This is a genomic window from Vallitalea guaymasensis, assembly GCF_018141425.1.
GTDB lineage: Bacteria > Bacillota > Clostridia > Lachnospirales > Vallitaleaceae > Vallitalea > Vallitalea guaymasensis.
In genome coordinates this window covers 2,595,216-3,056,588 of sequence record NZ_CP058561.1, presented here as the reverse complement: position 1 = coordinate 3,056,588, position 461,373 = coordinate 2,595,216, and the positions used below count along the sequence as shown (strand labels likewise).

Annotated in this window: 373 protein-coding genes, 14 tRNA genes, 5 rRNA genes, 3 pseudogenes and 1 other annotated feature (2 of these 396 running past the window's edge); of the genes and pseudogenes, 72 read left to right on the top strand and 323 right to left on the bottom strand. The window is 31.3% G+C overall.

Annotation, left to right across the window (positions count from 1 at the left end; all coding sequences use genetic code 11):
• The 7 genes in view from HYG85_RS13380 to HYG85_RS13350 are tightly spaced (at most 48 nt apart) and all read right to left on the bottom strand, a layout consistent with a single transcriptional unit that may run on beyond the window.
• A protein-coding gene (locus HYG85_RS13380) for a radical SAM protein (protein WP_212690085.1) crosses the window boundary here: on the bottom strand, positions 1 to 165 show its 5' portion. The gene continues 987 nt to the left of window position 1, outside the view; only the first 165 of its 1,152 coding nucleotides appear in the window; its start codon is at positions 163 to 165; the stop codon falls past the left edge of the window.
• A 27-nt stretch (positions 166 to 192) separates the two neighbouring features.
• Complete coding sequence (locus HYG85_RS13375) at positions 193 to 450, bottom strand: hypothetical protein (RefSeq protein WP_212690084.1); 258 nt, start codon at positions 448 to 450, stop codon at positions 193 to 195.
• Positions 451 to 489: 39 nt separating this feature from the next.
• Entirely contained in the window at positions 490 to 2,076 is a 1,587-nt protein-coding gene (locus HYG85_RS13370) for an AMP-binding protein (protein ID WP_212690083.1), read from the bottom strand.
• Between the two features lie 14 nt (positions 2,077 to 2,090).
• A complete protein-coding gene (locus HYG85_RS13365) occupies positions 2,091 to 3,446 on the bottom strand; it encodes an aspartate aminotransferase family protein (protein WP_212690082.1) in 1,356 nt (451 codons plus the stop codon).
• 42 nt (positions 3,447 to 3,488) lie between these two features.
• The gene (locus HYG85_RS13360; RefSeq protein WP_212690081.1) at positions 3,489 to 4,952 is read right to left on the bottom strand and encodes a B12-binding domain-containing radical SAM protein; all 1,464 of its coding nucleotides are present in this window, start codon (positions 4,950 to 4,952) and stop codon (positions 3,489 to 3,491) included.
• Entirely contained in the window at positions 4,945 to 5,547 is a 603-nt protein-coding gene (locus HYG85_RS13355) for a GNAT family N-acyltransferase (protein WP_212690080.1), read from the bottom strand. The genes HYG85_RS13360 and HYG85_RS13355 overlap by 8 nt, the downstream gene beginning before the upstream one ends.
• A 48-nt stretch (positions 5,548 to 5,595) precedes the next feature.
• The gene (locus tag HYG85_RS13350; protein ID WP_212690079.1) at positions 5,596 to 8,691 is read right to left on the bottom strand and encodes a cyclic peptide export ABC transporter; all 3,096 of its coding nucleotides are present in this window, start codon (positions 8,689 to 8,691) and stop codon (positions 5,596 to 5,598) included.
• 527 nt (positions 8,692 to 9,218) lie between these two features.
• Here HYG85_RS13350 and HYG85_RS13345 point away from each other — a divergent pair.
• A complete protein-coding gene (locus HYG85_RS13345; RefSeq protein ID WP_113673405.1) occupies positions 9,219 to 9,596 on the top strand; it encodes a metal-dependent transcriptional regulator in 378 nt (125 codons plus the stop codon).
• 35 nt (positions 9,597 to 9,631) lie between these two features.
• Here the strand turns inward: HYG85_RS13345 and HYG85_RS13340 are convergent, their stop codons facing one another.
• Genes HYG85_RS13340 through HYG85_RS13320 form a run of 5 tightly spaced genes read right to left on the bottom strand, consistent with a single transcriptional unit; the run spans position 9,632 to position 13,936 of the window.
• A complete protein-coding gene (locus HYG85_RS13340) occupies positions 9,632 to 10,855 on the bottom strand; it encodes a TrmO family methyltransferase domain-containing protein (RefSeq protein WP_276515037.1) in 1,224 nt (407 codons plus the stop codon).
• 50 nt (positions 10,856 to 10,905) lie between these two features.
• Positions 10,906 to 11,652, bottom strand: a complete 747-nt coding sequence (locus HYG85_RS13335; RefSeq protein WP_212690077.1) for an ABC transporter permease — start codon at positions 11,650 to 11,652, stop codon at positions 10,906 to 10,908.
• The gene (locus HYG85_RS13330) at positions 11,646 to 12,608 is read right to left on the bottom strand and encodes an ABC transporter ATP-binding protein (RefSeq protein WP_212690076.1); all 963 of its coding nucleotides are present in this window, start codon (positions 12,606 to 12,608) and stop codon (positions 11,646 to 11,648) included. Before HYG85_RS13330 ends, HYG85_RS13335 begins: the two co-directional genes overlap by 7 nt.
• Entirely contained in the window at positions 12,595 to 13,068 is a 474-nt protein-coding gene (locus HYG85_RS13325; RefSeq protein ID WP_212690075.1) for a GyrI-like domain-containing protein, read from the bottom strand. The genes HYG85_RS13330 and HYG85_RS13325 overlap by 14 nt, the downstream gene beginning before the upstream one ends.
• Positions 13,058 to 13,936 (bottom strand): AraC family transcriptional regulator, encoded by an 879-nt coding sequence (locus tag HYG85_RS13320; RefSeq protein ID WP_212690074.1) that lies wholly within the window; start codon positions 13,934 to 13,936, stop codon positions 13,058 to 13,060. Before HYG85_RS13320 ends, HYG85_RS13325 begins: the two co-directional genes overlap by 11 nt.
• A gap of 189 nt (positions 13,937 to 14,125) precedes the next feature.
• On the opposite strand from HYG85_RS13320, the gene HYG85_RS13315 reads away from it, so the two are divergent.
• The 3 genes from HYG85_RS13315 to HYG85_RS13305 all read left to right on the top strand — a co-directional run bounded on the left by HYG85_RS13315 (position 14,126) and on the right by HYG85_RS13305 (position 19,157).
• Positions 14,126 to 15,613 carry a phytoene desaturase family protein gene (locus HYG85_RS13315; RefSeq protein ID WP_212690073.1) on the top strand — a complete coding sequence of 496 codons (1,488 nt, stop codon included), beginning with the start codon at positions 14,126 to 14,128 and terminating at the stop codon, positions 15,611 to 15,613.
• A 264-nt stretch (positions 15,614 to 15,877) separates the two neighbouring features.
• Positions 15,878 to 17,140, top strand: coding sequence for a radical SAM/SPASM domain-containing protein (locus tag HYG85_RS13310; RefSeq protein WP_212690072.1), 1,263 nt, complete (start codon positions 15,878 to 15,880; stop codon positions 17,138 to 17,140).
• Between the two features lie 388 nt (positions 17,141 to 17,528).
• Positions 17,529 to 19,157, top strand: a complete 1,629-nt coding sequence (locus tag HYG85_RS13305; RefSeq protein WP_212690071.1) for an ABC transporter transmembrane domain-containing protein — start codon at positions 17,529 to 17,531, stop codon at positions 19,155 to 19,157.
• Between the two features lie 171 nt (positions 19,158 to 19,328).
• On the opposite strand, the gene HYG85_RS13300 is transcribed toward HYG85_RS13305, so the two are convergent.
• The 12 genes from HYG85_RS13300 to HYG85_RS13245 all read right to left on the bottom strand — a co-directional run bounded on the left by HYG85_RS13300 (position 19,329) and on the right by HYG85_RS13245 (position 32,778).
• Positions 19,329 to 20,261: a flavodoxin domain-containing protein gene (locus HYG85_RS13300; RefSeq protein WP_212690070.1), complete on the bottom strand. Its 933-nt coding sequence runs from the start codon at positions 20,259 to 20,261 to the stop codon at positions 19,329 to 19,331.
• A 121-nt stretch (positions 20,262 to 20,382) separates the two neighbouring features.
• Complete coding sequence (locus HYG85_RS13295; RefSeq protein ID WP_212690069.1) at positions 20,383 to 21,240, bottom strand: DMT family transporter; 858 nt, start codon at positions 21,238 to 21,240, stop codon at positions 20,383 to 20,385.
• A 188-nt stretch (positions 21,241 to 21,428) separates the two neighbouring features.
• A complete protein-coding gene (locus tag HYG85_RS13290; protein WP_212690068.1) occupies positions 21,429 to 22,163 on the bottom strand; it encodes a GGDEF domain-containing protein in 735 nt (244 codons plus the stop codon).
• 218 nt (positions 22,164 to 22,381) lie between these two features.
• A complete protein-coding gene (locus tag HYG85_RS13285) occupies positions 22,382 to 23,230 on the bottom strand; it encodes a GNAT family N-acetyltransferase (protein ID WP_212690067.1) in 849 nt (282 codons plus the stop codon).
• A gap of 140 nt (positions 23,231 to 23,370) precedes the next feature.
• Positions 23,371 to 25,008, bottom strand: a complete 1,638-nt coding sequence (locus tag HYG85_RS13280; protein WP_212690066.1) for an ABC transporter substrate-binding protein — start codon at positions 25,006 to 25,008, stop codon at positions 23,371 to 23,373.
• A gap of 3 nt (positions 25,009 to 25,011) precedes the next feature.
• Entirely contained in the window at positions 25,012 to 25,716 is a 705-nt protein-coding gene (locus HYG85_RS13275) for an ATP-binding cassette domain-containing protein (protein WP_212690065.1), read from the bottom strand.
• Complete coding sequence (locus HYG85_RS13270) at positions 25,698 to 26,480, bottom strand: ATP-binding cassette domain-containing protein (RefSeq protein ID WP_212690064.1); 783 nt, start codon at positions 26,478 to 26,480, stop codon at positions 25,698 to 25,700. The genes HYG85_RS13275 and HYG85_RS13270 overlap by 19 nt, the downstream gene beginning before the upstream one ends.
• A gap of 10 nt (positions 26,481 to 26,490) precedes the next feature.
• Entirely contained in the window at positions 26,491 to 27,267 is a 777-nt protein-coding gene (locus tag HYG85_RS13265; protein WP_212690063.1) for an ABC transporter permease, read from the bottom strand.
• Positions 27,260 to 28,183, bottom strand: a complete 924-nt coding sequence (locus HYG85_RS13260) for an ABC transporter permease (protein ID WP_212690062.1) — start codon at positions 28,181 to 28,183, stop codon at positions 27,260 to 27,262. The genes HYG85_RS13265 and HYG85_RS13260 overlap by 8 nt, the downstream gene beginning before the upstream one ends.
• Positions 28,183 to 29,922, bottom strand: a complete 1,740-nt coding sequence (locus tag HYG85_RS13255) for an ABC transporter ATP-binding protein (protein WP_212690061.1) — start codon at positions 29,920 to 29,922, stop codon at positions 28,183 to 28,185. The genes HYG85_RS13260 and HYG85_RS13255 overlap by 1 nt, the downstream gene beginning before the upstream one ends.
• Entirely contained in the window at positions 29,922 to 31,685 is a 1,764-nt protein-coding gene (locus tag HYG85_RS13250) for an ABC transporter ATP-binding protein (RefSeq protein ID WP_212690060.1), read from the bottom strand. Before HYG85_RS13250 ends, HYG85_RS13255 begins: the two co-directional genes overlap by 1 nt.
• A gap of 106 nt (positions 31,686 to 31,791) precedes the next feature.
• Complete coding sequence (locus HYG85_RS13245) at positions 31,792 to 32,778, bottom strand: AraC family transcriptional regulator (protein WP_212690059.1); 987 nt, start codon at positions 32,776 to 32,778, stop codon at positions 31,792 to 31,794.
• Positions 32,779 to 33,168: 390 nt separating this feature from the next.
• Here HYG85_RS13245 and HYG85_RS13240 point away from each other — a divergent pair, with 390 nt between their 5' ends.
• Positions 33,169 to 35,619: an efflux RND transporter permease subunit gene (locus tag HYG85_RS13240; RefSeq protein ID WP_212690058.1), complete on the top strand. Its 2,451-nt coding sequence runs from the start codon at positions 33,169 to 33,171 to the stop codon at positions 35,617 to 35,619.
• Positions 35,616 to 39,077, top strand: a complete 3,462-nt coding sequence (locus HYG85_RS13235; RefSeq protein WP_212690057.1) for a coiled-coil domain-containing protein — start codon at positions 35,616 to 35,618, stop codon at positions 39,075 to 39,077. The genes HYG85_RS13240 and HYG85_RS13235 overlap by 4 nt, the downstream gene beginning before the upstream one ends.
• 81 nt (positions 39,078 to 39,158) lie before the next feature.
• Here the strand turns inward: HYG85_RS13235 and HYG85_RS13230 are convergent, their stop codons facing one another.
• Positions 39,159 to 40,940 (bottom strand): S-layer homology domain-containing protein, encoded by a 1,782-nt coding sequence (locus HYG85_RS13230; RefSeq protein WP_212690056.1) that lies wholly within the window; start codon positions 40,938 to 40,940, stop codon positions 39,159 to 39,161.
• Positions 40,941 to 41,158: 218 nt separating this feature from the next.
• Entirely contained in the window at positions 41,159 to 41,878 is a 720-nt protein-coding gene (locus HYG85_RS13225) for a DUF554 domain-containing protein (RefSeq protein WP_212690055.1), read from the bottom strand.
• 346 nt (positions 41,879 to 42,224) lie between these two features.
• Between HYG85_RS13225 and HYG85_RS13220 the strand changes: the two genes are divergently transcribed.
• Complete coding sequence (locus tag HYG85_RS13220; protein ID WP_212690054.1) at positions 42,225 to 44,222, top strand: methyl-accepting chemotaxis protein; 1,998 nt, start codon at positions 42,225 to 42,227, stop codon at positions 44,220 to 44,222.
• A gap of 70 nt (positions 44,223 to 44,292) precedes the next feature.
• On the opposite strand, the gene HYG85_RS13215 is transcribed toward HYG85_RS13220, so the two are convergent.
• The 13 genes from HYG85_RS13215 to HYG85_RS13155 form a co-directional block, all read right to left on the bottom strand.
• The gene (locus HYG85_RS13215; RefSeq protein ID WP_212690053.1) at positions 44,293 to 45,114 is read right to left on the bottom strand and encodes a MerR family transcriptional regulator; all 822 of its coding nucleotides are present in this window, start codon (positions 45,112 to 45,114) and stop codon (positions 44,293 to 44,295) included.
• Positions 45,115 to 45,354: 240 nt separating this feature from the next.
• Positions 45,355 to 46,752 (bottom strand): sulfatase-like hydrolase/transferase, encoded by a 1,398-nt coding sequence (locus HYG85_RS13210; RefSeq protein WP_212690052.1) that lies wholly within the window; start codon positions 46,750 to 46,752, stop codon positions 45,355 to 45,357.
• 457 nt (positions 46,753 to 47,209) lie between these two features.
• Positions 47,210 to 47,800 (bottom strand): class I SAM-dependent methyltransferase, encoded by a 591-nt coding sequence (locus tag HYG85_RS13205; RefSeq protein WP_212690051.1) that lies wholly within the window; start codon positions 47,798 to 47,800, stop codon positions 47,210 to 47,212.
• Positions 47,801 to 47,851: 51 nt separating this feature from the next.
• Positions 47,852 to 48,193: a hydrogenase maturation nickel metallochaperone HypA/HybF gene (locus HYG85_RS13200; RefSeq protein WP_212690050.1), complete on the bottom strand. Its 342-nt coding sequence runs from the start codon at positions 48,191 to 48,193 to the stop codon at positions 47,852 to 47,854.
• Between the two features lie 82 nt (positions 48,194 to 48,275).
• On the bottom strand, positions 48,276 to 50,954 hold the full coding sequence (locus HYG85_RS13195; RefSeq protein ID WP_212690049.1) for an FAD-dependent oxidoreductase: 2,679 nt from the start codon (positions 50,952 to 50,954) through the stop codon (positions 48,276 to 48,278).
• Positions 50,955 to 50,989: 35 nt separating this feature from the next.
• On the bottom strand, positions 50,990 to 51,658 hold the full coding sequence (gene hypB, locus HYG85_RS13190) for a hydrogenase nickel incorporation protein HypB (RefSeq protein ID WP_212690048.1): 669 nt from the start codon (positions 51,656 to 51,658) through the stop codon (positions 50,990 to 50,992).
• A gap of 394 nt (positions 51,659 to 52,052) precedes the next feature.
• Positions 52,053 to 53,315 (bottom strand): FAD-dependent oxidoreductase, encoded by a 1,263-nt coding sequence (locus tag HYG85_RS13185; protein ID WP_212690047.1) that lies wholly within the window; start codon positions 53,313 to 53,315, stop codon positions 52,053 to 52,055.
• Positions 53,293 to 54,360, bottom strand: a complete 1,068-nt coding sequence (locus HYG85_RS13180) for a helix-turn-helix domain-containing protein (RefSeq protein ID WP_212690046.1) — start codon at positions 54,358 to 54,360, stop codon at positions 53,293 to 53,295. Before HYG85_RS13180 ends, HYG85_RS13185 begins: the two co-directional genes overlap by 23 nt.
• Positions 54,361 to 54,512: 152 nt before the next feature.
• Positions 54,513 to 56,261 (bottom strand): sensor histidine kinase, encoded by a 1,749-nt coding sequence (locus tag HYG85_RS13175; protein ID WP_212690045.1) that lies wholly within the window; start codon positions 56,259 to 56,261, stop codon positions 54,513 to 54,515.
• Positions 56,262 to 56,277: 16 nt separating this feature from the next.
• Positions 56,278 to 57,894: a response regulator transcription factor gene (locus HYG85_RS13170; RefSeq protein WP_212690044.1), complete on the bottom strand. Its 1,617-nt coding sequence runs from the start codon at positions 57,892 to 57,894 to the stop codon at positions 56,278 to 56,280.
• Between the two features lie 142 nt (positions 57,895 to 58,036).
• Positions 58,037 to 59,872: a type 2 periplasmic-binding domain-containing protein gene (locus HYG85_RS13165; RefSeq protein WP_212690043.1), complete on the bottom strand. Its 1,836-nt coding sequence runs from the start codon at positions 59,870 to 59,872 to the stop codon at positions 58,037 to 58,039.
• 73 nt (positions 59,873 to 59,945) lie between these two features.
• A complete protein-coding gene (locus HYG85_RS13160; protein WP_113673373.1) occupies positions 59,946 to 60,842 on the bottom strand; it encodes a carbohydrate ABC transporter permease in 897 nt (298 codons plus the stop codon).
• A gap of 13 nt (positions 60,843 to 60,855) precedes the next feature.
• Entirely contained in the window at positions 60,856 to 61,806 is a 951-nt protein-coding gene (locus HYG85_RS13155; protein WP_212690042.1) for an ABC transporter permease, read from the bottom strand.
• Positions 61,807 to 62,251: 445 nt separating this feature from the next.
• Between HYG85_RS13155 and HYG85_RS13150 the strand changes: the two genes are divergently transcribed.
• The gene (locus HYG85_RS13150; protein WP_212690041.1) at positions 62,252 to 62,971 is read left to right on the top strand and encodes a hypothetical protein; all 720 of its coding nucleotides are present in this window, start codon (positions 62,252 to 62,254) and stop codon (positions 62,969 to 62,971) included.
• 62 nt (positions 62,972 to 63,033) lie between these two features.
• Here the strand turns inward: HYG85_RS13150 and HYG85_RS13145 are convergent, their stop codons facing one another.
• Positions 63,034 to 63,492: a hypothetical protein gene (locus HYG85_RS13145; RefSeq protein ID WP_212690040.1), complete on the bottom strand. Its 459-nt coding sequence runs from the start codon at positions 63,490 to 63,492 to the stop codon at positions 63,034 to 63,036.
• 1,471 nt (positions 63,493 to 64,963) lie between these two features.
• Here HYG85_RS13145 and HYG85_RS13140 point away from each other — a divergent pair.
• A complete protein-coding gene (locus tag HYG85_RS13140) occupies positions 64,964 to 66,991 on the top strand; it encodes a DUF262 domain-containing protein (protein ID WP_212690039.1) in 2,028 nt (675 codons plus the stop codon).
• Between the two features lie 854 nt (positions 66,992 to 67,845).
• Here the strand turns inward: HYG85_RS13140 and HYG85_RS13135 are convergent.
• The 12 genes from HYG85_RS13135 to HYG85_RS13080 all read right to left on the bottom strand — a co-directional run bounded on the left by HYG85_RS13135 (position 67,846) and on the right by HYG85_RS13080 (position 88,608).
• On the bottom strand, positions 67,846 to 68,217 hold the full coding sequence (locus HYG85_RS13135) for a hypothetical protein (protein WP_212690038.1): 372 nt from the start codon (positions 68,215 to 68,217) through the stop codon (positions 67,846 to 67,848).
• A gap of 13 nt (positions 68,218 to 68,230) precedes the next feature.
• The gene (locus HYG85_RS13130) at positions 68,231 to 73,708 is read right to left on the bottom strand and encodes an RHS repeat-associated core domain-containing protein (protein WP_212690037.1); all 5,478 of its coding nucleotides are present in this window, start codon (positions 73,706 to 73,708) and stop codon (positions 68,231 to 68,233) included.
• The gene (locus HYG85_RS13125) at positions 73,708 to 74,676 is read right to left on the bottom strand and encodes a hypothetical protein (RefSeq protein WP_212690036.1); all 969 of its coding nucleotides are present in this window, start codon (positions 74,674 to 74,676) and stop codon (positions 73,708 to 73,710) included. Before HYG85_RS13125 ends, HYG85_RS13130 begins: the two co-directional genes overlap by 1 nt.
• Positions 74,677 to 74,689: 13 nt before the next feature.
• Entirely contained in the window at positions 74,690 to 77,632 is a 2,943-nt protein-coding gene (locus HYG85_RS13120; RefSeq protein WP_212690035.1) for a fibronectin type III domain-containing protein, read from the bottom strand.
• Positions 77,633 to 77,695: 63 nt separating this feature from the next.
• Positions 77,696 to 81,286 carry a fibronectin type III domain-containing protein gene (locus HYG85_RS13115; protein WP_212690034.1) on the bottom strand — a complete coding sequence of 1,197 codons (3,591 nt, stop codon included), beginning with the start codon at positions 81,284 to 81,286 and terminating at the stop codon, positions 77,696 to 77,698.
• Between the two features lie 1,081 nt (positions 81,287 to 82,367).
• Entirely contained in the window at positions 82,368 to 82,763 is a 396-nt protein-coding gene (locus HYG85_RS13110) for a hypothetical protein (protein ID WP_212690033.1), read from the bottom strand.
• A gap of 17 nt (positions 82,764 to 82,780) precedes the next feature.
• On the bottom strand, positions 82,781 to 83,260 hold the full coding sequence (locus HYG85_RS13105; RefSeq protein WP_212690032.1) for a hypothetical protein: 480 nt from the start codon (positions 83,258 to 83,260) through the stop codon (positions 82,781 to 82,783).
• A 75-nt stretch (positions 83,261 to 83,335) separates the two neighbouring features.
• Positions 83,336 to 83,887: a DUF5104 domain-containing protein gene (locus HYG85_RS13100; protein ID WP_212690031.1), complete on the bottom strand. Its 552-nt coding sequence runs from the start codon at positions 83,885 to 83,887 to the stop codon at positions 83,336 to 83,338.
• A 183-nt stretch (positions 83,888 to 84,070) separates the two neighbouring features.
• Positions 84,071 to 84,913, bottom strand: coding sequence for an alpha/beta fold hydrolase (locus HYG85_RS13095; RefSeq protein WP_212690030.1), 843 nt, complete (start codon positions 84,911 to 84,913; stop codon positions 84,071 to 84,073).
• 17 nt (positions 84,914 to 84,930) lie between these two features.
• A complete protein-coding gene (locus HYG85_RS13090; protein ID WP_212690029.1) occupies positions 84,931 to 85,410 on the bottom strand; it encodes a helix-turn-helix domain-containing protein in 480 nt (159 codons plus the stop codon).
• Between the two features lie 285 nt (positions 85,411 to 85,695).
• Positions 85,696 to 87,693 (bottom strand): oxidoreductase, encoded by a 1,998-nt coding sequence (locus HYG85_RS13085; protein WP_212690028.1) that lies wholly within the window; start codon positions 87,691 to 87,693, stop codon positions 85,696 to 85,698.
• A 117-nt stretch (positions 87,694 to 87,810) separates the two neighbouring features.
• Entirely contained in the window at positions 87,811 to 88,608 is a 798-nt protein-coding gene (locus HYG85_RS13080; RefSeq protein WP_212690027.1) for a MerR family transcriptional regulator, read from the bottom strand.
• A 331-nt stretch (positions 88,609 to 88,939) separates the two neighbouring features.
• Between HYG85_RS13080 and HYG85_RS13075 the strand changes: the two genes are divergently transcribed.
• A complete protein-coding gene (locus HYG85_RS13075; RefSeq protein ID WP_113673362.1) occupies positions 88,940 to 89,563 on the top strand; it encodes a YgjV family protein in 624 nt (207 codons plus the stop codon).
• A gap of 284 nt (positions 89,564 to 89,847) precedes the next feature.
• On the opposite strand, the gene HYG85_RS13070 is transcribed toward HYG85_RS13075, so the two are convergent.
• The 23 genes from HYG85_RS13070 to HYG85_RS12960 form a co-directional block, all read right to left on the bottom strand.
• A complete protein-coding gene (locus tag HYG85_RS13070) occupies positions 89,848 to 90,834 on the bottom strand; it encodes a glycoside hydrolase family 130 protein (RefSeq protein WP_212690026.1) in 987 nt (328 codons plus the stop codon).
• A gap of 22 nt (positions 90,835 to 90,856) precedes the next feature.
• The gene (locus HYG85_RS13065; protein ID WP_212690025.1) at positions 90,857 to 91,861 is read right to left on the bottom strand and encodes a LacI family DNA-binding transcriptional regulator; all 1,005 of its coding nucleotides are present in this window, start codon (positions 91,859 to 91,861) and stop codon (positions 90,857 to 90,859) included.
• 97 nt (positions 91,862 to 91,958) lie between these two features.
• Positions 91,959 to 95,444 (bottom strand): transglutaminase domain-containing protein, encoded by a 3,486-nt coding sequence (locus HYG85_RS13060; protein ID WP_212690024.1) that lies wholly within the window; start codon positions 95,442 to 95,444, stop codon positions 91,959 to 91,961.
• An 8-nt stretch (positions 95,445 to 95,452) separates the two neighbouring features.
• Positions 95,453 to 96,739, bottom strand: coding sequence for an alpha-L-fucosidase (locus HYG85_RS13055; protein WP_212690023.1), 1,287 nt, complete (start codon positions 96,737 to 96,739; stop codon positions 95,453 to 95,455).
• Complete coding sequence (locus tag HYG85_RS13050) at positions 96,739 to 97,788, bottom strand: glycoside hydrolase family 18 protein (RefSeq protein WP_244971192.1); 1,050 nt, start codon at positions 97,786 to 97,788, stop codon at positions 96,739 to 96,741. Before HYG85_RS13050 ends, HYG85_RS13055 begins: the two co-directional genes overlap by 1 nt.
• Positions 97,789 to 97,805: 17 nt before the next feature.
• Positions 97,806 to 99,188 (bottom strand): alpha-L-fucosidase, encoded by a 1,383-nt coding sequence (locus HYG85_RS13045; protein ID WP_212690022.1) that lies wholly within the window; start codon positions 99,186 to 99,188, stop codon positions 97,806 to 97,808.
• A 71-nt stretch (positions 99,189 to 99,259) separates the two neighbouring features.
• On the bottom strand, positions 99,260 to 100,885 hold the full coding sequence (locus tag HYG85_RS13040; protein ID WP_212690021.1) for a type 2 periplasmic-binding domain-containing protein: 1,626 nt from the start codon (positions 100,883 to 100,885) through the stop codon (positions 99,260 to 99,262).
• A 68-nt stretch (positions 100,886 to 100,953) separates the two neighbouring features.
• A complete protein-coding gene (locus HYG85_RS13035; RefSeq protein WP_113673354.1) occupies positions 100,954 to 101,856 on the bottom strand; it encodes a carbohydrate ABC transporter permease in 903 nt (300 codons plus the stop codon).
• A gap of 13 nt (positions 101,857 to 101,869) precedes the next feature.
• Positions 101,870 to 102,817 carry an ABC transporter permease gene (locus tag HYG85_RS13030; RefSeq protein ID WP_244971191.1) on the bottom strand — a complete coding sequence of 316 codons (948 nt, stop codon included), beginning with the start codon at positions 102,815 to 102,817 and terminating at the stop codon, positions 101,870 to 101,872.
• Between the two features lie 434 nt (positions 102,818 to 103,251).
• A complete protein-coding gene (locus HYG85_RS13025) occupies positions 103,252 to 105,015 on the bottom strand; it encodes an ABC transporter ATP-binding protein (RefSeq protein ID WP_212690020.1) in 1,764 nt (587 codons plus the stop codon).
• Positions 105,012 to 106,811, bottom strand: coding sequence for an ABC transporter ATP-binding protein (locus HYG85_RS13020; RefSeq protein ID WP_212690019.1), 1,800 nt, complete (start codon positions 106,809 to 106,811; stop codon positions 105,012 to 105,014). The genes HYG85_RS13025 and HYG85_RS13020 overlap by 4 nt, the downstream gene beginning before the upstream one ends.
• A 4-nt stretch (positions 106,812 to 106,815) precedes the next feature.
• A complete protein-coding gene (locus tag HYG85_RS13015) occupies positions 106,816 to 107,655 on the bottom strand; it encodes a nucleotidyltransferase family protein (protein ID WP_212690018.1) in 840 nt (279 codons plus the stop codon).
• A 469-nt stretch (positions 107,656 to 108,124) separates the two neighbouring features.
• Positions 108,125 to 108,952: an alpha/beta fold hydrolase gene (locus HYG85_RS13010; protein WP_212690017.1), complete on the bottom strand. Its 828-nt coding sequence runs from the start codon at positions 108,950 to 108,952 to the stop codon at positions 108,125 to 108,127.
• 110 nt (positions 108,953 to 109,062) lie between these two features.
• Entirely contained in the window at positions 109,063 to 109,509 is a 447-nt protein-coding gene (locus tag HYG85_RS13005; protein ID WP_212690016.1) for a Fur family transcriptional regulator, read from the bottom strand.
• A 171-nt stretch (positions 109,510 to 109,680) separates the two neighbouring features.
• On the bottom strand, positions 109,681 to 110,130 hold the full coding sequence (locus tag HYG85_RS13000; protein WP_212690015.1) for a MarR family winged helix-turn-helix transcriptional regulator: 450 nt from the start codon (positions 110,128 to 110,130) through the stop codon (positions 109,681 to 109,683).
• A gap of 75 nt (positions 110,131 to 110,205) precedes the next feature.
• Positions 110,206 to 111,069: an AraC family transcriptional regulator gene (locus HYG85_RS12995; protein ID WP_212690014.1), complete on the bottom strand. Its 864-nt coding sequence runs from the start codon at positions 111,067 to 111,069 to the stop codon at positions 110,206 to 110,208.
• A gap of 17 nt (positions 111,070 to 111,086) precedes the next feature.
• A complete protein-coding gene (locus HYG85_RS12990; protein ID WP_212690013.1) occupies positions 111,087 to 112,196 on the bottom strand; it encodes a C45 family autoproteolytic acyltransferase/hydolase in 1,110 nt (369 codons plus the stop codon).
• 208 nt (positions 112,197 to 112,404) lie between these two features.
• Positions 112,405 to 112,719, bottom strand: a complete 315-nt coding sequence (locus HYG85_RS12985; RefSeq protein WP_212690012.1) for a cupin domain-containing protein — start codon at positions 112,717 to 112,719, stop codon at positions 112,405 to 112,407.
• Positions 112,720 to 112,842: 123 nt separating this feature from the next.
• Complete coding sequence (locus HYG85_RS12980) at positions 112,843 to 115,407, bottom strand: PEP/pyruvate-binding domain-containing protein (RefSeq protein WP_212690011.1); 2,565 nt, start codon at positions 115,405 to 115,407, stop codon at positions 112,843 to 112,845.
• A 33-nt stretch (positions 115,408 to 115,440) separates the two neighbouring features.
• Entirely contained in the window at positions 115,441 to 116,055 is a 615-nt protein-coding gene (locus HYG85_RS12975; RefSeq protein WP_212690010.1) for a TetR/AcrR family transcriptional regulator, read from the bottom strand.
• 179 nt (positions 116,056 to 116,234) lie between these two features.
• A complete protein-coding gene (gene rsmH, locus HYG85_RS12970; RefSeq protein WP_212690009.1) occupies positions 116,235 to 117,284 on the bottom strand; it encodes a 16S rRNA (cytosine(1402)-N(4))-methyltransferase RsmH in 1,050 nt (349 codons plus the stop codon).
• Between the two features lie 60 nt (positions 117,285 to 117,344).
• Positions 117,345 to 118,100 carry a class I SAM-dependent methyltransferase gene (locus HYG85_RS12965; protein WP_212690008.1) on the bottom strand — a complete coding sequence of 252 codons (756 nt, stop codon included), beginning with the start codon at positions 118,098 to 118,100 and terminating at the stop codon, positions 117,345 to 117,347.
• 282 nt (positions 118,101 to 118,382) lie between these two features.
• Entirely contained in the window at positions 118,383 to 118,937 is a 555-nt protein-coding gene (locus tag HYG85_RS12960) for a TetR/AcrR family transcriptional regulator (protein WP_212690007.1), read from the bottom strand.
• A 172-nt stretch (positions 118,938 to 119,109) separates the two neighbouring features.
• Between HYG85_RS12960 and HYG85_RS12955 the strand changes: the two genes are divergently transcribed.
• Positions 119,110 to 120,000, top strand: coding sequence for an alpha/beta fold hydrolase (locus tag HYG85_RS12955; RefSeq protein ID WP_212690006.1), 891 nt, complete (start codon positions 119,110 to 119,112; stop codon positions 119,998 to 120,000).
• Positions 120,001 to 120,071: 71 nt separating this feature from the next.
• On the opposite strand, the gene HYG85_RS12950 is transcribed toward HYG85_RS12955, so the two are convergent.
• Positions 120,072 to 120,788 carry an MBL fold metallo-hydrolase gene (locus HYG85_RS12950; protein WP_212690005.1) on the bottom strand — a complete coding sequence of 239 codons (717 nt, stop codon included), beginning with the start codon at positions 120,786 to 120,788 and terminating at the stop codon, positions 120,072 to 120,074.
• Between the two features lie 284 nt (positions 120,789 to 121,072).
• Here HYG85_RS12950 and HYG85_RS12945 point away from each other — a divergent pair, with 284 nt between their 5' ends.
• A complete protein-coding gene (locus tag HYG85_RS12945; protein ID WP_212690004.1) occupies positions 121,073 to 121,636 on the top strand; it encodes a TetR/AcrR family transcriptional regulator in 564 nt (187 codons plus the stop codon).
• Between the two features lie 38 nt (positions 121,637 to 121,674).
• Here HYG85_RS12945 and HYG85_RS12940 read toward each other — a convergent pair whose 3' ends face one another.
• From HYG85_RS12940 to HYG85_RS12915, 6 genes and pseudogenes are all read right to left on the bottom strand, one after another.
• Positions 121,675 to 123,576 (bottom strand): heavy metal translocating P-type ATPase, encoded by a 1,902-nt coding sequence (locus tag HYG85_RS12940; RefSeq protein WP_212690003.1) that lies wholly within the window; start codon positions 123,574 to 123,576, stop codon positions 121,675 to 121,677.
• Between the two features lie 311 nt (positions 123,577 to 123,887).
• Positions 123,888 to 124,328, bottom strand: coding sequence for a hypothetical protein (locus HYG85_RS12935; protein ID WP_212690002.1), 441 nt, complete (start codon positions 124,326 to 124,328; stop codon positions 123,888 to 123,890).
• 24 nt (positions 124,329 to 124,352) lie between these two features.
• A complete protein-coding gene (locus HYG85_RS12930) occupies positions 124,353 to 124,865 on the bottom strand; it encodes a hypothetical protein (RefSeq protein ID WP_212690001.1) in 513 nt (170 codons plus the stop codon).
• A gap of 606 nt (positions 124,866 to 125,471) precedes the next feature.
• Positions 125,472 to 126,761 (bottom strand): annotated as a pseudogene (locus HYG85_RS24855) (IS30 family transposase).
• Between the two features lie 630 nt (positions 126,762 to 127,391).
• Positions 127,392 to 127,682 carry a hypothetical protein gene (locus tag HYG85_RS12920; RefSeq protein WP_212690000.1) on the bottom strand — a complete coding sequence of 97 codons (291 nt, stop codon included), beginning with the start codon at positions 127,680 to 127,682 and terminating at the stop codon, positions 127,392 to 127,394.
• Positions 127,683 to 127,800: 118 nt separating this feature from the next.
• Entirely contained in the window at positions 127,801 to 127,977 is a 177-nt protein-coding gene (locus tag HYG85_RS12915) for a ribbon-helix-helix domain-containing protein (protein ID WP_193774527.1), read from the bottom strand.
• A gap of 272 nt (positions 127,978 to 128,249) precedes the next feature.
• Between HYG85_RS12915 and HYG85_RS12910 the strand changes: the two genes are divergently transcribed.
• Positions 128,250 to 128,597, top strand: a complete 348-nt coding sequence (locus HYG85_RS12910; RefSeq protein WP_212689999.1) for a TIGR04076 family protein — start codon at positions 128,250 to 128,252, stop codon at positions 128,595 to 128,597.
• 183 nt (positions 128,598 to 128,780) lie between these two features.
• Here HYG85_RS12910 and HYG85_RS12905 read toward each other — a convergent pair whose 3' ends face one another.
• Positions 128,781 to 130,118, bottom strand: coding sequence for a sodium-dependent transporter (locus tag HYG85_RS12905; RefSeq protein ID WP_212689998.1), 1,338 nt, complete (start codon positions 130,116 to 130,118; stop codon positions 128,781 to 128,783).
• Between the two features lie 152 nt (positions 130,119 to 130,270).
• Positions 130,271 to 130,508: a binding site (T-box leader), on the bottom strand.
• A gap of 185 nt (positions 130,509 to 130,693) precedes the next feature.
• Here HYG85_RS12905 and HYG85_RS12900 point away from each other — a divergent pair.
• The 7 genes from HYG85_RS12900 to HYG85_RS12870 all read left to right on the top strand — a co-directional run bounded on the left by HYG85_RS12900 (position 130,694) and on the right by HYG85_RS12870 (position 135,859).
• Positions 130,694 to 131,143 carry a MarR family winged helix-turn-helix transcriptional regulator gene (locus HYG85_RS12900; RefSeq protein ID WP_212689997.1) on the top strand — a complete coding sequence of 150 codons (450 nt, stop codon included), beginning with the start codon at positions 130,694 to 130,696 and terminating at the stop codon, positions 131,141 to 131,143.
• 111 nt (positions 131,144 to 131,254) lie between these two features.
• Entirely contained in the window at positions 131,255 to 131,908 is a 654-nt protein-coding gene (locus tag HYG85_RS12895) for a GNAT family N-acetyltransferase (RefSeq protein WP_212689996.1), read from the top strand.
• A gap of 127 nt (positions 131,909 to 132,035) precedes the next feature.
• Positions 132,036 to 132,458, top strand: coding sequence for a MarR family winged helix-turn-helix transcriptional regulator (locus tag HYG85_RS12890; RefSeq protein ID WP_113673319.1), 423 nt, complete (start codon positions 132,036 to 132,038; stop codon positions 132,456 to 132,458).
• 72 nt (positions 132,459 to 132,530) lie between these two features.
• Positions 132,531 to 133,895, top strand: a complete 1,365-nt coding sequence (locus HYG85_RS12885; RefSeq protein WP_212689995.1) for an oxidoreductase — start codon at positions 132,531 to 132,533, stop codon at positions 133,893 to 133,895.
• 260 nt (positions 133,896 to 134,155) lie between these two features.
• Positions 134,156 to 134,692 (top strand): TetR/AcrR family transcriptional regulator, encoded by a 537-nt coding sequence (locus HYG85_RS12880; protein ID WP_212689994.1) that lies wholly within the window; start codon positions 134,156 to 134,158, stop codon positions 134,690 to 134,692.
• Positions 134,689 to 135,369, top strand: a complete 681-nt coding sequence (locus HYG85_RS12875) for a hypothetical protein (RefSeq protein WP_212689993.1) — start codon at positions 134,689 to 134,691, stop codon at positions 135,367 to 135,369. Before HYG85_RS12880 ends, HYG85_RS12875 begins: the two co-directional genes overlap by 4 nt.
• A complete protein-coding gene (locus tag HYG85_RS12870; protein ID WP_212689992.1) occupies positions 135,362 to 135,859 on the top strand; it encodes a flavodoxin domain-containing protein in 498 nt (165 codons plus the stop codon). Before HYG85_RS12875 ends, HYG85_RS12870 begins: the two co-directional genes overlap by 8 nt.
• Before the next feature lie 167 nt (positions 135,860 to 136,026).
• Here the strand turns inward: HYG85_RS12870 and HYG85_RS12865 are convergent, their stop codons facing one another.
• The 8 genes from HYG85_RS12865 to HYG85_RS12835 form a co-directional block, all read right to left on the bottom strand.
• Complete coding sequence (locus tag HYG85_RS12865; RefSeq protein WP_212689991.1) at positions 136,027 to 136,671, bottom strand: hypothetical protein; 645 nt, start codon at positions 136,669 to 136,671, stop codon at positions 136,027 to 136,029.
• Positions 136,672 to 136,874: 203 nt separating this feature from the next.
• Positions 136,875 to 138,254 carry a 23S rRNA (uracil(1939)-C(5))-methyltransferase RlmD gene (gene rlmD / locus HYG85_RS12860; protein ID WP_212689990.1) on the bottom strand — a complete coding sequence of 460 codons (1,380 nt, stop codon included), beginning with the start codon at positions 138,252 to 138,254 and terminating at the stop codon, positions 136,875 to 136,877.
• Between the two features lie 120 nt (positions 138,255 to 138,374).
• Entirely contained in the window at positions 138,375 to 139,316 is a 942-nt protein-coding gene (locus tag HYG85_RS12855; RefSeq protein WP_212689989.1) for a 3'-5' exoribonuclease YhaM family protein, read from the bottom strand.
• Between the two features lie 235 nt (positions 139,317 to 139,551).
• Positions 139,552 to 140,991: a S1C family serine protease gene (locus tag HYG85_RS12850; protein WP_212689988.1), complete on the bottom strand. Its 1,440-nt coding sequence runs from the start codon at positions 140,989 to 140,991 to the stop codon at positions 139,552 to 139,554.
• Between the two features lie 256 nt (positions 140,992 to 141,247).
• Positions 141,248 to 141,670, bottom strand: coding sequence for a bactofilin family protein (locus HYG85_RS12845; protein ID WP_212689987.1), 423 nt, complete (start codon positions 141,668 to 141,670; stop codon positions 141,248 to 141,250).
• Positions 141,671 to 141,734: 64 nt separating this feature from the next.
• Complete coding sequence (locus tag HYG85_RS12840; RefSeq protein ID WP_212689986.1) at positions 141,735 to 142,850, bottom strand: M23 family metallopeptidase; 1,116 nt, start codon at positions 142,848 to 142,850, stop codon at positions 141,735 to 141,737.
• Positions 142,851 to 143,004: 154 nt separating this feature from the next.
• Positions 143,005 to 143,259, bottom strand: coding sequence for a DUF6171 family protein (locus HYG85_RS24795; RefSeq protein ID WP_408647967.1), 255 nt, complete (start codon positions 143,257 to 143,259; stop codon positions 143,005 to 143,007).
• 2 nt (positions 143,260 to 143,261) lie between these two features.
• Positions 143,262 to 144,734: an alpha-N-arabinofuranosidase gene (locus HYG85_RS12835; protein ID WP_212689985.1), complete on the bottom strand. Its 1,473-nt coding sequence runs from the start codon at positions 144,732 to 144,734 to the stop codon at positions 143,262 to 143,264.
• Positions 144,735 to 144,832: 98 nt separating this feature from the next.
• Here HYG85_RS12835 and HYG85_RS12830 point away from each other — a divergent pair, with 98 nt between their 5' ends.
• From HYG85_RS12830 to HYG85_RS12815, 4 genes are all read left to right on the top strand, one after another.
• Positions 144,833 to 145,690 (top strand): AraC family transcriptional regulator, encoded by an 858-nt coding sequence (locus HYG85_RS12830; protein ID WP_212689984.1) that lies wholly within the window; start codon positions 144,833 to 144,835, stop codon positions 145,688 to 145,690.
• A gap of 86 nt (positions 145,691 to 145,776) precedes the next feature.
• Entirely contained in the window at positions 145,777 to 148,161 is a 2,385-nt protein-coding gene (locus HYG85_RS12825; RefSeq protein ID WP_212689983.1) for an endonuclease MutS2, read from the top strand.
• A gap of 13 nt (positions 148,162 to 148,174) precedes the next feature.
• The gene (locus HYG85_RS12820; RefSeq protein ID WP_212689982.1) at positions 148,175 to 148,858 is read left to right on the top strand and encodes a response regulator transcription factor; all 684 of its coding nucleotides are present in this window, start codon (positions 148,175 to 148,177) and stop codon (positions 148,856 to 148,858) included.
• A complete protein-coding gene (locus HYG85_RS12815; protein WP_212689981.1) occupies positions 148,858 to 150,282 on the top strand; it encodes a HAMP domain-containing sensor histidine kinase in 1,425 nt (474 codons plus the stop codon). The genes HYG85_RS12820 and HYG85_RS12815 overlap by 1 nt, the downstream gene beginning before the upstream one ends.
• A gap of 59 nt (positions 150,283 to 150,341) precedes the next feature.
• On the opposite strand, the gene HYG85_RS12810 is transcribed toward HYG85_RS12815, so the two are convergent.
• From HYG85_RS12810 to HYG85_RS12780, 7 genes are all read right to left on the bottom strand, one after another.
• A complete protein-coding gene (locus HYG85_RS12810) occupies positions 150,342 to 151,742 on the bottom strand; it encodes a DUF4340 domain-containing protein (RefSeq protein ID WP_212689980.1) in 1,401 nt (466 codons plus the stop codon).
• Positions 151,739 to 153,169 (bottom strand): GldG family protein, encoded by a 1,431-nt coding sequence (locus HYG85_RS12805; protein WP_212689979.1) that lies wholly within the window; start codon positions 153,167 to 153,169, stop codon positions 151,739 to 151,741. Before HYG85_RS12805 ends, HYG85_RS12810 begins: the two co-directional genes overlap by 4 nt.
• A gap of 1 nt (position 153,170) precedes the next feature.
• A complete protein-coding gene (locus tag HYG85_RS12800) occupies positions 153,171 to 154,040 on the bottom strand; it encodes an ABC transporter permease (protein WP_212689978.1) in 870 nt (289 codons plus the stop codon).
• Between the two features lie 11 nt (positions 154,041 to 154,051).
• On the bottom strand, positions 154,052 to 154,993 hold the full coding sequence (locus HYG85_RS12795; protein WP_212689977.1) for an ABC transporter ATP-binding protein: 942 nt from the start codon (positions 154,991 to 154,993) through the stop codon (positions 154,052 to 154,054).
• Positions 154,994 to 155,498: 505 nt separating this feature from the next.
• Complete coding sequence (locus tag HYG85_RS12790) at positions 155,499 to 157,094, bottom strand: ABC transporter substrate-binding protein (protein ID WP_212689976.1); 1,596 nt, start codon at positions 157,092 to 157,094, stop codon at positions 155,499 to 155,501.
• 60 nt (positions 157,095 to 157,154) lie between these two features.
• Positions 157,155 to 158,054 (bottom strand): carbohydrate ABC transporter permease, encoded by a 900-nt coding sequence (locus HYG85_RS12785; protein WP_212689975.1) that lies wholly within the window; start codon positions 158,052 to 158,054, stop codon positions 157,155 to 157,157.
• A gap of 31 nt (positions 158,055 to 158,085) precedes the next feature.
• Positions 158,086 to 159,075 carry an ABC transporter permease gene (locus HYG85_RS12780; RefSeq protein ID WP_212689974.1) on the bottom strand — a complete coding sequence of 330 codons (990 nt, stop codon included), beginning with the start codon at positions 159,073 to 159,075 and terminating at the stop codon, positions 158,086 to 158,088.
• A 262-nt stretch (positions 159,076 to 159,337) separates the two neighbouring features.
• Between HYG85_RS12780 and HYG85_RS12775 the strand changes: the two genes are divergently transcribed.
• The 5 genes from HYG85_RS12775 to HYG85_RS12755 all read left to right on the top strand — a co-directional run bounded on the left by HYG85_RS12775 (position 159,338) and on the right by HYG85_RS12755 (position 165,061).
• The gene (locus HYG85_RS12775) at positions 159,338 to 159,814 is read left to right on the top strand and encodes a cell wall hydrolase (RefSeq protein ID WP_330408018.1); all 477 of its coding nucleotides are present in this window, start codon (positions 159,338 to 159,340) and stop codon (positions 159,812 to 159,814) included.
• Between the two features lie 90 nt (positions 159,815 to 159,904).
• Positions 159,905 to 160,303 carry a hypothetical protein gene (locus HYG85_RS12770; protein WP_212689973.1) on the top strand — a complete coding sequence of 133 codons (399 nt, stop codon included), beginning with the start codon at positions 159,905 to 159,907 and terminating at the stop codon, positions 160,301 to 160,303.
• Positions 160,304 to 160,564: 261 nt separating this feature from the next.
• Positions 160,565 to 162,949: a helix-turn-helix domain-containing protein gene (locus tag HYG85_RS12765; RefSeq protein WP_212689972.1), complete on the top strand. Its 2,385-nt coding sequence runs from the start codon at positions 160,565 to 160,567 to the stop codon at positions 162,947 to 162,949.
• A 135-nt stretch (positions 162,950 to 163,084) separates the two neighbouring features.
• A complete protein-coding gene (locus HYG85_RS12760; protein ID WP_212689971.1) occupies positions 163,085 to 164,356 on the top strand; it encodes a Gfo/Idh/MocA family protein in 1,272 nt (423 codons plus the stop codon).
• A 174-nt stretch (positions 164,357 to 164,530) separates the two neighbouring features.
• On the top strand, positions 164,531 to 165,061 hold the full coding sequence (locus HYG85_RS12755; protein ID WP_212689970.1) for a dihydrofolate reductase family protein: 531 nt from the start codon (positions 164,531 to 164,533) through the stop codon (positions 165,059 to 165,061).
• An 85-nt stretch (positions 165,062 to 165,146) separates the two neighbouring features.
• On the opposite strand, the gene HYG85_RS12750 is transcribed toward HYG85_RS12755, so the two are convergent.
• Positions 165,147 to 165,929 carry a helix-turn-helix domain-containing protein gene (locus tag HYG85_RS12750; protein WP_212689969.1) on the bottom strand — a complete coding sequence of 261 codons (783 nt, stop codon included), beginning with the start codon at positions 165,927 to 165,929 and terminating at the stop codon, positions 165,147 to 165,149.
• A gap of 128 nt (positions 165,930 to 166,057) precedes the next feature.
• On the opposite strand from HYG85_RS12750, the gene HYG85_RS12745 reads away from it, so the two are divergent.
• The gene (locus tag HYG85_RS12745; RefSeq protein WP_212689968.1) at positions 166,058 to 167,791 is read left to right on the top strand and encodes a glycoside hydrolase family 2 protein; all 1,734 of its coding nucleotides are present in this window, start codon (positions 166,058 to 166,060) and stop codon (positions 167,789 to 167,791) included.
• Here HYG85_RS12745 and HYG85_RS12740 read toward each other — a convergent pair.
• Positions 167,778 to 168,674 (bottom strand): AraC family transcriptional regulator, encoded by an 897-nt coding sequence (locus tag HYG85_RS12740; RefSeq protein WP_212689967.1) that lies wholly within the window; start codon positions 168,672 to 168,674, stop codon positions 167,778 to 167,780. The genes HYG85_RS12745 and HYG85_RS12740 overlap by 14 nt on opposite strands.
• Positions 168,675 to 168,859: 185 nt before the next feature.
• Between HYG85_RS12740 and HYG85_RS12735 the strand changes: the two genes are divergently transcribed.
• Positions 168,860 to 169,759 carry a sugar phosphate isomerase/epimerase family protein gene (locus HYG85_RS12735; RefSeq protein ID WP_212689966.1) on the top strand — a complete coding sequence of 300 codons (900 nt, stop codon included), beginning with the start codon at positions 168,860 to 168,862 and terminating at the stop codon, positions 169,757 to 169,759.
• 15 nt (positions 169,760 to 169,774) lie between these two features.
• Positions 169,775 to 170,809 carry a Gfo/Idh/MocA family protein gene (locus tag HYG85_RS12730; protein ID WP_212689965.1) on the top strand — a complete coding sequence of 345 codons (1,035 nt, stop codon included), beginning with the start codon at positions 169,775 to 169,777 and terminating at the stop codon, positions 170,807 to 170,809.
• A gap of 106 nt (positions 170,810 to 170,915) precedes the next feature.
• On the opposite strand, the gene HYG85_RS12725 is transcribed toward HYG85_RS12730, so the two are convergent.
• Genes HYG85_RS12725 through HYG85_RS12715 form a run of 3 tightly spaced genes read right to left on the bottom strand, consistent with a single transcriptional unit; the run spans position 170,916 to position 174,315 of the window.
• Complete coding sequence (locus HYG85_RS12725) at positions 170,916 to 172,433, bottom strand: ABC transporter substrate-binding protein (protein WP_212689964.1); 1,518 nt, start codon at positions 172,431 to 172,433, stop codon at positions 170,916 to 170,918.
• A gap of 24 nt (positions 172,434 to 172,457) precedes the next feature.
• Complete coding sequence (locus HYG85_RS12720; RefSeq protein ID WP_212689963.1) at positions 172,458 to 173,348, bottom strand: carbohydrate ABC transporter permease; 891 nt, start codon at positions 173,346 to 173,348, stop codon at positions 172,458 to 172,460.
• Positions 173,349 to 173,376: 28 nt separating this feature from the next.
• On the bottom strand, positions 173,377 to 174,315 hold the full coding sequence (locus HYG85_RS12715; RefSeq protein WP_212689962.1) for an ABC transporter permease: 939 nt from the start codon (positions 174,313 to 174,315) through the stop codon (positions 173,377 to 173,379).
• 270 nt (positions 174,316 to 174,585) lie between these two features.
• Here HYG85_RS12715 and HYG85_RS12710 point away from each other — a divergent pair, with 270 nt between their 5' ends.
• Complete coding sequence (locus tag HYG85_RS12710; RefSeq protein WP_212689961.1) at positions 174,586 to 176,832, top strand: AraC family transcriptional regulator; 2,247 nt, start codon at positions 174,586 to 174,588, stop codon at positions 176,830 to 176,832.
• Positions 176,833 to 176,919: 87 nt separating this feature from the next.
• Here the strand turns inward: HYG85_RS12710 and HYG85_RS12705 are convergent, their stop codons facing one another.
• From HYG85_RS12705 to HYG85_RS12675, 7 genes are all read right to left on the bottom strand, one after another.
• Complete coding sequence (locus HYG85_RS12705; protein WP_212689960.1) at positions 176,920 to 177,906, bottom strand: HAD family hydrolase; 987 nt, start codon at positions 177,904 to 177,906, stop codon at positions 176,920 to 176,922.
• Positions 177,899 to 180,730, bottom strand: coding sequence for an alpha-mannosidase (locus HYG85_RS12700; RefSeq protein ID WP_244971190.1), 2,832 nt, complete (start codon positions 180,728 to 180,730; stop codon positions 177,899 to 177,901). Before HYG85_RS12700 ends, HYG85_RS12705 begins: the two co-directional genes overlap by 8 nt.
• A gap of 25 nt (positions 180,731 to 180,755) precedes the next feature.
• Complete coding sequence (locus HYG85_RS12695) at positions 180,756 to 181,805, bottom strand: uroporphyrinogen decarboxylase family protein (protein WP_212689958.1); 1,050 nt, start codon at positions 181,803 to 181,805, stop codon at positions 180,756 to 180,758.
• Positions 181,806 to 181,846: 41 nt separating this feature from the next.
• Positions 181,847 to 183,115 (bottom strand): Gfo/Idh/MocA family protein, encoded by a 1,269-nt coding sequence (locus HYG85_RS12690; RefSeq protein ID WP_212689957.1) that lies wholly within the window; start codon positions 183,113 to 183,115, stop codon positions 181,847 to 181,849.
• A gap of 280 nt (positions 183,116 to 183,395) precedes the next feature.
• Positions 183,396 to 187,622 (bottom strand): discoidin domain-containing protein, encoded by a 4,227-nt coding sequence (locus HYG85_RS12685; protein WP_212689956.1) that lies wholly within the window; start codon positions 187,620 to 187,622, stop codon positions 183,396 to 183,398.
• 317 nt (positions 187,623 to 187,939) lie between these two features.
• A complete protein-coding gene (locus tag HYG85_RS12680; RefSeq protein WP_212689955.1) occupies positions 187,940 to 191,857 on the bottom strand; it encodes a DUF7402 domain-containing protein in 3,918 nt (1,305 codons plus the stop codon).
• 29 nt (positions 191,858 to 191,886) lie between these two features.
• The gene (locus HYG85_RS12675; protein ID WP_212689954.1) at positions 191,887 to 196,143 is read right to left on the bottom strand and encodes a discoidin domain-containing protein; all 4,257 of its coding nucleotides are present in this window, start codon (positions 196,141 to 196,143) and stop codon (positions 191,887 to 191,889) included.
• 499 nt (positions 196,144 to 196,642) lie between these two features.
• Here HYG85_RS12675 and gdhA point away from each other — a divergent pair, with 499 nt between their 5' ends.
• On the top strand, positions 196,643 to 197,977 hold the full coding sequence (gene gdhA, locus HYG85_RS12670; RefSeq protein WP_212689953.1) for an NADP-specific glutamate dehydrogenase: 1,335 nt from the start codon (positions 196,643 to 196,645) through the stop codon (positions 197,975 to 197,977).
• Positions 197,978 to 198,050: 73 nt separating this feature from the next.
• On the opposite strand, the gene HYG85_RS12665 is transcribed toward gdhA, so the two are convergent.
• The 7 genes from HYG85_RS12665 to HYG85_RS12635 form a co-directional block, all read right to left on the bottom strand.
• Complete coding sequence (locus HYG85_RS12665) at positions 198,051 to 199,280, bottom strand: ROK family protein (RefSeq protein ID WP_212689952.1); 1,230 nt, start codon at positions 199,278 to 199,280, stop codon at positions 198,051 to 198,053.
• The gene (locus tag HYG85_RS12660) at positions 199,270 to 200,790 is read right to left on the bottom strand and encodes an FGGY-family carbohydrate kinase (protein WP_212689951.1); all 1,521 of its coding nucleotides are present in this window, start codon (positions 200,788 to 200,790) and stop codon (positions 199,270 to 199,272) included. Before HYG85_RS12660 ends, HYG85_RS12665 begins: the two co-directional genes overlap by 11 nt.
• 12 nt (positions 200,791 to 200,802) lie before the next feature.
• Positions 200,803 to 201,624, bottom strand: a complete 822-nt coding sequence (locus HYG85_RS12655; protein WP_212689950.1) for a carbohydrate ABC transporter permease — start codon at positions 201,622 to 201,624, stop codon at positions 200,803 to 200,805.
• 3 nt (positions 201,625 to 201,627) lie between these two features.
• Positions 201,628 to 202,530: a carbohydrate ABC transporter permease gene (locus tag HYG85_RS12650; protein ID WP_212689949.1), complete on the bottom strand. Its 903-nt coding sequence runs from the start codon at positions 202,528 to 202,530 to the stop codon at positions 201,628 to 201,630.
• 116 nt (positions 202,531 to 202,646) lie between these two features.
• Positions 202,647 to 204,011: an ABC transporter substrate-binding protein gene (locus HYG85_RS12645; protein ID WP_212689948.1), complete on the bottom strand. Its 1,365-nt coding sequence runs from the start codon at positions 204,009 to 204,011 to the stop codon at positions 202,647 to 202,649.
• Between the two features lie 44 nt (positions 204,012 to 204,055).
• Positions 204,056 to 204,673: a class II aldolase/adducin family protein gene (locus HYG85_RS12640; RefSeq protein WP_212689947.1), complete on the bottom strand. Its 618-nt coding sequence runs from the start codon at positions 204,671 to 204,673 to the stop codon at positions 204,056 to 204,058.
• An 18-nt stretch (positions 204,674 to 204,691) separates the two neighbouring features.
• Complete coding sequence (locus HYG85_RS12635) at positions 204,692 to 206,164, bottom strand: rhamnulokinase (RefSeq protein WP_212689946.1); 1,473 nt, start codon at positions 206,162 to 206,164, stop codon at positions 204,692 to 204,694.
• Positions 206,165 to 206,456: 292 nt separating this feature from the next.
• On the opposite strand from HYG85_RS12635, the gene HYG85_RS12630 reads away from it, so the two are divergent.
• Positions 206,457 to 207,302, top strand: coding sequence for a class II fructose-bisphosphate aldolase (locus tag HYG85_RS12630; RefSeq protein ID WP_212689945.1), 846 nt, complete (start codon positions 206,457 to 206,459; stop codon positions 207,300 to 207,302).
• Positions 207,303 to 207,378: 76 nt separating this feature from the next.
• On the opposite strand, the gene HYG85_RS12625 is transcribed toward HYG85_RS12630, so the two are convergent.
• Positions 207,379 to 207,867 carry a tRNA (cytidine(34)-2'-O)-methyltransferase gene (locus HYG85_RS12625; RefSeq protein ID WP_113673269.1) on the bottom strand — a complete coding sequence of 163 codons (489 nt, stop codon included), beginning with the start codon at positions 207,865 to 207,867 and terminating at the stop codon, positions 207,379 to 207,381.
• Between the two features lie 18 nt (positions 207,868 to 207,885).
• Positions 207,886 to 208,362 carry a chemotaxis protein CheX gene (locus tag HYG85_RS12620; RefSeq protein WP_193774524.1) on the bottom strand — a complete coding sequence of 159 codons (477 nt, stop codon included), beginning with the start codon at positions 208,360 to 208,362 and terminating at the stop codon, positions 207,886 to 207,888.
• 306 nt (positions 208,363 to 208,668) lie between these two features.
• On the opposite strand from HYG85_RS12620, the gene HYG85_RS12615 reads away from it, so the two are divergent.
• The 3 genes from HYG85_RS12615 (at position 208,669) to HYG85_RS12605 (ending at position 211,541) form a co-directional block, all read left to right on the top strand.
• The gene (locus HYG85_RS12615; RefSeq protein WP_212689944.1) at positions 208,669 to 209,679 is read left to right on the top strand and encodes a uroporphyrinogen decarboxylase family protein; all 1,011 of its coding nucleotides are present in this window, start codon (positions 208,669 to 208,671) and stop codon (positions 209,677 to 209,679) included.
• A gap of 405 nt (positions 209,680 to 210,084) precedes the next feature.
• Complete coding sequence (locus HYG85_RS12610) at positions 210,085 to 211,023, top strand: AraC family transcriptional regulator (RefSeq protein WP_212689943.1); 939 nt, start codon at positions 210,085 to 210,087, stop codon at positions 211,021 to 211,023.
• A gap of 101 nt (positions 211,024 to 211,124) precedes the next feature.
• A complete protein-coding gene (locus HYG85_RS12605; RefSeq protein WP_212689942.1) occupies positions 211,125 to 211,541 on the top strand; it encodes a transcriptional regulator PerR in 417 nt (138 codons plus the stop codon).
• A gap of 114 nt (positions 211,542 to 211,655) precedes the next feature.
• Here the strand turns inward: HYG85_RS12605 and HYG85_RS12600 are convergent, their stop codons facing one another.
• From HYG85_RS12600 to HYG85_RS12535, 14 genes are all read right to left on the bottom strand, one after another.
• Positions 211,656 to 212,561 carry a hypothetical protein gene (locus HYG85_RS12600; protein WP_212689941.1) on the bottom strand — a complete coding sequence of 302 codons (906 nt, stop codon included), beginning with the start codon at positions 212,559 to 212,561 and terminating at the stop codon, positions 211,656 to 211,658.
• A gap of 259 nt (positions 212,562 to 212,820) precedes the next feature.
• Entirely contained in the window at positions 212,821 to 213,990 is a 1,170-nt protein-coding gene (locus HYG85_RS12595) for an aminotransferase class I/II-fold pyridoxal phosphate-dependent enzyme (RefSeq protein WP_212689940.1), read from the bottom strand.
• Complete coding sequence (locus HYG85_RS12590) at positions 213,987 to 214,469, bottom strand: Lrp/AsnC family transcriptional regulator (RefSeq protein ID WP_113673263.1); 483 nt, start codon at positions 214,467 to 214,469, stop codon at positions 213,987 to 213,989. Before HYG85_RS12590 ends, HYG85_RS12595 begins: the two co-directional genes overlap by 4 nt.
• Before the next feature lie 33 nt (positions 214,470 to 214,502).
• Positions 214,503 to 215,492 carry an AIR synthase family protein gene (locus tag HYG85_RS12585; protein WP_113673262.1) on the bottom strand — a complete coding sequence of 330 codons (990 nt, stop codon included), beginning with the start codon at positions 215,490 to 215,492 and terminating at the stop codon, positions 214,503 to 214,505.
• On the bottom strand, positions 215,458 to 217,242 hold the full coding sequence (locus HYG85_RS12580; protein ID WP_212689939.1) for a VanW family protein: 1,785 nt from the start codon (positions 217,240 to 217,242) through the stop codon (positions 215,458 to 215,460). Before HYG85_RS12580 ends, HYG85_RS12585 begins: the two co-directional genes overlap by 35 nt.
• Positions 217,243 to 217,456: 214 nt before the next feature.
• Complete coding sequence (locus HYG85_RS12575; protein ID WP_113673260.1) at positions 217,457 to 217,960, bottom strand: flavodoxin domain-containing protein; 504 nt, start codon at positions 217,958 to 217,960, stop codon at positions 217,457 to 217,459.
• Between the two features lie 458 nt (positions 217,961 to 218,418).
• Positions 218,419 to 218,985, bottom strand: coding sequence for an S-layer homology domain-containing protein (locus HYG85_RS12570; RefSeq protein WP_193774523.1), 567 nt, complete (start codon positions 218,983 to 218,985; stop codon positions 218,419 to 218,421).
• A 145-nt stretch (positions 218,986 to 219,130) separates the two neighbouring features.
• Positions 219,131 to 220,120 (bottom strand): 3-deoxy-7-phosphoheptulonate synthase, encoded by a 990-nt coding sequence (aroF, locus tag HYG85_RS12565; RefSeq protein WP_212689938.1) that lies wholly within the window; start codon positions 220,118 to 220,120, stop codon positions 219,131 to 219,133.
• 1,066 nt (positions 220,121 to 221,186) lie between these two features.
• Entirely contained in the window at positions 221,187 to 222,893 is a 1,707-nt protein-coding gene (locus HYG85_RS12560) for an extracellular solute-binding protein (RefSeq protein WP_212689937.1), read from the bottom strand.
• A 74-nt stretch (positions 222,894 to 222,967) separates the two neighbouring features.
• Positions 222,968 to 223,858 (bottom strand): carbohydrate ABC transporter permease, encoded by an 891-nt coding sequence (locus tag HYG85_RS12555; RefSeq protein ID WP_212689936.1) that lies wholly within the window; start codon positions 223,856 to 223,858, stop codon positions 222,968 to 222,970.
• 32 nt (positions 223,859 to 223,890) lie between these two features.
• Complete coding sequence (locus HYG85_RS12550; protein WP_212689935.1) at positions 223,891 to 224,844, bottom strand: ABC transporter permease; 954 nt, start codon at positions 224,842 to 224,844, stop codon at positions 223,891 to 223,893.
• A gap of 84 nt (positions 224,845 to 224,928) precedes the next feature.
• The gene (locus HYG85_RS12545; RefSeq protein WP_212689934.1) at positions 224,929 to 227,892 is read right to left on the bottom strand and encodes an endo-beta-N-acetylglucosaminidase; all 2,964 of its coding nucleotides are present in this window, start codon (positions 227,890 to 227,892) and stop codon (positions 224,929 to 224,931) included.
• Between the two features lie 139 nt (positions 227,893 to 228,031).
• A complete protein-coding gene (locus tag HYG85_RS12540) occupies positions 228,032 to 229,621 on the bottom strand; it encodes a response regulator transcription factor (RefSeq protein ID WP_212689933.1) in 1,590 nt (529 codons plus the stop codon).
• Between the two features lie 13 nt (positions 229,622 to 229,634).
• Positions 229,635 to 231,431 carry a sensor histidine kinase gene (locus tag HYG85_RS12535; RefSeq protein ID WP_212689932.1) on the bottom strand — a complete coding sequence of 599 codons (1,797 nt, stop codon included), beginning with the start codon at positions 231,429 to 231,431 and terminating at the stop codon, positions 229,635 to 229,637.
• Positions 231,432 to 231,690: 259 nt separating this feature from the next.
• Here HYG85_RS12535 and pheA point away from each other — a divergent pair, with 259 nt between their 5' ends.
• Both pheA and HYG85_RS12525 read left to right on the top strand, forming a co-directional pair.
• On the top strand, positions 231,691 to 232,512 hold the full coding sequence (pheA, locus tag HYG85_RS12530) for a prephenate dehydratase (protein ID WP_212689931.1): 822 nt from the start codon (positions 231,691 to 231,693) through the stop codon (positions 232,510 to 232,512).
• Between the two features lie 331 nt (positions 232,513 to 232,843).
• Positions 232,844 to 233,452 (top strand): hypothetical protein, encoded by a 609-nt coding sequence (locus tag HYG85_RS12525; RefSeq protein WP_212689930.1) that lies wholly within the window; start codon positions 232,844 to 232,846, stop codon positions 233,450 to 233,452.
• A 29-nt stretch (positions 233,453 to 233,481) separates the two neighbouring features.
• Here the strand turns inward: HYG85_RS12525 and HYG85_RS12520 are convergent, their stop codons facing one another.
• The 34 genes from HYG85_RS12520 to HYG85_RS12355 all read right to left on the bottom strand — a co-directional run bounded on the left by HYG85_RS12520 (position 233,482) and on the right by HYG85_RS12355 (position 261,304).
• On the bottom strand, positions 233,482 to 234,189 hold the full coding sequence (locus tag HYG85_RS12520; protein WP_212689929.1) for a 3'-5' exonuclease: 708 nt from the start codon (positions 234,187 to 234,189) through the stop codon (positions 233,482 to 233,484).
• Positions 234,190 to 234,216: 27 nt separating this feature from the next.
• Positions 234,217 to 234,597: an Hpt domain-containing protein gene (locus HYG85_RS12515; RefSeq protein ID WP_212689928.1), complete on the bottom strand. Its 381-nt coding sequence runs from the start codon at positions 234,595 to 234,597 to the stop codon at positions 234,217 to 234,219.
• A gap of 28 nt (positions 234,598 to 234,625) precedes the next feature.
• Positions 234,626 to 235,243 (bottom strand): uridine kinase, encoded by a 618-nt coding sequence (gene udk, locus HYG85_RS12510; protein WP_113673247.1) that lies wholly within the window; start codon positions 235,241 to 235,243, stop codon positions 234,626 to 234,628.
• 182 nt (positions 235,244 to 235,425) lie between these two features.
• Entirely contained in the window at positions 235,426 to 236,082 is a 657-nt protein-coding gene (gene nth / locus HYG85_RS12505) for an endonuclease III (protein ID WP_212689927.1), read from the bottom strand.
• Between the two features lie 66 nt (positions 236,083 to 236,148).
• A complete protein-coding gene (locus tag HYG85_RS12500) occupies positions 236,149 to 237,894 on the bottom strand; it encodes a B12-binding domain-containing radical SAM protein (RefSeq protein WP_212689926.1) in 1,746 nt (581 codons plus the stop codon).
• 74 nt (positions 237,895 to 237,968) lie between these two features.
• Entirely contained in the window at positions 237,969 to 240,572 is a 2,604-nt protein-coding gene (locus HYG85_RS12495) for a DUF5050 domain-containing protein (protein ID WP_212689925.1), read from the bottom strand.
• A gap of 189 nt (positions 240,573 to 240,761) precedes the next feature.
• Positions 240,762 to 241,274 (bottom strand): L,D-transpeptidase, encoded by a 513-nt coding sequence (locus HYG85_RS12490; protein ID WP_212689924.1) that lies wholly within the window; start codon positions 241,272 to 241,274, stop codon positions 240,762 to 240,764.
• 102 nt (positions 241,275 to 241,376) lie between these two features.
• Complete coding sequence (locus tag HYG85_RS12485) at positions 241,377 to 241,973, bottom strand: superoxide dismutase (protein ID WP_113673242.1); 597 nt, start codon at positions 241,971 to 241,973, stop codon at positions 241,377 to 241,379.
• Positions 241,974 to 242,079: 106 nt separating this feature from the next.
• Positions 242,080 to 242,151: transfer RNA gene (locus HYG85_RS12480), tRNA-Gln, on the bottom strand.
• Positions 242,152 to 242,179: 28 nt separating this feature from the next.
• Positions 242,180 to 242,251, bottom strand: a tRNA-Gly gene (locus HYG85_RS12475).
• A 5-nt stretch (positions 242,252 to 242,256) separates the two neighbouring features.
• A tRNA-Gly gene (locus HYG85_RS12470) sits at positions 242,257 to 242,327 on the bottom strand.
• Positions 242,328 to 242,359: 32 nt separating this feature from the next.
• A tRNA-Phe gene (locus tag HYG85_RS12465) sits at positions 242,360 to 242,432 on the bottom strand.
• 61 nt (positions 242,433 to 242,493) lie between these two features.
• Positions 242,494 to 242,579 (bottom strand) — tRNA-Leu (locus HYG85_RS12460).
• 78 nt (positions 242,580 to 242,657) lie between these two features.
• Positions 242,658 to 242,739: transfer RNA gene (locus HYG85_RS12455), tRNA-Tyr, on the bottom strand.
• A 149-nt stretch (positions 242,740 to 242,888) separates the two neighbouring features.
• Positions 242,889 to 244,416: ribosomal RNA gene (locus tag HYG85_RS12450) — 16S ribosomal RNA — on the bottom strand.
• A gap of 489 nt (positions 244,417 to 244,905) precedes the next feature.
• The gene (locus HYG85_RS12445) at positions 244,906 to 247,395 is read right to left on the bottom strand and encodes an alpha-amylase family glycosyl hydrolase (protein WP_212693668.1); all 2,490 of its coding nucleotides are present in this window, start codon (positions 247,393 to 247,395) and stop codon (positions 244,906 to 244,908) included.
• Positions 247,396 to 247,447: 52 nt separating this feature from the next.
• Positions 247,448 to 247,831 carry a carbohydrate-binding protein gene (locus tag HYG85_RS12440; protein ID WP_113673240.1) on the bottom strand — a complete coding sequence of 128 codons (384 nt, stop codon included), beginning with the start codon at positions 247,829 to 247,831 and terminating at the stop codon, positions 247,448 to 247,450.
• Positions 247,832 to 248,226: 395 nt separating this feature from the next.
• Positions 248,227 to 248,427 carry a hypothetical protein gene (locus HYG85_RS12435; RefSeq protein WP_113673239.1) on the bottom strand — a complete coding sequence of 67 codons (201 nt, stop codon included), beginning with the start codon at positions 248,425 to 248,427 and terminating at the stop codon, positions 248,227 to 248,229.
• A gap of 24 nt (positions 248,428 to 248,451) precedes the next feature.
• Positions 248,452 to 248,715, bottom strand: coding sequence for a hypothetical protein (locus HYG85_RS12430; protein WP_113673238.1), 264 nt, complete (start codon positions 248,713 to 248,715; stop codon positions 248,452 to 248,454).
• Between the two features lie 253 nt (positions 248,716 to 248,968).
• Entirely contained in the window at positions 248,969 to 249,184 is a 216-nt protein-coding gene (locus HYG85_RS12425; RefSeq protein ID WP_212693667.1) for a hypothetical protein, read from the bottom strand.
• A 14-nt stretch (positions 249,185 to 249,198) separates the two neighbouring features.
• A complete protein-coding gene (locus HYG85_RS12420; RefSeq protein ID WP_212693666.1) occupies positions 249,199 to 251,817 on the bottom strand; it encodes a DUF5050 domain-containing protein in 2,619 nt (872 codons plus the stop codon).
• Entirely contained in the window at positions 251,817 to 252,359 is a 543-nt protein-coding gene (locus HYG85_RS12415; RefSeq protein ID WP_212693665.1) for a putative phage tail protein, read from the bottom strand. Before HYG85_RS12415 ends, HYG85_RS12420 begins: the two co-directional genes overlap by 1 nt.
• Positions 252,352 to 253,416, bottom strand: a complete 1,065-nt coding sequence (locus tag HYG85_RS12410; RefSeq protein ID WP_212693664.1) for a baseplate J/gp47 family protein — start codon at positions 253,414 to 253,416, stop codon at positions 252,352 to 252,354. The genes HYG85_RS12415 and HYG85_RS12410 overlap by 8 nt, the downstream gene beginning before the upstream one ends.
• The gene (locus HYG85_RS12405; RefSeq protein ID WP_113673232.1) at positions 253,409 to 253,807 is read right to left on the bottom strand and encodes a DUF2634 domain-containing protein; all 399 of its coding nucleotides are present in this window, start codon (positions 253,805 to 253,807) and stop codon (positions 253,409 to 253,411) included. The genes HYG85_RS12410 and HYG85_RS12405 overlap by 8 nt, the downstream gene beginning before the upstream one ends.
• Positions 253,804 to 254,079, bottom strand: a complete 276-nt coding sequence (locus HYG85_RS12400) for a DUF2577 domain-containing protein (RefSeq protein ID WP_212693752.1) — start codon at positions 254,077 to 254,079, stop codon at positions 253,804 to 253,806. Before HYG85_RS12400 ends, HYG85_RS12405 begins: the two co-directional genes overlap by 4 nt.
• Positions 254,080 to 255,036 carry an XkdQ/YqbQ family protein gene (locus HYG85_RS12395; protein ID WP_113673230.1) on the bottom strand — a complete coding sequence of 319 codons (957 nt, stop codon included), beginning with the start codon at positions 255,034 to 255,036 and terminating at the stop codon, positions 254,080 to 254,082. It abuts the gene before it with no gap.
• Positions 255,033 to 255,707 carry a LysM peptidoglycan-binding domain-containing protein gene (locus HYG85_RS12390; RefSeq protein WP_212693663.1) on the bottom strand — a complete coding sequence of 225 codons (675 nt, stop codon included), beginning with the start codon at positions 255,705 to 255,707 and terminating at the stop codon, positions 255,033 to 255,035. Before HYG85_RS12390 ends, HYG85_RS12395 begins: the two co-directional genes overlap by 4 nt.
• The gene (locus HYG85_RS12385) at positions 255,708 to 257,279 is read right to left on the bottom strand and encodes a hypothetical protein (protein WP_212693662.1); all 1,572 of its coding nucleotides are present in this window, start codon (positions 257,277 to 257,279) and stop codon (positions 255,708 to 255,710) included.
• 183 nt (positions 257,280 to 257,462) lie between these two features.
• Complete coding sequence (locus tag HYG85_RS12380; RefSeq protein WP_113673227.1) at positions 257,463 to 257,870, bottom strand: phage tail assembly chaperone; 408 nt, start codon at positions 257,868 to 257,870, stop codon at positions 257,463 to 257,465.
• Between the two features lie 107 nt (positions 257,871 to 257,977).
• Positions 257,978 to 258,436, bottom strand: a complete 459-nt coding sequence (locus HYG85_RS12375) for a phage tail tube protein (protein WP_212693661.1) — start codon at positions 258,434 to 258,436, stop codon at positions 257,978 to 257,980.
• 1 nt (position 258,437) lies between these two features.
• Positions 258,438 to 259,748 carry a phage tail sheath family protein gene (locus HYG85_RS12370; RefSeq protein ID WP_212693660.1) on the bottom strand — a complete coding sequence of 437 codons (1,311 nt, stop codon included), beginning with the start codon at positions 259,746 to 259,748 and terminating at the stop codon, positions 258,438 to 258,440.
• Positions 259,749 to 259,822: 74 nt separating this feature from the next.
• Positions 259,823 to 260,242 (bottom strand): phage tail terminator family protein, encoded by a 420-nt coding sequence (locus HYG85_RS12365; RefSeq protein WP_212693659.1) that lies wholly within the window; start codon positions 260,240 to 260,242, stop codon positions 259,823 to 259,825.
• A 158-nt stretch (positions 260,243 to 260,400) separates the two neighbouring features.
• Positions 260,401 to 260,685: a helix-turn-helix domain-containing protein gene (locus HYG85_RS12360; RefSeq protein WP_212693658.1), complete on the bottom strand. Its 285-nt coding sequence runs from the start codon at positions 260,683 to 260,685 to the stop codon at positions 260,401 to 260,403.
• Positions 260,686 to 261,058: 373 nt separating this feature from the next.
• Positions 261,059 to 261,304 (bottom strand): hypothetical protein, encoded by a 246-nt coding sequence (locus tag HYG85_RS12355; RefSeq protein WP_212693657.1) that lies wholly within the window; start codon positions 261,302 to 261,304, stop codon positions 261,059 to 261,061.
• A 220-nt stretch (positions 261,305 to 261,524) separates the two neighbouring features.
• Between HYG85_RS12355 and HYG85_RS12350 the strand changes: the two genes are divergently transcribed.
• Both HYG85_RS12350 and HYG85_RS12345 read left to right on the top strand, forming a co-directional pair.
• Positions 261,525 to 262,181: a stalk domain-containing protein gene (locus HYG85_RS12350; RefSeq protein ID WP_212693656.1), complete on the top strand. Its 657-nt coding sequence runs from the start codon at positions 261,525 to 261,527 to the stop codon at positions 262,179 to 262,181.
• A 191-nt stretch (positions 262,182 to 262,372) separates the two neighbouring features.
• A complete protein-coding gene (locus tag HYG85_RS12345) occupies positions 262,373 to 262,930 on the top strand; it encodes a stalk domain-containing protein (protein ID WP_212693655.1) in 558 nt (185 codons plus the stop codon).
• On the opposite strand, the gene HYG85_RS12340 is transcribed toward HYG85_RS12345, so the two are convergent.
• Positions 262,923 to 263,258 carry a hypothetical protein gene (locus HYG85_RS12340; RefSeq protein ID WP_212693654.1) on the bottom strand — a complete coding sequence of 112 codons (336 nt, stop codon included), beginning with the start codon at positions 263,256 to 263,258 and terminating at the stop codon, positions 262,923 to 262,925. The genes HYG85_RS12345 and HYG85_RS12340 overlap by 8 nt on opposite strands.
• A gap of 267 nt (positions 263,259 to 263,525) precedes the next feature.
• Here HYG85_RS12340 and HYG85_RS12335 point away from each other — a divergent pair, with 267 nt between their 5' ends.
• Together HYG85_RS12335 and HYG85_RS12330 are read left to right on the top strand one after the other, a co-directional pair.
• Complete coding sequence (locus tag HYG85_RS12335) at positions 263,526 to 264,158, top strand: stalk domain-containing protein (protein ID WP_212693653.1); 633 nt, start codon at positions 263,526 to 263,528, stop codon at positions 264,156 to 264,158.
• Positions 264,159 to 264,279: 121 nt separating this feature from the next.
• Positions 264,280 to 264,852, top strand: coding sequence for a stalk domain-containing protein (locus tag HYG85_RS12330; protein ID WP_212693652.1), 573 nt, complete (start codon positions 264,280 to 264,282; stop codon positions 264,850 to 264,852).
• Between the two features lie 104 nt (positions 264,853 to 264,956).
• Here HYG85_RS12330 and HYG85_RS12325 read toward each other — a convergent pair whose 3' ends face one another.
• The 10 genes from HYG85_RS12325 to HYG85_RS12280 form a co-directional block, all read right to left on the bottom strand.
• Positions 264,957 to 265,145, bottom strand: a complete 189-nt coding sequence (locus HYG85_RS12325) for a hypothetical protein (RefSeq protein ID WP_212693651.1) — start codon at positions 265,143 to 265,145, stop codon at positions 264,957 to 264,959.
• Positions 265,142 to 265,564 (bottom strand): hypothetical protein, encoded by a 423-nt coding sequence (locus HYG85_RS12320; RefSeq protein ID WP_212693650.1) that lies wholly within the window; start codon positions 265,562 to 265,564, stop codon positions 265,142 to 265,144. Before HYG85_RS12320 ends, HYG85_RS12325 begins: the two co-directional genes overlap by 4 nt.
• 311 nt (positions 265,565 to 265,875) lie before the next feature.
• Complete coding sequence (locus HYG85_RS12315) at positions 265,876 to 266,787, bottom strand: LacI family DNA-binding transcriptional regulator (protein WP_212693649.1); 912 nt, start codon at positions 266,785 to 266,787, stop codon at positions 265,876 to 265,878.
• Positions 266,788 to 266,908: 121 nt separating this feature from the next.
• Entirely contained in the window at positions 266,909 to 268,771 is a 1,863-nt protein-coding gene (locus tag HYG85_RS12310; protein WP_212693648.1) for a glycoside hydrolase family 13 protein, read from the bottom strand.
• Positions 268,772 to 268,822: 51 nt separating this feature from the next.
• The gene (locus HYG85_RS12305; protein ID WP_212693647.1) at positions 268,823 to 270,415 is read right to left on the bottom strand and encodes an alpha-amylase family glycosyl hydrolase; all 1,593 of its coding nucleotides are present in this window, start codon (positions 270,413 to 270,415) and stop codon (positions 268,823 to 268,825) included.
• Positions 270,416 to 270,433: 18 nt separating this feature from the next.
• Positions 270,434 to 271,519, bottom strand: coding sequence for an ABC transporter ATP-binding protein (locus tag HYG85_RS12300; RefSeq protein WP_276515031.1), 1,086 nt, complete (start codon positions 271,517 to 271,519; stop codon positions 270,434 to 270,436).
• Positions 271,520 to 271,561: 42 nt separating this feature from the next.
• Positions 271,562 to 272,455, bottom strand: a complete 894-nt coding sequence (locus tag HYG85_RS12295; RefSeq protein WP_202975192.1) for a sugar ABC transporter permease — start codon at positions 272,453 to 272,455, stop codon at positions 271,562 to 271,564.
• Positions 272,455 to 274,539, bottom strand: a complete 2,085-nt coding sequence (locus HYG85_RS12290) for a carbohydrate ABC transporter permease (protein WP_212693646.1) — start codon at positions 274,537 to 274,539, stop codon at positions 272,455 to 272,457. Before HYG85_RS12290 ends, HYG85_RS12295 begins: the two co-directional genes overlap by 1 nt.
• A 17-nt stretch (positions 274,540 to 274,556) precedes the next feature.
• Positions 274,557 to 275,015: a hypothetical protein gene (locus HYG85_RS12285; protein ID WP_212693645.1), complete on the bottom strand. Its 459-nt coding sequence runs from the start codon at positions 275,013 to 275,015 to the stop codon at positions 274,557 to 274,559.
• Positions 275,016 to 275,097: 82 nt separating this feature from the next.
• The gene (locus HYG85_RS12280) at positions 275,098 to 276,456 is read right to left on the bottom strand and encodes a sugar ABC transporter substrate-binding protein (protein WP_212693644.1); all 1,359 of its coding nucleotides are present in this window, start codon (positions 276,454 to 276,456) and stop codon (positions 275,098 to 275,100) included.
• 442 nt (positions 276,457 to 276,898) lie between these two features.
• Between HYG85_RS12280 and HYG85_RS12275 the strand changes: the two genes are divergently transcribed.
• Both HYG85_RS12275 and HYG85_RS12270 read left to right on the top strand, forming a co-directional pair.
• On the top strand, positions 276,899 to 277,228 hold the full coding sequence (locus tag HYG85_RS12275) for a helix-turn-helix domain-containing protein (RefSeq protein ID WP_113673211.1): 330 nt from the start codon (positions 276,899 to 276,901) through the stop codon (positions 277,226 to 277,228).
• 25 nt (positions 277,229 to 277,253) lie between these two features.
• A complete protein-coding gene (locus HYG85_RS12270; RefSeq protein ID WP_212693643.1) occupies positions 277,254 to 277,778 on the top strand; it encodes an ImmA/IrrE family metallo-endopeptidase in 525 nt (174 codons plus the stop codon).
• 224 nt (positions 277,779 to 278,002) lie between these two features.
• On the opposite strand, the gene HYG85_RS12265 is transcribed toward HYG85_RS12270, so the two are convergent.
• Complete coding sequence (locus HYG85_RS12265) at positions 278,003 to 280,687, bottom strand: glycoside hydrolase family 38 N-terminal domain-containing protein (protein ID WP_212693642.1); 2,685 nt, start codon at positions 280,685 to 280,687, stop codon at positions 278,003 to 278,005.
• An 18-nt stretch (positions 280,688 to 280,705) separates the two neighbouring features.
• Positions 280,706 to 281,581, bottom strand: coding sequence for a sugar phosphate isomerase/epimerase family protein (locus HYG85_RS12260; RefSeq protein ID WP_212693641.1), 876 nt, complete (start codon positions 281,579 to 281,581; stop codon positions 280,706 to 280,708).
• Between the two features lie 387 nt (positions 281,582 to 281,968).
• On the opposite strand from HYG85_RS12260, the gene HYG85_RS12255 reads away from it, so the two are divergent.
• Positions 281,969 to 282,457 (top strand): RNA polymerase sigma factor, encoded by a 489-nt coding sequence (locus tag HYG85_RS12255; RefSeq protein ID WP_212693640.1) that lies wholly within the window; start codon positions 281,969 to 281,971, stop codon positions 282,455 to 282,457.
• Complete coding sequence (locus HYG85_RS12250) at positions 282,450 to 283,499, top strand: hypothetical protein (RefSeq protein WP_212693639.1); 1,050 nt, start codon at positions 282,450 to 282,452, stop codon at positions 283,497 to 283,499. Before HYG85_RS12255 ends, HYG85_RS12250 begins: the two co-directional genes overlap by 8 nt.
• A 61-nt stretch (positions 283,500 to 283,560) precedes the next feature.
• Here HYG85_RS12250 and helD read toward each other — a convergent pair whose 3' ends face one another.
• From helD to HYG85_RS12215, 7 genes are all read right to left on the bottom strand, one after another.
• Positions 283,561 to 285,771 carry an RNA polymerase recycling motor HelD gene (gene helD / locus HYG85_RS12245; protein WP_212693638.1) on the bottom strand — a complete coding sequence of 737 codons (2,211 nt, stop codon included), beginning with the start codon at positions 285,769 to 285,771 and terminating at the stop codon, positions 283,561 to 283,563.
• Positions 285,772 to 286,225: 454 nt separating this feature from the next.
• Positions 286,226 to 287,239: a phosphotransferase enzyme family protein gene (locus tag HYG85_RS12240; RefSeq protein WP_212693637.1), complete on the bottom strand. Its 1,014-nt coding sequence runs from the start codon at positions 287,237 to 287,239 to the stop codon at positions 286,226 to 286,228.
• Positions 287,240 to 288,996: 1,757 nt separating this feature from the next.
• Positions 288,997 to 289,557, bottom strand: coding sequence for a hypothetical protein (locus HYG85_RS12235; RefSeq protein WP_212693636.1), 561 nt, complete (start codon positions 289,555 to 289,557; stop codon positions 288,997 to 288,999).
• 288 nt (positions 289,558 to 289,845) lie between these two features.
• Positions 289,846 to 290,739, bottom strand: a complete 894-nt coding sequence (locus tag HYG85_RS12230; protein ID WP_212693635.1) for a hypothetical protein — start codon at positions 290,737 to 290,739, stop codon at positions 289,846 to 289,848.
• 857 nt (positions 290,740 to 291,596) lie between these two features.
• Positions 291,597 to 291,740, bottom strand: coding sequence for a hypothetical protein (locus HYG85_RS12225; protein ID WP_212693634.1), 144 nt, complete (start codon positions 291,738 to 291,740; stop codon positions 291,597 to 291,599).
• Between the two features lie 103 nt (positions 291,741 to 291,843).
• On the bottom strand, positions 291,844 to 292,107 hold the full coding sequence (locus tag HYG85_RS12220) for a hypothetical protein (RefSeq protein ID WP_212693633.1): 264 nt from the start codon (positions 292,105 to 292,107) through the stop codon (positions 291,844 to 291,846).
• Positions 292,108 to 292,278: 171 nt separating this feature from the next.
• On the bottom strand, positions 292,279 to 292,797 hold the full coding sequence (locus HYG85_RS12215) for a DUF4145 domain-containing protein (RefSeq protein WP_212693632.1): 519 nt from the start codon (positions 292,795 to 292,797) through the stop codon (positions 292,279 to 292,281).
• A 149-nt stretch (positions 292,798 to 292,946) separates the two neighbouring features.
• On the opposite strand from HYG85_RS12215, the pseudogene HYG85_RS12210 reads away from it, so the two are divergent.
• Positions 292,947 to 293,579, top strand: a pseudogene (locus HYG85_RS12210) (transposase); the annotation flags it as partial.
• 553 nt (positions 293,580 to 294,132) lie between these two features.
• On the opposite strand, the gene HYG85_RS12205 reads toward HYG85_RS12210, so the two are convergent.
• The 4 genes from HYG85_RS12205 to HYG85_RS12190 form a co-directional block, all read right to left on the bottom strand.
• Positions 294,133 to 295,542: an ISNCY family transposase gene (locus HYG85_RS12205; protein WP_212690122.1), complete on the bottom strand. Its 1,410-nt coding sequence runs from the start codon at positions 295,540 to 295,542 to the stop codon at positions 294,133 to 294,135.
• Positions 295,543 to 295,669: 127 nt separating this feature from the next.
• Positions 295,670 to 296,458, bottom strand: coding sequence for a hypothetical protein (locus tag HYG85_RS12200; RefSeq protein ID WP_212693630.1), 789 nt, complete (start codon positions 296,456 to 296,458; stop codon positions 295,670 to 295,672).
• Between the two features lie 10 nt (positions 296,459 to 296,468).
• Positions 296,469 to 296,948: a hypothetical protein gene (locus HYG85_RS12195; RefSeq protein ID WP_212693629.1), complete on the bottom strand. Its 480-nt coding sequence runs from the start codon at positions 296,946 to 296,948 to the stop codon at positions 296,469 to 296,471.
• A 157-nt stretch (positions 296,949 to 297,105) separates the two neighbouring features.
• A complete protein-coding gene (locus HYG85_RS12190; protein WP_212693628.1) occupies positions 297,106 to 297,660 on the bottom strand; it encodes a hypothetical protein in 555 nt (184 codons plus the stop codon).
• Between the two features lie 435 nt (positions 297,661 to 298,095).
• On the opposite strand from HYG85_RS12190, the gene HYG85_RS24395 reads away from it, so the two are divergent.
• Entirely contained in the window at positions 298,096 to 298,185 is a 90-nt protein-coding gene (locus HYG85_RS24395) for a putative holin-like toxin (protein ID WP_244971318.1), read from the top strand.
• Positions 298,186 to 298,544: 359 nt separating this feature from the next.
• Here HYG85_RS24395 and HYG85_RS12185 read toward each other — a convergent pair whose 3' ends face one another.
• Both HYG85_RS12185 and HYG85_RS12180 read right to left on the bottom strand, forming a co-directional pair.
• Complete coding sequence (locus HYG85_RS12185; RefSeq protein ID WP_212693627.1) at positions 298,545 to 298,784, bottom strand: hypothetical protein; 240 nt, start codon at positions 298,782 to 298,784, stop codon at positions 298,545 to 298,547.
• Between the two features lie 442 nt (positions 298,785 to 299,226).
• Positions 299,227 to 299,838, bottom strand: a complete 612-nt coding sequence (locus tag HYG85_RS12180) for a hypothetical protein (RefSeq protein ID WP_212693626.1) — start codon at positions 299,836 to 299,838, stop codon at positions 299,227 to 299,229.
• A 362-nt stretch (positions 299,839 to 300,200) separates the two neighbouring features.
• Between HYG85_RS12180 and HYG85_RS24790 the strand changes: the two genes are divergently transcribed.
• Both HYG85_RS24790 and HYG85_RS12170 read left to right on the top strand, forming a co-directional pair.
• Positions 300,201 to 300,536 (top strand): N-terminal phage integrase SAM-like domain-containing protein, encoded by a 336-nt coding sequence (locus HYG85_RS24790; protein ID WP_212693625.1) that lies wholly within the window; start codon positions 300,201 to 300,203, stop codon positions 300,534 to 300,536.
• A complete protein-coding gene (locus HYG85_RS12170; RefSeq protein WP_212693624.1) occupies positions 300,533 to 301,207 on the top strand; it encodes a site-specific integrase in 675 nt (224 codons plus the stop codon). The genes HYG85_RS24790 and HYG85_RS12170 overlap by 4 nt, the downstream gene beginning before the upstream one ends.
• Before the next feature lie 64 nt (positions 301,208 to 301,271).
• Here the strand turns inward: HYG85_RS12170 and HYG85_RS12165 are convergent.
• The 10 genes from HYG85_RS12165 to HYG85_RS12120 all read right to left on the bottom strand — a co-directional run bounded on the left by HYG85_RS12165 (position 301,272) and on the right by HYG85_RS12120 (position 313,517).
• Positions 301,272 to 301,359: transfer RNA gene (locus HYG85_RS12165), tRNA-Ser, on the bottom strand.
• Positions 301,360 to 301,439: 80 nt separating this feature from the next.
• Complete coding sequence (locus HYG85_RS12160) at positions 301,440 to 301,637, bottom strand: cold-shock protein (RefSeq protein ID WP_113673201.1); 198 nt, start codon at positions 301,635 to 301,637, stop codon at positions 301,440 to 301,442.
• A gap of 228 nt (positions 301,638 to 301,865) precedes the next feature.
• Positions 301,866 to 304,262: an FtsX-like permease family protein gene (locus HYG85_RS12155; protein WP_212693623.1), complete on the bottom strand. Its 2,397-nt coding sequence runs from the start codon at positions 304,260 to 304,262 to the stop codon at positions 301,866 to 301,868.
• Between the two features lies 1 nt (position 304,263).
• Entirely contained in the window at positions 304,264 to 304,935 is a 672-nt protein-coding gene (locus tag HYG85_RS12150; RefSeq protein ID WP_212693622.1) for an ABC transporter ATP-binding protein, read from the bottom strand.
• 112 nt (positions 304,936 to 305,047) lie between these two features.
• Positions 305,048 to 306,304 carry a sensor histidine kinase gene (locus HYG85_RS12145; protein ID WP_212693621.1) on the bottom strand — a complete coding sequence of 419 codons (1,257 nt, stop codon included), beginning with the start codon at positions 306,302 to 306,304 and terminating at the stop codon, positions 305,048 to 305,050.
• 31 nt (positions 306,305 to 306,335) lie between these two features.
• Positions 306,336 to 307,022, bottom strand: coding sequence for a response regulator transcription factor (locus HYG85_RS12140; RefSeq protein ID WP_113673197.1), 687 nt, complete (start codon positions 307,020 to 307,022; stop codon positions 306,336 to 306,338).
• A 194-nt stretch (positions 307,023 to 307,216) separates the two neighbouring features.
• Positions 307,217 to 309,319 carry a glycoside hydrolase family 13 protein gene (locus tag HYG85_RS12135; protein WP_212693620.1) on the bottom strand — a complete coding sequence of 701 codons (2,103 nt, stop codon included), beginning with the start codon at positions 309,317 to 309,319 and terminating at the stop codon, positions 307,217 to 307,219.
• Positions 309,320 to 309,357: 38 nt separating this feature from the next.
• On the bottom strand, positions 309,358 to 309,582 hold the full coding sequence (locus tag HYG85_RS12130) for a hypothetical protein (RefSeq protein WP_212693619.1): 225 nt from the start codon (positions 309,580 to 309,582) through the stop codon (positions 309,358 to 309,360).
• Between the two features lie 478 nt (positions 309,583 to 310,060).
• Positions 310,061 to 311,053, bottom strand: a complete 993-nt coding sequence (locus HYG85_RS12125; RefSeq protein ID WP_212693618.1) for an asparaginase — start codon at positions 311,051 to 311,053, stop codon at positions 310,061 to 310,063.
• Positions 311,054 to 311,162: 109 nt separating this feature from the next.
• Positions 311,163 to 313,517: an ATP-dependent DNA helicase gene (locus HYG85_RS12120; RefSeq protein ID WP_212693617.1), complete on the bottom strand. Its 2,355-nt coding sequence runs from the start codon at positions 313,515 to 313,517 to the stop codon at positions 311,163 to 311,165.
• A gap of 212 nt (positions 313,518 to 313,729) precedes the next feature.
• On the opposite strand from HYG85_RS12120, the gene HYG85_RS24685 reads away from it, so the two are divergent.
• The gene (locus HYG85_RS24685; protein WP_334300189.1) at positions 313,730 to 314,251 is read left to right on the top strand and encodes a YaiI/YqxD family protein; all 522 of its coding nucleotides are present in this window, start codon (positions 313,730 to 313,732) and stop codon (positions 314,249 to 314,251) included.
• 203 nt (positions 314,252 to 314,454) lie between these two features.
• On the opposite strand, the gene ftsH is transcribed toward HYG85_RS24685, so the two are convergent.
• The 21 genes from ftsH to purR form a co-directional block, all read right to left on the bottom strand.
• Positions 314,455 to 316,356, bottom strand: a complete 1,902-nt coding sequence (gene ftsH / locus HYG85_RS12110; RefSeq protein ID WP_212693616.1) for an ATP-dependent zinc metalloprotease FtsH — start codon at positions 316,354 to 316,356, stop codon at positions 314,455 to 314,457.
• A gap of 53 nt (positions 316,357 to 316,409) precedes the next feature.
• Positions 316,410 to 316,937: a hypoxanthine phosphoribosyltransferase gene (hpt, locus tag HYG85_RS12105; RefSeq protein WP_113673190.1), complete on the bottom strand. Its 528-nt coding sequence runs from the start codon at positions 316,935 to 316,937 to the stop codon at positions 316,410 to 316,412.
• An 11-nt stretch (positions 316,938 to 316,948) separates the two neighbouring features.
• Positions 316,949 to 318,316: a tRNA lysidine(34) synthetase TilS gene (tilS, locus tag HYG85_RS12100; protein WP_212693615.1), complete on the bottom strand. Its 1,368-nt coding sequence runs from the start codon at positions 318,314 to 318,316 to the stop codon at positions 316,949 to 316,951.
• A 464-nt stretch (positions 318,317 to 318,780) separates the two neighbouring features.
• Positions 318,781 to 321,156, bottom strand: a complete 2,376-nt coding sequence (gene spoIIE / locus HYG85_RS12095) for a stage II sporulation protein E (RefSeq protein WP_212693614.1) — start codon at positions 321,154 to 321,156, stop codon at positions 318,781 to 318,783.
• A gap of 755 nt (positions 321,157 to 321,911) precedes the next feature.
• Positions 321,912 to 322,214 carry an FtsB family cell division protein gene (locus HYG85_RS12090; protein WP_113673187.1) on the bottom strand — a complete coding sequence of 101 codons (303 nt, stop codon included), beginning with the start codon at positions 322,212 to 322,214 and terminating at the stop codon, positions 321,912 to 321,914.
• 64 nt (positions 322,215 to 322,278) lie between these two features.
• Positions 322,279 to 322,767, bottom strand: coding sequence for a spore cortex biosynthesis protein YabQ (gene yabQ, locus HYG85_RS12085; RefSeq protein WP_113673186.1), 489 nt, complete (start codon positions 322,765 to 322,767; stop codon positions 322,279 to 322,281).
• 7 nt (positions 322,768 to 322,774) lie between these two features.
• Positions 322,775 to 323,056 (bottom strand): sporulation protein YabP, encoded by a 282-nt coding sequence (gene yabP / locus HYG85_RS12080; RefSeq protein ID WP_113673185.1) that lies wholly within the window; start codon positions 323,054 to 323,056, stop codon positions 322,775 to 322,777.
• A 154-nt stretch (positions 323,057 to 323,210) separates the two neighbouring features.
• Complete coding sequence (locus tag HYG85_RS12075; RefSeq protein ID WP_212693613.1) at positions 323,211 to 323,450, bottom strand: RNA-binding S4 domain-containing protein; 240 nt, start codon at positions 323,448 to 323,450, stop codon at positions 323,211 to 323,213.
• Positions 323,451 to 323,542: 92 nt separating this feature from the next.
• The gene (locus HYG85_RS12070) at positions 323,543 to 323,821 is read right to left on the bottom strand and encodes an HU family DNA-binding protein (RefSeq protein WP_113673183.1); all 279 of its coding nucleotides are present in this window, start codon (positions 323,819 to 323,821) and stop codon (positions 323,543 to 323,545) included.
• Positions 323,822 to 323,927: 106 nt separating this feature from the next.
• Positions 323,928 to 324,734 (bottom strand): nucleoside triphosphate pyrophosphohydrolase, encoded by an 807-nt coding sequence (gene mazG, locus HYG85_RS12065; RefSeq protein ID WP_113673182.1) that lies wholly within the window; start codon positions 324,732 to 324,734, stop codon positions 323,928 to 323,930.
• 227 nt (positions 324,735 to 324,961) lie between these two features.
• Positions 324,962 to 325,513, bottom strand: coding sequence for a stage V sporulation protein T (gene spoVT / locus HYG85_RS12060; protein ID WP_113673181.1), 552 nt, complete (start codon positions 325,511 to 325,513; stop codon positions 324,962 to 324,964).
• A 213-nt stretch (positions 325,514 to 325,726) separates the two neighbouring features.
• Positions 325,727 to 326,881 (bottom strand): peptidylprolyl isomerase, encoded by a 1,155-nt coding sequence (locus tag HYG85_RS12055; protein ID WP_212693612.1) that lies wholly within the window; start codon positions 326,879 to 326,881, stop codon positions 325,727 to 325,729.
• Positions 326,882 to 326,986: 105 nt separating this feature from the next.
• Positions 326,987 to 330,502 carry a transcription-repair coupling factor gene (mfd, locus tag HYG85_RS12050; protein ID WP_212693611.1) on the bottom strand — a complete coding sequence of 1,172 codons (3,516 nt, stop codon included), beginning with the start codon at positions 330,500 to 330,502 and terminating at the stop codon, positions 326,987 to 326,989.
• A 128-nt stretch (positions 330,503 to 330,630) separates the two neighbouring features.
• Positions 330,631 to 331,431, bottom strand: coding sequence for a class D sortase (locus HYG85_RS12045; RefSeq protein WP_212693610.1), 801 nt, complete (start codon positions 331,429 to 331,431; stop codon positions 330,631 to 330,633).
• Positions 331,431 to 332,015 carry an aminoacyl-tRNA hydrolase gene (gene pth / locus HYG85_RS12040; RefSeq protein ID WP_113673177.1) on the bottom strand — a complete coding sequence of 195 codons (585 nt, stop codon included), beginning with the start codon at positions 332,013 to 332,015 and terminating at the stop codon, positions 331,431 to 331,433. The genes HYG85_RS12045 and pth overlap by 1 nt, the downstream gene beginning before the upstream one ends.
• 97 nt (positions 332,016 to 332,112) lie before the next feature.
• The gene (locus HYG85_RS12035; RefSeq protein WP_113673176.1) at positions 332,113 to 333,078 is read right to left on the bottom strand and encodes a ribose-phosphate diphosphokinase; all 966 of its coding nucleotides are present in this window, start codon (positions 333,076 to 333,078) and stop codon (positions 332,113 to 332,115) included.
• A 79-nt stretch (positions 333,079 to 333,157) separates the two neighbouring features.
• The gene (gene glmU / locus HYG85_RS12030) at positions 333,158 to 334,519 is read right to left on the bottom strand and encodes a bifunctional UDP-N-acetylglucosamine diphosphorylase/glucosamine-1-phosphate N-acetyltransferase GlmU (protein WP_212693609.1); all 1,362 of its coding nucleotides are present in this window, start codon (positions 334,517 to 334,519) and stop codon (positions 333,158 to 333,160) included.
• 203 nt (positions 334,520 to 334,722) lie between these two features.
• Positions 334,723 to 335,025: a septation regulator SpoVG gene (gene spoVG, locus HYG85_RS12025; protein ID WP_113673174.1), complete on the bottom strand. Its 303-nt coding sequence runs from the start codon at positions 335,023 to 335,025 to the stop codon at positions 334,723 to 334,725.
• A 162-nt stretch (positions 335,026 to 335,187) separates the two neighbouring features.
• Complete coding sequence (glgD, locus tag HYG85_RS12020; RefSeq protein WP_212693608.1) at positions 335,188 to 336,309, bottom strand: glucose-1-phosphate adenylyltransferase subunit GlgD; 1,122 nt, start codon at positions 336,307 to 336,309, stop codon at positions 335,188 to 335,190.
• The gene (locus HYG85_RS12015; RefSeq protein ID WP_212693607.1) at positions 336,309 to 337,583 is read right to left on the bottom strand and encodes a glucose-1-phosphate adenylyltransferase; all 1,275 of its coding nucleotides are present in this window, start codon (positions 337,581 to 337,583) and stop codon (positions 336,309 to 336,311) included. Before HYG85_RS12015 ends, glgD begins: the two co-directional genes overlap by 1 nt.
• Before the next feature lie 332 nt (positions 337,584 to 337,915).
• A complete protein-coding gene (gene purR, locus HYG85_RS12010; RefSeq protein ID WP_242986428.1) occupies positions 337,916 to 338,743 on the bottom strand; it encodes a pur operon repressor in 828 nt (275 codons plus the stop codon).
• Between the two features lie 504 nt (positions 338,744 to 339,247).
• Here purR and murC point away from each other — a divergent pair.
• The 4 genes from murC (at position 339,248) to HYG85_RS11990 (ending at position 343,347) form a co-directional block, all read left to right on the top strand.
• Positions 339,248 to 340,627: a UDP-N-acetylmuramate--L-alanine ligase gene (gene murC / locus HYG85_RS12005; protein WP_212693606.1), complete on the top strand. Its 1,380-nt coding sequence runs from the start codon at positions 339,248 to 339,250 to the stop codon at positions 340,625 to 340,627.
• A gap of 429 nt (positions 340,628 to 341,056) precedes the next feature.
• The gene (locus tag HYG85_RS12000; protein WP_212693605.1) at positions 341,057 to 342,133 is read left to right on the top strand and encodes a DnaD domain protein; all 1,077 of its coding nucleotides are present in this window, start codon (positions 341,057 to 341,059) and stop codon (positions 342,131 to 342,133) included.
• Between the two features lie 47 nt (positions 342,134 to 342,180).
• Complete coding sequence (locus tag HYG85_RS11995) at positions 342,181 to 343,170, top strand: ATP-binding protein (protein ID WP_212693604.1); 990 nt, start codon at positions 342,181 to 342,183, stop codon at positions 343,168 to 343,170.
• 103 nt (positions 343,171 to 343,273) lie between these two features.
• Positions 343,274 to 343,347 (top strand) — tRNA-Arg (locus HYG85_RS11990).
• A gap of 26 nt (positions 343,348 to 343,373) precedes the next feature.
• Here HYG85_RS11990 and HYG85_RS11985 read toward each other — a convergent pair.
• Positions 343,374 to 343,583: a hypothetical protein gene (locus HYG85_RS11985; protein ID WP_212693603.1), complete on the bottom strand. Its 210-nt coding sequence runs from the start codon at positions 343,581 to 343,583 to the stop codon at positions 343,374 to 343,376.
• Positions 343,584 to 343,850: 267 nt separating this feature from the next.
• On the opposite strand from HYG85_RS11985, the gene HYG85_RS11980 reads away from it, so the two are divergent.
• Positions 343,851 to 344,183, top strand: coding sequence for a helix-turn-helix domain-containing protein (locus HYG85_RS11980; RefSeq protein ID WP_212693602.1), 333 nt, complete (start codon positions 343,851 to 343,853; stop codon positions 344,181 to 344,183).
• A gap of 191 nt (positions 344,184 to 344,374) precedes the next feature.
• Here the strand turns inward: HYG85_RS11980 and HYG85_RS11975 are convergent, their stop codons facing one another.
• Together HYG85_RS11975 and HYG85_RS11970 are read right to left on the bottom strand one after the other, a co-directional pair.
• On the bottom strand, positions 344,375 to 344,776 hold the full coding sequence (locus HYG85_RS11975; protein ID WP_212693601.1) for a PBECR3 domain-containing polyvalent protein: 402 nt from the start codon (positions 344,774 to 344,776) through the stop codon (positions 344,375 to 344,377).
• A gap of 294 nt (positions 344,777 to 345,070) precedes the next feature.
• Positions 345,071 to 347,323 carry a helix-turn-helix domain-containing protein gene (locus HYG85_RS11970; protein WP_212693600.1) on the bottom strand — a complete coding sequence of 751 codons (2,253 nt, stop codon included), beginning with the start codon at positions 347,321 to 347,323 and terminating at the stop codon, positions 345,071 to 345,073.
• A gap of 277 nt (positions 347,324 to 347,600) precedes the next feature.
• On the opposite strand from HYG85_RS11970, the gene HYG85_RS11965 reads away from it, so the two are divergent.
• The 4 genes from HYG85_RS11965 to HYG85_RS11950 all read left to right on the top strand — a co-directional run bounded on the left by HYG85_RS11965 (position 347,601) and on the right by HYG85_RS11950 (position 353,737).
• A complete protein-coding gene (locus tag HYG85_RS11965) occupies positions 347,601 to 348,563 on the top strand; it encodes an ABC transporter permease (protein WP_212693599.1) in 963 nt (320 codons plus the stop codon).
• 19 nt (positions 348,564 to 348,582) lie between these two features.
• Entirely contained in the window at positions 348,583 to 349,473 is an 891-nt protein-coding gene (locus HYG85_RS11960; RefSeq protein WP_212693598.1) for a carbohydrate ABC transporter permease, read from the top strand.
• Between the two features lie 46 nt (positions 349,474 to 349,519).
• The gene (locus HYG85_RS11955; protein WP_212693597.1) at positions 349,520 to 351,139 is read left to right on the top strand and encodes an extracellular solute-binding protein; all 1,620 of its coding nucleotides are present in this window, start codon (positions 349,520 to 349,522) and stop codon (positions 351,137 to 351,139) included.
• Positions 351,140 to 351,217: 78 nt separating this feature from the next.
• Positions 351,218 to 353,737, top strand: coding sequence for a family 20 glycosylhydrolase (locus tag HYG85_RS11950; RefSeq protein WP_212693596.1), 2,520 nt, complete (start codon positions 351,218 to 351,220; stop codon positions 353,735 to 353,737).
• 97 nt (positions 353,738 to 353,834) lie between these two features.
• Here HYG85_RS11950 and HYG85_RS11945 read toward each other — a convergent pair whose 3' ends face one another.
• From HYG85_RS11945 to HYG85_RS11920, 6 genes are all read right to left on the bottom strand, one after another.
• The gene (locus HYG85_RS11945; protein WP_212693595.1) at positions 353,835 to 356,561 is read right to left on the bottom strand and encodes an ATP-binding protein; all 2,727 of its coding nucleotides are present in this window, start codon (positions 356,559 to 356,561) and stop codon (positions 353,835 to 353,837) included.
• A 1-nt stretch (position 356,562) separates the two neighbouring features.
• Positions 356,563 to 357,654, bottom strand: a complete 1,092-nt coding sequence (locus HYG85_RS11940; protein WP_212693594.1) for a metallophosphoesterase family protein — start codon at positions 357,652 to 357,654, stop codon at positions 356,563 to 356,565.
• Between the two features lie 132 nt (positions 357,655 to 357,786).
• On the bottom strand, positions 357,787 to 358,860 hold the full coding sequence (locus HYG85_RS11935) for a 6-phosphofructokinase (protein WP_193774515.1): 1,074 nt from the start codon (positions 358,858 to 358,860) through the stop codon (positions 357,787 to 357,789).
• 155 nt (positions 358,861 to 359,015) lie between these two features.
• Positions 359,016 to 359,543, bottom strand: coding sequence for a hypothetical protein (locus HYG85_RS11930; RefSeq protein WP_212693593.1), 528 nt, complete (start codon positions 359,541 to 359,543; stop codon positions 359,016 to 359,018).
• The gene (locus HYG85_RS24680; protein ID WP_113673162.1) at positions 359,534 to 360,139 is read right to left on the bottom strand and encodes a J domain-containing protein; all 606 of its coding nucleotides are present in this window, start codon (positions 360,137 to 360,139) and stop codon (positions 359,534 to 359,536) included. The genes HYG85_RS11930 and HYG85_RS24680 overlap by 10 nt, the downstream gene beginning before the upstream one ends.
• A gap of 23 nt (positions 360,140 to 360,162) precedes the next feature.
• The gene (locus tag HYG85_RS11920; protein WP_212693592.1) at positions 360,163 to 361,014 is read right to left on the bottom strand and encodes a DUF5685 family protein; all 852 of its coding nucleotides are present in this window, start codon (positions 361,012 to 361,014) and stop codon (positions 360,163 to 360,165) included.
• A 494-nt stretch (positions 361,015 to 361,508) separates the two neighbouring features.
• Between HYG85_RS11920 and HYG85_RS11915 the strand changes: the two genes are divergently transcribed.
• A complete protein-coding gene (locus HYG85_RS11915) occupies positions 361,509 to 362,267 on the top strand; it encodes a GntR family transcriptional regulator (protein WP_113673160.1) in 759 nt (252 codons plus the stop codon).
• Positions 362,268 to 362,352: 85 nt separating this feature from the next.
• On the opposite strand, the gene HYG85_RS11910 is transcribed toward HYG85_RS11915, so the two are convergent.
• From HYG85_RS11910 to asnS, 4 genes are all read right to left on the bottom strand, one after another.
• Positions 362,353 to 363,378, bottom strand: coding sequence for a M42 family metallopeptidase (locus HYG85_RS11910; RefSeq protein WP_113673159.1), 1,026 nt, complete (start codon positions 363,376 to 363,378; stop codon positions 362,353 to 362,355).
• Between the two features lie 34 nt (positions 363,379 to 363,412).
• Positions 363,413 to 364,264, bottom strand: coding sequence for a mechanosensitive ion channel family protein (locus HYG85_RS11905; protein WP_244971317.1), 852 nt, complete (start codon positions 364,262 to 364,264; stop codon positions 363,413 to 363,415).
• A 48-nt stretch (positions 364,265 to 364,312) separates the two neighbouring features.
• Positions 364,313 to 366,154 carry a hypothetical protein gene (locus tag HYG85_RS11900; RefSeq protein WP_212693591.1) on the bottom strand — a complete coding sequence of 614 codons (1,842 nt, stop codon included), beginning with the start codon at positions 366,152 to 366,154 and terminating at the stop codon, positions 364,313 to 364,315.
• A gap of 307 nt (positions 366,155 to 366,461) precedes the next feature.
• Complete coding sequence (gene asnS, locus HYG85_RS11895) at positions 366,462 to 367,853, bottom strand: asparagine--tRNA ligase (protein WP_212693590.1); 1,392 nt, start codon at positions 367,851 to 367,853, stop codon at positions 366,462 to 366,464.
• Positions 367,854 to 368,185: 332 nt separating this feature from the next.
• On the opposite strand from asnS, the gene HYG85_RS11890 reads away from it, so the two are divergent.
• Positions 368,186 to 369,301, top strand: a complete 1,116-nt coding sequence (locus HYG85_RS11890) for an aminopeptidase (RefSeq protein ID WP_276515030.1) — start codon at positions 368,186 to 368,188, stop codon at positions 369,299 to 369,301.
• A 40-nt stretch (positions 369,302 to 369,341) separates the two neighbouring features.
• Here HYG85_RS11890 and HYG85_RS11885 read toward each other — a convergent pair whose 3' ends face one another.
• From HYG85_RS11885 to HYG85_RS24785, 4 genes are all read right to left on the bottom strand, one after another.
• Positions 369,342 to 369,833 (bottom strand): QueT transporter family protein, encoded by a 492-nt coding sequence (locus HYG85_RS11885; protein WP_212693589.1) that lies wholly within the window; start codon positions 369,831 to 369,833, stop codon positions 369,342 to 369,344.
• Between the two features lie 195 nt (positions 369,834 to 370,028).
• Entirely contained in the window at positions 370,029 to 370,265 is a 237-nt protein-coding gene (locus tag HYG85_RS11880) for a hypothetical protein (RefSeq protein ID WP_212693588.1), read from the bottom strand.
• Between the two features lie 402 nt (positions 370,266 to 370,667).
• Positions 370,668 to 371,060, bottom strand: coding sequence for a hypothetical protein (locus HYG85_RS11875; RefSeq protein WP_212693587.1), 393 nt, complete (start codon positions 371,058 to 371,060; stop codon positions 370,668 to 370,670).
• A gap of 615 nt (positions 371,061 to 371,675) precedes the next feature.
• Entirely contained in the window at positions 371,676 to 371,756 is an 81-nt protein-coding gene (locus HYG85_RS24785; RefSeq protein WP_408647989.1) for a hypothetical protein, read from the bottom strand.
• Positions 371,757 to 372,144: 388 nt separating this feature from the next.
• Between HYG85_RS24785 and HYG85_RS11870 the strand changes: the two genes are divergently transcribed.
• The gene (locus tag HYG85_RS11870) at positions 372,145 to 373,146 is read left to right on the top strand and encodes a hypothetical protein (protein WP_212693586.1); all 1,002 of its coding nucleotides are present in this window, start codon (positions 372,145 to 372,147) and stop codon (positions 373,144 to 373,146) included.
• A gap of 481 nt (positions 373,147 to 373,627) precedes the next feature.
• On the opposite strand, the gene HYG85_RS11865 is transcribed toward HYG85_RS11870, so the two are convergent.
• Complete coding sequence (locus tag HYG85_RS11865; protein ID WP_212693585.1) at positions 373,628 to 374,026, bottom strand: hypothetical protein; 399 nt, start codon at positions 374,024 to 374,026, stop codon at positions 373,628 to 373,630.
• A 341-nt stretch (positions 374,027 to 374,367) separates the two neighbouring features.
• Between HYG85_RS11865 and HYG85_RS11860 the strand changes: the two genes are divergently transcribed.
• A complete protein-coding gene (locus tag HYG85_RS11860; protein ID WP_212693584.1) occupies positions 374,368 to 375,591 on the top strand; it encodes a stalk domain-containing protein in 1,224 nt (407 codons plus the stop codon).
• A gap of 231 nt (positions 375,592 to 375,822) precedes the next feature.
• On the opposite strand, the gene HYG85_RS11855 is transcribed toward HYG85_RS11860, so the two are convergent.
• The 8 genes from HYG85_RS11855 to HYG85_RS11820 form a co-directional block, all read right to left on the bottom strand.
• Positions 375,823 to 375,990, bottom strand: a complete 168-nt coding sequence (locus HYG85_RS11855; protein WP_212693583.1) for a hypothetical protein — start codon at positions 375,988 to 375,990, stop codon at positions 375,823 to 375,825.
• A gap of 218 nt (positions 375,991 to 376,208) precedes the next feature.
• A complete protein-coding gene (locus tag HYG85_RS11850) occupies positions 376,209 to 376,898 on the bottom strand; it encodes a hypothetical protein (RefSeq protein WP_212693582.1) in 690 nt (229 codons plus the stop codon).
• Positions 376,899 to 377,052: 154 nt separating this feature from the next.
• Positions 377,053 to 377,955, bottom strand: a complete 903-nt coding sequence (locus HYG85_RS11845) for a hypothetical protein (protein WP_113673151.1) — start codon at positions 377,953 to 377,955, stop codon at positions 377,053 to 377,055.
• A 532-nt stretch (positions 377,956 to 378,487) separates the two neighbouring features.
• Positions 378,488 to 378,706, bottom strand: coding sequence for a hypothetical protein (locus HYG85_RS11840; protein WP_244971316.1), 219 nt, complete (start codon positions 378,704 to 378,706; stop codon positions 378,488 to 378,490).
• A gap of 532 nt (positions 378,707 to 379,238) precedes the next feature.
• Positions 379,239 to 379,430 (bottom strand): helix-turn-helix domain-containing protein, encoded by a 192-nt coding sequence (locus tag HYG85_RS11835; RefSeq protein WP_113673150.1) that lies wholly within the window; start codon positions 379,428 to 379,430, stop codon positions 379,239 to 379,241.
• 261 nt (positions 379,431 to 379,691) lie between these two features.
• Positions 379,692 to 380,306 (bottom strand): nucleotidyltransferase domain-containing protein, encoded by a 615-nt coding sequence (locus HYG85_RS11830; RefSeq protein ID WP_212693581.1) that lies wholly within the window; start codon positions 380,304 to 380,306, stop codon positions 379,692 to 379,694.
• A gap of 11 nt (positions 380,307 to 380,317) precedes the next feature.
• Positions 380,318 to 381,001: a DUF1287 domain-containing protein gene (locus tag HYG85_RS11825; protein ID WP_244971315.1), complete on the bottom strand. Its 684-nt coding sequence runs from the start codon at positions 380,999 to 381,001 to the stop codon at positions 380,318 to 380,320.
• A 14-nt stretch (positions 381,002 to 381,015) separates the two neighbouring features.
• The gene (locus HYG85_RS11820) at positions 381,016 to 383,790 is read right to left on the bottom strand and encodes a C39 family peptidase (RefSeq protein WP_212693580.1); all 2,775 of its coding nucleotides are present in this window, start codon (positions 383,788 to 383,790) and stop codon (positions 381,016 to 381,018) included.
• A gap of 268 nt (positions 383,791 to 384,058) precedes the next feature.
• On the opposite strand from HYG85_RS11820, the gene HYG85_RS11815 reads away from it, so the two are divergent.
• A complete protein-coding gene (locus tag HYG85_RS11815) occupies positions 384,059 to 385,690 on the top strand; it encodes a glycoside hydrolase family 13 protein (protein WP_212693579.1) in 1,632 nt (543 codons plus the stop codon).
• 132 nt (positions 385,691 to 385,822) lie between these two features.
• On the opposite strand, the gene HYG85_RS11810 is transcribed toward HYG85_RS11815, so the two are convergent.
• The 28 genes and pseudogenes from HYG85_RS11810 to wecB form a co-directional block, all read right to left on the bottom strand.
• Positions 385,823 to 386,638 carry a ZIP family metal transporter gene (locus HYG85_RS11810; protein ID WP_113673146.1) on the bottom strand — a complete coding sequence of 272 codons (816 nt, stop codon included), beginning with the start codon at positions 386,636 to 386,638 and terminating at the stop codon, positions 385,823 to 385,825.
• A gap of 183 nt (positions 386,639 to 386,821) precedes the next feature.
• Positions 386,822 to 387,004, bottom strand: a complete 183-nt coding sequence (locus HYG85_RS11805; protein WP_212693578.1) for a hypothetical protein — start codon at positions 387,002 to 387,004, stop codon at positions 386,822 to 386,824.
• 226 nt (positions 387,005 to 387,230) lie between these two features.
• Positions 387,231 to 387,995, bottom strand: coding sequence for an N-acetylmuramoyl-L-alanine amidase (locus HYG85_RS11800; RefSeq protein ID WP_212693577.1), 765 nt, complete (start codon positions 387,993 to 387,995; stop codon positions 387,231 to 387,233).
• Positions 387,996 to 388,151: 156 nt separating this feature from the next.
• Complete coding sequence (locus HYG85_RS11795; RefSeq protein ID WP_212693576.1) at positions 388,152 to 389,930, bottom strand: ABC transporter ATP-binding protein; 1,779 nt, start codon at positions 389,928 to 389,930, stop codon at positions 388,152 to 388,154.
• A gap of 46 nt (positions 389,931 to 389,976) precedes the next feature.
• Positions 389,977 to 391,695: an ABC transporter ATP-binding protein gene (locus tag HYG85_RS11790; protein ID WP_113673141.1), complete on the bottom strand. Its 1,719-nt coding sequence runs from the start codon at positions 391,693 to 391,695 to the stop codon at positions 389,977 to 389,979.
• 466 nt (positions 391,696 to 392,161) lie between these two features.
• On the bottom strand, positions 392,162 to 393,448 hold the full coding sequence (locus HYG85_RS11785; RefSeq protein ID WP_212693575.1) for a peptidylprolyl isomerase: 1,287 nt from the start codon (positions 393,446 to 393,448) through the stop codon (positions 392,162 to 392,164).
• A 133-nt stretch (positions 393,449 to 393,581) separates the two neighbouring features.
• Positions 393,582 to 394,028: a universal stress protein gene (locus tag HYG85_RS11780; protein ID WP_113673139.1), complete on the bottom strand. Its 447-nt coding sequence runs from the start codon at positions 394,026 to 394,028 to the stop codon at positions 393,582 to 393,584.
• Between the two features lie 254 nt (positions 394,029 to 394,282).
• The gene (locus tag HYG85_RS11775) at positions 394,283 to 394,579 is read right to left on the bottom strand and encodes a hypothetical protein (protein WP_113673138.1); all 297 of its coding nucleotides are present in this window, start codon (positions 394,577 to 394,579) and stop codon (positions 394,283 to 394,285) included.
• 193 nt (positions 394,580 to 394,772) lie between these two features.
• Complete coding sequence (locus HYG85_RS11770; RefSeq protein WP_212693574.1) at positions 394,773 to 395,477, bottom strand: hypothetical protein; 705 nt, start codon at positions 395,475 to 395,477, stop codon at positions 394,773 to 394,775.
• Positions 395,478 to 395,545: 68 nt separating this feature from the next.
• Entirely contained in the window at positions 395,546 to 396,802 is a 1,257-nt protein-coding gene (murA, locus tag HYG85_RS11765; RefSeq protein WP_212693573.1) for a UDP-N-acetylglucosamine 1-carboxyvinyltransferase, read from the bottom strand.
• Positions 396,803 to 396,869: 67 nt separating this feature from the next.
• The gene (locus tag HYG85_RS11760) at positions 396,870 to 397,622 is read right to left on the bottom strand and encodes a YwmB family TATA-box binding protein (RefSeq protein WP_113673136.1); all 753 of its coding nucleotides are present in this window, start codon (positions 397,620 to 397,622) and stop codon (positions 396,870 to 396,872) included.
• Positions 397,623 to 397,721: 99 nt separating this feature from the next.
• On the bottom strand, positions 397,722 to 398,579 hold the full coding sequence (locus HYG85_RS11755; RefSeq protein ID WP_212693572.1) for an S-layer homology domain-containing protein: 858 nt from the start codon (positions 398,577 to 398,579) through the stop codon (positions 397,722 to 397,724).
• Positions 398,580 to 398,610: 31 nt separating this feature from the next.
• Positions 398,611 to 403,011 (bottom strand): fibronectin type III domain-containing protein, encoded by a 4,401-nt coding sequence (locus tag HYG85_RS11750; RefSeq protein ID WP_212693571.1) that lies wholly within the window; start codon positions 403,009 to 403,011, stop codon positions 398,611 to 398,613.
• Between the two features lie 11 nt (positions 403,012 to 403,022).
• Positions 403,023 to 408,011, bottom strand: a complete 4,989-nt coding sequence (locus HYG85_RS11745; RefSeq protein ID WP_212693570.1) for a hypothetical protein — start codon at positions 408,009 to 408,011, stop codon at positions 403,023 to 403,025.
• A 372-nt stretch (positions 408,012 to 408,383) separates the two neighbouring features.
• The gene (locus tag HYG85_RS11740) at positions 408,384 to 409,322 is read right to left on the bottom strand and encodes a copper amine oxidase N-terminal domain-containing protein (RefSeq protein ID WP_212693569.1); all 939 of its coding nucleotides are present in this window, start codon (positions 409,320 to 409,322) and stop codon (positions 408,384 to 408,386) included.
• Between the two features lie 230 nt (positions 409,323 to 409,552).
• Positions 409,553 to 409,972 (bottom strand): ATP synthase F1 subunit epsilon, encoded by a 420-nt coding sequence (gene atpC, locus HYG85_RS11735; protein WP_113673131.1) that lies wholly within the window; start codon positions 409,970 to 409,972, stop codon positions 409,553 to 409,555.
• Positions 409,973 to 409,983: 11 nt separating this feature from the next.
• Positions 409,984 to 411,366 (bottom strand): F0F1 ATP synthase subunit beta, encoded by a 1,383-nt coding sequence (gene atpD / locus HYG85_RS11730; protein ID WP_113673130.1) that lies wholly within the window; start codon positions 411,364 to 411,366, stop codon positions 409,984 to 409,986.
• 16 nt (positions 411,367 to 411,382) lie between these two features.
• Positions 411,383 to 412,237 carry an ATP synthase F1 subunit gamma gene (gene atpG / locus HYG85_RS11725; protein ID WP_212693568.1) on the bottom strand — a complete coding sequence of 285 codons (855 nt, stop codon included), beginning with the start codon at positions 412,235 to 412,237 and terminating at the stop codon, positions 411,383 to 411,385.
• A gap of 4 nt (positions 412,238 to 412,241) precedes the next feature.
• Complete coding sequence (atpA, locus tag HYG85_RS11720; RefSeq protein WP_113673128.1) at positions 412,242 to 413,765, bottom strand: F0F1 ATP synthase subunit alpha; 1,524 nt, start codon at positions 413,763 to 413,765, stop codon at positions 412,242 to 412,244.
• A 42-nt stretch (positions 413,766 to 413,807) separates the two neighbouring features.
• Entirely contained in the window at positions 413,808 to 414,353 is a 546-nt protein-coding gene (gene atpH, locus HYG85_RS11715; protein WP_113673127.1) for an ATP synthase F1 subunit delta, read from the bottom strand.
• Positions 414,341 to 414,868: a F0F1 ATP synthase subunit B gene (gene atpF, locus HYG85_RS11710; RefSeq protein ID WP_212693567.1), complete on the bottom strand. Its 528-nt coding sequence runs from the start codon at positions 414,866 to 414,868 to the stop codon at positions 414,341 to 414,343. Before atpF ends, atpH begins: the two co-directional genes overlap by 13 nt.
• Positions 414,869 to 414,926: 58 nt before the next feature.
• The gene (atpE, locus tag HYG85_RS11705; RefSeq protein WP_113673125.1) at positions 414,927 to 415,208 is read right to left on the bottom strand and encodes an ATP synthase F0 subunit C; all 282 of its coding nucleotides are present in this window, start codon (positions 415,206 to 415,208) and stop codon (positions 414,927 to 414,929) included.
• A 58-nt stretch (positions 415,209 to 415,266) separates the two neighbouring features.
• On the bottom strand, positions 415,267 to 415,542 hold the full coding sequence (gene atpE / locus HYG85_RS24675; RefSeq protein WP_244971337.1) for an ATP synthase F0 subunit C: 276 nt from the start codon (positions 415,540 to 415,542) through the stop codon (positions 415,267 to 415,269).
• A pseudogene (locus HYG85_RS24670) lies at positions 415,519 to 415,773 on the bottom strand (ATP synthase Fo subunit C); the annotation flags it as partial. The pseudogene HYG85_RS24670 and the gene atpE (HYG85_RS24675), both read right to left, overlap by 24 nt.
• Before the next feature lie 90 nt (positions 415,774 to 415,863).
• Positions 415,864 to 416,580 (bottom strand): F0F1 ATP synthase subunit A, encoded by a 717-nt coding sequence (atpB, locus tag HYG85_RS11695; protein ID WP_113673123.1) that lies wholly within the window; start codon positions 416,578 to 416,580, stop codon positions 415,864 to 415,866.
• Positions 416,581 to 416,610: 30 nt separating this feature from the next.
• On the bottom strand, positions 416,611 to 417,042 hold the full coding sequence (locus HYG85_RS11690) for an ATP synthase subunit I (protein ID WP_113673122.1): 432 nt from the start codon (positions 417,040 to 417,042) through the stop codon (positions 416,611 to 416,613).
• A 1-nt stretch (position 417,043) separates the two neighbouring features.
• Positions 417,044 to 417,274 carry an AtpZ/AtpI family protein gene (locus HYG85_RS11685; RefSeq protein ID WP_113673121.1) on the bottom strand — a complete coding sequence of 77 codons (231 nt, stop codon included), beginning with the start codon at positions 417,272 to 417,274 and terminating at the stop codon, positions 417,044 to 417,046.
• Between the two features lie 145 nt (positions 417,275 to 417,419).
• Positions 417,420 to 418,538, bottom strand: coding sequence for a non-hydrolyzing UDP-N-acetylglucosamine 2-epimerase (gene wecB / locus HYG85_RS11680; protein ID WP_113673120.1), 1,119 nt, complete (start codon positions 418,536 to 418,538; stop codon positions 417,420 to 417,422).
• Positions 418,539 to 418,870: 332 nt separating this feature from the next.
• Between wecB and HYG85_RS11675 the strand changes: the two genes are divergently transcribed.
• Positions 418,871 to 419,338: an ACT domain-containing protein gene (locus HYG85_RS11675; RefSeq protein ID WP_113673119.1), complete on the top strand. Its 468-nt coding sequence runs from the start codon at positions 418,871 to 418,873 to the stop codon at positions 419,336 to 419,338.
• 58 nt (positions 419,339 to 419,396) lie between these two features.
• Here HYG85_RS11675 and HYG85_RS11670 read toward each other — a convergent pair whose 3' ends face one another.
• From HYG85_RS11670 to HYG85_RS11550, 25 genes are all read right to left on the bottom strand, one after another.
• Positions 419,397 to 420,884: a hypothetical protein gene (locus HYG85_RS11670; RefSeq protein WP_212693565.1), complete on the bottom strand. Its 1,488-nt coding sequence runs from the start codon at positions 420,882 to 420,884 to the stop codon at positions 419,397 to 419,399.
• Between the two features lie 59 nt (positions 420,885 to 420,943).
• A complete protein-coding gene (locus HYG85_RS11665; RefSeq protein ID WP_212693564.1) occupies positions 420,944 to 422,002 on the bottom strand; it encodes a glycosyltransferase family 4 protein in 1,059 nt (352 codons plus the stop codon).
• 26 nt (positions 422,003 to 422,028) lie between these two features.
• Positions 422,029 to 422,469, bottom strand: coding sequence for a deoxycytidylate deaminase (locus tag HYG85_RS11660; RefSeq protein WP_113673117.1), 441 nt, complete (start codon positions 422,467 to 422,469; stop codon positions 422,029 to 422,031).
• Positions 422,470 to 422,488: 19 nt separating this feature from the next.
• Entirely contained in the window at positions 422,489 to 422,920 is a 432-nt protein-coding gene (gene rpiB / locus HYG85_RS11655; protein WP_212693563.1) for a ribose 5-phosphate isomerase B, read from the bottom strand.
• Positions 422,917 to 423,378: a low molecular weight protein arginine phosphatase gene (locus HYG85_RS11650; RefSeq protein ID WP_212693562.1), complete on the bottom strand. Its 462-nt coding sequence runs from the start codon at positions 423,376 to 423,378 to the stop codon at positions 422,917 to 422,919. Before HYG85_RS11650 ends, rpiB begins: the two co-directional genes overlap by 4 nt.
• Positions 423,379 to 423,394: 16 nt before the next feature.
• Entirely contained in the window at positions 423,395 to 424,447 is a 1,053-nt protein-coding gene (locus HYG85_RS11645; protein WP_212693561.1) for an L-threonylcarbamoyladenylate synthase, read from the bottom strand.
• A gap of 100 nt (positions 424,448 to 424,547) precedes the next feature.
• A complete protein-coding gene (locus tag HYG85_RS11640) occupies positions 424,548 to 425,375 on the bottom strand; it encodes a CPBP family intramembrane glutamic endopeptidase (RefSeq protein ID WP_212693560.1) in 828 nt (275 codons plus the stop codon).
• 94 nt (positions 425,376 to 425,469) lie between these two features.
• Positions 425,470 to 426,174, bottom strand: a complete 705-nt coding sequence (cwlD, locus tag HYG85_RS11635; protein ID WP_113673112.1) for an N-acetylmuramoyl-L-alanine amidase CwlD — start codon at positions 426,172 to 426,174, stop codon at positions 425,470 to 425,472.
• Between the two features lie 74 nt (positions 426,175 to 426,248).
• Entirely contained in the window at positions 426,249 to 427,955 is a 1,707-nt protein-coding gene (locus HYG85_RS11630; protein ID WP_212693559.1) for a glycosyl hydrolase family 18 protein, read from the bottom strand.
• A gap of 362 nt (positions 427,956 to 428,317) precedes the next feature.
• The gene (locus HYG85_RS11625) at positions 428,318 to 428,839 is read right to left on the bottom strand and encodes a DUF5317 domain-containing protein (protein WP_113673110.1); all 522 of its coding nucleotides are present in this window, start codon (positions 428,837 to 428,839) and stop codon (positions 428,318 to 428,320) included.
• A gap of 9 nt (positions 428,840 to 428,848) precedes the next feature.
• The gene (locus HYG85_RS11620; protein ID WP_212693558.1) at positions 428,849 to 430,102 is read right to left on the bottom strand and encodes an HD-GYP domain-containing protein; all 1,254 of its coding nucleotides are present in this window, start codon (positions 430,100 to 430,102) and stop codon (positions 428,849 to 428,851) included.
• A gap of 249 nt (positions 430,103 to 430,351) precedes the next feature.
• Positions 430,352 to 430,978 (bottom strand): hypothetical protein, encoded by a 627-nt coding sequence (locus HYG85_RS11615; RefSeq protein ID WP_212693557.1) that lies wholly within the window; start codon positions 430,976 to 430,978, stop codon positions 430,352 to 430,354.
• Between the two features lie 190 nt (positions 430,979 to 431,168).
• Positions 431,169 to 432,020 (bottom strand): hypothetical protein, encoded by an 852-nt coding sequence (locus tag HYG85_RS11610; protein ID WP_212693556.1) that lies wholly within the window; start codon positions 432,018 to 432,020, stop codon positions 431,169 to 431,171.
• A 1-nt stretch (position 432,021) separates the two neighbouring features.
• Positions 432,022 to 432,816 carry a PP2C family protein-serine/threonine phosphatase gene (locus HYG85_RS11605; RefSeq protein ID WP_212693555.1) on the bottom strand — a complete coding sequence of 265 codons (795 nt, stop codon included), beginning with the start codon at positions 432,814 to 432,816 and terminating at the stop codon, positions 432,022 to 432,024.
• A 51-nt stretch (positions 432,817 to 432,867) separates the two neighbouring features.
• A complete protein-coding gene (locus HYG85_RS11600) occupies positions 432,868 to 434,478 on the bottom strand; it encodes a DUF6382 domain-containing protein (protein ID WP_212693554.1) in 1,611 nt (536 codons plus the stop codon).
• A 35-nt stretch (positions 434,479 to 434,513) separates the two neighbouring features.
• Positions 434,514 to 434,699: a Flp1 family type IVb pilin gene (locus tag HYG85_RS11595; protein WP_212693553.1), complete on the bottom strand. Its 186-nt coding sequence runs from the start codon at positions 434,697 to 434,699 to the stop codon at positions 434,514 to 434,516.
• A gap of 46 nt (positions 434,700 to 434,745) precedes the next feature.
• Entirely contained in the window at positions 434,746 to 436,242 is a 1,497-nt protein-coding gene (locus HYG85_RS11590) for a type II secretion system F family protein (protein WP_212693552.1), read from the bottom strand.
• Positions 436,243 to 436,245: 3 nt separating this feature from the next.
• Entirely contained in the window at positions 436,246 to 437,013 is a 768-nt protein-coding gene (locus tag HYG85_RS11585) for a type II secretion system F family protein (RefSeq protein WP_212693551.1), read from the bottom strand.
• Positions 437,010 to 438,245: a CpaF family protein gene (locus HYG85_RS11580; protein ID WP_212693550.1), complete on the bottom strand. Its 1,236-nt coding sequence runs from the start codon at positions 438,243 to 438,245 to the stop codon at positions 437,010 to 437,012. Before HYG85_RS11580 ends, HYG85_RS11585 begins: the two co-directional genes overlap by 4 nt.
• Positions 438,246 to 439,352 carry an AAA family ATPase gene (locus HYG85_RS11575; RefSeq protein ID WP_212693549.1) on the bottom strand — a complete coding sequence of 369 codons (1,107 nt, stop codon included), beginning with the start codon at positions 439,350 to 439,352 and terminating at the stop codon, positions 438,246 to 438,248. It abuts the gene before it with no gap.
• A 39-nt stretch (positions 439,353 to 439,391) separates the two neighbouring features.
• A complete protein-coding gene (locus tag HYG85_RS11570; RefSeq protein WP_212693548.1) occupies positions 439,392 to 439,925 on the bottom strand; it encodes an A24 family peptidase in 534 nt (177 codons plus the stop codon).
• 420 nt (positions 439,926 to 440,345) lie between these two features.
• Positions 440,346 to 440,546 (bottom strand): pro-sigmaK processing inhibitor BofA family protein, encoded by a 201-nt coding sequence (locus HYG85_RS24780; RefSeq protein ID WP_193774510.1) that lies wholly within the window; start codon positions 440,544 to 440,546, stop codon positions 440,346 to 440,348.
• Positions 440,547 to 440,767: 221 nt separating this feature from the next.
• Positions 440,768 to 441,019, bottom strand: a complete 252-nt coding sequence (locus tag HYG85_RS11560; RefSeq protein ID WP_212693547.1) for a YaaL family protein — start codon at positions 441,017 to 441,019, stop codon at positions 440,768 to 440,770.
• Between the two features lie 162 nt (positions 441,020 to 441,181).
• Positions 441,182 to 441,865, bottom strand: a complete 684-nt coding sequence (locus HYG85_RS11555) for a response regulator transcription factor (RefSeq protein WP_113673095.1) — start codon at positions 441,863 to 441,865, stop codon at positions 441,182 to 441,184.
• A 93-nt stretch (positions 441,866 to 441,958) separates the two neighbouring features.
• Entirely contained in the window at positions 441,959 to 443,464 is a 1,506-nt protein-coding gene (locus HYG85_RS11550; protein ID WP_212693546.1) for a sensor histidine kinase, read from the bottom strand.
• Between the two features lie 234 nt (positions 443,465 to 443,698).
• On the opposite strand from HYG85_RS11550, the gene HYG85_RS11545 reads away from it, so the two are divergent.
• From HYG85_RS11545 to HYG85_RS11535, 3 genes are all read left to right on the top strand, one after another.
• A complete protein-coding gene (locus tag HYG85_RS11545; protein WP_212693545.1) occupies positions 443,699 to 445,153 on the top strand; it encodes an ABC transporter substrate-binding protein in 1,455 nt (484 codons plus the stop codon).
• 67 nt (positions 445,154 to 445,220) lie between these two features.
• Complete coding sequence (locus tag HYG85_RS11540; RefSeq protein WP_212693544.1) at positions 445,221 to 446,165, top strand: carbohydrate ABC transporter permease; 945 nt, start codon at positions 445,221 to 445,223, stop codon at positions 446,163 to 446,165.
• 19 nt (positions 446,166 to 446,184) lie between these two features.
• Complete coding sequence (locus HYG85_RS11535; protein WP_330408017.1) at positions 446,185 to 447,024, top strand: carbohydrate ABC transporter permease; 840 nt, start codon at positions 446,185 to 446,187, stop codon at positions 447,022 to 447,024.
• Between the two features lie 90 nt (positions 447,025 to 447,114).
• Here the strand turns inward: HYG85_RS11535 and dnaB are convergent, their stop codons facing one another.
• From dnaB to HYG85_RS11490, 9 genes are all read right to left on the bottom strand, one after another.
• Positions 447,115 to 448,452: a replicative DNA helicase gene (gene dnaB / locus HYG85_RS11530; RefSeq protein WP_113673091.1), complete on the bottom strand. Its 1,338-nt coding sequence runs from the start codon at positions 448,450 to 448,452 to the stop codon at positions 447,115 to 447,117.
• 259 nt (positions 448,453 to 448,711) lie between these two features.
• Positions 448,712 to 449,158 (bottom strand): 50S ribosomal protein L9, encoded by a 447-nt coding sequence (gene rplI, locus HYG85_RS11525; protein WP_113673090.1) that lies wholly within the window; start codon positions 449,156 to 449,158, stop codon positions 448,712 to 448,714.
• On the bottom strand, positions 449,155 to 451,200 hold the full coding sequence (locus tag HYG85_RS11520; RefSeq protein ID WP_113673089.1) for a DHH family phosphoesterase: 2,046 nt from the start codon (positions 451,198 to 451,200) through the stop codon (positions 449,155 to 449,157). The genes rplI and HYG85_RS11520 overlap by 4 nt, the downstream gene beginning before the upstream one ends.
• Positions 451,201 to 451,270: 70 nt before the next feature.
• Positions 451,271 to 452,233: a DUF2232 domain-containing protein gene (locus tag HYG85_RS11515; protein ID WP_212693543.1), complete on the bottom strand. Its 963-nt coding sequence runs from the start codon at positions 452,231 to 452,233 to the stop codon at positions 451,271 to 451,273.
• A 45-nt stretch (positions 452,234 to 452,278) separates the two neighbouring features.
• On the bottom strand, positions 452,279 to 452,608 hold the full coding sequence (locus HYG85_RS11510; RefSeq protein ID WP_113673087.1) for a MazG-like family protein: 330 nt from the start codon (positions 452,606 to 452,608) through the stop codon (positions 452,279 to 452,281).
• Positions 452,609 to 452,797: 189 nt separating this feature from the next.
• Positions 452,798 to 453,034, bottom strand: a complete 237-nt coding sequence (rpsR, locus tag HYG85_RS11505) for a 30S ribosomal protein S18 (protein ID WP_212693542.1) — start codon at positions 453,032 to 453,034, stop codon at positions 452,798 to 452,800.
• A 33-nt stretch (positions 453,035 to 453,067) separates the two neighbouring features.
• Complete coding sequence (locus tag HYG85_RS11500) at positions 453,068 to 453,508, bottom strand: single-stranded DNA-binding protein (protein WP_212693541.1); 441 nt, start codon at positions 453,506 to 453,508, stop codon at positions 453,068 to 453,070.
• Between the two features lie 19 nt (positions 453,509 to 453,527).
• Positions 453,528 to 453,815: a 30S ribosomal protein S6 gene (gene rpsF, locus HYG85_RS11495; protein WP_212693540.1), complete on the bottom strand. Its 288-nt coding sequence runs from the start codon at positions 453,813 to 453,815 to the stop codon at positions 453,528 to 453,530.
• Positions 453,816 to 454,007: 192 nt separating this feature from the next.
• On the bottom strand, positions 454,008 to 454,184 hold the full coding sequence (locus HYG85_RS11490; protein ID WP_212693746.1) for a DUF951 domain-containing protein: 177 nt from the start codon (positions 454,182 to 454,184) through the stop codon (positions 454,008 to 454,010).
• 280 nt (positions 454,185 to 454,464) lie between these two features.
• Between HYG85_RS11490 and HYG85_RS11485 the strand changes: the two genes are divergently transcribed.
• Positions 454,465 to 455,343, top strand: a complete 879-nt coding sequence (locus HYG85_RS11485; RefSeq protein WP_212693539.1) for a DMT family transporter — start codon at positions 454,465 to 454,467, stop codon at positions 455,341 to 455,343.
• 247 nt (positions 455,344 to 455,590) lie between these two features.
• Here the strand turns inward: HYG85_RS11485 and HYG85_RS11480 are convergent.
• The 11 genes from HYG85_RS11480 to HYG85_RS11430 form a co-directional block, all read right to left on the bottom strand.
• Positions 455,591 to 455,664 (bottom strand) — tRNA-Met (locus HYG85_RS11480).
• A 25-nt stretch (positions 455,665 to 455,689) separates the two neighbouring features.
• Positions 455,690 to 455,760: transfer RNA gene (locus HYG85_RS11475), tRNA-Cys, on the bottom strand.
• Positions 455,761 to 455,803: 43 nt separating this feature from the next.
• Positions 455,804 to 455,921 (bottom strand): 5S ribosomal RNA (rrf, locus tag HYG85_RS11470).
• A 2-nt stretch (positions 455,922 to 455,923) separates the two neighbouring features.
• Positions 455,924 to 455,995: transfer RNA gene (locus tag HYG85_RS11465), tRNA-Glu, on the bottom strand.
• Positions 455,996 to 456,005: 10 nt separating this feature from the next.
• Positions 456,006 to 456,077 (bottom strand) — tRNA-Asn (locus tag HYG85_RS11460).
• Between the two features lie 133 nt (positions 456,078 to 456,210).
• Positions 456,211 to 459,109, bottom strand: a 23S ribosomal RNA gene (locus HYG85_RS11455).
• 34 nt (positions 459,110 to 459,143) lie between these two features.
• Entirely contained in the window at positions 459,144 to 459,293 is a 150-nt protein-coding gene (locus HYG85_RS11450) for a hypothetical protein (protein ID WP_193774508.1), read from the bottom strand.
• A 164-nt stretch (positions 459,294 to 459,457) separates the two neighbouring features.
• A tRNA-Ala gene (locus HYG85_RS11445) sits at positions 459,458 to 459,530 on the bottom strand.
• 34 nt (positions 459,531 to 459,564) lie between these two features.
• A tRNA-Ile gene (locus tag HYG85_RS11440) sits at positions 459,565 to 459,641 on the bottom strand.
• Positions 459,642 to 459,670: 29 nt separating this feature from the next.
• Positions 459,671 to 459,788: ribosomal RNA gene (gene rrf / locus HYG85_RS11435) — 5S ribosomal RNA — on the bottom strand.
• Positions 459,789 to 459,911: 123 nt separating this feature from the next.
• Positions 459,912 to 461,373 (bottom strand): 16S ribosomal RNA (locus HYG85_RS11430); it runs 66 nt beyond the window's last position.
• The 16S, 23S and 5S rRNA genes sit together here with 6 tRNA genes alongside, the layout of an rRNA operon.

Genomic DNA, 461,373 nt, shown 5'->3' with positions numbered 1-461,373 from the left:
ATGATTGAAACAATGTTTACACCTTAAATTACATCTGTTGGTAACTAAAAAAGATAATGTTAATGGTGTAGCATCTTGAAACAAATGATTTCTCTGATACATATTTAGTATGTGATGTAAGCTGTTGAAATCACTTTCATACTGTTCTTTATCGAAATTTTTCAATTCTCTATCCCTCCAAATTTATTTCATCTATTTACCTTTATTTACAATTTCATCGGCAATATCTATTACATCTTGAATTGTTTCTATTCTTGATAAATCAACATTGTTATCAGTTGAATTAACATCTATTCCACTCTCTATAAGCATAGCTGAAATTGCTATCATTTTTATGGAATCTAGTCCAAGGTCCTCTCTAAGTTTGGCTTCTGGTTTTACAAGCTTTCTTTTCTTCTTAAGCACAATATTTGATATAATATCTAAAACTATTTTTGAAGTATCTTTCATTTTATCCTCCATTTCTATACATCACATAATTATCAGATTTTATGTGTATAGTTTTTCTATGTTTGATTTATATGCTTCGTATACAGCATTTCTATTTATCTTCAATGTGGAATTCATCAATCCATTTTCCACTGTGAATGGACTATCAGCGATAATGAATTCTTTTATCTTGAAATTATCTGAATATCTTTTGTTGATTTCATTTATTGCATCTTCTATTTTGTTGACTGGTGTATTGGCATCTTCTAAAACAATAATACAGCTGATAAAAGGTTTCTGATTACCTATTGCAACTGCCTGCTTGATTAGGTTTGTCTGTTTCAAATCATCTTCAATGATTCGTGGATGTATCTTATCCCCATTACTCAGAATAAGAACTTCCTTCAATCTCCCTTCAACATATAAGTAACCATCTTCATCAACATGACCTAAATCACCTGTAGCTACATAACCGTCTTCTCTAAAAGTTTTTTTGCTGTTGTTTTCATCATTTATATAACCAGTACCCCATGAAAAATCACTTTTAATCAGTATTTCATTATTATCACTTATCTTTATTGTTTTAGTCTTGAAAGGTTTTCCTACACTTCCAATCCTGTATGCTTTTGGATTATTCATTGATACCAAACCGACTTCATTTATTCCATATACCTCATAAACTCTTAAATTTGCTTTTTCATAGAACTTCAATAAATTTTCATCTGTATGGGCTGAGCCGGTAACTAAAATTCTCATATTCTGTCCAAAGAGATCTTTTAAGCTTTTGAATACCTTCTCATGAAGTCCTCTAAGCATAGAAGATGGCAATATCTTGTCTAACACATGATATAACCTATAATTAAAACGTTTCTTGAAAGTCTGTTGTGTCATGCTCATGAATGTTCTATAAAATGTTTCAAACAGGTATGGTACCCCCTGCATAATTGTAGGCTTAGAAAGTGCAAGTACACGTAATAGTTCATTTGTGTTGGTCAGCACCAAATTGAAATGTACTAAAACTGAAGCATATACAAATAGTCTTGCATTGGATATAGATAGTGTAAGAAAATCTATGATTTTATCATCTTCTGTAAGATCATATGAATCTACTAGATGCTCCATCCATTCCTGTACACATTTGCTCCTTACTTCTATTCCTTTTGGTACACCTGTCGTTCCCGAAGTAAATATGATCGTAAAATTATCTTCATCTTCAATTTCATTCATTTCCAAATCACTATAATCTTCTTTTTCAGCATCTAATAATAGATTTTCAAGATTAATGATTTCTTCACTATCATTCACATATTTTTCATCAGCAAAGAATAGCTTTAAATTATATTCCTTGGATAGTGTTTGAATTTTTCCCTTGAAATCTTTTTCTGGAAAAGGTACCGATACAGATCCATTTGTAATGACAGCCAAATCCAAAATCATATACTCATAAGAATTCATGCCTATTATTCCAACTCTATCGCCTTTTTGCACTCCTTTATACTTCAAGTATGAGGATACTTTCATAACATCAACATACATATCGGAGAACACTTTCTTGAAATATGTACTTCCATTGTAATATTCAACATAGTTTCTATCATTTTCTTTCATTGCTTGTAAGACATAATCTAACTTGAACAAATCATTCATAATCATTCCTCTTTTCATTTAACATTACACATGTCAAATTCACTATTTTCTAACAGAAGATTTCCCAGTGCTGATAAAAATTTCTCTATCTGGTCATAGGTAATAGTCAATGGTGGTTCTAAACGAATCAAACTCATGTTATTTGTTGAATATGCAGTAACTATGCCATATTCATTTATAAGTCCTGAAGCTATATATGCTCCATAACTGTTGAATGGAAGTTCTTTGATGCCATTAGCTTCTTTCAAGGTGTCATCAATATTATTTTCAAACTCCACACCAACCATGAGACCCCTACCTCTTACTTCTTTTATACCGTAATATCTCTCTTTCAGATTATTAAGTCCTTCCATTAGAAACTTGCCTTTTTCTTTACATTCTTTTACTAAATCTTCCTTCACAATAGTCTCTATTGTTGCTATTCCAGCGGCACATGCATATGTATTACCACCGAATGTAGTTGAATGGAGCATACATGTACTAAGTTCACCATATGCTTTTTGATATACCCATTCTTTTGATATACAAGCACCCATTGGCATTATTCCACCGCCAAGAGATTTTGCCAGACATAAGATATCAGGTACTATATTTTCTTGTTCATATGCAAAAAAAGTTCCTGTTCTTCCAAATCCTGTCTGTACCTCATCCAAGATAAGAAGTACCTCATGCTTAGTACATAGTTCTCTGACTTCTTTGAAATAATTCTGTGGTGGTGTAATTATTCCACCTTCCCCTTGTATGGGTTCAACAATAAATGCTGCAGCACCTTCGGCTAATTCTTTTTCCAATTCCTCTATGTTTCCATAAGGAACTTCAATCATATCAGGAATCAATGGTTCAAATTTCTGTCTGTAATGTGCTTGACCTGTAACAGTCAACGCACCAAAACTCTTACCGTGATAGGAATTCCTGCAATATATTATTCTGCTTTTGCCAGTAGCAGCTCGTGCCATTTTAAGTGAACTTTCCACAGATTCAGAACCACTGTTACAGAAAAAAACATGCTGCAATTGGTTATCAGTAAGTTTCACAAGATTTTCTGCCAGCCCGGCTTCATAAGGATTCAAACCGATAAATGCTAGATTCAGCTTATTTCTGACTTTATCCAACGCATCAACTACATGAGGATTATTGCTTCCTAGATTCATGGCTCCATAAGCTCCTAAGAAATCTATGTATTCATTACCCTCTGAATCTTTTATGACACAATTGTCAGCATCCTTATAAACTTTATCGCAGTCTAGTATTTTCAGAAGTTCAGTTAGTTTCGTATTCAGTCTATTGTGATTAATAGTTTTGACCTCATCATCACTCATGCAATCTATATCATCAATATCATATAATTTGTATCCTTTGTTTTCGTACATGATTCTATCTCCTATTAATACATAATTGTTATTATATTTTTATCAATCCAGATTACCAGCTACTACAGCAAGTGCCATCTGCCAGTATGCATAGATTTCATATCTGCTTAATTCATTAGTCTCCATTACAGGAAGTCCTGCACCTAGATAATCACAACCTAACCAATAATCATCGTAATCATTGGTTAACAGAGTTATATCATTCTCTTCTGGATGCTTGTAAAGTTCAGTCCCAGGAAAAGGAGTACACATTGTACAGTGGGTAAAATCAATTACATCTTCATCCAGGAATCGCCTTAATAGTTTAATGGTGGCATGTGCACTATCATGAGTTTCATTAGGCAATCCAAAAACCCAATATGTATACAAACGAATACCTGCATTCTTAACCATTTTACAAGCATTCAAAGCTTTATCCACTGTTGTGTTTTTGTTGGTGTGATCCAAAATATCTTGGTCAGCACTTTCAATGCCTAGACAGATTAGAATACAACCTGCTTTTTTCATGAGTTTCGTTATATTCTCATCAACTAAATCCACTCTACTCTGGCATATCCATACAATATCAAGTTTTCTCTTAATGATCTCATTACAGAAATCAAGTGCATAATCATACGAGCTAAGGAAATTCAAATCACCTATCATGAATAATTTCCATCCATGTGTCTTGTTATAGTATTCCAATTCATCTACTACACACTTGACCTTACGGAATCTTAATTTATTAAATATTTTGCTTGGAACGCAAAAAGAACAATTGTTACTACATCCTCTAGAGGTTATGACCCTTATCATTACATCATCTGTAATGTGTTTGGGAATAAGCTCATACATAGGATAAGGAATGGTATCCAAATCTTGTATGAATTCTCTTTTTGGAGTCAGACAGATACTTCCATCTCCTTTACGAAATGCTACACTTTTTATTGAAGACAACTTATCAAGATCCATCCCATACCCAAAAAACATATCAGCTATTTCTACCATAGTTTCTTCTCCTTCACCAATAGAAACTATGTCTATGCTTTTTGTGCTTTTGAGTATATTCTCATATTCAAAACTTCCATGAACACCGCCTAATACAACAACACACTCACTATTTATACTTTTTATAGTTTCAGCAATCTTGACTGCCCATTTATAATTTACTGTCATACAAGAGATAGCCACGAATTGTAAAAAATTCTTAGGTATCTGTCCTATCTCTTTCTCTATATCCTCTTCATTGATGGGTCTTTTTTGGGTCTCTCTAACATCATTATCAACCACTGAGAAATCAACATATTTAAGATTATAACCACATTTATTCAAGCATGCCGCTACATAAAGCAAACCGATATTGGGTTCTATGGCATGATATCCATTAACTCCATTATCAAGTTTATTTTCTATTATTATGTCATTCATCTTTTTATCAAGCTTATTCCAATATGCACCTTGAATTACATCAACACCTAAATCTGATTTGAAAATAGGCGGCTGTATTAGTAGAACGTTTTTAACCATTTGAAATCTCCTCTTTCCTGTTCATTTCCAAGAAATAATTTATCTTAAGTTCACTCAATGTTGAAAATAATACAACTGAATCAACATCTAAATTGTAAGTTTCATCTATATACTTTACCCCTAATTCCTTAAAACCCATCTCTTTACATATGTGATAACTAGCTGAATCCTGGAAAGTATCTGCAAATATGTATTTACTTCCAATATCAACCAGGTTCTTATATATTTCATTCATAAGTATTATTATTGCTCTAGAATAACGGTAATTCTTTTTCACCATCATTCTGCTTACTTCAACTTTATCACTGTCATTCAAAAACTGTTGATCACCAATTTTATTTAATATCAGTAATCCCTGACCCTTATCAATAATTATTCTTGCATATGCTACTATCTCCTTATTATTCCTTAAAATGATATGTCTGGAATATTCATCATAAATATCATACTCCTGCTTTGAATAATAAGAATTAGAGTCGTCATATCCCGCTTTAAGATAACTTAATTCTTCAATATATACCTCAAACCTGAATTTGTATATTTCATCAAGTTTATCTTTTCTGTCAATTGAGTTTATTACTTCAACATTTATCACTCTTATATTCTTCCTCTCATTAAATAATGGCGACCGTTTATAATATTATCAATAATATTCCAACAGATTATAATTCTGGTCTTTGACTTTTCCAAATTCCATACATATTACTTGATCTGCCAAATTAAAATATCTGTCATCATGGGTTATAGCAATTATACATTTACCTTTTTCTTTTAGTTTAGGCAATAATTCAGTATAAAAGAATTCTCTGAAAACAGGATCTTGGTCAGCTGCCCATTCGTCAAATAAGAAAATAGGTTTATCTTCTAAATAACTTATTAATAGTGCTAGTCTCTTTCTCTGACCTGTTGAAAGTTTAACAGTAGAAAATTCATTTTCCTTTATTGAGACTTTTTCAAACAATCCTAATTCTTTTAAATACTCTTCTATGGCTCCCTCCTTACCTTCAATATTTACTCCATATAATTTATCAAAAAGATAGAAGTCGCTAAATACTGTTGTATAATACTTACCTAATTCATCTAACATCACTTTCTTATTATTTATGTAAATCTTACCTTCAACTGGTTTGTATAGACCTGTTAGAAGTTTTACCAAAGTAGTTTTACCACTACCATTTCCACCTACTATGAATGATATCTGACCTTTACCAAACTCTGCATTGATTGGTCCTATTTCAAAACCGTTTTCATCTTCAACCTTATATTTGTATCTTCCATCTACAATCTTGATACTATGAAAATCATGTATTCTATCATTCTTAGAAGAGGCATCCGTATCTTCGCAGCTTATATCCAATTTCTTAATCAATTCTCCAATTCTGTTCCAGCTGATTTTTGTACGTATCACATTTGGTACAGCATTAAGAACAGCATTTATAGGTCCTGTAACATATAGTAAGACAAATACATATTCTCTTAAATGCATATTTTGATTCTTGAATACTATTGGAAATATGAATACTATAGCTCCTATAACAATTGTGAATAAAGATTCTCCAACAATGAAGACCCCTGCGAATTTATAGCTTCCTTTTTTAATTTTGTCTTTATAATCTTCACAAGTCTCTTTCATATCCTGTTTATAAGATATTTTCTTATCATGGTTGAGACTTAATTCCTTGAATCCACCAATCATATCACCAATACGTTTGAAAAATACATTTTGAGAAGTTCTTGCCTTTTCTAAATGCCCATTTGCATTTTTCATAATAAGCATGTACAGACTAACAGCAATAAGCACCACTCCTAGAACTATACCCAGTCCATATATACTGACTATCCCGAGATAAACAAAACAGCATATTATGGTAATAAGGCTTGTCAAACCTGTAATCAACACATTGGAGAAGTTACTTATTACTTCAGTATCATTATTCAAAACAGTTTCTATCTGACCAGAATCCAAACTTGAAAATTGTTCATAATTGGATTCAAGGACTTTTGATGTTATGTCCATCCTCTTTTTATAAATGATTTCATTTGATATTTTTATCAAGTCGAATCTTACGATTCTCTGACCGAATATGTATATCAACAATCCTATGATAAAATATATGAATAATACTTTATCAAAACGTTCGCCTCGTGATATAGCCATATTTATCATAAAAATGATCATTGAATTTCCAAACCCACTAATTGCACTTACGATTACTAATGGTACAAGATTATAGGTTTCATCACTTACTTTATAACTAGAGAGCACATAATATATAAAGAAACATACCAAACCTACTGAAACTACATTAGCCGCAATATATAATGAATCAGGCATCCATACCCTTGCAAATTCCCATCCAGCATTAGCAAAGAATAATCTAGGTATAAATCTCATCCCTACTATAAATGCTGTTAAAATTACCCCTAATACTACTGCATTCTTATAATTTGTTTTAATATAATTATCTGTCTTATGTTTTTTCAAATAGCTTATTCTTATGATTTGTTTAATTATCAATACTATAACTGCTATAATGAATATAAGGAAAAATCCTATTATAAATCTAGATATATTATTTAAGATTCCAACAGTATCCTCAGCTTTAACAATCCTATGATTACCCTCTAAAATATTATATATTTTCTCAGTCAAGCTTGTGGTATACACGGAATTTACATTTGCTAATACACACACACCTATTTTTTTCTCAGAATTGAATAAAATGAATGATGAGAAGTTAGGATTATCACCTCCATGAAAAACTAATTTTCCATCTACAGTTTCATTGCAATACCAGCCAGAAGCATAATATGCGTTATTTAAACCAGTGCTATTAGCGTGATTGGCTTCATGAGTCATTTGCAATAACTCTGAATCTTCTGTGCTAATCATTCCCATTTGGATTTTTATCCATCTGCACATATCTTCTATATCAGAAACAATATATCCAGCAGGTGTATTACCCTTGTAAACTGGTGCATCATATTTCTTAATCCCAAATAGACTTTCTTTATATCCTGAAGATATATTACTGACTTGCTCAGCAGTGGTATTTGTCAGACCAAACTTATCAAAAACATTATCCTGCATATATTTTTCATATGATTCTCCAGTCACCTTTTCAATAATCAGACCTAGAATATCATAGTTGATGGTAGCATATTCAAATCTAGAACCAGGATAATTTTTAAGTGACATATTTGAAAAGCCATATACTGTATCATGCAAACTATTTTCATCATTACTTTCAGGGATATCCACTATACTATTAGTGGGTATTCCACTTGTATGATGAAGTAATTGTTCTATAGTAACATCAACTTGCCCATTATATTTTTTCCCTCTATAACTCTTATAATAATTAAGATAGAAATTATCTAGATAATCACTGACCTTGCCATCTAATTCAATTTTATTTTCTTTGATTAATTGTGATACAGCAAATGCTGTAAAGGCTTTACTATTAGATCCTATTTGAAATAAAGTACTATTATCTACTTTTGTTTTATCATCCAGCTCTGAATAACCAAAAGAATTAATATATGTATCATTACCATCAATGTAACATAAAGATAAACCTGGAATATTCCCTTTATCCATAGTTTTTTGTATTGTACTATTTATAATAGCATCTTTATCATTAGAAACATCATCATAAGAAAAGTGTAATATAGAATAAACGACTACACCTACTACTATAACCGCAAATAGACACAATATCGTAATTTTTCTTTTCATTAATTATATCCTCTATCCCTTCTTCGTAATTTTATTATTGAACCCTTAATAAATTAATCTAAAACTTCAACTATTATTTTCACCCAAGCCAAAACAAGCGTAAATAAATACTATATTACTTAATTAACTAAATTAGATACTATTTAATGACTATATTTAATAATATCTATATTTACTATTATCTAATAATATAGCTTTTTATGTCTTATGTAGTATAAACCAAATTAATTATACACTATTCTATACTATTTTTCAATATTTTTGTGTTTATTGTTACTTTTTAATAAATTAATGAAATTTAATATAATACATCATATTTCTTTATAGTCTAAAATAATACTTTTTTCTGTAAATTTCGATGTATATTTACTAATATTGTATTATCTACATGGTAAATATTGTATTAATATAGTTATTTCTGCTATAACATTTATTGATAAATGTCATAAAAATAGTTATTAAATAAAATATTTTAATAATAGTATTTATTTGATATAATGATATAAGAACGTAAAGGAGTAGATTTGATGGAAAAACTAACTTTCACTATGGAAAATTATCTAGAAGCAATATACGAATTATCAAGAGAAGGTAATGGAAGTGCAAGAGTATCTGATATCGCTAAACGTCTTGGTGTCACAAAAGCCAGTACCAATAGCGCCATGACCACATTAACTAAAAAAGGTTTAATAATTAATGAAAAATATAAAGAAATCGTATTAACAGAAAAAGGAAAAGTTATAGCTGAACAGACCTCTCATAAACATCATGTCATCAGTCGTTTCTTAATAGAAATATTAAATATAGACCCAGTAATAGCTGACAAGGATGCATGTGCTATTGAACACGTTATCAGTGATGAATCCGTATCAGCTATGTTAAATCATTACTTAAAAAATGACTGAAAACAAATTCTGTTTATCAGTCATTTTCTAAATTATTATTTATGCCCTAACCATCCTTCCCTAATTATATAACCTCCCAAATCTCCACCTTCTGGTCCCATCTCAATAACATAATCCCCTCTTTTGATTAACATAGGGTTATGCTCAATAACTATAACAGTCGCCCCGCTGACTTCCCTACTATCAGTACCGTAAAAAAGCTGTTTCTTGAAATCCTCTGATAGATTCTTGAAAGGTACTTCCAAATCTTCCTTCATGTCATCAGCCAGTGCGAGGACTTCTCCTTTCATCCAGTTAGCATTAGGCTTATCCCTAAACTTTCTTAGGTTTCCCCACCAGAGAGAAGCTCCATTTAAAATTGATTTCTCAGGATTATCAATAATAAGATTAACATCTATTTTCATTTCTTCCCCTAATCCTTTACAAACAGGGCACATATAATCTGGATTATTATAACTGAATACGGAAGGTGTCAGTGGGAAAAAAATACTTCCACATTTACTGCAAACATTATTTTTAGGAACAGTTTCATTACAATAAGGGCATACTCTTTCACCTATGGTAGCATATAGTAGTCTTAGATAATCTCCAATTCTAGACACTGAACCAACTGTTGATCTGGGATTCATTCCTAGGTTTCTCTGTTCTATAGCTATAGCAGGTTGTAATCCAGTTATTCTTTTAACTTTTGAATCATTGTAATCATTATCTATGTGTGTGTTGGAAGCAATCAAATCCATAAACTGCTTTCTGCTCTCATTATAGATGGTATCAAAGGCAAGACTAGACTTACCACTTCCGCTAACTCCTGTTATTACTGTAATTTTATCCTTTGGTATTTTTACAGAAATATCTTTTAGATTATGGATAGAAGCATTTTCAACAATAATTTCATTAGAATTTATATTCTCTAATTCCAAATTATTTTCTGGCTCAAGCTCTTGTATAAAAATCTGTTGATTCTTGTTTATATTTCTGTTAGAATTTCTGTTAGTACTTTGAATCTTTCTACTAGAATCCAGAAACGTTTTATAACCAGTCCAATGTGACACCCAATCCGGAACTTTTACATCATCAAAAACAGCAACAGCATTATAAGGCATGATCTGTAATATATTCGTATCTTCAAAGCCATCAAATCCACAGACTTCAATGAAATGATTAACTTTATCCACAGATTTCACCTTTATAACTGTGGATGCCAGTGGATTAGGTCTTACAGGTGACCTAGTTGCAAAAACTCCACATCTAGGCGCAATCTATAATATAAAAGCACAAGAATTATTATATTCAAATGCTTTTTATTATATCATAATGTAATCTTCTTGAGCCTTCTAAAGGCAAGAGCAAAACTTAAAAAACACAAAACAACAAAGAGTAATATGACAGGTAAGATGTCACCTAACATTATTGATTCTCCAAATATTAGACTTCGTATAGAGTTAATAACATGGGTAAAAGGATTGAGATTGATTGCTGCTTTGAGTCCACCAGACAAATTGTCTACAGGAAATAATGCAGAACTCAAAAAGAAAACAGGAAGTACTATAGCATTCATTATGGTTTCATAGATAACTTCATTAGGAAGCATAAGACTTATGGAATAACATAATCCGGACATAAAGAACGCTGTCAAGAATATCAATAGAATTATCAATAAAACCCCCAAAACCCCAGATGCTACTCTAACCGAGAAAAAAAGTCCTGTAATACATAAAATAGCAATTTCTAAAAAGGATAGTAATACTGATTCCAGCATTTGACCTAGTACTATGGATATTCGACTTACAGGAGCTATAAGTATCCTATAGAAACTTCCATTAGACTTATTGATGAAATTGATTATTCCACCACTGCAAGATGATGCGAAGGCAACTAACACAATAAGTCCAGGTAAAATAAAAGCAGTGTAATTAGTGTTATCTATACTTTTCATTGTCTGTCCTGCTACAGCACTATATAGAACAAGCCAGATAAAAGGTTGTAATACTGGTATCAATATTGAAATAGGATTCTGAAAACGCCATTTCATATTACGCCATAGAAAATTCAGCATATAAGTACCTCCCCTCTATTATTGTTTGAATCTGTTAATGCTAAGAATACATCTTCTAATGTTGGTTCTACAATCTCAATTGCACTGAAATTCACATTATTATCTATCAGCCATTTGTTGATGGCTTTAAACCCTATTCTACTATCTTCTACCCCTACAAAAATAGAATTATCTCTTGTCTTACTGAACTTGATTAAACCAGTACTATCAAGCATATTTTTATATTTTACAACTTCCTTCTTGTTAGTGAGTACTATATGAATCATATTCTGTCTGATAATCCCTCTTAGGTTCGAAGATGTTCCATGTGCTAATTCTCTACCTTGTTTCATAATACAAATATTATTACTCAACTGGTCTGCTTCTTCCAGATAATGTGTTGTAAGAAAAATGGTAGTTTTATATTCATCACGGATCTTTAATAACATTTCCCACATTGATTTTCGTGACATTGCATCCATACCTACAGTTGGTTCATCCAAAAATAGTATTCTAGGAAGTGATACCATATTCATTGCTATATCCAATCTACGTTTTACCCCTCCTGAATATGATGATGTAGGATATTTTAGATAACTTACAAGACCGAAACTATTAATCAATGAATTAATCCTTTCTCTTGCTACTTGTTTATCCACTTTATACATCCTGCTTTGAAACATCATATTTTCCATAAGGGATAGATGTTCATCAATGGAAATATGCTGTGCCACACAAGCTATCTGAGTACGAATCCAGGAAGGGTCTATACATAAATCTTTACCTAAGATGGTAACTTTACCAGATGTGGGTTTATAAAAAGTTGTTAGTATATTGATTAGAGAGGATTTTCCTGCTCCATTAGGTCCTAGAAGAGAAAATATCTCTCCTCTATTCACTTTTAGATTCAAACCATCAAGGGCTTTAACCCCATTTTTATATTGTTTAACCAATTTGTCAGTCTCAATCGCCAGCATTATTTTCCCCCTCTTCAATAGGGAATATTATCTCTGTAATATACTTATCTGGATTACCTTTGAGTATTAGTCCAGGTCCTTTTATATATACTTCTCTCCAAGGTGGTTGTACCTTCAGATTATTTTCTTCTATATAATTTCTCATTGCTTCATAAGCCTTTGGTAATCCATCATATCCTCCAATATGTGTAAGACATGCTGCTCTTACCCTTGGTAACTCTTTTATTGTTATCCCTTGACTATTGGGGGTTTCACCAGTAGGAACACATAATTCCAATTCACCTATACCATTCTTTTTATCTATATCATAATAAGCAAAAAATGGTGCCCCGTTTGATTTTCCTCTGATAGATTTAAATACATTGGGAAACTGTCTGGAAGCTTGAGTAATATTTCCTTTATAACCCATTGCAGCTACTCTTATTGGTTCTATATCTTTGATATTTATATCATATTTCATTTCCTTCCTCCTTGATCTTCTTAACTCCTATCCATACTTCTGAATGCATACCTTTTGATTTATCACCCCTTACAGGATAGACTTCTATATCTGGCAATTTTGCATATTCATAACTAGAGAATGGTAACCACTCCGTTAAAAAACGTCTAAATATGGTTTGAATTGATTCTGGTAAAGGACCATCACATTCAAAAATCACCCATGTAGCTTCTGGTATTTTCAAGACAGACATGTTCTCTGGAACCTCTTTATCTGTTGATGCACCAATATAGTAATATATCTCTTCTGGATTTTTATATTCAGTGATGCCTAATACACCCTTTGGTTCTTTATCAGCCAGTTTACATATTTCTGTAAATATATTGCTATCTAATGTTTCTCCCCAAAACTTTGGCACTATCTTAAAATTCTGTTCTACTTCTTCTTTCAACGGAACTCTGATCCCAACAATCCTTATAGGACTTTTTTTCTCAATTCTATACCTCATACTTTCACCCCCAGTAACCTTAATACTAAAACTAATAGGTGGATAAGAGTTTAAAATGGTACCCTCTTTTCTAGCAGCAGTAGGTGAAACACCATGAACCCTCTGAAAAGCACGATTAAAAGAAGTTGGAGAATCATAACCATATTTCAAGGCAATATCCGTAACTTTTTCATCACTTGTCTGTAGTTCAAAAGCGGCTTTTGTCATTCTTCTACGGCGTATATAGCTTGATAGTAGAACATCTGCTACATAGGAAAACATTCGTTGAAAGTAGTATTTTGAACAACAAGCAATCTTAGCAGCTTCATCATATGAGATATCTCCTGTCAAATTTTCTTCTATATAATCAATTGCTTTACTTAGTTTCGTTAACCACTCCATTTTTTCACCTCCTGAGTAAAAGTTTAGCACAATTAAAATTTTATATCTTCTCTTTTAGTGTCCTGTTTTGTAAACTTTTATTTAATGGATTTTTTATTATTAATAAGCATTATTTTTTATCTCACAATAAGTATAATTTATATCAAAAAATCAAAAAATAAGTTATTACCTTTTGAAGGAGCAATTAAATTGAATAAATCCGTAATAATAGTTGGTGCTGGTGTTGGTGGCTTGGCTACAGCTGTAAAATTATTAAGTAAAGGATATAATGTGACCATATATGAAAAGAATACTAGAATAGGTGGCAGAGTTAATCTTATTGAAACAGATAATTTTAGATTCGATCTCACCGCCTCTATATTGATGACACCTGAAATATATAAGGATGTTTTTAGATATGTTGGTAAGGACTATAAAGATTATATTAATTTTATAGATTTAGACCCTATCTATAGAGCATTCTATTTTGATGGGAGTCATTTTGACCTTTTCAGGGATATTGGCAAACTCACTGAAAGCTTGGAAACTTTATCAAAAAAGGACTCAATAGGCTACTATAAATTTTTATCTAAAGTATATGAAAAATATTTAATCGCCAATAAATATTTTCTTAATAATTCTTTTAGTCAACCTCTTGATTTCTTTAACTTTGTTTCATTACAAAAAATGTTGAAAATCAATACATTCAGTAATGCTTACACTCATATATCCTCGTATATAGATAGTGACAATCTACGGAATCTAATTGCTTTTCAATCTCTATATGTTGGTATATCTCCTTTTGACGGTCCTAACATCTACAATTTAGTTCCCACCATAAGTCAGCTATATGGTCTTACACATCTTGAGGGTGGTATGTATTCATATATAGAAGCATTAGAAAAAATGATTTATGAATTTGGTGGAAAAATAATAACTGATACTCCTGTCGAAGAAATAGTTATAGAGAATGGTTCTGCAACAGGGATTAAAAGTAAATCTGGAATTGATAAAGCTGATATAGTAGTGTGTAATGCAGATTTTCCATATGCCATTAAAGAATTAATTAAAGATAATGAAGCTAAAGGTAAATATACTGATAAGAAAATATCTAAAATGAAATATTCCTGCTCTACATTTATCATGCATCTAGGTCTTAAGAAAAAATATCCTGAGCTATCAGTTCATAATATTTATATTGGTGATGATTTTGAAAAAAATATCCAATCAGCGTTCTTTAAAAACGTTCCTGAGAATCCTTCATTATATATATATTGTCCAAGCAAAATAGATGATACTATGGCAAAAGAAGATATGGAATGTATAAATATAACAGTTCGTGTACCTAATCTATTATCCAATGATATTACTTGGAATGAAGAAACCATCAACATAATGAAAGATAGAGTTTTTGCTCAACTTTCTAATATAGAAAGCTTATCAGATATACAAGAAAATATCATTTATGAAAGTGTAACAACTCCTTATGATATGTTAACAAGATTTAATTCTTATGGGGGAACTTCTTTTGGACTTAGCCCTACTCTTTTACAGACCAACTATTTTAGACCCCATATAAAATCACCTACTGTAGATGATTTATACTTTGTAGGAAACTCAGTTCACCCTGGTACAGGAATTTCTATTGTGTTATTGTCTAGTAAGCTTGTGGTGGAAGAGATATTGAAAAAATTGTAGATTGTTGTTATTTGTTATTTTAGCTAATTATATATTTTTCTTTAAAACTATCAATGTATATTATCTTTTAATTTACTAAATTTAGTTTTTTGCAGCTTTAGCTTTATAGAATTAAAATTTTCCTAATAATTATAAAACCAGTCTAAATCATTCTATTAATATCAAATTATTTTTACAATATCAAATAAAAACATTGATATTTTATATTTAATGCTGTAAAATATTATTAATTTATACACAATATTAAATTAAGGGGTAAATTTAATGTCAATAAAAATTAAAGAAAACAACAAATTTTATGTTTATAATGATAATGTAATGATTTTTTTACCAGAAATAGAATATAAAGAACTAGACATTGAAAAATATAAAAATTCATTCAATGATAAATTTTATGATTTTCCATCTTCTATTGCAATTAATATGATAAATGATTGCAATCTTAATTGTAATTATTGCTATGCAAATCAAGGAAACTATAATAAAAAAGGCATAAAAATTAGTGTACCTAGTGCTAAGAAAGCCATTAATTACATTGTTAAATGTATAATTGATAATGGTGAGAAAAAAGCTAAAATCACTTTTTTTGGTGGTGAACCATTGTTAGCATATAATGAAATTAAAAAACTTGTTTTATATTGTAAAAATGAATTTCCACAAATAGATTTCAGATTCGGAACTATAACAAATGGTACTTTATTAAATTCGGCAATGGTTAATTTTTTCGAAAAAAACAAATTTGGATTATCTATAAGTATTGACGGTGATAGATCAACACACGATAAATATAGAAAATTTATAAATGGAATGGGATCATATGATAAAATTATTAGTAACATAAAATTATTGAATGATTATTCAAGATGTTCAATAAGAATAACTATAACAAATGATAATTATAAAATTGATGAATATATAAAAAGTTTATTAAAGGAAACAGATATCAGAAAATTCACATTTGGTATAGATACTAACATATCAACTGATGATTATGAAAAGTTTTTTATTCATTATAATAACCTTTATAGTAATTATTTAAAAGATATTAAAGAAGGATTTTATTATGATATAACAAATATTACAATGCCAATAATACATTTAATATATAGAGCAAAATCATTCTCTTATTGTAAAGCAGGAACAGCTTATTTTGCTTTGGCATCTGATGGCAAAATATATTCATGCCATAGATTTGCTAGCAATATTGTCAAAGAAATAACTAATATAGATAATATAAATATTATAAATGAGTATTCAAAAAATTTTAAAAAAGAACAAATTAATCATAAAAATAATGTAAATAATGAATGTTATTCTTGTGCCTTTAAAAATATATGTAGCGGAATATGTCCATATGATACTTACGTTGAAACTGGAAAATTTCTTGGATATTCAAAAAGAATATGTAAATTAAGAAAAAAAACGCTTATAAACATGTTTTCATTAATTGCTAAATTAGACCAAGAAAAAACAAATGTAAAAAAAGATTTCATGACATACATAATTAAATCAAAATCAAATGGATAATAATCATATATTATATGATTTATTATAATTTTATATTAGTTATATTTGTAAGATTGAAAATAATTATTACGGTTAATATACATATAGTATCATCTAAAAAATATTTGACCAATTAGGTACAAATCTACTATTATATTAAGTAGAAGTGATACATTATTTAGATTTTACACTATACTAATATTCTACAAATTTTTGTACAGAAAGGAGAAAAATAAATGGAAATGATTAGCAAAGAAGTATTAACTTTTTTTGAAATTGAATCAGATGAACTCCCAAAACTTGTTGATTTAGGCGTCGTGTGCGAAGGGGGTTCTGAAGGCGATTTAGGTTAATAAGCTTAATAAGACAAGATTTAAATCTTGTCTTATTAATATTTGAGGTGAAAATTATGAACTTTTCCTTTTCAGAACTAAAAAACTTTTTTAGATTAGTAATACGTTATAAAAAAGAAGTAATAATCGGAATAATACTAATATTTATTCCTCCATTGATAATGGTTCAAATTCCATTAAAAGTCAAAGAAATCTTTGATGAAATAATTCCTGAAAAAGACATTGAAAGATTGGTTATATCAATTTTGATGATTGCTATAATGTTCTTAACTAGTAAAATTATAGAATTTATTCATGGGGTTTTATTTTATGAAATAAATTGTAAAATAGTAAAAAATATTAGAGCAGAATTATTTAACAAAGTTATTAATTCAAACTTTAAAGAATTAAATAACTTTAAAATTGGTGATTTAATTACTAGAATTGAAGATGATATTAAGAATACTCGTGTGTTTTTTGTTGATAATGTTGCCCGCATGCTTAGTAATTTTATATCATTATTGATTAGTATATATATGATGATTAGATTGTCATATATACTTAGTTCTATATCATTATGTTCATTAGTTTTATATATTATTATTTCAATTAAATTTAGGCGAAAAATAGAAGTTTATTCAGAAAAATATATCGAAAAAATTACAAAGTCCAAATCAATTTTAATTGAATTTCTAAATAATATTGATGTTATAAAAATAAACAATCACAACAAGTTTATATCTGAAATATACGATAAAACACTAGTTGATAAAAGAGATGCAAATATCCAATTAGGTAAAACAAGAAAATTTGGTACAACGTTAATTGAATCATTATTAAATATTACTCCATATTTTATCATATTTTTAGGTGGAATATTTGTCATTAATGATTATTTTACAATTGGTTCAATTATTGCTTTCATTGAATATATTAAAAAAGCAATGAAAAACTTAGAAAATATAAATGAATATAATTTTGATATTGGAAATGCAAAAATCTCATTAAGACGTATTAATGAAATTTATAATCTACAAGAAAATAACCTTATTGATAATAGCAAGAACAAAACTATTTTTGTAGAAAATTTAACTGTTTCAAGAAGTAATCGTAAACTAATAAATAAATTTAATTTAGAAGTTTTACCATATGATAAGATAGCCATCTGGGGTATATCTGGTTCAGGTAAAACTACTTTTTTAAAAATTTTATTAGGTATTGATTATAATTATTCAGGAAATATATATACTTCTGAATACACAAATAAAAATTATTTTTACATAGGCTCCTATATTAAGTCAGACCCTTATGTTATTCAAGGTAATTTAAAAGATAATATATTAATGGGAAAAAAATATAATAAAGAAAAATACTATAAAGTTTTAAAGGATACAGCATTAATCAATTTAAATGATACAATAAATATAAAGAATTGCTCTCATGGTGAAAAACAAAAAATTTGTTTAGCAAGAGCACTATATTCAGAAAGCAACATAATTTTAATAGATGAAGGTTTATCTAATATTGATGTTATTGATTTAAATAAGATAATGGATAACTTGATAAATATTCGAGATTTAACAATTGTTATGATCACACACAATTTAGATATAGTAAAGAAATTCAAAAAAATCATCCATTTTGATCAAAAAGAGATATCTTTAAAGTCTTTATATGAATTTCAAAAAGATGTTGATATCAAATAATTGGGATTATAATATAACATCAAATTAAATACCCTATAAATGAATAAAGTGTGTAAATTAAATCTAATCCAGGTCATTTTACACACTTTATTTGTTATTTTATTTATTATTTAATACTTTTAAGTTTTAATATTTTGAATTTTATTAGTTATTGTTTTGTTTTTTCTACTCTTAGTTTAAATTACAATACTGCTTTACCCCATAGCCCCTTTTCTTCAATTCAGAGCTCAATATTTCCACATGTTCAATTTTTATACTGATAAGATGTAATGGAGAAGGCAGCTTTTCTTGTCTTATTCCTCTTTCCCTGAGATAAGCAAGATATTCTTTACATTCATCTTCAATGATTTCTGCTTTTCCTGTCATTTGTAAACCAGCTAAAGTGTTCATTCCTTGAAATGAATCATAGACTGCAATAGAAACATAATTATTCAATAATATATTAGCAAATTTGAACCCGCCTTCACTTAAAATATACATATGACCTTTATTGTATGTATACTCTACTGGTGTAGCTCTTACTTCGTTATCATATCCTGTAGCAAGCGTACATGTATTATGATTTCCTAGAAATTTCTCAATATAGATTTTCAATTCTTCTATTGGCATCTTAATGAAGTAATCTCTTAGTTTTCTAATATATAATCCATACTCTGTTATTTGTTTTACATCAAATGAGTCAACATCCTCAAATGGCATTCCATATGCATTACTAAAATTTTTCATCATAGTATAATCTTCATTATCCAACTGTTCAAGTAGAAGTCTACCACCTATAGCCTTGGTAGAAACAACACTTTCTTTTAGTATATCTTGTAAAGGTGTTAAATATATCTCTGCCCCCTCTTTCCTTAAACTAACGCAGAACAATATTACTTTTTTGTTCTTGAGCCATTCCCTATTCATATATACAAAATCATATATCTTAGGACTAACTTTCTCCGCATAGATAGGTGTCCCTATAATAATATAATCACTATTTTTATATTCATCTTTCCACTCATCTGTTGTACAATATGTTGCAGGACCTAATACCATAGCCAAGTCCTTAGCAATTTCTTTAGTAGACCCGTACTTACTTTCATAAACGATAATTGTATCCATAATAACTCCTCCCTAAAAATCATAATACCATTTTTATTTTATTTAACTACGTTAATGTTAATTCACAAGTAATTAACTAGTTCATTATATGAAGTATTAGAAACTTTAATGTCCTATGATTTTATTCCTCAATGCGTTTATTCTGGTATATAAATGCAACTACAGCTGTAACAATAATTAAGATACTTCCCAATAAACTAAGCCAATCTGGCAATTCTCCCCATACAAGAAAGCCCATTATTGCAGCAAAAATGATAGTGGTATAGTTATATATAGATACTTCAGAAGCTGGTGCATATTTATATGCAAAAGTCAATCCATATTGACCCATAGCTGCAAAAACACCTGTTCCTATTAAGTACACCCACTGCATACCCATAGGCATCTGAAAGTTCATTATGGTCAATGGAATCATCACGATAACAGAAACGAAAGAAAAATAAAACACAATAGTAGATGGATTTTCTTTATTTTTTAATGATCTCACTATTGTATATGCCGCTCCTGCACATATCGCCGAGAGCAATCCTGCTCCTGCTGGCAACACTTCAAAGCTGAACTCAGGCTTAATGATTAACATTGCTCCAATGAATACTATAATTAATGAAGAAATCTGAATCTTATTCAATTTTTCTTTTAGGAATATGCAAGCAAAAATAGTTACAAAAAAAGGTGATAACTTGTTAAGCATCGCCGCATCTGCCATAATCAAATTGTTGATGGCGTAGAAATAAAAAACTACTCCTCCTAATCCTAGAAGAGATCTTCCTAACAGATATTTTTGGTTCTCCTTTTTCCCAAACATAGGTGTTTTTGTACGATAAATAACGCTTAGTGCAACAAATAAACTTACCAAGTTTCTAAATAAAACTTTTTCAAATGTTGGTATATCTCCAGCCAATTTCACCATCGTCTGCATAAGAGCAAACGCAATCGCAGAAATCAGCATAAATAGTACTGCTTTAGGTTTATTATCCATAATTGTCCTCCTACATTTCTGAGATACATTATACTCTATCTATTACCTATTAACAAGGTTCAAAGTTATCATATAAAAATAGAAAAAGTACCATTCTATAAAGTTAATATCAGAATGGTACTTTGAACAAATTATTAATATACTAATTATATCCTATTATATTAATATATGTATATTTCTTCATGATTTTACACATATTCAATACTAGTATTATTTCTTCCATTTCTTTTGGCAATATATAAATTATCATCAGCAATTTTTATTAGACTATCAGTATCCAGATTACAATGACTTGTATGTACGATTCCCACGCTAACAGTGAAATTAATTTCTTTTTCGTTATATATTATACTGCTATTTAATTCTCGTCTAATTCTCTCACCAATAACTCCCGCTTCATCTTTTGTTACTTCATGCAAAACAACTATGAATTCTTCTCCCCCAAACCTACCAATCAGTTCTTGCTTTGGTAATAACTGTTTAATTATTGTACCTACTCTCTCAAGGACTTTATCTCCACCAGCATGACCATAAGAATCGTTAATACGTTTAAAATGGTCTAAGTCGAATATAATTACTGCTAAGCTATCTTGCTTTTCAATGGATACCTTAACTAATTGCTCATATAATTCCATGAATGAGGTTCTATTCAACAACTTAGTCAATCCGTCTATTTTAGATAATTTAATTATTTCATCTTTCATCTTTATTATCTTTTTGTACACTAGAGTTGTGGGAATGGAAGTTGATAGTGAAGCAACAGTTGCAGCTGAACAAGCTATTATTAAAGCAATCATATAATTTTCATCTAACGTAATTCTCATTATAAATAAAGTCAATAACCCAGATATGAGTACACTAATAAACCATATAAAAAATATTACCATCTGTACTGAATGCTTCCTTACGAGTTTTTCGAACATAATGGTCACCTCATCTGTTGGTATATTATATGCTGTCTAACATATCTTACTTATATTATATATTATTTTAGCATAATTTAATAGTTAAACAATAACGATGTAGTTAATATGGACAAAAACTCAATTTATAATAATTCCAGAAAAAATTCATACTATAAAATACAAGCCCTAGAACTCATTGTGGAGTTCTAAGGCTGACAAAATAGCTATATTTATTATTAAGCTAACCACTTATACATCTCTAATTGACTTATTGATTCCATCTTCATATTCAAATGATTACAAAAAGTATGTACCTGTGAATTGTTAGTATATGAGACATTAAGCTCTTCTGGTTCTAATTCTGTAATAACTTTGTTCAATAATGACTTTCCATATCCTTTCATACGATACATTGGATGTACCCATAAGTAAATTAAACGTTTATTGGTTGCTACAATTCCTGCAACAATGTTTCCCTTTTCCTTAATACCATAATAGTTACACTCTATATTTTTGAAATAAGGAAAATCACTTTGCCATGGTAAATGTGAATATTCAATTTCTCTTAAAGATCTAATACACTCGAAAGTCATATCTTCCACTTTATTGTCATAAGGGCTTATACCTATGTTGCTCTTATCTTTAATTTCCCATTTTCTATAAGTTAAATTATATACCTTTTCATAGCCCATCTTTTTATAAAAGTTTATAGCTCTGTCATTACCTTTTATTACTTCAAGAAATAACTGCCTACATTCAATTTCTTTAGCTTTCTTCTCATGATGTTCCATTAAAGTCTTAGCCAGTCCATTACCTCTTTCAGAAGGAATAAGTGACATACCACCACATCTTAACGTCTTGACATTTTCCCCTTCTTTAATTCCTCCCAGAATTATACCTACTGGTATATCTTCTTTGAATGCTATAAATGAAAGTTCTCTATCATTTCCTTCTGGTCCGAAGAATCTATTAATAAAATATTTTTCGTCCATCTCAACATGTATCATATAGTCTGCAAATCCATCTGTAAAAGCTTTGAATACAATTGAATCTGATACCCTAGAACATTTTTTAATTTTATACATACATTATCATCCCTTCAAAAGTATTTGGTTCAATTAATTATACACTCTCTTAAGTATCCTAATTTGTTATTAGATTATAATATATTCTTATTATATATCAATAATGTATAGTATAAAATATTAAATTTATTATATTATGATTATTGTTTAATCAAAGTTGGGTCTAGATTAATAGGACACCCTCCGAATTTAAAATCCTTAATCTTATCTTTTCTGTATAATACCATTTCCTTTTGATATGATATAGGTAAATATATAGCATTATTATTCAAATAGTTGAGTATATCTACATACAATTTATCAATTTCTTCACCATCTGCTGTTATTAATGATGTTTCAACTAATTTTTTAAATTTATCATAATCCCTCAATGAGCTTATAGATAAACAGTCTCCAGGTGTCTGAGGTGTTATCATTGGACTGATGAAATTCTGTGGATCATTAGGGGTAGCATAAGTACTTACAATTGACATATCAAATTCTCCCATCCCACCTTTTTGGAACCATGTCATTAATTCTAGTCCTTCTGTTTCTACTTCGATACCAATTCTATTTAATTGTGCTTTGATAATTTCAGCTATTTCACTATTAAGACTACGCTCCATTTGGTATATAAATTTGATAGAGAGTCTTTTACCATCTTTTTCTCTAATACCATCATTTGAGATTTTCCATCCTGCTTCTTCTAATAATTTTTTTGCTTTCTCTACATCATACTTTCTATTAACATCATATTTAATATCACAATGAGGTAAGTCATCATCTAGAATACTAGGGGCAATCTCTTCATATCCATACATAAGATTATTGACAATATCTTCTTTATCAACAGCATATACTATTGCTTCTCTAACTTTTAAATCAGATAAAATATCTGAACCTGCATTAAGAAGAATATTTCTAGTTTTAGTTGTCTGCTTGGCAATCTTTCCATCTATATTATCAACCTGTACCTCTTGTGTATAATCGTCATAACTAATCCAATCAGCCCCAAATATCATGTCAATCTCTCCAGATTCTAATGCCATTATTCTAGAATTAGAGTCCGGTATATATTTAATGACTACTTTATCATATTTAGGAGATCCCCCCCAATAATCATCATTTACCATTAATGTGGTACCAATATTATTATCGTAAACACTATATTTATAAGGTCCAGTTCCAACTGATCCATTAATGACTTCAAAATTATTCATGTCAAGAGTTTTCGGAGATACTATTCCCACTGGATTAGCTGATGACAAATCTTGCAAAACTGCATAATAAGGGGCATCATATTTTAACTTTACTTCATAGTCGTCAACAACTTCTATTTCTTTTATTAGATGTAATCCTTTTAGATATGTAAACAACATATTTTGTTTCTGCCATTCAAAGTTTAATTTAACAGCCTCAGCATTAAACTTCTCTCCATCATGGAATACTACATCATCTCTTAGATAAAAAATTATTTCATTATTTTCTTCATTCCATTTCCATGATTTTGCAAGATAAGGAATAATTTTTCCATTATCATATTTTACCAAAGTTTCGAAAACTAGATTAACAGGAGTAAAGTTCAATCCATATGCTGTAACTGGAGTATAATTTTCTAGATTACCACCAAAACCCATATTCAATACTTTCTCCTTGTCATCTTCTGCTTTACTGACTTCTGCATTTTTATCTTGACCTAATTCACTAATAACTTTTTCCTTCTTATCATCTTTCCCACATCCTGTTAACATGCTCCCCATAATCAGCATTACCACTAGCATTATTATATTTTTTCTCATTCTTCATCTTTTCCTTTCACCTTGTTTTGTAATAATTCCTTCTTCTATATATAAAATCCTATCTGATATCTTATAAGCTAAGGATTTATCATGAGTTATCAACAGAAAGGCGCAATTATACTGTTTCTTATATGTACTCAATAATGATATAACCTTTTCCTTGGACTCAACATCCAATCCACTGGTTATCTCATCTAGTATTAAAATATCTGGTCTTACTAATAAAGCTCTTATTAGAGATACTCTTCTCTGCTCACCACCACTTAGCCCTTTAACTGGTGTTTTTAATATATCTAATGGCAGATCTAATTGTTCCATTAACTCTGATATTTGTTTTTTCCTATCATATCTATTTATCTTTCTTATGTTCTTTAATCCCTCTTCCATATTCTTTAATACAGTTAGCTTAGGATTCAGTGAACCAGTAGAATCTTGAAATACACCTTGAATACTATTCCTGATTTTTCTATACCTATTATAGCTAAAGGTTTCTATTGAGGTATCATTAATGACAATACTACCTTTGTCTAATTTTTCAATTCCTAATATAATTCTTGCAAGGGTACTTTTACCACAACCACTTTCTCCTAGAAGACTAACTGTCTCTTGATTTTTTACAGTAAAATCAATTCCTCTTAAGACTTCCTTTTCTTTACCATCTAATTGCAAATATCTCTTTATTACATTTTTCACTTGTAGACAGTCCATTTGAAATCTCCCTCATTACAATAATTATCATCAATTGAATTAATATCACTATATACTGGTTTTAAGTTATTTCTTTTCTCTTCTTTAATTATTTTTCCGTTTTTCATTATCAATGTTTTGTCATTATTACAACTTAGAAATTTAGTATTATGTGTTGTTATCAATAGCCCTGACTGTGTTTTTAAAGATAATAACAATTTGATGATTTCATTTTTATTATCTTCATCTAATGCAGAGACAGGTTCATCTGCTAATATATAATCAGGCTTTATTCCAATTAAAATGGCAATTATTACTCTTTGTAACATTCCACCTGACAGCTCATGAGGCAATGAATCTAATATTATGTTTACTTCTTTTAAATTAACACTTGATAACATGTCTTTTGCTAAAATTAAAGATTGTTTTTTATTGATATCCAGACTTACCTTATAACTTTCTAATATCTGACTTCTGATACTTTTTCTTGGATCAAAGACATTCATTGGGTTTTGAGGAATTAATCCTATGTTTTTTCCATATAAACGCCTTTTTCTTCTATTGTTCAATTTATTAACATCTATATCATCAACTTGAAATTTGGTTGAATAAACCTTCAAATTATCATCTAAGCTTCCCATTATTGCTTTTAAGATAGTTGATTTTCCACATCCGCTCTTGCCTGTCAGAAATATCAATTCTTTCCTATGCAAATCAAAGCTGACATCCTTGATTAATGCTTCGTCCTTATTGGTAATTACTGATAGCTCTCTAATACTTAACATCCTAATTCCCCTAATCTGTCTCTTTTCCAATATAGTTAAATAAAAATGTTGATAAAAATATTGTTATAGCAGGATATAATATTATGTCTGGTCTGATTCTTACTTTACTGCGTCCCTCAGCAATCATTTGTCCCCAATTTACCGTATCAGACCCTAATCCTATCCCTATAAAAGAAAAACTAGCGATTAAGATAATCATATCTGCACATATTAGGCTCATGAATACTAATATCTCTCTTATACAATTAGGCAGGATATGTACAAATATCAATCTGTTCCTTGAAGCACCACTAGTTATAGCACAAAATACATAAGCTTTATTTTTCTCAATATCAACCTTTGCTTTTACTAATTTAGCTACTCTTGCCCAATTAGATAGAGTTAGCGATAATATCATAGTAAATGCTCCTCCACCCCATATACCAACAAAAACTAAGATGTATATTATAGGTGGCAGTGCTGTAAACATGTTTATTATACTTTCAAAAACTATTTCCAACTTTCCGCTATATAGTCCATTTATAAGTCCAAACACAGTTCCTAAAATAAGAACCATTGTACTAGACAGAATTACAATACCAATCGTTAATTTCCCTCCAGCCAAAACCCTTGATAAAACGCATCTACCTAGTGTATCTGTACCAAAAGGATATTCCTTGGAAGATGGTTGCAAACGTATAGATAAATTTTGTTTTACAGGATTATGAGGAGTAAAATTATTACTCATTGCAAGTAATACAAACACAATAATAACTAATATAATCTTTGTTTTTGCCTTATTATTCATAATGTCTTCCTCTACGTCCAATAATTATTTTACAAATATCTGAAATAAAATTAGCTAACAATATTATAATTGCTAGAAATAGTACACTGGCATGAATCATAGGTATGTCCCTATGGATAACTGCTTCTATTATTAGATTACCAACACCTCTATATGAAAAAACAGCTTCAATGATTCCAGAACAAGCGAAGAGTATTCCAACATTCTGTGCAAAACTTGGTAGTAATTCAATTATGGAATGTCCCATTGCATGGCAAAATAAGATTCTCTTATCTGATATACCTCTACATCTTGCATAAACAGCCCATTCTGATTTCATCTGATTATCCAGATTCGTACTTAACATATTACTATACAGAGCAGTATAGGGTACAGCCAAACATAACGCAGGCCATAGCCTACCTGAATTCAATACATTTATTATATCTAATTTCATAGCAAATATATCAATGGCTATTGTTCCAATTAAAAATAAAGGTATTGATAAACATGCAATATTAATAATCTCTATTAGTCTTTTTATTATTTTATTATTGATTAGCTGCATTAGAGTTCCAATTAAAAATATACTTATAATCTGAATCAATATACTTTCTGACACCATTGTTAGAGTTTTTGGTATAGCATTTGAAAATTCATGAGCAACCAGATTACCTGTTACTAATGAACTACCAAAATTTAATGTTAGTGCATTTTTTATCCATAATAGATACTGTATTATCAATGGTTTATCCAATCCAAGTGATTTACTGATTACCCTGACAGCTTCAGCCGTTGGATTGGAACCATGTAATCTAATATAACTTTCTACAGGGTCTATAGGTGATATCTGAACTAGCAAAAAGGACATGAAAGTAACTAATATCAATGTTAGTATAGAAATAAACAGTTTTTTTAATATTGCTGTCCTACTCATTAATTAATAGCCTTCCATTCTTTTGTAGTCTGCTGTATATCCCACATTTTCTTATATATCCCATTACGTTCTATGAGATAATCGTGTTTGCCATGTTCTTCAATCCTTCCATTCTCCATAACAATAATCTGGTCTGCATATTTTATATATCCCAGTGTATGTGCTATAAGAATTACTGTCTTATCTCTAGTCAATGCATCTATCGCTTTTTTAATCTGCCATGAGTTTTCTGGATCTATACTGGCCATCGCTTCATCCAGTAAAACTATTGGGACATCTTTTAAGATAGCTCTGGCTATAGTTATTCTTTGCTTCTCCCCTCCTGAAAGGGTATTACCCCCTTCTCCTACTACAGTGTCATAACCCTTTTCCAATTCAATTATAAAATCATGACAACATGCAGCTTTAGCAGCTTCTATAACTTCGTCACGGGTGGCATCTTCACTTCCCATTTTTATATTATTGAATATAGTATCTTCCAATAAATATGAATCTTGGAATACAACGCTAATATTCTTAAGAAGATTACCATACTCTATATCTTTCACATTATGCTTATCAATCATTATTTCTCCACTATCAATATCAAAAAATCTGGAAATCAAATATAACATAGTAGTTTTACCACTACCCGAATGTCCTACTATAGCATTCAATGTTTTAGGTTCCATTCTAAAATTGATTCCCTCTATAGCATTTTTTTCACTTTTAGGATAACAGAAATTAATCCTATTTCCTTCTATATTAGATTTTCTAATGTTTTTACTGCCATGATTGTCTAGAGGCTTTTCCTTTTTAAGTTCGTCTAGATGATCAAGAGCGACCCCCATAATATTCAGAGTACCGTAATCATGAAAAATTGATTCAATTGGCTGATAGTATAAGGTACTGATTACAGCAAAGAATATAAAAACTTCTAAACTGACAATGTTATTTACATATAATGCCAACCCTCCAATAAAAATCATACCCATTCCTATTCTAATTAATATTTGATACAATGCCATTGGTTTGATAGCTTGAATTTCATAACGGCTTGATGCATCTTTATACTTATTCAATTTATCAAATATATTACTGAATATTCTATCTGTCATATGATATGAACGTATAGTTTCTAAACCATTTAGATATTCAATTAATGCTGATATACATTTTTGTTGTGATTCATGACGTATCTGTCCATTAATCAATAGCTTTTTCTTAGAATTCCTGTATACTAAAAATCCTGGTACAAAACCAGAAACAGCTAATAAAGTTAATCTCCAATCAACTATTAACATAATTATTGTAGTCATAATAATAATGCTCATACCTGCTACATATCTTGATATTGCATACATACAGTGCATTTCAATAAATGTCATATCTGTTGTAAAAGTTGATGTTAACTTCCCTATACCTCTACTTTGAAAAACACCTAGTGGCAGATTATTCAATTTCTTGGTTTCATCAATTCTGATATCCCTCATTATTTCGTATCCTGCTGAAGCTTGCAGTCTATTTACTTGATAAAAAAATATATATCTTAGAGATATAACTATTAACAAACTTAGAAAATACTGTAATAATATTGTTTTATCGAATGTGCCAGAAACCAAATGAGTTATAGCCAAATAAATGATTATATAGACTATTCCTTCACAAGTTGCTTGTATTAATTGAAAGAAATTGGCTATATAGAGCTTTTTCCTTTTTTCACCACTTAGAGCTAATATTCTTTTTATTAACTTAAACATTATTCAGCCTCCTTATTTCTTAGAGTCCACGAACTACCATATTTAAAAGAATCCCACATTTTTTTATATATCTTACCTACTTCTATTAAATCATTATGGTTTCCTTCTTCCTTGATTATTCCTTTGTCTAGAACTAATATTTTATCTGCATCGATGACTGTAGAAAGTCTATGTGCAATCATTATCACCGTTTTATTTTTCATTAATCTAGTCAATACTTTTTGCAATTGTTCTTCATTATCCGGGTCCATATAAGCAGTAGCTTCATCCAATAACAGAATAGGAGCATTCTTTAACAGTGCTCTTGCAATTGCTATTCTTTGTTTTTGTCCTCCTGATAAATTGATTCCATCTTCACCTAAAAGAGTTTCATATCCTTTTGGTAGTTTTATTATAAAATCATGGCACATAGCATTTTTTGCAGCCCATATGATTTCTTCTTCTGTAGCATCAGGTTTTCCCATCTTTATGTTATCTCTAACAGACATATGGAATGTGCTTACATTTTGAGTTACATAAGCTATAGATTTCGCTAGATTCTCTGTAGATATTTCTTTTATATCAACACCATCTATAGAGATTTTCCCTTCATTAACATCCCAGAATCTTGATATTAATTTTGTTATTGTACTCTTTCCTCCACCTGAAGGTCCCACTAAACCTACAACTTGATTTTTCTTTATTGTAAAAGAAAGATTCTCAATAACCTTATTCTCATCATATCCAAAAGAAACATTATCAAAAATAATATCCCCATCATATACACACGTTTTTTGGCAATCATGATTCTTGAGTTCCTGCATGTTTAATAACATCTGTAAACGCTCTGCTATATGAGCATTTATACTTAACACATCAGTAAATTGTGGTATTTTGGCTAGTGGCGAATAAAAACATAGCGAAACAAACAGATATAATAAGAACTTACTAATATCAATACTTCCATTAATATATAGATACCCCGCAACTGGAAATACAAATACTATACCAGAAGATAAAATGATATCGCTAGTAGTCATTAAGTATCTGCTATCTTTAAACCACTTCACCATAAATTCTTTATAACTGTCAACTGATTGTTGAAATCTCCAAAAAACTTTTTCATTGCCTCCAAATATTTTAATCTCTTTCATAGCATTTATATATTCAACCATTGATGCATTGAGATTCTGTTGAGTAATAAACATTTGCTCAAAGTTTTTGGATTGCAACACATTGGTTCTATGTAAACATATCAAAAATATTATTACTGGTATAAGCATGACTAGAGCAATTCTCACGTCCAAGATCAATAAAATGATTTCCATGACTAATGGAATTAAAAAACTGGATAATATCTCTGGAATATGATGTCCATAGAATTGTTCTAATGATTCTATATCATCAAAAATGATATTTTTCAGTTTTCCTGAAGAATTACTATCCATATATCCTTGATTCAATCTAGAAAATTTGTAAATCAGTTCTTTCCTTAAGTTATATAGTGTATCGTAAGCGACTATATGAGATATTCTGATAGCTTTACCATGAAATATTATCTTTAGTATAATAGAAATAAAAATGACACCAGCCCATATGAACATCCCTTTTGTATCACTTTTACGAAGGATGATATTTATGATATTATACAAACCGAACATAGGCATAATACTACATGCAACTGACAATAAATCAGCTAATATAGACTTAATCATATTGTTTTTACTTTTTTTATCTAACAGCTCTAATAATACTTTCGTACCTTTTATTATATATTTTGACATAAAAAACTCCTTTAGCATTTAATTTGTTAGCCACTCCTAACATTATACTAAAGGAAGTTTTTTTTGTATCTCCGAATCCGTTTCAATTTTATCCCAAAAAGATACGTCATAACAAATATTTTTGTTTGGAAAATTCAAGAGGTGTTACTCCATAATATTTTTTAAATGATGCTCCAAACTGGCTTTGACTTGAATATCCTACATCTTGAGCTATATCCAACATACTTTTATCAGTTGTTTGAATTAATATAGCTGCCCTGTGTAATTTTAATTTTTTGAAATAACTATATATTGTGTCACCATATAGATATTTAAATCCTTTTTTTAACCTATTGACATTTATGTTAGTTGTCTTAGCAAGTGAATCAATCATAGGCGGATTGGATGGATTTTTCATCATTATATCAGGTATTCTCTGAATTCGCTCTTTTTCATAAGCATTCAACTTAATTTTATTCTGCTCATCACAACTAGCATATGCTACTTGGGTTATTATCTCTAATATCTTACTTTCTATGTACAGTTTCTTAAGGCTACTATTCTCAATATCTATATTATATATACTTAAAAACAGAATTTTAATATGAGGTAACCTCTCTGCTAAGATAGTATGTTTTTTTTTGACTTCATCAGAAGTCAGTACTTCTCCCCATAATTCCTTACTTATTACCTTATGGTATTCACTATATGTCTCTCTATCAAAAGAAAAAGCCATATTGACAAACTTCTTATTCTTAAACAACTTCATGTTACCACTGATTTCATTGTCATCACTGGAATTCAACAATATGACACTATCTTTCTCAATATTAATTGTCTTATGATTCTTACTTGATATTTGCGCTATACCACCTAGACAGCAAGATATTTCAAAATGTTGATTAGGTAATCTATATATAATATCTACATCTTCTTTCAATTTTATATCTAGTATCATAATGCTAAGATAATTTGATATATTTATAATATTGATTTTTCCTGCTCCGTAATGTGGAAGTATACTTAGAATAAGTTCATCTCCATTTTTTTTAACAGCCGAAATGCTCTTATAAAAATTAATATATTCCTGTCTTGATTCTATATGTACTGTCATAATTACCCCTGCCAATCATCTCAGAATCTTATAATATACTAATTATATCAATATATTAGTATATTATCAACAATAATTATGATTATCATTATCAACTTATTCCAGCATTTATCATTAGCATTTTAACATTCGTATGAACGTATATAATTATAATATTGGCAGGTTCTAGATGTTTGATAGTCTTTCCACATATGAGCATATACATTATTCCTATTTATAAGCTCATCGTGAGTACCCTTTTCTTTGATTCTTATGTCGGTTATACTATGCTATATACATAAAAAACTAAACAATATAATATATATATCTTGTAAAAATGACTATTGTATATTGTTGGTAATTGTTTTATACTTTCTTTTATACATTCAATTACATGAAGGAGGGTAGCTTATGGCGGAAAAAGAAAACAAGGTATCATTTATGGAAAAATTATCAACTCAAATTATTGATAAAAGAAACGCCTTTTTTCTAGTATATACAATACTAGTTATATTTTGCGTCTTTTCTAAGTCATGGGTATCTGTTAATAATGATATCACTACATATTTACCTGAGACAACTCAGACAAGGCAAGGGCTTACCATTATGGAAGAAGAGTTCCTAACATATGGAACAGCAAAAGTTATGGTATCAAATATTACATATGACAGAGCTCTATCAATAAAAGAGGATCTAGAAAAAATAGAAGGCGTTTCTCGTATTGAGTTTGATGAAAGTATAGATCATTACAAATTGGCATCAGCACTTTTTTCAATATCCTTCAAAGGTGAAGATAAAGATGAAATAACACAAAATGCCATGAAAGAAGTTCTTGCTTATTTAGATAACTACGATTACTACGTATCCAGTACCATCACCGAAGATTCAGTTGCTTCACTAGAATCTGAAATAAAATTGGTTTTAGTTGTAGCTATATTCATTATCTTAGGTGTTTTACTGTTTACTTCAAAAACTTATATGGAAATACCCGTTTTAGTACTTACATTTGGTGTTGCTGCCATACTTAATATGGGTACCCATTTCTTGTATGGGGAGATTTCATTTATATCCAACTCCATTGCGGTAGTACTGCAATTAGCATTGGCTATTGATTATGCCATAATATTATGCCATAGGTTCACAGAAGAAAGAGAACATCTACCAGCAAGAGAAGCGGCAATTAAAGCTCTTAGTAAAGCAATCCCTGAAATTTCATCAAGTAGTTTGACAACAATATCTGGTTTGATGGCTTTGATGTTCATGCAGTTCAAACTAGGTTTTGATATGGGTCTTGTTTTAATAAAGGCTTTATTATTCAGCTTATTGATTGTTTTTACATTGATGCCAGGATTATTGATGGTATTTAGTAACTCAATGGATAAAACTGTACATAAGAACTTTGTACCATCAATAACTAATTGGGGAAAATTCGTAGTAAAGTCAAGATATATCATTCCTCCATTATTTGTTGTTGTTGTTGTAGGTGCACTTTATTTATCAAATCAAACTCATTATGTATATGGTTATAGTACTTTAACTACAGTAAAACAAAATGAGACTCAAATTGCTAAGAAAAAGATAGAAGAAACCTTTGGAAGCAATAATCTGTTAGCGATTATGGTACCATCAGGAAATTATGAATTAGAAGGCAAGCTGTTAAAGGATTATGAAAAACTGAAAGTAACAGATTCTGCTATTGGACTTGCAAACACCAAAGTAGATGACAGATATTTTGTCACTGACAAACTGAATCCAAGACAATTTGCCGAATTAATAGACATAGATATAGAAATATCAAAATTACTATATCAAGCTTATGCAATTGAACAAGGTACATACAGTAAATTGGTCAACGGTCTGGATGAATACGGCGTACCATTGATTGATATATTTATATTCCTATACAATCAAAAAGAAGCTGGATATTATAATCTAGATGAAGAACTAGAAAATAAGATGAATGATTTGTATGAGAAATTATGTGAAGGTAAAGCTCAATTGGAAAGTGATAAATATTCAAGGATATTACTGAATTTGAATATGCCTGAAGAAGGTGAAGAAGCTTTTGGCTGGTTAGATAAATTTCATTCTATAGCTAATAAATATTATGATGAAGTACATTTCGCAGGTGCTACTACCAGTGATAATGATCTGGGAGCATTTTTTGCAAAAGATAATTTAATCATCAGTATTCTATCAGGGCTATTTGTAATGATTATCTTACTATTTACCTTTAAATCAGCAGGTGTTCCAGTGTTATTAGTTTTAACAATTCAAGGTAGTATATGGATCAACTTCTCTTTTCCAGTAATCCAAGATACCAATATATTCTTCATGAGTTATCTTGTTGTTACATCAATACAGATGGGGGCTACCATAGATTATGCCATAGTAATAACAAGCCGCTATATGGAATTAAAGAAATTCATGCCAATAAATAAGGCAATGATACAATCGCTGAATCAGGCTTTTCCAACCATCATTACATCAGGTACCATATTAGCATCAGCAGGTATATTGATTGGTAAAATAACATCTGACTATGCAATATCCTCTATCGGAACCTGCTTGGGAAGAGGTACCATAATATCTCTCATCCTAGTTATGGGTGTACTACCTCAAACACTGTTGTTTGGTGATAAAATAATAGAAAAAACTGCTTTTGTATTAAAAAGAAGAGGAATAATAACGTTACATAGAGGAAATCTGAAAATGAATGGTCGATTACAAGGATATATCTCAGGATATGTAGATGCAGAAATAAAAGGTACCATTAAAGGCGAAGTAAAAGGTATCGTTGAAATGGGAAGCGTAACAACTGATAATAAAGAACTGGAAATGAGAGAGGAGGTTGTAGATTGAAAAGATTAAAAATATATCTATCTGTTGTATTATCAATATTTATGTTATTCACACTTACTTATGATTCTACAGCAGAAACAACTTCTAATGTCATATATATCTATACAGCTGAGGATCTGCAAAAACTATCAGAGAACTGTCGTTTGGATACCTTCTCAGAGAACATTATTGTTACATTGACAGGGGATATCAACCTATCCTCTATAACTTTTGAACCAATACCAAGCTTCTCTGGTATCTTTGACGGAAACAACCATACAATAAATGGTTTAAATACTCATGAATCCGGCTCCGACCAAGGATTGTTCAGATATCTACAGGAGAATGGTATAATCAAAAATCTTACTGTAAAAGGCAATGTAAGACCTAGCGGTACCAAGAAAGAAATAGGTGGGATTGTTGGTACAAATAGAGGACAAATCATTAATTGTTCTTTTCATGGAACTGTCAAAGGTTCAACAAGCATTGGAGGCATAGCCGGATACAATGATAAATCAGGTAAAATTGCAAATTGTACATCTAATGGCCTAATAATAGGAGAACATTACATAGGTGGAATCGTAGGTCAAAATGTAGGTTACATATTAGAATGTGTCAATAACAGTAATGTAAATACAACAAATGACGGTATAGTTCAAAACAAAGATATGGCATCTTATAATATAAAAGACATAAATATTGAACAATTGAATTCAACTGAAAATATTGATGCTCTAACTGATACTGGTGGTATTGTAGGATATAATCAAGGTATCGTAGAATCCAGTGAAAATCGCGGTGCTATAGGTTACCATCATGTAGGTTATAATATAGGAGGCATAATTGGAAGGCAAACTGGTTATGTATCTAATTGTAGAAACTATGGAATAGTAAAAGGACGTAAAGATATAGGTGGTGTCATCGGTCAAGCAGAACCCTCTATCCGCTTATTATTCTCAGAAGATACTCTAGAACAGATTGATAATGAGTTAGGTACTCTTAATAAACAGGTCAATCAATTAATTAATGACAGCGATAAATCTTCAAAAACTATTTCCAGCAGACTGGATAACCTTAATAACCTTACTTCCTCTGCTTCTAATAAAATGCATGACCTAGCTAATTATACAACTAATTATATTGATGATTCAACCGCCGTAGCTAATACTGGTATAGATAGAATAAGACATACTATGGATCAATTAGAACCTGTACTTGGTTCATTTGTAAATGCATCTGAGGAATTGACTAAAGGTTTTGATGAGTTCAGAAAAGGCTTTGACCAACTAGCTAAATCATCAAAAGATATCAATAATAGTTTAAAAGATGTATCTGATGCTTTTGATGACCTACATTTGGCACATAACAATGCTACTGCAGCTTTGAATAATATTTCTGCGGCAACTAAAATCATTCAAAAAGCTGCTGAGAATTCAGATGAGATGGAAAAAGCTATCAAAGAACTGAAAAGTGGTTTGGAAGACCTTGATGATGCAGCACAGGCAGGTATTGAAGCCTTAGAAAAAATAGCAGATGCATTAAAAAAAGTGGATAATCCACTAAGTACGGACTGGGATAAAATAAGTGAAGATATACAAGAGAATCTTAAGACCATGAAAGATAGCCTTACCAGTGCTAATACCAAGATAACACATGCTCTTGATGTATTCTATAAAGAATTTACTGATGACCAAGCTCTTATTAGACAAGCATTTGCACATATAGATTTTGCTATTGAAGATATGAAACGTCTATCTACTAACATGAATGATGCATTGATAGACATGGATTATGTCTTAGAAGACTTGGATCTTGCAACAGAAGCTAGCACTGAGGCTATGAAAAACATTTCAAAGGGTATGGAATATTTCACTAATTGCTCTGAAGAATGTACCAATGCTATGACAGACATAAAATCAATAATTGAAGAGATTAATGATTATGAGAAATTACAGATACCTAAGTTAAAAGATTATGTAACTGAAACAAGTGATTCCTTATTTGGTGAAATAGATAGTATATCTGAAGAATTATCTTTACTCAATGAGGAAGTAAAAGGTTCATCTGATTCTTTACATAATAATTTAAGAGCTGTCAACAAACAGTTTGAGATTATTGTTGATATCATAAGGGATGGATTGAGCTCCTTATCTTTTGATAACAAAGATCTGTTTGAAGATATTTCAGACCAGTCACCTGAAGAAGAATCGGCCAAGGAAAAAGGTGTAGTAAGAGATTGTTATAATGAAGGTGATGTCCTTGGTGATGTAAATATAGGCGGTATCGCAGGTTCAATGGCAATTGAATATGACTTTGACCCAGAAGATGATATAATCAATAAAGGTAATACATCTTTCAATTTCAAATACCAGACAAAAGCTTTGCTCATGTCATCTATGAACAAAGGTAATATTGAAGCAAAGAAGAATTACGCTGGCGGTATAATAGGTAGAATGGATTTAGGCTTACTTATTAAAAGTGAAAATTATGGTTTTATAGAAAGTCTAGATGGTAATTACACAGGAGGTATAGTCGGCTCATCTAATAGCGTAATCAGAAAATGTTATTCTCTAAGTGAGCTTAGCGGCAAAGATTATGTGGGTGGAATAGCTGGATATGCCACTGACATTTATAATTGTCTTTCGTTAGTGAAGGTTAATAAGTCTAATGAATTTACTGGTGCTATTGCAGGAGACATAAGTGGTAAAATGTTAAACAATTATTTTGTTGAAGGTAATGTTGAAGGTGTAGACAGTATAAGTTATGGAGGAAAAGCCATTCCTCAATCTTATGATGAATTTGTTCTAAATGAAGAACTGCCAGAATCATTTAAATCATTCAAATTAACCTTTGTAGTTGATGATGAAATAGTCAAAGAAATACCGTTTGAATATGGAGACTCCCTTGATAGTAATAAACTGCCTGTAATCCCTGAAAAAGAAGGATATTATAGCAGCTGGCCGTCATTTGATTATAACAACTTGACCTTTTCAAAAAAGCTGGAAGCAATATATACACCAATGATACAAGTATTATCATCAGATAGTGATAATCCTCATCCAAAGTTGTTGGTAGAAGGATCATTTGACCCTGATGAAACCCTAAAAATAGAACAAGTGAAATCACCTACTAAAATGATTGATAATCATAAAACAATTGAAGAATGGTGTGTACAATTAAGTAAAGCATCTAATGAACCATACACTTATAGAATCAAGAAACCAGAAACCAAGAAGAAAATTATCTTATATAAAAAAGATGGTAACAAATGGAAAAAAACCAAATCAAAAACAGATGGTAGTTATATAACATTTGAATCTAGCTCAAACAGCTTTAATTTAGCATTTGTAGAAAAAAATATTGATAAAAAATTATATATTGGTATAGGTTTAATATTACTTATAATAATATTTATAATTAGAAGAAAAATACGAAAAAAAGCAAAGAAAAAAGGTCCAAAAATAAGACCTGTAAAATAATATATTAAACATCTGTTGTATATTAATATAGGGGGATACATCCCCCTATATTATTGCTAATCTGTATTTCCTAGTTTACTTCTATCTCCTAGTTATTTCAAAGTATGGAAATTCTACATCACTCTTGTATGATCTAATACCAAAAGCCCCTGAAAAGCCTGGTATGTATTTTGCACCATAAGAAGTATGAGAACCAGATGTACTACCTAAATACTTATTATCAATGACAACTGCGTCTTCCATTTCACCTTCTAATGTGACAGTCAAATTATAACTTGAACTTCCAAACATATAACTAGTTTTAAGAGTAACATGTACACGACAATCATAAGGATCTATATAGTCTGGTATATTGGCTGTAAGTAATCTATTCCAATCATAATTGCATCTTCCTATATAAACCTCTTTTCTTTTTGGAGCTATGCCTATATAGTAACCGTGATATTGATCATTACCAGTTCCTGGTTTATATACCCCAAGTACTATCCCTGCATTTGCAGCCTCATCATGTGTATTTGTTGTCTTAACCTGGAATCTACAATCAATACTACGCATAGAAACATCAAGCTTATAATTATCTCCTTTTGAATCACAAGCTAATAACATTGGACCATTACCAGTTTCTATATCTTGCATAGTTGAACAAGGATTTAATCCTAACATCTGTTGTTGAATTGTTTTAGACTCTTTACCTCCATATAGATTGAAATAGCTAGTAGAAGTTGCATCTCCTTTATTGCTACCATAAAGAAGTCTGTTCTCAAATTCCATAAATGCTGTTGGTGGATTCAATTTATTGTCAATCATTGTATTTGCATTTTCAGAAGTAACCATTCCTTCAAGAGTACATACTAATTCTAGTTTATCTGTATATACATTCACAGTATCTTCATATGGATATACTAGAATATTATTTTTATAAGTTCCTCTATCTATAAGTGCAATAGTTGATACTTCATAACCAAAATAATCATCTAAGCAAGTGGATTCATTAGTTGCAACATCATAACTGTATGAATTAGCACCTGTTTCCTCATTTACATCCTTGTCAACTACCTTATAATAAATCTTAGAATTTTCAGCATCATTTCCATAGATACCTAAAACTGAATTATCCCCTGGTTTTATGGTTTCTGTCTTTCCATTAGCATTATATGTAACAGTAAAATTTTCTCCATATGCATCCAATTTATATGTATAGCCCTTAGATAAATCAATATTCCTAGTACCCTCAGCCAAATCTTTTTCCTCTACATAGATTCTTTTGACAACGATGACCGCTTGTTCAATAGGTGCATTATCTGCTGGGTTAAAGTTACCATTACTGCCTTTCATTATATTATTTTCATTAATATAATCCACAGCTTCTACAGCCCAGCCAGCTATTGATTTCTTATCATTGATTGTTAAAACTCCATCTGTGTTTTCCATTTCTTCTCCAAAGAAGTCATATACTTTACTTAGAGTCCTATAATACATAACAGCCATCTGTTGTCTTGTAACTAGATCATCAGGTTTAGCTTGTTTGTTTGAACCTAACATTATCCCTAGTGTATTAGCTTTTAGCACATCTGCATCATCTGTATCTGTAAAAGTGTCTAGTGATGCTGGTTCAACTATTTTACTAGTTATTGTTTCATACATTTTGACAACAAGTGAAGCAAATTCTGCACGTGTAATTTTATTTTTCAAATTACTTGACATGAGTTTATATGGCATAAGATCATAGGCATAAGCCTCTTCAATCTCAGGTTGTGCCCATGAACTTGCTGATGATACATCCCATCCCCCTGCAAAGCTTGTTATACTTAATGCCATTACCACTATCATAAGTAGAATTATCTTGAAACTTTTCTTGAACATTTTATTCCTCCTTGTAGTTTTAATACTATACAACTAACTAAATGTTTTAGAATGCAAGTTTATTTTTATTAAGTACCATTCAACTCATTACATTTGTAGTCATTTTTCATTCTATCATAATTATTATAACTTGTAAATATCAAAACTATTACATTAGAGTATATTTGTTTCATAGATTTTCAATAACACATTGATTCTATCTATTAGGCATAAAATAATTAATGTACAAAAAAGCCCAATACCTCATTAAAAAATTTATTGATGAATGGTATGTTGTAGATTACTGGTATAAAAAGAGCCGGTATGAGATTAATAGTTTTTATCTTCTTTATTTCAAGTATATTGATACCTGTACTGAAAATAAGTATCCCTCCAATAATAGATATTTGATTAAGTATTTCTGGAGTGGCATATGGTCCTATGAACTGAGCCAACAAAAATATAGTTCCCTGCCATGCAAATAATATTACTCCTGATAGCATGATCCCAATTCCAAAGGTTGTTGCCAGTATCATGGATGTGATACCATCCAACATTGCATTTGTGAAAAGCAGAGTATTGTCACCTTTTAATGCACTTTCTATAGGTCCCAATATAGATAATGTACCAACACAAAAAAGGAGTACAGCAGTTGTCAGTCCTTCAATGAGTTTATTATCTTTATTGCTATTAAATCTTTTCCCTAGTCGGTTTACTTTTTCCTCTATATCAATAGTTTCACCTATAAGCCCACCTATGACCATACTGGCAATAAATAATAATGGTTCATTACTTTTACTGAGATTAGTAACTATCCATGTGATTCCCAATGAGATGGCTACTAGTCCTATGGCTTGAAGTAATATTGCTTTCTTTTTTTCTTTGATACCTTTCTTGAAGATAGCACCAACAGAACTTCCTATAATTATTGCACTTGCATTGACTATTGTACCTAACATAATAACCTCCTGATAAGTGAATTAATTTGATACTTATATTAAAAACCATCCAGTAAGGGTAGAGTCAACATAAACTTACTAAGACAAAGAATAATAGGAAGAAAATCATGTGCCATTATAGAGTATTTCAGTTGTATATATTATATTAATTTTCCATACTGGTATCTATTATAATATTTACACAAAATATAGTATGTTTATTTTTATTTATTATATTATTATAAATATAAACTATTTTGAGAATAGATATCATTATTTGATTTTCAGCTAATAAAATTGTAATATATTGACGAATTATGTAAATTTTGTTATACTCAAAATACATAATATAGTTGGAGGTGTAGCAATGAAAAGTATAAAATCAAAGCTTATTCTAGTATTCAGCATCATTTTTATTATTGCAGTAGGATCTCTCGGAATTATTTCCTATATCTTATCATCAAATTCATTGATTAATAGTAAAAAGGAAGATTTAGAAGTAATTGCAGTTCAATCAGCTAAAACTATTGAAAGTAGAATTAATGGACAAATTGTCAATCTCGAAACTGTTGCAAATAATGATATCATCTACAATCCAAATCATTCAATGGAAGATAAATTAAATGTCCTGAAAGGTGAAGTTTCAAGAAGTGGTCATCTTAGGATGTACATTGTAGATAAAACGGGAAACGGGTCTTGTACTAATGGAGATACTGTTGACTTGTCAGATAGAGATTATATCAAAAAATCTTTAAAAGGTGAATCTAACATATCAGATATTTTGGTTAGTAAAGTAGGTTCTAATTCTTTAGTTATAGCTTATGCCACTCCAATAAAATATAACAATCAAATTACAGGTAGTTTGGTAGCTATTCGTGATGGGAGTAGTTTAAGCAAATTGGTAAGTGATATTACATTAGGAGAATCGGGATATACTTTTGTAGTTAATTCTGAAGGTATTATTGTAGGACATAAGAATATTGATTTGGTTACTGATAGAACCGATTTATATCAACAATCCCTTGACAACAAAGACCATCATCAGCTATCTGAAATCACAAAGAAAATGATGGACAAAGAAATTGGCAGTGGTGAATATTACTATTTTGGAGACCAAAAAATAACAGGATATGCTCCTATCAATAACACGGAATGGAGTATTTCAGTAACCGCATTAGAATCTGAAATGTTGTCTGGCTTATCTTCTTTAAAAGTAACCTTAACAATTATTTCCGTAATTATTCTTGTTATAGTATCTTTATTAATATTAAGAATAGGACATATGATAGCTACGCCAATAATAAAAGCCTCTGAACATGCTGAGTTGATAGCCGAAGGGAATTTGACACAAGATATTCCTAAACGCTTTCTAAACAGGAAAGATGAAATAGGACTACTTAGTAAATCTTTTGAGAAGATTAATGAGAACCTTAAGCTTCTTGTATATAATATAATAGACGCTTCTCAACAGGTAACATCATCCTCAGAAGAATTAACTGCTACTTCCCAACAAACCGCTATAGCTTCTCAAGAAATGGCTGTAACCATTGAAGAGATTGCCAATGGTGCCTCTTCTCAGGCACAAGAAACCGAAGATGGCACCACCAAATTATCAGAATTGAATGACCTTATAGAACAGAATATCGAAACAATTGATAAGTCATACAATATATCCAATCAAGTTATTGACTTAACCAAAGAAGGTCTGGAGACTATACATACTTTAACAGAAAAAGCTGATGATAGTGGTAAAGGGGCTAAAGAAGTTTACGATGGAATAATAAAAACTAGTGAAAGTGTAGATAACATCAGTAAAGCAAGTCAAGTTATTTCATTGATAGCTGAACAGACTAATCTGCTTGCTTTAAATGCTGCAATTGAAGCCGCAAGAGCTGGAGAAGCTGGTAAAGGTTTTGCAGTTGTAGCTGATGAGATTAGAACTCTGGCAGAACAATCAGCTAATTCAACTAAAGTTATTGATGATGCCGTAAATGAATTACAAAGGAACTCGGAAGTCTCAGTAAAAGTAATAAATCAAGTGGTTGATATTATAAAAGATCAAGTAGAATACATAAAATTTGCTGAAAACAAGTATAATGAAATTTCTGATTCCGTAAAATTAAACGGAGAAACAACGAATGAACTAAAAGATATGAGTAAGGACATAGATGCAAAAAAAGATGAACTACTTGGTATTGTTCAAAATCTAGCTGCTATAGCTGAGGAAAATGCAGCAGGTACTCAACAAGCATCAGCCTCTACAGAGGAACAAACATCTGCTATTGAAGAAATAGCTAATGCCAGTGAATCATTAGCTAATATGGCAACTGACCTACAGAACGTTATAGGTAAGTTTAAGATATAGATTGTTTCCTATTCACATATAAAGGTGGTTATTTATTTTACTTAACCACCTTTATTTTAATGAATATTATTTATAAATGTACTACAGGAACTTGAATCTCTGTAAGATAATCATCTGCGTTATTTGATTTGTATTCATTGATTATTACTCGTTCGATGCTATCTCCACTTATTTTATAACCATTGTTTTTAAGGTATTCATGTATCATTTTATAGTATTTTGGTGATTCTTTGTGGTCACAACCTCTGTAATATATGCTAGCATATTTACCTGGTTTTAGGGTTGTTATCATGTCGCTGTCCATATCTTCTTCAAGAAGAATGAAAACGGAATTATAGTTTCTATAATTATTATTAATAACATTATTCATACTAAAAGTTACCCCTACTCGTCCAATTACAATAGGTAATTTTTTCTTACTTAGGTTTTCTAATTTTCGTAAGGAAAGTTCTAGTTCATAATTAGAATTGATTTCTTCTTTTAGACTAATTATTTTTCGTTCTGGAATATCTTTTATATGGACAATACCTATATTATCTAACTTTTTTACCTGATTGATTTCCTTTATTTGATTGTCTAATCTTTTAGTAATCTTTTCTAGGATTTTTATTTTTTGGTTAACTATATCTTTTTCTTTGTGTAGCATTTCTAGGTAATAGTTAATATCTCTAATTTCCAAGTAATCCTTGATGTCTTTTAGAGGTACTCCTAAGAATTTCAAGTATTTTATTGTATTTAACTGTTCAAATTGTTCATGGGAATAGTACCTGTATCCACTAGCTTCATTAATCTCAATGGGTCTGAATAGACCTATCTCATCGTAATAGCGTAAGGTTTTTATTGATATATTATGTAATTTTGACATTTCTCCAATTGAAAATTTTGTATCCATAATATCACCGTTTTAATTATATTATTGTATAAGTATGTCAGAAAAAGTATTTTGCTCTGACGTGGCTTTTGCAAGATAGTATATGTATATGTTTCGCCAGCTACTTGCTCGTCCTGAACAAAAAGCTGGGTTCGGCGTCCTGCCTCACTACTTCACATATACATATACTATCTTGCTACGAATACCCTTCAATGTAATTACAAAACACTTTTTCTTCTTTATAGCATATTTAAGGCTACTTCATATTTTATCAAATATACTTTGTGAAGATTCATTTTTTAATACTTTGGGTAGCACATCTGTATTTGTTCCTAGTTTTTTATGGTGGTTGATTATTTTATTTGTTAATTCAGAGATAATTGATTCATATTCTTGTTTGCCATATAAATTATTTGTTTGCTGTTTATCATTTATTCGGTCGAATAGGATATGTTCTTTATATTGGTGATTAGGTTCTTTATTGAATCCTCTGCCTACGTATGCTAATTCATATTCTTCTGTTATTATTCCAGCTCTTGGAACTTCATTAGGATGAATATAAACTTCGTTGTTCCATACGATTTTGTTGCCTTTTATTAGTTCACTGGCATTTCTTCCTTGTTCTCTACCACTTGGTGGTATGTTCATCAAGCCTAGAATAGTTTGTTGAAAATCAACTACAGTAATATATTCATTGACTGTTGTTTCTTTTCTTATTTTTTCAGGCCATCTGATGAGAAAAGGAATTCTGTATACTGATTCATATAGATTATTTTTATATAACAATCCATGTTCTCCCATATAGTCTCCATGATCTGTTGTAAATATTACAATGGTATCATCTAAGATGTTTTTCTCTTTTAGATATTCAAGTATTCTTCCTACATTATCATCAATACACTTAACTTCTCCTAGATATTGTGATTTATAGTGTCTGAATTTTTCTTCTCTGTCCTTCATGTTGATTGAAAATAATTGTTCTCTACCCCATTCATCGTCTTCTGCCCAATCTGGTAGTTTTTCTTCGTTAAAGGTATCAGGGATAGTTACATCCTTAGGGTCAAACATCTTATCATATGGTTCCCTAACATTATAGGGAGTATGTGGATCTGGTATACTGACCATTAGAAAAAACTTGTCCTCTTTGTTTCTTTCAATAAAGTCCAGTGATTTATCTGTTATCCAATCAGTCATGTATCCACCACTTCCAATATCAAAATTTAATATTGGCTTACCATTAGTTTGTTCAACAACATTTTTATAATGACCGCAGTTAAACATATGTTCACAGTCATCAAATCCCATGGAAGTATCTGCTGTCATCCAACCTGGATAGTGTGCTCCATTCAAATGCCATTTACCTATATATCCCGTTTTGTAATTTTCATTTCGTAATAGATGTGCTAAAGTGATTTCATTTTCATTCAAGGGCACATCATTAGTATAAGCCCCATTTTGGTGAGGATATCTTCCAGTAATGAAACAACCTCTAGAAGGTGTACATACTGCACTAGGTGTAAAGAAATTGGTTAATATGGCTCCTTCTTCTCCTATGGAATCAATATTAGGTGTGTGTATTTCATTTCCTCCATAGCAGCTTAATGTCCACCGACTCTGTTGATCTGTTAATATAATAAGCACATTGGGTTGCCTCTTCATATTATCCCTCCAAAAAGTATATATTCATAAAATTTATCTCTACAGAAAATATTACTCCTTATATATACAATTAAAAAGATAATAATGTAATTATTTATATTAATATATGATTGTATTGATTATTATTTCACATCTACATCCATTGTCATCATTAAAAACCCTGAAAAAGCTGGATTATTAAATTTATAAAGAGGCATATACACTAACGTACAAACCTCTTTTGATTTTATGAATCAATCGAGCCGCTGTAAGAATGATTGCTTCTTTTTTATTCATATAATCACCATAACTTTCATTATAGTCTCCTGATGAATAGTATACCACCGGTCGTCTATATTGTATTATACTTATTTAATCTTGACAATATTCTTTTTAGCAAACTAATAGCCGCAAACAATTACAATAAGTATTTTTGCGGCTACTAAATTTTTTCTCTATTATACTTTTACATCCTTAATTATCTACTTCCTATTACTACAAACATATCCTCATTATCAACTTGCTCTACAACTTCCAACCCAGATTCTGAAAAATATTGTTCTAATTTTTCCATCTCAGGCAGATTATCTTCTTTAACAGTATCATCAACTCTTTTATGAAGCTTGTTAATGGCTTCTCTGCTTTGAGAATGACAGATAGTAAGTTTCCCACCACTCTTTAATTTCCTTGAAAGTTTTTCTACTGCTTCTTCTTTGCAGTGAAAATGTGGAAACATTGAGTAACAGATAATGTAATCATAATATTCTTCATCATTTTCTTTTTTTAGTATATCATTACATTCAAAAACTACATTTTCGTAACTATTTTTCTTTCTAGCTACTTCTATCATCTTTTCCGCCATATCAACAGCTTTGATCTTACCTGAACCAGTAACTCTTTTGTACAAACTTGGAATCAAAATTCCTGTTCCAGTACCCACGTCCAGAATCCTGCTTCCCGCTTGTATATCAACTAAGTCCAGTATGTATTCAACTTTCTTCATATCATGGTTGCACATTTCATCCCACGAGTCTGCTACGCTATTAAAAAAGTCTTTTTTTAATTTCATATAAACTCTCCTACAACATTTTTTGTTAAATCAGTATTCTCACATGAGATTCTAACAAGCGACGATTTCTTTTATCATGAACTCTTTTCCGCTTAACAACTCCCAGTCTTTTATCCCACAATGAGGACATTTCCCTTTGTTTTCTAAAAGATTGAAAACCTTATTGCAGTTTTTGCAAAGAGCGTTACCTGGTATAATCTCAATTTCCAATTTGGTATCCTGTAATAACGTACCGTCAACAGCGGCAGGATAACATTCCTTGATATATCTTGGAATCATTGAAGACAATTCTCCAATCTGTAAAACTAATTTATCTATTTTTGTCAATTGATTTTCTTCTGCAATATTTTTCACTGTCTTTACAACTTCAAATACAACTCCTAGCTCATGCACTTCGTTCACCTGACCTTATGTTATACTTATGAATCGTCAATATATATACCTTATACAAAAGGTTAAACTCACCATATTTCCACTACGCTTTAAAGACTTTTGTTACCTTTTTAACAGCAATTTTACCTTTACGTTTAATCATATTCTTCACGACTATTGGTTTAAGTTTTTCTAAATCTACACTTTCTTTATCATATTTCCTTACAAGTGAAATAGCATCGAACTTACACTTAGTTGTACATCCACCGCAGCCTAGACACATGAATTCATCTACAGTAGTAGCGCCACAGCCAAGACAACGTTCTGTTTCTTTTTTGATCTGCTCTTCTGTAAATGTAGTACGTAAATCTTTGAAAGTTTTCTTTGATTCCTTACCATCTACATGAAGTGGTCTTTGTCTAGGCATACGATCATATCCATCAAGTGCTAGATTTTCTTTATCAAGTGCATGAAAATCTCTTCTATCACGACCAAGAACTAAGCTCTGTCCTGGCTGAACATAACGGTGAATTGATATAGCTCCTTGTTTACCTAGAGCAATAGCATCAATCGCGAACCTAGGTCCTGTCATTGCATCACCACCAGCAAATATATCAGGTTCTCCTGTCTGCAAAGTAAATGAATCTGCTTTTATTGTCTTATTTCTATTCAATTCTATTTTGCTGCTTTCTAATATATTTCCCCAATCCATACTTTGACCTACTGAAATCAAAATATGATTTGTCTTAACAGTTTTAGTTTCATTCTCATCATAAGTAGGATTAAACCTTCCATTATCATCAAAGACTGAAAGACATTTCTTGAATTCAATACCAACAACACGTCCATTTTCCTGTAGAATTCGTTTTGGTCCCCAAGAATTATTTATGACTATATCTTCTGAAACAGCTTCTTCAATTTCTTCTGGTAGAGCTGGCATTTCTTTTTGATTTTCGAGGCAGAACATTTCAACTTTTGGTGACCCAACTCTCGTAGCTGTTCTTGCAACATCAATAGCAACGTTACCACCACCGATGACAACTACATTACCATCTAGTTTCATATCATTACCTAAATTTACATCTCTCAAGAAATCAACACCTGTTATTACTCCTTCTGAATCTTCTCCTTCTAATCCAAGTTTTCTACCTGCTTGAGCACCAATAGCTAGATAGAATGCTTCATAACCCTGAGTCCTTAGTTCTTTCAGACTGATATCTTTGCCTACTTCAACACCTGTCTTGAATTGAACTCCTAATTGTCTTAAAATATCTATTTCTGCGTTAATTACATCTTTCTCAAGTCTAAAAGCTGGGATTCCAAGTGTCAACATACCACCTAGAACTTTTTGCTTCTCGAATACTGTTACTTTATAACCATCTAGAGCTAGATAATAAGCACATGAAAGACCTGAAGGCCCAGCACCTATAATAGCTATTTTATTTCCATATTCATGGCGTAACTTTGGTACATATCTATTTTCTTCTGTCAAATCTTGTTCTGCAATGAATTTTTTAATTTCATCTATAGCAACTGGGTCATCAATATCTCCCCTTGTACATGCTGATTCACATTTTCTTGGACAGACACGACCACATACTGCTGGAAATGGATTCTCATGCTTAATAAGTTCCAGAGCTTCTTTGTACCTACCCTGAGATGCTAACTTGATATAACCTTGAACGGAAATATGGGCTGGACATTCTGTTTTACAAGGGCTAGTACCTGTATCAACAACATTTTTCCTGTTTATACGATAATCTGTATTCCATTTATCTGGTCCCCACTCAGTATTATGTGGAAAATCTTTTCTCTTCTCTTCTTCAATTGGAGTCTTTGCACATATTTTCTGTCCTAATTTTAATGCATTCACTGGACACACTTCTACACATTCACCACAGCCAACACACTTTTCTGGGTCAACATGTGAGACATAATTGGAACGTACCATATCAGGGTTTACAAACATCTCTGCTATTCTCATTGAAAAACATGAACAACCACAACAGTTACAGATAGCATGAGTTTTTCCTGAACCATCTAGATTTGGTATACTATGTACTAATCCATTTTCCTCTGCCTTTTTAATGATCTCAAATGCTTCTTCTCTTGTAATCTCACGTCCTCTGCCAGTACGTATATAGTATTCAGCAGCGTGCCCCATTTGAATACACATATCCTCTTTTAGATGACCGCAACCTTCTCCCATAACCTCTCTTGTTGTTCGGCAAGCACAATCTGAAACTGAAAAAATAGTGTTGTCATTAAGATATTTGGATACTTCTTCATAAGATGCTTTTCTAGTCTCCCCATCTATTGCACTTTCAATAGGAATTACACGCATTGGACCTGTTCCTGGTGAAAAAACACCTACTCCCATTGGACCTTTTCTTTTTCCGTATTCATCGAAGGCTATAGCTATCTGTGGATATTTTTTTACATTCTCTCTATTATTGACCATCATTTCCATATGACCTGGGACCCAGATTTCATGCCAATATTTATCAACACCGTCAATCTTATTGACAAAAGCTACACCTGCAACTGCTAATTCCCATAACAGTTTTGCTGTTTTTTCTACAGATTTACCGCACTTGGGAGCAATTTCTTCTGCACTCTGTGGTTTTCTTAGTTCAAGACAAAGTGCTACTTCTGCCATTTCTTCTGTTACAACAGGTTCCAAAATCTTATATTCTGGATATTCAGGTTTTATTTCCATCTTAGAACCTCGTTTTGTCCTGCTTATCTTATTCGCAAGATCCAATACCTTTTCGTTAACCATGCCTATTCCCTCCAAATTTTATTTTTATATGATACCTATTGATTCCATTCTTTCACTTCAGTACGTATCCAATCAGCCCATTCATCTATTCCTTCCCCTGTCCTAGCGGATATAGGAATTATCTTGATATTTGGATTCAATTTTTTAGCACGTTCTTTTACAGCTTCCAGGTCAAAATCAAAATACTCAATGACATCCATTTTGTTAATCAATAGAACATCCACTATCTTAAACATCAAAGGGTACTTAAGAGGTTTATCATCTCCCTCTGGTACGCTTAAGATCATGGCATTTTTTGATGAGCCTGTATCAAATTCAGCTGGACAGACTAGATTTCCCACATTTTCTAGAATAGCAAAATCAATTCCTTCTGTTCCAAGACCAATCAAGCCTTGTTTTGTCATATCGGCATCAAGATGACACATGCCTCCTGTGTGAAGTTGAATTACTTTTGCTCCTGTCTGAGAAATTGTGTTAGCATCAACATCTGAATCAATATCAGCTTCCATTACCCCGATATTCATCTCATCTTTCAAAGCGTTAATTGTTTTTGTAAGAGTCGTCGTCTTACCTGAACCTGGTGATGACATTAGATTCAATAGAAAAGTTTTCTCTTTTTTCAATTGTTCTCTAAGCAAATCTGCTTGGCGATTATTATCCTCAAACACGCTCTGCTTTATTTCTAGAACCTTGTATGTATCCATTTTTATCTATCTCCTTTTCTTATAAAGTTTTAAATTGAAAGTATTATGTCTCATAAATTGGTTAGTTTGGAATGTTTTTGACGCATATCTAAGCGCTTCGACCTTATATGCTGAAAAAATAGAAAGTAATTAATTAACTTTTATAAATTTAATTCTAAAAGATTGTTATTATTTTATCACTCTCAGTATATTTGAAAATGATGTTGTTGTCAAAAAAGCAAAAACCTTGTAAAATCAAGGTTTAGTGGCTTTCTATTTCAAGTTTGGTTTACACACAAATTATATCTCTAATCCTATATATAATGCTGATTAGAGAGAATAATGTATTGATAAGTGTAAACTATACTTGAAAGTAAAAAAGTTGCAAAAATGATTAAAATCATCTAAGCAACTCCTAAAAATACCTATTCAGTATATAATTTGAGAATTCTATACAGTTATTCATAGATACTGTACTCATAATCTCTCCAGCTATATATATGTTGTTTTTCCCTTGCATTTCTTCTATTTTATCATAAAATCCCTTTTTTAGAGTACTGGTATCTACGTATGGACACTGATGCCAACTCTTGAATTGATAAAGCCTCGGATTGACAAAACCTAATTTCAATAAATCACTTTTAATAATCTTTAATGATTCTTCTTTGGACCTTTCAGGTGAATTATAAGCATAAACCATTACCAATTCTTCACCATTAGTTGAATCCCATCTAGAGTTCCATATAATAACATGTCCTTTATTCTCTATAGATAGATTTTCTAGTACAAAACCGCATTTCTTTGGAATCTTCTCAGTTATAAATGCATAAACATTGAAATCTTGATATTTTATAAAACCAAGATATTGATTCATCTGGTAATCTGTATCACAAAGAGTAGTAAATTGATTAAGTGGAGCTGTGATAACAACTTTATCATATTCTAATTGTTCAAAATCCGTATGAACACATAATTTTCCATTATCCATCTTAGTGATTTCTTTAACATTCTGGGTCAATCTGATATCTTTTACTTTATCCTTCATAGAATCTATGAATGTTGAAACTCCTTTCTCCCATGTACAGAATTCAGGAAGTTCCATAAAAGACATTAATGTCTCATAATCCAATATCCTAAGGACATAAAGTGCAGGTATGACATTAATATCTCCCAACCCATAGCTTGTAAAATAATTGACATATACTGTCTTCAGAACCCTAAAATCATTTAAATCACACCACTTTGTAAAAGGGAGCATAAGGGAATCTTCTATACTATGGATATTCACTCTTTTTAGAGATTTGTATTCATTGAGGATATGAGGAAATCTATCTAGTTCTTCAACAAAATCATCTAAATCTTCTTTTGGTATCTGCATGATTCTATTACCATTTGCATCATAGTTGACCCGTGATAATTTTGGTCCATCATTTTTGATATTATGAGTCTTCATAAATGCTTTTAGACTATTTTGAGAAGGCAGGCCAAAAAGAGCACCTAACTCATAAGACTTTCCTTTATACCATATAGTATGTAATTTACCTCCTACCCTACTATCTTTTTCAAAAACAGTAACCTTTCCATATCCCTTTTCTTGTAGCCCTTCAGCTATCACCAGCCCTGAAATGCCCCCACCGATAACAGCGACCTTACAATCATTTTTCTTTATTGTAATCACCCCCCTTTAGAGAATTGATCAACGTCAGAATCCAAAGTGGTAATGTTTCTAGATCAACATTATTGTGAGCTACTCTTTCTAGGATGACCTTGGCTGGTACTTTTCCTGCATTACAGCCATTAGATATCTTTCTAGAGAAATTATAATGTCTAAGGAATCTGTGTAATGCTCTTTCCACCTTATTGAAAGAGTCAATATTTTCTTTCGTAATTTTGCTATAGAACTCTTTTACCAATAATTTATTGAATTCATCCATATCATTAAAGATAGAATTGTTTTCATGAGAAATGAAATTGTGATTAATATTAAAATCTTTCATGATATCCTTATACTTATTGTTTTTAATAAAATAAGGTATGAATTCTCTTGTTTTCTCTGTTAATAAATTATCAATGTCTAAGTTTAAAGTACTCATCAAGTAACCAAGTTTCAACTCAAAATAATCCCACATATCTATGTCTTGCTTTTTATTATAGATCTTGACAGAACCCCATTTTGAATAAGTGTCATAGAGGGTATATTGATATATTTTACCAATACCTTCAAATGTACCTATAAAATCGATTCTTTGAATGACTAGATAACCTACATAGGATTTTTTTGGGTTTTCAAAACATCTTATTAAGTTTCTATTATTTCTATTTCCTCTAGAAGCTTGTTTTTTGTTCTTAGAATATTGTTGTCTTTGAACTTTTTTTGATAGATTGTTTCTTTTCAAGACATTATAAATCCCCGATACCCCAATATCAAAACCCTCAGCTTTTAACTCATAGTAGATTCTATTGGGTCCATCTTCAGGAAATCTTTGTACATAAGATAGGATTTCATTTTCTATTGTTTTATTGACTTTATTAGGCATTACAGGCTTTTTGTGTTCTTTGATCTCTAGTCCCACCATACCATGTTTTAGATAAGCCCTTTTCCAATTGTAATATGTGGTTCTTGAAATTCCAAACAGGTTACATGTCTGTGAAACATTGTTTTCTTTCAAAGCATGTTTTAAAATCATATATTTGTTGTATGAATTAAAAACTTCTGCTTTCATATCAGTCCCTCACTTTTCATAATTATGAATAAGAGTTTGGTTCATATATATATTCTAGTCCAAATGCCTGATAAAATCAATTTATTATATTAATCTTTTTTATATACTTATCTTCATAAATGCTTTTCATCTTATCTCATAGAGATAAATGTCTATTTTATATCTTTACCTTTCATTTTTTCTCTTAACTCTTCTTTATTGATGTTCTTTATCCTGACTTTAACTTCTGTCCCTTTACCTATTTCACTTTTTATATCCAACCTACTTCCTTCTCCGTAATATAAGTCTATTCTTTTTATCAAATTCTTGATTCCATATCCTCCATAATTAGATACATAATTAAATGACAAAATCTCGTCGATCTTATTCTCGTCCATTCCTTCTCCATTATCGATGACATCAAATATTATGAAACCATCTTTTTCATATCCATTAATAGTTATTATCTTCTCTTTCGAGCTATGCATATCAAATGCGTGTAAAATTGCATTCTCAACAATCGGCTGTAATAAGTGTTTTATAACAAATAGTTCCAAGATATCATTATCTATATTAGTATCAAGGGTAAACTTGGATGACCTTGAGAATTCATTTATCCTTACATATTGATCAATCATCTTGATTTCGTCACGAACATACATTATATTATTGCCTTTGTTCAAGGCAAGTCTATAATAACTTGTCATTGTATCAATCATCTTAACTGATTTATGATCCTCTTTTTCCAGTGCAGACCATTTAATAACTGATAATGAATTGTATAGTAGATGAGGATTGATTCTAGCTTGTAATAATTCCATTTCTGTTTTACTTAATTGATTGTTATAATCCATAGTCTTCTTATATAGACTGTTTATTTCTTCTATAGCTTCTATGAATCGTATTTTGATAAAGGATATCTCATCTTCCTTATTATCTTGCATCTCTTCTACTAAAAGTTCCTCTTTGTTATCTTGTATCACTCTGATAAATTGATCCAACCCACTTGTTATTTTTCTTGAAGTAAAATTAGAGACATATATTATCAAAAGAAAAAATAACAATAGGATACTTAATATAATCAAGAAAACATTTATATCATTTTTTTTCACAAAAGTAGTAGGTACAAAAACAGTTATCATATGCCCATTCTGTAGTTTTTTATCGAATGTATAGTATTTTTTTTCATTCCTATTCTTAATATTATCTATATCGATGGGGTTTGAAACTGGAGATTCTTTGTAGTAAATAAGCTCCCCTTTATCATCAAAATAAGTGATTACGCCATTATTAGGCATTCCGATTTCATCCAGTAGATATTGTATTTTTTCTAACGGTATATGACATCTTAAGATATCTTCTGTTTTGTTATTCATGTTGAGTCTTCTATAATAATTGATGGAGACTTCTTCTACTCCGTTTTTCTCTTCTTCTATGGTCCATATTACATTGTTTAACTTCATATATTTTAATTTACCAAGTTCTACATTGTCCTTGATGGTTTGGATATCATTTATATATGGATTAAAAAGGGCAGTTTCATTGTCTGTATATATAGAAAAGGGATTACTTAAATAAGATTCAGGATTTATACCTTCAAACAACATTTTAAGATGATTATTAAATAGAATCGCTTCTTCTATGCGGTCTTGAAAATTATTATCTATATTGTTATTAAGATAAGTATTGGATAGAATATATGTACCTTTTTCTATATATGTCTTAAACTCCATATCGATAAGAGATGTGCACTTTTGTAGATTCTCATTTATAATATTGAACTGTTCTTCCATATGATTTTTCTTGATAATCCAGTTGATGTATATGGTTATGATTATAATTGGAATCATGGTGAATATAATCAAGTTAATTCTTATTTTACTTTTTAACGTCAATTGGTTTAAAAAATTTTTTATCTTCATTATATTATCTACTCCTTTATTTGCTGTATCTTTTTCTATATTCTTTAGGAGTTATTCCAGTATGTCTTTTGAATACTGATGTAAAATAAGCGTTGCTTTTATATCCTAATTCATTAGAAATATCACAAATTCTGCAATATGGGTCTTGTAACATTTTCTTAGCCATTTCTATCTTAGTTTGGATTAGGTATTCAAATATAGTGATTCCTTTTTGCTGTTTGAATATCTGATTAGCATAACTGCTGCTGATATATAGAGAATCCGATATATCTCTTATATTATCAATCTCTCTATATTTTGTCTCTATTATCTCAATAATATCTTCTACAATCTTACTATACCTGTTAGTTTCTCTATCTTTTATAAGTTCAATGATACCTAATATGATATTATTGATCCATTGCTTTATATCCACAATAGTTTCAAATCTTGATAGTTTTTTCCACACAATGAACTCATCATCCACAAAATCACTAAAACTTAGATTTCTTTCTAATAATAAAACCTGTATTATATTGATGATAGAATAAGATAAAGATTTTAGATGATTAGTAGATAGATCTTCTACTTGACCATAGTATTTTTGGAGAAATACATTTACCTTGTCTCTATCCATCTCCTCAAATATATGGGATAATTCGTTTTTTATCTCAATTAGATCGTATTCACATTCATTAGTTCTTTTCATGACTTCATTAGCCATGATGATGGCATTTCCTCTACTGTAGAATTTTGATTCAACAGCATACTGAGCATTTTTTAATAAATCATTAATGTGGCTTAATTCATTGGATATTCCTGATAACCCCATTGTTATATTCATATCAGCTACTTTATTGATATACTCCCTGCAATTGATAGCATAGATTACACTTTCATCAAGTAAAACTTTTTCTTCTTTTATTTCATCAAAGTATAGAACAACAATAACACTTCTATAATCATTTTTAATAACGAACCCTTGTTTTTCTTGTAACACTGTTTCTTCTACACAGAACTTGACTCTTTCTATGAGTTTATATCTTTCTTCCACGGATATATTAGAATAATTCAATTCATAGTTATCAATCTCTATATAAAATACATTGTAACATTTAAAAGACCTGTAAATATTTAGATAATTCATTCTGTTAATGATATCTTCATTATTTCTTATCTTTCCATATATTAAATCATAATAGAAATTCTCAATCATCAAGGGTAAACTCTCAGTTATTTTTTTCTCTAACTCTTGTTTTTCCAGTTTTTTGGCAAGCTCTTTTTGATAAATATCAATCATGTATATAAGGGCATCTTGTAATTCATCTATATCTATTGGCTTTAGTACATATCTATTGATATTCAATTCCATTGCACTCTTGGTGAATTCGAATTCATCAAAACAACTAATGAAAATGAACTTGGTTTCTGGTAATTCCTCTTTTATTCTCCTTGTCATCTCAATACCATTTAATCTAGGCATTGAGATATCAGTTATGACAATGTTAGGCTTTAATTCTATAGATTTCTTATAACCTTCCAACCCATCTAGAGCAGTCCCACAAACTCTAAGTCCTAGAGCTTCCCATTCAATATTATTCATCATACCTTTTATATCTAATAGATTATCATCTACTATTAACACATTAAACATCAAACAATCCCCCTTTATTCTATTTTATCATAAAGTGACATAATTCCCTATAATTTTCAATTCAAAAAATGATGACCCTATCCCTAGAAATCATCATTTTTTATACCCTACTCTCTCTTTAACCCATTTTTTAAAAATTGACCTACTTATTTAATTCTTTTAGCTTATCTGCTTCTTTCTTAGCTATTTCAGTCATTTGATCTAGCATTTTATCTATATCAGCTACAGATTTTAATGTATCAGTAGCCTTTTGCCATTTTTCTTCAAACTCTTCATCTGATTTGGCAACAAAAACTAATTTGAAAGGATCTTCCCACTGTTGTCTTGCATTCCAGAATTCTTGAAGTTCTGGTATATCAGCAAATTCTGGTGACCATGGATGAGCTGGTGGGAAATATTGTAAATCTTTTACATGAGGACTTGACATTTTGAACTTGAATCCTGACATATTGGTTGGTAAATATTTTATATTATCATTGTACACTACTGGATAATATTCACTTTGTAACATGAATCTTGTATATACTGTACATTGATCGTTAGCTAATCCTTCAAATTCACTTAAATTACTTTTACTTGTATCCATATCAACAAAATACTTATTGAATTTTTCATCATTGAATTTTCTCTTGCCATTTTCTTCTGTGTATAATCCATCTTCTTTTGATCCCCAATAATATACATCTTCAAACTCATCTGTAAATTGAACATCTATCCAATTCAATACTTGTGGTAGATCATCCTTTTTGATAGTCTTCAATAAACCTACCATATCATACCATGTTGGTCTTTCGTTATAGTCTGGATACTCTTTTTTGTTAGAGATTTGAGTATATAAAGGACGATATTGGAAATCCTTTCCTGCATCCTTCAACTCCTTGTTGATAATGTCAGGTTGTCCTACATAACTTAAAATTGCACATGCATATAATCCATTCTTTACTTTTTCAACAAATTGTGCTTGAGTATGTACTAATGATTCTGGCTCAAAAACTTTGTCTCTAATCAAACGGTTTTGAACAAGGGCTGATTCTTTGAATACTGGTTCTAATAGGTTAAGTCTTACTCTCTCATTAATTGGATCCCATGAACCTGTATAGAAATGACCCCTATAACCCATTAAGTCAGCACCAAAAAATGATAACGCCATCCAGTTATCTCCACCATTGTAACCAAAGGCATAAACTGGTTTATCTCCTTCTTTTAGATTAAGCTCTTTTACTTTATAGAAGAAATCTATATAATCTTGAGTAGTCTTAATTGGCACATCCATTATTTCTTCACCAATTGGTTCATTTTTCTCGTTTAATAATTCTACTAATTCATCATAAGTCTTAGCCTCTGGATATATCTTTTTAAGAATATCATCCCTAACCCATACAGATGTATGCCCAGCAAACATAACATCACTATTAGGTAAACTAGCTGCATCATATAATTTTTCTGATATATCATCACTAATACCTTTTTGAACACCTAGATTAAATGGTATACCCATTATCTTACCATCTATAGTTGCTTGTTCCCACATATAATCAGGTATCTTTTCCCAAACGTGAGGCGCATATTCTTGAAGCATTTCTGGTGTCAACGTCCAAAGTTTTTCTGCTTCATCCAATTTTGTAAGGTGTGTTAAAGCACTTGTTCTTAATAGATGGGGTAAATTATCAGCTGCCAGAAGCTGTGTCAATTTACTATCCAATGAACCTCCGCCATTACCGAAGATATTATCTAAATCAACATTTGTTTCTTTTGTTAACCAACTCTTGACTATATTTTTTTTAGGTACTTCTGATGCTATATAATCTGTATCTTGTGCTGACCACATTGTTAAATGTAGCCTTTTGGCTGCAACTTTTTCATCTTTTCCGCCATTAGAACTATCAACAGATTCTTTCTTGCCGCATCCACCTAATAAACTAACAATAAGTGTTAATACAATTAATGTCCCCAATACTCTAGTCTTTTTCAAAACCATATGTATTTCCTCCTTTTATTTATATTTATTATAATGAATCGGTTGTATTATTTACAACCTCATATTATACTTTTTATTCTTTGATTGCACCTATAGTAACACCTTTTACAAAATACTTTTGTAAGAATGGATATAACATGATGATTGGTAGAGTTGTCAGTACTATGGTTGCTGCCCGTACAGTTTCTGGTGTTGGTTTTGCAACAGCTTTACCTGTAAGTGCGGCAGTCTCTGAGATGCTCTGTGTCATTTCACTTTCCTTTACTACTTTCAATAGGATATATTGTAGTGTGTTAAGATGATTCTTAGTTATATACAATAGATTGCTCATCCAATCATTCCAATGACCTACTGCTACCCACAAACAGATTGTAGCCATAACTGGTTTACATAAAGGCAAGATAACCTTGAACAGGATTTGTATTTCATTAGCACCATCCAGATAAGCAGATTCTTCCAAGCTTTTTGGAATACCCTGCATGAAAGTACGTATAATTATCATGTTATAAAAAACAAATGAACCAGGAATTATATAGACTAAGAAATTATTAATCAAATGAAGCTTCCTAAAAAGTATGAAATTAGGAATTATACCTGCATTTATGAACATAGGTAATAATAGAAACCATATAAAGACGCTTTTACCTGGTAACTTTCTACATGTCATAGCATAAGCCGCACTTGTTGTTACAACTAATCCAATAGCTGTACCAGCTATTACTCTTGTCACAGAAACTATGATAGCATCCTTAATACTTGGATTAGTGATTAATGTCTTAAAATTATCCATTGTGAATTCTCTTGGAAATATAGTAACCCCTCCAAAACTGGCATTACTACCAGTATTCAACGACAAAGCTAGTTGATTGAGAAAAGGATAAACTGTAACAACACATAGTAAAATCATGAATACAATATTAAAAACATCAAATACTGAACTTCCATTAACCTTCTTTTTAACTTTTATCATATTACCCTCTCCTTTACCATATTGAAATACCAGAAAGTTTTTTTGCTATTTTATTAACTACAAATACGATCAGGAAGGATACTATACCTTGTGTAAGCCCAAAAGCTGTAGCTAAAGAGTAATTACCAATATTAAGACCCTGCCTGTATACAAGGGTATTAATTACCTCTGTCTGTTCTTGTATGAATAGATTCTGTAGCCCGTACACTTGTTCAAAGTTTGAAACTATAAGACTTCCTGTATTCAGGATCAAGATAATAATTGCTGTTGGTAATAGACTAGGTAGAGTTATGTACCATATCTGCTTGAATCTGCCACATCCATCTACTATTGCTGCTTCATATAATGAAGGGCTGATTGCAGCTATTGAAGCTAAGAATATTACTGAATTCCAACCTACATTTTTCCAAACGTGAGAGAAAAATATTATCTTAAGGAAATTGCCTGCATCCATGAATATATTGATTCTTTCAATACCTTCACCAAATAACCAGACTCTCATATCATTGAAGGAACCATTTATTGCAAAGAAACCATAGAATAAAGCTACTACTGATGCCCATGAAAGGAAATAAGGCATATAACTGATAGTCTGTACAACTTTTTTGAATCGTAGATTCCTTAGTTCGTTGAATAATAAAGCTAATATTATTGGTAGAGGAAATCCTAGAAACAATATTGTACCACTATATATGAAAGTGTTTTTTATAGCCAATAAAAAGTTTGGCATTGTAAATATCTTTATGAAGTTATCAAGTCCTACCCATTCACTACCGCTGAATCCTTTAATGATATCAAAATCTTGAAAAGCCATTATGACTCCGCCTAATGGCAAATAGTTAAATATAAAGGTATATAGAATTGCTGGTAATAAAAGAATATAGAAGTATTTGTATTTCTTAATATTTAATAGAAAGCTACTTGTTTCACCATTGGTGATATTTTTGCTCTTTGTTATATTCATATTTATTCACCTTCTTCTTTCATTGTATTATTCTGTACTATATATATAGCTAGTATTAAAGCCATTTAGCGGCTTTTTTTAATCTATTATGAGTATACTTTTTTTCTAATTAATATACAATAACACAAAATGATTAAAAATATAAATATCTTACTTAGTGTGTAAAGCATGAATTTATATCTCTAGCTTCAGTAATGAGGCAGCTGGAAATTCAATATATCCTGAAGATGATTACTTACATAATTATTTCAATAACTATAATAAGCTTATCTTGTTAATAGTTAAAATTATTGTTATAATATAATTATTGTAATAATAGTTACTATTAAAATACTTATAATTTTATTGTAGTATATAAACTTTTATAGTGTTTAATATTTAATCAATTATTTTTTTATCTGAATCGTTGTAAAAATGCTATTAGAATTAAGAAGGGATTCTGCTTATGAAGAAGTTCGAAAACAAGTCATATCAAACATTAAATAAAAAACTAAACATATATTTAGAAAATAGCAATGATAGTGTATATATTGATGAAGAAATAAAAAATAGGATATGGAACAATACCATTAAAGAAATACATCAAAACCAGTTAAAAAGAAACTATATAGTTGGAAGAAGATATAAATCTGTTGTAACAGCATGTTTACTATTGATTATGCTAATTTCATTAGATTTATCCAGTAATGCTAGTTTATTTAAAAGATTATTTCATAATATAAATGATAATACAATTCAATTCTATACTAGAGAATATAAGATTTCTGAAGAAAATAGAGATTATGAGTTAGATAATGAGATAGTAGAAATTAATGACAATGGTGGTAGAAATTTTATATCGCCTATAATACCACATAATTTCAGTGTTCAAAATATAAATAAGAATGATTCTGGTACTAATATAATTATTTATATGTGCAGTAATGATAATAGAATTATACAAGTAAACCAAAAATATATTACTGATAGAGATTCCACTGGTTTAGTTAAATATAATCAAGATTTATTTGACATTGAAACTTTTAATAATAATGATATAGAGTATAATATCATTCAAAATGACGCTTTGACCATTAGTTTATTTGTTATAGGTGATATTGAATTTGAAGTACTAGGAAATAGTAAACAAGAAGTATTAGACATAACTATGTCATTACATTACTAATATAATAAGCTTAGTATACAGTTGATATATATGTAATACTAAGCTTATTGAATATATTATATTTATTTTATAGTAATGGAAGCTGTTGTATTTACATCTAAATAATTAGTTCCATCGACAGTTGCATAATGGTATGTTTTAAGTCTATATTCTGAACCCACATTTATTTCATGATAACAAGGTATTTTACTAATCATACATGTATTATATTCTGTATATGTAAAGGTCTTTACAGTATCCCATGAGCCATCTTTTTTCTCTTGAACATTAATTTCTAATTTCAAGCTATCACACGTCATAGTAGAAGAAGTTGAACTACTAATACTTATACAAGACTCTGAGTCAGTTATAAAATCTGAAATATAAGCTAATGGATCATCTTTTGGTTTGGCCATAGATCTAAGAAATGTATGCCCTACCCTAATATCTTTCACTTTGATTTGATTTTCTTGAGCATTAACTCCCATAGATAATACTGATGTTAATAAAACTGTTAATAATAATAATTTAATTTTTCTCATTTTCTACATCCTTTTCTTTAGTTATTATTTTTGAATTAAAAAACCCTCTCAATTATATAAGGGTAAAAAAACTGAAAAGGTTACAAAAAACTGAAAAAAATATAATAAATACAATTTTATTGTCTGCATATTATGTTTAATTAATATAAATCTATGAATAAAAATTAATTTATCAACTATGAACTGCATATAACCACTTTAAGAATTTCCCTCTGTTAACGTTAATATTTACTCTTATTTATTGCCATTATAACCAGTTTTATATTTTTGTTAGTTATCTGTATTAAAAAAACATCCAGATTACATTGTTTATGAATATGCTGATAATGATAAAATTAGTAGTTAGGCAAAAGAAAGTGTCAATTATATATCTTCAAAAGAAATTATAGCTATAGGTAAAGATAACGTATTTTCATCAATAAATTTACTAATGAGGAAGCGCACATGGCTATTTAAAATTTTTATAGTAATTTGTAATAAAACTCTATGGATTTTTTATAATGTAAAACACAACATATAAACCTTTAAAATTCATTACTATAGAAACGGTATATATTTCCCCTTGAAGAGTTTATATATGCCGCTTTCTATTTAACAATTAACTATATGTACTATTTTTTAGTAATTAGATTCTTTATGAATTTTTATTGACAGTTCTTTATCTATCTCCAAATATCCGTAGTAATTAATTAGTTAACTATTCTCATGCTTTGGCACCATACATATACCTTTCCCCTTTATTATTAGACAAAAGCTATCCAACGTCTTTCACCGAAAAACATCATTAAATAACAATAGTAATGATCTCTTTACCATCTGCTCTAAGCTTTTAAAATTTTATAACCACAATCTATATACATCTTCTTATTTTTTATTAATTATGTTTAAATTATAAGATATATATTATAAGTACTATTAATATCTCAAAATAGTATAAGCATTTCATATAACAATGAACATAAATTAACAAACAGATAGTCTATCGGAATATTTTATAGAACTATCTATAACTATTTTTTCTTTAAATCATAATTTAGCATACTAGAACTCAACAAACACCCACTGAAGTGGGTTTAGATTTGAGTCTAAAGCCTCCTAAAGTCCATCTATAGTAAATTATCATATCTCTGATTTTCTGCTATATCCTTATTGAATATATATTATTATTACTTCATCCGTTACATTTCCACTATTTGCTATAAAATAACCCGTAGTCCATAAGTATTGTCCCAAATTTAGCTCCTTATATTCCATTAGTAATTTTCCATACTTATCACCTGTTACTTCAAGTATTACCAATATTAATAGGCTAAAAACGTATAATTCAAAATATATTACATCTTTGTCTTGATAAATCAAAGAATATTGTCTATAATTATAGTAAAATATTGTATTTTTAGGATTAATGATGAAATTTAATTATAGATTTAAGCCAATGTGTAATTCTATAGCAAAATTAAGGAGGAAAGTAATGAAAGCGGATAGTATTAAATTACTTGAATTTATAGGACAAAATAAAAGAACCTTTAGTATTCCTGTCTACCAAAGAAATTATGATTGGAAAAAAAATCAATGTATTAGACTATTCCATGATGTAGAAGATTTAGTGAATAAAGATACTCATTTCTTAGGAACTATTGTGTATACCAATGGAGAATCTACAGCAATATTTAGAGAATTTATAGTAATTGATGGTCAACAACGTCTTACTTCTACTATGTTATTGTTAAAAGCACTAAATAGCGTATCTAAAGATATTAGTTTCAGGCAAGAAATATATGAAGATTACTTAACAAATAAAAGAGCACCAGAAAAATTTAGAATGAAATTAAAACCAGTTGAATCTGATAGATTAATATATAAAAACATTATTGAAGATGGCTTATTTGAATCATCTTCTAATGTAAACAATAATTATCAGTTATTCCTTAGCTTAGTACAAAATTCAAGCTATACCCCTAATGAATTATTCTTAGCATTAAATAAACTCGAAGTTGTTTATATTCAACTTGAAAGCGGAAAAGAAAACCCTCAATTGATATTTGAAAGCTTAAATTCAACTGGACTAAATCTAACTCAAGCAGACCTTATAAGAAATTATCTCCTAATGGACCATACATATTCTTTGCAAGTAGAATATTATAATAAATATTGGATTAAAATAGAGGAAAAATTACCAAATGCAATTTTATCTGATTTTATCAGAGATTATTTAACCTTAAAGACAGCAACTATTCCCAAAAAAGAAAAAGTATATGATAGCTTTAAAACCTATTTTAGTAAGATAAGCAATTATAATTCAAAAAGTATATTAGAGGATTTGTTAGTTTATTCTAAATATTATAGTTGGTTATACTATCACAATTCAAAAAATGAAGAATTAAATGGCAAGCTACGTGAAATAAAAAGACTTAAGTCTACAGTAACATATCCATTTCTATTATACTTGTTAGAAGATTGTTATGAATATAATAAACTTAGCGAAACAGAGCTGATAAAAATACTATCTATGATTATTAGTTATATATATAGAAGAATCGTTTGTGAAGTACCCACGAACGCATTAAACAAAGTATTTTCACGTATGCATAAAGATTTAGCCAGAGTTTGGAATGATGAATTGTCTTATTATAATAATATAGCAATATTATTACTAAAAAAACAATCAAGTTCATTATTTCCTAAAGATGAGCATTTTAAGCAAGCATTATTAACAAGAGATATTTATAATTTTAAGCAGAAAAAATACACTCTAGAAAAATTAGAAACTTATAACAATAAGGAAACAGTATCTTTTGATAATCTTACTATTGAACATATAATGCCACAAACACTCAGTGCCGTTTGGAAAATTGATTTAGGAAATAACTTTGAACAAATTCACTCGAAGTATTTACATCTAATAGGCAATTTGACATTAAGCGGATATTCTGGTGATCTTTCCAATAAAGATTTTAAAGAAAAACAACAGAAATTAATGGAGTCAAATATCAGTATAAATAGGATGCTTAATCAATATGACATTTGGTCTTCTAACGAGATAGAAGACAGGGGTAATCGATTGTTTGATATTGCTAAAAAGGTATGGGATATTCCAGATATAAATAAAAATTTAATTTCACTTGATCCAAATACTTTAGCTAACGAATTTGATATTGGTGATGATGTAAATGTTAAAGGTAGAAAACCATATGAATTAACCGTTATCGGTGAGAGAAATACAATAAGTTCTTGGCGAGAATTTTTTATTACTATATGTAATAAGTGTTTTGAATATGATTCCGAACTATTTATAAAGTTGCTTAATCATAATGATTTTACTGGTCGTTCAAGAAATATTATTTCCGATAAAAGTGATACTATGAATAGATCATATAAGATTGCTGATAATATTTATATAGAACTTAAACTATCAGCTAATGATGTTTTAAATTATTCTAAATTACTTGTAGAAAAATTTGAAGACCTCGAAACAGAGGTTTCTTACAAAATAAGATAATATGTATTAATTAATAACGTTAAGCGGGTCTTGAAGAAGGTATTAGTAACATTTTGACTCTAGTTTATTAACAAATTGTGATGACAAGAAAAAATGGTTATAGCTAGTTCTAAAATATATTTGGTTGAATTTGCATATAAATGTTGGTTATTATTAGATAAGATTGTTATTATATATAGGGTATTACAACATATCAATCGTCATAGAATACTGACCATTAATTATTATCTAACATGTTATTCGTATACACTATGAGCAGAATAATAATATTGTTTATAACCTAAGCGCTATTTTCTAAGACCAAGAAACGACTATAACACTAACCGTTAGAGAGATATGGCGTTAGATATATACTATCTAATTAAAGGTAGTGAAATATTAAATAATGACTCCGTACCCATAAATTCGTGCAAAGGTAAAAGACATAAATTAGAGTGACTTTATAGATTTTATAACATAGAAAAGGTAATTTTACTTAATCATAAGAGTAAAATAACCTTTTCTTTTAAATCTAAATTATACGTATGTTCTGAACCACAATAATAATAACTTATGTTTCACGGTTGATGTTCATTACGGTTTAGATACTATTAAATAAATTATTAAGCATTAACACATTCAAGATGTATCGCCCTCTGGTTTATTGAATAACAAGAACTAGTTAAGTAAATATATATAACAATGAGATCTAGAGATTAGGTTTATCTATTGGCACAATAAGTATAAAGACTTAGGCTTAATGAGTCGCTAGGATTACCAGTAAAACTATCCTCTGGAATAAAGCAACATATTAGAGAGATCTAATTACTGTTTATAAGCATAGGTCTCTCGTAAATATGTTTGTTAGTTGAATATTATACGAATTCTACATGTATTCTATCTACAGTTATTTCAATATATTTTCCAATAAGATATTGGTATTCATCCAGTAACTCATCTTCAATGATTATACCTACATCCAATTTACCCTTCTCTATTAGTTTACCTTGAAGCTTATACTTAAAGGTGTCATCAATACGTATAAGTTGTTTTGTATGTTCTGTAATTTCATTAAGTTCCAAATCATCTAGACATGTAATGGACAGTTCAACATCATACTCTTCACCTTCGTATATAAGATAGGGTATTATAGTTGCAAAACCTACAACATCATATCCATTAATTTTCAAAATGACTTCTTCCTCAATAATTGAACTTAGTTTTGATAAGGTTGCTTTTTGAATCATAAATGACTCCTTTCTAGTTAATAGGATTTATAATATTTGTGTTTTCGCCATTTAACATTTTCCAAAATGACTTACCACTTTCAACATGATATGTAGTTATATATCCTTTATTATTTGTTCCAACAAATTCAAATTTAGATAATCCTTTTTTACTACTATTACCCATATATCTTAGATAACCTGTTCTTATTTCGTGATTATATGTATAAGAAACCTTTGTACCGTTTAAAATAACATCTCTTGCTCCATCTAAATATTCCTCGGTTGTTTCATAAGCACCTTTGAATTCATTTTTATGCTTATTAAAATGACCTTTTAACAATCCATCACTTGCGAAGGTATAATTATTCATTTGTTTCGTAAGTGCTTGACTATAAGCTAATTGCTCTCTTAGTACACCATATTGACGCATCATATAAGTATTATAATACCCAAAAGTATTTACCCCAGCTGAAAGTAAAGCAATTTCATCAGCTATCGTAAACACGCTACCTATAGCTACAGCACTCAATGCAGTTGCCTTACCAATATTTACTACTTTATCACCCAGAGTCTTTTCGTATTCTGCTCTAGCCCATACTGGTGCAAATGTGTTGACAAATGTTTCTTGGTCAACATAGAAATCGTCATTCATATTTGCCATACTAACATAATCTCTATATTCCTTAGAAACATCTACACCCCAGTAAATATGACCTGCGAAAGGCTGACTCGTAAAGTTTACATAGTCCTGCCAGTAGGAGTTACCACCACTATCCATACATTGCTGTAAATGTCCACTTGGATCTATATATATAACTGGATTATTACTACAATATGTATACAGGTTTAGGCTCAACGGGTCACTAGCTTGTCCAATATAACTATCCTCCGTTATAAATCTACCAATATATGGGTTATAATACCTAGCTCTTAAATAATAAGTTCCTGTTTCTACATCATAGTACTCACCACAATATCTAAAAGGATTACTATCATTTATATCAATACTTACCTCAATACCAAAAGCATCATAATCATATGTTTTTACAATACTACCAGTATTATTAGTTCGGTGTACAACATCACCATGATCATTGAACAAATAGAATTGTTCATCAGTGTCTGTTTTACATGATATAAGGTTTATACCTCTTGAATAAATGGTAGTCTTATCATCATTGATTTCTGCAATAACATTTCCGCCATCAAGTATAAATTGCGTTACTTGATCATTTACCTTTTTGCTTGTTCGTATACCTAGAGTATTATACGTATACTCTGAACTGATACCATTTGTAGCTGTTTTTGTAAGCTGATTCAATAGATTGTAGTGATTAATCGTAACATCTGCTTTAGCACTTTTACCTGCTTGTAAGATATATGTTTTTTCCTCTTCACTACCCGTACTAGGACTTACTGTCTCTTTTGCTGATACCAATGTATTACCATTAGGATCATATGAGTATTGAGTCATTTCTACCTTGTCACCGATTGTTTTCGTCTCATAGCTCAACCTATTGTTTAAATCATAATTGTAATCAATATTATAGTTATTATTACCTGATACGACTAATGTTGCTCTGTTTCCAGCATCATCATATGTATAAGTTAATTGTTGTTGTAAGATATCGTTTGTACTATTGGTTTCAGTAATGAGACGACCTAAATCATCATATACATAACTTGTATCTTTACCATTAATTGATTCTGTTTCAACTATCTTATTACCATCTAAAGAATAATCATTTATATAATGAGATAGTTCGGTATCATATTGTTTGTTAATTAATTCTGTAACAACATTTGCAAGATTATAATTATATATTACACTATTTCCATTGGTATATACAAGAGATTTTCTGTTACTATTTTCATCATATGTATAAGTTGCCTTTAACTCTCCATTTTCGGTAACTGTTTGTAATCTATCCATATGATCATAGGTATATGAAGTATTAATAATACTATTGTCTTCATTTAACACTTGTAAGGATAAGCAATTATTATTAGCATCATAAGTATATTTTTTTACAACTGAACCATCTTCTTCTTGAATCTTTCTTCCAAGATCATCGTAGGTGTAACTAGTTGTTATATCGCCATCACTCTCTGTTGCAATATTACCATTATAATTATATGTATATGTAAACTCCTGATTATTGCCATCTGATGGATTATTTATATTACATGTCAATACTCTGTTTAACCCATCATAAGTCATTGTAGTGATATAACCATTTCTGTCTGTCTTTTTAAGGAGATTACCATTTTTATCATAACTATCATAGGTTTCATTCTGACCTAATGGGTCTGTTTTAGATACAAGTCGTCCTAGATGATCAAAACTATTTTTAGTAACTGAATATATTGAATCACTACCTGAAACAACATTGTCTAAGCCAGCAATAGTTAAGGGATCGCTTAGTCCTGTATACGTACGAAGAATATTTCCAACATTATCATAATAATATTGCGTATAATTAATAGCTTCACCATCATTATATAATGCTACTGTGGTTAGCATGTTTTTGCTATTATATCTATATTCTTTTTTTGTATATGATTCTGATTCACCAGATATATTATTGGATGATTTTTCAAGAACAACATTCCCATTTCTGTCATAATAATTTTTTAACGTATTATAGTAAATGGTTCCATTTTTTTCTTCAAAAGGTGTGTTACTTATAATTAATCTCCCAAGATTATCATACTGATTTGATGTATAATATGGTATATCTGCTTTATTACTTTTGATATCTGCTGTCTTAATAATACGACCTAATGCATCATACTCAATAGTATTATAATCACCATTGATATTGATACTTTTAACTACTCTTCCAGCATAATCGTATTCAATCTTTGAAGTATAAGGATTGGTCCACGCCTCACTATTAGCTCTAGCATTTTTCTCCTCAATCAAATTACCTAAATAATCGTACTTGAATGTAGTAACATATGGTATAGAATCATGCAAACCTTCTGTTTTAACAGTATTCCCAGATTTATCAGTATAACTTGTTGTTACAATCCAAGGGGCACCAAACACACTTTTCTTAGTCTTATAATACTCACCATTATTATATGCTTCATCATATTCATATTGCTCATTGTAAATTAGTGTTCCAGATGCATCAAATCGTTTTTTTAATGTTATACGTCCATCAGACAAATATGTATTTTTAGTCTTATTACCATTGGCATCATATTCTTCAATAATACGGTTATTATTATCATACTTTATTTGTTGGAGAATATCATTAGTTGTCATGTCTTTTTTATACACTAACTTACCTATTTGATCATAGATATTTTTTATTGTGTATCCATTTTCATTAGTTTCAGATACACTATTCTCAGAGAGATTACTTATATATATCTTGGTCTTATAAGTTCCATCTGGATTATTCATACGTGTTAATCTATTGAGTTTATCATATTGAAACTCTGTTGTATGACCTTCACCATCTTGCATAGTTAATACGTTTCCATAATAATCATATGTAAATATTTCTTCAATTGTACCTGCTGATTGCCCTGTTTTAGGTACAACAAGCATATTATCTGCATCTACAATTCCTGTTACCCATTTCTTAGTCAAGTATGCCCCACTTAAGTTGGCATTACCATATCTTGATACCGCATTATCATTATAACTATAATTGGTGGTTATATATGAATTCCAATTACCGTTTCCAATATACTCACGTTTCTGAGATACATTTCCATAGCTATCTTTAATATATCGAGTTTGCTCCTTAAGAATGGTATTTTCCATAACTTTTTTCCATTCAACTGATTTACCATTAGATGATAGTACATACTGTTCTTTAATAGTATTTGATGCATCACGTTTATAATTCTTCTCAGTCACGAGATTGTATCTATCATCATAAATATAGGTCATTTTATACTCATCACTATCTCTAAATAGTAATTGATCGTTAGCATCACGTGGACTTTGTGATCCCCAGTAATTTAGAAGATTTCCTTTTATATCATATTCAAAATCCTCTACTGTTTTCATAAACTGATCTGTACTTTTATTATAATTTTTAGTGACCGTTTTGAGTGGGAGATGATTATCATCATAAGTATGTATTTTTTCAACTTTATGATGATTACCTGATGACTCCTGCTCTGTTAGTAATGCATGTTTATCATAAGTATATTTATTAACATTTGAAGTAGTATTTACTGTAAAAATTTCTTGACTTTTTACTTGATAAGTCTCCGGAATATCTTCATCTCGATAATACATGGGATATCCATCCAATTCATGAGTGGAGTCTACGTTATAGATAAATAGCCTCGTATTAAATTTATCTGTATCCATACCCATATTGGTGGCATTATAATCTTGTCTACTAGATAATTTGAAGAATTCCATACAACCATCTTCACCCATATTACGAGTAATAGGATTTGTATATAAATATAAAGTATTTGCACCTGTTGGATAATTAATCCGTTGTAAAAGGGTATACATATTACTATCGTCCTTATTACTAATGTCTTTATCTAATAAATCTGATTTTACAGTCTTATAGATATACTCATATGAAGTGGTTCTTCCTTCAAAATCTGTGACATTATCAAGAACTTTTTCTGTTTCTTCCATAAATCCATCAACTTTTTGATCTGTTTCATCAATAATTTTAGCAAAATTATAGTAAAGACTTTTAGTTACAGTTCCATCAGTTAATGATACTATAACTCGATTATTGTTATCATCATATTGAAAATTAAGGACCCTTCCACAAGTATCAATTATTGAACTAACAACTATATGCTCTGCATTGTATTGATCATATCGTATAGTATAGTTATATTTGATTGTATTTCCATATCTATCAACCTTCCCTATTAACCTACCCTCATGATCAAAATATAATTTAGTTCCATTTTTTTCTGTCAGAATATAAAAAGATCTATAGTCACCATTTACAAATTCATCAAGGTCATAATCAACTGATAAATTAATGTTATCTTTTTTTGTTTCAAAAATAAATTTATTATTATCTGAATCATACTCTTTCACAAAAAATGTTCCTTGTGAACCATAATGTAATACCGGCCATGCATAATCCACTTCAATAATTGGAATTTCAAATGCCCATCCAGCTCCTATATCAAAGTATTTATCACGAAATGTATGGATATTAGTAGTACTTCCTATGCTCCCATCACTTCTTAGATAAGTTCTTATATCCCATATAAACGCTTGTGAATGATTATAGGTTCTTGTTAATTCAAGATCCATCCCATTTTTACCTTTAAGATAAATATCTGTATATCTTAAACTTAATGAGCCTGTTGCTGGATTAATAGACTCGTTTTGAGAGTTACTTATTGAAAAAGGGGTCTCTACTCCCTTCTCATACACAGCTTTTGGATATACTTCTTTATTATAATTATCTACTGTTCCAGTAGCGTGTATGGGTACATAGGATAATATGGTGAATAATAAAGTCAAAAATACTAATTTGCCAAAAGAACTCTTCATTACTTATCCCCTCCTAATGTATGTTCTACTTCTTCCCAAGTATTTAATTTATTTTTTTTCTCGACTATTTCTGTTAATGTAGTATCATTTTTGGCTGCAAGGTGCTTAGCTCTCGCAATTTCAATTATTGTATTTATACCATTTGACTTGCAATAATTGATTTCTTCATCAGTTATTTTTAAAGCTCTAATTAGAATAGCATCAGATTTAATGTAAGTATCTTTATTGTTGATAGATTCAGCTTTTACATTAAGTTTTTCTTTATCCATATGGCTTTTTATTGATGTCTGCTTAGATTCTTTGGTTGTGGATTTTAAACTTTCTTCATCATTATTATCAATTTCATAAGCTTTATTAAATATTGCATACTCTGACAATCCTTCTTTTTTCATTTGCTGTATATCCTCTTTAGACATTCCTAGTTTTACAGCCACATCAAAAATGTTAATTTCAAGTTTCTTAATCACTTGTGACCATAAATAATCTCTATGATCTATAACTCTATTTACTATTTCCCCATCTTCATTTTTCTCTAATTGTATAGAATAGTTTTTACTTACCCCTTTTGCTTCTAATATTTCTACAACAGAATACTCTGAAATAGCTGCTAATATTTCTGCCTTTACAATATCATCAATTTTATAGCCATTTTTGTATAGTTGTGTTACAGCCTCTTCATTCAATTCTAAGTTTTTTTTACGAGTAATAATAAGTTTCTTGTAAACTTTTTTCCACTCTTTTTCTATATTTTTCAACTCTGATATTTCATCAATATCCATTTTAAATTCATCTGCCAATTGCTTTTCTATGACATTATCATCTTGACTATAAAACATAACTTTCTGATTATTCACTTCTTCTTCATTAACTGTTTTAGCCATTATGGACATACTTAGTAGTATCATTATTCCTATTAAACAAAGTATAGTTCTTATAATTCTTTTATTAGTTTTTTCAGCTTTGTACATAACACACACTCCTCTATTGTATTGTTATCGATATAGTCGTTGAACCATTTATTTTACTTTTAAAACGTATGCCATTTAGAAGCCCTGTCCAACGTTTTCCTGCCTGAATAGGATTCCCTATAACATAACTTATCGTACCTGGTATTTCACCTATCATCTTTTCTTTTTCCCAAGTCATAATATAGAGGTCATCTACTTCTAATTCATCAGGATTGTAGGTGAGGGTATACACTTTTCCACTAAGACTAGTATTATCAATTGCCTTAAGTAAAATATCATAGGTTTCATCTATTTCACAATCTAAAATATACTCTGTAATAGATGTAGTAACTGTTATTTCTGAACTCCAAGGACTATAACCAGCTGTATTCCTTGCTCTTACACTATACTTATAAGTAGATTCTGGTTCCAACTTTTTATGTGTATAAGTTGTATTCATACCAGTTTCAACAATGACTTCATCTAACTCCGAATCAATCATTTTAACTTCATAGCCCGTAACATTCTCAACACTGTCCCAATTTATTTCAATTTGATTACTAACTTCATTTGTTGAGATATTTTCTGGAGTATCAGGCACAGTACCGGATGTTGTTCCAGTTACTCCATCACTTGTCTCAGACCATTCTTCTTTATATGCTCTAATAGTAAATGTATATTGCGTATCTGGTGTCAAACCGATGACTGTAACTTGTTTATCAGGAAATGGTATGCAGGCTACTGATGTATCAATTAATTCCCCATTTATATTAACAAACTTAACACCATCTGTTATCTCATATAATGTATCTGCAGGATTGTTATCAATTATTGTTAAATGTAAAGTTGTATCAGTAGCATTTGAAATTGATAAAGATGGTATTTCAGGTAATGTATATGTATCTTCAATATAATTTGATATATGTTCTAATGCATCTCTAACTTCAACTTTAACATTATATGCTGTTCCTGGTGTTAGACCCGTTTTACTATACGTATTACTTGTAGTCCATGTTCCTTGTATGCCATTAACTGTATATCTATAGGGATAAGCATGTAATCCTGCCATTAAATCAGTTGCTATAACATTAATATTTAACTGATTAGTAAGTGGTGTAATTATATGGGACGTTATTATAGGTGCAGATTTATCTACTTTAATGGTTAATGTTTCCTCGACTGTAGAATAGCCATCGTTAACTGTTATTTTTAATTGATGGGTACCTTCTGATAAGCTAGCCATATTAATATGTGGTAATGTAGTACTAGGACTTGAACTTGTGTTGTAAATATTAGTTGTACTTCTAGGTGTAGATTCACTATCTATATAAACTTTACATGTTAACACATTATTATCTGCATCATATACAGAAACTGTTGGACTAATAGATGTATCGTTTTCACTAAATAGTGAAAGATTAGTTGGAGATGTTATATTTAAAGTTGGTGTATGGTTTACTGAATATGTAACGCTTAAAGTTGGTAGATTGCTTTCATCATAATAAAATGAATGCCCATGTGGAGGAGATGCCTTAATTTCTATTCCATAAAAAGTATAATTATTATTAAATATATCATTCATCATGTTTGTCAAATTCCATATTTTGGGACCATCTCCACTAGTATATAATGAAGATTGATAGCTAGATGTTTTACTTGGTTGATTTTGCCATGTAGCATTGGAAAAACTAGAAGTTAATCTACTAACAACAAAAGAGCCTGACCCTGAGCCCATTTCAGCTTGGGGCACAATTGTTAGTTTTGCATCTGACACAATACTATTCATCGGAATGCTGCTTAAATTAAAGTTTAAATATACAATGTATTCATCTGATCCAACACCATTAGGGAATCCTGGAAATGCATAACCATATACTGAATCATCTTGTGCAAATCCACTAGAACAAATAGATCGTCCGTGACTTCTATTAACAGATGTAGATGGATCAATAATAATTGGATAAGTAGCATTTTTCAGGAATTCCATATCGTTAACTGTTAATATTACTTTAGTTATTTCAATATTATCTTTTACTTCACTTTTTAAAGTATATTCTAAATCATATGATGTCTTTTCTTCATCAGATGAATCAAAAGCTACGGGTGGGATAATTTCCCATAGTTTTTCTCCTGTTTCTACATCAATGAAATCAATACCCCCATCATCTGTTTTAATTGCATTAGCTCCTTGAAGATCTAGTGTAAAAGAAAATTCAAATGATTTTACAGGTGCTTTCACAATAATATTTTCTTTTAACTTAGCAGAATCAATTATGTATTCTAGGTCAACATTTTCATATATATCTATATACTTTATTTTATTGTTATTTATCACTTCACTCTTTGGTTGCGCATTATCTAAAGAATAAATAATTGACCTTACCTTTCCTTCAGAATTAGTAATCTCAAATTTAGCTAATCGAGAGTTATTTAAATCATAAACACTATTAAAGTATGACTTAAAAGTATTCTTTTCAGAAGAATATTCAAATTCATTATTTATATCATTTAATAAACTATCCCCTTTATTAAAAAACTTATTAAAAAGATTACTATTGCCATTATTTAATGGCATATTCATTTTTTTGTCTACTATCCTACTTTTTATGCTTACATCGATATCCTCATAATTATCACCATTTTTATAATGTATTGGACCACTTCCAATAGTTGCAGTTATAGTACCATCCTCGTTCATATAGTGTTTTGAATAGAAATCTCTTTTGTTAACTAATTCTACACTATTTGACTGAATGTTTTTGTCATACACTTTTGGGTTCTTCAATCTTTCGTCATCTATTCTTTTGTTCTTTTTATCATTGACAATAGATATTGATCCATCATCATTAACAACATACTCGTTTTCTACTGCTTTCACATTTTTCATTGTATGTTGAGCTAATGAAAAAGATGTTAAACATACAAACAAGAGTACTCCTATGGAAAAATACACATTTATTTTATATATAGTTTTCATAAACATTCTCCTCGTTAATATTAATAGTGTGAAGTTTCATAAGCTTATACTATGTTAACCTTACTACTCCGATTGTACTGTATAGTTAATAGTTGTCTTTCCATCTGATGATATTTCATTAAATAGAATACTATTTACTATTCCTGACCACTTTTCATTACTTAGCAATGTTTTATCAATAGTGAAAGTAATTAATCCTGGTTGGCACTGAGTAACAGTTATTTCTGTTTGGTTAATATCACCTACTGTTGTTTCCTTTAACTCTGTCATTGTACATAAATCATTTAACGTTAACTTGTTGGAGTCGTATTCAATACGAAAAACTGTTTCACTAAAATTGTCAATATTTGAAGCTGTTAGTATAAGATTAAATACTGAAACACTAGGTATTAATACTTGATTTGCAATCGCCATTGTATTATTGTGTATTGGTGCATAATAATTATTGCTTCCTGCTTGTACTATGCATCCTATTTTTATTTCTGCGGCTTCTGCTAACCCTATGTCAGCTAACGGTACTGCTATTTCTACTACCGTTGTTGTAGTTATTTTTTCTATACCTTTTACCTGTGTCCAATTCCAATCAGATCCTGTTCCTGCATATTGATATAATATATCTCCTTCTATCAAATACTCTGCTCCACAATCCGACCATTCTCCTGATTGAAGTCCTGTTGCACCATCATTATCACTGTCTATATAGAATGACACAACATCGGAAGTATCCATGTTACTTCCTTCTACCATTACATATAATTTATTGCTGTCTTGTGCTGCCTTCATTGAACTGAGATTCCCATCCCCTGTTGCTATTTCTCCTATATTGTTCCAATCACCTATGTTTCCATCAATTATGATTTTCCCTTCTATTGGGTCTGGTAAAGATGCTTGTCCTGTTATTATTGTATTTGCAATCGCCATTGCATTGTTTTCTAATGGTGCATAATAATTATTGCTTCCTGCCTGTACTATACATCCTATTTTTATTTCTGCGGCTTCTGCTAACCCTATATCAGCTAACGGTACTGCTATTTCTACTACCGTTGTTGTAGTTGTTTTTTCTATACCTTTTACCTGTGTCCAATTCCAATCAGATCCTGTTCCTGCATATTGATATAATATATCTCCTTCTATCAAATACTCTGCTCCACAATCCGACCATTCTCCTGATTGAAGTCCTGTTGCACCATCATTATCACTATCTATATAGAATGACACAACATCAGAAGTATCCATGTTACTTCCTTCTACCATTACATATAATTTATTGCTGTCTTGTGCTGCCTTCATTGAACTGAGATTCCCATCCCCTGTTGCTATTTCTCCTATATTGTTCCAATCACCTATGTTTCCATCAATTATGATTTTCCCTTCTATTGGGTCTGGTAAAGGTGCTTGTCCTGTTATTATTGTATTTGCAATTGCCATTGCATTGTTTTCTAATGGTGCATAATAATTATTGCTTCCTGCCTGTACTATACATCCTATTTTTATTTCTGCGGCTTCTGCTAACCCTATATCAGCTAACGGTACTGCTATTTCTACTACCGTTGTTGTAGTTGTTTTTTCTATACCTTTTACCTGTGTCCAATTCCAATCAGATCCTGTTCCTGCATATTGATATAATATATCTCCTTCTATCAAATACTCTGCTCCACAATCCGACCATTCTCCTGATTGAAGTCCTGTTGCACCATCATTATCACTATCTATATAGAATGACACAACATCAGAAGTATCCATGTTACTTCCTTCTACCATTACATATAATTTATTGCTGTCTTGTGCTGCCTTCATTGAACTGAGATTCCCATCCCCTGTTGCTATTTCTCCTATATTGTTCCAATCACCTATGTTTCCATCAATTATGATTTTCCCTTCTATTGGGTCTGGTAAAGGTGCTTGTCCTGTTATTATTGTATTTGCAATTGCCATTGCATTGTTTTCTAATGGTGCATAATAATTATTGCTTCCTGCCTGTACTATACATCCTATTTTTATTTCTGCGGCTTCTGCTAACCCGATGTCAGCTAACGGTACTGCTATTTCTACTACCGTTGTTGTAGTTGTTTTTTCTATACCTTTTACCTGTGTCCAATTCCAATCAGATCCTGTTCCTGCATATTGATATAATATATCTCCTTCTATCAAATACTCTGCTCCACAATCCGACCATTCTCCTGATTGAAGTCCTGTTGCACCATCATTATCACTGTCTATATAGAATGACACAACATCGGAAGTATCCATGTTACTTCCTTCCACCATTACATATAATTTATTACTGTCTTGTGCTGCCTTCATTGTACTTAAGTTCCCATCACCTGTTGCTATTTCTCCTATATTGTTCCAATCACCTATGTTTCCATCAATTGTGATTTTTCCTTCTATTGGGTCTGGTAAAGGTGCTTGTCCTGTTATTATTGTATTTGCAATCGCCATTGTATTGTTTTCTATTGGTGCATAATAATTATTACTTCCAGCCTGTACTATACATCCTATTTTTATTTCTGCGGCTTCTGCTAACCCTATGTCAGCTAACGGTACTGCTATTTCTACTACCATTGTTGTAGTTGCTTTTTCTATACCTTTTACCTGTGTCCAATTCCAATCAGATCCTGTTCCTGCATATTGATATAATATATCTCCTTCTATCAAATACTCTGCTCCACAATCCGACCATTCTCCTGATTGAAATCCTGTTGCACCATCATTATCACTGTCTATATAGAATGACACAACATCGGAAGTATCCATGTCACTTCCTTCTACCATTACATATAATTTATTGCTGTCTTGTGCTGCCTTCATTGTACTGAGATTCCCATCCCCTGTTGCTATTTCTCCTATATTGTTCCAATCACCTATGTTTCCATCAATTATGATTTTCCCTTCTATTGGGTCTGGTAAAGATGATTGAACTGTTACATCTGGAATATTTTTCATCTCAATATTATCTATTTCATTAGCAATCAATGTTTCTGTGTCATCTTTAACTATATCTGGAGTTTGATTAATAACCGTAGTTGTTACAGTTACTACTTCACTCCATTCACTTGAAACATTTTTATTTACAGCTCTTATTTTTACTGAATACTGTTTATCAGGTATCAAATCACCTTGTATATACTGTGTTTCTATTATATTAGATATTAATACATCATCTATTTGTACATCGTAACTCTCAGCATTGGTAACTGGATCCCAATGTAATGAAATAGTGGATTCATCTGTTGTAACATCTACATTAGTTGGTATTTTAATCGTTTGTACTTGTAATTCAATTACACTTACAGTAATTTCAACAGACAATCCATCATAGGTTACAACTATTGTAGCTTCTCCAGTACCATTTGCTATTACTGTACCATCATCTTCAACAGAAACAATTTCATTGTTTGTAGTTGTAAATAATGATTCTAGTGTTACTTCTCTTTTACTTGTATCTGAGAAAACTGCTGTAACAATAGTATCGTGTTCTTCTCCAATCTCTAGTATATATTCTGTTGAATCAATAAGTAATTCTACTAGTGATTGACTTGTTTCTTCAGCTAATATATCTCCATTTGCTAAATATACATCTGATGAGAAAAGGTAACAAAAAATTAGTAAATACATAAGAGTACTTTTTATAATTTTCACAATTTTTTTCATGTTTCTCCTCCACTTCATTTGGCTGGTGTCAAACTTGACACTCCTATGTTATATATATAAATAGGTTTTTATAATGACTCACCTCCTTATTTACAAAACCTATCCTCTAACTTATTACCTTTGTTACTTCTTCACTCTAATGCCATAAAGTACAAATTATAGTTTTTACTATAATCTAACTGCTAAATATATCTATTTTAGAATGTTGATAATTATCTATCAACTTTTATTTTTAATGTTTTATAACTACTGTTTATTTTATTATTTTTAATTTTGTTATGATATTATAACTTTATAGGGTGTGACATTACTGACATAAGAAAGGTATAACTGGTGTTTATAGTCAATTGTCTTTTATGAATTATTTGTCTATTACATTATTATTAATAATTTTTCATTTTTTTATTTACTTAACCATTAAAACTATCAATAAATGTACAAGATAATATTTATACTCAACATATACATATGATTATACTCAAAGCATTAATATATATTTATAGTAAATAGTTTGTTATTTGAAATTAATTATTTTATTAATAATATATTTACATTAATATTATATTATATTTTTTATGCTAAAATTATATATTTTTCGACATATTTCTATTTTCGTTAATATTATACAATTTATACAATTAAATCTCGTTATTTATTGTTAAATATATTAAGATTTTTGATATTAATGTATTTATATTTATAAACTTTTAATTTCATATTAATTAAATGCTTTGATAAATAAATAATAAACAAAAATTATAAACTTGTAATTGAGTTCCCTGATATTATCTAATCAAAAAAAATCTTTATTAACACTTAATTTTAATTCCAAGTGTTATAAAGATTTTTTATTTCGCTTTTTTGTAGATTTCATATGATGACTCTGCAACTTTTCTCTAAATCTACAACGAAATATGTAGATAAGGTATTATTAAATGTACGACTACTATATTGCGCTCTATATAGTATCACTTTTGAGAAACTTTTTTAAATGGCTAGCCTAAATAAAAGCTAGCCATCTATAATCTGTGTGGAGATTGATTATTTATTAGGTGAATTCTCCATTTATTTCCTAGTAATATTATTTATTATTTACAATCCTCGTAACTTCTTCACACAAAACACTAATACAAACATCACCACTATCCATAAATATTACCTCTAAGTTCTTATCTCCAATCATACTTTGAAATCCATAGTTGAAATAGTTAAGAAATTGTTCTGCTTGACTATGTGTTTTTATATTTAAAAATCTAATATCACAAATAAACAATGGAAGCATATCATCTCCAACAAGTTCTATTTTTAAATCCAAAACATTTGTACATGTAATTTTTTCTGTAACTCGACCTTCTCTATTTATAAATTCAAATTCCATAGATAAATTCTCTAAAAAATTGATTCCATTTAGATTTAAATTACTAGAGATTATATCCATATATCCCATCAGTTCAATCACATCAAAATCATTGCTCACAATTAGCTCCTCCAGTATTATCTCTCCACCTCAAAATATATAAGATTATTTTTAAAGTCCATGTAAAACTTACCATCATAGTTGGCAGATTTTATATAAGAATTAAACCCTTCACTGTAAAACCATTTGGGAGTTTCCTTTAAATCTAAGAGCTTAGTATCTAGTCCGGGTTTCCAAGTACCATCCAAACTATTCCATTCATACATTTCTTTAATAGTTTTTGAATCATTATTATCTAAAATAAGAAATCCTTTCATCCAATAAGAAGATGGTGAAGGCGTAGAATTTCTACTGTTTCCTCCTATAATATCTGCTTTCCAATAACATTTTTCTATGTTACCTAAATTAGGAAATCTATTTGTAATTGCTTTTATATCATTTTTAAATTCATTAGAATTAGTTTTTATATTGAGTTTGCTGTCGAGTATCACTGTAATTATCACTGCAAAAACAATAATTAATGCTACAATAACATAGAGTTTTACCTCTTTTTTCATTAATTACCTTCCTCCTAACTTAGCGAAATACTCTGATGCCAACTGGTTATACATTGGTAGTTATTCTAATATTTATTATTTCAACGGTAGATAGATTCCAACGCGTGATATCTTTTCATCACCATCATATAGTATTTTTTGGTTTTCATCATATATTTTTTCCCTATCTTCTGCTTTTACTATCAAGAGTAGATAAAGACCAACATTATCAGAATTATCTGTGTCAACAGAGTTATCGTGTAGTAAAAAGAAGTATTTTTGCTTATCAGTATTTACAAAATAATATGAGTTAATCTGTTTAGTTTTATGTCCATGATTATTTGATGTAGACGCAGATGGACCACTTGATTTTTCCCATGAATCAACTTCGCCCTGAAAAAATTCAAACATTTGATTCATATTAATGTCAAAATCATTAGATTCATCTAATGCTTGTTTAGAAAACAGAGCCTTCAAAGTATCTTTATCCTGATTTTCTAAAGCCTCAATTACTTCTTCCAATCTAGCATTTGCTATTGCCTCATCGTCAACTTCATTAAGCATCTTTAGTCTTATATCTACTAACGAACATGAACTTAAAACTAACATATTAAATATAAGTATAAAACTAATTTTTAGCTTACGCATAATATGTATGACTCCCTTCCTAAAATGTATATATTTATAAAATTTTTTTATTTCTTATATCACAGGTAAAACAAGTATTTGTACACAAGCTATTTTACCATACATTTGATAGGAAGGGATAATTAAATAATTCTTATAGATACTGTAATGATACTATAAAATATTTAATCTCTTCTTCAATAACTATCCACCCAAAAAAATTACTACATCATCAACCACATCAATCAATACATGCCCAGTATTCTTTAAAACCCTGATCTTAGCTTTTGGGATAACCCTACTAATTCTATCTGCAATTTTCTTAGTAGGCAATAATGCATCATTTTCTCCTCCCATGTATAGAGTAGGCATTGTTAACTTACATAATTCCTGATCTGTCAATACTGGTAAAAATCCCATACGTGGTCTATAGTGCTTCATGATTAGCTTACCAAACTCTAAAGCTTCTTCAGGTATGACTTCATTACCATACACAATTTGATTTAATCTATCAATACCTTTTTCACCTAGAAGCATCAATGGCATAACCCTGAACATAAAAGACATCTTACCGTTAGTAATGCCTGATGTGGCTAATAAAACAAGCTTTTCAACTTTTTCTGGCTTATAAGTTGCATATTTTAATGCCATCCAGCCTCCAAGTGAATTTCCAATAATTATTGCTTTCTCAATATTTAAAGCATCTATGACCTCGTCTAACCACTTTCCATAATGGTCACCGTTCATATCTGGTCTATTCTCATCACTTTTTCCAGGTTCTCCAATTATATCTATCGCATATACTCTGTAAGTTTCACTGAGTTTTTCAACATCTCCCATCCACATGACAGAATTTGTTGAAGAACCATGGAGTAGAATAATAGGCTTATTTTCTACATCCCCACTTGCAATAATAAATGTATTACCAAAACTTGTATTGACATTGATGATTTCTTTGTCTACTGGCCACTTTTGTATTAGATTATCATAATGATTAATTATCAAAGCCTTTCCTTTATCAGATTTATAGATTGAGTTTGTTTTCATTTCATCTCCCTCATTTCTTAATCATTATTATCTGTTAATACAGATATACAGTTTAGTAACGTTTCAGTAAAATAGATTGTTCCCCATAACATAACTCTTAATTTATGGGTTTTTTCAATATATTGAATGTTGATTGTTGAATTTCCATACTCAGGGTCTTTTGAATTCATAACCGCTACTAGAGTATTTGAAATTCTATCTAATTCATCTCTATTCTTAACTACAATATCAATTACTGTAGAGACAGAAATCTTCTCATTAGTATTATTGGATTTATTATCTGAAACAGAATAATCATGTGTTACTTCATGGAAGTTTTCAGGAACGAGATTCTCTTGACCTTCCATAAATAAGGATAAATCATGTCCTGTAACCCTCCATTGTTTACCAACTTTTGTACCTCTTAATTTCCCTTCTCTTACGTATTTTCGAACTGTCTTAGGGTGAATCTTCAACATTTCAGCAACTTGGTCTACTGTATAAAATTTATCTTCCATTTATATCATCGCCTTTCTTTTTCTTTATGATATCATACTCAAAATATTTTTTCAACCCTTTTTATAACTTTATGTACCTTTATGTAATTATATGTACCTTTCCGAACAATCAATCGATAAATAAAAATTAATAGCTTATTATCAAATAGTACTAATATACAAAAAACCTCCATAGTGATATACATTGAAACATATCACTATGGAGGTTTATCTTTTATTATCTCACTTTATAAATGTATACTATATATTAATGCTTAATCTTCTACACAGTCTCTATAAAACATCCTAGATATTTTTAGCTACTTCATATGCATTCCATATAGCATACATAATATTTTGTACTTTATTAGCATCTCCAATTAATCTTACATTAGGAATATCAAATCTAATGTCATTGAATAAATCTTTTTGTGAAGAGTATCCAATAGCAACAATGACGCTATCAACATCAATGATTGATTTTTGTCCATCTTCATTTAGCACAAAACCTTGTTCTGTTTTTTCGCTTATGCAAGAACTTGTCTTAACATCAATTTTATTGTATTTAATTAGCTCATGAAGCATATCGTGATTAGCATGACATAGAGGTCCACCTATCTTAAGAATATCATCTTGCATTTCTATAATAGTGACTTGTTTATTTTGTTGTTTCAACCAAAGAGCTGTCTCACAACCAACAAGACCTCCACCAATAACTGCAACTTTTTCTCCAACAGCTTCTTTTCCCATTAGCACGTCTTCAGCAACGTAAACATTGTCAGCACCTTTGATAGCTAATTGTCTTGGGTTAGACCCAGTAGCTATAAGTACTTCATCAGGTGCAAAATATTTTATGATTTCTTTTGAAGCATCAATATTTAATCTAATATCTACTCCCAAATCTTCTAATACAACTTCATACCATTTAATAAGTGCATGATCGTCTTCTTTAAAATCTGGAACGCCTCCTGGAACGATGTTTCCACCAAGATAACCGTTTTTCTCAAGTAATGTTACTTGGTGTCCTCTAATGGCTGCTACTCTTGCAGCTTCCATTCCTGCGACACCACCACCTACGATAAGAACTTTTTTGATTTGTTCTGCTTTTTCTAATCCATAATCTTTTTCACGTCCACATGCAGGATTTACTGCACAAGAAACTGTTGCAAAGGTCTGTAATCTTCCCATACATCCTTCTTGACAAGATAAGCATGGTCTGATAGTTTCACATTTATCTTCAAATATCTTATTAGGTATATCAGCATCTGCAAGAAGTGGTCTTGCTAATGCAATCATATCTGTTTGTCCTGATATAATGGCTTCGCTGGCTAATTCAGGATCATCCATTCTACCTGCTGTTATAATAGGTACATCTACAGCATTTTTAAGGATTTCATTATATGGAAGATATAATCCTTTCTTTTGATACATTGGTGGATGACTCCAGTACCATGAATCATAAGATCCTACATCTCCATTTAATGCATCATATCCTGCTTCAACAAGTATTTTAGCTGCTTCAATTCCTTCTTCAATATCTCTTCCTTTTTCCTCGAATTCTTCATCTGGTAATCCGCCTTTACACCAATCCTTGATGAAGCTCTTTATACTATATCTAAGAGATACTGGGAAATCTTCTCCACAACGTTTCTTGATTTCTTGCACTATTTCACAAGCAAATCTTAAACGATTTTCCAATGATCCACCGTATTCATCAGTACGATGATTAAAGAAAGATATAGCAAACTGGTCTAATAGATATCCTTCATGCACTGCATGTATCTCAACACCATCGAATCCTGCTTTTTTTGCAATGGCTGCTGATTCACCAAATGCTTTTACATAATCTTTTACTTCCTGGTTTGTCAATTCACGACATGTAACTCCTGGTAAAAATCTATGTGGTATTGGTGATGGTGCTACCGCTACTTTTCCCACTATAGATGGTATACTAACTCTTCCAAAACCTGCTGATAATTGTAAAAAGATTTTTGAACCATAAGCATGAACTCTTTCTGTCATTTCATTACCTGTTGTAATAAAATTCAAGGGATTGATTGTAGGACATGGCATAGATGGTAATGCACATTTCTCAATGTCATTTTCTACCATTGTTACACCAGTCATAATTAATCCAGTTCCACCTTTTGCACGTTCCACATAGAACTCTATTCCTCTTTCGTTAAAACTACCGTCTGCGTTACACATTCCACCTGGTCCCATTGGAGCAAGGACATATCTGTTCTTAATTTCCAATTCACCAATCTTAATTGGGTCATAAAGTACCTTATACTTTTCCTTCATATCTTTCGCCCTCCTGAAATCATCTTAAATGTATTTTGTTATCAACTATCTTACATCTAATATTGATGTTAATTTCAGTATAGAACATAAAGGAACTTTACTTGCAAGAGGATATTGTTATATTTTTATCGAAATCCATAATTCTATATATGGGTGGAGTTTTGCTTCTTTTTCTACTTCTACCAGTAGTATCTTACCCCAAGCTGTTTCCCCTATTTCAAGACCTTTACTGTAAGCATAATCAAAAGCTTTTTTGAATACTTTCTGAGGATTTAGAGTAAAATCTTCATCTGCCACTACTATTGTGTGTAGACAAGATGTACTTTCTAATTTTTTGGTATATACTCCTGCTGGTAGCTCTAGTTCTTCTAGTTTCTCAGTCCTTACCAAATATCCAAAATTACTCATTCCCATTCTTTCATCAATTACCCCTAACTGTACAATAGGCATGGCTTTTACCCACTTGTGAATTATTTTCTGTGAACTACGTTTCTTTGACAGCCATCCACACTCATCATCACACATAATGGTGACTTCTGGAGATTGAGACAACTCATATTTATTCAAGAGTTCTTGGATTCTTCTTATGCTGACAAGATGATCTTCAATGGCATCTGCTAAGTTCATATAGTACTTAGCTTTTTTGATTGCTTCTAGTTGATATCTTGTTTCTCTTTCTTCTATTAATTTATAATTATTTTCATTTCCGCCAAATTGGGTAATGATGGTTTTCATAGGAATTTCCATAGAGCGGTACTTAGCATAAGAAAGCAGTCTGAATACATCTACTACATTGTAGTAGCGATGACCATTTTTCCCTTTATCTACTTTTATCAAATTTTCCTTTTCATAGTAATGGATGGCGCTAGTGGTACATCCAAGAATTTCTGCTAAATCTGTGATACTATACCTCATAATCTGCCCCTTCCTACCTAAAGCAACTTTAGGTATTTATATGTAAGTTAGTATTTGCATTGTGACTTTCCTTTATAAAGTATTATAACGTGTATTTATAAAATAAAAAAGTTCTAAAACAACCTAAAATGTCCTTTTTATTAGTATAGAATATCTGTTATAATGAAACAACTTATTTAACATTTATTCTGCATCATATAAATTATATTAACAGTCTTTGTATATGAACTACTCACATGATTATATTATTTTATTAAAATGGTAATAATAACCCAAGAAGAAAAGAGAATAACGGCGTATTACACCACTTACACTAGAGAGGAGTTACACCATGGATAATTGGCTTGAATGGCTAGGTTATTTAGCTTCACTTATTGTTTTAATATCTTTACTTATGAGTTCTATAATAAAATTGAGATGGATTAGTCTAATTGGTTCTTTATTGTTTTCATTGTATGGTTTTTTGATAGGTGCTTTACCTGTAGGATTGATGAATCTATGTATATGCTTCATTAATATCTATTTCTTATTCAAGATATATAATTATAAGGAATATTTTAAGATACTGCCAATCAAAAAACGTTCACTTTACTATGACTATTTTCTTGATTTTTATAAAGAAGAGATTGATAGATTCTCAGAATCAGAATTCAGTATAGAAGAATCAGATGTAGCTTTCTATATTTTAAGAAACATGGTTCCAGCTGGAATATTCATGTCAACGAAATTAAATGATGATACCCTTAAGATAAGTCTTGATTTTGTGGTTCCTGAATACAGGGATTTCAAGATAGCTAAATATGTTTTTGATAAGAATAAAGAATATTTTACGGATAAAGGTTTCTATAACCTTGTTAGTTTTTCTACAAATGAGCAGCATATCAAATATCTATTGAAGATGGGGTTTGAATTAGATTCTATAGAGGGTGAAAAATGTTATATGAAATCTTTATAATAAAATAAACCTAACAGTCGGGGCTATTGGAAAATACATTTTTAGAGATGGCTACAAGTTTTGGAAAATAGACTAGGTTTAGCTATTCATACCCTTAAACGTCCTGTTTAAAGGGTATGTGCTACGTCGTCCATGACTTCGCTTACCGCTAAACCTAGTCTATCTTCCTTGATATTGACGTTAAAATGTATTATCCAACAGCCTCTCGGTGTAAATCATTTTTTATTTATCAAGAATACAAAAAAGGGCTGATTCAGCCCTATTTCATTTATATATAATATAATCTATAATGGATTTTCCTTCATGTATTTCATTAGTTCATCGACAGTTGTAAAGGCTAGACTAGTAACTGTGTCTGCACAGCCATAGTATATAGCTATTCTTCCTGTTTCTGAATCAGTTAGTGTGGCACATGGGAAAACTACATTTGGTACGTCTCCTACACATTCATATAATTCATAAGGTGCTAATATGTAATCTGATGAGCGCATTTTTACTTTCCAGGGTTGGTCTAAATCAAGAAGTGCGCATCCCATTCTATATACATAACCATTACATGTAGTTATAACACCATGGTATATGAGTAACCATCCTTCATCAGTTTCTATTGGTACTGGTCCTGGACCGATTTTTGTACTTTGCCAAGCTGATTTACCTTTAACTGTACTCATTACATGACGATGATGACCCCAATATTCCATATCTTTACTTTGACTGTAGAAGATATCACCAAAAGGTGTATGTCCTGTGTCACTTGGTCTACTGAGCATTGCATAATAATCGCCTATTTTACGTGGAAATAAAACTCCATTTCGATTATAAGGTAAGAATGCGTTTTCCGTTTGATGGAAAGTCTTGAAATCAAAAGTATAACCCATTCCTATTGTGGGACCATGATAACCATTGCACCATGTTATATAGTAACGGTCTTCTATAAAACACACTCTTGGGTCATAACGATACTCTTTACGGAGTATTTCTTCATTCTCTCCTTGAAACTCGATAGGATCGTGGTTTATATTCCAATGAATTCCATCTTTGCTGAATCCAGAATAGATATTCATACTCACTGATTTGGAATCACATCTGAATACACCTGCGAATCCATCTTCAAAAGGTATAACCGCACTGTTAAAAATACTATTTGAACTAGGTATTGCATTTCTATTGATAATAGGATTTTTTGAATATCTCCATATTGGCATAGAATCTTCTTCAGTTCTTTCCTGCCATGGTATATTTTTTAATTTATTTCCAATAATTTTTGCCAATTTCTACTCCTCCAAATCCTACTTAATTCTTTGCCACTGAATCTCGATAAATGATTTTACCATTCACCATGGATACTCCTTTTGTATAATAAGGGGATCTTTCTACTTTTCTTTTAATTAGTTTCACTGTAGTCTTTGCTATGCCTTCAATGTCTACAGCAACAGTTGTTAATTTTGGTTCACAGATATCAGCATATATATCGTTATCAAAGCTTACGATTGAAATGTCTTCGGGAACTCTATAACCTTGTTTTTTCAAGCATTTAATAAAACGATGTGCTGTTTCGTCACAATTACATACAAAAGCTGTTGGCATCTCTTCTGGAAGTTGGAATTCTATTGCTTCGTTATGTGCATCTCTATCATCAATAATCCACTCTTGTCTAATGGGAATCTTTCTTTCCATTAAAGCTCTCTTATATCCTAGATATCTATCTGATATACTTTGAGTAACAGAGATTGAACCTACAAAACCAATGTAATGATGTGCATAATTAAGTAGATGCTTGGTAATCTCATATGTACTGTAGATATTCTCAGAAAGAACACAATCCGTATTGGAAAGTTCATCATAATAATCAACAAATACCTTAGGTAACCTTATCTTTCTGACTTTTGACAAAAATTCTTCCTCCAGGTTTCCAAGAATGATTATACCTTCAATGTTTTGATTACTAATGATTTGTTCCAGTTCCTTTCCATGATTGAGAGGATTTACCGTTGTGAGAACTCCAATATAACCAATTTCACTTAAATGCTTTGATATCATTTGATAGATTTTTACATAGAAGTATGCTTTTGTGCCTTCACCAAAATATTTGTGGTCTAAAAATATAGCAATATTCTTTACTTTATCTTTTGAATTTTTTGATAAACGATAGCCAAATTCTTCAGCTTTTTGTAATATCTGTTCTTTTAATTCAGGTCCAACACCATCTTTATCATTTAATGCTTTAGAAATTGTTACTTTACTAACTCCTAACGCATCTGCTATATCTTGCATAGTAACTTTTTTGATTTTCTTCATTGTTAGACTCCCCTTTTTAACATTTTCCTTATCCTTTGATATTATAACATTTAAGGAAACTCATGGCAATAAGTTAAGTATAAATTAGCTAACAAATCTAATCGTTAATGCTTTCTATAAGTAACTGCCCGATACCTACTTGATAACCACACCATCCAAAGATTCCTTGTCTATCTTCTGCAATCATGGCTAAAGGTAATCGACAGTCTTTCATATTGAATCCTTCATATATATCATCTAAACTAAAACTTGATTCAATTAGAACTTTTAGTGATGATACTTCTTTACAAGCCTTCATCAAGGTTGGATCGTTGAATTCTTCTACATGTTGAATCAATAGGATAACCTCTTTGGATAATTGTCCATATGCTTCTTTTAATTCAATTATCTCGTTAAGCAGATGCTCTGTAGGCTCCGCTCCCGGTTTAATCCAGCAAACAATCCTTTTTGTGTCTATAAATTCATATAAATTACATTGTTCATTGTTCTTAGAGATCAGAGAATAATCTTTTACTGCTACTTGTTTCTTTTCATTATTACCTTTATCTAGAATCAATGGTACCGTTGTGGACTGATCTTTTATAATCTGGCAATTAACAACACGAACCCTGTTAGATTCATCATGTTGTCTATTAGCTGTAATGACTCGATAATATCCTTCTTCTAGGGTATATTCTACTTTATTATCTTCCCAAGGTATTTCATCTAATTCTAAGGTTTTATAATATCCATTTTCAAAACGTGATACTGTATAGTTTTTATAGTATTCCACATGACTATTATCACGTGTTAATATTAGCTTACTAACCTCTTTGGAATCTACATTTTCATCTTCGTAGATGAATTGCCATTGCCTATTTTTATAATAAGCTAATTTTCCATCAGTCTTTTCAATCTTTGCCGGAATACCTAATGAACGTAATACAGCAACGAAGAAAATGTTATGAGATATTTTATTACCGCCTCTTACCTTTAGCATTCCTGTAGGAGAGGTGTTCAGATTGGAGTATTCCTTATCCTTTATTAGGTATAGATTAGATTCCATCCATCTTTTTAATTCCAATGGTTCTTCTCTAAAACATTTCTTCTGTTCCTCTGTAAAGAATGCAAGAATCTCTTTCCTATACAATCTTATTTTTTCTATCCATATCCTTGGATTCATAATATATTCAACAAAAATATCTTCTTCCCAATCATCTCTATATTTTATTGAATATGCAAAATGCTCTTCCAAATCCAATGCTAATATATCCGATAAGTCTTTTTGTGGTAAAGCTTTTAACAGTTTTACTTTCAGATATAGCTCATCTTGGGAACTATCATCTAAGAAAGTTAGAATCTCTTTATGATTTCCCCTAGCTTTTACTAAGCACTCAGAAATTTCTTCATTAAGTAGTAAAAATCTCTTTGCTTCTTCTTTACTAGTGGTTTCATTGAAGAATGTTTCTTCAAATGCTTTTCTCTGCTCTACAGCCTTATCATTTCTTCTTTTCTGCTCTTGCATTTCTTCTTCTGCATAGGGTTGTTCTTCTTCTATACCACCTTTTGGTGGAATCATAATCCAGTTTTCTATATCTGAGGCCATAGGTATTTCATCTTTTAGGGTCAGAACCTTATGTTCTTCATGGGAAACATCCATTTTACTATAGGTAAAAGAGTTTCCTTTATATACATAGATCATTAGATCCCCTAGACCTGTTACAAAAGATACATTACCCTTAGCATCAGTTTTTAATTGAGCAATAGGATAAAACTCACAATAATTGACTACCTCAAATCGAACTATTGCATCTTGTACGGGACAATTGTTTTCATCCTTGATTGAAACAGTTATTTTCTTAGTCTCAGCATAATGAGATAAAACATTAATTTCAGTCATGCGGTCCGTTTGTTTTGTAATTACTTCGTCTGAGCAACGGTTTGAAAGTACACGGCTGTGAATAAGCATTGCTTTTGATGCAGGTAATCTGAACCAGCCATGATTCAACTGTACCTCTGGTTCACAAGCTCCCAAGAAACGCCATCCTTTCTCTGTATATACTTCCACCCAAGCATGATTATCATCACAATGGCTCCACCTTGGGGTATAACATTGTCTTGCAGGTATCCCAACACTTCTAAGAGCTGCTACCACAAAAGTTGATTCTTCTCCGCATCGACCAAAAGCATTCTTAATCACTGTAAAAGGAGAACCAGTTCGTGAATTAGTTGACTGATAAGTGGCTTTTTCAAAACACCAATAATTGACTTCAATAGCTGCCTCTTCCATGGTCAATCCCTTAATCCTCGGTGCTAATTCTTCATAAAATACTGAGCTGTAGAATTCCAAATCCTCATTGTTTACTCTAAAATGGAGTACATAATTCAAGAAATCATTATGATCAATTATATCTCCCCAAGGCATATTTTCTTTTACCCATAGGCTATGACGGACAAATTGCAAGAATAGCTTTGGGTCATAATCAGCAATATCGGATAAAGGCATGAACTCATAGAGAAACTTCATACACTCTTGTTCTGACTCACTCATCTCCTGCATCAATGAATAAGGAACTTTTCTTAGTTTCTTTTCATATTCTTCTTGTTCCAATACACTTGTTTTTCCCTCTTGATAAATTACTACTTGCTTACTTCCATCTTTTGTTAAGCAAGAGATTTCAAAGCTTCTACTAGAAATTTCAATCCTTGGACATATAGAAGTTTCCATTTCCATATCTAAAGCAGTGATATCTGTAGTAAAGCTGCCATATCTATCATAATATCTGTGCTCATAATAATAATATTTTCTTAATTCCCATTTTAAGTATTCCACCTCAGGAAGATCATAGTTTTCACCTTTGTCAGTAAAAAAGACGAATCCCCATAACTCTGGATAATGGATATTTACTAAGCCAGTTGGTGACCATACCCAATTTTCTTCGGGACGGTCTTTCTTAACGTATTTTCCATCAACAGCATCTACATGCCATTGAACTCTGGAGAAATTAACTCTGTAATAATCACCTACTTGTGGCTTTTGTGATTTTGGTGCCATTTCTTTCAAAGAATCAAAAGGAATTACAACTTCCACCATCCAATATTTATTATCTGGATTGATTTCATTTATTTTGCCTTTAATCTTGACAGCTGACTGAAGCCCTTTGATATCCCACCCATTAAGAGGTCTTCCTCCCGTATCACGATAAGGTTTTGTTAAAAACAAATCCCACACTGTATTAAAAGCATTCATCTCAAATTCAAAATAACCATGGGTGTCTGAATCTGGATCTATGAAGATTTCAAAATCGTTATCGTGAAATATAACACAGTCTCTTTCAGTTAAAGTTGCCCATATTTCTTCTCCATGGAGAATTCCACCAAAATAAAAATTCTCATCATCCCATAACATCTTGACTTGTGTATCCATGTAAGGTTTGGGTTTACTGTCTCCTTCAATATCTACAAATAGACTAGTGAATGGAGCATCCTCCCAAAATTCTTTATGTAGATTTCCATCAAGAACAAAAGGTTTTGTTGCTCGCTTACAATAATATACCGGTGGATTGAAATCAATCTTAGGTATTGGTACTCTTAATGAATTCATTTTTCCTCCTAGTTATGTGTTACAACAGCACCACTGCCGCCATACATCTCTATTTTACCTTCAACTTCTATCTTCAATACAGTTACATTTTCATGACAATCTTCTGGTGTTAAATCAAACCATATGGTTCCAGGTATATTAAACCAAGGTACACCACCATGAATTTCATAGTTCAACTCTTTTCCTGAATGTAATACAGTAGCCTTCTTAACCTTATTGCATAATCCTTTCAAGCATACATTCTCTTTTGGATTATCATATACAAACAGATAAAGGGTTTCTTCATCATGAGACATTGTAGAGCCTCCTAGATAATAACGAGTCATTATACCTTCTTTTGTACCGTATATTGCCTCCTCATTATCTCTAATCCAATCACCAATGCCTATTAGAAGTTCTTCTTCTTCTGGTACAATGCTTCCATCTTCTTTTGGACCAATATCCAATAGCATATTTCCACCCATTGTTATACAATCGCAAAACATACGAATCAACTGATTCAAGGATTTGTAATGATTATCATCAGGAACATAACCCCAAGAACTGTTTATTGTTGTACAGAATTCCCAAGGACCTTCAGGCCTTGTAATCGGAAGTCCTTGTTCAGGTGTCTTATAGTCACCATATCCTTGTAATCTTGAATTTATTATCAACTTATCATTGAATGATTTTAAGTAATCCTTGAAATCAGGTAAGCGCCACATTTTTGCACTACGTTCCCAATCTCCATCAAACCATAACAAATCTACTTTTCCATAGTTGCTTAGAACTTCTTTTAACTGATTGTTATTAAATTCCAAAAATCTTTCCCACGCTTCAAAATCCTGTTTTCCATCTGCTGGATAGGAATATCCATTAACCTCCGAGAGATCTTCTGGAACTTTTCCATCTTCAAAAACACTGGCATAATCGGGATGAGACCAATCAATTAGAGAATAGTACATACCACATCTTATACCTCTCTTCTTAATGGCTTCTGCATATTCTTTAATAATATCCCTTTTGGCTGGAGTACTTTTCACCACATTCAAATCACTGTACTGAGAATCAAAAAGTGCTACTCCATCATGATGTTTTGTTGTTAACACCGCATATTTTGCTCCTGATTTTGCAATAATATCAGCCCAGTGGTCAGCGTCAAATTTTGATGCAGTGAAACCATCCAGTTGTTTCATATATTTATCATATGGAACACGGTTATGATAAAATGACCATGATTCTGCAACGCCATCTACCGCATATATTCCATAATGAATAAAAATTCCTAATCTGGCTTCTTCAAACCATTTTTCCATTAGCTTTCTCCTCCATTATTAATACTTATCTTTTTTCTTTCTTGGTCAATAAAGCTTAATAGTGTACCACTACGATCTGTTCCGTATTCCCAATACATCAATCCATATAATCCTTGTTTCTGAATATAATCAATTTTATGGAATAGAGAATCTTGATCTTCATAACTGATAAAACAATCTCCATTAAATAAATAAGGTGCTTTTGCCTCTTTATCCCAATATCTAACAAATCCATTCTTATCAATGTAACCTTCCAATAGATCATGAAAACTTGGTCCATAGCCTCCTGTGGTTTTCGCCATCTGCATGAAGCCATGTTGAACATCAGGAACCCCTTCCCACATTCTTGAATAAAAAGCAGCACCGACTACCAATTTATTGGCTGGCACACCTGCTTTTATATATTTCCTTACAGCTTTATCAGCACTTGCTCTTGATAGATCTTCTTGGTAACTATACAAATTAGCATGATGTCCTGTAACAACTGTAAATCCTCCACGAAGGTCATAAGTCATCAATTGAACATAATCAAGATAAGGGTGAATCTTATCCATTTCAGTACATTTAATAAAATACTCATCCCCTGCTGCTGCAATAGTCAACAAGGCATCTTCCATACCTCTTTCATCTAAGTACAAACGAAATTCTTTTATCAAATGTGTAAAATTCTCTTTATCTTCTTTGGCTGCATCTATTCCAGCAACACTGATACATGGATATTCCCAATCTATATCAATTCCATCAAGTCCTGCTTCTTCTATCAGATCAATGGCTGATTTAATTAATATCTTTCTGCTTTCCACTGTTTTTGATGCTATAGAGAATCCTCCTGCACCCCATCCTCCAATGGATAGTACAAAACAAATGTCAGGATTGATAGCTCTTGCTTTTTCAAGGTATGGAATATACGAAAGAATATCACAAACAACTTTTCCTTCAGAGATTTTTGCAAATGCTAAATTAATTACTTCAGATTTTTTTATATCTTCTTCTTTGAATCTTTTTAGGTCTTTTATTGATACGTAACCAATTAAATTTATGTGGGTCATAAGGGGCTCCTTTTTCTCTATATTAAACTAAAAACTCTTGCGTATGGTGCTTCATCTGAGTGATGTTCTGGTACGTGTACCATATATCCATTATCTTTTTTGTCAAATTCAAGCACTTCATTTGTTTTGAGGCATTTGATTTCTTTAACTTTTCCTTCATAAGGTATGAAAACTTCTGTTGTAACAACATCTGTCTCATTGTTGAATCCTTGAATAGCATATACTGTATCATCTTTTTTAGTGAAAGCTATACCATCTTTTTTATAAGGCTCGCACACTCTAGTACCATAAATTGCGTCTCCATAAATCTTTAGCCACTGTCCTAGTCCTTTTAATGAACTAATGGCTTCTTGTGGCAAACGTCCATCTGGTTGTGGTGGAACATTGATTGCTAAGTTTCCACCTTTTACAACTATATCAATAAGTAGATTTACAACTTCTCTTGGATCCTTATAATTATCTTCATAAGAATATGCAAAGGAATTGCCTAAAGTTATACAGCTTTCCCATGGAATACTTAGTGGCTTATCTGGTACACATTGTTCTGGAGTTACATAATTTTCATAAGCTCCGCCAACAGTTCTATCAGCACATAACATTCCTGGCTGGAACTTTCTTATTTTGTCAATTACTTCACCTAATCGTATATCCTGATTATTTTCCTTACAAACCCATCCAGCATCAAACCACATGATATCTATTTTTCCATACTTGGTTCCTAATTCCATAATTTGATTTTGGGTAAACTGTACAAATCGTTCCCACTCTTCTGGATAATCAGATGGATTATAGGATGGTCCTCTATTCTGATAACTTCCTTTTTCAAATTTTGTACTCCAATAACTATCTATATGCCAATCCGCTTTTGAGAAATATGTAGCTATACCAATTCCTTTTCTACGGAAAGCTTCGAAAAGATGAGCACATACATCTGCATATCTATGGGTATGGAAAGGACAGTCTTCATTGGTTATTTTATAATCAGAGTAACTAGTATCCCACATGCAGAATCCATCGTGGTGTTTTGTTGTGAAGATAAAGTATCTCATACCTGCTTCTTTGGCAATTTCAGCCCATTTTTCTGGTTGGAAACGTATAGGGTTGAAGGTTTTATTCATTTCAAAATACTGTTTCTTGAACTCTTCTCCTGTTACTTCCCAATCAACACAATTTCTTGACCATTCTGCATCAGCATCACTTAATGCCCAAGATTCTACTATCCCAATCTGAGAATAGACTCCCCAATGCATCATCAGCGCTAATTTCTGATCTTGAAACCATTCAAGTTTGGCAAGTACTTTTGGGTCTGTTGGTACTACATAATGTTCTTCGGTACTATAATTATGGACACCTTCTTCAACCATGTCCTCTATTTCTTCTAATTGATCTAATTCTGACATATTATCCTCCATTGCTATATATTCTAATAAAGATGGTTATGACTTACATCATAGCCATCTTACATAAGTATTTATTTATTTTTGTTGAGTGCATTCAAACGCATTTCAATATATTCATTAAGGTTAAGTTTCTCTAATTGCTTTATGTAGTTATCCCAATCTTCATCAACATTCGCCTGTCCAGCAATCCATTGAGCAGTTTTTTCTTTGATATAATCAGAAATAACTGTCTGAAGATCAGATAATCTTGAACTTTCTTCTGCAGTTGCCCAATAAGGTGGTATAGTATGGGAAACTAGATTTGGTTCATACATTTTATCAACATTCTCTTTTTCCTTGAAGATAGGATTTTTCTCAACAAACTCAAAATCAGTAGGTATGTATCTTGGTAAAGATTGTGGATATAAGTTTACCCAGCTATATGTATCTTTTTCTTCTTCTGTCAACTTGCTGTTGTCTGTGTAATAATTATCTCCATCCTTGAATACTACTTTGTTCAAAGGACCTCCGTTAGTCTGAATAGAATTTTCTAATTCAAACATATTATCCCACCATCTTACAATAACCTCTGGATCTTTTGCATTATCAGTAATAACTACTTGGTTCTTAAGTACTGTTGTTCCATAACTGTCACGGAACCAAAGAGGTTTGTCAGTAAACTCACTGCTCAATACAGGAAGTGGTACCCAATCTGGCATTTCTCCTGCTTCAAAAGGCATGATATCACCGCTTCCATACATCATGGCAACACCATAGATGTCAGTACTTCCTTTTGCTTTCCATTGAGCCTGGTCAATAGTAAACATTTCTGGGTCTAGTAAGCCTTCACCATATAAATCTCTCATGTATTTAATCATATTTTTGTATGCATCACTGTTGGCACCAAATGTCAACTCTCCATCTACCATAGTGAATCCATAGTCATTTACAGGCATTCCAAACCATCCTGCGTAATAACCTAGTTTCTTGTTTACTGGATCAAATGAGAATGGTATTTCATCGTTAGGGTCACCATTTCCATTAGCATCATTTTCTTTGAATGCTCTTAATACATCTCTTAATTCTTCTGTTGTAGTTGGTACTTCAAGTCCTAGATTTTCTAACCAACGTGTATTGATATAAGGGTTGAAATCTACCTTTGGTGCTGCTAATACGTATGGTACAGAATAAATATGACCATCTGGTGCTGTCATTATTTCACGAACTCCTTCAAGTTCAAGGACTTTTTGGATATTTGGTGCAAATTTTTCAAAGTATCCTTCAAGTGGTATAAATGTTCCCATTTCCACACCAAATCTCAAGATATCAGTTGCAGACATTATCCATCCACCAATACAATCTGCATAATCTCCTGAATTAAGTGATAAGCTGTATTTTTCTTTTGCTACTTCGTAAGGGAAAAGCTGAACATCTACATTAACTCCTGTTTGTTCTTCTAGTACAGGCATTAGATAGAATTCATCTGTTGTTTTATTTCCATCTGTAAAGATTGAAAAGGAATACTCTTCTTCTGGGTCTACAATAGGTAACCCTTCTTTGTACATCAATCCATTGATCTTTCCATCATCGTCTACAGTTGTATTAATCTCCTCTGTTTTCCCCGTTGATTTACTCCCTTTGTTACCACAACCTGATAATATGATTGTAAGACTCATTACAAAAACTAACATAAGTGTAATTACTTTTTTGTTTCTCATATAAAACTTCCTCCTTTAATTAGCATATATAACCAAGTCTTGCTAAAGACTTAAGTTCATATTCTTAGCTATCCTTTTATAGAACCAATCATGACACCTTTAACAAAATGTTTTTGTACTAATGGATACATAATCAATACTGGTAAACTTGAAACTATTATCAATGAGTATTTCATCAATTCCATTAATTGTCGCCTTTGTTCTAGCGCCTCTTGCTGAGCTGCTGTTGTAACTGTTTGGGACAAATGGCTTTGGTTTTGAACTAAAATTGATCTTAGTACAAGCTGTAATGGAAACTTTGATTCTGTTTTCATATATAATAATGAGGAAAAATATGAATTCCAATGTCCTACCCCATAATAAAGCACCATAATGGCGATAATCGCTTTTGATAAGGGTAATGCAATCTTGAAAAAGAATTTTGTCTCTGCGCATCCATCAATGGCTGCAGCATCATACAACTCCTCTGAAATATTCATCTTAAAGAATGTTCTTGCCACAATCATGTTATAAACACCCAATGCTCCTGGCAAAATCAAAGCAAACATAGAATCTAATAAGTGTAGATTTTTTACTACTAAATATGTAGGAATCATTCCCCCGTTAACAAACATGGTGATTACATAGAATAAAGTAACTATTTTCTTTCCCCCGAATCTATTTCTTGACAAAGCATATGCTGTTGGCAATGTCAAAGTCAGATTCAACATAACACCACAAAATGTATAGAATAAAGAATTTACAAATCCTGTAACAACTTGGGCATTCTTGAAAACTTCCATATATCCATCAAATGTCAGGCCCACAGGGAATAGAAATACTTTACCACTAGAAACCGCTTCTGGATTACTTATGGATGAAATAATTATAAAGTACAACGGATATGCTACTATAGCAAAGATTATAGTAAGTATCACAAAGATGATTCCGTCATATATTTTGTCTTGTTTTGAACGTTTTTTTCTCCTCAATTTTAATCTCTCCTTACCACAAACTAATACCAGATAGTTTTTTAGATATTTTATTTACTACAATCAATAGAACTGCATTTATTGCTGAGTTAAACAACCCAATTGCAGAAGAATAGGAGATATTATTATCAATAAGACCTACTTTATACACGTATGTAGAGATTACTTGAGATACACTTAAGTTCAAATCATTCTGCAATAAGAAAACTTTTTCAAAACCTACGGATAAGATACTTCCACAACTAAGAATCAATAAAATTGTTGCTGTGGGTATGATACTTGGAAAATCAATATACCTGACAATCTGAAACTTAGTCGCTCCATCAACGATTGCCGCTTCATGCAACTCTGGACTGACTGACGACAACGCTGCGAAATATATTACTGAACTCCAGCCCATTCCTTGCCAAACACCCGACCATACGTAAATATGCCTCCAATAACTTTTTTCAGCCATGAAATTTATACTGTTTCCCCCAAAAAATTCAATGACATTATTAATGATACCCACACTAGGCGATAAGAAAAGTAACAACATACCACACATAACTACTGTTGAAATAAAATTTGGTGCATATGTAACTGTTTGAATTACCTTACGATACTTTTTGTGTCGAAAAGAATTCAGTATCAACGCTAAGATAATTGGTATAGGAAATCCTGCTATCAACGAATACAGGCTAAGAACAAATGTATTCTTTATTGTTGTAAAAAAATAAGGTGAATCAAAAAATCTTGTAAAGTGCTGTAACCCTACCCAAGGACTCCCAAAAAAACCTAACTTAGGATTGAAATTTCTAAATGCTATCTGAACTCCGTATAAAGGGATATAACTAAAAATAAAGGTAATAATGATTCCCGGAAGTACAAATAACCATAACGGATAATCTTTTTTAAACTGCTTCACGAATTTCTTTTTTTTATTTTTTCCCTGCGATTGCTTCATAACCCTTGTGCTCATAAATTATCACCTAATCCTTTTCATAATACTTATCATGTTAACAAATATAAGTATTGTTACTTAACAACTGCTAACTTATGTTTATTAATTTACCATTATTAGGTGGTTTTGTCAATAACATTTTTATGTTTTATGTTTTTATTTAGGTTAATTTGACTATAATATAGTATTTTTAATTATGTTTTAGTATACTTTAGATAAAAAGTTTTATTATTAGTTGCTAATTGTTTCCAGCATTAAATTAGTTAACTATAGTTAATTTTAATTAATTTATCAAGTATATACCTTATTTCTGCTTTTAGATATGTAAAAATTCTATTAAGTTATTAATTTTTTATTTATTATGGATATGAAACAGAAAAAATCCCTTAGGATTAATGAATTGAATATAGTAATTCATTTAATCCTAAGGGATTTAACATTTTGCTGACATGTTATTCAGTGTACCATTCAGCTTGGACCTGATACATATGACTATACTTTCCATGGGCATTCATGAGTTGTTCAAAAGATCCATCTTCTACAATACGTCCTTGATTCATAACAATAATACGGTCACAAGCTCTTGTGGAACCTAATCGATGACTAACTAAAATACCAATACGATTTTTCTCGTTCATAATATTTTTGTATTCTTCATAGAGTGCTGCTTCCATCTTGGGATCCAGATTGGAATTAGGTTCATCCAACACTATCATACTACCTTTACTATAGAATCCTCTCGCTACAGCTAACCGTTGCCACTGTCCACCTGACAAATGGGTAGCATTATCTAATAGTGTACCTATTGGTGTATCATATTGTTTTTTTAAGTCTTTAACAAAAGTATGCGCCCCTGATTTTCTTGCAGCTGCTATAATAGCTTTTTTTCTTTCCTTATCTTTCAGAGAACCAAATCTTATATTTTCTCTAGGCGTTAATTGATAGTTAACATAATCTTGAAAAACAGCCCCTACATCTTCATATAAAAGATTCAAGTTCTCTATCTTATGTCCATTAACTAAAATCTCTCCTTCTGTGGGTTGATAAATCCCTAACAGTATTTTACTAATAGTAGATTTGCCGCTACCATTTTCTCCTACAATACCCATAGTTTCGTCGGTATGTAAAATCAGATTAATATCACTCAGACTATTTTCTTGTTGATGAGGATAACGAAATCCTACATGTCGAAGTTCAATACTCTTTACTTTGCTATACTTATACCTTGGTACTTCTGATTTTCTTTTATAAATCATCTCCCAAAAATCTTCACCATAGAAAGTGGCTTGATAGATGTTTTTACTATTAAATGCAAAACCAATGATATCGTCTTGGGCTGTTGTAATTCCTCTAATTACAATCGCTAATACACCCAAGGAAAATCGGCTTGTTTGAGATAAAAGAATAATAGCCCATCCTATAGATAAAACATTCCCTGCAGTTAACCATATAGCCTCTAACAATCCCCCTCTACATGAATGCCTTACAAAATATCGTGTTCTCTCTTGCACATTGTCTTTAGTTAATTTTAAATACCGACTCAGGAAATGAGAACGGAGTTGAAAAACCATTAATTCCAACAAACTATCTTTTTTTGTCAATGTACCTAAATAATAATCCGCCAGTTGATTATTAGGGTATTGCTTTTTATACATTTCATGCATTTTTTTGTCTTGTTTCAATCTAATAAATATAATAGGTATAGCTGTTAAAGTTGCTATAACAGGAAAGACCCAACTGTATCGGGCTAATAGTATTGATATGGACACAACACTAATAATACTGGATATGTATACTTGAATAGATATGAGACTTGTCTCAAAATGATTGTTGATAAAATCAAATGCTCGACCTATTTTCATCTGAGTTTCATTGATTTCTTGCTGAATGACAGGTATTTTATTAACAGATTCAATTAAATCTTTTTGCATACGTATCTTCATCTTGGAAACAAGGTTATTACGTACATAAGGTATTAATATAAAACATATTTTCCATAGTAGCAAACATACTAACAGCATAATCATATAGAGTATCAATTCTTTTCTTTGACCAGACAAAGAACCTAAACCATTAACTATTTGTCCAACAATCCATATCTGCAATACTGAAAGAATTCCAAGAAGGATACTGGCTAGAATCATACTACCCATAGCAAAACCATTATTATTAAAGCAATATTTTATCAATCGACCTAGAATCCATCTTTTTTTCATGAACTTTCACCTTCTTTACTGCTATAACTTGTATACCACTTTGCTTGTGATTCATATAACTGAGCATATACGCCTTTGTTTTGTATTAGATCTTTGTGACGTCCCACTTCAACCAGTTTACCTTTTTCAAAAACTATAATCTTATCAGCCTTAGTAGCCATTCCTACACGATGGGATACTATAATCTTTATACTTCTGGAATCCATGTTCATAAATTTATTCATAATCTCTGCTTCCATTAGAGGGTCCAACGATGCGGTAGGCTCATCCATGATAAATACATCTGCTGGTTTCGTTTGTCCTCGAGCTATAGCTATTTTTTGCCATTGCCCTCCAGATACTTCAATACCTTTTGGACGCAAATGAGTTAGCAAAGTATTATACCCTTTAGGTAGGGAAGACACCCAGTCATGTATACCAGCTTCCTTAGCACAAGATATCATATCTTCTGTAGGCTTAGCTTCTTCTCCTAAAGTCATTTTAATATTTTGAGCAATGGTAAAAGGATATTTATTATAGTGTTGAAAAATAGTTGATATACGTTTAAAATAAGTATTACGATTTAGAGTATCAACTGATTGATGATTACATAGTACTTTTCCTCCTTGGCAAGGATACAGCCCTAATAACATCTTGATGAAAGTTGTTTTTCCAGCCCCATTTTCACCTACAATAACAATAGTCTCACCTGCATTCAATGTTACATTAACATCGTCTAAAGCCCTAATAGAACTTCCTTTATAGGTAAAGCTTACATGATCAAATGTAAAGCTTGTAATAGGTTCTTTCAAATCACAAGGATGTTGTATATCTTCATGTTCTTCCAAGAAATCATACACCACATCATCATCTAACACCTGTCCCCTAATAGCTATACAGTCTCCAATAAAAGCGTTTACCCCATTCTGAATAGCCGTTAAAGCCACTGATAAACTTAAGAAACCAGCACCATCTATAGAAGGAGTTAGCAGTAGTAAAACAAGAGCTATCATATAACCTGCTATATTACTTATATCTCCCAAAAAATTGAGTCTAAGGCTTTTATAACGAAAGAGAGCATATTTTTTATGTATATCATAAGATATATTTTCCCATCGGGTAGTAAATAACCCTTTTAAACCAAATAGGTGTCTTTCTTTTACACTCTGAGATTTAGTTAACAATTCTTTATAGTATTCTTGTAATCGTTGATCTGAAGTAACTTGAAGGTCAAGTTCATGCTGTTTTTTACGTATTTTATAAGATAAAAGAAATTGAGGCAAACAGCCTACCATGATTATAAAAGCTAGATAAAAACTTCCTTGAAATCCTATCATCAGAGATGTCATTATAATAACAGATTTCAATATCTGCAAAGCAGTCTTGTAGAGATTGGGTAGTTGATTAGCAAATTTATAGACAGCTTTCAACTTAGTCTGAAATGCAGAGCTTTCTACATACTCATAAGAAAGTTTACTTGTTTTTTCCACAATAAGACAGTCTACCTTCGTTTTTATTTGATAAGATAATACTGATGCCAAAGGCATCTGTCCCAATAGCAGAAGCCTATCCATCAAAATGGCTATAGCTAGCATTATAATCCCATATATAATACTAGTATCCATAACAGCAGCGTTATTACAAATAATTTTATCACCTTCCGTAATAATGGTAGACAGAGCTGTTACATGTACATATGGTATCATTCCTGAAAGTATATAAAACAATAAAGATATCGCAAATAAGACTTTGGTATTTTTGATAATGAAGAGAATATTGTGATACAGTTTGGTTATAAATTTTTTGGTAGTATTCATAGAATCACCTACACTTTGGCGCTAGATGAAATTTATTTTCATCATATAATTTTTGACAAATTGGGTTAGCTGAATTTATTGACCCAAAACTAGATAAAGCTATTGTTCTACAACTTCCTTTGCAAATATTCTTAACCAAACAATTACCACATACACCTTCTAATTTATCAGGTATCAATGTTCTAATTTCTTTTAATGTATCACTATTTTTCCATACATCAACAATATCATCATGAAATAGATTCCCAAATATCAAATCACTTGTTCTATTTGCTTCCGCACATAATCCTAAGTCTCCACTAGGAAGTAGTTTAGTTTGATTAAGTACAAATATATCTTCAGAATCTTTATATACATACGCTATCAATACCAGGAACGTATAATCTACATTTAATGTAGGTATCAATACATTATTAATTTCATTAACTTTTATATTTTTAAAGCAATCCTCAATAAAACTTTTATCAAATATACCATTTAGAAGTTGTTTCAATTCAACTTCAATAGTTTTATCTTGATTAAGAAATGTAATTTCATGTTGAACAATATCACTAAAACCTACAGAAACACTCTTTGAGTTTCCGTTTCTATCTGTTGTGAATATATAATCATTATTTAGTAATAAATCTATAGCATCACTCATACTTTCTCTTCTAACTACTATATCAATATCTCTACTTTCTCTCATCGATATACCATTATATATAATTTTATCTAAAGCGATACCTTTAATAATAAAAAATTGAATATTATTAGCTTGAAATAATTTAACTACAAATTCAACATGTTGTAATATATGTAATTTTAATTTATACTCTTTATCTTGCTTTATCTTTAATAGCAACTTGTATTTATTCTCACCTATATAAGGGAGAATAAAATCCCCTAAATATAATGTTATTCTTTGCTCAATAATATTCTTGACTAACTCATAGGAATCCAAATCTGTTTTTTTATCTACTATCTCATGATTATTACTATTGATTAAACTATATATAAATTTTTGTTCTTTTGTTATATTTTTTATTATTTTAACCTCCCTTATATAACAACAATTTAATTATACTACTATTTATAATATATAATTTTATTGAAATATAAAATGGATTCAAACGACTTTTCTTGCATTATAACGTTTTTTCATAAAAAAAGCGAAATTTCTTCAAACATAAGAAATTTCGCTTTTTTTGCATTAAGACTTGTCAAAGCTAGTTAACTATATTATTTAACTTTTTTGGAAGAATAGAACCATTATTATAATAGGTAACATTGTCACCATACTGGCTGCAGATATAGTTCCAAATGGGATGAACTCATCTATTTGATACATTGTATCCTATTACATTTAATATCTGTAAAAAAGCTTTTGAAATGGAACTAATATGTACCTTATCTCCATTTATATGTATCTCTTCAAAGCTACAATTTTGCAAGTAATTAGTCATTTCCTTGGCTGCTTCATATGGTACCATCTCGTCATTAACAGCATGATGTAAAAATATTGGCTGCTTAATCTCTGATAAACACATTCCCCAATTCTCTATTTGTAGTTTGCATTCTTGAGATATACCAAAACAATCTTGTTTCAGATTTTCATCTATTGTCTTTTCAATATAATCATCTTCATCCTTTTTTAGGTATTTTTTAAAATCATTTAATTGTTCTTTATAATATTCCTGTATTTCATTCATTGGTTTGGTCATAAAGCTTTTATAAGCCTCTTGGTTCGAAGTATCATAGTGTTTCAGTACAGAATCTTTATAAGCTGAAGGAACTCCTCCCAATATATATACTTTTTCGACTATCTCTTCAAGAGCACTAGCAGTTGCATATGCATATGGAGCCCCAGCAGAACAACCCACTAAATCAACTTTAGATAGTTTTAATTGCTTAGCTATTTGTTTTGCTATCGGAATCCATTGAGATACATTTTTCATCTTAATTTTAGAAGAATTCCCATAGCCTGACCTTTCAATAGCAATTAAAGTAATATTTTTGGCTTCTATTTCCTTTTTCCAATCTTTACTTATATACGAACCTCCTACAAGCCCATGAAAAAAAAGTACTACTTTTTTGCCCTTACCATAGGTCATATAACTAATCTTATTCCCATCATCCAACATAATATATTGTTTATTCACCCTATAACCTTCTTTCTATAGCATATATTTTAAATTTAATAATGATAATCATTTTCAATCATTATTATACTATAGAAACAGTAGGTATTGTCAAGTAATTAATCCACTCGTCATTTAGAATTATTCATACACTCCTTGCAATATCCATAAATTTCTAAACGTTGATACTCAACTTTAAATCCCTTTTCTACGAATATTTGATTATTAAAATTATCTCCCACTAATCCAAAAACCTCTTCTATCCTTCCACATTTTTTGCAAATCAAGTGATGATGAGCATTTTTATTTCCCTCAAAAATCTCATATTCAGCAATACCATTACCAAAGTTATGTTTAATTACAGCACCTATTTTATGTAAGATATCCATAGTCCTATAGATTGTTGAAATTGATAAAATAACATTGTTTTCTTTTGCCAATCTCTGAATCTCTTCAACCGATACATGTTTGTTCCCATTATCATTTAATATTTTTAGAATTTCTTTTCTCTGGTATGTCAACCTCTTATGATTTCTATTCATCAAATTAATCATTGTGTCATCTAATTTTGAATCCATTAAACCCCATCCTCCTTTCTTCATCAACCCCCGTTAATGGTAATCTTCTCCTTTTACACATTTTCTAGCTTTGAATATGATATTTATTACTATTTATAATCGTTATATCTTATATAATAAATGATTGTTTAGTATGTATACGTTAAGGAAAAAAAATTTATAAGTACAATTCTATATATGTCTTTCGGCCATTTCACTTGTTTTTTCTATGAATTCTAACACCATTTCTAATGAGCTGTCATCTAATCCTTTTAAATATGAAAAAATGTCTTTATCATATTTATTATGATATTCTTCATGGTTTGAGTATGCTTTCTTACCTTCATCAGTCAACCTAACTAATAGTTTAGCATTATTAGTTTCATCAGTATATTTTTCTACTAACCCCTTTCTTTCTAATTTTTTCAGAGCCTGGGAAATGGCTCCTTTTGTAACTCCAAATTTCCTCCCTATTTCAGAAACATGTAGATCAGCATAATCTCCAATCAATTTTATAATATGTATCTCACTTCTATATATGAGTACATCTGTTCCATAGTTGAGAGGTGTTTTTCCTGCATTAGCTATTTTTTCAGTCATCATCATAAATTTCTCGATTGCTATATTTATTTTTTTATCCATATCAAAAGTGTATACCAACTAAACGGTTTTGTCAATCTATAATAATTATGTTTTTTGTATTATTGACTATTCCCTTTATTTAACAGGAATATAAATATCCATCTCTGATTTTTCATTATCCCGTCCCAAAAATCGTTGATCATATAATTCAAAGCTCCCTCTTTCATCAAGAACTTCTTTTGTAAGCAAAATCCAAGTTCCCCAAATATATTCATAGGTTTTAAGAATTTCACTAAGCAACCCTCTATGGGTAAATACCGCATATTTTCCTGAAGGAATTGTTTTAGCTACAATACCATCTGGGAGATTATCATAGCTGTTAACTTCTATACCTATAACTTCTGAAAAATCCATATGGTAGTTTATTGTATGGGATTCCTGCAGCTGCTCACATATTCCAAATGTTCGTTTTGAAATATGTTTATTAGGTATTGTATCAGCGACTTTATCAAACTCCTGCCACAAAGAATAAATATTATTTATTGAGGATACTCCTTGGATACCTGCTACATGTATATCCTCAATATATTTGATTTCTGGCTGAACAGTAATATTTGTTGTTATGTGTTTCAACAAATCAATGCTAATTTCTTTCTTGTTACCGATGAAAACCTCTAATCGGTTATTGCGATATTCTTTAGGACTTACTGAATAAACGGATTTGAACGCTCTACTAAACGCCTCTGATGAGTCAAACCCATTCTCTAATGCGATATCAATAATTTTCTTATCGCTGTATAACAATTGATTTGCCCCATTAGAAAGTCGTCGTTTTTTTATATAGTTTCCTATGTTCTCTCCTAGCACAACTTGAAAAATACGAGTAAGGTGATAATAGGAATATCCCACTTCCTTAGCAACATCATTAACATTGATATTCTCAGATAGATGATTTTCAATATATATAATTGCCCGTTCTAATATGTCTAGATATTCCATACTGTCCTCCTTCTTACTTATACCAATCTGCTAAAATCAAAAGTTGGGTGTTCTACCTCAATATTGACCATGAGATTCTCCTCTTGCAGCTCCTCATCTAAAAAGTATGTCTTCCAGCCGTTTGCTACAATACCGCCCCAGCAAATATCAACTTTTCCCAGTGTAACATCAAAAACCATACTTTTGACTGTTCCGAAAAATTCATCATACCAATGGCAACACAGCCCTGTAGGATATTTTGAAAGGAGAAGTTCTTTTAAATCATTATCATTTAATTGGTTAGATTCATCCATATATTCTTTAATATATTCATAGCGACAGACTGAATGTTCCATAGCCAATGGCTCAATTTCCATTATATCTGGAAGATGTGCATGATTTGTCGAATGTATATATTGTTTTTTAGTGGTTCTATCAATTTTCTGTACTGCTTTTTTGCCATCAAGAGTTTCAAACAAGGCAGCTCTACCATTTTTATCGGCAAGAATCAGATTAATATTATATGCAATGGGCATATCCATGAGAGATTGTAATGCTTCGTCCACATCTTTGCAATTTTCTAACAGAGAACGTATTACCGCCCAAAACTGCAAACCTGTAATAGCTGTCTTACGCATCATTTCCATATTACCAACAGGCATACCACATGAAGTTTGCCCAACCATCAATCCGCATTCATTTATTCCCTCGCTTCTCCCAAACTGCATGACACTTCCACCCATATGGACATATTTTCCTGTAACCTTGGTTTTACAGAAACAGAAATCTTCCATCTTATGAGAAAACTCATAATTACGAGCTACCATCACATGACCATTTGCCGTAAGGTTTGGAAGTACCGCAAGTAATGAACAGCCTGGAGTTAAATAGGTCATGGCATAATAGACCATCTGTAACCTTGTTGCTCCAATAGCTTCTGCGAATCCTTGTAGTTCTTCATTCAAACCTGGACAATACTTGTCAAACATCTGGGTCATTTCTTTTGCTTGTTCATCTGTAAAAGTACCCTTAGGACACTTTTGCATTTCCACAAATTGTGGGTAGTTCATAGCCATCTTTCCCAGATGATAACCAATCTCGTAGTTAGTTCCACTCAATTCAAAAATGTTGACTTTTGCTTTCTCCATATAGTTTACCTCTTTCTTAGATTTAATATAGATTCATTTTATCTAATTACCAAAGAAACTACATGATATTTTCTGCTATATTTATTTTAGATTAATACGCCCCTTATGATATAAATGATAATTATCTTATTAATCATTAATTGTCATTCTAAAAATAAAAGGTAAAATCTCATTGAATATTAGAGATCTTACCTTTTAAATATTATTATTATTTGGATGGGGCAGGCGCTTTTACAACGATCAATTCCAATACATCTTCATGTAAATTAGTAACTTTCATCTTAGTCTTGAAAGGTATTTGTAATATATCACCCTTTTTATACTCATGAGTTTCTTGTTCATCCAACTTGATTGATAAAACACCTCTTAAAACTGTCATATATACATTGGAATTAGAAAAATGTTCTGGTAAACCATCATTCTTATTAAACACCATATGGATATAATTAATATTATCGTCCATAATAACTCTTTCTACCGCTTTATCATCTGTTATGCTATATTTATATATTTTTTCTATCATTTCAGACCCTCTCCTTCATTGATATACTAAATATTATAGATGATATCTTCTATTATTTCCGTAACATTAGTTACGTTATATAAAATACATATTTTAGGGTAAGAACGATATAATTAACTCTTATTATTCCTCAATAATCTTAACAATTCCGCTTGAACCATCAACCTCCAAAATATCACCATCTTTGATTACTGTAGTTGCACCTTCAATACCTGTTACACATGGTATTCCATATTCTCTAGCAATAATGGCACCATGTTGAAGTGGTCCCCCTACTTCCATAACAACAGCAGCAGCATTAATGAATACAGGTGTCCAAGTTGGTTCTGTCGCCTTAGCTACCAGAATCTCACCCTTGAGTAGAGGTTTTTCAAAAGGTGTTAGCAGGACCTTAGCCTTACCTCTAATTACACCAGGTGAAACTGGGTCGCCAACAAAGTCTCCTGACTCTCTTTCTCTTATATATCTAAAAATTTTACCTCTTGAATCAACGATTGTAGGCCATTCTCTAACATTTTTTGTTAATTCCCTTTTTTTCTTATTAGCGATAACCACTCTCTTTAAATCGTAATTCCTATCTCTTTGGGCTTTCCCTATATCAGTTGATTTTACCATAAATATATCATTTACAGTATCCAATCTACCTTCCTTAACAAATCCTTTTGCAAGTTTTAGAACTAACTGTCTTACTTTATCATTTGCATAGACGTACATATATTTAGGATGTTCACGAATACCCAAGAGTTTATAAACATTTAAATAGTTGTTGAATTTCTTTTCTTTACCTATTTTTTTAGCCAATTCATTCAACTTAGCTACAGCTTTTTCTTTTTTGACCTTTGAATATTTCATAGCGTTATCATCAATATTGATTGACTTCAATTGTTTATAGAATTCTTCAAGATTTTCATAAGGTCGAATAGCTGCCGTATCTATTTCTCCAACACACCTACATCCATATCTATTCATGAATTCATCATATGCTGTTAAAAATGCCTCTGAAAAATCTCTTTTCTGAATTCTCTTTTTAAATTCTATACCTGAATTTATCTCTTGGAATTCATCATATGAAGCTAAGTCAACTAAACTATAACCCATTTGGCTTGTTGGATTTCCTGGAAGATCTATACTTAGTGCAATGATTTCATTATCAACACCCATACCTTCAAACATTTTCTTGATACCGTTCTCTGCACCAAGCACTCCAGCCAATCCCATAGCTTTAACCATTATTCTATTAAAAATAAACATTATTTCTGATACTATTTCATCAAAATATTTATCTGATGAGGTAATACTGTCAATATCTTCAAAAGCAATTTCAGCCATTTGGAAATATGAATCCATAACACTATTAGGATCTTTTTTTGCTTTGAGTATAGCGGGTATAGCTTGAAAACTTAACTTAATCATCATTGAAATCAAACTATTGACACCTTTTGGTTTCTTATCTAGATGGTATCCTTTGTTAAAATCAAATGACTTTAGAACTTCTCTAGTAGGCACATCATAGTTACCTATAGATTTACTTACCATCTTTAAGCCAAATGCTTTCTCAGAATTAGTTAAATCCATATATTGTCGTCCTGCAACTGCATACAATATGCCTTCTTTACCTTCTGGCATAATTCCTTGTTTAGCATTTTCAATCATCCTAGCAAACATTTCATTTCCAAGTTCTGATAATGAATATTCAAATCCCTGAGTCATTTTTATTAGATCTATATATAAATGTTTTATCTCACCTGGTTTGGTTCTATATTCCTCATAGAGTGGAAAATAAGTAGTAATGGGTCTTGATTGCAATAGATATAATTTCCCTTTTTCATATGCCCATTCTGTATCCATTGGAATACCATAATAAGTTTCACACTTCTTAATCAGCTTAGTGAGTTCTATTATTTGACTATCACTCAAAGCACTATCTTTAGGATTTTTATTTGTTTTTTCAATAGTTCCTCCGTTTTTTTGCAACCAGAGAGCTATCTTTTTGTCGTTAATCTTTTTTTCAATAATATCATTGGTTACGCTGTCTACAACATAAGTATCTGGAGTTACTGTACCAGATACAATGGTCTCACCAAGTCCAAAAGCTGCATTGATCATTACTTCATCATAACAATTATTATTTGGATTAATGGAAAAACCTACACCACTTACCTCTGATGCAATCTGTTTCTGTACAACAATAGCTATACAAGTACCTTTTAGATTTATATCATTCCGCTTTTTGTACTCCATAACTCTAAAATCAAAACAAGAGGAGAAAGCCTTAGCTATATGAGATTCTAATGCTTTTTTAGTGATACCCAAATATGTTTCATACATTCCAGCAAAACTTGTGCCTTCTAAATCCTCTTCAGGTGATGAAGAACGTACAGCAAATATATTTCCTACTCCTAGTTTAGTTATTTGTTTTTCTAGTTCTGATGCCATTGAAAGAGTTAGTTTCAGCCCTATCGCTTTTGTCTTGACAGCATTACAATTCTCTACACTTACATCAACTATAAGCTTTCTCCACTCATCTGAAGCTTTTATTTCTCTAAGCCATGGAGACAAGAAGTCAACAGATAGTATAAGACCTTCAGGTACAGGTAATCCTGCTCCGTATGTCTCTATTAATGCTTTTCCTTTCCCCCCCACCTGAGATAATGATGGTACCTTCTTTTCACTAAATAAATAAATCATCTAATAACCTCCCTATCTTCTATTTATTAGTTTTTAATTTATATAAAAATTAACTCTAATAAAATCAAGATAAATATCTACCTCTTCCATTAATGCTCCCCTATCAATAGCTTTTCCTTCTATGATATACCTATCCATATGCTCTCTAGCAATCTGTTTTACAGCATATCCTGTTAAGTTAATTAATTTTTGCACATCTACACCTTGTTTGATATTACTGAAATCAAGATTATAATTATAAAATTTTTCTTTTAACTTTGTACTTTCACTTTGTAGTGTATATTCAAGAACTTTCTTTCTATCTATCTTGTCATAGAATTCAAATAGATACGGGTATTTATCAGTCCATTCCAACTTAAGCCTAATTGTATCTCTAATCCTATTCAAGAAATCTGTTTCATTCCAGTGAATTTTATTCTCTAATTCTTCAACTCCTATTTTTATTGAATAGTAAATTAGGAAATCATATAAGTCTTCTTTATCTATAAAATAATGATATAGTAGACCTCTTGAAACTTTAGCATCTTTAACAATCTGATTTGTTGATGCCTTCTCGTAAGACTGTTTACTGAACTCTTCAAATCCACAGTTTACTATTCTTTGTACCCTTTCATTATTCAAGTCAATGTGTTTGAATTTGTCTATCATTGTGTTCACTCCTATACATCATATCTCTATAACCTATATTTTTACCGACAACTTCTGTCTATATAAATTATACTATTACCGACACATACTGTCAATGCTCTAAAGATTGACTTATATTTTTATGAGATAAGAAAACTTGAATTCCGTTAATGAATTCAAGTTTTATCTATTTATTACTATTATGCTTTTATGGCCCAACGCATTTTAGTAGAACGAGCACGACTATTAATGCGACATTCCTCTGCTGATGGTCTAATAATGTCGGGAGCAATCTCTTGGTACACACCTTCACGTAATAAACGCTTAAAGGATTTTTTTACAAGACGGTCTTCTCCTGAATGAAACGATAGTATTGCTACACGTCCACCTGGAGCAAGACTATCAGGAAGTTTTTCCAAAAATTCATATAATACTTCGTATTCATTATTAACATCAATTCGTAAAGCTTGAAAAGATCTTTGACAGGATTTTTTTATCTCATCTTTTCTTGTGTCTTTTGGAATGAATTGTAGAGCATCATTTATTATACATTGTAATTTAGTTGTCGTTGATATATCTGTTCCTCTCTTTATCTCCGATATAATTGCACGAGAAATTTCTTCTGCATAAGGTTCATCTGCATTCTCAAGCAACATGCCTTGTAACTCATCTTTTGAAACTTCTTTTAATCGCTGGGCAGCGGATATCCCCTTGTTGGGATTCAATCTTAGATCTAGGGGACCTTCATTCTTATAGGAAAATCCTCTATCAGGGTTATCTATTTGCATTGAAGATACACCTAAATCTGCTAATACAAAATTTAATGGTCCTGATTCGGCTGTAATTTGATCTATATTGGAAAAATTCATTTGCTTTATAGTTAAAATTTTATCATCATAACCTAACTTTTCTAAACGTTCCCTAGTACGTGCTAATTCGATAGGGTCAACATCCAATGCATACAAATGACCTTTTGATTCTAGACATTTAAGCATTTGTAACGTATGACCACCATAACCTAATGTTGCATCTAATCCAATTTGTCCAGGAGCTATTTGTAAGAATTCCAATATTTCTTTCACACAAATCGAGATATGCATACCCGCAGGTGTACTCCCCTTACTAATGACTTTTACTACTGTATCTCCATATTTTTCTGGTTGGTGTTCCTTATATTTTTCTTTATAAGATCTAGGATGAGTCCCTTTATATCTAACACGTCGCTTATGTTTTTGTTCTTGCTTATCCATTGATTAACCTCTCTTTTTTTATAGTTATGGTTAGTATTTGTAATACTGCTTCTACAAAACCTATATTTTCTGTGCAACAATTAAAAATCTATGTTCAGTACCTTGTATGACCTTCTTGACATCAATTATTTTTTGCAATCTACGAAGATTATCAAAACAAGTATCCACTGAGAATCCAGGAAATTCCCATTGAATTATCTTAGCAAAATAAACCAAAGCACCTACATCGTAAAAATATATAGGAGTAAATGCCTCATCTGATTTCAATATTTTAAAGCCATGTTTTACTAAATTATCAACATTATTTTCTAATGTATGATTAGGGAATTGAGGTTTAAAGTTATCTATGAGACTGCATGATAAATCATAATTATTTTTACCGCCAACCTGTTGGGTTATAAAGTATCCACCTTTTTTCAAGATACGATTCACTTCACAATAATCAAATGATTCATGGCGGTTGATTACTATATCAAAACTCTTATCTTTCAATGGTAATTTGTAGTCTTCATATACTTGTTTCACAGTAATTCCCAAGGGTTCAAGCTTTTCCTTGCAAAGTTTTACATTTGGAGGATATGCTTCTGTAACATAAGTCAAAGCATATGGATGTTTCAGTGTAAGAACAAACTCTCCGCCTCCCGTTCCCATATCTAATAACTTATCCTTGTTTTTAAGAAATGATAAAACTATCATAGAATAATCCCAAGGTAAATCTTCACTGTTCCATCTATCTTTTATATATGAAAAATCCCATCCTTTGAATGCATGAGCTTCTTCAGATTCCCATTTTCTTCTTAATTCTTCTAAATTCATTGTAACTGCTCCTTTTTATTTATTATAGATACTATAAACAGTGCAGTTAACTGATAACAAATTATTTATTCTCGGCACAATCTGCTATCAGATTATAATAACTGCACCGAGCAATTAATTCGTTTAAATCTCAAAACGAGTTCACCTCTTTCAAGAATTATATTAATATTATTAATTATCAATATGTAAAAATTATATCATTCACCAACATACCAGTCAATTTCATTTCCTATAACACTAAGCTATTGAAATTTATTACCTTACAACCAAGTTCATATTTAACTATAACTTTCTATATATTATATTCTCAATTATTGTTGCCATTTCTTCTGGTGTTTCACGATTTTCCTTCTCCATCCATAGAGTCGTAATGCTCCAGTAACCGCCCATATTGAAATAATGAGCATAATAATAACTGTCCTGTCGCTTCATTGTATCCTCTATTTCCTCTGGCATAACATGATCTACTAATACAGCAACATATGCCAAGAATTCAGGCAATCTATCACCAACAAAATATAGCATATCCGATTTACGTAGCAACTTAAGAAAATCCAAATGCTGATTCCAAAACTCAAAATAAGATACGCTAACAGAATATAGCGTTATCTCTTCTTTACTACGAATTTTTTTCGCAAAGTCTTGTAAAATAACATTACAATACAGAACCAATATATCATCTTTGGTTTTGAAATACCTATAAAATGTTCTGCGACCTATGTGTGCTTTAGAAGCAATATCAACAATAGTAATTTCTCTATAATTTTTCTTATCCATTAACGTAAGTAATGCACTTATAATCCACTCTTGTGTCTGAGTAACCGTAATCTCTTTCATATCTACTCCTCATGGCACATATTTTGAATAATGTGCCTATATTAGCTAATTTATTGTAAAAAACTTATTTTAGTATTATACTACATTAAAAGTATATGGCACAAGTGTGTCACACATATTGGTTATAGATGATTCAAGCTAATATATAATCATTATAAGGAGGTTGTTAGTTATGATAGATACAAATATAAAGGCAGAATATGAGAAATACGATGCTCTAATGCCAATACAACATGCACATATTGATAATAAAGATTTTCCCTACCGTTATTATAAAAATATTAGTCCAGCAAAGAATGTGACATTAGTTTTTCTTGCTGGTGGGACTGGTTTAGCTGATTCATTTTTTTTACTGTTCAGTTCATTTGCAGATAAATATAATCTATTAACATTCAATTACCCAAAAGGGTTTAATACAAATGCCAAATTAGCTGATGCCTTTGCAGCATTCCTGAAGCAATTGGATATACATAATGTTTATCTAGTTGGACAATCCTATGGAGGACTATTTGCTCAAGTCATGGCAAAACGTCATCCTGAATCATTGAAGGGCTTGATATTATCAGGTACATGTTCTATGTATAATGACCTGACATATAATGGAATTGCTAATATTACCAAATTTATTAATCCCAAAAAACTAAAGAAGAACCTTAGAAAGGATAGACTTGTTCCTAATATATTACTACCACCATTTTTGAAACTAGTATTTAAAAAAGTATCTTCTGGGTATAAAACCACACAAGACTTTTCCTCTGTTATTGATTTGTTAAAAGAATCTATCACTAAAGAATATTGGTATCACATGGATTTACTACTGGGAGACTTGATGAATGAATATGGAACACATAAACCAGTTGATTTTAAAACCTTCCAAAATGAGGTAATGCTTATTTTTTCTGAACAGGATACTTTCTTTTGTGATGAACTTAGAGATGCTTTAATACGATTAATGCCAAAATCTACAGTTGTTCATAATATAGATGGGGGACATCTTGCTTTAATTGTAAATCCTGAAAACTACATTAATATGATTAATACGTTTATCTATGAACGAAATTGAATACTTCTAGTGCAAAAGGTAGTATAAATCTTAAAATGATACTACCTTTACTTTTGATATGCAGTGTATTACTATTTAATCCTACTTCTTTTTTTCCTAAGCATATGAATAAGTCTACTTACATCATATTCCTTTCCATGTGCAGGAACAATTGTTTTAGCTCCCAAAGAAATTAGTCTCTCTATACTACTGTACATTTTCTCTAAACTAGTATAGTAAATAGGACGGTAATTTGCTCCTAAGAACTTAAGAAAATTCATACATGCATCTCCTACAAAAGCTACTCCATCATCACAAAGAATACTCATACTATCACAAGTATGACCTGGAGTAAAAATGATGTCAGCAGGTATACCTAAACTTCTTAATACATTTTTGTCGTCTCCATCTATGATAATATCTTCTTCATTTATAATTACAGGTGGATATTTAAAATCATTATGAAACTTAGAAAATAAACCAAAAATGAATCCAACTCTTTTTGTTATTGGAAATTCTATTTCCTGTCCATCACTATCACCCTTAGATAATAAACCAACAGAAGTTTTTTGTACTATTAGAAGGATATTAAACTCTTCTTTTAGTTTCGCTGCAAATCCAGCATGATCATCATGATAATGAGTAATAAATAAGTATTTAATCTTTGATATATCAATGTTATTCTTCTTTAATCCCTTAACAAATGAATCATAGTTACTGCTATATCCTGTGTCAATCAGCATATAGCCATTCTTTAAATGTAAAAGATATGTATTTGTTATTCCTAAATCTATTTTAATATAATTCATTTAATCATCTCCTAATCATAAAACACGAGTTATAACTCATATTTTATCATAAAATCCTTACATGTTATAACCAAAATAATTTGATACGGTATATGATTACAGACTATTTAATATAAGTCTTTCCATCTTTACGAATTACTTAAAACATAGTATAATTAGCTTGCTATTTAACACCTTGTAAATTCACTATATGCGACTAAATTAATCATATTAAGATTAGCTTTACATCTATATTTTTAACAAATAGGTAATATATAAATTAATATTTTATTGAAGGTGATACAATGAATGGTAAATTAGATAGACGGTCCATGAGAACCCAAAAATTAATATTTGATGCATTTGACGAATTACTTGCAGAAAATCAATACAGTAAAATTACTGTTGAGGATATTACTTCAAGAGCCAACATTGGAAGATCAACATTTTATTCTCACTTTCAAACAAAAGATGAATTATTATATAAATCATGCCAAAAACTTTTTCAACATGTATTCGCCGAAAAAGTTTTTGTGGAAGCAACCCATGATTTTTCACAAGCCAGAGATTTTAATGATTATATCACTCATATTTTATATCATCTAAAAGATAATAAGAAAATTATTAAATCCATGTTAACCTTTGAAGATAGCGGAGTATTTATGAATTACTTCAAAGAATACATTTATGATTCTTTTTCTACTGTTATTAAACCAATTGATACATCTAACATTGATAAAGGCTATATAAATAATCATATTGTATCAAGCTTTGTTGAAACAATAAGATGGTGGTTTAGCCATAATTTGAAAGATTCACCAGAAAAAGTTGCTGATTATTATTTATACATAATCAAAAGTATAATTTAATTTTTAATGGTCATATATATTTTTAAATATGTATCCTTTTACATAGCTTTAGCTAACCTGGTATTTTTGTTACCCTGTTTATTCTCATAATTTCTATCATACAACAACGCTGCATTCAGCACAACAAGAACAGAACCTGCGTTATGGACAAGTGCACCTGTTATAGGGTTCAAAAGTCCCAGTACACTCATTATTATAGCGAGCACATTAATAATCATTGACAATGTTATGTTAAATTTAATTGTTTTTACAGTTTCATTTGCAAGTCTTTTTACATATGGTATTTTACCAATATCATCTCCTAATAGCGCAATATCAGCCGCTTCAATTGCAACATCAGAACCCATTGTACCCATTGCTATACTTACATCTGCAGTTTTTAATGCTGGAGCATCATTTACCCCATCTCCAACCATTGCCACTATTTTCTTGTTATTTATCAATCTTTTAACATGAGAAACTTTATCCTCCGGTAATAGATCACTGTGAATATTTGATATACCTATTTTTTCAGCAAAAAAATTAGCTGTTTTTTGATTATCTCCTGTGAGTAATACTACTTCTGTATTCATATATTTCAATTCATCAACAATAACTTTTACATCATTACGCATTATATCAGATAGTCCAATTACACCAACACATTTATCATCAATTGCCATAAGAATTAGAGCCATTCCCTTATTTTGAAGGTCATTGATCTTATATTCTATTTGCTTATCAATTGTAATATTGTTTTCCTTCAAGTAATTTACTTTTCCACAATATACGGTCTTAGAATCAATTATACCCTTTACTCCTTTTCCTGGGGTCATTGAAAAATTTTCACAATCTATAAAATCTATATTTTCCTCTTTAGCTTTTTCCACCACTGCTTTAGCTAATGGATGCTCAGATAGCCTCTCAATGCTTGATGTCATTGTCAAAAATTTCTCTCTGTCGATTATATCCTTATCAAAATATATATCACTAACTGTTAATTTACCATAAGTTAATGTTCCAGTTTTATCAAAAGTTATTGTATCAACCTTACCCATATTTTCTAATGCTGCTCCAGATTTTATAATAATACCTTTTTTGGTAGCCTGACCAATGGCAGCCATTATTGATGTAGGGGTTGCTAATGCCAGAGCACAAGGACAGAAAACAACAAGAACAGTTACGCCTCTTACTACATTACCAGTAATCAACCAAACAAATATAGCAATTAAAAGAGCTATAGGAACTAACCATACAGCTAATTTATCTGCAATTCTCTGCATGGGAGCTTTATTATTTTCAGCTTCTTCAACCATCTTTATCATCTTTTTAAGTGATGAATCTTCTCCCACAGCAATTGCTTTTATATCAATAGTTCCATAACAATTAAGAGTTCCGCAATATACGTCATCACCCATAGATTTATCAACTGGCAAGGATTCTCCTGTCATTATAGATTGATCAACAGATGAACTACCATTTACTATGACCCCATCTACAGGTATCTTTTCTCCTGGTAATACTCTTAGTTTATCATTTAGTTTAATATCTTTTGCATCTATTAACTCTTCTTTATCATTTCCCCTAAGTATTCTTCCTTTTACTGGTGTAAGGTTAATAAGATTCTTTAACCCTTTGTGTGCTTTCTCTACAGTTTTATCTTCCAATATGGCACCTATCGCCATAATAAAAGCAACTTCACCAGCCGCAAAAAATTCGCCGATTAAAACAGATGCAACCATAGCCATTGATATTAATAATGCCGAAGATACCCACCTTTCAAATATTAATCTCTGTAATGCTAATATTAACATGGGTATACCAGAAATCAAAACTGCACCCCAAGCGAAATCAATAGGAGACTGTATTCCTGAAATCATACATATTAGACTTAATACTAGAAATACGCCTGATACAATTGTCATCTTAACGCCAAATAAAAAATCCATTAATCTCTTCATTGTTATTCCTCCTTACAAAAACAGTACAATATACCTGTTAAAGAACATATTGTACTGTAATTATAGTTCTGAATAGAAACGAAAACAATAATCAATATCATATAAATGTTCAATACTGTACAAATATGGATAAATGTTCAAAAACGCAAAAAATATCTCAGAACCTTATTCATGTTAACCATAGAAGATTAAAAAAAGCATCAAACCAAAATGGTCGGATGCTAATATATATAACACTTTATTTCTATATTTGTTTATAGGTTTTATACCAATTTGTAATTATAACCCCTAAGGATACTGTGACAAAGATATTATAGTTCTTTATATTCTGGGTACTCATTTTTCAAAAATAAAAAATGCTTATATCTTATATTATTACTTGTTGCATCTTCTTCAGATACACCTTTATATATCTCTAGAAAAGAATATAATCTGTTTGAAGAACAATAAATATATTCTGTTGATTTTTCAAATATAACAAAAATAAATTCCTTTTCAAAATCATTATCCTCTAAGAATTGTTCAAAAAACTCATCCTTATTTCCTGTAGAAAACAATTTATACATTTTAATATTTAATGACTGTACATTTATATCATTGCTTTTTATATAATTGTCTATATTATCTTTGGTTACTTCAATCATTTTGTTCAATAAATAGGAATTTTCTTCACAATCTTCATTAACGACTTCACATAAAAAATTACTTTCAATATATTTAATTACATCTTCTATAGTTCTTCTCATAAACATTTATATTCATCCCTTCATCTTATATTATTTTGGTAAAGTAAATGCTCCTGACCAATTACCAAAATTAACCCACATAGCTTTTGTAAGGTTGTAGATTTGTAGATTTTCTTGAACAACTTTTACTTTGTCTACATCACTTGGTACAGTAAATCTTCCAATATACAATGTTTGATGTTTAGTCGCTGGATATGCCTTGTTGATATATTTATCACTCATGTATGTATCTGGGAAGAAGTAACTAGTATCTACTACACTGTAAGTGCATTTAATATAATTGGTCAAGAAATTATCGGATTTTATTGTTGCGTACAATTCATATGTGTTTGTTCCAGGAACTTTATTGAACCAATAATCTAAATCAATATATCCATCATAATCAAATAATGGACCTAATTCAGCATTATCTTCATTTTCAATATATATTCTTTGAGTAGCTTTTTCAGCTAACAAATTATTATCATTTTCTTGTGCTAAAACTGTCATACCCATGTTTAATATTAAAGCTAAAACTGTAAATATACTTAAAACTTTTTTCATTTTTTATACCCTCCATTAACATTATAATACTATACCCAGTTACTATAAATATCTATTAACAGCGTTGGTCTAATATTAAGTTTATAAGCAGTAGTTAATATGTCAGTTATAACTTGTTTAGTTATTTAATATTGTTTATCTTTTTATTATCGCCCCCTTTTTGAATCCTAAAATATTATAAATCATTTCTAACAAAAAATTTGTAGAATCCCAATATCAAAATTGTATTTTTCATCCCTATAATTAGTAGTATTATTATGTTATTTATTATAATATTACATTTTTTATTTATATTTTAAATATTATGGTAAATTAAAAAACGAACTTCCCGTTTGTAAAACTAATTTCCCGTTTTGTATTTGAAAGTAACCTTTTGTAAGTAAAATGCACCTTTTGCAACTGAATATCTCGTTTTGTAAACATATTTCCATATTAGCATTATGATTTCAACAGTATTTTTGCTATAATTCATGTGTAGACATGAATAGAATGGCATCATTAATGGAGGTCGAGATTCTTTCGATTTTTTTGTAATCGGAAAGTCCACCCCTATTTTATGATATTAAGTTAACTCATAATGCTGGTGACGTTTGTTTGGTTTACGGTTTATTTTTTGAGAAGTTTATAGGTTAAGGTTATGTTTTCAGCGGCAACTGAAACATAACCTAGCTTACCTAATATCTCTTCTCCGTAATAAAAGCTGAACGCTTCGTATGGACTTTTATCGTTCAGCTTTTTGCGTGTGTAAGAGTTCACATGATTCATCACTAATAAGATATCTTCCTGAGTCAAATCATCAAATGATGTACCTTTTGGAAGTATTCTACGAATCAGTGTATGATTCACTTCAATAGCCCCTTTTTGATAGGGTGCACTTGGATCACAATAAAACAAACGACTTCTAAGGATGTCTATGGAACCATATTCAATAGCTTTTGGATTAGAGAATTCACTACCATTGTCAGTCAAAAGTACAGGGAATAGCTTCTCATAGTCTTTTCTTCCAAATGTCCTATAGAGATAATCAAAGATATCAATAACCGACCTGGAAGTGTTTGCATCACGAAGAAATGCCATCATAAAGCTGGTATCTACAAAGTGTAATGTTAATAAAACCTTACCACCTTTTGTACCAACAACTCAATCCATTTGAACAACAGATGTTTCAGGATTTTTATTCATATATTCGGTAAAATCCTTGTATGTACGGTCAATACGACACTTTCTATCAATCTTAAATTCAGACTTTTTGTAACGTGGTCTGAACTTAACTTTTCTTGGCAAATCAATGTTTCTGACATCAAAAAGACATGCATCAACATAGTTGTATAAGGTTTTTTCACTGCACATCAGCTCATCTACATGGTTAACATAGATTTGATGTATGGACTGACCTTTACGGATAAGTGGTGAAATGATAGCATTGATTCTTGCTATTTCAACCTCATTGGTAATAATTCCACTTCTTGATTCAGAAATATTCTCAGAGTATTTATTGTGGGCATCAATAGCACTGTAATAAGGTTTTGCCAATGTACACTTTGGTAACGTATTGCAACCATTACAAACATAAGGTGGTTTAAACTTGCTGACACAAACATCTTCTTCAAAGTAGTGACAACCATCATTGCAAAGCTTACAGTTTTTACAATAGGGTTTTGATGGATACTTACATTCATCACATACTTTGGTTCTGGTACACTTAAGTCTTAGTTTACAAGAATTATAAGGATATGCGCCATACCCTGTTTTTTTGATAATGAGATTTCGTTTAATCTCTTTTGCTATTGTGGTTCTGTCCTTAGATATAATTTTAGCTATGGCTCCGAAAGAAAGACCTGCCTTTAATCCAGCTTCGATTTCTAATCGATCATCATAGGTTAGGTATTTAGACATAAATCTACCTCCTTTTATACAGCCACCAGCTAATCAACCGTAACAAAAAACGATGAAAATATCAAACAAAAGAAAAAGGAAAACCATCTTTTTTGGCTCTCCTGAATGAAACTAATCAACTATTCAAATTTTATGTAGGTCGAAAATCCATACTTATACATATCCTCTTATCAAAGAGACTTATTTAAAAAACTTAACAATTAGGTATGGAATTTCATTTTGCAATTAAGGTTTTAAATATTATTTATTTTTGTTTAATACAATGCCTTTTAATTGCTTTTTCTATTTATATACATAAAAAAAGGATTGAATGAAATGCATCAGATCCTGTGTTTATTTACAATATGTTTCTTTTATTGAAATCATAATCTCCCTTTTGTCACAAGTTCTTTCCGGGTTTTAACCAGTAACAAGGTTTTTCCTATTTTTAACCCGTACCAAGATATTTCCGGGTATATACTCAAATTAATTAGGATTAGCTAAGATTTATAAGATTAAAATTATGAATTCACATTTCTTATGCTCTTACATATTTTTTTGTATCTATATTCTTAGCTAATCATAATAAAGAATCTAAACTAGATATCAGTCTCGTCTTCTAATATTCTAAACTTAATCATCTTGATTTATTTATATAACTCCAAGTTCTCTTAACAATTTAACCCAATCTCTATATCCTACTATGTATAACTCATTACTACTACATGATGCTTTTAATGTTTGTTTATCTATATATTCTATAATAAATTTTCTATCTTCCTTATTAAGCTTATTTAATATATCATCAAAACTATCCTGATGCTTCTTTAAATAATATTGTGCTTCATTATAATCTCTATCCGTCTCTATAAAATGTCTATACGCTGTATTTTGCATTTCTGATGTAAAATTATTAAAATGCCATCTAAAACCTTCCATCATATATACCTCTCATTCTTGAAATATTACCATAAACAAGGTATAATAAATTTACCTTCGTCTATGATGAAGGGCATAAGGGAAGTAGTGACTTTGTTTAGCGACTGGGCACTACTTCTTTTCATCCTTTAAGGTCATCTTTTAACTTCTTAATCCCACGCCTTATTGCTTCCATCATGCTTACATCTTTTTCGCTACAATAGGTGTCCAAAATTTCTTTGCTTTCAACATCTAATTTTGCAGTTACCTTATAACGTTTAGGATTGTCAGTTGGGCGACCTCGTTTCTTTTTCTCCAATTCTTCACCTCCAATAAATTAGGACTGCCCTATTTATATAATAATTAAGACTGCCCTAATTGTCAAGCATTATTTTGTGCTCTTTATTCTATATTTTAAGATTTTTTCATAGCAGTTATCTTTTGAATAAAATACAATTTAATTTCAATAATCACTGGAATTATAATCCATAAATTATGTATAATAAGAATATAAAGTATCCAAGAATTAAATTATTATACGAGTAAGTTGCTTATTAAACTACTTAATAAATTAGAATTTGGAGGTAAATCATGAAAAAATGGTATGATGAGGAGTACGAATTTGAAATTGAGGTAACTGGCTTTCTTCGCAGTGACCATACAGAGAGGTACTGCCGAAACGGTGAGGAAGTGGGGGATAAATATACCTGCACCTATGGCTGTCCAGTGAATTCGGATGGACAAGGTATCTGTTCCAAAGTTATGATGATTATGTTCCCAATCATGGAGTCGGTCAGAAGTGGTGGTGATTTACAGAATATTGGCGGCAGTTCTAAATATAGCAAGGACATTGTATGCCCAGATGGTTGCGTCATGTTCAGGCTTACGGCAAGGAAACTTGACAATGAGAATTTTTTCAAGGGGAAGTTTTTTGATTAGTTTTTAATTTATTGTACTTAATTAGAAGATAAGATCAAGTATATAAATTGCAATTTATCAATTAGATTTATCAGCAATCTTAAATTATTAAGAAATAAAGTGGACAAATTAGTTTGTCCACTTTTATACGTTCTATTTTCAACACTCCTTTAAAACAGAGCGTTAAATTTAAATGAATTCAAATTAGAAAGCTACTTTCATAAACATAGCTACACAACAAAGGATAATGACAAATGGAACATATACATAGCGACCGATATAATACCATGCATTTCCCTGTTTTTTAGTTCTACCCTTATTGATTTCAAGAAATAAATCTTCTTTTTTCATTACCCAAAACCAACAAACAGCACCTAATGTTGCACCTATAGGGATAATATAAATTGATACAAAATCCATCCATGGACCCCACTGGAAGATAGCTTCCATATTTATTCCAAAGCCTAAACAGATTAAACATAAAATGCATAGAACTCCTTTACGATTGAGTTTAGGAAACTTATGTAGTAAAGATTCACCAACTGCTTCAAACATATTTTGCAAAGAACTGATACCTGCGAAAATCATAGCAACATATAAAATAATTGCAAAAATACGACCCATAGGAATATCCTGTAAAATGGTAGGCAATGTAACAAAAAGTAATCCTGGACCTGCTCCAACATCAAGGTCATAAGAGAAACATGCGGGGATAATTACCAAGGCTGCAATAAGTGCTGCAATAGTATCAAAAAGAGCAGTTTTACGAGCCACAGAAATCACATCTTCATTTTCTCCTAAATAAGCACCATAAACAATCATCCCACTTCCTGTAATGGACAGTGAAAATAATGCTTGCCCCATAGCCCAAATCCATACCATTGGGTCTTTCAGTACCTCCCAACGTGGAATAAGCATAAACAAGTAACCTTCCATTACATTTGGAAGCATTGCAACACGTACTGCCAAAACAATAAATATTATAAAAAATAAAGGCATCATAATTTTGTTTGTTTTTTCAATACTCTTTACTCCTAAGAATAGTGTAAACAAAGTTACTATTACTATAATAACATGGTATGGTATTACAGAATGAGGCGTAAGTGAAAAAGATTCAAACCACTTACCAGTATCTACAGTCATTAAATTACCTGTTAAGGAATTAATCAAAGCCTTAAATATATAGGCTACAATAACGGCATAACCTATAGCAATGCACATTGATCCTGCTAATGGTAACCAGCCGAGAATTCCGCCAATTTTCCCAGCTCTTTTACTGCGTGTGTTCAAAGCGTTTTCATAAGAACCCAAAGTTCCTGTTTTGGAACGGCGTCCAATAGCAAACTCTGCAGGTAAGCCTACATAACTAAAAATAAAAATAAAAAGTAGATAGATTAGTAAAAATGCACCACCACCATTACTCCCCAGTTTATTTGGAAATCCCCATACATTAGCCATTCCTACAGCAGAACCCACAGATGCTAAAATAAATCCCCAGCGACTGCGAAATCTTTTTGATTTTTGTTTTTTTTCAATATCCATTAAAGAATCCTCCTAAATTAAATCATCAATTTTGTTTTACTCATATAATTCTAAAAAACAATGTTCCTCTTAAAACAAACTTAGTTCTTTAGTAATAAAAAAGTAAAACTTTCCATAGAAAATAAAAGTCCCCTGTCCCTAATAAAAAAGGGACAGAGGACGAAAGTTTCGTGGTACCACCTCTGGTTCAAGTATCTTCAAAAAAAAATACTCCTCATTGTGTGCTAACACACACTTACGCTATATCGGGCGTACCCGTCTTACCCTACTAAAATATTTCAGGCAGCTGCTCCGGAATGTATTCAATACAGTTAGTTTACATCCTTTCACCAACCGGATGCTCTCTGTAAAACTTTATCTGTTTTTACTTATTTCCTTCTTTGCATTACATATTTACCTTACAATATCATAATATTCAATATAAATCAAGTGTGACCTTAATTCATATTATAATTCCTATAGTCTATATTTTTTAATGCTGTTAGCAATCAATTAATATTTCGTTAAATAGAGGTTGACAATTATTTTTAGTTAGGCTATTATAATTATATTAACCTAACTAAAGGAGAATGAAAATGGACTTAAGATGCAATATTATCAAATTCTATCAAGATTATATTTTAAATGAACTAAAACTAATGAACAACCCAAAATTTGATAATAAAATTACTTATAACAGCTTACTATATCTTGATCTTATAGATTCTACTGAAAACTGTACCGTTAGCTATATTGCAAACGCACTACATATTGCAAAATCATCTGTGACTCTTAAAGTCAAAGAATTAGAACGGCTTGGGCTGGTAGAAAAGAAACAAAGTAAGCAAGATAAAAGAACCTACTATCTTTCAACTACTCATAAGGCAAAGGATTTATTCAAAGTATACGACCTGTCACTTGATCATGCTGTTAGTGAAATTGAAGAATACTATTCAAAAGAAGATATACAAAAATTTAATGAGATGATTCTTATACTAACACGTCATTTTAAATTGACAGTAGATGAAGAACTTAAAGTCAAATAATTACAATAAAATATTATAAAAAAGTATAAAACATAATAACTGCATTTTCGAACTTCATGAGTGTTATTTAACATTATAAGAATAATTTAAAAATAAAGGAGGAGAAAATATATGAAATTCAAGTTTGTTAAATATAAAAGTTCATATACACTGGATGCAGCAAAAATGATGAGAAAAACATGGCATTATGATAAATGCTTTGAAGGAATTAAAGATAACATTTATTTCTACAAAATATTTTTCAAATATTCTATGATTGCCAGTGACTATCATGATTTAATTGTAGATGAAAACGACAAATTAGTAGGAATTTTAATGGCTAGATCAATTAATAAAAAAAAGTTATCCTTAAACTATATCGGATTAGGTATAAACTTTATATTTAGATGGTTAACCGGTGAATTCGGCAAAAGAATACAGGCTATTAAAAATATATCTATAATGGTAAAAGATAATGAAAAAATAATGAAAGACGTAAAGAAATACGATAATGAAATAACTTTATTTTTTGTCGATGAAAATACCCGAGGAAACGGGTTAGGCAAAAAACTGATGAATAGGTATATTAACTACTGTAAGAACCAAGGTATTAGAAATATAATCTTAATGACAGATGCTGGATGTAATTATGGATTTTATGAACATTATGGATTCAAGCGAATCAACGCAATCCACAGCGATCTTTTCGCAAAACCTGAAATTGAGTATAATGGATTTGCATATGCTTATGAAGCGGAATTATCTATAGAAGGGAAGATTGATTAATCTCTTCCTACATAACCGTAAGTAAGAAAAACATTAATAATTATCCTTGACAATAAAAAAATCAAATGATACAATGCAACTAGTATAAGGAAGTTCGTTATATTTATGGTAATGAAAGGAAATTAATATGAATAACAATCGATTAGACAACATTTTTCTACAATTTAAAAGACTAGTTGGTATTATTGAAAAAGATATTATCAAAAAAATCTCTGATATGGATATTGGTGATCTTACAATTGCCGAAATCGGTATTATGGATGCTATTGGATTAAATTCTGAAAAAACAATAAAAGAAATTGCTCAGCAGTTAGAAGTTGCAGTAAGTACTCCAACAAAGACTATGGACCGCCTTGTAAAAAAAGGTTATATTGTTAGAAAAACCAGTGACGAAGATAGAAGAATGGTCGTTTCAACATTAACTGAAAAGGGACATGATGCATTAATCAAAGTTACTACCATGCGTCAAGAAAAAATAATGGAATTTACAAAAAAACTTACCCATGAAGAAATTGATCAACTATTGCTAATCCTAGATAAACTTATGTAATATTTTTTTTAGGATAATATAACGAAATTCCTAATATACGATTATACTAAAATATGAAAGGAAGAATTAATTATGTCAAATCAAGAAAAACCTCTATTACAACCAATCAAAATAGGAAGTCATACTATTAAGAATAGAGTGGTTATGGCACCAATGAATATGAATTATACTGCTCCAATGCACTTTCCTAGTAAACAACAAAAAGCTTATTATGCTGCAAGAGCTATGGGTGGTACTGGAATGATTATTGTTGAAGCTATGAGAGGTACTGACCACGAGACTGCAGATACATATCGTAAATATAATAATTTAGCAATTTATGATGAGACTTTTGTACCTAAAATGGCTGATTTTGTAGAGCATGTCAAGTCATTTGGAGCAAAGATCATTGCACAAGTATCTATTGGTCCCGGTGCTCAAGGAACAAGCGATCTTGGAGCCACTCAACCAGTAGCCGCTTCACCTATTGGATATCATGTACGACACCATAAACTAATAACTGGTTTAGGCTCTCCAACAAATATGAAGCCTACCCTCTCCCTAGCAAGAACACTTGGTTATAATGAAAAAATTAGTACCGATCCAATAAAAGCCTTTGAACAGATCAGTAATGTGCCTGGTATGCATATTATTGGAGAAATACCAAGAGAAATAACAAAAGAAGAAATCAGCAAACTGATAGCTGATTATGGTTATGCTGCAAAATGTATTAAATTAGCAGGATTTGATGGAATTGAGATTCATGCACCTCATGGATACTTATTACATTCATTTATATCACCAAGATTAAATCAAAGAACTGACCAATATGGTGGTTCATTGGATAACAAACTAAGAATTATCAAAGAAAGTATTGATTCAATGAGAAAGTATGTAGGACCTGACTTTGTTATCGGTGTTAGAATTAGTGCATCAGTAGAAATTGAAGGAGATATTACTCCTGAATATGCTAATGAAGTAGCTAAAAAATTAGAAAGCTATGGCGCTAATTTTATTCATTTATCAGATGGGTCTTATGAATGTATGAGTGACTTTATTCCCAAAAAAGAAGGTCAAGTATTACCTAAAGCTAAAATAGTTAAACAAGGATTAACCATTCCACTTATTTGTCCATCAGTTCATGATCCTGAATTAGCAGATGAAGCAGTTCGAAATGGTGACGTAGATATGATTTCACAAGGCAGACAACAAATAGCTGATCCAGAGTGGGTGAATAAGTATGCTGAAGGAAAAACCGAAGATATTGTTCGTTGTACACGGTGTAATGAAGGATGTATTAAACGTTTCTTAGTTGGATTACCTGTACGATGTACCATGAATCCAATGGTAGGACATGAAGAAGATTTTGATAAGTATGCAAAACGCTCATTAGAATCACTTCAAAATCGTCATTGGGAAACAATAGGTGAAATTGGTAAAGAACCGTCTTCATTTTGATAAAATCATTGATAAATCTTTATTAGAATAGAACTATGATTAGCTAAAATGGTGCTGTCTCACTAAGACAGCCCCATTTTTAAAATTGTTATATTTTTATGAATGTCTCAATCATTTTTGCAAAATTCATTGACAATCATTGTGATGTGATGTATTATAAAATTAAACATGATTAAAACTTGTTTAAATACGTTTAATAGAGGTATTATAATATGAACTTAGATGAAGCAAAATCTAAAGATAAGGTATTCCAAGCTGCAATGGAATTAGTGCTTGAGGGAAAAAACGATAAACAGATAACAACGAGAGAGATTGCATCAAAAGCTGGTGTGAATCTTGCGCTTATCAATTATTATTATCAGTCAAAAGAGAATCTGCTTAGTCAGGTTGTAGGAACGCTGATGGGTGATATTATTGAAAAATTTAATCCAAATAGCCACACAGGTACCGATGCACAGACAAGACTACGAAGTATACTGTTTTCTACAGCGGATGCGGCATTCAGATATCCCAGTATATGTAAAATAGCCATTTCACAAGAACTTAAAACCGGATGCGAGAGCTCTTGCAAATTAGTCATACCTTTACTAAAAGAGATAATGACTGAGTTAGATGAATCAGATTTGAATATTATCGCTTTGCAATTAATGATTCCATTTCACCATATTGTACTTGAACCAGAGCTTTATAGTAGGTATTTGGATACAGATTTTTATGATGAAAAATTGCGGAAGCAAAAGATTAATCAAATGATTAATAATGTATTATCTAGACAAACTAAGGTGGTAGAGAAATGATAAACATAAAAAATTCGAAACAGGGTAACATCAATCACGCAATCAAGACAATTGTTGCCACACTCGGTGTCGTTTTCGGTATAGGTGGCATAGGTCATGGTTTTTTTGAAACACTCCAAGGTAATAATGCGACGAATGGTTATGTAATCCATGCTATAGGTGAAGCAAACAGAATGTGGCTGCATGGAAATGAACCAGCATTTACTATAATCCCGAATTTTCTTATAACCGGTATTGCAGCAATGTTGGTTGGGACTGCCATCATCATCTGGTCGTCTTGCTTTATGCATAAAAAGCATGCATCTGTGATATTTCTGTCATTGTTTATCTTGTTGTTTTTAGTCGGTGGTGGAATAGGTCAGGTAATATTCTTTATAATAGGATGGGCAATGTCCACTTGCATCAACAGACCACTTAACTGGTGGCAAAAGATTCTACCTGCAAGTATGCGCAAGTTTTTATCAAAGCTGTGGCGACCTTTTCTAATTGTCAGCACTTTGTTGATACTTTTCGCATTGCAAATCGCCATATTTGGATTTGTGCCTGGCGTATCTAATCCGGACAAAATCAGCACAATAATGGTTTCTTCGTTGGGTGCAGGATTACTGTTCTTGATTCTATCGTTCATATCAGGATGCGCTTATGACATTAATAAGGGAGGAATAACCAATGAATAAAAAAATATTAGTGGCTTATGGCTCAAAAAAAGGCTCTACTGCAGAGATTGCCGAAAAAATCGGTGAAACACTTAGGCAAAAAGGCTTTCAGGTAGATGTTCTAGATGCTGGTAAAGTAAAAGATCTAACCCCTTATAGTAAAATCATTCTCGGCAGTTCAGTTTATATCGGTTTTTGGCATAAAAAAGCTGTGTTATTCTTAAAAAAGAACATCGAGGCATTGGAAAAAATGCCTGTTTGGCTTTATATCTGTGGTCCAACCGGTCATGAAAATCCGATTGAACAAATAAAAGGCAGGTTTTATCCCAAATCTTTACAGCCAGTTATTGAACGTATACATCCTAGAGAGATCACCTGCTTTGGTGGCAAACTGGTGTTGAAAACATTGAATCCTTTTGAAAAATGGATTGTAAAAAATGTAAAAGCTCCAGAAGGCGACTTCCGTGATTGGCAGGCAATTACATCCTGGGCAAATACAATCAAAGAATAGCACTGATCTGATGAAGTATTGAAATTGTATTCATTTATAGTTTCACTCTTATGTCTGATTATATCATTAACAGAGTTTATATAACTACTTGACTTAAAAACAATAACTTTTACACTAACATATTGTAAACTTCATTTAATTACTTTGCAATTATTTGATTGTTATTCTTATATCCCCAGATCAAATCTCATACTATCTATTAGATTTCTACGTGATACATGTATAATATTATTTACTGGATCTCCGTCTTCCCCTGCAAATCGACCTGATATGAAAACATTATTAATAACAATCTCAAATTGTACAAGACGATTTCTTACTTCTTGACCTGCATAAAGTTCAAATGTTACTTTATCACTTTCACAAAAAGATTTATACTTATCCTTAGCAACAAAGTATTTGTCTCTATTTTCTATTATCTGTTTCTTTGCGTATTCTCTATTTGATATTTGAGTTTCAATATGATATTTTAATTCATGTCCTATACTCTCATTATTTAGTTGATTTTTATAATCATCTACTTGACAACTAATATTACTTAAAACAGCATCGAAGTATTCCATTGAATAATTCGGAGGATTCTCAACATAATTCAATATATCATTTGGAGATGAACTTGGATAAAGGTTTATAATATTAATAAGTTTCATATAAACATCACTCAGGTTTTCTCTTTTGGATTTAATCATATTTTGCTGTATTTCTATTTTACTTTTAAACCTTTCAATATAAGCATTAACAATTAGTGTTACTGTACTCACTGCTACTGTGGCTCCTGCACTAATAAGAACCGTTACCATTGCCTCTGACATTATAATACCTCCTTGCATTCTTATCTCTTTGTCTTGAAGTATATTTCTATGTTGCAGTTACCTCCACCATCTGAATCATCACACCATTTCTTCTATTAAAATAGGGTAAATTTATTACAGAATTAAACAAAATAATTTTAACCTTTAATTTTACTAATTTACTTAAAGAAGATAATAGGATCTTATTAAGCCATAATATTGGACTATTTCTTTATTAACAGCGAGACCGTCTCCACATGCACAGTCTGAGGAAACATATCCACCGGCTGAATTTCCTCAACCCTATAACCGCCTTCCCCAAGCACCTTAACATCTCTAGCCATAGTACCAGGGTCACATGACACATACACAACCTTCTCTGGCTGCATTTTCATAATAGTCTCCAACAGCTCCCTATCGCACCCTTTTCTAGGTGGATCAACAACTATAACATCTGCCCTGACACCTTCATTATACTTTCCTGTAATTACCTCTTCAGCCTTACCAACATAAAATTCCGTATTACCAATATCATTAAGCTCAGCATTCTTCTTAGCATCCACTATAGCTTCTGGAACTATCTCTACTCCCATAACCTTCTTACTCTTACCTGCTAAAAATAACGATATGGTACCAATCCCACAATAAGCATCCCATACTATTTCATCCCCTGACAAATCTGCAAACTCTAAAACCTTACTATACAACTTCTCAGTCTGTACAGGATTCACTTGATAAAAAGATAATGGCGAAATATTATAGGCAACTTCTCCAATATAATCAGTTATATAAGGTTTACCCCATAACATCTTTATCTTATTACCCATGATAACATTAGTCTTTTCTTTATTAACACTAATAAATATACCAGCTACATCCTCTATTTTCCTAAGATTACTAATCAGTTCATCACTATTAGGCAACTTATTACCATTAATTACAACACCGACCATAATCTCTTTCGTATGAAAACTAACTCTAGTAACAATATGTCTAACAACACCCTTATGACTTACCTCATTATATGGCTTTACATTATTCTTCAACATATATTCTTTAACAACACCAATAATATCCTTATTTACTGGCTGTTGAATATAACATTTATCTGTAGTTATTATATTATGGCTTCTCATTGCATAGAATCCAATATTTACAGAATCATCTCCCATGCTTCCTACAGGGAATTGGACTTTATTTCTATAGAAATAAGGATTTTCCATACCTATAACTTTGTTGACTTCTATATCAGTTATACCGCCGATTCTCTCAATAATATCTTGTACCTTTTTCTGTTTATAATTTAATTGACCTTCATAGGATAAATGCTGTAACTGACACCCACCGCATCGTTTTGCTATATCGCACACAGGGTCAATTCTATGAATAGAAGGTTCTAAGATATCAATTAATTTTCCAAACCCAAAATTCTTTTTAGTCTTAATTACTTTTACCTTGATTTTCTCTTGTGGTAAAGCACCATCAACAAATAGGGTATAGCCATCTATCTTACCTATACCTTCACCATTTATACCTAGGTCATCTATAACCATTTCATAATACTCATTCTTAACTACCGGTAACTCAACATTTTTTGCCTTCATGATTATTCATCCTCTATACATTAATATAAAAAGGGCATTCCCATAATACAAATACGCTTATCTCTAAAGTAAAAGAAATGTATTATGAGAAAGCCCCCACATAGAATTTATTTTTATTAATTAATATCTTGTTCTTCTAACATTAGAATCGAAGATTCTCTGCCATCCTAACCAATTGTCTTCCACATCACTTGTTTCTAATAGATCAGAAAATGTTCTTAATTTTGCATCACAGTTATCTGCAAAATGTAGAGCAAGTGCCTCTATTGTTTGTGGTTTCTTAGGTGAACCATATTCCAATTCTCCGTGATGAGCTAAGATACAATGTTTTACCATGTAAGCAAGATCCTCTGGGAAACCTGGAATTTCTTTAATTCTATCAGAAACCCATTCAGTTGATATCATTATGTGACCTAACAATTGACCAGGGTCAGTATATTCGATAATAGGGAATTTTGACAACTCTTTAATCTTTCCTATATCGTGGAACAATGCAGAAGTATATAATATATCCTTATTGATCACTTTATAATTACCAGCAAAGAATTTACACATATTGAGTACACAAAGAGTATGCTCTAGTAAACCTCCTAGATAACTATGATGCATTGTTTTTGCAGCTGTATGCTCTTTGAATGTTTTAATGAACTCTCTATCTTCAACAAAGAATTTCTTAACTAAAGCACTAAGGTATTTGTTATCTATATCGTTAACAAATGTAAGTAATTCTGAATACATCTCGTTAATATCCCTGCTAGAAACTGGAATGTACTCTCTTGGGTCATACTCTCCTTCACTGCTTTTTCTCAATCTTCTTATATTAAGCTGTATGGAGTTTTGGAATGTTATAACCAAAGCATCGATTTTAATGTATTCATGCTCACTAAAATCATTGATGCCATCATTCAAATCCCATATCTTAGCATCTACTACACCTGTCTTATCTTGTAATTTTAGGGAATAGTAGGTTTTACCAGCTCTTGTTTTCAATACTTGCTTATTAACACACAAGTAATGGTCTTGTATTTGTTCTCCTTCTTTCATGTCTACTATGTAACGCATATATTACTCCTTTCAAAACCACGATCAATTTATATCATAATCTATATACTTTCACTATCTGGTATATCAAATAATGAATTTTTATAAATTCCAATCTTAAATAATATTTGATTTCAAATATTCATCTTACATTATACCCTATTTTGTATAAAAAAAAAAGAAACTCCTATTTCTTTTATAAAAATTTAAGAAAGGCTTTGATTATCGTGTTATTATAATCAAAGCCTGTTATTAATTACATGATACTTTGTCTATCAGTTAGTTTCACATTCAGTTCTACTTTTTCAAAACCATTATTGGTTTTTCTTGCCACTTTTACAGATACAGTATCTCCAACTTCATATTTTTCAATTTCCTTTTGTAAATCTTCGAAATTAAAGATTTTGGCTCCACCAAATTCAAATATAATATCTTGTGATCTAAGTCCAGCTTTTTCAGCTCCACTGCCTTCTGTTACTTCTTTAACTAGTATTCCTATAGGCAATCCATAGAAATCACCCATTTCTTCTGTAACGTCGATACCTCTAATACCTAATGCTGGTCTATCCTTTTTATTAACAATGTCTTCAATAATAGGTTTTGCTTCATTGACTGGTATAGCAAATCCCATACCTTCTATATCTGTAGAAGCTAATTTATAACTATTGATACCAATGACTTCACTCTGTGCATTAACTAATGCTCCACCACTATTACCTGGGTTGATTGCTGCATCAGTCTGGATAAGTGGTAAACTCTTATCAGTAGATTCTAATGTTCTGTTAATAGCACTAATATATCCTACTGTAACAGTGTTACTATATTGTTTTCCAAGAGGGTTACCTATAGCAACTGCAAGTTCTCCAACTTTTATCTTATCAGAATCGCCTAACTTAGCAATTTTAATACTATCCAATAATTCTTTTTTCATATCCTTTTTGGCTACAGATAGAACTGCTAGATCATACTCTCTTTCATAACCAACAACTTTTGCATTGATATTTTCGGAATTGAAGAAAGTTACCACAACATTTCTTGCACCATCTATAACGTGTTGATTAGTTACAATATATATAACATCTTCGTTTTCTCCAAAAATTATACCTGAACCAGTTCCTTCTTGTTCATACTGATTGTTAAACCAATCTTTTGCAGTGACAACACTTGTTATTGTAACTATTGAAGGTTTCATGTTTTCAGCTATTGCAACAACTGGTGATTCATAGTTATCATTTATTATTGAAGTATAATCACTACTTACTTCTTTTAAATTATCCTCAGTTAATGCTGTTGTATTGTTTTTATCTTCAAAAGCGAATTTATTCGAATCATCATTTTGAGATATTGTTGAACCTACAAATTTTTCAAAAAATGGTTTAGTGACTTCCATACCTAATTGGAATGCTCCACCCATAAGAACTGCTACTAAAACACATGCTATAACTTTTTTCCATGTAAAAATTTTCTTACGAGCTTTTTTTTCTTCATTTTTTATTCTTTCTTGAAAACATTGATCTGAATAAGCTTGATTATGTTTCTCCATCGACAAACTGTTATCATTACTTTCATCAGCATGACTTTTGATAATCGTCGTTTCTACAACATCACCATAATCATTACCGTCTACATTGTTAGTGTTATTTTCGTTACCATTGATTTCATTTCCGTTCTCATCATATCTTTTGAATTCGTCCATATATATTCCTCCAAATATTTTATTTTTAGATTAACCTCTCTTGGTATCAAATATCTGTAAGTACAATTATTTCAATTGGTTAATCATATATTCTATATATAGATTATACTCATTTTCTTTGAATAAAATATGAACTCTCTGTTAATAATTTTGAATAATTTAGCATTATGTTAAATATCAATAAAAAAGACCATCTAAGCAATATACTCAGATAATCTGGATAAATAAATTATTATTATTGAATTTTGGTTTTATATTATTTGTTATCTTTATTTTTATTTTCAATTGACTTAACTTTATTATTCTCAATTTGTTTAACATTATTTTGTACATTGGACATGCTGCAATTCCCATCTATTAGAGCACCTTCATCAATAATGATACTAACTGTATTAATATCTCCTGTTATTTTCGCTGTTTTAGTCAGATGAAGTTGTCCTGCAATCTTTATGTTACCCTCAATCTTACCTGCTACCAACAAAAAATCAGCTTCTATATTACCTTTAATGTATCCAGTTTCTCCAATAGCTACACTAGCTTCAACTTCCATATCTCCATAATACTTACCATTTATCTGTACTGAATTCTTGGATTTCAGAATAGAAGTTTCTAAAGTTGTATCTTTTCCTATTATAGTGGATGGTTTGTCATAAGTTGCTTTTTTCTTTTGCTTAATCATTTCACTTCTCCTTTGTACAAATTCGAACAAATTTTTGTAATAAAATTTCGTTAATCAATATAATTTATTTTCCTTTATATATATAATCCATTGGATTTTGTGTTTCACCATTTACAAGGACTCCATAATGAACGTGAGGTCCGCTGCTTCTTCCAGTACTTCCTGATTTTGCTACTTTATCTCCACGATTGACCTTGTCACCTTTTATAACCAGTAATTTAGAATTATGTGCATATTTGGTAGTAATACCATATCCGTGGTCAATAATTACCAATCTTCCATATATAGCGTCATATCCTGCAAAAACAACAGTTCCTTTACCAGTAGCATATACGCTTGTTCCATAACTAGCTTTTAAGTCTACACCTCTGTGAAATTCAAAAGCTTTACGTCCAAAAGGATTTTTTCTCCAGCCATATGGACTTGTAACCCATGTATTCTTAACAGGTAACATTGAAGGATAAGCATCCCAATATGGTATTATCTCATCAACTTTATCATTAAGTTTATTATATGTATTAGTTTCACTGTCAATCAACTTCATTGTCTCTTGAAGTTTATTTATTAAATCTTCTGCTTTAGCTTGAAAATCTTCCTCTACCGATATTTCTTGCTTTGCCGTATCAGATTCATCTTCTTGGCTATTCATGGGTAATAAATCTAAAGATGCAGTTATATTAGTACTTCTTGATGCTGAAAATTCAGCTACCAAAGGTTCAGCAGAAGCTTTTCTCTCTATGGAACCTACAGGTTTGCTGTCAGTAGTTTTCTCAGTACCATTTAGCTTGGAATCAATATCCTGCTTTTGGTCCTCTAATTCTTTGAGCTTGTTTTGAATCTGCGTATATAGTTCTTGCAGATCATCCAACTTTGAAAACTTCTCAGCCTCTTCTGCTTCATATTCCTTGATTTTTGCATCTTTATCACTATTCTCGTATGTATTGGTTTGAAGATTGAGATTAGCAGTTGCCATTTTATTTTGCACATCAGCTACATCTGTCATTGTGACCAGCACCCATATTATTACAGCAATAACACAAGCTAGTAGAGGGAACCTAATCCATTTTGGTATTTTAATGGTCTTAGGACTTTTGGTAGGATCAGGTATTATAACAAAAGTTATATATTTGCGACTTTTGATTTTATGCTCTTTAACGTTATGCCTAGTCCCCCAATTCATTTTTTATCCCCACCTTTAACAGTATTTTGTTATTTTATGTATATAATTGGTTTATTTTCAATTTTAGCCAAATACATTATAACATATTTTTTAATATATTTGTAATATAAATTTAAAATTTTTGTATTATATTAAAATAAAAAACACTGTTCAATTACCACTTAGGTAATTTAGGGTGAGGACAATGTAATTTTCTTTTTATAGCTCGAACTAAAACAAAGCATCCACAATGCTTGCAGATGCCATTGATTAAGTCCGAGCAATTTTCACAATGTTGCAACCGCTCTTGATAAATTGTTTCATGGACTTTGATACTGTTATCTAGGGTATCTATATAACTTTGAATCTTTGGTAAAAGTTCAGCTTCATCCTCCTGAAATACCATACATCTTTTACATATATATTTCATGATTACTCTAGGGTAATCCTTACAATACTACATGGGGGTAAGGTCATTGTAAAACCATTCTCATTAAGTATTACATCATTAAAATCTTTCATTGCTACTACCTGAGGAGCATCAAAAGTATTGTGTGCATTCATTGCTTCTGTAATAATTTTTCCTTCAAGATTATTAGGAGTATAATCAATAAGTTCAGTATTGACCAATTTGGGGTTATGCAAATCTGTATTACATATGGTAATATACAATTTATTATTTTCATCTAATGATACTGATTCAACCAAATCTCTGACTTTATACTCTTCTGAAGTAATTTCAGATGTATTTATATAGCTCTCTACCAATGTATTATCTTGGTGGACTTTATACATATCAAAAACATGATAAGTAGGTGTTAGAATCATCTTTCTGCCTTCTGTCAAAATTATGGCTTGTAACACATTAACTAGTTGAGCAATATTCGCCATATGTACCCGATCTGAATGTTGGTTGAACAGGTTAAGATTAATACCAGCTATCATTGCGTCCCTCATTGTATTCTGCTGATACAGGAAACCAGGATTAGTCCCAGGTTCAACATCATACCAACTACCCCATTCATCAACCAATAGTGCCACATTTTTATCTGGATCATATTTATCCATAATAGCACTATGTTTTATTAACAACTCTTCCATATATAGAGTCTTATCCATGGTTCTATAATAATCTATTTCGCTAAAATCAGTAGCAGAACCTTTGTTTTCCCAAGGTCCTATTATTGTATAATAATGTAGAGCTAGCCCTTGCATATATTTACAAGCTCTTTCCATGAGGACTTCTGTCCAATTATAATCATCAGCTGAAGGTCCACAAGCAACCTTGAAAATCTTATTAGATGAATAATCTTTGACATAACTTGCATAACGTCTATATTCATCAGCATAATACTCAGCTCTCATGTTTCCTCCACATCCCCAGTTTTCATTACCCACTCCAAAATATTTAACTTTCCAAGGATTCTCTTTTCCATTAGATTTCCTAAGATCAGCCATTGGTGAAATACTGTCAGAAGTCATATACTCAACCCATTCAGACATCTCTTGGACTGTTCCACTCCCTAGATTACCACATATATAAGGCTCAGCACCAATCAGCTCACAAAATTCCAGAAACTCGTGAGTTCCGAAACTGTTATCTTCTACAACACCACCCCAATTGGTATTAATCATTTTTTTCCTTCTATCCACAGGACCAATTCCATCTTTCCAATGGTATTCATCTGCAAAACACCCTCCTGGCCATCTAAGTACAGGAATATTAATATTTTTTAATGCTTCAACAACATCATTCCTGCAACCATGTGTATTGGGTATATCCGATTCTTCACCAACCCATATGCCTCCATAAATACAACGACCCAAATGCTCAGAAAAATGCCCATAAATATGTTTACTTATTTGTGATTTCTTTTTACTTGCGTTAATAACGTATTTAACCATATTTAGCTCCTTCTCTAATATATTTTATATAATATTGCTTTGATAATAATAAATATAGTATAATTATATTGTAATAACCCATCTTGGTAAATGAACTAATGTTTCGTTTTCATTTGTCATTTTGTTTTATAGAGGTGATTAATATAGAATTAAAATTGAATGCAGTAGGATATGATTATAAACATGATAACAACTTCAGGATAGAAAGACCTTATGGATCAGGCGATTATTTATTTCTCTTTTTCAAAACAGCAATCACTATAGATATTGAGGGAGAAAATATTGATGAAAAACCCAATTCCTGTATTATTTTCACACCAGACCATTTCCAGAAATACTATAATGCTAAAAATGGATTTATCAATGATTGGTTTCATTTTACAGCTAATAATAATGTAGAATCTTTTTTAGAGAAATTAGATTTACCCACTAACACTATATTTTCTATATCCGATTTTAGCTTCATCAGATTCATAATCAAAAAGCTTGAGAGAGAATTCATAAGAAAAGATATCTTCTGGGAAGAAAATGTAAGTGCTCTATTAAATAACTTTTTCATAGAGTTGGCTAGAGAAAACAAATACCAGAATAACTATATAGAAGACCCTCATAATACTGCTTTATACGAAAAATTCAAGATTGCCAGAGAAGAAATCTTAACCAATCTTCAAGCTCCATGGACAATTGAAGAAATGGCTTCTCTTGTGGCTCTTAGCCGTTCCAGGTTTTCAATATTATATAAAGACTTCTTCAATCAAAGTCCAAAAGAAGAGCTAATAAGAGCACGTATAAACAGGGCAAAATATTTATTAGTAAGCTCCAACAGCCAAGTAAAAGATGTGGCACAGAAGGTAGGATATGACAATATGTATCACTTCAGCAAGCAGTTCAAACGTATAACCGGACATGCCCCAGGACGATACGGGGCACTGTATAAGGGAAATAATCAGTTTTAACTTTTAAAATAGACCATATTGATGTAAAATATAAATGAATCCTATCATATGTAAGATACCTAAATAATAATAATAAGGTGGTTAAAATGAATACTAAAGTTTTAAAAACATTAGAATATAATAAAATAATAGAACAGTTAATAAGTAAAACTTCATCCAGAATGGGAAAAGAACTATCATCTTCTTTAGTTCCATACTGTGACATTGATACTATAAGAAGCAAACAAAAAGAGACTTCTGAAGCAGCAACTATGATACTTAGAAGAGGTTCATTAGCATTGGGTGGACTTAAGGATATTCGTTCATCCATTAAAAGATTAGCTATAGGCGGTGATCTGTCACAAGTAGAACTATTGAATATTGGGGAAGTACTAAGAGTATCCAGACATGTAAAATCATATGCAAAATCAGCAAAAGATTCTAATACCGCTAATAATCTAGATACCATATATGGTTTATTTGATGCTATAGAAGTACTTAATCCATTATACAAGGAAATAACTAGATGTATTATTTCTGAAGAAGAAATATCCGATGACGCAAGCCATGAATTATATAATATAAGACGACAAATGAAGGTATCCAATGGTAAGATCAAAGAACACCTTAACAAAATCATTACATCCAGCACTTATAAAAACATGCTCCAAGATCCAATAATCACTTTACGTAATGATAGATATTGTGTTCCTGTAAAACAAGAATATCGTGGTAGTTTCAAAGGTATGATACATGACCAATCAGCTTCAGGTTCTACATTATTCATAGAACCTATGTCTGTTGTGGAACTGAATAATAAAATAAAAGAACTCTTCACAAAAGAGAAACAAGAGATAGAGAAAATATTGGCTATCCTTAGTTCCATGTGTTTTGAACACAAAGAAGAATTAGCTGGTAACATGAAAATATTGACAGAAATAGATTTCATCTTTGCAAAAGGTGAATTATCAATATCCTTAGGTGGTACAGAACCTATTTTCAACAATGACAAATATATAAATATCAAAAAAGGACGTCACCCATTACTTGATAAAAAGACTGTTGTTCCTATAGACATACATTTAGGCAGAGAGTTCACAACCCTCATGATTACAGGACCTAATACAGGTGGTAAAACTGTAACATTAAAAACAGTAGGGTTATTAACATTAATGGGACAGGCAGGTCTGCATATTCCTGCTTTTGATAAATCTGAGCTTGCTATTTTTGATGATCTATTCGCTGATATTGGAGACGAACAAAGCATTGAGCAATCCCTTAGTACCTTCTCATCCCATATGACCAACATAATTGACATCCTGCAGAATGCCACTGATAATTCATTAGTTCTATTTGATGAATTAGGAGCTGGTACAGACCCTACAGAAGGAGCCGCTTTAGCTATGGCTATCCTAGAAAATCTTCATAAGAAGCAAGTTCTTACCATAGCAACTACCCATTATAGCGAGTTAAAAGTATATGCTCTTTCTACAAAAGGTGTGGAAAATGCTTGTTGTGAATTTGATGTCAAGACATTAAGACCTACTTACAAATTACTTATAGGAATTCCTGGTAAAAGTAATGCTTTTGCCATATCCAAAAGATTAGGTTTAACCGATAATATAATAGAGGATGCAAAAGAATTATTAGAACATAAAGAAATAAGATTCGAAGACCTTATTACAGAACTTGAAATAAGCAAAAAAACTACAATAATGGAAAAAGAAAAAGCACTGAAATACAGCAAAGAAGCAGAAGAACTGAAAAACAAGGTTACGATGCAACGTGAGAAGATTCAGAAACAAAAAGATAAAATTCTTACTGAAGCAAGAGAAGAAGCATACAAAATACTAAACACTGCAAAAGATGATGCAGATAACATAATAAAAAGCATGAATAAGCTTCGTACCAACTCTGATAACTCAAAAGAAATGGAAATGCAGAGAAGTAAACTTCGTTCATCCATTTCTTCATTGGAAAAGAATTTATCAACAGGTATAAAGACCAAAAAAGCTAATACCAAATCCCCAAAAGACCTAAAAGCTGGAGATACGGTTTTTGTATCCACATTTAACCAAAAAGGAACTGTTTTAGAGCCTCCTAATGCCAAGGGAGATGTTCAGGTTCAATTAGGTATCATGAAGACAAAAGTCAACATTAAAAATCTAAGCTATGTTAAAAGTGCAGAAGTGAATTATAACAACAAAGCACCAAAAAATAAAAATAACATTTCATCCAAATCCATGTCAATATCTCCTGAATATGATGTGCGTGGAAGAAGTGTTGAAGAAGCATTAGGAGAATTGGATAAATTTCTTGATGATGCATATTTGTCTCACCTTCCACAAATAACTATTATACATGGAAAAGGAACCGGTACTCTTAGAGCAGCTATCCATACATTCCTTAGAAAAGTTAAGTATGTGAAATCATTTAGAATCGGTAAATACGGTGAAGGTGAATCTGGTGTAACAATAGTTGAATTCAAATAAGGAGGTAGATAGTATGGAATCAAAACAAAAAGTACTCATAGTTGATGATGATCCTAACATAACGGAGTTAATATCTCTGTACCTTAACAAAGAAGGTTATTTAACTAAATTCGTTCATAACGGCAATAATGCAGTAAAGGCTTTTCAGACATTTGCTCCTAATTTAGTAATATTGGATTTAATGCTTCCAGGAATGGATGGTTATGATATATGTAAAGAAATAAGGAAAATAAGCAATATCCCTATAATCATGTTAACTGCCAAAGGAGAAACTTTTGATAAGATCTTAGGTCTAGAATTAGGTGCAGACGATTATATGGTAAAACCTTTTGATACAAAAGAACTAACAGCTAGAGTAAAAGCAGTCCTTCGTAGATATCAACCCTGGGATGATAAGAATAAACAAGTGGTGGTGCCTAATCTGACAATCAATCTATCTAATTATACAGTTATTTATTTTGATAAGAAAATTGAGATGCCGCCAAAAGAACTTGAACTTCTATATTTCCTAGCTTCCAATTCTAATCAAGTATTCACTAGAGAACAACTATTAGATAGAATTTGGGGTTATGAATACATTGGAGACACAAGAACTGTTGATGTACATGTAAAAAGGATAAGGGAAAAAATAAAAGAAACAGATTATTGGGGTATCAAAACTGTTTGGGGTATAGGATATAAATTTGAGGTGAAATAATGTTCAAATCATTTGTTAATAAATTCTTCTTCATATATGCAATATTGACACTAATCATATTTATGATATTAACAACTTTAATAACTAACATTATTGAATCTTTTTTTATCAACGACCAAAAGAAGAATATGATAAATGTTGGAGAAGCTATAAGCGAAGAATATTTGGCTGCATACTATGACCAGACCAAGATGGCAGCACTAAATTTTGAATATCAGATTGTAATCATGAGCAATAATATCGGTTCAAGAATCTGGATATTATCCAATGATGGTACAGTTCAGATAGATTCAGAAAAAGGTGTTAATTCATTTGAAAAGCTGGTTATAGATAATCCTAGTATTGATAAGGCAAAAAAAGGTGAAATTGTTACGTTAAAAGGAGATTTCTATGGTTTATCCTCTACTCCTCTTATAACTGTAATTGTTCCCATAAAGATGAATAATGATGTTAAAGGAATAATAGTAATGCATTCACCCTACCCTGCTGTCAAGAAAACAGCTAATTATTTCTTTAACCTTACTATTATATGTTTACTATTTTCATTAGTATTTTCCATCATGTTGATGTATCTGTTCTCAAGAAGGATTACTAAAACATTCCAACAGATGAACAAAACCGCAAGGTCCATAGCTAATGGAAATTTTGAGAGTAGAATCGTAATAAATACCAATGACGATATAGGCGAACTTGCTACTAACCTGAATTTTATGGCTGCTGAATTAGGGAAATTGGAAGAAATGCGTAGAAGCTTCATAGCTAACATCTCCCATGATTTCCGTTCACCATTAACATCTATAAAAGGTTTTGTACAAGCTATATTAGATGGTACCATACCTCATGAAAATCAAGACAGATATCTTAATATAGTCTTAGATGAGACTAATAGACTTAGTAACTTGACTAATGAGATTCTATTACTCACAAATCTAGAAAATAATGGAGTACAGCTTAATTACACTGAGTTTGATATACATCTTGTAATTAGAGAAGTATTAATCAAATTTGAAGGTAAGATAAGAGAGAAAAAAATGCACATTACTCTGTTGATTGATGAAAAACAGATCATAGTATCTGCTGATAAAGATAAAATCGAAAGAGTCATATACAACCTTATTGATAATGCAGTAAAATTCTGTAATAAAGGTGATAGAATAACCATTGAAACAACAAAGTTCAAAGATAAAGTAAATATATCTATAAAAGATAACGGTCCAGGTATCAAAGAAGATGAAATCAAATATATATTCAATAGGTTCCATAAAGCTGACCGGTCACGTGGTGAAGATAAAAAAGGTACTGGTCTTGGATTATCCATTGTAAAAGAGATAATTACAGCTCATGGAGAAACAATAAATGTTAATAGTAAAATAAATGTAGGAACTGAATTCGTCTTTACATTGACTATAACGAAAACTAAATAATAATTAAAAAACACCCATTTATAAATTAACTTAGAAGTTTATAAATGGGTGGCTTATTATTAATTAGTAATTTCTTTCAACTTATCATATAACAATTCAAATTGCTTAGTTGAGCAAAGAAAATATATATCATCTTCTATCTCATGTAAATAAGACAGCTCATCATATTTAGTATAAACAATAGTTTCTCTGGTATCATCCTTGAAAGTATAGAAAATCTTTACTTCATCTTTTATGATATCTTTATCCTGCTGATTTATTTCTGCATCCCCTGATATACCAATAACCAATTGATATAACTCTCTAAAAACTTCATCCTCCAATTTCTTATCCTCATAGTAAAATGTTTGTTTTAATTGCTCTTCACCCTTTTCATCTTTTTTATAAGCATTATCAATGTTAAAAGTATAAATGGAATCATTAATACCTATCTCCATTTTTTTGATATTTTTAATATTGACCATACGTATATTTTTATCAACTAAATCAAAAGGAGTAATGTTTGATATGTATTCTGCAAAATCTTTTCTCATACCGTAAACACTATCAGAATCTGCATATTTAAAATATATATAATCATCAAATGTATCCCCAAAAAGAATATCTACTGCTTTTGATATATCCAATTCCTGATTTTCTGATTGGAGCTTAAGTCTAAGAACTGGGTCATCTAATCCATATACTGACAGATCTGACGGCTTATCATCAATATATTTCTCTACTGAGAATATTGGTATACTTTTAATAATTTCATCAAATACCTTATAGTTTATTTCCTTAGGTACATTATAAGGTTTAGTCAAGCTGAATAATCCAATACCCTTCTTATCATCTGAATCATTCTTATAAGAAATTTCTATAGGTTCATTACCTTTTGATTCAATATATAAATATCTAATTAACTGTTTATCTATATTAGGTAATGTAGGATCTCTAAAATCTTCAATATCCAACATAAAATAATCTCCATAATTAGCGTCAAGAAGATATACATTATCATCTTCATTCAATCTAATAAAATAGCTTGTTCCATCCATGGTTTTGTTACCTAGATGTATAATAACAGGCTTTTGTTTTTCTATTATACCTGTAATACTAACATTAGACTTATGTAAACCATATTTAGCCAAATCCTCAGCATCCTTTTCAACTAATCTATTAACTGTTAAATTAGCAAATATGTTGAAACTATTTTTTAACCTGTTGATATTAAGCTTAACATTGGGTAACCCCTCAATAGTAGGTGTTTCACCATTAACTAAAATAATATTTTTATCTTCTTTTTTTAGTATCAATCTATCTATTCCACTGATTTCGTAATTATGCAATACAATGTTTTCATTTTCAGAGAAACTATCTACTTCAACCTGCTTGGTTTGTTTATTAGAAATAGAATAATACAGACCTATAACAATAACTAGACCAATAACCATAAGGAGTATTCTTTTGCCTCTACTCATAGATGTCTCCTCCTTAACCACACTATTGTACCGAATCCAATAATTAACAAGGGAAGTATAACAACAAATATTGTTCCTAATATAACCACTTGTCTACCTGATAATAATATTTTATAAGAATCTACTGCTTTAGGTCTTATATAAGTAATATCTCCTTTTCCTGACATCCAGCTGAATGTGTTCATAACAAAATCTATGTTACCCAAAGAATTCAATGGTACCATATTGGGTTCTAGAATAAAAGAAGAACCAATAACCAATAATTTAGTCTCTACAGCTTTAAGTCCTTCATAATAAACTTCATAACTGCTCATGGCTAGATTAAGGGGACCAGCTATATCAACTGATTCTTTTTCATAGGTTTTTGCATCAAGATTAGTTTTCAAGTACCCTTTATCTGAAGTAACAAACAATGGTGTTACTTGTGTATCCTTAGACTTGAACTCTGATTCTTTGAAACTCATGGATAAAGGAAAAAGAACTGGTATTTTATCATCGATCAATGAGTTTGTTATATCATGCTTAGCAACATAAGGCATAAGAAAATTAGGGTGTCCCGGGTATATCATTGATTGATCTCCTTCAAAAGCCACTCCTTTTTGAACTTCTATTCCATATCTAGCTAGTATTTTCTCAAAATTAGGTAGCTCAGGGATTGAAAAGTTCAACATGAAAACTGCTTTACCACCCTTACCAAAGTACTCCTTCAATCTCTTTACTTCATCTTCTATCATATCAAACTGAGGTGACATAAAAAGCAGTATATCAGTATCAGGGTTAAGATTGGATTCTAATATGCTTATATCTTTAACTTGATAATTCTCTTTAACTAATCTCTCTTTTAACACTTGAGGAATTTTCATTTCATCATGTCCATTTACCACACATACTACAGGCTCAACTTCACTTGTTACATATACAATACCATTGGTTACTTTTTCTTCAATATCATAGGACTGGATTACAGGCTGTCGAGAGTTATCATATGTAACATTATATAGCTCATAGACATCTATCACTTTAAACTTGCCTTCACATTCTATGATGATACTACCCATGTTTATGGTTTCATCTTTTTTCTTATATTTCTCAGCAAACATCGGGTATAACACAGGGTCTTTATATGTGACTGACACATTATCAGATCCAGTATCATATTTTTCAAGAATCTCCTTGAACATTATATTTTCTTTACCTGTTTCTTCTAATACATAGATATTTACCTTATTGGATATACCAGTAATTATATTATTAGTCTTATCAGATAGAGAGTAAAAATCGCTTTTAGTCAAGTCAAATTTCAAATCCAGTTTCCCAATAAATAAATTAGATATGATTATAATTGCGATTAATAATGTTGTAATAGCTATAGAATAACCACCATATTTTACATGTTTTGTGTTGAAATTAAGTTTTTGTGATTTCAATTTAACTCCACCTTCTTTTCTCTATAACTTGTACTGATAAAAAAACAAACATGATACTGATACTTATATAGTAAATAATAGACCCCAAATCCAAAATACCCATAGTAAAGGTTTTAAATCGAGCTAATAAGGAAAAATATCCAAAGAAATTAATCATGAAATCATCATAAAAAATAGGATTAACTATGTATATCATGACAATGATTGCAATTCCTATAGCAGTGATTGTAATAGTTATAACAATATTCTTCACAATAAAATATACTAGTAAGGTTATAATTATCACTAGGAGACTTGCAAATAATATAGAGCTTAATCTATCTTTCGGCAAAGTTAAAATGATTGTATCAGAGAATAGGATAGCCAAAAATACTATATAAGTAACAACAGCTGCAATCATTTGACTGCTGGATAGGGCTGAAATAAATAGACCCATTGCAATAAGAGAACATCCTAACAACATAAAACCTATATAAGAACCTATGATTTTTGGTATAGGAATCTCTCCGAATATAGATAGAATCAACGGTTGAATCATAGTTAATATTATGGTTAACAAAAACAAACCTGATGCAGCTAAATACTTGCCCAATATGAAATCAGTAATATTTATTGGTGAAGTTATAATCAGCTGGTCTGTTTTTTTATTTTTTTCCTCTGCTAATAATTTCATTGTAATAAGTGGTGTTCCAAAAAACAGAACAAACATTATAGTTAGTTGACTGCCAACTACTTGGCTGTAATCACTATTTTGATAGAATAGATTTACTGTAAATAAAATACCAAATACAACGAAGACGAAACCCATAAACACATATCCTATAGGGGATTTAAAATAATGTTTGAATTCTTTTCCTAATATAGCTATCATGTAATATCCTCCTATCCTTCTGTAACTTTCAAGAAAATATCTTCCATAGTCAAATCAATCGGTTTTAAAATAAGTAATGGATAATTGCTGTTTTTACACATATTAAAAATATTCAATCGAATATCATTATTCTCTTTTACATAGATCAAATAGTCAGATGTATTTTTTTCAAATTGACCTAAACACAATACTTCCTTCACACCAGGTATCTTCATAATATCACTTATGATATTTTCTTTATTAGTTGCAGGTACATTGAGTCTTATTGATATTCTATTACTTTCACTTAAAGTTCTAGTTAGATTTTCTACTGTATCACTGGTAAGTATCCTGCCTTTATTAATGATAAGTACTCTATCGCATACCACATTGACTTCTGATAATATATGAGTACTTAATATTACTGTTCTTTGTTTACTTAGGTCTTTTATCAATGTTCTAATTTCTATAATCTGTTTCGGGTCAAGTCCTACGGTAGGCTCATCCAAGATTAGAACATCTGGGTCTCCAATCAATGCTTGACTTAATCCAACTCTTTGCTTATAACCTTTAGATAAGTTATTAATCAATCTTTCTGTTACATGTTTTATTTTTGTTAGTTCTGTAACTCTATTTATTTCTTGTTTTATTTTATCTTTATTTATTTTTTTCAACTTACAAACGAAAGTCAGATATTCCTTTACGGTCATATCCATATATAGAGGTGGTATTTCGGGTAGATATCCAATCTTTTTCTTGAATTCTATAGGATTTTCAAGAATGTCTATATCATCTAATTTTACGGTTCCTTCTGTACTAGATAGAAATCCTGTAATAATATTCATTGTTGTTGATTTTCCTGCGCCATTAGGACCTAGGAAACCTACGATTTCACCTTTGTTGATTTTGAAGCTTATATTATCTAGTGCTTTATGACTTCCATAGGTTTTTGTTAGATTTAAAACTTCTATCATATTACATACCTCCATAATTTGTACGAGACATAGTTAGATATTATAACACATTCCTATAGCTTTAGAAATGTAACATAATTTTATATTTCAGGTAAGTCAGAAAAAGTGTTTTGTTCTGACTTGGCTTTTGCAAAATAGTATATGTATATGTTACGCCAGCTACTTGCTCGTCCTGAGCTCAACGAATAATAATGGACATCGAGTCCATTATTATTCCTGACAGTCCAGTAGGGCTGTCAGATTAAAAGCTGGGTTCGGCGTCCTGCCTCACTACTTCACATATACATATACTATTTTGCATGGAATAACCGTCAATATTATCTCAAAACACTTTTTCTTCCAAATTACATACCTATTGGCTATTTCATATCTTAAATAGAACATCTAAACAATTAATCTAAAAAATATAAATAACAATACGATTAAAGCAAGGCAATAAGTTCCAATTAGATAAAAGGTTGATGAATTATGTTAACCATCAACCTTTTATATAGTTTAATTTGGACTATCTACCGTTTGCTTTTAACCATTCGTCTATTTGTTTTTGTTTTTCGGCGATGATTTTTTCGGCTCCGGCTTTATCGAGTTCTTTTAAGAATTTTGGTAATACTTCGTCAGGGTCTACAGTTCCTGAACCTAAGGCTGAAAGATATTTGTCTAATACTGTATTACAGTTAGCTATTTCAGTCTTGACTGGTTCTGAGTTAAATACAAAACCTATAACTGGTGAAGCTTGTGCAGTTTTGTCGTATTCATATACAATACCTAATGATTTTTCTCTCATTTCAACGTCTGCATTTTGATCCCACCAATATCTACCGTAGGATTGACCCATTTGCCATTCGTTGTAATTGAATTTATAAGGAGCATCGTCTAATACTTTTATTTGCTTGTCACTTATGCGTTCATAGTCTACATGCTCTTCTCCCCAAGTAAGAGTATTGAATAAGAAATCATCTGTATTTACAAGTTCAATATACTTCATGGCTCTTTCAGGATTTTTGGAATTAGCTCCAATAGTAATTACTGTTGCAGATGGTGCAGATGCACTGATGAAAGGTTCAGTAAATCTTCTTGTATAAGATTTCTTGTCTGGTGACATAGACATCATTGTGAAAGTTGATAATTCAGGCATATCAACCATATCAGGTATAGCATTAGCATATATTGCTGCTACCCTATTGGCTTTTCTATCAGCACTTATATCTTTTTGAGTTGCTGCATCTTTTTTGATATAACCTTTTTGGTACCAATCTCTGAATACTTTTAGATATTCTTTGTATTCATCTGTCTTGTATTGATTGATAACATTTACTTTATCTTCGCCAACTTTTACCCAACCAACTAGTTTAGTATCTCCAACTGCATCCATTCCATATATAGTTGGAAGTCCAGCAAAGTTATCAACGTCCCTAGCGTATTCCATTCCTACCATATCTGGATATTTTTCTTTAACTTTTGCAAGGTAAGGAGTGATATCTTCCCATTTCTTAATAGCTTTCCAGTCGAAACCAAATTCATCAACTAGGTCTTGTCTAAGTTGGATACCTCTGGCATTAGCCATACCCCAAACTTGATAGTTGACTACACCATAGATGTTACCATTTACTTTTACACCATCCCAGATTTGGTCTGGAACTCTTGACTTGGATACTGGTGCATATTTATCCAGTAAATCATCAAGTGGTAGAAAAGCTCCACTAGCAGCATTTTGGAAATAATTCATTTCACCCCAGCTACCACAGAAAGCCATATCAAATGGTTCTCCAGATGATATCATTAGATTAAGCTTTTGAGCATATTGGCTCCAGTCTAATAGCTTGTACTCAACTTCAGCATTAATCTTTTCTTTGATAGTTTTATTAGCTAGGTCATTAATACGTTTCAAGTCTTCTACTGGAGAATTTGCAAAGTAATAAGTTAATTTTACAAAATCAAGTTCTCCTTCTGACTCTGTTGAATCTCCTTTAGCATTGTCATTATCAGTTCCTGGTTCTTCAACGTTTGTTGCAGGTTGTTTTTCCTTCTCTGAACATCCTGTCAGCAATAAAGAAAAAGTCAACATCATTGCTAAAGTACACATAAAAAATTTTTTTAACATGGTCTTACCCCCTAAATTGTAATATTTATTTTATCTGGAAATTTCCAGAATAAAATCATTCTAGGATTTTACTGAACCTAATGTCAAACCTTTTATAAAATATTTTTGTAAGAATGGATATAAAATTATAATTGGTCCTATTGCCATAATACAAGTTGCCATCATTGCAGTATCGTTTGGTAGATTAGTGAATATCTCTTCTTGCCCACGGAATTTTTCTATATTACCTATTAGATAACTAATATTAGTCATGATAGATCGTAATAGGAATTGCAGATTATATAAGTTAGGGTTTTCTATGTATAATAATGGTGTAAACCAGTCATTCCATAAGAAAACAGCTATGAATAATCCAATAGTCGCAAGTGATGGTAATGATATTGGTAATACTATCTTCAAGAAAGTCCTGAATTCACCTGAACCATCTATTCTTGCTGATTCAATGATGGAATTAGGTATAGCCCTAAAGAAGTTTCTCATTATCAGTACATGGATTGCATTGGTCAAATAAGGTAATATAAATACTCCTATATGGTTTTGTAAATGTAGATATCTAGATATCAGTATATAAGTTGGAACTAAACCTCCTGAGAATAGTAATGTAAAAAATACTAAAAAGGATATTACTTTTCTATATTTCAATTCCTGTCTGGATAATGTATAAGAGAACATTGCTGTTATGAAAACATGACAGACAGTACCTATGGCTGTTACAAATATAGTTACCATATAAGCTTTTATCAATGTCTTAGAGCCTGTTAATATATATTTATAGGCATTAAAAGTAAATTCTTGTGGAAAAAAGCTGTATCCATTTGTTATGATTGCATGTTCACTTGAGAAGGATACTGATAAAACCAGAATCAGCGGCATTATGCAAAATAATCCTACTAAAATAAATATGATATTAATAATAATCTGTGGAAGAGTTATTTTCTTCTTTTTCTTTTTTCTACTCATTTTTCATCCTCCTATCTATAAGTATTTTCAATTAGAATAGAGCACTATCCTTGTCGTATTTTCTAACCAGGTAATTACTGAATGTAACTAGAATCAAGCCGACCAATGATTGATAAAGTCCTACTGCGGCTGCCATTCCAGGCTCATTCATTCCACGTAGAGCTCTTAGAACATAAGTATCAATAACATCAGTTGTCTCTAATAAGAACCCAGTCTCGTTAGGCAAAGTAAAGAACATACTCCAATCTCCAAGTCCTCCATAGAATATTTTTCCTGCTTGTAAGAGGAATAATGTAATAACGATAGGCATGAGTAAAGGAATAGTAATATAACGTACTTGTTTTATTTTACTGGCTCCATCTATTTTCGCTGCCTCATAATATTCAGTTGAAATACCTGTAATACCTGCTACGAAGATTACAGAGTAATAACCCACCACTTTCCACAAATAAGCTATTGGGAATATCCATCTCCAATAAGATGCTTCCCAGTACCAGTTAACAGGCTCTATTCCAAATGTCTGTAATATTTTATTTAAGATACCTGAATCCATGTTTAAAAATGCAGTCAGTACATATTGCATAACTATCCATGACATGAAATATGGAATAAGCATGATACTTTTATAAGTTTTAGTTAAAATCTTGCTGCCTGTTTCAAAAAATAATATTGCGAATAAAACAGATAATCCCAAACCGGTTACTATAAAAATCACATTATAGAATATAGTATTGAAAGTTACAGTTGCCATAGCATCGGATTTGAAGAAAAACTCGAAGTTCTTGAGCCCAATCCATTTACTCCCAAACAATCCTTTTACTGGATCAAAATCCTGAAAAGCTATCACTACACCTATCATAGGTAGATAATGAAAAATAAAAAAGAATAGTAACCCAGGAAGCATCATTAGATATAGTGTCCTCTTTTTTGATATTTCTTTTGTAAAAGGTAATCCTTTATCTTTTGTTATCAATTGGTTTTTTTTATTATTAGACTTCCCCTTAAATAAATTGCATCTCATAAAAAACTCCTTTCTATCTTGGTGAATGTAAAGATATATGTAGATATGATGTAAACCAATAGCACTAAATGATTTGTTTGACAAAAATGTTATCATGTAATTCCCCAGCCCACAACAACGAAAAATCAACTTATCTCTAATTTTTAAAAATACAATCTCTAATTCTTTTATAATCAATAAATATAAGCCTCTGCAATAGATGTATTGTGGTTTTTTATGGATTATAAAAATTCTGTATCAACTTTTATGAAGTATTAATATAATGATAGTAAGTATAACAAAAAGGTATGGAAAGATGGCTTATTCAGCTAGAGAATTACTTGCAAGAATAATCAAATGTGAAGCTGGTGGAGAAGGCGAAATAGGAATGAAAGCAGTTGCCACAGTAGTAATGAATAGAGTTCATGCGGCTGAAGGAGAGTATCAAAGGGTTAATCAAGGAGATTTGCGTAAAGTTATATTTCAACCAGGTCAATTTGATTGTGTAAGATCAGTATTGGGCGGTGTAGCTAATCCTCAAACTATCTGGGCTAGTCCTCCTGAGCAGATTCATTATGATATAGCAGATTGGGCTTTAGCAGGTAATAAACTGTATAATATAGGTAGTACCTTATGGTATATGAATCCTTTTGACCCACAATGTCCTCCTTACTTCCCTTATAATGAAACTGGAATATATAATTCAAGAATAAGAAAACATTGCTTCTTTGATCCCACAGATTTATATAAGGATACTTAAAACATTAAGATTATAGATTTAGAAACATAAGATAATAAATAACAGATATCAATATCCCATAAAATAATTAACTAATAAAAGGAGTTATTTATGAATAGAAATAATGAGCAGTATATGCCAACAACCTATGGTTCACCCCTAAGACAAAAAAGAGGATATCCATATCCTAAACAAATGACATCAAGACAAACAACTCTAAGGACTAATAACTTCACAACAGAAACTAACAATGATGACAATAATGTTGACACTACTCCAAGACCATTACCTCCAGTTATCACTAATCCTGCATATCTTCAAGGATATCTTAGAACTAAAATAGGTAAATTCATGAAAGTAAATTTCCTACTGGGTACAGGTACATTCATTGATAAAGATGGTATTCTAAAAGAAGTCGGTGTAGATCATATAGTTTTAAGAGATATTAAAACTGGAGAAGACGTAATAGGAGATCTATACTCAATTAAATTTGTTGAAATACCAGACTAATATATAGATATTTTATATTCCCCCCAAAAACATAATACAATGTTTATTTTAAACTCCAATCTGCTAATACAGATAGGAGCTTTCTTTATGGTTATTTTTAAGTAAACTTAACCCTTTTCCCTAAAATGGGCTCTCTAATTATTGTACATTTCTTCTAAAATGAAACATATGTATTAACGCAAACAAGTTTCTATGCTATAATTCTATAGATTCTTACATAATAAAAAATATAAAGACTACATAAAAAATAAGGTGATTATTATGAACATCCCTATGTTTATTAAAAACAAAAGCATTTACAAAAAACTTCTATTTTCATTCACAATTACAATAACGATATTGATTATAATAATGTCTTCATTCTTATATAATTTCTATGCAAAATCTTCATATAAAAAAATGGATGATTTTAACTCAAAGATATTATCACAAATAAGTTATAGTGCCACTTACATGGATAATCTAGCCAAAAACTACTGTGGAGCTATTTTCTTGGATAATGGAGTCATTCCTCTTCTATATAGAGATACCATCGATTACTATTCAATGGGTAATAGTTTACGTACCTTAGAAAAGCAGACAGTCGCTAATACATATATTAACTCGATATATATTTACAATAATTCCCTTAACTTGTATATGTCAACGCAGACAAACGGATTCTACAGTACAGAAGACTTTTATGACCAAGAAGCAAATACTCTACTCAATAGCATTAAAGAGAAGAATATAAAACTTATACCTATACCAAGAAAAATACCTGTATCAGAATTGACTTCTGGAATTTATGACTACCATTATGTTTATTCATACTTGATCTATAATACACCAACTAAAAGTTCTACCTTAGATGGTGCAATCATGTTAAACATCAACGCTGATTATCTAACTGAGACAATAGTTTCTTTGGAATCACAAACACATGATTATGACAGTGACATATTTGTAATCAATGAGGATGGTATAATCGTCAACCACAGTTCACCAGAAATGTTCTTGGAAGATGCTTCTGATAAAAAATATATCAAGAAGATTTTGGATTCCAAAAAAGATACAGGGGTATTTACTGAAACAATCGACAATAAAAAATACGTAGTAACCTATGTATCCTCTGATATGCTCAAATGGAAATTTGTAAGTTTGACACCATATAGATTTGTTGTATCTACCATAGAAGAAGTTAAATGGACAACCCTGATTTTCTGTCTTATTGTATTATTATTAGGGCTTATTTTTTCTATCATTATGTCTAGGTCAATATATTCTCCTATTAATATACTGATTAACAATATTGAAAAGAAAACCAAACTAAATAAAAATAATGATATAGCAAATGAAGTAAAATTCCTCAATACGGTTTTTAACCAGATTATGAGTAAAACAAAAGAATTGGAGAGAAAAAATAAACATAACATAAAATCCCAGAAAAACAAATTATTGAAAGACTTGACTACATCAGAATTCAATTACTCAGATAAATTACTGAATAGATTAAAAGAACTTAATATAAACCTTGATTTCAATAAACCATTATTCCCAGTTCTATTAAAGATAGATAATTATACCGATTTTATGGAACAGTATAATGCCCAAGATAGGACTTTATATAAATTTGCTATAATAAATATAATAGACGAAACCATACCTAAAGATTATAATTTTGAAGTTATAGATATGGAAAACAATTATATATGCATATTATTGAATATCTCAACTTCTCCTATTATGGAGGATGAATTATATGCCAAAATAGAAAAAGTAGCATTGAATATGCAAAATAATATTAAGACCTATTTGAATATATCCTTAACAGCAACTTTAGGATACCTAATTGATAAACCAAACCTGATACCTACTGTATTAAATGATACTAAACTGTTATCCATGTATAGAATACTGTATGGGCATGGTAGTATTATAACTCCAGTAATATTGAATGACATAAATACTGATGATTTTGCCTTTCCAAGTAATCAGGAGAAAATGCTTTTGGATTCATTGAAGCTATGCAACCTTGAAAAAGCAAAAAAAGCTTATTTAAAAATCATGTCAGTTATATCTAATTATTCTTATAACAATATAATGACATGTATAATGTATATGGTATTTACTATTTATACCAATGTAAACAACGATAAAAAATCAAATGCAATAAAACTTACAACAGCCTTTGAAGAATTTCTTAATAAAATAGGTACCTTTGAATCCTTGGACGAAATCAACGAAGTATTTTTCAAGTTGTTTGAAGAGATTATAAATACACTTAATAAATCTCAGTCCTCCAATAATAGAACTGAATCTATTGTCAAAAATGTTATTACAATTATTGAGGATAGTTTTTCAGATAAAACACTTTGTTTAAATATTATCGCAGATTCTTTATCAATGTCCTCAGTTTATCTAGGAAAATTATTCAAGGAAGCTGTAGGTAAATCTATAGCTGAATATATCTTAGATACAAGAATGAATAACGTTAAAAATTTGCTGGATACAACTAATCTATCCACGAAGGTTATTCTAGAGAAATCAGGTTTTGAACAATCTAACTACTTTTATACACTTTTCAAGAAATACTATGGTGTCACTTTAAGTAATTACCGTTTGATGGTATGTGAAAACCAACTTAATACCGCAGATAAGAACTAATATAATAGTACTAGCCATTATCCATATATAAATTAACAACATATCTCTAAATTATAAGTAACCTTATTGTATGTGAATAAATGCTATGTTAGCATTAGCGTATAATTTTTTAATGTATAGAAGGAGGTTATACATATGGATAAACCAATTAATGTATGTCTTTTAGGTGCTGGAAGCAGAGGTTATTTTGCATTTGGTAATTATGCTCATTCCCACCCAGAAAACCTGAAAGTAATAGCTGTTGCAGAACCTGATAAAAGTAAGATGGAAAGATTTTTAAAAGTACATGATGTAGATAATGAAATGACTTTCACCAGTTGGGATGAGTTATTGGACCAACCAAGGATATGTGATTATTTAATTAATGCAACAATGGATGATATGCACTATGAGTCCACCCTAAAAGCCTTAGATAAAGGTTATAACATAATGCTGGAAAAACCAATGGCAGTACATCCAAAAGATTGTGTAGAAATAGTTGATAAGGCTGTAGAATTAAATAAGACAATAGATATTTGCCATGTATTAAGATATTCTCCATTCTTCTCCAAGATAAAAGAAATCATAGAATCAGGAGAAATAGGTCAATTAATCACAATAGAGTTAAAAGAAAACGTTGGGTATTTTCATTATGCTCATTCCTATATTCGTGGTAATTGGAGAAATACAGCTACGTCAAGTCCAATGATATTATCAAAATCATGCCATGATCTAGATTTACTGGTTTGGTTAGCTGGGGAAAAATCCAAGAAAGTATCTTCTTTTGGTAGTCTTCTATATTTTAATGAAGAACATATGCCAAAAAATGCTTCTAAAAGATGTTTAGACGGTTGTCCTCATGTGGATACATGTCCATATTCAGTTCAAAGAATATACTTTGGTGACAGCTGGACTAAGATGTACGTTACTGCTGAAGATTCACAAGAAGCTTTGGTAGAAGCCTTAAAAGAAGGTCCATATGGCAGATGTGTATATCAATGTGATAATGATGTAGTAGATCATCAAGTAGTTAATATTGAATTTGAAAGTGGTGTAACAGCAACATTTACTATGTGTGGTCCAACAGCAGAATGTGATAGATACATTAATGTTTATGGTACCAATGGTGAGATTAACGGTAACCTGAATAGCGGTAATGTAATTTATAAAAATTATCTAAATGGACCATGTGAACATCCAGATGAAAAAATAATTGATGTTAGTGTAAGTGGCGATCCTCATGGTGGTGGAGATTTCCGTATGATGGATGATTTTGTTGGTAGAGCAAGAGGAACACTTGAGAAAATGATTACCTCTGCAGAAATGTCCCTAGAAAGTCATATAATCGGTTTCGCTGCGGAGAAATCAAGATTAGAGGACAAAGTAGTTATCATGAAAGATTACTACGATGAATTAAGAAGAGACTAAATCTGACATTAATATTAGACTTCAATGAATAGAGAGCCGATATTTGTATAAACATATATATTATCTTGAAATTAATGTTATAATTAGAATATAAATTAACCATAATTTATTACACAATTGCAAATTATTGTTCCCTAATTATATTTAAAATTTTATTAATATGGAGGTTTATGGATGTTAGCCAAAAGAAAATTATTTTTATATATCGCAACAAGTTTAGATGGTTATATAGCAACAGAAGATGACTCCTTGGAATGGTTATTTAAAACGGAAGGCGAAGGAGATAATGGATATTCTGAATTCTATAACACAGTTGATACTATTCTAATTGGAAGAAGAACCTATGATTGGATTATTGAAAAAGAAAAAGGTAATTTTCCTTACAAGAATAAAGAGTGTTACATATTTTCTAGATCAAAAAGCGGTAAGAATGAAAATGTAGAATTTATAAATCAAGATGTAGTGGAATTTACAAATAAAATCAAAAGACTGGATGGAGGAAACATATGGCTTGTTGGTGGTGGCAACCTATTACACTCTTTTATTAAAGAGAGGTTAGTTGACGAGTTTATTATTACTATAGCACCTACACTATTAGGTCATGGAATACCGTTATTCAAGAAAAATAATTTTGAATTGGAACTGAAATTAAAGAATATAAGAAAATTAAATCAATTTGTTGAACTCCATTATGAGGTAAAATAATTTTTATTTAGTTCAAAATATTTTTTAGAGGTTAATTTAAGGGAAGCCAAGATGGCGTCCCTTAAAAATTATATATTTTCAACACTTAAATACCCCGAAACATCCCTGGTGTTGTTCCAGTGTATTTCTTGAATTGTCTTATAAAATGAAATACATTTTTGTAGCCAGACATTTCAGCAACTTCATAAATGGTTAGAGAACTATTTTCTAAAAGATATTTCCCTCTATTGATACGAGCAGTTATCAAATCTTCATTAGGTGAGACTCCAAAAAAGGTTTTATACAATACCGAAAACCTTGACCTGCTAAGACTTAATATCTTAGCCATTTTTTCAACATTCCACTCTTCACTGCAATTACTATAAAGATGTAACCTAAAAAGATTGAATTCTTCTCTTATTTCAATCATGCCGCTGGATAAATCTCTTGTTTTGCTGCGTTCTTCACGAGATAGTTTAACAAAAAGATTAGTTAGCAGAGCTGAAACATTTTCCTCCCATCGAAAAGGCTTATTAATAAAATCAAGCTCTATTTCATTTATGATTGGAGTAATATAATTAGTTCTGGACGGATAAAATACTCTATTATATTCAAAACCGAATTCATCAAATCTTGAACTATATTCTGGCTCAAAATGAATCCAATTATGGACTAAATCACATTCAATAGATTCAAAATAATGTTTTGTACCTGGAGTGAATAAAATGCAGGCACCAGGCTTGATTTTTATAATTTCCTTTTGTTGATATATATTAACAGGTGTCTTGAAATGTAAAAATAAATAATCGTCAGTTCCTTGTGGACGGTCTACTATAAAACCTTTTTTCTCTTTACCATCATATTTTAATCTTTCAATCCTATATTTCATATTATCACCCTTTTCATTCTACACAAAAACAAAACAATAAGTCAATACAAAACACCAAATTATCATTGAATACTTTATTAATCCATATATAATATAAAACAAAATAACAATTAAGGTGGTAGATAAATATGAATCCTTTACGTCAAGAATATCCTCGTCCACAAATGGTAAGGAAACATTGGCAGAATCTTAATGGTACTTGGGATTTTGAATATGATTTCTCTAAATCAGGTAAAGAAAGAAATCTTCAAAAAGAACCTAATTTCCCTCACAAAATTCAAGTACCCTTTTGCCCTGAGAGTGAATTATCAGGAATCAACAACAAAGATTTCCTGAATGCTGTATGGTATCGTAAAACATTTACTATTCCATCTGATCGGAAGAATGGTTGTCTTATTATTAATTTTGAAGCAGTGGATTATTATTGTGAAGTATGGGTCAATGGTGAATACATTGGATCTCATAAAGGTGGTTATACCCCCTTCTCCTTTGATATTACATCTTTTGTATCAGAGGGAGAGAATACATTGACTGTTTATGCTGAAGATGATACTCGTACAGGCACGCAACCAAGTGGGAAACAATGTTCAGAATATAACTCTACAGGTTGTTTCTACACTCGTGTCACAGGAATATGGCAAACAGTATGGTTAGAATATGTTCCAAAAAATTATATTAAGGCATTTAAAATAGTACCAGATGTTGATAATTGCAAAGTCCATCTTGACCTTTCATTGTCTGGAAAATGCTCACGTAAAAAACTTAATGTAACAGCAAAATATGATAATAGAATTGTTGGAGATACTTCAATAAAAGTTACAGGCTCAAGTGCTAAGTTATCCATAGATCTATCAGAGTTACACTTATGGCAGCCTTTAGATGCAAAGCTATACGATCTTGAATTGCAGCTAGAAGGGGATAATCAACTAGATACAGTTAATAGCTATTTCGGTATGAGAAAAGTAGAAATTGGAGATAAGGCCATTTTAATCAATGGGAAAAAAATATTCCAGCGTCTAGTACTTGATCAAGGTTTTTATCCTGATGGAATCTACACAGCACCTTCAGATGAAGCACTAAAAAAAGATATTGAGCTATCAGTAGCTTTAGGATTTAATGGAGCTAGACTTCACGAAAAAGTTTTTGAAAGACGTTTCTTGTACTGGGCAGATAAAATGGGTTATCTGGTTTGGGGAGAATACGGCAACTGGGGTATTGACCATACAAAAGCATCTTCACTGCATACTTATCTCCCTGAATGGATTGAAGCGGTAGAAAGAGATTATAACAGTCCTGCATTAATAGGATGGTGTCCATTCAATGAAACTTGGGATTTACATGGTCACCAGCAATATGATGACATATTAAGAAATATCTATCATGTCACTAAGAAAATGGATTCAACACGACCTGTTATTGATACTAGTGGTAATTTCCATGTTGTTACAGATATATATGATTTACATAATTATAAACAGGATGTGGAGTTATTCGCAAAAGATTTTGAACCTATGGCAAATGGCGGAGAAGTATTTGAGAGCTTTCCTGATCGACAAAAATATGATGGTCAGCCTTATTTTATAAGTGAGTATGGCGGTATCTGGTGGAATTCTAATGATGAAAGCGGATGGGGTTATGGTGACCGTCCTGAAAGTATCGAAGAATTTGTAAACAGGTATGTTGGCTTGACAGAAGTGCTTATCAAGAATCCTTCTATATGTGCCCTATGTTATACACAGCTATATGATGTAGAACAAGAACAAAATGGACTATACTTCTATGATAGAACAAATAAATTTGATGATGAAGTAATGGCTAAGTTAAGAGTAGTCATGGAACAAAAAGCAGCTATTGAGGATTAGTAGAACCTTTTCTAGTTCCAGTAGGAGTTTTTCCAGTATACTTCACGTACATCCTATTAAAATAACTTTGATTAGAGAATCCACTTATCTCTAATACCTCACTGACAGGGATATCTGTTTCCTTTAACATTATTTCTGCTTGATGTATCCTATGCATATTAAGCAGTTGAGTGAATGGTTTCCCTGTCAGTTTCTTTATGAGCCTGCAAAAATAATGTTTATTTATATTAAGAACCTTGGATATTTCATCTAAAGATATATCCCTTTGATAATTACTTTGTACATATTCCCACATATCATCCATTATTTTCTTATGTAGTACAGAAAAACCATCTCCATCACTAGAATCCAGGGATTCACAATATCTTACCATTGAAGCGAAGATTCTTTCTATCTCCGTCTTAATAAAAACCTCATATGCTCTTTCCTTAGCATTATATTCATTGATAATCAGATTCAAAGACTGGGTCAATCTTTTATACAAATCACTATTTGAAGATATCATGGCTGGAAATCTTTTTTCTCCTACTAAAAAGGGTTTAATATAATTCATATAATAATCATTCATATTAATAGTATCAAGCATCTGTTTATCAAATAATATTGCATGGAATTTACTCTCCAACCCATCTGCTGATTGGACAGAATGGACCTGAAACATATTAGAGAAAAAAATATTTTCACCTTCAGAATAATATGTTTCATTACCTATTCTTATATTGATCTTACCTTCCTTTATATATATAATCTCAAAATTGTCATGATAATGAGGACGAAGGCTATTGATACTATCAACACCACAATTATATAAGGATAGAGGGAAATTAGATTCTCTAACATATTCTGTTTGTAAATAACCTTTTTCTTCTATAATCTTACTCATTATTCATCCTCCAAATAAATGCCCAATTACTCAACAACATTATATATTAAGATGTCAATATTGTATTACTATTAGTCAATAATATGGCTAGTTGGCTTCTTTTCAATGTAATATAATATTATCATAGTATTAATACTAACTCAAATGAATATTACTTAACATCTCAAATATAGGAGTGATAAAAAATGGAACAAATTAAAATAGGTACATTAATAAGCGCTGATGAAGCCATGTCAATAATACCGGATATAACAGACTATGGTTTTGAAACATTTTCTATAACATTTTGGAAAACTATTGGTAAAACTGATATAAAAGAATTAGCTAAGAGATTAACAGATTATCTAGCTCCAAAGGGAATTACAATCTCAAGCTTATCCATATTCACCAATCCCCTTTCTGACAGTACAGAATTCTCAGATGCAGTAAAATCTTGGGAGACACTTATTGATAATGCTTCCCTTTTTGGTACAAATCTAGTAACTGGATTTACTGGAAGAATAATTGATAAAAGTATTGATGATTCAATCAATAAATTTCAACAAGTGTTTGGGGAACTCTCTAAAAGAGCGGCATCAAAAGGAGTAAAAATCGCTTTCGAAAATTGTACCATGGGTGGAAACTGGGAAAAGGGTAACTGGAATATAGCCCATAATCCAGCTGCATGGGAATTAATGTTCAACGCTTTACCAGAAGATAATCTTGGCTTACAGTGGGAACCATGTCATCAAATGGTACAACTCATAGACCCTATCCCTCAGTTAAAGAAATGGGCAGGTAAAATATTCAATGTCCATGGAAAAGATGCAACCATAGATTGGGACATCATTAAAAAATATGGTATTGGTGGATACAAACAATTTGCGTGGCATAGAACTCCAGGCTTTGGTGACAGCAACTGGACAGATATAATTTCTATCTTAAGAATGAATAACTATACTGGAAGTATTGATATTGAAGGATATCATGACCCAGTGTATAATGGTAAACTTGAATTAACTGGTCAGGTTCATGCACTGAACTACTTGAAACAATGCCGTGGTGGTAATTTTATAGAAAACCCAGTTGGTTGGAAAGATAGATAACAGGAGGTTAATAAAATGAATAATAAGCTAAGAGTCCTTCAAGTTGGTTGTGGTGGAATAAGTAACAATTGGCTTACCACATTAAAAGGAAGAGAAGATATTGAAATAGTGGGTTTAGTTGATCTAGATGAGAATAACGCAATAAACAAAAGAAATGATTTTAACCTAACCTGTGATACTTATACTGATTTTGAAAAAGCTATAGCTGATACAACACCTGATGTTGTAATTGATAATACCATACCAGAGATTCATCATAGAATAGTTACTACCTCACTAAAAGCAGATTGTCATGTTTTTGGTGAAAAACCCTTGGCAGATACTATGGAAAATGCCATAGATATGGTTAAAACAGCTGACAAATTAAACAAATCCTATTCTGTTATGCAAAACAGAAGATTTCTAAAAGATATCCGCAGTTTTCAATCTATTATAGAAAAACAAATGATAGGCGAATTAGGGTTTATAGGAGCTTCCTTTTATATAGAAGCACATTTCGGAGGTTTTAGGGACATCATGGACAGCCCTCTCATATTAGACATGGCAATTCATACTTTTGATCAGGCTAGATTCATCTCAGGCTGTGACCCAATTTCTGTATACTGCCATGAATTCAATCCTTCCGGCTCTTGGTATAAAGGTAATGCCAGTGCAGTTTGTATATTTGAAATGACTGATAATGTTGTTTTCTCTTATAATGGTTCATGGTGTGCCAAGGGTAATCTTACAAGCTGGGAATGTGATTGGCGTGCTATGGGAAGTGATGGCGCCGCTAGGTGGGATGGTAAAAGTGCTCCATGGTATGAAAAACCATCTGATACTCAAAATATGTTTCCAGCTGAATACGAAAGAAATATTATTGACAATGATGATAATTACGAAGAAGGCCATGCTGGATGTATAAATGATATGATTGATTCACTAAAAAAAGGCATCCCATCCCAAACAGATTGCAAAGATAATATCAAAAGTCTTGCAATGGTTATGGCTGCCATAAAAAGTTCTAAGGAACAAAGAAAAGTATATATTAATGAAATAATAGATATCTAGAATAAGATAATCAGCTAAGCAGAATTCTATTTTTACTACATATCTGGAGATATTAAAGAGGCTGTCAAATTATATGACAGCCCTTCTAATGTATTTCTATAAACTCTTATTTACCCATCCATTCATCTATTTGTCTTTGTATCTCATCAGTAATAGTCTGAGCTCCTGCTTTATCAAGCTTTTCTACAAACTTTTCATATAATGAATCTACATCTCCTACTCCAAAATCAAAAGATTTTATGAATTCATTAACCACGGATTCACATTGTGCCATTTCAGCACTTACTGATTCTGGATTGAATGAAAAACCTAGTAGTGGAGACGCTTGTGCTTCAAGATTAATCTTCTTTGTTTGTTCCCATACATCTAATGGCATACCTTTCATGATATGTGCATTAAAAGTACTTGCGTGGAGCCACAAGGTTCCTGGATTATAACCAGCATCTGGAATAACCTCTACAGTACCATCTTCCAACTTATTATAATGTGTTCCCTCAATACCATATGCAATAATATTATAGAGTTCAACATCAGTATTCATCAATTCCATCAACATCATAGCTCTTTCGGGATTCTTGGAGTTTGAATTGATAGCATGCATAGTAGCAATAATACCACCTGTTGTCACATATGCATCAGATAATGGTTTTACCCAGAATTCATATCCTCTTCTTGCAGTCTCTTCCTCATCTACTCCAGGTTTCCAAGTTCCGCCAACACTGAATATAACTTTTCCTTGATTAACAAAAGTTCCTGTGTCTTTTGCACTGAATAATGCATCTCCACCTAAATAACCTTTTTCAACCCATATTTTATTTCTCTCAACGTGCTTTTTAAATTCCTCTGACTTGAATTGATTGAATACCTTAGCATTTTTATCATTAAGGTATATTGCACCTGGTATAGAAGCTCCTGCAATCCATTCCTGTCCAACGGCTTCTTGTAATGACATTCTCCATTCAGATAAAATAGGTATCATATCAGGTGGGAATATTCCCTTTGCCTTCTCAAGATAAGGTTCTAAATCATCTATACTATCAAACACTGTATCTTTTGCTATACCTAATTTCTCAACATTTTCTTTTTTCATATTAAGAGCAGCTGTTCTTGCAGAGATTTGGTAATTGACAAGACCATATATCTGCCCATCTACTTTAGTAGCTTCCCAGAATTTTTCAGGTACAGATTTATAGAGAGTTGGTGCATACTTAGGCAACAAGTCATTCAATGGTAAATACGCCCCCATTGCAACATTTGAATGATAATTGTTAAACCAGTTGGATGTAAAAGCTATATCATAATCTTCATCTGCTCCCATAACAACTCTCATCTTATCTTCATATTCCCCCCATGGAAGCGCCTTGAATTCAACAGTGGCGTTGATTTTTTCCTTAATTATCTTATTAGCCTCTGCAAATACAAGTTCTTGATCCTTGAAAGGATAACTTCCTGGATAATACCAGGTCAGATTAACATGCTCTAATTCTTTATTTCCTTCATCTGTCGATGCCCCTTTTGATGTATCAGCACCAGAATCACTATTATTATCTTTGCTGCACCCTGCAAAACCAAATACCAAAATGACAATAAGTAATATACTTAATATACCTTTTATTCTTTTCATTTTCTTTCCTCCTCTTATTTTAATCTATCCTTTTATTGAACCTATAGTCAACCCTCTAACAAAATATTTTTGAAAGAAAGGAAAAACAAACAACATAGGACCTGCCGCCAGAATACACATAGCCATTCTAGCAGTCTCATTAGGGAAATTACTTAAATCCAATGTACCAGGAGCCATATACATATTCTTTGACAGGAACTCAATATTTGACATCATTCTCGAAAGCAGATATTGAAGCGGAATTAGTTTCTCTTGGTCTATATATAACATTGCCAGCCACCAGTCATTCCAATACATCAATAGAATAAATAATCCAACTGTAGCTAATCCTGGTTTGGATAAAGGCAGAATAATTTTTATAAATGTTTTGAATTCATTGGAACCATCTATTTTAGCTGATTCTATAATAGCTATAGGTATTGTCTTGAAAAATGTCCTTAGTATTATTATGTACCAAGCATTTGCAAGATAAGGTAATATCAATACCCATATTGTATTGGGAAGATTAAGCTTGCTGATGACTAAATACCAAGGTACAAGTCCACCATTGAACAACATAGTGAATATAACAAAAAAAGATAATTGTTTCCTATAAGGATAATCCTTTCTTGATAAGGCATATGCTATCATGGAATTAATCAGCAATCCAAAAATTATTCCTAAACCAGCAACTAAAATAGTTATAAGATAGGAATTCAATATTTGCATAGGATTACTGAATACTACTTTAAACGCATCAAAAGATATTTTAGAAGGTATTAACCTGAAACCATTATTTATTATATCAGATTCAGATGAAAGAGATATAGATATTACCAATAGTACAGGTAATATGCATAATACAGTGAACAAGATAAATATGGTATGAATTATACTTGTCAATAACGGACCAGGTTGATTAAGCCTTTTGTTCATAAACTCTCCTCTCTTTCCATATTCTCTACTAGAAAATTGCATTATCCTTATTATATTTTTTTACTATAAAATTAGAGGTTAATACCATACACAAGCCTACTACAGCTTGGAAAAATCCTGCGGCAGTAGCCATTCCTACCTGTCCAGTAACCCTTAATGCACGATAAACATATGTATCTATAACTTGTGTAGTAGGATATAAAGCACCTACATCATTAGGTAAATAATAAAACATTCCAAAATCGGCATAGAAGATCCTTCCTATCTGTAATAATGTCATAACAGTTATAATAGGAACCAACATAGGTAGTATAATAGATTTGATGACCTGAAATTTGTTTGCACCATCAACAATGGCAGCTTCAATTAGAGCATTATCTATTCCCATGATACCAGCATAATAGATTACAGATAAATACCCAACATTTTTCCATAAATACACTATTAATAGGATAACTGGCCAATACTGGGGATTGGAGTACCAACTGACAGGTTCCATACCAAATATTTCTAGTACTTGATTCAATATACCAAGGCGGTCATTAAGTACCGCATAGAGCATATAACCTACAACTACCCATGATAGAAAATATGGAAAGAACATTGCTGTCTGGTATGTCTTTACAAATACTCTCTTGCTTATTTCATTAAGTAAGATTGCGAATGCAACTGAAACAACCAACCCAGCAACAATAAATAATGCATTCAATCCAATTGTATTACGAGTAATTGTCCAAGCATCCTGAGATTGAAAAAAGAATTTAAAATTATCTAATCCTACCCAAGGACTTTTAAAAAACCCTAAGTTGAATTTCAATTTTTTAAATGCAAGTATTATACCAAACATTGGTACATAATTAAATATGATAAAAAGTATAATAGCTGGCAAACTCATTAATGTAAGCTGATAACTTTTTTTGAATACTTTTATTCTATTTCTTTTTTTTAATGTTAATCCTGTTTTCATTTTTCTTACCTCCTTTCATATGTCGTTTTAGTTTTTAGCTATTGAAATGTATTTATTGCTTACTAGTTTTCATTATAGGAACTAATCATCCAAGTTTAAATATCCACATAAATACATCCATATGGATTCTATACAAAATCATATACGATTTTTAAACATATATATTTTTTATATACAAGGGCTTTTGTTTTCTACAATTTCATTGACTATAATTTATACATACTCTATAATTTAATATACCCATCATTGCTGAACGAAAGGAATTGGTCTATGAATTTTTTAACTTTCAGTAAAAAGAAGACATACAAAAATATTCTATTAACCCTGACCATATCTGTTGTAACAACTATTTTGTTTTTAGCATCAATCTTATATTTCAATTTTGAAAGAATTTCTTTATCAATAATCAATAATTTTATAAAAGACAGCTTGTCCCAAGTTAGTTATAGCGCCACTTTCATGAAGGAATCTGCCAAAACTCTGGCAGTACAAGTTAGTTTGGATACGGATATATCCCAACTATTATTTTATAATTCCTTAGATTCAAACGAAATCACTACAGGACTGAAACGAATCAATACCTACAGTAAAACTGCTCCTTTCATACATTCCATTTATCTATATGACACAAAGAAAAAACGCTTTTATTCTAATATTGAAGGTAACACATTCATCAGTGAACTAGATTTTTTTGATAAAGATATAATAAGAATCTTGAATAGTGATATGGATTATGATTTAGATACACCTATTTTCCGAAAAATACCGAACCCTAATATTACATTTACAGACAATCAAATAGAAAATGTATTTACTTTTTTATTCTGTGATTACAGTAACAACAAAAAAAATTACCGAAAAGCTATTATATTGAATATCTCAGAAGATTGGATACGTCGTACAATCAATTCATTGGACATGAATCCACAAAGCAATACTTATATTATTGACCATACTGGTACGATGATAATAAGTAATAAGAATAAAGAAATCCTATCCAATGTATCCAATGAAAAATATGTAAAGAAGATTATCCATTCAGAAAAGGATTCAGGTTATTTTATTGAAGTTGTAGATGGAAAATCTTGTTTAGTTACATACATGTCTTCTGACTCTTTTGATTGGAAATTTGTTCAAATTACTCCTTACAATGATATTATGAGTAGATTAACAGGAATGAAATTAAAAGTTATGATAATTAGCTTTATCATTCTACTTATAGGCATTCTTTCTTCTCTTATAATTTCAGGTAAAATATATCAACCTATTGATAAAATGACTGAAAAACTAAAAAAATTGGAAGCAGAAAAAAGAAAATCGTCTTACCAGTTAAAACAACAATTTCTCATTAACTTATTACTTGGAAAAGTTTTAACTGATCCAATAACATTACAAATGAAATTCAATCAATTAAAAATTAAACTTACTGCAGAAAATCAAATCCTTATATTACTGTTTAGAATAGATGAATTCCGAGAATTCTGTAACAAATACAATGCATCAGATAGGGATTTGTTAAAGTATGCTATGATGAACATAACCTCTGAAATCTGTTCTCCTCATTATATGAATGAATGTGTAAATATAAGAAAAGATCAGATTGCAGTTATCTTCAATATTACAGAAGGTAATTCAGGTATTAATGAAAAACTCACCAAACTATGTAAAGAAATCCAATCCTCTATCCATAAATACCTTAAAGTTTCTGTAACTGGTACTATCAGCTCCTCTACAGAAAGTTATGATGAGATATCTGAACTATACCAAGATACTCTGGAATATTCCAAGTACCGTTTGTTTTCTGGTTATAACAGTATCATAATAACTGATGAAATCAAAAATAAATGTTTAGGCAAATATGTTTATCCAATCAGTAAAGAAAAAATATTATTGGATGCACTAATGGCTAATAAGCTAGAAAAAGTTAATGAGATCTATATGGATATTATTAATAGCACTTATGATTATCCTTATACGGTTTTTGAATCAACCATTACACATTTGGCATATGAAATCAACCAAGCAATAGAATGCATTAATCAAAATTCAGGCTATGATATTCCTTATAACCTAAATACTTTTATTGTAAAGATTAACAAAATGGAAATCATAGAAGATGTTAATAAATATGTATTGGATACATTTAATGAAATTCATGAAGTATTAAAAAACAATCTAAGCAATCGTTATGATGACTTATTAAAGAAAATATCTGATTATATCACGGATAATTATATGGATAAAAACCTCTGTCTTAATTATATCGCTACAGAAGTAAATATGTCTCCAATATATTTGGGTAGATTATATAAGAAATTAACATCAAAATCAGTAGCTGAACACATACTTGAGGTAAGATTAGAAAATGCAAAGGAATTACTAAAAAGTTCAAACATGTCTATAAATAATATTATTGATAAAATTGGATTCGTGAATGCAGGTAGTTTTTATGCAGCCTTTAAAAAAGCTTTTGGAATAACTCCAGGACAATACAGACAAAATCAAAGAATCACTTAATTATTATATGAAAATGTCATATATCAAGTAAGGACTGTGTTATAATGCATTGATACCCAATGCATATAATCAACAGTCCTTTTTATCTTATTTCTCTCCAAGAATCAATGGCAGAGAATCCATCAAATTACCATATTTGGAGTGTAGGAATGGAGTAACTCCACTTGCTTCAATATTTCCGCCAGCTATACCAATGGCAGAAAAACCTGCCAGCCTTATTGATAAAACACCCGCTGCTGAATCTTCTATTCCTATTACTTTATGTCTTTTGGAAGGATTGATTCCCAATCCAACTCTTGCAGTCTCTGCATACAGCCAAGGATGTGGTTTAGGAGATAATTCCCCCAAAGTTCCTGTTTGACCTTTTCTCAAAGCTTGTCCTGCAGTAATTATTGCATCATAGAAATCCTTAGGATCCCCTAAACCTAGTTTTTTAAATGCAGACACAATTTCTGGCCAAGCTTTTTCGTATAAACCTGATGTTACAAGACCTATTTTTATGTTATTATCTTTTAACGCCATGAGGAAATCCTTTAATCCATCCGTAGGCTTAAAAGCATTGGTATGTCCTCGTCCCTGCATTATTTCCTTAAGTTCATGATTAGTTATTTCAAAATAATATTTCCTTGCTTCTTCTACACTTTTATCTGGACAATATTTGTCAATACAATACTGTAAATGCTCAGATACTGAATGTCCAGAAACATGTGGTTCATCTTCATGTTCTAGTTTAAACTTTGGATTACCTATTAGTCTTCCTGTTGTTTGTTCAATGATCCACATCCAAAAAGGTTCACTATAAACACTGGTTCCATCAAGATCCATAAGAACAGCTTCAGCTGGACCTTCAAAGGAAGTATCTGCTAAAGGATAGATTGCTGGATAACCCATGGCAGATTTGACATATACCAATGTTTTATCCTTGAATGCGATAAGTTCAACTTTTCTATCCAGCGGTGTTAGAATCTGCTCTACTCCATCTACTCCAATCTTGAACATTCTGTTTTCACTAGCTTCCAACTCATGAAAATGTCCTTCAAAATTCATGTTCTCTAGCCCTATAATCTTATTCATTATTTCCTCCTAACACTAATTCTATGGTCTGTATCTTGTTACCAGCCACACTTACATGAACATTATTTTCCTCAGTGATTTCTATTCTATTTTCACGTTCTTCATTGAGGTTGGTTATGTACCCTTCTTTGACAACTGAATCCATGTTAATTGAAATTTTACCTTCTACAATATTATTGGTTGGGTTATATATTCTAATAATAAAGCTATTCCTATCCTCAGCCTTTTTAAATGCTGACATAACCAACTGAGATGGTTCTATCATATAGAAACTCTTTTCCAATGGCAGATAACCACCTGAATGCTTGCAAGTCTGAACTAATCTTACTGGTACATTGAATCTATCAGCAATATCAAAAACGTCACTGTTCTCAAAACTGTCTTCATGAACATATATACCATATTCGTACTCTAATACTCCCTGACTCTGTCCACCCATTTGGTGAGAGAATACACCTGCTGAACGGAATTCTGTACATATAATGTTTCTTACACTTCTGAATAAAGTAATAGCTATGGTTTTTTCTTGATTATCCATAACTTGATATTCACTTAGACAATTGTTAATAACAGCTAATCCATCATTATCATTACTTAGTCCTATAAAATTCTGCATAGGTAATGTCTGCATTTCTGGATAGTATTCACCGTTTTTATCTTTCAATGGTGTTATAGGTCTTTTATCAACTGTAAAATGTCCTGCTGCATATGAATAATCTGTATCTATCCCTGTATCAAACATGACTCTTAATCTATGATCAAATGCTGTATTATTGATCTTAACCTTGATATCCACCTTCTTGGAATCTTTTTTCAGCGTATAATAGCTTGTAATACAAATATCTTTTTCCTCTTCACTTCTCTTGCTATCTCCCATGACACCATTATCTGGTCTATAGGAATATGCAGGAAGCTTCATAATAACCTCTGAAACTATTGTTGAAGACAATGGACCATTATCTTCTACCCATATCCTTGCTTCACTACCTAAGCTTGTAAAAGTCTTATTATTATATGGTGGGTAATAAATCCAGTAATCTCCACAATCTCCTGTATCTTCAAAGTAATTAAGGTTAGTATAGGATTTACCTGTTTCCTTGTTGATGATACTAATAGTACCATTAGGTTCTACTTTCACTCTTAAGTATTTATTTTCCATAGTATTAGTGGAACATGCAATTTCATTCCCTTTACTCTTTCTCATTTCAGGCCAGAACAGGGCTTTTCTATTAAAATGTGTTTTAGGTACTACCTTATAGACTTTATATCCCCCTGCTGGTATTACTCCTGTATCCATATAAATGCAATATCTGTCTATATAGAACGGCCAAGGTCTTGAATGCATATCATCTACTGGTACAACTTCTTCTTTTCTGGAAATCACTTGTTTTTCCAATATATTTCCAAGATTATCTTGTATATCAAAATCCCATATTTGTTCTTCTCTAGGTATATCTATATAGACTTTGACTGTTTCTCTTCTATTTCTCCCTAAAGGGTTAACTGCCATAAGAAGTATATCCTTGGAATCAAAATCCTTGGTATCTATCTGTTTAACTAACTGTTTACATGCTTTGTTATTTATGACTTCACTTATTTCTAATGCTTGATTTAGCATATATTTTACATCATCCACAGTTTTATCTTGGGTAACACCATTAATAGAATCATGTGCATGAGAAAGCAGCATATATCTCTCAGCTATATCTATGAAGTTAGTATCATAATCCATACCAATCATAGTTCCAATAACTGATAGAGGCTCAGCTGATCGTAGAAGTGAATTCTGAACTCGCTTATTAAGTATCTTCAGTTCAGGTCTTGTTGCCAATGCATTTGCTGAACAGCTGCATGCAGGACCATCTCTCAATTCTCCCTTTACTGTTTTCAACTTATCAAAGTCCAGTACTTCAATTAGCTTATCTGTATATTCTTCTAATGTAGAATGAATGAACTCTTTATCCTCATAAATTTCATTAGCTTTGTTGATTACATCCGTTATCATAGGTTGTGGTGTAGTAGAATCACTACCATCCATAAGAACCCTATGATCTTTTACATTTGTATCATTTGTAGCTTCCCATGCCAGGTCAATGGCATCTTTTATACGTTCTTCATGCATTTTTTCAGTATACTGCAATTTGACATAATCAGTATGGTGGCTTTCTTCATCTGCTTGATGGTATATGGTACCCATATTACCCCAATCATATTTATATTCGTCCGATAGATATGGTTTACCATACATAATATCAATATAAGCATTCATGAAGAAGTTTGCACGTGCATGCTGACCAAGTCTTGTAGCCAGTACTTTGCTTCCGTCTGGTCCTTCCCATATGAATTCACTTTCAGGAGCTCGTTCTTTAGAGACATTTTTACCAACAATAACAGTGTCAAGACCAAAACCCTTATATATTTGAGGGAATTGTGCAGTTTGTCCCCACCCAAAAGATTCATATGCAACCTTTAGATGTCCACCTAGACTGTCAGAATAACGTATTCCCCTTAATAGATTTCTTATAAGACATTCCCCATCTATAGGATAAAGGTCTGGAAGACTATACCATGGACCAATTAACATCCTGCCTTTTTTTACATAATCTATTATTTTATCCTTTTGTTCAGGTCTTACCTCAAGATAATCTTCCACCATTACACTTTGACCATCCAGCATGAAAGCTTTATAGTCCTTATTGCTTTCAAGAATGCCAAGTAATTCATCCATTAAATCAACCAATTTCATCCTATTTTCCCATAAAGGATATCTCCATTCTCTATCCCAATGTGTATGAGTTACAATATAACCTTTATCTTTGTTCATAGAATCCATCTCCTTCTTAATTTATTTAACGGGTATATATTCCATAATTGTGCGCTGTATTATACATAGCCAATGCATTCTCCGGTGGGATAACATCAACTAAGATATTACAGGTGCTTAGAATAAAACCTCCGCCTGGTGCAGCAATATCAATAGTACGTTTTATTGTTTCTTCTACTTCTTGTACAGAACCAAAGGTCATGACGTAATCAAGGTCAATGTTGCCCATAAGACATAAATCCTTACCAAAATCTTTTTTCACCTGTTCAATTTCCATACCAGCAGAAGGCTGTAAAGATTGTAAACCATCAAATCCACAATCTGTAATTTTCCCAAGAACATTGTTAATATTGCCATCCGTATGTAGAAAAACAGGGACATCCTTATGTTTTTTTATTTCTTCAACTGCAATTTTGTAATAGGGAAAAGCAACCTCATCCATAATGTGTAAAGGCAGAAATGTTGATGTGTTATAAGCCATATCATCTGCAATCAGAATGGCATTAGCTCCGTTATCAATAAACAATTTTGCTTTGGCAATTTCATATTCCATTATTTTTTCTGCCAGTATCCTGATTTCTTTTGTATTTGTCATTGTATATATCATATAATCTTCCATACCAAGCATTTCATTTATCATGCTTATAGGCCCCCCTATTTGAGCAAATACAAATAGGTCTGTCTCTTCTGCAAACCTTTTTATCAGTTTACCAGAACATTTTGTTATATCAGGTATAGGATAATTTTCTGCATCCTCAATATTCATAAGCCCTGGTTTAATGATGTGTTTACTTTTATCATTGAATATATATTCTTCTCTATAATTACTTCTGTAGATTTTATTACCCTCTTCATCTTCTCCCAACTCTTCTGTTGGCCAATCTCCCAAATTAATCATATCAATTCCTAGTAATTCTCTTACTTCTATGTCTCTTTGGAAGTGGAAATAATCAAGAGGATAATCTTTCTTCAATAAACTGTTAGCAAGGCTTGGGTCTATATATAATTCGCCTTTTGGCACTCTATCTGCTTCTTTATGTGCTATGGCTCTATAGACTCTTTCTCTTTTTGTCATTAAACTTTACCTCCTTCTAAGAAATCTTTATTATTATTAAATTATTTCTTAAGCTCAGTTACAAACTCATCCAAGTTGATAACTTTCTTTTTGATTCTAGCTTCCTCTGCTGCAAAAGCCATTAGATGACTTTGTACGGATATACTTGCTGATGTTAATGAATCACCTTCACCATTACACTTCACTAATTTGATGAAATCTCTCATAATACCTAAATCTCCACCACCATGACCACCTGATGCTTTTACCTGGATTGTATCTGTCGTACCTGTATTGAAATTGGTTATTTCTATGATATTCTCATCAGACAATCCTCTTATCTGACCTTTGGTACCCATAATTTTTAGACCTCTTCCACCTTCATAAGTAAATGCACACATTGTAAAAGCTACAGTTACCTTGTTTTCAAATTCCATATTTACTACTTGATGGTCTACAACATTGTTATCACAATGATATACGCAACGACCGTATGGTCCTTCTCTCAATGCCTTCAATAATCCTTCGTGGCTTGTATCATTGCTTACTACTGACCTTAATACATCTGCCTGCCAATTATCTTTCCAGTCAATATATATTTTAGGCGCATAGAATGCACATTCATTTCTAGCTGGACATCCATCTAGACATCTTAGTGGAGCTCCTTCTGGAGCATTTTCTTTTGTAAAATGAGTCAATGAACCGAAAGAAGATATATTTGTACATTTACTCCCTACAAGCCATGAGAATATATCCATGTCATGACAGGATTTTTGAAGTATCATAGGACTTGTTTCTTCTGAATTCCTCCAATTTCCTCTTACGAAACTATGTGCCTGATGCCAATAAGCTACATTTTCTATATGCTGAATTGAAATAATGTCACCTATTCTGCCTTCATCCAGTATTTCTTTGATAGTTGAGAAAAATGGAGTATACCTTAATACATGACAGATAGAAAATACTCTATTATTCTTTTCAGCATAATCTCCCATTTCTACGCATTCCAGTGGATTGTTGGACATTGGTTTTTCCAATAAAACGTGATATCCTTTTTCCAATGCTTTCATAGTTGGCTCATAATGCATATCATCCATTGTACATATCAATATTGCATCACTCATCTTAGGCTTCTCAAGAAGTTCCTCCCAAGTAGTAAAACAATTCTCTTCTTTGATTTTATGTAATTCCTTGAACTTATTTCTTCTTTCCTCGTCTGTTTCTGCAACAGCTACAAATTCAACTTCATCTGGATACTCTAATGCATATGGAGCATAAGCACCCATGCCTCTTTGTCCTGCTCCTAAAAGTGTTAATGTGACCTTTTCCATTTCTGTTCTCCTTCCATCATTTATTTATTATTTCATTATTTATCCATGCTACAAATATTTCATTTTAACCATATCAGAGTGTTGAAATTATGGTCAACATAGAAAAATATACATTACTACGATTTTTATAGGTATCCCTTATTCTTTTCTCTATAATGTAACGAATTATACAAAAACTTGTTAAAATCATGTATATCTGCGATATGCAAAAAGGTTATACCCACTAAAATAAAATGAGTATAACCTATATAATTACAATTAATATTTAGTTATGAATCAACTACTCACCATATACTTCAAACTCCCCTATACTGCTACCCAATGTACTTGAATCTGTTATGGTTATCTTTACATATCTACCAGTAGCACTATTGGTATCTTCAACAGTTGATTGTGTGGTATAGGCAGATGTATTATCTTCATACATATTCCAATTTGTATCATCTGTGGAGTATTCAATCTTATACTTGTACTTGTGGTTGTCATTAGCAACAAAGAAGGATGTCTTCACACTACTTAAAGAATAATTTTCTCCTAAATCAACCTTGAGCCAACATTCACTATAATCCCCGCCTTGCTGTGCCCATCGTGTTGTTAAACTACCATCAACAGCCATATCAGCTGTATAAGAAGATGAATATGTAGAAGATGCAGTAGCTGTTTTGCCTAGCGCTAAATTAGTTTGTGTAGATGGTGTATCACTTAATGAACCATAAACCTCTGCTTCTACATAATGGTTATAACCATTTACATTACTGCCGTTACTCCAGAACCTTATATATCTTGCATTTACAGGGGTAAAGGACACTGTTTTACCACTAGCACTTTCAGCATATGCTGAATCACTTCCTGTACCTTGTCCTGCTGAATTATTTGTATCATTATTAAATACTGTTGTCACACCTGTACTGAATGCAGCATCATTGGATAACTGCATAATAACATCATTATAAGTTCTTCCATCTGCATAGTAATGCCATAATTTTAGTTTGTGTACATCAGCACTCTGACCCAAATCAATTTGTACCCATTGTGCACCTGTATCTTGAAGGTTTGTAAAAGCTGCAGTATCCACTACCCCATCAACAATACCTGCTCCACCTTCTGGATTTGTAATGGTAGAACTTGAGGTAACTGTTCTATTAAATCCAATATTCACTGGATCTGCATTGATTTTAACTTCCAGTAGATCAACCGCAACCCCGTCAGCACTTCCTTGTGGGAATAGTAAACGTACATATTGAGTCTTTGTTGGAGGAATGCTGAATCTATTGGAAAAACCAAAGTATGCAGTACTGCCACTGCTAGGCGGTGTAACTGTTGAAACTGTTGACCATGTCATTCCATCAGCACTGGTTTGAATCTCCATGGACTGAGGTGTATTAATATACAATTGTTCCAACGTATTGAAGTTAATTTCAATAGTACTTATATCTTTTGGTTCCTGTAAATCAAAGGCTATCCATGATGAACCAGTACCTGATGCAGACCATTTGGAGCTATCTGTTCCGTCAGAAGCAATTAATATACCATCATTTACTTTATCTGGTGTATAATTACCTGAACTATTACTTGCAGTAATGGTTGTTTGTTCATTAAGCAGGTTCACTGATGGAACAAGGTCAATAAATACTCTATTAGTTGTTACTTGTTGTCCATCAAGATTTATTTCAGCCCAGACAGCAACTCTGGTCTCTTCATCAACAACATTTGGTGTCATCTTTCCATTGGAGAAAGTAAATACTGGTGATTCTGTTATGGAAACTGGCTGCATATGTGTACCACCATCCAAATCAACTATTCCTGATTTCATAGTTATTGTTGCTGAATCCAGGTTAATAGGTCCACCTTTTTGAGAACGCCCTTCAATAGTAAATGGAATATCTTCTAGACTTGAGAATTTTCCATAAGTTTCTCTATCACCAGCCCACAGAACTGCACCAATAAGTGTATCATCTACACGAATCACATTGCTAGAATTGACAATAACATCTATGGTATTCTGAACTGTAATATTCTCATAAGTTCCTTGTACAGTTATTGTAGCTTGACCTTGTCCTGCTGCTGTTACAACACCATTGGAATCAACAGTTGCTACGCTTGTATTACTACTTGAATAAGTCACATCACCAGTACCAAAAGGAACCTTTAATGCTGTATATGTCATATACCCCTCAACATTTATTTTTAGCATACTTGAAGTTAATTGTTTTCCTGTTGGTATGATATTGGTTAATTTGTATTTTCTGTTAGGGTTATCAGTAACAATTTTTAATATAGTACTTATTGGGTCTGCAGTAATCCCTGATAAATCAATAGTTAAACTATTACCATTCTGTGTAAATGATAGAGGTGTATCTTCATTTAACCAAGATACTTTTGTTACTGTATCATTTACAGGACTGATTGTAACCGATGACTGACCTTGATAACCCTTTTTACCATAAGGTCCTTCTATAAAATGCAAATATATATTGTTATCTCTTGATACTGCAAAACCCCAATCAGGACCTTGACCTGTTTCAAATTTATCAATATTGCCTTTTCCATCATCCGTATATCCCCATCCGTCTAGGAAATAAGGCATTGTACCTGTTGTGGATTCATGTCTTTCAGGTTTCCCCTCTGGTGCAAACCAACCGATAAGACCTTCTCTTACATCAATAAATTCTTGAGCTGATTTTGGATATCTTGTAGCAACATCTTCAGGCGAATCCCACTGTGGACCTCTGCTCATAATAGGCATCTGATCATTATTATCAACCTTGCCACTTGCTGCGTTCATAATCATCTCTTTTGCTACTTGTCTGAAATCATCCCTTTTACTATAATATGGATTTGGATTATTCTTAGTAATGATTGATTTCCAAGGTTCCACTATTGTTCTTTTTTTATGTAATGTACCTCTTGAACCACTATATATATGGGATGCCTCAGTAGTTCTAAGATCAGCATCACCGTATTCTCCACTCCAAACATTAGAGTTAATAATTATCTCATCACTGTAATTACGAACAACACTATATAGAATATCAAAATTATTGGCTGTTCTGCTCTGTGGTCCATCATAATATAGATATTTTGGTTCGTATCTAAGAACTAAATCTTGTATATCATGGAAAAATACATCATTATAAGTAGTACCATAATATAAACCGAATTTCATACCATGTCGTTCTATGGCTTCTTTTGCTTCCATTAACCCATCTAATACCTTACCCTGAGCATCTCTTGGTAAGTATTGAATGGCACCATTTATACCTGCTGGATTATCAAATTTGGATGGCCAGTAAGGATGTTGCTGAAGGGTTTCAATAGATACTAGAGAATGACCTTGTCTCTTAGCTCTTTCAGCCCATAAATCAAAAGAGAAATTTGGATCTACATACCAATCATATATAGGAATACAATGAGACAATGCAGATACTCTACCCTCTTCAAACCATCTATTAGGACGATCTTTTACAATAATACTTAATTCTTTTTGTGCAGTATTAAGTAGAGAATCTTTTACTTGTATTGTAAAATTATTAGTACCCATTGTATTACAGAATCCATCGATGGTTCCATCTGTATTTAACGTTAATCCATCTGGAAGTGCGCCAGAAACAATACTCCAACTATATCCTGGTTGTCCTCCACTTGCTTGAAACTGATAATGGCTTCCTTGAACACGGTACTGTTCTGTTGAATATAATGTTGCATTCCATACATATGGCCATTCAACATATCCTTTTGGTAGAATGTTATTTGGCAATCCTCTACCCATTACATCGGAAGATACAACATCCTCTGCTGACAATGTCTGTGTATCAATTGTCAAGGAAGTGTTTTCACCTGTAACTGAATATTGAATATTGGGTACTTCATTGCCGTTTGCATCAGTTAATCTACCATAAAAACCTAGATATTCCCCATGTTTATCAGGTAAATTCATGATTCCATCAATTAATTTACCCTCTGCTACATCATCTGTATAAGAATGGTAGATCTCAATTAAAATACTATTCCATCCTTGGTTCAGATTAACTGTTTGCTTTTGTTGATCTTTTTGTGGCTCAACCACTGTAGAAGGTGATGTTAGAGCCACCCCATTTACAATAAGTCTATTTGAACCGCTGGCAGCAAATCTGAACTCAACGCTCTGTGCCGAAGGACTGTAAACATATGTATTGGCATAAACGTATTTATTTTTTGTATCAATACCTTTTTTAACTGTAAAATACCCATATAGATCTTGATAATCGTCATAGGATCTATTCCAGATACGATCGTCAAAATACTCCCATTTCTTCCCACTAATATCTTGTCCAACTTTTGGAGTCATTTGGAAATCTGTTAAAGCAGTATCAAATGGTCCTGATACAAGCCAAGTGTTTATATATGGTGCATTACCTGATAACGCCATCTGTGCACTAACATTAGATGTAGTTGTTCCATTAAAGCTCCATATAGTCATTAATGTAAATATACCTACTAAAATTTTTGACAGATTCTTCTTGAACATAATATTTTCTCCTTTACGTTTTTTAGTCACTTATATGCTACTAATTTTAACTAGTCTCAACCATCCTCCCCTACCAATATTTTACAATAAATTATACAAAATATTATCAACTTATCAAACAATAAAATATAAAGATTTCTAAAATTATTATAGATATTATTGTATACTATCATTGAATTTTACGTATTTCTCATAAAAGTTTATATTCTAAAAAAATATGGCAATACTTGTTTGGTGGTCAAGGTATTGCCATAACTCATTTATTTAATGATAATATTAATTTGTAAAGTTCTTTTATGTAACTTATAGATAGTCAATTAATTACCATATATCTCTAATTCGGCTAGACCATTATTGTATCCTGTACCACCTGTCACCTGAAATCTAACCCATGTTACTGTCTTGTCTGGAAATGTCACTTCCAATGGAGTACCATCGTTATTCATATCCGTTACTTGAACACTACTGCCGTCACTGAATGTTAATGTACCTCCAGGCGTATGATCATCGGTATTAACACGATCACTTAATAGGATTTTATTGATTGTCTGGCTGGTATTCCAATCTAATTGAATCCACGGATTAAGTTCCCCTTTAGAGGCCCATTCACTGGCAGTTTCATCAATAGCATTAGCTGAAACATATCTATTATCAAACTCAGATGATGCTGTTGTAGTGGCATGAGGTGCTATATTACTTGGTGGCAAATTTGTATTCTCTATAACAATTTCTGATAGACCATTGTTATACCCTACACCACCTGATCCTTGGAATTTTACCCATGATACTGTCTTTTGTGGGAATAATACTTCTTTTGCTGAACCATCTGCTGGAATTCCTGTTACTGAAATACTGCTGCCATCGCTAAAAGTCAATGTACCACCTAAAATATTATCATCAGTATTGGATCTGTCATATAATGTGATTTTATTTATTGTTTTAGATTCATTCAAGTAATCTATTTGTATCCATGGATTCAACTCACCTAATGATGCCCATTCACCAGTACCATTTTGACCAATTATTCCATCGACTGCATTTTCTCCAAGATAATTATTATTAAAAGTAGATGATACAGTAACCATTTGGTCAGCTAATGTATCTTTTGACCAGACTTTTACTTCAGCTATTTCAATTGCATCTCCTTGAGCACCATCCTCGAATAATAATCTCAAATATCTTCCATTTGCTGCCAATATGTAATTATTAGCCTCTGTACAGCTGTAATCTCCATTATTAGGTAAATTAATAACTTTTGATAGTTTGGTTGTCCAATTGATACCATCATTACTTACTTGGAATGTAATGGATTTTGGTACATTTATATATCCATCATCCCTATTGTTAAAGTTTATATCTACAGAATAAATACTATGTACATCCTGTAAATCAACCTGCCACCATCCATTATTTGCAATACTTCCAGCACGCCATTTTGAACTGTCTGAACCATCTGCTGGTAAGGCAATACCATCATTTGCCTTATCTGGTGTAAATGTTTCGCTATAATCCCTTGCTGTAGCAGGTTTATTTTCACTTACTACTTTCTCATCACTAACATCAATAAATACTTTATTAGTAGTAACTGTGATTCCGTTATATGTAACAGTAGCCCATACGGCAACCTGCTCAGAGTCAGTTATTGTAGTTTTGACTGATATGACACCATTTGAATCAATCTCTACTAGTTCCGTATCATCTGTATGGTAAGTTATTGATGCACCTGATATATCTAATGTACCACCTTTAGCACCTCTACCTTCAATAGTTATATTCTCTGTTATATCTTGATGATACATTTTACCATAATATATCTCTTTGCCCGCAACTCTGGCTACAGCACCAATTAATGTATCTGCTACCCTTATATTATTACCTGTTTCTACTTTTACATCAATTGAGTCTGCTTTTACTTCATTATCATGTTCAACTGTTGAGGTTATAGTAGCTGTACCCTCTCCTACGGCTGTCACCAATCCATTAGAATCCACAGTTGCAACACTGGTATTACTGCTTGTATAACTAATTTGTGTTATATCAGCTTTTAAGCTTACGTAGTGATTCAAATATCCTTCAACATTGATTTGTATAGTGGAATCACCTGTTTTACTTCCAGTTGCTTTAATACTTGTCAACTTGAAACCAGTAAATTGTTTGTCAGTCTCAATCTTAATAACAGTATCAATAGAATCAACTTCAATTCCTGAAGTATCGACAGTCAAGCTATTCCCATTTTGGGTATATGGAAGAACCGTTCCATCTCTTAACAAGGTTACATTGGTTACTGTATCATTTACAGGAGAAACTACAATATTTCCTCCACTAGGCATTCCGCTCTTACCTACAGAATTTTTCATGATATGCATATATATAAGATTATCTCTTTGTGTAGAATATCCCCAAGTATCCTCCAATGGACCAGGATCAGTACCTATAAGTGATTCAAGTATTGGATTGATCCAATGAGCATAGGCTTCTCTCATATCTATGAATTGTTGACTCTCTATAGGCCATAATTTTAATTCAAACCAGTTAGTATCTGTTCCAGGTCCTCTTGAAGTTCCTGGCATTTGATCAAAATCTGCTATTTGTCCAGTACACATCTCAATAATATTTGCTTTAGCGAAATTTCTCCAATCATCTCTAACCTGTCCATGATGCCACTGGGACCATCTGTCATTGACTTTTGCAAATGGATGCCTCCATGCCTGAATAGCCGTTATCTTGTTATCTGGCGTAGCCCAAGGCAAAGCAGTTCCAAGAACATTATCCCAATATCTTGCATTCTCAGTAAATTTTAGGTCAGCATCTCCCTGCTCAGGAGGAGCATTGCTAATAATAACTGCATCCTCTCTATAAGCTCTTACTATACTATACATAGCATCAATATTTCCTTTGGTATAAGGATTACCATCAAAAAACCATTGGTCCGGGTTATATCTTAGTTGCAGGTCTTCTACATCAATGAAGAATCCATTAGATGAATAATGTTTATTAGCTGCACCTTCTGAAGGATAGTATATTCCCCATCTTAATCCATGTCTCTTTATTTCCTCCATATATGGTGTTATGCTGTCTTTAGTTCCTGCAGGAGCATATACAGAAGGCCACCAGATAGGTGTTTGCTGTCCAGCTTCAAAATATACAGCTTGTATACCTTGTCTGACTGCTCTTTCAGCCCACAAATCCGCAGAATAATTAGGATCCAAGTTAACATTTAGAGTTGGACCACAAGAGATAAGAGCTATTTGTCTTGCTTGTTCCAACCATTTGTTTGGTCTTTCTTTTACCTCAATGGTTAAAGCTTTTGTTGCAGTACTGTTAACACTGTCTGTTACTTTTACGACAAAATCATATTTACCTTCTGTTGCTGTACAGTATCCATCTATTGTACCATCACTTGCTAACGTTAAACCATCTGGAAGTGAACCGCTCTCAATTGACCAAGTATATCCTGGAGTTCCTCCCTGAGCGTAGAATCTAAACTTGGATGCTTGAGGTCTCCAATTAGCTGTATCCCTAGTACATGTTGTCCAGACATAAGGCCATTCACTAAAAGCACTAGGCATATTGTTATCAGTGAATGATAACTCTTTTGTATTGACAGCTAATTCTCCATTTCCCCCATTTGTTGAATATTCAAGTCCACTGATTTCATTACCATTACTATCGCATACTCTTCCATAAAAACCCCAGAACTTGACTCTATTCAATACTTGTTTTACTAATATTTTATTCCAACCCTCATTCAAGTATATACTGAAATCGCTGGAATCCTTATCAACCTCTACAGCAGTGGAAATACTTCCAGCTGATGTTCCATTTATCCATACCTGAGAAGTTCCACTACATCCAGTTCTGAATCTAGCACTTCTTGAAGTAGGGCTGTATACATAAACATGTGCATATGCTACACTTCCATCTATAACAGGAAGTCCTTTTTTTACTTTGAAGTATGAATATAAATCCTGATAATCATCTAGATTACGATTAAAAAGTCTATCATCAAAATACTCCCAAGTTTTTCCCCCTATGTTGTCACTTTCTTTTGGATTCATTGATAAATCTAGATTTATGGAATTATCAAAGGGTCCTGCAACCAGCCATGTGTTTATAAATGGAGCTGTACCAGGTGTATAAGTTGCAAATACAACACTTGATGGATTAAAATTCATAAACATGAACATAACAATTATCGTGGCAAATAATATGCCTCTACCTTTTATCTTTAACATACTCTCTCTCCTTTATTATGATTGATTTTTTAATAAGTTTCTTCTCCATATACTTCAACCTCAACATAATGACTCCATTCATTTATATTACTTCCATTTGACCATAGTCTTATATATCTTACACTAACAGGGTTAAAGCTAACCTCTTTACCAGCACTGGTTTCAGAGTACTCTGTATCTGCACCTACACCAAATCCTGATGAATTATCTGTGTCATTATTGAAAACAGTTACTACACCATTACTGAATGTAGGGTCATTTGATAGTTGGAAAACAACATCTTTATAAGTTCTTTCATCATTATAGTAATGCCATACCTTCAATGTATTGATATCACAAACATTTCCCAAGTCAATCTGCATCCATTGACTCCCCGAAGCACTTAGATTCAAGAAATAGTCTGAATTAATTACACCATCTGTTGGAGTACCTTCTCCTCCTGTTACACTAGAGCTATATGTAGGAATTATGTTCAACGCTAGATTAGCAGGACCAACAATCTCTAATTGTAATATATTACTACTTACTGTTATTCCATCAACAGTTACTACTGCTTGAATCTTTACATCAGCTTTACCTAATGGAAGATTACTGACTGTTACTGTATTATCACTTAATGTAATATATTCCGAACCTTCAATAATATTATATTGGACAGAAGCATTACTCAAATCTGTAACCTGTCCATTTGATAAATAGCCATTTATCGCAATATCTGCTGATTCGCCTTTACCTAAGGAACTTTTATCAGCTGTAAGTGCTATGGTTTCTAATGGATAATCAAAATTAATATGACCTGAACTATCTACATCAACTGTAATAGAACCGGCTTTTAGGATATTATCTAATTTTACAACAGCATATATAGTAGCTGACCCTTGGCTTTCGGCATTCAAAGTGTTATTGGAATTTACAGAGACTACATTTGTATCACAACTTACAACCTTAATTTCTCCATTGGATATATCTACAACTTCATCCGTTGCTGTTAATCCTTCTACAGTAAGGTTTGCAACACCTGTTTGAGTCTCCTGTCCAGTTACATTTACTTTAGCCAACTCACCTGCTATATCACTGCCATTTACCAATACCTCAAGAAGGTTAATACCATTAGTGGAACCATCTTCAAATAATAATCTTACATATCTACCATTAGCATTATTCATATCATATTTGTATAAATCAAAATAATTATAACCATTACCGCTTCCTTCTGAAGGTATATTACTTGATTTATTGACTACTGTATTCCAGTTGCTTCCATCATTACTTACTTGGATACTTATGTTTCGTGGCACATTCTTCCAATAAGCATTTAATGCGTCATATCTGACCTCTACATTATCAATTGGTTGTACATAACCTAAGTCAACCTGCCAATATGTTCCATTATCCCCTGTTGCGGCTATCCATCTACTGTCTTTTGAACCATTTGGCTCATGGATTATTCCATCATTAGCATAACCCGCAGTACCACTATTTTCACTAGCAGCTACAGGTTTATTCTGTGCCATATTCCTAAGTGGTGTTATATCAACAAAAACTTTATTTGTGGTTACAGTTCTTGACTGACCTCCTTGATCAAGTTCTATATCAGCCCATACTGCCACACGAATAGGCTTATCAGTCTCTGACAACATTTGTTTAATAATGACTTTATCATCAATTAAATCAATAATATTAGGCATATCAGTTTTATAGGTTATATCAGCTTTGGTCAAATCTATGCTATTTCCTTCTATACCAATACCTTCTACTGAAATATCACCATAACCTAAATGAAACATTTTTAAATATGCTTCACAGTCATTTACTTTTAGTACTGCACTTATAAGTTTTTCATTGATACTTATATCCAATTGTGGTCCAACATGAACCTGTATCAATTTACTTTTGGTTATCCCATTATATACTGCTGATACATTGATATCTGCTGTTCCCTGAGATGCTGCAACTATATTGCCATTACTGTCTACTGTTGCTATATTATCGTCACTACTCTCATAAGCGATATTATCAAATTGATTGTTACTTATTGATAGTCCAGCAAAATTGTTCAAGTAACCTTCTACATCAACATGTATAGTACCATTTGATATTTGTTTATTAGAAACTCTAATATCCGTTAATTCATATCCTTCATATTCTTTATCTGTTTCTATTTTAATAATTGTATCAATAGGGTGTTTTGCAACTGATGATAAATCAATAGTTAGTTCATTACCATTTTGTGTATAATTCAATGAAGAATCATCATTGAGTAATGTAACACTCGTAACATTATTCATCACAGGAGTTATGGTCACACTGCCAGTACTAGGTACACCTGTCTTATTAGTATTGGAAACATCTCCTGTACTATCAGGTATAAAATCTGGGTGTTCAATCATATGTAAGTAAATGTTATTATCCCTATATGTTGAATAACCCCATTTCCCATTGTATGGTGCAGGATAAGTTCCTATTAAAGATTCTAATTTACTTGGTTTGCCAACAGGATTCAGCCAATTACTATACATTTCCCTCAACTTAATTAATTTCTGTACTGTAGGTGCAAATATGTCCAAGTCAAATCCTTGTTGTACAGTACCATCCTGTAATACCCTACTGTTTTGTATTAATTGATCGAAGTTAGCTATATATCCTGATGCCATTTCAACTATATTGATTTTAGCAAATTCTTGCCAGTCATCTAGGATATTCCCATGATGGTAACCAGTCCATGCACTTCCCATTTCACTAGTGTAAGGAGCTCTCCATATTTCAAGAGGATTAGCTTTTGTATCATTAGCTCTCCAATAATCTGGAGCTGGATTACCCCAATATCCATGCGCTTCCCATATTTTTGTATCACAATCTCCTAATTCTGGATCAGGGTTAGCTTCTATAATGATCTCTGGATCATATACTCTTACAATACTGAACATTGCATCCGTATTCCCCTGATTATTAGGATAACCATCAAAGAAAAATTGTTTAGGTGCATATCTTTTAATCAAATCTTCAACATCTCTAACGAATCCGCTAGATGATGGCATGACACCATTCCATGTAGGAATACCACCATAATATAATCCAAACTTTATTCCCTGTCTTTTAACAGCTTCTACTTGATCTGTTAACCAATCCTCTGTACCTGCTGCTGCACTTGGTGCAGTCCAGAAAAATCCATTAGGCCAAGCTTGATATGACTCTAGATAAACGTAATTGATTCCTTGAGTCCTCATCCTTCTTGCCCATAAGTCTAACGAGTAATTATTATCTATTGCATGGCTATAGGACATGGCATTATGAATTAGAGCACTTTGTCTTGCTTCTTCATGCCATTTATTAGGTCTTTCCTTTATCTCTATAGATAATGATTTTGTAGCTGTATCTCCATTACTGTCTGTTACCTTTATGGTAAAATCAAATAAACCTATCTTTGAAGGAGTACCACTTATTTTTCCATCTGATGATAGGGTTAAACCGTTTGGCAGTAAGCCGTTTTCTAGGCTCCAAGTATAACCAGCTACTCCTCCTTCTGCCATAAATTCAAATTTGGAGGCTTGTGGACGCCACCACTTTTCTGTCAATATACTATCCATCCCTATATAAGGCCAATCCTTGTATCCTATAGGCATGTTATTTTGTGTAAATGATAGATTTTTGGTAGTTACAGCTAACGGTCTATTGTAACCATTAACTGAATAGATTAATCCTGATAGTTCGTTACCTGCTATATCTGTGATTCTAGCGTAAAACCCTAAATAATGGACCCTTGTATGTTTAATCTCTATTAAAACACTATTCCATCCTTTATTTAATGTACATATATAAGTATCTCTATCTTTTGATACTTCTTCAGGGCTAGTTCTTGTACCTATGTTTTTTCCATTAACATAAGCAGTATGATTTCCAGTAGTTCCTATTTTCAAATAAGCTATTCTACTACTAGGACTATACACATAACTGTGTAAATATACTTTTTTATCTTGAACATCAATATCCTTTTTTACAGTATAATAACCATACAAATCCTGATAATCATCTAGATTACGATTAAATAATCGGTCATCAAAATATTCCCATTGGTGACCATCCATATAATCCCCTTCTACTGGTTTTACATTAGAACTAATAGAATAACTGCTGTCATAAGGTCCTGCTAATAACCATGTATTGTTAAATCTAGCAGTACCACCTACATTGATAGTATTGGCATTTATTCTAATTGATGTCAGACTAAATATTCCCACAAATACCATTATTAATGTTAAAACTCTCAAACTCATTCTCCTAAACATAATTTAACCTCCCATTAATTTTTAATACTAATAATAAATATAGTTAAACACCTCCTTATAATTTATTTGCTAACATAGTTTAATAATAATTAGAATATTTAATATGGGTCAACACCAAAAAATATATATTACTTTAATATTTAAAGTTATCAATTATTATTTAAATTTTATAGAAAGTATTAGATTACAATCCTTTCTAGATGAACATATGTCTTTAGTAGATAATATACAAAAACGTTAAATTTTCTAGTAACTTTTGTATAATATTTATACATCTGAACCTAATACCAATTAATGATGCAATATTATTACTAACTTGCATCATATCATCTAATTAAGTAATTAAAAATAATATAAAAATTTTAATAAAGTTCCATATTGCCCTATTAAACTAGTGAATTTTGTGATATAATTTTTTTTAAGGTAATAAAAACTATGCAATTTTTATATATTCCACAATCATATTCCATTGCATATTTATACATTAAGGAGTGATATTATGAAATTAAAGAACACTGAACACATTTTTGAAACAGTAAAAAGAAGAAATCAGAACGAACCAGAATTTTTGCAAGCAGTAGAAGAAGTTCTTTCTTCTATCGATCCAGTGTTGGATAAATACCCAGAGTACGAAAGCGTAGTCAACAGTATTATCGAACCTGAAAGATTCATCATTTTTAGAGTTCCATGGATTGATGATAAAGGTAATACTCAAGTCAATCGTGGATTCAGAGTACAATTTAATAGTGCAATCGGACCTTACAAAGGTGGTCTTAGATTCCATCCAAGTGTTAATGGTAGTATTATTAAATTCCTCGGTTTCGAACAAATATTCAAGAATTCATTGACTGGACTACCAATCGGTGGTGGTAAAGGTGGAAGTGACTTCGATCCAAAAGGAAAATCAGATAATGAAATCCTAAGATTTTGTCAAAGTTTTATGACTGAGCTTTCAAAATACATAGGAGCATATACTGACGTACCAGCTGGTGATATCGGAGTTGGAGCACGTGAGATTGGTTATCTATATGGACAATACAAAAGAATCAAAGGTCTTAATGAAGGTGTATTAACTGGAAAAGGCTTACCATATGGTGGTAGTTTAACAAGAAAAGAAGCTACAGGTTATGGATTGATCTACTTAATGGAAGAAATCCTAAAACACAATAACGATTCTATGAAAGACAAAACAGTTGTTATTTCTGGATCAGGTAACGTAGCTATCTATGCTACTGAAAAAGCTATGGAATTAGGAGCAAAAGTTGTAGCTCTTAGTGATTCTAATGGATACATCCATGATCCTAACGGAATTGATTTGGATGCTGTTAAACAACTCAAAGAAGTTGAAAGAAAACGTATCAAAGAATATGTTAAAGATCATCCAGAAGCAAAATACTTTGACGGTTGCAAAGGTATCTGGACTATCAAATGTGATGTTGCATTACCATGTGCAACTCAAAATGAGATAGATGAAGAATCTGCTAAATTCTTAGTAGCTAATGGTTGTAAAGCAGTTGGAGAAGGTGCTAATATGCCATCAACTCCAGAAGCGATTGAAGTATATATCGAAAACAACATCATGTTTGCTCCTGCAAAAGCAGCTAATGCTGGTGGTGTAGCCGTTTCTGCACTTGAAATGTCACAGAACAGTATGCGTTTATCATGGACATTTGAAGAAGTAGATGAAAAATTAAAAGACATCATGAAAAATATTTTCGTTCGTATTAGTACTGCTGCAAAAGAGTATGGTGACGAAGGAAATTACGTAGTCGGTTCTAACATAGCAGGTTTCTTGAAAGTAGCTCAAGCAATGTATGCTCAAGGAACTGTTTAGAAACCTTTTAAACTTTTATATAAAAAATCTCCAACCTGTTAAATCAGGAAGGAGATTTTTTTATTAGATAAAATCAAACAGTTTTATTAATAAATTCAAATTCCTCTTGCAGAACCAATGCCGCAGCTCCAATTGCACCTATATCATCATTAAAATCAGATGATTTAATAATTAATTTTTTGTTATTCTCCAAAATAGAATTATCAACTATTCCTTCCCTAACAGCATCAATAAAAACATTACCTAGTTTTGCAAGTTTACCACTTAATACAATAGTTTTTGGTGCTAAAATATCAATAACCCCACCAAGAACATATCCAAGATAATAGGCAGAAGTATTCAATATTTCCATTGCAACAGGATTTCTCTCATGCACTAATTCTAGAAAGGTATAAATAGTGATTTCATTAATATCGTAATTCATTTCTTCCTTGGTCTTTTCAAACTGTCCGCTAAGAGCAGCTTCTACCACCTTGTTTCTAATTGCCCAATCTGTTATTTCTGCGTTAAGGCATCCTCTTTTACCACATGTACATAACCTATTGCTATTGGGCATTTTCAAGTGTCCTAACTGTCCTGCATATCCTTTTTTATTCAAAAACAATTGATTATTTATTATGGGGACTATTCTCGAACCATTACGTATAGATACAAAAATAAAATCATCCGGTTCTCCTTGATATTTTAACCACTTATACGCAAATGCCATAACAGAAACATTATTCTCTATATAACACGGTAGTTTAAATTCTTCTTGAATAATATCTTTCAAAACTACATTTTTCCATTTTGGCAAAGGCGCATAATCAATTGCTATTCCCTTAATACTGTCATAATAACCTGGAACTCCTATACCTATTCCAAAAATTCTAGGATTATCTGTTCCAATTTTATCAATAATCTCATATATAGTAGCTATTATCTTAGAAATAATTTGCTCTGATGTATAAGTATAATTAATATCAGTTTTAATTGACACTATTGTTTCTGCAAGAAAATTAAGACAGACACAATTTATACTTGTTGCATTAAAATCCACACCAATAAAATAACCTACTTCAGGATTTAACTTTAGCCATAGCGGACGTCTGCCTACTCTATTTTCATTACAATGTTCTTCAACAATAAAATTATCCTCAATAAGTTCATCAACGGTCTGTATAACTGTAGTCATACTATAAGAAGTCATCTTTTTTATTTTAAATCTAGAAACTTCTTGATTATACCTCAAAATACTCAATATTTTATTTTTCTTATAATACTTTCTTGAGACAAGAATAGATTCCTTTTGATTATCTTTCATTTTCATTTCTCTTTTCTATAATCATATTATTTATGTTTTTTGATAAATAGTATAATTCCTTGTAAGCAGGTAACATACTTTTATAAAATTTAGAATTATCGTAGTTAGGAATAATTTTTATTATGTCTTTATCACTCATTCCCCAATTACTACTATAGTTGGTTAAAAGTCCAGTATTTACAGCAGCTATTAACGCTGCTCCTCTGCATGCAGCTTCTTTTATATGATTAATTATTATCGGCACACCTAGAACATCAGCCTTTAGCTGTAATGATTTAATTGAACTTGTTCCACCCCCTATTGCAATTAAAGAGCTAATGTTTATATTATTCTCTTTTAATATAACATAATTTAAAAGAATTTCATATGTAATTCCTTCTAAAATCCCTCTAATTATTTGTGCTTTTGAGGTATTAAGTGTCAATCCATGTATGACTCCTACACTTTTTTCGTCGTTCCATGGCGAACCCGTTACAGTAAAATGAGGCAAAACTAGCAATTCAGTTGGTATTTCGCTCATCCTTTTAATACAATCATTAATAGTATCATTTATACTTTCATCAAATATTTCTTCTTCAGTGTACATTTCTTTACAAAGCCATTCAACTAAGATACCCCCAGTATAATTACCAGCCAAAGTGACAAATTGATTTTTTAATACGTGAGGATAACAGGATAATCCATATTTTTTTAGCTCTTCATTAAATTTGCTCATCTTACATACTATAGTTTCTGTTGTACCTAATGAATATGTTGCTTCTCCTTGTTCATAAGCACCAGAACCCAACATACCAACAGGCTGGTCATGACCACCCAATACAGCGATTACACCTTCTGGCAAACCAAATCTTTTTGCATACTTTTCTTTTACTTCTCCTAATATATAACCAGATCGATGTACTTGAGGAAGCATACTATCATCAATCCCAATTGCATCCAGAATATCTTCATCCCATTCACCTGTATGTATGTTAAGCATCATAGTCCTAGCACCCAAAGACCAGTCAATCACGGGTATGAATCCTAGTTGAGAAATGATGAAATCGCTAATACAAACAAAATAGCTCGGCTTTATAGAAAGCTTATCTTTATTTTCCATCAACCACATAATCTTAGAAGCTGTTCCCATACAGCCTAATATTTGACCAGTTTTTTTATAAAAGTAATCTTCTCCTAATCGTTTTCTTAATTTATTAGTTTGTTCAATACTTCGTTTATCATATGATAAGATTATGTTGTAAACAGGATTAAACTCTCTATCCAATGCTACAAAACCTTCTCCTTGACTAGAAAAACTGAGAGAAACTATAGGCTCATCACAGGCAGCAACAACTGATTTCATACATTCGCTTACACAAGTAACAAATTCAACAGGATTAATTTCAGCCCTCTTTGGACTAGGTGCAATTATTGTATATTCACGTCTTTTGCTACTTAGAATTTTCCCATCATTGCTATAAGCCACTATTTTACATGCTGTTGTTCCTAGATCAATTCCAATTACAGCCATAAAAAATCACCTCTATCCTTTGACAGAACCACTCATAAGCCCCTGTACGAAGTATTTTTGAACAAGTATATAAAAAGCAATCATCGGAATAGAAATTATAACCAAGATAGCGAACAATGCTCCTGGTTGACTAAAATACTGCCCTTGATACAACATCGGCACTAGGGTTAGTGTTTTCATATTTTTTTCTGACATAACAACTAGAGCTAATAGAAATTCATTCCAAGTTGTTAGGAACTGCCAGATAACGACAACAATTATTCCCGGTCGTAATGTAGGCAAAACAATTTTAAAAAAAAGTATGAAATTGCTACAACCATCAACTTTAGCGGCTTCTTCAATTTCTGTTGGAAAGTTGTCCATAAAACCTTTCAGTATTACTAATGCAAAGGGTATACCTAGTGCTGTATAAGGTAAGATTAACCCCTGATATTTGTTCAACATATTGAAGGAACTATTAATTTGTGTCAACGGTATTAACAAAGAGCAAATAGGTACCATTAGAGTAATGAGCAACAAATTATATATTCCATTCTTAAATTTGACTTCTTTTCTTGTTAACCCGAATGCTGCCATGGATGCAAAAAGAGTTACTAAAACAACTGTTGTTACAGTAATAATCATACTTGAAATAAAATTCTTATATAATTCATTTTCAGCAAATATAGTTTTGTAATTATCCAATACTATTGGCCATTTGAATATAACAGGGTCAAAAGCAGTTTCGGGAGTTCTAAAGGACATACTAATTAGATAAATAAGAGGTATCATCGAAATAGCCCCTACAATCAATAATCCAATCCTCCAATATATACTATATCTATTAGATTTCATACACTACTTCCCCCCTTTTTTGCTTATAAAATTGCCCGATCCAAGAGTAACCACCTGCATTACAGTTAACACTAATGCCAGCAATAATATAATCACTGAAATTGCAGAAGCATATCCCATCCTCTGAACTTGAAAACCCATTTTAAATATATATGTTCCCGGAACCTCTGTAGCAGAGTTAGGACCGCCACTAGTCATTGAATAAACAAGCGCAAAAGTTTGCAGCGAACCAATAATACCTAGTAAAACCAAAGATTTATGCACATGAGCTGTAAGAGGAATAAAAATATGATAAATCTTTTTAAATCCCTTAGCACCATCAATAAGTGCAGCTTCTTTAATCCCTTGAGATATTTCAGACAAACCTGCTATATATAAAATCATAGACCATCCAGTCCATTCCCATATATTTACCACCATAATTGCAAAAATGGCTTTATTAACATCACCAAGCAAATTAATAGGCGAACCAAACCCAATACTATATAAGAAATTAGTCAATAACCCTTGATAGGGCGAATACATATTAGACCAGACTATAGAAATAACTACTACCGATGTTACAACAGGTATAAAAAATAAAGTTCTAAAAAATGATTTATATTTTTTAACTTTTTCTTCTATAATATAAGCTAAAATAAACCCTAATACCATTTGTATAGTTATAGTTATTAATATCCATAGCAATGTATTTCTTAATGTTATTATAAATACTTTATCTTGAAACAACTCCACAAAATTTTTCAATCCTACAAATGTCATATTAGAAAGAGAAGACCAATTAAATAAGCTACCATAACTAATAAAACCTATGGGATATACAATAAATACCAAAAAGAAAATAATTGCAGGCGCAATAAACAAATATCCAGTCATATCTTTTCTTCTTTTTTTCTCCTTAATCATAATATTCCATCTCCATAATTTTTTTCATCCATCTACAAGAAATGAACTGCGAATTACCCCATATAATACCGAAAATTAGCTATTTGCTAATTTTCGCTATTATACACTATTTCATTTTATTTGTTAGAAACTTTATCTTGTTCTTCTTGAATAGCTTCGAGAGCTTCCATTGGTGATAGCTGACCTGCCGCTACACCAGATAATGCATTCTGTAAAGCATTTTCAATTGATGGCTCACCAATTCTTTGATTATAAGCACTATCTAATAATTCAGCATATGTCATAGATTGATTCTTAACCTTTTCAGGAATGTCGCCTTCAGGTATAATTCCCTTATATGCAGGTAAATTGTTCAGATCATTTATAGCAGCTTGAATTCCAACCCCTGCTGAAAATGCTTCTATAACTCTCCATGCTGCTTCTGGATTCTTACAATCCTTTGTTATACCATATCCAAAATCAATACCACCTACTGGAGGAGAAACTTGTCCACCATCTTCATATGAAGGTAAATAGAAATTATCGAAATCCCAATTTTCAACAGCACCTACACGTTTTGGAGCAGTGTATTCTTGTAACCACCAAGAACCAAGTGCCATCATACCTACTTTACCAGCAGTAAATAGATTAACACCATCAGGATAAGCATGATTTGATAAAGAACCTACTTGCATGATACCAGAATCAAACATATCTTTAAAGGCTTCCATAGCTTTTAACATCTTAGGATCAGTCCATTTAACTGTACCATCTTGAACTTTATCTATAGGTACCATTTGATGAGCTAACATTTGAAATACATTAACATGCTGCCATCCATCTGCTCCCCCAAAGTATAATGGAGCATAACCATTGTCTGTTAATTTTTTTGATACTGATTTTAATTCATCCCATGTCTTTGGTACTGATAAATCCAACTCATCAAATATACGTGTATTATACCAAATATTTATTATCTGAGATTCACATGGCATAATATACTTATTATTATCACCTTCAGCATTACCTAACTGAATTTGATTACTATTGATCTTGTAGAAATTGTTTTCCCAATTTTCTCCCCATGAGTTTTCTGCATAACTCCCAAGATCAATTAAGTACTCTTTGTATTGTTGTGTAAATGAGCCAGGCTGTAAACCAATTATATCTGGTAGAGAATTAGAGCCAGCACCAGCTGCAAGAGCTGATAGATATTCAGGAGAAAAATTATAATTGGTATACGTTACTTTAATATCAGGATTATTTTCGTTAAAAGCTTTAATCATTTTATCCATAGTACGTGAAATAGGTGACCATGTCCAAATTTTAACTTCTGTAGGAGTATCTTTTGATACCTTGTCATCGGAAGTGTTATCTTTAGTAGTGTCATTGTTATCGGTAATTTTTTCTTTGTCAGTATTAGTATCACCTGACGAACACCCTCCAAGAACAGTAGCTGCCAAACATAAAACTAATAATAATGATATAACAATTTTCTTCATAAAATTCCCTCCAAAATTTTATTTAACAAAAGCATATGCTTTTATTATTTATTCAAAAACATCTGAACCTCATCGTCAGGAAGATCAACGATTTCTCCAATATTTTCAGCAAGATATAGTACTTTTGCTATAGCCTCTGCAGCTTCTGATTTATTCATTGCATCATATACTGTTTTTCCAACAGCTATCATTCCATGATTAGCCATAATTACAATATCTTTTTTAGCTATCAAAGGCTTAACACCCTTAAAAATATCTTCCCCACCTGGAGTACCATACTCCGCTACTTCAATTTTTTTAAAGTTTCCTATCATTTCTGGATAGGCTCTGGATTCTATAGGCTTATTACATAATGAATATGCTGTTAGGTAAGGCGCATGGCAATGAATAACACTTTCAATATCTGGTCTCTCCTTATAAGCACATAAATGTAATGGAAATTCTGATGATGCAGGATAAATTCCTGCTACTTGTTTCATTGTTTTTTCTTCATAAACCGCTATCATCTCTTCTTTTAAAAAAGCTTTATTTTTACCCGTTGGAGTTACATATATAAATCCATCACGTTTTATTGATATATTACCCTCGTACGCATTTACCATACCTTTTTTATCTAATCTTTCGCACACTTCTAGAATTTCTTTAATCGCTGTTACATCCATATTATTCTCCCTTTCTTATTAAACTATTTTTTTATTAATTGCTATATCCAATATCTCACCCCAATTTTTACTTGAATTAGGAATGAAATACTTCATATCAAACGACTTAGACGATGCAAAACGTATATCATCTAGGTCTTTTAGATATCCATTGGCATAGAATTGCGTTAACATGTTTCCTATTAATGTAGCATTTGGCATCCCTGCTTTTACCGGCTTATCTAATACATCAGCTATTAGTTGATTAAGTAATTCGTTTCGGCTTCCTCCATTAATAACATATGTATCATTAAATTTTATACCAATACTTTTCTCCATGTTATCTTTACAATATTTTATTTTTAGAGCTATGCTCTCAAATATACATCTTATATATTCGCCATCACTATTCAATGAATTTTGTCTGGTTTTGATAAGATAATCATCTATCTTTTCTTGCATATTATTACCTACACTATTAAGATCTTCGTCTTCTAACGAAATAAAAGAATTATTATTCTTAACATTAATTGCTAATTTAATCAAATCTTCATAACTGTAATCCTTACCCTTTTGTTTCCATTCATTCTTTAATTCATTCACTATCCAAAATGCTGCAAAATCTTTATATAAAATAATTTTACGTTTTAATCCTCCAGTGTTCTTAAATCCATAATTATAAAATTCATCATTAATACAAGGTTTATTCCGCTCTGTCCCCATACTTACATTAGTACCAATACTAATGTATAGATCATCTTTTTTGAAGTTAGGGATACCAACTACAGCAGCAGCACTATCATGACCCACTGTAGATATTACTTTGGCTTTATTTATACCCGTTTTTTTTGCAGTGCTGTCAATTACTACACCCTTTGCAGAACCAGCATCTACAATTTCTGTTAAGATTTTTGTAGGTATATTCAATTTATCAAAAAGCGTTCTACAAAAACCCTCTTGAGATGCTTCCAGCAAAGCTGATGTACCTGCAATAGTTCTTTCAGTAGAGATTTCTCCTGTAAGAAAATATCCTAACAAATCTGGTAACAGCAACATTTTATCAGCAAGTTCCAAACTTCTTTCTTTATCCTTAACTGTTGCAAATAGTTGGGGTAATGTATAACTTCTTTCACATTGACAACCAGTTAAGTCAAATACTTCTTTTTTGGGAATTATATTATACATTTCTTTTAAAACACCTATAGTCCTATCATCTCTATAATGATAAACTGGTTCTAACAACCTTCCCTTGATATCTAAAAATCCATAAGATGCACCCCAAGTATCAATACCAATACTCTCAGCTTGACCAAATTTCTTACCAAATTTAGTTAATCCCGAGATAATCTCTTTGTATAATCCGAATATATCCCAATATAGATTATCAAGAAAATTAACTGGTATATTATTAAAACGATACTCATCTAAAACATTCACCTGACTTCCATCAAAGTAAGCACATATCATTTTCCCTCCACTTGCTCCTAAATCAATAGCTATTGAGTAGTTCATATCACAACTCCTTCCTTATATAATTTGTGGAAAAATTAATACTATCATCTTAACAATTAATATTATCTAAAAAATAATTATTATATAGATAAAATTTCTAATCAAAATCATTTTTATACCATTTAATAACTTTTTCGATTTTATTGTTAGTCACATTATACAATATTATAGATATAATGTCAATTTTATATTGCATTTTTACTTTATTTTTTTCATTGTAATAATTATTAACATGTGATATTATTAAAATTGTAACCAACAAAATAATATTATTATCGAAAGGAGAATTATTATGCGTATTGTTCCTTTTACAGAAATGTTGAATCATGCTCGTGTACATAAATACGCTGTACCTGCTTTAAATGTGTCTAATATGGAAACAGTCCAAGCTATTACCACAGCTGCTGAGTTAGAAAATTCCCCATTAATCGTACAACTATATCATGCTGATCTAGATTATGCTGGCATAGATTACATGACAGCTTTAACTAAAGTAGCAGCAAAAAAATCTACAGTTCCAATTTCATTAAGTCTAGATCATGGTAACTCTTATGAGCAAGCAATAAATTGTATTGATGGTGGTTTTACAGGAGTAATGATAGATTTATCTTCAGACGATTTTGAAGAAAATATATCAATAACCAAAAAGGTAGTCTCCTATGCTCATATGAGAGGTGTCTCAGTCGAAGCAGAATTGGGAAAAATATTTGATGCTAACAGTGACATATCCGTTAGAAATTCCGGACTTACCGATCCTGATATGGCTGAAGAATTTGCTAAGCGTACTAATATAGATGCTTTAGCTGTTTCTATAGGGACTGCTCACGGAATTTATTCATCAAAACCAAAAATTGATTTTGACCTAGTTGAAAAAATCGTAAATAAAGTAAATATCCCAATTGTTGTCCATGGCGGCTCTAATACCCCTGATGAAGATATTATTGAAATTGTTAGATTAGGTGTTGCCAAAATAAACATAGGTACAGACTTAGTATTAGCATATAATGAAGGATTATTAGAAGCTTTTAGTGAGAGTGGAAAAAACATTCCTTTGAAAACGGCTATGGGCATAGCAAGAGATAGAGTTATTGAAGTAGCTAGACATAAAATAAGACTTTTACGTACATTTGCAGAATAAAACAAAACGGTTAACTTAAAAAATTTCTATAAAAACAAAGTTTCATTATACTAAAAAGGACAGCTAAGCTGTCCTTTTACCATTTATAATTCCTTAATTGTCCTTCTAATTGCATATGAGCAAAATTTTGTTGTCTTAGAGATTCATACAATACTATAGCAACTGCATTTGATAAATTCAATGATCTAATGTTAGGTTCCATTGGTATTCTAATACTTGTATCTGGATATTTTACTAGAATATCTTCTGGTATTCCCGCACTCTCTTTACCGAACATGATGAAACTATCTTTTTCGTATTTAACTTCTGCATATGTTTTTTTGGCTTTAGTGGTTGCCATGTAAATAGTTGCATTAGGATTTTTACTAATAAAGTCATCAAAATCTTCATATAAATATAACTCTAAATCATCCCAATAATCAAGTCCTGCTCTCTTTACTGATTTTTCATCAATAAAAAAACCTAAAGGTTTAATTAAGTGTAAAGCTGTACCTGAAGCAACACAGGTCCTTCCAATATTACCAGTGTTATATGGTATTTCTGGTTCGTGTAATAATATGTTCATTTCAATTCACCTTATTTTCTATTCTTCCACTATTGATATATTTATTTCGAAAAGACTATCATCAGAAAATTTTAATGGTACACATATATTCTTAGAATGGTTAACCATAATATTCATATCTTTACCTAAACATATTGATGGTGGAGTAATATCAACTGTCAATCCTTTTTGTGATAATGCTGTAGCTGCATTACCTAGTATCATATTTGATAATTCACTAATAGCACTTTTTGCCATATTATTCAATTCTTCAACTGGCATACCCATCATCATTTTAGAAGCTATATTGCATGCAGTACTAATATTAAGAGATAGTATGACTTGTCCTTTTATATTACCTGTAACACCTATGATTACAGCCAATAGGTCTCCTTCATATTCTGCATCTTTCAAGTAGGGCTTTTGTAATTTAGTTTCTAATTGACATACATCTTTTAAAATCTTTTGGGCTGCTCCAATAAATGGGTTAATATATTCTACATTTATTACTGACATATGCTATTCATCCTTTCAATTCTAGTCCATATCTCCGTTAGAAATATCAAAAATACTAAATCTGAATAAATATTCCAATAAAAAATATTTTACCATATTACCCTTATTTGTTCAACCTTATATACTATTACTCATAAATTGTATATTGGTATTTTATACCATTTATTATTCCCAAAATAGGATATATCTTACTATGTAATATGATTTAAAGTATTTTTTTATAAAAAAATAATATGATTTCTTAAATAAACCAGTGTCCATATTGTTATACTTAATTCAACTTAAATAAATAGGGAGGATTAATCTATGAATTCAAGAGAATTAGTATACAAAACACTTAATTTTGATAATCCAGAAAGAGCACCTAGGCAAAAATGGGTATTACCATGGGCTAACAACCATTACCCTGAAGAATTGGCTAAGTTACATGAGGATTATCCTGATGATTTTGATGGAGCGCCAGGCTATTATGCTGAAAAGGACATCTCAGAAGGTGACCCTACAGATATTGGAGAGTCTACAGATGCATGGGGATGTAAGTTCTTGAATTACCAAAAAGGTATTATAGGCGAAGTTAAAGAACCATTGATCCAAGATGAAGAATGGAAAGATGTAAACAATATCCATATTCCTAGGGAATGGTTAACAATAGATAAAGAAAAAATAAATGAGTTCTGCAAGAATTCAGATAAATTTGTTTTTGGAGGTTGCTGTCCTAGACCTTTTGAACAGCTACAATTCATTAGAGGTACTGAGAATCTATTTATTGATTTAATGTTAAGACCTCAAGGTTTACTTGATTTCATGGGTAAAATGCATGAATTCTACTGTGAACTATTGACAAAATGGGCTGAAACCGATGTTGATGGATTATCTTTTATGGATGATTGGGGTTCACAAAAAAGTCTTTTAATAAATCCTAGTATATGGGAAGAGCTTTTCAAGCCGATGTATAAGGACTATATAGATATAGCTCATAGCCATGGCAAAAAAATATTTATGCATTCAGATGGATATATATTAGATATTTATCCTCATTTAGTGGAATTAGGTCTTGATGCGATTAATTCACAACTATTTTGTATGCCGATGGATGAACTAGTCAAGTTCAAAGGTAAAATAACTTTCTGGGGTGAGATTGATAGACAGAATCTATTACCTTATGGAAGCACAGAAGAAATCAAGGATGCAGTAAAATTGGTTAAAAACAATCTATGGGATAACGGTGGATGTATAGCACAATGTGAATTTGGTCCAGGTGCTAAACCTGAAAATGTGAAACAAGTATTTGAAACATGGAATGAACTTTTCAAGTAATTATAAATTATATTACCAGTAGGTCAGAAAAAATGTTTTGTTCTGACTTGGTTTTTGCAAAATAGTATATGTATATGTTCCGCCAGCTACTTGTTCGTCCTGAACTCGACAAATAATAATGGACATCGAGTCCATTATTATTTCTGACAGTCCAGTAGGGCTGTCAGATTAAATGCTGGGTTCGGCGTCCTGCCTCACTACTCCACATATACATATACTATTTTGCTACGAAGTAACCGTCAATATAATCACAAAACACTTTTCTTCTAGTAAAAGGACTATTGGCTATTTTAGCTTTATAGTAAATTGAATAAATCAAGTTATAGTTTATTGTATTGAATATTTATATTTGGTATACTGTATAAGTAACATATAATAAATATTTAATAGAAAGGCTGTAACTGTATGAGAGAAAATATAAAAATTGATTTATCAGATTATGAAGATGATTTCATGCTATTAAATAAGATATGTTATAAAGATATATTAGTAAACAATATTCAGTTAAAGATATTAGGTATTCATTATATGGATACTGATCCTGATTGGAATGTGAGCAAGCATAAACATTCTTTCTTTGAATTTCATTATATAACCGATAATTATGTTTTCACCACATCTAACGGAATAAAACGTAAAATTACTCCAGGGCAGTTTTATACATTAGCACCTGGAGTATTACATTCTCATTGTCAAGAAGATGGAATTGGACATACTGGTTTTTCTATGCGCTGGGAGATTGTGACTAACAGTGCTTTTAATAATGAACAATTAAATCTAATCAAATCAAAGCAATTGATAGAATCTATATACGCCACTGGTTCAGAACCTCTGACAGATGATGGTACTATTCTTAATGGAGTATTGAATCTATTAGAGCTAGGTAGACAAGGATTTTCTGAATTAGAACTTCAATTAGCCTTTTTTCAGATTGTTCTTAAGCTGTCTAAATATGCGAACCAAGATTTATCAGAGTTGAAATCCAATATAGGAAGTAAAGATGATTCATTTGATAACAATATTGTCATCAACACTATACAGTTCATAGAAGATAACTATTATCAAGATATCAACGTCAATGATGTAGCTAATTCTGTCCATGTAAGTTATAGTCACCTTTCTAGACTGTTCAAGAATTCAGTGGGCGAAACTGTGAATCAATATATTAAAAAAGTTAGACTAAAAAAAGCTGCATATCTATTAAAATGTACTAGTAAAGATATGTCAACAATAGCTAAAGAAGTGGGCTTTAATAGCGAATACTATTTTTGCAATGATTTCAAAAAAAATGTAGGCATGTCACCTGGAAATTATAGAAAAAGTAATTCAAGTCTATCAGAATAATTATTCCAACTATTTCAAATACCTTTATAAAACTTGACAAACTATATAAGTATAGTATAATAGTTACTAGATAATAATTATTATTGAAAGGAGACTGTGGTATGCAACATATAGCTGAGCTATTAAAAGCACACAAATTAAAAGTTACTCCTCAACGAATCGCTATATTCAAAATATTATATGACAGCAAAGAGCATCCTAGTGCAGAACATATCTATAAATGCTTACAAGAAACACATCCAACAATGAGTTTAGCCACTGTATATAAAACTCTAGACACTCTAAAAAAAGCAGAATTAGTTCAAGAATTCAATGTAGGAGAAGACAGCTTTAGATATGATGCCAATGTCAAAGCTCATCCACACATGATATGCTTAGAATGTCACAAGGTTTTTGACTTGGACACTATGAAATTGGAGAATCTTAAGAAATATGTTGAAGAAGATACTGATTTTGAAATCATGTATGAAAAAATATTCTTTTATGGAGTATGTGCAAATTGTAAGAACAACAAATAATAAACAGACGAGTATATAACTACTCCTGTGTAAACATAAAAGCCCTCTAGATTAATATAAATAAATATTATCTAGAGGGCTTTTAGTTTACTGGTTAATGGCTATTACAGAACCTTATCGACGACTAGGTCTTCTAGTACTGCTACCATTTCCTGTATTTGTATTTCCTGTATTTCCAGCATGACTACCTGTACCCCTTCGTGGTTGAGTATTCTCAGATTCTTGTTCTATATACTCATACCAATCCATTGTACCAAAATTCTTCCCACTCCTCCTAGCAGTTGAACACCATGATGCAATACTATGACTAGCTAAACGTTTAGGACTATATGCATATATTTTGAATATTACTTTACTGAAACCTCTACATTTTCCCACTTCACATGTTTTGAATTCTACTTGGTTCGTTAATACATTTTTATATTGATCTCTATTATCACTTGTATTTTTGTACATTTCTATCATGTATCCTTTTGCATTTTTTACAGGATCCCAAGTGACTATATAAGATTGTTTTGCTTCATCATAACGAATCTGAACATTGGTAACCTGTGATAGTCTGGAACTTGGATATGTAGGATTTGTAGGGTCTGTTGGATCTGTAGGGTCATTTGGATCGTCAGTATCTTTTTTCAAAATACTTGGAGCAAAAAAATGAATCTCTTGGTCATTTGTATAATTAAGATCATCCACAATCTTCAAATTAGCAAATATATTGTTGTTATCTGCTTTTGGGTATGTCCCAGTAATTTTTATATTGATACCTTGATTACCTGGTATTCTTAGTTGAGTTTTATCAACACTTAGGTTAATATCATTGTCTTGTATTATTATAGTTACGTTTCTATAACCTGTACCATTATTGTAGATATTTGTTGTTATAGTAAAGCTTTCATCTTCATAACCTTCAGGAATAGTAATAAGTCCTTGAACCTGAATAGGTCCTGTATCTGCCCTACAAATATTCACATTAGATAACATTAAAACCCCAATCAATACCATCATAAATACTTTTTTCATAAAACTATCTCCTTTTTCTTTAATGTTTGTTTTTTTAAATTATATTTTATTTTCAAATTATTATATCATTTATTTTTAATTTTATCAACAATGTAATTATTGGAATCATTAACATACAATTAAAGCTATATTCACCAAACAAATTATACAACAACAATCCACAAAACTAAGGAAGCATGATTTATAATAAAATAAAAATAGACTCTATTTAGCTTTTTTTACTAAACAGAGTCTATTATAATTATATTAATATTGTTTGTTACTTGATTAATCTTCCTACAAATTTTTCTATTCTACTAATAGCCAATTTCAAATCATTGATACTATAAGCATAAGAACATCTGATGAATCCTTCACCACTGTCACCAAATGCTGTACCTGGTACTACAGCAACTTTTTCTTCCATAAGTAATCTATTAGCGAATTCCTCTGATGTTAAACCTGTTCTTTTAATCGATGGGAACAGATAAAAAGCTCCTAATGGCTCAAAACATTCAAGTCCCATACTTCTGAAACCTTCAATCATTACTTTTCTTCTACCATTATATGCTTTTCTCATTTCTTCTACATCTGAATCACTGTTTTTCACTGCCTCAATAGCTGCATATTGACTTGTAGTAGGCGCACACATAATTCCATATTGATGTATTTTGGTCATAGGTCCTATTATTTCTTTTGGACCTACTGCATAACCCATTCTCCAACCTGTCATGGAATATGCTTTTGAAAATCCGTTTATGACTATTGTTCTATCTTTCATACCATCTAGAGATGCTATAGAAACATGTTTTTCACCATATGTAAGTTCTGCATAGATTTCATCTGATAAAACAATCAAATCATGCTTTATAGCTACTTCAGCTATCTTTTGTAAATCTTCTTTATCCATAATAGCACCTGTTGGGTTATTAGGGAATGATAATACTAATATCTTTGTCTTATCTGTTACATGTTCTTCAACTTCTTCTGGTGTTAATCTAAACTCATTTTCCGCTTTTAATGGTATAGTAACAGGAGTTGCCCCTGCTAAAAAAGCACAAGGCTTATAAGATACAAAGCAAGGTTCTGGAATTAATACTTCATCACCAGGATTGATAAGGGCTCTGAATGCTAGGTCTATTCCTTCGCTACCTCCAACTGTCACCAAAGTTTCTGACTTGTAATCATAGTTTAATCCAAATTTTCTTTTTAGATATTTACATATTTCATCTCTAAGCTCTAACATACCTGAATTGGAAGTGTAAAAAGTCTTTCCTTTTTCTAGAGAATATATTCCTTCTTCCCTAATATTCCAAGGAGTGTCAAAATCAGGTTCACCTACACCTAATGAAATAGCATCTTCCATCTCAGATACTATATCGAAAAATTTTCTAATACCAGATGGTGGAATAACTTTTACTTTTTTTGATAGCTTGTCTTCTAACCTCATGGTGTCACCGCCATTCTTTCATCTTTTTTATTTTCTTCTAATATAATACCATGGTCTTTATATTTTTTAAGTACAAAGTGAGTACCTGTACTTAATACTGATTCAAGAGGTGCTAACTTTTGTCCTACGAATAATGCTACTTCTTTCATTGTTTTTCCTTCTATTATAACTGTTAAATCAAAACCACCTGACATTAGATAAACAGCTGTAACTTCTTTGAATCTATAGATTCTTTCAGCTATTTTATCAAAACCTTGTCCTCTTTGTGGTGTTACTTTTACTTCAATCAATGCTGTTACCTTATGAATATTTGTTTTATCCCAGTTAATTATTGTATGGTAACCACATATAATCTGTTCTTTTTCCAGTTGTGTCAACTCTTTTGCAATATCTTCTTTTGGATTATCTAATATTGTGGCCAGATCATCAACTGTTACCTTGCAATTCTGTTCTAATATACCTAAAATCTCTTGTCTCATATATAGTCCCTCCACTTTCATTTATTTATTAATCTAGGCATTAATAACTTTATACAATTCATCTGTCTTTGGTGGGGTCAATGCTCTTCTGGTATCAGATTGAATAACTATCTTATCTTTTCCTTCTACTATTTTACCTATTACTGAACCAGCAATTCCTGCTTTTTCTAACTTTTCTACCAGCAGTTCCCCATTATATGTAGTAATAATCATACATCCACTAGAAATTAATTTATAAGGATTCAGATTATAATATTCGCATATCTCAATGGTTTCTTGTTTAATAGGAATATCTTCAAGTTTAACTTCTAAACCTACGTTAGAACAAGCGGCGACTTCCCATAAAGCTCCAAACACACCACCTTCTGTTACATCATGCATGGATGTGGCTCCATATTCCACTGCTATTTTTGCTTCTTCTACAACAGATATGTAATCACCTAGCTTCATTGCATTATCAATAAGATCTGAATTAAAATGTTCTCTTAGCTTATCCTCATTATCTTTAGTAATAATTGCAGTACCTTCAAGTCCTGCCCACTTTGTTATAACTATGTCTTGTCCCACTTCTGCTTTTCCTGTTAGGACTAGCTTGTTTTCATGGGCTTTACCAATTCCAGTTACTGAGATAATAGGCTTATTCACTGCATTAGTTACTTCTGTATGACCGCCCATTACCTCAATATTTAATAGATTACATTGATAATTAACATCTTTCATGATTTCTTTCAATTCTTCTTCCATAAAACCTTCTGGAAGAAGTAATGTAAGTAAGATGCCTACAGGTTCAGCACCACTAGAAGCTAAGTCATTGGCTGTTATGTTAACAGCTAGTGAACCAATATCCTTTACTGCACCTGTTATAGGATCAGTGGATACAACACATACTTCATCTTTATCAAATTTTATTGCTGAGCAATCTTCACCAACATTAGGTCTAACAATGACTTCATCTCTATGTGTACTAAGTTGTTTAAATATAGATCTCTTAAGTACTGTCTCCGGTACTTTTCCCAGCTTCATCTTTATCGACTCCTTCGTCTGTAGCTTCTTCATTTTTTTCCATATCTTCTATGTTTTCTGAATCTTCTTGAATCGAAACAGTATCATCTATGGCTTTTTCTAATTCTTCTTCTGAATTATTATCCATCTTATCATCTGAAATACTATTTTCAGTATTCTTTTCTATATCTTCTTCTACATCTTTTTCTATATCTATTTTTATATCTTCTTCTATATCTTCTACAATTTCTTCTTCCATTTCTTCAGTACCTTTTACAGTATCTTCAGTAATTTTTTCATCATCATCTATAGTCTTCAATGTTTCTACTGTTTCTTCTTCCTCTATTACATTAGTCGCTTCCATAGTTTCAACAGGTTCATTTGCTTCAGCTACCTTTTTCTTGCCTACTCTTATTATAGCACCAACTGGCTTATAATAACTGGTATTTACTAATTGTTTATCCGTTAATTTATCATTTACATAAATTAATTTATATAATTTTACTTTATAACCATTTATTGCTTTTCTTTTTGTAACCTTTGCACCTGGTGCCAAGGAACTATCTGTTATATAAGTAGCTTTTGGTGGAGATATCTTTTGAATGATTTCTGATTGGAATTTAATCTTTCTGCTACTATTTCTCTCGTCGTTACCAAATAATCTCATACAGAGTTTACCACCATATACAAAACTTTCAATATATATTGGATAGTTGCTACTGTTTTCAAAAACAAAATCCACATGACTACCTGACATTGTAGCATCTTTGCCTTTTTCTATATAAGATACTGGCATAGAATGATTTTGTCTTTCAATTACTTTCAGTTCTGCCATTAGAACAGCATTATATAGAGTAGTAGCTACTTGGCATATTCCTCCACCAAGACCATCTTTTACTTCGCCTGAAATGATTATAGGGGCTTCTCTATACCCATTTTTTGAACTTATAGGACTTATTGCTACATGGGTAGCAAAGTCTTGACCAGGATATAAAATGGTTCCATTTATTTTATTACACGCAATTCTTAGATTCTGAGTTCTTGCTTTATTATTATTGTGTGCAGTGCTATATTCACCTATTACTTCTTTTATATTGCTATAATATTCTTTGGTGTATTTTGGTTTTGTTACCTCAACAACAAGTTCTAATTCTTGTTTAAAATTGTCAATCGCATTTTTTAGATTGGCTACGTTCGTATCAACATTCAATTTTAAGCCATTAACTTCTTTGTCTATAATAAATTCACTATTTTTTCTATGTATTATAGCATTTTTTGGCTCTATATTAAAGTCATTTTTGATAGAACTAACAAATTCTTTTATTTTCTCTTCATTATATACGTTTTCTACACTATAATCAATTTTATCTTCTTTTAATTTATTAATTTTATTATATCGTTCTTTTAATTTCCCTGTCTTGAATAGATTATAGGCTTTATCTACAATTTCTATATAATTGGATTTGAATTCAAAGTAATTATATGGTTTAGTATATATCTTATCTTCATATGATATTTTTATTTCTTTATCAAATATTTTTTCATCGATAATCACTTTCATTTTGTCTAATGCTTCTTCTTTAGATAAACCACCTATGTCTATCCCCTCAATACTTATTCCTTCGTAGATGACATCTCTTTTTACAACCTTTTCCATATTTTTGTATCTTATAAAAAAATAGCATGCTAAAGCGACAATAACTACTATTATAGTGATTATTGTTACTAGTAACCATTTTCTTTTTTTCTTATTATTCTTTGGTTCCTCCATTAGAGCATCCTCCCTCTATATAAATTCTAACCCTTATTATAATTTATTTTTTCTTTTGTAAAAAAATGATATATTAGTAAATTTTGTGAATGCATAAGTTGTACTTTTTTATCATATCTTTTGGATAAATATCATTACAAATAATAAGTCTATATATACATAACTTAAGATGTATATATAGGCTTACTAGATGCATTAATCATAAAGCTATACGCTAAATAAACCTATTAAGTGATTTACCATATTCTCTGCATTTTTTCTCATTCAATTTACTATAACTACCTGTGGGTTTTGAAATAGAATTCATATAACTATTTACACTCTCTAACTCTTTGGAACTTAACTCGCTATTGTCGATTTCTCCTGCAAATACTGCAGTTTGATTAACTTCTCCTGGAATGATATTAGTAAACGCCTCAATATTCATTTCTCTTTTTGATCTTACTTCATTATCAGAAGAAACTACAAAGACAGATTTTTTCTTGTTTTCCAGCTGGTCTTTATTTCTATTGATAAAACTACTCATTTCTGGAAGAGGTTCGTGTTCATATATAGGTGTTCCCAATATAATATAATCATAATTTAGATTATGAACGTTATTTACATTTAGTACATCTACATTTCCTCTGATCTCTTTTCCAATCCAGTGCGCTATTTTTTCGGTACTCCCATGTTTGGAAGCATATGCAACAAGTACATCAGATGTAACATTACGCATATCAAAACAACTCCTTATTTAATTATATTAATGATTCTACTTATTTTAGTGCTTTTATTTATTTTGTCCAATATAAAATCTAATATACACTTATCCCTCTTAAGTATTTTAACACTAATATAAAAAAAATATTGGAAAATTATGTAATTAAAATCAAACTATTTTTTGTAGAATATACTATAAAACAATTGAATAATATGTTTTATGGGAAATTGAGGGTTTAATTATCAACCTAACAGTCGCGAAAATAGTATAGGGGAATATTTCGTCAGCAAATTAAACGTCCATGTTTAACATTGCTGAGTTCGCCGTCCATGGCTCACTGCTCCATATTCCCCTATACTATTTACGCTCGATATTACTAAATATCATTTATAATAATAAAAAACAGACTCTTGGTAGCTGTTACTGATGTTTACATCAGCAGGCTTAACAGAGTCCATTTATTATTTAATATTTTATTTATTAAGATTAACTAATATGGTATCCCATATTAAGACACTTACTTCACCTCTAGTGACTTTTCTTCTTATATCTCCGTTGTTCTCTTGAGGGATGATACCTATTTCTTTTGCTCTATCAATATAGTTGGTTGGCCATTCTCCTTCAAGATTATCATTTTTACCTAATGCATTAACCAATATGGTTACAACTTCTGCATAACTTATATTATCAAGTGGTCTGAATGTTCCTCCAGTATCTCCTACAATCAACTTTAATTTATAAGCTTTTTGTATATCTGGAACAGCCCAATAATCGGCTTTTACATCACTAAATTGTTTCCCTTCACCTGGTACTTCTTTGTCGCTATAGCCTAATGCTCTTACTAGGAGAGCTGTAACTTCTGATCTTCTAATATTATTATCCAATGCAAGTGTACCATCAGTATAACCTTTTAAAAGTCCAAGTGTATGTAACTGATCCCCTGCATAGTTTTGTCTATCAGTAGCTGCTGATGCAGGAACAGCTGCTATATTTAAAGTTACCAGAATACTTACTAACAATATTACTATCTTCTTATTCACTAATATCCCCCTTACTGTCATTTTAGACTGTTTAATAATTATTTTTCCACCTCTAAGTTACATCATATTCATTTAGGTAACATAATTATAGCATACTTTTCCAATTGGTAGGTTACCAAATCATAACATTTTCATCTCAGTATAATTAAACGATCTTCAACTCATCCATTAGTTCCTTGAATTTTGATGGTTTTAATGATTGAGCTCCATCACATAAAGCGCATTCTGGATTATTGTGTACTTCTATCATAAGACCATCTGCTCCTACTGCGACAGCTCCTTTTGATAAAGGTCTTACCATTTTCCATTTACCAGTTGCATGACTTGGGTCAACAATGATAGGTAGATGGCTTATTTCTTTTATAACAGGTATTGCACTTAGATCAAGAGTATTTCTAGTATATGTTTCAAAAGTACGTATACCTCTTTCACATAAAATTACATCTTCATTTCCCTCTGACATGATATATTCAGCAGCCATTAACCATTCTTCAATAGTAGCACTCAAACCTCTTTTCAATAAAACAGGTTTTCCTAATTTTCCTGCTTTTTTAAGAAGCGCGAAGTTCTGCATATTTCTTGCTCCTATTTGAATTACATCTGAATATTTGGCAACTACATCTATTGTATCTAAACAGATTGCTTCTGTTACAATAGGTAGACCTGTCTCTTCACTTGCCTTCTTTAACAATTTTAATCCATCTTCACCAAGTCCTTGGAAACTATATGGTGAACTTCTAGGTTTGTAAGCCCCTCCACGAAGTAAAGTAGCTCCTGCTCTTTTAACATCTCTGGCAACCTCTATCATTTGTTCCTCAGTCTCAACAGAGCAAGGACCTGCTATGATAGTTAGATTATCTCCACCTACTTTTGTATTCCCAACGGTAATTACTGAGTCTTCTGGATGGAATAGTCTACTTGCCAATTTGAAAGGATGCTGTACTCTCATTACTTTTTCTACATCATCATAAACTTCTATCTGCTCTTTATTTAATTTGCTTGTATCTCCAATCAATCCTAATATACTGTAGTTCTGCCCAATTGTTTCATGGACACCTAATCCCATATCTTCTAACTTTTTAATTAATTTATCAATATTTGCTCTTGGTGTTTTAGCTTTCATTACTATAACCATTTGTTATTCCTCCATTCATATTTATAAAGCTCTTATTTATAAAACAACAGTTGATTTACTTATAATAAATACTTTGCGCATAGTATTCTTAATTAATATATAAAAAAAAGAAGCTCCTAAGAGCTTCTTTAAATTTCATCATTTAAAAATTCGTTATTAGCTTCTTATAATAGTTTTTCTCAAATACATTCAATTTTTTTAATGCAAAATAACCAGCGCTAAAAAAGTAAAAGCCCCAGCTAAAAAAGTAAAAATAATATGAATTTGAGTTTAGGTTCTTATTTAAATCTATCATAATATCACTTCTTATTCTATATTTTATATTTTATAATTTCGTAGTATTGTTTTAAAAATTGTTTTATTAGTTCTTAACTATATAGAATAAAAGGGTAAATGTCAAGTTTTTTTTTATTTTTTTGTTAATTCCTAATAATTGGTAGAGATATAATATTGGTAGGCAACAGTCGCTCCAATAGTATAGGGGAATATTCCGTCAGCCCATTAAACGTCCATGTTTAAAGGGCTGAGTTCGCCGTCCATGGCTCACTGCTCCATATTCCCCTATACTATTTACGCTCGATATTTCAATCATGTTTTCAATATGCCTCAATAATACATGTTAAAAAATCAAACTAAGAACTAGTTATTAATTCTTGGTTTCCGATTGTCTACAAAGTCTATTATTTAACTTTATTGAAAAGATTTATTTAATTATTACGCTAATTGATAGATTTCTGACCATATAATATTCTCCAATAACGGAATAACTATGAAACCGAGCAGTAAAGATTTTATAGGCTAAAATCACTTTTTAACTGTCTAAAGAGTGGTAAATGTAAAGAAAATCATATATAGTGATAATAACGACCTTTACGGCTTGTTGCCATCCCTTATAAACAGCTAGAAGCAACAAACGTAACGAGAGTAATTATCACTATATATGATTTCAATATACCACCGTTGTCTATTTTAGTCCCAAACCAAGAACTTATATTTAATCCTTGGTTTAACTTGACAACTTAACTTTTTAATAATTCTTTTAATATAATACTTTAAAACAAACTCCTTAGAATAAAACTTTATCATCTCTTTTATCTGCTTCACTGTTGATGAATTCTTCGTATTCTAGGATTCCCCCATCAATTAAGTATTTACAATATTCATCAATAATCTTTTTAGCTTCTTCGTCTGATGAAGCGAAGTATGCTCTTTCCCTGTAGTCACGCCATAGATCTCCGTTTAATAGTTCATTGATTTCATCTTTCTTTTCGTAGTTATTTATGAAGTTGCTGGCTCTATAACCTTCTACAATTGTGTCAGGGACGATATCTTTGATGATATGTTCATAAGCTGCATCAGGTATTTCTGATTCACCTGGAGTAAATTCACCCCATTCACTTATATATGGATAGAGCGAGATAAATTCTCTGTATTCTCCTTGAATACCTGTTTCTGTCTTGAGATTACCCTCCTTATTCATATCAATATATTCTTTTTTCATCTTTGGTTTTCCCTCAACCATATCATAATGTACGCCTTCAAGTCCATAAAAAGCTAACAGCTTACCTTCTTTACTATTTAGATAGTTAATAGCTTTTATGGCTGCTTCTGCTATTTTTTCATCTGTATCTGCTGGTATGAACCATGCAGGTGATCCTGCTCTACCTTTTAATGCATTACCGCCAGTTTGTCCTCTGCTGTTTTTGATTGGACCTACTGGAACATATTCCATTTCTGGATGCTCTTTGTATAAAGTGTTTTTATAAAAATCTTTTTGATGGAAATAGTGAACTCCATGTAGAGCATATTTACCGACAGCATGTTTTTCTTTTGCTATAGTATCATTTTGTCTAAAAGCTTCAGGGTCAAATAAGCCTTCAGATACTAATTTTCTCATAAATAATATCTCATCAACAACTAATGGACCTCTTCTATCTACAATAGCTTTATCTGTATCAGGATCTACCCAGAATCCACACATATAACCAGTGTGATATGAACGTGTTAATTGATTATAATCCCATCCATTGTGCCAGTTACCTGCTGGAATCACAGGATTTCCATTAGCATCTTGGAAATCTCCCTCTTTTACTTCTTTCAAGAACTCATATATTTTTTCTGAGTGGTCAAAATCTTCTGGTTTCCAACCTAGATCTTCCATGATGTCCTTACGTACATATACGCAGTATCCCCAGTTTTTGTTGTCTTCTGGTGTAGCAGGTAATTGATACGGGATAACATATGTATGTCCGTCAAATTCCTTGCAGTAAATATCGTTTTCCAGAAAATCTTTGGCACATCCTTTTTCGAATTCCTTGATATTTGGACCGTATTCGTCAAGTAAATCTTCTAGAGGCATTACCATACCTTGACTACTGGCTCTTTTAATTATTGCAGTTTCTCCTCCATTACCGCCCCAATAAGGTGCAGTAACCAAATCATAAGGAACATCCCCTGATGAGAACATCATATTGAGATTCTCTGATTCTGAGGAAGTGGCATATTCAATATCAAGAATTACACCTGTTTCTTCCAAAAGTTTTTTTGCTACTACATTATCATAATGGTCTCTTGGCGCATTACCACTTGAACCATTCCAGCAAGAGAACACTTTAACCACTATTGGCTCCTTATTATTATCAGCTTCATTCTTACTACCATCATCAGTATTGGTTATATTAGTTTCCTTATCTTTGCTACAACCTGTGAAAATTGAAAAAGTCAACATAATTACCATTACTGTACAGAAAAATCTTTTCATATTTCTTTTCATGTGAAAACCTCCCTAAATTATTTTATATATCTATCTAACCATTACAAAATAAAATGCAATGGATAAATACTTAATTACCCTTTTATTGAACCTATCATAATACCTTTGACAAAATATTTTTGCAAAAACGGATAAACACATACTATTGGCAGAGTGATTATCATTAGAAATGCCATTCTCAGGGCTTCTGGCGTTGTCTTAGCACGACTAATATTATAATTCATGTTCTTCGTATCAGTAGCTTGCTCAAAATTGGTTTCACTAAGTATTTTCTGTAATATTGTAGCTGCTGGTTTTAGTTTTTTATCAGATACAAAGAATGCACCTACAAACCAATCATTCCAATGTCCAACTCCATAGAATAATGTTATTGTTGCAATCATAGGAAGAGAAAGGGGCAAATATATCTTCAGGAATATCTTCAATTCCCCACATCCGTCTATAGTGGCAGATTCCCTTAATTCCTCTGGTATGGTCTGGAAATATGTTCGCATAATTATAATATTGAAAAACTGGTATAGGTACGGTAATATGTAAATCCATATGCTGCTTGTCAAACGAAGACTTCTAAGTAATATGAAAAATGGTATTAATCCGCCAGTAAATATTGTTGTAAAGAAAAAGAAGAATGTTATAATCCCTTTTCCAGGCAGATCCTTTCTAGATAGTGCATATCCTGCTAAGGCTGTCAGGAATACGCACAGAAACGTTCCAACAACAGTACGAAATATTGAAACACCGAAGGCATTAAGTATTAATGGATCTTCAAAAGCTTTTATATAATTATCAAGTGTAAAAACTCTAGGCCAGAAGTATAATCCACCCTTAAGTGCATCATATCCATCGTTTAAGGATAGTATCAATATGTAGAAAAAAGGGTAGAAGGTTACAAAACCTAATGCACTAAGAAGTGTATAATTAAGTACCTTAAATACTTTTCCTCCTGTAGATTGTTTCTCAACCATGTAAAATCACTCCAATCATTGTCATATGAAACCTACCAAAGAGATGTATTGGAAACTTTTTTTGCTATACGATTAGTCACAACAATCAATATGAGAGATACAATAGACTGAAACAATCCGACTACAGTAGCATAACTATATTGACCTTGCTGCAAACCAACCTTGACTGAATATGTTTCCAAAACCTCGGATACTGGGATTGTAGGCGGTTGCTGGAATAGAATAATCTGTTCGTATCCTGCTTTTAACAAACCGCTCATGCTCAATATGAACAATATCCCAACTGTAGGCATGATACCCGGTAAAGTGATATGAATCAGCCGTTTCCATTTGCTGGCTCCATCTATAGCAGCAGCTTCATATAACATAGGGTCTATGCTGCTAAGAGCTGCCAGATATATAATTGAATTAAATCCTATATTCTTCCATATATCAGAAGATATAATCACAATATAGAACCATTTTGCAAACCCTAAAAAGAATATTGGTTCTTTACCCATAGCCATTCTTATATCATTGAAAAGTCCTTGATGTGGAGATAAGAATTTGCTGAATATGGTAGCAACAACTACCCATGATACAAAATATGGTAAGTATGTTACCGTCTGGATTACTCGTTTAAACTTATTGATTCTAACTTCATTAAGCATTAATGCTAATATGATCGGTGCTGGAAAACCTAATAGCAGTTTCAAAAAACTGATGACAAATGAATTTCGTATCAATAATTCGAATTGGAAATAAGTAAAAAATTTTCTAACGTATTTTAATCCTACCCAGGGACTCATTAAAATCCCAGTATCAAATCTGAAGTCTTTGAAGGCTAAAGTTACCCCATACATTGGTATGTAACCAAAAACAAAGTAGAATACTATGGCAGGTAACAAAAACAGGTATAATATCTTGTATTTACATATTCTTTTCCATACTGATCTTTTATTACTTTTCACTATTTTTTTTGGTGCCTTTGCTGTCATTGTTTTCATTATCTTCCCCCTAAATTTGCAGGTTCAAGTATAAAAGAGGCTGTCATCAATATAAACCAGCCTCTTTTATAGATTAATTGTTTGTTAGAAGAAACTAGTTCTAAAAGATGATACACTGTTACACTCAGTAGAACCGTTACTATTGGTTCCAATAACTTTCCAATAATAGGTTGTTAATCTGTTTAGTGTTATATTAGATGTATAATTACTCTCATTAATATCTGATATATTTATCTCAGGGCTTACAAAATCATTATTATCATCAACAATAATCTGATAGCTGGAAGCATTCATTGAATCTCCCCAATCAAAATAAGTATTGTTGCGGGATATCCAGCTTGAACCATTAGCTGGAGATAATAAGTCAAAGCTTCCTGGTAATGTTGATGAGCCACTGTCTTTGTATCCCATTACTTGGAACTCATAAATACGTGCAGCTGAATCTCCTCCTGCATCTGTTATATATAATCTTACATAACTTGCAGATGTAAGGGCTATAGCATGATTACTGATTCCTGATGTATTACCCTTCATATCAACTACATCTGTCCAATTAGTTCCATCGTTGCTGACTTGTATTTTATAATCGCTTGTATTGTAGCCTGAGCCTTCTCCTCCTGCTTCAGCATGCTTGACAACAAACTCGCTAAGAACATATTCTGAACCAAGCTCTACTACCAGCCAATGAGGTTCTGATCCTGTTGCACACCATTTAGTACTTACTGTATTATCAACTGCTCCTGATGGTTCTTCTCCTGAAACGAAGGTATCTGCTGTAGCGTTTTTGGAAACAGCTATATTACTTACTGTTATGTCATTAGAAACTACAATCAATTCTTCCTTAGTCTCAACATCTTCTCCCATTTCATTAGTTGCTGTTAAAGTTACATTGTAAATACCTTCAGTAATGTAAGTTACCTGTGGATTCTCTTCACTGCTGCTACTTGGTGAACCTCCTGTAAAATTCCAGGTAATTGACTGGGTAGCTTCTGTAGATTTATTATGAAATGTAACTGTTTCATTAGGCTTAATCAACGTCTTGCTTACTGTAAAATCTGCTACTGGAGTTGGATATGGTGGCCACTGAAACGATACATTAGCCACTTGACCATGATTATAATTCTTATCAAGTGCTATTACTTCTAGAGTTGTCTCAGTTTCATAACCATCACGTCGCAATTCTGACACATAATATGCATTATTAGGTGTAGCCCCAATAAATTCTTTTGTACTATCAGATTTCACTCTATAAACTTCATATACTTCAACATCCCCATCAAGTTTGTTCCATTTTAATCTTGCATCTGCATATAAACCTTCTCTAATGTCATTATTTACAATTGTCAACCCTGAAACTGGTTGAAGTATGCTTGAATCTGTATTTCTTATGGATATTTGCCCTACATTCATTGTGTAGTCTGCTATAGTAGTATCACTATCAAAATTTAATGATATCTTTTCTATTGTTTTACCGGCAAATCCACTTAATGATATTGTTTTTGTTGTCCACTCATTTGGTGTAGATACTCCTGCATCCAGATAAATAAATTGATCCTTATTATCTTCAAAAGAAATACCTACCTGCATATGTGATTCATTCAATGGTGTTTTATAAGTTATGTATAAGTTAGTGTTAGAATCTATTGGAAGATAAGTTTTGTAGAGCTTGAGATGTGTTGCATTATCATGACTTAACACACCACTTACTTTTAATGAACTTCCACCATAATATGCAGTTGTCCAGTCAATACTTGGATATAAAGGAGTACCAGTACTATCTGCAATCCATCTCCATGTAGGCAGAACATCCTGCAAGCTTCTGTTATTCCAATCTCTGTTACGCTTCACTTCTCCATTTACCGCATATATGTGTCCATTACCAGTATTAAAATTAGTTGTAAATGGAAGACTGTCAATTGGTGATTTTGCTATTATGTAATGAGCTATACCTTTCCAATAATCTGATGTGTCATTATTTCTTGGATCCCTGTTTTTTCCTACCCAAAAACGATTTGCCCTAGCATAGAAATCATCTCCATCTGAAGAACTTCTGAATGTCCAGTCAGGTCTATAGATTCCTATGGAAGTCTTAGCTTCCTGACCTTCTGGAAAAACTCCATCCCACTCAACATAGAATTGACCACTTGGTTCATTATAACCATTAGCCTCAGTATAAACTCCTGCATACACATCATACTGACTTCTACCTAGGCTGATAGCCTTATCACGTGATGAAGACATATCATTCCACCAATAGTTTGTAAAAAATCCATTAGTAACTACATGATTTCCGTCTTGGAAAAACATTTCATTATTGCTTGTAAGTGCATTTTCATATTGGATATTTCCATTTTTGCTCATTGAATCATACCAGTGAAGCTCCATTCCTTCTGGCTTATTATCCTGGAAATATTTCATGAACTCCTGCATCTGTTTTGCATCTGCCGAAGTAGCACCTTGAGTTTCTTCATGCATGAACCATCCATCAAATCCATAGTACTGTGCTACCTCAATAAGCTTATCTGCACCAGGGAATACCCCTGCAGGATTTTCTTGTATCATTTCTCTTACCCATTGTAATTGACCACCATAATAATCAGGCTGGAAATTGACACAACCTAAAACTTTAACTCCATTTTTATGAGCTGCATCTATTACGTCTGCACTAGGAGTAACGATTATACCTTCAGAAGCTGAACCACCCCACATGACTAATGAGTCCACATACTGCCAATAGTTGAATGTATACCTATCAAATACATCTGACCCTTGGGATGGATTATCACTTGTACTTGGATTCATAGTAGCCAATATCTGAATCTTTGGCTCTGCCATTGCATTACTATTAACCCCATCTCCAGTAAACCGGTTTTCCAAAGGAATTACTCCTCTATTAAACGCTGAATCCTCATCTGTCTCTGGTGTCCACTCCAGTAATTCATTTGGATACCAATATGATGCATAAGGCTGCTGTGCATTGGCGTTTTGTGTCACCATACAGAATGTCGCAAAAAAAGCTAGAACTAGAAATACTTTTAATTTCTTCATCACCATATCCTCCTTCATTATTCATTCAACATATATAGATTATATAAGTAAAAGACTAATAATCTAATGGATTTTTCTTAGGATACCATTGGACAAATCTCTAAGAAATATAAAATGGCTGTTCTCGTAACGTAAAATATTACGAGACAGCCCCATTCCTATACTCCATAGGAGTATAATTAAATTCTTTTTTGAACACTCTATAAAAGTATTGAAGATCGCTATAACCTACACTCTCGGCTATTTCTTCAACATTGATATTTGTCTCTCTAAGCATTCTGCACGCATACTCCAGCCTCTTCATTGTAATGTATTTAGTACATGTTACTCCTAATTGCTCCTTGAATATAGTAGAAAAATAATTAGGGTTGATTCCATATCTAGCCGCTAGACTTTTTACGTTGATCTTTTCTTCATAATGCATGTCAATGTATTTTGTAATTTCATCAACCAGTTCCCGACAATTTATAGGTGTCTTTTTATTTATTATCAGTCTATTCTCAATGAGTCTATATAGATATATTGAAATATCTTCTAGTCTATTGGCATAGTTCATAATATCATATTGTGATAAATCGTATTGAGTAACCTTCTGTATATCTACACTTGTAGAATATAATGTCTCATATATAGTATTTACTACCTCTGAATATAAGAAGTACAAGTTCCCAGCATTAGATTCTCTGAATCTATCTTTTGAAAATATTTCTTGTAGCAGTACTTCAACATTCTTGATATATCCTCTTTCAATATTTTTCTTTAGTAGCTTCAATTCATTTTTAGGGAACAAGAATTCATTTGATAAGTCAATATGCTCTCCAGTATAGATTTTATTAAGACCATAGATAAGTCTTAAATCAAGAGCTTTCTTGGCTGATTTATAAAGTTCATTATCAATAAGGGTAAGTATAGTACTGATACCTATGGTCTTGGAAATCTGCTCTCCAGATAAACAATCATAGAATAATTTTTTACTTATACTGTCACCAGTCAATTTTAACTTTTCTGCATCTCCCCATATCAGAATCAATATTTGATTCAGTATATCCATGTTATTGAATGCATAATAATTGTCTAAATGAATATTAGTAACCAGATAATCAAATATCTTAGTCTTCACGTCTTCAATGTCATAGTAATTATTTTTGCATTCACCTTTTACATCATAGTTGATATTCAGTATAATCAATTGATATTGGTTACTATTATACATAATAGGATAATTATCTTGTAAGAATTTACTGTCATGCTTTTTTGATTTTAATAAATAGTTCAGTTCATTTTCATAGGTCAATTTCTCATTACGTATCTTTATATTAATATTTTCTTTTGATAAGTTATTGTATTGTCTTTTTTCTTCTATACGAGAAATCACTTTATCAAGAGCTGACATTAGATCTTCATCTGTAGTAGGTTTCAAAAGATAACTCTTCACACCCATATTGATAGCCGCTTCAGCATATCGAAACTCTGAATAACCACTGATAATAATGAACTCTATGTGTTTATTGAATTCTTTTACCTTCTTTATCAATTCTATACCATCCATATCTGGCATACAGATGTCAGTAATGATTATATCAATATCATTGTCTTTTATTATTTCTATGGCTTCAATACCATTTCTAGCATCATGAATCTCTCCAAACGGCAAATCAACTTTTTTAAGTTTATGTACAAGACCTTTACGAATCCATTTTTCATCTTCTACAACTAATAAAGTATACATATCATGCCCCCCATCATAAATAAATCGGCAATTTGTAAATAACCTTAGTTCCTTTACCTATAACACTCTTTATTTCTATTCCATATTCATCTCCACAAGTCATTTTAATTCGCAAGTTCACATTCCTTAAGCCTATGCTCTTTCCTCGAGTTTGGTCTAGATTGAATGACATATCATTAATGAATTCATTTATCTCCGATAACATCTCTTCACTAATTCCAATACCATCATCGGTAACAGTCATCATCAGGTATTTTTTAACCACTTCAGCTTCTATTTTAATTGTACCTTTTTCCCTATTTCTAAAACCATATTTTATAGCATTCTCAACTATAGGCTGTAAAATGAACTTTAGTATCTTATATTTCTTGATTTCCTCACTTACATTAGTTATAATACTATATTTATCATCAAATCTGATATTCTGGATATCAATATAATTCCTAATATGATTTTCTTCTTGATAAAACATAACAAATTCTTCTGAATCCTTATTGAGACTGTATCTGAACATCTCTCCCAACTTTTGACTCATTATAGATATTTCATTACAGTCATAAATTTCAGCAATATAATTGATGGATTCCAATGTATTGTATAGAAAATGTGGATTAATCTGAAATTGTAGTGCAACCAGTTCAGCTTCCCTTTTTTCTATTTTTTCTATATAATTTTCTCTTATGAGTGATTTTATTTTTTCTATTGAACCATTAAAATAATTATCTAGTTCTCCTATTTCATCTTCACCAATAACATTTTCAGTTATTTCAAGGTCTCCTTTTTGAACCTTTAACATCTTTTTGTATAAAACCTGTATTCTGCTTGAAAATTTCTTAGAAAATAATATTGTTATCAAAATGACTAAAAAGGTTACGATGATACCATATATGACTATACTCTTGGTTTCATTTTCTATCACTTCATAAATGGAGGAATAATGGGTTACAAAGAAAACTCTCCAATTATACCGATTTACCTTTTTATAGAAAACTACATCTTTGTTTTGAAGCACTTGTCTATAAGTCAATGTATTGTTTTCTGTATGTAATGAATTGATTGTCTTCAATCCATCTTCTTTGTATTGTAAATCCCCTTCGTAATAGACTAATTTATTTTCATCATCTATTATATACAAACTGTTTTTATAATCATTGTCAGTCTTCTTATTAAGCCCAAACAATTCCCTATCCAATATATCTATTTTCAACAAACCTATGATATTCCATTTTTCACTGGCAATATCGATGATAGGTCTTACGATTGAAACTATGTTATCATCTAACGTTGGCACCTCATAGAAAAAAGTGGTCATTTCCTTACTGTCAACATTCATTTTATTTCCCCAGGGCTCTTCAGATATCATACTTATGTTAGAGACACTATGACCATCTCTAGGAAAATTAGGATCAAGAGAATACAGCATTATATTATAAATACCATTGACCCTCTTGCTTTTATACATTATATCTATATTCTTGGATATCTTTTCGTGTACTTTATTTACATCTTTTTGCTGCCATCTATCTGCTTCTGATAGAATTTTTTGAACTGAATCATTGACAATAATTCCCCAAGTCAGATTTTCATATACGTTCAATTTGAATTGAATACCATCTATGTATTTATTAAATAATTGTTCACTACTCTGAAATAATTGATGCTCTACTTGGTTATGAGTATTTTTATATGATGATATGCTGAATGTAATAATCGGTATCATACCAATAAAAATGATATACCACATTAATTTATAGAATATCTTCATATTTCTTATACTTTGGCTAATTGTTGTATACATTCGTCTTAGCATCATAATCACCATATTATAAATTTTCAATCACTATAATTATAAAATATTCTATTACATTTTTCAACAAAGACTATTTTAATGATTTATTAGAGTATATTGTACTAATAATACATATTATATTAATTAAAACTAAATATATAAACATTTGACTTTATACTAATGTTTCTGTATATTTATTAGTTAATACCCTTTATAAAATTAATATTAATTTAGTTAAGACTAAAATTCAATTATAAATATACCTGAATGGAGTGATTTCATGTCATTATTACGAGTAGGATTTCAAGGTGTTAAAGGCGCTTTTGGGGAAGAAGCATTATATAATTATTTTGGAGAAGAAGTTCATACAATAGCAGTTAAGAATTTTGAAGATATATGTACCTCATTAGAATCTGGAACAATAGAATATGGTGTACTTCCTATTGAAAATTCTTCTACAGGAGCTATTTCCGATGTTTATGATTTAATTAATAAGTATGAATGTCATATCGTTGGAGAAACCCATGTTAAAGTCAACCATAATCTTATGGGAATAAAAGGCTGTAAGATGGAAGATATAGAGGAAGTATATTCTCACCCCCAAGCATTTGAGCAAAGCAAGAATTACTTGAATAATTATAAATGGAAGCTTGTACCCTATTATAATACAGCCAAAAGCGCTGAATACATTATGAAGCAGGGAAATAAAAAAATAGCAGCAATAGGCAGTAAAAAAGCAGCTCAACTGTACAATCTAGACATATTAGCATCAAATATAAATTCTAATAATACCAATACTACACGTTTCATAATATTAGGAAAGAAATTAATGGTTAATGAAGATTGTAATAAAATCAGTGTAGTATTATCTACAGAACATAAAGCGGGAGCTTTGTATCACGTTCTAAAGCATTTTGCAGAAAACAATATCAATATGTTAAAAATAGAGTCCAGACCTAGGGGAAATACTCCTTGGGAGTATAATTTCTATATTGATTTTGAAGGTAATATCAATAATGACATCATTAGAAAAGCTCTTGAGAAGATGTCCAAGGATTGTCATCATTTCAAGATTCTAGGTAATTATAAACAATTCAATTAAAAACTATAAAAAGGGGACTATCGGTTAATACATCTCTCCCATAGTCCCCTGTGTTATTATCAAACGAATTTACGCTATAAATGGAATCAATGCTATTGCAACAGCACTGCCAACCATTATTGCAGTTATTACTATAGCTATTCTTTTCATAAATTTTCTATTTCTGAATATGTTCATCTTGTTCCCTCCATGAATAATAATTTATACCCTTTTTTATTTATATACTAGTTCTTTATATTCATAAACATTGAGTTACTACTAATTATATATTATAATAACACTATTAGTCAAAAGATAAAAGAAGTTATTTTTGACAAAACGAGGTGATATAATGCCAATACCAATTTTTTTATTATCATTCATCATACTAATTATTGTTATCAAATTAAAAATGACCCAAGCTGATAAAACAATAAAGAATACCAGTAAAACTTTTTGGGCAAGAGAAGAAAAGGCAATGTTCACAAGAAAAAAATCCCTTGAAAATCTTGATTATATTTATATTGATAAAAATGAATTACCTATCTTAACTAAAGAAGAGTGTTCTAATGACATAATATATACTCAAAATAAAGTTCTAGAATTATTAGAACATAAAATAGTCAATTTTCACGGCAAAACAAATACCGACCTTAAAATAGAGTACGGTACTGCCAATTTAGATACTCTTATCATGTATGAAGAACATTATACAATGCTTATAAAACATCTATACAAGTGGGGAAAGTTATTATACGAAAACAATCAAATAGACGCCGCCGTTCAGGTTTTAGAGATAGGCGTAAATATCAAAACTGATATCAGTAATCATTACATATTGCTTGGAAAATTATATAAAATAAAAAAAGATACTAAGAGCTTTAATTCCCTATACTCACAAATCAACAATACTGATTTTATGTTGAAGGATAAAATATTAAATGCTCTAAGCTCTTTATAATTTTTGATTATTTAATTCAATTTTTATATTTATTTTGCTCTACCATATGTATTAATAATATTATCTATAGCTCTACTGGCTTCACTTTTAGATAATTCGTCAATCTGCTTATCAAGGACTACATTATGTTTTCTTATTAGTGCAGCCAGATAAGCTTTTTGTTTATATGTAATTGCAGAAGTTTTCTTAGGTTTCCACAAGATTGGTTTTGGAATAAATAATTCCTTATTCCCTTCATAAAAATCCGTTTTAAGCTGATTATATAACTGATATGTAGCATATGCATCATTGAATGCACGATGACCATTTAGATAATCTATTCTATAGTAATCACATAAACAGCCCAATCTCCTGCTAGGCAAATCCTTTAATACCATTCTTGATATGGTCAATGTATCAAGGGCATTTTTTTCAAAAGTCATATTTAATTTTAGTGCATATGTTTTTATAAAGCTGAAATCGAATTTTATATTATGACCAAGTATATCAAATCCTTTACAAAAATCAATAAAATCCGGTAAGACAAAATTGATTGTAGGTTCATCCTTTACTAGTTCGTCAGTAATACCAGTAAGTGATACGATATTGTCAGGAATTGATATTTCTGGGTTTATTAGCTGATTGAATTCATCTACTACATTACCATCAACTATTTTAACTGCTCCAATTTCAGTAATTCTACTATCCATCGGGCTTATACCTGTAGTCTCTATATCAAATGCTACAAAGTTTTTCATAATGACACCTCAGTTCATGGCTAAAATTTATTTAGACTCATTAGTTCCATCAATACATTCTAAAATACTATTTATATCCTCTAAAACCACATGGACCTCTTGTTTAAAGGCATCTAGTAATTGTAAGTGTTTATTATCCTCATTTAAATAGGAATATTCAAGCTCCCTAGATATAATTTCCAGATTATTAGCTCCAAGATTACCACAAACCCCCTTTAAACTATGTGATAAAATTTTCGCTTCTGTATAGTTATTTTCTATGCCTAATGTTACCAGGTCATCATATGCATTAGCATACTTATTCTTAAAGCCTACTAGAATTATTTTATATAATTTTATTGAATTCCCCAATTTCCCCAGAGCACTTTCATAATCAATATTTTCAGCGTTTATATTAATAATACACACTTTTTAAATACCTCTCTTTTTATTAGGTTTACTCATTAAGTAGTGCTCTAATCTTATCAATGAGCATTGAACATGCCACCTCGTTATAACCACCTTCTGGTATAATAATGTCTGCATGTTTTTTACTTGGTTCCACGAATTCCTCATGCATTATCTTTACAGTGTTAAGATATTGGTCAATAACGGAATCGAGGCTTCTTCCTCTTTCCTTTACATCCCTAAGAACCCTTCTGATAATACGTACATCAGCATCTGTATCCACATACACCTTAATATCCAACAAATCCCTTAAGTCCTTGTTCTCAAATATTAAGATACCTTCAATAATAATTACTTTTTTTGGCTCTACTGTAACTGTTTCTTTTTCTCTCGTATGTTTCACAAAACTATAGATAGGACGTTGTATAGATTCACCATTCTTCAACTTGATTAAATCACTTATTAAAATATCCGTATCAAATGCATTAGGGTGATCGTAATTAAGCATTTTTCTCTCATCAAATTCAAGGTGAGCATTTGCCTTGTAATAATAATCATGTGTTAAAGCGACTACTTCGTTACCTAATACAGTTTTTAGTTTATTCACTAGAGTTGTCTTACCTGAACCAGTACCTCCAGCAATGCCAATTATTATTGGTTTTTCCATGTTCATCCTCCCTATCTTACCTTAAAAGCAAGCATGAAATATTTTATTTGATATAACACTAAAATAATATGTCATAACAAAATAATGACAAGTATTAAATTAGCTAATTATTCTTTTTATAACCTACATTATAGTATCATGATTTGAATGTTTTTACAATATCTTAGGGCATATAGGCTAATTTATTCATCAATAACATTAATCATATTCTCAAGTCCTGTTTTACAATAAGGTAGTAAAAAACATCTTTCACATTTTGGACTTCTAGCAGTACATATAGCTCGTCCATGAGCAATTACTTGGGTATTATATCTAATCCAATGCTCTTTTGGCAATATTTCCATCAAATCGAATTCTATCTTAACAGGGTCAGTATACTCAGTGAATCCTAATTTTTTTGATATACGTTTTACATGTGTATCTACAACTATGCTTGGGATATTATAGATATTTCCTCTAATTACATTAGCTGTCTTTCTCCCTACCCCTTGAAGTTTAACTAGTTTCTCTATATCCTTCGGGACTTGTCCATCATGTTGTTCTAATAATGTCCTACAACATCCAATAATGTTCTTAGCTTTATTTCTATAGAAACCAGTTGATCTAATATCTTGTTCCAGTTCACTTATATCTGCTTCAGCAAAATCTTTGACAGATGTGTATTTCCTGAATAAATCTTTAGTTACAATATTAACTCTATCGTCAGTACATTGAGCACTTAATATAGTAGCAATAAGTAATTGCCAAGGGTTTTCATGGTCTAAATAACATTTTATGTCTTTGGGATAATTCTCATCTAATAAGTTAAGAACCTTTTTTATCGTCTTATTATTTGCCATAAAAATTCTTCCTTTCTATTTTCTATTTCCTGGGAAATATTCCCATTTCCTGGGAAATATTGTAAATTAGATTATTACCTGAACATATTTAGCATTATTTCTAAATATATCTCTATTATGATAATCAAATAATACTGCTATTTCCCTGTGTTCTATCGGTTTCGAGAAATCATCCGCCCATTTTATGATGTTAATAGGAAATATTTCCAAATGTGCCATTCTACTAATCTGTTTGGAAGTATAATCTTGATAGTTTGGTAGGAACTTAATAATATTTTCCTCATTCTTATAAAAATCAATTATAGCTTCTTTATGATTATCATTACGTTCTAACCAATACGGAAATTTTTTGACCTTTTCCTGTAAGTACATATCAAATCGAAGAATATGCTTAATATTAACATCGTCTTTTTCTATAATATCATGATAGAATTCTAATAAAATTGTATACAGCTTAATCTTATTATGATTAACTCCATGATAATTGTTCTTCAACCAATACTTTGCTAAAGATTCATATAGGCTGAATGGTGTTTCAAAACTTCTCTCTATATATTTTATAGCAAAATAGAAATTTCCGCTATTATAATATATTTCCACCATCTCTTCTATCATCTTCAACTTCAGAACATCATCGTAAGTCAATTCCTTGGTTCTAAGTACCTCATAAGGTGCTTTATCTTTATACAGGATATCATATCTATCTGCATCCTTTTTCAGTCCTGAACCTTTTAATATTTTCAGAAAGCCTAATTGAAGCTGATGTGGCTTCAAATTATAGACATCATCAAATGACTTACCGAAGGAAATATAGTCTTCCCCAGGAAGCCCTGCTATTAAATCTAGATGTTGATGTATATTATTTCCCTTATTAATTTTACTAACAACATCTGAAAGTTTTTCAAAATTAGTTTTTCTCTTAATATTGCTTATTGTCACTTCATTAGTGGATTGCACTCCAACCTCAAGTTGAAATAGTCCTGGTCTTACTTTAGATAAAAAATCTATAGTCTCATCATCTAATAAGTCTCCTGATATTTCAAAGTGAAAATTGGTATATCCATTGTCATGTTCATGAAGATATTTCCAAATTCCTAGAGCGTGTTTTTTATTACAATTAAAGGTTCTATCAACAAATTTGACTTGTACTACTCTAGCATCAAGAAAACATTGTAATTCTTTCAATACAGTAGGCAAACTTCTAATCCTTACTCCTTTTTCAATAGAGGATAAACAGTATTGACAATTAAAAGGACATCCTCTAGATGATTCATAATAGATTATTTTATTTTCAAATGCCCCAAAACCTTCATCATAGACAAAAGGTAATTGATCCAGTCCAAGAGGCATACGTTGTGTATTTCTATATATTTCATTACCTTCTCTGTATATAATACCATCTATCATATTAATTGTACTTAATCCATCAACATAATGTCTCATAAGCTCATTGAAGGTTTCTTCCCCTTCTCCAACTATTATTACATCTATTTCCTTATATCTTTCCATTAATTCTGTTGAATCATAGGAAACTTCTGGTCCCCCAAGAATAATTGTTGTCTCTGGAGATATCTTTTTATAATCCTTTACCAAGGATTTAACTATTTCTATGTTCCATATATAACAGGAAATAGATAATATATCCGGTTTTTTCTTATATATCTCTTGTAGTATAAAATCGTATAGATTATTGATTGTGAATTCCACTGTTTCAATATTATCTTTATAATCTCTACAATATTTCTCCAAGTATCTTATTGCCAAGTTAGAATGAATAAACTTGGCATTTATCCCAACTAATAATACGTTCATGTATAAAGTCCTTTCCAAACTGATTTGTAATCTTATTATAACGTAAAAGGCTGTCTATAAGACAGCCCAAATATTTATTGTAAAGGCATTTTTATTGTTTTATAATTTTCTCCTTCATGTACAGAGATATACAATACATCACCTACCAAGGAAAAATAGTCAACTTCCTTATCATAAACCTTAGTAGTGTTATCATTTCTAAAGTCATACCTATTGATACCTTCAAAATTATAATATAACTTATCGTTTACAACAATTAAATCACTTATTGCTATTTCCTTGTTAACAACAACTTCCTTTGAACCGCTATCAATATTTCTTTTGATGATTATACCTTTGAAACTATCTTCACCACTTATGCTTAGATAGTATAACTCATTCTTATCAGCATATATGAATTCACTATAAGTATTAGTGAGAGTCTGTTTATCTGAGCCATCCAATTTAACTCTTGCAAGCCTTTTGTTGCTATTTTGATAGTAGAGCCAACCATCAACTATATTCTCTAGATTACTACTATCATCAACTATAACTGTTTGTTCATCACTTATCAGGTTCTTTTTCCATATACACCCATCTGTAGAATCATCTAGAGAATAGTATATATGATCCTTCATAACTTTGAAGGATATATTATATATCTTAGGGTCAATAAAAGTAATTATATTATTGATATTATCAGTTTCCAGATTGATTCTATCTATATAAGTAGTAAAATTAATGTTGATTCCATCTAATCCAGTATAGTATATATATTTCCCTTCTATCTGGAAATCTGTAACCCATTTATCAACAATAAGTTTTATCTCATTAGTATCAACATTATACTTGTAGAGGTAACCCATATAGCCATCCACTTTGTAAACAAAGTATTTCCACTTATCATCAACCTGTTTTTCCATATCAAAGGATACATCAAATTTCAGGTCTTCAAGGTATTTTTCTACAGTATAATAACTTCCACCTTCCGAAGCTACACTCATATAGAACTTACCATCAATTATTTCCATATCAGTATAAGCCATACTAATAATGTCCAAGAATTCTCCTTGTGTATGATTGTTAGAGATTCTATATAATAGATTAGCTCCATTTTTTTCTACGTAATAGATATTTTCATCGTTGGCATATATATCTTTTATAGTATTTTCTGTGATCTTGATGTTTTCGCTTCCATCATTTTTAATTTTATACAGTCTACCGTCATCATCTTCATTTTTATAATATATTATATCTCCAACAATATCATAGGTAGTAGTAAATACATTGATATATCTGCTGTCATTACCTGTACCAGGGTTATATATACCAATTCTCTTCTTGTTATCCAAGAAATAGATAGTGGTCCCTGAACGCTTAATATTATTTACTGGTATATTTGTTATATTAGTAGTAACATTGTTTCTTATATTAAAAGCATGTAACTTATAATTATCATTCATATCAGTATAGTAGATGAAATTATTATATATTATGAATGAACCTACCATCTTATCTATAACTAATTTTTTTTCATTCATATTAATATCAAGACAATATAATTTTTTATCTACTGCATCAGTATAATATACATTTCCGTTGTTGGTGTCAAACATGTTGATAGCTATATCTGATATCTTTTTACCCATATCATCACCAACTACTTCGTAAAGCTTGTAAGAAGATAACTCATCAGCACTATCTAGACTTTCAAAGTTTTTGGAGAAAATCCTGTTATCAACTTTGATATACATCTTATGATGTTGTTCTCCGCCTGTTCCAATAAAAATTTTCTTCTCTGATAAGTCAGTTTTTACTTTCCATATTCTATTTTGACCATAAAAATATAAGTAACAGTCTTTCTCATAAAAGTCATTAAGTGATTCGTCAATAAATATTTTATCGGTCTTACCGTCGTAGCTATTTATTTTGTAGAGATATTCATTCTGATTATAATAGATTACATCATCGACTACAAAAACCTCGCTAACACTTAAATCAAATAATTGTCTTTCATCACTACCATCAAGTGCACAACTATACATTTTATTATCAAAATAGTATATTCTATCATTGCTTACGCTGAAATTAGTGAAATTTCCTTCTAATAGCAGCATAGGATTTTTCCCATCACTATCAATACTGAATAATCCCTGGTCAGTACTATAAAAAACAGTATCCCCATAATATTTTACAGAATAGATTTGGTTTTCTGTAGATACTATTTTAGTTTTTAGGGAACCATCTTTCTGAATTCTATAGATGTTATTTTCAAATATATAGAATATATAATCTTCACTTGTGCAGAAAGCATTTACATCCTCTTCTGAAAGTATTTCTTTGCCTGTACCATCCCAACTAACACGTGCTAATTTTGCTGGAGTATATTTTTCATTAGTATCAATATAATAGATCCAGCTCTCTAGATTCCTTATTCCGTCAAATCTGGCATCAGCTATTTTTGTAAGTCCAGTACCATCTGTCTTCATTCTATATATCTTGTAATTGTCATCAGGATTCCCAAAGTATAACCATTCATTAAAATCAATATCTGAAATTGTACTTTCTAAGTCAGCAGATTTTGTACTTGTTGTATCACTATCCACAATGGTTACTTCTACTTTCTTTTCATTTTTACAGCTTGTTAGAAGAAAGCATATAAAAACCATTAGGATAATTATATATTTGTTTATTCTCAATTTCATTTCCCCCTAAATAATTAGGTTCTTTCAACTAGTTCATTTGCACTATTTTTATATTGTTTCATTGTATCATATAGATTTTACAATAGTATTACTTTTATATTATTATTTTTATCTTTATCAATTTTAACAGTTCTTAAACTATAACTTTAATTAATACTAACATATTTCATGGTATTTTTAAATCTATTCATGAATAATTACTGTAGTTCCATCTGGAACATTTTCATAGAACCACTGGGCATCTTCCTCTCCAAGCCTTACACATCCATGACTTGCAGGTCCACCTAGCTTATCTTGTTCTTCTTCTATTATATTCCAATCTTTATCTCTAGGAATACCGTGAAATAAATATTGTTCTGTAATCCTTACCCAATATTTTGCTCCTTCTTTAAATCTTTCGGAGTAAAACCATAATCCTCTATTTTCTAAATTGAAAGTTCCAAGTAAAGTAGGCTCTTCTTTTGTTCCACCTGAACATATCATTTCTTTTTTTATTTCATTATTTTCTCTTACAATAACTTTATGTCCTTCTTCTTTTAGAGCTACTTCAACCCATAACCCCTCTACTATATCTTCTATAACTTCATCATTGATTACAAATCTAGCTTCTACTTCTTGGGCTACTTCTTTTTTACATCCTCCTGCTATGAATACAAAGACAGTTAAGATAAGAATAAAAAATACATTTCTTAACATAATACAACCTCTAAATATATATTTACCTAATTATATTCATGCATAATAATAATAGAATGTAAAAAACTTGGATTCAATCTATATAAGTCGAATTAAATATATCTATCTATATGAAACTATCTTAGTTCCCTCTAACCTTTTATTTACAACATCCCAATTAATATTCTCAAAGAATACCTTAATATATTCTTTTCTGTCGATACCAAAATCAATCATATAAGCATGTTCATATACATCCAAAACAAGGATTGGTTTACCATTATATACAGTTCCGTCATCATGACTGTCTTGACCTATTATACGAAGTTTTCCATTATATTCTCCTTGGATTAATACTACCCATCCTCTCATACTTAACCCTGTATTAGTAAACATCTCTACAAAATTATCATAAGAACCGAAATCTCTATTTATCATATCCAGTATCTTACCATGTATCTTAGACTTACGCCCTGTTATATTACCAAAATACAGCTGATGGAGGATAATTCCATTCAAAGAATATGATTCACCTTTTTTTAGGCTCCTTAATGTGCTGTATGTTGAGTTAGGATTTTCATAGCTGTCTTTTTGTTTAAGCAGATCATTTATTTCTCCAAATTTATTAATATAACCTACATATAGATCATAATGCTCTTCTAGTTGTTTTTTTGTAATACCATCCACAGTGTTAAAATTAAAAACTTGCGGTTTGTACATTTTATCACCCTTTCAGTCTATTACAATTATTATATGCATGGTATTAATAATATTGTAAGTCCTAGTTTCCTATCACACAAAAAAAAGATACTTACGTATCTTTTAACTGGGTAGGCAGGATTCGAACCTACGCATACTAGAGTCAAAGTCTAGTGCCTTACCGCTTGGCGACTACCCATCATAATATTAATTTTTTGGAACACAAAAGCGCGAGACGGGATTCGAACCCGCGACCCTCGCCTTGGCAAGGCGATGCTCTACCACTGAGCCACTCACGCATAAAAGCGGGTGATGGGAATCGAACCCACGTATCCAGCTTGGAAGGCTGGTGTTCTACCATTGAACTACACCCGCATATTTTATTTTTTTGTTAGTGTTTCGATCAATGCCCAGAGGCGGAATCGAACCACCGACACGAGGATTTTCAGTCCTCTGCTCTACCGACTGAGCTATCTGGGCTGAATCAGCAAAAACAATTTTACCAGATAATAGAGCATTTGTCAATACTTTTTTATTTTAATGCCGGAGACCGGAATCGAACCGGTACGGTCTTTAAGGACCGCAGGATTTTAAGTCCTGTGCGTCTGCCAGTTCCGCCACTCCGGCATAAAGAATAATCTTATGCCTAACAAATAAATATTTACAATGTAAGAATTTGCCTGCTAAGCAAAGTCAAATCTTTAATGGAGGGAGAAGGATTCGAACCTTCGAAGGCGGTGCCAACAGATTTACAGTCTGCCCCCTTTGGCCACTCGGGAACCCCTCCATAAGAACATGATATATAATATCACATTTCTATAAAATGTCAATAGTTTTTAAACATTTTCTCAGCAGTTAAATAATAGTATATTAAACTCTCAAGTTTCCTTAATTGTTTATAAAGTAGAAACCTCAGTTTCACTTTATTTTCCTTAGAAAGGAGGTGATCCAGCCGCACCTTCCGATACGGCTACCTTGTTACGACTTCACCCTAGTCATCGGCTTCACCTTCGACAGCTCTCTCTTTGCAGTTGAGTCACTGGCTTCGGGCGCTTCCAACTCCCATGGTGTGACGGGCGGTGTGTACAAGGCCCGGGAACGTATTCACCGCGACATTCTGATTCGCGATTACTAGCGATTCCAACTTCATGTAGTCGAGTTGCAGACTACAATCCGAACTGGGACGGCTTTTTTGGGATTTGCTCCATGTCACCATTTTGCTTCCCTTTGTCACCGCCATTGTAGCACGTGTGTAGCCCAAATCATAAGGGGCATGATGATTTGACGTCATCCCCACCTTCCTCCGAGTTGTCCCCGGCAGTCTCTCTAGAGTCCCCAACTTAACTTGCTGGCTACTAAAGATAAGGGTTGCGCTCGTTGCGGGACTTAACCCAACATCTCACGACACGAGCTGACGACAACCATGCACCACCTGTCTCTTCTGTCCCGAAGGAAAGTTCCGATTAAGGAACGGTCAGAAGGATGTCAAGATTTGGTAAGGTTCTTCGCGTTGCTTCGAATTAAACCACATGCTCCACCGCTTGTGCGGGCCCCCGTCAATTCCTTTGAGTTTCAATCTTGCGATCGTACTCCCCAGGTGGAATGCTTAATGCGTTTGCTGCGGCACCGAGGTTCGACCCCCGACACCTAGCATTCATCGTTTACGGCGTGGACTACCAGGGTATCTAATCCTGTTCGCTCCCCACGCTTTCGTGCCTCAGCGTCAGTTACAGTCCAGAAAGCCGCCTTCGCCACTGGTGTTCCTCCTAATATCTACGCATTTCACCGCTACACTAGGAATTCCGCTTTCCTCTCCTGCACTCTAGCAAAGCAGTTTCAAATGCAGTCCCGAGGTTGAGCCTCGGGCTTTCACATCTGACTTACTTCGCCGCCTACGCACCCTTTACACCCAGTAAATCCGGATAACGCTTGCCCCCTACGTATTACCGCGGCTGCTGGCACGTAGTTAGCCGGGGCTTCTTAGTCAGGTACTGTCACTATCTTCCCTGCTGATAGAAGTTTACGATCCGAAAACCTTCTTCCTTCACGCGGCGTCGCTGCATCAGGGTTTCCCCCATTGTGCAATATTCCCCACTGCTGCCTCCCGTAGGAGTTTGGGCCGTGTCTCAGTCCCAATGTGGCCGATCACCCTCTCAGGTCGGCTACTGATCGTCGCCTAGGTAAGCCGTTACCTTACCTACTAGCTAATCAGACGCGGGTCCATCCTATGCTACCGGAGTTTTTACCACTCAGTCATGCGACTCTGTGGTCTTATGCGGTATTAGCACACTTTTCAATGTGTTATCCCCCTGCATAGGGCAGGTTACCCACGCGTTACTCACCCGTCCGCCGCTTTCCACTACCTAAATCACCCGAAGGTTCAATAGATAGCTTCTCGCTCGACTTGCATGTGTTAAGCACGCCGCCAGCGTTCATCCTGAGCCAGGATCAAACTCTCATGTTAAAGTTTCATCTTGACCAGATTGCTCTGGCTTATATTTTATAGACTATCGTCTTTATCCATTAATTTACTAAGGAATTTTCTTGGGTAAAACTTTATTACTAAAGTTTTGTTGTCTAATATACTATTTATTTTTCATTGTTCAAAACTGCGTCGGAGACTATAATAACAAATTATTAGAAATGTGTCAAGCATTTTTAATAAAAAAGTTTTTTATTATTGTTTTATTACTCACTATAATACTATTAACTTTGATAATATCGGTATAATTTCTTCCTTATTATACATCGTTAATACGTACTAAAATATTATTGCTTTTAGTTAACTAATACATATAAAAAAAATATTTTTAAATTATTTCTTCCTATCAATTTTTTGAGTCTCAATCTATTACCACAATAAAAAACATAAAAATAATATCAACAAAAAGACTATCATATTATTCTATTCATTTTTGATAAAATGATAGTCTCTCTGTTTTTATACTATATCTTATCTAACTGTATCTTGCACAAAATAAGCTGCGCTATTATCAGCCCAATATTGTACAGCAACCTTTTCTGTATTATCATCAATACTCCATTGTGTTTCATCAGCATATGGCATCCATTGACTCCATGTTTTTCCATCATCATTGGATACTCTTAAGTATTTTGCTCCTGCTGCTGAATGATGTAATACAATATCATTAGAATCTGCATCTCTAACTAAATTCTCATCATAAGTCCAATATTTTGATGGATTAGCTATTGGATTAGTATCCATTCCTTTTCTGAATCTAGATTCAAATTTACCATATAAATGTTTTCCATCTGTACTCTTAGCATTTTCTAGTATCTCTACTGAATGAATTCCATCATTGACATTTGTTACATATGTAAGAGTTTTATTATTACTGTCATAACATAAATCAGATGCTGAAACTCCATTACCATCATAACGGAATGCATCTTTTACACTATTTTCATCCATATCTTTACTGAACTTCACAGAAATAGTTTGTGTATCACTATTTACTCTATTATCATGTTCTGGTGTTACTGATGTTACAACAGGATCTAGACTTTGTAAATTATCAGCTCTAACGAAAACTTTTGTTTCATAAGGTCCCACCCATAATGAACTCATCTTACCATTTTCACCAAGACGATATCTTTCAGTTGGGTTCATTGCGTTAACAATTTCGTCACCTTCATTCCAACCAGTATGGAAATCTTTTGCTTCTATATTGTCTGACCAAGTGTTAAATGCAACCATTGCCCAGTTTTTTTGGTCTCCCCAAACACGGCTATATACATAAACACCATTGCCTGCATCTGGTTGACACCATCTTTCATACAATTCATCTGTATTTTGAAGTGCTGGATATTGTCTTCTTAAATTCATGATTTTTTGAACATATTGATATGAAGGATTACACATATCAAAGTTATCTTTTACAGCTGGATTAGTACCTGTTTTACAATTAATATCATACCATGCAACACTGCTCATGAAATCTTCACGTGATATACCACCAAGAGCAGTACCTTCTGAAGAAAATCCTTGTTCATCTCCATAATAGAAAAGAGGTACACCAGGCCATAAAGCAATTACACTACTTGCAAGGTTAGATTTTTTGAAACCATCATTTGCACTTGCCATTCTCCATTGGTCGTGATTATCATAGAAATTAAGCATTGTATATCTTGATTCATTTTTTTGTGGATCCCAGAAATCATAGGCTTCCTTGTCTTTATCATATTGAACCTTACACTGATTCAACTTACCATAAGCTTGGTCTTTGATCGCTGGCATGAAGAAATTGAAATACATCTGATAGTTGATACCACCATCCATTGTATATGTATTATCAATAAATGAATAAGGATTTCCCCATTGAGAAGGTTCTTTTCCTCTTCCTACCATTGTAGCACCACGTCCGCGATCACAATAGAATTCACCAAATATAAAGAAGTTATCTTTTCCAAGACTTGCTGCATAATCTTTTACTGCTGGAGCCCATCTCTTAAAGAAGTAAAGAGGTACCTGCATAGGGGTATCCATACGAATACCATCAATGTCTGTTGTTGCAATCAAGGATTTTGTCATAGCAATAATCTTATCTTGAACACGAGGATGAGTTGTTCTAAGGTCATCTAATGAACCATAGATCTTTCCTAAATGATTGCACCATGCATCACCGTAATCTGTAAGATCACCATTATGATGGAAATCACTATTCCAGAAAGAGCCTGTTCCCATACCAGAATCTGTCTTTTTATTCCCTTGGGAATCATACACATCACAGTACTGTCCTTCAGGTATAAATGTATTATCTACAGTAAAATCTTGATAAGTTTCGTTTGGATCTCTAGGTACTAATCTATATTCGCCATTATGAAGTCTAAATGGTGCACCTTCATTTTGGTGTCCTTCAAAGTAATATAAGTCAGACATATGGTTAACAATCATATCAACAATTACATACATTCCTTTTGAATGTGCTGCATCTACCATTTCTCTAAAATCATCTATTGTTCCAAATCTGTCATCAACTAACGTAAAATCTATTTCTCCATATCCGTGATAGGAGTTACATCTGTTTTGAAATACTGGTGAAATCCATATAGCTGTATAGCCTAGAGATTTTATATAATCTAACTTATCAGCTATTCCTTTAAAATCTCCACCGTGACGAGCATCAACTTTATAAAGGTCATATCCGCCATATTTGCCTTCATTGTTTGATGGGTCTCCATCTGCAAATCTGTCTGTAATGAATTGGTACATTGGAACTGTTCTCCAATCATTTGGTGAAGGAAAATAGTTATGTCCTTCCCATTGACCGTAATAACCTGCTGGATTAGAACCATCTTGACTATAGTTTACATTCCAAGCAGCATTTTCATTGGTTCTTGGAGCTGCTAGCCCTGTATTAGTCATAAGACCTAATGCTAGTGGAAGAACCAAAGCTTTTGATATTATTTTTGATTTTTTCATGTTTCTATACCTCCTGAAAACTCCCCAATAAAATCGGGGAGTTAAGTCTTAATTATTTAGCTACCATGTGAAAATCATTTCCATCATTGTTTTCCCAAAATCCTTCTGCTCCTCCACGGTTGTATAGGATGTGGAAACAGTAATCAATGGTATCATTTTCATTTACTTCAACATCTGCTTCATACCATACTTTAAAATTGTGATTTTCATCATAACCATATTTACAAGTCATTGGTACATCTTTTATATCGTTCCATCCGTTAACTCCATAATGAAGTATTACTGCTTCAGTATAAAGACTTGGTTCATACCAACTGTTGTAAACAACCTTGCATGTTACCTTTTGAGCAGGTGCAGCGGCAAAAGCATTTGCTGATAAGCTTCCTGAGACTAATAACATAACTGTTAAAAACATGATACTAGATACTTTTTTCATAATCGTTCATCCTTTCTATATGTTTTTATTATTCAAACGATTCACGTAGTATTTTAGGACAAAGAGGAAATAATTTCAAGAGTGGTAAAAGGTAGGAAACAGTAGAAATATGTCGATAAATAAAAAGTTTGGTCGAGAGGCATTTTTAGGTAAAATATTATATAATCAGGATATTATTTTTCTAATAAAAATCAGCGAAATATTTTTCATGGTAAATTTTTTGTTAACAATATGTCAAATAGTTTGTGATTTTATATAACATAACAACTTATATGATATAAATTTCATGATTTTCCACAAAATATTTTTTGGTGGGTTTGTTGAATTATTATGTAAAAACAGTAGAACTACGCAGAAAATTAGAGGTTTAGCGTAGTTCTAAGTTAGTAAACTTATTAATGATTCCATTCTGTGGTCTTCATACCGCCATCGTTCATTATTCCTAATAAGATGCCTATTGTACATAGAGCTTTTACTATTGTCATTATCTGTTCATTGTCTACCTGTAATCCAAGGTTAGTCAGTATCAGGATAACAGCGCTTGCTATTCCTAAGACGGTCTTTGTGTTAGTTAGTTTTTGTAGTATTCTTTTCATGGTGTTGCCTCCTTTCTTACATGTTTATCCAAGGTTGCTTATTATTGCTAGGATAGTTGCAGTTAGACCTACTATCCAGCCGATGTATTCTCTGTATGCTTTTTTATTGGTTGTATGATCTTCTAGTCTTTGGACTCTATCATCTACGTCGTTAATCACTTGTCTAAGTCCATTGTAGTCTCTTATTAGAGTTTTTGTTTCTGTCATTGCAATGGTAAGATCATTGGTTTCTTTTGTAACCTTTTGTATTGCTTCATAGAATTCTTTTTGTGTGACAACGTTGTTCATTTTTAACCTCCTTTTGTTCGGGTATTTCTTATATAAGATATTGGGTTAAGTTTATTTTAGCATGGGTGAGCACGACATTAACACGAAGTGATTATGGAAATTGTAAAGAGTGTTCTCGGTTGAGAACACTCTTTGTAAGTATTATTTAGTATTTATTTCGTATTAGTATCCTATTTTACATTAAATATTTCAGTATATATAATGATGGATTCCCATATAATTCAACTTTTTGTTATGTACATTTTATAAATAATTATATCTTAAATATAGGTTTATGATTATCTGGAACTGATACATCTATTCTTATCAATTCTTTTCCATCTAATTCCCCATACTCAAACTCCATACTTGGAATACCTTTAGGCTTATTATGTGGTTCTATGTCAATACCCTCCGAATAACAATCGTTGATTACATATAAAATAGTACCATCAACATCGTAAACTACTAAAGCACCTCTTTTACTCAATTTAATTCCTCCTTTTAATATCCAATAATCATATACCCAATTTTAAAAGTTTCAGGGTCTGTGGAATCGCCTTGTTGTCCACCAATTCTAACTATCTGTTTATCATGTAAGCTAAAAATATCTTCTTTTGATATTACAGCAAGTGAATTAGCATTTATATTTCCACCACTCTCTCTTATTGAAGTACAACCTATTCCTACAGACGACCATCCTAACATGGGTTCTACTAATCTATTTGTTGCTTGACCTGAGACTTTATTAGAACTTATAGGTATTCCACTTAAATATTGTGCATTAAATCCTTCAGGCAAAGCAAATTCTACATATCTATTTGAATATCTATCTGCATTATAAAATGTAATTTTACCCATTAATATTTTAGTTGTCTTCGAATTTATGTCATATATATCAGGTTTTTTCTTTAAAATTATACCACTAACGTATTTAGACTCTTGGTAAGATGGAACTTTGAGTTTTCCATCTGCTTTAACCTGAATAAGTTCTAGCTTTCCATCTCCTTTATATACATTCTCATACATGTTAAACTCTATCTGTTTATTACTATAGTGATTGTCAATTTTTAAATAATCAGAACCTCCACTTACACTTTCTTTATGTCCTTTATATACCCCCTCTACATTAGTATTATTTGTAGAGACATCAAATTCATAATATTGGTCATTTCTATAAGAAAAATCTCTCTTATGTATTACTATTACGTATTTTCCAGCACTTAACTTAGTATTAAATTTAAAAAATACTTTTTTTAAAGTAGGTAAATCTTGTACCCCAGTAGTAGGGCTTTGTACCACATAACTTCCTAACTTGTCATTACTATCCCAATTGTATATAGACATTTTTAAATCTGTAGCATAACCATTTCTTTTAACCTTTATAGAAATTGCACCTAAATCTATATCTCTATCTAAGGATACTGGCCACCCAAACCAAGACTCAATACGCTGATAACCTACTCTGTCGCTTTCCTTAATAGCATTAGAGGAGAATTCTACTTTTGTATAAGATTGATACTTTTTTCTTCTACTTATATTATTTATGCTTTCTATATTAGTCTTAGTAGATATAAAAGTCATCTTAGAAGCTCTACTACACAATAGACCTTTAGAAGTTAAGACCGGATTATATACACCTACAGCCGATTGGTACGGAATGTCAACTCTTCTTAACCGCCCAGTAATATTGTTCAGGCTATACAGAATCCCATCGGCGGAAGCAAATAGTGTTTCTTTTCTATCCTCACTTAAAGAAAATTCAGTTGTTACTCTAAGTCCTTTTAATTCAATTTGAGAACCTCCTATGATAGAAATATATGCTTTATATTCACTTGCTGAAGATGTATAGTGCATTACTACGCTATAAGGATTTATACTAATGCATGAATTTTTATCAAAACTAGTAATTTTTACTTCTTTACTTCCATCAGTATTTATCATATAACAATCATAATAATATCCATTTAGAGTAATATAAGTTATCCTATCTTCCCCATCCCTAGGATTAAAAGCTATCTTATGTATTTGTTTATCATTTAGTTTTACTCTATTATTTCCATCAATGTCTATTCTATAAAGTTTACCCCCATCACTCCAGTTAGCATAATATAATCTTTTCCCATCTGTGATTAAACCAATAATGTCATCTCCAGAATTAATCAATTTATCATCTGTTCCATCTAATTTCATAGAACGTAGCTCATTAACACTTCCTGGTGGTGAATAATATAATCTATCGCCTATAAGGGTTATATCATTAATATAAGTATCCTTTAGCTTACGCATATCCGTTCCATCCCAATTATACCTCACTAAACATTTTTTTGAACTATTATAAGTATTGAAGAAGATATAATTATCATTATATACTAATGCATTCATATATCTATTGTCTTCACCATACACAAAAGTTCCATTAAGATTATTGTTACTTACCAAAAGGGGAATATCCTGAGATATAATATAGTCCCCTTTCTTTACATCTATAATTTCAGTAGTCTCACCTTTATTATGCATTGCAAAAAAACTAGTATCTTGACTGCCCCTACCTTTAGGAGCATAGATAAAAAAATTTGCCTCTTCTACCACCTCAACAAAACCTTTAGATAATTCTATGACATTAGTATCATCAATATTTTTTAAAATGTTTGAAGTTACCCCACCATCTAGTGATATTGTTATATCTCCACCAGTTAAATCTGTACTTAATTTAAAGAATAATCTTTTCGTATCAGATTGTCTTTGTAACTGAATTTGAGTCCCAACTATTGTTGGTATTTGATACGTATTTGAATCACTTTTGTATTTCACAAAGTCTTCTTGTTCGTTCGCAATATCAGCCAACTGCGAACCAACTTCCCCCAAAACATCCTCAACATTATCCCCAATAAACTTACCACTTTCATCTTGTATCCTTATCATCTCTGCATCATGAGTATCTGGATGATTATAATTATTGGCATTATCTTCTACGCCACTTAACTTCTCATCCATATTCCCCACTTTTTCATCTATCTTATCCCAGTTATCATTCATCATACTTTTAATATTAAACGTATCTTCTCCATCTATAGCTGGGTCTACTTTATAGAGATTAAGTTTTGATGTGTAATCTGACATTAGATAACACCTCCTTCGAATAGATTTAATTTCGTATTTTGTAATTCGTTGATTGTTCTATTGTCATGTATATCTTTTACCAACAGATATTTAATGTTATACTTCACTCCCAGATGGGCTGGTATAATCTGTTCAATAGCCTCTTTTACAGCTTTCATATTACTTGGTATCCCATAAAAACTATTGAACTTGATATTTATCTTCCCATCTGCAAAGGTTACTTCAACATCTCCATTAGTCCAAGAATCTACTACATCTTTTATCAATTGTTCATCTATCTTACCTATTCCACGTATTTTACTACGTATCCTAGAACGCCTATCTTCATCGGTATCTTTGCTATTACTATCTTGTATTCCAGTATCTTTTTCCCAATTACTAAGTCCTGTAGTAGCAGTATCTAAAAACATTTGATTATAGAGTTCTTTCATATGCGCTTTCAAGTCATCAAACTTTTTATCTTCCACTTCCATTGTTAACTGAAATTCTCTAATACCAGAGTAGTAATCAGGTAGATACTTCATTAAGTCTGTATCATTCATTTAGAGTCACCGTCCCTATTATCGGTACTTGGTCTGTTAATACCACATTACTTGTACCACCATTAATAGTTAGGTTAGAATAATCGCTTCCACCTGCTTGTGAGATAGCATCAAGAAGTATTGCACCTACTTTGGCATAGCTGATTGAATAGTTATCTTTATCCTGCCAGTTATCAGATATCAAATCAGTAAAATATCTACTTAATTCTTTTGTAAATATATTTTTAACATCATCCTTATCCGCATCTATTACAGTAGCAGTTAGATCAATAGTCTGTGAAACTGCTGCTTCTACTGTACATTTTGCGCCTATTGGTGCTGTACCTTTTCCTCTTCCCTCTTTACTTGGATCAATATACTCTTGGATTTCATCAACCAATGCTTGTGATGCTGGCTGCATTAAGGTATCTACGACTATTATTTTAACTGTATAGTCTCCATTCCATCTTGGAATTACTTTAGCAGCTCCTACACCTTTAATATCTTTAGCCCACTTTTGATAGTGATAGATATTTCCTGAAGTGGCAGATTTCTTGACTTTTTCCTGCTGTCTATCAAGTAGAGATTCATCCGTTTCCATATCTTCACCTGGAACAATGACATCTTGTAAAACTGCTGACATCAATCCTTCTATCTCTTCTATAGGGATGAGTGTTCCTGTATCTGAGTTACCTTTTAATCCTTCTTGCTCACATTCTAGAGTTACGTTTTCCATTCCACCACTATTGTCTTTTACAACGTATGTAAGATCACCTAAACCAAATCTACTGCCAACCTTAGGAGTGACCCCTGTGAATGCACCTTTTCGAATTGCTTTAGTAGCATTTCTCCTATAGATACCAAAATCAGCACATTTCCTGTCTAAAAACTCACCACTTGATGAAGTTACAAAGGACATTTTTAATGCTGTATCAAGATCGATATATAGCTGTGCAAGTTCAGCGCAGGCTGGGGCAATTGCATCATATATAATACTGCCTTGCCTCTTATCTACCGTATCTGGTATTTTTGACATTGCATCTTCCACAATTGATTCATAGGTCATATGCTCAAACATTAACCATCACCTCGCTTTCAAAAGAACCCTCAACACTGATGACTTTAAACCTTACTGACATACTTTCTCCTTCATGGGAAAATACAAAATCAGTAACATTAATAATGCGGTCATCGGTAGTTAGTGCATCTCTTATTCGTCGTCTTAGTTCCATCTCTATATAATCGCTATCTTTTCCTATTAATCCATTTAGCTCTGATCCATAAGAAAAATCATATATAAGATATTGATATCTAGCTGTTTCCAAGATTTTGAATACAGCTTGTTTTATTGCATCAATACCATCAATGTAATCATTTATTTTTCCTTCTAACAAATTTAATTTATAGGTTTTTGTTTGTGGTATTATTTCTTCAAAATCCTTTATATTTGTTCCGCTTATAGGTATCATGTCGCCACCACCTTATCTAGCACAATGTATTGTTGTCCACCTTGTGCTCTTAAAAGTACTACTTTATCCCCAATATGCAATAAATTATTAACAGCTACTGTGCTTGTCAAAACCAAGAAATCCTCATCAAGTATGAATCTCTGGTCCACTTGTATCTGTAAGGGATGTATTTCTATAACTTGTCCATAGTAAAAAGTTACATCTTGGCTATTATCTTTTACTCCTTGATTAATCTGCTTTAATGCCCCAATAAATTTCTGTGTATTACTCATCTATATCACCTTCAATGTTAAGCTCATTGTATGTTGATTGTTGCTAAAATTATGTTTTGCATTGTCAACAATAAATCTTTGTTTAAGGTCTATGCCTTTTATATCAACATATATTGAATTTCCTGCTCTTATAGATAAATCACCTATACAATCAAGACTTAATCCTTTTACTACTCTATTTTTAACAGATTGCAGCTGATTAGCCCTTTTTCGAATCTGTGCTTCATTTAACTTGTCATTGACTTTTTCATAGTACTGGAGAAGTCCCCATTTTTTAATATTGCTACTATCTTTTACAATAAATACTTCTCTTTTACCAGTTTGTTTATTGTCTTTATATAGCTTAATCTTATTATATGAATCTCCATCTATACTTCTATCATAGGAATAACTTGTCAATAGACTGCTATCTCCAATAATCAGATCCGTAAACATAGTTGTTATATTCTTAAGGGTTATACTTCCAAAGGAATCATATAATACATACATTTTACCTGTGTTAATCAAAGTATTATCTAAGGTCTTATATATGATGTCTAAAAGTGTCTGCCCATCTTCAACCATTAGAGGTATTTTGTAATCAGTATTTTCTATTGTTCCTAATTTAATGTTAAAATCAGTAGCAATCTTTCTTATGATTTCATCTGCTCTTTTGTTCTTGAATACGTATGTATCCTTATTAAGCAAATACCTTATCTGGTCATAAGCTGTGATACTGAGAGTTTCATCTGATGACCTTTTGATTTTGAATATATAACCGTAGAATATACCAATGTTATCTTTTTTGAAGTATATAATGCTTCCTTCACTTATTTCTAAACCTTTTTCTATGACTAAAGTAAAAGATAATTCAGAGGCTTTTCCTACTCTAACTGTATCCCATGTAATGCTGGTGACCAACTGACTAATATCATGGATATTGCCATTGGATGTATTTTGCATAATTAGATTAATCATAGTCTCACCTCGTTTTGAGGTATTTTCAGCTTCTGTCCTGGATATATCAGGTTAGGGTTTTTTATGTTATTTATCTGAGCTATTTTATTGTACAAGTTACCGTTTCCTAGTTGTAGTTTAGCTATTTTCCATAGGGTATCACCTTTTTTTACTATGTAAGTCTTAGGTATTACCTTAGTTACTGGTCTTGCTCCCTGATAGTCTTTGGTATAAGCCATTTTGCCGTTGTTATTAGATAATGTTATTCGTCTTGCTTTGAATTCACGGTATTCTGTTAGGCTCATGGTATAGTAGATATCTCCGACTTCTCCTGCTCTTTCAGTTATCTCAAAGTCTTCTATCATCCATAGTCTATCTATAGGATAATATCCACCTGTTACTTTGAATGTTAGGATTTTATTACTCTGTTTCCAACTGTATATTTTGTTTACATAAACACTTGGATGTTCTAAGTTATTTGTCATTACAAAGGGTGCTTCTTCTAATGGAAAGAAACTGCTGATACTTATTTTCAAAAGTTTTCTATCACCTGAACCGACTACTTCACCAAACTGGTAGATATTATAGGTTTCTGTGTTCCCTGACTGAGTGACGTTAATCTCTTCTGGATTGACTGGGAGTAGTATTTCTTCTTCACTATTATCTAATAGTCCTATATAAAATTTATACATCTATGCATACACCCCCTGTGCTGAATTAGTGACTTCTGTTACAAGAGCTTCAGTTATCTTGCCAAGAAGTCTATCTGCGTCTGCATTTTCATTGACAGTCATATCGCCCATTGATACTGTTGGAGTTAAGGTTACAAAATTCTGTATCATTTCTCGTTCTGCTACGTCTCTCATAAGTTTTACATCTTCATCGGCAATGTCTACATCATCGTTTATCTTGTTAACTTGTACCCCTACATCTTTACTCTTGCCTGTTCCATTGCCATTGCTTTGTAACTGTTCTGTTCCTTCAACTTTACTTTCCAACTGTGCTATACCTAATTTTTCTTTTAATGCATCTGCTGAAAAGTTTTCTATAGCTCCTGCCACAGCTTCTTTAGCACCACTTAGATCAACTTTACCTTTTCTGATAAATTTTCCTGTTGCTTCAGCTGCTCCACTGAAATCAACTTTCAGATGGTCTATTTTCCCTATATTTGCACCTAGCATATTAAGTCCAGAAATAATTAGATTAATGCCATCTATAAATGGATTAACAAATATATTCAAGAATGTATTAATACCATCACCAGCAAATCTAATGATCCCTTCTGCTGCAGATGCAAGTCCTTCTATGAGACCATTGATTCCCCATTCAACGAAATCAAAGAAACCTCTTGTTAAATTGGCAACTGCTGTTCTAACAGGCTCCATAGTTGCAATAAGTGTTATAAGAATTGTAATTAAAATGATAATAGCTTTAATTACTATCATAGTCGGATTGGCTTCTTGTATAGCTTTTAAAATTCTTTCTTTGATTATACGTATTTCCATAACTGCATTATGAATGGTCGTTGCTAATGTTATTGCTCCAATTGCTAATGCAACAGCACCTAGAACAGCCAAAACTATATGAGAATTCTCAATCACTACAGATAACATAGAATTAATCATATCCATTAATGGTTTCACATAATCTAATAGCATCATAACTCCACCAATTATTTTTTCTATAATTACCATTATCAGGTCAAGCATCGCTACAAACTCTTTACTATCAAAAAATGCTAATACTTTTTCCAAAACCGGTTGTATGGCTGTTGCAATCCTACCACCCATATCAACCCATGTATTATTCCATTTTTCTTTTATCTTATTGACCGTATTTGAAAATTTTTCATCCTGTGTAATACCTAGCTTAATATTTTTCCCTATTGGTGTTTCCCAGAATTTTTTTATATAACTAGTTGCTTTCTCAATTCCTACTGGAATACCCGAAAACCATTTTTTCTTCTTAGTAGAACCTTTTTCTCCTGCTTCTATTTTGCTTTCTGATTCTTTATTTTTCTTTCCTATTAATTGATTCATCTTATTGATGATACCTTTCATAGGATTTTCCATTGTTTCCTTTACATTACTAATTTCTTTAATTTTATCAGAGAGTTTGAATCCTTTCTTCATCTTATCAATAGCCTTGTATCCTTCTTCAATCTTATCTTTATAAGTATTGAATGTAGATATATTCTTTTCTATTGTAGTACTTAATTTATTCAACATCTCTACTGAATTATTTATTGTTGTTATTGCCGTCATGTATTCACCACCTTCATTAACGTGTCTTATTATAAGCCTTCTTCTCAGCTTCTATATGTAAATCTACACTAGCCATTACAAAAGCTTTTTCACGTCTTGGTAAATCTACAAATTGTTGAGGGAGTAAGTTTATTTTATGTAGTAGATAATGAGCATAATTAGCATCTGAATCTCCCTCAATAATTAGTTTTTTGCCTGTTCTTTTAACTCCTCAAGGTCTGTATATCCAGATAAAGTCTGAATTTGATCTGCCAATGTAGCAATTTCTCCAGGTAACATAACTTTCTTGATATAATCTTCTGGTGTTACGCAACCAACACTTTTAATACTATCTGCTTCTTCAAACTTAGGGTCTACAGTTCCTTTTATAGCAATTAATCTATTGAATTTGCTTACATCAAAATCAACTTTTCCTTTTTTACCTGTACGCATACATATTTTCTGGATATCTGACATTTCGCTGTCTGTAATGGCTCTAATCTTGAATTTTAATAAGCTGCCTTTTTTGTCTTTGAATCTATTAGAAACTAGTACCTCTTCTGTGATATCATCAATAATATTTTCATTTAAAAATGCTTGTAAACTACTCATTCTCTTCACTCCTCTAATTGTTTTATATCTTCATAGAGTAAGGAAAGCAAAAGCCTCCCTTTACACATATGAAAATAGTTCTGTTTGATTTTCTATTAAACTACGACCTATTCTATGACATTAAATTTGTTTAATACTTCAATATCATCAAATGTGAAGCTTAATTCTTCATCTAATACATCTTTATCAATATCAAGTTGTCCTATGATTACACTGTCAATATTACAGTTTTTTAGTACAACTGTTTGTTTTCCAGCTTCACTTGCTGGGTCTTCATTCACTACTTGAATGTCAAAGTATACATCTTTTCCAGTTTTTATATAATCAAGCATCAATTGTCTGAATTCACTTGTTATATAATAGATAGTCATACTTCCTGTACCTTTCCAGCCAGTAGCTTTACTATGAGTTGCTCTACTGCCTAGAACTTTGATCTCAGATTTGTTCTTTTCAATCTTGGCATCTATTTTTTTAATATAAGCCATTTCTTTTACAACACCGTCGATTGTCTTAAAGACTTTTCCTTCTCTTCCTGATATAATATCTTGTGCTTTTAAAATCGCCATATTATTTCACCTCCACAGTCATATACAGTTTTTCCATTCCATCTACAGGTTGTGCAGCTATTCTTACTACAACAACATCTGTATCTGTACTAGCTAATACTTGTACATCTTTTCCAGTATCTAAGTTAGTGATAGAATCATTGTTCTGGTATTTTTGCAGGCATTTAATGATTTCATTCTTAAGAAGGTTTCTGCCATCTTCATTGTTACTTATTTTACCAATGAAATATTCATTTCCAACTTTGGTAATGTCATTATTGATTGCATCCAATGTACGAATGACTCTGTTTTTCCTGAACATTCTACCTTTGTCTTTTGTATAAGTATGTAATGTGTTGATATCGTACTCTACTCTTGCTTTTCCATCATAACCAGTAAATAAGAATTCTCCGTCATTAATAGATGATTCTATAGCTGAATAGTTATATTTCTTGTCTACATCTACAGCTCCGTCATAGAAATCATATGTTAATGATTTATTAGTGTTAGCTGCTGCTGTTGCTCCTGCTACCCAAGCAGTTGCTTTCTTAGCTTCTAATGTAGTACCATCTTCAAGTACAACACCATTTTTGACACTGATAATTCCTTCATAATTAGCATTACTGTAACTTTCAGCTACTAATACTACTTTATTACCTTCATCATCTCTAAGTCTTTTGATCCATTGTTTGAATGCATCTTTTATGCCTATATCTGTTACATCGTATAATGCGCATGTATTAAAGTAATATACTTCAATAGCTTCTCTATATGCTGTATAATTCTCTGAAGCAACTGTGCCATTAGTACCGCCTGTTAAGCTTACACCAGCTGTTGCGGTCAATGAATCTGAACCAGTGAATACAACAAACTCATTGTCTTGTAAGTCTTGTACAGTCTTTACTCCTTGTTGGAGATCTACAAGTTTAGTTCCAATAAAAGTTTTAACATTGAAGTTTTCACCTTCTGCTTCTATTGTAATTTTTAAGTCATTACCTTTTGTACCTGTGTATTTTGCAGTTGCAGTTAAATTACCTTCTGTTACAGCAGCTTTTGAACCGTCTGCCATAGTATTCAATCTATAAACTAAAACTTTCTCAGCTCTTTTTAAACCTTCTCTGATTGGTACTAAGTTATATAGTTCTTCTCCTAAAATAGGAAGTGTATCAGTATTTTGTGTTACTTCTATTACCTCTTGTTCTGGACCAAAGTCAAGGTTTAGAGGCATTGTTATGATACCCCTATGTAATTCGTCTGTCTCCATGCTTGTTTGTTGAAAATTAATATATACTCCTGGTCTTACTTTATTTTGAGTAGTCCATGTTCCACCCATTTGTAGCACCTTCCTTTCAAATGTTATGTTTCTAGTTTTGATAAGTGATCTAATAATTATCTGATTTTCGTTACTTACTTGAATTCAACATTTTTGTTAATACCTTTTATAGAATCCACAGCGTCTTTTGGTTTTAATATCTTAAGTTGAATAGAAAATCTGTAATGTAACGTATCTTCTGTTATTTCACTTATTCTTTCCCCAATTCTTATCAAAGTATTTTCTATTTCTAGATACCCTAGCTCTTCATCAAGTTTGTCTGATATATCCCAGTATTTTTCATTTTTATTAGCATCATCTAAGTAACTTGCAATATCTAGTTGTACGTTTTGATTTATTATATCTCTCTGATTATAAGCAGTTTTTTCTTCTACTATAATTCTTAGAGCTGGTTTAACGATTTCTGATATTGGTTTGTCTTCTAGGTAAATATTATAATTAGGATATAAATTTTCTAACTTTACTTTCAAAGCGTTTTTTACTTTGTTAATCATCTGTTTCCCTCCCAACCTATATATGTAGGATTAATGATTAATCCTGTCATATACTATTTTCGTAATGCATTACTATAAACGATCGTTTAGACAGTAGCTTTTGTCTTAGCTGACTGGCTTGTATATATAATAGCATTACCTAACACGACATTAACACGTCATTTTATAACTTTTTTATAATTTTTCTCAATTCTTTGAATCTGTCTTGATGACATACCTAATTTCTCTGCTGTTTTCTCTTGGGTTAAGCCTTCTATGACTCTATAGTAAAAAACTTTATTATTTTTTCCTTGTGTCTTAGAAAATTCTTGGTCCACTTTTTCTTTTTCTTGTCTTAACTGCTGTAATCTTTTTTGCTGTAATGATATGTATTTTTCTATGGTATCAGATTCGTTTTGATAGGATTCTAATAGGGTTTCTAGTACTATGATCCTTTGTTGCAAGTCTTCGTATGAATTGTATATGATGTTAATTTTTCTCCCCCCTCTATGTAAATGCTTCTTTTGATACTAGTTAAATATCTCTTCTTCCTTTACATTAAATACAAATGCTATTCTAAGCCTATGATAATGATTGGGATATGCTTTTCCTTTTTCCCATAGCCAATAATGTTTTTGATAGTAAATAGATGATAATTGTTGCTATAACTAAATAATAGCATTTAATAATACGACATTAACACGTCACAAATTATAGTATATAAAATCAGCAAGGCTCTCCATCTGGAAAGCCTTGCATAAGTCCTTCTTTTACTACCCTTTTGATATTAACTTTAGCTCGATCATTCTTTATATCTTGAAATGATTTATCTTTATCTTATAATAATAATAGATTTGAGCTATTTAAAAATCTAATAATATCCCTCGCTGATTTTGATGTATACCTTGTTGCATTAGTAATGCTACTCCAATATGCTCGAAAACCTCTGTCAGTCCTTTCACTGCTATAAGGAGGTGATGGAGTATCAGGTAGAGGCAATTTATCAGTTACTACGCTAATACTTCCCGCACCATACCAACTATTACCATGATATCCCTTAACTAAGTCCTTCGTAAAATGCATAATTATCATAATTTTCCTTTGGATAGTATGGAATAGCTTGAACCTTTACAGATGTTTGCGTTTTTGATATTAGTCTAAGTTCCATTTTAACACCTCTTTTCTTCTATATAATAAATTAGTAATATTAGTTTATGATTGTAGTTAATTAAATTGACATATTCAATTACTCTGCATTATAATCATTATATAAGTGTATAATATTATAAAGGAGATTAACATAATGAAAAAATTTGTAGCAGGATTTGTGGCAGCTATTTTATTGACAAGCTCATTTTTATTTGTTTATGCAGATGATATTAAAGAATACGTCTGTACCAAAGTTAAATATGATATTCTTGTTGATGGAGAGGTTTATAAGGATGATAACCTTCCAGCTTTAGTTTATGAAGGTAACACTTATCTTCCCGTCAGGAACTTCTGTAATTTATTAGGTGCTGATGTTGAGTGGAATGATGAATTACAACAAGCTGAAATAAGTACAGTATCTAACATTCAGAATTATTCAGACCAAACTTCTCAAACCGAAAAATTTGTTTATTTAAAATCAGATGAATCTTATGATAATGGAGATGTTAATATATCTTTATGTGAAATAAATGCATCAAAGACAATTGTATCCTTTAAAGTAAAAGTCGTATTTAATAAGGATAGATTTTGGTCTGGTACATTAACAACAGGCTATTATATTACTGACAATGAATTATATAATACTGAAGAAGGTAGGCTTAGAATTTTTATCACAGGGCGTAGTGAGTATGGAAAAGAAAAAACTATGACTTTTAGAATGGATAACGAAGAAAATTATAATATAACTGGTGTATGCCTTTCATTTCCATCTTTGGGAATTAATAACTTAGTATGGAAAATAGTCGATTAATATCGACTATTTTATTAAATAACACCTTCTTGATGTAACTCATCATTAATAAAAGCTATTATAACAATGGGTACTATTTCTAATTATTTAATCATACATAGTTTAATTTATTGTTACTAATTAAATTGACCTATTAATTATTCTGTATTATGATCATTTTATAAATATATATTAAAAAGGAGATTAACATAATGAAAAAATTTGTAGCAGGATTTGTAGCAGCTATTTTGTTGACTAGCTCATTTTTATTTGTTTATGCAGATGATATTAAAGAATACGTCTGTACCAAAGTTAAATATGATATTCTTGTTGATGGAGAGGTTTATAAGGATGATAACCTTCCAGCTTTAGTTTATGAAGGTAACACTTATCTTCCTGTCAGGAACTTCTGTAATTTATTAGGTGCTGATGTTGAGTGGAATGATGAACTGTGTAGGGCTGAATTAAGAACAAGTAATTATGATATAAATGAAACACAAAAATATACTTTTAGTACTTATAAAGGCAAAACTGCTATAACATACAACAACAATACATATTTACCTATTATTTACTTCATTAATCTTGGTGTTAAAAATAAGCCTATAGAAAACACTGGTTTGGAATTGATCTATAAATCCAAATCTTATATAGTCCAAATTTCAAACTCTAATGATCTTATAGTAGCACCATTACCCCATCATAAAGAAGTTTATTTCTATATTAATATTAATATACTAGAGAATAATCTAGGTGTTGAAATTAATTAGCTATAAATATAATAAATAATTTTGTACACTTATAACACGTTAGTTTTGTACCTGATTCATAAAAATAAGGATATAGGTTAATACCTACCCTAACATTCCCCATTATTGAAGTAGTAGCAGCATTTATTGCTACATCACAACATGATTCAAATAAATTATTATATTCAGTGTAAATACTAGCTCCAGAATTAAAAACTATTTTTTTCTCTTTGTCTATTTCTTCAATATCACCAATACTTAAATAATCAGCTAAAAACATTTCTCTAGTTTCACTATCTACATTAAACTTATCTACCCATATATTCCATATATAATGTTGAATTTTCATTCCATTACTAACATTCAATGTAGTTTTTAACGTACCTCTTACATTACTATTATTAGTCCTAACTACAATACCTTCTGAACTATTTGCTGTTCCAGATGTATTCCATCAATCATCTAAAAGCTATTATAACAACGGTACTATTAACCATAATCTAATTATTTAATCAAATATAGTATTATTAACTGCTACTAATTAAATTGACATATTCAATTACTCTGCATTATAATCATTTTATAAATGTATAATATTATAAAGGAGATTAACATAATGAAAAAATTTGTAGCAGGATTTGTAGCAGCTATTTTATTGACAAGCTCATTTTTATTTGTTTATGCAGATGATATTAATCAATACGTCTGCACCAAAGTTAAATATAATATTCTTGTTGATGGTGAAGTTTATAAGGATGATAAACTTCCAGCTTTAGTTTATGAAGATAACACTTATCTTCCTGTCAGGAACTTCTGTAATTTATTAGGTGCTGATGTTGAGTGGAATGGTGAATTACAACAGGCTGAAATTAAGAGTTACATAAAACACAAGAATAATATACCAAAAAGCTCAAATATGACTGAAACAAATGAATATATTTTTTATACAGACAAAAAATATCCTAGTCTTCAGTGTATAAATTATAATAACAGGAAATATGTAACTACTGAGAGCATAAACATGTTTTTGAAAGAAAAAGATACCAAATGTACTTTACTTACGGAATGGCTTGATAAAAAATATGATAGTTATACCTTATCGTTAATAAAATTTGATAAAGATAATAATAGTATATATCTTTTAAAAGATATTAATAATGTTATAGTATCTAATCAATTTTTGTGTATAGAATATGAATATTTCATAAAATCCATCTTATCATTAACAATATACACTCTCAATAAGTAAATAAGAGTGTATTATAAAAAAATTATTAACTCTAGTCTAATTATTTAATCATACACAATATAATTAATTATTCTGTATTATAATCATTTTATAAATATATATTAAAAAGGAGATTAACATAATGAAAAAATTTGTAGCAGGATTTGTAGCAGCAATATTGTTGACAAGCTCATTTTTATTTGTTTATGCAGATGATATTAAAGAATACGTCTGCACCAAAGTTAAATATGATATTCTTGTTGATGGTGAAGTTTATATGGATGATAAGCTTCCAGCTTTAGTTTATGAAGGTAACACTTATCTTCCTGTCAGAAACTTCTGTAATTTATTAGGTGCTGATGTTGAGTGGAATGCTCAATTAAGTAGAGTGGAAATTGGCAAACAAAATGTAACTCCAGAAAAAATTTCTACTCCATCCCTCACTGATAATGGCATCCCAATATACAATATAGATGACATAAATTATGTTGGATTAGAAGACATTCATTATATATATAGTTCTTTTGACGATGGTTATGGTTTTTTATTTCGTGATGAATCTAACAAAAAAACAGCTACACTTATCAGCGGGAAAACGCATGAAGCACTTATTACCTTTGATATTTCCAATGCTGTAGAATATATGGGAAGGACTTGCATTACACTATCCTTCTACCAAAAAAATATTCTACCTTATCTAAACAAAGATATTTAAAATCTTTGTTTAGGATTAATTTTATCCAAACACAGCTAGTACATTGCCAACTGTTACTACTTCCTCATTATTAAATAATAATTTACCATTCGATGATTGTATTCTTATATCATTACCTTCACAATTATAAGCTTCTTTATTAGATAAAATATGTACATCTTACCTCTGACACAAGGAATAAAAATTTTAAAATCAACCTCTCTAGGTTTATCAACAGATACTGCTATTTTGCCAATAATTATAATGGTTATTATAGCTGTAATCTGTATAGCTATTTCAATTAAATATTTCAAATGGGAGTAGTAACCATATTCCCATTTTCCAACTTTTTCTCGATTCTCTGTACTTGTCTAGCTGACATATATAATTTTTCAGCGGTCTGTTCTTGGGTCATACCTTTGACAATTCTATAATAGAAAACTCTCTCATTAGTTCCTTCTAACCCACCCATTATACTATCTATCTTCTCTTTTTCCTTTATCAAACGGATGAGTTCTTCCTCATGTAGTAATATATGTGAATCCATTATCTTAATTTCCTTTAAGTAAGTCATGTATGATATTCTCTCATCCTTGACTTTTATAACACTTTGTTTTCCACTTTCTAATACATTTACAAGCAATTCCTTCTCTTTTTTATAAGAATCCAATCTTAATTTTATAACAGATATTCTTTTTAATAAATCCTCATAAGAGCCATATAAAATATTCATTCATTAACCTCCAATTTGTTCTGATATTTCTCTATACTTAACTATCATTATAAGTTCAATATTCTAAAAGAAGATTATTATTACTCAAAACGAGTAGTTGAGTATAAAAAAATATATTTCATTAATTTTGTAATATAAAAATAGATAAGTACTTTTATTATTATTACCATAATAATATTATAATACTCATTACGTGTAATGTCAATGAACAATTTGACAACTTTATGATTAATTTACTCAAAATGCGTAGTCAGATTTGTAGAATAGCCTTGATAATACTACAAATAAAGAAATACCTATGTTAACCATAATTACTTAGGTTTATTATGGTTAACATAAATATATTTATTATCACTGTATTGCTTATCTATCAATTTAAATAGTTGATTAGATGCTAATACCGCTTTCTTTTTATTGCTGAATACAACCGTTCTTATATCTTTATCCAGTAAATAATCACTACCGCATATGGATATAACAAAGATATTCTTATTATCAATGAATCTGGAAGCCATATCGCCAATGAATTCATTTATAATTATACCTTTTTTATCCTTATTTCTTTCAAGGAAACTTTCTAATTCTTCTACAGAATCCATTTCATAGATAAGTTCCTTGTTAAAATCATCTCTGATATATTCCATAATCCTTTTATCATTGTATCTACTGGTCACAAGAAAGATTTCTTCTCTATTATAAATCTTTTTTATAGATGCTATAGCCTTAGAAAAATTCCACGTGATCTTGTGGAAATATCTATCTTCAATTAAACTGTCAACTATTATCATGGGTGCCGATATTTTCGTTGATAGTTTATAGAATATATCTCCCCTTACATTAATTAGAAATACACCCTCTAGAACTCTTTTTGATGTAATGTCAATTTCAGGTTTTGTAACGCTGATGGTACTTACAATAACATCATAGTTATTCCTTCTCATTACTTTTTCCAGCTCTCTCACCAAATCTGTATATAAGAATTTTTCCCAAGGGTCTTCATTTTCACTAGTAATGATTAGTATACCTATCAAAGAAGATTTCTTATTAGCAAGAGTCCTGGCAGCTATGTTAGGAACATAGTTCAATTCATAAGCCACTTCCAGAATTTTCTCTCTTGTTTTAAGACTGATCTTCTGGTCCGTTCTGTTATTGAGTACATAAGAAACTGATGCTACTGACACACCAGCATGGTCAGCAATATCTTTCAGCGTAACCTTTTTCATTATATCACCTTTATCTGTTGAATTAATATCTGATTTAATTCAACAGATTTCCTTATTTATTATAAAAATTGTTTTATATATTATACTATATATAATAATTAAAACACAAATAAATATATTATTAAAGCCTTAAGATCAAAAATGAATTTTCTTCCATTACAACTTCGTCTGATAGGTTCATTTCCTGTTGGTTATAGATATCTTCTACCTTTTTATTCATAAGTTGTTCTGGTAATGTAATATTAAGCTCTTGGTTGCTATTATTCATGATGATATATAATTCTTGTTCACCACTAACCTTTTTGTAGATTAGATATTCTTTTTCATTATCGTAATCAACCCATCTAAGTTCTGTACTATTAAAAGCTTTATAAGTATTTCTAAGGTTAATTAATGTCTTAAGATGATTCTTAATCTTATCATTGTGCTTATCATTATCCCAAACCATACACTTCCTGTTGTTAGGATCAGTATTTCCATTTACTCCTACTTCACTTCCATAGTAGATACTTGGAGTGCCTGGGAATGTAAACTGAAATAAATATGCTAGATTTGTTTTATCAGCATTTTCATAGCAGACTGTCAAAATCCTCTCTGTATCATGGCTATCTACTAGATTAAACATATTTTTCAATATATTTTTAGGATATGTAGTAAGTACTCTATTAACTGCTTCTATAAAAGTAGATGGTTTTATATGTAAGTTATTATTTTTCCCAAAAAAGGACCAGATAGGCATTAATAGGTCATAATTCATAGTTGAATCAAATTGTCCTGAATGTAGCCATGGGAAGGCTTCATCCCAATTTTCTCCTATAATTACAACGTCTTTTTTTACTCCTTTTACTTCTTTTCTGAATTCTCTCCAGAATTCATGGGATACTTCATTGGATACGTCTAATCGCCATCCATCTATATCATATTCTTCTATCCAGTACTTAGCCGCTCCCATTAGATGCTCTTTAACTAATTCATTATCTGTATTCCATTTTGGCATTCTAGGTGTAAAACCAAAAGTAGCATAATTGAAGTTGACCAAGTTGTCATATGTCATATTATCTATATCTGGATCATTATTATCATCCAGAGGGAAATTGACAACAGAATCTCCATTTATATAGAAACAGTCATAATATTTGGAGTCTCTTCCGTTTTTAACAACATCCTGCCAATAAGGATGTCTCCATCCACAGTGGTTGAATACTGCATCAAGCATTATTCTAATCCCTCTTTTATGAGCTTCCTGTACTAGTTCTTTAAAAGTATCATTAGTCCCAAAATGAGAGTCAATTTTATAATAATCTTCTATATCGTATTTGTGACTAGAAGGAGATTGGAATATCGGTGTAAAATAAATTCCAGTGAATCCCATATCTTTTATATAATCTAATTTGTTGATTACACCTCTTAGGTCTCCACCAAAAAACATATCATTGGTAACATTATCAATGCTTCCCCATTCTAATACGTTCTCATCATTGATGGATAAATCCCCATTAGAAAATCTTTCAGTGAAAATCTGATACCATGTAGTATCAGCCACCCACTTAGGAGCATCATAAATGTCTTCATGATTCACATAAGGGAAATTGAAGAAATTTTCTAAGTTATATATTCTTTTTTTCTCATCAACAGTATTCAAATCAATAATTTCTCTACTGCCAAAAATTACTTTTGTATCTTTATTTTTAATTAGGAAAGCGTATTTAGCTCTTTTCCATTTTGGTTTGATCTCACAGAACCAATAGTCATGCATACCTGTTGAATATTCTTTTAACATAGGTATACCTAATGAACTATCTGCCTTCCATTCACTTGTATTAACTTCATCTTCTTTTGGACCATAATGGAATGGGTCTCCATATATTAATTTTATTTCATCTACTTCATCTTTTCCTGTTCGAATTTTTATATGAACCGTTTCTTTATCATATGCATATGCATATTTACTTTTCGCTTCATGATAGATTGCTGCAATATTCATTATGTTTTCCTCCTGATGCTTTAATCAATTCTTTTTTAATTATTTCTTTTATTATTTAACCTTAAAGATTATACTACATTTTCCTGGTAATTCAATGGTATTATCTTCTATTAATGGTTGCTGTGGGTTAGAAAATAAAACCTCACCTAATTCATAATCTTTTTCTAATTCTTTCTTATCAATCTTTATCTTATTTGAATATAAGTTATGTACAACTATTAATGTTTCATCTTCATACTTTCGTTCATAAGCAACCACTTTTGAACTGATGGTTTCAATTCCTACTAGTTCTCCAGACATTAGCGCATTATTATTTTGACGAAGTCTGATTATCTTTCTATAATAATCTAGTAGTGTATCTTTTTCTTCTTCTTGCTTAATAACACTTAATGCATCTTTATTGGAGTCTAATGGCTTCCACGTTGTTTGATAGGAATCTCCCCATATAAAAGGTTCACGTATATATTCATCTGGTTTATTTCCTTTCATTCCAAGCTCTTCACCATAATAGATAAAAGGATTACCTGGCAAAGTCATATAAATGGAAGTGGCAAGTTTCATATTTGTCAAATCTCCATCTAGAAAATCCATTGCCCTTTGGGTATCATGATTACTTAGAAATGGTGCGTCAATAAAATTATCACTGTATTTATTGATAGCAGAATAATTCATATCCAGTTCTTGAATCAATCCGTTATTTCTACGACCAAAATCTCTCTCAAATTTAACCATTCCCAATATACCTTCACCACTAAGGTCAAAGTTGAAGGAAGTATCAAAATTACTTGCATAGACTGCTCTTTTTTCATTAGCTTCCCATATTTCACCAACTAAATAATAGTCTGGCTTGACTTTTCTAAGGGCAGTATCAAATTCCTGCCACCAATCCTTAGTTTTACTATCATAATCTTCATTTTCAGGTAATTCACCTAAACCAAAAATATGTGGAACCGCATCGATTCTAAAACCATCAACACCTTTTTCTAACCAGTATGTTGCTACTTTTATCATTTCATCTCTTAGGGCTTGTGAATTATAATTAAAATCTGGCATTCCATCCCAGAAAATGGCGTAATAATAATTATTACCTATCTTATTCCAAGCATTATGTCCCCAGATTTGCATATCAAATTTATAACCCTCTGCATCCTCAGGCATGATATCATAATAACTCCTATAGTCACTATTCTCATCATTAACTGCTTCAGTAAACCAAGGATGTTGAGAAGATGAATGGTTAAGTACCAAATCCATAATTACTTTTATATTCCTCTTATGTGCTTCTTCAAGTAACCGTTGGAAGTCATCTAATGTGCCATAATCAGGGTTGATATCATAATAATCTGTTATATCATAACCATGATATGAAGGTGAGGGATTTATAGGCATCAGCCAAATACCATTAATACCTAAGTCATCATCTGTTGAGGGATCATTGTCATTGAGATAATCCAGTTTGTCAATAATACCATTTATATCCCCAATACCATCATTATTACTGTCAGCAAATGACCTGACAAAAATTTCATACCAAACACCATTTAGGCTGTTATTCACAGTGGTTTTATTACCTTTAGTACAGCCGCTAAGTGCTAGTGGTATGGTAAGTAATAAAACAAAAACAATTCCAATCTTTTTGTTCATGCTTTCCCCTCTCATTTATTAATTAATTCTAATCTCCGTTTCTGTATCAAAAAAGTGTATTGCTGATAGGTCAAAACCAAATGAGTGACGTTCCCCTTCATTGTATACATGATGTCCTGGTGTAGAAATAATGATATCTTTATCTGTCTTAGTTTTGGTATAGAGTATCTTTTCTTTTCCCAGCATTTCAATAACATCTATAGTACATTCAAAAGTATCTTCTAATCCCTTACCACTGGTGAATCTCTCAGGTCTAAGTCCAACAGTCACTGATTTATTTTCATATGGTTTCAGAAGCTCTAAGTCATTATTATTTGGTTTTATCTTTATGACTTTATCATCTGAGATAAACATACCATTTGACATTTTTCCTTTGATGAGGTTCATGGTTGGTGAACCAATGAATTTTGCTACAAATATGTTGTGAGGTTTGTTATAAAACTCCTCTGGTTTTCCTGCCTGCTGTATTTTACCACCATTCATAAGCACGATCTTGGTAGCCATGGTCATTGCCTCAGTTTGGTCATGGGTTACATAGATGGATGTTGTACCCAAGGTCTTATGTAAACGAACAAGTTCGACTCTCATATGTTCTCTTAATTTTGCATCAAGATTGGATAATGGTTCATCCATTAAAAATACACTTGGTTTTCTAACCATTGCACGTCCTAATGCAACACGCTGTCTTTGCCCTCCTGATATATCAGATGGCTTGGAATATAGATAATCTTTTATTTGAAGTACTTCAGCAGCTTCCATAACTCTATCATGTATAACTTTTTTCCTCTCTTTTCTCATAGATAATGAAAAAGCCATATTTTCATAGACAGTCATATGAGGATATAATGCGTATGATTGGAATACCATTGCAATATCCCTGTCTTTTGGTGCCACTTTATTGACTCTCAAGCCATCAAATAAAAGGTCTCCTTCAGTAATAGAATTTAATCCTGCAACCATTCTGAGTAGTGTGGTTTTTCCACATCCAGATGGTCCTAGAATTACACAGAATTCTTTATCTTCTATATCCAGATTAATATTTCTTAACGTAAAATCTTCTCTACCTTCATACTTTTTACCAATGTTTTTAAATTCTACTTTCATAATGCCTCCTGTTTATATGTATAAAATCAATACAATATATAATCAACCTTTTACCGAACCTTTTGATAAACCTGATACTAATTGCTTTTGTAGAAGCGTAAACATAATGACAATAGGTACTGCCGTCAACAACCCTCCAGCTGCAAAAGCTGGTTGATTAAGTGTTCTAAAATCATTAATAAGAGTAAATAAGCCAGCAGCCAATGTATAGGATTCTGGGCTTGTCAACAATACTTTTGGCAATAGATAGTCCATAAAAGGACCGATGAATGACCATAAAGCTATAATTGCTAACATAGGTCTCGCAATAGGCATTATAATCAATCTATATACTTTCATATTGGAGCACCCGTCAATCTTAGCTGCATCGTCCAACTCTGAAGATATTGAATCAAGATAACCTTTTAGAATAAATGTATTTCCTGCAATACCCCCACCAGAATAAATGAGTATTAACATCATTTGTCTAGAAAATGATGGAATAACTGAGGAAATAATAGAGTGCATAGTAAAATATGCTGTAATCCCTGCAAAAGCAGGAATGGTTTGAATTAACATAATAGTCATTAAAGAGGCTTTTCTCCCTTTGAATCTATACCTTGAATAAGCGAATCCAGTAAAAGAAACTATAATCAATGTTAGGATTGCACTTGTGATAGCTATAAAAATAGTATTGACTACCCATCTTAGATACAAAGTCTCTTCAAATAAATATTTAAAGTGTTTGATAGAAAAATTAAAATCTCTGTTCAGCATTAGATACTGTCCTTGAGCACCATTGAATGCTGATACAACCATTTGATACAAAGGCCATAAAATGGCTAATGACCAAAAAAGCAATACTATGTAAGAGAAAAATATTCCTATTTTACCCATTAATGTTAAAGGTTGTTTATCCGATAGATATAAATCACTTTTTTTCTTGAACATTCCCATTACAATTTCTCCTCTTTGAAAGCTTTAGAGTTCTTGAAACCAATAAAGGCAAATAGCATTAACCCTAAAGATATGACAACTGTTATCGCTGCTCCAATAGATTGATATTGATTTTCTGTTGTTAACTTAAATATATAAGAAATAAGTAAATCCGTTGTTCCAGCTAGGTTACCATATTTACTTGGATTAAAAGGTCCACCGCTGTTAAATAAATAAATTATAGAAAAGTTATTGAAATTAAAAGTATACTGTCCTACTAGTAATGGTGCTGTTTGAAAAAGGACTATTGGTAGTGTTATACGTTTCAATTTCTGCCAAGCTGTGGCACCATCTATCCTAGCGGCTTCATACAAATCTCCTGGTATAGCTTGTAATACACCTGTAGACAGTAAAAATATATATGAACTACCTAACCAGGCTTGCATCAAAATAAGTGCAATACGTGATAGATTAGGATCGTTTTTAACTACAATCTGTCTTCCAAAAATAGAAGATATTATCTCCGTTATAGCTCCATTTGGTGAAAACATGATGCTGAAAAACATTATGGTAATAAATGCAGGTACTGCCCAAGGTAATAGATAAATTGATCTAAAGATTACCTTACCCTTGATTCTTTCGTTATTGACTAGAATTGCTAAGAAAAATCCAATTAAAATCGCTAACGTAGTTGCAACTGCTGTCCAAACTAGAGTCCAGCCTAATATTAACCAGAATGCTGAACCGGCAATTCCTTCTCCCAAAGCTATTAACTTATAATTACTAAGACCTATCCAAGTAAATTTTGATTGATGTTTTGGATCCATCCCTGTAAATGAAAGTAATATAGCAGTTGTTATAGGTACTAAAACAATAAATATAGTGACCAATAGAGCAGGAAGTGATGCTATATATGGAAATCCATCTTCTGAAATGCTTGTTTTGGTTTCAAACCAGTTTTTAGGACGAATTCCCTTTATTTTATCTTTTTCCACATGATGTACATCTTTAAAAGATACATACATCAATATAATCCCAATGACTATCATAAATATTGCAATGATACCCTCAATCATGAATATCAGGGATTTATCTATTTTTCTACCTCCCTGTGCAAGAGACACAAGTCCAGCTATTCCATTACCTTGATAATTGCCGAAACCTAATGCATAAGGTATGGCAACAGCATATATAAAAAGACTTATAATAAAAAATAACATTCCCTTTATATACTGCTTATTAAGTAACTGTCCAACACCTGGGAGTAAAAAAGTTAAAAAGCCTTTATACGGAACATTATTTTCCACTTCAGTTGGCATTTTTCGCCTCAAATCTGATATGTTGGCATTTAACACCATTCTTTTTCTTTTAGAATTATTGTTAATCTCAAATTTCTTGTTCTTAATTAATTCCTTAGCATTCTTAAGAGGAATTTCATAAGATTTTACATTGATATTTTCTTTGGATTGTATTTTGAGTTCTTTAATTCCTTCGTTCAATGCTTTTTTTGAAATCTGTCTATGTTTTCTTTTTGTTTTCAATTTTTCAATATTATTATCTAATATTTTCTTTTGCTCAGTAATATAAGCCTTCAGTTCAGCTTTTGATTTGCTTTGCTCACTGGGATTAATGTTCTTTTTACTGAGCTTCGCTTTTTTCAACTCATCTTCATTTATTTCTAGATGCTCTATGATAGATGGTAATTGATCTATTTCAATAAGAGATTTTTCATATTTATAATTTGCTTCATAACTGATATCAACATAATCTTTATAAAAATCTTTCCTCTGCTCACTTAAAAATAGATTTATCTTCAGTCTTTTCATTTTATGTGAAAGATTCTTTGGTAGATTGTCTATGTACTTTCTTTCTTTTCCTTTTAGTTCTTTATTAAATATTTTTTCTTTCTCAATATATTTATCCAATTCTATTACATATGGATGCTGTTTTTTGTTTTGCTTCAGTTTGCTTATTTTCTTCAGTAAGCTTTTATCTTTTGTTTCGTCGTATTCATTATATAGTGTAGCGATTTCTTTTAGATATAGATTCTTTCTTTCATAAGCATTCCCAATATCATCGTACAAAAATTCATTTACTCTTTTCAAGTTTGATACCACACCTTTCAGGGATTTTCACATTTTTCAATAACCGTCATTAAGGATAGAACGGTGAATATCACTATAATATATAATCCAATATACATATATGAAAATACAGCAAGATTTTTCAATCCTACTACTGTATATAAAATGGACCCGATCAATAAAACAGTCCATATGAATACAAATAATTTATTGATTCTTAGCTTTACATATGCCAGATACGTATGAATACCTAATCCTATTGGGACAATAATCCTCTGAAAATATAATGAAAGATTAATTGATATATACGTATTGAAAAAATCTGCGTTCTCTAAATTTGCTATAGTATATTGTTTATTATCTTTTAGCCAGTTGTTAAACATATTTATATCTTTAACTTTCATCATAACCTCTAATGATAATAAGAAAATTATAAATCCCAAGGTTAAAATTATAATATAAAGATGTTTTTTAGGTAATTTTGTATAACCTTTCAAAGTCTCATCACCTCAATAAAAGGTAATTAAAGAGAGACTAATCATTAACCTCTCTTTAATTATGTATTTTTTATATATACACCTAGAAGTTAGTCATCATTGCATCAAATGCAGCTTTTACTTCAGCATAAGCGTCTTCAACTGTTGCTGGTTTAACTGCTGACCATGATAATATTGCATTTTCCCATGTGGACCATACTGAACCCCATTCTGTGAATAATGGTCTAGCTGGTGCAGTTTTGTAAGATTCTATAACAGCTTTTATTGATTTTTTATCCATATCTTCAAGGTCTGATTCTTCATATACTGATTCATCAACATTTTCTAAGATTTTACCTGTAGCTTTGAATAATTCAACTGCGTAATCTCTATTAACGATTTCTTCTATCATAGCTTGAGCAAGTGCCATCTTATCTTTGTCTTCTTCAATTCTTGCATTAATTCCAAGTCCCCAACCACTTTTCCAATGTGCTAATGGTTTTCCATTAATAGTAACTTGATTGATTGGTAAAATCTGAAGTTCTTCGCCATTACTAGCTTTTTCTGATAATCCTGCTGTTGCCCATGGACCTTCTAAACGAATTGAATTGTTACCACCAGTTGTGAATTCAGCGTCCATATATCCGCCTACAGCCTCTTTATCCCATAAATCTGTTCCTGCTTCATTATGCTCTTTCCAATAGTTGAATAAAACTTTGAATAGATTTTGTTGGTCCTCAGTTAATTCTGTGAATTCTTTTGTCATATCTGAATATAAATTACCTGAATCATCTTTACCTAATAACTCGATTCCAACTGAATTAGTGAAAGCAACTCCAAACCAAGCATCAAATACTTTTACTAACATGTCTCTATATTCAAGTTCACTGAATTCTATAGGTTTAGATAAATCTATTCCTTTTGCTTCTGCATTTGCTTTATTACCAAAATTAATTAATGTCTCTATATTTAAAGGAAATGCTAGATAATGACCATCAACATTAAAATTACCACCAAGACCATTGTCATAATCATCAAAACCACCTACATTAGCTGCCATTGTTTTAGCATCTAACTCTGCTAAAACTTCATTTTGAGATAAACCATAGACTCTATCTGCTGGAAATGCAAATACATCTGCAATATCTTTGTTAGTTACATCTGTTGAATCTAATACATCAAGATGATCAAAAGAACCTGTTACGTTAAATTCAATACTTGCTCCAGGGTTCTTAGCCTTAACTCTCTCAGCGGCTTCCCGATAATAGAAAAGCCAATCTTTTTCAACCTGTACAACGATAGATGCATTTATTCCAGAATTAGAATCTCCTTCTTCTTTTGATACAGCATTTTCACCACTTGTAGTTTCTTCTTTCTTGTCTTTGTTACCGCATCCAGTAAATAATCCAATAATTACAACAAAAGTTAATAGTAATGACAAACATTTAGTCATTTTTCTCATAATATTTTCCTCCTATTTTCATTCTACCTCAACTAAGTTCATATAACTAAGAAAAATACTGACGTTATGGTTCATATATCACCGCCTTCATTCTTGATAACCACTAATATAATTAATCTATGTGAGATAATTAATTACAAAATTAGCAGATATATCATTATATTTAATGAATCATAACACTTAACCGTTTAAGTAAATTTAAATAAAGTAACAGTTGCTTTATATGATTATCTAAGGCAACCGTTTGCACTATATTATTAATATTACTCATTTTTACTATTTTGTCAATACTTTGTATTAAAATAATTCAATACATTTACTATAATAAAGCTTTTGCAAATTGACATCACTCATAACGTGTATTATAATACTATTAAAGGATAAATTACTAAGAATTTTATTATGTGAATGTTTATTCAATTTCATGTCAGGAGGGAAATTTATGACATTAGGAGAGAAAATAAAATATCTGAGAAATGAACGAGGCTTGTATCAGCGTGATTTAGCCAATGCATTGAATATTGCAGTAACAACAATTTCAGGATATGAAAGAGACGACAGAAGACCTAATCCTGAGACATTAAAGCAAATAGCTGATTTTTTTGGTGTTACAATTGATTATCTTGTAGGAGGTAAAGAATCTTCAGTAGATTATCTTGAGGAAGAATTTCCTGAAGGAATAAAAGTATTAAGACGTGCTACAAAAGAATTGACACCAGAAGCCAGAGCAAAAATGGTTAAGTTGATGAAAGCTTTTTTGGAGGACGAGTAATCATTCATAAGGAGGAATCGTTGTAGTGAATGTACCTAAGAAACCTAGATATGAATATGCCAAACAAGTAGGAAGAACATTTTTGAAAAGCCTTAATATAAAATCTTATCCTATTGATCCTATTAAGATTGTATACCTTATGAAATGGAAATTCGAAATTGATGATTTATGTGGAGAAGAAGGCTATACCCTCTACAACCCTAAAACAAAAAATTATTGTATAATTATTGATAATGCGCAAGGTATTAAAAAACAGAGGTGTAAATTTACTATTGCTCACGAGATAGGTCATATAATCATGAATCATTATACCTCATTTGATATCAGCTCATTAACAGATGATGATTTTCGTATATTGGATTTGGAAGCTGATATAGTGGCTGGTGAAATCCTCATGCCTTATATCTCTATCAGAAAAAATCTGAATAGAAATATATTATATCTTGCTAATAAATTTGATGTTTCCTACAGTGCTATGGAAACGAGATTAAAATTTTTAGATCTTTATAATCTATGTTATAAGAATAATTCTGATATTATGTCCAAGTGAAATTCAAATATTATTTAACAATTAATATGGACTAAACCTAAAATCTTGAAACAGACTATTGATTAAAAGTGGCTGTCTCACAATACATTTTATCTTATTCAGCATAACAAGATAAACTTTCTTTAACGGTAAGGGAAGGTTACTAAAAATAATGTATTGTGAAACAGAACCACTCTTAGTCTTTTATTTATAATACTAATACTTATAGATTTTTTGCTATTTGCCTATTTTAGAAATAATGTTTTAAATTCGCTACCTTCCAAATTCATAGAGACTTTCTCTGTGTTCTCCAATTCTGTTTTTACTGTAGTCTCGTCTAACATTACTTCTGACACTACTCTTTTTTCCATATCAACAAATCGAATCTCATCTTCCAAAGAATCTTCAATATTTCCATTGAATACTCTTAAAATATATCCATCATTCTTTTCAGCTTTTTTGAATGCACTTAATATTGCATTGCCTCCATTAAATTCTAATAGAGAATAATTGTCTTTTTTATTTCTATTAACACTTTTATTAAGAATAAAATACTCAAAATTATTTTTGAACTCTGCTGCTTGATATGCTTTCAATGGAGTAAAAATCTCTTTTGATAGTTTTGATAAATAATTTTCCTTATCATCTGTATACAATAATACAGAAAAATTAAATTTCATTTCCTTCAACAATTTAGCATCTGGAGTCTCCCATTCCATACCTGATGCTCTACCTGGTCTATCTAATAGATTCCCTTTACCCATATAAGGGACTGACCTGAACATTGTAACTGCTATTGTATCCAGTTTTTCACCAACGATTTGATATTCTCTGACACAATCAGTTATCACTGCTACTCCATAATCTCCATTTTTTAAAGTTACAAAACTTTGCATTGGCTCTAAGGTTCTAGGCTTTTCAACCCAACCTTCTTTTTCCCATATCTCAACTTCTTTTAAATATGTTGGTCTTTTGATACTACCAAATTGCTGATCTGCTATAGATAACTCTGATTCAATTTCTGTCTTGAATAAGATTCTCATTCTATGCTCAATAGCTTGATTATCCATAGTTACATTTATATCTACTTTTCTATCTCCATCTTTGATAATCATATCTACTTTTAAAACTACTTCACTATCCAATACATCATTTTTTCTGGAAATAAGATTTTTTGGTATTCTCATTTTCATGTTAAATGAAACTTTTTGAACTAGAGGATTTTTTTCTATAGAAACATCAGATATATCCGTAGAATCAGTATAGTAATATCTATCTTCTCTAGGCTCTGAATAATCATAAGTATCTCCGTCATCACCACTGTCTTCTACCTTAAAGAAACCTTTTATTTCTTTCTTTGTTTCTTTATCAAAAATTGTTATTCCTTCTTCTTTTGATATTTTTACTTCAATGAATTCATTCTCTATTATTTGATTATTATCATTATCCTGTGAAGAAATTTCCGATACTTTTCCCAATTGCTTGAAATATAAAGTTTTATATCCCATTGAATCTATATCTTTAACGTGTAAATACATAGTAGTCTCATATATCTCTACCTTATCTTCTACCCATTTAGGATTATAATCACCATTTACTCCTACTTCACTTATAGAATCGTTATATATCTTTTCTGTAACATTCTTGCTATCTATTATATAATGTTTTTGCTCTTCCCCTTTAGAATCCATAACCTTGAAGTTTGTTCCTGGAGTAAATAATGTTACCTTCATAACATCACTTCTCTTATATGGAAGGTAATTATATACTTGAAATTGGAATACATCTTTTTCTGGTATACCTTGCCCAATAAGCCTTGCCACTATTTCAAAGAGATTATCTGCTAGATCATTTACTCTTTTGTATCTACTTTCAATATCCCTATTTACTGTATCTGAATTGCACATTCCTATACTGTCATGTGCAGCATTTTCAAACATCAGTTTCCACATTTCCTCTATAGCTTTATGATTATATCTAATGCCTAAACTATAAGCTATAGTACACATTGGTTCAATTATATTAACAATCTTATTTTCTGTTTTATTATTTAATATTTTCAAATCAGCTCTATTAGAAAATATTGATTTATGTACTCTGCTCTTTTGCCCAAAGGTAAATTCTCCTTGGAATGTAGGTATATTACCATTCTTGATACCCTCAGCTTCTAACACCTCTAACGTATTATATAGATTGTTGATTTCTACGTCTAATCCTTCTTCTCTTGCTTTTTCTATGATTTCTAACAAATCTTTTCTAATAGGTCTTTGATCTTGTCCGTTCATAAGTAAGATATGGTTGCTTGTTGATAGTGGTAATAATTCATCTATCTTACCATTGAAATATTCTATTATTTCATCTTTTTCTCGTGGAGGATTAATCATATTTCCATAATCTACTATGTTATGAGTAAATACCTTAGAGTCGCCTGGTCCTTCCCAATAAAATTCCGCTTTATCTATTTGCTTTTCTGATTTTCCTCTTCTAAAAACACATTTATCAATGTTGAACCCATTATATATTTGAGGCATTTGAGCTGATTGTCCAAAACTATCTGGAACATATCCTACATGCATTGTATTGCCAAGCTCTTTAGCTCTATCCATACCATAATACAAATTTCTAACTATAGATTCGCCGCCTATAACCAAAAGATCTGTTTGTGTATACCATGGTCCTATTATTAACCTTTCTGTAGAAATAAGCTCCTTGATTAATTCCTCATCCTCAGGATAGTATTTTATATAATCATCAATAATAGATACTTGTGCATCCAGTAAAAAATATTTGAAGTCATCGTTTTCCTTTAGGTAATCCATTGCTTCTCTAAAATTGTGTAGTGAAAACATTAATGATTTTGATGATACAAAATACCACTCTCTATCCCAATGAGTATGGGGCATAACTGAAATTTTAGTTTGTGTCTTCATACAAATGTCCTTTCGCATCTATTTTGCTAAACTTAACAAGTATTCACCTATCTCTACTGAATGTTTTAATGCAGTTTCTCTGAGTTCAATAGGCATTCTATTTGTAAAGTTATGTATTTCATATGTGAAATCATATTGATACTTGATTTCCTTCAAGGTTTTCATAAGTGGAGCCCAATCTATCTGACCGTAAAAAGGTGCTACATGATCATCTCTTTTGCCTGAATTATCTGCTACATGAGTAGCCGCTAATCTTTTTCCTATCTGCCTTAACGCTTTGTTTTGATCAATTCCCATTAAGTTTCCGTGACCGAAATCCCAACATATACCTACTGATGAATCATTAATACTATCAACAATATCAATTAGTTCTTCTACAGTTCCTGTATATCTTCGCTTTCTTTCCACAGGAAGCTCAAAAAGGTTTTCTATAGCAATTCCTGTCCCTACTTTTTTAGCAAGTTCTATGTGTGGAGCAAAATACTCAAGGTTGCTTTTTTTAGATTTCTCTGCTGAAAAACCATTATCATAAACGGTACCTGCATGGAATACAACCCACTTGACCCCTAATTTTGCAGACCCTATTATAGCTCGTCTAACAAGTTCTTCACGCCAAGGACGATCTTCAATAGTCATATCACATACATTGTAAAATGCTGAGTGAGATTGAGAAAATTCAATTCCAAGCTTAGAACCTAATTCACCAATACTGTCAACCCATTCTTCCCAATTATCAAATGTAAGAGGCATCCCCTCATTTGACATATCACAAAAGTTAATGTCAAGCACCTTATATCCTGCCTTTGCACAAGCTTTTATACACTCTTCAAGTGTTATTTTATTTTGAATACTTTGATACCTATCCATAATATTAGTTGATGTTGATAATCTCATCATTATCCCTCCTTATATCAGTTGCATAACTATTATATTTACTATTTTGTTGAAACATGAATAAATACAGAGTTGAAAATTACTTTTTGTAAGTATACATTATTGCTAAATATAATAATAGGGATTTTTTTGCTCTTATTATGGGTTATTCTGCTTTTTTATTTACTCTTCTCTACATATGGATATTTATGGACTTGATTAGATTTCTATACTTTCTGTGGTAATATAATATAAAGTATCTATTACCATAAATTGCTCTTTTGAATGTTCATGATGTATATTAGTCATCATTTTGTATTGGTTTTAAATTAAGTCTATATTTTTTTTGATTTCTTGTAGCTTTTTGCATAGGTAAAGGGTATTAATAGTGAAAGGGGAATTTAATTTATGGAACCTGAATCATTACGTACGGATGATTGCATAGACAATGTAGTAAGATTTTATTCAGATATGGTCTATCGTTTGGCATTCTCCCAAATGAGAAATAAAAGTGATGCTGATGACATATTCCAAGAAGTATTTTTACGATATATAAATAAGCATCCACACTTTGAAAGTGAAGAACATAGAAAAGCATGGTTGATACGAGTCACCATCAACTGTACTAAAAAAATTTGGGCATCTTCTTGGAGTAAAAAAACAGCGCCATTAGATGATACTATCATTTTTGAATTAAGTGAGGAAAATGATTTGAACTATGAACTTCAAAAGTTACCAAAAAAATATAGAGCAGTAATACACCTGTTCTACTACGAGGATTTGAGTATTACAGAAATAAGTGAAATTTTGAAACAAAAACCATCTACTGTAAGAACACAGCTAACCAGGGCAAGACGCAAGCTAAAAGAAATCTTAAAGGAGGATTATGATGTTTAGAGAAAAATATAATCACATGAATAAACAGATTTATCCATCACCAGAACTTGTTAATAAAACAATTAGTTCAGCTACTTCAACTGTATCAAGTAAAAAACAGCATAAATTATTGTTTCGCAAACCAATAATTATAGTAGCTGTTCTTACAATTTGCATATTTACAACGTTACCTATATTGGCAGCAAGAATACCTTCTGTTTATGAATTAATGTACTATCTTTCTCCCAATGTTGCACAGTTTTTTATGCCAGTTCAAAAATCTTGTGAAGACAATGGCATCAAACTGGAAGTTGTTGCTACTTATATCCATGAAGACAAGGCAGAAATTTATATTACAATGCAAGATCTTACAGGAGATAGAATTGATGAAACCACTGATTTGTATGATAGTTATTCCATTAATCGTCCTTTCAATAGTTCAGCCACTTGTCAGCTTATTGGATATGAAGATACTACGAAAACCGCAACATTCCTTATCTCTATGACTGAATGGGGAAACAAAAATATTACAGGAGACAAGATAACCTTTTCAGTAAGGGAGTTTATTAGTGGTAAACACGTATACGACCAAATACCATTAGATATTGATCTTTCAACCATAAGAGTGGCATCTGAAACTAAGGAAGTTGAAATAATTGGTGGTGGAGGAAACTTTGAAAAATTCTTATCTGATGAAGATACCTCAAATGTACTACTTCCCTCTCAACCAATGAATTTCCCTGTTGAGGGTATAGACTTTACAGGTATTGGTTATGTGGATGATATGCTGCATATTCAAATAGGTGTTACTAATCCATTAAATAAAGATAATCATGGATTTTTTACCCTAAAAAATAAAAAAGGGAATGAGATTAAATGCGATTATAATGTTGCATTTACCCATACTTCTGATGATGGCGAACGTATAAATTATATGGAATATGTATTTGATATTTCACAAGCTGAAATAGAACAGTATTCTCTTTTGGGAGATTTTGTTACTAGTGGTCTATTTACTAAAGGGAATTGGCAAGTAACATTTCCTTTAGAATCGGATAAGTAACGTATAATAGTAATTATTAATTTAAAAAGGGTCTACGCTCATAGTCGTAAACCCTTCTAGCCTATTTTAACAACTCACTACATTCATTCACATAATATATTCTTAGCTCATGTAATGCCCTTGTCATACATACATATAACAACATTCCATCCAGTTTATTCATTTTATAATTATCTTCTCCTCCACCAGGAATAATAACACAATCAAATTCTAATCCTTTTGCAAGATAGGAAGGTAACAATACAATTTGCTGACTGTACTCTGATTCTCTGTCCTTCAACCATTGAACATCAATTCCTTTACTCGTCATTTGATCATATATTTTTTCACACTGCTGATTATTTTTACCTATAATTGCTATAGAATTATACTTATCCATAAGTTTATTTATTTCTGTGGCAATACAATCTACTATATCTCCATAACTATCTTTTTTAATTTTTTCAACTTGTGCCCCATGCCTTAGTACTGGATGTGCTAATATAATATTCTCATCTTCTACCTTTCCAATTACTTCATTAGCTGCATTCATAATCTCTACTGTAGTACGATAACTCTGCTGCAGATACTTTATTTGACATTGATCCTTGAATACTTTTTGTTTGACATCTTCCCAATCACTAGTACCTCTATGATAGTTAATACCTTGGGCAATATCTCCAAGTATAGTGAACGTAGCTTCTTTCATTATATCCCTTAATATATAATATTGGAAAGTTCCAAAATCCTGTCCTTCATCTATTACAATGTGCTTAGTATTTGATATATTCTTAGCTCCTATTAATTTATGTTGTAAATACATGAGGGCTGGCAGGTCTTCTATTTCAACCATTTTATTTGTTCGAATATTTTTGGACATTTCTTTAAAGTAATCCATTAAATATTCTTTATCGCTAATAAGCTTATTAATAAATTTATCTTTTATCAAAAACTTCTCATAATATTTGAGTATTGATTGTTTAGGCTCTTTCAGGTAAGTATTCATGAGTTTTATGAAATTCTTTTTCATGTTTTTTATGCGACTCTGTTGCTCCAGATGAATTTTTTTAATCTCTTCATTTTGGTTGCTTATGTTTTTTTCATCTTTTTCAAGATTGATCTGTCTCTGGTTTATAGTTGCATATATATTGTCTTCTATATCACTTTTACTATTTTCAAATCTTGTAGTCATTAATTTCTTAACTAATTTTATACTTTTCAACACAGAATATCTTTTATAATTCTCATGAAATATTCTAGATAATTCACTTGCTTCTATTATTAGAACTCCTTCAAATATCAAATCATCTTTAGGAAGTATTTCGTTAATTATTTCATCAACGAATTCTTCAAGTATAACTTTATATTTCAAGTCAGTTTTTATACGAGATATAGCTCTTAAGGATTCCACCAAATTTTTATCACTTTCATTTTCAATAATTTTCTTTAATTTATCATCATCTTCACTTATAGAAAAGTGTTCTGCTACAATATTTTTTGTTAGGTCCTCCATAGTCGTTTGTTCTACATCTTCAACACCTAATTCTGGTAACATATCCTCTATATATTGTAAAAACAGTTTATTGGGTGCAATGATCATGAATTCATGGGGTCTATATCTATGCTGGTACGTATAGATTAAATATGCAATTCGATGTAATGCAATAGTAGTCTTCCCACTTCCAGCAACACCTTGTATAATTAGCGATTTCGTCAAATCTGCTCGAATGATTTCATTCTGTTCTGATTGAATCGTCGAAACGATATCTTTTAATTTTGTATCCTTTTTATCTTCTAATGCTTCTAAAAGCATTTCATCTAATGCTGATACATCAATATCTGTTATTTTTTCCAAATGTCCATTTTCAATCTTGTAGTTTCTTTTTAATGATAACTCCCCACCAATATTACCTGCTGGACAATTATATTTAACACTTCCAATATTACCATCATAATACAGGGTAGAGATTGGCGCTCTCCAATCCGTAATAAGCATGACTCCATCTTCATCACTATCAGTATCCATTAAGGATGCTTTACCTATATAAATATTTTCTAGCTTATCTTGATTCCTTTCTCTAAAATCAATTCTTCCAAAATAGGGATTATGAGCTGACGTTTCAAGCTTTTTCATCCTCTGGTTATCCATATATACTATCTCTGCAATAACATCCTCATTTAATACAGTATAGGTTTTATTACTTAACAATACTATTTCCTCTTCAATCATTTGTTTGATATATTCTAATCTTTCCGTTTCTTCCATATAATCCTTATGCATTTTAGCTTCCATAACTTTTTACCTCCATATCTATTAATTTGAATGTATCTCTTATTCTATAGAAAAAGAAAAAAAATACTAGACTTATAGTTTGATTTGTGTTATAGTATTGAATACAAGTTTACCTAATTTTAGAATTGATATTATTTATAAATTGCAATATATATTATTGCTTTGTGACCTTAAATTTTATTATCTAAGTATAAAAAACCACAACAATTTATTCGCTAAATTGTAGTGGTTTTATTATTTGAGGAAATTCTCTAACCCCCACACCTCAATAATGACCCCAATAATAGTTATTTGTGATGAAAAAAATGGGATAAAAGTGGTAAAGGAATAGACAAAATAAGCCTAAGCAATTAACTGTTTTTAGTTACTACTTAGGCAATAGATTATTATTATTTTGACTATTTTATTTATCTTTCATTAACATTATAAAAATCATATTAAAAGAACGGGTTTATCATTCATACAATCCTAAATATGGGATATCATTTTCAATATTTCTAACCTGTTCCATTAAATCTTCATCAAATTTCACTTCACCTTCTGTAACTGTTAAGTATCTTAATTCATCCAGAAAGCCTTCCATCTCTACGAATTTGAGAAAAAGAGGTAAAAGTTTTAATTGGGAATCATTCAGCTTTCTAACAGAACGATAACCATCCAGTATATGATCAAATATTTCTTCCATTCTAATTCTACGCTTGTTAGTATCTTCTTCAAACATTACCCAACCTTGGGACGCTCTCCATGCATCTGCAAGTTCGTACATATACCAACAATAACCACTATCATCAAAATCAAATAAGGTTATCTTCCCATTATCATAATCAATGTTGTAATTTCCATCTCCAAAATCTCCATGAATTAGTCCATAAGTCTCTTTTGATATATCCAGAGATTCTAATTGACAAATTAATTCATTAAATTTCTTTTTTACTTTTATGAGATGGCCAGGTAGATAATTTTGTATCAATTTCTTCATGTGGGTTACTATATCATGCCTTTTCATCCCTTGATGTGGGACATAATTTTCCGAAGCATTATGTAATTGACCAATGAGCCTACCACAATTATAGTGGTGCTCACTTAAAGATTTTCCTTCAATATACTGATAACCTCTGTCACATAGTTGTTCACCTTTTGCAACTTCAAAAATGACATAATTAATGCTATCAGATTCAAAACTAAAACTATTTACAAAGCTACCATCAGAAGACTCTATAGGGATAGCAACTGAAACATCAGATGCATGTAAATGTCTGATGAACCTAATTTCTTCAAGCAAAGCATTCCTATCTCTATCTGGACGAATGGTAAGCCTTACAAAAGCTTTTTCTAAATCTGATACCAAATAAAATACTAGATTTTGACCCCCCTGATGACCTTCTAGTTGTTTCAACGTCACATTGGGCAAATCATAATTTAAATTAATTGACTGTTCAAGTGATTTGATTAATTGATTTCTGCTCATATGAGCCTCCTTTGATTCATTATTCTTAATTCCTTAATAAACTTACTATTAAGGTAGCTGAATAACAGACCAAAGTTATTCAAGTACTCTTTATCTGTTATTTATAGCCACCCTTACTAAAATGCTACTTATTCTATTCATATTCATAAAAACACTCCTTATATTTTCTATTATTAATAGACATTTTACTTTTTTTCTAATTAATTTTTAGTTTTATAATTGCCTATCAATTATTATTATTATATAATCATTTAAATAACTAGTCAATGTTTTATAGCTTATTCTAACACTGTTCATACCATCAGCTGCAACTGTTCGCCAACAAATTCCAATCCGTTCCCCACAGAACAAAAAAACGCCCCCAAAACCCTACATTCAAAGGGTTTCTCAAGGACGTTCCACCTCAAAGCCAACGGAGAGAGAGGGATTTGAACCCTCGGTGCGCTTGTAACGCACAGCGGTTTTCGAGTTCAATCCCTCAACATCTAAATAATACAATAAATTGCCATAATGTAGGTTTAATAAAGCTTATAAGTATTACACTATATACTACCATAGGGTATTTTATTGCATAATTCGTTATTCGTGGATAATTTATGGGCACATTATAGGCACGTTTTTGATTAATAAAAAGCAGACAATATATAATTGCCTGCTATAGATCACCTCCAACTTAAAGTGCATATCTTGCACCTTTGATTCCCAACATCTTGGGAAAGTATTTGACCTCATTCTCTAACATGGCTTAACATTACTTGTTGTACATCATGTATAACCTTATATGCATCTCCTTAATTTTAAGGCGGTGGTGAACTTAGACATAACCCCATTTGGACTATTAATCTGTTTCCCCATATTTGGGGAATGACCTAAGATTGCATATTCGCCCGATTTAAAATCTGCCTAATTCGTGGTTACTTTGAAGAATTCGACTCCTTAATTTTAAGGAGACCTATTTTACTAAATCCAATTTTGGATTGGGCTAATGTCACCTTGAATTCATACTGTAGTACTAGGACGGTATTAGAGGTCAGTCCAATTTTGGATGCACCTCATGCAGTGACTTATGAGAGTTTTGTCTTTAAAGAATAAAGCTTTCCCTCTAAAAGAGGGTAGCCCTAAAGGTACTTAATTTGATTTACAGTTTTGGGAAATCAAGCTCATTTTCCTTTAAACAAATCAGAAATTTCGGAGGTGCACTATATGCACCTCTGGGTATTATCTTGATTGGCTCAAATTTGAGCCGACCTCATTATAGTAATCTTCTAAAGGACGGATTTCACTCTTTACATTCGACAGTTTTGTCGGTCGAGGTTGTTCGCAGCAAGTTGTGACAAAAGGTAGTTCGATATTATCGAAGTACCCTTCTCCACTTCTGGGGAAAAACTACAGGGTAAACATTATTCACATGGTATCTCAATTTTGCGAAACGAGGTCAATATCATTGACTTTGCTCTAAGATGGACAGTTTTGTGATTAAGTATTGAACACATTGAGCAATGAAAAAAAAGACAGTCCACTTTTGGATAGTCCCTTTTCAAATCACATTATGTATTAACCTTACCTTTGTTCATTAATTAATTTATGAATGTATTTTTAAAGAGCCTACAATACGGTAGACTCCCATGTACTAATCAGTGCTTTATTAAATATTATAATTTTATAAAATAATCATAGTAATTAGAATACATTAAACCATAATTGTATTTATTAAGCAGATTCATTTAGTAATATATTATAAATCAAAAAATCAGCATTCACTTCTTTATATACTCATATAGAATAAATCCACTATATTCAACATAAAACCCTTCTTCTATGTATTTATAATTTTCAGGTATAATGCTAAACGAAAAGCCCTTAGAATTGGAACCACATTGACCTAGCTGAATTTGTTTTTTGTTTTTATCATATAATATAAGATTTTTATATGTAGTTATTAATGTACATGTTCCGTTCTCATTGAGAATTCCATTATATATAAATGTTCCACTATTAAACTTCAAACTATATTTAGTCTGAAAACTGAAATCAATATTATTTCCAGTATTTTTAATATTATTTAGAATAATATCTGTAGAATGCAATTCTAAAAGTTTCTCTCCTAAGTCTACCTCTTTAATAGAATTATAAGGTATCCATTCGGGCTTAACAAATAATTTGATACTTACTGGTTCATTTATTTTATTTAAAATATATCCATTTCTATTTATTACATTCTCTAATATACCTTCGTTAGAATAATTATAACAATAATATTTATAACCAAAAGCTAATAATAAACATAATATAATCCCCCCAAAAATTTTTTTCTTCATTTAATTTACCTCCATAAAAAAGACTTTTAATAACTTAAAGTATTTACTATTATATTAATTTCTATTCAACTATGATTATGAACTATTTATCTAGTTCTTTTTTCTATAATCCATTGAATTAATTCAGATACTATTTATCGTTAATATGCTAATAGGTCTGATCTTTGTAATGCTACTTGCTACATACAAATAACTAAGCTCTACAGTAAACAATAAAATCCCTACCTGATATTAACTAACTTCTATCAGGTAGGAGATTTGTTTAATCATTTTAATAAATAATTCTTACTAGTGACTTTTTGATTGAGAATATTTATCCCATGAGTATTCAGCATTTTCCATATCTACATCAAAAGTACCATCACTGTGAAAATGAAATTTTCCTATATTAGCACTTTTATATGTATGTAAAAAATATGATTTTATATTACAAGAAATATTTGCAAATTCACTTGTAAATTTTGCTTGTATCGCCCAACGGTAGCCCTGATAAATATCTTCACCAGTAAAATCATAGTATGCATCTTGGAAGGATATTGCTACACCTTTTGTATCATTAACAGTTTTTATATTTCTAATCTTATTATTATCATTTAATTTGTATTGATCTCCAGAACATAAGTAAGCGTCTTCAATCATTACTCCTTCCGTATTTCCATGAATATTTGTTATAGATATTCCTCCAACATCTAGTTTACCAATTGCTCCAGTACGCTTACCTGTATCCCATTTTAACTCTGTATCGTTATAAAAAGCATATTCAGAGGTCCAGTACCCTCCACCAGTGACAGTCCATGTATCATCAGTTGCATTATAACTTATCAATGGTTTAGATACATCTGCATTTGTTTCTGTACTTCTCATAGACATTTCAGGTTCTTCTTCTGAAATCAAAACATATATTCCATATTTTTTTGCTTCCTCAGCGATATATTTCTCACTGTAACCTTCACTATATAGTTCAAGTAATAATTTATTACCTTCTTCCAATAGATTATTATTAGATACCTTTAAGTTTTCAAAGTTTAATTTAGCTTGTTTAACTAAATCTTTTTTATCTTTAATTTCTTTTTCACTCTTAATATTGCTTGTTTGTGCATAACTTACATAAGGAATTGCCATAACTATAATTAGAACTAAAGCAAACAAATTTAACATTTTTGTTTTTTTAATATATTTCATTATTTTTTCTCCATATACATTATTTTATTTATATTAAAGCTGCAGCATTAATAACATTTAATTTATTATTTATATATATCTACTATAAATCTACATTTTTCAACTCTTTTACCTATATTATACTATTAATAATTATTTATTCAATAACATTTTAAATTTTTGGTTAATATAACAAACATCTCAATAATATACAAGAATATTATATGTTAAATATTACTTATTATTCTATTTTTATTATTTATCTCTAAATTAATCATACATTTTTAGTTATATTTACAACTAATGTTTATATATTCAAATATTATAATTTGTGCAATCTTTATATTTACTTATATTACTTAATATATAAAAGCAAACTATGATTTGTATATACTAAATATAACTTTAATCTATATTATAACACGTTTCCCGATTTATTAACAAATAATTTAATAATAAGCAATAAAAAAGGGTCTACCTTCAATTAAGAAAGTAAATCCTTTGCCTGTCCTAAAGCTTATTTTAGTATAGTGCCAATTAAGGAGTGCTTTAATGCTGATTCTTATTTTTTCTTAATCCAACTATATATCCTATGACAAAGGTTATTATCATTATGATTGTCCCACTAAAATGCATATTTAATATATTATTATGATCAATAATACTTGGAGACTTATCAAAAAGCATACTAATTTTAGCAGTTAATATGTTTAATGGAACAGTAAAATACTGTGATATTCCCGCTAAAAACATACTTCTTTTTTGATTGTCTAGTATAATAAATTGCCAATAATAAATACAAAGTGATAATATCCCAAAAAAGTTACCACTTACAATTCCTAATAAAGGATTACGAATAGTCTCTGAAAACTTCAAGCCTACCAATACCAATATATCAATATAATAATTGGCATTATATATAATACAGAAACACCTATTCCTGGTACTAGAATTAATAAATTCATTATATATCCTATAACTATTGGTATTAATGAAATTGCTAATAACTTAATCTTATTCATAATTACCCCTTCTTGAAGAATATTTCTTAGTAGTATAAACTAAGTTTTTTTGACTAATATCCTAAATAATACTTTTGCTTAAGTCAGGTTATCATTACCAACTTTATATACTTGTCCTTTTCCAATACCCATGTGATATATGGTCTATGCTGCCTTCTGATTCAAGTTCTCTTAAAGCAGTACTAGTTGCACCAGAAATTGATTCATCCTTACTCAATTTTATTATTAAACAGACTTGTTCATCTATTTGCTCTTTCTTCAATTCTACATCACTATTCATTAGCTTTTCTTTTACAATTTCTTTAATTGAAGGTAACCCATCCCCTTCCTCTCTCATTCTTTTTGCTTGATAAATATTATAATTCATATATTATTCCCCTTTCTTGTTTTGCTTTTTGTATACATTAACGAAATAATTCTTTAATTGTAAAAACTAATCTTTCATTTCTTTTAGATATTTAATTGTATTTTCTTTCATTATTATCCAATTAATCGTTAAATTTATTAATGCCCGCATATCTGAAATATCCTTATCAATTCATTTTCTTAGATAATGTGTTTCGTCATTTCCTATCCATGTAGCTCTTTTTGCACATAGTTTAATGTTTTCATTTTTTATAAAAGTGGTTATACATTTGCCTAGAAACGAGTTTTCTATTTCATTTTTGCTATCAGGATTTTTCTTGATTGAATAATCTTTTATTAGAAATTCAAGTGCCTTTCTATACCCTACACCAGCGATATCAATAAGATTATACTTTTCTGCTTTCATTGCTTGATTATATATATCTACAAAAGTTTGGGATATATCAGAAATACATTCTTCAAAAATTATGTCTTTATACTTAAAAGGTGAATATCCTACCAAACTATACATATCTGCATCATAATATATCTTTTTATATCTTACCAAAAATAATTCTTTACAATCGTTTCTTGGACAAGCACATACTAGAAAAACCACTTCACTATTATCGTTAAAATTTTTACCTCTATTATAAGAGAGTACTGGAATTGGCTCACATGCATAATTACATATTGGGCATTTATCAGGCAATTTATCTAGATCATATTTTATGTCATATCAACTTTTCAAACTATTCACTTCATTTAAATAATTCATAAAAACCTCCAAATCTACGTTCTATTTCGTATCAAATGTTTAAATACTAACAATTAATTTTTTTATACCTAACTTGACATTTAGTAGTGGCTGATGCAGGATATGAAAGCGAAGAAAATTATGGATTTATAGAGAAAAATGGACAGATAGCTTTTATAAAACCTGCAAACTACGAAATATCAAAGAAGCGAAAATACAAAAATGATATTAGCCGTGTAGAAAATATGGATTATGAAAAGGATACAGATACCTATATTTGTAAGAATGGCAAACGCCTAGAAGTAACAGGTACAATTAACAGAAAAAGTAGAACAGGATACCAGATGGTAAAGACCCAGTATCAATGCGAAGATTGCAAAGATAGTAATTATAAAGCCCAGTGCATTAAAGGACGCAACTGTAAAACACCGTTAGAAGAAAGAACCAAACGCTTAGAGATTTCTAAAGAATTCATGAAATATCGAAAAGAGGATTTGGTACGGATAGTTAGTGATGAAGGTATTGAGTTGCGGATAAATAGAAGTATTCAAGCAGAAGGCTCCTTTGCACAAATCAAACAGGATATGGGATTCAGAAGATATTTAACCCGTGGTACACAGAATGTTTTAGCTGAGAGTATCTTTCTCGCCTTAGGAAATAACATGAATAAACTACATCGAAAAATACAAAATGGTCGCCTAGGGAAATATCTACACTCAGTCAAGAAAAGTGCATAGTTTTTAGTATTTAAATTTTACAGAATCAATATATTTTATACGTTTATTGGAACGTCTATTAAATTACCCCATTTTTGAAAATTAGTATTAGATATGCTGTCAAAGAAGTTAATCAATGCACAAAAAAAGGCTTGCATTAGCCAATTTTATTGGCTAATGCAACAGCCCCTTAACTTTTGAATATCATCTATTGACATACCTGTTTCATCCAACATTGTACTGATTAATGAAATAGCATTATCTTGAATTAACGATTGCAGGATCGTATCCTTCCATCTATTTTGCATATCTTTATGTCAAGCATTTTTGAAAATGTCCCGAAATTTTCAAAATATAAGCACCGATTTTTAGGTGCTTTAATAACTTCCGCATTTATTCCACGGTTCTATTTACAACGAGCCTCTAATGGCATGTTTTGATGCATCAGAGGCATCCCCTAACCTGTTTTGTGGCATAGCAAGTAAAGCATGGGATGCCTTGTAAAGAAAGCATAACATGCCATTTTCTCATTATAAATAGACTTTCGCGGCATAAAAGCTATTTTTATGGAATTTTATTTAGCAATGGTCAAAGCTTGGGAGTACATTGCAGACTCAAAGGATTGTTCATAATAGTGTTTTTGCTTTTTAACAAACTTTGTAAAAGTACTCTTTTTCCACGGATGAGACATTGGTGGAATATATCTTTTGCGAGGTTTTTCAGTGCTTTGGGGGTAATGGAAATTTCTTGATGTATATTCATGTTCTGGTATCTCGTCTAGAGTGTATACTTTTTCTCCTATGCTTGTAAATAGTTGTCCATCAAAAGATTTAATAACTAGAGCCAGTGTACCTTTATGGTAATAAACAGGGTAGCCATTAGAATCTATAGGTTTATAATACTTTTTGTTTAATCTGATACAGTGACCATTATCAATCTTACGATTTACAAGAACTGCAAGAGTAAGATTAATTTTTTCATTATCGGGTTGTTTTTCAAAAACAGATTTGATATTATTAAGAGGCAGAGCAAATTTAGCATTATATTTTTGTATGTAGGAGTCCAAAAATATATTTGCTTGTTCTATGGTTGTTGCGCCTGCTAATCTTAATTCGATTGGTAGGCGTGATTGTAATGTTTGGAACATTCGTTCTACGCGACCTTTGGCTTGTGGATTGCTGGTTGTTCTGATTTCGACCCCTAACTGTTTACAAGCATAACCAAACTGAGTAAAAGTATCCTTTTCAAGAGAAGGAGATTTTTTTTGCCTATATTCAAAGACAGTACGTCTATCAGTATAAAACATATAGGGAATACCATGATTATTTAAAATCTGATGAAAAACATTATAGTAGCCTTTCAACGTTTCTTGTCTATCAAAATATGCTCCAACAACAGTTCCTGTAGCATCATCAACAGCAATATGTAGATGAGTTTTTTTATCCCCAAACCAAAAGTGTACAGAAGCATCCATTTGAATCATCTCACCTAAAAAAGCACAGCGTGGTCTACGAGGATGAGCATCTTCAAGAGCAACTATGTTTTCTGTAATTTTAGCAACCTCTTTCTTTGATTTAGTAGCATTTCTTTGTTTTTTCAACTTAAGACGCATTCTCTTTTTAGTAACACGTCTAGCTTTAGGTGAAAGCATCCCTTCAGACATAAGAATGTTTTGTACAGTACTTACAGAAACCTTGATTTTTTCATGCTCTTCTAGCAACTCACAATAATGAGTGAAGTTTGTGTTATAATATTTTGTTCGATAAAGATTTAAGATATTTTCTTTGATATTGTCTTCTATTGTATGTGATGGTTTACGACCACGATTACCATGGATAAAGAAAATCTTTCCTTGATCTAAATAACCTTTGATTAAACGATTTATATTTCGTCTAGTACAGCCTAGTTTCAGAGCTGCATTGTCCTTGTTCCCTTTAGTTTCAACTAATCTTTTAATAATTTCATATTTATATTGTTCTGTCATGTTTAAGTCTACCTTTCTAATGATAATCACCTCTGCCTATAAAATACATGAGGTTTTATTATATACCATAATTAAAAAAAATAGGACATAATCAATTGTGGTACACTAAGACATTATCATAAATCAATCATACCTTCCATCTATTTTGCATATCTTTATTGTATTGCTGTCGCAGCAATGGTATAATAGTATAATAAATATGAATAACTGCTTCAAAAATACTTAATTGCTGTGGATTTTGAGTGGCGAACTCTCCACAGCTTTCTAATTTTATATCTACTCTTCCATCATTATCTAATCTAAAGACATATTGATTATTATTCTTTTTAATATGCATTTGCAAACTACTTATATCTTCATAAGCACTTATTAACGCTTGTAAGGGTGGTTTGTTATCAATGTTTCCATATCTTGATACACCACTATAATTGTCAGCATTTCGATCTGTGTTACATTGAAATTCACTTATATCTAATATTGTAATATTATTACTTCCTATTTTTTCCCCTTTTTTACTTAATAACCAGTAGAAAAAATCTTTTTCGAATGTATACCCATCTATATTTTTAAACATTAATTTACCCCAAGGCGAATATTTGCCTTTTTCCATTAACTTAGTTCTTATCCGAGCTTCAACACCTTTAACCCCTATTATATTACAATACGTTGAGTTATTATATTCCAAAAACAAAGCATGACTATAACTTGTATTTACTTTAAAACCAGTGAACTTATCCAAACACGCCATTGCAGTAACACAATCATAATTAGATATTTTTTGTTTATTTTTATTTTTCCATTCATAAGTAAGATTAACACTAGGATTATTGTGATCGGATTCAATGCACCTAGTTTTTTCTAATAAATCATATATCTCATCTATTGTTTTATCTAATTTCCATATTACACTATTCACAAAATGCCTCCTAATTGTATTTATAAACCACTTTAAAAGGTTTATCATTAGTATTTAATTTAATTAATTTAGATAGAATGAATCCATTTGCGTTTTCTACACAGATTCTAGGAATTATAGTCTTTGTACAATTCGTAGTAGCAATTTGATTTGCATCACTATTTAGATTTGCCTGAAATTTCACTTCATACCTAGTCTCTTCACTATGCTTTAAATTGTTCAATATTGCTTTTGATATATTATACGTAAATCCATACTCATGAATATTATATTCGTCGCTATATACAGCTATCGGAGCAAGTATCATACTTTTCTTATTATCTTCAATGCAAATATCAACCCACAGAGAACCCTTTTTATTTATGTACCACAAGGCTACTTTTTTCCATTTGCTAATTACATCACATACTTCTAATACTAAAATCATTTGATTATATTCATTGTATTTGCCTTGTACCAAATATGTTCTATCGTCAGTAACTGTATTCATTATTTTAGCCTGTACACATATTGGTTTAGTAAAAATCTGCAAAAACCTAAAAATTTACCTACAGATCCTGCAAAAAGAATATAAAAGATATTAAGCAATATTACCCTAATAAATTCTTTTAGCAACCCATTCTTTGATATATCCCTAAATAGTTTAATCATAATCTCGCACCTAATATTAATGAATTGATCTCTTTATCATATAAAAAATCAGAAAAGACCTCATTTGGTGCATCGATTCGAACCACACCTTCACTTCCTAATTTAATGTCATATCCTTTGTATTTGAAGGTAATACTCATTAATTTAGCATCATAAACATCAATAATATAGTTCAAGTTAGCAATTATATTATCATAGCGATTGTATAGCAAGTTCTCTAATAATATATGAAGTTCTTCTATGTCATCACTCTCAAAGTCTTGCATTTCAATATTTGTTATTCTAATATGGTTAGCATTATTTATTCCATAATTAAATAAATTACTAAATATCTCATTAGACAACTTATAGGGGTTAATTTTGCATTCATGTTGCAGAGAGTATCTACTACTCTTGGTATTATATCGTTCTACATCAACGCCCACTATTTTCCTATTACTAAAGGAATAAATATACTTACTACCACTACAAGCATCATTAGATGTTTTGAGATATAAAAAAAGTGTTTTTAGCATATCTAGTCCACCTCTTTGCTCTAATAAATTTATCATACTCCTCTCCCCTTATATATTAATTTATGATATTTTTTTATGTTGTTGATTATTATACATCAGAATTCAATTATTTCAAATAGTTTGAGCAGTATTTTTTTAGTATGCCCCATAACTAAACGACATTACCACGACTTAATTTATTTTTGTGCAAAAAAAAATAAAACCTACCCCTAATTAATGAAGTAGGTTTATATCTGTACTAAATTTTCTTTTAGTAAATAGTAATAAATAGAACTATTATATGTAATTAACTTAAAAGACCTACCTTCAATTGATATTATGCTTCCAAATCGGAAAATCGTTGCTAGGTAGGCTATTGTTATTTCAATTTATCTTGTACAGGAGATAAACTATGGTGTATAATAGATTTTAAGTAAGCAATTATGCAGGGTGATTGGCGATACTCCCACTAAAGATAAGGGGGTGACGCTTATGTCTATTTATGAGTGTTTATCTCTTATGATACTATTTGCAATGCTTGTCATTGCAATTATAAATACAACTAAAACGACAAAAAAATAATCACACCTGCCTGCCAGTAGGACTGTGATTATTTTTCTTTAATATAAAATGATCGCCAATTGCTCGGCTAATTGCTTACTTTTTATTTATTGCATTGGAGTACAAATGGGGTACACTTTAATAATACTCAAAATATTATATTATGTCAAGAGTGACATACAATGTCACCACTTTTTATGTAGTAGACATTATACAGTATATCCATTTATGTTTACTTTTAAACAGTCCGAATCTTTAGCCTTCAAGTCGTCTAACAATTCAAAGGTCATTTGTTAAAACCGACCTTGAGTTATAGCCCTCTTAAAATTTAGGTGGCATAAGTCAGTGGTTCTTTTGAGGAACCATCGACTCTCTATAGGTTAAATAAATACAGGATAGGTTCTGCCATTATAGTAATTAACGCTATAATTATTTTTATAACAAGTCGGCTTTTCTTCTGGAGATAATTGGTATTTAAAAGTTACTGATTCATTATTAACAACATCATAAAAATCATGATTTTTTATCAAGCATTTTGTTGACTTTATTTCACTGTCACTATATGCGTTTCCTTTATATGCTCTAACATAATACATCTGTATCGTTTCTAATTTCTCCAAGTATGCTAATATCCATTAATTAACTCTCCTTGAATACTAATCTTTCTTTTATGTATGTCATATCTACAATTCCCTTGCCACCATCACGATTCTTTTTTACTTTAAGTTGTGTTACCATTTGGCATTAGAGGTTCAGGACAAATACTGTTAGCCATACCTTTATGTAAAGAGGTGGTTTCTGCCATATTTTACTTTCAATAATTGTTCTACTTATTAAGATACAGCCCTTCAACATTTATCACCTCATTTGTTAATCAAAGTCTTAACCTTAATTTGATATTGTTTTTCTTGTCAAGATAGGCTATAATAGACTTGTCGGAGTTATATAGCCTATCTTGGCTGGTATCATATCTATGTTTTGAATGTAGGTCTTATTTTTTTGCATTAATAACCATATTATCTCCTTCCTTTTGTAGATACTGGATAAATTACTTAGTATCCACTATATACCCCATTCGTTTTTTAACTTAGAATTGATAAATTTCATTATTCCTTCATCACCATTTTTATTGTCTGGATGAAATACTGTAGCCATTCGTTTATAGATAGTTTTAAGCATGTCCTTCTCTTTGTCTGTATAAGCTGATGTTGCTGAGAATAAGCTACTGTAATCATAATTGCTATTACTGTAGCTGTTATTGTTGTAATAGTTACTATACTGCTCTTTATATTTCTGTTTAGTTTTATAAATAGCCTTTATTTGTTCAAGTTTTTTTGTGTTCCATAACTCTCCAAATACGGTGTAGCACATATCATATGTACAAGTTCCATACTTTTCCTCAAACTCTTTTTTAGCCTTACGGTGTGCTGTGATTATTCCATCATGCTTTTTGCTAGTCTTGTATTCCTCTGTCTGCTTGTATTCTTTGATTAATGGTTTTCTTACTCTTTCTACTTTCGATTCTATAAAGTCATACATATTATCAAATTCAATTCCAACAAACGAGCAAAAAGAAGTAAAGACTTGATTTCTTTTAGGATTTTCTAACCACATATAATCCCATAAACAAAACCATTTTTCTTCAACAAGTCTATAGTAATCGGCTGAAAACAAAACAATTTGTTTCTTCTTGCTCTTACCCTTTTCTCTATAGCTATGGCACAGTTCACTAGAACATAATTATAGAAAACCTGATACTGATCTACTTAATAAATTAGCATTATATTTAATGTTGATGTAGAGTACTTTACTTCTGGTAAAGGCATTGAAGACGTTAATATAACATTTCATGAAAGTAAAGGGTATTCTAATAAAGTTGAAAAAAATTTAACAGAAGCATATTCATTGTTAGAAGAACATAGCGATAAGCTCAATGAAAAACAAAGACAAGATTTGACACAATTAATAAAATGGTATTTAGATAAAGAGTTTATCTAAAAGGTCCATACGCGACTAAAAAGGAAGCTAATAATGCTATGCGAGAATACTTGAATGAGCACGAAAAAAATAAGCATCTTTTAAGTGGTCATATAACAATGAGACAATATTGCGAGATTTGGTATGACAACTATGTCGTTTTAAACGTAAAACTAAATACCCAAAAAAGATATAGACTGATGATGAAGAATCATATAATACCATACTTTGGGGATATGAACATTAAAGAAATTAAACCTATAATTCTTCAAAATTACTATACTCATTTAACTAAACCTAAAGTAATAGGTGGTGCTGGCTTTCTGGTACAACAGCACTTAAACATCATCGGTTATTACATCAAATGTTCAAACATGCGGTTGGTTGGCAAATGATTCTTTTCAACTATGCTCAAAGCGTACAACCGCCAAAAGCAACAACCCCTGAAACAAAATTTATAACAGAAGAACAATTCTATAGATTATTTCATATATTCAAAAATACCGATTATTTCATACCTGTATTATTAGCTGGTACTACTGGTATGCGTGAAGGTGAAATTTGTGGCTTACAAGACTATAATATTCATTTAGATCGTAACGAAATTTATGTTAAGGATAACTTGGTGTATATAGAAAAAAAATGGACTCTAGACTCTACTAAAACACATAGAAGTACTAGACCTGTATATATATTCCCTGATGTATCAAGAATACTAAAGCAGTATCTAATTCAAAGAAAAGAACAACAACTCAAATATGGTCCTCAATATATAGATAGTGGATTCTTTTGCAGGCGACCAGACGGACGATTTATAAATCCTGTCACATTAGGTAAAAGGTTTACCATAATTGCTAGGAAATATAACTACCACATATCGTTCCATGGATTAAGGCATACTCACGTAACTATACTATTTAATAAGGGAAAGGACTTAAAGACTGTAGCTGATAAGTTAGGCCACTCAACAACCAAAATAACAACGGATACCTACATTCACTCATCCATTGAATCTCAAAAAAGATTATTGGGTGATATTAAATTACCAGGCTTAGGCACGTTTTAGGCACACGTGTAACGGGTTTTATAGGCATGAATATATACTCATGTCTACCCAAGCCTTGTAATGACGGAGAGAGAGGGATTTGAACCCTCGGTGCGGTTTTGCCGCACAGTGGTTTTCGAGACCACCACCTTAAGCCACTCGGACATCTCTCCAGATACACTTACCTATTATATCACTAAATTTTCCAATAAAAAAGACCTAAAGATAAAATCTTTAGGTCGATTTATTATAATTATAGACTTACGATATTTTCAGCTTGAGGACCTTTAGCTCCTTCAACTACGTCAAAAGAAACTTTTTCGCCTTCTTCTAAAGTTTTGAAACCGTCTTTTTGAATTTGTGAATAATGAGCGAATACGTCATTTCCTTCATCTGTTGAAATAAAACCAAAACCTTTGTCTGAATTAAACCATTTAACTGTACCAGTCATAATCTCTTACCTCCGAATTTTTATTTTTCCTTAAATTACTTGTAAATAATTCATCAATAAAAATTCGAACTATATTATTAAATCTAATATTAGATAATTCTCGTTTATTAACTTGATAATTTTTTACTTATAATGCAAGGTTCTATATAATCATATACTATTTCAGAAAAAAATCAAGGGTTTTTTAAAAATATTTTAATATTTTTTATAAAAAGTTATTTTATTTCACTAAACGCGTATTATTCTATCTATAATGGACTCCTTATTAAGCTTTTTGGTTATAAAATGAGTCAAAATATATTGGACAATTATTAGAACAACTAGCATCAATATTATTTCTTTTATTGGACTTTGCCATTTGGCATATGTCGCTTCTTTGCTAAATACTTCAAAACAGATTTTGGCAATACGTATACCAAATATTGATGCCAAAACTCCACTGATCAACGAATAATACATTCCTTCTACTTGCAACATAGTATTTAACTGTTTATCAGATAATCCAATGGCTTGAAGCATACCAAGCTCTTTTTTTCTGGTCAAGATACTAGTTATCATAGTATTAATCAAATTCAGCAAACCAATTAATCCAATAACGAAAACAAGCACCATTCCAATGAACTGCATGGAATTCTTTTGTCTGTTGTACTCATCAAAAAGGCTTTTATATTCAGCTACCTCTACATCATCATAATTTGCTAGTAGTGTCTCTAATTCTGTTTTAACCTCTTCTTCTGAATTTTCATTAACATTGACAGATATTTTTTTGTAATTATTCTCTCCTAGGTATTCCTTAACTATTTTTTCATGTGCTATCCAAGTAGGTCCTATACTATGTCTATTATTACTTATTGGTAATATATCTGTAACTGCTAACACTGTAAATTCTTCTGTAAAACTTGTATCATCACCCTTATTTACATTGAATAATACTTTGTCTCCAGTATGATAATTATCTTCATCTTTATCTCCTGAATATATTACATACCTACCTTGATTTAATTTATCTAAATCCAAGTTTCCTTCTAAGATTTTATCTGCCAATTTTTTTAGAGTGACATCTTCATATCCATAAACATCACAGTTGACCGTTCCATCATAATTACCATATTGCTCCTTATGCTCATCCATCTTTTCACTATCATATTCCATTGTGACTATCTTATGTCTTGTTTTAACAATATTTTTTACATCTTCCATTTCAATAACTTGCTCTATGATATTGTTCATATCATCAATATTATCTTTTCCAGAATCAGTATTAACAATATCAAAATCCCCAGCTACGTAATTGCTTGTGAGATTATCTACTCTCATACTGTTAAAGATTGATGAGAATGTAATGAATAATATTCCACTCATAGTTAGAGACAGCATAGTCATTATTGTACGTTTTTTATTTCTCCATAGGTTCAAATAAGCCATTTTACCAACTGCACCTAGTCTAGTATGCTTAGTCTTTTTAGTGGTCTTTTTGCCAGTTGTACTTACCTGTGAATAACGTAATGCCTCTATTGGAGATATTTTAGCTGCTATTTTACTTGGCTTTACCAATGCCAGCCTTATTGTGAATAAGGAAACACCCGCAGCTATAAGAATAATATATAACGGAAATACCATTTCTATATTATTGCTAAGAGGTATCATAGGTACTAATATATTACTAATCAGATATCCCAACAATATTCCCAATGGTATACCCTTCATTGATGATATGATACCTTCATATATAATCATCTTTCTTAGTTGCTTTGGAGATGTACCAAGAGATGACAGCATACCTATCTGCTGTATCCTCTCCACAACAGAAATATAATAAATATTATATATTACTATGATAGTTGCAATAATAACCATTAATCCTAATATTGCAAAAGGTATCATGTTAGTAATATTTTTTCGTTTTTCATTAAGGAGCATCTCATTGAACGAAATATTTTCATCCTCAATTTCTAAATCCATTGATATCTTTAATATCTTGTTATAAACATCACTATCATCCTTTAATTTAAGAGCTATATCCTTATGTACTAATTGGGGATCTATTTTCCTCATAAAACTCTCAGATATCAATCCTAACCCGGTCTTATTGACAGCCATCATATTATTTTCTTTCAGAATTCCTACAACCTTGAATTTTTCATTATATGAATCTCCATTACCTGTACTATATTCCATAGTAATGTTATGACCTAACTCTACTGGTAATTCAAATCGTTCTAATACCGAAGGTAATACAGCTATTTCATTATCTTCTTGTGGAAATATACCTTCTACCACTTTGAGTGATAATAGGTCTGCTCCTTCTTCATCAGCATATAATAAGGACAAACTATAATTATTCATATCTGTCACATCAGCTACATTAGAATAAACTCCTGCTTCCTCTAATTGAATATGGTGTTTCAACATATCGATCTGTTTCTCATTGACATTAGTAAATCTAGCTTCTGCTTTTCCATAAGAACCAATGACATTATTTAGATTCATCTCTCTTATACTTACTGCAAAAGTCGCTATAGTTGTTATTAGACAAGTAGATAATATGATAGCCAATAATATTAATCCTGACTTACTCTTAGAGGATTTACCATACTTTCTTGCTAGTTTAACCATTACACTCATACTATCTACCTCCCTCAACTATTTTCCCATCTTCAATTCTAATGATTCTATCTGCCATACGGGCGATGTAATCATCATGTGTTATCATAACTAATGTTTGATGATATTTTTTAACTGATAGCTTCAATAGTCCTAGAACCTCTTCACTTGTCTTTGAATCAAGATTTCCTGTAGGTTCATCAGCTAATATGATAGATGGTTTTGAGGCTAATGCTCTAGCTATTGCAACTCTTTGCTGCTGTCCGCCAGATAAGGCACTTGGCAAGTGTTCTCTTCGGTCATATATTTTTAGGGTATTCATCAAATCTTGAACATAATCAGTATCTACTTTCTTACCATCCAACTCAATAGGTAATGTTATGTTCTCGTAAGCATTGAGAACTGGTACTAAGTTGAAGAATTGAAATATGAACCCTATTTTTCTTCTCCTAAAAACAGCTAACTGCTCATTCTTCATTGAATATATATCTTGGTTTTCAATTAGAACCTTACCATCTGTAGGTCTGTCCAACCCTCCTAACAAATGCAGTAATGTGCTCTTACCAGAACCTGATGTTCCAACTATTGCAACAAATTCTTTTTCTTTTATTGTCAAATCAAGATTATTAACAGCTTTTACTATATTTTCTTTTCCATAAAACTTCTTTAGATTTTTTGTCTCTAGTACGTTCATTTCTATTCCTCCATAGACTATATATTTGACTCTATCTTATAAGTAACTGGACTTAATTATCTTTATGTGAATAGTATATACTCCATAGCTTACATTTTTATTTCAATTTATCTTACAAATCTGTAAGGAAGAATAATATGCAAAATGTTGTACCCTTATTCAATGTTGAACGTACTGTAACTGTACCTCCTTGTTCTTCAATAATTCTTTTAGTAAGATATAACCCTACACCTGAACCTTCTTTTTTCTGCACTTCTTCTGATTCTCCTCTATAGAATCTGTCAAAAACTTTGAATTGCTCTTTTGGGGAAATGCCTATACCCGTATCCTTGATTACTATCTTAACGGAAGTCTCTAATCTTTCCATGTTTACAGTTATACTTCCCCCGTCTTCTGTATACTTCACAGCATTTTCCAACAGATTGAATATGGCTTCTTTTGTCCACTTTTTATCGTGATTTATATCTACGTTGATTAATTGTTCTATGTTAATATTTATTCCTTTTTCACCAGCAGACAGATATATCCCGTTTATAGCATCTAAAACAGTTTTTTTGATATCCCTATTCTCTCTTTTTAATTGAATCATTCCTGCTTCTAATCTAGATATATGAACAAGTGAATTAATCAACCACTCAAGCTTGATTATCTCTTCTTTGCTTCTTTCCAAAAATTTTACCTGATTTTCTTTATCAACTTCATCTTCCAGCATCAAAGAATTAAATAATTTTATGGAAGAAAGAGGTGTCTTGAATTGATGTGATATATCTGTTACTATAGATTTTATTTGTTCTCGACTGTTTTTGATTTCTTCTATACTTAATTCCAATCTCCTAGTCATTAGATTGAATTGATGTCCTATCCTATCAACTATTCCTTCATTATTGGTAGCTAAATGTACAGAATAATCCCCATCCATTACTTTATCTATCCCTCTAGAAAACAATTCTATTTTTTTCATGATATATATAATACTCTTAGAAAAATAAAATAGGATAATTATAAAAATTAAGATAAGCATTATCATGTTATATGTCATCATCTTTTTGGCTTTTGCATAAAAATCTTTGCTGTAGCTGATATCCATATCCTGGGTGTATCCATATTTATTCAGAAGCTTTTTCCCTGCCATGATATATTGATCATTTTTTCCCTCTAAAAATATATTTGCGATTTCTTTTTCCTTATCAGGAACCAAAGTAGCTAAACCACCTATGATATTATAATCGTCCAATATCTGCTGTCTATGTAACTGTTCAACCATATTGCTGGATATCAAATAGAAAACTATCATTATAGCTCCCATTAGCCCCAAGGATATCTTAGAAATATTATATATGAAAGGTTCTTTTTTAAAATATCTTATCATTTTATCCTCCTGTAATTAACTCCATTGGAAATTATAATACCTTCTTATTCCATATGTAACCTACACCTCTAACTGTTTGTATGTAATCAGGTCTAGAGGGGTTGTCCTCTATTTTCTCTCTGATTCTTCTCATATATACAGCTAACGTATTCTGGTCTATATAATTACCTTCTATATCCCATAGATGTTCCAGTAGTTGTTCTTTACTTAATATCTGCTGCCCATTCTTCATAAAATAGTTCAATACTTTATATTCAGTTTTTGTTACATCAATCTCCACAGCATTTTTATATATTTTCATTTTATCTGGATATAAAACCATATCCCCTGAAGTAAGGGTATTCTTTTTTTCTCTAACTGAAGTCCTTCTAAGTACTGCGTTTATTCTCGAAATGAGTTCTCTTAACTTGAATGGTTTTGTTATATAATCATCCGCTCCCATATCAAGACCAGTAACTATGTTGACCTCTTCATCTAGTGCTGTAAGGAAAATAACAGGTATATCCTGTACTTTCTGTATATTAGTGAACAACTCGTATCCGTTTCCATCTGGTAATGTTATATCTAATAAAGCTAGATCAAAACTGTTTTTCAGTATTTCTGCCTCAGCTTCTTTCTTGCTTTTTGCGTGTATTACTCTATAATTTTCCTTTTCCAAAGCAAATTTGATTCCCATGCCAAGTGAAAAGTCATCTTCAACCATTAATATGGTACTCATTGAATAATCCTCCTATATATTAAAAAGACCCATCAATAATACACTGCATTAATATACTAGCAAGATAGACTCTATTCAGCAGTATTTTCAGATTCTTATTAAACAAAATGTTTAGAATCCAAACAGCTGAACAGAGTCTATCTTACGGAAGTTATTAACCATATGCATTACCTAACTGGTCCTTCCTATTTTTTCTAACCAGATATAATTATAGCACTATACTTTGGTAATGTTAATCTTATTTTTCCTCTTTCCACTTCATATTTTTCTTTATCCGTATTGAAACTATCCCTAGTCGTAAGTATAACTCTTTCCATGCTCTGGGAATCCGTTATCCCTAATTCCCATACAGGAATATGAAAACTTCTTTCTTCATCATTATTATTAACTGCAATTGCTAATTTATCATTGTCATCCCATCTTCCATAACTGATGACTCCCCATTCTCCATATAGATATTTCAATGAACCCGTCCTAAGAGCTTGATATCTCTTATGAATGGATATTATTTCTTTGTGGAATGAAAGTAACTCCTGATCTTCTTTTCCCCATGGAAATGTTCTTCTATTATCCGGGTCAGTCCATCCACATAGACCTGCTTCATCTCCGTAATATATAGTTGGCGCTCCCTGCCAAGTCATCTGAATTACTACTGCCTCTTTCATAATCCCTTTATTAATATTCTCATTAGCCTTCTCTGGTCCAAGATTGTTGGTTCTACCTACCATGTGATTAGTTCTAGTCATAAATCTTGAATGGTCATGATTGGATAATTCATTCATGGCAGTCAATAAGGAGCCAGTTAAAAAGCTTTGCATATTATGAGTCATGATATCAAAAAATGCTTTATGGTTATTAAGCAATTCTCCTTTATATTCATCACTATGTTTTTCTAGACCTGTCAAAAACCATGTGACAGGCTCCATGAATGCATCATAGTTCATGATTGTGTCCCATTGATCTCCTAAAAGCCAATCTCTTGAATTATCATAATGCTCTGCAAGTATAATAGCATCATCCTTAGCCGATTTTACAGATTTTCTGAAATCTCTCCAAAACATATGATTGAATTCTTGTGAATACCCAAGGTCTGCTGCCACATCCAATCTCCATCCATCAGCATTAAAGGGTGGACTAACCCATTTTCTAGCTATGTTCATTATATAGTTATACAATACTGCTGATCCTTCAAAATTAAGTTTGGGTAAAGTCTCATAACCCCACCATCCATCATAGTTGGTATTGTTTGGCCATTCACATCTACAATGGAAATGAAAAAACCTAGTATAAGGACTGTTTTTTGATTCATACGCCCCTATATCATATTCCGTTTGATTCTTATATATATTCTCTCTATCCAGCCATTTATTGAAGGAACCACAATGATTGAAGACTCCATCAAGAATAATTTTCATACCTCTTGAATGTACTTGTTCAATGAGTTCCACCAATAATTGATTACTAGCTTCCAGATTCTCTTTATTAGTAGTTCTCATTATATATTTTGTGGCATATTCATTACATGGATTATCATCATTAAGAACTTCCCCTCCATCATTGACTATAACACCAAAATGAGGGTCAACAAAGTCATAATCTTGGGTATCATATTTATGGTTAGATGGTGAAACAAAAATGGGGTTAAGATATATTACATCAATACCTAAATTACTTAGATAATCAAGTTTATCAATTATCCCCTTAAGGTCCCCACCATAGAAATCTCTTACACTATCAGCATCTGGGTACTTATACCAATCATTTATTTTTCTTGTAAAGTTACCTACATACAAGTATTCATTATCTACAACATCATTACTTTCATTACCATTATAGAATCTATCAACAAAAATTTGATAGAATATGGCTCCTTTTGCCCAGTCAGGAGTTTTGAATCCAGGTGATATCCTGTAATTGAAATGGGTATTAGGTTCACGGCTGATACCTCTTTTATTATAATAACATCTAAAACTACCGATGTTTATTTCAAAATAATACTCTATTATCTCTTTTTCAAGGTTGATTTCTCCAGCATAATAATCAAATAATTCGTCAGTTTCATCAATTAACAATTCCAGTCTATTGCCATTGCAGATTACAAAAGCTTTGTCTATATTATCCTTCTTGGTCCTTAACCTAACTTTTACTGGTTCATCAGCTTTTGGTTCACAAGGTATTCTATATTCCTTGGTTCCATCACTAAAAACTGCTCTTTCATCTAGTATTGGTTTATTATTATCAATATACAGTAATAATTTTTGTGCTAATGAAAGTTCTCTAAAAGTCTTATGTAACATAGGATTAAGCCAAACCTCCTTATCTAATCTTTCCAGAACTAATCTTCAACGATATCATATCCCCAATTATATAAGTGATCAATTCTATTATTATATTTTGTTATAGCTTCTTTTTTTGAAGCAAATACATCTGTATTTATATAAACTGTTACATTACTTCTTACATCATTTCCTATCTCAATCACTTTTTTATTATTAGCATTTAGTATCAATTTTATAAAATTATTTCTTTTCAAAAAACAGCTTTTATAATAAGTTCTCACTAACATCACCTCTATACACTATATTCGTTACTGATATAAGTTATACAAGTTAATATAGCTTAATTAAAATTGTCGTCTTAATAACTTATCTTAACTATATTCTTCCCAAATATCAGTAAAGATTTCATAGTATACAAGAAAAGAGGCTACGCCTTGTCATCTGTAGGTACTTTTTACTGTAAAATAAAAAAGACAGCCTACCGATCGGCTGTCTTTTTTCTTTAAGGAGAAGGTATTTGTTCTTATGGGGTGTAGCAAAAACTTTATTATTTATATATATTGTATTGGGGGGTTTTACAATAATAATTATAGCATTAACCCAGAAATAAGTGTGCATAAACTTTCAATAATTTGACTATTTTTATTAGTAGTATTATACAACTAATATTTTCATCAATTTATGTCCCTTTCAATTATATACAAAAAGGTCAAACTAATAAAGCTAGTTTTTGCACAGCCCCATTTTTTAACATTTTTCTTATATTTTTTTGTATAAGTCCTTCTCGAAAATCTGTCTTACTTCACCTACATCTTTAGTCACTCCAAGGACTATCATAAGTTTGATTCTTGCCTTTTGTCCTGATAGATTATCTCCTAGTATTACTCCCATATCCCTTAGTTGTCTTCCTCCTCCTTGGTAACCATATGAATCCAGTACTCTTCCTTTTGAGCATCTTGATACTATGACTACTGGGATGTTCAAGTCAATTGCTCTCCGTATACCTTCCAACATGGTTGGGGGAAGATTTCCTCTACCTAAAGCTTCTATGACGATACCTCTATAATCATTATCAACAAGATAATCAATGAATTCTGAACCAAGACCAGCTACAGCTTTAATAAGAGCAACCCTGTTCTCTATATTTTCCGTAACAATCTTAGAAGCTTTTTTTCTGTTTCTATAATAGATGACTTGATCAGAGTCTACAATGCCTAGAGGACCGAAATCCATACTCTGGAATGTGTCAAGACTTAATGTATGAGTTTTAGTTACTTCATCTGCTGCATTCACTTGATTATTCATGACTACCAATACACCCTTGTTCTTAGATTCCTCAGAACAAACTGTACATATTGAAGCAGCCAGGTTAGCTGGTCCATCATAGCCTAATTCTGAACCATTACGCATAGAACCTGTTACAACAACTGGTTTTTCCGAGTTGATGACAAGATCAAGAAAATATGCTGTCTCCTCTAGGGTATCAGTACCATGTGTGATTACTACTCCTGCTATATCTTCTCTGCTTAGAAGTTCGTTAGTGACTCTTGCAATGTCCAACATCATGTTAGGAACAATATGAGGCCCAGGATAAGCACCATAGTGTATAACCTCAATCTGTGCCATTTTCTCTATACCCGACACTTTTGAAATTATATCCTTATCAGACAGTGCTGGTATAGCTGCCTTCAGCCTTTCGTCAACCATCATGGATATTGTTCCACCTGTAAAAATCAATGCTACTTTTTTCATCTAAAACCCATCCTTTCAACTACATATATTGAACTTGAACATCTACACACCCATTTTTAAAAAGTTCAATATATTTCCCTTAATTACCTCTTACCCATATTTTGTTTGATTATAAATTCTCCCAGAAACCATCAACTTTTTTCTTCAACAAATCACTAGATGCATACACAGCATGATTCCATTCATAAGGAAAAATCCTTTTGTAATGATTACTGCCAAATCTCTCATCTATAAGGACAACTATGCCTACGTCATTCATTGTTCTAATGACTCTTCCTGCCGCCTGCATAACCTTGTTCATCCCAGGATACATATAGGCATACTCATAACCGTTATCAGATGTATTGTCAAAGTAATTCTTGATAAGATTCCTTTCGTTGCATATAGAAGGTAACCCAACCCCTACTATAACTGCACCACTAAGTTTTTCTCCTGTTAAATCTATACCTTCACCAAACATACCCCCTAATACTGCAAAAGCTACAAATGAATCTTCTCTCTCATTATGGAATTCTCCTAGAAAATCATCTTTCTCACTTTCGCTTAGTCCTCTTTCCTGTTTTATGATATTTATATCATCATCTTCTATTATGTTAATAAAAGTGTCATACACATCATTCATATACTTGTAGGAAGGGAAGAATATGATGTAGTTCCCTTTTTTCCCCTTAATTGTATTGTAGATAGTCTCTACAACATTTATATAGGTTTTCTGCCTGTTCTTATATTTTGTAGATACCTTATTATTTATTAATAAACATAGATTCTTTTGTTCAAAAGGTGATTCAAGAGTCAATCCATAATTCTTTTCATTGCCTCCAAGTATCTTGACAAAATAATCCATAGGCGTTAATGTAGCCGAAAAAAGCACCGTAGACTTTGCATTTCCCATATAATCCCTTAGATTACCCGATGGATCCAAGCAAAAAAGCTTCATCAATACGTCATCTTGTATCTTTTCATAATATGTTATATATCTATCATCATAGAGTTCTGCCTTCTTCACAAAATCATAGCTGTCAAAGTAGAAGTCAAGTAATTCATCCATGTGTTCCCATTCTACCAGATTGCCAAAGATCTTTTCAGTTCTGTGTATGATACCTCTAAGTATATCTACAAAATCCTCTGAATAATATTCTTCTACCATGAAATCCCCTAGAATCTCACATTCACGTCTCTTTTCAATCATAAAACTATTCAATTTTCCCAAGTATCTATAAAGGGTTTTATCTATATCCTTAACTATTCTTCTTAATTTCAATATAGGCTTTTTGTACATGGTAGCAGAATACATTTCCCTTGCCCTGTCAACTAGATTATGGGCTTCGTCTATTAAAAATAGATAGCTGCCGTTACCTTCCACAAAAAATCTCTTCAGTACTGCACTAGGGTCAAAAGCATAATTGTAATCACAGATGATGCAATCACTAAAAAGCGCTAAATCAAGAGTCAATTCATAAGGACATACTTGATATTTCTTGGCATACTCTAAAATAGTATCCCTGCTGTAATTATCAGTTGCCGTCAGCAACTCACCAATAGCACCGTTTATTCTATCATAGTGTCCTTTTGCATATTCACAATATTTACTGTCACATTTTTTCTCTTCATTCAAGCATATCTTATCTTTTGCAGTTATAAGAACCCTTTTTAACTTTAGTCCATTGCCCTCAAGGAGCTTAATGGCTTTTTCTGCTACATCTCTTCCAATAGTCTTAGCTGTAAGATAAAATATCTTGGAATTCTTCTTTTCCATAGATTTTATAGCAGGATAAAGAGTCCCCATAGTCTTGCCTATCCCTGTTGGAGCTCTAGCAAATAATTTCTCGTCTTCCATTATTACTTTATATACACTATTCATAAATTTCCTTTGACCTTTTCTAAAAGAATCAAATGGAAATTGTAGATCTTTTACACTTTCATCCCTTAACCTATTATAAGTAATTATCTTCTTAGCAAACTCTATATAAAGATTTATTACACTAAAATAAAATTCTTCTAATTCCTTAAGAGTAAATTCATTCTGAAATTGTTTTATAGCATAGCTACCAAGCTCAACATATGTTAATTGAACTTTCAGCTTGTCTATATTATTTTGTTTCCCATATATATATGCATACATCTTGCCTTGGGCTATATGCAGCTTATTGTAATCTTCATCAATATTTTCCAACGATTTGTTTACTGATTTTATTTCATCAATAATTATTATATCATCAAAAATAATACCGTCAATGCGCCCATTTATATCTAATTCTATATCATCTATTAATACTTTATCCTTTACCGGTACTTCCGATTCATAAGCATCATATTCCTTACTAAATCTCTTCTGTATCTTCTGGTGGGCTTTTATACCATCAACTGCTCTGCTTGAGCTTAAAAAAACTGACTTTATATCACCAGAACGTAGAACAAATTCTATGAGCTCTCTTACTGATATACTTAATTTATTAGAAGACATTTCAATACACCCATTTCAATAAGTTCAATATATTTTCCTTGTTTACACAAACCTACTAGAACTAAACATCTGCCGGCTCTATAGCAATTATTTAAATAGGCTTGTCTATATTATAGCAAACAATCTAATATTATTGTATAATAATATTATTAACTGGACTTTCCCACTTCAATATTATATACAGGTGAGCTAATTAAAGGTGGGAAAGTTGAATTATTAATCTATACCTGATACAAAATACAAAAGGTGAATTTATTGTTTTTAAGGAGAGGTTTATTATCAAAATACTTGTTGATGGAGACGCATGTCCCGTAAAAAATATTATAATACGAATTGCAAAAGAATATAACATCCCTGTAGACATTTTTATAGATTCATCACATATATATGAAAATGATTACTGTAACATATTTGTTATTGGAAAAGGAAAAGATGCTGTTGATTTTGCTTTGATAAATAGAACAAAGGAAAACGATATAATAATAACCGGAGATTACGGCGTAGCAACCATGGCTCTAAGCAAAAAAGCCTCTGCTATCCACCCAAACGGCTTTATCTATTCCAACGACAATATAAATAGACTTCTTATGGAAAGACATATTTCCGGCCAAGCCAGAAGAGCAAAAAAACGTTATTCCAAAATGAAAAAAAGAAGCATAGACCACGACACCAAATTCGAAAATAACTTTCGAAAACTCATATTAAATACATTAAGTAATGATATTACTCTATAAAAAAGGATGACAAAAGTCATCCTTTTCTTATAAAGCTAATTTTAATTTAATACATATAATAAATATACCTGTTACGAACGTAAATAGTATAGGGGAATATGAAGCAGTGAGCCATGGACGGCGAACTCAGCCTTTTAAACACGGACGTTTAATCGGCTGACGAAATATTCCCCTATACTATTGGAGTGACTGTTAGCAATTTATTACTTATCTTCTCCACTATCTACATCTAATTTCACTTGCTTCTCCAAAGGAGCTACTACAACTGAATCTACATCGCTTTTATCTACCTTTTTATATTCTTTATCGAATAAAGCTGCAAATTCTTCTCCTGTTATTTTTTCTTTCTCAAATAATAATTGTACTGTTTTATGCATAACATCCATGTTCTCATTTAATAATCTTAGAGCTTCATTGTAAGCATTATCCACAATACGTTTTATTTCACTATCAATCAATCCAGCGATGTTTTCGCCATAATTTCTTGTATGACCCCAGTCTCGTCCAATAAATACTTCATCATTATCGTTTCCAAACTGGATAGGTCCTATCACATCACTCATACCAAATTTAACAACCATATTTCTTGCAGTTGATGTTACTTGTTGTAAATCACCGTATGCACCTGTTGTTATATCGTCAAAAATGATTTGTTCAGCGGCTCTACCACCTAGTCCAACTATTATGTCTTGTTCCATTTCTTTTTTACTTTGATAAGTATCATCAGTTTCAGGTAATGGCATAGTATAACCACCAGCGTAACCTGTAGGTATTATTGAAATACTGTGTACAGGATTTACAAGAGGTAATACATGGAATAATATAGCATGACCAGCCTCGTGATAAGCTGTAATTTTCTTTTCTCTTTCAGTGAGTACTTTACTTTTCTTTTCTGTACCCACACCTAACTTAATAAATGCTTTTTGAACATCTTCTTGTTCGATAACTTTCTTACTAGCTCTTGCAGCATATATTGAAGCCTCGTTCAATAAGTTTTCAAGATCAGCACCAGTAAATCCTACTGTTGTTTTTGCAATAACATTCAAATTAACATTATCTGATAAAGGTTTCCCTTTTGCATGTACTTTTAATATCTCTTCACGACCTTTGACGTCAGGTCTTCCTACAACAACTTTTCTATCAAATCTACCTGGACGTAATAATGCAGGGTCTAATATATCTGCTCTGTTGGTTGCAGCTATAACAATTACACCTTCATTAACTCCAAATCCATCCATTTCAACAAGTAATTGGTTAAGAGTCTGCTCTCTTTCATCATGACCTCCACCAAGTCCTGCTCCTCTTTTTCTACCAACAGCATCAATCTCGTCAATAAAAACTATACATGGAGCATTCTTTTTAGCTTGGTCAAATAAATCTCTTACTCTAGATGCACCTACACCGACAAACATCTCAACGAAATCTGAACCAGAAATACTAAAGAATGGTACTCCAGCTTCTCCTGCTACTGCTTTTGCAAGTAATGTTTTACCTGTTCCTGGAGGTCCTACCAATAAAACACCTTTTGGTATCCTAGCACCAAGTTCTACGAATTTACGAGGACTCTTAAGAAATTCTACTACCTCTTCTAATTCTTCTTTCTCTTCTTCAAGTCCAGCTACGTTTTGGAATGTAATCTTTTTATTTTCATCTACTACCATTTTAGCTTTGCTTTTACCAAAAGACATAACACGGTTTCCACCGCCGCCTCCTTGGGCTTGATTCATTATAAAGATTAATAAGAAAATTACTGGAATAAGAATTATCAGTGATGGAAGTATTTGAATAAACCAACCTGGTCTTACAATATCTTTCACATATACCTTTTTCCCATATTGTTCCATATTTTCTTCAAATTTTGTTGTATTAGTGATTGGGAAACTTCTAGAATCAGTATTATCATAATAGATTGTTACAATACCGGTAGGTATCTCTGCATTCTGTTTAACTTCAATTCTGACAACATCATCAATTTCTTTAACTAAATCTTGATAACCATAGTCACCTTTCATAGTGTCAAATCTGTTACTTGATATAAAAACTGCGATAAGTAAAACTAAAAGTAAAAGCGCATAAAAACTAAATCCTTTAATATTTTTTTTCATGTGCTTGCCTCCTTTCCTATCTTTAGAATATTTACGGTTTTGTCTATCAAATATTAACTATCCATTGTTCCAATATATGGTAGGTTACGATATCTTTGTAAATAATCAAGACCATAACCTAGAACAAATTTATCAGGTATAGTAAACCCTGTATAATCGACTTGTACGTCATCTACAACTCTTCTATCTGGTTTATCTAATAATGTACATATTTTGATACTATTTGGTTTTCTGTCTTTTAAGATATTAACCAAATAACTAAGTGTTCTACCTGAATCTATAATGTCTTCAACAATTATTACTTCCTTACCCTCAATTGACTCATCAAGATCTTTTACTATTTTAACTACACCACTACTCGATACTTCATTCCCATAGCTTGAAACAGCCATAAAATCCATTGTAACAGGAATGTCTTGAATTTGTTTTGATAAGTCAACCATAAACATTACTCCGCCTTTGAGTACGCAAATCAAGTGAACTTCTTTACCTTTATAGTCTTCTGATATTTGTTTACCTAATTCTGCAGTTCTTGCGTTTAACTCTTCAGCAGATATTAATGTTTGTATATTATGCATCATAATATCCTCCTCTAATAATATCTTACTTCTAATATTTTTTTGGTTGAAGCAGTAACCTTGTATGCTTCACTTATTCTATAACCGATGACCCAAATTATATTGTTTCCATCAGCTAGAAGTGGTATAGCATCTCGTTGTTCTTTCGGAATTTTACAATCAATAAAATATTTTTTTAACTTTTTAGTACCATTAATTCCTTTTATGGCGATTAAATCTCCACTCTTTCTACTTCTAACCTTCAAATTATCTTTTATTTTATCATAATCAAACCATTTCGTATATAAATTTTTAGGAATATTATATTTTTTCTCCTCAATAATGCGAAAATCTAAATGTTTATTTAATTCCTTTATATAGATTTTTGATAAATCTTCTGCTTCATATTCAAAATCATTTATCTTATTTTCTCCCAAATTGGTTATTATGATACTGTCATACGTCTTTTTTGCTATTAATCCTTTTGGTAAATTTATTCTTTTACTTACTTGTTTATCGGCTAACTGAATTATCTCATTGATATGTTTGTATTCAATATCCTTCAATGAGCTAATCTCTCCGATGATGTGTCTTACCAGCCTTCTTTTAATGACTGTATCCAATTGTAAAAATTCATTTGTATCTATGGAATATTCTTTATTTTTTATCTTTACAATTTTTTCTTTTTCTTTTAAAACAATTTTATCTATATAATCATCTTCGCTTCTTACTAGATTAGCTGTGTTAACTAAGTTAGTAATGAAGTTCTGATTAAAATTATTTTCAATGTAAGGTATAACAGTATGACGAATCTTATTTCTAGTGTATATTTCCATCTGATTAGTATAATCGTCTCTGTATTTTATATCATTATCCACACAGTATTTTTCAACTTCTTCTCTTGTACACTCCATCAATGGTCTAATGATATTGTCTCTTTTGGGACGTATTCCACCGATTCCTTTAATTCCTGTTCCTCTTAGCAAATTCATTATTATTGTTTCAGCATTATCATTTATATGATGTGCCAAAGCGATCTTGGTACCACTAAATTCTTTACTTGCATCTGAAAAAACTTGATATCTTACTTTCCTACCCATTTCTTCTTCGGATAGCTTATTTTCTTTTGCTAACTTTTTAACATTAAAATAATACACATGACATACAATACCTCTTTCATCGCAGAATTTTTCTACGAACTTTGCATCTTCATCTGCATCTTCTCCTCTAATACCATGTTGAACATGTACAACATGTAAATCTATATCCAACTTACTTTTCAAACTATATAGCATATGTAATAAACATATGGAGTCAGCTCCACCTGATACACCAATGATGATATTATCACCTTTGTCAATCATATTGAACTTTTGGATAGTGTTTAACACCTTATCTACCATACATCTTTACATCCTTTATAATTTCTGTTTAGCCATAAATAAGTGACTCTTTTAATATACTAGACTTGTTCAAATAAATCAATAGTCAAGTTAAATCTTTGTTATATATGCTTCATTATTAACAGTTTGTTAATATCTTGTATACATCTAACAGTCGCTCCAATAGTATAGGGGGATATTCCGTCAGCTAATTAAACGTCCATGTTAATTAAATAATTCTGGACATCGAATCCATTATTATTTCTGACAGTCCAGTAGGGCTGTCAGGTTAAATGCTGAGTTCGCCGTCCATGGCTCATTGCTCCATATTCCCCTATACTATTTACGCTCGATATTCAAATAATATTTATAGGAGCTTACTGTAGTATAACAACTATTTCATGTGCTAAAATAGTGTTTTCCGATAAGATTAAAAGCGGAGAAAACCTTTAATATTTCTCCGCTATTAGTACTTATAATAATAATTATCCCGCTTTTTCCCATATTCTCATGACCAGTACAGTCATATCATCTTTCAACATACCTCCTGTCTTTTCTCTGGCTGCTTCTAATATGTAATCAGCCATATCCTGTGGATTTCTACTATCCAATTTATGTAGAGACTCCTCTACCCACTTCTCTTTATCAATTTCCTCATCCTCACAATCTAATATTCCATCTGTAACCATTATGACCATATCGCCATTTCTTAGATTCTTGGTAGTTGATTCACTTTCTATTTCATTCAACATTCCCATAGGGAGAGATGTTGATTTTACTACCTCCACTTTATTTCCTCTCTTTATGAATGACGATGCAGCCCCAATTTTCACAAATTCACATACACCCGTATATCTATCAACTAAACCCATATCCAGAGTTGAAAAAGTTTGTTCACTAGATTTTAATACAAGTATTGAATTTATCATTTTTATTGCTGTTTCACCATCGAATCCCGCTTCCAGCAATTGTTCCAACAATTCAATAGCAGCTTTACTTTCTTTGAAAGCTTTCAATCCTGTACCCATTCCATCTGAGAGTGCAACGATATCTTGTCCTTTCGGCAGATTCAAAAAGGTATAACTGTCACCGGATATATCTTTATAGTCCTTACTGGCTCTAGCAACCCCTTTTGCTATTCTGTAAACCTCACTTTCAATAAATTTCACTTGACAATACTTACTCCCGTTAATATATTTGCACCCTTCTTCTAATCTCATTTTTTTCTTGGTGAATTTATTAATTACAGGAGTTATATCTTTCATGCTTTTCGTTTTATCTCCATCATATTTTATTTTGAGACTTACTTCCATCCTTTGATTCCTTGCTTTATATACCACCACATCTTTAACAAGTATATCGTCCTTTTTTAATTCCTCAGAAATTTTATTTTCCAAATCTGTATTAAACTCTATATTCTTATATAAATTATTCCCTAACTTGTCAATGATATCTGCAACGGAATAAAACTGCTGGGATATTAGTTGTCTGTTTTCAGCAATTTTATTTTCCCAAGTTAGATTTATTTTATATAATTCAAATAATCTATTTGTTGTTATGATGAATTCCTTTGGCTTTATACATTTTTTAATAAAGACTTCAGGAATATCTTCTTCAGTTATCTGATTTTTATTTTCTACAGCGGAAAAAATACTAAATACTGTTCTATATGTATCGTAAAACTCTTTTTGCCAGCACATTTTGCACATGCTACAGTCTTTACATACTTTTTCCGCTACATCATCTAAGAGTTTATTCACCTCCTCAGTTGTTAGATTCACTCTCCTTTCAGATATATGTTCAAAAGTCTTAGCAATATTTTGAAAAGAATCGGAAAAATTATTTAACTTCTCACTTATGATTCCTTGTACTTTATCTATATATTTATCCTCTTCTATTGAGGTTTTTTTCATTGAATATATCTGCTCTTGTTCGTTGGGCAATATAGCAAATATACCTACACTTACAATCAAGGCTTTTACTATCTGGAAATCCAGGTTAAGGGGAGATATGAAATACCATAAACCAATTGTACCTAGAGAGAATCCTATTATACTACCTACTTTCCCTAATTCCCGAAATAGCGCTGACAGTATTCCAACCATACCAAATATACCTATTATCTCCGGTTCATATCTACCCATTAGAACTAATACTATTCCAGATATCACACCTATTATGGCACCTGTACCAATTCCGTGCCTATATCCTAGAATCAAGATAACTGAGAATATCCAGATTTCTATGAATCCTAATCCCATAACAGTTATGTCAGCTATACCAGCAACTGCTGTACCCATTATTATGGCTTCACTGATCAATATTTCATTAGTTGCTTTTTTATCTTCTTCGTGCTCAAACAAATATTTGAGTCCACGCCCATATATCAATACCAATGAAAATATAGAAGCACTTTCTAATAATGAAACAAGCATATTATTGAATACGTTGTTTTGTATGATTCCAGCAGTGATCGTAATAATCAAACAGCTGGTTGCAGCTATCACCCCCTCGTGGACCAGCAAGGGTTTCTTGCCTTTTATATCTAAAATAGAATTTACCGATACTATGAGTATCATAATTAGTGCATATTTCAATGCATCTATTATAGGCATAGCAGTAAGTAAACCTATCAAAACTGAAAAGAACATCCATATCCGATTTTTCTTATCAATATATACCGCTGAAAAGTATGCCATTGCCATAGGATTCATATTATTAAAAATTACTGCCCTACCCATCATTAGACCTACAGCATACATAAAAATTAATTTTAGTATTTTTAATCCTTCTTTTTGTATTTTATCTTTTTTGGATATCATCATCCTAGTTTGTCCTATTGTAATGTTAGTTTTATCCATAATACTCTCCTCCCCTTCTCAAAAAATTATTTAATTATGATTAATCACTGGTGGACTAATCCAATCATCTCTTGGTGAGAACTAATTATATATGATGCAAATGGAATTGTTTGTCATAACTTGTATCCAAAATAAAAAAACTTTTAGACAAATTTTCTCATGAATAGGTTAATTATCGAATAGAGGTGGGTTATTATGTTTATAGGTGGGTAAGGGTCGTGGAGATAGTATAGGGAAATATTACGTCAGCCCGTTAAACGTCCGTGTTTAAAGGGCTGAGTTCGCCGTCCATGGCTCACTGCTTCATATTCCCCTATACTATCTCCACTCGGTGTTTTAATCATTAGTATAAGCTTATAAACATAAGGTGGTTGAAGGTGTGAAATAACGGGCTTATTTAATTTATTAAGCTAATTTATAATTTAATTAAATAATAATTACCTTGTACCTTTTACTTTGTAATGTAGGCTACAACCGCATTCTTTTTACTGGCTTAAGAGTGGTAAATATAGAACTAACCATATATAGTGATAATAACGACTTTTACGGCTTGTTGCCATACCTTAAAAACAGCTAGAAGCAACAAACGTAACCAGAGTGATTATCACTATATATGGTTTCAACATACAACCGTTGTCTATTTCAATCTTAATCCTTTCCGCGACAGTCTAAAACAATTAATATGTTTATCCTTAAGCCTCTAAGAATATAAAAGCTCACAAAAAAAAAGAGTATTTCCTTAAACAGGAAACCTCTTATTCTTCTTCATTTACAAATATTATTTCATCAGGTTTAACTAGTCCAAATTTTTCTCTTCCCAACTGTTCTATGTATTCATCCGATTTAATGTATTCTTTTTGTTTTAACAGGTCTATGTGTTTTTCTTCTTCTGCTTCTATTTGCTGTTCTAGCTTCATCTCATCTTTCTCTAGCTGGAGATTCTTAACATACAGTGTTGATACTCTAATACTTACGACAACGGTTAGTAGTATTAATACTAGTGTAGAAAACAATATAGCTTTTGTTTTTTTTCTTTTTCTTCTCAAGTAAACTATCATTCCTTTCTCGTAACAACATTTGTATATGCTTAAAGCTGTTTTATCATACTTTAAGTTAATATATCTATTTCTTTTTAAATATCACTTTTACGTCCTTAATAATCTTCTTATATTTTATTATCAACCATTTGCCGAATTTTTTCAAGAGTTTATATATTTTTCTGACTACAAAATTGATAGGACGAAGTAAAAGTTTTATTGGTCCTATTATTATCTTGAACAAGAATTTTACTATTTTAGCTATGAAGGAATATATTTTCATGAATATCATTAATACTAGTTTGCTTATTAAGAAGAAATAGATTATTAAGCCTAAGAATACTCCTATGTATAAGAATCCTCTTAGGACACCATTATTGTTTTTAAATATGTCCAGGAATATTATAAAGCTTCCAAATAGCCAAAATATAAAATCTTGTACATTGATAAGCCATTTAGGATGTTTTATTATTCTTCTAAGAACTCTAACTAAATCATACACAAATCCTAGAAAAAGACCACTTAGTATTGACATAATGAAGCTGATTGCTTGAGCACTTACTAAACTATTCATAAATCACCTAACCAAATAATTTTGACATAAATGATCCTTTAGACCCGTATCTAGCACCATCACTGTATTCTAAGCTTTCAATCTGCCCATCTAATTCTAATTCCTCTTTTTCTAGATTCAACCTATTAACATGTAGTTCTAAACCTTTAATGGTAAGCGTTCCCATCTCAGTCTCAACCATGACAACGTCCGTATCAAAAGATATAACATCAGAAACTCCTGTTATAGAAATTCTTTCTCTATCATTGATAACTAACCTATGGTTCATATTAGTATGCTTTTCTTCCATGTTTACCCTCCTCTTAATGTGGATTACCTATAATTCATTATATTAACCTATAGAGGGATTTATTCTAATCTAATGTGTTTTTATGGGACGTACCGTTAAAAAGATAGAAAAAGGCTGTCTCATCCATTGAAATACTATGAGGCAACCTTTCGTTCTATAGATACTTGAACATATCTTTAGCTTCATCTTTTTTGACTGTTTCCTTTACAATTAATACTTCTACCTTAACCGCTTTATTACCGAACTGAATTTCTATTATATCTCCAACAGATACTTTCGCTCCTGCTTTAGCTACTTTTTCATTGATTTTGATTCTACCTGCGTCACATGCCTCATTAGCTACGGTTCTTCTCTTGATCAACCTTGATACCTTTAGATATTTATCTAATCTCATATTACCACCTGCCTTTTAGTATATTTATATATATAATTAAACAAAAAAATCTGCACCATATAGTGCAGATTTTTAGAAATTAATTGTCTTACCTAGCGACCATTTACAGCGTCTTTTAAAGCTTTTCCAGCTTTGAATCTTGGAGCTTTTGAAGCTGCAATTTGCATTGGTTCTCCAGTTTGTGGGTTTCTACCTTCTCTTGCTGCTCTTTCAGTAACATCAAAAGTACCAAATCCAACTAATTGAATTTTGCCCCCATTACTTAACTCGTTTGAAACTACATCAATAAATGATTTTAACGCTTTTTCTGCATCTTTTTTACTTAATTCAGTTTGTTCTGCCATAGCCGTAACTAATTCAGCTTTGTTCATAATAACTCCTCCTCTACTTTAATATTATATTATTTTGAACAAAGGCGCATATATGCGCTGCTAAGAATATTCTTAGCTTTATAAACAATCGTTTAAACGATTATTCTTAATGTTCTTTAAGCTGCTCCCATAACTTGTCCAGTTCAGTCATTGTTATGTCGTTCATGCTTAAACCTTTTTGCATTACAAGGTTTTCTATTCCCTCAAATCTATTTATAAACTTTTCTGTAGCATTTGTCAAGGAAAATTCAGTATTTAATTTCAAAAACCTTGAAATATTAACCATTGAAAATAGTAAATCCCCATATTCTTCCATAATATTACAATTATCACCAATTCTCATGGCTTCCTCTAATTCTTCCAATTCCTCGTGTACCTTAGCAATGACTTGGCTTGTATCTGTAAAATCAAAACCTGCATCTCTAGCTTTTTTTTGAACTTTTACTGCTCTCATTAATGCAGGAAGAGCTTTTGGCACTTTTCTCATGTCCTCAGTATAGGAAATATTATTTTTTTCAACTTTTTTAATTTCATTCCACTTTACAGTAACTTCTTCGGGCGATTTATCTTGTTTTTCTTTGAATACATGTGGATGTCTTCTGATTAGTTTCTCACATATGCCATCAATTACATCATCAATAGTAAAATTCTCATTGTCAGTAGCTATTTGAGAATGGAATACTACGTGCAATAACATATCTCCAAGTTCTTCTTGCAGGTTTTCCATATCATTATTATCAATTGCCTCCAATACCTCATATACTTCTTCTAAGGTACCACCTCTAAGGCTTTCATGTGTTTGAACTTTATCCCAAGGACAACCTTCTTCACTTCTCAATACTCTAATGATATTTTTGAGCTCTTCAAAAGAATAATTTTTATTATTTTTGTTAATTTTTGTCACCACAATCATTCCAATCAGATAATATATAACAAATTATACCATAATATAATTTACTAATAAATAAATATTTTTTGTAGTCTATGTAAATTAGTTTAATATTATCAATTTTTTTTATTTTACTATAGGTCGCATTAAGTTATGCCTCATAGTAATATATGCTCTTATGAATAGTCATATATTACTAATATCGCAAAGATGCATTAAATAAGACTGAGTTATCTAACCCAGTCTATTTCTTATTGTTCCATCTGTTTTCCTAAAAAACCTGCTGCTGAATGAGCAAGTTTTGTTTCAACTTCACCCATTTTTATTTTACTATCCTTACTCAAGAATATGACAGCTCCTATAGCGTCACCTTCTGATATTATAGGAGTTATAACTTCTGAAATATATTCGTCGTTTTCTCCATCATATAAAATATCTATAAATTTCTTTTCATCTTTGTTAGCAAGTATTGTTTCTCTTTCAGTTATTGCTTCTTCTAATTCTTTACTTATTTGTTTTTCTAAAAATTCTCTTTTGGAGCCACCGGATACAGCGATAACTTGATCTTTATCAGATATGCATATAGTATGTCCTGTAGTTTGTGCCAAAGCTTCTGCATACTGTTTAGCGAATGTACCAAGTTCACCGATAGGTGAGTATTTTTTAAGTATTATTTCTCCATCTTTATCAGTAAATATCTCTAAGGGGTCTCCTTCTCTTATCCTTAATGTTCTTCTTATTTCTTTTGGTATAACTACTCTACCAAGATCATCTATCCTTCTTACAATACCTGTTGCTTTCAAATTATTACCTCCTTTAGATAGTCATCACAAAGCTGTCAATAATAGTATGCAACAATTTAACTATAATATTCATAATTTGACAGTTTTAAACTTAAGACCAAATACCAATTTATTCAAATTAAATTTTACTCTTATCAGCTTTGATGATGTTAATAATAAAAAAAAGAACTAAGATTACCTCTTAGTCCTTATTATTAGATATTAACATTTATTTCATTCAATGTTTTTGTCACTTATTGGATTTTCATTAATATTACCGAAAATATCTATCCTAGCCCACAAATCTTCATTCAAGTCTACAACTGTATTATTTTTCCATTCATCATATATTTTATTAAATGCACTATTTTTTAGTTGTTCTTTATATTCCTCTTTCAACTGACTTTCATATTTCTTGAATTCTTCTTCAAATTCTTTTACTTCTTCATCTGTAGGAAGAATTTTTTCTATTACTTTAAATATGTGATATCCGTAATCACTCTTCTTTATGTCACTTATCTCTCCAGGCTCTAATTCTATTAGACTCTGGAAATTATCATCTAAAAGTCTAACTGGAAGTATATATTCGCCATTATTATCTTTAGTAGATTCATCTTGTGAATATTTCTTTACTAGACTAGCGAATTCTTCGCCATCAACAGCTTTCTTATATATATCTTCTATCTCTTTCTTGGCTTTTTCTTCAATATCAGGTGATATAAGCACATATTCACCGTTGTCATTTTTCTCATGGGTCTTAATAAATATGTGTACCACTTTTAAGCTAAGCAGCATATCTTCTAGGCTACTTGATTTTAATTTTGCATAATTTTCATTTTCTAATAACTTGTTGTTCAATTCTTCTTCTTTTGGAACATATCCCTTTGTCATTTCAACAATGACCTTATTCACTAGTCTATATTCCTTAAAAGAATTGAAAATACTTTCTTTGGTTAAATGATAATTTTCTATATCTGCTTTTTCTAAATCATTATAGTATTTTAGTGCTTGGGCGTTTACATCTTTTTCTTCACTCTCAGTAATAGTTATCCCCATTTCATCTGATTTCTTTACCAAAATCTTAGTACGTATTAGATTATCAAGTACCGCTAATTTGGCAACATCTTCAGCCTTTTTCCCTCCACTAAAATCATTATGATCCCAGACATCTTCTCCACCTAATTCTTCAAACTCCATTTTAACCTGCAGTAAATATGGCATTACCTCATCAACCTTAATGTCTACATCATCAATGGCAATCAACTTATCATTGTCTTCATAGAAATTAAGTTCTTCTTTTACTTCTTTTTTACTACTACAACCCACTAAACAGAAGATGCACATGAAAAGCAGAATATACTTACTTATCAATTCATAAGTGCTTTTCATTTTTATCTCTCCTAACATAGAAATCAGTCAGCAACTTATATCATGTGGACATAGAAGTTACTAATTGTTCCCTAATTATATGTCTATCTTCATTATAGTTTAAACCTATGAATCCTTCAAATCTTTTATGTCTTGTAACACATTCTTAATATGTCTGAAAAATTGTTTTTTATCGACTCTGCTAATCTTATACGTAAAATATGGTGCTTTATTAATTGTAAAAAATAATTGATTTCGATATTTATTTAACAGCTCAGGTATTTTGTCAGGATTAATCCTAGCATCTTTTCTAGCTTCAAACTTGATGTTTTCACCTTTTTGCTCAATGTTCACGATATCAGCTTTATTGGCAACAGCTTTCATGATAGCTATATCCAATAGATTGACAACTGATTTTGGAAGGTCACCATATCTATCTTCAAGCTCTTCCTGCACATCATAATAATCTTTTTCGTCTTCTATGCTAGCAATCTTTTTATAAGCACCAAGCTTTCTTATTTCATCTTTGATATAAGTAGATGGAATGAAAGCATCAACATTCAATTCAACAGATGTTTCAAAACGTTCCTCTACTTTGTCATCACTGACTTCATGGATTGCTTCTTCTAATAGTTTACAATACAAATCATAACCAACTGATTCCATATGACCATGTTGTCTTGCTCCAAGAAGATTACCTGCTCCTCTGATTTCAAGGTCTCTCATGGCTATTTTGAAACCTGACCCAAACTCGGTAAATTCTTTTATGGCTTGTAATCTTTTTTCAGCTGTTTCTTGTAATATCTTATCTTTTTTGTACAATAAGTAAGCATATGCAACCCTGTTAGACCTTCCAACCCTACCTCTTAACTGATAAAGCTGGGACAAGCCTAATCTATCTGCATCCTGAATGATTATTGTATTGGTATTTTGAATATCAAGACCTGTTTCAATTATTGTTGTACAGACAAGTATATCAATATCACCATTAATATACTCAAACATGATATTTTCGAGTTCCCGTTCATTCATCTGTCCATGAGCAAATGCCACATTAGCTTCTGGTACCATCTTACTTATCCAGTCTGCTACTTCATCAATCTTTTTGACTCTATTGTAAACATAATATATCTGCCCGCCTCTTGACAATTCTCTATATATAGCATCTTTAATCAATTCTTCATTATGCTCAAGCACATAAGTCTGAATAGGATGTCTCTCTTCTGGCGGCTCTTCGAGCACACTCATATCCCTTATACCTATGAGACTCATATGAAGAGTTCTTGGTATAGGGGTTGCTGTTAGTGTTAATACATCTATATCTTGTTTTACTTTCTTGATTTTCTCTTTATGTGCTACTCCAAATCTCTGTTCCTCATCTATAATAAGTAATCCCAGGTCTTTGAATACAACATCTTTTGATATTATCCTATGAGTACCTATAAGTATGTCAACCAAGCCTTTTTTGGTATCATCTATTATCTTTTTCTGTTCTTTCTGACTTTTGAATCTTGATAACATCTCTACTCTTACAGGAAAATCTTTCATCCTTTGGACAAAGTTATTATAATGCTGCTGAGCTAATATGGTAGTAGGCACTAGATAAGCTACCTGTTTATCGTCTTGAACTGACTTGAATGCAGCCCTTATAGCTACTTCTGTCTTTCCATAGCCTACATCACCACAGATTAGTCTATCCATAATTTTTCTGCTTTCCATATCATTTTTGGTTTCTTCAATAGCTATCAACTGGTCATCTGTTTCTTCATATGGAAACATCTCTTCAAATTCTTTTTGCCAAACAGTATCCGTTGTGAACTCATAACCTTCTTTAGCTTGTCTTTTAGCGTATAAACCAACCAAATCTTTTGCAAGGTCTTCTACTATACCTTTAACACGGCTTTTGGTTTTCTTCCATTCACTAGTCCCTAATTTGTTTAGTTTTGGTTTCTTACCTTCTGAACCAATATATTTTTGGATAACATCCAATTGACTGGTTGATATATATAAGTTTCCTTCGTCTCTATAGGATATCTTGATATAATCTTTACTAATCCCATCAATCTCTATTTTTTCAGTTCCTCTGAAAATACCTATTCCATAATTTTCATGAACAATATAATCTCCGACTTTTAGCTCAGTGAAGCTCTCTATTTTACTTCCCTTGAACTTTTTCTTTTTAGTCTTTTTCCTTTTCTTGCTTTTACCTACTAGATCAGTCTCTGATATTATGACAAACTTAATAAGAGGATATTCAAACCCTTTGTGTAAGCTACCATAACTAACTGCAACTTTTCCTTTTGGAATCTCTGCATCCAATTTTGATAAATAGAAGGCATCTATTCCTCTATCTTTCAACTCATAAGATAGTCTTTCAGCTCTGGTCTTAGAGCCTGTAAGCAATAATGTCCTATATCTGTTATTACTCCAATACTTTAGATCCTTTTCCAAGACCTCCATACTTTTGTGATATGGATTAATTGATTTCACAGAAAAATTAACGTTGAATTTATAATTAAATCTATCTATTTTCTGCTGTAGTGTGCTCAATAAAACACATGTATAGTCTTCGAATTTTAATAATAATTCATCTATGGTTCTGAGTATTTCCGTTTGACCTTTCAATAAATAGCCTTTTTCAAATCTATTAATTATACTTTCATTGAATTCTTTTTTAGTGCTTTCCCATTTTTCATTTATTCTTGCTGGTTCATCAATATATAATAAGGTTTCTTTAGGGAAATAGTCCACAAAGGATACTGTCTCATCATAAAAATATTCAATGTATCCTTCAATACCATTAAATGTTTTTTGACTGGTAATTTTGTCCATCAAAATAGAGGTAGATTGTTTTATTCTATCTACTTCGTCTTGTTTGTTATTGGCTTCGAATGTCTTAATTAACTGGTCTCTGTCTTTTTTTATCTTATCTATTGCTTTTGCTATCTTCTCTTTGTCTACAATAACTTCTCTTGCAGGGTATATCTCTATTTCATCAACTTTGTCTATTGACCTTTGACTCTCAATGTTCATAGACCTTATGGAATCTATTTCTTCGTCCCATAACTCAATTCTATAGGCATTCTTTTCTGTAGGTGGAAATATGTCAATTATTCCGCCTCTAATAGCGAACTGTCCTTTACTTTCTACTTGAGATACTCTTTCATATCCCATGAACATAAACTTCTCACTTATCTCAGTAAGATTCCATACATCCCCTACTTTACTTTTTATTATACTGGATTCAAAAATAGACTTACCTATTAATTTATCCATCAACGCATCTATTGATAGTATGACTGTATATCCTCTGCTGTCATATAATTTCTTTATTATATTTATACGTTGCTCGATAATGTCATTACTATGTACGTCAGCACTATAAAATATAATATCTTTTGCAGGATACAGAAAAACATTGTCGTTGCTAAAAAACTTCATGTCCTCGTAAATTTCTCTAGCTCTAAGTTCGTTATACGTAATAATAAGTTTGTTTCTGTTTTCACCTAGAGCATGCATTAGATGACATTTCTCTGAGTCTATAGCTCCTGTCAGATATATTGGAGATACTTTTTTATTAATTTTTTCAAGGGCATTATTAAAAGCCTCTAAATCTCTTAAAGGTTGTACTAGTGTTTTCAAATCATCACATCCTGATTTTTCCTATATTAAGAATGTACAAAAGTAAATATATTATATTATATACCAATTATTATATAATATTTCTAGGCAATTTTAAACAATTATATATTCTTATAGTAGTATTTTGCTTAGTTATCAATCATCCCATGTATAATCAATCTATGAGTAGCACCAATAACAGGATCACATGTAATCAATGTGATGACTTTTGATTTGCTGCTACCTCTCATAACTGATACATCATCTGGTTCAACTATTTTCTTGTCGTAAACTGTATAGATGAATTCCTTTTCCTTAGTGACTATATTAATTTTATCTCCTTGTTCTAATTCATTAAGCCTATTAAAGAACACTCCATAAGTATGGCTTCTATGACCAGCTAATACTGAATTTCCAATCTCACCAAATTTTCCACTCTCTGGCATATATCCTATAGCATATTTCAAGGTTTCATGGTCAATACCATTAGCTATTGGCAGATGAACTCCTATTTTATCAATCTTAATTATGGCTATTGCTTTAGGTTTTGGCTTAGGCTTAGGTGTATCCTTCTTTTTCTCTGGTTCCGTATTTTCTACATCAGATTCTGGTGTGATATCATTAGAGCCATCATTAGCATTACTATCGGTGTCATCCACATTAGTTTCTTCAGTAACCTCATCACTATCATTCAAATATTGTTCATTTACTTCAATAGGTTTTATACTATCTTGATTTTCATTTTTGTCTCCCCAGCTGAATATATCGTTCAAAACCATATTGTTCTGTCTTGAAATATCTAATTCCTCTTCATTCTGAGGCTGGAAATCACTGTAGAATTCTTCTAACATGGTTTCTTGCAATCTGTGGGTTCTATATTTACCAATTAGCGGTAAAGCTATAAGTACAACACCTGTAATAATTAACAATAATGATATTACTCTTCTCATTAATCACATTCCTCTCGTTTAATCTTAACATTATATACATTCATAGCTTTATCTATACCTTTTATTACTATATCTTCTATGGCATCACTGGCTCTTTTTATTTCTTCAACCATGTTCTTTATTTCTTCATCATTGAACCTGCTTAATACATGGTCTTTTAGATCCCATTCAGGGCATTTGGCTCCGACACCTACTCTTACTCTTATGAATTCATTAGTACCTATGTGTCTAATAATATTTTTCATACCATTATGTCCACCGGCACTTCCTTTTTTTCGTATCCTTATTGTTCCTATTTCAAAGCAGATATCATCGTAGACAACTATTAAATCTTTTTCAGTACATTTATAAAAATCCATAATAGGTCTTATGCTTTCTCCGCTTAGATTCATATATGTTTGAGGCTGTACCAGAACGACTTTTTCTCCACCTATAACACCGCTTCCTAGTACAGCATTGAATTTTTTCTTATTCAATTTGATATTATTTTCATATGCCAATCTTTCTATGACTTCAAACCCGACATTATGTCTTGTTGCCGTGAATCTCATGCCTGGGTTACCTAATCCAGCAATTATATACATTTGTAATCACCTTTCTAATTTATTTACTAAAAGCCCTAGTATATACTAGGGCTTTAACATAATCAAATTACCATATTTTCATACAATAGTCAATTTTTTAACCGAATAATTTTGAAACAGATTTGTTGCAATGGATTCTATGTATAGCTTCTGCTAGAATCTGAGCAACGGATAATTGTTTAATCTTATCGATTTTCTTTTCTTCTGGAAGAGCAATTGTGTCAAGTACAACTAATTCTTTTATGTCTGATTTTTGAATTCTTTCTATTGCAGGTCCTGATAATACTGCGTGAGTACAACATGCATACACTTCTTGGGCACCTTGTTCTTTTAATGCACTAGCTGCATTACATATTGTTCCAGCTGTATCAATCATATCATCAACTAGAATAACTTTTTTACCATTAATATTACCAATTATATTCATAACTTCTGAAACATTTGCTTCTGGTCTTCTCTTATCAATAATAGCCATTGGAATGTCTAATTTTTCTGCGAAAGAACGAGTTCTTTTAACACTTCCGATATCTGGTGATACCATTGCAATGTTATCCATATCATCAGCAAATTTTTCTTTGTAATATTTTAATAGTAGTGGAGCACCTAACATATGGTCCACAGGCATTGTAAAGAATCCTTGAATCTGAGCACAGTGTAAGTCCATAACCAATACTCTATCTGCACCTGCTGCTTGTATTAGATCAGCTATCAATCTTGCACTAATTGGGTCCCTGGCTCTTGTCTTTCTGTCTTGTCTCGCATAACCATAATAAGGAATTACTGCAGTAATCCTGCCTGCTGAAGCTCTTCTTAGAGCATCAATCATAATTAATAGTTCCATTAAATTGTCATTTACAGGGCTTGATGTAGGTTGAACAATGTAACAATCTACACCACGAACAATTTCGTCAATCTTCACATACGTTTCACCGTCACTAAACTGGCCAACATCAGCTGCTCCTAAAGTTAATCCTAAATCAGCTGCGATCGCCTCTGCTAATTGGGGATTAGCACTACATGAGAAAATCTTAATGCCGTCATTGTTCCTAATTGTACTTGTCATATGAATCCTCCTATAATATTTTTAAAACATAAGGAAACCATTTCTAAATTTCTAGATAGAAACAATTTCCTTATATAGATTACCGTTTTTTTCTTACCCAATCTTGTATGTTAACTTGTCTAGCTCTTCCTATTCCTAATGAGTATTCTGGTACATCTTTCGTTATTGTAGAACCCGCTGCTGTATATGCGTTATTATTAACTTTGACTGGCGATACTAGATTAGTATTACAACCAATGAAAGCATTATCTTCTATGACTGTTCTATTTTTATTGACACCATCATAATTAACTACTACTGTTCCACATCCGAAATTAACATTTTTTCCAACGTCTGCATCACCAATATACGTCAAATGAGCTACTTTAGTATTATCTCCAACACTCGAATTTTTAATTTCAACAAAATCACCTATTTTTACATTAGAACCGATATGGGAATTAGGTCTAATATAAGCATATGGTCCAACATTGGTATTATCGCTTATACTACTATCAAGTATCGTTGATGATTCAACATTTATGTTATTACCAATATTTGAATTTACAATTTTACTATTAGATCCAATAATACAATTATTTCCTATTATAGTTTTTCCTTCTATAAAAGAATTAGGGTATATTATAGTATCAGAATTAATACAAGCATCTTTACTTATATAAGTGCATAATGGATTAATTATGGTTACTCCATTATCCATATGCTTATAGTTAATTCTTTGTTGCATAATCTGTCCTGCCTGGTATAATTGAACTCTTGAATTAACTCCTAATATATCTTCAGAGATATCACTGATCATAGCATTAACATTCAAATGCTTAGCCATAATAGTCTTAAGAGTATCCGGTAGATAATATTCCCCTTGGGCATTATCATTAGTCAGATAATCAAGAGCATTGTTAAGTTCCTTTGCATCGAAACAATACATACCCGAATTAATTTCTTTTACTATTTTTTCTTTTTCTGTTGCATCTTTATGTTCTATACTTTTTATAAAAGTATTGGATTCGTCTCTGATGATTCTACCATAACCAGTAGGATCTTCTACTATAGTAGATAGAAGTGTTGCAGCATTGTTATGCCTGATATGGTAATCTACCATCTTAGCTAGTGTATCTCCAGTAATTAATGGTGTATCTCCAAATAATATAAGTACATTTCCTTCATCACCAATGAAATCTTTAGCCATCATTACAGCATGACCAGTTCCTAATTGTTCTTCTTGCAAAACAAATTCTACATTATACGAGATTTCTTTTTTAACTATTTCACTTTCGTGTCCAACGACTACTACGATATCCTCAGCTCCAGCTTCCATAGCTGCTTCAATAACATAATCAAGCATTGTTTTGCCTAGTATTTTATGTATAACCTTTGGTAATTCTGATTTCATTCTTGTACCTGCACCAGCTGCCAATATAACTGCTTTTAATCTACTCATCTTATACACCACCTTTGGTTTATTAACCCTAATCATTTTACACCACTTACTAAATATATGCAAGTTAAATAACTTACAAATTAATATATTAAAATTTCCAGTTTCCTGTTACTTTTACTAAGCAAAAATGTAAAAAATAGACAAATAAGAAAAGTATATTTTTGCATACAAAAAGGCACTTCATAATGAAGTGCCCTGAAGAATCATTCCTCAAACGATACTGCTATCTCATCAGCTGTATCATCGTTTGTAAGTACTAGAGTTTCATATTTTTCTAATACGCATTTCTGAATTTTTTCTCTAGTTTCAGAATTAATTGGATGAGCTATATCTCTAAACTCACCATCGAGTGCCTTTCTACTAGGCATAGCTATAAATAATCCTTTTTCTCCTTCAATCACTTTGATATCATGAACTACAAATTCATTATCAAAAGTAACTGATACTACTGCTTTCATTTTCCCATCTTTCGCAACCTTACGTATTCTCACATCTGTAATTTGCATGTGTTAACCCCTTTCCGTAACTTGTTGTTAAGGGGAAGAATCCCCCTCCACCTTACACACATATTTTTGCTTTAGTGATAACTCACAATAATTATATTACATATTTCAGAAAAGTTCAATGTTTTTTTGTATAATTACAGCTTTTTTAATTATTTATCTGAACTACATATATATGCATTCTCTATTTACAACAATTTTGATATTTCCTTTTCTATCTTTATACGTACAATTATCGCCTATAACAGTATCCGTATTAACTATAGAATTCTCGATGCAACAATTATTGCCTATATAGGCTCCATCTAGTATAATAGAGTTATTAATGGAAGTATTTTTACCAATGAAAACTTTTCTAAAAAGTATCGAATTATTTACTTTGCCATTTATTATACATCCCCCTGATATCAGACTATTGCTTATCACTGAACCAGAATTATATTTTGCTGGTGGTTCATCCTGCACTTTGGAAGAAATGTATGGAAAATTACCAAAAAAATATTTTCTATTACTTTTATCTAAAAAATCCATATTACAATTATAATATGATTCAATATTTGCAATACTATTAAAATATTCATTATGCATATATGCATATATTTTTTTCTTCTTTCTATACCTGATAATGATATCATTAACTATATCATATCTTTCTCCAGATAATATCTCTTCAATCAACTCAATCAACAACCGTCTTCTGACTACATAAATGCCTGTGGATATGACTGTTCCCTGCGGTTCTAGAGGTTTCTCTTCAAAATCAATTATTCTGTTTTCATCATCCTTCAAAACTATTCCAAACCTTCTTAAATCCTCATTTGTATTTTTCATATCTTTACATACTATGGTTATATCTGCCCTTTTGTCCACATGGTACTCAAGTATCTTGTTATAGTCTACTTTGCATATTACATTTCCAGAGGAAATAATTGCATAAGGTTCATGACTATCTTTCAGATAATCCAGATTTTGATAGATCGCATCTGCTGTTCCTCTATACCAAAAATTACTTTTTTGAGACCTATTTGGACTAAAAATAAATAATCCTCCTTGTTTCCTCCCAAAATCCCACCATTTGGAAGAACTTAAATGTTCTATAAGAGGACGAGAATTATATTGAGTTATAACCGCTACCTTTTTGATTCCGGAGTTAGTCATATTACTTAAGGAAAAGTCTATTGCCCTATAACAACCAGCAATAGGCATAGCAGCTAATATTCTATTGTCAGTAAGCTCATGAAGCTTTTCATTTTTTCCACCTGTAAGAATAATTCCAATAGCTCGCATTAATCCACCTCTTCCTTAATTATCGACTTACCACTCATCAAAATTTTATCCTGAAAGTCATCAATTTCCAATTTTCCATAGACAGCACAGTTTTTTCCTATGGTAATATTATCAGGTATACATGTTCTTTCACCCACTACAGAAATACCAGAGTTATAGAGTTCTGGATAATCTATGCTCTTAACATCTTCTCCTATACCCATCCTTACATTATTTCCTATGATTGACTCTTCTGAGAGGATGCTCTTATAAATCTTACAATTATCACCGATTGCTGTATTACTCATTATTATAGAATCTTTTATTACAGTATTTTTGCCTATACTAACATTGGACCCTATGACCGAATTATATATATTACCCTCTATCTCTGTGCCTTCACCAATGATACAGGTTTCAATACACGCATCTTTAGAAATATATTGAGGCGGCTGTATCTCATTTTTAGTATAGATTTTCCAGTAAGCCTCATATAGATTGAAATCTGGAATAAGATTAATCAATTCCATATTGGCTTCCCAATAAGCTTGAAGTGTCCCTACATCCTTCCAGAATCCTTGAAACTTATACGCAAATAGATTACCCCCATTACCTAATATAAAAGGAATAACATGTTTTCCAAAATCATTCTTTGGATACATACTATTAGTCTTTGCCAAAGCTTCTTTTAATACTTTCCAATTAAAAATATAGATTCCCATTGAAGCCAAGTTATTCTTAGGAACTTTTGGCTTTTCATCAAATTCTATTATCTTATTGGTTTCATCTGTATTCATAATGCCAAATCTATGAGCTTCTTCTATAGGCACTTCAAATACTGCTATAGTAGCATCTGCTTTCTTCTTGATATGATAATTCAACATCTTCTCGTAATCCATCTTATAGATATGATCACCCGATAAAATAAGTACATATTCTGGCGAATAGTTATTAATAAAATCTATATTCTGAAAAACTGCATTAGCTGTTCCCGAATACCACTCCCCTGTTTTTTTCTTCACAAAAGGTGGCAAAATACTGACCCCTCCATAATTTTTGTCTAGGTCCCAAGGTATACCAATCCCTATATGGTTATTCAATCTTAATGGCTGATATTGAGTCAAGACTCCAACAGTATCTATTCCTGAATTAATACAATTACTAAGAGTAAAATCAATAATCCTATATTTGCCCCCAAATGCTATAGCTGGTTTTGCCACATGTGTTGTTAATATTCCCAACCTGCTGCCTTGACCACCAGCAAGAAGCATAGCTATAATATTTTTTCTCTTCACTACTTACCTCCTAACATAGACATACTCTATTTTTTTTCACTATTATATTAATACCACTTTTGTTCCAAGTTTATTACAGGAAATTAATAATTTTTACTTCCACCTCTTAATCAACCATTAGATTAATAAAATACTGCTTCTTCCAGTTCAAAAGTAGCAATATACAAAAAAACCATATATAGTGGTAATCCACAACTTTTACTGCTTGTTGTCATCCCTTAAAAACAGCTAAAAACAACAAACGTAATTAGAGTGTATTACACTATATATGGTTTAAATATACAACCGTTATCTTTTTTACTTAAATCTCCTATCAACATTCTTCAATTATATTAGTTAACATTATTATTCTTTTTCCTGTATATATTGATCTTTTCATCTTTTTCATCAATACCATCGAATTCCAACAAAGAATAATAATCCTTTATCAACTTATCTTCAGGTTCTTTCGTAGACATAACCACTGCTATCCCCATTACTTCCGCCTCAAATTCTTTCATCAAATCAGTTATACCTTTTGCAGTACCTCCTGCTTTCATGAAATCATCTACAAACAATACTTTAGCCCCTTTTGGTATAGAACGCTTAGCCAAAGCCATAGTATTAATCCTTCTTGAAGAACCAGCTATATAATTCATCTGGATAGTAGTCCCTTCTGTAAGCCTAGCCGATTTCCTAACAACAATCATTGGTATGTTAAGAATATTAGCAGTCATGATTGCTAGTGGAATACCTTTGGTTTCTATAGTTACTACATAATCTATTTTTTTATCCAGATATGGTGAAGCCAATGACTTAGCAATTTTCTGTAAGATATTAGGGTCATAGAATATATCATTCATATACACATATCCGCCAGGAATGATTCGTTTCTTATCATTTATCAATTCACATAATTCATTGCATATATTCTCTATTTGTTCATCAGTAAGCTTAGGATTGTAGAAAATACCTCCAGCAGCACCAGGAATGGATTTGATCTCACCTAATTCAAAATTCTTAAAAACTTCTTCTATTACATCAATATCTTCACTTAAAGTTGATTTAGCATAACTAAGAATCTCCACGAAACTATTTAATGTAAAAATCTTGTTGGGATTCTCTACCAACATCTTTGTAATCACTGCAATTCTATCTGTTCTACTCACTTTTTTACCCACAAAAAATTCTCCTTATCTCTTCGTATTTTAGCTTAATTAAATTGTATGTAAATCTTTTTTAGGTAATTTAAGCAATACTTACTCTATTGCTACTCAACACTTGTCTCATATTTATTATTATACCACAAAAATCAGAGAATCCATCCATTTTACCATTTTTTTATATTTCTCTTTTAAAAGTTAACTCATATAGTTATAATATTAAATAAGTGAATAAATTTCTTACCCATTGATTAATACAGGCATGTAAAATCCTTAATATTTTGTGCCGATTATATAATTAATTTTATATACTATATATTAGATAAGATTTTATCACTGCAACAGAACAAATTTGCTATGCTTTGTTACACATAGCGGTTTTATAGAAAAACAGTAACCCAGTAACGTTATTCTCCTAGAGAATATATCTTCCCATAAAAAAGCTACAACTTTTTTGTGGAATAAATATAATAGAAAATAAAAATTTCCTAATATAATAATAAAAATGAGGAGTGTTCAGTAATGTATACAATCGATTTTAATAAGCCATTAAATGTTCATTTTATAGGTATTGGCGGCATAAGTATGAGTGGTTTAGCAGAAATTCTTCATCAAAAAGAATTTAAGATAACTGGTTCTGATATAAAAACAACTCAAACAACAAAAAAACTGGAAGCACTTGGTATGAACGTATTTTTAGGGCATAGAGCTTCCAACATTTCTGATGATACTGAATTAGTAATATATACAGCAGCTGTAAAAGAAGATAATGTAGAATATATGACTGCAGTGGAAAAAGGTATTCCATTAATAGGTAGAGCTGAATTACTTGGACAGATTATGAAAACATATAAGTATCCAATTGCAGTATCTGGTACTCATGGAAAAACTACGACTACTTCAATGGTATCCCATATCCTTCTTCAAGGACAGAAAGATCCTACTATATCAATAGGCGGTATACTCAATGTGATAGATGGAAATATTCGTGTTGGTGATTCTGACTATTTCGTTACCGAATCCTGTGAATACTGTGATAGCTTTTTGAGGTTTAATCCTTTTATTTCTATCATACTTAATATAGAAGAAGATCACCTTGATTATTTTAAGGATATTAACCATATAAGACATTCTTTCAAATCTTTTGCTGATAAATTACCAGATGATGGTTATTTAATCATAAATGGGGATATAGATAATTACGAAGAAATAATATCTGACCTAGATTGTAATATCATTACTTACGGAAAAAGCAAAGATAATGATTATTATGCTGAAAATATACAATATAATGAGTATGGTTATCCAATGTATGACCTTATGTACAATGGTAAAAAAATAGAAGAAATCAATTTACAGGTCAACGGTATACACAATGTATATAATTCCTTAGCTGCCATTGCTGCTTGTAATTGCCTTAACGTTGATATTATTGACATGAAACAAGGTCTAATGAATTTTACAGGAACAAATAGGAGATTTGAATATAAAGGAAATATAAGGGGAGTTAATGTTATAGATGATTACGCTCATCATCCAACTGAAATATCAGCAACACTATCAGCTGCAACAAAATACCCTCATAACAAATTATGGGTTGTATTTCAACCACATACCTATTCAAGAACAAAAGCTTTCTTGAAGAACTTCGCTTATTCATTAAGTTCTGCTGATAATATTATATTGACAGACATTTATTCGGATAGAGAAAAAAATACTGGCGAAATTCATTCCAAGGACTTATTATCTGAACTTACTAAACTTGGAAAGCAAGCCTTTTATTTCTCTTCTTTTGACGAAATAGAGACTTTTTTACTCCAGAATTGTTATCCAAATGACCTGTTGATAACTATGGGAGCAGGAGACGTGAGAATTATAGGGGAAGAACTAATTAAGGGATAGTTGTCCACATTATCCACAATGTTGTCAACAGGAAAGCTGTGGTTAGTTAATAGCAAAATGGTTTACATAATATTGGCTAGTTAACTCAAAATTATTTTTTCAACACTTGATTTTTAGATATTATTACAGAATTTTAACATATGTTAATAAGTTATGTAAAACTTTATCCACACTATCCACAAAGTTATCAACAGGTAAATGTTAATGTTTTGTTAAACAATATACTCCAAATGTTAAAAAAACTATTACTTTCAACATTTTAACAGTAAATTTTCTGACATAATATAGAGTTTTCTGAAAACATTATTTACCACACAAATATAATTTTTTATGTTATACTAAGAGCGATTTATATATTAATAAACCTTATTAAGTTAAATAACCAAAGCTTAGTTTACATAAAATGTTGTCGGAAGGAAGATTTGTTTTATGAGTATGATTACTATTTATCCACAAAATATTAATCAATTTACCTTGATACCAAATAAATTCATTGATAAATTCTTATCAAACTCTAATGGAGATTTTGTGAGAGTGTACTTATTGATTATCAGATATGCTTCAAAAAATATACAATCACTGTCAATGTTAGATGTAGCTGATAAACTTCGTCTAACTGAAACAGATGTCATGAGAGCTATTCAGTATTGGGAATCAGCCGATGTCATGACAATAGAATATGATGATAAGAAAGTTATTAGGTCAATAAAATTCAATGACCTTACCAATATAGATACTGTAGATGCTATTGTGGATACACAGAAAGAAACTGCTGCTACAACAAAACAGTTAGATGCTAGAATCAATATCTCATCAAAACCTCAATATAAAATTGATGAGATTACATCTTTTATGAGCAGACAAAATTATAAGCAACTGATTTACATAACTCAGAAGTATCTTGGGAAAATGTTGACTCAACAAGACATCAACACTTTAATAGGATTCAATGATTGGCTGGGACTCCCTTTTGAGGTTATTGAACTTCTTATAGAATATTGTGTTTCCAATAACCACAGAAATATGAGTTATATTGAAAAAGTAGCAATCAACTGGGCAGATGAAGGTATCAATACAATTGCGAAAGCAGAAAATAGAATTGAGACTTTTAATAATAGTTATTTTAAAATCATGAAATCCCTTGGTATTGGTGATAGGAATCCTACTCCAAAACAAATTACATATATGAAAAAATGGTTAAATGAATATAATCTTTCTATAGAAATTATTATAGAGGCATGTAATAGGACCATGGAAACAATTCATCAGCCTCAGTTCAGTTATATTGATGCTATAATCAACAACTGGCATAAGAACAATGTAAAAACTCTTAAAAACGTTAATGAGCTTGATGAAAAACACCAATCAAAATCTAGTACCAAGAAAACTGACAGTACTAAGAACCAATCTAAGTTTATTAATTATGACCAACGTACATATAATTTTGATGAGTTAGAGAAAAAAGCTATGGAACTACTTATTAAAGAAACCGATGGAAGCTACTAATAAAGCACTACTTAAATCGTTATTAAAAGAAAGGAAGAGCTAATATTATGAATCTAAAACGTTCTCAATATAAGTTGATCATGCAGAATTACGAAAAGAAACAACTTAATATCAAGCATGAAATTACTAAAAGAAAAGAAGAAATCTACAATAGAATACCTCTTATAAAAGTTTTAGATGATGAGATAGCTTCTAATAGTGTTAATACTACATATTATATTATTGAGCATCCAGATGAGGCAGAAAAAAAGATTGAAGACCTCCAAGAAAGTAATTTCATTCTTTCAGGAAAGAAAATACGTTTATTGCTGGATCATGGATATCCAGAAGATTATCTTCAACCAAAATATGATTGCAATCTCTGTAAAGATACAGGTTATATTGGTAATGAAAAATGTATTTGCCTGAAGCAAGCCATGATTGATATTGCTTATGAACAATCCAACATCAAAAATATTATTGAAGAAGAGAATTTCAGTACATTTTCTTTCAACTATTATTCAGATAAGATTGATTCAAGATTCAACTTGTCACCATTAGAAAATATACGTAAAATATATGGAAAATGCAAAAAATTCGTTAATCACTTTGATAGTGAATTTACAAATATCATTTTGTTTGGACAAGCTGGTCTTGGTAAGACTTTTTTATGTAATTGTATTGCAAAAGCTTTGCTGGATAGTTCTCATACAGTAATTTATTTGACATCCTTTGGACTTTTTAAGTTGTTTGAGGATTATAAGTTCAATAATGGTGATGAAAAAGTTCCTGAAGAACAGATTGAGTCAATTTTTGATTGTGATTTGCTAATAATCGATGACCTTGGAACTGAATTCAATAATCGTTTTACAGGAGTTGAGCTATTCAATTGCCTCAATACAAGATTATTGAATAAGAAATCAACATTGATATCCACCAACTTATCACCAACTGACTGGTCCAAGCAATATTCTGACAGGATTGTATCACGTATATTTGGTAACTATGAACCCCTAAAAATATTTGGTTCGGATATAAGATTAAAGAAATATCAATAGAGTTAATAATACATAGGGCTGTTATATACAATATACATATTGACTATTGTGATTTTAGTGATATAATAGGTTAGGTAAAAAACTTAATAGTGATTTACAATACGCACGTGTGGCTCAATTGGATAGAGCATCTGACTTCGGATCAGAGGGTTGTGGGTTCGAGTCCTACCACGTGCGTTATAAATTGGGTAAAATACTTTTATCTATTCTTCATAACTAATATTTTTCAATATTTTATTAATGTATTTATAATCTAGATGTCTTAGTAGCTGTATACTTAGAATAAGATATTTTTTATCCTCAGGAGTAATAAATGGATCATCAAAGTAAACTTTAATTTTTGCTATAAAGTCATTACAACATTCCACAAATTCTATTATTTTTTCAAGTTCTTCTACTGAATCTGGTTCCATAATTAATCACTCCTAAATTATAATTGTTTATTACTCTCTTTTAAAAACAGTTATTTAAAATGTCTGATTTTTACCCATGACAATATTATCACGTCATAATATTTATTTGAAGTGACTAATTAGAATGGTTTTATTAAATAATTATATATGCTATAATACAGGTATTAATTCGTTTTTTAGTGATTATATTTACATTATACTCTTTTTACAGAGTATGTCAATAGTTTTTTTCGATTTTTAGAGTTTTTGAGAAAGGAGATCTAATACTTGAATACTATAGGCAACAGATTAAGATATTTTAGAAAAGCTAATAAGTTGACTTTAAAAGCAATACATGAAGCAACTGGAATTTCAACAGGAAATTTAAGTGACATTGAAAATAATAAAGTAATACCATCAGGAAAAACCTTGTTAACTCTAAAAAACGAATATAATTTGTCAGCAGATTGGCTTTTAAGTGGTTCAACCGTTAATAACAATATAAGAAATGATGAAAAAGAAGTACTACTAAATTATAATAAATTAGATTATATCAACAGAAAATTAGCTATTAGCGAATTAAAACACATGTATGAAGTTCAGGAACTAAAAAAAGAATAATAAAAAAACACCTCTAATTATAGAAATGTTTATTATCTAAGATAAGTTATTTGGTAGGGAGGCGTATCCTACATCTCTTTTCAGACCTATAAAAAATATAGGCGTGGCAGCTGCCTGTTCTGCCCTCAAATAACTTATCATCATATCATATGTAATAGTTAGTTTTATTATACATATAATCTCATCTTATGTCAATACCTTTTTAAACTACCACTTCTTATATACTTTTCTAGCTTATCAGTAGTAATTGTAAATATTGTTTTCACCCATAAGACACCCTTAGGTTTAATCCTTACTGCAACTACTAATGTTTTGTCTAAAATTTTTATATACTCAATACTTTTTTTATTTGGATGCATTCCTATATAATCTGGATTAGCAATTATATCAGGTGCTAATTCTATACACCTTTTATATTCTTCATCATCTTTAAATTCATTTTTGTGTTTAAGAGTATATCTTATTTTATCTTCACCTATAATTATATCTGTTTCATCTATATGCAACTTTAACAGGTCAATAGTTTTTTTATTTAGTTTTCCAATTATATAAGCTTTTTTATCTAGTTTATCTATATCAAATCTCTCTATCATAGTTGTTTCTCCAAGAATATATCTAGTTTATTATCTGCTTTTATATATTATATCATAATATTACAAAAAACTCACTTGTATACTTATAAATTATATAAAAACAATAGAATTTTATAGCCAACTAATTATTATTAATACTTAAAATTGCTTAATTTCTACAAAGCAACATATAAAACAATATTATGTTTTTATTGCTCTAAAAATAAATATATGTTCATAAAGTGATTTTCCTTACATAGCTAACTTCCAATCAAAAGGTTATTTTTCTAAAACCTTCCTATATTTAAAGGGTCATCAATTTTTATAATCTTTCCTATACCTACCTGGTGTAGTCCCTATCAGCTGTTTAAACCTTCTAATAAAACTCGTCACATTATAATACCCCACTTCTTCTGCTATCTGATTAATTGTCATTTTGGTCGAAATCAATAATTCCTTAGCCTTATCTATCTTCAATGATGTTGTATAGTCTTGTATGGTCAGATTTGTATGGTTTTTAAAAAATTGACTTAAGTATGGAACTGACATATTGAATTTTTGGGCTATACTCTTAACTGAAAAATCGCAGGATGAATAATTCTCTTTAACATAGTTGACTACTTGATTCGCTAATTCAGAAGTAAACATTTCCTGATTATCATTTATGTAAGAACAAACATTGATGCACACCCTCTTAATAATCTTCGTAAGATGGTCAACTGTCTCAAATTCGCTTAAAGAAAAGACATGAGGCAGTCTTTTAAAAGGAACAGCATACTCTTTATTAATATCATTCATTGTTTTAGTTACTGAATTAATAAGTTCATAACATAATCTTTTTACTATAAAAAGGGGTGGATTATTATCCTTAATATATGAGAGTATGTTAACAAGTATTTGGTCTACTTGCTCTGTATTTCCCTGCTTGATTGCAACACTCAATTTGTTAAGGTCATTAGGAGGCTTTACAAATTTTGAGGAGTCTATCACTATCTCGTTGTAATAGATAATCTGATCATTACCTTTTACAAATCTATAATCTATAGCTGTACAAGCTTCCAGATATGAATTGGGCATTTGATTTAGTTCAGTATAACTATTCCCTACACCTATTGTAATTATTAGGTCGTGTTCCTTAAAAAAATCTTGTATGGATAATAGCTTTCTCTGAAGAATCTCAATATCACTGTCATCTGAAGCAAGTAAAAAAATAACATTATTCTCATCAATAAGTTCTCTTCCAAAAGCTTCAAAAGGATTATTTAATAAAATATGTAATTGCTCAATAATATATATCTTCTTTTCTTTTGTATTTAATCCATTCAACTTAAACAAAATTGCTCTATAACAAGATTTTGTTAATGAAAGGTTTATTCTCTCACCTTTTTTATTAAAATCTTCGTTACTATCAATTTGTCCTTTGAACAAACAAAATAATAAGTAATCTTTTGCTGCAGATGTATTATCTTTAATAGTACTACTAAGTTGATTATTTTCACTGGTAAGTGTGTCCATAGTACTACGTAATATCTCTATTGCATTCATACCTTGTTTTTCTGGTTTAATAAGATTTACTGCGTAATTCTTTAATTGTTTTATAGGTGTGTAGTTTATATGCATCGTATAGTAAATGACAATGATCCCAACAGCCAATATAATTACCAGGCTATAGAAAATACGGTATTTGGTATGCTTGACTTTACCCATAACTTTATCAATAGGAACCATACTTACATATTTAAAATCGGTTTGTGATGATTTAACATAGGTTAAGAAATATTTTTCATCGTCTAAGGTGACAGTTTCAGTATAATGATTAGCTGTAATCCCCTTCAAATATGATGTAAAATCATTACTTCTTAGATATGGACTATCTTTCAGACATGTTACTATATTGTTATTACCATCTAGGATAAATGAATTCCCTCTATAAGTGTTAATCGTATCTTTTAGGACACTCTGAAATGATTCTTCAGGTATCATGAAAATAATTGTACCCTCAATTGAAGTATTCCTATTAAGAGGATATAGAAGTGTTATATATTTTTTCAAGTGATCCTTGTTGTAAATGACATTCTCTGAGGGTCGCAGTTGTGTTTGTTTCAATTCGACTATATCTTCATACATATCTTCCACAGACCAATCAGTATAATTGTAGATAGCTTTAAACATAGGAAAAGTATAAGAACTTGTGGATGAAAATAAATACTCATCCCCATGGTAGTATATAAAAATATTGTCAATATCCTTATTGGTAGTAACATAATGACACAGAGTATTTCTTATGGTATCAGCTTTAATCCAATGATAATGCATCTCATAAGATTTCAGTTTTGGAACAAGATTGATTTGGTTACTGATTTTTTCTATTTGTGTAAGATTCCCATCTATGACATACTGCACTTTTGATAAATTGTTCAAGTTATTAGTGATAATCTCTTCTGTTAATATATTTACGAAATTACTGTAAACCATAGCTCCTATTATTATTAATGGAATAAACAATATACCAACGTAGGATATTAAATAATTTACAAATAAACGTGTAGGTTTTACTCTTATTTTCAAATAGAACACACCTTTCAAAGTCGTATAATGTTATAAACGGTATAGTCATTATACTATAGTTCAAGCAAAAAAGTAGACTATTATTAACAATTGAATACATATAAACAATTGTATATATTTTAGACCTCAATTCAACTATATATTAATTGTAAAATTTAATCTAATATCATTTATACCAATAAAAATTATTAATTGCATAACATAAAACTAATGTATATATACAAAAGCTAATTTGTACTTTATGATTATTTCATACTAAAAAAAGGGAGGCCAAATAATGGAAATATCAACATCCCACAAAGTAAGTTCAATCCCAAAATATAAAAGATATAGCAAAAACCGTTTTCTCAAGGTAATTAAAAAAGATTATCAGCTATACCTATTGATAATACCTACTGTTGTATATCTTATTATATTTAACTATATTCCAATGTATGGGGTTCAAATTGCATTTAAAGATTTTGTCGCTCAGAAAGGTATTTTCGGTAGTTCCTGGGTTGGTTTTAAACATTTTGAGAGATTTTTCTCTTCTTATCAATTCATAAAAGTCTTAAAAAACACCTTGGGTCTAAGTCTATATCAATTGGTAGCAGGTTTTCCTATACCTATCATCATGGCATTACTATTGAATCAAACCAGAAATAAGAGATTCAAGAAAGTTGTACAAACAGTAACTTATGCACCACATTTTATATCTGTAGTTGTTTTGACAGGTATGCTTTATATATTCTTATCTCCACGTTCTGGTTTTATCAATAATATTATAGTTGCTCTTGGAGGAAAATCTATATTCTTCATGGCAGAAAACAGCTGGTTCAAAAGTATTTATGTATGGTCTGGAATATGGCAAAATACTGGATGGGGTACAATTATATACCTTGCAGCCTTATCAGGAATTAGTCCAGAATTATACGAAGCGGCTAGAGTTGATGGAGCTAATAAACGCCAAATCATAAAAAATATTGATTTACCATCTATAATGCCAACAGCTATCATATTACTCATTTTAAATATAGGTAAAATAATGAGTGTCGGTTTTCAAAAAGCTTTTTTGATGCAAAATGATCTGAATCTAGCTGCATCTGAGATAATAGCGACTTATACATATAAAATAGGATTATTACAAGCTCAATACAGTTATTCTTCAGCTATTGGATTATTTAATACCATTGTGAATGTAATCCTATTAGTATCAGTTAATAAATTATCCAGAAAAATGACTAATAATAGTCTGTGGTAAAGAAAAGAGGTGGTTTTCCATGAGAAAAATGAAAATATCAAAAGATGATATAATCTTTGATACTATAAATTATATCTTGTTATCATGTATCTTGATAATAGTCCTGTATCCTTTGTACTTTATTGTAATAGCTTCTATATCTGACCCAACAGCTGTAAGTAATGGACAATTGAAGTTTTTACCTATAGATATCACTTTTGAAGGATACAAAAGAATATTTCAGGACAGATTGATTTTATCTGGCTACAAAAACACAATAAAATATACTGTGATAGGAACTACCATAAATATATTTTTGACAATGATGACAGCATATCCATTGTCCCGTAAAGATTTTTCTGGACGAAAAGCATTGATGATATTCTTGATGATCACTATGTATTTCAATGGTGGATTAATACCCACCTATCTTATTGTGAAACATCTGGGGTTAATCAACAATTGGCTTATTATGGTTTTAAAAGGTGCAGTATCTGTTTATAACATAATTATTGCAAGAAGCTTCCTTCAAAGCTCTATTCCAGAAGAATTATATGAAGCTGCGGTGATTGACGGCTGCTCCCATATAAAGTTTTTTACAAGAGTGGTACTACCATTATCAAAAGCCATTATAGCTGTTTTAGTACTGTTTTATGGTATTGTCCATTGGAATGAATTTTTTACTGCTTTAATTTATCTGAGAGATGAAAAATTATATCCTCTTCAACTTATATTGCGTTCAATACTACTTGAAAATCAGATGCAAGATGCAATGATGAATAATATTGATGATATAAATAACCAACAGTATATTGCTGACTTAATCAAATACGGTATGATTATCGTTGCTAGTCTACCTTTATTGGTTTTATACCCATTCCTACAAAAATATTTTGTTAAGGGTGTTATGATAGGGTCTGTTAAAGGTTAGCAGATCTGATTATTTTAACATAAAAAAATAATGGAGATGAGAGCTTATGAAAAAAAAATTAATATCATTCACATTACTAGTGACACTAATATTTACTTTGACATTAACTGGATGTGGTGGAAAAAAAGGAGGTCAAAATGATGTAACAACAGCAACTAACATTGAAGAGAATTTTAATGAAGAGGGTTTACCTATTGTAAATGAGCCAGTTACAATTAAAATGGCTTCATCTAAGAAACCTTATGTGAGACCTTTTGATGAATTAAAGTTTTTTCAAGAGTTAGAAGAAAAAACTAATGTAAAAATCGAATGGGACCTAAGCCCTGGAGAGGGTTGGACAGAAAAGAAGAATCTTATTTTTGCAAGTAATGATTTACCAGATGCATTTTATGGTAGCTGGGTATTAAGTGATGATGAAGTCTTACGATATGGACTACAAGGCTTATTGATTCCATTGGAAGACTTAATAGAAAAACATGCCCCAAATGTTAAGAAAATGTTTGAAGACTATCCTGAATACAAAAAAATGCTGACTGCACCAGATGGACATATCTACTCTTTGCCAAGATTGGATGAGAGCTCACCACTTACAAATGATGTTCTCATGATAAATAAGACCTGGCTTGATAAAGTAGGCAAACCAATACCTACAACTACAGATGAGTTTTATGAAGTATTAAAAGCTTTTAAGGAGCATAACGACCTGAATGGCAATGGAATGGATGATGAAATACCTTTTACTTTCAGAGGTTCACATCATATTTCTGGTATATATTCTTTGATGGGTTCATTTGGTATCTTGGATAATAGCAAAAAAATAGCTGTTGTAAATGATAAGATTGAATTCATAGCAATCAAACCAGAATATAAAGAAGCCGTTAAATATTTCCACAAGCTCTTTACTGAGGAACTAGCTGATGAAGAAGCTTTTACACAGGATGGTAGTGTGTATAGTGCAAAAGTGTCCAGAACGAAATCAGAAGAACAAATAATTGGAGCGCTTACAGGTTGGGGTTTAGTTCAAACTTTTGGTGATAGAAATGAAAATTATGTTGTCATTCCTCCATTAAAAGGACCAAAAGGTCATCAAATGTGGAATAAGCGTGATGGAACTTTCAGTAAATGTTCATTTGTAATTACATCAGCTTGTAAAAATCCTGAGATAGCTATGAGATGGGCTAATGAGCACTATGAATCAGATATAGCCTATCAAGAATACTATGGACTATTTGATGTAGCTATTAAAAAGAATGACGAGGGTAAAATAGAGTTTATTCAACCACCAGAAGGAAAGAACTTAAGTAACTTAAGACATGAACAATCCCCAGGTCAGAATGGTATGCATTTCTTGACAAAAGATATGGTTCAAAATATTAAATACTCTGAAAAGGACATCGAGAAAAAAGAGTGTGATAAAATGTATAAACCATATGTTGTTGATACAAATTATCCACAAATATATATGACTATCGAGGAAAATGAAGAGTTAGCAACTATTAAGACTGATGTTATAAACTATGTTAAAGAAATGACTGCTAAATGGATGATGAATGGCGGTATTGATGAAGAGTGGGATACATATATAAAGAAATTGAAACAAATGAAAATGGAAAAGATGATAACTATATATCAAAACGCTTACGATAGATATATATCATCAAAATAAGTAATAAACCATATCTTAATAAACACTCACTTTGAATTGATGTGAGTGTTTATTATAAATCAAAAAAGGGGTATAAACATGTATATCGGATCATTGAGTAAGCCACAATCAAACGTAAAGATTAAAATTACTTATTATAAAAGAGGAACAACCCATAAAATGCCACCCGATGGCATATTGAATGATTATAATTCCAGTAATGGTCTATTATCAAAACCTGTTTTTTGGAATTGGAATTCCGTATTAGAAACAGGTGTAGATATTCATATGAGTTTTTCCCAAAAATGTTTTATAGACAATGTTTTTATAAAACAAAGCAAGGATTCAGTTATAAAATCTGTTTCCGTATTATATAAAGGGAAGAATGGTAATTATATGAAAGCAGGAAAATACGAACCCAAAACAGATGGTTTTTTGGAGCAAAGAGATATTAATGTATTGGTTGCTTTATCCTGCGATAGTATTATTATACGCTTAGAAAGCTGTCTTAAGAACATTGTACTTGAGGAATTAGATGTATTCGGTTCAACCTTTGATGGAACAGTAATTTATCCTATACCTAATAAGATTGAATACAAATCTGGTAATAAACATATGGCTGTCCCTAAAATAATTATAGCTAATTTGGAAGATGACGATGTATTTTTTGCGGCTAATCTATTGAAAGAAAAAACATCAAAATATTATTCTCTTGTAATGCAAAAAGAATATCATAATAGTAATAACGCTTTTATCATAAGAAAATGTAATCATTCCGTACTAGGGAATATACCATCAGAAAAATATGAAGTTCATAGCAACAATGGTAGTGTAGAAATCCTTGCATCTGACAGAAGTGGATTGATTTATGGAGTCGAAGCTGTTCTTCAAATGATAGATGATGATAAAATTATGGAGTGTCAAGTTACAGACTCTCCTTATATGCCCTTACGTGGGGTTCATTTGGGATTACCTCCTCGTGAAGAAATTCCTTTTTTCTACCGTCTTATTAGATATTTACTGGTACCTATGCATATCAATACCATATTCTTACAAATTACAGCTGGAATGCGTTTTGATAGTCACCCTGAAATCAATGAGGCTTGGAGAAATGCAGTTAAGAAAAGTGATTCTGGTGAATGGCCTAAGTTACATCATAGTGACATGATAGCAGGAGGAAAGGTTCTTGAAAAAACAGAAGTTGCAGATCTAATTGAGTATGCTCGTAGCTATGGAATAGAGGTTATCCCAGAAATACAGTCTCTGAGTCATGTTCAGTATATTACACTTGCACATCCTGAATTAGCTGAAACATCTGGGACACCACAGGAAACTTTAGCTGTTGACAAACGTTCCACAGATCAGCCTCCAAACACTTTCTATCACCACAGCTACTGCCCATCAAATGAAGAATGTTATAAGCTGATTTTTGAATTGATAGATGAAATCATAGAAGTAGTATGTCCAACAAAATATGTACATATGGGGCATGATGAATGCTATCAAATAGGTATTTGCCCAAAATGCAAAAACAAGGAGCCTGCTGATTTATTTGCTATACACGTAAGAAGAATATACGAATACTTGAAAAAAAAGAATCTCAAGATGATGATATGGGGAGATATGCTTCAAAATACTACCCGTTATAAGACTTCTCCTGCAATTGATAAAATACCAAAAGATATTATTCTATTGGACTTCATTTGGTACTTCTCTCTTAATCATGATATTGAGGACCACCTATTAAATCATGGCTTTCAAGTGGCATTTGGTAATCTTTACTCCAGCCATTTTCCCCGTTTTGAAAATCGTATCAGGAAGAAAGGTATAATTGGCGGAGAAATCTCTACATGGTGTCGTCTTGATGAAAAAGTTCTAGGGCAAAAAGGAAAACTATATGACATGATTTATACTGCTAATGCACTTTGGTCGGATAAATATGATTCTAATATGCGTTGCAGTTATGAGAAGATCATCAGCAACCTTATGCCTAAAATTCGCTCTAATCTTCAGAGTGTTATGTCACCCTCTTTAGATAAATCCGTCAAGAGAGAGATTCTTCATTTGCCCACACCTTATAAAAAGCCTTCTCCTGAACTGGTTGAAGCTATTAATTCTGCCCAGCCAATTGTACTAAGAGGAATTACATTTGATACTTCAAATATACAGCAAATACCTCCTGGTAATAAAATAATAATCCGTGAAGTGGGTAATATTGAGAGTATTATATTCTTACATGGCGCATCACAAAGTATCTCAATTGTACCCTCTTCCAGTTTAGAAAAGATAGGATGTTATACTATCAGCTATAGGGATGGTACTTCCCAAGAAATACCTATTGAATATGGTGTATGTATTGCCTCATGGAACAAGCGTGCATTGGAACCAATGAAAATGGAATATTATCGTCATGTAGGATATTCTGGAACTTATTTTGCAGACCCTTATGTTGAAGCCAGAACCCCTAGTGGAGATTATGCCACACTCTACGGTTTTGAATGGATAAATACTTCTCATAAAGAAATTACAAGTATAGAATGTTATACTTGTTCTAATGCAGAATCGGATATTATACTTGCAGGGGCTATAGGTATTAGATGTTCCAAGAAATGTTATTAATGTTTAAAATGGATAACGATATTTGCTTCTTTCTATCGTTATCCATTCCTTTTTATTTTATGACAATCATAAATTCTTACTATCAAACAATCTTATCCTATAAAGCTATATAATTAAACTCCACATTAAGCCCCTTCAATATTTCTTCCTCTCTCCTATGACACGATAATATAATTATCTGTCTATCTAGATTTCCTAGGGTTTCCATAACCATCTTTAGTCTATCATTATCGTACTGGACAAAGCAATCATCTAGTATAAGTGGTAATGACTTATCCTCTTTTATTATGTCAATCAGTCCTAGCCTTAATCCAAAATACATCTGGTCAATGGTTCCTTTACTTAATGAATCTATAGAGATTAATTCATGATTTTCAGGTTCATATGTAAGAATCTCCATGTTAGGATTTATCTTGATATCATTATATTTTTTATTGGTTATGTTACTGATTATATTAGAAACTTTTTCGTTGAGTTTCGGTGCAAAGTTATTCTGTATATCTTTAGATATATTCTCAATAGCATCTCTTGCCATTGTGAGAGCCTTAATTTTCTTATCGTAATCAGATTTCATATTCAATTTGTTTGATATATCCTCTTCAATATCTACTATAGGTCTAACATCCTTTTGTAGATTAGCTATTTTAGTCTCATAAGAAGTTATATCTTTGCTAATATGTAAAATATCATTTACAAGGTTATCCTGCTCTATTAATAGTTCATCTTTAGATTTATCAGTTGTCATTTGTACCTGATTATACTTTGTCAACTTTTGTTCCAACTCTATTAAAGTATTATCCCCAAGCAATCTGCTTAATAATTCTTTTTTATTATTGATGTTACTTATCATGTTATGATAGTGATATTTCTTATCTTTTACTTGTTGCAATCCTTTTTCATCTTGAACCTTATACCTATCAAATACCTCCTTGATCTCTTTATTCAACTTAGATATTTGCTCATTGATGCTATTATATTTTGCTAATCTATTCTTTTTATCTTCATTTTTATGATTAATATTTTTCCTAGTATCTTTAAAAATCTCATATTTTTCTTTAACCAAGTTAATATTATTAATATCTAGGTTCTTAGTATCCAATAATAGGTTTACATAATATGTTAATCTTTCTTCTTTTTGCTTCTTTTCAAGTTCTAATTTTTCTAGGTTATTAATAGCCTTTGTATATCTTTTCTTATTATCTTCATGAATTACATTCATATGAATTACTTTATCTTTTAGTTTCCTTAACTCAATAAGTTCTGTACAACTATGTTTCTTCAATATTTCATTTTGCTTTTGTACAATTTTATCTAGTTTATTTTGTTTTTTGCCTTCTGTTGATTTGATCCTATTGATTTCATTAAGCAGAATATCTAATTTACCCTTATTTTTTCTATAACCCATTGTAGTGTATATAGCTACACCAGCAAATACTACAGATACAGCTATAACTATTATTTGAGAAGATATGATACCACTTACCAAAAGACCAACAAAAATCAAAAATGAGAATGAAGATATTAATTTACCATGTTTTTGATTAGCCAGCATATCTTGATATTTTTGTTCTTTTAATTCAGTTTCCACTGATTTGCTGTATTTTATCTCTTTTCGTTCTTCTTCCAGTCTAGTATATTCATATTCATCTTCTATAACACCATTATTTTCTTTTTCGCTATTTAAATTTATCTTAAGTTCCTCTATCATATCTCTTAATTCATTACATTTTTTCACCATATCATTATAGATATTATACTGGGAAGCTATACTGTCAATATCATTCAAATCTTCATCTTCTAACACCTTGACTTGATTATATATCTCATATTGTTTTTTTAGATAGTTCTCTATCTCTGTTAGTTCTGATTTTAATTCATCATGCTGCATTTTACATGATTCTAGATTATTAAGTTTCTTTATAGCCTCATCTATAAGTACTATATCAGCATCTTTGAACTGTTCTATATCTTTCAGTTCAGTAGTTTTATTATCTATATATTCTTTTAGCCTTAATCCTTCTTCATAGGCTTTTTTAACTTCCTCTTTACTTAGATAATCAAGTAATTCTTCATTATCCTTTTTTCTATTTTCCATTTCCTTTAAGTTATTATTGATGTTATTCAATTCTTCTTGTTTCTCTAGAACCTTCTGCCATGTTTTTTCAGCTTCCGCTTTTTCTTTTTTCAGTTTTTTTATTTCTTCCGTAAGTTTTCCATAAGGGGTTGTCTTTTTTCTGCCAGCAGTACCTATTTCATCTAATTTCTTATTTAATTTTTCGATGACATTCCTTACTGAGATCTCTTCATCCTTACTTTCACCTAGATTGATAAGGCTGTCTTTTACTTCTTTTACCAGTTCGTCAGAGGTTTTACTGCTAAGCTGACCGATACTGATTGTATTATTGAAGGTTGATTTGTTGATACCTATATGTCTAGAGGCAGGTTGATATAATTTGGTAGCACTATCATACTCAAATTTTTCAGTAATATTTTCTCCAGTATCATTATCAAAGATCTCTACCTTATCGTTACGTTTCATGAAGTTTCTCTCGATACGGTATTCTTTTCCAAGATGTTTATAAACCAATATTCCTTTATACTTATTACTATTATTCCATGGCAAGAAACGATCATAATCAGGTGTGAACTGCTTATTCTTTCTATAAGGCTTATAGAAACCGTATAACATGCCTTCAATGAATTTATGTAGAGTAGATTTTCCTGCTTCATTATCCCCATAGATAACATTTATACCATCTGTTAATTTAATTTCTTTATCTTGGTATTTTCCAAAACTTATTATATCCATTTTATCTATGTACAAATCAGTTCACCTTCTCACTTAGTAACGCTTCAATACCTTCATATAAAGCCAATTTTGATATTTCATCTTGGATATTCTGTCTTTCCATGTATTCAATATATTTCCCTATAACATTATTTTCATTTTCTTGTTTTAATTTATCAAGGTCATAATCAGGTGTAGTGTTATCAATGATCTCAGCATATATTACGTATTCTTCCACTCTTTCTTTAATGTACTGTGTATCAAACAATATATCCTTGTCCCTTATGCCCTTCAAATTGAATCTATATAGATTCTTGAAATCATAGTCACTAACTATGAGCCTTATATTCTCTATAATATCTTCAATTGTCATATCATCTTCCACTGTAACATCTAGCCCCACAAATTGTCTTTTGGAAAAAGGCAGGAATTCAACATCTATTTTATCTTTGCTGATGCTGCCTTCTATAATTCCATGAACTCCTGTTTCGCCAAAATCAAGAGGTTCAGGACTTCCACAATAAGCGATATCAGGTTCTATAAAATTATGTTTATGTATATGTCCAAGAGCCACATAATCAAAGTTTTTACTTTTTAGATTATCCTTGTCTATAGGCAGATAATTGGACTTTTGATATATATCTCCATGGGCTAACAGTATATTGATGCGGTCGCTATTCTCAACTTCTATATCATTAAAAAGATTATCTTTTATCTCTTTTTTATTCCAACTTAATCCGTATATATCAACATTCAATTCTTCAAATGTAATTTTTTCAGTATTTGTATTCATTATATAAACATTGTTTGACCAATCTATTAGGTTATAATATGATTTGTCATTTATTATGGGGTCGTGATTACCAGCAATCATTATTACTTTTGTAGAACTAATTTTACTGAAACTATTATTGATTTCTTTTAGTTCTCCTATGGTAATGTATTCATCTTCAAATAAATCTCCACTTATGAGTAATAAATCAGCTTGTATTTCTCCTGCTCTCGAAACTATCTTCATAAAAGTTTCTTTTATCTCGTTTCTACGCTTTCTGGCAAATTCACTAGAGAAGCTAGCACTCTTGAATTCCATACCAATATGTACATCACCTGTATGAATAATCTTTATCATATACCCGTTCCCCTTTCTAACATTATTTTACTTTATATTAATCACTTAGTCACGTAAAACTTTCCTATAGAATACAAGAAAAGTAATCATGCTCTATTATTTTCTATAAAAAAAGAGAGTTCACTCACTCCCTTAATCTCCAAAACTCGCCCCAACCAATTTACCAGTACTTATTAGCAGATTATCTTTCTCAACTAGTTTCAACTTACCTGCTACTTGTTTTAAAGGTGTCGCCCATAATTTATTATTGACAACTGAAACTGTTTTTCCATAGTCTTTGCCCGCTATCATCTCAGCTGCATATGCACCAAGCTTTGTTGCCAATATTCTATCATATGGTGAAGGTGAACCTCCTCTTTGCTGATGTCCTGGTATAGTTACTCTTGTTTCTAGACCTAAGGCTTCATTAATCTGTTTAGCTAATCTATAGGATACTGATGGATATTTCATTTTTTCTCTTAGTTTTTTAAGTTCTTTTTTCTTCATATTGGATTCTTCTATTGAAAGTGCTCCTTCTGATACAGCTAATATTGAGAAGTCTTTACCTGAAGAATGTCTTTTGTCCAAGGAAGCTATAACTTTATTTATATCATAAGGGATTTCAGGAATCAAAATTACATCTGCTCCACCAGCAACCCCTGCGTGTAATGTCAACCAGCCTGCCTTGTGACCCATTAACTCAACCAACATGACTCTATCATGTGAATCAGCTGTTGTATGAATTCGGTCGATTACTTCAGTTGCGATATCTACTGCACTATGGAATCCAAAAGTTATATCTGTACCCCATATATCGTTATCAATAGTCTTTGGAAGAGCTATTACATTAAGTCCTTCTTCCCTAAGGAGATTAGCGTTTTTATGTGTTCCATTACCTCCAAGTGTCACTAAGCAGTCTAATTTCATTTTTTCATAGTTATTTACCATATTTTTTACTTTATCAATATTATCTTCTTCAATTTTTCTCATTTTCTTGAATGGAGTTCTGGATGTACCAAGTATTGTTCCTCCCCTAACAAGTATTCCGGAGAAATCCCTTGGAGTCAACACTTGATAATTACAATGTATTAAGCCTTTGAAACCATCTTTTATACCGATTATCTCACAATCAATCATACCATAAGAAGCTCTTGCTACACCTCTAATTGCTGCATTCAAACCTGGACAGTCTCCCCCACTTGTTACGATTCCAATCCTTTGTTTCATCAAAACCACTCCGTTATTTTATTTTGTATTAAAAATTATCATATTCAATTTATATACCTAATGTAATATATATTATCACCTAAAATATATATTTACATTCAAGAAAAGTGACTAGGTCGTATATTTCTGTAGAGACTATGTTTTGATTATTGTACTCAAAGATATTTTTTTAATCTTGGTTTTATTCTATTTGCATATACGTGGAGGAAGTATCCTAAGAAGTAATCATATGCGATAAAAAATACTTCTGCTGCCAAAATTACCCACCATGTTACATTGAAGGGTAAAACTGCTACAAATTGCTTTATAACGAAGTAGTAAATTACCAACACCAGATTGAAATATACTATCTTCAATACGACTTCTATTATGACTGATAAGTTTTTACGGTTTATTAATATTTCAATTAAGTATTTGACTATACTATATAGCCCAAAAAACGCAATATATGTTATGATCTGTATCTTATCAGGTACTAATATAAGTGCAAGCAGACTGGATGCTATATAAAAACTCACACCACTGGCTAAATTGAATTCAATGATCACTACACCTATCAAAATAGCTGCTAGTGCAAATATAATTAATGTATTACTGACAAATATTGTACTTGACAACAATATAATCTGATTAATCGCCAGTAATATTCCTAGATATGCTACTCTTTTTGTTTTTAACAACATGAAATTAAATCCCCTCCAAGACATTCACATAAGCAATCTGCACATATGAGTTGTGAACAGCATCCACAAGCATCTGAATTATTGTTCCCTCTATTATATTGATATGCTCTAGTATTATATCCATTCTGAACATTTTGGAGTCTTGATAGATGATTTCTATACTCTATATTGTTTGGAGCCATATTCACAGCTGTTCTAGCATATTCGAATCCTTGGTTGGTATAGCCTGTACCAACAAGACAGATACTCATTAGATAGTACCATTCAGCATTTTTATCACTCATAGCATTGAGCATATTCATTGCATCTTGGAATCTTCTAACTTGAATATAACTTCTTACATTCATATATTCCGAAGATGTATATCCAGAACCTGAATTACTGCTGCTGTAACTTGAATTTGTATAGTCATTAGTGTTCATTAGTGATTCATACGCTTCCTGGACTTCTCTGAATTTCTCTTCTGCAAGATCGTTCAATGGGTTGTCTGCATATCTATCTGGGTGATATTTTTTTGCTAATTCCCTATACGCCTTTTTTATTTCATCTTTACTTGCTCCTCTTTCTATTCCTAATACTTCATAAGGGTCTCTCATTGTCTTTTCCTCCTAGTAAGAATTTAATTGGTTTCTTCTAATCTGTTGCATTTATTGCAATCATCTTTGTCAAAAATTATTCTCATTCTATTTTTAATTCCAGAGTATATTATATTATCTAGAATAGGCTTTTCTTTTACCAAAGGTAATTTATCCAGTTCACTATCCAAAAAAGATAGATTCATGTTCAATAGGTTCTTAGCATATTCTTCTATGTTTTCTTCTTCACATAATAAAAATGGATTATAACTTTTATTCTTCTTATCTTTCTCTATATCATCATAGGCATCTAAAATATAAATATATTTTCCCAAATATAAGCCAATATTATTTAAGTATTGTTTCCAATGGTCTTGTTTATAAATCATAAGTTGTCCCATTAGATGTCCAAAAACATTTGATACCTTATCAATATCCTTACAATCAGCTTTTTCAAGTTCTTCTAATTCTTTTATGAATTTAATTATCACTTCATTCTTTTCTGGATACTTTTTCTTGGCTTTTCTATATCCTCTATTAAATAGCATCATTGCAAGAAGGCTTTTTATGCTTCTTTCATCTTTCCAGTCATCTTTTAGATTATTATATGCTAACATAATATTAAGTGCTGCACAATATTCACTTACCTCATTATCTATCATCAACTGTTTGTTATGAGGATGAGCCACACATCTGCAATTAGAGCAATTATTTACAGGTTCATATAGAGACGTTAAGATGATAACAAGGTATGTCATGTCATAATTCAATGTAAGCCTGCTAAGATTTCCATAATTATGCTTCAACGCCATACACAATCCACAATAATATCCTTTGTATGTCATATATTCTCTTACTTTTAATTCAAGTTTATCAATCTGCACATATCCAAACATTTTAAGTCCTCTCTACTAATTTATTAAAACAATATAGCACAAAATCAAGGTAACTATTAAGTTTTTTCCAAATAATACCGATATATTATATACATAAATGACATTAAAAATCTTAATATTATTAGTATAAAGCATAAGTAATAAAAGCTCAACACTACAATTATTAATTTTTTGTGTACAATTTCTATGTACTCCTGTCAAGGGAAGTTTCTAAAATTAAGCACATAAATATATAAATGCTATATCAAATTTTTATAAAAGAAATTTCATTTTATGTAAAAATCACATTTAATATTTAAAAATATATTTTATAAGGTAAGATTGGCTTTTTATTAGGGCAAAATCGCTAGTATACTAACATTTTTATATAGCAATTTTTAACTATTATAATATTTAATGAAATTAGCCCTTGCTTTTTTCTCCAATTATTGTAAAATAGGTGTTGTAGCAGATAAACCTTATACTAAAAATATAATAAAGTAGGGTGATGAATTATGGCAAGTATTGATAGTTTCAAAAAGTATACCGTTAACAAGTCAACTCCTATTCCTCTATACTTTCAATTCAAGAATATTTTGATTGAAATGATGAAGGATGAAGTTTTAAAACCAGGTGATATGATACCTACTGAGTTTGAGCTATGTGATATTTATGGTATAAGCAGAACAACAATCAGACAAGCATTAACTGAATTAGTTAATGAAGGTAAGTTTTATCGTGTAAAAGGTAGAGGTACTTTTGTTGCTCAAACCAAAATTAAACATGATTTTACTCAGAAAGCAGAGAGCTTTGATAATGAGATGTTACGAAATGGATATACCCCTAGTACTAAGGTTTTGGATTTTAAGGTAGTTTCCGCTACCCCAGAAGTTGCATCTGCTTTAAATCTCGCACCGAATACAGACGTTATCTATTTAAAGAGGCTCCGATTTGTAAATAATGAACCATTAATGATTTCTCAAACTTATTTACCTTATTCATTTTGTAAACATATTCTCGATAATAATATGAATGAAGAATCACTATATAGCATACTATCTAGCAATATTAATACTAAAGTCTATAAAATAGTTAAAGAAATGGAAGCTGTTGTTCCTACTAAGGAAGATTGTGAATTACTTGAAATCAATAAGACAACTGCAATACAATTATTTCATGTAAAAGGTTATAATAAATTTGAGACACCTGTAGAGTACACTGTCTCTAGATTTAGAGGAGATAAGAATATTTTCTCTGTAGAACAGTTTGTTTAATCAACGGTCAATATTTGCAAAAACCTCAGGTTAATTCCTGAGGTTTTTACTTTTATATTAATTCTTTTGCCTACATATATTTTACTTATTTAACATACTCTGATAATAGTTTTAAGGTGTTTAGAATGCCCTCTATATGAGTTCTTTCCATTCCATGGGATGCATGTACCCCTGGCCCAATAAGCGCCCCTCTGATGTTGTTTCCTGCACGTAGAGCAGCAGATGCATCTGAACCATAGTTAGGATAGACATCCAATGCATATCCAATCTCTTTATCTTTTGCAATTCTGACTAATTCATTGACCATATTATAGTCATAAGGTCCTGATGAATCCTTTACACAGATAGATACGTCATGTTCAGTACAGCAAAGGTCATCTCCCATTGCACCCATATCTATTGCAATCATTTCTGTTATATCTTGTGGAATATAAGAAGAACCATGTCCTACTTCTTCATATGTGGATATAAATATTTTTATTGTGTTATCAGGTATTATATTATTATCTTTTATGTATTTCATTAAAGCAAAAATAGTAGCTATCCCTGCTTTATCATCTAGATGTCTAGATTTTATATAACCACTTTTTGTTATCTGCACTCTAGGATCAAAAGCAATGAAGTTACCTACTTCTATTCCTAGTTCTTCTACATCTTCTTTTGACAATACACTCTCGTCTATTCTTACTTCCATATTTTCTTCTATTCTTTTATGCTCTGATGCGTCAGAAAATACGTGAACCGAAGGTTTTGTAGTTAGTATGGTTCCGTCATATTCTTTACCGTCTCTTGTAAATATCTTGCAGTATTCGCCTTCTATACTGTTCATTAGATATCCGCCTATACTAGTGAACCTGATTGTTCCATTAGATTTAATGGATCTTACCATTGCTCCCAAAGTATCAACGTGAGCTGATAATCCTAGAACCTCTTTATTTTTACCTTCAATCTTTATGACTCCGCAGCCCTTGTTAGTGAATTCCATGTCATAACCCATGTCATTAGCTTCTTCTTTTATTAGTTTCATGATGTTTTGGCAAAATCCGCTGGGACTTTCCGTTTCCAGTATTTTTTTTAGAAAATCAAGAATGTAATCTTTGTACTTTTCCATCTATACATCTCCTCTGGTAAAAATATTTTATATTTTACTTAGCAATCTTACCTTCATTATTAACAATGTTTACATCCATATGTGGATAAGGTATTGAGATATTTTCTTCATCAAACTTAATCTTAATCTGTTCTATCAGGTCAAACTTCACCTGTAGATAATCTTTTGTTTTACACCATACCAATACAGCAAAATTAACTGAACTATCTCCATGTTCACTAATATTAATGTATGGTTCTCTGTCCTTAAGTATGAGAGCATGTTTCTCAATAACTTCTTTTATTGCCCTCTTAACAGCAAATGTGTCCTCTTCATAAGCTACACCAAAAGTCAGATCAACCCTTCTGATATCCATTGTTGAATGATTAATGATACTGCTGTTGGATAAGCTTCCATTAGGTACAGTTATCACTTTATTGTCTCTTGTTCTTAGTGTTGTATAGAACACTTGAATATCTTCTACTATACCTTCATGTCCAAATGCTTTTTCTTCAATGAAATCTCCTACTTTGAATGGTCTCAATAATAATATTAAGATTCCTCCTGTAAGGTTAGCAAGACTTCCTTGTAGTGCCATACCAATACCAATACCAGTTGCTCCAAGAACCGCTATAAGAGACGTCATAGGAACCTCTAGATTTTCCATTATTATTATGCCAAGTAAGATTTTTAGTATTAGTCTTACTGCTGATAATAAGAATTTTGATAAGGATACATCTACTTTTGATTTCTTTAAAAACTTCTCCATCAACTTAACTAAATACTTAATTATTTTCGATCCAATAATTAATATAAGTAAGCTCATTAAGATTTTAAAACCATATACTGTCAATATTTCTAGAGCCTTAACTTTGATATTGTCTAACTGCTTCATAACTGTGTCCATAATGTCTTCCTTTCTTTAGTAATTTACTAACCTATAAATATAAATTATCTATTGATTAGTTTTTGCATCATCTTTGTCTGTATTTTTATCTTGTAATAATATAAGTGGAGATATATCCCTCCATTTATTTATTGCTGTTTCTTTTTTATAGACCTTATCCAAATAAGAATATTTTATTGAAAATACGTATTCTTCGTCATTAGTCAATTTCATAGAAATGTATTTACCATCATAAGAACAGTATTTTATACCTACTTCTTTTCTGTCAGGTATTATATCTCTATATTCCAATTGGTCCAATACAGCATTTATATCTTTTTCTGATAGACTATATATGTTATCTTCAATAAAATTATCAGTTATAGTTCTTATATTAAATCCAGGATGATTAATACTAAAAGTATATAAATCATTAATGCCTGTATCTACAATCTTCCATGTCTCGTTCTTTTCCAGAGCAAATCTCTCATAGCTTTGATAATTATTAGAATTTGAGGCTATTACAAAAGCATATCTACCATCAGTATTCATATATCTTATAAATACCTCTGAGGCAAAATATTCTTTTATACTCTTTTCAATATCTTCATCATAAAATACTTTTGTCTCTAGTGGTTTCTCGAATTGGTAACCTAAATAATCTTTTTCATCAATGAAATCATAGTTCGTCTTATCAACCACTGCATATTTATTATCATCTATCTTATATGCAATCATATAATTTTTATCTGCATAGTTATATAAAAAATTCATCTTGTCATAAACATCTTCTGGTATATCAAGATTATCTTTAACGATTATATCTTTTATAAAAACAGATACGTCTTTGTCTTTGTCATAAGGATTATTTAAGTAAACTACATATTCATTCTTAGGCAGTTTTTCTACTTGATCAAGTAATAAGGTACAATAATTTTTAATCTTACCTAAAATAAGCTTGTTCTTCTCATTTGTTATATCTTTTTTACTATAATGAGTTATATATTTTCCATAATTATTAAGAACGCAATCAATTTTATTCTCATCTGTCAGTATTAATATATTTTTTATTAGTTCTTCGTCTCCTATGAGTATATCCGTCAATATCATTTCTATATCTTCAGTTGATATTATCTCTTTATCAATGATATCTAAAACTTTTGTTCGAGTATTGTCACTATCATTTTTATATATACCATAGAGTTCATCACTTTTAACCTTAGCAATGTCTGCTAGTAATTGTTTTGTTCTCGTTTCATCAATGATTAAATCTATAACCACTTTGTCTGACTCCATATTGATACTATGGATAGTTGCTATGTCGGGTATATTAAAGTCATCTAAGCTTATATTTAATATCTCTTTGTTTTCAATCAACTTATCCTTTATAGATTCTTCTATAGATTTAGGTAGTGATAAAAAGTTCTTGTTTCTTAGTTTCATGTTAGTAAAATTAATTTGTATCTCTCTATTATCGTTATCTAGAGTTACATCCATGGATATTGGTATATTGATGCCATGTATAGTAGTGTTAATATATGCTTTACTTTCATTAGTATCAATAAAACCATTATTTATAATGTAACCATTTTGTTCACTCATCTCTTCAATTTTATGATTGAATGCTGTTGTTATAACGTCTATTGGTATTTCTATGGATACATTGTTTTCTTTTATCTCAATAATCTTCCCTAAATCTTTATCATTAAAATATCCTTTGAATTCCATTTGATTAAAAGCAACTGTAAACGACGAATTATGCAAATATATTAATAGGAATCCTATAAATAATACAATAAGTGTAAGAAACCCTAGTCCAATCCTAAGAGCCCTTTTATATATTGCTTTCTTATCTATAGTCTTGGTATCCTTCAAATCTTTAGTGTCACTTTCCTTTTCTTTTTTTCCCATTGATATCATTACTTTGTTTTAATCTAACAAAGTTAACCTCCTAATAATTATTCCTATCATAGATACTCTTATTTGGATACGAGTATATTATATAGTTTGTTTTCCTATAAAACAAGTAAGTTTTATTATAATTATCGCCAAATTTACTTTAATTTACAATAATTATATGAAAAAACTTCAATAATAGGAGGCATCACCCCTAATATATCAAATTCAACAGGTAATTTTACAGCATAAAATAAAAAAACCCGTAATTCCTATTGGAAAAACGAGTTTATATTATATAAGATAGTCTTGGCAGACTATTTTAGATATCACAGTTATTTACTGTTCTAGGGAATGGGATTACGTCTCTTATGTTACTCATACCTGTTATATACATAATCATACGTTCAAATCCTAATCCGAATCCAGCATGGTTGCATCCGCCGTATTTTCTTATATCTAGATACCACCAGTAGTCTTCTTCTTTTAATCCTGATTCTTTCATCTTGGATATTAGTTTGTCGTAGTCTTCTTCTCTTTGGCTACCACCGATGATTTCACCAACACCTGGAACTAATAGGTCCATAGCTGCAACTGTCTTATTATCTTCATTCAACTTCATATAGAAAGCTTTTATTTCTTTTGGATAGTCGATGACGAATACAGGTTTTTTAAATACTTTTTCAGTTATATATCTTTCATGCTCTGTTTGGAGATCCGCTCCCCATTTTACAGGATAATCAAATTTCTCTCCACTTTTTTCTAGAAGCTCAACAGCCTCAGTATAAGTGATTCTCTCAAATTTATTGTTAAGTACATTATCAAGTCTTTCTGATAAACCTTTGTCAATAAATTTATTGAAGAATTCCATTTCTTCTGGAGCATTTTCTTTAACATAAGTAATGATGTATTTTATCATTTCTTCTGCTATATCCATATCATCAATCAAATCAGCAAAAGCCATCTCTGGTTCGATCATCCAGAATTCTGCTGCATGTCTTGCAGTGTTAGAATTTTCTGCTCTGAATGTTGGTCCGAATGTATATACATTCCTAAATGCCATTGCATAAGTTTCAACATTAAGCTGACCACTAACTGTAAGATTAGTCTCTTTTCCAAAGAAATCTAGTTTGTTGTCAATATTACCTTCTTCGTCCTTTGGAACGTCATTCAAGTCAAGTGTAGTAGCTCTGAACATTTCTCCTGCTCCCTCACAATCACTACCTGTAAGGATTGGAGTATGAACATATACGAATCCTTTATCTGAGAAGAATCGATGTATTGCCTGAGCCACAACTGAACGTATTCTGAATACCGCTGCAAAAGTGTTGGTTCTTGGTCTAAGATGTGAGATGGTTCTTAGATATTCAAATGTATGTCTTTTCTTCTGTAATGGATAGTCTGGTGTTGATGCACCTTCTATCTGTACTTCTGTTGCTTGCATTTCAAAAGGTTGTTTAGCACCTGGTGTCTCAATAAATTTACCTTTTACAATAATTGATGAACCAACATTCAACTTGGATAGCTCATCAAAGTTTTCTAATTCGTTATTAATTACTACTTGAAGATTATTAAAAAATGTCCCATCATTAAGAATAATGAATCCAAAGGCTTTTGAAGCTCTAACGCTTCTTATCCAACCTGAGACTGTTATTTCTTTATCTGTATATTGGCTGGTATTTCTAAATAATTCTTTAACTGATGTATATTTCATTATAGTTCTCCTTCCTTTCAAACTTTCTAATTGGTATTATACCATAGTCATTCAAATTTTTTTATATTTAAATGAATAATTTTTTACTTTGTAACTTAAATTATTAAAGTTATAAGTCTCTTAAATAATATTTATTATAAGTATAACCAATTAACTTATTTTTTTTACCTAATTATGTTATACTTATTACTAATTCACGGTACAAAAAACAAAGAAATTTTAATATTGGTGTTTATATATAAAAGGATAGTAATTAATATAAAAACGATTCTTATATTACCGTGTACCACAAGAAAAGTATACTACTAAATAAAAGAAAGGACGGATATATAATGGATTCAAGAATTGTAAAGTTAGCAAAAATTCTAGTTAATTATTCTTGCAAAGTAAAAGAAGGAGATAAGGTTTTAATACAGCATGTTGGTGATTCCACATTACCTCTTACTAGGCAATTGATAAAAGAAATTTATGCAGTTGGAGGTATTCCATTCGAAAAACATATAGATGAATCTGTACAAAGAGAGTTATTACTAAATTGCACTAAAGAACAAATAGATTTGATGGCTGAATCTGATTTGACGATCATGCGAGAAATGGATTGTTACATTGGTGTTAGAGCTTCTGATAACGTTAATGAGCTAAGTGATGTTCCAAGTGACAAAAGAGGATTATATGAAATGTATCATTTTACTCCTGTACACAGAGATGTTCGTGTTCCTGATACTCGTTGGGTTGTTATGAGATACCCTAACAATTCTATGGCACAACTTGCTAATACGAGTCTAGAAGATTTTGAAGACTTCTATTTTAACGTTTGTACACTTGATTATGGAAAGATGTCAAAAGCTATGGATAATCTAGTAGATCTTATGAACAAGACTGATAAAGTAAGAATCGTTGGTGAAGGAACTGATATTTCATTCTCAATCAAAGGTCTTCCAGCTATCAAATGTGATGGCGGATGCAATATTCCTGATGGTGAAGTTTATTCAGCGCCTGTTAAAGATTCTGTTAACGGTGTTATCAGTTATAATACACCTGCTGTTTATAGAGGTTTTACTTATGAAAATATCGTTTTTGAGTTTGAGAATGGTAAAATCATAAAAGCGACTGCTAATGATACAGAGAAGATCAATGCTGTACTTGATACAGATGAAGGAGCTAGATATATAGGTGAATTTGCTATTGGTGTTAATCCTTATATCTTAAATCCTCTAAAAGATACTTTATTTGATGAAAAGATTATGGGTAGTATCCACTTTACACCTGGTAATTCATATGATGACTGCGATAACGAAAACCATTCAGCTATCCACTGGGATTTAGTTTATATTCAAACTCCTGATTTTGGCGGTGGAGAAATTTATTTTGATGATGTGCTTATTAGAAAAGATGGTATGTTTGTAGTTCCAGAACTTGAGTGTTTGAATCCTGAGAATCTTAAATAAAAAGAATACTATAAAAGCGCTAGTAAATAGCGCTTTTTCATTATCTAAAAATTTTATTTTTATATTTATCTAATACTAATAGTAATGGAAATCCAATACCATAACATGCGATAAATTGTCCAAGTCCTACCCAGGCAATAAAAGAAAATAATGTTGCATTAAATTCTAACTTACCAAACGTACCAAAGTATATTAGTGCTCCAACTATAAATGCATTAACTATAATCGGAGGTATTGGTACCAATCCTTTTTTTCTTCTTAGACGATAAGACAAATAAGCTGCAATTAAAGTAGCTAAACTACCAAACACTATGTCTACCATACCGAATTTTGATATAAAAATATTAGATAATAGACAACCAATGGAAAGTCCTGGTATTGCTGCTGGAGTGAAAAATGGTAGTATTGTAAGGGCTTCTGATATCCTAACTTGCATATAGTCTGTACCAAAAGAAGCAAAAGGCAAGGTAAATACAACATAAATAGCCGCAATCAAACCTGCTTGCGTTAAAAACTTTGTACTTCTATTCATTTTATGTTCCTCCCTAGTTTTGTTTAGTGTCAGGATGGTTTCGAACTGACAATTCTATATTATAGCATATATTAAGCATAAATAAAAGGCTATTTTATCATGTTTTTATCATTTTTATTATTATAATATTGATAGTATATAAAAAAGTTTGTTAGCACTTTGTTAGCAGTATACACATAGAAAAGCAAGCCATAATTAGACTTGCCTTCCTGTTATAAATGATATCAAATCTTTACTAAAATTATAATTTTTGTTTGCACATGCGTTTTCAACTTCTTTTAATGTACATATAATACATCTTTTTTCAATTGCTTGCATACACCCAAACAAATCATAATCATTTCTATGGTCTGGGTGTAATTTATTATCGTTAACAATTTCTTTAAATTCTGCTTTCATGCATCTAAAACTTGCATATTCTGTACTTGTCATTATGAATTACCTGTTACTTATATTACAATACTAACTTATATTCGTGTAAAGCGTTTTTGAGTAAATTCAATACACATGAATCAGTATTTTTAAAGTCTATAATTAATCAGCATATCCCTTTTCATTATATATTAATACAAAGGTGTTATGCATATGTTTTAACCATTATGATTACCTCTCATATATTAGGGTATAGCATTAATCGGTTCTTTTGCTGTTTTTAGGCAAATTAAAATAGCCTATTTAAGGCTCCTATGTACTGATTAGTGCTTAGTAATGATATATTTTATGTTAAATTACATCAATAAAACATACTACAACATTAAATATATCAAATCCCCAGCTAATGAATACAATGAGCTGGGGATATAGCTTTTCTTTCCTTACAAATCTTTATTTTATTTAATCTTCATAGTCATATATTGTATCTAAGTGATCATTATCGGCATAATACTTTACTTTAGCTTTAACAGCATCACTTGGATATTCAAGCGTTTCAAAAACAAATGATGCATTATTCCTAGTAATTTCATCTTTATCAATTCTATCTCCAGATTTGTCATACCAATATATGAAAATCTCAAAATCAGCTCTTTTACTTCCTGAATTTGATCCCATAAAGATATCTAACTCATCATCTGAATCGTCAACATTAAGACCCCAATAAAAATCAGCATTCTCTTCAGTAACAGATGCATATGTTGATATAGGATTGATAATAAGTAGACTAGCAAATAAGCAAATACATAATTTAGTTAATACATTAAGTTTTAATTTTTTAGTTTTGTTTTTCATATTAATATCTCCTTTGTTTAAATTATACTTCGATCGAAAGCAAAAAAATTATACCATAATAATTCAGAATTGTTTGTCTAAACTTGACATATAATTTCGTTCTTTTTCGACTACACCTGTAGTTATGGCAAGTATAACATTTTTATCTTCTTGTGAGTTCCAAAAATAATATTATTACTAAAAAAGCTAAGGAGTAGTCCCAAAATAACACTTTAATATTAATACAAAATAGAGGATATCATCATAACAAGCAAAATTAACAAAATAAATACTAATTTCCAATTAATTATGCGTTAATTTTAGTTTAAATTTATTAAATATTAATTAACTTTGATTATTCAATTCTTTTCGGCATACTTTTTAAATAAAAAGATTTGTAATAATGACATCAGCTGATAAAAAATTAAGGAGGAATTGATTATGAAAAATAAAATACTATTAATTTTAATACAACCAACTACTATTTTGACCAACAGCCAAAAAGTGTTCTTAATAAAGTAAAAAATTAGGTTGAAAATCAATCACCACCTATTGCATATATCTTATCATTAACTTCAATAATAGCAAAATGAGTTCTTGCTGTTGGCATATCTGCTTTCTGGCTCCAAGTATTAGTTAGCGGATATCCTCCTCTACTATATTATGATATTTACCACTGTTTTTTCCTCCAACAACATATATTTTGCCACCTTTGATTGTTCCTAATACCAGTGGTAGTTTAATTTCTTTTTTGATTAATCTTTTTATCGTCCTCCCTCCTCTGATAGCACTTGTGATACTATCTAGGTTTTATTGGTATATACAGATTTAAGTGGCTTTTGTTCTGGATTAGAAAGAGTTACTACAAATTTGTTTGATGCATTAAAAAGGTCAAGGACTTCAATTAATTAGTTATTAAATCAGTGCTTATTTTTTCTGCTACTTAAGTACTCATATATATCCCATACATTCCAATACTTTAGACAGAATAATTTATATTTTAGATTACATAAAATGTAGTAAAATTGATTTATAAGTGTTATAATGTTAGTTGCTTCTAGAGTTTGCATCTAGTTATTTTTAATCACTACGGAGGAATTTATAAATGAAGAAAACTATTATATTAATTATTTTATTTACTTTTATACTATCTACTGTCTCTATTGCCAATACTATTCAATATGAAGAAAAGGCGATCTCATTAAAAGAATTAGGTTTATTTAATGGTAATGATAAAGGATTTGAATTAGAACGAACTCCTTCTAGAATAGAAGCTATGATAATGTTAATTAGGTTATTAGGTAAAGAAAAAGAATCTGTTGAATCAAACTACACACATCCATTTACAGATGTTCCTAATTGGGCTGATAAACAAATAGGTTACTTATATGAAAATGAGTTTATATCAGGAATTGGTAATAATCTACTAGGATCAAAACAATTAATAAGTGCTAAATCTTATGCAACACTAATGTTAAGAGTTTTAGGGTACGACGATAATAAAGGTGACTTTAAATGGTCAACAGCTCTTAAAAAAGCAAATGAATTAAATATGCTTGATGAAGATGAATTAGCTAATTTAAGCAAAAAACAATTCTTACGAGATGATATGGTTAACCTAACATTTAATTCGTTAAACATAGCATTAAAAGACGAATCTAATAAATCTTTAGCATTAAAATTAGTATTAGAAGATGTAATATCTAAAGAGATTGCAATATCTAAAGGTCTAATTGAAGAAGTCCCTATGACAAAATTATTTTCTTCAACTCCTATTAATTTAACAAATTCAGATAGAATTAAGCAATATCCAAAATTAACGAATGAAATTAATATAGAATCATTATCTACTGGAAATTATTTTGACGGTCCTATACCACTACGAATATCCGTAGATAGAAACAAATTACCAAATGCATATTCACTCGTTGCGATAGATGAACAAATTATTGACAGGATACCTTGGGATAAACTAATGGATCTAGAAAAGAACTGGAAGCTAAATGATGAAAATTCTACTGAATACCTTTTGCCATCCCTATATTCTGTTACAGTATTTATAATTCTAGATGATAGTGGTGATATTTTAGGATATAGTGCATATTAATTTTTTATCAATATTGGATATTATATTCAATAAGAACTTGGGGGTTTGAGTCCCCCAACTGCATTAACGTATTTATATATAAAGGCAGACAATAGCCTTTTTAAATTACTTTTGGACATGATCTGGTACACTTTAAAAAGATAAAACACCTGTTAATATTTTTATTATAGATGATTCTAATCAGAAAATATAATACTTTATAATTACGAATCATTCATATGTAATTTATCAAGTAAAACATTTATATCGCTTTCTGAAACAGCTTCTTTCAATCGTCTATTTATTTCGCTTTCTTCTAGATTTTTATTCTCAAAATAGACCTTTTTATTTTGTCTAAAACTTTACACCCTTTGGATTTTTCAGTGAGAATTTTTATATAGTCGTCCATAGTTATTTTTCTAAACGTTCCATTAGTCCAATAAGCGTTTGCCCAATCAAGTATAGCAGTAGATTTATACGGTACAATATTCTAATCAGTGCTTTAGTAAGTCTTTTTCTTATAATATGTACTAACCTTCTTAGAAATTGACATAGATAAGACTACAATAACATTGATAATAAACAATAAAAAATTACATACTGTAATATCAAGTAATCTAAAGATTTGTAAATTAATTAAGGCTGATATTAAAGATAAAATTACAACTCCCCATCTAGCCCAGTTTTTCCCTTTATATGCCTCTATAGCCAAGCCTAATACAATACACAATCTAAAAAATGCACCTACTCCTATGCTCGCAATATTATTTGGGGATAACATTTTATTCATTGCTATAGCATTAATAATAATATTGATTAAAACAATGACGCCACTACTAACAAATAAAAATAGATTAATCCCAACCAACTTTTTAGTACTTATTTTATTTATTAAATTCATTTTCATGCTCCAATTCTATTATACTAAATACAACTTTAATATTATATATTTTTATCCATCAATATCAATGGTAAATACTGGTTTACTAATACTTTATCTAATTTTTTAGTAATATTACGTGTTATATTTTATCTCAAAATTGTCCCCATGTCCATACTATTACATTCTTCTTTACTGCTAATAAATGATATCATATATTTTTAATAAAATATTTGAAGCATTAACATACATATGTTAAAATATGTAAGTAACTCATTAGATTTTCAGTAAAATCACATTACCTGAATCTAACAAAAAAATATGAAGTTAAGTATTAATAACAAGTAGAAGGAGATAATGAAATGATTATGAAAAGAAAAATAGCTATGATTTTATCTATGTTCATATTACTGTCATTACCACAATATGGACTTACGCTTCACGCTACAGCAAACACTGCTAAAATAATTGTAGATGGAGAAGAAGTAATATTTACAGAAGATAGTGGTATGCCTTTTATTGATGAGAACAATCGAACACAAGTACCTTTTAGAATTACATTGGAACAAGCAGGCGCTGCTGTATCTTGGGATGATGAGAATAGAACAGCAATAGCTAAAAAAGATGATATTACTGTGAAAGTGCCAATAGACAAAAACTATATCATAAAAAATGGTAGAATAATATATAATGATACAGTTTCTTTAGTTAAAAATGGCAGAACTTATTTACCTATTAGAGTAGTAATGGAAGCATTAGGTTACGAGGTAGGTTGGGATAACCCTACAAGTTCAGTATTAATCACTCCTACAGAATCAGTGGGGGTTGCTACAGATAAACCTATATATTATGTAAACATGATGAGTGATATGTGTTATTATAATAATGAAGATACAGGATATAGAATATATAGACTTAATAGTGATGGAACTAGTACTAAAATATCTAAGAATAAAGCATATACGTTAGGAATTATAGGAGATACTATATACTACATGAATTTTGCTGAACTAGAAAGAGAAGATGGTTTTGTACAACGAGGAACTTTATGGCAAATCAATAAAGATGGTACAGAAGAAAAGGCAGTACTAGAAAATATTAATATACTAACTATGGATACAGATGGGGAATATATATATTTCACCAGTAATGCTTATGGTCAAAATATTATGCGAATGAAGCCTTCTGAAGAACCAGAAATATTTGTTAAAGATTGTTTGTCCTATAAAGTGCATTATTATGATGGTCAACTTTATTATCTAGATGTAAATGATAATTATTCTACTAGACGTATAGATATAAACACACTCGAGAAAGAACTAGTAACTGATTATCAATCAAATTATTATGCTGGATTTATGATGTTAGCGTATAAAAATTATTTCATTATGAATTGGGCTGATACAGGAAATTCAATAGTTTTAAATATGAAAGATGGTACATATAATCAAGATATAGAAGATTTATCATATAGACGTGTCAGTGAAAATGTAATAATTACAGTAGATATAATAGATTGGAAAAACTCCGAACTAAAATTTATTGACGCAGAGAGTTTCCTTAAGACTTTAAATGTTAAAAAATAGGAGGGTATAAAATAGCCCTAGTTCTCTTATATTAATTTGACATTGAAGACAAACAAAGATGTAAAGACTCTACCTCTCTTGAGAATGTGTCCTTACATCTTTATTTTTTTGCTTTTTTAGTAAAATTCCCTCATAATCTAGGTGCTTCTTAATATTTGATACTTCACTAAGTGTATTTTATATATTTATTACAAGTACAAAAATAAGAAGCCTTTTTAAGGCTCCTATGTACTAGTTAATTCTTTTGCGTGGATTTCTACCAAGTAAATATACTATTACTCCGAATGGTCCCATTAACACCAATGATCGTGAACATATAATATTATCATTTCTATGATCTTTACTATCTATCCACACCCATATGCCGGAAATTATCCATACAATAATCAACCATATCATATGCCTCACCTCTTTATCTGATTTGTTAGTATCTATATTTATAATATTAGCAAATATCAATCTTATATGCAATAAAAATTAGATTTATTTTTATTTATCAAATAATAAAAGCCATTTTCTATTTACTTATCCATCTTTTATAGTTTTTTACTTTTTTTAATACAAAACTTTTTTCTGGCTACTTTCTAGTGGTTGATTATATTCTGTACAATTACATATTATTCTGACCATATTATAGCCCCATCAAACCCATAACCATCATTAGCCAAATAAATCTCATGGGTATCCCCTTTTGAATCTTTCCATTTTATTTTTTCACTAGGAATCCCACATGGTAAATATGTTTCAATATATACTGCTTGATTTCTTACCTCTTCTAACTCGTCGATGACTCTTACTTCATCTAGTTTATCAGTTTCGTCATTCCATTTAAGCTCTATTAATTGAAAGTCATAAATACTACCAATAACTTCTGCTTTAAAATGTTCTCCTTCACCTAATCCTTTAATCTGTATTTTTTCATAACTCTCAACCATTTGATTAACATTATTACCTATGATTGATATAGGTTGTGATGCAATATCGGTTTTATCAAAGATATATCTAATCTCTTTTTCATCAACAGTAATTATTCTTAATTCCTCGTTAGTAGGTAAAACTCCATCTACATCTTCTTGGTTTTTGATATTTTCCAACTGTTTGTTTAAATCAACGATTTGTTCTTCTAATTCCTCTATTTTTATTTTTGCATTATTTAATTCCTTTACAACTTCTTCATTTTCTATAGTAACAATTTGTTTTTCAACTACTTGTGATGTTACTTTGTCATGGGAAATACCTTGATTATCCTTACATCCCGTTAACATAACTACAAAAATCAAACCTAGCATAAAAACATGTTTCTTCATTTTATTTACCTCTCATCTTTAGATATTCTAATACTCATATAATACTATCAGATAATCTAATTATAATCAATAAATAAGACTTTGCTTTTTAGCAAAGTCCTATACAATTAAATATTTAACTACATTACTCTAAATAACTTAGTTCTCTTATAATTTAATATATAAATACATGTCTTTCATATGGAATAGGCATTATTAGTGTTCCATAAAAAACTTCTCTGCTAGAAAAATCATATCCACTTATTGTCTCATGTTTATAACCATCTTCATATTCACGTAATACTCTTTTAACCTCTGGAATCTGATAATAGTCATCCTCATAATGATGAGGTGGACAAGTTACATGATATCTATACACTCTTCCATCTTCTAACTGAACTGTAATATCAAACTCATACATATGATAGGGATCTTCATCTGGATAAGGTGGTGGAGTAGTAACGTTAGTATAAGTCACTTTAGTTTTTTTGTCATAGACTCTAAAAGGAACATAATCTGATACAACATCATATATATCTTGGCAAAAACCTGCATAAATATTACAATATCTAGCACTTGCTGGAGCGTCTTCAGGGAATACATATGTAGTACCCTTTGATATAGAATATGATGCACTCTCTGCATTATGAGTTTGTAAAGTAGTGCTCATGGATGAACTAATCCCTTTTTCTGCTGATTGAAAACTTGAAGATGATGTACTGCTTGAACTCCAATCTACAGAACTGCTTCTTGTCGCTGTATAGCTTTCAGTAACTGATTTTGTTTGCCCTCTATATAGATTTAAAATAAATTGTGATTGTTGTAAAGTAAGATCTGTAGATTTACGTTTTATATATCTTATTCTATATTTATACTTGTTACCGTTACTATCAGTCATATCTTCATAACCTGCACTAGAATTCTCATCATAGTTATTACCAATATAAACAGGCTCCTCATCTTCCGTTAAAAGGTTTATAGGAACCATTTTAACATCTACATTACTAGAATTAGCACTTACAGGTAATGTAAAAGTTGTTAATATGATTATTAAAATAATAGCATACAATTTTTTCATTATACCATTCCTCCATAAATAATATTTTTTTATACCTCAAAATCAAATAACCTAAATAAAAGTATATCTTAACTAGATATATACAAAGATATTTTTTCATTATGATTGATATTTATAATGTATTTATACAATGAAACTTGTCCTACATTTCTATCATTTTTTGTATTTATCATATGTACTTTTATGGGTATTTTTAGATAAAGATTTAGATTCGTATTATTGTAACAGATGAGTTTTCATTGACAGGTAATTAAAAAGAAGTTCATATAAGCTATATTCATAGCCAAAACTTTTTTATTCAATCCCCCCATTCTTTTAATTGTCTTTAGTTAATAACAATTAATTATTTTGTAATTAATTATATCATATTAATTCTATATATTCAATAATTCTTATAATAATATTTAATCCAACTTTTTTTAATTATTCGATATATTTATCTAAAGCATAACAAATATTGACACACATAAAAAGCAACCAAAATGGCTGCTCTTTTATTTAAAAGTATATATTTTAATAATAAAGTCATCTATTAAATTTTATTAGAATTATTATCAAGATATTCTTTTCTATTATTATCAATGTATATATCCAACGCTTTTATACCTCTTTTTGCCAGTTTTATCAATAATACTAGTAAGTATATTGAAAGTGCAAACAATCCAATATAAATAATTATTGTGATGATGTGTAAAATGATTTGAGACACCATAGCCCCACTAGGACTTATTATGTAATTTTGATTGTGCATAATTATAATCTCCCTTATTTTTAATTTTATGGTATGTATTGGTTTAAATTAATAATCAATAATGCAACAAAATTACTTTATAAATGTTTTACCAAAATATTCAGTCATTATTCGTTATAATAAAATACGTACTCAACTAATATTGATTATTATAACTATATTTTACAATATCATCTATTATAATACAAATATATTTCAGTATTAACTACACCTGATTTTAAAACTGATTTACAATATATTGTTAATTTCATTGTGTGAAATATAATATTGAGTGGTAAGTAGATTAGATTGAGAATTATAAAAGATACTATACATAAGGGTAAGATAAATATAGGGGTTTGTAAACATTATTATTAAACACATGGGCAATTTTCATTTACCCTGTATTTTTATAGTCCGGACTAAGTAGCATAAAACCTTACAACAACTAAGTACTATCATTATTGCAACAGCGCTGTCAGGTACATTTTACCATAAAAAAGTATCTATGGGTTTCTGACTATGATTATTATAATCAACATTATGCAAATATTTAATCTTCAACTAATAATTCGCTTACTTTAACATCTAAAGCTTTTGCTATTTTCTCTAATGTTTCAATTGTAGGTGATTCTTTATAATTTTCTAATTTGGATATTGTTGCTTTGGATATTCCAGCTTTTTTGGCTAACTGTGATTTGTTGTAATTCCTGATTTCTCTAATTTCTCTAATTCTAAATAACATATGTCCCACCACGCAAGTCTTTTAACTATACTTTACATCAGAGATATAGATATTTCACTAGGTAAATACTGGAAAACTATTTATTACTTCAAACTCTTTTTTTACTTTGACTACACTTGGATTCAATAAATATGTAATCTATTATAGCATACAGATTCAATCTATACTAACAATAATTTTATAGGGACTGTCCTAAAATACATTTTATTTCAAAATCCAATAAAATATATAGACAGCCCCTAATCCATACTTAATTTAACACTATTTACTTACAATATACTCTATAAGCTTTCTACATTCTTCACTACCCGCTTCTCCTTCAAATGCATTCTTAAATAGTATATATCCTTCTTCGTCATTCTCCTGTAACCATCTCAATGCATTCTTGACTCCTAGAAACCATTTTCCTTGTAGTTCAAAATATATTTCTAACGATTCTTTTATCATCCAGTGATGTCTATACAAACCTTCTACATCACCTTTTTTTGTTCTTCTGAACATCTTGAGCAGCCAATCTCTATTAAACTGTTTTTTTCCTTCATCTAGCTGGGCTGGTCCATCATCATATACTTCTTGTATCTTATTAATAAAATCTTGTGCCATCCCTTTATCATCTAATAATATTCTGTTATTTAGTATATGGAGATAATTTTCTGGTTCCTTCATCTGTTTTGTATCGTATATCCAAACATCCAACTGCTTTCCATTAAATACCTGAGTATCATTACAGCTTGCTATACCATCTCCGAAACAGATAATATCTATATCGCTCTCTTCAGTAAAATCTCCTCTTGCATATGAACCGTATAAAATAATAATATGACATTTATATTTTTCTTTTAGATAATCTTTTAATTCCGATAATAATTTATTCATATAAAGCTCCTTCAAATTTCAATATTAACAAATCTAAAATGCCCTATGATGTTATTACCATCACTCCATTTTAACAATCTATCCTCTTCTTTTGGATAATTATAGGCATTGTGTATAACATACGGTATACCATCTTTCCTTCTCTTATTAGATATGATTGCAATATGGTCTGGATGAGATAAAATCACAATATCTCCTCCCTGCCACTGAGTAAGATTATTCTTATCATATGGAATAACTTCTATAGGTAGATTAGTCATGTATTTCTTCATGAAAACATATTGATTCTTTACCCTTCTAAAATCAATATTAGTATCAATCTTATCAATTCTTGGATAATCATCAGGATTTAGTTCTATATCTTTATCCATGTTATCTTTCAAGATATAACCTGCATTATCAAGAGCTCTCCATATTACATCGGTACACACTCCTTCATCTTGGGGAGGATATCCTCCTGCATAATAACCACTTTTATATTTTGTATGATTCTTAACCTCTTTTTTAGCACCTTCAATTATATCTGCTTGATCGTTTAATCCATCTTTGTCCAAATCATTTACACAGCTTATAGTCTCTATATTTATTGACGGTCTAAAAACATAAAACACATCATCATGTTTATATTTATTATAAATCCCAAAAGTAATAAGTATTATAACTCCTATTCCTATTAATTTTATACCCTTTTTCAATATTTAATCACCTTCTACTTATAAATCAAGATGGCTTGTCTCCCCATATCTTCCCAGCCGTTCTTGAAATCTTTTCTTGGCTTCTTCCTCAACATATTCTTGGACGGGTCATTAAAGTAAACGTATTTATCATCATACCCTATGACAAGTACTGAATGTGATGTATAACTTATTTCCATGATACCATTAGGGGTCACCCACTGTTGTATAGATGACATTGGCACTTTATTATATATATTAGGCGAGCTTACCCATACTGGTTTACCTGTTCCAACATAATATAAGACATCTTCAAAATTGCTTCCAGATATATTAAGAATATCAGGAGAGTATCTCTCAGCTAGTTCCACTATTGGTTCATTGTAAACAGAATATCCTTTATTGGCTACATTAGCTATATCACCAACAAATCCTGAATGTGGATCTCCAAAATTAATCATACCATCAACAATTGTATATTTTGTGCTATCTTTAATTACTTCATTGGCTAACTGCATCTTATCCAACTTATCAGTCCTATAATGATTAAGCAACATAGCAAGACTGGTTACTTCACATCCTCTAGGCAACTCTGGTTTTTGTGGAATAACAGGTATACCTTGTATCTTCATTGAACTTCTAAAGTCATTTTGATACATTATCTTGTTATTATCCCTATCCGATTTTAAAATATAAGAATTATATCCATACTCTTTTTTTGCATTTAATGCTTGAGTCATATTGTCATAAACAGCTTTTATCTTACCTTGATTAATTAATTGGTAATGCTCATCTATGGAAGCAGGATTATATTTTATTCTTTTATTGCCTTGATATATATTCTTAATGGTATTTTTCTTCTCAACTTCATCGCATTCTATAAAATTATCGCTATTAATTGTAATTATATCATATCCTAGGGGTGATTCTATTGTATCTATTATGTAAGTTATTTCCTTATCCTTGGTATTCAAAACAAATTCTTCTTGTTTAACTGTTTGAGTTTTTACTTTTGAATATCTAGGATTAGCATTGATTCTTTTAACTTTTTTTACCGTAGTCAATTTAATCCCATTTATTGAGATTTCCACATTGGAATAAAAAGTACCTTTGGTTGGTATACATTCTTGAATAACTTTACCTGTGGAATCCAATACTTGAACTTTATTATAGTAATAGCTAACTTCTCCATTTAATTTTTCTATAGTCTCATGTACGTCATAATAACCTATAATTATATAATCCTTATAATTGCCTATGAGATTATTATTATATGTACCATCATTTATGTTTACCTCTTCTGCTGAACTGCCATTTATAATTATACCTTTAACATTTTTGTTTAATTTTATGTTACTATTTTCATTCCAGAAGATTGCTTTTCTATCTCTTGTAATAGTAATATTATCTTTATTAAATGGAATATCATCCGTTATATTAACAACACTTCTATTAGCAAAATTGAATTGATATAGCCCTCCATCTAAAATAGTATACATTAGATTATTGCCTTTTGGTCTATAAATATAACTATTTATATAATAATCCATCTTATCAAATCCATAAGGTAAATTGACAAAACCTAAGTTTTCATTATTTCCTAGGTAATAATTAAATTCATATAATGAGATTCCATTATCACCTTGATATTTTCCTGTATTCATATACCCATATACAATATAATTAATATTACCTTCATCATCTAGGCTGTTAATCTTTATTTTATGAGCATTATAATTATCTACTATATAATCACTATCTAATTTATCAAAACCAAATACTTTAGTTAGTTTGTTTGTTGTATTATCAAAAAGCCATAGTTGATTATTTTTTACAAAGGAATAAAATCTCATATTATCAGATTGCTCTTTGGAAGATATGATATCATTATCTCCAGTACCGACTATTATTTGTTTACTAGCTTTGTCAAAATAAGGATCAGTTTTAGTATATCCTTTTCTTTCAAAAGAATTTATTCTTGGCTGTTCTCTACCTGCAATTTCATACTTTTCAACGAAATCCCAATACTCAAATTCATGATTTGCTCTTACTGCTATTGTATAAGATAATTCTACCTGATAGATGCTGTTATTATTATCAATATTAGTTATACGGATTAGTGGTTCATTCATCTTTACAATATCCTTTTCATAATCCCATATAATACTATCTAATGGTGAATTATTGTTGACATAGTTAAATGAACCGGATTCTGATGTGCCTGTTCCAGTTACTAAACTACTTACCATTTTTTTATTCTTGTCAAAAGTGGCATTATGAAACTTCATAACTTTTTTATTAATCTCATCAATTATTTTATTATCTTCCAAATAAAAATGTTGATAGTATTTTAAGGATGTTTTACCTCTGTCATTATAATTTATATTTAAAACATAAGGATAATCCTTTTTATCTAACTTAGGAATAATTAAGTTAGCAATAGTATGATCATCTTTGATAATAATGTTTCTCTTATTGATATTTGATTTAATCACAGATCTACCCGTAAGGGTATCAATAATTTCATAAGTTATTTTAGCCGTTTTTGAAGTACTAGTCATATACAATTCTATTACCTGGTCAGAATTAAAATTCGTATAACAATCACCTGTAAGCATATCCATCTTATCTACATATGGATACATTACATTATATAGTATATTATCCTTTTTAATTATCATAATAGGAGATGTATCCAATCCCTTTGAAATAGTTGGTATCATATCTTCTTTATTTCTTATATATGTAAATGAAACCAGCATAGATATTAACAAAATCAATAATACTAATCTGAAACCTAGTTTTTTCACGTAATCACATCCTTGCAGCCCTCTTGAAATTATATATTTAATAAGTAGCATATACTCTTATATAAAAGTTATCAGAGGCAACTACAAATGTCAATTATAATGGCATTTTTTTCTACAATTTTAGTTAAATAAGACTATTATTCTTATGTCTTTACTATTATATACCTGATAAAAATTATATTTTTAATATTTGACGAATCACAATTACATAATTACAATTAAACTAGATAGATTTATAATTAAGTCAAATTTGGGGAGGTAAAAACTTATGGTCAAAAAAACACCAAAAACTGATATTTGGTGGAAAAATGGGGTCATCTATCAAATCTATCCTAGAAGTTTTATGGATAGTAATGGTGATGGTATAGGCGATATCAAAGGTATAACAGGAAAACTTGATTATCTCAATGATGGCACAGAAAACTCTCTAGGTATAGACGCTATATGGCTGTCACCAATATATCCTTCTCCTATGAAAGACTTTGGATATGACATTAGTGATTACATGGATATTGATTCAATGTTTGGATGTCTAGATGATTTTAAAGTCCTTCTGCAAGAGGCGCATAAACGTAACATACGAATTATTATGGACCTGGTAATTAATCACTCATCCGATGAACATCCTTGGTTTATTGAATCCCGCCAAAGCAAAGATAGTCCAAAAAGAGACTGGTATCTTTGGCAGCCAGCTGATAAAAAACGACCTAACAACTGGATATCATACTTTGAACTACATAATGCCTGGTGGCTTGATAAAACAACCAATGAATATTATCTAGGTACATTTACTAAAAACCAACCAGAAGTCAATTGGAGAAACAAAGACCTGAAAAAAGCTATGTATGATGTAATAAAATATTGGTTTGATATGGGTATTGATGGATTTCGGATGGATGTAGTCAATTGGTACATAAAAGATGAGAACCTAAGGAATAATCCATGGAAAATATCTTTTTCTCCTCCTTCATTACAAAAACATATATATGATAGAAATCAACCGGAAAGTCATCAGATATGTAAAGAGATTAGAGATATCGCTGATACATACAAAGATAAAGTCCTTATTGGAGAAATCTATACCAATGATGTAAAAGAAGCAGTATCCTATCACGGTTCTAATAATGATGAACTGCATATGGCTTTCAACTTTAACTTCTTATTCCAGAAATGGAGCGCAAAATCATTCTATAATAGTATAATGAATTGGTATAATCTATTGCCAACTGATTCATGGCCAAATTTTACTCTTAGCAATCATGACCAGCCAAGACATTATTATCGTTACAAAAAAGGTAATGACTCTGATGCAAGAGCCAAAGTAGCTGCTGCTATGTTACTCACCCTGAAAGGCACTCCTTTTATATATTATGGTGAAGAAATAGGGATGACCTGTGAGAAAATACCTAAAAATTCATTGAAAGATCCTCTAGGTATTAAGGGATGGCCTATAATCAGGGGCAGAGATGCAGAAAGAACACCTATGCAGTGGGATGATACTGATAATGCAGGTTTCTCCAATAATACTCCTTGGCTTCCTGTCAATAAAGACTATACAAATAAAAATGTTGCAAATCAGAAGAATGACCCTGACTCATTATTATCTTTTTATCGCTCAATAATATGGCTTAGAAAAAGAATCCCTTGTCTATCAAATGGTGATATAGAATTCCTGATACCAGAGCCAAATAAAATTCTTGTCTATAAAAGAATTTATAAACAAGAACAATGTATAATAATACTTAATTTTTCTAGTAAAACTATCCCTTGTCCAATTAATACAGCTAAGAATTATAATGTTTTGCTTAGTACCCACAGAAAAAAAGACCGCTCTATCAAACTAGAGAATCTCAAACTTAATCCCTATGAAATAATTATAGCTGAACAAGAAAATACTTGAAATGAACTTGACTTAAAATATGATTTCTATAAATAGAGATATAGCAAAATTCTATCTATATAATCCTTATATGTGTTTGGAAGGGGTGAGTTATCGGGATTAAAGATAGAATTCTGCTATAAACCTACTTCTTTAACCTAAAGCCACATCTAATGTCATCATTACTGCAAATCCAATCAAAGTACCTATAGTTGCTATGTCGGAATGTTTTTCGTATTGTGACTCAGGTATTAATTCTTCTACAACTACATATATCATAGCTCCTGCCGCAAAAGCTAAAGCATATGGTAAAATAGGTTTCATAACTATGACTGCCAAAGCACCTAGAACACCTGCTATAGGTTCCACAACACCAGAGGCTTGACCATAGAAGAAGCTTTTTCTTCTTGATACTCCTTCTCTCCTAAGAGGTATAGAAACAGCAGCCCCTTCTGGAAAATTCTGAATACCAATACCAATAGCTAGTGCTACTGCCCCTGCAATGGTTGCAGATGGTAAGTTTGCAGCTACTGCTCCAAAAGCAACTCCTACAGCTAACCCTTCTGGTATATTATGAAGAGTAATCGCAAGAACTAGTAGTATACTCCTCTGCCAGCTGGTCTTAATACCCTCTGCATTATCAGTGGAAGCTCCTCTATGTAGATGAGGCATTATCTTGTCTACTATACCTAGAAAAGCTCCACCTGCCAAAAATCCTACCAAAGCTGGAATGAATGAAGGTATAGAAGAAGATTCTTCTGTCATTTCAATAGCTGGTGCTAATAACGACCAAAAACTTGCTGCTATCATAACACCTGCAGCAAAACCTAACATACCATCAAGAACTTTTTTATTTATTGTCTTGAAAAAGAATACAAGCGATGCACCTAAAGCAGTTAAAAGCCATGTAAATAATGTTCCTATCAGAGCTTGTATTACTGGATCCAGACTTAAAAACCAATTAACCATATTATCCCTCTTTTCCCTTGTATACTATATCAAGCATTCAATTAATAATCATTATTTGTTGATTAATATTATTATATCATATTTCCTACAATATGCAATACTATTTCATATGCTCAAAAAAGTTCCCTATAAGATTAAAAAGGGTATTCAAAAAAAATTACCCTTTTCAAATACCCTTTTTTATCATATATAATATTCGTCATCATCTATATTCTTCAACCATTGATTTTTGTTAATTCTTTTTGGTTTTACCTTTGGTTTACGATGATTATCTTTTATTTCTTTTGTCTTACCTTTAGTTTTATTATTATGCTTTTTTATCCTCTGTTCTTTATCAAGCTCTTTTACTACCTCTTTTCTAGGCATCTCTTTTCTTTCCTCCATTGATAATATATTGATCTTGTTAAAAAATCATTATACCTTTATATCTATAAAATCCCCCCAAATATATATTTTTATAAATAATTATAAATGCTATCATCTAATGTTCAGGAATTTTAATTCTATATATATTATTATACTATCTAACAAGAGATTTTCATAGTAGAAAATAATACATAATTAAAAATTCTGATAGCTTTATAAATTATTATTAAATGAATTTATTGAAATCGGTTATTTTTTCTTCGAACAGAGTCATTCTTCTATCTAATTTATCGACTTTCTCTTGTAACTTCTTTATTCTTTTGTCAACACTAAGGTTAGAATCCGGAACTATATCCTCAATGTTTTTGATACCAAAATATTGTAGACACCCCAGCAAGATTTTATCTGCCACGTCATCAATAAAATCTTCATCCTTCATCCAATCCACTTGTTCTTTCAGATCCATAAAACTTGAGTCAATCAGTATTCCCTGCATATTCAAGTGTTTCAGAACATAGTTGTTAGAAGCCTTTATAACTCCACTAATATTATCAAATTGATTTTTGATCAAATTAGCCAAATTCCTGCTTTCAGTATCATCATTCAAATATAAGATTTTCAGACTATTATCAGTATCATCCCAGTTACAAGCCTTAGGGTCATATTGCAAAGCTATGTAAACAGATACCCTATCACCTGAGATATCGTCGTATTTGTTTAAATATGTAGTATAATTCACATTAGCTCTATTTATTCGTATTTCCAATGACATATCATATTCTTCAGGAGCAACATCCAACACTATCAAATTCAGATTTTTAGCTTTTTCAATAAATTTATTCATTATATCATTATTAAATTTCCTACGTTTGATATACTTGTCATCCTTCACTATGGGTAATGCCATTCCATCAGAACCATAAATCTGTTGACTATAGCCTGCATCAACAATTACCAAAGGAAGATATCCCAACTTATCCTTTAATTTCATACCAAAACCATCCATATATTCTTATTACTAGTATATGCATGTAAATAAAATTATACATATTATTTTATCAAATAACTTTATATTTTATTCAAATAAATATTTATGGACAGAATATCTTAATATAGTAGATATTCTGCCCATAAACATAAATGATGATTAACTGATAGCTTCAAATTGAGCCATATAAAGATTATAGTATATACCCTCTTGATTCATTAATTCATCATGGTTACCACTTTCAAGTATATTCCCTTTATCAACAACAAATATTCTATTTGCCTTCTGGATAGTTGATAATCTATGAGCAATAACAAAAGAGGTTCTGTTCTTAAGTAATTCCTCAATGCCTTTTTGTACTAATCTTTCCGTATGTGTATCTATACTTGAAGTTGCCTCATCAAGTATAAGAATCTTAGGTTTAGATAACATGATTCTAGCAAAAGCAATCAATTGTCTTTGTCCTACTGATAATTTTGTACCTCGTTCATTAACTGCTGTATCATATCCTTTTTCAAGTTTCATAATGAATTCATGAGCATGAACAGCTTTAGCTGATTCTATTATCTCTTCGTCTGTAGCATCAAGTTTACCATATCTTATATTATCCTTGATTGTTCCAGTAAATAAGAATGTATCCTGTGTCATGATACCCATTTGACTTCTCAGACTTTCAATAGATACGTCTCTAATATCTATACCATCTATTTTAACTGTTCCTTCATTAACATCGTAGAATCTGCTTAATAAATTGACTATAGTGGTTTTACCTGCACCAGTAGGTCCAACTAACGCTATTGTCTCACCTTCTTTAATATTGAAAGAAACATCCTCTAACACTTTGACCTTCTCATCATATCCAAATGTAATATTATCAAATGTAACATTTCCTTTTATGGAAGGCATTTTTTTTGCATTCCTTATATCCTTAATATCAGGTTTAGTATCTAAGATCTCAAAAATCCTTTCAGCCCCTGCTATATTAGTTATCAGCTGGTTATAAAAGTTACTTAGATTCATTATAGGCTGCCAGAACATACCAACATAAGTAGTAAAAGCAATCAATGTACCAACTGTTATTTCATTCTTAGAAGATAAATTTACACCTATCAAAAAAACCATGATTGTACCGATACCCCAAGATATTTCAACCATAGGCCAGAATATATCATTGAGCCTTACAGCATTTATAAATGACCTTTTGTGTTCACTTAATAATTCCCTAAAAGTCTTACTTGTATATTGCTCAGCTGTAAAACTCTGAACTACACGTATACCAGAAAAGTTTTCATGGGTATACGCATTCATGTTGGAATTTTTCTTCCTGAATATCTGCCATCTTCTATGTGCTCTTACCTGTACAAAATACATACCAAATACTAATAATGGTAATAAAGCTAACGCACCTAAGGCAAGTTTCACATTGAGTACAAACATGATTATTAGTACAACTATCAATGTTACAAAATCAGGTATTAGTGAAATGACACTGTTTGTCAAAACACTTTTCAATGAGTTAACATCTCCTATGACTCTTGCTAATACCTTACCTACAGGTCTATTATCAAAAAAGTTGAAGGATAATTTTTGAAGATGTTCATATAATTCCTGTCGTATTTCCATTAGTACCCTATTGGAAACCTTTGACATTATTACAATCCTTTTCTTCATACAATATCTACTGATCAAATTCATTATTATTGCAATTATTCCTATAACATATAACCCTTTAGCATTAAACTTTTTAATGTAATCATCAATAGCAATCTTCATCAATATAGGATTCAATACGTTTACTGTGATTATTAAACCCATGATTATTAATACATGAATAATCTCTTTTTTATATTTCTTCATGTAGCTGAACAATCTTAGTATTGTTACTTTTTTCAATTCCTCTTTTGATTGTTCATCTTCTCTAAAGTTATTTACTGCCATATTAACACCTCCGAATATTTTCTACATGTTTATCAGCCATAAATTTTTATACCGCATATCCTTCATATTGTTCTTTTAAGGTGTCGTAGTAACGGCCTTTCATTTTGATAAGAGAATCATGATTACCTCTCTCCACTATCTTTCCATCTTCAAGTATAATAATCTCATCTGCATTTTTTACTGCTGAGATTCTATGAGCAACTATTATCTTAGTAATATCATCTTTCTTATCAATTTCTTTTTGAATTCTGTGTTCTGTTTTCATATCAAGAGCTGATGTGGAATCATCAAATATAATTATTTTACATTCTTTGGCTAAAGCTCTTGCTATACTGATTCTTTGTTTCTGTCCACCCGATAAACCAATACCTCTTTCACCTATGACTGTATCATATCCATCTTCCATATGCTCAATGAAATCATCTGCTTTTGCACTTTGTGCAGAATTGATTATTACATCATTTGCTAATAACTCACCATACCCGAAACTAATATTCTCTTTTATGGTATCTGAGAACAAAAACACATCCTGCATAACCACAGAGATATTCTCACGCAAGTTAGCCAACTCAATATCATTTATTCTTTCGTTATCTATTAATATCTCTCCATCTGTTGTATCGTAGAATCTTTCTAGAAGATTGATTATAGATGTTTTTCCTGAACCAGTAGCACCCATGATAGCAAGGGTTTTACTTGGGAGAATCTTGAAATTGATATCATCTAGAACCTTTTTTCCATCTAGTTCAAGTGATACATTGTTAAATTCAACTTTCCCTTTTGGTTCATCTAACTTAGCAGGTTTATTGGCATTCTTGATTTCTGGTTCTTCAACAAATATTTTATCTATCTTCTTAGCTGAAGCTTTTGCTTCTGCCATTAGATTACTAAGAAATCCAAACGACCTCATTGGCCAGATTACCATATTCATATAACCAGTGAATTTTACCAAAGTACCCACTGTCAAATCCTCACCAATTACCATTGAACCACCAAATACGATAACTAGTATTGGCAATATATTAGTCAGCATCTCAATACTAGGAAAAAATCTTGACCATATTCTTGCTTGTTCCATGTTCAATTTGTAATAACCTTCGTTATGTGCTAAAAATTTCTTTATTTCATGTCTTTCCCTAGCAAATGCCTTAACTAATCTTATACCAGCTATATTCTCTTGAGCTGTTGTATTAAGGGTAGCATTTTGTTCACTGATCTTCTCATATGTAGCCCCTATCTTTTTCTCTAACATAATTGCCATATAAGCAATAAAAGGTAGTGTTAAAAACGCTAGCACTGATAATTTAGCACTTATTCTAAACATAAATATTGTTGCAATAACAAAATATATTATTATCTCTATAAATAGCATGAGTCCAAAACTAATACCTTCCCAGACTCTATCAGCATCATCTTTGATCCTTGACATTAATTCCCCTGTATTCTTCCTATCAAAAAATCCAAGTGAAAGGCTTTGAATATGATCAAACAGATCTTGTCTCAGCCCACATATAATGTTTGATCCTGCAAAATCGAACATTATCTCTTTTATATATCCCAGTACAGCCCTACCTAGAGTAATACCGATAAGTGCAGTTATCAGACCTTTGAATATACTTATATTTCCACCCTCAATGACATCATCAATTATTGTTCCTGTTATCATAGGTGTAAACAAGTCTAAAACTATACTACTCAATAAAGCAATACTTCCGAAGAAATATAAATACCAATATTTCCTCATATAATGCAAAACTCTCTTCATATTAATCCTCCTTACAAGCCTCAAAATAATAGATTAGAATATAAAAAAACCATGGCATAATTATCCCATGGTCAATTAATATAAAATATCAAAAAAGCCATAGGCACATAACCCATGGCTCACTTATCATATAAATAGATAAAATTCTAATCTACTATCTGAGGCAGGGTCATCTCATATTTATCAAAGTTATTACTATTGATTAATTGATTTTTCATGTCTTTAACTATTCTTATTTTATTTAACATAACTCTACCTCCTTTTTTAATATTTATTAATAATAATTCTTTTATAATATTACACAAATATTATTATTTTGTCAAACACTTTTTTAATAATATTATATTCATCAATAGTCCAAATATTACTTTTGGACCGAAAAAAAGCACCTGTATAAGGTGCTTTTTTAATATATGTTATGTAATTAGAGTATAAATATACATCTAATTACTCATATTGCTAGGAATTAGTTATTATCAGTAGTAGTATCTTCTGCATCATCTGTAGTTGCATTATCTTCTGAAGTTTTGTCATCAGAATTATCATCTTTTGATGTATCATCAGTTGTAGCATCGTCTTTAGATGAATCATCAGTTGTAGTCTCATCTGATTTATCTGTATCAGTAGTACTATCTTCTTCAACAGCATTTCTTGATTGTCTTACTTCAATAGCCTTTACAACTTCTTCGTTTTCTTCTACTGTATAATCTTTTTCCCATTCTTTGTATTTAGCATCAAATGCTTGATACTTTAACTGTTCTATCGCAGAATCTTTAATTTTTTGTTCTTGATCTTTAAGAGCTTGGATATCTTCTTCTGTTGGTTCAATAATTTCTTCTAATTTAATAATGTGATATCCAAATGATGTTTCTACAAGTTCAGTAACATCTCCTGGTTCCATGCCAAATGATGCTTCAGTGAACTCTGGAGCAAAATTAGAACCTCTACCAAATGTATACTCTCCACCCTTATCTTTTGAACCTGGGTCTTCTGAGTATTCTTTAACTAAAGCTTCAAAATCTTCTCCTGCTTTAACTTTAGCTAAAACTTCTTCTGCTTTTGCTTTAACTTCTGCCTTTTTGTCATCAGGTAATGGTTGATTTGCATCATCTAAAGTTTTTAATAATATATGTCTTACTCTTACTTGTTTAGCATAATAGTCATATCCGTTTTCTTGATATCCTTTATACTCTGGACTTTGGTCTAATAAAGTATTTAATTCTTCTTCATTAGCTTCATAATCTTTCATTTCTTGTTCAAATAACGCCCCAGTCAATGTTTGTTGCTCAAGAAGTTTTTTAACAACGTCTAGAGTAATTTCATCTTCTGCCATCTTTTCTTTACCGAATTGTTCTTCATATTTTTTTAAGAACTCTTCAGCTGATTTTTCGTTATTCTTAGCATCTTCATCAGATATTTCTACACCTTTTTCTTTTGCTACTAAAGCTAGTATATTAGAACTCTTTGCAGAGAATATGGCATTTTCTTTTGCTATATCAACTACTGTCTTACCCTCTTCTACTTGTTGGTCCCATACATCAGGTCCAAACATGCCTTCATATTGAGCTTCTATTTGCCTTAATCGTAAATTAACTTCTCCTAGATTAATATTATGTTCACCATTTATTGTCGCTACTACTTTTGTTTCTGTGTCCTTATCTTCAGTAGCTTTACCTTTGCTACAACCTGCGAACATAACTGTTGCCATTGCAAGCACTAAACATACTGAAATAAGCTTGTTGACTTTCTTCATTATTATTGCCACTCCTTTTATTTTCTTTAGTGAAATAAAAATATAAAATTATAAATTAACAATATATAACATATATTTCAATCTCTAGGCTTATTATATTTTAAATGATTTTCATAATAAAATCAAATTAAAATTAATTGGAAAATAATTTCTTATCTTTTACAAATTTTTTATTATCGTGTTTCTTTCTTTCTAGTATCAACAATTCAACTTCGTTTGTCTGACTAAGAACGTTGTTCTCAATATCTTTTGTTAACAATCTACGAAGTTTGCTTCTCATGGTTTGACCTAAAACTAATCTAGTTATTTGCATTGATTTAATAAATTCCACTATTTTACTTGGTACATCTTTACCGCTTAAGAAATGGACTTCTCCACCTAACAGCTTTCCATACTCAAATAATTCTTCCAATAATTCTATAGATTCTTCATTCTTGAATATACTCATCCCTTTTTCAACATGTAGTATATGAAGCTCTCCATTTATCTCATTTGCGATTTCTGCACCTTTTCTTATTAATCTTTTTGAGTTCTTCTGTATAGTTATACACACTAGTACTTTTTCCACGTCTTGACTCATATACAAGCCCCCTTAATTACTCTTAAGGTAATATTTCAATTAAATGATTTACCTTAAGTACAGTGCCATTATAACATGTAATAAAATGTTATTCTACAAGTTAAAGAAAACTTCAATAATTGTTAACAAATTATTCATTATTGTTTATATTTACTTAGTAATTATTAAAAGTAGATTAAGACTTTATCAAAAAAGTACACCTATTTCTTGGTTTTCTATATAAAATAATAAAAAGAACTACAATTAAGTAGTTCTCATTGATTATCATTATAATGGCCCATTATCCTACCATAAACAGCTGATTTACTGTCATGCTTATATTTCATAGGAAATAATTTGCACATTCTGTCCATTAACTCTTTATAAAACAACTCTTCTGCATGTTCACTATTAAAATCGTTATTTTTTCTATTGAACCAATTTTTGTATTTTACTTCTTCAGATGATTTCAATTCTGACTCAATCTCTTTAACATCTTTCCATTGGCCAGTATTTAATATTTTTTCAATACTACTTTCAAGAGCAAAAACATCCGAATCCTTACATTTCACAAACTGTCACTCCTCGCAAAATTAGTTTTTAATATAAGCTATAAGATGTATTATTGTTTTTTAACTTATATATTAAATTTATTTTATTATTCCCTACTTCATTCATATTTATTACTTGAGGAAATTAAGTTGGTTATGACTCATTTATATTAAATGACCATTTTGTAAGAAAACGTATTACATACTTTGAATCTTATTCAAAAAAGTCAGGATATCTATAATAATATGGTTTTGGATAACATATTGGTTTTCTGTAACATCTTCTTCTAGATCTTCTACATCTTCGTCCATACATTTCATTCACCAGCATGACTTGAATAGTATTTCTTAACCATCTATTAGGCTTCCTGTAGAATCCGCATCTTTTGCTTGAAGGCTCTATTTCACTATCACCTATATTATTATTCTCTATTTTTTCTGTAAATTCCTTTATATCTATTGTATTATCTTTTTCTACTGCTTCGTAGATTTTATCTGTTATCATTTCTATGAACTCTTTTTCTGGATAATCGTCATACATGTAGCTTCCACTATAATCCATCTTATCACATTCTTCATCAATGTAATATTGAATTTTCTTGCATACTTCAGGATACAGGACTCTCATTTTCTTTTTATCCATTTCATCCATACCATTATAATCTTCTACTGGCATTTGGATAGGAACTTGCATATTAGGGTCCATATACATTCCAGAGTCATATTTTTTGTCATAGCCGTTTTTACTATATCGATTTTGGTTATATTTATTCTGATTATATCTGTTGTCATTATATCTATTTTGACTGGAACCATTTTTTCTATACCCATAATTACCGTACCCAAAGGTATCATCTCTTCCATCTGTCACAGAATATGGATTATAATAATATTGGTAAGGGTCTTTATATTTATCCACTTTAAAATCCTCCAATTTATATGTCAATATAAATATATGCTTCTAAAATGGTTTGGTTCTTAAATATATCAATATTTTTTTATATTAGCTCCTATGGAAATAAATTTATCTACTACGTCTTCATATCCTCTTTCAATATACTTTATATCATTTATTACTGTTTTACCCTCTGCACATAATCCAGCTAACAAAAGAGCCATTCCGCCCCTGAGGTCTGAGGCATATACATTAGCTCCCATCAACTCTTTTACTCCTACAACTACACAGCTTCGTCCTTCCACTTTTGCATTTGCCCCCATTTTAATCAGCTCACCCACATGCATGAACCTGTTTTCAAAAATGGTCTCGACTATCACACTAGTTCCTTCTGCTATAGACATCAATGCCATGAAAGGAGCCTGCATATCTGTTGGAAATCCAGGAAATGGAAGTGTTGTTATGTCAACAGCCTTTATTTTACCATTACTTTTTACTCTAATTCTATCATCGCTAGCCTCAACGGTTACATTACTTTCTTCAAGTTTTGCAATAATAGGATTAACGTGATCAAGAATAATATTTTCTATAGTTAAATCACCACCAGTTATTGCTGCTGCTATCATAAATGTACTAGCTTCCATCCTGTCTGGAATTATCTCATGTCTAACACCATGCAGTTTGGATACACCTTCTATAATAATAGTATCAGTTCCAGCACCTTTGATATCAGCCCCCATCTTAAGTAGAAAATTAGCTAAATCTACAATCTCAGGCTCAATGGCTGCATTTTCAATAGTGGTCTTACCTTCTGCCATAACTGCTGCCATCATTATATTCTCTGTTGCACCTACACTAGGAAAATCTAAATATATCTTAGCTCCAATAAGCTTCTTGGCTATTGCTTCAATGTATCCGTGCTCCATGCTTATATGAGCCCCCAAAGCCGTCAATCCTTTTATATGAAGGTCAATAGGTCTATTTCCAATAACACATCCTCCAGGCATACAAATCTTGGTTTTTCCCTTTCTTGATAGCATTGGACCTAACATAAGGACAGATGCTCTTATCTTCTGTCCTATATCTTCACATGTCATATCAGTTGACTTGATATCATCTGCTCTGACATCCAATATTTTATTTTTTTTATCCCAATCAACTTCTACACCTATATTAACTAAAATGTCTTTCATATTTTTCACATCAGTCAGGTCAGGCACGTCTTCTATAAAACAATGCTCATTTGTCAATATAGATGCAGCTATAATTGGTAGAACAGCATTTTTTGAACCACTTATCTTAACATTACCTCTTAGCTTACTGCTTTTCATTATCTCTAATTTATTCAAGTCATCTTATCCTCTCATATAATGCTATAAAAATAATAATCTCTACTACTTACTTATTGATTAAATCTTAATAATCAATTGTTATAACTGGAATAGCAGCATATAAATAGGTCATATCTTCTAATTCATTATATGTCAATGCCAGATCAACATTGATTTTTTCGCCTTCAGTGATTATATGTTCATCAATATATCTGGAATATCCATAAATGCTGTATATGTTTTCTGTTTTGAAACTATCTTTTACCTGACAGCTCATCTTATTTGCAATCTGCTTAACTATCTCTTTTGCCTTAGATTCATCCAACTTACCTTTGTGCTTACTTGTAATAGTGAGATTATCTCTCGCATCCATATTCATTTCTTGGAATATCTCAGTGATTTTGTCTCTGAAATAGAGTATGCTGCCACATTTATCATTCAGAACAATATTTATGACTATATAATTCTCTACCTTTAATCCATTATTAGCCACTTCTTCTATAAGTTCCACTACTTTAATTGTTGTATCTGCTTCTTCTGTTTTCTTATTGATACTATAGACTTTTTTGAATTCTTCAGAGTTATAATCTACATTGTATTCTGGTTCTAATCCCAGCTTATTTACAACTTCTAGAGCAAGCTTTTCCATTTCTGGTTCAGTCATATAACTTTTACTATACTCTCCCCACATATTCAGATCGGTTTCACAGAGTGTAAAATTGACTTCGTTAAAAGTTGTCAGTAATTTTTCTTCACCATTGACAAGCATCTTTTCAACATCATTAGCTACTATTAGTGCAGCAAAAACCAAAATAATACATGTAATTTTCTTTAACATAAAAAATCCCCCAATCTCATACTTTAATATATTAAAAGTATGAACACTTAGGGGGAATTTTATTCAATTTACACCAAGTAATTATTATATATCATAATATTATTTTATCGTATAATTAGTCTGTAATACTCTTGACAAAATAGTCGCACATTGTTGTCTTGTAGCCTTCATATTAGGTTTATATGGATTATAGAAAACATCTATATCCCTAACTATATCAGCTTTTGCCATATTGACAAAGTTCTCATTGCTCCAGTGATTAACTGTAGGCGCTTTGTAACTACTTGATTCATCATGGAATCTAAAAGTCTTATCTATTATTTTCAAGACTTCACCAATAGTTATATCTCCCTTAGGATTACAGAGCCCATTACCATTTCCTGATACAATACCTTTATTAGCTAAAGTCATAATATACTTCCTGCCCCAAAATGCATTATCTACATCTTTAAAGATGGATTCTGATTGGGTATCAATCTCATAATCAGCAGTCGCAGCCAACATGGCAAAAAATTCAGCTCTAACTACATTATTATTAGGCTTGAATGAATTATCTTCATAACCATTGATAATACCTCTATCATATAAATTAAGTATATCAAATTTATTTACTTTATCCTCTGGTAGATCAGTTAGAATATCTTGTTCAGCCTTTTGCATCTTCAAGATGATTCTCACTGGAAAATTTATTCTATCTATAGTCATTTTATTAAACCCTTTTGGAATGTTACTTCCAACTCTATATGTTACTTCCAAAACATTATTATTAGTCAAATAATAACTAATTATTTGTATCTCATCGTTATTATTATCAACATTCCAAGATAATTCTATCTCTCCTTTAGTTTCAGAGTACTGAGTAAAATTGTATATTACTCTACTAGAAACAGCTGACACCATAGTTGTGTTAATAAATAGACTGATTATTATTGTAAATAGTATGACATATTTTTTCATTAAACTGATTCCTCCCCTCTAGACTTTTTTATCACTCAATCTTGGACCATATGCTAAATACTTCTCCATACTTCATACTGTCTTTTGCCCTTATATCATTGGCATTACTGATCAATCCAAGCTTTATTGCTTTTGCAATACTCTCCTTATAAGCACTATTAATAGTCGAATCCTGCTTAAGTTTACTAAGAACATTACTGTCATATTTTATTGATTTGTCATTCTTTATCTCATAAGTCCTAACAAACATATTGAATCCTGCTTCTCTTGACACTGTTGACTTGTCATGAGTACCTGTTTTACTTATTCCAGAATTAGTCAGATGTCTCATAGTATTCTTATCAATATATTTAGCTAGATCAATATTTCTTTCTTCAGTTAATACTCCATACATAATATTCAACATTTGATTTTCAGTAATATTATTATCTGGATTATAATTATCAAGTCCACTTATCTTATATTTACCAGCTATCTCTTTTCTTGCAGCTTCAGACCAGTGAGTTGGAACTGTAGGAGTTACAGTATCCATTTTTTCTTGATCCGTTATATATAATCCAAAAACTCCTAATGAACCTGTGTTAAATGTAACGTTACCAGAGTAAGTATTATATTTACCGTCTATCTCCTGCCACTTATTATGTTTTGAATCTTTTCTATAGGTAATGACTTCTTTTCCATACAAACCATATCTAGGCTTGGCTTTTACGTTAATCATCATTTCTTTATCAGTATACTTTATTTCATTAGTACCTTTATCTGTTGAAATATACATTCCTAGTTTCTGAGGAATACCTACAGAAACCAATGCATCCTCTGGCATAAGTTCAGGTACATAATAATTACTGAATTGGTCTATATTGATACTGATGGTTGGAGATGCTCCGTACTGGGATACTTGCTTATTAATAGTACTTTTCAGTGATTCATATGGCATTTCCAGGGTCATATCACCTGCTTTTACCAGAATCTTGACTTTATGAGCATCAAAAGCTTCAATAACTGTATATGGAATAAGCACCTTTCTCTTAACAATAGGATTATCTTTATACTTGGATACATCTATTTCATAAACATAAGTATTATGCTTAATCAAATTAGTTATAAGTCTTTGATCCACATTGTTATCAGCCAAATTATCTTGTCCAGTTCCAGTACTTCTGAATCTATAAGTTAACTCTTTTTTCTCTTTATCATATACTAGTTCGTAATCCTTACCTGGTAGTATTTCTAGTTCAGGGTCTGTATGACCATCATATTCAGAATTAGAATATTTAGTCAGCACTCTTATAGGATTGGAGAAGCTAAGAGAATCCTTAACTATAAGCTGACCTTTCTCCGGTCCAGTAACGGTTACACGAGTCTTCATTCTTATATAATAGAACCTGTTTCCAATAAGTTTATTTATCTTGACTAAATATTTCTCTAGTATTTCTACATTATCAGGTTTCAGGTCTCCTTCTCCACCAGCTACTTCAATGTAGATTGGGTCAATAAATAATCCGTTATCAGCCACTTCCATCAGATATGTGAACTTTTTCTCTATTGTTGATTTATCGCCTTCTGGCTTAGGTTTATCATCAACATGTAAAAGCCATTCTATACCTATGTAGTCTTCTGTTACACTGTCGGTATAATCATGTTTTTTCATAGATTCACTTGAGGCAACACCTATACCCCTAGGTGGTAATGGATTGGCTATATCTTTTGTAGTTCCTATAGCCACATTACTCCATGGTGATTCATGATTATTTGCTGGCTGAATACTCCTGATCCAGAAATAATACTGGGTGTTAGGGAATAAGTCATCCACAGTTACTTCATAATAGGCTCCATCCGTTGGATAAAGTGGATCTAATGGATCTTCAGGTAATTTATATTCCCATACCTTAGCCCCTTCAACATCTTCAGTAAGTGAGTATCTGATCTCATATTTAAAACTAGTATTATATTTCCATGTTAATGTCATAGTAGTATCTGTATAATCATTTATATAGAGACTAGGTACAGTTGGGTCAGGATTGACTACAGAATCTTCTGGTTTGGTTGCTACAACAATTGGTGTAGGGTAATGAGCCAATACCAAATCTCCAGAATATAATTCCCTATATGGATATAGCATAAACAGATATAGAGTATTTGGTAGTAATGCATCTTGTTTATAGTATTGGTAAGTAGCATCATCTACATCTTTTTCAACTTCAATATCCTGCCATCCTATGGTATTTATTCCATTCTTGTCATCACTGATTAGTTTATTATAATAATCTACAAAGGAGTAATCTGGATCACTCTGTTTTTGAAGATTGATTTCTCTTTGAACTTCAGTGTATGGAATCTTATGGAACTTATATTTAACGTCCGATACACCAAATTGGTCTGCACCCAAATCAATCTTTCTGCTCAATACCTCAAAACTACTGTCTATATTTTTTACATAATTGACGAATCTAGTTATCTCACTTTCATCTTTATAAATAGGAAAATATTCTGCTCCTTCAACATATTTAGTATAGATTTTGGCTGTACCACTATCATTCACTACCCACACTTGATTAGCCCAAGTAGAAAGGGTATCGTATGTTACTGTATCCTTAGCTATAACTTCCCACCATTTTTCTTTCCATTGAATAGCAACTTCTGTTGTAGTTGTATCTTTATCTTTTATTTTCAAAGGTGGTTTTGCAACTGATGGTGGTTCAAAAGAGTCTCCATTATATCCATAGTAAAGGGATACAATAGTTGGTTCTGAAACATTTTCTTCATCACCCCATCTTTTCTTAGCTACTATTTTTATGTAATATAAACTTCCAGGTGTTATTCTTTGTAATTCAGATTTATCTTTATCATAATAGTACTCCAAGTTATATTTAAAACCTACGATTTCATCAGTAGTATTCTTTAATATATTATTAGGAGAACTATCTCCGTACTTTTGATTATCAACTATTTTTCTAGCTCCTGCTAATGATTCCAAATCCCTAGTAACGTATATGTCATAATAAACATCTGTATCTATTATCATATTTCCATATGTAGGTGAACTACTGATTACATCTTTCCTCTTGAAAGCCCCCCATACAAAATTTATGGAATTTCCTGCTTCTACTACATTGAAGGTACGTTTAGCCTCTAATAAATCACTTATATTTTCACTATATGAATCCCCTGGAACCAAGTATTTTTTCTCAAGCTCATTCTTTATTTCATTAATAGGCTTGGTCTTAAGAGTTTCAAGTATTGATTTTGTCATTAAGTTAGGAACTACTGGTTTAGTAGGCTTTATATTCAATGCCAAAGGTACAAATGGAACCTTTTTCGACTGAGGTTCAATTGGTATCTTACTGGTATCTCCTACAGCCTCATATCTAAGCTGTAATTGATATTCCACAGATTGGTTCGGTCTTCTTACTCTATAATATTCCATTGTAGCAGCATCTTTATCAAATATTGCAATGTTACTAGGCTGGTCATTAATATATTCAACTAAGCGTGCCTCAACCAATTCATATTCACTTTGTTCCTGACCAACTTTGAAACTTGCTGGTATGTTCCATTCTAATCTAACATATTCCCCATCTTCAAAAACCTTTAGATCAATATTAGTTGAACATGTCCATATATAAGGATAGTTGACGTTCTTAACCAATGGTTTACTATCATAATATTCCGTTACAGGTTCTATCATTACGGAGTATATCTGTCCTGGATATATATTCTGTTCCAATTTATATCTTAGACGATTTCTTTTCTTAACAGTATCATAATATTGTTGTATCTTACCAGATTCAACACTAAGATTATTGATTTCTCCTTCTTTGTTATTTATAAGCTCTTGTTTGGATCTATTGGAGTAATCACCTACTGCATATACTATTCTATATTCAAATGAATCTAATCCAATATCATCCCATACTACCTCAATACTATCATCTTCTGGTATCAATTCTACATTAAGGTCTGTTATTGCATATACCCTTTTTGCGGCTCCAGTTGTTGGTGCAAGCACCTGTGTCATCTCTCCATCAATTTCTACTTTATGATAGTGATAAGGTTGTATGAATACTTCATATAACGAACCTGTATCAAGAACTATTTCATCATGTACATTTATACTCTTAGCTGTAAATGCATCTGTTCCTGAATCAATTTTAATGTTTTCATCGATTCCAGAAGTTTTATTATTTACTCTTAATTCATAATAGTCTGGGTCATGTACTTCTGTACCAGGAGCCCAGTTATCTGGTTCTTGCCAGCTGACTGTCATAGTAGGTCTAATGATAGGTTTTCCCGTAACAACGTCTTGTCCAATAATATAATAGACATCATCAATTGATATATCTTTTACCGGTATCTGTACATTGGCCATTACCCTAATTGGTTGGACAAACATGCATATAATTATTGCTAAACATATTAATTTCTTCTTCATCTATTTTCCTCCTACCAATCAATCTTATTATTGATCCTTGTCAACATTTCTAAAACTGTTTCTGTAACAACTTCTTCATTGGGTAATAATCTGCCATCTGTCAATTTGATGATACCTAGATTTACTCCTTTAATAAGTACATCTCTGTATTCGTCCTGAATATCATTAGCATCTTCAATAATATTATAATCAGTAACATTAATACTATCTAAGTTCAAGTTATTCTTTATTGAATAAGCTTGCATAAATATATACATAGCTTCATCTTTTCTCATATGCCCATACATATCATCTACAGGAATATCAACATTCTGTTCCTTTAACCATTCTTCATTATCATAGCCTTTTTCAGCTCCTAACACTCTAGCTGTAGCTGATAATAATTGATAGTTGTATACTTTATAATTAAGATTGCTAAGTTCACCACTGTTGAAGATATCTGTCAAACTGTACTGGGTTACTAAATCAGTAACCATACCATTATAGATATTATCTAATTTACTATACATATTTGACTTTGGTGCAAACAGATAAGAACCTGTTTTATCTGTTTCAATATTATATGAGCCACCATAGTTATCACTATTAACCCTGGTAAATGAACTTCCATCTTTTCTGTAACCTTGTAAAGTATCATTAACCATTCCAACATTAAATGCCAACCTAATGCTTTGATCAAATTCTCTTACAGTACTATATTTAGTCTGGATATAACTTTTCATCATGCTATTGATATTAGCTCTATGAGTCTCTTTAACAAGTTTTAGAGTATCAGTTACTATTTTCAATAATTTTGCATCATCAATACCTGACTCTAGCTCTTTATCCAATTGCTCCATTAGGTAAGTTTTTTTACTTTCAACTGCCTGCTCGAACTTCTGTAAAATCAATCTTTCCAAATCATTTTCTGAGATATTGCTGCCTACCACCTGAACATCAAAATTCAATAGATTAGTTGATGGTGATTTTCCATTTACCTTGTCTTTGTATTCTCCAATGTTCATGACTAATCTTACATAATAATCTCTGGTAGAACTATTATACTTATTGATTTCATCAATCTTATCTATTATTTCAGCTGTCTTGTCTTGTGATAAGGCATATGGTCTGATACCTAAATCACCATCTGGGAATTTTACCATGATAGTTATGCCATTATCATTAGCAGTCTCAATCATCTTAGCTGGTAGATAATAATCTTGTACACCTTTTATTGCATCTACCAAATAGTAATTTCCTTCTTTGACATATTTAAGATCTCCTATATTATAGTCTTGGCGATACTTTATGACTTGTTTCTTATCATCTTTTTCAATCTCCCAATAAGATGTTTTTATAAGTTCCTGAGCTTTATCTTCATAATACTTGATATACTCTATGTATTTATTTTCCTTATCATAGTCTTTCTGGTCAAATTCTGTACGTGTGCTGACTCTATCAGAAAAACTGGACCTAGGATATACTTTATCCCCATTTGGTAATGTATCTTGGGGCTTGGTTCTATCTTCTATCCTTACTTTTATGCTATATGTAGTTCCTGGTTTTAATCCACTGATCTTATAGAATACCCTTGTATAACCATCATTAGCACCTGTTACCTGCTCTAAATAGTAACTACTGTATTTGGTGTTGCTATAATCAGTATCTTTATCACCTTTTACAAATATTTCAATACCATAATTTCCTGTAGTGTGATAATCAGTTGGTATAGGAGCATCAAATCTTATTACTGCTTCCCTTTTTGGGTCATAAGAATATTTAGGGTTATGGTCTACTATTAAATTGACTGGTCTTTTAATAGGAGCAGTTGTCAATGAATCCGCTACCCAAGCAGAGGCTGCTTTTGGAAGCTCAGACTCAATTCTTATTGTACGAGCATAGTAATAATATACTTTGTTAGGTAGATTATTATTATCAATTATACTAATCTTATTGTCCTCAACTTTAAATGTCTGTGTAGCATCAATCCATGTGCGTGTGTTTTTATCATAATATTTCAGAACATATCTGTCATCTTTTACATAGAGTCTCCATCCTTCTACAACTGCACCTGTAAGCAGCTCTGAGTCAAATATGTCTTGTAACATCTTTCCACTACCTAATGATTCTGGCAAGGATTTATTCTCAATACTGATTAATTCAAAACCATATTTATCTTCTACTAATTCAATTTCTGTAGGAAACTCCCATGAAATTTCACCTGAAATCATGCTATCATCCAAATGCTTAGCTTCCATATTTTCTGGAGCTAATGGTACTAACTCACTGTCTCCTGGGTTAGATGGAACAACTGGTGATGTAGCACTTAACATGCTTGAAGGTTCTGAACGTCTTTTATCAACAATAACACCTGGCGTAGTTAAATCAGAAATATCTAGCTTAGTCACTATTCTTACATAATAATTAGTATTAGGGTCTAGATTCAATAACTTCAATTCTTCAAATCCTGCATCTGTAGATCCAGTCTGTATGTCACTGTACAATATACTATCAGACCTTAGTTTATTTATTTCATCTGGGGTCAACTCAATATCATCTGAGTAATCAGCTATTTTATATACTCCATTATTCTTTTCTCTGTCTAAATCATCCAAATCTAATATTTTCTTAACATTAGCACCATCAGTTGTCATCAATGAATCTAGATTTAATATTTTCTGTTTATCTTTAGATATATATATCCTATAATTGATATTCTCAATCTTTTTATTGATTGGTGATATCATATAATCATCATAATTCTTTATATCAACAAGTTTGAATTTTACATTAAGACCTACTCTTGGTTGTTCCTCTGAAGTAATTCTTGGAGTATAATCTATGCTTCCAGCCATCGGTATGTCATATCTTAACATACTAAGTGAAATACTATCTGCAATAGATCGGTCACTTTCTCCTACTCCGCCATCAGGAGCAATAACATAAACAGACCTCATTTTAATAAAATTAATTCCCGGGAATTCATAATCATACTCATTATCTGCTTCTTCAGATTTTGTATAAGGTGTTGTTTTATTGGTTATATCTTTTATTATTGGTTTTGACCAAATTGTTGGTTTGTCAGCTAAGGAACTGCCTTCGTATTTACCCCTAATAACAATGTTTTTTACTTGAAACAGGTTCTCACTGTCATTATATCCCTCATGATATCCCGATATTGTTGATGGAGTAGCTTGTTCCATACCTGAATCGACTTCTACTACTTTGATACCTTCTGTATCTTTATATACCTTAAAGACTTTAGTAATCGTATATTGATTACTTGATTCTTCTATAGGCACATCATTGAATAACATCTCGTAATATATAGCACTACCTGTTGCTGATAACATATTATCCAACAAATCTTTATCTGGAGCATGCCATGTCAAGTCAAATTGCACTTTAGCTGGAGTGTCAGCATCTAAGTCCTCAGGTGGAACAACAGCCAAGTTCTTAATTTCCTTGATTCTTGGTACTGGAGGTGGTACATTATTATCATTAGTCGGCACATATTTTATTGTCTGTGATCTAAGAGGTGATCCAGCAAACTGGACGCCTACTTGATAATAATCTTGAGAACTTCCATTAGCAAATGGAACTGGAATATATATATTGAAGTCTGAATATTCTTGTTTGTGATAGTGTTTTAACCATATATCGTCCTCACCAAATTCTGTTTTCTCTGTTTTACTATGATAGATAGTATATTCTAAATCATCTGCATTACTACCTGCATATGGCGCTATATCCAAATATGCATCATCCATACTTGCTCTTTTTACAATGTAATCCAGATATGTATAAGCATACTTATTGACAGGTTCATATTGATCAAATTGATAATTAGGACTTTCTTCTAAAGTAATAGCTGCTGTATATACTCTACTTGCTCCTAAGTTATCCCATTGCAAGAAACTTTTCAGTGCAATATTTGAACCATTATAAAGCTCTGACCTATCCTTAACTAACTCAATTGTATATGTTCCTGTCAATGCATTGTAATCAAATTCTGCTAAATCATTGTTTCCAGTAGCTAAACTAGGTGGATTATCAAAATTCCCATCACTTAAATCCATAGGTACTATAATATCAGTATTATCACCATTATCTCTGATATCCTTTAATTCTAATACAGCATTGATAAGATTACCATCAGCTTTTTTTAATTGGTCTATTGTTGCAATCTTATATTCTAAGCTAGTATTATCAAATACTTTTGGTCTATCAAACGTTATTCTAAGACCTGGCTTACTACCTGGTCGTATATTAGAGCTATTTGGTATTTCTATAGTTTGAATATCTTCATTTGTATTATGCGCTGAATCCTCTACCCAATGAGTTGGTACTATCTTAAAGTTATCAAATGCTCTAAGTAATTGTAATGTTTCAACTGTAGAATCTGGTGTCGTTAATTTAAAAGGAACGATACATCCTTTCTGAATACCTTTTGTAAGAAAACTTACTGTCTTTGTCTGCATATTCCATCTAAATCTCACAGGTAAATTATTAATAACAAAAGATGCTCCTGGATATTTAGAACTCGCTCCCCTTACAATAGTAAATTTTAAGGAGTTACCGTCAATTAATCCAGCTGGATCAGTTATTGTCTCCAATTGAGGTACAAGTAAACTATAATTCATCATAGCAAATGATTTAGCAAATTCTGTATTGGTAATACTAGTTTCAGATCCAGATGAATAATCTAATATATTATATTTTACAATCAACTGATTTACTTGGTGTTCAAATGTTACTTCTGTTTTAATCTCATCTGTAAGATAATATTCTAATTTGTATTCACCGTAATCTTCTAGATTCCAGTTAATAAGTACTTCATCATCCCCCGCTTTATTACTTACTACTTGCAGTAATTCATCCATAGTATCATTTTTCTTCCATTCAAAACCTAGATCTGATGCAGCTTTAATAATATTTGTATTATTTAAATTGACAATAGCTACAAATAAAAAAACTACTAAAGACATTGAAGTTATCCACAATGTTTTTCTTTTTCTCATCATTTATCCCCCTTATTAATGTTATTTGTTCATATTTAATCCCGTATCCATCACCAAAATGTTAATATCCAGCCTTAAGCGTAATAGATACTTGTATCTAATCTATTTCATCAGTATATAATTATTAAATAATTATCTCTGTTTCTAGAAAATAACATAAAAATCTTTTTCAATTATATATCGGCATTTTGCTTATAAAAATTGATAGAAACCATCAAATTAACCCATGATTTTTATTAGGAAAATTTCCCCATAAACATTGATTATATAGTTACTATTATTCATCATAATAAAAAACTCCAAAGTCTATACCTTGGAGTTTAATTATTACTTAGGCTCTTATTATATTCTGTATATATACTAATCATAAATCTATTTAAGTTTAAAGAATATACGGTCTTTCTTTTCCATACTAACATATTTTTGTATAGATAAATAATTTTCAGTGTTTTTATATACTCCTAAAATTATTTTTCCTTCTACACTAAAAGATTCCTTTTGTCCTGGGTAAAGCTCTTTATAGCTTATTAACTCTTCTAGATTCCTTTTCAACGATCCATCAAAACCATAATGTGTTCCACCTATTATACAGTTTCCATTTTTTGCTTCAGTGCCCCATATATCAGGTAGATATGATATTAAGAAAGCATAATCCCTTGTACCTTCATATGTTGCATTGCTTACATCTACTTTAAGTGTTACCATAACATAGTCAATTGATGTATCATCATTTGGTTTAAAACCTAATGATGAAATCTTCTCTCTAGTTATTGGTTCTACATTTGATACAGTTAATTCATAATCAGCACACTTTGTCCAATTATCTATATCGTATTTATCACTATAAGAAATCGTTGTTCCTAATTCTACAGGATTATCAATTGAACCAGAATTAGTTGATACATTCTTTTGTGTTGACTGGTCTTGCTTTGGTTGATTTTGAGTTGGACTATTTTGATTACTTGAATCATTTTTATTGTTAGCTGAAGGTAAATCAGTAGGAACTGCACCATCTTCTACTGAATCATTTGCCATAATTGAAATTGTTTTAGTTTGTCCATCCCATGTTATATCTGCTCCCATCATATCTGCTATTGCTCTAACAGGAAGATAAGTAGAACCGTTAATGATTACTGGATAAACGTCATTACCATGACCATCTTTTAAATTTTGAACTTGGTTGTTATAAGTAATTTTAATACCTTTGTTCTCTTTTCCAGCTATATTTCTTATTAAAGAACTCGCTGATAAAGATGTTGATAATGTAAGAATTAGAATTATTGAAGCTACTACCTTTGCAGTTTTTTTCATAAATTACTCCTTTTTCGATTTTTTTTGACGACATTTATCCATATATTACCATATAATTGTAGTCCTTACAAGAAAAATAATAACATAGAATTCAAATATACGCCTATTTGTCGTTATATTAAAATTCTAATGTATCCAATGTCATTAATTTAAATCTCCACGCAAAAATACCCATAGATTAAACACTTCTATAAGCATTATGTCTACGGGTATTGTCATATTCTTATTATCTATTTATCAGAATCATCATATTTACTAACTTCAATTCTAACAACTGACCTAGCTAGAGCAGACTTCGTCCTAATCTCATTGAGATCGGCTTTATCAGCCTCAAGTCTTCTTTCTGCCCTTAATTTAGCTTCTTCAGCTCTTTTTATATCAATCTCATGTGGCCATTCTGCCGCATCTGTTAGTATTGTCACTTTTTCAGGAGTGATTTCTACAAAACCTTTATGGATTGCAGCTTTCTCTACTTTGGAATCATTCTTGATAACCATCATTCCACTAACCACTGGTGTAGTTAAAGGTATATGATTAGCATATACTCCAATATCTCCCTCACTGGTTTTGAATTCTACACGTTCAACATCATCTTCATAGAATATTCGTTCTGGTGTAACAACTTGTAATAAAAATTTATTATTAGCCATCTAATCACCTACTATACTCTGCTTAAAACATCATCAATGCTACCTGCCATCAAGAATGCATTTTCAGATATATTGTCATGTTTACCATCAAGGATTTCTCTAAAGCCTTGAATTGTATCTTTTAGTGGTACATATTTTCCTTCTTTACCAGTAAAGTTTTCTGCTACAAAGAAAGGTTGTGATAAGAAATATTGAATCTTTCTTGCTCTTGCAACAATAATCTTATCATTTTCTGATAACTCATCCATACCTAGAATTGCAATGATGTCTTGTAATTCTTTGTATCTCTGAAGTATTTCTTGTACACGTCTTGCAACATCATAATGTTCTTCACCTACAACTAAAGGTGAAAGAATTCTTGAACTTGAATCAAGTGGGTCTACTGCTGGATAGATACCACGTTCAACAATATCACGAGACAATACTGTCTTTGCATCAAGGTGAGCAAATGTAGTTGCTGGAGCTGGGTCAGTTAAGTCGTCCGCAGGTACATATACTGCTTGAACGGATGTTATTGAACCGCTCTTAGTAGATGTAATACGTTCTTGTAATGCACCCATCTCTGTAGCAAGCGTTGGCTGATAACCAACCGCACTAGGAACACGTCCAAGTAAGGCTGATACTTCAGATCCTGCTTGTGTAAAACGGAAAATATTATCAATGAATAATAATACGTCACGTCCACCTTCATCACGGAAATACTCTGCCATTGTAAGACCTGTCAATCCAACACGCATTCTCGCTCCTGGTGGCTCATTCATCTGTCCGAACACCATGGTAGTCTTATCAAGAACTCCTGATTCTGCCATTTCATGGTATAAGTCATTTCCTTCTCTTGTTCTTTCACCAACACCGGTAAATACTGAATATCCACCATGCTCTGTTGCAATATTACGGATTAATTCCTGGATAAGTACTGTTTTACCTACCCCTGCACCACCAAAAAGACCTACTTTACCACCTTTTTGGTAAGGACATAATAAATCAACAACTTTTATTCCTGTTTCTAGTATTTCAGTTTCAGTTACTTGTTCCTCAAATTTTGGTGCTTCTCTATGAATAGGCCAGCTATGCTTTGTCTCTGGTGCTGGTTTATTATCAATTGCTTGCCCTGTAACATTAAATATTCTACCTAAGGTCTTTTCACCAACTGGTACTGTTATTGGATTTCCAGTATCAATAGCTTCCATTCCTCTTGATAGTCCATCAGTTGGACCCATGGCTATACATTTTACAATGTCATCACCAAGATGTTGAGCAACCTCTACTATAAGGTCTGATCCATCAGCTTTTTTAATTACAATGGCATTGTATAGAGCTGGAAGATGTCCACTGAATTTTATATCCAAAACGGCACCAATAATTTGAGTGATTTTACCTGTTTGTTCTGCCATCTATTATTTCACTCCTTTACTTAAGCGCTTCTGCACCACCAACAATTTCTGATAGTTCTTGAGTGATAGAAGCCTGTCTAGCTCTATTATACTCAAGGGATAAGTCATCAATCATTTCAGTGGCGTTATTTGTAGCTGAGTCCATAGCTGTCATTCTTGCACCATGTTCACTAGCTACCGATTCTCTAAGTGCTCCAAAAATAATACTATTGATATATTTTGGAACAACTTGTTCAAGTACCTCTTCTGGTGATGGTTCATATGTCATCATATCACTGCTTTTTTCGCCTGTTCCTTTAAATTCTTCTGTATCTACAGGAAGAACTTTAATAAGCTCAGCTTCTTGCGTAAGTGCAGAAATAAAAGAAGTATATGCTATATAAACCTCATCAATGATACCTTCGGTATACATTTTTAACATCTTTTCGCCAATTAATATTGCATCTTTATATATAGGTTGTTCAATAACATCGTTATATTGTTCAAGTATTTCATAGCCATTTCGTCTGAAGTTATCAGCACCTCTTTTTCCTACTGCAACTATTTTGGAATCATTAGGTTCTGAGTTTTTCATTACTAGCTTAACCACATTTGAATTATATCCACCTGCAAGACCTTTATTGGATGTAATAACAATGTATCCTCTATTCTTAACTTCTCTTTGAGTTAGATAAGGATGATTTACTGCATTGCTTTTATCTAATATAGAACCTATGGTTTCTCTCATCTTGTCAAAGAATGGTCTTGACTCGGCAGCTCTTGTTTTAGCTTTTTGAAGCTTGGAAGTGGCTACTAACTTCATGGCTTTTGTAATCTTTTGGGTACTTTGTATACTATTTCTTCTTAACTTGATATCTCTCATGGATGCCATGGAATCACACCTCTTTACTTAGGTTTTTATATCCACTCTTAAACTCTTCAATAGCTGAAGCAATTTTTCCATCCAGTTCTTCATCTAGTCCTTTTTTACCTTTGATATCTTTTTCAAGCTCAGGGTATTTTGTGTCTATAAATTCAATAAGCTTTGCTTCAAAGTCTAGAATACTGGATACAGGAATATCCATTAAATATTTTTTTGTAGCAGCATATAGTATTATTACTTGATGTGCTACTGACATAGGTTTGTATTGAGGTTGTTTTAGAACTTCAATGATTCTTTCACCTTGGTCAAGTCTTGCTTTCGTTTCTTTATCTAAATCAGATCCAAACTGTGCGAATGCTGCAAGTTCCCTATATTGTGCCAACTCAACACGAATAGGTCCAGCAATCTTCTTCATAGCTTTTATTTGTGCAGCACCACCAACCCTTGATACAGATAATCCTGGGTTAATCGCAGGACGAACACCAGCATTAAATAACTCTGTTTCAAGGAAGATCTGTCCATCTGTTATTGATATAACATTTGTTGGAACATATGCGGAGATATCTCCTGCTTGTGTTTCAATAATTGGTAGAGCTGTAATTGATCCTCCACCGTACTCGTCTGAAAGTTTTGCGGCTCTTTCTAGAAGTCTTGAATGTAGGTAGAATACATCACCAGGATAAGCTTCACGTCCAGGTGGTCTTCTAAGTAGTAATGACAGTGCACGATAGGCAACTGCATGTTTGGATAAGTCATCATATATGATAAGTACATCCTTACCATTTTCCATCCATTCTTCACCAATTGCTACCCCTGCATATGGAGCAATATATTGTAATGGAGCAAGCTCAGATGCTGTCGCGGCAACAACTGTAGAATAATCCATTGCGCCATTTTCTTCTAATGTCTTAACGATTCCTGCTACAGTTGAGGCTTTTTGACCTATTGCAACATATATACATAATACGTCTTGTCCCTTTTGATTGATGATAGTATCAATCGCTATAGCAGTCTTACCTGTTTGTCTATCTCCGATGATTAATTCACGTTGTCCTCTTCCAATAGGAACCATTGAGTCAATGGCTTTTATACCTGTTTGTAATGGAGTATCAACTGATTTTCTAGTTATTACACCAGGTGCAACCCTCTCTACTTCACGGTATGTATCCGTATTGATTGGACCTTTTCCGTCTATTGGTTGTCCTAATGCATTAACAACACGTCCAATTAGAGCATCTCCAACTGGAACTTCTGCAACTCTTCCTGTTGCTTTTACAATATCGCCTTCACTAATATTTTTATCAGAACCCATCAAAACTGCACCAACATTGTCTTGTTCTAGGTTAAGTACCATTCCGTATACTTCTCCTGGAAATTCCAACAGCTCTCCAGCCATCGCTTTTTCAAGACCATGAATACGTGCAATACCATCAGCAACTTGGATAACAGTTCCAACATCACTTACTTCTAGTTCTGTTTTATATCTTTTAATTTGTTCTTTTATAACTGAACTAATTTCCTCAGGCCTTAAATTCATGGTAAGGTTCCACCGCCTTTCTGTACATAAAGTGTATTCATTTTAACCTAACTGAATAGCGTATAATTCTTTTGAAATAGCTTCTATTTTACCTTTTATACTATTATCAATAATTCTATCACCTATTCGAACCATTAACCCGCCTATCAAAGTTTCATCTACATCTGTTATTAGTATTATTTTTTTACCCGTAGTTTCTTCAAGCTTGTTTTTAATACTTTCTAACTGTTCATCAGTCAGTTCTTGTGCAGATGATACATAAGCTTTTGCATTTCCTTTTAGACTATCAATTTCATCAAGGCAATACTCTATTATATCCAATAAGTCACTAGCTCTTCCTTTTTTTATCGCTATAACCAAAAGACCTAAAATTTCTTTTATGATTTTATTATCAAAAGTATTTTCTACCATAGCAATCTTGTTTTCAACTACTACTTTTGGATGGTTCAATACTCCCATAAAATCTTTTTCTGTAAGAAGTATCTCTTTAATCAACTTTAATTGTTCTTCCACAAGGTCTACTTGATTTGTTTCTACGGCAAGCTCGAACAAAGCTGTTCCATATCTCTTAGCTATTAGTTCAGCCATGTTTCTTCACCTATTGAATCCAAAGTTTCTTCTAATAATTTATCGCTTACTTTTTTGTCAATAGATGATGCTACAAATTTGCTTGCCAAAATCTTAGCAACTTCTATCATTTCATCTTTAATTTCATCTTTAACTTTGTCTTTTTCTCTTTCTATCTCTTTGTTAGCTCTAGCCATAAGTCTAGCCGCTTCTTCATCAGCGTTTTTAATAATTTCACGTTCTTTTAATTGAGCTTTCTTTCTAGCTTCTTCTAGAATCTTGTCAGCTTCTTTATTAATATTAGCTAATTTATCTTTATATTCTTTTTCAAGCTCAGTAGCTTTTTGTTTTTCATCTTTAATGAAATCATATTCTTTAGCAATACCGTCTTTTCTTTTCTTCAAGACTTCTCGTACTGGATTAAATAATAATTTACTTAATATAAAGAATAATAGAAGTACACTTATAACATGTAGAAGAATTGAAGCTACCATTTGAGCATCAAAGTTTATAATCCAGCTTTCTACTAAGTACATAAGCTTCTCTTTCCTCCTTTCGTTAAGGAGTGAAAGGGTAGGTCCCTTTCACCTTTTATTAGCCAATTAAACTCATATATTTTGAGATTAGTGGATTAGCAAATAAAAGAATAATCGCTACAATCAATCCATAAATACCTGTTGTCTCAGCTACCGCTGCACCTAATAACATAGTTCTTAAAATATCTGATTGAGCACCTGGTTGTCTTCCTACAGCCTCTGCACCTTTACCTGCTGCAAATCCTTGTCCAATACCAGGACCTATACCTGCTATCATTGCTAAACCTGCTCCTATTGCTGAACATGCTAAGATTAACGCTTTTCCATCGATTTGTTCCATTTTAACATCCTCCTATAATATTAATTTTCATATTATTGTTAATTCCAATCAATAATTTTTATTTTAAAACATTAACAAATAATAATACTAATGCAATAATCAGTGCATATATACCAGTTGTTTGAGCAACTGCTTGACCAAGTAACATAGTTCTTACTATAGGACTTTGTAACTTAGGTCTTTTACCAACTGCTTCTGCACTTTTACCTGCAGCAAATCCTTGTCCTATTCCCGGACCGATTCCTGCCACCATTGCAAGCCCTGCACCAATTGCACTGGCTGCTAATACTATTCCAATTCCTTCACGTGTTACCAAAGGATTAGCGAATAACATAATAATGGCTATTACCAAAGAAAATATTCCTGATGTTTCGGCTACTGCTGAACCTAATAGCATAACGATTGTCGCTGGTCTTCCACCTTCTGGATTATTTCCAACTGCTTCAGCAGCTTTACCAGCAGCAAATCCTTGACCTATTCCTGGGCCAATCCCTGCTATCATAGCTATACCAGCACCAATTGCTGAAAAGGCTAGGATTAATGCTCTTTTATCAACATGTGCCATCCAACCTATTAGCAAATCAAGTATGCCGTTCATGACCTCACCTCACTTGTTTTTATAAAACTCAATATTAATATCTTGTGATTTAACATTCTATTCCATAGCACTTGATACAAAAGTCATGCTCAACATAACAAATATAAATGCCTGCAATACACCTGCAAAAACATCAAAATATCCATGTAATGCTGTTGGTACACCAATAAGTGCAAACCAAGGTAAATTATAATATAAAGTCATGATAATCGTACCACCCAATATATTTCCGAACAAACGGAAACTTAGTGATACTGGATTAGCAAGTTCTCCAATGATATTAAGTGGTGTCATTGGCCATAAGGGTTCTGTTAAGCCTTTAGCCCATTTTCCAACACCTTTTACTTTAATTCCATAACCCTGCACCATGAAAAATGTAATGAGTGATAATGCAAATGTAACTGATGCATCAGCTGTAGGTGGTCTTAGGAAACCAAAACCTAATTTTCCATTATTGAAGTTAGGACCTAGTAATAAACCAGATAAGTTACAAACCAAAATGAATATGAACATACAACCATAGAAAGAAGAGAACTTTCTACCATTTTCACCCATTGTGGATACTGTAAAGTTATCTAATAATTCAACAATCCATTCAATAACATTCTGAACACCTGCTGGAACTTTTTTAGGTTTTAAAATAGTTCTTCTTATGATTAATGCAATAACTATTAGAACAAGTCCTATAAGCCATACATTTACCATTGATTCAGTAATCCATAAGTCAAAACCAAAAATCTTTAAGGTTTTAACGTGATGAATACCAATATCCATTAATTAACCCTCCTTTCCATATAGGAAACGTTAAAAATCTGACTCTTCTTCTTCATCTTCCCATTCCAGGAACTCTACAGAGCCATCTTTCGGCGTAGGTTTTTCTATGTATCCTTGCCAATATGCGGCTAATTTCACTGATACAATTGAAATAATAACACCTACTAAATTAATCGTTGGTTCTAATGCTCCAACAACTAATACTAAAATAGTTAATAAATACCTTAAAAAATAATGAAAATGTGCATACCTTTGAGCATCTTTTGGAGGTTTGCTTAATGCTTTTTTAAATGTTACTTCCATTAGTTTTAACTTAAGAATGGAAAATATTCCTCCAAGAGCCAAACCTTTACCATAAGCTAAAATATCTTCAACAAAAAACAGACCTATTGCAAATGAAAGGACTACAATGATTGTAATTTTAATTGTTAGTGGAATTAATATTGATTTTTCTGAGTTCATATCAAGAGTCCTTCTTTCTCTTTTTACTACTTTTCATAGCTATGACGTATAAATTGCGAAAGGCTGTCAGCATACCCAATATTGTAAAAATAATTAGAAATAGTACTCCGGTACTAAGTATCCTGTCCAAAAAGTTTCCAAACAAAATACAACCAATAATAGGTATCGCCATTAAAAAACCTATTTGAGTTATTAAAGATAAGCTTTTCATTATATTCGGATCAAACTTCATAAGTTTCTCCCTCTTAATAAAGTATTATACGCATGATTTTATCATATGTCTACAGTAATATCTATATTTTTACAATTTCCATCATATTACCTATGAATTTAGAAAACCCATAAAAAAACAGAAAAAGATAGACATATTAATGCATCTATTTTAAACTATTTATGATAATATCAACAATTCTACTTGATGCTTTTCCATCCCCATAAGGGTTAACAGCATTCGCCATCTTATTATATTCCTCAGCATCTTCAATTAATGATTTTGTAAATTCATAAATAGTATTTTCTTCGGTACCAGCTAATTTTAATGTACCAGCTTCTACTCCTTCTGGTCTCTCTGTAACATTCCTAAGAACTAATACAGGTTTACCCATTGAAGGTACTTCTTCTTGTAATCCTCCTGAATCAGTTAAAACCAAGTAGGAGTTGTTTAAAAGATTATGCATATCCTGCATTTCAAGAGGTTCTACTAAATGTACTCTTTCATGCTTTCCTAATATCTTATGAGCCACATCCCTAACAGCTGGATTTAGATGTACAGCATATACAACTTCTACATCTTCATGTTCTTCAACTATTCTAAGTACAGCATTGCATATGTTTTCTAGTGGTTCACCAAGATTTTCTCTACGATGAGCAGTCATGGCGATAATCTTTTTGTTATTGTAGTCCAAATGATTTAGTAAATCATTCTTAAATTTATAATCATCCCTTATTGTTGTACTAAGGGCATCTATAACTGTATTACCTGTTACAAAGATATCATCTTCTGATACATTTTCTTTTAATAAGTGTCCCTTTGCTGTATCAGTAGGAGCAAAATGCAGATCTGCCAAACATCCTGTAAGTTTTCTATTCATCTCTTCTGGAAAAGGTTCATATTTATTATATGTTCTTAGTCCTGCTTCTACATGTCCAACTTTTACTTTATTATAAAATGCAGCCAAAGATCCAATAAAAGTTGTTGTTGTATCACCATGTACAAGAACTATATCAGGTTCTACTTGGCTAATAATATTGTTAAGCCCCTCTAGAGCTCTGGTTGTGATTTGTGCCAGTGTCTGCCTTTCTTTCATGATGTTAAGATCATAGTCAGGCTCTAAGTTAAATACTTCAAGTACTTGATCCAACATTTCTCTATGTTGGGCTGTTACACATACAATGCTTTCTGTATGTTCATTTTTTTCTAGAGCTTTGACAACAGGACACATTTTTATTGCTTCCGGTCTTGTTCCAAAAATACTCATAACTTTTATCTTTGACATTGATACTTTTCCTCCTATATATATCTAAGTTTTCCATTTATCCTATTACAATATTCTATTCCTTTTTTGACAATTCATTTTATATTATACATCCATTTTACACCACTTGCAAAATATTTTATATAATTTTTATTTAATTATTCCCACTATTTCAATTATATATTTAATTATTAAGTTTTACATATAAATATGTATTTTAAACGAACAATTAACTCTATTAGTTTTATTTTAATAACTGATTTTTTTCAAATAATATTTGTTACCTAGGTTAGTATATGCTATAATCATTCCTATACTTTATTTTTATAAATTAATTCATAGGAGTGTTATATATGGATAAAATTATTAGTAAACTTAACATTACACAAAATGTAACTTTAATTACATTAGCTAACATACCTATTAATAATAAAAGCATAGCTGAAATATTCACTTCTCTTGCAGATGCTGATATTAATGTGGATATGATTAGCCAAACATCACCCTTAAAAGGAAAGATAAATATATGTTTTACACTACAAGATGACGTATTATTTAATGCTATTCAAACACTAGGGACATATAAAAAACAAATACCTAGTCTCCGTATTGATGTTAATTCTAATAATACCAAGCTTTCACTATATGATGAAAATATGAAATACAAACCTGGAATCGCTGCTAAAACAATGGTTATACTATCAGAAGCAGATATAGACATAAAGATGATTACTACATCTGAAATAGATATTTCTTATCTCATATATGCATCTGATGAAGAAAAGGCTATACAATCACTTAAAAAAATAATAAAAGATTAAAATTTAGAAGCTATCTCTTAATATATTTATTTTGAGATAGCTTTTTAAAAATCCTTTTTTAATTATTTTCAAGCCATTTTGTCTTGCTTTCAATGAGCTTGTTAAATTCCTTAGGTACAGTTTCGCCTCTCTCATTCAAAAGATTAACTAATAATTTCATATCCTTTAGTGTTAATTCTCTATAATCAGTTAATCCATATTCACCATTTTGTTTTATACAATACCAAAAATCATTATTATCCTTTATCCAATCAATGTATGTGTCAATTATAGCCTGCTGCATCTGTTCAGCCAATATTATGTACTTATTATCACAATTATAATATTTATCATATAGATATATTGCATTAATCTCTGATACTAGATGATTAAGAGAACAGTGTGTTTTTGATTCTTCTTCATCTTTGTTCTTATAATCAGGTATAAATAAACCATCATTCTCAGTTTTCCAATTATTAACATATGCATAATCTATAAAAAATGCAAAATAATTGTCGATTATCTCTTTTATCCTAGGCTCATCTATTATTTGATCCCAATAAATTAAAGCCATGATAGTATCAGTATTAAATCTTGTATCATAAAATTCATAATCAATATTATAATCTTCATAAAGCCATGTTGATCTTGGTAAACTAGGTATGTAATAATCTTCATTGAATTTATCTATGTAATCATATAATAAACTGATACCAACTAGCCTAAATAAATTATTGTCCTTAATATTTTCATACATTATTATGAGTGGAAACCCTGAAGGATAATTCCATTTGGATTCCCTTCCATAAGGTATATAATTATTAGCTATATTATAGTAGATACCATCACTTCTGAATATCTTCTTATCATATAGGTCCAATCTTCTTATTAAATCAAGAGTATCTTTATCTTCAAAATCAACTAGTTTATTAGATGATATGATAGCCTCTAGATTAGTCTCCATATTATCTTTAACATCAAGTTGTATCTCAGTATCAATTCCTTTGTTGCTGTCAATATTCCATCCATTACTATTACTGATAACATCTATTACCGAATGTCCTAATTCTTCTACATAATAAGGATTACCCAATCTTATACTATAATTTTCACCATCCAGATATAATTGACTTTCATTATTTATATTAATAGAATCATTGGTTTTATTATTGAATACCATTAAATCATTATTATCATATAAGCTTTCTATGATATTATTAACTTTCATTTTACTTCTAAGTCTAATCTCCAATGAAAATTCCTTAGATTCTCCATTAGCTTTTAGAAAAAAGATATTCTCTTTACCAATCTTTTTATTGATAACTGCTACTGAACCAATCTTATCCTTTTTATCATATACAGAAAAATGGGTTTCCTCATTTATTAACTGAGTATATTCAGTAGAGTTCTTTTCTTCAACTTTTATGGTAAAACCATTTGTTGATCTTATAAATAAATACAAGTCTTTGTTAATGGTGATCTGTACCTCATGGGAATCATCATTCTTAATAAACAGAAATAACATTCCTGCTATTGTTATAATCACTAATAGTACTATTCTCTTCATAGGTTTTCCTCACATTATATAACTATATAATAAAATCTGCTTATCATTTACTATGATTTTCACTTATTTTTAATCCTTCTAGCTATAAAATCAAGTAACCAAACTACTAGGATCAAACCAATAATTATAAGAGCGAACATTATATCGTTCATAGCTATTAATATACCAGCAATACCGAATCCACCACTTATACCATACAAGGTGAGTACAGCTCTTTTATGGCTATAACCTCTGTCAACTAATCTATGATGTAGATGCCCTCTATCCGCTTGCATAACTGGTTTACCATTGGCTATCCTTCTAAGTATTGCAAAAAAAGTATCAAATATAGGTAATCCCAAAATAAGTACAGCTACAATGATTGTTATGGCTGTATAACTTTTGATAAATCCCTGTATAGAAATAACTGATAATGTAAACCCTAAAAACGTTGATCCTGTATCACCCATATATATAGTTGCAGGATTAAAATTATGAGGTAAAAATCCTAAGCAAGAACCTGCAAGTGCCGCAGTCAATAGTACAGCAGTTGGTTCTCCGTTTAATATGGATATAAACATTAAACAAAGCGCTGCTATTGAGGATACTCCTGTGGCTAATCCGTCTAATCCATCTATCAAATTAACAGCATTAGTTACTCCTATTATCCATATAATTGTTATGACATTGCTAAAAGAACCTAATAGTAGAACACCGCCAGGTGCCCATGGCCAGCTTATTGCATGAATTGTAGTCCCAGTGATTATTACAATCAGAGCAGCTAATATTTGAAAAAATAATTTCAATTTAGCTGGTAGATCATATATGTCATCCAGTAATCCAACAATAGTTATTACAACACCACCAATGATTAAACCAATCAAATGAATTAGTTCCAAATCCTTGATAGAAGGTGCAATCAGGGCTATGGTAACCAAAAAACCTAATACAATGGATATTCCTCCTGCTAAGGGCATTGGTTTTGTATTCATTCCTCTAGCTTTGGGCATATCAATAGCACCAACTTTATAAGCAAATTTTTTGCTGAGCGGTGTAGTAAAACATGCTATAACAAAGGCAATGACAAAAGCAATTATATATATAAAATTACTATTTATACCTTTTAAAAAATCAAACATTTTCCTTCCATCTCCCCTTAAAAAGCTTATTCATACTTATCTACAATAATGCCTGCTTCTTTTAATAGCTCCATGGAGAGTTCATCTGGATAAGAGCCTTTAAAAACTACTCTTTTCAGACCAGCATTTATAATTAACTTAGAACATATAACGCATGGTTGATCTGTTACATATATTGTACCACCATCAATTGAAACTCCATGCATAGCAGCTTGTACTATTGCATTTTGTTCAGCGTGTGAGGCTCTGCAGAGCTCATGTCTCTGTCCAGATGGAATGTTTAATTGTTCTCTTAGACACCCAATCTCAGCACAATGTTTACAACCTGATGGTGCTCCATTATAACCTGTTGTAAGTATTCTTCTATCCTTAACGATAACAGCACCTACTTTTCTTCTTAAGCAAGTAGATCTGCCTTTAATTATCTCAACAATATCCATGAAATACTCGTCCCACGATGGTCTCATAATGTTATCCCCCGATATATTAATCTATTTCTATTTTATTTATTCTTCTAATATGTCTTTCATCATTGGAAAATTCAGTACTTAAGAATATATCAACAATCATTAAAGCTAACTCAACTCCAACAATTCTTCCACCAAGAGCTAATACGTTGGCGTCGTTGTGTTCCCTAGTAGCTTTAGCTGAAAAACAATCATGACATAGAGCTGCTCTAATACCTTTAACTTTGTTAGCAGCCATTGATATACCAATACCTGTCCCACAAATAAGTATCCCCTTTTCACATTCTTTATCAACAATTGCTTGACAGACTTGTTTTGCAAAATCAGGATAATCTACAGAATTCTGATCATAACATCCATAATCTTTATATTCTATTTTATTAGCTTCCAAATATTTAATCACTTCTTGTTTTAATTCAAAACCACCGTGATCACTACCAATTGCTATCATAATATTTCCTCCGTATTTTTAATTTTATCAACTAATTTATCAATTAAAACCTTAATATCTTCAGCGCACTTCACATAAACATCTTTTCCACTACCAAATGGATCAGTTATATCTCCTAACTCATCCACATACTCTTTTAATGTCAAAACATTTTCCTTGATATTTGGGTATGTCATGTGTAGGTATTCCTTATGTCTACCAGTCATAGTAAGTACCAAAGTTTCAGTATCAACTTCTTCTTCACAAAACGCAGTAGCAACATGTCCTATTACATCAGGATAATGCTCTTTCACAGCTTCAACAGTATATTCACTAGCAGGTGAAGGAAATGTTACAAGTATACCTCTAGACGAAACTTTGATGTCAATATCATTATCATCGAAACTCTTATAAGCCAAAGCTTCTGCCATAGGACTCCTACAAGTATTTCCAGTACACACAAAAATAATTCTCTTCATAAAATCACCTTTTTGACTAATCAATATTTATAATCTTATTACCAGCTGCTTTCAAAAGTCTATTCATTGTAGCTGTACCAATGTCCTTCTTAGAAAAAGCTTCACAATATATTATTTCAACATTCATTTCATCGAATTCTCTTAATACCCTAAATAAGTTAGATGCTATCTCTTCTGGATTATTTTTATCACCAATACTTATAATATTCTTACAATCATAGTAGTCTTCTGTTTGCTTAGTAGCTATAACACCTATTTTTTTATCTTTTTGTTGCTCTATATTAACTAATTCATTAATATGAGATACTACTTTATCACTTTTCCCCTTAAATACAATCAACTCTGCATTTGGAGCATAATGTCTATACTTCATTCCTGGTGCTTTAGGTACCAAATTCTTATTTGAAGACTTGATTGCAGGGTCAATACTGACTGAACCTATTACTTCTTCAAGCATTTCTTTTGTTATTCCACCAGGTCTAAGTATTGTAGGAGTAGTACCTGATACATCCAGTACTGTAGATTCAAGACCAATCTCTGAGAAACCGCCATCAACGATCATATCAACTTTTCCGCTTAAATCGTTAATTACATGCTTTGCCATAGTTGGACTTGGTTTACCAGACACATTAGCACTTGGAGCTGCAATAGGTAGATTAGAAGCTTCTATTATACTTCGTGCGATTTTATGAGATGGCATTCTAATAGCTACAGTCGAAAGTCCCCCAGTTATATTATCTGGAATGATATCCTTTTTCTCGAATATTAGAGTTAAAGGTCCTGGCCAAAATCTATCCATTAATTTTTCTGCTGTCATGCTAATATTAGTAACATATTTCTTAACATCTTCTTTACCTGCTACATGAACAATCAATGGATTATCAGAAGGTCTTCCTTTTGCCATATATATTTTTTTTACTGCATCAATTTCTAAAGAATTAGCACCAATCCCATATACAGTTTCAGTAGGAAATGCCACTAAGCCACCATTTTGCAAGATATTTGCTGCCTCTACAATTATATTATTATCAATATTATTAATGTCTACTCTACGAATTATTGTCTCCATATAAATGTCTCCATAAAATGATCTCTATTATTTAATTCACCTCATATATTATACCATATATTTACCAAATTAAAAGTCCAACCTATTATTTAGTATAATGTCAATCAATGAACTCTATTACATCGGTTTCTTTCTTTTCACTCATCATATATATTATCCTTAACCCAATTATTGTCAGCAAAACTCCAGTCCCAATAAACGTTAATAAATAGTTATATCCTATAGCTTTCCCTTGCACATTTGAAATAATCGTACTCAAGGAATTAATCACAATATGCAGTATAATAGAACTATATAGACTGCCTGTCCAAATAACTACATAACCTAAAATGATACCTATCAAAAATGCATATGTACCCTGTACTAAATTCATATGACCTATACCAAAAAATAAAGCTTGTATCATTACTGCTCCAAAAACACCGAATCCGTTTCTCAATTTATTTAACACAATTCCTCTGTATAATAATTCCTCGAAAATAGGAGCTAATATTCCTACACTAATTAGAGTAATATAAAAATTATTGCTGGAGATACTTGCCATCAATTCTTCGTATTCAGGAACCAGCTCATTTATATTTATCAAAGTCAGAATTCCATCTATAGCTATATTAATACCTATGCCACATACTACACATATAACTATAGTCTTTAATGGTAATTTTTTATTAAGGTTAGTTTCATTAATAAAATCATTGTTGCTTATTAGATATATCAATAGAATAACAGCGAAGGTAACAACCCAAGCAATTATAGTAATTAATAACGAATGCTTAGCAAAAAAACCATATAAATCTTCTTTCCCAGTTCCATACATATTAAGCTTTACAGTAAAATAAATACCTGCAACTACAACTGCTAATACCTGTATCAACTTGGAGATCACCACGTATATCACACTATTCCCGAAAGCTTTCAATCTGTTCATATTTGCACCCCTTAATATCTAATTAAAGGGCTGTCTTAAAATACATGATAAGGCACCTGATTACCATAGATGTGTTTTAAGACAGCCCTAAAATTTATTTCTCTTCTAAAAATTTCATAATTCCAATGTAGATAGCCCATGCAATTTTATCTTGGTATATATCAGTCATCAATAATTCTGCCTCTGAATAGTTGGATAAAAAACCACATTCTACTATAACACCTGGTATATTAGTTTGCTTTAATATAAAATACGAATTACTATCTTTTACTTGTCGATTATTTTCATTGTCTACAAAAGTTTTTATTTCTTGCTGTATGTACTGAGCTAATTTTTTACCATCATCAGATGAAGCATAGTAAAAAACTTGTGCTCCTTTATATTTTTCTTGAGAAAAGCTATTTTGATGTATACTAACTAGTATATCTCCTCCACTAGTATTAATTATTTCTTTTCGTTTGTTCATATCTTCTCTTTTTTTATTATTGCTTGACTCATTATATAGACCGCCATCATCTTCACGTGTCATAACAACGTGTACTTTACTATATTCCAAGTATTCTTTTAATTTTATTGCAATTGATATGTTAATATCTTTTTCTAATTCACCATTGACCCCTACTTTTCCAGGGTCAAACCCTCCGTGTCCTGCATCCACCACAACAACATATTTATCTTCAACACTAGAAAAAACATTAATCACTCTATTGGCATATAATATAGTTGCTACTAAAAATATTAATATAATCAAAGACACTACCCACATTAGGACATGAGTTTTTTTAATAATTATTATCATATATCCACCAAGCATTTTTTTATAAATATATTAATTAAGACATACTTATTATGCATATATGATTTATTTTCTATCTATTTCTTCAAATAATCATGTAAGACATCCCATATTTCATTTTTTTCCAATCCTATTTTCCATCCTGCAACACCAGCTAAATCATTCTCAATTACCAGCTTGACCTTTTCTTCTATGGAACGTTCCTCTTCTAGCCAAATCTTATATACTTTATTATCTTTAGCATAATCACCGTAGAATTGTTTTACTTCATCATTCCATACTATTTCTGCATCATTATCATCAAGTATTTTTTTAGCCCTATCCATACTGTATGCTTTAGAAGATACATTAATCAAACCATCCACTTCTTCTTCTGTCCATAAACGAGTATAATATGGTAATCCTAGAATAACTTTTTCTTTCCTGACTTCTTTCAGGGTATCTAGGATACCTCTCTCAACAAAACCTATTGAGGCTACAGAACCACTTTCAGGTGATGTTGACCAGTGTTCATCGTAACCCATGATGATAACGTAATCAACAACCTTGCCTACTTCCGTTCTATTATAATGAGCTGTCCAAGCTGAAGGTACATAGGTATCTACAGATACGACTACATCTTGAGCCTTAAGATAAGGTGTTAATTCTCTTATGAATTGTACAAAATATATTCCGTCTTCTTTTGCAACGTTTTCAAAGTCTATATTGATACCGTCTAAATTATATATAGACGTTAATGCCAATATTTGTTTTATGACTTTTTCTCTTTTTTCAGTACTGCTTAATACATCATGAGTAATCTTTTTGTCAAATTTATTGCTGAATAGTGCCCATACCTGATATCCTTTTGATTTTGCATATTGTACGTATTCACTACTAGCGATATTGCTAATATCTCCGTCTGAATTCTTAATTGAAAACCAAGTCGGTGATATGACATCAAGACCTTTAACGTCTTCTAATACTTTTTTGATTGAGCTGTTAGCAGCCGTTCTTGTCACTTGGTGCCAAGCGATATTAATAAGACCATCAACATTCTTTTTATCGTTATACTGTGGATCGTCTTCTTGTTTTGCTATTTTTGGATATATGTCTTTTATTACCCCTAAATCAGTTCTTTTCATATAACCTAATAACCCACTTTCACTTCTAACTTTTACCCATCCATCATATTGTTCATATACTCTTAGTTCATCATTAATGGATAGCTTTTCTACAACTTTACTTTTTTCGTTTGTGTCTATTCTTATGTAGGATTTTTTCTTGACAACATTGGATGTTTTATATTTATTACTTAGATAGTCGAATACAAGTATCTTAAGGTCTTTGTTTAGTTCGAATTCTATATCAGAGAATTCTAAGATAAAGTCCATAGGTATGTATGCCATGTCTGTTTCAAATGTCATTATGGGCATGTCTAATTCTAATGGTTCACTGTTCACAAAATATGTAAGATCGTCATTTTTCATTCTGATTACTTTATTGCTAGTTGTATAAGTTAATGTTTTTTCTTTTTCATCCCAATGATAATAAGGATCTATATATTTATTAACTAAATCCACTGGCAGGTAGAGTTTTTCTTCTACCAATTTGGGTGTGTAGTTTATTTCTACATTTTCATCTTCAATTATAACTGATAGTTTCCCTTTTTGATAGTTTGGTAATATTTCCCTCATGTTTGCTTGTTCAAAATTAGGCAGCATATCAATTATGTAATGATAAGCAAAAAATCCCCCTAGTAGCAAAAGTAAAGAAATCATTACAATTTTCATTGCTTTTTTCATTATTTATCACTCCTTGAAGGTATTATATCACAAACTTCTCGTTCATTTAACAGTTGTCGACAAAATAAATTGTTAACAAATTGTGACTAGGAATGATAGGAGTTTACTTTATTAAATTTTGTTTTTTTCACTGATGGCTACGTTGTGTTATATAGTTAAGTTTTACTTGCCTTACTCCAAAGGAACGGTCTGCGTAAAACTTAACTATATAACACTTTGTGGGTAGTGTGTGGTTTGTGTGGGAGATGTGTAAATTAGAATATAAAATATAGATTGTGAATATATAGAAGAATTTAATTTTAAGTACATTAAAAAACCACTTAAGTATTGGTGGATTAGATTGTGACAAGGGTAGAAGAATTTTATGATTTGGTTTTGGTTTTGAGCATTGCGTGTTGGATTAGGAGAAAGATTCCTATTAGGATGAATATGTCGCCAATACTAATGATTTTGGGTAGGGGATAGGGTTTAAGTATTGGGATTATGTCAGATAGTATGTATGCTTTGGTTGTATTAGTGGCTAGTACGTGTCCCATATCAAAAGATGCGTTGGCACCTTGTGGTAGATATACGGGCATTTGTCCGTTATTTAATGCTATAGGGATTAGATTAAGAATTGTACCTATGGATAATAGGTTCATAGATAATAATCTATGGTTTATTACAAGTGGTATTAATAGTATTATGTATGATGATATATGCATTATGTAGAAAGCTGTTGTGTTGATATTTATTGTGTTTCCTAGGCGAATCGCTATTATTTGGAGTAGTTGACTTGCAATGATTAAATACCATGCTTTGATTTCTATATTTTCAAAGTTGATTAATCGTCCTTTTCTGATGTATGCAACTATAATAGATAAAACAATGCCTTCGATTATCATATGGTCTCCTTATTCATACATAACTTTAATAAATTGATCAACCAAAAGAGGATTGAACTGAGTACCTTTGTTTACTTTCAATTCATCTAGAGCTTCTAGTGAAGCCATGGCTCTTTTATATGGTCTATCTGTTGTCATTGCGTCAAAGCTGTCAGCTATAGCTAAGATAGCTGATTCTATAGGAATATCAGCACCTTTTAGGGCATCTGGATAGCCTGTTCCATCATATTTTTCATGATGATGTCTGATAATGTTTGATATCTCTTTTAATGAATCTACATTACTAAGTATTCTTGCTCCCATGACAGGATGTTCTTTTATGATATCGTACTCTTCTTTTGTTAGTTTGCCTTTTTTATTGAGAATAAAATCGGGTATTCCTATTTTTCCGATGTCGTGAAGAAGCGCGGCTGTTCTAATCATTTCTACTTCTTTTTTCTTCATACCTGATGCTTTTGCAAGTTTCACAGCATATTCTTGGACACGTGTTGCATGTCCTCCTGTGTAAGCATCTTTTACTTCCAAAGCGTCATTCAATGCATGTATAGTTTCCATTGCCATTGATTGGGATTCAAAATATAATTTAAATGAATATCTTGCTACTAATAGAGGGGCGAAAAATAGAACAACTACACCTTTGCCGTATCTCATATCAGCAAGAGCCATTATTATGCCTAGAGCACCAATTCCCAATAAGCTAGGAACAATACCTTTTAAGTTGTTTACAAATGTTTCTAATATATTTTTTCCATGCATAAGATTTATCATAATCGCTACCAAGAATGAATTCAGAATTTCACATATCAATATTATTATAAGTACCACTGGAACTAATTCAGATAAAGTATTAAGAGTTCCTTTTGTATATCCAAGCACACCATATAATATTTCCCCGGCAATACCAATAACAACTACTACTTGAGAAATATTAAACATCGTTCTTGAAATCTGTGTATTAAAAATATGCCTTCTCTCTCCTTCAATTACAGGCATTCGGAAAATGAATCCTATACCAGCAACTATTGCACCAGTAGTGGGACCACATATGATCATAGCTGTTACAGTAACTGCAAGCCCAACAGAAACAGCTACTCCAGAAGGAAAAGATATTAAAAAAGTTTCAGTTACAGTAGCCAATAGTCCCCAAAAGAGTATATCTTCCGCTGGTCCTATTTCATACTTGTTATAAAGGAAATATAAAACAGCTACAGCTAATATACTCATAAAGATAATATACATCAGCATACCCTTTTTATTCTTCATTCTTATACCCCCATATATATAAAAAGTCGACTAACCAATCATATATATTCTACCAAACGCTAATCCAAGCACCTGCTGATAAAACTAATGATAATAAGCTAACTAAAGCTACAATAATTTTTTTCATTGAATATAGCCTCCTTGTTTTTCATCTCTGCTAATCCGCTATGTAGCAGGCTATATTCCTCTCCGCTAATCTCTATAAACTGAAAAAACTATAATAATTTTAGATTAGTCGACCTCTTATAACTAAAGTGTCAGCTGTAAAATGTGCCTATTTATTGAATCCATAGTAGCTCTTGCAAGAGCTTCATTGGCATCATTACCAATCTTGGCTGAACCTGTATAGATTTCTTCTCTTCCTTTTAACTGGGATGAGATACTAACAACCATAACTTCTACGTTAGATAGAGTTACCCTTCTGGCATCTTCAAATACAAATACATCATCTACCTGACAAAATTTCTCAACTGCTCTTAAAACCGTATTACCAAGTATTCTATTAATGTTACTTAATGTATTTATACCAGACATACTGCTTTCATACGCTTGTCCACATTTTTCCAATACTACTCTTACTTCAACGTTAGAACCATTGTTATTATATTCTATACTCTTAATCTTTAGTCTTGGATCAGACTCCTGTTGTACTGTATCACCTTTTATTTGGGCGATACTTACTTTTTTATAATCAATGGATATGTCAAACTCAGATATAAGAATTGCTTCTATGTCTCTTAAGATTTGCTTAGGATTCCTTCTTAAATTAGATACTATATGAATCTCTTCAATATTTTCATTCTCGTCAATAACTACTTTACAACCTTGAACCGATCTAATTTTCTTTAGATAGTTTTCCATCTTCTCGATATTCATTATGATATTAGCCCCCTCTCCAATCATTTAATGAATCTCTTTAAATTATATAGTATAAACCTAATAATTTCAATAAATATAAGATTTTTTAGGATAAATATACCATTATGAAATTATTGCAAGCTTATTGATTATGCTTATTGATTTATATAATTTATTGATTAATTCCTTTTTTAGTTCTTCATAAAGTCTAAATATCAAACATTTTAGATATTATCCTTAATATATCTCCTTCATCTATATCTTCAATATTTACACCATTATCTAGTACATCCTCTATAGATATCTTATCAACTTTATTGTAATCTTCAATGTAATTGATTGATGAAATCTTGAAATCATTGTTTTCTATGATTAATTCTATTTTCTTTACATAGTTTTTGTTGTCCAAATATGTATTAATATTAATAGTGTATTCATCATTTTTAAAAGTATCTAATAATTTTTTATTAGTATCCTTATATTTTTCTTCATGGGTTATTATCTCATAAATATCTGTACTAGTTATATTGATGCTTAATTTATTAGTCATTATCTTTTTACTAAGGCTATTGATTGTTATTGGTCTCTTTCCTTCATTAGTTATACTATTATGTACATAATCCAACGTTTGTTCAACCTTACTCATATCCAATTTGCTGTCTATTTCTTCATTGGGCAAGTTATAATAATAGCTGTTTTTTTCTACTAATGGATCAATAACAATTTTATAATTAAATTTATAGATTTTACCTAACTCTTTTTCTATTCTAAGGTTATCTTCTTTTACATCAATACTCAATTTAATTCTATTATCAGAGTTTCTTATAACACCCTCATATAAAAAAGAAATAGCATCTATAATTGTATCATCTTCCTTATTTTGAATACTTATTTCTCCAATTATATTATAATCATCATTAACTAATTTATCTATGCCTTCACATAATTTTTGTACAGATGATTTACCTATATCACTTACTGAAACATTGACAATAATTATTAGGAAAATAAATATACCACCAATAGCTATTAGTGGTATCCTTTTAAAATCAACTTTCATATCATTTCCTCCAAAAATACTTTTTGTAATTTAAAAGAATTATAGATGCATTATCTCCTGCTCCATTCTTCAAAACAACATCCTTTATATCGTTGACAATTGATTGTAAGCCTATGTTGTTTTTTAGTCGTTCAATTACTATCTTATCCATTACTTCTTTTGATATAAAATTATAAACTCCATCACTGCATAACATGAACATGCTCATTCTATCTGTATAACCAATCTTAGTGAATGGGTTAATATGTTTTCTTAGACCAATACATTGGGTTAATATATTTTTATTAGCATCAAAATACACACTATCTCTTGATAGTTGCCCTTGTCTTACTTGTGCTGCAACAAGGGAATGATCTTTGCTAATTTGTTCTAAGGAGTAAGTATCTTTTTTATATATTCTACTATCTCCAATATGGGTAATTACATACTTATCCCCATACACGAATAAAACGGTTAAAGTTGTCCCCATTTTTTTATCTTTATCCTTAGAATCGTATATTGTCCTGTTGATATTTGTAAAACAATTCAACAAACTTATTTTGACCTCAAGAAAAATATTATCGGATTCAATCATGATTTTCTCCAAATCCTTATCCCACCAATTAGTAAGCTCACAAATTGCAATTGTACTGGCAACCTCTCCTAATGAATGTCCTCCCATGCCATCAGCAATAACAAATAACCCGAATTCCATAGAATTGACTTGTCCTATCTTAATCAATATCCTATCTTGGTTCACTTCTTTAACTAATCCGCATTCACTTATTACCCCATATTCAAACTTCTTTTTAATCAATTTTATTATCCTTCCCTATAAAACCGTTGTGACTATAATTCTCTTATTAAATCAATTGATTTCAAAAGTATATTCGCAATTGGAAATTGCAACGTGAGTTCCATCATGTAATTGATATTTCTTGTTGCTAATCAGCCTTTCTTCATCTAGATATGTACCATTCTTAGAATTCAGGTCAATAATATAATATTGTCCATCCTCTTTAATAATCTTACAATGAATTCTACTTACTGAGCTATTTTCAATTATATGATCTACTTGACTATCCAACTTTCCAATTATAAAAGGATTACTGGATATGATTACCTTATTAACTATATCTCCATCTTTACTTAATAGATATGGTTCAGCCTCAATATTCAATTTTTGTTTATAATCCTCTAATAATATAGTATCTTCAGTTGAATAATCAGTACTTCCTTGTTTTATAACCATCTTCTGTCTAACATTATTACATTTTTCTTCTGTGGCATTATCAATTTCCCTTTTAGATTTTTTCTCTTCAAGGACAGGCTCTTCAAAAAGCTTAGCTCTATTCTTATATTCAACATTAAAAGAATTGACAGATGGTTCATTATAGACTTTTTTCTTATTCATGTTTATAGAATTATTCTTACCTTCTTTATTCTTCATATAATCATATGCCTTTTTTGAACTATAAAGATTCACTGCAAGTAACATACCAATGCATGCTAATAATGAAGCCATTTCTATTTCACCGGTTACATCAGAATGTAATATCCTGGATTTTAACATAATCAAAAATATTAGTACTGTCAGAATCTGAATACAGCCAATAATTATAAAATGCATATAATTCTTTTTATGAGTCGTTGATTTCCTATTATCATTCTTTTTATTTTGTTTTGGGTTAATCTCACTCTTGGTAATCTTATTATTAGCTGTCATTTCTATTTTTTTGTTATGTGGGACTCTATTATTTTCTGGTTTATGGCTTTTTGATTCTTCTGCTTTTTGTCTTTCCCTATTCTGTTCAATCAGCTTGGAAATAATAAAGTTATCTTCTGCATTGGATTTATTTTCACGATTACTGATCTTATGATCTTGTTCTATTTTAATCTTATTATCAGGCTGAACTTGGGGACTGGTTGAACTATTAATTATATTTTCTATAGTATTTATATTGAAATCATGTTGCTTACATGCTGTTATTAATCTATGAATAATCATTACTGCATTTACATCTTCTTGACTAACTTTATCAAAAAAGAATTCAATAATATTTTTTGTATCCTCAAGAATATCCCTATGGCAGTTATCAAAAGGTGTATATACATAACAAGGTAAAAAACCATTGGGATTAATATAAATCATATCCGGCTGCAATAATATTTTATTAGAATTCAGATAATATTTTTCACAGTCTTTAATAATTCCTATTAGATTAGCAAAAAAATTGTTCAAATCACTAGAAGTCAACTTTTTCCTTTCTAGTACTTCTGTTAATTTTTGCTTAGATGTAATATTGTAGTATAGCTTTTTTTCTGTGTTAAGTGTTCTTATGTTAAGGTCCAGAAAGGAATCAATAGAATTCCTCTCCAACATCTCAACTTCATAATCTTCTATATGGATATCATCATCTGCTTTTATTACCAGATAACTGTTTATAGCGTCTCTTTCATATGTAATATTAGTATTCATCAATTACATCCTTTCATCATGTGTAAAATTCAAGATTATGACTCTGGATCATATACTCCTTTAGCATCCCCAGTTATCTTTTCAAGAATATTTTCTACCAACTCAGTTATTTTATCTTTAAATATAACTGCTAAACCTACTAATACTATGATAATAAGCGCTATCTCAACAACTCCCATACCATCTTCTTCTTTCCAAAATCTTTTTAAAGTATCTAACATAGATTTATCCTCCTAATATTTTATTTATATGTTTTTCTATAGTAATTTACACTCCAAGAGACATGAACGCTGGCATCATTACAATAATAATAATGATGATGAACATGATACCCATAGGAATAAGCAGCTTGGAACTAGCTTTTTCACCAGCTTTTTTAGCTACATTTTTTCTTACATCCCATGCCTCATTGGCTTGATTTTGAAGTGCCATTACTAATGTATCATTACCTTTTCTTATATTTTGAACAATAACTGTAGTGAATCTCATCATTTCTGGTATCTTGCATCTCTTACCAAAATCTTCATAAGCTTTCACCTCAGATAGTCCATTATTAATTTCTTGAAGAGTTTCCAACATCTCTTCATACAAGAATAGCTTACCAGCTCTGCCTGTTGTAATATCCTCGTAGTAATCCTTAGATATCTTATTCCATGAACGACTTAAAGTCATTCCTGCATTCAACAAGAGAGTAAGTTTTATTACAAACTCCGGAAAGCATTTCCTGATTTCTAAATTTCTGTCTTCAACTTTTTTCTTGACTTCATAATCCTTTAATAACACTAATAGAATAATTACTATCAAACCAAATATTAAGAACTTCAAACTATCATTGCCATCTGATTTTAATAACCAGCTTATTTTTCCCTTATGCCCTTTTATGGTGGTAGGTAAAATAACTTCATCATCAGATCTATTCAATAGATTATCAGTTGACAACTCCTCTTTTATGGCTTTTTCAATCAACTCTAGCTTTTCAGCTTTTGTCAGTGTCTTTGGATATACTTTCAGATCTATTATCTTATCAATGCTTTCCCCTGCATATGTCAGTTTTGCAGTAATATTTGTTTCATTACCCTTATCTGTAATATTGTTATAATCTAACTCACCATTCTTTTCTATGTATGGACAATCAATAGTCCATTTAATCTTGATATTTTTACCAGGAAACCACTTGACTAGATTCAATTTTTTATCTATGACTTTTAGATTGAGGTTATCTCCTAGTATATAATCAGGCAGTTCATCAGCGGCTTCTTTTAATATATTTCTTGCTTTTTCCTTATCTGGATTTTCCTCTGGAACTAATACTGTTATATCCTTAACATCTTTTTTCCCATCAATCTCTATCTGTGCTTGTAAATCATAGGATACATTTCCCTTACCTAATGAAGGTTTTTTTATGGTATTATTCATAAGGCTGCTGCTATCATTACCCTGAAAACTCATTATCAATGTTATGAATAAAACACCAATAAGGGACATTATTGCAAGAGATATTTTTTCTCCTTGATGCATTCTAAGTCGAAAGTCATATTCCCTCTTACCGTAGATTAGATATATATTATCTCTAACGTTTTTATTAGCTTTCAATTTTTTACCAAAAACTTTATCTAATATGAATAGAGATGTAGGAATTAATTCCTTTAGTTTATATTCCTTCTTATCAATGCATTCCATCTCTTCTTTATACATATTTTTAGTTAGGAAAAAAACTGCAAATAACCCTATAAGTATAATAAAGCTTATTATTCCAACTACCATAAGCTACACCTCTATATCCGTCATTTTTTTACCTACTCTATAACTAACAGCAAATAAGATAAGGCAGACAGTCATTAATATTCTCCCTGTAAGAGTAGAATACATAACATCCAAATACCCTGGCGAGGACATTTGAAGATAGATGATGATTCCTGGAACCAATAGACTAAGTATCCTCTGTTCAAATTGTTTACTTGATACTAGTACTTCTATCTCGTTTTGTATTTCAATCTTTTCACTTATTACGTTAGAAGTATATCTTATTATGCTGATAATATTACCACCTGTTCTTTTTGCTGTGATGAATACATTGGAGAAATTAGTAATATCATCAATTGATGCTCTAGAAGCAAAATCCTGTATAGCATCTTCTATGGTTTCATTCATTTCAATCTTTCTAACTATATATTCAAATTCTAAGATAATATATGTATCTGTTTCAGGATATAATATCCTCAAATCACTTAGAACAGATTTGAAGGCACTTTCTATAGACTTTCCTGCTCCTAAAGAAGAAGATAATGCATAAATAGCCTCTTTAAATTGAAGCCTTAATTCCTTCTTCCTTTTCTTAATTAACTGAGGCTTCTTATATTTAGGATATAGTAATCCTATAAAAGAAAGTATTACCGCAATAATATGATTGTTATAAAATAACATACAGAGTAGATAAACTCCTGCCATAGCTATTGCCGAATATTTAACTCTTTCAAGGATATTCATATGATACTCATCATAATTAATCAGCTCATTATTAGTCTTATCACTCATATCTCTTCTCCAACTTCTACTCCTGCCATAATAAATTTATCTCTATGTATTAATTTATTACCAGTTCTAATAAGTTTCCCTTCAACTCTGGAATTGCTCTCATTGTTTTTACCGGATTCGTGAAATTCATATAGTGGATTAAGTATTATATTGCCCTTCTCATATCCTTTAATTTCAGTTATTTCAAGAACCCTTCTTGATTTATCCCTAAGCCTTCCTAGATGTATCATTATATCTATAGCAGAAGCTATCTGCTGTCTAATAGCCTCAAGTGGCATATTTGCACCAGTTAGAATCATCGTCTCCAATCTGCTTAACATATCTTTTGTAGAATTGGCATGTCCTGTTGATAAGGACCCATCATGTCCAGTATTCATGGCTTGTAACATATCCAGTGCTTCTTCACCTCTGACTTCACCAACAACTATTCTATCTGGACGCATTCTCAATGAAGATTTAATCAGATCTCTAATGCTGATCTTCCCTTTACCCTGGACATTTTCATTCCTGGTTTCCAATCTAACAAGATTATCAACTGATCTGATCTGCAACTCAGCTGAATCTTCAATAGTAATAATTCTCTCATCTCTAGGTATAAAATTAGATAGTACATTAAGAAATGTTGTCTTACCAGAACCTGTTCCACCGCAAATGAAGATATTATATCTTGCTTTCACCATCTTATCCAAGATATCTGCTACTTCTTTTGATAGACTTCCCCACTGTATCAACTCTTCTATGCTAATTGGCTTATCGGGGAATTTTCTTATAGTTACTATTGGACCATTTAATGCTATTGGAGGTAAAACAATATTTATTCTTGAACCATCTGAAAGTCTTGCATCTACAATAGGAGAGGATTCGTTGACTATTCTATTAACCTTAGCTACAATCTGTTGAATGACATCTTCTAATTTGACAGTACTTTCGAAACACCCATCAATCTTCTTGATTCTTCCTTTTCGTTCTATGAATATATCATCTTTCCCATTTATCATGATTTCTGTGACAGATTTATCTTCTAGAAGAGGCTGCAATACATCAAGTCTCCTGATGGAATTAAAAAGTTTATCCCCTAATTCATATCTTTTTGTTATACTGACATACTCTTCTCTAGATTTCTCTTTTATTACTTCGTCGATTATATCTTTAATATCTTCATCAGTAGGGTCTTTCGTCAAATCTATTCTATTTCTAACTACATCCTTTAAATTATCCAAATCTGCTGTCAACTATTTCCCCTCACTTTTAATATCTTTAGTTACATAATCACTTAATACTCTACCAAAACAACTATCCAGATTAATATTGCTTATCTCACCTATATCAATTAATAAATTATTATCATAAGGGATGTATATCTGTACTTCCTTATCCATCATGGATACCCCTTCTAACACTTCATTATCTTTTTTAGTGTTATTAATGATTATCCGTACATTAGCATTTACATCTTCTATATCCATCTTTTTTAAGCTATTATACATATGATTCAGTTTCGTTAAAGCCATCTTATCTATATTAGTCAATAACAGTACCTCTTCACATGCTTGAAGTAATTTCAAATTTTTCTCACTGAGATTAGAATCAAAATCTAATACTATCCTTTCATAATTCGAATTATTCCTTATATAATCTATTAACTCTATCCATTCATTAATGGAGACTTCATGAATGTCTTTGTAACAATATGGTGGTGAAAAATAGTCCATACCTGAATCATTATCAGTATTTTTCAATCCTTCAATCTTCATCATGAGATTTTTATTTTTTTGCTTGATGTAATATAATAAATCAGAGAGATTATTAGTATTATTACATTCCAATATGGTCTTGTAGGAAGCCATTTCTTCCAAGCTTAAAAATAAGGTTTTAAAACCATTTATGGCATATTGCTTAGCCAGACCAACTGATACAGTTGTCTTGCCACTTCCCCCTATAGGAGAATAAACACCTATTACTTTTGTTCCAACGGTATTTTTCTTGACTATTATTTCATCCTTGCTGTTTTTTGAAAAAATACTTATGAGTTCTCTTGCGACAACATCTCCTGGTTGATATTTATTGATGTAAGGATATGTAAGCAGACTCTCTGGAACTCTATCAGGTGTATTGATTATTGTCACCTGTATATTTGACAAATCAATGTCTTCTGTCATTAGTTTTGGAGATATCAATAAAATATCTGCTTTTGCTGTCTCCAGATATTTAGTAAGCAACTCCTTCTCTGTAAAAGAAATAACATTATATTCTGTTTCATGCCATGAAGATAGAAATCTTGATATTGCATTTAAATAACCTTTGTCATAATCTGCTATAATAATATTTAATCTAATCATATCATCCTCACTCCAAGTATAATTTGGTACTCTCCACTATTAACCAAGTATCTTAAGCTCAAAAAGCATTTGATATATGGTACCTGCTCCTATTGCATATGATAATCTTATTACATGACTTTTATCTTCTTTATTGAGCTGGTCATATATTCCAACCTGTCTATTGATAATAATGTTACGTATAAAATTGAAAAAATGTTTTAATCTGATTATAAGATTTCTTTCTATTAGCATTTTCATCAGTGCCATGAATCCAGCAGCTATAAGCATATACACAGATGATTTCATCAAGAACTCTAATCCTAATAGTCCACCTATGACTCCTATCAATTTAATATCACCAGCACCTAACATTCTAAGGATAAACAACACAAATAAGACTAGTATAGGTAATGATAATCCCATTAACCAATTAACTAATCCTGTAACGCCTAACTCAACACAATTGACAATAAGTCCAGCGGCTGCAAAGAATAGGATAACCGAATTTTTAACTGAATAACTTTTTGTGTCCGTATATATTACGAAAATCAATAATATACAAACTAGAACGTACTTCATTATAGGAATCATATTATTGTTCCTTTCTTGCAAATAAACTATTATTAAATTTTATTATAAAATGATATTTGTAACTGAATCCACGACAATCATACAGAAATTAACTATTTATATATTGAATATATAACTAAATTATTAATCTAATTTACTTTTAAGATATAATAGATGTGTTAAAATAAAATTAATTAAAATTAAATATATTTTCCCCTCAAAACATCCCCTTAATACATATTATATGAAATTTATAGAGAAATGTAAAGATATTTTTGGTATTTACGTATATTTTGTTGAATTTTGTTATATTTTTATCTATTCATAATTAATTACTTTAGTTTCTTATTCTTATTAATATGAATAATGATAAACATATTAAATAAAGGTAATAAAAAAGCCACATATGATATTTTAACTTAATCATAGTGACTATAATTATTATAAAAACTTATCAACCAATGCCAGGGAATATAATAACAGAAATCCAGGGACTCCTAAAATGCCTACTACAAAACCATTTACTATATTCAACCCAACAAATAGTCCTAAGCCTTTTAGTATAAAATTGAAGCCATATATTGCACCTAAGCCGATGCAGCCTCTTATTAAAACTAATAATACTTTCTTAACTGGTTTCATAAGCATTGAAAACAATATAATAATTAAACATAAAACAAAAATCCATATAATTAATTGATTGTTTTCCTTCTACCCCCTTTACCAAATGAATATCTATTAATTTTATCCGTGGTATCTTACATATATTGAGTAAACAAGTTATCATTTATTATATTATATGTTGTCTATACCTATATATTCTTATTTTAATAAAAAAATGTACTATATTCATTACACAAGAATCATCGTATTTTAGCAATGATATTCATTTGTTTAGCTTGGTTTATCAGGTACTCATATTTTAATTGCATAGCTTTAACCTCATATATGCAGCTATCGATTAATTCTGGGTCAGTAACTACATCAAAATTACTATAGGCAGTATCCAAAGCTCTTTTAGTAATCTCAATATTTTTAAGTAAAACTTCTTCTTCATTCAACTCACTAGCATTTTCATTTTGCATAGCTAAATTTACATTATTTATAAAACTCATATTCTATACCTCTTAAAAATTTATTTTATTATATAGTATAGTCATAAATTAACTATTTATTCTTTTTTTGGAAAAAACAGTAAATGAAAATTTGTAAAATATAGAATTGTTGCTTAATGAATAATTAAAATGAATTGAACTATTTGATAAAATTTTGTTTAACTATATATTATTCAGCACTGTAAAGATATTTAATTTATTAATTATGTTGATAACTTCCTTTGTATCTTTTGATTTGAACTTTCTTAGTATACTTCTTATTTGAGATTTGACTGTTGATTCTTCAACAAACCTTATATCGCAGATCTCACTTCTTGATTTGCCCTCACATAACAACTTGAGAGTTTCTAACTCAGTACTTGTAAGTGTAGAAACTATATTAATGTAAAAAAGCAAACTTTCTTCATTACCTTTTATTCTTTTAAATTCACCACGTAATTTTTTAGCGATATTGGGTCTAATAGGAGAAGAATCTCTATAGGCATCTTTTACAGCAGAAAGAATTACATCTGCTTTTGCATCCTTTAAAACATAATCAACTACACCTGCTTGAAAAGCACTGAAAATAAGTTCGTCTTCTTCATAAACTGTAAGCATAATAATTTTTATATTAGGAAAATGCAATAATATTTCATGAGTAGCCTTAATACCTGCAGTATGGGTTTCCATATGAATATCCATCAAAATAACATCCGGCTTGTGTAAAGAAGTTTTTAAGATCGCTTCATATCCATTTTGGGCTGTATGTATTTCAATTATTTCTGGATCTTTTTTCAAAATGTTATTAATTCGTTTACATACTGAAGGAATATCATCTACAATTAATACTTTAATACCCTGCTCCATCTATTTTCCTCCTCTAAAATTAATCATGTAAATGATTATAATTTAATTGTAAATCAAATGAATTAAAATTATGGGTTGAATTTTTTTCAACCTTTACATAATCAGTGGTAACATAATCTTTATGGTGGTACCTTTGTTTTTAGAACTCTCTACAACAGTATTGCCATTATGGATATCAATAATCTGTTTTACATATGAAAGTCCTATACCCCAATTATTATCCCCTGTCTTTGTTGTATAGAATGCCTCAAAGATCTTGCTTTGTATTTCTTTTTCCATTCCAATACCATTATCATGAACTGATATTATTACCCAATCATTAATAACTTCTGTTAGGATATTTATAATTCCACTAGCATCATCACCAGCTTCAATAGCTTCTATGGCATTCTTAATCATTACATTCAAGCACTCTCCAATATGTTCTTCATCAATGAATGCTCTTGGATTCAAACTGGTCAGTTTGTAATTCAGTAATATGTCATTTGGCATACTAGCAACCTGATTATTAACAAAGTCATCAATAAAATCATTGATATAAGCGGGCTCAAGAATAATGCTTTGACTCTGGATACGTTTATGCATTTCATTCAATCGCTCTATGGTCTGCTTTGATATATTATTGATAGTATTTGCAGTTTCTAATAAATCAGTATTATCCTTTAATTCATCAATCAATATCTCGCTCTCAAATTGTATAGCCAACAATTGATTCTTTAAGGAATGACTTAATGCCCTGATACCAAAATTATTCTTCTTCAAAATCTTATGTTTACTATGATGCTCTGAACTATATACTTTCTTCAAGGACTTATATTTCAGTGTGGCAAAGAGCATAATAGTGAAACAGAAAACACTTAGATATGGATAGATATAATAAATAAAAGAAGGTATCATTTTAGGTTGTTCATATATCAAATAAGTGGTTCTTTGATATATACTCACCAATATTGCTGGAGCCCATGAAAAAGTGATTAAATGAAAAGTAATGATGCAAAGTAACCCTACTAGATTAAAGAAATAGTATTCTCTTATAATAGGAAGGTTCTTTCTTCTTAGAAATTCCATAATCAAAAATATCAATGGTATGATTAACATAAGCAAATTATAAACCTTGGTAAATGAGTAAAATGATTTATACAAGGAATTGAATGCATCATAACCAAGAATGTTTAGACTCAAAGTAATCTTATAAAGTTCTCTATAAATCTCTGGATCATACAATATTAATTGAACAACCAATAGAATACATGGAATATATGAAGCTAATCTAGGTTTCCTATATCCATAGATAAAATAGATCATGTATAAATACATACATGCAACAAATAATAATGTACCAATATTAATGAATCTTATCACATTGATTATGTTGACTTCAGAATAGACTAAATCATTCCATACACCAAAAGGAACATAGAAGAAATACTTGACTATCACATATGATAAGTTCAATTTGGCTAGATATTGCAATAATCCCAATAAAGACATACTCCATCCTATAATACTACCTATCAGAAAATATGATGTAATGTTCAAAGGGTTCTTGGCAAACACGAAAATAGCAAAAACCAAAAATAATACGGTTATATATAACATGTCTTCACCTACGATTTCAAAATGGAAAATTAATGGACAAGGGCTGATAAAACATCAACTTTACATATGATACAAAATATATCATTATATTACTACAAGGTAGCATCGCTTGTAAAGATGATAATTTTGTAATTAGTTAGAAAAGATTATATACATAAAAAAATTATTCTCAGTTATAAATCATCTTTAAAAGCACAAGACTAAAAATATATAAATCATATGGGAGGAACAGAAATGAAAAAAATACTTTCAATTTTATTAGTAGCAATGATGATTGTCACATTAGCTGGTTGTGGTTCTAAAAACTCAGAGAACAATGAAAAACCAGGTGATAAAGATTCCACTAACACTGATAAGAAAATAACTTTAAAAGTTATGGATTGGAGTGACAGCTCAAAAGCTCAAAAAGAAGCATTTTTTGAAGAATATAAAAAGAATAATCCTAATATTAATATTGAATATACTTGCCTTACAATGGATCAGTATAAAAACACTATTTTATCAGCAATCAACTCTGGAGATGCTCCTGATCTATTCCCACTTCCAGGTGGCATGGATTTAGGTTCCGTTGTAAAAGAGGGTTGGTTCCAACCATTAGAAGGTCTAGTAAGTGATAATTTCAAAGATACATTTGTAGATGGGGTATTTAAAGAAGGCGTTAACGTAATAGATGGAAAAGTATATTCCATTCCAGAAGTACTTCAATTACCTAATTCAATCATATTCTACAATAAAGATTTGTTCAAAGAAGCTGGTTTAGATCCAGAACAACCTCCAAAAACTTTCTCTGAATTAAGAGAATATGCTAAGAAAATCACTGAAGCAGGTAATGGCGAATTCTATGGAATAATTGAAGGTGGACAACAAGTAAACAGATGGAAAACAGCTGCTCATGACTTTTCTGCTCTAGGTGGTAGCGGAATGTCAGAATTCTCACCTGTCAGCTTATTGACTGGCGAATCAAGCTATGCTGATAAAGCTATGGTAGAGACTTTTGAATTATTTAAAGGTATGGCTGAAGATGGAAGTTATCATCCAAGTACAATGAGCATAAGAGCTCCTGAAGCTAGAGCGTTATTTGGTGCAGGAGAAGCTGGTTTTATCATTCAAGGTGTTTGGTGTATTGGTGTTTGGAATGCTAACAACCCTGATTTGGATCTAGGTATTGCATCACAAGTAATTTCTGATAATGGTAGACAAGGTTCAGTCGCAATGGCTACAGCAAATGCATGGATGGGTATATCAGCTACATCTGAACATCCAGAAGAAGCAGCAAAATTATTAGAAGCACTATATTCCAAAGATTATAACTATCAAAAAGATTGTGTTTCAGATGGAGTATTCTTCTCTCTTGTTAAAGGTGTCAATGATGAGTATTTAACAAACCCATTATTAAAAGATTATTATGAGGCTGCAACATCAACAGCAACAGTAGCTCCAAATCCAAAAACTGAAAACCCTGCAACATCACAATTCTTCTTACAATATAACGATGTAAGCCCAGCGGTTGGAGATTTATTACAAGGTACAGTAGCAGGAGCAATCAGCGATATAGAAGGTAGTCTAAAAGTATTAGCAGAAAAAGTTAATAAAGAATTTGATAGAGCATTAAAAGCAGCTAACGAAAAAGGAGCCAATATTACTAAGGATGACTTCAAATTTGATTGGGACCCAATGACTAATTATTAATTAATGCTTATAAAATGCTGCGACCTAATAGTTGCAGCATTTATATTATCAAAAAGGAGAGAACATAATGCAGCAAGTAGATAGTAGGAAAAATATATTTTCTATTAAAGATAAAAAAAATGTAAAATGGTGTTGGATATTCATGCTTCCAACTATAATATTATATCTCATATTCACTGCATGGCCAATATTTTCAAGTTTCTATTACGCCACTATGAATTGGTCAGGATTAAGTGTAACCAAAGAATTTGTTGGATTAAAAAACTTCATTGAAGTAGCCAAAGACCCTTATTTTTGGTCTGCCTACTGGAATAGTTTCAAATTCATGTTTGGTGTTGTTCCAATTCATCTAGTAATTGGATTATTATTGGCTGTTGTTTTAAATAATAAACTATTAAAATTTGCAAAAGTATACCGTACATTGTTCTTTTTACCAGTTGTAACAACCGCATCTATTGTAGGTATCATCATGATTTTTATCTTAGGTGCAGATGGTCCTGTTAACTCATTATTAATGTCCATAGGTTTAATAAAGAACCCAATCAACTGGTTAGGTGACCCAAAATACGCTATGGGTTCCGTTATTCTTATATCTGGATGGAAAAATCTTGGTATAAATATGATTTACTGGCTGGCTGCCTTACAAAGTATACCATCAGAATTATATGAAGCTGCTAAAGTAGATGGATGTAACTCCAGACAAATATTCAGACATATTACTTTCCCATTAATTATACCTATTGGAGCAGTTATTGCTTTACTTAACATAGTAGGTTCCCTAAAAGTATTTGATATAGTCAAAACAATGACTAATGGTGGTCCTTTCTTTTCTACAGACGTTGTATCCACTTATATCTATAGATATGCGTTCTCAAGTGAAATGGGTCTTCCAAGAATCGGATATGCTTCAGCAGCAGGTATTTTCTTTGGAATAACAATAATTATTGTAGGTTTTACTGCAAACTATTTCAAAAAGAAAATCAAACAAAAAAGCTCATTAACACAAAACTAATAACTGGTGGTGAATAAAATTGAAACGAACTAAAATAAAAAACAAAAAAATAGGTTTAACACATTTAATATTGATATTGGTTTCTTTTGTATGGATTTATCCTTTTATCTGGATGGTAAGTGCATCTTTCAAGACACAAGATGAAATATTTTCACAAGGATTGAACCTGATACCAAAAAACTTTAATTTTGATAATTTCATTAGAGCATGGAATAACGCTAATTTTGAAGCCTACTTCCTTAACTCTATCATTGTAACAGTTAGTACTGTTTTATTAGTATTGATACTAAGTGCCATGATGGGATATGTAATGGGACGATATGAATTCAAGGGTAAGAAAGCAGTTTTACTCATCTTTCTAGCAAGCATGGTTATCCCTCTTGGATTCACTATTATACCAATATACCAAGCCATCAAAGCTTTAGGTCTTATGAACACAAGATTAGGTCTAATATTAGCTGAGTCAGGAGGCTCCCACATAATATTCATTCTACTTTTTGCTGGATTCTTCAAAGAAATACCAAAAGAATTAGAAGAAGCAGCTATTATGGATGGATGTGGATTCCTTAGGATCTTTATTAATATTATGCTTCCTTTATCTAAACCAATTATTGGTAGTGTAGTAATTATGCAGTTTATCTGGACATGGAATTCATTCTTATTACCACTTGTTTTAACATTAAGTAAAGAAGGACTTCGTACATTAGCGGTAGGTCTTTATGCTTTTAAAGGTGAATATGTTGTAGATTGGACTGGTATAGCTGCCGGAGGTACTATTTCATTGATACCAATAATAATAGTCTTCGTAGTATTACAAAAATATTTTGTAGAAGGAATAGCTGGTTCAATAAAAGGATAGATAATCCTATAGATATATTAAAATTACAATGATTAGTACAACAGACAAAAAAGCTGTAGATGATAAATATCTACAACTTTTTATTTATAATTAGTAATTTTTATTTTCCATACTAGCAAACTTAGTGTATTGTCCCATCCATACCAGATGAATAGTTCCAGTTGGGCCATTACGTTGTTTAGCTATTATCAATTCACCTTGATTCTTAGCTTCTGATTCAGGATTATAGTATTCATCTCTATACAAGAACATAACTACGTCAGCATCCTGCTCAATAGCTCCTGACTCTCTTAAATCCGATAACATAGGTCTATGGTCAGCTCTAGATTCACAAGCACGGCTTAGCTGGGATAATGCTACAACAGGTGCTTCCATTTCCCTGGCAAGGGCTTTTAACGAACGTGATATTTCAGATATCTCCTGTTGTCTTGATTCTGTTTTACCATTACCACTCATTAGCTGTAGATAGTCAATCAGTATTAGATCAAGTCCTTTTTCCAGTTTTAATTTTCTACATTTAGCTTTCATCTCTGAAACAGTAATACCTGGCGTATCATCTATGTATATTGGAGCATTAGATAGAACACTTGAACCACTTGCTATTTTTGCCCAGTCTTCATCTTCCAAATCGCCAGTTCTAACCTTTTGTGCATCCACCATAGCTTCAGAACATAATAGACGATTGACAAGCTGTTCTTTTGACATCTCCAGGCTAAATATAGCTGTTGCAGCATTTTCTTTAATGGCTGCGTGTTGTGCCATATTAAGGGCAATAGCAGTTTTTCCCATAGAAGGTCTTGCAGCAATCAAAACCAAATCTGAAGGCTGTAATCCAGCGGTTTTATAATCAAGATCAATAAATCCGGTAGGTATACCTGTGACCTTACCTTGATTTTTATGTATAGTCTCTATTTTATTTAGAGTAGGCACCACTAAATCTTTAATAGAAGAAAACTCTTCTGTACGTCTATCTTGCATAATATTGAAGATTTTTTCTTCTGCACCATTAAGAACATCTTCTAATTTATTTTTCCCATCATAGCTTTCATCAATTATCTCTCTGCTGGTTTTAATTAATTTTCTAAGAACAGCCTTCTCCTTAACAATCTGAGCATAATTCTTGATATGAGCAGATGTTGGAACAGCTACAGCTAATTTAGATAAATAATTAATTCCACCTATCTGATCTAGAACACCTTCATCTTTTAATTTGTTTTCAAGTGTAACCAAGTCAACTGCTTTATTTTTATTATATAAATCAATAATCGCTTCAAAAATCACTTTTAGATCAGGTTGATAAAAATCATCAGGCATCAAGGATTCTGAACCTGTAGCTATTGCTTCTCTATCCAGTATCATTGAACCAATAACCGATTGCTCAGCCTCTAAGCTATATGGTGGTAATCCTTTTATTTCTGCGTCCACCACAATCCCCTCCAAACTATTAGTCCATACTACGTATATATATACATAGTTTAAATATATAAATTAAACCTTATTAAAATGGGTGTATAAGTCTAATATATATATTACTTAAGTTAATTATAACAGCCTAGTTATCATTAATAAACTTGTATTTATTACTAATATAAAAATTACTTTAGTAAACATTAATTACATCTATATATGTTTTTGGTAATGAAACATCAAGACCCTATAAGGGTCTTGTATTAATTTTACTTAGGTTTTATAACTCTTGAACTTTTACTTTTAACTCAGTCTTAACTTTTGCGTTTAATTTTATTGGTATGATATGAGTTCCTAGAGATTTTATTGGTTCTTTAAGTTGCATCTTCTTCTTATCAATGTCAAAACCTAATTGTTCTTTTGCAGCTTTTGTAATTTCCTTCGTTGACACTGAACCAAAGATTCTACCTCCATCTCCAGCTTTGATTTTTATTGTTACTTCACTACCTTTAATCTCTTTTGCCAATTCTTTAGCCTGTTCAAGTAATTCTTCCTGTCTTCTCATTTCAGATTGTTTCTTTAATTTCATATCATTAATAGAAGACTTAGTAGCTTCAACTGCTAATTTTTTAGGAAATAGGAAGTTTCTAGCATAACCATCACTTGTATTAACTAGATCTCCTTTTTTACCTACCTTCTTAACATCTTCTAATAGTATTACTTTCATTTTTTCTCACCTTCCTCTAAGTATTCATCAATTGTATCTTTTAGGATTTCTATAGCACCATCTATAGTATTATCATGAAGTTGAGCACCTGCAACACTTAGGTGTCCCCCTCCTCCTAATTTTTCCATTATTAGCTGCACATTGATATCATCAAAAGAACGGGCACTTATATATATTATACCATCAACATTCGTTAATACAAATGATGCCTTAATACCAGATATATTAAGTAATTCATCCGCGGCTTGTGCAGTAACCAAGATTGGATTTTGAATATCTGATGGACATATTGATATAGCCATTTTATCCCTGTATATCTCTGAGTCCCTAACTGCTGTTGCTCTAGCTTTATATGATTCCATATCATTTTTGAATAACTTTCTTACTCTAACCACATCTGCACCATTTCTTCTTAGGTAAGCAGCTGCTTCAAAGGTCTTGACCCCTGTTTTTATTACAAAATTCTTGGTATCTACTGTAATACCAGCAAATAAAGCTTCAGCTTCCATAGGTCTAAGCTTAACCTTATCCGAAATATATCTTATTATCTCAGTTACCATTTCACATGCAGAGGAAGCATAAGGTTCAATATAACTTAAAACAGTATTCTCAATATGCTCTGCCCCAACTCTATGATGGTCAAAAACAACAACATTGTTCACATATTTAAATAATTCTTCGCATTCGGTATAACTTGGTCTGTTAACATCAACAACCACAAGTAATGTATTCTCATTTGCATAATTTACAGCTTCTACATTATCTATAAAAAGGTCTTCACCATAATTATCATCTTCAATAAAACGTTCATACAAAGGTCTGACAGCTGATGTAATCTCATTAAGAACAATATGAACAGGTTTATCCAATAATCTTGCACAGCTATAGATACCTATAGCAGCACCTAATGAATCTAAATCTTGAACTTTATGTCCCATGACAATAACTTTATCGCAATCTTCAATAAGCTCTCTAAATGCATAAGCTTTTATTCTAGCTTTTACCCTTGCACTTTTTTCTACTCCACGAGTTTTACCTCCATAGAATAGGAATTTATCACTTTCTTTTATAACAGCCTGGTCTCCACCTCTTCCAAGAGCTAAATCAATAGCAACTCTTGCAAAATCCATTGACTGTATATAAGAATAATCATTGACTCCAAGTCCCATACTTAAAGTAACCGGTAATTCATTACCAATATTAATTTCTCTGATAACATCTAATATGGCGAACTTGTCTTCATGTAGATCTCTTAGATATTTCTTTTGAAATATTATCATATACTTGTCTTTTTCAAATTTACGAACAACACCATCAATCTTTTTGGCGAACTTGTTTATATTCCTGTCAATAAGTGCAACCAACAGCGGTCTTCTAACATCTTCGATACTTTGAAAAGCTTCTTCGTAATTATCAATATACAAAAGGCCAACAACTGTTTTTTGGTCATCATTCTTTGTTTGTAACTCTTTTTCATTAGTTATATCAAAAAAATATGTTGCATAGATAATACCGCTATCACTCATTCTATCATATGCATCCAAAGTATTATCGTCATCTATTTCAAGACTGCGGATTATCACTCTATATATTTTATCCTCTAAAGATATCTCTTTTTCAAAAACAGTATCATCTTCAACAGGCAAGATAGTAGAATTAAGGTGAGGTATAAGTGCATTGATGTTTTTGTCCAGAATCTTTTTTTCACCTATCATTGTCTCAAATTCTTCATTGAACCATCGTATTCTTCCATCAATATCTAACAGAATATAAGGTATCTGAAATTTTTGCAGAAAGTTCTTCTGTAAAGTACCAAAAGTAAGAGCATAATTTATTACCTCGCTCATTAAGTGTCTTTTGGAAACAACTCCAATAAAAAAACTTACAGCTACAGCAACTAATAAAAATGCCAGTGAAATGATACCTGCAGTAATATTGATATAAAATAATATTAAGGTCAATATAAATAGAAAGGCAAGATATATTAAAGGCCACCTAAAATAACTTTCTATTTGTTTATTCATTTGAATTTTCTTATTCATATAATCTTCTCCTTTAAGATTTAAAGAAGTTCCATATTATTATCTTCCTATTTTAGAATTTTAATGCTTATTATGCATTATTTAATTTAACTCTAATCTGGAAAACACTATCTATAAAACCTGCTACTACAAAATAAGCTTGGAAAAAGACAAGACAAAAGATAGAAACTAATATCAGTAGACTTCTTCTTCCAGCACTCCTAACTCTCTTAATTACTGATACTTCAAATAATATCCCCAATAAAAATAACATCACTGTTAGAATAACCAATATATTATTAATAGCTATAAGAAAATAACTGTTGCTGCTTAAATTAAAAGCTTTGGTGCAAATAGTGATTAATAAAAACACAATCATGCTTCTAGAAACTTTCAATCCTAATATATTTCCTAATCCATGATCATAGAGCTTTGCTTTAATAGCTATTACTCTAATACACAAAATAGATATAAAGGATATACCTAAACATAATAGATATAATAAAGCAGGATAATAATACTTCATGAAATGAAAAGTATTCTTAAATGTTCCCATAGCAATGGAATATTCTTGTATTGAATTAGTATTAGCTTTAAAAAATCCGCTATATACATTAGTGAATTCAATTTCCAATGCATCTATAATATTAAAATACCCTTCTATAACATCAATCTTACAGATATATTTCAATGAAATTATAGCGCATAAAAAACATACAAACATCAATAAACTTGTAAATGATAAAGCCTTTGAAAAAGCTATTTCCTCTTTTACTATATAACTAATGATAAAAGCAGGCAGTATTATCAGCATGCTATATAAAATAAAATCCTCAATACCGTATAACATATAAATTCCAATAGAAACTGCTAACATACAACATATCAATCTACTATCTACTTCGTATTGCAAACTATATATTGCAATAGGTATAAAAACGATAAAGCTTAAAAATATTACTTCTCCCCTTGTTAAAAATAGATAACTATATAAAGCATTAACAATCAATATTATTAAAAGAAGTATATATCTAGCATTACTACTTTTTTTCATAATAACCTCCTATATTTTGAAATACATTCAAAATATATTGTATATCTATATTTGTCTAGACTTATTAAGATGTTTTGATAATGTAAGTATCTCTTGTACCCATTCAGAATTCTCAGCATCCTGTAAACTAGCCAAACGTAATTTATTTATTAATTTAACATCAAGAGCTTCGTTTGAAACACCTAATCTATCCGATAATAAATAAGAAAGAATAATTATATCAGCTAAAATATCAATATTCTCATTATTGTCACCTGTATTGCCTTCAGCCATGTTTGAAAACAAAGCAGATACATTTGAAAGCAGCTGACTTTTTAACCTTTCAATAATCCTAATGGTCTTAGTAATATCAAAGTCCCCTTTATACATAGACATAACTACAGTCCCCTTTTACTTTTTATAATTATTTATATCTATTTGACATAAGTTATTTTATCTATTTACATAGATTAATCATATTATAACATTTAATGGAAGATATGAAAAGTTAAGAAATTATATTAATGAGTTCATGTCAAATAATTAATAAAGGCTCTGATTACTCAGAGCCCTAAAATATCTATATTAATCAACTGTATAAGGCATTAATGCTATATGTCTTGCTTGTTTAATAGCTACTGTTAATGCTCTTTGATGTTTAGCACAATTTCCAGTGATTCTTCTTGGAAGAATTTTTCCTCTTTCGGAAACATATCTTTTTAATTTATTTACATCTTTATAATTAATTGTTGCTTTTTTGTCTGCACAAAAAATACAAATACGTTTTTTTCTTCTTCCGCCTTTTCTTTTTTGGAAAGCCATTATTTTACCTCCTTTATAAAAATCATATTATACCTAAAATGGTAGGTCGTCATCAAAACTTTCGTCTATAGGAACAAACCCATCGGCATTATTATTCTCTGGTGCTGGAACAGATGTTTCATTTGGTTCCATAGATTTTCTTTGTTCAAATGAAGATTTACTTTCAGCAAAGTGTACCTCTTCTGTAACTACTTCAGTAAACCATCTTCTATTTCCCTGTGAATCATCGTAAGTTCTTATCTGAAGTCTTCCAACTACAGAAATAAGTTGACCTTTTTTGAAGTATTTTTCTACAAATTCTCCATCTCTTCCAAAGGATACAATGTTAATGAAATCAGCATCTGCCTCTCCATCTCGTTTGAAACGTCTGTTAACTGCTAATGTATATCTAACAATTGCGACAGGTTGAGTACTTTGTGTGTATCTCACTTCTGGATCCTTTGTTAATCTCCCCATCAATATAACTTTATTCATAAACATTACCCCCTTAAAATTAGTCTTCTAATCTCTTAAATAAGAATCTTAAAACAGGTTCCATAATACGGATTCTTTTTTCAATCTCAGCTGGCGCATCAGAAGATGATTGGAATTTAATAAAGTAATAATACCCTTCTTTTACTTTATCAATTTCGTAAGCTAGTCTTCTTTTTCCCCAGTCGTCGATTTCACCGATAGTACCACCAAATCTTTCAATATAACCTTTGATTTTTTCTAAAGCGGCTTCTTTAACTTCTGTTTCAACTTTCCCGTTGATTACAACTGCTAATTCGTAATTATTCATTAATTACACCTCCTTTTGGACTTTGGCCCTTATTAATAATAAGAGCAAGGATAATAATCATTACAATAATGATTATATAGCTTGACATAAAATTACTATTTTATCGTCACACTACAATTTAATATATTAACACAGTTCTTCACATTATGCAATAAGAAATTTATATTTTATACTAATATATAAAGGATATCACTATTCTTTGATATTTTTGATATTCTTTTCTAATTTCTTTCTTGGGATCATTACCTGGTGACCGCATCCTAAACATTTTATTCTAAAATCAATTCCAGTTCTAAGTACTTCCCATTCATGGCTTCCACAAGGATGTTGTTTTTTTAAGTGTATAATATTTCCTACTTTTATATCCATCATTAATCACCTCTATTAATTATTAACTTTTATTAATAAAATTATCCTGCATACTATTATAAATTAAATCCATGTAATAGTAAATATAATCTGTGTTTAAATAATATGCATATTCAATATTTTTATTTACCTGTATCACTATCTCATGTTATAGTTATGCTATCAAGCAAAAGTTTTGATGAATATTACATTAAGAAAGGAATTAATTAGAATCAGTAGTTTTTTATAACTAACATAACTTTAGTTTTGTTTGGGTATCTCTAATTTGTGGTGAATACATATGTTAAAATCAAAAAAATATTTATACGAAGGTCTTTTATTTATTGTAGCAATAATCTGGGGTAGTGGATTCATAGCCTCCAAAATAGCTTTAAACATGGGGGCTACTCCTATATTAATACTAACCCTAAGATTCTTGACCGCAGCCATTATGCTTAGTATTATTTTCTTTAAACATCTTAAAACTATCTCAAAATCAGATATTATAGATGGTTTTATTGTTGGCTTATTCCTCTTTCTAGGTTTTATATTTCAAACCTTTGGAATACTATATACTACGCCATCAAAAAATGCTTTTTTAACAGGTGTAAATGTAATTATCGTTCCATTCTTATGTTGGATACTATACTGTAAGAAGCCCCCACTTAAATCATTTTTATCAGCGATCATTTGTTTTATTGGAATTGGTTTATTAACATTAGATACAGCTACAGGTGTTAATTTAGGTGATTTACTAACTTTGATATGTGCTGTTTTCTTTGCACTGCATATAGTATTTAATGGTCATTATAGTAAGAAAATCAATCCTATAAAACTTTCTATTATACAGATGTATGTAGCATTTATTTTATCTTTAATATCCTTTGTTGTAATGGACATTAATACGGTTAAATTGGACATAACCCCAAATGCTATTTTAGCTATTCTATATTTAGGTATTTTCTGTACTTCTATTGCATTCTTCATTCAGACTTATGCTCAGAAGAAAGTACCAGCTAATAAAGCAGCAATATTCTTATCAACTGAATCTGTATTTGGAACAATCTTTTCTGTAATATTATTGAAGGAATCACTGAATATCAAATTAATATTAGGCTGTATTGTTATCTTTATAGCTATACTTATATCAGAAGTTGAAATGAAAAAGAAACAATGCTAATAACAAATCTTATCTTTGTAGATGATAATTGTATTGATTATCATCTATTTATTTTTGCCTAATCTATACTTACTCTAATAGAAAAGTAAATTATTAGATGAACAATATATTACTTCCCCTAATAAATCAGTATAGTATCCTTCTATATATGATTAATTATAGACAATCATAATAGCTATTTACTATTAATTACAGATTCTTATGTTAGATAAGAGCAATAAAAAAACAGCTAATAAGCTGTTAGTAATTGCGGAGAAAGGATTTGAACCTTTGACCTTCGGGTTATGAGCCCGACGAGCTACCAGACTGCTCCACTCCGCGCCATTATAAAATTAAAATGTTTCGAAGGCGCCAATCGGATTTGAACCGATGATGAAGGTGTTGCAGACCTCTGCCTTACCACTTGGCTATGGCGCCATAATTTATTATATGCATAGTGCATTAATTTTGTCAATAACAAAATCGGCAGCCATCTACTCTCCCAAGTCGTCTCCAACTAAGTACCATCGACCGTTTATGTCTTAACCATCGTGTTCGGTATGAGAACGGGTGTTTCCCATAAACGCATTACCACCGAAAATGACTCGTAGGGGAATCGAACCCCTGTTACCGCCGTGAAAGGGCGGTGTCTTAACCGCTTGACCAACGAGCCTTATTATAAACTCCCCGAGTGGGACTCGAACCTACAACCCTTCGGTTAACAGCCGAATGCTCTACCATTGAGCTATCGAGGAATACTTTTACATAAACATTCAAAACAACACATTGTCATCAACAAATCATCTTATCAACCTTTGCAAAGCTACATAACTTATATATCTTAACTCTTAGCTTAACTATCATACACTCAAATCTCTTTGATGTACTTAGGTCAAGCCCTCGACCTATTAGTATCGGTCAGCTGAACATGTTACCATGCTTACACCTCCGACCTATCAACCTTGTAGTCTTCAAGGGGTCTTACTACCTTTCGGTATGGGATATCTTATCTTGAGGGGGGCTTCACGCTTAGATGCCTTCAGCGTTTATCCCTTCCAAACTTGGCTACTCTGCTATGCACTTGGTAATACAACAGATACACCAGCGGTTCGTCCATCCCGGTCCTCTCGTACTAAGGACAGCTCCTCTCAAATATCCTGCGCCCACGACGGATAGGGACCGAACTGTCTCACGACGTTCTGAACCCAGCTCGCGTACCGCTTTAATGGGCGAACAGCCCAACCCTTGGGACCTACTTCAGCCCCAGGATGCGATGAGCCGACATCGAGGTGCCAAACCACTCCGTCGATGTGAACTCTTGGGAGTGATAAGCCTGTTATCCCCGGGGTAGCTTTTATCCGTTGAGCGATGGCAATCCCACTTTCATACCACCGGATCACTAAGTCCTACTTTCGTACCTGCTCCACCCGTCGGTGTCACAGTCAAGCCATCTTCTGCCTTTGCACTCTTCGAATGGTTTCCAACCATTCTGAGATGACCTTTGAGCGCCTCCGATACCTTTTCGGAGGCGACCGCCCCAGTCAAACTCCCCACCTGACATTGTCCCTACACCAGTTTATGGTGCCAGGTTAGAAATCCAGTACTACAAGGGAGGTATCCCAACATCGACTCCACAAAGACTGGCGTCCTTGCTTCAAAGTCTCCCTCCTATCCTGTACATGTAATACCGAATCCCAGTATCAAGCTGGAGTAAAGCTCCACGGGGTCTTTCCGTCCTGTCGCGGGTAACCAGCATCTTCACTGGTACTACAATTTCACCGGGCGCGTTGTCGAGACAGTGCCCAAATCGTTACGCCTTTCGTGCGGGTCGGAACTTACCCGACAAGGAATTTCGCTACCTTAGGACCGTTATAGTTACGGCCGCCGTTTACTGGGGCTTAAATTCAGAGCTTCGCTTGCGCTAACCCCTCCTCTTAACCTTCCAGCACCGGGCAGGCGTCAGCCCCTATACTTCACCTTTCGGTTTTGCAGAGACCTGTGTTTTTGCTAAACAGTCGCTTGGGCCTATTCTCTGCGGCCTCTATAAAGAGGCACTCCTTATCCCTAAGTTACGGAGTCATTTTGCCGAGTTCCTTAACAACGCTTCTCCCGTCGGCCTTAGGATTCTCTCCTCATCTACCTGTGTCGGTTTACGGTACGGGCACATACAAAACAATAGCGGCTTTTCTTGACAGTATGGATTCAGAGACTTCCCTACTTTTATTTCGGTCCTGTTCGTACTTCAGAAACGGACGGCGGATTTTCCTTCCATCCTATCCTTTGTACTTAAACGGGTTTTTCCATTCCCCGATTCTCTTATCCTCCTGTGTCCCCACAGTTCTGTTTGCATGCGGTACAGGAATTTCAACCTGTTGTCCATCGACTACGGCTTTCGCCCTCGCCTTAGGTCCCGACTTACCCAGAGAAGATCAGCTTTACTCTGGAAACCTTAGATATTCGGCCGAGAAGATTCTCACTTCTCTCTCGCTACTCATTCCGGCATTCTCTCTTCTTAATAGTCCACTGCTCCTTACGGTACAGCTTCTTCCCTTTTAAGAATGCTCCTCTACCACTGATATTACTATCAATCCACAGCTTCGGTGTCATGTTTTAGCCCCGGACATTTTCGGCGCAAGATCTCTCGACTAGTGAGCTATTACGCACTCTTTGAATGTATGGCTGCTTCTAAGCCAACATCCTAGTTGTCTTCGAAATCTCACATCCTTTCCCACTTAACATGTACTTTGGGACCTTAGCTGGTGGTCTGGGCTCTTTCCCTTTTGACTACCCAACTTATCTCGCGCAGTCTGACTCCTGATGAGCATCTATATGGCATTCGGAGTTTGATATGTTTTGGTAAGCTTCGCAGCCCCCTAGACAATTCAGTGCTCTACCTCCATTAGACTCCATCAAGGCTAGCCCTAAAGCTATTTCGAGGAGAACCAGCTATCTCCGGGTTCGATTGGAATTTCTCCGCTACCCACAGCTCATCCCCACGTTTTTCAACACGTGTGGGTTCGGACCTCCATTACCTTTTACGGTAACTTCATCCTGGCCATGGGTAGGTCACCCGGTTTCGGGTCTACATACACTGACTTAACGCCCTGTTAAGACTTGGCTTCCCTTCGGCTCCAGACCTTTAGTCCTTAACCTTGCCAGTATACGTAACTCGCCGGACCGTTCTACAAAAAGTACGCCGTCGATCATATATAGATCTTCGACTGCTTGTAAACATAGGGTTTCAGGTTCTCTTTCACTCCCCTCCCGGGGTTCTTTTCACCGTTCCTTCACAGTACTATTCGCTATCGGTCACTAGGTAGTATTTAGCCTTGGGGGGTGGTCCCCCCAGCTTCACACAGGGTTTCTCGTGTCCCGTGCTACTCTGGATCCTGCCAGCTCTTTTGAATTTTCACCTACCGGACTTTCACCGTCTTTGGTTGGCTTTCCCAAAACCATTCGGTTAATTCTCAAGATACCTTATGCAGTCCACAACCCCTAATAACTAGGTTATTAGGTTTGGGCTCTTCCCCTTTCGCTCGCCGCTACTCAGAGAATCGATGTTTCTTTCTACTCCTTCGGGTACTTAGATGTTTCAGTTCCCCGAGTTCCCCCTGCATAGCTATGTATTCACTATGCAGTAACTAGGTATTTCCTAGCCAGGTTTCCCCATTCGGATATCTCCGGCTCGATGGCTATTTGCGCCTCCCCGAAGCTTTTCGCAGCTTATCACGTCCTTCATCGGCTCCTAGTGCCAAGGCATCCACCCTATGCTCTTATTAGCTTGACCTATGTTTAGTCATCTAAGAGCTAAGATTTACAAGTTATTTTATAGAATCTTTTGATTCTCGTAGCTTGTTGTTGCTTTGGTTTTTCTTGTTTTCACAGTTTTCCATATGCGACATATGGTTACTATTTATTTCAAGGATATTGATTATTTGATGTCTAGTTATTTCTTCTTCTCTTCTTATCAATGACTTATCATCAATAGTCCGATTGGATTAATAACTTACAATGTGTAGTTTTCAATGTTCATTTAAGAGTCGGCTTTGCAGATGCAAAACTTAATCTTTTTCAAACAGCTTAGCTATGTTATCACAGCTTGCTTTGTTTGTCAAGTCTCTTTTTCAAGAGACAGTGGAGATAAGGAGATTCGAACTCCTGACCCCCTGCTTGCAAGGCAGGTGCTCTCCCAACTGAGCTATACCCCCAGGGTCATTTATGTTATATTATTTAATTTTATTTTGGTGGGCTCAAGTGGACTCGAACCACCGACCTCACGCTTATCAGGCGTGCGCTCTAACCAGCTGAGCTATGAGCCCATAACACGCTAGGCGTGTAAGTATTTGTAATCTGGCAGCCACCTACTCTCCCAGGTCGTCTCCAACCAAGTACCATCGGCCGTTAATGGCTTAACCATCGTGTTCGGTATGAGAACGGGTGTTTCCCAAAAACGCATCGCCACCAGAAATTTTCTGTATTCTTTTGTGTTCCTTGAATACTCAACAGTGAAACAACTAATTACCTTAGTCTTTTACCTAAGTCCTTAGTGCTTTTATAAGATTAGCCTCGGCTTCTCTTATTTTCCTTAGAAAGGAGGTGATCCAGCCGCACCTTCCGATACGGCTACCTTGTTACGACTTCACCCTAGTCATCGGCTTCACCTTCGACAGCTCTCTCTTTGCAGTTGAGTCACTGGCTTCGGGCGCTTCCAACTCCCATGGTGTGACGGGCGGTGTGTACAAGGCCCGGGAACGTATTCACCGCGACATTCTGATTCGCGATTACTAGCGATTCCAACTTCATGTAGTCGAGTTGCAGACTACAATCCGAACTGGGACGGCTTTTTTGGGATTTGCTCCATGTCACCATTTTGCTTCCCTTTGTCACCGCCATTGTAGCACGTGTGTAGCCCAAATCATAAGGGGCATGATGATTTGACGTCATCCCCACCTTCCTCCGAGTTGTCCCCGGCAGTCTCTCTAGAGTCCCCAACTTAACTTGCTGGCTACTAAAGATAAGGGTTGCGCTCGTTGCGGGACTTAACCCAACATCTCACGACACGAGCTGACGACAACCATGCACCACCTGTCTCTTCTGTCCCGAAGGAAAGTTCCGATTAAGGAACGGTCAGAAGGATGTCAAGATTTGGTAAGGTTCTTCGCGTTGCTTCGAATTAAACCACATGCTCCACCGCTTGTGCGGGCCCCCGTCAATTCCTTTGAGTTTCAATCTTGCGATCGTACTCCCCAGGTGGAATGCTTAATGCGTTTGCTGCGGCACCGAGGTTCGACCCCCGACACCTAGCATTCATCGTTTACGGCGTGGACTACCAGGGTATCTAATCCTGTTCGCTCCCCACGCTTTCGTGCCTCAGCGTCAGTTACAGTCCAGAAAGCCGCCTTCGCCACTGGTGTTCCTCCTAATATCTACGCATTTCACCGCTACACTAGGAATTCCGCTTTCCTCTCCTGCACTCTAGCAAAGCAGTTTCAAATGCAGTCCCGAGGTTGAGCCTCGGGCTTTCACATCTGACTTACTTCGCCGCCTACGCACCCTTTACACCCAGTAAATCCGGATAACGCTTGCCCCCTACGTATTACCGCGGCTGCTGGCACGTAGTTAGCCGGGGCTTCTTAGTCAGGTACTGTCACTATCTTCCCTGCTGATAGAAGTTTACGATCCGAAAACCTTCTTCCTTCACGCGGCGTCGCTGCATCAGGGTTTCCCCCATTGTGCAATATTCCCCACTGCTGCCTCCCGTAGGAGTTTGGGCCGTGTCTCAGTCCCAATGTGGCCGATCACCCTCTCAGGTCGGCTACTGATCGTCGCCTAGGTAAGCCGTTACCTTACCTACTAGCTAATCAGACGCGGGTCCATCCTATGCTACCGGAGTTTTTACCACTGAGTCATGCGACTCTGTGGTCTTATGCGGTATTAGCACACTTTTCAATGTGTTATCCCCCTGCATAGGGCAGGTTACCCACGCGTTACTCACCCGTCCGCCGCTTTCCACTATCTAAATCACCCGAAGGTTCAATAGATAGCTTCTCG

Bases quoted from the DNA above. Each gene is read 5' to 3' on its own strand.
- atpD (WP_113673130.1), bottom strand. From the start codon at position 411,366: ATGGCAGAACAAACAGGTAAAATCACTCAAATTATTGGTGCCGTTTTG.
- HYG85_RS12750 (WP_212689969.1), bottom strand. From the start codon at position 165,929: ATGAAATATAGGATTGAAAGATTAAAATATGATGGTAAAGAGAAAAAA.
- HYG85_RS11855 (WP_212693583.1), bottom strand. From the start codon at position 375,990: ATGATATGGTTGATTATTGTATGGATAATTTCCGGCATATGGGTGTGG.
- HYG85_RS13025 (WP_212690020.1), bottom strand. From the start codon at position 105,015: ATGAAAAAAAGATGGATTCTAGGTCGATTGATAAAATATTGCTTTAAT.
- HYG85_RS12615 (WP_212689944.1), top strand. From the start codon at position 208,669: ATGAATTCAAGAGAATTAGTATACAAAACACTTAATTTTGATAATCCA.
- udk (WP_113673247.1), bottom strand. From the start codon at position 235,243: ATGGAAAAACCAATAATAATTGGCATTGCTGGAGGTACTGGTTCAGGT.
- HYG85_RS12310 (WP_212693648.1), bottom strand. From the start codon at position 268,771: ATGAATATTGCAGCAATCTATCATGAAGCGAAAAGTAAATATGCATAT.
- HYG85_RS13250 (WP_212690060.1), bottom strand. From the start codon at position 31,685: ATGTCAAAATATATAATAAAAGGTACGAAAGTATTATTAGAGCTGTTA.
- HYG85_RS12485 (WP_113673242.1), bottom strand. From the start codon at position 241,973: ATGTACAAACCGCAAGTTTTTAATTTTAACACTGTGGATGGTATTACA.
- tilS (WP_212693615.1), bottom strand. From the start codon at position 318,316: ATGGTAGATAAGGTGTTAAACACTATCCAAAAGTTCAATATGATTGAC.
- HYG85_RS12420 (WP_212693666.1), bottom strand. From the start codon at position 251,817: ATGTCAGATTACACATCAAAACTTAATCTCTATAAAGTAGACCCAGCT.
- HYG85_RS11490 (WP_212693746.1), bottom strand. From the start codon at position 454,184: ATGGATATAAAAGTAGGAAATATTATACACTTAAAAAAACAACATCCT.
- HYG85_RS12645 (WP_212689948.1), bottom strand. From the start codon at position 204,011: ATGAAGAAAATTGTTATATCATTATTATTAGTTTTATGTTTGGCAGCT.
- HYG85_RS11950 (WP_212693596.1), top strand. From the start codon at position 351,218: ATGTATATCGGATCATTGAGTAAGCCACAATCAAACGTAAAGATTAAA.
- HYG85_RS11675 (WP_113673119.1), top strand. From the start codon at position 418,871: ATGGATAAAATTATTAGTAAACTTAACATTACACAAAATGTAACTTTA.
- HYG85_RS12280 (WP_212693644.1), bottom strand. From the start codon at position 276,456: ATGAGAAAAATGACTAAATGTTTGTCATTACTATTAACTTTTGTTGTA.
- HYG85_RS12580 (WP_212689939.1), bottom strand. From the start codon at position 217,242: ATGGAGGAACCAAAGAATAATAAGAAAAAAAGAAAATGGTTACTAGTA.
- HYG85_RS11815 (WP_212693579.1), top strand. From the start codon at position 384,059: ATGGTCAAAAAAACACCAAAAACTGATATTTGGTGGAAAAATGGGGTC.
- asnS (WP_212693590.1), bottom strand. From the start codon at position 367,853: ATGAAATATACATCAGTTAAAGAATTATTTAGAAATACCAGCCAATAT.
- HYG85_RS12595 (WP_212689940.1), bottom strand. From the start codon at position 213,990: ATGAGGTTAGAAGACAAGCTATCAAAAAAAGTAAAAGTTATTCCACCA.
- HYG85_RS11900 (WP_212693591.1), bottom strand. From the start codon at position 366,154: ATGGGAAAAAAAGAAAAGGAAAGTGACACTAAAGATTTGAAGGATACC.
- HYG85_RS12170 (WP_212693624.1), top strand. From the start codon at position 300,533: ATGATTCTTTTCAACTATGCTCAAAGCGTACAACCGCCAAAAGCAACA.
- HYG85_RS12535 (WP_212689932.1), bottom strand. From the start codon at position 231,431: ATGCTAAGACGAATGTATACAACAATTAGCCAAAGTATAAGAAATATG.
- HYG85_RS12840 (WP_212689986.1), bottom strand. From the start codon at position 142,850: ATGAATTGGGGGACTAGGCATAACGTTAAAGAGCATAAAATCAAAAGT.
- HYG85_RS12810 (WP_212689980.1), bottom strand. From the start codon at position 151,742: ATGAGTAGAGGCAAAAGAATACTCCTTATGGTTATTGGTCTAGTTATT.
- HYG85_RS12620 (WP_193774524.1), bottom strand. From the start codon at position 208,362: ATGTCAGTAATAAATGTAGAATATATTAACCCATTTATTGGAGCAGCC.
- HYG85_RS12640 (WP_212689947.1), bottom strand. From the start codon at position 204,673: ATGGATGTAACAGCGATTAAAGAAATTCTAGAAGTGTGCGAAAGATTA.
- HYG85_RS13160 (WP_113673373.1), bottom strand. From the start codon at position 60,842: ATGATAAAAGTTAAAAAGAAGGTTAATGGAAGTTCAGTATTTGATGTT.
- HYG85_RS12540 (WP_212689933.1), bottom strand. From the start codon at position 229,621: ATGTATACTTTATTAGTTGTAGAAGATGAAAAATGGATTCGTAAAGGT.
- HYG85_RS12410 (WP_212693664.1), bottom strand. From the start codon at position 253,416: ATGTTTGAGCATATGACCTATGAATCAATTGTGGAAGATGCAATGTCA.
- HYG85_RS12735 (WP_212689966.1), top strand. From the start codon at position 168,860: ATGGAACAAATTAAAATAGGTACATTAATAAGCGCTGATGAAGCCATG.
- HYG85_RS11995 (WP_212693604.1), top strand. From the start codon at position 342,181: ATGAATCTAAAACGTTCTCAATATAAGTTGATCATGCAGAATTACGAA.
- HYG85_RS12730 (WP_212689965.1), top strand. From the start codon at position 169,775: ATGAATAATAAGCTAAGAGTCCTTCAAGTTGGTTGTGGTGGAATAAGT.
- HYG85_RS11845 (WP_113673151.1), bottom strand. From the start codon at position 377,955: ATGAAAAAATTGTATGCTATTATTTTAATAATCATATTAACAACTTTT.
- helD (WP_212693638.1), bottom strand. From the start codon at position 285,771: ATGGAAGCTAAAATGCATAAGGATTATATGGAAGAAACGGAAAGATTA.
- HYG85_RS12995 (WP_212690014.1), bottom strand. From the start codon at position 111,069: ATGGAATATCTAGACATATTAGAACGGGCAATTATATATATTGAAAAT.
- HYG85_RS13215 (WP_212690053.1), bottom strand. From the start codon at position 45,114: ATGGATACAAAATTTTCAATTGGAGAAATGTCAAAATTACATAATATA.
- HYG85_RS13245 (WP_212690059.1), bottom strand. From the start codon at position 32,778: ATGACAGTACATATAGAATCAAGACAGGAATATATTAATTTTTATAAG.
- HYG85_RS11615 (WP_212693557.1), bottom strand. From the start codon at position 430,978: ATGAATATCGAGAAGATGGAAAACTATCTAAAGAAAATTAGATCGGTT.
- HYG85_RS11865 (WP_212693585.1), bottom strand. From the start codon at position 374,026: ATGAATTTAATAAATAAAATAAGTACTAAAAAGTTGGTTGGGATTAAT.
- HYG85_RS12950 (WP_212690005.1), bottom strand. From the start codon at position 120,788: ATGAATTATATTAAAATAGATTTAGGAATAACAAATACATATCTTTTA.
- HYG85_RS13230 (WP_212690056.1), bottom strand. From the start codon at position 40,940: ATGTTCAAGAAAAGTTTCAAGATAATTCTACTTATGATAGTGGTAATG.
- HYG85_RS11630 (WP_212693559.1), bottom strand. From the start codon at position 427,955: ATGAAAAAAGCAATGAAAATTGTAATGATTTCTTTACTTTTGCTACTA.
- HYG85_RS13030 (WP_244971191.1), bottom strand. From the start codon at position 102,817: ATGAGCACAAGGGTTATGAAGCAATCGCAGGGAAAAAATAAAAAAAAG.
- HYG85_RS12390 (WP_212693663.1), bottom strand. From the start codon at position 255,707: ATGTATAAATTTTATATAGGACTATTAGATAATAGTGAAGAAGAAATA.
- HYG85_RS11560 (WP_212693547.1), bottom strand. From the start codon at position 441,019: ATGAGTTTTATAAATAATGTAAATTTAGCTATGCAAAATGAAAATGCT.
- atpG (WP_212693568.1), bottom strand. From the start codon at position 412,237: ATGGCATCCATGAGAGATATCAAGTTAAGAAGAAATAGTATACAAAGT.
- HYG85_RS24795 (WP_408647967.1), bottom strand. From the start codon at position 143,259: ATGAAATATATATGTAAAAGATGTATGGTATTTCAGGAGGATGAAGCT.
- HYG85_RS12435 (WP_113673239.1), bottom strand. From the start codon at position 248,427: ATGAAAAGAATACTACAAAAACTAACTAACACAAAGACCGTCTTAGGA.
- mazG (WP_113673182.1), bottom strand. From the start codon at position 324,734: ATGATTGTGGTGACAAAAATTAACAAAAATAATAAAAATTATTCTTTT.
- HYG85_RS11830 (WP_212693581.1), bottom strand. From the start codon at position 380,306: ATGAATAAATTATTATCGGAATTAAAAGATTATCTAAAAGAAAAATAT.
- HYG85_RS12980 (WP_212690011.1), bottom strand. From the start codon at position 115,407: ATGATTTATTTATTTAGTGAAAAGAAGGTACCATCATTATCTCAGGTG.
- HYG85_RS13120 (WP_212690035.1), bottom strand. From the start codon at position 77,632: ATGAAAACTATATATAAAATAAATGTGTATTTTTCCATAGGAGTACTC.
- HYG85_RS11890 (WP_276515030.1), top strand. From the start codon at position 368,186: ATGGATTCAAGAATTGTAAAGTTAGCAAAAATTCTAGTTAATTATTCT.
- HYG85_RS12990 (WP_212690013.1), bottom strand. From the start codon at position 112,196: ATGGAGAAAGCAAAAGTCAACATTTTTGAATTGAGTGGAACTAACTAC.
- HYG85_RS12260 (WP_212693641.1), bottom strand. From the start codon at position 281,581: ATGAGATTATCAACATCAACTAATATTATGGATAGGTATCAAAGTATT.
- atpF (WP_212693567.1), bottom strand. From the start codon at position 414,868: ATGTACTTAGTAGAAAGCTGGATTATAAACTTTGATGCTCAAATGGTA.
- HYG85_RS12045 (WP_212693610.1), bottom strand. From the start codon at position 331,431: ATGAGAAGAGTAATATCATTATTGTTAATTATTACAGGTGTTGTACTT.
- HYG85_RS12240 (WP_212693637.1), bottom strand. From the start codon at position 287,239: ATGAGCAGAAATCAATTAATCAAATCACTTGAACAGTCAATTAATTTA.
- HYG85_RS12780 (WP_212689974.1), bottom strand. From the start codon at position 159,075: ATGAGATGCAATTTATTTAAGGGGAAGTCTAATAATAAAAAAAACCAA.
- HYG85_RS11785 (WP_212693575.1), bottom strand. From the start codon at position 393,448: ATGAAGAAAGTCAACAAGCTTATTTCAGTATGTTTAGTGCTTGCAATG.
- HYG85_RS11915 (WP_113673160.1), top strand. From the start codon at position 361,509: ATGGCAAGTATTGATAGTTTCAAAAAGTATACCGTTAACAAGTCAACT.
- HYG85_RS11740 (WP_212693569.1), bottom strand. From the start codon at position 409,322: ATGAAAAAAACTGCAAAGGTAGTAGCTTCAATAATTCTAATTCTTACA.
- HYG85_RS12250 (WP_212693639.1), top strand. From the start codon at position 282,450: ATGTTTAGAGAAAAATATAATCACATGAATAAACAGATTTATCCATCA.
- HYG85_RS11575 (WP_212693549.1), bottom strand. From the start codon at position 439,352: ATGATTAGATTAAATATTATTATAGCAGATTATGACAAAGGTTATTTA.
- HYG85_RS11590 (WP_212693552.1), bottom strand. From the start codon at position 436,242: ATGGTAGTTGGAATAATAAGCTTTATTATACTTATAGGGTTATTTGCA.
- HYG85_RS13090 (WP_212690029.1), bottom strand. From the start codon at position 85,410: ATGGAAGATAAATTTTATACAGTAGACCAAGTTGCTGAAATGTTGAAG.
- HYG85_RS12770 (WP_212689973.1), top strand. From the start codon at position 159,905: ATGAATAGAAATAATGAGCAGTATATGCCAACAACCTATGGTTCACCC.
- HYG85_RS11520 (WP_113673089.1), bottom strand. From the start codon at position 451,200: ATGAATAAGAAAATTCAAATGAATAAACAAATAGAAAGTTATTTTAGG.
- HYG85_RS12230 (WP_212693635.1), bottom strand. From the start codon at position 290,739: ATGAAATATATTAAAAAAACAAAAATGTTAAATTTGTTTGCTTTAGTT.
- HYG85_RS13205 (WP_212690051.1), bottom strand. From the start codon at position 47,800: ATGAAATTAAAAAAAGACTTTTTTAATAGCGTAGCAGACTCGTGGGAT.
- HYG85_RS12835 (WP_212689985.1), bottom strand. From the start codon at position 144,734: ATGGTTAAATACGTTATTAACGCAAGTAAAAAGAAATCACAAATAAGT.
- HYG85_RS12650 (WP_212689949.1), bottom strand. From the start codon at position 202,530: ATGATTAAGGAGAAAAAAAGAAGAAAAGATATGACTGGATATTTGTTT.
- HYG85_RS12125 (WP_212693618.1), bottom strand. From the start codon at position 311,053: ATGAAAAAAGTAGCATTGATTTTTACAGGTGGAACAATATCCATGATG.
- HYG85_RS12575 (WP_113673260.1), bottom strand. From the start codon at position 217,960: ATGCGTAATGTTACATCTGATGTACTTGTTGCATATGCTTCCAAACAT.
- HYG85_RS11555 (WP_113673095.1), bottom strand. From the start codon at position 441,865: ATGGAGCAGGGTATTAAAGTATTAATTGTAGATGATATTCCTTCAGTA.
- HYG85_RS24790 (WP_212693625.1), top strand. From the start codon at position 300,201: ATGCGAGAATACTTGAATGAGCACGAAAAAAATAAGCATCTTTTAAGT.
- HYG85_RS12295 (WP_202975192.1), bottom strand. From the start codon at position 272,455: ATGGGAATGTTCAAGAAAAAAAGTGATTTATATCTATCGGATAAACAA.
- HYG85_RS12490 (WP_212689924.1), bottom strand. From the start codon at position 241,274: ATGTTAAGAAATGTATTTTTTATTCTTATCTTAACTGTCTTTGTATTC.
- HYG85_RS11670 (WP_212693565.1), bottom strand. From the start codon at position 420,884: ATGAAGAGAATAGTACTATTAGTGATTATAACAATAGCAGGAATGTTA.
- HYG85_RS11685 (WP_113673121.1), bottom strand. From the start codon at position 417,274: ATGAAGTTTGATCCGAATATAATGAAAAGCTTATCTTTAATAACTCAA.
- HYG85_RS12430 (WP_113673238.1), bottom strand. From the start codon at position 248,715: ATGAACAACGTTGTCACACAAAAAGAATTCTATGAAGCAATACAAAAG.
- HYG85_RS12755 (WP_212689970.1), top strand. From the start codon at position 164,531: ATGTTAGCCAAAAGAAAATTATTTTTATATATCGCAACAAGTTTAGAT.
- pth (WP_113673177.1), bottom strand. From the start codon at position 332,015: ATGTATATAATTGCTGGATTAGGTAACCCAGGCATGAGATTCACGGCA.
- HYG85_RS13175 (WP_212690045.1), bottom strand. From the start codon at position 56,261: ATGAAGATAAAAAATTTTTTAAACCAATTGACGTTAAAAAGTAAAATA.
- HYG85_RS11515 (WP_212693543.1), bottom strand. From the start codon at position 452,233: ATGAAAAAAAGTAGTAATGCTAGATATATACTTCTTTTAATAATATTG.
- HYG85_RS13220 (WP_212690054.1), top strand. From the start codon at position 42,225: ATGAAAAGTATAAAATCAAAGCTTATTCTAGTATTCAGCATCATTTTT.
- HYG85_RS12605 (WP_212689942.1), top strand. From the start codon at position 211,125: ATGCAACATATAGCTGAGCTATTAAAAGCACACAAATTAAAAGTTACT.
- HYG85_RS11880 (WP_212693588.1), bottom strand. From the start codon at position 370,265: ATGACAAGTACAGAATATGCAAGTTTTAGATGCATGAAAGCAGAATTT.
- HYG85_RS12000 (WP_212693605.1), top strand. From the start codon at position 341,057: ATGAGTATGATTACTATTTATCCACAAAATATTAATCAATTTACCTTG.
- HYG85_RS12155 (WP_212693623.1), bottom strand. From the start codon at position 304,262: ATGAGTGTAATGGTTAAACTAGCAAGAAAGTATGGTAAATCCTCTAAG.
- HYG85_RS13140 (WP_212690039.1), top strand. From the start codon at position 64,964: ATGAAAGCGGATAGTATTAAATTACTTGAATTTATAGGACAAAATAAA.
- HYG85_RS11690 (WP_113673122.1), bottom strand. From the start codon at position 417,042: ATGAACTCAGAAAAATCAATATTAATTCCACTAACAATTAAAATTACA.
- HYG85_RS12380 (WP_113673227.1), bottom strand. From the start codon at position 257,870: ATGAGTAGTTTACAAGCATTTTTAAATGAAAATATTATTGATGATATC.
- HYG85_RS12365 (WP_212693659.1), bottom strand. From the start codon at position 260,242: ATGATTAACAAAGTAAAAAACGCTTTGAAAGTAAAGTTAGAAAATTTA.
- HYG85_RS13020 (WP_212690019.1), bottom strand. From the start codon at position 106,811: ATGAATACTACCAAAAAATTTATAACCAAACTGTATCACAATATTCTC.
- atpH (WP_113673127.1), bottom strand. From the start codon at position 414,353: ATGGCTGAACTAATAGCTAAGAGATATGGAACAGCTTTGTTCGAGCTT.
- HYG85_RS13265 (WP_212690063.1), bottom strand. From the start codon at position 27,267: ATGAATAATAAGGCAAAAACAAAGATTATATTAGTTATTATTGTGTTT.
- HYG85_RS12150 (WP_212693622.1), bottom strand. From the start codon at position 304,935: ATGAACGTACTAGAGACAAAAAATCTAAAGAAGTTTTATGGAAAAGAA.
- HYG85_RS12550 (WP_212689935.1), bottom strand. From the start codon at position 224,844: ATGAAAACAATGACAGCAAAGGCACCAAAAAAAATAGTGAAAAGTAAT.
- HYG85_RS13095 (WP_212690030.1), bottom strand. From the start codon at position 84,913: ATGAAAACAAACTCAATCTATAAATCTGATAAAGGAAAGGCTTTGATA.
- HYG85_RS11585 (WP_212693551.1), bottom strand. From the start codon at position 437,013: ATGAGTGATAAGACTAATAATGAGCTGATTAATTATGATGAGTATCAT.
- HYG85_RS12610 (WP_212689943.1), top strand. From the start codon at position 210,085: ATGAGAGAAAATATAAAAATTGATTTATCAGATTATGAAGATGATTTC.
- HYG85_RS12275 (WP_113673211.1), top strand. From the start codon at position 276,899: ATGACATTAGGAGAGAAAATAAAATATCTGAGAAATGAACGAGGCTTG.
- HYG85_RS12145 (WP_212693621.1), bottom strand. From the start codon at position 306,304: ATGATAAGATATTTTAAAAAAGAACCTTTCATATATAATATTTCTAAG.
- HYG85_RS12890 (WP_113673319.1), top strand. From the start codon at position 132,036: ATGAATAACAATCGATTAGACAACATTTTTCTACAATTTAAAAGACTA.
- yabP (WP_113673185.1), bottom strand. From the start codon at position 323,056: ATGGAAGAAAAGCATACTAATATGAACCATAGGTTAGTTATCAATGAT.
- HYG85_RS12690 (WP_212689957.1), bottom strand. From the start codon at position 183,115: ATGGAAAAGGTCACATTAACACTTTTAGGAGCAGGACAAAGAGGCATG.
- HYG85_RS11930 (WP_212693593.1), bottom strand. From the start codon at position 359,543: ATGTTGTTAAAAACAAAAAGAGTAGCATATCTAGGAATATTACTGGCG.
- HYG85_RS12225 (WP_212693634.1), bottom strand. From the start codon at position 291,740: ATGAATAAGATTAAGTTATTAGCAATTTCATTAATACCAATAGTTATA.
- HYG85_RS11660 (WP_113673117.1), bottom strand. From the start codon at position 422,469: ATGAGACCATCGTGGGACGAGTATTTCATGGATATTGTTGAGATAATT.
- HYG85_RS13170 (WP_212690044.1), bottom strand. From the start codon at position 57,894: ATGTTTAATGTGTTAATAGTAGATGATAATCTATTAGATATAAAAGGT.
- HYG85_RS12800 (WP_212689978.1), bottom strand. From the start codon at position 154,040: ATGATAGCTATATTAGGAAAAGAATTCAAACATTATTTTAAATCCCCT.
- HYG85_RS11910 (WP_113673159.1), bottom strand. From the start codon at position 363,378: ATGGAAAAGTACAAAGATTACATTCTTGATTTTCTAAAAAAAATACTG.
- HYG85_RS11885 (WP_212693589.1), bottom strand. From the start codon at position 369,833: ATGAATAGAAGTACAAAGTTTTTAACGCAAGCAGGTTTGATTGCGGCT.
- HYG85_RS12695 (WP_212689958.1), bottom strand. From the start codon at position 181,805: ATGACAAAAAGAGAAAGAGTCTATAGAGCCATAGCACATAAAGAAGCA.
- HYG85_RS13130 (WP_212690037.1), bottom strand. From the start codon at position 73,708: ATGAAGAGTTCTTTTGGCAAATTAGTATTTTTGACTTTATTATTCACC.
- HYG85_RS12680 (WP_212689955.1), bottom strand. From the start codon at position 191,857: ATGTTAAAGATAAAAGGTAGAGGCATATTATTTGCCACGATAATTGTT.
- HYG85_RS11795 (WP_212693576.1), bottom strand. From the start codon at position 389,930: ATGGCAGTAAATAACTTTAGAGAAGATGAACAATCAAAAGAGGAATTG.
- HYG85_RS13295 (WP_212690069.1), bottom strand. From the start codon at position 21,240: ATGGATAATAAACCTAAAGCAGTACTATTTATGCTGATTTCTGCGATT.
- HYG85_RS12140 (WP_113673197.1), bottom strand. From the start codon at position 307,022: ATGAGTACCATATTAATGGTTGAAGATGACTTTTCACTTGGCATGGGA.
- HYG85_RS11510 (WP_113673087.1), bottom strand. From the start codon at position 452,608: ATGTCTATGTATAAAGGGGACTTTGATATTACTAAGACCATTAGGATT.
- HYG85_RS13370 (WP_212690083.1), bottom strand. From the start codon at position 2,076: ATGAATGATTTGTTCAAGTTAGATTATGTCTTACAAGCAATGAAAGAA.
- HYG85_RS11760 (WP_113673136.1), bottom strand. From the start codon at position 397,622: ATGTTAAAGAAAATTACATGTATTATTTTGGTTTTTGCTGCACTAATA.
- HYG85_RS11955 (WP_212693597.1), top strand. From the start codon at position 349,520: ATGAAAAAAAAATTAATATCATTCACATTACTAGTGACACTAATATTT.
- HYG85_RS12635 (WP_212689946.1), bottom strand. From the start codon at position 206,164: ATGAACTACTCAATAGCTATTGATTTAGGAGCAAGTGGAGGGAAAATG.
- HYG85_RS13105 (WP_212690032.1), bottom strand. From the start codon at position 83,260: ATGAAAAAAGAGGTAAAACTCTATGTTATTGTAGCATTAATTATTGTT.
- HYG85_RS12625 (WP_113673269.1), bottom strand. From the start codon at position 207,867: ATGAACATATTATTACACGAACCAGAAATACCATATAACACTGGTAAT.
- HYG85_RS12825 (WP_212689983.1), top strand. From the start codon at position 145,777: ATGAATACTAAAGTTTTAAAAACATTAGAATATAATAAAATAATAGAA.
- rpiB (WP_212693563.1), bottom strand. From the start codon at position 422,920: ATGATAGCAATTGGTAGTGATCACGGTGGTTTTGAATTAAAACAAGAA.
- HYG85_RS12415 (WP_212693665.1), bottom strand. From the start codon at position 252,359: ATGAATGATACAGACTTAATGAAGTATCTACCTGATTACTACTCTGGT.
- HYG85_RS11870 (WP_212693586.1), top strand. From the start codon at position 372,145: ATGAAGAAAACTATTATATTAATTATTTTATTTACTTTTATACTATCT.
- HYG85_RS12870 (WP_212689992.1), top strand. From the start codon at position 135,362: ATGAATAAAAAAATATTAGTGGCTTATGGCTCAAAAAAAGGCTCTACT.
- HYG85_RS12910 (WP_212689999.1), top strand. From the start codon at position 128,250: ATGAAAAAATGGTATGATGAGGAGTACGAATTTGAAATTGAGGTAACT.
- HYG85_RS12960 (WP_212690007.1), bottom strand. From the start codon at position 118,937: ATGAAAGAGATTACGGTTACTCAGACACAAGAGTGGATTATAAGTGCA.
- HYG85_RS12720 (WP_212689963.1), bottom strand. From the start codon at position 173,348: ATGAACAAAAGGCTTAATCAACCTGGTCCGTTATTGACAAGTATAATT.
- HYG85_RS12935 (WP_212690002.1), bottom strand. From the start codon at position 124,328: ATGTTTATGAGAAGAACTATAGAAGATGTAATTAAATATATTGAAAGT.
- HYG85_RS12070 (WP_113673183.1), bottom strand. From the start codon at position 323,821: ATGAACAAAGCTGAATTAGTTACGGCTATGGCAGAACAAACTGAATTA.
- HYG85_RS12820 (WP_212689982.1), top strand. From the start codon at position 148,175: ATGGAATCAAAACAAAAAGTACTCATAGTTGATGATGATCCTAACATA.
- glmU (WP_212693609.1), bottom strand. From the start codon at position 334,519: ATGAGTAGATTAAAAGCAGTTATATTGGCAGCTGGTGCAGGTACAAGA.
- rsmH (WP_212690009.1), bottom strand. From the start codon at position 117,284: ATGGATAAGCAAGAACAAAAACATAAGCGACGTGTTAGATATAAAGGG.
- HYG85_RS11975 (WP_212693601.1), bottom strand. From the start codon at position 344,776: ATGATAGAGAGATTTGATATAGATAAACTAGATAAAAAAGCTTATATA.
- HYG85_RS13240 (WP_212690058.1), top strand. From the start codon at position 33,169: ATGGCGGAAAAAGAAAACAAGGTATCATTTATGGAAAAATTATCAACT.
- HYG85_RS11640 (WP_212693560.1), bottom strand. From the start codon at position 425,375: ATGAACAGATTGAAAGCTTTCGGGAATAGTGTGATATACGTGGTGATC.
- HYG85_RS13075 (WP_113673362.1), top strand. From the start codon at position 88,940: ATGGATAATTGGCTTGAATGGCTAGGTTATTTAGCTTCACTTATTGTT.
- HYG85_RS12375 (WP_212693661.1), bottom strand. From the start codon at position 258,436: ATGGCGATTTTAAAAGCACAAGATATTATATCAGGAAGAGAAGGAAAA.
- HYG85_RS12875 (WP_212689993.1), top strand. From the start codon at position 134,689: ATGATAAACATAAAAAATTCGAAACAGGGTAACATCAATCACGCAATC.
- HYG85_RS12520 (WP_212689929.1), bottom strand. From the start codon at position 234,189: ATGAAAAACTTTGTAGCATTTGATATAGAGACTACAGGTATAAGCCCG.
- HYG85_RS13255 (WP_212690061.1), bottom strand. From the start codon at position 29,922: ATGTTTAAGTTAATAAAAAGAATATTAGCTCTAAGTGGTGAAAAAAGG.
- HYG85_RS12405 (WP_113673232.1), bottom strand. From the start codon at position 253,807: ATGATACCTATAAGCGGAACAAATATAAAGGATTTTGAAGAAATAATA.
- HYG85_RS12920 (WP_212690000.1), bottom strand. From the start codon at position 127,682: ATGATGGAAGGTTTTAGATGGCATTTTAATAATTTTACATCAGAAATG.
- rpsF (WP_212693540.1), bottom strand. From the start codon at position 453,815: ATGAATAATTACGAATTAGCAGTTGTAATCAACGGGAAAGTTGAAACA.
- HYG85_RS24395 (WP_244971318.1), top strand. From the start codon at position 298,096: ATGTCTATTTATGAGTGTTTATCTCTTATGATACTATTTGCAATGCTT.
- HYG85_RS13005 (WP_212690016.1), bottom strand. From the start codon at position 109,509: ATGGATTCAAAATTAGATGACACAATGATTAATTTGATGAATAGAAAT.
- HYG85_RS12555 (WP_212689936.1), bottom strand. From the start codon at position 223,858: ATGGTTGAGAAACAATCTACAGGAGGAAAAGTATTTAAGGTACTTAAT.
- cwlD (WP_113673112.1), bottom strand. From the start codon at position 426,174: ATGATAATAATTATTAAAAAAACTCATGTCCTAATGTGGGTAGTGTCT.
- HYG85_RS11500 (WP_212693541.1), bottom strand. From the start codon at position 453,508: ATGAATAAAGTTATATTGATGGGGAGATTAACAAAGGATCCAGAAGTG.
- HYG85_RS12660 (WP_212689951.1), bottom strand. From the start codon at position 200,790: ATGGCTGTAATTGGAATTGATCTAGGAACAACAGCATGTAAAATAGTG.
- HYG85_RS12665 (WP_212689952.1), bottom strand. From the start codon at position 199,280: ATGAAAGATAATCAAAAGGAATCTATTCTTGTCTCAAGAAAGTATTAT.
- HYG85_RS13045 (WP_212690022.1), bottom strand. From the start codon at position 99,188: ATGTCAGAATTAGATCAATTAGAAGAAATAGAGGACATGGTTGAAGAA.
- HYG85_RS13325 (WP_212690075.1), bottom strand. From the start codon at position 13,068: ATGAAATATGATATAAATATCAAAGATATAGAACCAATAAGAGTAGCT.
- HYG85_RS13060 (WP_212690024.1), bottom strand. From the start codon at position 95,444: ATGAATTCATTAAGAGTACCAATACCTAAGATTGATTTCAATCCACCG.
- HYG85_RS11595 (WP_212693553.1), bottom strand. From the start codon at position 434,699: ATGTTAGATACTTTAAAAAGATTTTGGAAAGAAGAAGATGGTATGGGA.
- pheA (WP_212689931.1), top strand. From the start codon at position 231,691: ATGTCATTATTACGAGTAGGATTTCAAGGTGTTAAAGGCGCTTTTGGG.
- HYG85_RS13100 (WP_212690031.1), bottom strand. From the start codon at position 83,887: ATGCGTAAGCTAAAAATTAGTTTTATACTTATATTTAATATGTTAGTT.
- HYG85_RS11875 (WP_212693587.1), bottom strand. From the start codon at position 371,060: ATGAAAAACAAAACTAAAAAATTAAAACTTAATGTATTAACTAAATTA.
- HYG85_RS13065 (WP_212690025.1), bottom strand. From the start codon at position 91,861: ATGAAGAAAATCAAAAAAGTTACTATGCAAGATATAGCAGATGCGTTA.
- atpB (WP_113673123.1), bottom strand. From the start codon at position 416,580: ATGGATATTGGTATTCATCACGTTAAAACCTTAAAGATTTTTGGTTTT.
- HYG85_RS12790 (WP_212689976.1), bottom strand. From the start codon at position 157,094: ATGTTAAAAAAATTTTTTATGTGTACTTTAGCAATGATGTTGACTTTT.
- HYG85_RS12845 (WP_212689987.1), bottom strand. From the start codon at position 141,670: ATGATTAAGCAAAAGAAAAAAGCAACTTATGACAAACCATCCACTATA.
- HYG85_RS13145 (WP_212690040.1), bottom strand. From the start codon at position 63,492: ATGAGAAAAATTAAATTATTATTATTAACAGTTTTATTAACATCAGTA.
- HYG85_RS12205 (WP_212690122.1), bottom strand. From the start codon at position 295,542: ATGACAGAACAATATAAATATGAAATTATTAAAAGATTAGTTGAAACT.
- hypB (WP_212690048.1), bottom strand. From the start codon at position 51,658: ATGGATACATACAAGGTTCTAGAAATAAAGCAGAGCGTGTTTGAGGAT.
- HYG85_RS12345 (WP_212693655.1), top strand. From the start codon at position 262,373: ATGAAAAAATTTGTAGCAGGATTTGTAGCAGCTATTTTGTTGACTAGC.
- HYG85_RS13300 (WP_212690070.1), bottom strand. From the start codon at position 20,261: ATGGATACAATTATCGTTTATGAAAGTAAGTACGGGTCTACTAAAGAA.
- HYG85_RS12395 (WP_113673230.1), bottom strand. From the start codon at position 255,036: ATGATTAATCTAATTATGCAAAATACATCCAATGGCAATATCCATGAT.
- HYG85_RS12090 (WP_113673187.1), bottom strand. From the start codon at position 322,214: ATGATAGTTTACTTGAGAAGAAAAAGAAAAAAAACAAAAGCTATATTG.
- HYG85_RS12120 (WP_212693617.1), bottom strand. From the start codon at position 313,517: ATGTCTTCTAATAAATTAAGTATATCAGTAAGAGAGCTCATAGAATTT.
- HYG85_RS12775 (WP_330408018.1), top strand. From the start codon at position 159,338: ATGATAGTAAGTATAACAAAAAGGTATGGAAAGATGGCTTATTCAGCT.
- HYG85_RS11840 (WP_244971316.1), bottom strand. From the start codon at position 378,706: ATGCACAATCAAAATTACATAATAAGTCCTAGTGGGGCTATGGTGTCT.
- HYG85_RS11985 (WP_212693603.1), bottom strand. From the start codon at position 343,583: ATGGAACCAGATTCAGTAGAAGAACTTGAAAAAATAATAGAATTTGTG.
- HYG85_RS12320 (WP_212693650.1), bottom strand. From the start codon at position 265,564: ATGAATATTTTATATGGCTCTTATGAGGATTTATTAAAAAGAATATCT.
- HYG85_RS11755 (WP_212693572.1), bottom strand. From the start codon at position 398,579: ATGAAAAAATATGTCATACTATTTACAATAATAATCAGTCTATTTATT.
- HYG85_RS11540 (WP_212693544.1), top strand. From the start codon at position 445,221: ATGCAGCAAGTAGATAGTAGGAAAAATATATTTTCTATTAAAGATAAA.
- HYG85_RS13195 (WP_212690049.1), bottom strand. From the start codon at position 50,954: ATGGTTAACGAAAAGGTATTGGATCTTGCGAATAAGATAAGCAGGACA.
- HYG85_RS12765 (WP_212689972.1), top strand. From the start codon at position 160,565: ATGAACATCCCTATGTTTATTAAAAACAAAAGCATTTACAAAAAACTT.
- HYG85_RS12705 (WP_212689960.1), bottom strand. From the start codon at position 177,906: ATGAATAAGATTATAGGGCTAGAGAACATGAATTTTGAAGGACATTTT.
- HYG85_RS12905 (WP_212689998.1), bottom strand. From the start codon at position 130,118: ATGGATATTGAAAAAAAACAAAAATCAAAAAGATTTCGCAGTCGCTGG.
- HYG85_RS11745 (WP_212693570.1), bottom strand. From the start codon at position 408,011: ATGAGAAAAAGAAAAACATTGTGGATAACTTCAATGTCTTTAGTAGTT.
- spoIIE (WP_212693614.1), bottom strand. From the start codon at position 321,156: ATGGATAAAACTAACATTACAATAGGACAAACTAGGATGATGATATCC.
- HYG85_RS24780 (WP_193774510.1), bottom strand. From the start codon at position 440,546: ATGAAACCAGTTAAGAAAGTATTATTAGTTTTAATAAGAGGCTGCATC.
- HYG85_RS12880 (WP_212689994.1), top strand. From the start codon at position 134,156: ATGGAATTAGTGCTTGAGGGAAAAAACGATAAACAGATAACAACGAGA.
- HYG85_RS12885 (WP_212689995.1), top strand. From the start codon at position 132,531: ATGTCAAATCAAGAAAAACCTCTATTACAACCAATCAAAATAGGAAGT.
- HYG85_RS13085 (WP_212690028.1), bottom strand. From the start codon at position 87,693: ATGAAGGAAAAGTATAAGGTACTTTATGACCCAATTAAGATTGGTGAA.
- HYG85_RS13275 (WP_212690065.1), bottom strand. From the start codon at position 25,716: ATGGACTGTCTACAAGTGAAAAATGTAATAAAGAGATATTTGCAATTA.
- HYG85_RS13290 (WP_212690068.1), bottom strand. From the start codon at position 22,163: ATGTTCGAAAAACTCGTAAGGAAGCATTCAGTACAGATGGTAATATTT.
- HYG85_RS13310 (WP_212690072.1), top strand. From the start codon at position 15,878: ATGTCAATAAAAATTAAAGAAAACAACAAATTTTATGTTTATAATGAT.
- HYG85_RS12035 (WP_113673176.1), bottom strand. From the start codon at position 333,078: ATGACAAGTACAATTAGGAACAATGACGGCATTAAGATTTTCTCATGT.
- HYG85_RS12525 (WP_212689930.1), top strand. From the start codon at position 232,844: ATGCCAATACCAATTTTTTTATTATCATTCATCATACTAATTATTGTT.
- HYG85_RS11620 (WP_212693558.1), bottom strand. From the start codon at position 430,102: ATGAAGAATAAAAAGGGTATGCTGATGTATATTATCTTTATGAGTATA.
- HYG85_RS12985 (WP_212690012.1), bottom strand. From the start codon at position 112,719: ATGATAGAAAAAATATATAAATATAGCATAACAGATGATAAAGCGGTA.
- HYG85_RS12500 (WP_212689926.1), bottom strand. From the start codon at position 237,894: ATGAACGTATTATTAGTTGGGATAAATGCCAAGTTTATTCATTCTAAC.
- wecB (WP_113673120.1), bottom strand. From the start codon at position 418,538: ATGTCAAAGATAAAAGTTATGAGTATTTTTGGAACAAGACCGGAAGCA.
- HYG85_RS12760 (WP_212689971.1), top strand. From the start codon at position 163,085: ATGGATAAACCAATTAATGTATGTCTTTTAGGTGCTGGAAGCAGAGGT.
- ftsH (WP_212693616.1), bottom strand. From the start codon at position 316,356: ATGAAAAAAAATATTAAAGGATTTAGTTTTTATGCGCTTTTACTTTTA.
- rpsR (WP_212693542.1), bottom strand. From the start codon at position 453,034: ATGGCTTTCCAAAAAAGAAAAGGCGGAAGAAGAAAAAAACGTATTTGT.
- HYG85_RS12700 (WP_244971190.1), bottom strand. From the start codon at position 180,730: ATGAACAAAGATAAAGGTTATATTGTAACTCATACACATTGGGATAGA.
- HYG85_RS12585 (WP_113673262.1), bottom strand. From the start codon at position 215,492: ATGAAGCTGGGAAAAGTACCGGAGACAGTACTTAAGAGATCTATATTT.
- HYG85_RS12305 (WP_212693647.1), bottom strand. From the start codon at position 270,415: ATGAACAAAAAGATTGGAATTGTTTTTGTTTTATTACTTACCATACCA.
- HYG85_RS11600 (WP_212693554.1), bottom strand. From the start codon at position 434,478: ATGAATACTAATATTACATATGAAAGAGACGCTATAAACAGTTATCTG.
- HYG85_RS12725 (WP_212689964.1), bottom strand. From the start codon at position 172,433: ATGAAAAGAATAAAAGGTATATTAAGTATATTACTTATTGTCATTTTG.
- HYG85_RS12385 (WP_212693662.1), bottom strand. From the start codon at position 257,279: ATGACGGCAATAACAACAATAAATAATTCAGTAGAGATGTTGAATAAA.
- HYG85_RS12545 (WP_212689934.1), bottom strand. From the start codon at position 227,892: ATGAAGAAATTAAAAGTATTTCTAGTTCTAGCTTTTTTTGCGACATTC.
- HYG85_RS12255 (WP_212693640.1), top strand. From the start codon at position 281,969: ATGGAACCTGAATCATTACGTACGGATGATTGCATAGACAATGTAGTA.
- HYG85_RS12850 (WP_212689988.1), bottom strand. From the start codon at position 140,991: ATGGACGAATTCAAAAGATATGATGAGAACGGAAATGAAATCAATGGT.
- HYG85_RS11780 (WP_113673139.1), bottom strand. From the start codon at position 394,028: ATGAGTCAAGACGTGGAAAAAGTACTAGTGTGTATAACTATACAGAAG.
- HYG85_RS11570 (WP_212693548.1), bottom strand. From the start codon at position 439,925: ATGATTCCTATAATGAAGTACGTTCTAGTTTGTATATTATTGATTTTC.
- HYG85_RS12975 (WP_212690010.1), bottom strand. From the start codon at position 116,055: ATGATAGACAAATTCAAACACATTGACTTGAATAATGAAAGGGTACAA.
- HYG85_RS11545 (WP_212693545.1), top strand. From the start codon at position 443,699: ATGAAAAAAATACTTTCAATTTTATTAGTAGCAATGATGATTGTCACA.
- gdhA (WP_212689953.1), top strand. From the start codon at position 196,643: ATGAAATTAAAGAACACTGAACACATTTTTGAAACAGTAAAAAGAAGA.
- HYG85_RS13280 (WP_212690066.1), bottom strand. From the start codon at position 25,008: ATGAGAAAAAATATAATAATGCTAGTGGTAATGCTGATTATGGGGAGC.
- HYG85_RS12445 (WP_212693668.1), bottom strand. From the start codon at position 247,395: ATGAAAAAATCAAAAATAATATCAAAAGCTTTGGTTCTTCCACTAGCA.
- HYG85_RS13260 (WP_212690062.1), bottom strand. From the start codon at position 28,183: ATGAGTAGGACAGCAATATTAAAAAAACTGTTTATTTCTATACTAACA.
- yabQ (WP_113673186.1), bottom strand. From the start codon at position 322,767: ATGAATAGTTTAGTAAGTGCTCAAGCAATCAGCTTCATTATGTCAATA.
- HYG85_RS12710 (WP_212689961.1), top strand. From the start codon at position 174,586: ATGAATTTTTTAACTTTCAGTAAAAAGAAGACATACAAAAATATTCTA.
- HYG85_RS24680 (WP_113673162.1), bottom strand. From the start codon at position 360,139: ATGAGAGACCCTTATGAAGTATTAGGAATAGAAAGAGGAGCAAGTAAA.
- HYG85_RS12675 (WP_212689954.1), bottom strand. From the start codon at position 196,143: ATGTTTAGGAGAATGAGTTTGAGAGTTTTAACATTAATAATGGTATTT.
- HYG85_RS13125 (WP_212690036.1), bottom strand. From the start codon at position 74,676: ATGTACAAAGCTGAAAAAACTAATAAAAGAATTATAAGAACTATACTT.
- HYG85_RS12440 (WP_113673240.1), bottom strand. From the start codon at position 247,831: ATGAAAAAAGTATCTAGTATCATGTTTTTAACAGTTATGTTATTAGTC.
- atpE (WP_113673125.1), bottom strand. From the start codon at position 415,208: ATGGAACAAATCGATGGAAAAGCGTTAATCTTAGCATGTTCAGCAATA.
- nth (WP_212689927.1), bottom strand. From the start codon at position 236,082: ATGGCAAATAATAAGACGATAAAAAAGGTTCTTAACTTATTAGATGAG.
- HYG85_RS11960 (WP_212693598.1), top strand. From the start codon at position 348,583: ATGAGAAAAATGAAAATATCAAAAGATGATATAATCTTTGATACTATA.
- HYG85_RS11965 (WP_212693599.1), top strand. From the start codon at position 347,601: ATGGAAATATCAACATCCCACAAAGTAAGTTCAATCCCAAAATATAAA.
- HYG85_RS12900 (WP_212689997.1), top strand. From the start codon at position 130,694: ATGGACTTAAGATGCAATATTATCAAATTCTATCAAGATTATATTTTA.
- HYG85_RS11800 (WP_212693577.1), bottom strand. From the start codon at position 387,995: ATGAAATTAAAGGATAAGTTGGGATATCTTCCTTTGGTAATTGTTGAT.
- HYG85_RS11610 (WP_212693556.1), bottom strand. From the start codon at position 432,020: ATGAAAGTTGATTTTAAAAGGATACCACTAATAGCTATTGGTGGTATA.
- spoVG (WP_113673174.1), bottom strand. From the start codon at position 335,025: ATGCAAATTACAGATGTGAGAATACGTAAGGTTGCGAAAGATGGGAAA.
- atpA (WP_113673128.1), bottom strand. From the start codon at position 413,765: ATGAATTTAAGGCCTGAGGAAATTAGTTCAGTTATAAAAGAACAAATT.
- HYG85_RS13180 (WP_212690046.1), bottom strand. From the start codon at position 54,360: ATGAAAGCAGAAGTTTTTAATTCATACAACAAATATATGATTTTAAAA.
- HYG85_RS12685 (WP_212689956.1), bottom strand. From the start codon at position 187,622: ATGTTCAAGAAGAATCTGTCAAAAATTTTAGTAGGTATATTTACATTA.
- HYG85_RS12945 (WP_212690004.1), top strand. From the start codon at position 121,073: ATGAATGGTAAATTAGATAGACGGTCCATGAGAACCCAAAAATTAATA.
- rlmD (WP_212689990.1), bottom strand. From the start codon at position 138,254: ATGAAGGCAAAAAATGTTGAGTTACCGGTAGTTAAGAATGAGTATTAT.
- HYG85_RS12300 (WP_276515031.1), bottom strand. From the start codon at position 271,519: ATGAAAGTAGAATTTAAAAACATTGGTAAAAAGTATGAAGGTAGAGAA.
- HYG85_RS12235 (WP_212693636.1), bottom strand. From the start codon at position 289,557: ATGAAGAAAAAAATTTTTGGGGGGATTATATTATGTTTATTATTAGCT.
- aroF (WP_212689938.1), bottom strand. From the start codon at position 220,120: ATGGTTATAGTAATGAAAGCTAAAACACCAAGAGCAAATATTGATAAA.
- HYG85_RS11860 (WP_212693584.1), top strand. From the start codon at position 374,368: ATGATTATGAAAAGAAAAATAGCTATGATTTTATCTATGTTCATATTA.
- HYG85_RS12740 (WP_212689967.1), bottom strand. From the start codon at position 168,674: ATGAGTAAGATTATAGAAGAAAAAGGTTATTTACAAACAGAATATGTT.
- HYG85_RS11920 (WP_212693592.1), bottom strand. From the start codon at position 361,014: ATGTTTGGATATGTGCAGATTGATAAACTTGAATTAAAAGTAAGAGAA.
- atpE (WP_244971337.1), bottom strand. From the start codon at position 415,542: ATGTTATTCGCTAATCCTTTGGTAACACGTGAAGGAATTGGAATAGTA.
- HYG85_RS12055 (WP_212693612.1), bottom strand. From the start codon at position 326,881: ATGAAAAGCACTTATGAATTGATAAGTAAGTATATTCTGCTTTTCATG.
- HYG85_RS12600 (WP_212689941.1), bottom strand. From the start codon at position 212,561: ATGAAAAAAGTATTTATGATGGTATTGATTGGGGTTTTAATGTTATCT.
- HYG85_RS12340 (WP_212693654.1), bottom strand. From the start codon at position 263,258: ATGAAAATTCAACATTATATATGGAATATATGGGTAGATAAGTTTAAT.
- HYG85_RS12795 (WP_212689977.1), bottom strand. From the start codon at position 154,993: ATGATAGAAGTTTTAAATCTAACAAAAACCTATGGAAGTCATAAAGCA.
- HYG85_RS12350 (WP_212693656.1), top strand. From the start codon at position 261,525: ATGAAAAAATTTGTAGCAGGATTTGTGGCAGCTATTTTATTGACAAGC.
- HYG85_RS11650 (WP_212693562.1), bottom strand. From the start codon at position 423,378: ATGAAGAGAATTATTTTTGTGTGTACTGGAAATACTTGTAGGAGTCCT.
- HYG85_RS13040 (WP_212690021.1), bottom strand. From the start codon at position 100,885: ATGAGAAACAAAAAAGTAATTACACTTATGTTAGTTTTTGTAATGAGT.
- HYG85_RS12830 (WP_212689984.1), top strand. From the start codon at position 144,833: ATGTTTCGTTTTCATTTGTCATTTTGTTTTATAGAGGTGATTAATATA.
- HYG85_RS12335 (WP_212693653.1), top strand. From the start codon at position 263,526: ATGAAAAAATTTGTAGCAGGATTTGTAGCAGCTATTTTATTGACAAGC.
- HYG85_RS11935 (WP_193774515.1), bottom strand. From the start codon at position 358,860: ATGAAACAAAGGATTGGAATCGTAACAAGTGGGGGAGACTGTCCAGGT.
- HYG85_RS12315 (WP_212693649.1), bottom strand. From the start codon at position 266,787: ATGAAAAAGGTTACGCTGAAAGATATTGCTGACCATGCTGGTGTGTCA.
- HYG85_RS11810 (WP_113673146.1), bottom strand. From the start codon at position 386,638: ATGGTTAATTGGTTTTTAAGTCTGGATCCAGTAATACAAGCTCTGATA.
- HYG85_RS12560 (WP_212689937.1), bottom strand. From the start codon at position 222,893: ATGAAAAGAAATATGAAAAGATTTTTCTGTACAGTAATGGTAATTATG.
- HYG85_RS11790 (WP_113673141.1), bottom strand. From the start codon at position 391,695: ATGAAGAGAGTTTTGCATTATATGAGGAAATATTGGTATTTATATTTC.
- HYG85_RS12400 (WP_212693752.1), bottom strand. From the start codon at position 254,079: ATGAGTAATACACAGAAATTTATTGGGGCATTAAAGCAGATTAATCAA.
- HYG85_RS13345 (WP_113673405.1), top strand. From the start codon at position 9,219: ATGGAAAAACTAACTTTCACTATGGAAAATTATCTAGAAGCAATATAC.
- HYG85_RS13000 (WP_212690015.1), bottom strand. From the start codon at position 110,130: ATGGATAAAAAAATAAATATAGCAATCGAGAAATTTATGATGATGACT.
- HYG85_RS11750 (WP_212693571.1), bottom strand. From the start codon at position 403,011: ATGAAGAAGAAATTAATATGTTTAGCAATAATTATATGCATGTTTGTC.
- HYG85_RS12715 (WP_212689962.1), bottom strand. From the start codon at position 174,315: ATGAAAACAGGATTAACATTAAAAAAAAGAAATAGAATAAAAGTATTC.
- HYG85_RS12940 (WP_212690003.1), bottom strand. From the start codon at position 123,576: ATGAAGAGATTAATGGATTTTTTATTTGGCGTTAAGATGACAATTGTA.
- HYG85_RS13305 (WP_212690071.1), top strand. From the start codon at position 17,529: ATGAACTTTTCCTTTTCAGAACTAAAAAACTTTTTTAGATTAGTAATA.
- HYG85_RS13330 (WP_212690076.1), bottom strand. From the start codon at position 12,608: ATGCTGGCGATTGAGACTGACAAATTGGTTAAACAATATAAAAATGGG.
- HYG85_RS12785 (WP_212689975.1), bottom strand. From the start codon at position 158,054: ATGAGTAGAAAAAAGAAAAAGAAGAAAATAACTCTTCCACAGATTATT.
- HYG85_RS12965 (WP_212690008.1), bottom strand. From the start codon at position 118,100: ATGAATTTAGAAGAATTAAGAAGAAAATGGGAATCTGAAGAAGCTCAT.
- atpC (WP_113673131.1), bottom strand. From the start codon at position 409,972: ATGGCTAATAATAAATTTTTATTACAAGTTGTTACACCAGAACGAATA.
- HYG85_RS13360 (WP_212690081.1), bottom strand. From the start codon at position 4,952: ATGGTTAAAAACGTTCTACTAATACAGCCGCCTATTTTCAAATCAGAT.
- HYG85_RS11940 (WP_212693594.1), bottom strand. From the start codon at position 357,654: ATGATAAAGATTATTCATACAGGTGATGTACATATTGGTATGGAATTC.
- HYG85_RS13055 (WP_212690023.1), bottom strand. From the start codon at position 96,739: ATGGAAAAATGGTTTGAAGAAGCCAGATTAGGAATTTTTATTCATTAT.
- HYG85_RS11850 (WP_212693582.1), bottom strand. From the start codon at position 376,898: ATGAAGAAACATGTTTTTATGCTAGGTTTGATTTTTGTAGTTATGTTA.
- HYG85_RS12160 (WP_113673201.1), bottom strand. From the start codon at position 301,637: ATGACTGGTACAGTTAAATGGTTTAATTCAGACAAAGGTTTTGGTTTT.
- HYG85_RS12355 (WP_212693657.1), bottom strand. From the start codon at position 261,304: ATGCATTTTACGAAGGACTTAGTTAAGGGATATCATGGTAATAGTTGG.
- HYG85_RS12220 (WP_212693633.1), bottom strand. From the start codon at position 292,107: ATGAATTATAATATTTATCAAGCAAAAAGAATGAGAGAGGAAGGGGAT.
- HYG85_RS12195 (WP_212693629.1), bottom strand. From the start codon at position 296,948: ATGAATACAGTTACTGACGATAGAACATATTTGGTACAAGGCAAATAC.
- HYG85_RS13225 (WP_212690055.1), bottom strand. From the start codon at position 41,878: ATGTTAGGTACAATAGTCAATGCAAGTGCAATAATTATAGGAAGTTCT.
- HYG85_RS13350 (WP_212690079.1), bottom strand. From the start codon at position 8,691: ATGAAAAGAAAAATTACGATATTGTGTCTATTTGCGGTTATAGTAGTA.
- rplI (WP_113673090.1), bottom strand. From the start codon at position 449,158: ATGAAAGTAATACTATTAGAAGATGTTAAGAAGGTAGGTAAAAAAGGA.
- HYG85_RS13210 (WP_212690052.1), bottom strand. From the start codon at position 46,752: ATGAAGAGGCAACCCAATGTGCTTATTATATTAACAGATCAACAGAGT.
- HYG85_RS12370 (WP_212693660.1), bottom strand. From the start codon at position 259,748: ATGGGTGGAACATGGACTACTCAAAATAAAGTAAGACCAGGAGTATAT.
- HYG85_RS12330 (WP_212693652.1), top strand. From the start codon at position 264,280: ATGAAAAAATTTGTAGCAGGATTTGTAGCAGCAATATTGTTGACAAGC.
- HYG85_RS11550 (WP_212693546.1), bottom strand. From the start codon at position 443,464: ATGTTATATATAACCGTATTATTTTTGGTTTTTGCTATTTTCGTGTTT.
- HYG85_RS12955 (WP_212690006.1), top strand. From the start codon at position 119,110: ATGATAGATACAAATATAAAGGCAGAATATGAGAAATACGATGCTCTA.
- HYG85_RS12135 (WP_212693620.1), bottom strand. From the start codon at position 309,319: ATGTTACATAAGACTTTTAGAGAACTTTCATTAGCACAAAAATTATTA.
- HYG85_RS12590 (WP_113673263.1), bottom strand. From the start codon at position 214,469: ATGAGACAAGAGATTTTAGGTATATTAGAACAGAATTGCAAGGTAACA.
- HYG85_RS13320 (WP_212690074.1), bottom strand. From the start codon at position 13,936: ATGGAGTGGTTAACGAAACTAAGTAAAGCAATTGATTATATAGAAGAA.
- HYG85_RS12075 (WP_212693613.1), bottom strand. From the start codon at position 323,450: ATGAGATTAGATAAATATCTAAAGGTATCAAGGTTGATCAAGAGAAGA.
- HYG85_RS13375 (WP_212690084.1), bottom strand. From the start codon at position 450: ATGAAAGATACTTCAAAAATAGTTTTAGATATTATATCAAATATTGTG.
- HYG85_RS13270 (WP_212690064.1), bottom strand. From the start codon at position 26,480: ATGTTAAGTATTAGAGAGCTATCAGTAATTACCAATAAGGACGAAGCA.
- HYG85_RS11665 (WP_212693564.1), bottom strand. From the start codon at position 422,002: ATGTTTGATTTTTTAAAAGGTATAAATAGTAATTTTATATATATAATT.
- HYG85_RS12745 (WP_212689968.1), top strand. From the start codon at position 166,058: ATGAATCCTTTACGTCAAGAATATCCTCGTCCACAAATGGTAAGGAAA.
- HYG85_RS13150 (WP_212690041.1), top strand. From the start codon at position 62,252: ATGAAGAAGTTCGAAAACAAGTCATATCAAACATTAAATAAAAAACTA.
- HYG85_RS11625 (WP_113673110.1), bottom strand. From the start codon at position 428,839: ATGATAATCGAAGGCATTGTTTTATCTATTATAGTTGCATACATCAGA.
- HYG85_RS12930 (WP_212690001.1), bottom strand. From the start codon at position 124,865: ATGAAAAAAGTTTTAAGTATATTTACAGTTTTAGCTTTAATATTAAAC.
- HYG85_RS11645 (WP_212693561.1), bottom strand. From the start codon at position 424,447: ATGGAGACAATAATTCGTAGAGTAGACATTAATAATATTGATAATAAT.
- HYG85_RS13080 (WP_212690027.1), bottom strand. From the start codon at position 88,608: ATGAGGTATAGTATCACAGATTTAGCAGAAATTCTTGGATGTACCACT.
- glgD (WP_212693608.1), bottom strand. From the start codon at position 336,309: ATGCGAGCTATTGGAATTATTCTTACAGGTGGAAAAAATGAAAAGCTT.
- HYG85_RS13335 (WP_212690077.1), bottom strand. From the start codon at position 11,652: ATGCTGAATTTTCTATGGCGTAATATGAAATGGCGTTTTCAGAATCCT.
- HYG85_RS12265 (WP_212693642.1), bottom strand. From the start codon at position 280,687: ATGAAGACACAAACTAAAATTTCAGTTATGCCCCATACTCATTGGGAT.
- HYG85_RS11835 (WP_113673150.1), bottom strand. From the start codon at position 379,430: ATGTTATTTAGAATTAGAGAAATTAGAGAAATCAGGAATTACAACAAA.
- HYG85_RS13115 (WP_212690034.1), bottom strand. From the start codon at position 81,286: ATGAAAAAAATTGTGAAAATTATAAAAAGTACTCTTATGTATTTACTA.
- HYG85_RS12865 (WP_212689991.1), bottom strand. From the start codon at position 136,671: ATGTCAGAGGCAATGGTAACGGTTCTTATTAGTGCAGGAGCCACAGTA.
- HYG85_RS13155 (WP_212690042.1), bottom strand. From the start codon at position 61,806: ATGAATATAACAAAGAGCAAAAATATCACCAATGGTGAAACAAGTAGC.
- HYG85_RS13050 (WP_244971192.1), bottom strand. From the start codon at position 97,788: ATGACCCACATAAATTTAATTGGTTACGTATCAATAAAAGACCTAAAA.
- HYG85_RS12190 (WP_212693628.1), bottom strand. From the start codon at position 297,660: ATGATAAATTTATTAGAGCAAAGAGGTGGACTAGATATGCTAAAAACA.
- HYG85_RS12815 (WP_212689981.1), top strand. From the start codon at position 148,858: ATGTTCAAATCATTTGTTAATAAATTCTTCTTCATATATGCAATATTG.
- HYG85_RS11905 (WP_244971317.1), bottom strand. From the start codon at position 364,264: ATGGACACAGTTATGAAGCAGTTAGACAATATCAAAGTTAAGGCTCTA.
- HYG85_RS11485 (WP_212693539.1), top strand. From the start codon at position 454,465: ATGTTAAAATCAAAAAAATATTTATACGAAGGTCTTTTATTTATTGTA.
- HYG85_RS13135 (WP_212690038.1), bottom strand. From the start codon at position 68,217: ATGATTCAAAAAGCAACCTTATCAAAACTAAGTTCAATTATTGAGGAA.
- HYG85_RS12895 (WP_212689996.1), top strand. From the start codon at position 131,255: ATGAAATTCAAGTTTGTTAAATATAAAAGTTCATATACACTGGATGCA.
- HYG85_RS11805 (WP_212693578.1), bottom strand. From the start codon at position 387,004: ATGCCTAGAAAAGAGGTAGTAAAAGAGCTTGATAAAGAACAGAGGATA.
- HYG85_RS12655 (WP_212689950.1), bottom strand. From the start codon at position 201,624: ATGAAATCTAATAGATATAGTATATATTGGAGGATTGGATTATTGATT.
- HYG85_RS13285 (WP_212690067.1), bottom strand. From the start codon at position 23,230: ATGTATAAAATTAAAAAATGTTCTAGGGTATCAGATTCAATTGTATTC.
- HYG85_RS12855 (WP_212689989.1), bottom strand. From the start codon at position 139,316: ATGCGTTACATAGTAGACATGAAAGAAGGAGAACAAATACAAGACCAT.
- HYG85_RS12630 (WP_212689945.1), top strand. From the start codon at position 206,457: ATGCGTATTGTTCCTTTTACAGAAATGTTGAATCATGCTCGTGTACAT.
- HYG85_RS13165 (WP_212690043.1), bottom strand. From the start codon at position 59,872: ATGGTTTTGAAAAAGACTAGAGTATTGGGGACATTAATTGTATTAACA.
- murC (WP_212693606.1), top strand. From the start codon at position 339,248: ATGTATACAATCGATTTTAATAAGCCATTAAATGTTCATTTTATAGGT.
- HYG85_RS13365 (WP_212690082.1), bottom strand. From the start codon at position 3,446: ATGTACGAAAACAAAGGATACAAATTATATGATATTGATGATATAGAT.
- hpt (WP_113673190.1), bottom strand. From the start codon at position 316,937: ATGATGCATAATATACAAACATTAATATCTGCTGAAGAGTTAAACGCA.